Source organism: Bradyrhizobium sp. 4 (assembly GCF_023100905.1).
In the GTDB taxonomy this organism is placed as follows: Bacteria; Pseudomonadota; Alphaproteobacteria; order Rhizobiales; family Xanthobacteraceae; genus Bradyrhizobium.
Map to the genome: position 1 here is coordinate 6,345,600 of NZ_CP064686.1, position 446,386 is coordinate 6,791,985.

Annotated in this window: 431 protein-coding genes, 2 tRNA genes, 6 pseudogenes and 1 riboswitch (2 of these 440 only partly in view); of the genes and pseudogenes, 198 read left to right on the top strand and 241 right to left on the bottom strand. The window is 64.2% G+C overall.

The annotated features are described in order from the left end of the window. The 6 genes from IVB45_RS30315 to IVB45_RS30340 all read left to right on the top strand — a co-directional run. A protein-coding gene (locus IVB45_RS30315; RefSeq protein ID WP_027570394.1) for a sugar ABC transporter permease crosses the window boundary here: on the top strand, positions 1 to 834 show its 3' portion. It extends 123 nt beyond the left edge of the window; the window shows 834 of its 957 coding nt (coding positions 124-957); its start codon lies off the left edge, out of view; its stop codon occupies positions 832 to 834. Further along, positions 827 to 1,723, top strand: coding sequence for a carbohydrate ABC transporter permease (locus IVB45_RS30320; RefSeq protein ID WP_027519957.1), 897 nt, complete (start codon positions 827 to 829; stop codon positions 1,721 to 1,723). The genes IVB45_RS30315 and IVB45_RS30320 overlap by 8 nt, the downstream gene beginning before the upstream one ends. Before the next feature lie 133 nt (positions 1,724 to 1,856). Further along, entirely contained in the window at positions 1,857 to 2,825 is a 969-nt protein-coding gene (locus IVB45_RS30325) for an MBL fold metallo-hydrolase (protein ID WP_247358298.1), read from the top strand. Positions 2,826 to 2,874: 49 nt separating this feature from the next. Next, the gene (locus tag IVB45_RS30330) at positions 2,875 to 3,879 is read left to right on the top strand and encodes an alpha/beta hydrolase (RefSeq protein WP_247358297.1); all 1,005 of its coding nucleotides are present in this window, start codon (positions 2,875 to 2,877) and stop codon (positions 3,877 to 3,879) included. A gap of 21 nt (positions 3,880 to 3,900) precedes the next feature. Continuing rightward, on the top strand, positions 3,901 to 4,347 hold the full coding sequence (locus IVB45_RS30335) for a DUF6130 family protein (RefSeq protein WP_247358296.1): 447 nt from the start codon (positions 3,901 to 3,903) through the stop codon (positions 4,345 to 4,347). Between the two features lie 84 nt (positions 4,348 to 4,431). After that, positions 4,432 to 5,787, top strand: coding sequence for an esterase-like activity of phytase family protein (locus IVB45_RS30340; protein ID WP_247358295.1), 1,356 nt, complete (start codon positions 4,432 to 4,434; stop codon positions 5,785 to 5,787). Positions 5,788 to 5,977: 190 nt separating this feature from the next. Here the strand turns inward: IVB45_RS30340 and IVB45_RS30345 are convergent, their stop codons facing one another. Both IVB45_RS30345 and IVB45_RS30350 read right to left on the bottom strand, forming a co-directional pair. Beyond that, complete coding sequence (locus IVB45_RS30345) at positions 5,978 to 7,654, bottom strand: mucoidy inhibitor MuiA family protein (RefSeq protein WP_247358294.1); 1,677 nt, start codon at positions 7,652 to 7,654, stop codon at positions 5,978 to 5,980. 168 nt (positions 7,655 to 7,822) lie between these two features. Continuing rightward, positions 7,823 to 8,443: a response regulator gene (locus tag IVB45_RS30350; protein ID WP_027570388.1), complete on the bottom strand. Its 621-nt coding sequence runs from the start codon at positions 8,441 to 8,443 to the stop codon at positions 7,823 to 7,825. 202 nt (positions 8,444 to 8,645) lie between these two features. Here IVB45_RS30350 and IVB45_RS30355 point away from each other — a divergent pair, with 202 nt between their 5' ends. Next, positions 8,646 to 9,674, top strand: coding sequence for an AraC family transcriptional regulator (locus tag IVB45_RS30355; protein ID WP_247358293.1), 1,029 nt, complete (start codon positions 8,646 to 8,648; stop codon positions 9,672 to 9,674). Between the two features lie 2 nt (positions 9,675 to 9,676). On the opposite strand, the gene IVB45_RS30360 is transcribed toward IVB45_RS30355, so the two are convergent. After that, a complete protein-coding gene (locus tag IVB45_RS30360; protein WP_247358292.1) occupies positions 9,677 to 10,888 on the bottom strand; it encodes an NnrS family protein in 1,212 nt (403 codons plus the stop codon). A gap of 128 nt (positions 10,889 to 11,016) precedes the next feature. Between IVB45_RS30360 and IVB45_RS30365 the strand changes: the two genes are divergently transcribed. After that, positions 11,017 to 11,727 (top strand): Crp/Fnr family transcriptional regulator, encoded by a 711-nt coding sequence (locus IVB45_RS30365; protein WP_247358291.1) that lies wholly within the window; start codon positions 11,017 to 11,019, stop codon positions 11,725 to 11,727. Positions 11,728 to 11,814: 87 nt separating this feature from the next. On the opposite strand, the gene IVB45_RS30370 is transcribed toward IVB45_RS30365, so the two are convergent. Together IVB45_RS30370 and hemN are read right to left on the bottom strand one after the other, a co-directional pair. Further along, the gene (locus IVB45_RS30370) at positions 11,815 to 12,012 is read right to left on the bottom strand and encodes a DUF1858 domain-containing protein (protein ID WP_007596228.1); all 198 of its coding nucleotides are present in this window, start codon (positions 12,010 to 12,012) and stop codon (positions 11,815 to 11,817) included. Positions 12,013 to 12,113: 101 nt separating this feature from the next. Beyond that, positions 12,114 to 13,466 (bottom strand): oxygen-independent coproporphyrinogen III oxidase, encoded by a 1,353-nt coding sequence (gene hemN, locus IVB45_RS30375; protein WP_247358290.1) that lies wholly within the window; start codon positions 13,464 to 13,466, stop codon positions 12,114 to 12,116. A gap of 159 nt (positions 13,467 to 13,625) precedes the next feature. Between hemN and IVB45_RS30380 the strand changes: the two genes are divergently transcribed. The 3 genes from IVB45_RS30380 to IVB45_RS30390 all read left to right on the top strand — a co-directional run bounded on the left by IVB45_RS30380 (position 13,626) and on the right by IVB45_RS30390 (position 16,095). Beyond that, complete coding sequence (locus IVB45_RS30380; protein WP_027519965.1) at positions 13,626 to 13,832, top strand: hypothetical protein; 207 nt, start codon at positions 13,626 to 13,628, stop codon at positions 13,830 to 13,832. A gap of 236 nt (positions 13,833 to 14,068) precedes the next feature. Further along, entirely contained in the window at positions 14,069 to 15,166 is a 1,098-nt protein-coding gene (nirK, locus tag IVB45_RS30385; RefSeq protein ID WP_247358289.1) for a copper-containing nitrite reductase, read from the top strand. Between the two features lie 50 nt (positions 15,167 to 15,216). Then, positions 15,217 to 16,095, top strand: a complete 879-nt coding sequence (locus IVB45_RS30390) for an SUMF1/EgtB/PvdO family nonheme iron enzyme (RefSeq protein WP_247358288.1) — start codon at positions 15,217 to 15,219, stop codon at positions 16,093 to 16,095. Between the two features lie 43 nt (positions 16,096 to 16,138). Here the strand turns inward: IVB45_RS30390 and IVB45_RS30395 are convergent, their stop codons facing one another. Genes IVB45_RS30395 through IVB45_RS30405 form a run of 3 tightly spaced genes read right to left on the bottom strand, consistent with a single transcriptional unit; the run spans position 16,139 to position 18,173 of the window. After that, the gene (locus tag IVB45_RS30395; protein WP_247358287.1) at positions 16,139 to 16,774 is read right to left on the bottom strand and encodes a GNAT family N-acetyltransferase; all 636 of its coding nucleotides are present in this window, start codon (positions 16,772 to 16,774) and stop codon (positions 16,139 to 16,141) included. Between the two features lie 22 nt (positions 16,775 to 16,796). Further along, positions 16,797 to 17,447, bottom strand: coding sequence for a CoA transferase subunit B (locus tag IVB45_RS30400; RefSeq protein WP_027570379.1), 651 nt, complete (start codon positions 17,445 to 17,447; stop codon positions 16,797 to 16,799). Between the two features lie 18 nt (positions 17,448 to 17,465). After that, positions 17,466 to 18,173: a CoA transferase subunit A gene (locus IVB45_RS30405; RefSeq protein WP_007596238.1), complete on the bottom strand. Its 708-nt coding sequence runs from the start codon at positions 18,171 to 18,173 to the stop codon at positions 17,466 to 17,468. 290 nt (positions 18,174 to 18,463) lie between these two features. Between IVB45_RS30405 and IVB45_RS30410 the strand changes: the two genes are divergently transcribed. The 4 genes from IVB45_RS30410 (at position 18,464) to IVB45_RS30425 (ending at position 23,782) form a co-directional block, all read left to right on the top strand. Then, positions 18,464 to 20,389 carry an AsmA family protein gene (locus tag IVB45_RS30410; RefSeq protein ID WP_247359163.1) on the top strand — a complete coding sequence of 642 codons (1,926 nt, stop codon included), beginning with the start codon at positions 18,464 to 18,466 and terminating at the stop codon, positions 20,387 to 20,389. A gap of 210 nt (positions 20,390 to 20,599) precedes the next feature. Further along, positions 20,600 to 21,985 carry an ABC transporter substrate-binding protein gene (locus tag IVB45_RS30415; RefSeq protein ID WP_247358286.1) on the top strand — a complete coding sequence of 462 codons (1,386 nt, stop codon included), beginning with the start codon at positions 20,600 to 20,602 and terminating at the stop codon, positions 21,983 to 21,985. A gap of 76 nt (positions 21,986 to 22,061) precedes the next feature. Continuing rightward, positions 22,062 to 22,934 carry a sugar ABC transporter permease gene (locus tag IVB45_RS30420; protein ID WP_211394722.1) on the top strand — a complete coding sequence of 291 codons (873 nt, stop codon included), beginning with the start codon at positions 22,062 to 22,064 and terminating at the stop codon, positions 22,932 to 22,934. Further along, the gene (locus tag IVB45_RS30425) at positions 22,931 to 23,782 is read left to right on the top strand and encodes a carbohydrate ABC transporter permease (RefSeq protein ID WP_027570375.1); all 852 of its coding nucleotides are present in this window, start codon (positions 22,931 to 22,933) and stop codon (positions 23,780 to 23,782) included. The genes IVB45_RS30420 and IVB45_RS30425 overlap by 4 nt, the downstream gene beginning before the upstream one ends. Here the strand turns inward: IVB45_RS30425 and IVB45_RS30430 are convergent. From IVB45_RS30430 to IVB45_RS30455, 6 genes are all read right to left on the bottom strand, one after another. Continuing rightward, on the bottom strand, positions 23,779 to 24,282 hold the full coding sequence (locus IVB45_RS30430; RefSeq protein ID WP_247358285.1) for a DUF6622 family protein: 504 nt from the start codon (positions 24,280 to 24,282) through the stop codon (positions 23,779 to 23,781). The genes IVB45_RS30425 and IVB45_RS30430 overlap by 4 nt on opposite strands. 11 nt (positions 24,283 to 24,293) lie before the next feature. Next, positions 24,294 to 25,106, bottom strand: a complete 813-nt coding sequence (locus tag IVB45_RS30435) for an ABC transporter permease subunit (RefSeq protein WP_247358284.1) — start codon at positions 25,104 to 25,106, stop codon at positions 24,294 to 24,296. Positions 25,107 to 25,110: 4 nt separating this feature from the next. Further along, positions 25,111 to 26,025 (bottom strand): ABC transporter permease, encoded by a 915-nt coding sequence (locus IVB45_RS30440; RefSeq protein WP_247358283.1) that lies wholly within the window; start codon positions 26,023 to 26,025, stop codon positions 25,111 to 25,113. Then, on the bottom strand, positions 26,022 to 27,191 hold the full coding sequence (locus tag IVB45_RS30445) for an ABC transporter ATP-binding protein (RefSeq protein ID WP_247358282.1): 1,170 nt from the start codon (positions 27,189 to 27,191) through the stop codon (positions 26,022 to 26,024). The genes IVB45_RS30440 and IVB45_RS30445 overlap by 4 nt, the downstream gene beginning before the upstream one ends. A 75-nt stretch (positions 27,192 to 27,266) precedes the next feature. Then, positions 27,267 to 28,727: a glycerol-3-phosphate dehydrogenase gene (locus IVB45_RS30450; protein WP_247358281.1), complete on the bottom strand. Its 1,461-nt coding sequence runs from the start codon at positions 28,725 to 28,727 to the stop codon at positions 27,267 to 27,269. 39 nt (positions 28,728 to 28,766) lie between these two features. Next, complete coding sequence (locus IVB45_RS30455; protein WP_247358280.1) at positions 28,767 to 31,454, bottom strand: EAL domain-containing protein; 2,688 nt, start codon at positions 31,452 to 31,454, stop codon at positions 28,767 to 28,769. 202 nt (positions 31,455 to 31,656) lie between these two features. Between IVB45_RS30455 and IVB45_RS30460 the strand changes: the two genes are divergently transcribed. After that, positions 31,657 to 32,760, top strand: coding sequence for an NAD(P)/FAD-dependent oxidoreductase (locus IVB45_RS30460; RefSeq protein WP_247358279.1), 1,104 nt, complete (start codon positions 31,657 to 31,659; stop codon positions 32,758 to 32,760). A gap of 166 nt (positions 32,761 to 32,926) precedes the next feature. Here IVB45_RS30460 and IVB45_RS30465 read toward each other — a convergent pair whose 3' ends face one another. Beyond that, positions 32,927 to 33,106, bottom strand: coding sequence for a DUF465 domain-containing protein (locus tag IVB45_RS30465; protein WP_007596254.1), 180 nt, complete (start codon positions 33,104 to 33,106; stop codon positions 32,927 to 32,929). Between the two features lie 327 nt (positions 33,107 to 33,433). On the opposite strand from IVB45_RS30465, the gene IVB45_RS30470 reads away from it, so the two are divergent. The 3 genes from IVB45_RS30470 to IVB45_RS30480 all read left to right on the top strand — a co-directional run bounded on the left by IVB45_RS30470 (position 33,434) and on the right by IVB45_RS30480 (position 34,239). Beyond that, positions 33,434 to 33,640 carry a DUF465 domain-containing protein gene (locus IVB45_RS30470; RefSeq protein WP_027519980.1) on the top strand — a complete coding sequence of 69 codons (207 nt, stop codon included), beginning with the start codon at positions 33,434 to 33,436 and terminating at the stop codon, positions 33,638 to 33,640. A 118-nt stretch (positions 33,641 to 33,758) separates the two neighbouring features. Then, a complete protein-coding gene (locus IVB45_RS30475) occupies positions 33,759 to 33,965 on the top strand; it encodes a hypothetical protein (RefSeq protein ID WP_027519981.1) in 207 nt (68 codons plus the stop codon). Between the two features lie 22 nt (positions 33,966 to 33,987). Then, entirely contained in the window at positions 33,988 to 34,239 is a 252-nt protein-coding gene (locus IVB45_RS30480; protein ID WP_247358278.1) for a hypothetical protein, read from the top strand. Here IVB45_RS30480 and IVB45_RS30485 read toward each other — a convergent pair whose 3' ends face one another. After that, the gene (locus IVB45_RS30485) at positions 34,240 to 34,992 is read right to left on the bottom strand and encodes a GGDEF domain-containing protein (RefSeq protein WP_247358277.1); all 753 of its coding nucleotides are present in this window, start codon (positions 34,990 to 34,992) and stop codon (positions 34,240 to 34,242) included. It lies immediately after the preceding gene. A gap of 141 nt (positions 34,993 to 35,133) precedes the next feature. Between IVB45_RS30485 and purE the strand changes: the two genes are divergently transcribed. Next, positions 35,134 to 35,622, top strand: a complete 489-nt coding sequence (gene purE, locus IVB45_RS30490) for a 5-(carboxyamino)imidazole ribonucleotide mutase (protein WP_247358276.1) — start codon at positions 35,134 to 35,136, stop codon at positions 35,620 to 35,622. Further along, positions 35,619 to 36,725 carry a 5-(carboxyamino)imidazole ribonucleotide synthase gene (locus IVB45_RS30495; RefSeq protein WP_027570364.1) on the top strand — a complete coding sequence of 369 codons (1,107 nt, stop codon included), beginning with the start codon at positions 35,619 to 35,621 and terminating at the stop codon, positions 36,723 to 36,725. Before purE ends, IVB45_RS30495 begins: the two co-directional genes overlap by 4 nt. A gap of 36 nt (positions 36,726 to 36,761) precedes the next feature. Here IVB45_RS30495 and aqpZ read toward each other — a convergent pair whose 3' ends face one another. Next, the gene (gene aqpZ, locus IVB45_RS30500) at positions 36,762 to 37,484 is read right to left on the bottom strand and encodes an aquaporin Z (RefSeq protein ID WP_247358275.1); all 723 of its coding nucleotides are present in this window, start codon (positions 37,482 to 37,484) and stop codon (positions 36,762 to 36,764) included. Between the two features lie 260 nt (positions 37,485 to 37,744). Between aqpZ and rpsU the strand changes: the two genes are divergently transcribed. After that, positions 37,745 to 38,053 carry a 30S ribosomal protein S21 gene (rpsU, locus tag IVB45_RS30505; protein WP_007596265.1) on the top strand — a complete coding sequence of 103 codons (309 nt, stop codon included), beginning with the start codon at positions 37,745 to 37,747 and terminating at the stop codon, positions 38,051 to 38,053. Positions 38,054 to 38,178: 125 nt separating this feature from the next. Then, positions 38,179 to 38,829: a tetratricopeptide repeat protein gene (locus tag IVB45_RS30510; RefSeq protein ID WP_247358274.1), complete on the top strand. Its 651-nt coding sequence runs from the start codon at positions 38,179 to 38,181 to the stop codon at positions 38,827 to 38,829. Between the two features lie 27 nt (positions 38,830 to 38,856). Here IVB45_RS30510 and IVB45_RS30515 read toward each other — a convergent pair whose 3' ends face one another. The 11 genes and pseudogenes from IVB45_RS30515 to IVB45_RS30565 all read right to left on the bottom strand — a co-directional run bounded on the left by IVB45_RS30515 (position 38,857) and on the right by IVB45_RS30565 (position 51,676). Continuing rightward, positions 38,857 to 39,819 (bottom strand): hypothetical protein, encoded by a 963-nt coding sequence (locus tag IVB45_RS30515; protein WP_247358273.1) that lies wholly within the window; start codon positions 39,817 to 39,819, stop codon positions 38,857 to 38,859. 92 nt (positions 39,820 to 39,911) lie between these two features. Beyond that, complete coding sequence (locus IVB45_RS30520; RefSeq protein WP_027570360.1) at positions 39,912 to 40,196, bottom strand: cupin domain-containing protein; 285 nt, start codon at positions 40,194 to 40,196, stop codon at positions 39,912 to 39,914. Positions 40,197 to 40,233: 37 nt separating this feature from the next. Beyond that, positions 40,234 to 40,698 (bottom strand): annotated as a pseudogene (locus IVB45_RS30525) (ionic transporter y4hA); the annotation flags it as partial. A gap of 109 nt (positions 40,699 to 40,807) precedes the next feature. Continuing rightward, the gene (locus IVB45_RS30530) at positions 40,808 to 42,289 is read right to left on the bottom strand and encodes a sodium:proton antiporter (RefSeq protein ID WP_247358272.1); all 1,482 of its coding nucleotides are present in this window, start codon (positions 42,287 to 42,289) and stop codon (positions 40,808 to 40,810) included. Further along, complete coding sequence (locus IVB45_RS30535; protein WP_027570358.1) at positions 42,243 to 43,040, bottom strand: alpha/beta fold hydrolase; 798 nt, start codon at positions 43,038 to 43,040, stop codon at positions 42,243 to 42,245. The genes IVB45_RS30530 and IVB45_RS30535 overlap by 47 nt, the downstream gene beginning before the upstream one ends. A 171-nt stretch (positions 43,041 to 43,211) precedes the next feature. Continuing rightward, positions 43,212 to 44,609, bottom strand: coding sequence for an NAD(P)(+) transhydrogenase (Re/Si-specific) subunit beta (locus IVB45_RS30540; RefSeq protein ID WP_247287601.1), 1,398 nt, complete (start codon positions 44,607 to 44,609; stop codon positions 43,212 to 43,214). Positions 44,610 to 44,651: 42 nt separating this feature from the next. After that, complete coding sequence (locus tag IVB45_RS30545) at positions 44,652 to 44,969, bottom strand: proton-translocating transhydrogenase family protein (protein WP_007596278.1); 318 nt, start codon at positions 44,967 to 44,969, stop codon at positions 44,652 to 44,654. Positions 44,970 to 44,980: 11 nt separating this feature from the next. After that, positions 44,981 to 46,108, bottom strand: a complete 1,128-nt coding sequence (locus IVB45_RS30550; protein WP_247358271.1) for a Re/Si-specific NAD(P)(+) transhydrogenase subunit alpha — start codon at positions 46,106 to 46,108, stop codon at positions 44,981 to 44,983. A gap of 137 nt (positions 46,109 to 46,245) precedes the next feature. After that, entirely contained in the window at positions 46,246 to 46,398 is a 153-nt protein-coding gene (locus IVB45_RS30555) for an aa3-type cytochrome c oxidase subunit IV (protein ID WP_007596280.1), read from the bottom strand. A gap of 142 nt (positions 46,399 to 46,540) precedes the next feature. Continuing rightward, positions 46,541 to 49,501 carry a patatin-like phospholipase family protein gene (locus IVB45_RS30560; protein ID WP_247358270.1) on the bottom strand — a complete coding sequence of 987 codons (2,961 nt, stop codon included), beginning with the start codon at positions 49,499 to 49,501 and terminating at the stop codon, positions 46,541 to 46,543. Between the two features lie 243 nt (positions 49,502 to 49,744). Continuing rightward, positions 49,745 to 51,676: a M3 family oligoendopeptidase gene (locus IVB45_RS30565; RefSeq protein ID WP_247358269.1), complete on the bottom strand. Its 1,932-nt coding sequence runs from the start codon at positions 51,674 to 51,676 to the stop codon at positions 49,745 to 49,747. Positions 51,677 to 51,803: 127 nt separating this feature from the next. On the opposite strand from IVB45_RS30565, the gene IVB45_RS30570 reads away from it, so the two are divergent. The 3 genes from IVB45_RS30570 (at position 51,804) to IVB45_RS30580 (ending at position 57,714) form a co-directional block, all read left to right on the top strand. Further along, a complete protein-coding gene (locus IVB45_RS30570; RefSeq protein WP_027570353.1) occupies positions 51,804 to 53,297 on the top strand; it encodes a sigma-54 dependent transcriptional regulator in 1,494 nt (497 codons plus the stop codon). A 347-nt stretch (positions 53,298 to 53,644) separates the two neighbouring features. Continuing rightward, the gene (locus tag IVB45_RS30575) at positions 53,645 to 55,804 is read left to right on the top strand and encodes a L,D-transpeptidase family protein (protein ID WP_247358268.1); all 2,160 of its coding nucleotides are present in this window, start codon (positions 53,645 to 53,647) and stop codon (positions 55,802 to 55,804) included. Positions 55,805 to 56,091: 287 nt separating this feature from the next. Next, complete coding sequence (locus tag IVB45_RS30580; protein WP_247358267.1) at positions 56,092 to 57,714, top strand: DUF882 domain-containing protein; 1,623 nt, start codon at positions 56,092 to 56,094, stop codon at positions 57,712 to 57,714. Positions 57,715 to 57,729: 15 nt separating this feature from the next. On the opposite strand, the gene IVB45_RS30585 is transcribed toward IVB45_RS30580, so the two are convergent. From IVB45_RS30585 to IVB45_RS30595, 3 genes are all read right to left on the bottom strand, one after another. After that, positions 57,730 to 58,152 carry a DUF1801 domain-containing protein gene (locus IVB45_RS30585; RefSeq protein ID WP_247358266.1) on the bottom strand — a complete coding sequence of 141 codons (423 nt, stop codon included), beginning with the start codon at positions 58,150 to 58,152 and terminating at the stop codon, positions 57,730 to 57,732. 60 nt (positions 58,153 to 58,212) lie between these two features. After that, a complete protein-coding gene (locus IVB45_RS30590) occupies positions 58,213 to 58,485 on the bottom strand; it encodes a DUF2312 domain-containing protein (RefSeq protein WP_007596286.1) in 273 nt (90 codons plus the stop codon). 210 nt (positions 58,486 to 58,695) lie between these two features. Further along, entirely contained in the window at positions 58,696 to 58,998 is a 303-nt protein-coding gene (locus IVB45_RS30595) for a DUF1244 domain-containing protein (protein WP_007596287.1), read from the bottom strand. Between the two features lie 178 nt (positions 58,999 to 59,176). Between IVB45_RS30595 and IVB45_RS30600 the strand changes: the two genes are divergently transcribed. Together IVB45_RS30600 and pyk are read left to right on the top strand one after the other, a co-directional pair. Beyond that, the gene (locus IVB45_RS30600) at positions 59,177 to 59,770 is read left to right on the top strand and encodes a DUF1036 domain-containing protein (protein ID WP_027570349.1); all 594 of its coding nucleotides are present in this window, start codon (positions 59,177 to 59,179) and stop codon (positions 59,768 to 59,770) included. Then, positions 59,767 to 61,203, top strand: a complete 1,437-nt coding sequence (gene pyk, locus IVB45_RS30605) for a pyruvate kinase (protein ID WP_027570348.1) — start codon at positions 59,767 to 59,769, stop codon at positions 61,201 to 61,203. Before IVB45_RS30600 ends, pyk begins: the two co-directional genes overlap by 4 nt. A 151-nt stretch (positions 61,204 to 61,354) precedes the next feature. On the opposite strand, the gene IVB45_RS30610 is transcribed toward pyk, so the two are convergent. Then, positions 61,355 to 62,035: a TetR/AcrR family transcriptional regulator gene (locus IVB45_RS30610; RefSeq protein WP_027520003.1), complete on the bottom strand. Its 681-nt coding sequence runs from the start codon at positions 62,033 to 62,035 to the stop codon at positions 61,355 to 61,357. Between the two features lie 294 nt (positions 62,036 to 62,329). On the opposite strand from IVB45_RS30610, the gene IVB45_RS30615 reads away from it, so the two are divergent. Continuing rightward, positions 62,330 to 63,820 carry a hypothetical protein gene (locus tag IVB45_RS30615; protein WP_247358265.1) on the top strand — a complete coding sequence of 497 codons (1,491 nt, stop codon included), beginning with the start codon at positions 62,330 to 62,332 and terminating at the stop codon, positions 63,818 to 63,820. A gap of 173 nt (positions 63,821 to 63,993) precedes the next feature. On the opposite strand, the gene IVB45_RS30620 is transcribed toward IVB45_RS30615, so the two are convergent. Then, positions 63,994 to 64,158 carry a Flp family type IVb pilin gene (locus IVB45_RS30620; RefSeq protein WP_027570346.1) on the bottom strand — a complete coding sequence of 55 codons (165 nt, stop codon included), beginning with the start codon at positions 64,156 to 64,158 and terminating at the stop codon, positions 63,994 to 63,996. A gap of 297 nt (positions 64,159 to 64,455) precedes the next feature. On the opposite strand from IVB45_RS30620, the gene IVB45_RS30625 reads away from it, so the two are divergent. Further along, on the top strand, positions 64,456 to 65,949 hold the full coding sequence (locus IVB45_RS30625; protein WP_247358264.1) for a hypothetical protein: 1,494 nt from the start codon (positions 64,456 to 64,458) through the stop codon (positions 65,947 to 65,949). Positions 65,950 to 66,108: 159 nt separating this feature from the next. Here IVB45_RS30625 and ftsH read toward each other — a convergent pair whose 3' ends face one another. The 10 genes from ftsH to tolQ form a co-directional block, all read right to left on the bottom strand. Beyond that, complete coding sequence (gene ftsH, locus IVB45_RS30630; protein ID WP_007596301.1) at positions 66,109 to 68,031, bottom strand: ATP-dependent zinc metalloprotease FtsH; 1,923 nt, start codon at positions 68,029 to 68,031, stop codon at positions 66,109 to 66,111. 214 nt (positions 68,032 to 68,245) lie between these two features. Beyond that, positions 68,246 to 69,361 carry a tRNA lysidine(34) synthetase TilS gene (gene tilS, locus IVB45_RS30635; protein WP_247358263.1) on the bottom strand — a complete coding sequence of 372 codons (1,116 nt, stop codon included), beginning with the start codon at positions 69,359 to 69,361 and terminating at the stop codon, positions 68,246 to 68,248. 76 nt (positions 69,362 to 69,437) lie between these two features. Then, the gene (gene ybgF / locus IVB45_RS30640; protein WP_247358262.1) at positions 69,438 to 70,493 is read right to left on the bottom strand and encodes a tol-pal system protein YbgF; all 1,056 of its coding nucleotides are present in this window, start codon (positions 70,491 to 70,493) and stop codon (positions 69,438 to 69,440) included. Positions 70,494 to 70,680: 187 nt separating this feature from the next. Next, complete coding sequence (gene pal, locus IVB45_RS30645) at positions 70,681 to 71,169, bottom strand: peptidoglycan-associated lipoprotein Pal (RefSeq protein ID WP_007596304.1); 489 nt, start codon at positions 71,167 to 71,169, stop codon at positions 70,681 to 70,683. 257 nt (positions 71,170 to 71,426) lie between these two features. After that, the gene (locus IVB45_RS30650) at positions 71,427 to 72,191 is read right to left on the bottom strand and encodes a hypothetical protein (protein WP_247358261.1); all 765 of its coding nucleotides are present in this window, start codon (positions 72,189 to 72,191) and stop codon (positions 71,427 to 71,429) included. 161 nt (positions 72,192 to 72,352) lie between these two features. Continuing rightward, a complete protein-coding gene (locus IVB45_RS30655; RefSeq protein WP_247358260.1) occupies positions 72,353 to 74,683 on the bottom strand; it encodes an EAL domain-containing protein in 2,331 nt (776 codons plus the stop codon). Positions 74,684 to 74,924: 241 nt separating this feature from the next. Continuing rightward, positions 74,925 to 76,286, bottom strand: coding sequence for a Tol-Pal system beta propeller repeat protein TolB (tolB, locus tag IVB45_RS30660; RefSeq protein ID WP_247358259.1), 1,362 nt, complete (start codon positions 76,284 to 76,286; stop codon positions 74,925 to 74,927). A gap of 23 nt (positions 76,287 to 76,309) precedes the next feature. Beyond that, positions 76,310 to 77,269 (bottom strand): protein TolA, encoded by a 960-nt coding sequence (locus IVB45_RS30665; protein WP_247358258.1) that lies wholly within the window; start codon positions 77,267 to 77,269, stop codon positions 76,310 to 76,312. A gap of 3 nt (positions 77,270 to 77,272) precedes the next feature. After that, positions 77,273 to 77,722, bottom strand: coding sequence for a protein TolR (tolR, locus tag IVB45_RS30670; RefSeq protein ID WP_018453789.1), 450 nt, complete (start codon positions 77,720 to 77,722; stop codon positions 77,273 to 77,275). 43 nt (positions 77,723 to 77,765) lie between these two features. After that, positions 77,766 to 78,482 carry a protein TolQ gene (gene tolQ, locus IVB45_RS30675; protein ID WP_007596319.1) on the bottom strand — a complete coding sequence of 239 codons (717 nt, stop codon included), beginning with the start codon at positions 78,480 to 78,482 and terminating at the stop codon, positions 77,766 to 77,768. 545 nt (positions 78,483 to 79,027) lie between these two features. On the opposite strand from tolQ, the gene IVB45_RS30680 reads away from it, so the two are divergent. Beyond that, the gene (locus tag IVB45_RS30680; RefSeq protein WP_027570338.1) at positions 79,028 to 79,546 is read left to right on the top strand and encodes a DUF2231 domain-containing protein; all 519 of its coding nucleotides are present in this window, start codon (positions 79,028 to 79,030) and stop codon (positions 79,544 to 79,546) included. 35 nt (positions 79,547 to 79,581) lie between these two features. Here the strand turns inward: IVB45_RS30680 and IVB45_RS30685 are convergent, their stop codons facing one another. Beyond that, positions 79,582 to 80,349: a serine acetyltransferase gene (locus IVB45_RS30685; protein WP_247358257.1), complete on the bottom strand. Its 768-nt coding sequence runs from the start codon at positions 80,347 to 80,349 to the stop codon at positions 79,582 to 79,584. 315 nt (positions 80,350 to 80,664) lie between these two features. Between IVB45_RS30685 and IVB45_RS30690 the strand changes: the two genes are divergently transcribed. Beyond that, the gene (locus IVB45_RS30690; RefSeq protein ID WP_247358256.1) at positions 80,665 to 81,828 is read left to right on the top strand and encodes an acyl-CoA desaturase; all 1,164 of its coding nucleotides are present in this window, start codon (positions 80,665 to 80,667) and stop codon (positions 81,826 to 81,828) included. 204 nt (positions 81,829 to 82,032) lie between these two features. On the opposite strand, the gene IVB45_RS30695 is transcribed toward IVB45_RS30690, so the two are convergent. The 5 genes from IVB45_RS30695 to IVB45_RS30715 form a co-directional block, all read right to left on the bottom strand. Further along, positions 82,033 to 82,518: a DUF2852 domain-containing protein gene (locus IVB45_RS30695; protein ID WP_027570335.1), complete on the bottom strand. Its 486-nt coding sequence runs from the start codon at positions 82,516 to 82,518 to the stop codon at positions 82,033 to 82,035. Between the two features lie 120 nt (positions 82,519 to 82,638). Continuing rightward, positions 82,639 to 83,379 carry a TetR/AcrR family transcriptional regulator gene (locus IVB45_RS30700; protein ID WP_027570334.1) on the bottom strand — a complete coding sequence of 247 codons (741 nt, stop codon included), beginning with the start codon at positions 83,377 to 83,379 and terminating at the stop codon, positions 82,639 to 82,641. A 96-nt stretch (positions 83,380 to 83,475) separates the two neighbouring features. Continuing rightward, positions 83,476 to 83,838, bottom strand: coding sequence for a YciI family protein (locus tag IVB45_RS30705; protein WP_027570333.1), 363 nt, complete (start codon positions 83,836 to 83,838; stop codon positions 83,476 to 83,478). 38 nt (positions 83,839 to 83,876) lie between these two features. Next, positions 83,877 to 84,281 carry a YciI family protein gene (locus IVB45_RS30710; protein WP_247358255.1) on the bottom strand — a complete coding sequence of 135 codons (405 nt, stop codon included), beginning with the start codon at positions 84,279 to 84,281 and terminating at the stop codon, positions 83,877 to 83,879. A gap of 159 nt (positions 84,282 to 84,440) precedes the next feature. Further along, positions 84,441 to 84,803, bottom strand: coding sequence for a nuclear transport factor 2 family protein (locus IVB45_RS30715; RefSeq protein WP_247358254.1), 363 nt, complete (start codon positions 84,801 to 84,803; stop codon positions 84,441 to 84,443). A 317-nt stretch (positions 84,804 to 85,120) separates the two neighbouring features. Between IVB45_RS30715 and IVB45_RS30720 the strand changes: the two genes are divergently transcribed. From IVB45_RS30720 to IVB45_RS30735, 4 genes are all read left to right on the top strand, one after another. Beyond that, positions 85,121 to 86,785 (top strand): PAS domain-containing methyl-accepting chemotaxis protein, encoded by a 1,665-nt coding sequence (locus IVB45_RS30720; protein WP_247358253.1) that lies wholly within the window; start codon positions 85,121 to 85,123, stop codon positions 86,783 to 86,785. A 121-nt stretch (positions 86,786 to 86,906) separates the two neighbouring features. After that, positions 86,907 to 87,695: an SDR family oxidoreductase gene (locus IVB45_RS30725; RefSeq protein ID WP_247358252.1), complete on the top strand. Its 789-nt coding sequence runs from the start codon at positions 86,907 to 86,909 to the stop codon at positions 87,693 to 87,695. Between the two features lie 82 nt (positions 87,696 to 87,777). Then, the gene (locus IVB45_RS30730) at positions 87,778 to 88,215 is read left to right on the top strand and encodes a hypothetical protein (protein ID WP_247358251.1); all 438 of its coding nucleotides are present in this window, start codon (positions 87,778 to 87,780) and stop codon (positions 88,213 to 88,215) included. A 434-nt stretch (positions 88,216 to 88,649) separates the two neighbouring features. Then, positions 88,650 to 89,003, top strand: coding sequence for a hypothetical protein (locus IVB45_RS30735; RefSeq protein ID WP_247358250.1), 354 nt, complete (start codon positions 88,650 to 88,652; stop codon positions 89,001 to 89,003). 106 nt (positions 89,004 to 89,109) lie between these two features. On the opposite strand, the gene IVB45_RS30740 is transcribed toward IVB45_RS30735, so the two are convergent. From IVB45_RS30740 to IVB45_RS30755, 4 genes are all read right to left on the bottom strand, one after another. Further along, a complete protein-coding gene (locus IVB45_RS30740) occupies positions 89,110 to 89,523 on the bottom strand; it encodes a VOC family protein (RefSeq protein WP_247358249.1) in 414 nt (137 codons plus the stop codon). Positions 89,524 to 89,561: 38 nt separating this feature from the next. Continuing rightward, the gene (locus tag IVB45_RS30745; protein WP_247358248.1) at positions 89,562 to 90,098 is read right to left on the bottom strand and encodes an SRPBCC family protein; all 537 of its coding nucleotides are present in this window, start codon (positions 90,096 to 90,098) and stop codon (positions 89,562 to 89,564) included. 94 nt (positions 90,099 to 90,192) lie between these two features. Beyond that, a complete protein-coding gene (locus IVB45_RS30750; protein ID WP_247358247.1) occupies positions 90,193 to 91,509 on the bottom strand; it encodes an RNA polymerase sigma factor in 1,317 nt (438 codons plus the stop codon). After that, positions 91,506 to 91,874: a YciI family protein gene (locus tag IVB45_RS30755; protein WP_027570323.1), complete on the bottom strand. Its 369-nt coding sequence runs from the start codon at positions 91,872 to 91,874 to the stop codon at positions 91,506 to 91,508. The genes IVB45_RS30750 and IVB45_RS30755 overlap by 4 nt, the downstream gene beginning before the upstream one ends. A gap of 144 nt (positions 91,875 to 92,018) precedes the next feature. Between IVB45_RS30755 and IVB45_RS30760 the strand changes: the two genes are divergently transcribed. Then, positions 92,019 to 92,984, top strand: a complete 966-nt coding sequence (locus tag IVB45_RS30760; RefSeq protein WP_247288291.1) for a glyoxylate/hydroxypyruvate reductase A — start codon at positions 92,019 to 92,021, stop codon at positions 92,982 to 92,984. A 118-nt stretch (positions 92,985 to 93,102) separates the two neighbouring features. Then, positions 93,103 to 95,070 (top strand): methyl-accepting chemotaxis protein, encoded by a 1,968-nt coding sequence (locus tag IVB45_RS30765; protein WP_247287574.1) that lies wholly within the window; start codon positions 93,103 to 93,105, stop codon positions 95,068 to 95,070. A gap of 165 nt (positions 95,071 to 95,235) precedes the next feature. On the opposite strand, the gene IVB45_RS30770 is transcribed toward IVB45_RS30765, so the two are convergent. After that, entirely contained in the window at positions 95,236 to 95,880 is a 645-nt protein-coding gene (locus IVB45_RS30770) for a TetR/AcrR family transcriptional regulator (protein WP_247287573.1), read from the bottom strand. Positions 95,881 to 95,995: 115 nt separating this feature from the next. On the opposite strand from IVB45_RS30770, the gene IVB45_RS30775 reads away from it, so the two are divergent. Continuing rightward, positions 95,996 to 96,640: a glutathione binding-like protein gene (locus IVB45_RS30775; RefSeq protein ID WP_247287571.1), complete on the top strand. Its 645-nt coding sequence runs from the start codon at positions 95,996 to 95,998 to the stop codon at positions 96,638 to 96,640. A gap of 77 nt (positions 96,641 to 96,717) precedes the next feature. Here the strand turns inward: IVB45_RS30775 and IVB45_RS30780 are convergent, their stop codons facing one another. From IVB45_RS30780 to IVB45_RS30845, 14 genes are all read right to left on the bottom strand, one after another. Beyond that, positions 96,718 to 97,485 (bottom strand): transporter substrate-binding domain-containing protein, encoded by a 768-nt coding sequence (locus tag IVB45_RS30780; protein ID WP_247358246.1) that lies wholly within the window; start codon positions 97,483 to 97,485, stop codon positions 96,718 to 96,720. 32 nt (positions 97,486 to 97,517) lie between these two features. Beyond that, complete coding sequence (locus IVB45_RS30785; RefSeq protein WP_247358245.1) at positions 97,518 to 97,883, bottom strand: cytochrome c; 366 nt, start codon at positions 97,881 to 97,883, stop codon at positions 97,518 to 97,520. Positions 97,884 to 98,000: 117 nt separating this feature from the next. Further along, positions 98,001 to 99,719: a PQQ-binding-like beta-propeller repeat protein gene (locus IVB45_RS30790; protein WP_247358244.1), complete on the bottom strand. Its 1,719-nt coding sequence runs from the start codon at positions 99,717 to 99,719 to the stop codon at positions 98,001 to 98,003. A 354-nt stretch (positions 99,720 to 100,073) separates the two neighbouring features. Beyond that, the gene (locus tag IVB45_RS30795) at positions 100,074 to 101,378 is read right to left on the bottom strand and encodes a TRAP transporter large permease subunit (RefSeq protein WP_247358243.1); all 1,305 of its coding nucleotides are present in this window, start codon (positions 101,376 to 101,378) and stop codon (positions 100,074 to 100,076) included. Positions 101,379 to 101,412: 34 nt separating this feature from the next. Next, positions 101,413 to 102,006, bottom strand: a complete 594-nt coding sequence (locus IVB45_RS30800; protein WP_247287568.1) for a TRAP transporter small permease — start codon at positions 102,004 to 102,006, stop codon at positions 101,413 to 101,415. A gap of 9 nt (positions 102,007 to 102,015) precedes the next feature. Beyond that, positions 102,016 to 103,014, bottom strand: coding sequence for a TRAP transporter substrate-binding protein (locus IVB45_RS30805; protein ID WP_247358242.1), 999 nt, complete (start codon positions 103,012 to 103,014; stop codon positions 102,016 to 102,018). Between the two features lie 39 nt (positions 103,015 to 103,053). Next, on the bottom strand, positions 103,054 to 104,712 hold the full coding sequence (locus tag IVB45_RS30810) for a hydantoinase B/oxoprolinase family protein (RefSeq protein WP_247358241.1): 1,659 nt from the start codon (positions 104,710 to 104,712) through the stop codon (positions 103,054 to 103,056). Positions 104,713 to 104,714: 2 nt separating this feature from the next. Further along, positions 104,715 to 106,799 carry a hydantoinase/oxoprolinase family protein gene (locus tag IVB45_RS30815; protein WP_247358240.1) on the bottom strand — a complete coding sequence of 695 codons (2,085 nt, stop codon included), beginning with the start codon at positions 106,797 to 106,799 and terminating at the stop codon, positions 104,715 to 104,717. Positions 106,800 to 106,939: 140 nt separating this feature from the next. After that, positions 106,940 to 107,761, bottom strand: a complete 822-nt coding sequence (locus IVB45_RS30820) for an NAD-dependent protein deacetylase (RefSeq protein WP_247358239.1) — start codon at positions 107,759 to 107,761, stop codon at positions 106,940 to 106,942. A gap of 37 nt (positions 107,762 to 107,798) precedes the next feature. Next, the gene (locus tag IVB45_RS30825) at positions 107,799 to 108,929 is read right to left on the bottom strand and encodes a LuxR family transcriptional regulator (RefSeq protein ID WP_247358238.1); all 1,131 of its coding nucleotides are present in this window, start codon (positions 108,927 to 108,929) and stop codon (positions 107,799 to 107,801) included. Between the two features lie 52 nt (positions 108,930 to 108,981). Then, on the bottom strand, positions 108,982 to 109,605 hold the full coding sequence (locus IVB45_RS30830; protein ID WP_247287561.1) for a hypothetical protein: 624 nt from the start codon (positions 109,603 to 109,605) through the stop codon (positions 108,982 to 108,984). Between the two features lie 16 nt (positions 109,606 to 109,621). Beyond that, the gene (locus tag IVB45_RS30835; RefSeq protein WP_247358237.1) at positions 109,622 to 111,061 is read right to left on the bottom strand and encodes a hypothetical protein; all 1,440 of its coding nucleotides are present in this window, start codon (positions 111,059 to 111,061) and stop codon (positions 109,622 to 109,624) included. Between the two features lie 335 nt (positions 111,062 to 111,396). Continuing rightward, complete coding sequence (locus IVB45_RS30840) at positions 111,397 to 112,233, bottom strand: SDR family oxidoreductase (protein WP_247358236.1); 837 nt, start codon at positions 112,231 to 112,233, stop codon at positions 111,397 to 111,399. Positions 112,234 to 112,306: 73 nt separating this feature from the next. Then, positions 112,307 to 113,626 (bottom strand): solute carrier family 23 protein, encoded by a 1,320-nt coding sequence (locus IVB45_RS30845; protein WP_247358235.1) that lies wholly within the window; start codon positions 113,624 to 113,626, stop codon positions 112,307 to 112,309. A gap of 125 nt (positions 113,627 to 113,751) precedes the next feature. Here IVB45_RS30845 and IVB45_RS30850 point away from each other — a divergent pair, with 125 nt between their 5' ends. Next, entirely contained in the window at positions 113,752 to 115,086 is a 1,335-nt protein-coding gene (locus IVB45_RS30850; RefSeq protein WP_247358234.1) for a dicarboxylate/amino acid:cation symporter, read from the top strand. A gap of 177 nt (positions 115,087 to 115,263) precedes the next feature. Here IVB45_RS30850 and IVB45_RS30855 read toward each other — a convergent pair whose 3' ends face one another. The 10 genes from IVB45_RS30855 to IVB45_RS30900 form a co-directional block, all read right to left on the bottom strand. Beyond that, positions 115,264 to 116,847, bottom strand: coding sequence for an ABC-F family ATP-binding cassette domain-containing protein (locus tag IVB45_RS30855; protein WP_247358233.1), 1,584 nt, complete (start codon positions 116,845 to 116,847; stop codon positions 115,264 to 115,266). Positions 116,848 to 117,019: 172 nt separating this feature from the next. Next, positions 117,020 to 117,367: a RidA family protein gene (locus IVB45_RS30860; protein WP_007596366.1), complete on the bottom strand. Its 348-nt coding sequence runs from the start codon at positions 117,365 to 117,367 to the stop codon at positions 117,020 to 117,022. A gap of 14 nt (positions 117,368 to 117,381) precedes the next feature. Next, positions 117,382 to 118,503 (bottom strand): FAD-dependent oxidoreductase, encoded by a 1,122-nt coding sequence (locus tag IVB45_RS30865; protein WP_247358232.1) that lies wholly within the window; start codon positions 118,501 to 118,503, stop codon positions 117,382 to 117,384. Further along, positions 118,500 to 119,918: an NAD(P)/FAD-dependent oxidoreductase gene (locus tag IVB45_RS30870; protein ID WP_247358231.1), complete on the bottom strand. Its 1,419-nt coding sequence runs from the start codon at positions 119,916 to 119,918 to the stop codon at positions 118,500 to 118,502. Before IVB45_RS30870 ends, IVB45_RS30865 begins: the two co-directional genes overlap by 4 nt. Next, positions 119,915 to 120,211: a (2Fe-2S)-binding protein gene (locus IVB45_RS30875; RefSeq protein ID WP_247358230.1), complete on the bottom strand. Its 297-nt coding sequence runs from the start codon at positions 120,209 to 120,211 to the stop codon at positions 119,915 to 119,917. Before IVB45_RS30875 ends, IVB45_RS30870 begins: the two co-directional genes overlap by 4 nt. A 19-nt stretch (positions 120,212 to 120,230) precedes the next feature. After that, complete coding sequence (locus IVB45_RS30880; protein WP_247358229.1) at positions 120,231 to 121,367, bottom strand: FAD-dependent oxidoreductase; 1,137 nt, start codon at positions 121,365 to 121,367, stop codon at positions 120,231 to 120,233. Between the two features lie 8 nt (positions 121,368 to 121,375). After that, positions 121,376 to 122,182, bottom strand: a complete 807-nt coding sequence (locus tag IVB45_RS30885; protein WP_247358228.1) for an ABC transporter permease — start codon at positions 122,180 to 122,182, stop codon at positions 121,376 to 121,378. Further along, positions 122,179 to 123,054: an ABC transporter permease gene (locus tag IVB45_RS30890; protein WP_247358227.1), complete on the bottom strand. Its 876-nt coding sequence runs from the start codon at positions 123,052 to 123,054 to the stop codon at positions 122,179 to 122,181. The genes IVB45_RS30885 and IVB45_RS30890 overlap by 4 nt, the downstream gene beginning before the upstream one ends. Next, positions 123,051 to 124,085, bottom strand: coding sequence for an ABC transporter ATP-binding protein (locus IVB45_RS30895; RefSeq protein WP_247358226.1), 1,035 nt, complete (start codon positions 124,083 to 124,085; stop codon positions 123,051 to 123,053). Before IVB45_RS30895 ends, IVB45_RS30890 begins: the two co-directional genes overlap by 4 nt. A gap of 23 nt (positions 124,086 to 124,108) precedes the next feature. After that, positions 124,109 to 125,143 (bottom strand): ABC transporter substrate-binding protein, encoded by a 1,035-nt coding sequence (locus IVB45_RS30900; protein WP_247358225.1) that lies wholly within the window; start codon positions 125,141 to 125,143, stop codon positions 124,109 to 124,111. A gap of 271 nt (positions 125,144 to 125,414) precedes the next feature. On the opposite strand from IVB45_RS30900, the gene IVB45_RS30905 reads away from it, so the two are divergent. Next, positions 125,415 to 126,329: a LysR substrate-binding domain-containing protein gene (locus IVB45_RS30905; RefSeq protein ID WP_247358224.1), complete on the top strand. Its 915-nt coding sequence runs from the start codon at positions 125,415 to 125,417 to the stop codon at positions 126,327 to 126,329. Here the strand turns inward: IVB45_RS30905 and IVB45_RS30910 are convergent. The 9 genes from IVB45_RS30910 to IVB45_RS30950 are packed head-to-tail and all read right to left on the bottom strand — an operon-like array spanning position 126,319 to position 135,086. Further along, positions 126,319 to 127,692: an amidohydrolase family protein gene (locus IVB45_RS30910; RefSeq protein WP_247358223.1), complete on the bottom strand. Its 1,374-nt coding sequence runs from the start codon at positions 127,690 to 127,692 to the stop codon at positions 126,319 to 126,321. The two genes, IVB45_RS30905 and IVB45_RS30910, sit on opposite strands and share 11 nt — an antisense overlap. Continuing rightward, the gene (locus IVB45_RS30915; protein WP_247358222.1) at positions 127,689 to 129,272 is read right to left on the bottom strand and encodes an ABC transporter substrate-binding protein; all 1,584 of its coding nucleotides are present in this window, start codon (positions 129,270 to 129,272) and stop codon (positions 127,689 to 127,691) included. The genes IVB45_RS30910 and IVB45_RS30915 overlap by 4 nt, the downstream gene beginning before the upstream one ends. A gap of 22 nt (positions 129,273 to 129,294) precedes the next feature. Further along, positions 129,295 to 129,945: an aspartate/glutamate racemase family protein gene (locus tag IVB45_RS30920; RefSeq protein ID WP_247358221.1), complete on the bottom strand. Its 651-nt coding sequence runs from the start codon at positions 129,943 to 129,945 to the stop codon at positions 129,295 to 129,297. 8 nt (positions 129,946 to 129,953) lie between these two features. Further along, the gene (locus tag IVB45_RS30925; protein WP_247358220.1) at positions 129,954 to 130,838 is read right to left on the bottom strand and encodes a polysaccharide deacetylase; all 885 of its coding nucleotides are present in this window, start codon (positions 130,836 to 130,838) and stop codon (positions 129,954 to 129,956) included. After that, entirely contained in the window at positions 130,825 to 131,640 is an 816-nt protein-coding gene (locus IVB45_RS30930) for an ABC transporter substrate-binding protein (protein WP_247287530.1), read from the bottom strand. Before IVB45_RS30930 ends, IVB45_RS30925 begins: the two co-directional genes overlap by 14 nt. A 14-nt stretch (positions 131,641 to 131,654) precedes the next feature. Continuing rightward, entirely contained in the window at positions 131,655 to 132,419 is a 765-nt protein-coding gene (locus tag IVB45_RS30935; RefSeq protein WP_247358219.1) for an amino acid ABC transporter ATP-binding protein, read from the bottom strand. Next, the gene (locus IVB45_RS30940) at positions 132,416 to 133,273 is read right to left on the bottom strand and encodes an amino acid ABC transporter permease (protein ID WP_027570289.1); all 858 of its coding nucleotides are present in this window, start codon (positions 133,271 to 133,273) and stop codon (positions 132,416 to 132,418) included. The genes IVB45_RS30935 and IVB45_RS30940 overlap by 4 nt, the downstream gene beginning before the upstream one ends. Beyond that, positions 133,270 to 134,094: an ABC transporter substrate-binding protein gene (locus tag IVB45_RS30945; protein WP_247358218.1), complete on the bottom strand. Its 825-nt coding sequence runs from the start codon at positions 134,092 to 134,094 to the stop codon at positions 133,270 to 133,272. The genes IVB45_RS30940 and IVB45_RS30945 overlap by 4 nt, the downstream gene beginning before the upstream one ends. Before the next feature lie 35 nt (positions 134,095 to 134,129). Continuing rightward, positions 134,130 to 135,086, bottom strand: a complete 957-nt coding sequence (locus IVB45_RS30950; RefSeq protein WP_081747991.1) for an N-carbamoyl-D-amino-acid hydrolase — start codon at positions 135,084 to 135,086, stop codon at positions 134,130 to 134,132. Between the two features lie 151 nt (positions 135,087 to 135,237). Here IVB45_RS30950 and IVB45_RS30955 point away from each other — a divergent pair, with 151 nt between their 5' ends. After that, entirely contained in the window at positions 135,238 to 136,164 is a 927-nt protein-coding gene (locus tag IVB45_RS30955) for a LysR family transcriptional regulator (protein ID WP_027570286.1), read from the top strand. 23 nt (positions 136,165 to 136,187) lie between these two features. Then, positions 136,188 to 136,907: a type 1 glutamine amidotransferase gene (locus tag IVB45_RS30960; protein ID WP_247358217.1), complete on the top strand. Its 720-nt coding sequence runs from the start codon at positions 136,188 to 136,190 to the stop codon at positions 136,905 to 136,907. Positions 136,908 to 137,026: 119 nt separating this feature from the next. Here the strand turns inward: IVB45_RS30960 and IVB45_RS30965 are convergent, their stop codons facing one another. From IVB45_RS30965 to IVB45_RS30980, 4 genes and pseudogenes are all read right to left on the bottom strand, one after another. Next, on the bottom strand, positions 137,027 to 137,494 hold the full coding sequence (locus IVB45_RS30965) for a nuclear transport factor 2 family protein (RefSeq protein ID WP_247287521.1): 468 nt from the start codon (positions 137,492 to 137,494) through the stop codon (positions 137,027 to 137,029). Between the two features lie 77 nt (positions 137,495 to 137,571). Then, positions 137,572 to 138,003 (bottom strand): YbgC/FadM family acyl-CoA thioesterase, encoded by a 432-nt coding sequence (locus tag IVB45_RS30970; protein WP_247359161.1) that lies wholly within the window; start codon positions 138,001 to 138,003, stop codon positions 137,572 to 137,574. Then, positions 138,000 to 138,463: pseudogene (locus IVB45_RS30975) on the bottom strand (YbgC/FadM family acyl-CoA thioesterase). The gene IVB45_RS30970 and the pseudogene IVB45_RS30975 overlap by 4 nt, the downstream one beginning before the upstream one ends. A 641-nt stretch (positions 138,464 to 139,104) precedes the next feature. Then, positions 139,105 to 140,322: an IS701 family transposase gene (locus IVB45_RS30980; RefSeq protein WP_247358216.1), complete on the bottom strand. Its 1,218-nt coding sequence runs from the start codon at positions 140,320 to 140,322 to the stop codon at positions 139,105 to 139,107. 114 nt (positions 140,323 to 140,436) lie between these two features. On the opposite strand from IVB45_RS30980, the pseudogene IVB45_RS30985 reads away from it, so the two are divergent. Beyond that, a pseudogene (locus tag IVB45_RS30985) lies at positions 140,437 to 141,197 on the top strand (IS5 family transposase). A 49-nt stretch (positions 141,198 to 141,246) separates the two neighbouring features. Here the strand turns inward: IVB45_RS30985 and IVB45_RS30990 are convergent. Continuing rightward, positions 141,247 to 142,596 (bottom strand): IS701 family transposase, encoded by a 1,350-nt coding sequence (locus IVB45_RS30990; RefSeq protein ID WP_247284244.1) that lies wholly within the window; start codon positions 142,594 to 142,596, stop codon positions 141,247 to 141,249. Between the two features lie 202 nt (positions 142,597 to 142,798). Here IVB45_RS30990 and IVB45_RS30995 point away from each other — a divergent pair. Beyond that, positions 142,799 to 142,993 (top strand): annotated as a pseudogene (locus tag IVB45_RS30995) (ISL3 family transposase); the annotation flags it as partial. A gap of 146 nt (positions 142,994 to 143,139) precedes the next feature. On the opposite strand, the gene ybgC reads toward IVB45_RS30995, so the two are convergent. After that, positions 143,140 to 143,583 (bottom strand): tol-pal system-associated acyl-CoA thioesterase, encoded by a 444-nt coding sequence (gene ybgC / locus IVB45_RS31000; RefSeq protein WP_026232585.1) that lies wholly within the window; start codon positions 143,581 to 143,583, stop codon positions 143,140 to 143,142. Positions 143,584 to 145,208: 1,625 nt separating this feature from the next. Between ybgC and IVB45_RS31005 the strand changes: the two genes are divergently transcribed. From IVB45_RS31005 to IVB45_RS31015, 3 genes are all read left to right on the top strand, one after another. Continuing rightward, positions 145,209 to 146,681 (top strand): coproporphyrinogen-III oxidase family protein, encoded by a 1,473-nt coding sequence (locus IVB45_RS31005; RefSeq protein ID WP_247358097.1) that lies wholly within the window; start codon positions 145,209 to 145,211, stop codon positions 146,679 to 146,681. Further along, complete coding sequence (locus IVB45_RS31010; RefSeq protein ID WP_247282433.1) at positions 146,678 to 147,892, top strand: hypothetical protein; 1,215 nt, start codon at positions 146,678 to 146,680, stop codon at positions 147,890 to 147,892. Before IVB45_RS31005 ends, IVB45_RS31010 begins: the two co-directional genes overlap by 4 nt. Before the next feature lie 71 nt (positions 147,893 to 147,963). Then, positions 147,964 to 148,473 carry a GNAT family N-acetyltransferase gene (locus tag IVB45_RS31015; protein WP_026232583.1) on the top strand — a complete coding sequence of 170 codons (510 nt, stop codon included), beginning with the start codon at positions 147,964 to 147,966 and terminating at the stop codon, positions 148,471 to 148,473. Between the two features lie 513 nt (positions 148,474 to 148,986). On the opposite strand, the gene IVB45_RS31020 is transcribed toward IVB45_RS31015, so the two are convergent. Both IVB45_RS31020 and IVB45_RS31025 read right to left on the bottom strand, forming a co-directional pair. Further along, positions 148,987 to 149,232 (bottom strand): hypothetical protein, encoded by a 246-nt coding sequence (locus tag IVB45_RS31020; RefSeq protein ID WP_247282434.1) that lies wholly within the window; start codon positions 149,230 to 149,232, stop codon positions 148,987 to 148,989. A 61-nt stretch (positions 149,233 to 149,293) separates the two neighbouring features. Further along, the gene (locus IVB45_RS31025; protein ID WP_247358096.1) at positions 149,294 to 149,527 is read right to left on the bottom strand and encodes a hypothetical protein; all 234 of its coding nucleotides are present in this window, start codon (positions 149,525 to 149,527) and stop codon (positions 149,294 to 149,296) included. A 484-nt stretch (positions 149,528 to 150,011) separates the two neighbouring features. Here IVB45_RS31025 and IVB45_RS31030 point away from each other — a divergent pair, with 484 nt between their 5' ends. Next, positions 150,012 to 150,404: an avidin/streptavidin family protein gene (locus tag IVB45_RS31030; protein ID WP_039798703.1), complete on the top strand. Its 393-nt coding sequence runs from the start codon at positions 150,012 to 150,014 to the stop codon at positions 150,402 to 150,404. Between the two features lie 945 nt (positions 150,405 to 151,349). Here the strand turns inward: IVB45_RS31030 and IVB45_RS38825 are convergent. The 5 genes and pseudogenes from IVB45_RS38825 to IVB45_RS31055 form a co-directional block, all read right to left on the bottom strand. Continuing rightward, complete coding sequence (locus IVB45_RS38825; protein WP_253075303.1) at positions 151,350 to 151,481, bottom strand: hypothetical protein; 132 nt, start codon at positions 151,479 to 151,481, stop codon at positions 151,350 to 151,352. Next, positions 151,478 to 152,107: pseudogene (locus tag IVB45_RS31040) on the bottom strand (hypothetical protein). The gene IVB45_RS38825 and the pseudogene IVB45_RS31040 overlap by 4 nt, the downstream one beginning before the upstream one ends. A 418-nt stretch (positions 152,108 to 152,525) precedes the next feature. Beyond that, a complete protein-coding gene (locus IVB45_RS31045; protein WP_247282435.1) occupies positions 152,526 to 153,809 on the bottom strand; it encodes an FAD-binding oxidoreductase in 1,284 nt (427 codons plus the stop codon). A gap of 64 nt (positions 153,810 to 153,873) precedes the next feature. Beyond that, positions 153,874 to 155,118, bottom strand: a complete 1,245-nt coding sequence (locus IVB45_RS31050; protein WP_247282436.1) for a type II toxin-antitoxin system HipA family toxin — start codon at positions 155,116 to 155,118, stop codon at positions 153,874 to 153,876. After that, positions 155,111 to 155,422 (bottom strand): helix-turn-helix transcriptional regulator, encoded by a 312-nt coding sequence (locus tag IVB45_RS31055; RefSeq protein WP_247358095.1) that lies wholly within the window; start codon positions 155,420 to 155,422, stop codon positions 155,111 to 155,113. The genes IVB45_RS31050 and IVB45_RS31055 overlap by 8 nt, the downstream gene beginning before the upstream one ends. 826 nt (positions 155,423 to 156,248) lie before the next feature. Between IVB45_RS31055 and IVB45_RS31060 the strand changes: the two genes are divergently transcribed. Beyond that, positions 156,249 to 156,575: a hypothetical protein gene (locus IVB45_RS31060; RefSeq protein WP_083926328.1), complete on the top strand. Its 327-nt coding sequence runs from the start codon at positions 156,249 to 156,251 to the stop codon at positions 156,573 to 156,575. On the opposite strand, the gene IVB45_RS31065 is transcribed toward IVB45_RS31060, so the two are convergent. The 5 genes from IVB45_RS31065 to IVB45_RS31085 form a co-directional block, all read right to left on the bottom strand. Continuing rightward, positions 156,520 to 157,878, bottom strand: a complete 1,359-nt coding sequence (locus IVB45_RS31065; protein WP_247358126.1) for an integrase arm-type DNA-binding domain-containing protein — start codon at positions 157,876 to 157,878, stop codon at positions 156,520 to 156,522. The genes IVB45_RS31060 and IVB45_RS31065 overlap by 56 nt on opposite strands. A 702-nt stretch (positions 157,879 to 158,580) precedes the next feature. Beyond that, positions 158,581 to 159,258 (bottom strand): hypothetical protein, encoded by a 678-nt coding sequence (locus IVB45_RS31070; protein WP_247358094.1) that lies wholly within the window; start codon positions 159,256 to 159,258, stop codon positions 158,581 to 158,583. Between the two features lie 54 nt (positions 159,259 to 159,312). Beyond that, complete coding sequence (gene greA / locus IVB45_RS31075) at positions 159,313 to 159,795, bottom strand: transcription elongation factor GreA (protein ID WP_247358093.1); 483 nt, start codon at positions 159,793 to 159,795, stop codon at positions 159,313 to 159,315. 40 nt (positions 159,796 to 159,835) lie between these two features. Further along, positions 159,836 to 160,348: a hypothetical protein gene (locus tag IVB45_RS31080; protein WP_247358092.1), complete on the bottom strand. Its 513-nt coding sequence runs from the start codon at positions 160,346 to 160,348 to the stop codon at positions 159,836 to 159,838. A gap of 151 nt (positions 160,349 to 160,499) precedes the next feature. Then, entirely contained in the window at positions 160,500 to 160,838 is a 339-nt protein-coding gene (locus IVB45_RS31085) for a hypothetical protein (RefSeq protein ID WP_247358091.1), read from the bottom strand. A gap of 254 nt (positions 160,839 to 161,092) precedes the next feature. Here IVB45_RS31085 and IVB45_RS31090 point away from each other — a divergent pair, with 254 nt between their 5' ends. The 4 genes from IVB45_RS31090 to IVB45_RS31105 all read left to right on the top strand — a co-directional run bounded on the left by IVB45_RS31090 (position 161,093) and on the right by IVB45_RS31105 (position 165,638). Next, the gene (locus tag IVB45_RS31090) at positions 161,093 to 161,326 is read left to right on the top strand and encodes a DUF3551 domain-containing protein (RefSeq protein WP_007596464.1); all 234 of its coding nucleotides are present in this window, start codon (positions 161,093 to 161,095) and stop codon (positions 161,324 to 161,326) included. Positions 161,327 to 161,650: 324 nt separating this feature from the next. Then, entirely contained in the window at positions 161,651 to 163,186 is a 1,536-nt protein-coding gene (locus IVB45_RS31095; RefSeq protein ID WP_247282442.1) for a heme peroxidase family protein, read from the top strand. 261 nt (positions 163,187 to 163,447) lie between these two features. Continuing rightward, the gene (locus IVB45_RS31100; RefSeq protein WP_247358090.1) at positions 163,448 to 165,049 is read left to right on the top strand and encodes a hypothetical protein; all 1,602 of its coding nucleotides are present in this window, start codon (positions 163,448 to 163,450) and stop codon (positions 165,047 to 165,049) included. A gap of 22 nt (positions 165,050 to 165,071) precedes the next feature. Continuing rightward, positions 165,072 to 165,638: a hypothetical protein gene (locus IVB45_RS31105; protein WP_247358089.1), complete on the top strand. Its 567-nt coding sequence runs from the start codon at positions 165,072 to 165,074 to the stop codon at positions 165,636 to 165,638. A 45-nt stretch (positions 165,639 to 165,683) separates the two neighbouring features. On the opposite strand, the gene IVB45_RS31110 is transcribed toward IVB45_RS31105, so the two are convergent. Continuing rightward, positions 165,684 to 166,202 carry a hypothetical protein gene (locus IVB45_RS31110; protein ID WP_247358088.1) on the bottom strand — a complete coding sequence of 173 codons (519 nt, stop codon included), beginning with the start codon at positions 166,200 to 166,202 and terminating at the stop codon, positions 165,684 to 165,686. A 37-nt stretch (positions 166,203 to 166,239) separates the two neighbouring features. Then, positions 166,240 to 167,787 (bottom strand): acetolactate synthase large subunit, encoded by a 1,548-nt coding sequence (locus IVB45_RS31115; RefSeq protein WP_247358087.1) that lies wholly within the window; start codon positions 167,785 to 167,787, stop codon positions 166,240 to 166,242. Positions 167,788 to 168,044: 257 nt separating this feature from the next. Here IVB45_RS31115 and IVB45_RS31120 point away from each other — a divergent pair, with 257 nt between their 5' ends. Together IVB45_RS31120 and IVB45_RS31125 are read left to right on the top strand one after the other, a co-directional pair. Continuing rightward, entirely contained in the window at positions 168,045 to 168,623 is a 579-nt protein-coding gene (locus IVB45_RS31120) for a L,D-transpeptidase (protein ID WP_027565212.1), read from the top strand. A gap of 69 nt (positions 168,624 to 168,692) precedes the next feature. Then, positions 168,693 to 169,508 (top strand): DUF2927 domain-containing protein, encoded by an 816-nt coding sequence (locus tag IVB45_RS31125; protein WP_247358086.1) that lies wholly within the window; start codon positions 168,693 to 168,695, stop codon positions 169,506 to 169,508. 35 nt (positions 169,509 to 169,543) lie between these two features. On the opposite strand, the gene IVB45_RS31130 is transcribed toward IVB45_RS31125, so the two are convergent. Together IVB45_RS31130 and IVB45_RS31135 are read right to left on the bottom strand one after the other, a co-directional pair. Next, a complete protein-coding gene (locus IVB45_RS31130; RefSeq protein WP_247358085.1) occupies positions 169,544 to 170,350 on the bottom strand; it encodes a class I SAM-dependent methyltransferase in 807 nt (268 codons plus the stop codon). A 103-nt stretch (positions 170,351 to 170,453) separates the two neighbouring features. Beyond that, complete coding sequence (locus tag IVB45_RS31135) at positions 170,454 to 171,581, bottom strand: threonine synthase (protein WP_247358084.1); 1,128 nt, start codon at positions 171,579 to 171,581, stop codon at positions 170,454 to 170,456. A 387-nt stretch (positions 171,582 to 171,968) separates the two neighbouring features. Between IVB45_RS31135 and IVB45_RS31140 the strand changes: the two genes are divergently transcribed. The 4 genes from IVB45_RS31140 (at position 171,969) to IVB45_RS31155 (ending at position 175,444) form a co-directional block, all read left to right on the top strand. After that, the gene (locus tag IVB45_RS31140; RefSeq protein WP_247358083.1) at positions 171,969 to 173,225 is read left to right on the top strand and encodes a GTP cyclohydrolase II; all 1,257 of its coding nucleotides are present in this window, start codon (positions 171,969 to 171,971) and stop codon (positions 173,223 to 173,225) included. A 7-nt stretch (positions 173,226 to 173,232) separates the two neighbouring features. Further along, a complete protein-coding gene (locus IVB45_RS31145; RefSeq protein ID WP_247358082.1) occupies positions 173,233 to 174,471 on the top strand; it encodes a URC4/urg3 family protein in 1,239 nt (412 codons plus the stop codon). A 55-nt stretch (positions 174,472 to 174,526) separates the two neighbouring features. Beyond that, positions 174,527 to 175,156, top strand: coding sequence for a uracil phosphoribosyltransferase (gene upp / locus IVB45_RS31150; protein ID WP_247358081.1), 630 nt, complete (start codon positions 174,527 to 174,529; stop codon positions 175,154 to 175,156). Positions 175,157 to 175,234: 78 nt separating this feature from the next. Next, on the top strand, positions 175,235 to 175,444 hold the full coding sequence (locus IVB45_RS31155; RefSeq protein ID WP_247358080.1) for a hypothetical protein: 210 nt from the start codon (positions 175,235 to 175,237) through the stop codon (positions 175,442 to 175,444). Positions 175,445 to 175,459: 15 nt separating this feature from the next. On the opposite strand, the gene IVB45_RS31160 is transcribed toward IVB45_RS31155, so the two are convergent. From IVB45_RS31160 to IVB45_RS31170, 3 genes are all read right to left on the bottom strand, one after another. Further along, on the bottom strand, positions 175,460 to 175,951 hold the full coding sequence (locus tag IVB45_RS31160; RefSeq protein ID WP_247358079.1) for a DUF305 domain-containing protein: 492 nt from the start codon (positions 175,949 to 175,951) through the stop codon (positions 175,460 to 175,462). Between the two features lie 102 nt (positions 175,952 to 176,053). Next, entirely contained in the window at positions 176,054 to 177,160 is a 1,107-nt protein-coding gene (locus IVB45_RS31165) for a M48 family metallopeptidase (protein WP_247358078.1), read from the bottom strand. Positions 177,161 to 177,163: 3 nt separating this feature from the next. Then, a complete protein-coding gene (locus IVB45_RS31170; protein ID WP_247358077.1) occupies positions 177,164 to 178,318 on the bottom strand; it encodes a YjgN family protein in 1,155 nt (384 codons plus the stop codon). Between the two features lie 370 nt (positions 178,319 to 178,688). On the opposite strand from IVB45_RS31170, the gene IVB45_RS31175 reads away from it, so the two are divergent. Both IVB45_RS31175 and IVB45_RS31180 read left to right on the top strand, forming a co-directional pair. Next, positions 178,689 to 179,954 carry a cytochrome P450 gene (locus tag IVB45_RS31175; protein WP_247358076.1) on the top strand — a complete coding sequence of 422 codons (1,266 nt, stop codon included), beginning with the start codon at positions 178,689 to 178,691 and terminating at the stop codon, positions 179,952 to 179,954. A gap of 92 nt (positions 179,955 to 180,046) precedes the next feature. Further along, positions 180,047 to 181,321, top strand: coding sequence for a cytochrome P450 (locus IVB45_RS31180; protein ID WP_247358075.1), 1,275 nt, complete (start codon positions 180,047 to 180,049; stop codon positions 181,319 to 181,321). 226 nt (positions 181,322 to 181,547) lie between these two features. Here the strand turns inward: IVB45_RS31180 and IVB45_RS31185 are convergent, their stop codons facing one another. Further along, positions 181,548 to 182,468, bottom strand: coding sequence for a LysR substrate-binding domain-containing protein (locus IVB45_RS31185; RefSeq protein ID WP_027565224.1), 921 nt, complete (start codon positions 182,466 to 182,468; stop codon positions 181,548 to 181,550). Positions 182,469 to 182,593: 125 nt separating this feature from the next. Between IVB45_RS31185 and IVB45_RS31190 the strand changes: the two genes are divergently transcribed. The 4 genes from IVB45_RS31190 (at position 182,594) to mdlC (ending at position 187,501) form a co-directional block, all read left to right on the top strand. Continuing rightward, positions 182,594 to 183,763: an acyl-CoA dehydrogenase family protein gene (locus IVB45_RS31190; RefSeq protein ID WP_007614510.1), complete on the top strand. Its 1,170-nt coding sequence runs from the start codon at positions 182,594 to 182,596 to the stop codon at positions 183,761 to 183,763. A 9-nt stretch (positions 183,764 to 183,772) separates the two neighbouring features. Next, complete coding sequence (locus IVB45_RS31195; RefSeq protein ID WP_247282457.1) at positions 183,773 to 184,876, top strand: CaiB/BaiF CoA-transferase family protein; 1,104 nt, start codon at positions 183,773 to 183,775, stop codon at positions 184,874 to 184,876. Positions 184,877 to 184,891: 15 nt separating this feature from the next. Next, complete coding sequence (locus IVB45_RS31200) at positions 184,892 to 185,740, top strand: MaoC family dehydratase N-terminal domain-containing protein (RefSeq protein WP_247358074.1); 849 nt, start codon at positions 184,892 to 184,894, stop codon at positions 185,738 to 185,740. 138 nt (positions 185,741 to 185,878) lie between these two features. Then, positions 185,879 to 187,501 carry a benzoylformate decarboxylase gene (gene mdlC / locus IVB45_RS31205; protein ID WP_247358073.1) on the top strand — a complete coding sequence of 541 codons (1,623 nt, stop codon included), beginning with the start codon at positions 185,879 to 185,881 and terminating at the stop codon, positions 187,499 to 187,501. A 175-nt stretch (positions 187,502 to 187,676) separates the two neighbouring features. Here mdlC and IVB45_RS31210 read toward each other — a convergent pair whose 3' ends face one another. After that, positions 187,677 to 188,471 carry an SDR family oxidoreductase gene (locus tag IVB45_RS31210; protein WP_247358072.1) on the bottom strand — a complete coding sequence of 265 codons (795 nt, stop codon included), beginning with the start codon at positions 188,469 to 188,471 and terminating at the stop codon, positions 187,677 to 187,679. Positions 188,472 to 188,527: 56 nt separating this feature from the next. Further along, the gene (locus IVB45_RS31215) at positions 188,528 to 189,223 is read right to left on the bottom strand and encodes a hemolysin III family protein (protein ID WP_247358071.1); all 696 of its coding nucleotides are present in this window, start codon (positions 189,221 to 189,223) and stop codon (positions 188,528 to 188,530) included. Between the two features lie 184 nt (positions 189,224 to 189,407). On the opposite strand from IVB45_RS31215, the gene IVB45_RS31220 reads away from it, so the two are divergent. Further along, a complete protein-coding gene (locus tag IVB45_RS31220) occupies positions 189,408 to 190,877 on the top strand; it encodes a YcjX family protein (protein ID WP_247358070.1) in 1,470 nt (489 codons plus the stop codon). Then, positions 190,874 to 191,902 carry a TIGR01620 family protein gene (locus IVB45_RS31225; RefSeq protein WP_247358069.1) on the top strand — a complete coding sequence of 343 codons (1,029 nt, stop codon included), beginning with the start codon at positions 190,874 to 190,876 and terminating at the stop codon, positions 191,900 to 191,902. Before IVB45_RS31220 ends, IVB45_RS31225 begins: the two co-directional genes overlap by 4 nt. Here the strand turns inward: IVB45_RS31225 and IVB45_RS31230 are convergent. Further along, on the bottom strand, positions 191,811 to 193,475 hold the full coding sequence (locus IVB45_RS31230; protein ID WP_247358125.1) for a glycosyltransferase family 39 protein: 1,665 nt from the start codon (positions 193,473 to 193,475) through the stop codon (positions 191,811 to 191,813). The genes IVB45_RS31225 and IVB45_RS31230 overlap by 92 nt on opposite strands. 297 nt (positions 193,476 to 193,772) lie before the next feature. Between IVB45_RS31230 and IVB45_RS31235 the strand changes: the two genes are divergently transcribed. From IVB45_RS31235 to IVB45_RS31250, 4 genes are all read left to right on the top strand, one after another. Continuing rightward, positions 193,773 to 195,506, top strand: coding sequence for an adenylate/guanylate cyclase domain-containing protein (locus IVB45_RS31235; RefSeq protein WP_247358068.1), 1,734 nt, complete (start codon positions 193,773 to 193,775; stop codon positions 195,504 to 195,506). Positions 195,507 to 195,641: 135 nt separating this feature from the next. Then, a complete protein-coding gene (locus tag IVB45_RS31240) occupies positions 195,642 to 196,841 on the top strand; it encodes a molybdopterin-dependent oxidoreductase (RefSeq protein WP_247358067.1) in 1,200 nt (399 codons plus the stop codon). Between the two features lie 11 nt (positions 196,842 to 196,852). Continuing rightward, on the top strand, positions 196,853 to 197,161 hold the full coding sequence (locus IVB45_RS31245; protein ID WP_027565235.1) for a sulfite:cytochrome C oxidoreductase subunit B: 309 nt from the start codon (positions 196,853 to 196,855) through the stop codon (positions 197,159 to 197,161). Positions 197,162 to 197,369: 208 nt separating this feature from the next. Beyond that, complete coding sequence (locus IVB45_RS31250; RefSeq protein ID WP_007596519.1) at positions 197,370 to 197,570, top strand: cold shock domain-containing protein; 201 nt, start codon at positions 197,370 to 197,372, stop codon at positions 197,568 to 197,570. A gap of 171 nt (positions 197,571 to 197,741) precedes the next feature. Here IVB45_RS31250 and IVB45_RS31255 read toward each other — a convergent pair whose 3' ends face one another. Next, a complete protein-coding gene (locus tag IVB45_RS31255) occupies positions 197,742 to 198,203 on the bottom strand; it encodes an Lrp/AsnC ligand binding domain-containing protein (RefSeq protein ID WP_007596520.1) in 462 nt (153 codons plus the stop codon). A 114-nt stretch (positions 198,204 to 198,317) separates the two neighbouring features. Between IVB45_RS31255 and putA the strand changes: the two genes are divergently transcribed. From putA to IVB45_RS31270, 3 genes are all read left to right on the top strand, one after another. Beyond that, positions 198,318 to 201,329, top strand: a complete 3,012-nt coding sequence (gene putA / locus IVB45_RS31260) for a bifunctional proline dehydrogenase/L-glutamate gamma-semialdehyde dehydrogenase PutA (protein WP_247358066.1) — start codon at positions 198,318 to 198,320, stop codon at positions 201,327 to 201,329. Positions 201,330 to 201,442: 113 nt separating this feature from the next. Then, positions 201,443 to 202,648, top strand: coding sequence for a CoA transferase (locus tag IVB45_RS31265; RefSeq protein WP_247358065.1), 1,206 nt, complete (start codon positions 201,443 to 201,445; stop codon positions 202,646 to 202,648). Positions 202,649 to 202,798: 150 nt separating this feature from the next. After that, positions 202,799 to 203,446: a glutathione S-transferase family protein gene (locus IVB45_RS31270; RefSeq protein ID WP_247358064.1), complete on the top strand. Its 648-nt coding sequence runs from the start codon at positions 202,799 to 202,801 to the stop codon at positions 203,444 to 203,446. A gap of 9 nt (positions 203,447 to 203,455) precedes the next feature. On the opposite strand, the gene IVB45_RS31275 is transcribed toward IVB45_RS31270, so the two are convergent. The 3 genes from IVB45_RS31275 to IVB45_RS31285 all read right to left on the bottom strand — a co-directional run bounded on the left by IVB45_RS31275 (position 203,456) and on the right by IVB45_RS31285 (position 206,356). After that, a complete protein-coding gene (locus tag IVB45_RS31275; RefSeq protein WP_197031092.1) occupies positions 203,456 to 203,620 on the bottom strand; it encodes a hypothetical protein in 165 nt (54 codons plus the stop codon). A 98-nt stretch (positions 203,621 to 203,718) separates the two neighbouring features. Continuing rightward, positions 203,719 to 205,266, bottom strand: coding sequence for a hypothetical protein (locus tag IVB45_RS31280; protein ID WP_247358063.1), 1,548 nt, complete (start codon positions 205,264 to 205,266; stop codon positions 203,719 to 203,721). Between the two features lie 94 nt (positions 205,267 to 205,360). After that, entirely contained in the window at positions 205,361 to 206,356 is a 996-nt protein-coding gene (locus tag IVB45_RS31285; protein ID WP_247358124.1) for a hypothetical protein, read from the bottom strand. Between the two features lie 289 nt (positions 206,357 to 206,645). On the opposite strand from IVB45_RS31285, the gene IVB45_RS31290 reads away from it, so the two are divergent. Together IVB45_RS31290 and IVB45_RS31295 are read left to right on the top strand one after the other, a co-directional pair. Continuing rightward, positions 206,646 to 207,017 (top strand): Crp/Fnr family transcriptional regulator, encoded by a 372-nt coding sequence (locus tag IVB45_RS31290; protein WP_247358062.1) that lies wholly within the window; start codon positions 206,646 to 206,648, stop codon positions 207,015 to 207,017. Then, positions 207,014 to 207,826: an MBL fold metallo-hydrolase gene (locus IVB45_RS31295; protein WP_247282469.1), complete on the top strand. Its 813-nt coding sequence runs from the start codon at positions 207,014 to 207,016 to the stop codon at positions 207,824 to 207,826. Before IVB45_RS31290 ends, IVB45_RS31295 begins: the two co-directional genes overlap by 4 nt. A gap of 157 nt (positions 207,827 to 207,983) precedes the next feature. Here the strand turns inward: IVB45_RS31295 and IVB45_RS31300 are convergent, their stop codons facing one another. The 3 genes from IVB45_RS31300 to IVB45_RS31310 form a co-directional block, all read right to left on the bottom strand. After that, positions 207,984 to 208,481, bottom strand: a complete 498-nt coding sequence (locus IVB45_RS31300; RefSeq protein WP_247358061.1) for a TPM domain-containing protein — start codon at positions 208,479 to 208,481, stop codon at positions 207,984 to 207,986. Positions 208,482 to 208,485: 4 nt separating this feature from the next. After that, a complete protein-coding gene (locus tag IVB45_RS31305) occupies positions 208,486 to 209,376 on the bottom strand; it encodes a YgcG family protein (RefSeq protein WP_247358060.1) in 891 nt (296 codons plus the stop codon). A 132-nt stretch (positions 209,377 to 209,508) separates the two neighbouring features. Next, positions 209,509 to 210,111: a LemA family protein gene (locus IVB45_RS31310; protein WP_247282472.1), complete on the bottom strand. Its 603-nt coding sequence runs from the start codon at positions 210,109 to 210,111 to the stop codon at positions 209,509 to 209,511. Positions 210,112 to 210,296: 185 nt separating this feature from the next. Between IVB45_RS31310 and IVB45_RS31315 the strand changes: the two genes are divergently transcribed. The 3 genes from IVB45_RS31315 to IVB45_RS31325 are packed head-to-tail and all read left to right on the top strand — an operon-like array spanning position 210,297 to position 213,517. Beyond that, positions 210,297 to 211,151, top strand: coding sequence for an enoyl-CoA hydratase (locus IVB45_RS31315; RefSeq protein ID WP_247358059.1), 855 nt, complete (start codon positions 210,297 to 210,299; stop codon positions 211,149 to 211,151). Positions 211,152 to 211,156: 5 nt separating this feature from the next. Further along, complete coding sequence (locus IVB45_RS31320) at positions 211,157 to 212,305, top strand: acyl-CoA dehydrogenase (RefSeq protein WP_247358058.1); 1,149 nt, start codon at positions 211,157 to 211,159, stop codon at positions 212,303 to 212,305. A gap of 15 nt (positions 212,306 to 212,320) precedes the next feature. After that, on the top strand, positions 212,321 to 213,517 hold the full coding sequence (locus IVB45_RS31325) for an acyl-CoA dehydrogenase family protein (protein ID WP_247358057.1): 1,197 nt from the start codon (positions 212,321 to 212,323) through the stop codon (positions 213,515 to 213,517). Positions 213,518 to 213,607: 90 nt separating this feature from the next. Here IVB45_RS31325 and IVB45_RS31330 read toward each other — a convergent pair whose 3' ends face one another. The 3 genes from IVB45_RS31330 to IVB45_RS31340 all read right to left on the bottom strand — a co-directional run bounded on the left by IVB45_RS31330 (position 213,608) and on the right by IVB45_RS31340 (position 218,066). Further along, positions 213,608 to 215,932 carry a xanthine dehydrogenase family protein molybdopterin-binding subunit gene (locus tag IVB45_RS31330; protein WP_247358056.1) on the bottom strand — a complete coding sequence of 775 codons (2,325 nt, stop codon included), beginning with the start codon at positions 215,930 to 215,932 and terminating at the stop codon, positions 213,608 to 213,610. A 232-nt stretch (positions 215,933 to 216,164) separates the two neighbouring features. Beyond that, positions 216,165 to 217,040: a dihydrodipicolinate synthase family protein gene (locus tag IVB45_RS31335; RefSeq protein ID WP_247358055.1), complete on the bottom strand. Its 876-nt coding sequence runs from the start codon at positions 217,038 to 217,040 to the stop codon at positions 216,165 to 216,167. Between the two features lie 60 nt (positions 217,041 to 217,100). Then, positions 217,101 to 218,066: a VOC family protein gene (locus IVB45_RS31340; RefSeq protein WP_247358054.1), complete on the bottom strand. Its 966-nt coding sequence runs from the start codon at positions 218,064 to 218,066 to the stop codon at positions 217,101 to 217,103. Positions 218,067 to 218,260: 194 nt separating this feature from the next. On the opposite strand from IVB45_RS31340, the gene IVB45_RS31345 reads away from it, so the two are divergent. Beyond that, complete coding sequence (locus tag IVB45_RS31345) at positions 218,261 to 219,127, top strand: S1C family serine protease (RefSeq protein ID WP_247358053.1); 867 nt, start codon at positions 218,261 to 218,263, stop codon at positions 219,125 to 219,127. Then, a complete protein-coding gene (locus IVB45_RS31350) occupies positions 219,124 to 219,495 on the top strand; it encodes a helix-turn-helix transcriptional regulator (protein ID WP_247358052.1) in 372 nt (123 codons plus the stop codon). The genes IVB45_RS31345 and IVB45_RS31350 overlap by 4 nt, the downstream gene beginning before the upstream one ends. Here the strand turns inward: IVB45_RS31350 and IVB45_RS31355 are convergent. The 4 genes from IVB45_RS31355 to IVB45_RS31370 all read right to left on the bottom strand — a co-directional run bounded on the left by IVB45_RS31355 (position 219,492) and on the right by IVB45_RS31370 (position 224,367). Then, entirely contained in the window at positions 219,492 to 220,565 is a 1,074-nt protein-coding gene (locus IVB45_RS31355; RefSeq protein ID WP_247358051.1) for a HAMP domain-containing sensor histidine kinase, read from the bottom strand. The genes IVB45_RS31350 and IVB45_RS31355 overlap by 4 nt on opposite strands. Then, positions 220,552 to 221,244, bottom strand: a complete 693-nt coding sequence (locus IVB45_RS31360; protein ID WP_007596553.1) for a response regulator transcription factor — start codon at positions 221,242 to 221,244, stop codon at positions 220,552 to 220,554. Before IVB45_RS31360 ends, IVB45_RS31355 begins: the two co-directional genes overlap by 14 nt. Before the next feature lie 97 nt (positions 221,245 to 221,341). Continuing rightward, positions 221,342 to 221,791, bottom strand: a complete 450-nt coding sequence (locus IVB45_RS31365) for a hypothetical protein (RefSeq protein WP_247358050.1) — start codon at positions 221,789 to 221,791, stop codon at positions 221,342 to 221,344. Between the two features lie 239 nt (positions 221,792 to 222,030). Next, on the bottom strand, positions 222,031 to 224,367 hold the full coding sequence (locus IVB45_RS31370; RefSeq protein ID WP_247358049.1) for a Tex family protein: 2,337 nt from the start codon (positions 224,365 to 224,367) through the stop codon (positions 222,031 to 222,033). Positions 224,368 to 224,768: 401 nt separating this feature from the next. On the opposite strand from IVB45_RS31370, the gene IVB45_RS31375 reads away from it, so the two are divergent. Together IVB45_RS31375 and IVB45_RS31380 are read left to right on the top strand one after the other, a co-directional pair. After that, entirely contained in the window at positions 224,769 to 225,881 is a 1,113-nt protein-coding gene (locus tag IVB45_RS31375) for a ring-opening amidohydrolase (protein WP_247358048.1), read from the top strand. 125 nt (positions 225,882 to 226,006) lie between these two features. Next, a complete protein-coding gene (locus IVB45_RS31380) occupies positions 226,007 to 227,476 on the top strand; it encodes an amidase (RefSeq protein ID WP_247282485.1) in 1,470 nt (489 codons plus the stop codon). A gap of 38 nt (positions 227,477 to 227,514) precedes the next feature. Here IVB45_RS31380 and IVB45_RS31385 read toward each other — a convergent pair whose 3' ends face one another. After that, positions 227,515 to 227,835, bottom strand: a complete 321-nt coding sequence (locus tag IVB45_RS31385; protein WP_027565258.1) for a hypothetical protein — start codon at positions 227,833 to 227,835, stop codon at positions 227,515 to 227,517. A gap of 147 nt (positions 227,836 to 227,982) precedes the next feature. Here IVB45_RS31385 and IVB45_RS31390 point away from each other — a divergent pair, with 147 nt between their 5' ends. Together IVB45_RS31390 and IVB45_RS31395 are read left to right on the top strand one after the other, a co-directional pair. Then, positions 227,983 to 228,891: a PaaI family thioesterase gene (locus tag IVB45_RS31390; RefSeq protein ID WP_247358047.1), complete on the top strand. Its 909-nt coding sequence runs from the start codon at positions 227,983 to 227,985 to the stop codon at positions 228,889 to 228,891. 67 nt (positions 228,892 to 228,958) lie between these two features. Next, positions 228,959 to 229,324: a hypothetical protein gene (locus IVB45_RS31395; RefSeq protein ID WP_027565260.1), complete on the top strand. Its 366-nt coding sequence runs from the start codon at positions 228,959 to 228,961 to the stop codon at positions 229,322 to 229,324. Here the strand turns inward: IVB45_RS31395 and poxB are convergent. The 3 genes from poxB to IVB45_RS31410 all read right to left on the bottom strand — a co-directional run bounded on the left by poxB (position 229,321) and on the right by IVB45_RS31410 (position 232,698). Then, on the bottom strand, positions 229,321 to 231,057 hold the full coding sequence (gene poxB / locus IVB45_RS31400) for a ubiquinone-dependent pyruvate dehydrogenase (protein WP_247358046.1): 1,737 nt from the start codon (positions 231,055 to 231,057) through the stop codon (positions 229,321 to 229,323). The genes IVB45_RS31395 and poxB overlap by 4 nt on opposite strands. An 80-nt stretch (positions 231,058 to 231,137) precedes the next feature. Beyond that, positions 231,138 to 231,770: a 2-dehydro-3-deoxy-6-phosphogalactonate aldolase gene (locus IVB45_RS31405; protein ID WP_247358045.1), complete on the bottom strand. Its 633-nt coding sequence runs from the start codon at positions 231,768 to 231,770 to the stop codon at positions 231,138 to 231,140. Between the two features lie 13 nt (positions 231,771 to 231,783). After that, positions 231,784 to 232,698 carry a 2-dehydro-3-deoxygalactonokinase gene (locus IVB45_RS31410; RefSeq protein WP_247358044.1) on the bottom strand — a complete coding sequence of 305 codons (915 nt, stop codon included), beginning with the start codon at positions 232,696 to 232,698 and terminating at the stop codon, positions 231,784 to 231,786. Positions 232,699 to 232,938: 240 nt separating this feature from the next. Between IVB45_RS31410 and IVB45_RS31415 the strand changes: the two genes are divergently transcribed. Further along, on the top strand, positions 232,939 to 234,036 hold the full coding sequence (locus tag IVB45_RS31415) for an LLM class flavin-dependent oxidoreductase (protein ID WP_007596571.1): 1,098 nt from the start codon (positions 232,939 to 232,941) through the stop codon (positions 234,034 to 234,036). A gap of 57 nt (positions 234,037 to 234,093) precedes the next feature. Further along, complete coding sequence (locus IVB45_RS31420) at positions 234,094 to 234,648, top strand: flavin reductase family protein (RefSeq protein ID WP_027565264.1); 555 nt, start codon at positions 234,094 to 234,096, stop codon at positions 234,646 to 234,648. 78 nt (positions 234,649 to 234,726) lie between these two features. Here the strand turns inward: IVB45_RS31420 and IVB45_RS31425 are convergent, their stop codons facing one another. The 4 genes from IVB45_RS31425 to IVB45_RS31440 all read right to left on the bottom strand — a co-directional run bounded on the left by IVB45_RS31425 (position 234,727) and on the right by IVB45_RS31440 (position 242,517). Next, entirely contained in the window at positions 234,727 to 236,595 is a 1,869-nt protein-coding gene (locus tag IVB45_RS31425) for a sigma-54-dependent Fis family transcriptional regulator (protein WP_247282490.1), read from the bottom strand. Between the two features lie 110 nt (positions 236,596 to 236,705). Next, a complete protein-coding gene (locus IVB45_RS31430) occupies positions 236,706 to 240,011 on the bottom strand; it encodes a carboxyl transferase domain-containing protein (protein WP_247358043.1) in 3,306 nt (1,101 codons plus the stop codon). A 127-nt stretch (positions 240,012 to 240,138) separates the two neighbouring features. Beyond that, positions 240,139 to 240,822, bottom strand: coding sequence for an aspartate/glutamate racemase family protein (locus IVB45_RS31435; RefSeq protein ID WP_247501302.1), 684 nt, complete (start codon positions 240,820 to 240,822; stop codon positions 240,139 to 240,141). 12 nt (positions 240,823 to 240,834) lie between these two features. After that, on the bottom strand, positions 240,835 to 242,517 hold the full coding sequence (locus IVB45_RS31440) for a cache domain-containing protein (protein WP_247358041.1): 1,683 nt from the start codon (positions 242,515 to 242,517) through the stop codon (positions 240,835 to 240,837). Positions 242,518 to 242,811: 294 nt separating this feature from the next. On the opposite strand from IVB45_RS31440, the gene IVB45_RS31445 reads away from it, so the two are divergent. Then, on the top strand, positions 242,812 to 243,312 hold the full coding sequence (locus tag IVB45_RS31445; RefSeq protein WP_027565269.1) for a hypothetical protein: 501 nt from the start codon (positions 242,812 to 242,814) through the stop codon (positions 243,310 to 243,312). Positions 243,313 to 243,323: 11 nt separating this feature from the next. Then, on the top strand, positions 243,324 to 243,797 hold the full coding sequence (locus tag IVB45_RS31450) for a hypothetical protein (RefSeq protein WP_247358040.1): 474 nt from the start codon (positions 243,324 to 243,326) through the stop codon (positions 243,795 to 243,797). A 3-nt stretch (positions 243,798 to 243,800) separates the two neighbouring features. Here IVB45_RS31450 and IVB45_RS31455 read toward each other — a convergent pair whose 3' ends face one another. Further along, positions 243,801 to 244,400, bottom strand: coding sequence for a TetR/AcrR family transcriptional regulator (locus IVB45_RS31455; protein WP_247358039.1), 600 nt, complete (start codon positions 244,398 to 244,400; stop codon positions 243,801 to 243,803). 110 nt (positions 244,401 to 244,510) lie between these two features. Here IVB45_RS31455 and IVB45_RS31460 point away from each other — a divergent pair, with 110 nt between their 5' ends. After that, positions 244,511 to 244,888 (top strand): tautomerase family protein, encoded by a 378-nt coding sequence (locus tag IVB45_RS31460; protein WP_027565272.1) that lies wholly within the window; start codon positions 244,511 to 244,513, stop codon positions 244,886 to 244,888. Between the two features lie 2 nt (positions 244,889 to 244,890). Here IVB45_RS31460 and IVB45_RS31465 read toward each other — a convergent pair whose 3' ends face one another. Further along, positions 244,891 to 245,841 carry a GTP-binding protein gene (locus tag IVB45_RS31465; protein WP_247358038.1) on the bottom strand — a complete coding sequence of 317 codons (951 nt, stop codon included), beginning with the start codon at positions 245,839 to 245,841 and terminating at the stop codon, positions 244,891 to 244,893. Between the two features lie 3 nt (positions 245,842 to 245,844). After that, a complete protein-coding gene (locus IVB45_RS31470; RefSeq protein WP_247358037.1) occupies positions 245,845 to 247,335 on the bottom strand; it encodes an amidohydrolase family protein in 1,491 nt (496 codons plus the stop codon). A 992-nt stretch (positions 247,336 to 248,327) separates the two neighbouring features. Here IVB45_RS31470 and IVB45_RS31475 point away from each other — a divergent pair. Beyond that, positions 248,328 to 249,281, top strand: coding sequence for an alpha/beta hydrolase (locus IVB45_RS31475; protein ID WP_247807533.1), 954 nt, complete (start codon positions 248,328 to 248,330; stop codon positions 249,279 to 249,281). Positions 249,282 to 249,377: 96 nt separating this feature from the next. Here IVB45_RS31475 and IVB45_RS31480 read toward each other — a convergent pair. Together IVB45_RS31480 and IVB45_RS31485 are read right to left on the bottom strand one after the other, a co-directional pair. Continuing rightward, positions 249,378 to 249,452: transfer RNA gene (locus IVB45_RS31480), tRNA-Glu, on the bottom strand. A gap of 228 nt (positions 249,453 to 249,680) precedes the next feature. Next, the gene (locus IVB45_RS31485) at positions 249,681 to 250,025 is read right to left on the bottom strand and encodes a hypothetical protein (RefSeq protein WP_027565287.1); all 345 of its coding nucleotides are present in this window, start codon (positions 250,023 to 250,025) and stop codon (positions 249,681 to 249,683) included. Between IVB45_RS31485 and IVB45_RS31490 the strand changes: the two genes are divergently transcribed. The 3 genes from IVB45_RS31490 (at position 250,024) to IVB45_RS31500 (ending at position 252,679) form a co-directional block, all read left to right on the top strand. Next, positions 250,024 to 251,031: an RluA family pseudouridine synthase gene (locus IVB45_RS31490; RefSeq protein WP_247282498.1), complete on the top strand. Its 1,008-nt coding sequence runs from the start codon at positions 250,024 to 250,026 to the stop codon at positions 251,029 to 251,031. The two genes, IVB45_RS31485 and IVB45_RS31490, sit on opposite strands and share 2 nt — an antisense overlap. 218 nt (positions 251,032 to 251,249) lie before the next feature. Beyond that, on the top strand, positions 251,250 to 252,149 hold the full coding sequence (gene rpoH, locus IVB45_RS31495; RefSeq protein ID WP_007596598.1) for an RNA polymerase sigma factor RpoH: 900 nt from the start codon (positions 251,250 to 251,252) through the stop codon (positions 252,147 to 252,149). Between the two features lie 188 nt (positions 252,150 to 252,337). Continuing rightward, positions 252,338 to 252,679, top strand: coding sequence for a hypothetical protein (locus IVB45_RS31500; protein ID WP_027565289.1), 342 nt, complete (start codon positions 252,338 to 252,340; stop codon positions 252,677 to 252,679). Positions 252,680 to 252,683: 4 nt separating this feature from the next. On the opposite strand, the gene IVB45_RS31505 is transcribed toward IVB45_RS31500, so the two are convergent. The 4 genes from IVB45_RS31505 to IVB45_RS31520 all read right to left on the bottom strand — a co-directional run bounded on the left by IVB45_RS31505 (position 252,684) and on the right by IVB45_RS31520 (position 256,180). Beyond that, complete coding sequence (locus IVB45_RS31505; protein ID WP_247282499.1) at positions 252,684 to 253,310, bottom strand: peptidoglycan recognition family protein; 627 nt, start codon at positions 253,308 to 253,310, stop codon at positions 252,684 to 252,686. 34 nt (positions 253,311 to 253,344) lie between these two features. After that, entirely contained in the window at positions 253,345 to 254,556 is a 1,212-nt protein-coding gene (locus IVB45_RS31510) for a GGDEF domain-containing protein (protein ID WP_247282500.1), read from the bottom strand. Positions 254,557 to 255,137: 581 nt separating this feature from the next. After that, the gene (locus IVB45_RS31515) at positions 255,138 to 255,749 is read right to left on the bottom strand and encodes a LysE family translocator (protein WP_247358035.1); all 612 of its coding nucleotides are present in this window, start codon (positions 255,747 to 255,749) and stop codon (positions 255,138 to 255,140) included. 56 nt (positions 255,750 to 255,805) lie between these two features. Further along, entirely contained in the window at positions 255,806 to 256,180 is a 375-nt protein-coding gene (locus tag IVB45_RS31520) for a response regulator (RefSeq protein ID WP_027520278.1), read from the bottom strand. A gap of 130 nt (positions 256,181 to 256,310) precedes the next feature. Here IVB45_RS31520 and IVB45_RS31525 point away from each other — a divergent pair, with 130 nt between their 5' ends. Beyond that, positions 256,311 to 257,147, top strand: coding sequence for an SDR family oxidoreductase (locus IVB45_RS31525; protein WP_247358034.1), 837 nt, complete (start codon positions 256,311 to 256,313; stop codon positions 257,145 to 257,147). A 131-nt stretch (positions 257,148 to 257,278) separates the two neighbouring features. Here IVB45_RS31525 and IVB45_RS31530 read toward each other — a convergent pair whose 3' ends face one another. Beyond that, entirely contained in the window at positions 257,279 to 258,085 is an 807-nt protein-coding gene (locus IVB45_RS31530) for a lytic murein transglycosylase (protein WP_247358033.1), read from the bottom strand. A gap of 175 nt (positions 258,086 to 258,260) precedes the next feature. Between IVB45_RS31530 and IVB45_RS31535 the strand changes: the two genes are divergently transcribed. Next, positions 258,261 to 259,199 carry an OmpA family protein gene (locus IVB45_RS31535; RefSeq protein WP_247358032.1) on the top strand — a complete coding sequence of 313 codons (939 nt, stop codon included), beginning with the start codon at positions 258,261 to 258,263 and terminating at the stop codon, positions 259,197 to 259,199. A gap of 593 nt (positions 259,200 to 259,792) precedes the next feature. After that, positions 259,793 to 260,029 carry a hypothetical protein gene (locus tag IVB45_RS31540; protein WP_007614643.1) on the top strand — a complete coding sequence of 79 codons (237 nt, stop codon included), beginning with the start codon at positions 259,793 to 259,795 and terminating at the stop codon, positions 260,027 to 260,029. Between the two features lie 18 nt (positions 260,030 to 260,047). On the opposite strand, the gene IVB45_RS31545 is transcribed toward IVB45_RS31540, so the two are convergent. The 3 genes from IVB45_RS31545 to dnaG form a co-directional block, all read right to left on the bottom strand. Beyond that, positions 260,048 to 260,425 (bottom strand): DCC1-like thiol-disulfide oxidoreductase family protein, encoded by a 378-nt coding sequence (locus IVB45_RS31545; RefSeq protein ID WP_247358123.1) that lies wholly within the window; start codon positions 260,423 to 260,425, stop codon positions 260,048 to 260,050. 209 nt (positions 260,426 to 260,634) lie between these two features. Continuing rightward, positions 260,635 to 262,785 carry an RNA polymerase sigma factor RpoD gene (gene rpoD / locus IVB45_RS31550; RefSeq protein WP_247358031.1) on the bottom strand — a complete coding sequence of 717 codons (2,151 nt, stop codon included), beginning with the start codon at positions 262,783 to 262,785 and terminating at the stop codon, positions 260,635 to 260,637. 378 nt (positions 262,786 to 263,163) lie between these two features. Then, entirely contained in the window at positions 263,164 to 265,173 is a 2,010-nt protein-coding gene (gene dnaG, locus IVB45_RS31555; RefSeq protein ID WP_247358030.1) for a DNA primase, read from the bottom strand. A 191-nt stretch (positions 265,174 to 265,364) separates the two neighbouring features. On the opposite strand from dnaG, the gene IVB45_RS31560 reads away from it, so the two are divergent. Beyond that, positions 265,365 to 265,928 carry a chlorite dismutase family protein gene (locus IVB45_RS31560; RefSeq protein WP_027565299.1) on the top strand — a complete coding sequence of 188 codons (564 nt, stop codon included), beginning with the start codon at positions 265,365 to 265,367 and terminating at the stop codon, positions 265,926 to 265,928. Here IVB45_RS31560 and IVB45_RS31565 read toward each other — a convergent pair. Beyond that, a complete protein-coding gene (locus tag IVB45_RS31565; RefSeq protein ID WP_247358029.1) occupies positions 265,925 to 266,323 on the bottom strand; it encodes a gamma-glutamylcyclotransferase family protein in 399 nt (132 codons plus the stop codon). The genes IVB45_RS31560 and IVB45_RS31565 overlap by 4 nt on opposite strands. 45 nt (positions 266,324 to 266,368) lie before the next feature. Beyond that, entirely contained in the window at positions 266,369 to 267,280 is a 912-nt protein-coding gene (locus IVB45_RS31570; protein WP_247358028.1) for a transglutaminase family protein, read from the bottom strand. Between the two features lie 91 nt (positions 267,281 to 267,371). Here IVB45_RS31570 and IVB45_RS31575 point away from each other — a divergent pair, with 91 nt between their 5' ends. Beyond that, positions 267,372 to 268,178, top strand: a complete 807-nt coding sequence (locus tag IVB45_RS31575; protein WP_247358027.1) for an N-formylglutamate amidohydrolase — start codon at positions 267,372 to 267,374, stop codon at positions 268,176 to 268,178. A gap of 11 nt (positions 268,179 to 268,189) precedes the next feature. Here IVB45_RS31575 and IVB45_RS31580 read toward each other — a convergent pair whose 3' ends face one another. Next, the gene (locus tag IVB45_RS31580; protein ID WP_081747781.1) at positions 268,190 to 268,810 is read right to left on the bottom strand and encodes a LysE family translocator; all 621 of its coding nucleotides are present in this window, start codon (positions 268,808 to 268,810) and stop codon (positions 268,190 to 268,192) included. Positions 268,811 to 268,975: 165 nt separating this feature from the next. Here IVB45_RS31580 and IVB45_RS31585 point away from each other — a divergent pair, with 165 nt between their 5' ends. Genes IVB45_RS31585 through IVB45_RS31595 form a run of 3 tightly spaced genes read left to right on the top strand, consistent with a single transcriptional unit; the run spans position 268,976 to position 270,262 of the window. Then, a complete protein-coding gene (locus IVB45_RS31585) occupies positions 268,976 to 269,290 on the top strand; it encodes a metalloregulator ArsR/SmtB family transcription factor (RefSeq protein ID WP_027565303.1) in 315 nt (104 codons plus the stop codon). Continuing rightward, positions 269,283 to 269,753, top strand: coding sequence for an SRPBCC family protein (locus IVB45_RS31590; RefSeq protein ID WP_247358026.1), 471 nt, complete (start codon positions 269,283 to 269,285; stop codon positions 269,751 to 269,753). Before IVB45_RS31585 ends, IVB45_RS31590 begins: the two co-directional genes overlap by 8 nt. After that, on the top strand, positions 269,750 to 270,262 hold the full coding sequence (locus tag IVB45_RS31595; protein WP_247358025.1) for an SRPBCC family protein: 513 nt from the start codon (positions 269,750 to 269,752) through the stop codon (positions 270,260 to 270,262). Before IVB45_RS31590 ends, IVB45_RS31595 begins: the two co-directional genes overlap by 4 nt. Before the next feature lie 18 nt (positions 270,263 to 270,280). On the opposite strand, the gene IVB45_RS31600 is transcribed toward IVB45_RS31595, so the two are convergent. Then, positions 270,281 to 270,502, bottom strand: a complete 222-nt coding sequence (locus tag IVB45_RS31600; RefSeq protein WP_247282510.1) for a hypothetical protein — start codon at positions 270,500 to 270,502, stop codon at positions 270,281 to 270,283. Positions 270,503 to 270,866: 364 nt separating this feature from the next. On the opposite strand from IVB45_RS31600, the gene IVB45_RS31605 reads away from it, so the two are divergent. Both IVB45_RS31605 and IVB45_RS31610 read left to right on the top strand, forming a co-directional pair. Beyond that, on the top strand, positions 270,867 to 271,673 hold the full coding sequence (locus IVB45_RS31605; RefSeq protein WP_027565307.1) for a transglutaminase family protein: 807 nt from the start codon (positions 270,867 to 270,869) through the stop codon (positions 271,671 to 271,673). Further along, positions 271,673 to 271,864 carry a hypothetical protein gene (locus tag IVB45_RS31610; RefSeq protein ID WP_247358024.1) on the top strand — a complete coding sequence of 64 codons (192 nt, stop codon included), beginning with the start codon at positions 271,673 to 271,675 and terminating at the stop codon, positions 271,862 to 271,864. The genes IVB45_RS31605 and IVB45_RS31610 overlap by 1 nt, the downstream gene beginning before the upstream one ends. Positions 271,865 to 271,891: 27 nt before the next feature. On the opposite strand, the gene IVB45_RS31615 is transcribed toward IVB45_RS31610, so the two are convergent. After that, the gene (locus tag IVB45_RS31615; RefSeq protein WP_247358023.1) at positions 271,892 to 272,665 is read right to left on the bottom strand and encodes a DUF2189 domain-containing protein; all 774 of its coding nucleotides are present in this window, start codon (positions 272,663 to 272,665) and stop codon (positions 271,892 to 271,894) included. Positions 272,666 to 272,978: 313 nt separating this feature from the next. On the opposite strand from IVB45_RS31615, the gene IVB45_RS31620 reads away from it, so the two are divergent. After that, on the top strand, positions 272,979 to 275,207 hold the full coding sequence (locus IVB45_RS31620) for an ATP-binding protein (RefSeq protein WP_247358022.1): 2,229 nt from the start codon (positions 272,979 to 272,981) through the stop codon (positions 275,205 to 275,207). A gap of 14 nt (positions 275,208 to 275,221) precedes the next feature. Here the strand turns inward: IVB45_RS31620 and IVB45_RS31625 are convergent, their stop codons facing one another. The 4 genes and pseudogenes from IVB45_RS31625 to IVB45_RS31640 all read right to left on the bottom strand — a co-directional run. After that, the gene (locus IVB45_RS31625; RefSeq protein WP_247358021.1) at positions 275,222 to 276,832 is read right to left on the bottom strand and encodes an acyl-CoA synthetase; all 1,611 of its coding nucleotides are present in this window, start codon (positions 276,830 to 276,832) and stop codon (positions 275,222 to 275,224) included. A gap of 119 nt (positions 276,833 to 276,951) precedes the next feature. After that, positions 276,952 to 278,088 carry an epoxide hydrolase family protein gene (locus tag IVB45_RS31630; protein ID WP_247358020.1) on the bottom strand — a complete coding sequence of 379 codons (1,137 nt, stop codon included), beginning with the start codon at positions 278,086 to 278,088 and terminating at the stop codon, positions 276,952 to 276,954. Positions 278,089 to 278,309: 221 nt separating this feature from the next. Continuing rightward, positions 278,310 to 278,765, bottom strand: a complete 456-nt coding sequence (locus IVB45_RS31635; RefSeq protein WP_007614677.1) for a GatB/YqeY domain-containing protein — start codon at positions 278,763 to 278,765, stop codon at positions 278,310 to 278,312. Between the two features lie 33 nt (positions 278,766 to 278,798). Beyond that, positions 278,799 to 279,539 (bottom strand): annotated as a pseudogene (locus IVB45_RS31640) (alpha/beta hydrolase); the annotation flags it as partial. Positions 279,540 to 279,673: 134 nt separating this feature from the next. Between IVB45_RS31640 and carA the strand changes: the two are divergent. Further along, a complete protein-coding gene (gene carA / locus IVB45_RS31645; protein WP_027565314.1) occupies positions 279,674 to 280,864 on the top strand; it encodes a glutamine-hydrolyzing carbamoyl-phosphate synthase small subunit in 1,191 nt (396 codons plus the stop codon). 128 nt (positions 280,865 to 280,992) lie between these two features. Then, positions 280,993 to 281,514, top strand: coding sequence for a hypothetical protein (locus tag IVB45_RS31650; protein ID WP_247358018.1), 522 nt, complete (start codon positions 280,993 to 280,995; stop codon positions 281,512 to 281,514). Positions 281,515 to 281,637: 123 nt separating this feature from the next. Here the strand turns inward: IVB45_RS31650 and IVB45_RS31655 are convergent, their stop codons facing one another. Continuing rightward, entirely contained in the window at positions 281,638 to 282,162 is a 525-nt protein-coding gene (locus IVB45_RS31655; protein ID WP_027565316.1) for a DNA starvation/stationary phase protection protein, read from the bottom strand. 113 nt (positions 282,163 to 282,275) lie between these two features. Between IVB45_RS31655 and IVB45_RS31660 the strand changes: the two genes are divergently transcribed. Then, positions 282,276 to 282,977: a class I SAM-dependent methyltransferase gene (locus tag IVB45_RS31660; RefSeq protein ID WP_247282519.1), complete on the top strand. Its 702-nt coding sequence runs from the start codon at positions 282,276 to 282,278 to the stop codon at positions 282,975 to 282,977. A 280-nt stretch (positions 282,978 to 283,257) separates the two neighbouring features. Here IVB45_RS31660 and IVB45_RS31665 read toward each other — a convergent pair whose 3' ends face one another. Then, complete coding sequence (locus IVB45_RS31665) at positions 283,258 to 283,629, bottom strand: helix-turn-helix transcriptional regulator (protein WP_247358017.1); 372 nt, start codon at positions 283,627 to 283,629, stop codon at positions 283,258 to 283,260. Between the two features lie 111 nt (positions 283,630 to 283,740). Between IVB45_RS31665 and IVB45_RS31670 the strand changes: the two genes are divergently transcribed. The 3 genes from IVB45_RS31670 to greA (IVB45_RS31680) all read left to right on the top strand — a co-directional run bounded on the left by IVB45_RS31670 (position 283,741) and on the right by greA (IVB45_RS31680) (position 289,205). Beyond that, positions 283,741 to 284,910, top strand: a complete 1,170-nt coding sequence (locus tag IVB45_RS31670; protein ID WP_247358016.1) for an MFS transporter — start codon at positions 283,741 to 283,743, stop codon at positions 284,908 to 284,910. Between the two features lie 144 nt (positions 284,911 to 285,054). Further along, positions 285,055 to 288,519 carry a carbamoyl-phosphate synthase large subunit gene (carB, locus tag IVB45_RS31675; RefSeq protein WP_247358015.1) on the top strand — a complete coding sequence of 1,155 codons (3,465 nt, stop codon included), beginning with the start codon at positions 285,055 to 285,057 and terminating at the stop codon, positions 288,517 to 288,519. Between the two features lie 212 nt (positions 288,520 to 288,731). Beyond that, positions 288,732 to 289,205, top strand: coding sequence for a transcription elongation factor GreA (greA, locus tag IVB45_RS31680; protein ID WP_007596674.1), 474 nt, complete (start codon positions 288,732 to 288,734; stop codon positions 289,203 to 289,205). 89 nt (positions 289,206 to 289,294) lie between these two features. On the opposite strand, the gene IVB45_RS31685 is transcribed toward greA (IVB45_RS31680), so the two are convergent. Beyond that, positions 289,295 to 289,774 carry an Lrp/AsnC family transcriptional regulator gene (locus IVB45_RS31685; protein WP_007596676.1) on the bottom strand — a complete coding sequence of 160 codons (480 nt, stop codon included), beginning with the start codon at positions 289,772 to 289,774 and terminating at the stop codon, positions 289,295 to 289,297. Positions 289,775 to 290,039: 265 nt separating this feature from the next. Here IVB45_RS31685 and trxB point away from each other — a divergent pair, with 265 nt between their 5' ends. The 5 genes from trxB (at position 290,040) to IVB45_RS31710 (ending at position 293,911) form a co-directional block, all read left to right on the top strand. After that, on the top strand, positions 290,040 to 291,005 hold the full coding sequence (gene trxB, locus IVB45_RS31690; RefSeq protein ID WP_247282523.1) for a thioredoxin-disulfide reductase: 966 nt from the start codon (positions 290,040 to 290,042) through the stop codon (positions 291,003 to 291,005). A 5-nt stretch (positions 291,006 to 291,010) separates the two neighbouring features. After that, on the top strand, positions 291,011 to 291,934 hold the full coding sequence (locus tag IVB45_RS31695) for a LysR family transcriptional regulator (protein ID WP_007614700.1): 924 nt from the start codon (positions 291,011 to 291,013) through the stop codon (positions 291,932 to 291,934). Positions 291,935 to 292,397: 463 nt separating this feature from the next. After that, complete coding sequence (locus IVB45_RS31700) at positions 292,398 to 293,306, top strand: 4-hydroxy-tetrahydrodipicolinate synthase (RefSeq protein WP_247358014.1); 909 nt, start codon at positions 292,398 to 292,400, stop codon at positions 293,304 to 293,306. 180 nt (positions 293,307 to 293,486) lie between these two features. Next, positions 293,487 to 293,633 (top strand): hypothetical protein, encoded by a 147-nt coding sequence (locus tag IVB45_RS31705; protein ID WP_166517545.1) that lies wholly within the window; start codon positions 293,487 to 293,489, stop codon positions 293,631 to 293,633. Positions 293,634 to 293,731: 98 nt separating this feature from the next. Then, complete coding sequence (locus IVB45_RS31710; RefSeq protein WP_247282525.1) at positions 293,732 to 293,911, top strand: hypothetical protein; 180 nt, start codon at positions 293,732 to 293,734, stop codon at positions 293,909 to 293,911. A 130-nt stretch (positions 293,912 to 294,041) separates the two neighbouring features. Here the strand turns inward: IVB45_RS31710 and IVB45_RS31715 are convergent, their stop codons facing one another. Further along, the gene (locus IVB45_RS31715; protein WP_007596685.1) at positions 294,042 to 294,719 is read right to left on the bottom strand and encodes a ParA family protein; all 678 of its coding nucleotides are present in this window, start codon (positions 294,717 to 294,719) and stop codon (positions 294,042 to 294,044) included. A gap of 445 nt (positions 294,720 to 295,164) precedes the next feature. Then, a complete protein-coding gene (locus IVB45_RS31720; RefSeq protein ID WP_027565324.1) occupies positions 295,165 to 295,527 on the bottom strand; it encodes a hypothetical protein in 363 nt (120 codons plus the stop codon). Positions 295,528 to 295,849: 322 nt separating this feature from the next. Here IVB45_RS31720 and IVB45_RS31725 point away from each other — a divergent pair, with 322 nt between their 5' ends. The 3 genes from IVB45_RS31725 to IVB45_RS31735 are packed head-to-tail and all read left to right on the top strand — an operon-like array spanning position 295,850 to position 298,887. Continuing rightward, a complete protein-coding gene (locus IVB45_RS31725) occupies positions 295,850 to 297,016 on the top strand; it encodes a CaiB/BaiF CoA-transferase family protein (protein WP_247358013.1) in 1,167 nt (388 codons plus the stop codon). A 2-nt stretch (positions 297,017 to 297,018) separates the two neighbouring features. Continuing rightward, the gene (locus tag IVB45_RS31730) at positions 297,019 to 297,942 is read left to right on the top strand and encodes a CoA ester lyase (RefSeq protein WP_247358012.1); all 924 of its coding nucleotides are present in this window, start codon (positions 297,019 to 297,021) and stop codon (positions 297,940 to 297,942) included. A gap of 6 nt (positions 297,943 to 297,948) precedes the next feature. Continuing rightward, complete coding sequence (locus IVB45_RS31735) at positions 297,949 to 298,887, top strand: AEC family transporter (protein WP_247358011.1); 939 nt, start codon at positions 297,949 to 297,951, stop codon at positions 298,885 to 298,887. Positions 298,888 to 299,175: 288 nt separating this feature from the next. Here IVB45_RS31735 and tenA read toward each other — a convergent pair whose 3' ends face one another. The 5 genes from tenA to IVB45_RS31760 form a co-directional block, all read right to left on the bottom strand. Further along, positions 299,176 to 299,850 (bottom strand): thiaminase II, encoded by a 675-nt coding sequence (gene tenA / locus IVB45_RS31740; RefSeq protein WP_247358010.1) that lies wholly within the window; start codon positions 299,848 to 299,850, stop codon positions 299,176 to 299,178. 670 nt (positions 299,851 to 300,520) lie between these two features. Beyond that, on the bottom strand, positions 300,521 to 301,588 hold the full coding sequence (locus tag IVB45_RS31745) for a hypothetical protein (RefSeq protein WP_247358009.1): 1,068 nt from the start codon (positions 301,586 to 301,588) through the stop codon (positions 300,521 to 300,523). A gap of 100 nt (positions 301,589 to 301,688) precedes the next feature. Then, positions 301,689 to 303,122: a chromosomal replication initiator DnaA gene (locus tag IVB45_RS31750; RefSeq protein WP_247358008.1), complete on the bottom strand. Its 1,434-nt coding sequence runs from the start codon at positions 303,120 to 303,122 to the stop codon at positions 301,689 to 301,691. A 140-nt stretch (positions 303,123 to 303,262) separates the two neighbouring features. Continuing rightward, positions 303,263 to 303,339 (bottom strand) — tRNA-His (locus IVB45_RS31755). 309 nt (positions 303,340 to 303,648) lie between these two features. Next, positions 303,649 to 304,083: a phasin gene (locus IVB45_RS31760; protein WP_247358007.1), complete on the bottom strand. Its 435-nt coding sequence runs from the start codon at positions 304,081 to 304,083 to the stop codon at positions 303,649 to 303,651. A 516-nt stretch (positions 304,084 to 304,599) separates the two neighbouring features. On the opposite strand from IVB45_RS31760, the gene IVB45_RS31765 reads away from it, so the two are divergent. Further along, positions 304,600 to 308,052 (top strand): PAS domain-containing protein, encoded by a 3,453-nt coding sequence (locus IVB45_RS31765; RefSeq protein ID WP_247358006.1) that lies wholly within the window; start codon positions 304,600 to 304,602, stop codon positions 308,050 to 308,052. Positions 308,053 to 308,275: 223 nt separating this feature from the next. Next, a complete protein-coding gene (locus tag IVB45_RS31770; RefSeq protein WP_247501299.1) occupies positions 308,276 to 309,445 on the top strand; it encodes an AI-2E family transporter in 1,170 nt (389 codons plus the stop codon). Positions 309,446 to 309,535: 90 nt separating this feature from the next. Here the strand turns inward: IVB45_RS31770 and IVB45_RS31775 are convergent, their stop codons facing one another. From IVB45_RS31775 to IVB45_RS31825, 11 genes are all read right to left on the bottom strand, one after another. Continuing rightward, on the bottom strand, positions 309,536 to 310,708 hold the full coding sequence (locus tag IVB45_RS31775; protein ID WP_247358004.1) for an acetyl-CoA C-acyltransferase: 1,173 nt from the start codon (positions 310,706 to 310,708) through the stop codon (positions 309,536 to 309,538). A 153-nt stretch (positions 310,709 to 310,861) separates the two neighbouring features. Further along, the gene (gene serA, locus IVB45_RS31780) at positions 310,862 to 312,451 is read right to left on the bottom strand and encodes a phosphoglycerate dehydrogenase (RefSeq protein ID WP_247358003.1); all 1,590 of its coding nucleotides are present in this window, start codon (positions 312,449 to 312,451) and stop codon (positions 310,862 to 310,864) included. Positions 312,452 to 312,585: 134 nt separating this feature from the next. After that, the gene (locus IVB45_RS31785; protein WP_247358002.1) at positions 312,586 to 313,758 is read right to left on the bottom strand and encodes a phosphoserine transaminase; all 1,173 of its coding nucleotides are present in this window, start codon (positions 313,756 to 313,758) and stop codon (positions 312,586 to 312,588) included. Between the two features lie 79 nt (positions 313,759 to 313,837). Then, positions 313,838 to 314,029, bottom strand: a complete 192-nt coding sequence (locus IVB45_RS31790) for a hypothetical protein (protein WP_245286332.1) — start codon at positions 314,027 to 314,029, stop codon at positions 313,838 to 313,840. A 173-nt stretch (positions 314,030 to 314,202) separates the two neighbouring features. Beyond that, the gene (locus IVB45_RS31795) at positions 314,203 to 314,667 is read right to left on the bottom strand and encodes a GNAT family N-acetyltransferase (RefSeq protein WP_247358001.1); all 465 of its coding nucleotides are present in this window, start codon (positions 314,665 to 314,667) and stop codon (positions 314,203 to 314,205) included. Between the two features lie 25 nt (positions 314,668 to 314,692). Next, complete coding sequence (locus IVB45_RS31800) at positions 314,693 to 315,283, bottom strand: glutathione S-transferase family protein (RefSeq protein WP_247358000.1); 591 nt, start codon at positions 315,281 to 315,283, stop codon at positions 314,693 to 314,695. Between the two features lie 73 nt (positions 315,284 to 315,356). Then, positions 315,357 to 316,178 carry an outer membrane beta-barrel protein gene (locus tag IVB45_RS31805; protein WP_247358122.1) on the bottom strand — a complete coding sequence of 274 codons (822 nt, stop codon included), beginning with the start codon at positions 316,176 to 316,178 and terminating at the stop codon, positions 315,357 to 315,359. Between the two features lie 167 nt (positions 316,179 to 316,345). Then, positions 316,346 to 317,173 carry an outer membrane beta-barrel protein gene (locus tag IVB45_RS31810; protein ID WP_027565342.1) on the bottom strand — a complete coding sequence of 276 codons (828 nt, stop codon included), beginning with the start codon at positions 317,171 to 317,173 and terminating at the stop codon, positions 316,346 to 316,348. 234 nt (positions 317,174 to 317,407) lie between these two features. Continuing rightward, a complete protein-coding gene (locus IVB45_RS31815; RefSeq protein ID WP_027565343.1) occupies positions 317,408 to 318,655 on the bottom strand; it encodes an MFS transporter in 1,248 nt (415 codons plus the stop codon). 236 nt (positions 318,656 to 318,891) lie between these two features. Beyond that, a complete protein-coding gene (gene glmM / locus IVB45_RS31820) occupies positions 318,892 to 320,235 on the bottom strand; it encodes a phosphoglucosamine mutase (RefSeq protein WP_027565344.1) in 1,344 nt (447 codons plus the stop codon). A gap of 220 nt (positions 320,236 to 320,455) precedes the next feature. Then, entirely contained in the window at positions 320,456 to 320,623 is a 168-nt protein-coding gene (locus IVB45_RS31825) for a hypothetical protein (protein WP_007596725.1), read from the bottom strand. 145 nt (positions 320,624 to 320,768) lie between these two features. On the opposite strand from IVB45_RS31825, the gene IVB45_RS31830 reads away from it, so the two are divergent. Beyond that, positions 320,769 to 321,905 carry an alpha-hydroxy acid oxidase gene (locus IVB45_RS31830; RefSeq protein ID WP_027565345.1) on the top strand — a complete coding sequence of 379 codons (1,137 nt, stop codon included), beginning with the start codon at positions 320,769 to 320,771 and terminating at the stop codon, positions 321,903 to 321,905. A 210-nt stretch (positions 321,906 to 322,115) separates the two neighbouring features. Here IVB45_RS31830 and IVB45_RS31835 read toward each other — a convergent pair whose 3' ends face one another. The 8 genes from IVB45_RS31835 to IVB45_RS31870 all read right to left on the bottom strand — a co-directional run bounded on the left by IVB45_RS31835 (position 322,116) and on the right by IVB45_RS31870 (position 330,732). Continuing rightward, entirely contained in the window at positions 322,116 to 322,739 is a 624-nt protein-coding gene (locus IVB45_RS31835) for a hypothetical protein (RefSeq protein WP_247357999.1), read from the bottom strand. Positions 322,740 to 322,754: 15 nt separating this feature from the next. After that, positions 322,755 to 323,381, bottom strand: a complete 627-nt coding sequence (locus IVB45_RS31840; RefSeq protein WP_247357998.1) for a hypothetical protein — start codon at positions 323,379 to 323,381, stop codon at positions 322,755 to 322,757. 66 nt (positions 323,382 to 323,447) lie between these two features. Then, positions 323,448 to 324,281: a shikimate dehydrogenase gene (locus IVB45_RS31845; protein ID WP_247357997.1), complete on the bottom strand. Its 834-nt coding sequence runs from the start codon at positions 324,279 to 324,281 to the stop codon at positions 323,448 to 323,450. Between the two features lie 93 nt (positions 324,282 to 324,374). Next, positions 324,375 to 326,129: a SulP family inorganic anion transporter gene (locus IVB45_RS31850; RefSeq protein ID WP_027565349.1), complete on the bottom strand. Its 1,755-nt coding sequence runs from the start codon at positions 326,127 to 326,129 to the stop codon at positions 324,375 to 324,377. 110 nt (positions 326,130 to 326,239) lie between these two features. Next, a complete protein-coding gene (locus IVB45_RS31855) occupies positions 326,240 to 326,512 on the bottom strand; it encodes a helix-turn-helix transcriptional regulator (protein WP_007614761.1) in 273 nt (90 codons plus the stop codon). 176 nt (positions 326,513 to 326,688) lie between these two features. Then, entirely contained in the window at positions 326,689 to 328,737 is a 2,049-nt protein-coding gene (locus tag IVB45_RS31860; RefSeq protein WP_247357996.1) for an elongation factor G, read from the bottom strand. Positions 328,738 to 328,889: 152 nt separating this feature from the next. Continuing rightward, positions 328,890 to 329,369 (bottom strand): DUF992 domain-containing protein, encoded by a 480-nt coding sequence (locus IVB45_RS31865; protein WP_247357995.1) that lies wholly within the window; start codon positions 329,367 to 329,369, stop codon positions 328,890 to 328,892. A 160-nt stretch (positions 329,370 to 329,529) separates the two neighbouring features. Next, positions 329,530 to 330,732, bottom strand: coding sequence for a pyridoxal phosphate-dependent aminotransferase (locus IVB45_RS31870; protein ID WP_247357994.1), 1,203 nt, complete (start codon positions 330,730 to 330,732; stop codon positions 329,530 to 329,532). Positions 330,733 to 331,343: 611 nt separating this feature from the next. On the opposite strand from IVB45_RS31870, the gene IVB45_RS31875 reads away from it, so the two are divergent. The 6 genes from IVB45_RS31875 (at position 331,344) to IVB45_RS31900 (ending at position 335,233) form a co-directional block, all read left to right on the top strand. Beyond that, positions 331,344 to 331,994 carry a glutathione S-transferase family protein gene (locus IVB45_RS31875; protein ID WP_007596746.1) on the top strand — a complete coding sequence of 217 codons (651 nt, stop codon included), beginning with the start codon at positions 331,344 to 331,346 and terminating at the stop codon, positions 331,992 to 331,994. Between the two features lie 152 nt (positions 331,995 to 332,146). Continuing rightward, entirely contained in the window at positions 332,147 to 332,323 is a 177-nt protein-coding gene (locus tag IVB45_RS31880) for a hypothetical protein (protein WP_197031094.1), read from the top strand. 37 nt (positions 332,324 to 332,360) lie between these two features. Further along, positions 332,361 to 332,555 (top strand): hypothetical protein, encoded by a 195-nt coding sequence (locus tag IVB45_RS31885; RefSeq protein WP_155809328.1) that lies wholly within the window; start codon positions 332,361 to 332,363, stop codon positions 332,553 to 332,555. Positions 332,556 to 332,684: 129 nt separating this feature from the next. Next, the gene (locus IVB45_RS31890) at positions 332,685 to 333,497 is read left to right on the top strand and encodes a PAS-domain containing protein (RefSeq protein WP_247357993.1); all 813 of its coding nucleotides are present in this window, start codon (positions 332,685 to 332,687) and stop codon (positions 333,495 to 333,497) included. Positions 333,498 to 333,563: 66 nt separating this feature from the next. Further along, positions 333,564 to 334,019, top strand: a complete 456-nt coding sequence (locus IVB45_RS31895; RefSeq protein ID WP_247282546.1) for a GNAT family N-acetyltransferase — start codon at positions 333,564 to 333,566, stop codon at positions 334,017 to 334,019. Between the two features lie 272 nt (positions 334,020 to 334,291). Further along, positions 334,292 to 335,233 (top strand): aldo/keto reductase, encoded by a 942-nt coding sequence (locus tag IVB45_RS31900; RefSeq protein ID WP_027565354.1) that lies wholly within the window; start codon positions 334,292 to 334,294, stop codon positions 335,231 to 335,233. A gap of 18 nt (positions 335,234 to 335,251) precedes the next feature. Here IVB45_RS31900 and IVB45_RS31905 read toward each other — a convergent pair whose 3' ends face one another. The 3 genes from IVB45_RS31905 to IVB45_RS31915 form a co-directional block, all read right to left on the bottom strand. Then, a complete protein-coding gene (locus tag IVB45_RS31905) occupies positions 335,252 to 335,575 on the bottom strand; it encodes an antibiotic biosynthesis monooxygenase (RefSeq protein WP_247282547.1) in 324 nt (107 codons plus the stop codon). A gap of 77 nt (positions 335,576 to 335,652) precedes the next feature. Beyond that, positions 335,653 to 336,870, bottom strand: a complete 1,218-nt coding sequence (locus IVB45_RS31910; protein ID WP_247358121.1) for a DUF1501 domain-containing protein — start codon at positions 336,868 to 336,870, stop codon at positions 335,653 to 335,655. A 2-nt stretch (positions 336,871 to 336,872) separates the two neighbouring features. Continuing rightward, positions 336,873 to 338,462: a DUF1800 family protein gene (locus IVB45_RS31915; protein ID WP_247357992.1), complete on the bottom strand. Its 1,590-nt coding sequence runs from the start codon at positions 338,460 to 338,462 to the stop codon at positions 336,873 to 336,875. 114 nt (positions 338,463 to 338,576) lie between these two features. Here IVB45_RS31915 and IVB45_RS31920 point away from each other — a divergent pair, with 114 nt between their 5' ends. Further along, entirely contained in the window at positions 338,577 to 338,789 is a 213-nt protein-coding gene (locus IVB45_RS31920) for a cysteine-rich CWC family protein (RefSeq protein ID WP_247357991.1), read from the top strand. Between the two features lie 15 nt (positions 338,790 to 338,804). Here the strand turns inward: IVB45_RS31920 and IVB45_RS31925 are convergent, their stop codons facing one another. Further along, on the bottom strand, positions 338,805 to 339,497 hold the full coding sequence (locus tag IVB45_RS31925) for a glutathione S-transferase family protein (RefSeq protein WP_247357990.1): 693 nt from the start codon (positions 339,495 to 339,497) through the stop codon (positions 338,805 to 338,807). A 192-nt stretch (positions 339,498 to 339,689) separates the two neighbouring features. Here IVB45_RS31925 and IVB45_RS31930 point away from each other — a divergent pair, with 192 nt between their 5' ends. Together IVB45_RS31930 and IVB45_RS31935 are read left to right on the top strand one after the other, a co-directional pair. Continuing rightward, positions 339,690 to 340,805: an MBL fold metallo-hydrolase gene (locus IVB45_RS31930; protein WP_247357989.1), complete on the top strand. Its 1,116-nt coding sequence runs from the start codon at positions 339,690 to 339,692 to the stop codon at positions 340,803 to 340,805. Then, positions 340,805 to 341,410 carry an SCO family protein gene (locus IVB45_RS31935; RefSeq protein ID WP_247357988.1) on the top strand — a complete coding sequence of 202 codons (606 nt, stop codon included), beginning with the start codon at positions 340,805 to 340,807 and terminating at the stop codon, positions 341,408 to 341,410. The genes IVB45_RS31930 and IVB45_RS31935 overlap by 1 nt, the downstream gene beginning before the upstream one ends. A 33-nt stretch (positions 341,411 to 341,443) precedes the next feature. Here the strand turns inward: IVB45_RS31935 and IVB45_RS31940 are convergent, their stop codons facing one another. Further along, the gene (locus tag IVB45_RS31940; RefSeq protein ID WP_247357987.1) at positions 341,444 to 341,674 is read right to left on the bottom strand and encodes a hypothetical protein; all 231 of its coding nucleotides are present in this window, start codon (positions 341,672 to 341,674) and stop codon (positions 341,444 to 341,446) included. After that, positions 341,671 to 342,450: a sulfite exporter TauE/SafE family protein gene (locus IVB45_RS31945; RefSeq protein WP_247357986.1), complete on the bottom strand. Its 780-nt coding sequence runs from the start codon at positions 342,448 to 342,450 to the stop codon at positions 341,671 to 341,673. The genes IVB45_RS31940 and IVB45_RS31945 overlap by 4 nt, the downstream gene beginning before the upstream one ends. A gap of 125 nt (positions 342,451 to 342,575) precedes the next feature. Between IVB45_RS31945 and IVB45_RS31950 the strand changes: the two genes are divergently transcribed. The 4 genes from IVB45_RS31950 (at position 342,576) to uvrB (ending at position 347,220) form a co-directional block, all read left to right on the top strand. Next, a complete protein-coding gene (locus IVB45_RS31950) occupies positions 342,576 to 343,493 on the top strand; it encodes a LysR substrate-binding domain-containing protein (protein ID WP_247282556.1) in 918 nt (305 codons plus the stop codon). A gap of 124 nt (positions 343,494 to 343,617) precedes the next feature. Further along, complete coding sequence (locus IVB45_RS31955; protein WP_007614796.1) at positions 343,618 to 343,845, top strand: hypothetical protein; 228 nt, start codon at positions 343,618 to 343,620, stop codon at positions 343,843 to 343,845. 58 nt (positions 343,846 to 343,903) lie between these two features. Continuing rightward, positions 343,904 to 344,134 (top strand): hypothetical protein, encoded by a 231-nt coding sequence (locus IVB45_RS31960; RefSeq protein WP_247357985.1) that lies wholly within the window; start codon positions 343,904 to 343,906, stop codon positions 344,132 to 344,134. Positions 344,135 to 344,241: 107 nt separating this feature from the next. Then, positions 344,242 to 347,220 (top strand): excinuclease ABC subunit UvrB, encoded by a 2,979-nt coding sequence (gene uvrB / locus IVB45_RS31965; RefSeq protein WP_247357984.1) that lies wholly within the window; start codon positions 344,242 to 344,244, stop codon positions 347,218 to 347,220. Between the two features lie 64 nt (positions 347,221 to 347,284). Here uvrB and IVB45_RS31970 read toward each other — a convergent pair whose 3' ends face one another. The 3 genes from IVB45_RS31970 to IVB45_RS31980 form a co-directional block, all read right to left on the bottom strand. Continuing rightward, positions 347,285 to 347,650 carry a hypothetical protein gene (locus IVB45_RS31970; protein ID WP_247284281.1) on the bottom strand — a complete coding sequence of 122 codons (366 nt, stop codon included), beginning with the start codon at positions 347,648 to 347,650 and terminating at the stop codon, positions 347,285 to 347,287. A gap of 7 nt (positions 347,651 to 347,657) precedes the next feature. Beyond that, positions 347,658 to 348,044, bottom strand: coding sequence for a hypothetical protein (locus IVB45_RS31975; RefSeq protein WP_027565364.1), 387 nt, complete (start codon positions 348,042 to 348,044; stop codon positions 347,658 to 347,660). A 118-nt stretch (positions 348,045 to 348,162) separates the two neighbouring features. Continuing rightward, positions 348,163 to 348,405 carry a hypothetical protein gene (locus tag IVB45_RS31980; RefSeq protein ID WP_247357983.1) on the bottom strand — a complete coding sequence of 81 codons (243 nt, stop codon included), beginning with the start codon at positions 348,403 to 348,405 and terminating at the stop codon, positions 348,163 to 348,165. Between the two features lie 262 nt (positions 348,406 to 348,667). Here IVB45_RS31980 and IVB45_RS31985 point away from each other — a divergent pair, with 262 nt between their 5' ends. The 5 genes from IVB45_RS31985 to IVB45_RS32005 all read left to right on the top strand — a co-directional run bounded on the left by IVB45_RS31985 (position 348,668) and on the right by IVB45_RS32005 (position 352,086). Beyond that, on the top strand, positions 348,668 to 349,120 hold the full coding sequence (locus IVB45_RS31985) for a nuclear transport factor 2 family protein (RefSeq protein WP_247357982.1): 453 nt from the start codon (positions 348,668 to 348,670) through the stop codon (positions 349,118 to 349,120). 216 nt (positions 349,121 to 349,336) lie between these two features. After that, complete coding sequence (locus tag IVB45_RS31990; protein ID WP_247284320.1) at positions 349,337 to 349,777, top strand: nuclear transport factor 2 family protein; 441 nt, start codon at positions 349,337 to 349,339, stop codon at positions 349,775 to 349,777. 213 nt (positions 349,778 to 349,990) lie between these two features. Next, positions 349,991 to 350,908, top strand: a complete 918-nt coding sequence (locus IVB45_RS31995; protein WP_247357981.1) for a hypothetical protein — start codon at positions 349,991 to 349,993, stop codon at positions 350,906 to 350,908. Positions 350,909 to 351,238: 330 nt separating this feature from the next. Then, positions 351,239 to 351,661 (top strand): hypothetical protein, encoded by a 423-nt coding sequence (locus IVB45_RS32000; protein ID WP_007614810.1) that lies wholly within the window; start codon positions 351,239 to 351,241, stop codon positions 351,659 to 351,661. Between the two features lie 287 nt (positions 351,662 to 351,948). Then, positions 351,949 to 352,086: a hypothetical protein gene (locus IVB45_RS32005; RefSeq protein WP_007614812.1), complete on the top strand. Its 138-nt coding sequence runs from the start codon at positions 351,949 to 351,951 to the stop codon at positions 352,084 to 352,086. A gap of 41 nt (positions 352,087 to 352,127) precedes the next feature. Here IVB45_RS32005 and IVB45_RS32010 read toward each other — a convergent pair whose 3' ends face one another. The 3 genes from IVB45_RS32010 to IVB45_RS32020 form a co-directional block, all read right to left on the bottom strand. Further along, the gene (locus tag IVB45_RS32010; RefSeq protein ID WP_007596790.1) at positions 352,128 to 352,274 is read right to left on the bottom strand and encodes a hypothetical protein; all 147 of its coding nucleotides are present in this window, start codon (positions 352,272 to 352,274) and stop codon (positions 352,128 to 352,130) included. Between the two features lie 198 nt (positions 352,275 to 352,472). Continuing rightward, positions 352,473 to 352,955, bottom strand: coding sequence for a MaoC family dehydratase (locus tag IVB45_RS32015; protein WP_247357980.1), 483 nt, complete (start codon positions 352,953 to 352,955; stop codon positions 352,473 to 352,475). Beyond that, positions 352,955 to 353,407 (bottom strand): MaoC family dehydratase, encoded by a 453-nt coding sequence (locus IVB45_RS32020; protein ID WP_247357979.1) that lies wholly within the window; start codon positions 353,405 to 353,407, stop codon positions 352,955 to 352,957. Before IVB45_RS32020 ends, IVB45_RS32015 begins: the two co-directional genes overlap by 1 nt. Before the next feature lie 177 nt (positions 353,408 to 353,584). Between IVB45_RS32020 and IVB45_RS32025 the strand changes: the two genes are divergently transcribed. Further along, entirely contained in the window at positions 353,585 to 353,881 is a 297-nt protein-coding gene (locus IVB45_RS32025; RefSeq protein WP_007596805.1) for a DUF4282 domain-containing protein, read from the top strand. 47 nt (positions 353,882 to 353,928) lie between these two features. On the opposite strand, the gene ychF is transcribed toward IVB45_RS32025, so the two are convergent. The 4 genes from ychF to IVB45_RS32045 all read right to left on the bottom strand — a co-directional run bounded on the left by ychF (position 353,929) and on the right by IVB45_RS32045 (position 356,952). Further along, complete coding sequence (ychF, locus tag IVB45_RS32030) at positions 353,929 to 355,026, bottom strand: redox-regulated ATPase YchF (protein WP_027565368.1); 1,098 nt, start codon at positions 355,024 to 355,026, stop codon at positions 353,929 to 353,931. Positions 355,027 to 355,031: 5 nt separating this feature from the next. Continuing rightward, positions 355,032 to 355,637: an aminoacyl-tRNA hydrolase gene (pth, locus tag IVB45_RS32035; protein ID WP_007614831.1), complete on the bottom strand. Its 606-nt coding sequence runs from the start codon at positions 355,635 to 355,637 to the stop codon at positions 355,032 to 355,034. A gap of 58 nt (positions 355,638 to 355,695) precedes the next feature. Continuing rightward, positions 355,696 to 356,415 (bottom strand): 50S ribosomal protein L25/general stress protein Ctc, encoded by a 720-nt coding sequence (locus IVB45_RS32040; protein ID WP_027565369.1) that lies wholly within the window; start codon positions 356,413 to 356,415, stop codon positions 355,696 to 355,698. 285 nt (positions 356,416 to 356,700) lie between these two features. Beyond that, entirely contained in the window at positions 356,701 to 356,952 is a 252-nt protein-coding gene (locus tag IVB45_RS32045; protein WP_007596812.1) for an accessory factor UbiK family protein, read from the bottom strand. A 169-nt stretch (positions 356,953 to 357,121) separates the two neighbouring features. Between IVB45_RS32045 and IVB45_RS32050 the strand changes: the two genes are divergently transcribed. The 8 genes from IVB45_RS32050 to IVB45_RS32085 all read left to right on the top strand — a co-directional run bounded on the left by IVB45_RS32050 (position 357,122) and on the right by IVB45_RS32085 (position 364,684). Then, positions 357,122 to 357,853 (top strand): dienelactone hydrolase family protein, encoded by a 732-nt coding sequence (locus IVB45_RS32050; RefSeq protein WP_027520357.1) that lies wholly within the window; start codon positions 357,122 to 357,124, stop codon positions 357,851 to 357,853. 14 nt (positions 357,854 to 357,867) lie between these two features. Next, positions 357,868 to 358,713, top strand: a complete 846-nt coding sequence (lgt, locus tag IVB45_RS32055) for a prolipoprotein diacylglyceryl transferase (RefSeq protein WP_247357978.1) — start codon at positions 357,868 to 357,870, stop codon at positions 358,711 to 358,713. 21 nt (positions 358,714 to 358,734) lie between these two features. Then, positions 358,735 to 359,853 (top strand): SAM-dependent methyltransferase, encoded by a 1,119-nt coding sequence (locus tag IVB45_RS32060; RefSeq protein WP_247357977.1) that lies wholly within the window; start codon positions 358,735 to 358,737, stop codon positions 359,851 to 359,853. Continuing rightward, positions 359,850 to 360,617, top strand: a complete 768-nt coding sequence (gene pgeF, locus IVB45_RS32065) for a peptidoglycan editing factor PgeF (protein WP_247357976.1) — start codon at positions 359,850 to 359,852, stop codon at positions 360,615 to 360,617. Before IVB45_RS32060 ends, pgeF begins: the two co-directional genes overlap by 4 nt. Before the next feature lie 113 nt (positions 360,618 to 360,730). After that, the gene (locus tag IVB45_RS32070) at positions 360,731 to 361,345 is read left to right on the top strand and encodes a hypothetical protein (protein WP_247284383.1); all 615 of its coding nucleotides are present in this window, start codon (positions 360,731 to 360,733) and stop codon (positions 361,343 to 361,345) included. Positions 361,346 to 361,538: 193 nt separating this feature from the next. Further along, on the top strand, positions 361,539 to 362,492 hold the full coding sequence (locus tag IVB45_RS32075; RefSeq protein ID WP_007596822.1) for a ribose-phosphate pyrophosphokinase: 954 nt from the start codon (positions 361,539 to 361,541) through the stop codon (positions 362,490 to 362,492). Positions 362,493 to 362,624: 132 nt separating this feature from the next. Next, positions 362,625 to 363,653, top strand: coding sequence for a putative zinc-binding metallopeptidase (locus IVB45_RS32080; RefSeq protein WP_027565375.1), 1,029 nt, complete (start codon positions 362,625 to 362,627; stop codon positions 363,651 to 363,653). Further along, positions 363,650 to 364,684, top strand: a complete 1,035-nt coding sequence (locus IVB45_RS32085; RefSeq protein WP_027565376.1) for an ATP-grasp domain-containing protein — start codon at positions 363,650 to 363,652, stop codon at positions 364,682 to 364,684. The genes IVB45_RS32080 and IVB45_RS32085 overlap by 4 nt, the downstream gene beginning before the upstream one ends. Before the next feature lie 76 nt (positions 364,685 to 364,760). On the opposite strand, the gene IVB45_RS32090 is transcribed toward IVB45_RS32085, so the two are convergent. Next, positions 364,761 to 365,339 carry a 6,7-dimethyl-8-ribityllumazine synthase gene (locus IVB45_RS32090; RefSeq protein WP_247357975.1) on the bottom strand — a complete coding sequence of 193 codons (579 nt, stop codon included), beginning with the start codon at positions 365,337 to 365,339 and terminating at the stop codon, positions 364,761 to 364,763. Between the two features lie 76 nt (positions 365,340 to 365,415). Continuing rightward, a riboswitch (FMN riboswitch) is annotated at positions 365,416 to 365,573 on the bottom strand. Between the two features lie 410 nt (positions 365,574 to 365,983). Here IVB45_RS32090 and IVB45_RS32095 point away from each other — a divergent pair. Then, positions 365,984 to 366,484 carry a YbjN domain-containing protein gene (locus IVB45_RS32095; RefSeq protein WP_247357974.1) on the top strand — a complete coding sequence of 167 codons (501 nt, stop codon included), beginning with the start codon at positions 365,984 to 365,986 and terminating at the stop codon, positions 366,482 to 366,484. A gap of 71 nt (positions 366,485 to 366,555) precedes the next feature. After that, positions 366,556 to 367,383, top strand: coding sequence for a pyrroline-5-carboxylate reductase (proC, locus tag IVB45_RS32100; protein WP_247357973.1), 828 nt, complete (start codon positions 366,556 to 366,558; stop codon positions 367,381 to 367,383). A gap of 129 nt (positions 367,384 to 367,512) precedes the next feature. On the opposite strand, the gene IVB45_RS32105 is transcribed toward proC, so the two are convergent. From IVB45_RS32105 to IVB45_RS32125, 5 genes are all read right to left on the bottom strand, one after another. After that, positions 367,513 to 367,908, bottom strand: coding sequence for a hotdog domain-containing protein (locus IVB45_RS32105; protein ID WP_247357972.1), 396 nt, complete (start codon positions 367,906 to 367,908; stop codon positions 367,513 to 367,515). 181 nt (positions 367,909 to 368,089) lie between these two features. Further along, complete coding sequence (locus tag IVB45_RS32110) at positions 368,090 to 368,374, bottom strand: tautomerase family protein (RefSeq protein WP_256378942.1); 285 nt, start codon at positions 368,372 to 368,374, stop codon at positions 368,090 to 368,092. Between the two features lie 18 nt (positions 368,375 to 368,392). Then, positions 368,393 to 369,913: a histidine--tRNA ligase gene (hisS, locus tag IVB45_RS32115; protein WP_247357971.1), complete on the bottom strand. Its 1,521-nt coding sequence runs from the start codon at positions 369,911 to 369,913 to the stop codon at positions 368,393 to 368,395. Positions 369,914 to 369,963: 50 nt separating this feature from the next. Next, positions 369,964 to 370,488 (bottom strand): DUF2314 domain-containing protein, encoded by a 525-nt coding sequence (locus IVB45_RS32120; RefSeq protein WP_247357970.1) that lies wholly within the window; start codon positions 370,486 to 370,488, stop codon positions 369,964 to 369,966. Positions 370,489 to 370,610: 122 nt separating this feature from the next. Continuing rightward, a complete protein-coding gene (locus IVB45_RS32125) occupies positions 370,611 to 371,693 on the bottom strand; it encodes a branched-chain amino acid aminotransferase (RefSeq protein ID WP_247357969.1) in 1,083 nt (360 codons plus the stop codon). A 339-nt stretch (positions 371,694 to 372,032) separates the two neighbouring features. On the opposite strand from IVB45_RS32125, the gene IVB45_RS32130 reads away from it, so the two are divergent. Genes IVB45_RS32130 through IVB45_RS32140 form a run of 3 tightly spaced genes read left to right on the top strand, consistent with a single transcriptional unit; the run spans position 372,033 to position 374,706 of the window. Beyond that, entirely contained in the window at positions 372,033 to 372,572 is a 540-nt protein-coding gene (locus IVB45_RS32130) for a MarR family transcriptional regulator (RefSeq protein WP_247357968.1), read from the top strand. Continuing rightward, positions 372,569 to 373,300: a response regulator transcription factor gene (locus tag IVB45_RS32135; RefSeq protein WP_018453502.1), complete on the top strand. Its 732-nt coding sequence runs from the start codon at positions 372,569 to 372,571 to the stop codon at positions 373,298 to 373,300. Before IVB45_RS32130 ends, IVB45_RS32135 begins: the two co-directional genes overlap by 4 nt. A 17-nt stretch (positions 373,301 to 373,317) precedes the next feature. Next, entirely contained in the window at positions 373,318 to 374,706 is a 1,389-nt protein-coding gene (locus IVB45_RS32140; protein WP_247357967.1) for an ATP-binding protein, read from the top strand. Positions 374,707 to 374,772: 66 nt separating this feature from the next. Here IVB45_RS32140 and IVB45_RS32145 read toward each other — a convergent pair whose 3' ends face one another. Further along, on the bottom strand, positions 374,773 to 375,303 hold the full coding sequence (locus IVB45_RS32145) for a DUF3617 family protein (RefSeq protein ID WP_247357966.1): 531 nt from the start codon (positions 375,301 to 375,303) through the stop codon (positions 374,773 to 374,775). 42 nt (positions 375,304 to 375,345) lie between these two features. Then, the gene (locus IVB45_RS32150; RefSeq protein ID WP_007596852.1) at positions 375,346 to 375,639 is read right to left on the bottom strand and encodes a hypothetical protein; all 294 of its coding nucleotides are present in this window, start codon (positions 375,637 to 375,639) and stop codon (positions 375,346 to 375,348) included. A 182-nt stretch (positions 375,640 to 375,821) separates the two neighbouring features. Here IVB45_RS32150 and IVB45_RS32155 point away from each other — a divergent pair, with 182 nt between their 5' ends. The 4 genes from IVB45_RS32155 to IVB45_RS32170 all read left to right on the top strand — a co-directional run bounded on the left by IVB45_RS32155 (position 375,822) and on the right by IVB45_RS32170 (position 378,471). Further along, positions 375,822 to 376,286 (top strand): hypothetical protein, encoded by a 465-nt coding sequence (locus tag IVB45_RS32155; RefSeq protein WP_027565385.1) that lies wholly within the window; start codon positions 375,822 to 375,824, stop codon positions 376,284 to 376,286. 114 nt (positions 376,287 to 376,400) lie between these two features. Continuing rightward, complete coding sequence (locus tag IVB45_RS32160; RefSeq protein ID WP_027565386.1) at positions 376,401 to 377,093, top strand: ribonuclease T2; 693 nt, start codon at positions 376,401 to 376,403, stop codon at positions 377,091 to 377,093. 52 nt (positions 377,094 to 377,145) lie between these two features. After that, a complete protein-coding gene (rlmJ, locus tag IVB45_RS32165) occupies positions 377,146 to 378,006 on the top strand; it encodes a 23S rRNA (adenine(2030)-N(6))-methyltransferase RlmJ (RefSeq protein WP_027565387.1) in 861 nt (286 codons plus the stop codon). Between the two features lie 249 nt (positions 378,007 to 378,255). Next, positions 378,256 to 378,471 (top strand): cold-shock protein, encoded by a 216-nt coding sequence (locus IVB45_RS32170; RefSeq protein ID WP_007614865.1) that lies wholly within the window; start codon positions 378,256 to 378,258, stop codon positions 378,469 to 378,471. A gap of 86 nt (positions 378,472 to 378,557) precedes the next feature. On the opposite strand, the gene IVB45_RS32175 is transcribed toward IVB45_RS32170, so the two are convergent. Beyond that, the gene (locus IVB45_RS32175; protein WP_027565388.1) at positions 378,558 to 379,181 is read right to left on the bottom strand and encodes an outer membrane protein; all 624 of its coding nucleotides are present in this window, start codon (positions 379,179 to 379,181) and stop codon (positions 378,558 to 378,560) included. Positions 379,182 to 379,431: 250 nt separating this feature from the next. Between IVB45_RS32175 and uvrC the strand changes: the two genes are divergently transcribed. The 9 genes from uvrC to IVB45_RS32220 all read left to right on the top strand — a co-directional run bounded on the left by uvrC (position 379,432) and on the right by IVB45_RS32220 (position 388,217). After that, complete coding sequence (gene uvrC, locus IVB45_RS32180) at positions 379,432 to 381,501, top strand: excinuclease ABC subunit UvrC (RefSeq protein WP_247357965.1); 2,070 nt, start codon at positions 379,432 to 379,434, stop codon at positions 381,499 to 381,501. Positions 381,502 to 381,598: 97 nt separating this feature from the next. Further along, complete coding sequence (gene pgsA / locus IVB45_RS32185; RefSeq protein WP_027565390.1) at positions 381,599 to 382,216, top strand: CDP-diacylglycerol--glycerol-3-phosphate 3-phosphatidyltransferase; 618 nt, start codon at positions 381,599 to 381,601, stop codon at positions 382,214 to 382,216. Further along, positions 382,213 to 382,464 (top strand): molybdopterin converting factor subunit 1, encoded by a 252-nt coding sequence (moaD, locus tag IVB45_RS32190; RefSeq protein ID WP_027565391.1) that lies wholly within the window; start codon positions 382,213 to 382,215, stop codon positions 382,462 to 382,464. The genes pgsA and moaD overlap by 4 nt, the downstream gene beginning before the upstream one ends. A gap of 3 nt (positions 382,465 to 382,467) precedes the next feature. Further along, positions 382,468 to 382,944 carry a molybdenum cofactor biosynthesis protein MoaE gene (locus tag IVB45_RS32195; protein ID WP_007614883.1) on the top strand — a complete coding sequence of 159 codons (477 nt, stop codon included), beginning with the start codon at positions 382,468 to 382,470 and terminating at the stop codon, positions 382,942 to 382,944. Continuing rightward, the gene (gene prmB / locus IVB45_RS32200) at positions 382,944 to 383,903 is read left to right on the top strand and encodes a 50S ribosomal protein L3 N(5)-glutamine methyltransferase (protein WP_247357964.1); all 960 of its coding nucleotides are present in this window, start codon (positions 382,944 to 382,946) and stop codon (positions 383,901 to 383,903) included. The genes IVB45_RS32195 and prmB overlap by 1 nt, the downstream gene beginning before the upstream one ends. 90 nt (positions 383,904 to 383,993) lie before the next feature. After that, positions 383,994 to 384,593, top strand: a complete 600-nt coding sequence (locus IVB45_RS32205; protein WP_247357963.1) for a phage holin family protein — start codon at positions 383,994 to 383,996, stop codon at positions 384,591 to 384,593. A 2-nt stretch (positions 384,594 to 384,595) separates the two neighbouring features. Then, positions 384,596 to 385,726: a YihY/virulence factor BrkB family protein gene (locus IVB45_RS32210; protein WP_247357962.1), complete on the top strand. Its 1,131-nt coding sequence runs from the start codon at positions 384,596 to 384,598 to the stop codon at positions 385,724 to 385,726. Positions 385,727 to 385,868: 142 nt separating this feature from the next. Further along, complete coding sequence (locus tag IVB45_RS32215) at positions 385,869 to 387,347, top strand: EAL domain-containing protein (RefSeq protein WP_247357961.1); 1,479 nt, start codon at positions 385,869 to 385,871, stop codon at positions 387,345 to 387,347. A 15-nt stretch (positions 387,348 to 387,362) separates the two neighbouring features. Beyond that, a complete protein-coding gene (locus tag IVB45_RS32220; protein ID WP_247357960.1) occupies positions 387,363 to 388,217 on the top strand; it encodes a TIGR01459 family HAD-type hydrolase in 855 nt (284 codons plus the stop codon). Positions 388,218 to 388,337: 120 nt separating this feature from the next. On the opposite strand, the gene IVB45_RS32225 is transcribed toward IVB45_RS32220, so the two are convergent. Beyond that, a complete protein-coding gene (locus IVB45_RS32225; RefSeq protein ID WP_007596883.1) occupies positions 388,338 to 388,733 on the bottom strand; it encodes a response regulator in 396 nt (131 codons plus the stop codon). A gap of 229 nt (positions 388,734 to 388,962) precedes the next feature. Here IVB45_RS32225 and IVB45_RS32230 point away from each other — a divergent pair, with 229 nt between their 5' ends. The 7 genes from IVB45_RS32230 to arfB all read left to right on the top strand — a co-directional run bounded on the left by IVB45_RS32230 (position 388,963) and on the right by arfB (position 398,108). Then, the gene (locus IVB45_RS32230) at positions 388,963 to 389,934 is read left to right on the top strand and encodes a bifunctional riboflavin kinase/FAD synthetase (protein ID WP_247357959.1); all 972 of its coding nucleotides are present in this window, start codon (positions 388,963 to 388,965) and stop codon (positions 389,932 to 389,934) included. A 202-nt stretch (positions 389,935 to 390,136) separates the two neighbouring features. Continuing rightward, positions 390,137 to 393,145: an isoleucine--tRNA ligase gene (gene ileS / locus IVB45_RS32235; RefSeq protein WP_247357958.1), complete on the top strand. Its 3,009-nt coding sequence runs from the start codon at positions 390,137 to 390,139 to the stop codon at positions 393,143 to 393,145. Between the two features lie 157 nt (positions 393,146 to 393,302). Further along, positions 393,303 to 393,797, top strand: a complete 495-nt coding sequence (gene lspA, locus IVB45_RS32240; RefSeq protein WP_247284532.1) for a signal peptidase II — start codon at positions 393,303 to 393,305, stop codon at positions 393,795 to 393,797. A 97-nt stretch (positions 393,798 to 393,894) separates the two neighbouring features. Further along, positions 393,895 to 394,620 carry a hypothetical protein gene (locus IVB45_RS32245; protein WP_027565401.1) on the top strand — a complete coding sequence of 242 codons (726 nt, stop codon included), beginning with the start codon at positions 393,895 to 393,897 and terminating at the stop codon, positions 394,618 to 394,620. A 198-nt stretch (positions 394,621 to 394,818) separates the two neighbouring features. Continuing rightward, the gene (locus IVB45_RS32250) at positions 394,819 to 396,213 is read left to right on the top strand and encodes a pitrilysin family protein (RefSeq protein ID WP_247284535.1); all 1,395 of its coding nucleotides are present in this window, start codon (positions 394,819 to 394,821) and stop codon (positions 396,211 to 396,213) included. Beyond that, positions 396,210 to 397,577 (top strand): pitrilysin family protein, encoded by a 1,368-nt coding sequence (locus tag IVB45_RS32255; RefSeq protein ID WP_247357957.1) that lies wholly within the window; start codon positions 396,210 to 396,212, stop codon positions 397,575 to 397,577. Before IVB45_RS32250 ends, IVB45_RS32255 begins: the two co-directional genes overlap by 4 nt. A 114-nt stretch (positions 397,578 to 397,691) precedes the next feature. Continuing rightward, positions 397,692 to 398,108, top strand: coding sequence for an alternative ribosome rescue aminoacyl-tRNA hydrolase ArfB (gene arfB, locus IVB45_RS32260; RefSeq protein ID WP_018453479.1), 417 nt, complete (start codon positions 397,692 to 397,694; stop codon positions 398,106 to 398,108). Positions 398,109 to 398,170: 62 nt separating this feature from the next. On the opposite strand, the gene IVB45_RS32265 is transcribed toward arfB, so the two are convergent. Beyond that, entirely contained in the window at positions 398,171 to 398,479 is a 309-nt protein-coding gene (locus IVB45_RS32265; RefSeq protein ID WP_247357956.1) for a hypothetical protein, read from the bottom strand. A 305-nt stretch (positions 398,480 to 398,784) separates the two neighbouring features. Between IVB45_RS32265 and IVB45_RS32270 the strand changes: the two genes are divergently transcribed. From IVB45_RS32270 to IVB45_RS32285, 4 genes are read left to right on the top strand one after another with little or no spacing between them, the layout of a single operon-like run. Then, positions 398,785 to 399,168: a c-type cytochrome gene (locus tag IVB45_RS32270; protein WP_247357955.1), complete on the top strand. Its 384-nt coding sequence runs from the start codon at positions 398,785 to 398,787 to the stop codon at positions 399,166 to 399,168. Further along, a complete protein-coding gene (locus tag IVB45_RS32275; RefSeq protein WP_247357954.1) occupies positions 399,169 to 399,564 on the top strand; it encodes a VOC family protein in 396 nt (131 codons plus the stop codon). It abuts the gene before it with no gap. 46 nt (positions 399,565 to 399,610) lie between these two features. Next, positions 399,611 to 400,159: a gluconate 2-dehydrogenase subunit 3 family protein gene (locus IVB45_RS32280; protein ID WP_247357953.1), complete on the top strand. Its 549-nt coding sequence runs from the start codon at positions 399,611 to 399,613 to the stop codon at positions 400,157 to 400,159. Positions 400,160 to 400,188: 29 nt separating this feature from the next. Further along, complete coding sequence (locus tag IVB45_RS32285) at positions 400,189 to 401,757, top strand: GMC family oxidoreductase (RefSeq protein WP_247357952.1); 1,569 nt, start codon at positions 400,189 to 400,191, stop codon at positions 401,755 to 401,757. Between the two features lie 138 nt (positions 401,758 to 401,895). Here the strand turns inward: IVB45_RS32285 and IVB45_RS32290 are convergent, their stop codons facing one another. Further along, positions 401,896 to 402,213 carry a ribbon-helix-helix domain-containing protein gene (locus IVB45_RS32290; protein ID WP_247357951.1) on the bottom strand — a complete coding sequence of 106 codons (318 nt, stop codon included), beginning with the start codon at positions 402,211 to 402,213 and terminating at the stop codon, positions 401,896 to 401,898. A gap of 264 nt (positions 402,214 to 402,477) precedes the next feature. On the opposite strand from IVB45_RS32290, the gene mutL reads away from it, so the two are divergent. After that, positions 402,478 to 404,289, top strand: coding sequence for a DNA mismatch repair endonuclease MutL (mutL, locus tag IVB45_RS32295; protein ID WP_027565410.1), 1,812 nt, complete (start codon positions 402,478 to 402,480; stop codon positions 404,287 to 404,289). Positions 404,290 to 404,298: 9 nt separating this feature from the next. Here mutL and rsmD read toward each other — a convergent pair whose 3' ends face one another. Then, the gene (gene rsmD / locus IVB45_RS32300; RefSeq protein ID WP_247284559.1) at positions 404,299 to 404,853 is read right to left on the bottom strand and encodes a 16S rRNA (guanine(966)-N(2))-methyltransferase RsmD; all 555 of its coding nucleotides are present in this window, start codon (positions 404,851 to 404,853) and stop codon (positions 404,299 to 404,301) included. Between the two features lie 2 nt (positions 404,854 to 404,855). Continuing rightward, a complete protein-coding gene (locus IVB45_RS32305) occupies positions 404,856 to 407,027 on the bottom strand; it encodes a pseudouridine synthase (protein ID WP_247357950.1) in 2,172 nt (723 codons plus the stop codon). A 119-nt stretch (positions 407,028 to 407,146) separates the two neighbouring features. On the opposite strand from IVB45_RS32305, the gene IVB45_RS32310 reads away from it, so the two are divergent. Then, the gene (locus IVB45_RS32310) at positions 407,147 to 407,605 is read left to right on the top strand and encodes a nucleoside deaminase (protein WP_247358120.1); all 459 of its coding nucleotides are present in this window, start codon (positions 407,147 to 407,149) and stop codon (positions 407,603 to 407,605) included. Positions 407,606 to 407,730: 125 nt separating this feature from the next. On the opposite strand, the gene IVB45_RS32315 is transcribed toward IVB45_RS32310, so the two are convergent. Then, entirely contained in the window at positions 407,731 to 408,633 is a 903-nt protein-coding gene (locus tag IVB45_RS32315) for an alpha/beta hydrolase (protein WP_247357949.1), read from the bottom strand. A gap of 182 nt (positions 408,634 to 408,815) precedes the next feature. Then, the gene (gene purD / locus IVB45_RS32320) at positions 408,816 to 410,099 is read right to left on the bottom strand and encodes a phosphoribosylamine--glycine ligase (protein WP_247357948.1); all 1,284 of its coding nucleotides are present in this window, start codon (positions 410,097 to 410,099) and stop codon (positions 408,816 to 408,818) included. A gap of 206 nt (positions 410,100 to 410,305) precedes the next feature. Between purD and IVB45_RS32325 the strand changes: the two genes are divergently transcribed. Next, positions 410,306 to 411,952 (top strand): RNA-directed DNA polymerase, encoded by a 1,647-nt coding sequence (locus tag IVB45_RS32325; protein ID WP_247357947.1) that lies wholly within the window; start codon positions 410,306 to 410,308, stop codon positions 411,950 to 411,952. 56 nt (positions 411,953 to 412,008) lie between these two features. Then, positions 412,009 to 412,647: a hypothetical protein gene (locus IVB45_RS32330; RefSeq protein WP_247357946.1), complete on the top strand. Its 639-nt coding sequence runs from the start codon at positions 412,009 to 412,011 to the stop codon at positions 412,645 to 412,647. A 48-nt stretch (positions 412,648 to 412,695) separates the two neighbouring features. Here IVB45_RS32330 and IVB45_RS32335 read toward each other — a convergent pair whose 3' ends face one another. The 3 genes from IVB45_RS32335 to IVB45_RS32345 are packed head-to-tail and all read right to left on the bottom strand — an operon-like array spanning position 412,696 to position 414,556. After that, positions 412,696 to 412,995 carry a transcriptional regulator gene (locus tag IVB45_RS32335; RefSeq protein WP_100176495.1) on the bottom strand — a complete coding sequence of 100 codons (300 nt, stop codon included), beginning with the start codon at positions 412,993 to 412,995 and terminating at the stop codon, positions 412,696 to 412,698. Continuing rightward, positions 412,995 to 413,549 (bottom strand): hypothetical protein, encoded by a 555-nt coding sequence (locus IVB45_RS32340; RefSeq protein WP_247357945.1) that lies wholly within the window; start codon positions 413,547 to 413,549, stop codon positions 412,995 to 412,997. Before IVB45_RS32340 ends, IVB45_RS32335 begins: the two co-directional genes overlap by 1 nt. Beyond that, positions 413,546 to 414,556, bottom strand: coding sequence for an alpha/beta fold hydrolase (locus IVB45_RS32345; RefSeq protein WP_247357944.1), 1,011 nt, complete (start codon positions 414,554 to 414,556; stop codon positions 413,546 to 413,548). Before IVB45_RS32345 ends, IVB45_RS32340 begins: the two co-directional genes overlap by 4 nt. A 137-nt stretch (positions 414,557 to 414,693) precedes the next feature. Here IVB45_RS32345 and xseA point away from each other — a divergent pair, with 137 nt between their 5' ends. Beyond that, the gene (gene xseA / locus IVB45_RS32350; RefSeq protein ID WP_247357943.1) at positions 414,694 to 416,316 is read left to right on the top strand and encodes an exodeoxyribonuclease VII large subunit; all 1,623 of its coding nucleotides are present in this window, start codon (positions 414,694 to 414,696) and stop codon (positions 416,314 to 416,316) included. A 275-nt stretch (positions 416,317 to 416,591) separates the two neighbouring features. Here xseA and IVB45_RS32355 read toward each other — a convergent pair whose 3' ends face one another. Beyond that, the gene (locus tag IVB45_RS32355) at positions 416,592 to 416,777 is read right to left on the bottom strand and encodes a hypothetical protein (RefSeq protein WP_197031108.1); all 186 of its coding nucleotides are present in this window, start codon (positions 416,775 to 416,777) and stop codon (positions 416,592 to 416,594) included. Between the two features lie 181 nt (positions 416,778 to 416,958). After that, positions 416,959 to 417,783 carry a dienelactone hydrolase family protein gene (locus IVB45_RS32360; protein WP_247357942.1) on the bottom strand — a complete coding sequence of 275 codons (825 nt, stop codon included), beginning with the start codon at positions 417,781 to 417,783 and terminating at the stop codon, positions 416,959 to 416,961. 175 nt (positions 417,784 to 417,958) lie between these two features. On the opposite strand from IVB45_RS32360, the gene IVB45_RS32365 reads away from it, so the two are divergent. Continuing rightward, positions 417,959 to 418,186, top strand: a complete 228-nt coding sequence (locus IVB45_RS32365; RefSeq protein ID WP_007596922.1) for a DUF2093 domain-containing protein — start codon at positions 417,959 to 417,961, stop codon at positions 418,184 to 418,186. Positions 418,187 to 418,202: 16 nt separating this feature from the next. Here IVB45_RS32365 and IVB45_RS32370 read toward each other — a convergent pair whose 3' ends face one another. Continuing rightward, positions 418,203 to 418,508, bottom strand: coding sequence for a hypothetical protein (locus IVB45_RS32370; RefSeq protein ID WP_247357941.1), 306 nt, complete (start codon positions 418,506 to 418,508; stop codon positions 418,203 to 418,205). A 519-nt stretch (positions 418,509 to 419,027) separates the two neighbouring features. Here IVB45_RS32370 and IVB45_RS32375 point away from each other — a divergent pair. Beyond that, positions 419,028 to 419,222 (top strand): hypothetical protein, encoded by a 195-nt coding sequence (locus tag IVB45_RS32375; protein ID WP_083926320.1) that lies wholly within the window; start codon positions 419,028 to 419,030, stop codon positions 419,220 to 419,222. A gap of 323 nt (positions 419,223 to 419,545) precedes the next feature. Here the strand turns inward: IVB45_RS32375 and IVB45_RS32380 are convergent, their stop codons facing one another. From IVB45_RS32380 to IVB45_RS32410, 7 genes are all read right to left on the bottom strand, one after another. Next, positions 419,546 to 419,881, bottom strand: a complete 336-nt coding sequence (locus tag IVB45_RS32380) for a GYD domain-containing protein (RefSeq protein ID WP_007596925.1) — start codon at positions 419,879 to 419,881, stop codon at positions 419,546 to 419,548. Positions 419,882 to 420,128: 247 nt separating this feature from the next. Further along, the gene (lpxK, locus tag IVB45_RS32385; protein WP_247357940.1) at positions 420,129 to 421,145 is read right to left on the bottom strand and encodes a tetraacyldisaccharide 4'-kinase; all 1,017 of its coding nucleotides are present in this window, start codon (positions 421,143 to 421,145) and stop codon (positions 420,129 to 420,131) included. Next, a complete protein-coding gene (locus tag IVB45_RS32390; protein ID WP_247357939.1) occupies positions 421,138 to 422,484 on the bottom strand; it encodes a 3-deoxy-D-manno-octulosonic acid transferase in 1,347 nt (448 codons plus the stop codon). Before IVB45_RS32390 ends, lpxK begins: the two co-directional genes overlap by 8 nt. Continuing rightward, positions 422,447 to 423,160, bottom strand: coding sequence for a lysophospholipid acyltransferase family protein (locus tag IVB45_RS32395; protein WP_247357938.1), 714 nt, complete (start codon positions 423,158 to 423,160; stop codon positions 422,447 to 422,449). Before IVB45_RS32395 ends, IVB45_RS32390 begins: the two co-directional genes overlap by 38 nt. Continuing rightward, positions 423,157 to 423,399, bottom strand: coding sequence for a DUF4170 domain-containing protein (locus IVB45_RS32400; protein ID WP_007596929.1), 243 nt, complete (start codon positions 423,397 to 423,399; stop codon positions 423,157 to 423,159). The genes IVB45_RS32395 and IVB45_RS32400 overlap by 4 nt, the downstream gene beginning before the upstream one ends. Before the next feature lie 60 nt (positions 423,400 to 423,459). Then, positions 423,460 to 424,278 (bottom strand): 3'(2'),5'-bisphosphate nucleotidase CysQ, encoded by an 819-nt coding sequence (locus IVB45_RS32405; protein ID WP_247357937.1) that lies wholly within the window; start codon positions 424,276 to 424,278, stop codon positions 423,460 to 423,462. Then, complete coding sequence (locus IVB45_RS32410) at positions 424,265 to 425,668, bottom strand: TldD/PmbA family protein (protein ID WP_247357936.1); 1,404 nt, start codon at positions 425,666 to 425,668, stop codon at positions 424,265 to 424,267. The genes IVB45_RS32405 and IVB45_RS32410 overlap by 14 nt, the downstream gene beginning before the upstream one ends. Before the next feature lie 264 nt (positions 425,669 to 425,932). On the opposite strand from IVB45_RS32410, the gene IVB45_RS32415 reads away from it, so the two are divergent. Next, entirely contained in the window at positions 425,933 to 426,451 is a 519-nt protein-coding gene (locus IVB45_RS32415; protein ID WP_247357935.1) for a DUF6101 family protein, read from the top strand. Here IVB45_RS32415 and ubiA read toward each other — a convergent pair. Both ubiA and IVB45_RS32425 read right to left on the bottom strand, forming a co-directional pair. Beyond that, complete coding sequence (ubiA, locus tag IVB45_RS32420; RefSeq protein ID WP_247357934.1) at positions 426,448 to 427,380, bottom strand: 4-hydroxybenzoate octaprenyltransferase; 933 nt, start codon at positions 427,378 to 427,380, stop codon at positions 426,448 to 426,450. The genes IVB45_RS32415 and ubiA overlap by 4 nt on opposite strands. Then, complete coding sequence (locus tag IVB45_RS32425; RefSeq protein ID WP_247284634.1) at positions 427,377 to 428,036, bottom strand: hypothetical protein; 660 nt, start codon at positions 428,034 to 428,036, stop codon at positions 427,377 to 427,379. Before IVB45_RS32425 ends, ubiA begins: the two co-directional genes overlap by 4 nt. A 210-nt stretch (positions 428,037 to 428,246) precedes the next feature. On the opposite strand from IVB45_RS32425, the gene IVB45_RS32430 reads away from it, so the two are divergent. Further along, a complete protein-coding gene (locus IVB45_RS32430; protein ID WP_247357933.1) occupies positions 428,247 to 428,999 on the top strand; it encodes a 16S rRNA (uracil(1498)-N(3))-methyltransferase in 753 nt (250 codons plus the stop codon). Positions 429,000 to 429,008: 9 nt separating this feature from the next. Here IVB45_RS32430 and IVB45_RS32435 read toward each other — a convergent pair whose 3' ends face one another. After that, positions 429,009 to 429,953 (bottom strand): helix-turn-helix domain-containing protein, encoded by a 945-nt coding sequence (locus IVB45_RS32435; protein WP_035961012.1) that lies wholly within the window; start codon positions 429,951 to 429,953, stop codon positions 429,009 to 429,011. A gap of 731 nt (positions 429,954 to 430,684) precedes the next feature. Between IVB45_RS32435 and IVB45_RS32440 the strand changes: the two genes are divergently transcribed. From IVB45_RS32440 to IVB45_RS32460, 5 genes are all read left to right on the top strand, one after another. Continuing rightward, on the top strand, positions 430,685 to 431,836 hold the full coding sequence (locus IVB45_RS32440; RefSeq protein ID WP_247357932.1) for an ATP phosphoribosyltransferase regulatory subunit: 1,152 nt from the start codon (positions 430,685 to 430,687) through the stop codon (positions 431,834 to 431,836). A gap of 3 nt (positions 431,837 to 431,839) precedes the next feature. After that, the gene (hisG, locus tag IVB45_RS32445; RefSeq protein WP_247357931.1) at positions 431,840 to 432,817 is read left to right on the top strand and encodes an ATP phosphoribosyltransferase; all 978 of its coding nucleotides are present in this window, start codon (positions 431,840 to 431,842) and stop codon (positions 432,815 to 432,817) included. Positions 432,818 to 432,917: 100 nt separating this feature from the next. Then, a complete protein-coding gene (locus IVB45_RS32450; protein ID WP_247284639.1) occupies positions 432,918 to 433,964 on the top strand; it encodes a glycosyltransferase family 2 protein in 1,047 nt (348 codons plus the stop codon). Further along, positions 433,961 to 434,806: a ChbG/HpnK family deacetylase gene (locus IVB45_RS32455; protein ID WP_247357930.1), complete on the top strand. Its 846-nt coding sequence runs from the start codon at positions 433,961 to 433,963 to the stop codon at positions 434,804 to 434,806. Before IVB45_RS32450 ends, IVB45_RS32455 begins: the two co-directional genes overlap by 4 nt. 133 nt (positions 434,807 to 434,939) lie before the next feature. Continuing rightward, on the top strand, positions 434,940 to 435,776 hold the full coding sequence (locus tag IVB45_RS32460; RefSeq protein WP_247357929.1) for a DUF2076 domain-containing protein: 837 nt from the start codon (positions 434,940 to 434,942) through the stop codon (positions 435,774 to 435,776). A gap of 72 nt (positions 435,777 to 435,848) precedes the next feature. Here IVB45_RS32460 and IVB45_RS32465 read toward each other — a convergent pair whose 3' ends face one another. Then, entirely contained in the window at positions 435,849 to 436,649 is an 801-nt protein-coding gene (locus IVB45_RS32465; protein ID WP_247357928.1) for a L,D-transpeptidase, read from the bottom strand. 315 nt (positions 436,650 to 436,964) lie between these two features. On the opposite strand from IVB45_RS32465, the gene IVB45_RS32470 reads away from it, so the two are divergent. Beyond that, positions 436,965 to 437,744, top strand: a complete 780-nt coding sequence (locus IVB45_RS32470; RefSeq protein WP_007614982.1) for a protein phosphatase CheZ — start codon at positions 436,965 to 436,967, stop codon at positions 437,742 to 437,744. A gap of 167 nt (positions 437,745 to 437,911) precedes the next feature. Here the strand turns inward: IVB45_RS32470 and IVB45_RS32475 are convergent, their stop codons facing one another. Further along, positions 437,912 to 438,433 (bottom strand): hypothetical protein, encoded by a 522-nt coding sequence (locus IVB45_RS32475; protein ID WP_007596953.1) that lies wholly within the window; start codon positions 438,431 to 438,433, stop codon positions 437,912 to 437,914. 313 nt (positions 438,434 to 438,746) lie between these two features. Here IVB45_RS32475 and IVB45_RS32480 point away from each other — a divergent pair, with 313 nt between their 5' ends. The 3 genes from IVB45_RS32480 to IVB45_RS32490 all read left to right on the top strand — a co-directional run bounded on the left by IVB45_RS32480 (position 438,747) and on the right by IVB45_RS32490 (position 442,235). After that, complete coding sequence (locus tag IVB45_RS32480) at positions 438,747 to 439,043, top strand: co-chaperone GroES (RefSeq protein ID WP_007596954.1); 297 nt, start codon at positions 438,747 to 438,749, stop codon at positions 439,041 to 439,043. 147 nt (positions 439,044 to 439,190) lie between these two features. Beyond that, the gene (gene groL / locus IVB45_RS32485) at positions 439,191 to 440,822 is read left to right on the top strand and encodes a chaperonin GroEL (protein WP_027520435.1); all 1,632 of its coding nucleotides are present in this window, start codon (positions 439,191 to 439,193) and stop codon (positions 440,820 to 440,822) included. A 201-nt stretch (positions 440,823 to 441,023) separates the two neighbouring features. Beyond that, the gene (locus tag IVB45_RS32490) at positions 441,024 to 442,235 is read left to right on the top strand and encodes a hypothetical protein (RefSeq protein WP_027565441.1); all 1,212 of its coding nucleotides are present in this window, start codon (positions 441,024 to 441,026) and stop codon (positions 442,233 to 442,235) included. A gap of 127 nt (positions 442,236 to 442,362) precedes the next feature. Here IVB45_RS32490 and IVB45_RS32495 read toward each other — a convergent pair whose 3' ends face one another. Continuing rightward, positions 442,363 to 442,761, bottom strand: a complete 399-nt coding sequence (locus IVB45_RS32495) for an META domain-containing protein (RefSeq protein ID WP_007614988.1) — start codon at positions 442,759 to 442,761, stop codon at positions 442,363 to 442,365. A 137-nt stretch (positions 442,762 to 442,898) separates the two neighbouring features. Next, a complete protein-coding gene (locus tag IVB45_RS32500) occupies positions 442,899 to 444,563 on the bottom strand; it encodes an L-lactate permease (protein ID WP_027565443.1) in 1,665 nt (554 codons plus the stop codon). 313 nt (positions 444,564 to 444,876) lie between these two features. On the opposite strand from IVB45_RS32500, the gene IVB45_RS32505 reads away from it, so the two are divergent. After that, positions 444,877 to 446,386 carry the 5' portion of an ABC transporter ATP-binding protein/permease gene (locus tag IVB45_RS32505; protein WP_247357927.1) on the top strand. The gene runs 254 nt beyond the window's last position, so 1,510 of the gene's 1,764 nt are visible here — the first part of the coding sequence; its start codon is at positions 444,877 to 444,879; its stop codon lies off the right edge, out of view.

The window sequence follows — 446,386 nt, forward strand, 5'->3', positions numbered from 1 at the left end:
ACGGTGTTCCTGACCTATCCGCTGGGTCTTGGCATCTGGCTCGCCTTCACCGATACGACGATCGGCAGAAAAGGCGTCTTCGTCGGTTTCGAGAATTTCCAGTATCTGCTCACCGATTCCCTGTGGTGGAACGCGGTGTTTTACAGCGTGGTCTACACGGGGATCGCGACCTTCGGGAAGTTCGCGCTGGGCTTCTGGCTGGCACTGCTGCTCAACAACCATTTTCCGTTCAAGAGCCTGTTGCGTGCGATCATCCTGATGCCCTGGATCGTGCCGACGGTGCTCTCGGCGCTCGCGTTCTGGTGGATCTACGATCCGCAGTTCTCGATCATCTCCTACCTTCTGGTCGACGTGCTGCACTGGCGCACCACCAATATCGACTTCCTCGGCTCGCCCTGGCCGGCGCGCTTCTCGCTGATCGCCGCCAACATCTGGCGCGGCATTCCCTTCGTCGCGATCTCGCTGCTGGCGGGCCTGCAGACCATCTCTCCCTCGCTCTACGAGGCGGCGATGCTGGATGGCGCCAGCGCCTGGCAGCGCTTCCGCTACATCACCTTCCCGATGATGATGCCGATCCTCGCCATCGTCATGACCTTCTCGATCATCTTCACTTTCACCGACTTCCAGCTGGTCTACGCCATCACCCGTGGCGGTCCGGGCAACTCGACCCATTTGCTGGCCACGCTGGCCTTCCAGCGCGGCATTGCCGGCGGCGAGCTCGGCGAGGGTGCGGCGATCGCGGTGTCGATGATCCCGTTCCTGGTGTTCGCGACGCTGTTCTCTTATTTCGGCCTGGCGCGCCGCAAATGGCAGCAGGGAGAGAGCAATGACTGATACCACCGCCCAGCCGGCCGCCGTCGCCACCACACCGCCGGACACCATGGCCTGGGATTCCGGGCTGCGGCGGCTGATGATGATCTACCTGCCGCTCGGCTGCTTCGTACTGATCCTCCTGTTTCCGTTCTACTGGATGGCGATCACGTCGTTCAAGCCGAACGCAGAGCTGATGAACTACAAGGAGCACAACCCGTTCTGGATCTCCTCGCCGACGCTGGCGCACATCAAGCACCTCTTGTTCAATACCGCCTATCCGCGCTGGCTATGGACAACAATGCTGGTTGCGGTCGGCGCGACCACGCTGTCGCTGATCGCGAGCACGCTGGCCGCCTACGCGATCGAGCGCCTGCGCTTCCGCGGCAGTCCCTATGTCGGCCTCGGCATCTATCTCGCCTATCTCGTGCCGCCGTCGATCCTGTTCATTCCGCTCGCAACCGTGGTCGTGCAGTTCGGCTTGTTCGATTCACCGCTGGCACTGATCCTGGTCTACCCGACCTTCCTGGTGCCGTTCTGCACCTGGCTCCTGATCGGCTATTTCAAGTCGATCCCCTACGAGCTCGAGGAATGCGCGCTGGTGGACGGCGCCACACGGCTCCAGATCCTACGCCGGATCACGCTGCCACTGGCGGTGCCCGGCCTGATCTCGGCCGGCATCTTCTCCTTCACGCTGTCCTGGAACGAGTTCATCTACGCGCTCGCCTTCATCCAGAGCGGCGCCAACAAGACGGTGCCGGTCGCGATCCTGACCGAGCTCGTCACCGGCGACGTCTACCAATGGGGGGCGCTGATGGCGGGATCTCTGCTCGGCTCGCTGCCGGTCGCAATCTTCTACTCGCTGTTCGTGGATTACTACGTGTCGTCGCTGACGGGCGCGGTAAAGGAGTAATTCGTGGCTGCGCGCAAGCGCAGCCGATCGTGCTATCGTGATAGACCGCATGCTGCCTTGGTCCCACGCTCCATCCTGACAGCGGGGTCGATCATTGGCGCCGTCGATTGTCGCTCGAGAAAGCGAAAATTGCATGCGTTCGCCAAAGCTCCCATCATTATCTCGACGCGGTTTCTGCCTGTGTTGCGTCGGCGCCGCGACCGCCGCCGCTTCGGGATGGCTTAGCCCCAGGCAGGCCTACGCAGAGGCGCGAGGCATCGTCAGCCTGATCAAGGACAGCGCTGCAGTATCGCCGATTGTCACGCACAAGCTCCGAAACAACATCACTGTGCTGGAAGGCTCCGGCGGCAACATTGCCGTGCTGACCGGGCCCGACGGCAAGGTCCTGATCGATGCGGGCATCCGCGTCTCACGTCCCCAGCTCACCAAAGCGCTGGCTGATCTCGGCGCCGATCCCGTCACCCATCTCGTCAACACCCACTGGCATTTCGATCATGCCGATGGCAACGAATGGCTGCATGCAGCCGGCGCGAAGATCATTGCGCAGGAAAACACCCGCAAACACCTTGCCGAAGTGCAGCGCGTCGAGGACTGGGACTACAATTTCCTTCCGCTCGGCGCGGGCGGTATCCCCAGTGAAGTCTTTGCCGACAGCCGCGAGCTTAAGCTCAACGGAACCTCGATCGGCCTGAAGTATTACGGGCCCGCGCACACCGACAGCGATATCTCCGTCACCTTCGCAGAAGCCAACATCGTTCACGTCGCCGACATGTTCTGGAACGGCATCTATCCGTTCATCGACTATTCGACCGGCGGCAGCATCGACGGGATGATCGCTGCATGCGACGCCAATCTCGCGGCGATGGACAAGGACACGATCGTCATCGCCGGGCATGGCAAGCCGGTCGGCAACAAAGCCGAGTTCCAGGCCTTTCGCGACATGCTCGTCGGGATCCGCGACAACGTCGCCCGCCTCAAGAAGCAGGGACGAACGCGCGATGAAACCGTTGCGGCGAAGCCGACAGCGGCGTTCGACGCGATATGGGGGCAATTCGTGATCGATCCCGGCTTCTTCACCAGACTGGTCTACCAGGGCGTTTGAAAAACCCTCGCGGCCGTCGGCGAACTCATCGTTTTGAAAGGAAATTAATATGAAAACCGCAGAGACCACACGCAAGCCATCGCTCCTCGATCGTCGGAGTCTCGTTCTTGGGTTGTCCGGAGCGGCTGTCGCAGTTGCTTCGACGGCAGCGTCCGCGAAGCCGGAGCGCGACGAACACACCGCCGATGCCTATCCGGTCACCTATCATCGAACCAAGACCGTCGACGGGATCAAGATCTTCTATCGCGAGGCGGGTCCGAAGGACGCGCCGGTTGTGCTGTTGCTGCACGGCTTCCCGACCTCCTCGCACATGTTCCGCAACCTGATCCCGGCACTGGCCGACAAGTACCACGTGATCGCTCCCGACTATCCCGGATATGGCCAGAGCGAGATGCCACCGCGCGCGACATTCAAGTACACGTTCGACCGTTTCGGCGAGCTTGTCGGCGGCCTGCTCGACCAGCTCGGCGTCACCCGCTACGCGATGTACGTCATGGACTACGGCGCTCCCGTCGGCTGGCGCCTGGCGCTCAAAAATCCAGAGCGCATCAGCGGCCTGATCGTGCAGAACGGCAACGCCTATGACGAAGGGCTGAAGGAGTTCTGGAATCCGATCAAGCAATACTGGGCCGACGGATCCGATGCCAGTCGGCAGGCATTGATGAAGCTGGTAACGCTGGAAACGACGAAATTCCAGTACACCGACGGCATGTCCGACGTCAGCCGGATTTCACCCGACAACTGGGTGCAGGATCAGGCGCTGCTCGACCGTCCTGGCAACAGCGAAATCCAGATGGACCTGTTCTACGACTATCGGACCAATTTGCCGCTGTATCCCGCGGTGCAGGCCTACTTCCGCAAGCACAAGCCGCCGACCCTGATCGTCTGGGGCAAGAACGATTTCATCTTCCCGGCCGATGGCGCCCATCCCTACAAACGCGACCTGCCCCAGGTAGAATTTCACCTGATGAACACCGGCCATTTCGCGCTCGAGGACAAGTTCGACGAAATGGTCCCGTTAATTCGCAACTTCCTCTCCCGCAAGATCGCCTGATCATCCCGGAAGGAAACGGACATGCATGCCGCTCTCGACTGCGTGGCCGTTCTGGCAGCCTCCACCTTGTTCGCAGCAGCCGCCGCCGCCCAAACCGCCAGAGACGTGCGCGGCCCATCGCCGCTGGTCGCGATCGAAAACGAGGTGCCTGCGCGGCTGATCGTCGATCCGCCGCTCGCCGAACAGTTGGCGCAGGGTCTCGTCTTCATCCAGTACACCACGGAGAATCTCCGCGTCGTGCCGGTGTTTGGCAAAGGCGCGCTCGACGTATCGCCGCGCATCGGCCACGTCCATATCACGGTCGACGATGCGCCGTGGCATTTTGTCGATGCCAGCGGCGAGACCGTGATCGTGGTCGGACTGAAGCCCGGCTCCCACAAGGTCCTGCTGGAGCTGGCCGATCCCACGCATCACGTGATCGACAGCAAGACCGTCAGTTTCGAAATTCCAACACCCCTAAAAAAATAACCGTCGGCCGCAGCCGTCGGCCCGGTTTCACAAAACTGCAATGCGCGGCCCGCATAAGACGTCCTCCGTTAACAGGAGACGCACATGCGCGCGACTTTTCTTGGCACCGTCGCAACGATCATTCTCACCGCGAGCTCCGCGCTCGCGCAGAGCGAAGGCGAATTCCCTGCCAAGCTCGCCGGCCATTTGGTGATGCCGGCCGCCACGTTCATCGATGCGCCGGCTGATGCCCCGGCCGATCTCAAGACATCCGGCAAATACACCACCGGCAAGCGGGTGGACGCGCTCGGCACGGTGATGGGCAGGTCCTATGAGCGGGCCACCGGCGTGTCGCTGCCGTTCAAGGGCCAGCCGCTGCAGGGCCATTCCGGCATCAAATCGACGGCCGACGGCACCTTCTGGGTCATCACCGACAACGGCATGGGCGCGCGCGCCAATTCGCCGGATTCCATGCTGTACCTCAATCGTTACAAAATGGATTGGGCCGGCGGCAAGATCGAGCGGCTGGAGACCGTGTTCCTGCACGATCCCGACAGACGCGTGCCGTTCCGCATCGTGCATGAAGACACCGAGAAGCGTTACCTCACCGGCTCCGACTTCGACACCGAAGGTTTTCAGATCATCGGCGACACCTTCTGGATCGGCGACGAGTTCGGCCCCTACATCCTGAAGGCCGACAAGACCGGCAAGATTCTCGGGCTGTTCGAGACGGTCGCCGACGGCAAGCCGGTGCGCTCGCCGGATCATTGGGCGGTGGCGACCCCGGGCGCGCCGGGTGCGACCTACAGCAACGTCAACCTCCGACGCTCCAAGGGTTATGAGGGCTTCGCTTCCTCGAAAGACGGCAAGTTTCTCTACGGCCTGCTCGAGGGGCCGCTCTGGGATGCCGGGAAGAAGGACTGGGAGACGGTCGACGGCAAGGAAGCCTCGCGCATCCTCGAATTCGACGTCGCCGCGGAACAATTCACCGGCCGCTACTGGCAATATGTGTTCGAGCAGAACGGCAACGCCATCGGCGACTTCAACATGATCGACCCGGCGAGCGGCCTGATCATCGAGCGCGACAACGGCGAAGGCACGCCCGACAAGGCCTGCCCGCAAGGCAGCCGCGGCGAGAACTGCTTCCCAGACCTGGCGAAGTTCAAGCGTGTCTACAAGATCGAGCTCAGCGACGGCAATGTCGGCAAGCCCGTGCGCAAGATCGGCTACATCGACCTCCTGAAGATCAGGGACCCCGACAAGAAGGCGAAGAAGCCGCTCAATGACGGCGTCTACACCTTCCCGTTCTTCACCATCGAGAACGTCGATCGTGTCGACGAAACCCACATCATCGTCGGCAACGACAACAATCTGCCGTTCTCGTCCAGCCGCGATCCCAACAAGGCCGACGACGACGAGTTCATGCTGCTCGATGTCGCGGATTTCCTGAAGGCGAAGTGAGCTAGGCTCTTTCAACACGGTCATCGCCCGGCTCGACCGGGCGATCCAGTAATCCGCGGCGCCAGGGATTAGATCGTGACGCTGCGGCGTACCGGATGCCCCGCCCCCGTGCGCAACTGCGCACTAGGCGGGGCATGACAGGGAGTGAGCGAGCGCGAGCTAAGACAGCATCGCACTTCGGCGCCGCCCATCAGCCCGCCGGCACGATCACCATGCTCTTGTCCTTCGGCCAGCGAACGCGCCAGGCGAAGTTGATGTCCTTGACCTCGCCGGGCTTGGCGTCGAACGACCATTCCAGGACGCCGCGCCGGTCGCGAATGTTGCTTGCGGTCGGCGGCGTGGTCGCAGGCAACATCTCGACGAGGATGTCCTCGTTCTCGCTGACCGGCAACTGATCCTCGATCGCGACTTTGATCGGGAAGTCGTGGCCGTTGCGGATCGTCGTCTTGAACGATCGCTCGTCGGTTTTCGACGTCGTGACCAGGAGGCCTGCCGACCCTTCGTTGCGCTTGAGCACCGCGCGCTCGATCCTAACCTTGTCGTCGGCGCCGAAGCCGAGCCGCACGATATCGTCCTTGGCCGAAGCCGAGAGCTTGCCGCGGCCGACGAAAGTCCCGTCGCGATAGATTGCGACCTTGCCCGGCAGTAGACTCGTGTCGTCGGTCTGCTTGAAGCTGGCTTCGAGGAATGCGGTGGGGTCCATCACCGGTGCCGCGCGCACCATGAGATCGGCGGGCACGGTCATCGAGGCGATGCGCAGGCTCTTGGCGCCTTCGGCGGCGCCGAGGCTGACCCGGCCGGGAATTTTGTAGGTGGCCTGGAAGTCGCCGATTTCGGCGACCGCCTGCTGTTCTTCGGCGCGCTCGCGGATATCGTCGGCCGCCTTGGCCGCCGATATTTCCATCTTTCGCTGCGGCATTGGCGCCGCAGCAGGCATTGCCGAATCCGAAACTGAGCCCAGCGCCCGCGGCCTCGGCACCTGCGGATATTGTGCAACAAGCGAATTCAGCTCCGGCGCGCTGCCGCCGCGGCCGATGCGGACCGTGGAGACGCCGAGCGTGACGTTGGACCAGTCCTCGCCGGTTGATTGCGTGACCTCGGCGCGCCGAACCAATTCGAGCTGCGGTTTGCGATCCTTCGCGCCGGTGTCGAGCCGGGCGTCGTATAGCGGCAGCCAGCGCGCATTGCGCACATTGTAGGTGACCCTCAACGTCGCCTTGGTTGCTGCCGGCGCGGCGATGTCCATGCGGACTTCGAGCTTGCTCGGCGGCTTGGCCTTGCGCTCGACTTCGAACTGGGCGATCTGCCGATCGATCTCGCGCATCTTGCGCGTGGCGTCGCGAACGGCGGTGTCGGCGCTGGCAATTTCCTCGCCGACGGTGGCAAAGGCCGTGCGCCATTCGGCAATCGGCCGCGCCTCGCCCTTGTCGCCGATGCCGGCAGGAGAGGCTTCCGCAAAATGCTCCGCGAATTTGCGCCGCGCATTGGCCGAGTCGATCGCGCCTTGCAGGTCGGCGCGCTGGTCGTTCAGTGCCTCGATGCGCTTGTCCAGCTCCGGCAAATTGACCGGCGCCGCACGCGGCGTTCGCGCATCGATCGTGCCGATAGTGAGCTTCGCTCCCCCCTCACCCTCCACCCGGATCGAGGAGGTGTCGAGACCAAGCGGGAAGTCCTTGGCAACGAGCGTCGAATCGCCAGACGGCAGGTCCACCGCGATGACGCGGGTTACGGTCGCGCCATCGGGGTAAACGGTGACGGTATCGATGGCCGACGTGGCGCCCAATTCGGCGGCCCATGACAACGACGCGAATGCCGTGGTCACCAGAACCAGGCTCGTCGTCGCCAAACATCTTGCGGTGATGCGCATCAAGTCCCTCCTCCAAGTCATCGCCGCCGCCAGCCGGACGCGCGATCCAATGCCTCGCCAACATGGTTGGACGCGGCAGGGAAGGAACTGGTTCGATTAGGGTTTCCGTGGGGCGCCGCCGCGGCGGCAGCAAGGCCCGGAACGTGTCGTCAGCCCGCGACGGAGCCCTTAATCCTGAGCGGACGAACCCTGCCCGAAGATGCGGCGAAGCAGATCGGTGACGTTCTTGGCGCCCGCCTTCCTCAGAATGCCGGCGCGATAGCCCTCGACCGTGCGTGCGCTCAGATGCATGCGCCGGGCGATCTCCTTGTTGGTCAGGCCGGCGGCGAGATGCTCGAGCACGTCGCCCTCTCGCGCGGTCAGGGGTTCGCAGCCGGGCAGCCAGCGCTGCCGGCTGGAGCCGGGCTGTGCGAACTCGTCGATGGCGGCATCGATCCGGTCGACGATGTCGCGGGTGCGGAACGGCTTCTCGATGAAGTCGGCCGCACCGCTCCTGATGGCATCCACCGCCATGGCGATGCTGCCGTTTGTCGCGGTCACCAGCACCGGCGCCATGCAGTTTTCCTCGCGCAGGCGCTTGAGCACGTCGAGACCGGAGCGATCGGGCGGCATCTCCAGCAGCACGCAGGCCGGCATCCGCGCCTTGGCCTCCGAGAGCAGAGACGCGCCGTCGGCGAAGCAGATCACGTTGTATGCGCTCTGTTGGAGCGCGGTGGACAATTGTTCGCGGGAGGCGGCATCGGTGTCGATGACGAATACCTCACCCTTGGAAAGCATGTTCCCCGGCATAATTCCGATCCAGCAATGTCTTTGGTCAAATGGTCCGAGACAGCAGCGGGGCCTCGTCGCGCCGCGCCGTCATATGCACGGCATTCACGCCCGTGCTTCGGTTTCACTTATGTATGTTCCACCCGGTTCCCGGATTTGACGGATCGGGACATAAACTTTACATTTCGGGACATCTGCGGGATGGCTGACAGGAACGGGTCGCATGACCGACCTCATTCGTAGCGCAGGCTTGAGCTATTACCCGGAGGTCGCCCGGTCGGTCGGGCTCGACCCCAAACAAATGATGCGCAAGGTCAGGCTGCCGCTGGCCTGCCTCGACAAGCCCGATACGCCCATTGCCGTCACCGGCCTGCGCCGCCTGCTCGAATTGTCGGCAGAGGCGTCCGGAGCCGAAGATTTCGGCTTGCGGCTTGCCGAGCGCGGCGGGCTGACCAATTTCGGCGCAGTCGGCCTGATCGTGCGCGAACAGGCGACCGTTGGTGAAGCCATCGAAGCCTTCTCGCGCTTCATCCCGATCCATCACGACGGCATGAAGCTGGATGTCACCCGCGACAAGCAGACCGTCACCGTCACGCTGTACCTGCGCGGCCGACAGCCGACCGCGCCGCGCCAGTCGATCGACATGGCGCTCGGCAGCGTCCACCGCATCATCCAGTCGCTGTTCGGCAGCGATTGGCGGCCGAAGGAAGTTCACCTGCACTACCCACCGCCGCTCGACCGCAAGCGCTACCGCGAGTTCTACGGCTGCCGTGTGACCTTCAATGCGGAGGACGATTCGATCCTGTTGTCGGCACACGACATGGAGCGCCGGATCCCGAGCGCGCATCCGCTGATCGCGAGCTATCTGCGCAAGCGGATCGAGGCGATCGAGACGCGGCCGGCAAGCTGGGAGGAGAAGGTCGACGAGGTCGTCCGTCTCCTGCTCGCCGGCGGCGACTGCACGGTCGAGCGCGTCGCCGAGCACCTCGCCTGCACCCGCCGCACCATCCACCGCCATCTCGCCGAAGCCGGCACCAGCTTCTCGGCCATCCTCGACGCGCAGCGCGCCCATCTCGCGGTCCAGCTGATCGACGACCCCGGCCGACCGCTGGCCGACATCGCCGTGCAACTCGGCTTCTCCGCACAGAGCGCCATGGCCCGCTGGTTCCGCGGCCATTTCGGCTGCACCATCACCGCATGGCGCAAAGGCGTCCGGCCATTGGAATCACGGACCGCGGCGACCGCGGCTTGAATTCAGCGTGCCGGGACGGGCACGCCCATGATGGCGAGGGCGCGGCGACGGCTGCCGGCGAGCAGCGGACCGAACGCGATGGCAAAGCCGAGGAACGCAACGATCCAGCCGCACGCGGCAAGGTGCAGCAACGCATCGCTGTGCGCCGGCCAAACCACCGCCGCGACCCGCGCCAGCGCCGCGACGATGATCGCGGCATAGATGGCTTGTGTCGCCGGCGACGCCGTCAGCGCCTGTCCGGTATGGCCGAGACTCGCACGGGTCATCACCGCGAGCGTCATGGTTCCAGCCGCTCCCGCCATCCAGGCGTGGATGCCCGCGCTCGGCGGCAACGCGCCGAAGACGGCAAAAGCATGCAGGAGGAAGCCAAGCGGCACGAAGACATAGCCGACATGGAGAATCAGGGGCAACCGCTCGCGGAAGGTGCGATCACCGGCCCAGCGCGCAAGCCGCACCAGGTGCAGCACACCCACCAGTGCCATCACCGCCCCGGTAACCGTACTCAAGGGCGCGACGATCCACGCGATGATCGCAATTGCGCTGCACCCGATCACCACACCGTCAAAACGCCCGAACGGCACCGGCAGGCGGCCGGGGTTGAACTTGACCAGCCAGTTTCGGGTGAAACTCGGGATGATGCGGCCGCCGATCAGCGAGATCATCACAACGACCACGCCGATGCCGACGCGGATGCCGACATCGGCCGCACCCGCGTAATGCGCTTCGAGATGGAAGGCGACATTGCCTGCGAGCAACACGAGCACCAGCACCACCACAGGAAGGTTGCGCCAGTTGCCGCCGGCGATGATCTCGCGCGTTGCAGCAGCGACGACCAGCGTCAGGAAGGCGGCATCGACGGCAAGCGCAAACGCCCAGCCGATATCGGCAGACAGCGTCACCGCGACCCGACCGGCGAGCCAGACCGCCACCAGCGCGGCCAAGGACGTCCCCTGGATCGGCAGCCGCCCGGTCCAGTTCGGGATCGCCGTGAACAGGAATCCCGTGATCACCGCCGGCAAGAAGCCGTAGAGCATCTCATGGACGTGCCAGTCGCGCGGCGCGAAAGCGGAGCTCACCGACAATTCGCCATAGAACATCGGCAGCCATGCCAGGATCGAAAGCCCTGCCTGGATGGCGGCGAGCAGGAAAAAGGGCCGAAAGCTGTTCGCAAACAGCGGCCAGCCCTCAAAGTTGCGGGATCGGACGCCAGCCATGGGTCAACTCCAGTCGATTCAAATCGTCGCTTGGAAAAATACTGCCGTCCGGCCGGGTCGTTTTTGAGCTATCGCAAACACCCTGACGATTGCAGGTGTCATCACACTTCCAGCGCCAAGGAGGCAGAATGGCCAAGGTCGACACATCGCTGGTTGCGCATTTGCCGCTGTTTGGGGGTGTCAAACCGGAGGACCTCGAGGAGATCCTGCGCGAAGCCCGCTCAGTGCGCTATCCCAAGAACAGCGCCATTTTTGAGCAGGGCGCGGACGCGCAATCCTTCTTCCTGCTGCTGCACGGCCATGTTCGCGCGGCCAAGACCACACCGACCGGCGAGCAGATCGTGGTGCGCTATGTCGCGCCGGGCGAAACGTTCGGTCTCGCGATGGCGATCGGTGCCGCGCGCTATCCGGCCACGGCGATCGCGGTCGACGACAGCGTCGCACTGATCTGGCCGACCTCGGCATGGCCACGACTGGTCGAGCGATTTCCCTCGCTTGCCGCCAACACGCTCCAGACCGTCGGCACGCGGCTCCAGGAGAGCCACACCCGGATCCTGGAAATGTCGACCCAGCAGGTCGAGCAGCGTGTCGCTCATGCGCTGCTGCGCCTCGCCAAACAATCCGGCAAGAAGCTCGACCACGGCATCGAGATCGATTTCCCGATCAGCCGCCAGGACATCGCGCAGATGACCGGCACCACGCTGCACACCGTGAGCCGCATCCTGAGCAGCTGGGAACAGCAGGGACTGGTCGAGAGCGGCCGTCAGCGCATCATCCTGCGCGATCCGCATGGGATCGTCGTGCTCGCGGAGCGGAGCCCCGACAGCGGCGCGGCGTGAAGCCAGGGGTGAAGGGTGCTTCCGCTTACGGCGAAAGCGCCCCTCACCCGGGAATCCGCACGCGGCCCGCGCGAATTCCAGACCGGTTCACGCCGGCACGCGGTCGCACAGCGCGGCGAGGAATTTGTCGCGATCGATGCCATGCTCGCGGCAGGCGTCATCGACCGTGTGGAAGGTTGCGATCGGACAGCCAACGCAAGCCATCCTGAAGGCGAGAAACACGCGGATCGTGTGCGGCGCCGTGCGCATGATGTCATCGACCAGATCGTCGGATCCAAAAGGCATGGACAACAACTCCGTTCCGAAACCACGATAGCGGAGCGGGCGCGAGTCTCTTTGTCGAAGCGCAAGCTGGCCCGTCATTCCGGCATGACGGTAAGGTGATCTCACACCGCCCGGCTGTGCAACTGCTTCGCGGGATCCAGATGCGCGTCGAACGCGGCTGCGACGCTGCGCACGAGAAAGCGCGAGTCCTTTGCGACTGCGATGCGGTCGCCGTCCAGTCTCACGACGCCGTCGGAGATCAGCGGCTTCAGACGCGATGCCGATTTCAGCATTGCCCCGGCCTCTGCGCCATGACGCGCGCAGATATCGCCGAGATCGGCGCTGAACTCGCACATGATGCGTTCGATGATGTCGGCGCGCAGCCGGTCGTCGTCGGTGAGCCCATAGCCTTTAGCGGTGGCCAAATGACCCGCGGCGATGCTCTGCGCATATGCGCCGATCTGGACCTCGTTCTGGACATAGCCCTGCGACAAATGTCCGATCGCGCTCGCGCCGAAGCCGAGCAGGACTTCGCCCTTGTCGGTGGTGTAGCCCTGAAAATTGCGCCGCAGCGTGCGTTGCTCGAAGGCCACAGCCATGGAATCGTCCGGCCGCGCGAAATGATCGAGCCCGATCTGCACATAACCGGCCTCCTTCAACGCATTGGCGATCGCGCAGGCCTGGTCGTGGCGCGCAAGGCCGTCGGGCAGCACGGCCTCGTTGATCATGCGCTGGTGCCTCTTGAAAGCAGGCACATGCGCGTAGCCGAACACCGAGAAGCGGTCGGGCCCAAGCTCGAGCGAACGTCGCACCGTATCCAGGCACGAGGCAACGGTCTGGTGCGGCAGTCCGTAGATCAAATCGAAGTTGATCCCGTTGATGCCGGCGCGCTGGAGCATGTCGACGACGGAAGCCGTCTGTTCAAGACTCTGCACACGGTTGATCGCGCGCTGCACGACAGGGTCGAAGCTCTGCACGCCCAGGCTCGCGCGATTGACCCCGGAGAGCCGCATGGCCTCGACCATGTCGGCCGTCAGCGTGCGGGGATCGATCTCGACCGCAATCTCGGCCGACGGCAGCACGAAGAAGGCTTGGCGCATCGCCGCCATCAACTCGGCAAAAGCCTCCGGCGCCATGATCGTCGGGGTGCCGCCACCGAAATGGATGTGCTCGACCTTGATGCGCCGGCCGATCGTCTCGGACACCTGCGCGATCTCGCTGCGCAGCGTACGCAGATAGGCCGCGATGAGACCGTCTCGACGAACGATCTGGGTATGGCAGCCGCAATACCAGCACATCTCGCGGCAGAACGGCACGTGCAAATAAAGCGACGCGCTGGCCGCCGCCGGGAGCTCCGCCAGCCACCGGGCGTAGGCGCCCTCGCCGATCGCCGGCGAGAAATGCGGTGCGGTCGGGTAGCTCGTGTAGCGCGGCAGTCGTTCTTCGCCGTAGCTCGCCGCAAGATCGGCCCTCATATCTTACCCATTCGTCAATCAATGCTGCGCAGCGGGGCGGCGCATCCCAGATGGCACGAAATTACCCATTTTCCGGTGCGCTACCTTGCGCTCGCTCAAAGTCCGAGCACGGGATCGGCGCCATGGTGACATTTGATTATTGCCCTCTGGAGATAGGTTATGGCGTCGTTCGCGCTCGATCTCGTTCTGTGGCTCACCGGCGTTCGCGGCCATATCCCGCGCTTTGACGATTTTCGTCCCGTTCCCACGACGCCCACCGTTGGCGCCAGCCACCTGGTACGCGTAATGGTCATCACGGCCGCCGTTCTCGCCGCGCTGTCGCTCGCGGTCTGGGGCACGGTCTGGATTGCGATCCAGTTGCTCTAGCCGACAACAATCCATTCGCAACAAACGCAGCTGAACATGCGAACGATTTGCGGCCGAGGCGACTGACGTCGGGCGCCATCGCGTCTTTGGTATCGCCGATGCGATCTTCGACAAACTCCTAAGGATTTTACCGGAGGCGAATACGGCAAAAGCTTGTTGCAGCACAAACACGGTTGCCGCGATCGGCGCACACTGCATTCCGTCATCAAGACCATTTCAGATGAAGGATGCTTCCGATGTTCACCCGCCGAGCCGCATTGATCAGCGCCGCCGCCACCGCCTTGATGCTGGCGACACCCGCCTTGGCTGCCGACGATCTCAAACTGCCGCGCCAGAAGGTCGAGCTGGTCGCTCCGCCGTTCGTGCACGCGCATGAGCAAGCGACCAAGCAGGGCCCCAAGATCGTGGAATTCACGCTCACGATCGAGGAGAAGAAAGTCGTCATCGACGAGAAGGGAACCACCTTCCAGGCGATGACTTTCAACGGCTCGATGCCGGGTCCGATGATGGTCGTGCACGAGGGCGACTACGTCGAAACGACGCTGGTCAATCCCGCATCCAACTCCATGCCGCACAACATCGACTTCCATTCCGCGACCGGTGCGCTCGGCGGCGGTGCGCTCACGCTGGTCAATCCCGGCGAGCAGGTCGTCTTGCGCTGGAAGGCGACCAAGACCGGCGTGTTCGTCTACCATTGCGCACCGGGCGGCCCGATGATCCCCTGGCACGTCGTCTCCGGCATGAACGGTGCCGTGATGGTGCTGCCGCGTGACGGCCTCAACGACGGCAAGGGCCACGCACTGAAATACGACAAGGTCTATTATGTCGGCGAGCAGGACATGTACGTGCCACGCGACGACAAGGGCAATTTCAAATCCTATGAATCGCCGGGCGAAGCCTTCACCGACACCGAAGAGGTGATGAAGAAGCTGATCCCCTCCCATGTGGTGTTCAACGGCAAGGTCGGCGCGCTCACCGGCAAGAATGCGCTCACCGCCAATGTCGGCGAGAACGTGCTGATCGTGCATTCGCAGGCCAATCGCGACAGCCGTCCGCATCTGATCGGCGGCCATGGCGATTATGTCTGGGAGACCGGCAAGTTCTCCAACGCGCCGGAGACGGGGCTCGAGACCTGGTTCATCCGCGGCGGCTCGGCGGGCGCTGCGCTGTACAAGTTCATGCAGCCCGGCATCTACGCCTATGTCACGCACAATCTGATCGAGGCCGCCGACCTCGGCGCCACCGCGCACTTCAAGGTCGAAGGCAAATGGAACCACGATCTGATGACGCAGGTGAAGGCTCCTGCCGATATCCCGCCCCCCAACACCAACTAGACGCGACGAGGGGCCGGTGATGACCGGCCCCTTTTTCATGGGGAACGACCATGCTGATCGCATTCAAGCTGAAGCTGCTACTCGCCTGCGCCGCCGGGCTTGCGGGGCCGATCGCAGTGGCGCCGCTGGTATCGGACATCGGGACCCACGGCACCGCGACGGAGCCCGCCATCGTCAGGGTCGCGCCAGGCAGCCTGTCCTATCGCGAGGCCGGCGATTTCACGCGTGCCGGACAGCAAGCGGAAGCGCCGCTGCGCGCGATGCGCTTCGAGAGGCCGCTGCACATCATGCGGCATCAGGTCTCGTCATCCGACTATCAGATTTGCGTGCGGGAGGGAGCTTGCCGCGCGCTTGATCGCGGCGTGGCCATCGCCTCCGATCGACCCGCGGTGCAGGTGAGCTGGCACGATGCCGAGGCGTATGCGGGTTGGCTCTCGCGCAAGACCGGTCACAGCTACCGCCTGCCGAGCGACGCGGAATGGGCTTTTGCGGCCGGCTCCAGATTCAGAGATGACGGCCTTCCGGTGGACGCAGCAGATCCATCGAAGCGCTGGATCGGTCGCTACGAGCGTGAATCCGAGCGCGACCTCTTCGACACGACCGCCTATCCGTTCGGCAAGTTCGGTTCGAACGAGCACGGCATCGAAGATCTCGCCGGCAATGTCTGGGAGTGGACCTCGACCTGCTTCGTGCGCTCGCGCACCGACGCGGCCGGCAATACCGGCAAACCGACCGTGAACTGCGGCGTGCGCGTCGCCGAAGGTGCCCACCGCGCCTATGTCACGGATTTCATCCGCGACGCCCGCGCCGGCGGCTGCGCGCAAGGCGTACCGCCTGCCAATCTCGGCTTCCGCCTGGTGCGAGAGGAAACGTCCTGGGTCGCCAGCGTATCGGCGCGGTGGAGCAAGACGTGGGCGGCGAGGTCGTGAGTGATCGTAGCGTCATGGCCTTCGCCAGCACGACGCCGGGAATTCACATCGCCCGCGCGAACATGCGAAAGCCCGGCGCACCGATGATCGCCTCGAAGGCAGGATCGCGCTTCTCCTCGGCAAGGACAAAGCCGGCCTTGGCATAAGCGCGCTCGGCGGGCTCGTTGCCGATCAGGAACGATATTGTCGCCCGGGCAAATCCAGCCGCCCGCCCCTTCTCCAGCGCATGCGCGATCAGCGACTGCACGAGACCGCGACCACGATAGGCGGGATCAGTCGCGACATACTCGATCATCCAATCGCCCTCATCGCCCTGAACCCAGCAGGCGCGCGTGTAGCCGCCACGTTGGCGGATGGCGGCAAGCTCAGGCGGGGCGAGCCCGGTCGCGGCAGCGATCTCTTCGATGGCACGCCAAGCTGCTGGTCCCGTGCCGGCCGCCGGTAGCGCACACAAGGCAGCCGCAGGCTTGTCATCGATCTCGGCGACCAGAAATTCCGAGACGTGCCACATCGACACCGCGCGCGCGACCACGATGCGCGCGACGAACTCGCGGCACTGCGCCTCCGGCAAACCGAGCGCAACGTCGAACCAGCCGCGCGGCCGGTAGCCGCGTTGCGATGACAGGATGGTTTGCGCGATGAAATCGGCGTCTTCGGGACGCGCAGACCGTATCGTCATGCGCGCCCCCTTCGCGAAAACCTTACGTGTTCTTCAGTGCGACGCGGAATTCGGCTTCGGTCTTGGCCTTGACCTCGTCGAGCGAGACGCCGTCGGCGAGCTCGATCAGCGCCATACCGCCGTTGCCGTGCTTGTCGATGGTGAAGACGGCCAGATCGGTCACGACCATGTCGACCACGCGCTCGCCGGTCAGCGGCAAATTGCACTGCTTCAGGAGCTTTGGACCGTCCTTCGCCGAATGCTCCATCACAACGACCACGCGCTTGACGCCGGCGACGAGATCCATCGCGCCGCCCATGCCCTTGACCATCTTGCCGGGGATCATCCAGTTGGCGAGATCGCCGTTCTGGGCCACCTGCATCGCACCGAGGATCGACAGATCCATGTGGCCGCCACGGATCATACCGAAGGAATCCGCGCTCGAGAAATACGAGGTCGACGGCAGCTCGCTCACGGTCTGCTTGCCAGCGTTGATGAGATCGGCGTCCTCTTCACCCTCATAGGGGAACGGGCCCATGCCGAGCATGCCGTTCTCGCTCTGGAGGCTGACGTCCATGCCGTCCGGGATGTAGTTCGAGACCAGCGTCGGGATGCCGATGCCGAGGTTGACGTAGTAGCCGTCACGCAATTCCTTCGCGGCGCGCGCAGCCATCTGTTCACGGGTCCAGGCCATGTGGTTCTCCTGATACGCTTAAGCGGCGGTGCGCGGGCGGGTGTTGCGGAATTCGATGCGCTTCTTGGCCGTTCCGACCTCGACGATGCGCTTGACGAAAAGACCGGGCGTGTGGATGTGGTCGGGATCGAGTTCGCCGGCCGGAACCAAATGCTCGACCTCGGCCACAGTGACTTTAGCGGCGGTCGCCATCATTGGGTTAAAGTTGCGCGCGGTCTTGCGGTAGATGAGGTTACCTGCGGTGTCGCCCTTCCAGGCGTGCACGATGGCGAGGTCGGCGAACAGGCCGCGCTCCATCAGGTATTTCTGCCCGTCGAATTCCTTCACTTCCTTGCCTTCGGCGATCAGCGTGCCGACGCCGGTCTTGGTGTAGAAGGCCGGAATGCCGGCGCCGCCCGCGCGAATGCGCTCGGCCAGCGTGCCCTGCGGATTGAATTCGAGTTCCAGCTCGCCGGCGAGGAATTGCTGGGCAAACAGCTTGTTCTCGCCGACATAGGACGAGATCATCTTCTTGATCTGGCGGGTTTCGAGCAGGCGGCTGAGGCCAATGCCGTCGACGCCGGCATTGTTCGAAACCACCGTCAGGTCCTTGACGCCGGAGTCGCGGATCGCGTCCGACAGCGTCTCGGCGATGCCGCAGAGGCCGAAGCCGCCCGACATGATCATCATGCCGTCTTTCAGAACGCCCTCGAGAGCCGACTTGGCGTCGGGATAGACCTTATTCATGCAAATAACCTTCGAGTGAACCTTCGGCTTGCAGGCGTCGCGCCTTATTGGCGGCGATTATTAGGCGAAATCGTCCGAAGCCGTCAATGATACGGGGTTCTCCGCTCCGCCCCTGGGTGATAGAAGCTGCCCAAGCCGTGGGCGCAACCGTTCCCGTGGCCTTGAAAGCGACAAGAAAACCCATCAAGTTGCGGCACTTAACACAATAGGTCTTGGGCGTGGGGGCGCGCAGGTTTCCCGGCCCGCCTTCTGGCTCCAGCGACCAACCCGATCAGGACATGCCATTGACCATGGCCCAAGGAATGAAGCGCCTCGGGACGCCGATCGCGGCGCTGCTCGGCGTGGCGCTGATCGCCCTGATCGCTACCTCATGGCTCATCAATCGCGACGCACTGCGCAAGGCGGTGGAAACGCAGATCCGCGACGTCACCGGACTCGAGGTCAATGTCGCAGGCGCGATCGACATTTCGGTGCTGCCGGCAAGCTACATCTCTTTCCATGACGTCGGCCTGAAGGGCGGCGGCACCAGCGATCCCGCGCTCCATGTCGAGGTGCTCACCGCGAACCTGCGGCTGCTGCCGCTGCTGCTGCAACGGTTCGAGATCGCCGACCTGACGCTGCTGCGGCCGCGCATCCATGTCAGCCTGAAGCCGGACGGCGAGAGCAACTGGACGCCGTTCATCCAGACCATCGCGCGCACCATGAAGCCCGGTGCCGAGAATCAGGTGTCGTTCTCCGAGATCCGGATCCAGGACGGCGTGCTCGATTACGAGGACGCTGCCACGCACGGCACCGAGAAGTTCGAGGACATCGACCTGTCGCTGGCCTGGCCCTCGATCTCGCGCTCCTTCGCCGCGACCGGACAGTTCGACTGGCGCGGCGAACGGGTCGACGGCTCGATCAGCTTTTCCGATTTCGTCGCCGCGCTCTCCGGCGAGCGCTCGGGGTTGAAGGCGCGGATCGCGAGCGCACCGCTCAAGCTCGCCTTCGACGGCAGCGTCGCCAACCGCACCAGCCCGATGATGGAGGGCACGCTCACCATCGACAGCCCGTCCTTGCGCAACGCGCTGCGCTGGACCGGCCAGCCGCAGCCCGCCAGCGGCGGCTTCGGCCGCTTCGCGCTGAAGGCGAGGGCCAATGTCGTCGGCGCCTCGATCGCGCTCACCAACGTCAATGTCGAGCTCGACGGCAACACCGCCGAGGGCGTGATGACCTACGCCAATAACGGCCGTCAGACGCTGCAGGCGACGCTTGCAGCCGACGCGCTCGACTTCACGCCCTATATCTCGACCTTCCGCCTGCTCGCCAGCGGCGCGCGCGACTGGAACAGGCAGCTGTTCGACCTCAACGCCCTCTCGACCACCGACCTCGACATGCGCCTGTCGGCCGCCAAGCTGACGGTCGGGGCGTCGAAACTCGGCCGCACCGCGATCGGCGCGAATCTGCGCAACGGCACGCTGGCGCTCTCGGTCGGCGAAGCCCAGGTCTATGGCGGCATCGCCAAGGGCTCTTTCGGCATCGCGCGCTCCGACACCGTCGCCGACATCAAGGCGCAGTTCCAGTTCACCGACGTCGACCTTCAGGCCTGCGCCTCCGAGCTGTTCGGTATCAACAAGCTGTCCGGGCGCGGCAACATCAACGTCTCGCTCCTCGCGTCCGGCTCGAGCCCGTTCGGCCTCGTGCAGTCGCTCGACGGCAGCGCCACCGTGACCGGGCATGACGGCGCGATCTCCGGCTTCAATGCCGAGCAGCTCCTGAAGCGGCTCGAGCGGCGGCCGCTGTCCGGCGGCGGCAATTTCCGCAACGGCTCCACCCCTTACGACAATCTCACTATCGCGGTGAAGTTCTCCGATGGCGTGGCCACCGCCGAGGACATCCGCGTCGAGGGACCGGCGGCGAAGATCACAATGACCGGCACCGCATCGGTGCCGGCGCGCGAATACGACATGAAGGGCGTGGCCAGCCTCAACAGCGCGTCGGGGTTCGAATTGCCCTTCGTCGTGCAGGGCCCCTGGGACGATCCCCTGGTGTTCCCCGACCCGGAAAGCCTGATCCGCCGCTCGCCGGCCTCAGCGCCCCTGCTCGACATGCTGAAAGACCGCAAGCCGGGCGACGCGGTGCGCTCCGCGATCGAGCGTATCACCGGGACCGGAAAACGTCCCGCACCGGCCGAAGCGCCGACAGCGGAGAACGCCAAGGGCGCGAAGTCCAACTGAGGACGGCGATCAAGCGGCACCAGCCGATCGACGCAGAATTGATCAGGGCGAATTGATGCAGCGATTGGATCGATGCGCACATTAAGCATCTCCTCTCGCCCGACACCCCCACGACCTATGTCTGACAACAAGCCGCTAGATCGTATCACGGCCATGCGCTAGTGTTTTATACGACCGGTTAAAAACACCGGCCGTTTGAGGGAGAAAAACGTGAAATCCAAGGTTATTGGCGCAGTATCACTGGCGGTCGCTGCGGCCGGGCTGTTTGCAGCCGCTGCACCCGCATTTGCGCAGCAGAAGACGATTACGGTCTGGTGGGGCAAGGGCTTCTACCGCTCCGAAGACGACGCGCTGCTCGAGACGATCAAGAAGTTCGAAGCCAAGACCGGCATCAAGGTCGAATTGTCGCAGTACGCGATCCAGGACATGATTCCGAAGACGGTCGCCGCACTCGATTCAGGCACCGTGCCCGATGTTGCCTATTCCGACACCTACGACGTGCAGGTGCAGGGCAAGTGGGCCTACGAAGGCAGGCTCGAGGACCTCTCCGACATCATGGAGCCGATCAAGGATCGGTTCGTGCAGAACACGCTGGATGCGTCGATCCTCTATAACGACGTCACCAAGAAGAAGGCCTATTACGGTTTCCCGCTGAAGCAGCAGAGCATGCATGTCGAGATCTGGAACGACATGCTGGAGAAGGCCGGCTTCAAGCTCGCCGACATCCCGACCGACTGGGAAGGCTACTGGACGTTCTGGTGCGACAAGGTGCAACCGGGGATCCGCAAGGCGACGGGCCAGCGCGTCTACGGCGTCGGCCAGCCGATGGGCGTGGAATCCACCGACGCCTTCCAGTCGTTCTACACCTTCATGGATGCCTATCACGTCAAGCTGGTCGACGACGACGGCAAGCTCACGGTCGACGATCCCAAGGTCCGCGAGAACCTGATCAAGGCGATGAAGGACTACACCGACACCTACATCAAGGGCTGCACCCCGCCGTCCTCGACGACCTGGAAGGATCCCGACAACAACGTCGCGTTCCACAACAAGACCATCGTGATGACCCACAACTTCACGATCTCGATCGCGGCGAAGTGGTTCGAGGACTCCCAGAACCAGGCGCTCACGCCCGAGCAGCGCGAAGCCGGCAAGAAGGCCTATGGCGAGGACATTATCACCGCGTCCTTCCCGAAGGCTCCGGACGGTTCGACGATCCGCTACCGCTCGGACGTCAAGACCGGACTGGTCTTCTCCGTGGCCAAGAACAAGGCCGAGGCCAAGCAGTTCATCGCCTTCCTGCTCCAGGAAGAGAACGTCCGGCCCTATATCGAGGGTGCGCTCGGCCGCTGGTTCCCGGTGACGAAGGAAAGCCAGGAGAGCCCGTTCTGGCAGGCCGACCGGCATCGCAAGGCGGTCTACGCGCAGTTCAAGGGCGGCACCGCCCCGTTCGACTTCACCAAGAACTGGAAGTTCACCATCCTGAACAACGAGAACGTCTGGGCCAAGGCGATGAACCGCGTCGTCAGCGAGAAGGTGCCGGTGGACAAGGCGGTCGACGAGCTGATCGCTCGCATCAAGGCGGTCGCGGGCTGATCCCGGACTGCAATAAGGTATATGCTAATACCGGTCGCGGCTCTCCGCGACCGGTTGCTTTCGGTGGGTATGCGATATGGCGATCACACTTTCCGGCTCAGACACAATTCCGGCCCCTCCCCTGTCGGCGCGCCTTACCACGCAGCAGGTCTGGGGCATCTTGCTGCTTGTGCCCTATCTACTCGTCTTCCTGGCCTTCGTCGTCTATCCCGTCGGCTACGGCCTGTGGCTGGCGCGCAATCCGGCGAACTATGTCGCTCTGTACAACGACCCGATCTTCGCGCGCGCCGCGGTCAACACGCTGATCTTCCTGGTCATCGGCATCAACGTGAAGATGCTGATCGCGCTGTTCCTGTCCGGCTTCTTCGCGCAGCAGCGCCCCTGGATCAAATGGCTGTCGGTGATCTTCATCCTGCCTTGGGCGGTGCCGTCGATCCCGACCATCCTGTCGGTCCGCTTCATGCTCAATCCGGAATGGGGCATGGTCAACCATTTCATCTTCTCCCTCACCGGCGATGACGGCCCGAACTGGCTGAACGACCCGACGGTCGCGCTGACCATGGCGATCGCCGTGCATATCTGGAAGTCGCTGCCGTTTTGGACGCTGATCCTGCTGACCGGGCGGCTCGCGATCCCGCAGGATCTGTACGAGGCGTCCGAAGTCGACGGCGCCAGTCCGTGGCAGAAATTCCGCTTCATCACCTGGCCGTCGATGCAGATGCTCTACGTCACCTGCACGCTGCTCTCGATGATCTGGACGCTCGGCGACTTCAACAGCGTCTATCTGCTCACCGGCGGCGGGCCGGCCGACCTCACGCATGTGCTGTCGACGCTCGGCATCCGCTATCTCCGGCTCGACCAGCTCTCGCTTGCGATGGCCTCCATCGTCTGCGCGATACCGTTCGTGCTGCCGCTGATGTACTTCATGATGAAACGGTTGTCGCGATGAAGCTTCCCACCCTCCGCGAAGTTGGTACCGAAGCCAAGCTCCTGCTGATCGGCATCCCGGTCTTCATCTGGACCATGATTCCGATCTACCACATGTTCCTCTTCGCGATCTCGCCGAAGGAGGACGCGTTCTCGGGCAAGCTGTGGCCGGATCATCCGACGCTGCACAACTTCCACATCGTGTTCTACCAGGAGCACTATTTCCTGCGCGACTTCTGGATCCAGTTCTGGAACTCGACTGTGATCGCACTGGCCGCCGGCGCGCTGACCTTGTTCATCGCGACCGCCGCCGCATTCTCGATCTCGCGGCTTAAGGTGCCGGGCGGCCGCTGGGTGATGAATCTCGCGCTGTTCACCTACTTCATCCCGGCGGCGTTCCTCGCCGTGCCGATGTACCGCACCATGGGCACTTACGGCCTGCTCAACAATCACTGGTCGCTGATCCTAGCCATGGTGACGATCGCCTCGCCTTATGCGATCTGGGTGCTGAAGCAGGCGTCCGACAAGCTGCCGGTCGAGCTCGACGAGGCCGCCGTGATGGACGGCGCGACCACGCTGCAGCTGTTCCGCCTGGTCTATGTGCCGCTGATGATGCCCTCGCTGGTCGCGATCGGCACCTATGCCGTGCTGCTGGCCTGGAACGAATATCTCTACGCGTTCCTGCTCTTGTCCAAGGACACCGACATCACACTGCCGGTCGCGCTCGGCAACTTCCTCGCCGCCGACGACTCGCCGTGGGAGCTGTTGATGACCACCGGCTTCATCTACGCGCTGCCGCCGGCCGCGGTCTATTACGCCTTCAAGCGCTACATGGTGGGCGGGCTCACGGCAGGTGCGGTGAAGTCCTAAACATCGGCCGCGCTCTTGCGGCGATACGCGATCAGAAGCGCGATCGTCGAGCCGATGAAATAGCCCGCGGTCGCGCCCGAGATGGTGCGACCGACGATGACGGCCAGCGCACGATCGCCGGCATCGATCGCCGAGATCACGCCAACCGTATACTGCGAGGCGAAGACAATCAGGTTGCGGACCAGACCAATTGGACTGCCCGGCCGGATGATCTGCCCGGTCGCGCGATCCAGTTCGAAAGGGCGCGGCGTCCGCACGCCTAGCGGCAGCAGCGCGAGTGCGGCCAGAAACCATGCGACCAGCGGCCATGCGCTGTCCTGATGCCCGAAGCCGATCCGGGATATCCCCCAGACGATGAACACGACTGGCACGATCAGCGCACGCCAGATCGGCGTCGTGCGCGGCTGCATCGCCTGCACACCTTGCCAGATGAGATAGGCAAGCAGTGCGAAGACCCAGACCGGCGTATGCACTAGGACCTGATAGGCGAAAATCATCATCGCCTCCCCTCTCACAACGGCGCCGCGCTTTCGCCCTGCGAGCTCGACAATTTCGAAGCGAGCGAGGCGATCACGATGACGACCGCGATCAGGGCGATCACCAGCGTGCAGATCGCGTTGATCTCGGGCTTCACTCCCAGCCGCACCTCCGAATAGATCCGGATCGGCAGCGTCGCCGAGCCCGGGCCGGTGGTGAAGCTCGCGATCACGAGATCGTCCAGCGACAGCGTGAAGGCGAGCATCCAGCCCGCGACGATCGCGGGCGCGATCAGCGGCAGCGTCACGGCCACGAACGCGCGCACCGGATCGCAGCCGAGGTCCATCGCGGCCTCTTCCAAGGAGCGGTCGAGCGAGCCGAGGCGGGACTGCACGACGACGGCGACGAAGCACATCGTCAGCGTGGTATGGGCGATCGTGACCGTCCAGAAGCCGCGCTCGGCGTTCAGCGCCACGAACAGCAGCAGCAGCGACAACCCGGTAATCACCTCCGGCATCACCAGCGGCGCATAGAGCATGCCGGAGAACAGGGTGCGGCCGCGGAATCGCTCGCCCCGCGACAGCGCCAATGCGGCGAGCGTGCCGATCAGGGTCGCAATGGTCGCCGACGAAACCGCGACGCGCAGGCTCATCCAGGCCGCCTCGATCATGGCACGGTCATTGAAGAACTCGTGATACCAGCGCAGCGACCAGCCGCCCCACACCGTCACCAGGCGCGAGGCGTTAAAGGAATAGACGACGAGGATCAGGATCGGCAGGTAGAGGAAGGCCAGACCCAGCGCGAGCGAGGCGACGTTGAAGCGGGACAGGCGGGAGACTTTGCGCATCGCCTCACCGCCCCTGTTCCAGCTGCCGCTTCTGCAGCCGTTCATATAGCAGCAGCGGCACCAGCAGCACCAGCAGCAGCACGATGGCCGCGGCGGAGGCGACCGGCCAATCCTTGTTGGTGAAGAATTCGAGCCACAGCGTCTGGCCGATCATCAGCGCATTGGAGCCGGCCAGGAGATCCGGAATGACGAACTCGCCGACGATGGGGATGAAGCACAGCAGCACGCCGGCGCCGACGCCGGGCAGCGACAGCGGGAAGGTGACCAGCCAGAACACCTGCCAGCGCGGCGCACCGAGATCGGAGGCGGCCTCCTCCAGCGCGGGCTCCATTTTGGCCAGCGTGGCGTAGAGCGGCAGGATCATGAACGGCAGGTAGGAATAGACGATACCGATATACATCGCGCTGTCGGTGGAGAGCCACACCACCGGCTGACTGACCAGATGCAGCGCCAGCAGGATCTGGTTGAGCAGGCCGTCATGCTGGAGGATGTTGATCCAGGCATAGATCCGGATCAGGAACGAGGTCCAGAACGGCACGATCACGAGCACCATCGCCACGGCTTGCCAGCGCGTCGGCAGCCGCGCCATGCCGTAGGCGATGGGATAACCGATCAGGAGCAACAGCGCGGTCGCGGTGACGGCGACGATGAGGCTACGCACATAGGCGAACACGTAGATGTCGTCGGAGACGAGCAGCCTGAAATTGTCGATCGACAACGCGGCAAAGGCGGTCTTCAGCGCCCCCCATCCCGCCATCAGGTCGAACACCGGCTCGTAAGGCGGCTGCGCGATCGCCGTCTGCGACAGGCTGATCTTCAGCACGAAGCCGAACGGCACCAGGAAGAACAGCACCATCCAGACATAGGGCGCGATCGCGGCAAGGCGAGCCGGTCGCGCGAAGATGCGGCGCGCGCTCACGACGGCAGCACCACGCAGTCGTCGGGCGTGAACCAGGCGACGACAGGCTGGTTCAGGCTGTAGGCGTCGACGTCGAGGCGCGCGCTGTTGGCGACCGAAGCCTGCACCATCCCGCCGGCGTCGAGCTTCACCTTGTAGGTGGTGGTGCCGCCGAGATAGCAGATGTCGGCAATCACGCCGTCGAGCTGGTTGATCGCCGTTTCATGACCGGCTTCCCTCACCGGACCACGGCGCGAGAGCTTGACCTTTTCGGGGCGGATCGCAACCGATAATCTGACCTCGCCGAACGGCTCGCGCGGCTCCGCCACCACCAGCGGTCCCGCATCGCGCGTGCCTATCACCAGGCGATGACCGTCGCGCAATTTGGACTCGGCGTCGAACAGGTTGACGTCGCCGACAAACTCCGCGATCCAGCGCGAGCGTGGCGCCTCGTAGAGCTCGCGGGGACTCGCGACCTGCGCGAGCTTGCCGTCTCTCATCACGCCGATCCGGCTCGCCATTGTCATCGCCTCTTCCTGATCGTGGGTGACAATGATGAAGGTCATGCCGAGCCGACGCTGAAGCTCCATCAGCTCGCCCTGGGTGCTTTCGCGCAGCTTCTTGTCGAGAGCCGCGAGCGGCTCGTCGAGCAACAGCAATTGCGGCCGCCGCGCCAGCGCACGCGCCAACGCCACACGTTGGCGCTGCCCCCCGGAGAGCTGGTCGGGCTTGCGCTTCTCGAGCCCGTCGAGCTTCACCAGAGCAACCATCTCCGCTACACGCATGGCAATGTCGGCGCGCGCCATGCCGGCGCGCTTCAGGCCGAAGGCGATGTTGTCGCGCACCGACAGATGCGGAAACAGCGCATAGTTCTGGAACATCATGTTGATCGGCCGCTCATGCGGCAGCGCCTGCGCGATGTCCTTGCCGCCGAGCAGGATGCGTCCTTGATCCGGCGCTTCGAAACCGGCCAGCATGCGCAGAAGCGTGGTCTTGCCGCAGCCGCTGGGGCCGAGCAGCGCAAAGAACTCGCCGGTCTTGATGTCGAGCGACACGCCGTCGACGGCCCGGAACGTCCCGAAGGTCTTGGCGACGCCCTCGATGCGCAGCAGCGGCTCGCTGGCCGCGAACTGCGTCTCTCCGACCGGATCCGCAGCGGTGTCTGTTCTCGGCAACTCGTCAGTCATGGTCCCTGCCAACCTCAATCCCGCCGCACGCTAGCGGCCGATCGTCCCTCACTCAACCGGTTAGAGGCGGTTCGTTCACGTCGGATTCGCCATGAACACAGCCAGCGCATCGCATCCCTCCGCCGACATTGTCAGGCCGAGCTTGGAGCGGCGCCACAGGATGTCCTCGGGAAAACGCGCCCATTCGTGGGCCATGAGATAGCGCACTTCGGCGCCCGTCAACTCGGGCCCGAAGGCCGGGCCGAGATCGTCGCGGGTCTTCGCCTCACCGAACACAGCCGGCAGCCGCGAGCCATAGGCCGCGACGAAGCGTTGGGCCTGCGTCTCCGAGAGAAAGCGCCAGCGGTCACGCGCAAGATCGACCTCGGTATCGAAACGATCCCAGGCGAAATCCCCGCCCGGCAGCGCAGCGCCTGCGGTCCAGGGCGGCGACATCGGATAGAACGACGTCAACTTCGTCACCGCGCGCTCCGCGCGGAGGCGCGAGGTGGTGACGTCGCCGCCGAACATCGTGATCAGCGGCGCCTTGCGCCGCCGCGCGTGGAACAGCGTGGTGCCGTCACGCTGGCGCGCGGACGCAAGCGTCAGGTTGACGCCGGAGACCGCCCGCACCACGTCGGTCGGGGCGACGCGCTCGCGGAAATAGCGACTGGCCGCCTCACAGAGATAGCCGACGTCGGCCCCCCGCATCGCGACGATCGCGGGATCGCCCGTGAAATCGTGCGTGACTGTGCCGATCAGCGTAAAGTCGCGATCGAGGGGACTCGCGAAGATCAGCCGGCCATCGCTGTTCTGGAAGACGTAGACGTTATCGGAATCGAACAGCCGCGGGACGATGATCTGGCTCATCTGCATCGCCGCCATGGCGGGTTGCGGCTGCCGCAGCACGGTCTCGGCGACCATCGACGTCCATCCGCCGGTGGCGTTGGCCAGTGCCCGGGCCGTGATCGCGTGGCGATGGCCGCGGTCGACCACCGCGAGCCGCCATGTGTCGGTTCGATCGGCACGCACACAGCGCGCTCCAGTTCGAATCACGGCGCCGCGCTCGGCCGCACCCAGTGCCGTGAGCACCACCAGTCGGGAATCGTCGACGACGCAATCCGAGTATTCGAAAGCCGTGCCGAATGGTCGTTTCAGCGCGTTGCCGACCGGATGATGCGTGATGTCGAGGGTCGCCGTTGCAGGCAGGCCGCTCCGGCTGGTGAGGCTGTCGTACAGGAGCAGGCCGAGGCGCAGCAGCCATGGCGGGCGCTCGTCGGAATGCGCCGGGATCACGAAGCGCATCGGCCGAACCAGATGCGGCGCGATCCGGAGCCAGGTCCGGCGCTCGGCGAGCGCCCGGCGCACCCGCCGGAAGCCGCGCCGTTCCAGCACCGAGAGATCGCCGTGGATCAGCCGCGGGGTTGCCGAGGACGCCGCGCCGCCCAGATCGCCCTGCTCCAACAGGATGACCCGCAGGCCGCGGCCGGCGGCATCGCGCGCGAGGCTGACACCGTTCAGGCCGCCGCCGATGATCGCAAGGTCGTAATCCGCCATGAAACCGTCGAATGGGAGCGAACGAAGCGCCCACCATCACTAGCCGGTCTTGAGCGCAAGCTCCATGACTTCGGCGCGACCGACGAGGCCGGCATATTTCCCGATCGGCAGGGGCTTGCCGAGCAGATAGCCCTGCACGCCGTCGCAGCCTTCTTCGGCGAGGAAGACGAGTTGTTCCAGCGTCTCGACGCCCTCGGCGACGATCGACATTTCCAGGCCATGGCCGAGATCGATCACCGCGCGCACGATCGCCGCCGATTGCGGGTTACGGCCGAGATTGATGATGAAGGCGCGGTCGATCTTGATCTTGTCGAACGGGAACGCCTGGAGATAGCTCAGCGACGAATAACCGCTGCCGAAATCGTCCATGGAGATGCGCACGCCGAGCGCCTTGAGCCGGCGCAGCAGCGCAAGACCGCGATCGAAGTCCTCGATCAGCACGCCCTCGGTGATCTCAAGCTCTAACCGGCCGGGTGCGAGACCCGTCTCGATCAGAATGGAATGGACGAGCCCGACCACGTCGCCGTGCATGAACTGCGCCGGCGACAGGTTGACCGCGACCTGAAGCGGCGTCGGCCAGGAGGCGGCCTCGCGGCAGGCCTCGCGCAGGATCCACTCGCCCATCTCGACGATCAGGCCGCTTTCCTCCGCGATCGGAATGAATTCGGCCGGGGAAACCTGGCCGCGCACCGGGTGCTGCCAGCGCGCCAGCGCCTCAAAGCCGATGATCTCGCTCTCGGCGACGCTGTGGCCCGCAGTCCCCTGCGGCTGGAAGGCGAGCGAGAGCTCGCCATTCTTGATCGCCATCGAGAGGTCCTGGTGCAGGACGCGGCGATCGCGGATCTGCTGGTCCATCTCCGGCTGGAACAGGCTGATCGTGCCGCGCGATTTCTGCTTGGCGCGGAACAGCGCCGCGCCGGCATTGGCGAGCAGCGAGGCGGCGTCGGCGCCGTTGTGCGGGAAGATCGACATGCCGGTGGTGACACCGGCGCGGACCGGGCGGCCGTCGATCTGGAATTCCTTGGCAACGGCATCACCGATCTGCTGCGCCAGCGCGAGGCCTGCCTCCGGCTGCTTGCCGTCGATGATCAGGCCGAACTCGTCGCCGGACAGGCGCGCCACCACGCCGCCGCGCGCGGAATCCTGGAGCCGCTGGGCCACCTCGACCAGGAGCTTGTCGCCGTGCGCATGGCCGAAGACGTCATTGACCTCCTTGAGGCCGTCGAGATCGACGCACAGAACCGCGAACTCCTCGCCGGTGCCCTCGCAGGCCTCGATCATCTGGGTCAACGCCTGCAGGAAAGCGGCACGATTCGGCAAATCGGTGAGACCGTCGTGATAGGCCATGTGCGCCATGCGCGACTCGGTCTGCCGGCGATCGGTGACGTCCTCGTGGGTCTTGATCAGATATTGGGGCTCGCCGGTGTCGCCCAGCACGGTGGCGCGGCGGGTGAGGAACAGCCGCAGCCCGTCCTTGGTGGAGATCGGGTGCTCTTCGGTGATCATCCCACGCTTCTTGATCGCGGCTTCGTCGCGCGCGATGATCAGCTTGGCTTCCTTGGGATTGAAGATGTCGGACGCGGTCAGGCCCGTGGCTTCCTCGCGCCTGCGGTTGAGGATCGTCTCCGCGCTGCGGTTGGCGAGCAGGTAGCGGCCGTCCTTGACCTGCTCGACGATCAGGGCCACCGGGATGTTGTCGACCACGAGCTCCAGGAACTTCTTCGTGCTCTCCAGCTCCTTCGACAGCGAGCGGCGATCGGTGATGTCCTCGAACACGAGCATCAGGAATTCGGGCTTGTTGCTCTCGTTGCGGACCACGATCCGGATCGAGGCAACCATGCGCCGCTCACCGGCGCGGTCGACCTCGAATTCGTTGCGAAACTGGCCGTCCGGCGAATCGAGTGCCGCCCGGTCGGTCGCCTCGATGCTGTCCGCCGAGATGGGCGCAAACAGCTCGCGGGCGTTCTTGCCGACGGCATGATCGCGTGAGAAACCCCAGAAGCGCTCATAGGCGCTATTGGCGAAAATGTAGCGACCATCCTCGATGTTCTTCGCCGCCACGCAGGCCGGTACGTGGTCCAGCAATGTTTCCAGGAACTGCTTGGTGGAGGCGAGCTGCCGGGACAGCCTGCGCTGCTCGCTGACGTCCAGATGGGTCGCCACCGAGCCGCCGTTGGGCAGCACGAAATACTTCACCAGGATGGCCCGCCCGTCCGGCAGTTCGGTTATCAGGCCGTTCGGGCTTGCCGCCTTCTCATAGAACTCGTCGTCGGAAGCGCCGCCGAGCACGCCACGCTGGCGCCGCAGCTCAAGGATGTCGTGGCCGGTCATTCCGGCCCAGATGTCCGACCGCATCAAGCCGTAGATATCGAGATAGCGGTCGTTGCAGAAGATGATGCGCCGCTGCGCATCCGTCATCACCACGCCCTGGTTGAGGTTGTTCATGGCGGAGGAGACAAAGGCATTGCGCCGCAGCTGCAAACGCCTAGTCCGGCGCAGTGAGGAATGGATCCATAGCGCGATCGCGGCGAAGAACGAACAGATCACAATTCCCGCGATCAGGGCTTCCCAGATCACGTTGGGATCGAGGTGGCCGAGGTAGCTCGGAGGGCTGAAGCTGTCGGAGAGGGCAAAGGCGCGCGCAGGCGCGACCGCTGCGGCCAGGCACACGACGGCCTGCATCGCAATCGGAAGCGCGCTGCCCGCGTGCCAGTTCTTCTCAGCCATCAGCCACCCGCGATTTCAACGTCGGATTGTCTGGCCTGGCGGGTTTGGATCGGGTAAACGCCTGTACGAGCAACGGAAAAATGTGGCATCAAATACGGCAATTGCCCTGACATGATAAATGCTTCCTTAACGGAAAACGCCCCCGCGCCGCCGTTCCCAGGCGTGAGGCCTTCGTCGCTTCGAGCGGACGTCCTGCACAACCATGGATAGGGTGGACTGCGTCGTCATCGGAGCCGGCGTGATCGGGCTCGCGGTGGCTCGAAAGCTGGCGCAAGCCGGGCGCGAGGTGATCGTGCTCGAGCAAGCCGAGGCCATCGGCACCATCACCTCCTCGCGCAACAGCGAGGTGATTCATGCCGGCATCTACTACCGCGCCGGAAGTTGGATGGCGCGCATGTGCGTCGACGGCAAGCACGCGCTCTATCGTTACTGTTCCGAGCGCGGCATCCCGCACAGGAATTGCGGCAAGCTGATCGTCGCGACCAATCCGAAAGAGACCGAGAAGCTGCAATCGATCAAGGCGCATGCCGAGGCCAACGGCGTGCTCGACATGCAGTTGCTCACGGGCGATGCGGCACGTGCGCTGGAGCCGGCGCTCGCCTGCGACGCCGCGCTGCTGTCGCCGTCGACCGGCATCATCGACAGCCACGCCTACATGCTCTCGCTGCGCGGCGAAGCCGAGGACGCGGGCGCGGCCTTCGCGTTTCACACCCCGCTGATCCGTGCCAAGGCGACCGCCGGCGTCATCGAGATCGAGGCGGGCGGCGAAGCGCCGATGACGCTGCAATGCAGCCTCCTCGTCAACGCCGCCGGGCTCTCGGCGACCCCCGTGGCGCGCAACATCGAGGGCATGCCGCTGGAACGGATCCCGACGGCCTACCTCGCCAAGGGAAACTACTTCAGCTGCAATGCCAGGGCACCGTTCTCGCGCCTGATCTATCCGGTGCCCGAGCCCGGTGGGCTAGGGGTGCATCTGACGCTGGACATGGCCGGGCAGGCACGTTTCGGCCCCGACGTCGAGTGGATCGAGACGATCGACTATGAGGTCGACCCGGCACGCGCCGAGCGCTTCTACCCGGCGATCCGCAAATACTGGCCGACGCTGCCTGACGGCGCGCTCATGCCGAGCTATTCGGGCATCCGCCCGAAGATCGTGCCGCCGGCGGTGGCCACGCAGGATTTCTTGATGCAGGGCCCGCGCGATCACGGCGTCGAAGGCCTGATCAATCTGTTCGGCATCGAGTCGCCCGGATTGACGTCATCGCTCGCGATCGCGGATCACGTCGCCGAGCTCGCGAACATCTAGTGGTTTAAAGCGAAGTGGATTCCGGTTGCGCGTAAAGAAGCGCGTCCAGACAATAAGCTAGAGCCGCGCAAATCCTTGCACGCTGCGCGCCTTGCAGCAGGGATGAGCGCGAAGGCTCCCATCCCTGCCTGAAGGGTGCGATCAACTCTGCGCTGTTACGGGGTTACTAGTGGAGCGTGTCGCCGTGCCTGAGACGCTCGATCTGGTCCTTGACCATCAACTTCCGGCGCTTCAACTCAACAATTTGCAGGTCGTCTGTTGAAAGGTGCACGAGAGCTTCGTGCAATTCGTTTTCGAGAGTTTTGTGCTTCCGTTCCAATTCAACCAGATGTGCCTGAATTGTCATTCGAAACCTCCTCGGTAGGGGTGAACCTTGGATTCGACCGGACGACGAAGTGTACATCACCGATTCGTTCTGTCGATGGATATCCGTCGTCGCACTGTCATTTTTGAAAATTCATATGTAACGAAGCGTGAGTAAGGGAACCACGCGGGAAAAATCCGTGATATCAATGCGCTTGCGCAACGTCGGAGCGACCGCAGAAATATCCCGCGGGAGATCGACGCGGGACAGCCTGAGATCGCTTGCGATCACGGCGCGCAAGGACGATAGTTTCCACAGGGCATCCACAGCCTTAATCTCACGCCTATCGGTTTTTCGGCCACCGCAGACATGACCAATGAAGATGCGCGCGAACTCGAATCCGAGCTCGCCCGGTTGCACCAGGAACACCGAGATCTTGATGCGGCGATCGATGCACTGCATCAATCGCCCGCCCCCGACCTGTTGCGGTTACAGCGGTTGAAGAAACGCAAGCTGTTGTTGCGTGACCGTATCGCGTTCATCGAAGACCAGATCACGCCCGACATCATCGCCTGATCCACAGGAGGACAGCTCACGGCGACCCGCCGCATGTGAATCCGCTTGACTCGAAAGGAACAAAATAAGAACATTTTGGCACCACCGCCCCCGGGAAAACCGTCCAAGGAAAACGCAAATGTCGGCAGCCGCCCTTCTCGACAACGGCCATTATGAACAAGCCTGTGATCAGGCGATCGCGATGTGCGACGGCAATCTGCGCAGCACCATCAAGGCGCTGATCATGGCCAATGAATATCTGGAGGCCGAGCTGGAGGAATTGCAGGCGGCGGTTTCCGCAGGCTGCATTCCGGAGACCTCGCGCAGCAAGAGTAGCGCCGCCTGACTGTCAGCTATCGGAGCCGACCATGTCCGATGTCACCTATTACGTTGCATTACCTTTCCTGACCGACGAGGACGGCTCGCCGGTCGCAGGTGCGGCCGAGGAATGCCAGAGCGCGGCGGCCGCGCTACGGCGCGCCGAGATCATGTCGCGCGGCGCCGGCCACACCGGCGCGGTCGCGTTCAGCCGCAGCGGCGATCCCATGACCGGCGAATTCGGCGACGCCAAACTGCTCCGCAGCTTCGGCAACGTACCGAAAGACCTCGGCACACTTTAACTAGCTGCTGACGAGCCTGATGCGCGGCTCGTGCCGCCGGTGCGCCTTGCGCACATACATGGCGGCATCGGCCTCCTCCAGGGCCCGCGTGGAGTCGGACTGCACTCCAAGCAGGGCGACGCCGGCGGAAGCGCCCGCGCTCACGTGCTGGCCGCGAAAGACAAAGGACAATTCGTCGACGGCCTGCTCGAAAGCCGCGGCCTTCGCCTTGGCGTCGGTCTCGCTGAGATTCCAGAGCAGCAGCGCGAACTCGTCGCCGCCGAGGCGGCCCACCACGTCCGAGGCGCGGATCTGCCGCGTCAGCGTGGCGGCAATCGCCTTCAGCACCTCGTCGCCGGCCGCATGGCCGAAGGAATCGTTGATCGGCTTCAGCCGATCGACGTCGAGGACGATCAGCGCGCCGCTGGCGCGGTAGCGCTTCATGTAGGCGACGGCGCGAGCGAGCTCACGTTCGAAGCCGCGCCGGTTCGGAATTTCCAGCAGGAAGTCGGTGTCGGCGGCTGCCTCGAGCTCCGCGACCCGCCGCAGCGCCCCCTTGAGCTTGCTCCGGAGGTCGCGGATGGTCGCGTTGACGGCCGGCTTCATGGCCCCTTTGGCGCCGCCAGCGGCCGACGCTCCACGCCGCGCCGGAAGCTTGGCCGGGCCCTTGGCCCGACTCTTGGCCAGACGCTTGGGAGCAACTTTGGAGCGACCGGCGCTGGTTTTCGGGCCCTTTTTGGCCTTCGCAGCGCTCGCCCTTTTTGGTTTCTTCATGGGCATCCTGCTCAATGAAGGCTTGCGGGGATTCACCAAGACAGGATAGTGCATTCCCTTCTCCTTGCCACCGCCTTGCGAGCAACCGGCCGGAACCGCTAATCTGGCCTATCTTCCTGTTTTTCGAGCACAATTGACGTCATGACCGCGCCAATCGCCATCATCATGGGAAGCCAGTCGGACTGGGACACGATGCGGCATACCGCCGACACGCTTGCAGCGCTCGGCGTTGTCGCCGACACTCGCATCGTTTCGGCACACCGCACCCCCGATCGGCTGTTTGCGTTCGCCAAGGGCGCCAAGGGGGCCGGTTACAAGGTCATCATCGCCGGCGCGGGCGGCGCTGCGCACCTGCCCGGCATGGCGGCAGCGCTGACGGAACTGCCCGTGTTCGGCGTCCCAGTCGAATCCAGGACGCTGAAGGGCATCGATTCGCTCTATTCGATCGTCCAGATGCCCGCAGGCATCCCGGTCGGCACCCTCGCCATCGGCAAGGCCGGCGCCATCAATGCGGCGCTGTTGGCGGCCGCCGTGCTGGCCTTATCCGACCCGGCCTTGTCCGATCGCCTCGCCGCCTGGCGCAAGGCGCAGACCGAGGCCGTGGCCGAGCGCCCGGAGGACAAGGCGTGACTGACGCAAAGCAGGTGAAGCTGAAGCCCGGCGACACCATTGGCATCCTCGGCGGCGGACAATTGGGGCGGATGCTGGCTATGGCGGCGGCACGGCTCGGCCTGCGCTGCCAGGTGTTCTCGCCCGATCCGGATTCACCGGCCTTCGACGTCGTCCTGAATGCGACCTGCGCCGAATATGCCGATGTCGAAGCACTCGAGCTGTTCGCCAACGACGTCGACGTCATCACCTACGAATTCGAGAACGTGCCGTCCGCGGCCGCGATGGTGCTGGATGCGCGCCGTCCCGTGCTGCCCAACCGCAAGATCCTTGAGACCACCCAGGACCGGCTCGCCGAGAAGGATTTCGTGACGCGGCTGGGCATCGGCACCGCAGCCTATGCCGACGTCACCTCGGTCCCGTCGTTGCGCGAGGCTATCGCCAGGATCGGCCTTCCGGCGGTGCTGAAGACCCGCCGCTTCGGCTATGACGGCAAGGGCCAGGCCATCATCCGCGAGGGCGACGACGTCGCGAAAGTATGGACCAGTCTCGCCACCAAATCGGCCATCCTGGAAGCCTTCGTGCCGTACGAACGCGAGATTTCCGTGATCGCCGCCCGCTCCGCGACAGGCCAGGTCGAGTGTTTCGACGTCACCGAAAACGAGCACCGCGACCACATCCTGAAGATCTCCCGAGCGCCCGCCCGGATCCCGGACGTGCTCGCCGAGGAAGCGCGCAGCATTGCCGGCAAGATCGCGGGCGCGCTCGATTATGTCGGCGTGCTTGCCGTCGAGATGTTCGTGCTCGCCAACGGCACCGGACCCAAGGTGCTGGTCAACGAGATCGCTCCGCGCGTGCACAATTCCGGACACTGGACGCTCGACGGCGCATCCGTCTCGCAGTTCGAGCAGCACATCCGCGCCATTGCCGGCTGGCCCCTCGGCAAGCCCGTGCGCCACGGCGAGGTCGTCACCATGACCAATCTGATCGGCGACGAGATCAACGAATATGACAAGTGGCTGAGCGTGCCGGGCGCGACCGTGCACATCTACGGCAAGGGCGCACCGCGCCCCGGCCGCAAGATGGGGCATGTCACCGAAGTGCGACCCACGACCGGCGATTGACGGGACCGCGGCGCATGCCGCGATCCCGCTTTGCGATTACACCGTCTTTGCGCCAGCGACGACGCCGGTGGGTTCGTCGCTGAGCCAGCGATAGATCACCCCGCCCAGCGCGCCCCCGATCAGCGGCGCAACCCAGAACAACCAGAGCTGTGCTGTCGCCCAGCCGCCGACGAACAGCGCCGGTCCCGTGCTGCGCGCCGGGTTCACCGAGGTGTTGGTGACGGGGATGCTGACGAGATGGATCATCACCAGCGCGAGCCCGATCGCCAGCGGCGCAAAGCCCGCGGGCGCGCGGCCGTGGGTGGCGCCCATGATGATGAACAGGAACATCATGGTCATCACCACCTCGGTGAGGAAGCACACGATCATGCTGTACTGGCCGGGAGAATGGGCGTCGTAGCCGTTGGACGCGAATCCTTTGCTGACGTCGAAGCCGGGAGCTCCGCTTGCAATGACGTAGAGAAGCCACGCGGCCACGATCGCGCCGGCGACCTGCGCGATCACATAAGGCAGGATCTGTCCGGCCGGAAAACGTCCGCCGGCGGCAAGACCGACGGTGACGGCCGGATTGAGATGGCAGCCTGAGATGTGGCCGATCGCGTAGGCCATGGTGACCACGCTCAGCCCGAATGCGAGGGAGACACCGACCAGGCCGATACCGACCTGCGGAAAGCCGGCTGCGATCACAGCACTTCCGCAACCTGCGAATGTGAGCCAAAAGGTGCCGATAGCCTCGGCCGCGTATTTCTTCATATCCATGTGTCGTCCCCTGCTTTCAAAGATACCGGAACAAAGCTCCGGAAACGGCCCCACCCTTGGCGTCAAATCTCCCAAATCAGGGCCGCGCAGGGGTATTTTGCCTCATTTAATGGCTGAACTTGGCCCGAAAACCCGCTTGGCCGGTGGACATCCCAAGTTTTGTCTGATACATCCGCGCCCTCAAGGTTAAGGGCGTGTGCGTTTCGCCATCCCCTTTGACTTACCAGAATTCAAATCCGATCCACTGAAGAGGATGCCGCGTGCAGGTTCTCGTTCGCGATAACAATGTCGATCAAGCCCTCAAGGCGCTCAAGAAGAAGATGCAGCGCGAGGGTATTTTCCGCGAGATGAAGCTCCGCGGTCACTACGAAAAGCCCTCCGAGAAGAAGGCCCGCGAAAAGGCCGAAGCCGTGCGTCGCGCACGCAAGCTGGCCCGTAAGAAGCTGCAGCGCGAAGGCCTGCTGCCGATGAAGCCGAAGCCGGTGTTCGGCGCCGGCCCCGGCGGTGATCGTGGCGGTCGCGGTGGCCCCGGTGCCGGTGCAAGTGCTGGTCCGCGCGGACCGCGCTGATTTACCGAATTTGAGAGACTTCAGTTTTTGATAACGCGGGCCCCTGGCCCGCGTTATTGTTTTGTGAACGGTGCCTTCCTGGGATGGGGCACTACCGATGCGGCACCAGCGCGAGCGAACCGTAGATGGCCTCCCCTTTCCCCAAGCGCGGCTTGGCGCGGTTACGCCACATCTTGCTACAGCCGTTTGCGCTGGCCTTGATGGGGATTTCGCTGTGCGGCTGCTCCTTCGACCTGGGATCGCTGACGCCGGAGAAGGAGAAGCCGCAGGAGGCACCCAAGGCAGCTGCGACCGCCGAAAACGTGGTCAGCGCCGGCAATGTCAGTGAGGCCCAGGCCCATACGGCAAAGGCCCAGGCCCTGGCAAAGTCCGGCGAGACGGCGGCCGCGCTCGAGGAGTTCAATCACGCGGTCGGACTCGATCCCTACAATGCGCAGGCGCTCTATGGCCGCGCCCTGATCTACCAGGGCAAGAACCAGCACGATTTCGCGATCGCCGATTTCAGCGCCGCGAGCGGCCTAAACCCGCAAAAGGTCGAGCCGCTGCTCGGCCGCGCCATCAGCTATCTCGCCCTCGGCAAGGTCAAGGAGGCCGCGGCCGACCTGGATGAGGCTTCCGAGGCCGATCCCCACAATGCCCAGGTCTGGACCATACGCGGGCAAGCCTATGAACGGCTGGGCGACAGGACCAAGGCGGCAGCGTCCTACGCCAAGGCGGTCTCGCTTCGTCCACGCGACGACGTCGCCCGCAGCGGCCTCGCCCGCGTCGGCGGCTGACGATTCTGGCGCAGCGCAGGCGCCGTCTTAATCCGGGGTGACGCTCTTCGGCAGAACGGAATGGAACATGGACTTGACGCCCGACAGCATGTCGTCGGCGACATTGGTCTTCGGCCGCGGCATGGACGCTCCGGCATCGGCGCGCAGATCGAGCGGGGGCGCAATCATCGGGACCGGAATATCAGCCGGGGGCGTCAGCCGATTCGGGTTCTCGTTGCCGACCGAGGCCGTATAGGGCGGGCCCGCCTGCGACGAGCCGCCATTGCCATAGGCCTCGGCTGCTGGTGTCGAGACCGTGATCGGCGGCGGCAACGGACGCACCGACGACGTATCCACGGGAATGACACGCGGGGCCTCCGGGGTGCGGGCGGCTTCACGCACCGCAGGCTCCTGAATCTTCTCGGGCGACTTGGTCTCGGAAGACTTGGTCTCGGAAGACTTGTTGTCGGAAGGCTTTGTGTCGGAAGCTTTGGCCTCAGCCGCTTTGCTCTCAGGCGACTTGCGCAGGCGCTCGATCGCGGCGCGCACGAGATCGTTGGCGTCGGGGGTTGCGGCCGGCGTGGCAGCAGCCGGCGCTGAATTGGCCTCCACCACCGGGGTGGCGGGAGCGGGTGCACTGACGGCCGGGGTGGACTTGGCAACCGCCTTCTCGCGCGCGGACGGCTTGCCGCGCGCCGCGGCCTCGGGCGGTGCCACGTCCGCCGTCGAGGTCTTCGACTCCGGGGCGGGCTGATCGGCAGTCTTCTCGGCCGCCGGCTTGTCAGTCACCTTCTTCTCGGAAATGCCCTTGGCCTTGACGCCGGGCGCGGGGAGGTTGGCCACATCGGCGGGCTTGCCGTTCTTGCCAGCCTCGGCGGGCGCCGTCACGGCCGCGGGTGCATCCGCCGCCGGCTTGGCGTTGATGTAATGATTAACGATGTACGCCCCGATGATCGTTGCGAGCACCGAGGGGAAGATGTCCATCGAGATTTTAGCAATGTATTTCAGCATTCCGGCCACTCCCCGCGCGATCTGATGCGGGAACTTTGAGGCATAGTGAGGGATCAACTGCGACAGATCAATGGCAAAGGGGTACGCCGGAATTACGGCTTCAGCTCGACCTCAAGGAACACGATCTCGGTTGCGGTTTCGTTAAGCACGTCGTGCTGAACGCCGGCCTTGCGAAAATAGGATTTCCCGGCCGCAAGCTGTGCTTTGGACCGCTCGCCATTGGGTGCCACGATGGTCATTTCCCCTGCGACCACGGGAACAATGACGTAGTCCATGCCGTGGGTGTGGTGGCCGGTGGCGCTGTTTGGCGCGAGCCGCCACTCGGTCACCCGAACCTGGTCATTGTCGATCTGAACCTCGGACTCGGCGGCAATCATCGGAACTCTCCTGGGGCATCATCCGGAAAACCGGTTCAGGCACGAAAACCATGAACACATAGACGGCAAATACCACCATATGGACCAGCCCGAACAGGACATTGGTCCTGCTCGTACCGAAGGTCAGCATGCTCAGGAAGAAGGTCAGGAGCAAAAGCACGCTGCCCTGGCCGCTGAGGCCGCGCGTGAGTTCCTTGTCGAGCGCATAGGGGGCGACACCGACCGCCGGGATAGTCAGCCCGATGGTGGCCAGCGACGAGCCGAGCGCGAGGTTGATGCTCTTCTGGAGGTCGTTCTTGCGGACCGCCGAGACGGCCGCGACGCCTTCCGGCAGCAGGATCAGGAGCGCGACCAGAAGTCCGGCAAAGGCAGGCGGCGCACCGATCCTGGCCGCGACGGCATCGACCACCAGCGAGAATTTCTTGGACAGCAACACGACCGCCAGCAGCGCAATCAGCAGCAGCACGACACTGAGCACCAAGGTCCGGCCCGACAGATGCGCCTCGCACGGCCAGCGCCGGAAAGATCCAGGCCGACCGACATCGGATTGTGCGCGCTTATCCATCGGCTCCAATTGTCTCAGTCGAGCAGTAGCAAATCGGGCGGCAGATTCAATGCCAGCGCAGGATCGGAGCGAACGGCAGCAGCGTCAGCAGCACGAACAGCGGGATCAGCACCGCGCTGGCGCGCACGAAATAACCGAAGAAGCTCGGCATCTCGATCCCGTTCTCGCTTGCGATGCTGCTCACCATGAAATTCGGCGCATTGCCGATATAGGTGAGCGCGCCCATGTAGACTGCGCCCATGGAGATGGAAGCGAGCGTGCCCGAGAGCTCATGCATCAGCACCTGCGGGTCGCCGCCGGCGAGCTCGAAGAACAACAGATAGGTCGGCGCATTGTCGAGAAACGCCGACATCAGACCGGTGAACCAGAAATAGGCAACCTCGCGCGGCGTGCCGTCCGGCCCTGTCACGGCCGACAACAGCCAGGCGAACGCGCCGTGATGGCCGGCATCCAGCATGGCGATGACCGGGATGATCGCGATAAAAATGCCGGCGAACAGCTTCGCGACTTCGCGGATCGGCTCCCAGGTGAAGCCGTTGGCCTGCCTGTGCTCGTCCGGCGTCAACCACACCGACAGGGCCGCTATGGCCAGCAGCGCCGCGTTGCGGACGATGTCTTCCAGCTCCAGCCTGGTTCCGAGAACGTCGAAGGCGATGCCGGGCTTCCACATCGCCGAGCCCAGCAGGCTCGCGACGACGGCCGCGATCAGCACCAGGTTGACGAGGCCGCGGATGCGGACCGGCTTCGCGGCGCCGACAGCACCGGGCAAGGGTTCGCTGCGGAAGCGCCAGACGTCGATGACAACGAAGATCGCGAGCAGCAGTCCGGCAACGATCGCCGTCTGCAGCCAGATGGTCCGCGTGGTCCAGAAGAAGTCGACGCCATGCAGGAAGCCGACGAACAGCGGGGGATCGCCGAGCGGGCTCAGCGCGCCGCCGACATTGGCGACCAGGATGATGAAGAAGATGACGACATGGGCGTTGTAGCGCCGCGGCCGGTTGGCGCGGATCAGAGGGCGGATCAGGATCATGGCCGCCCCCGTGGTGCCGACTACGCTCGCCATCACCGTACCGAGCGCGAGGATGCCGGCATTTGATGCCGGCGTCGCCTTGATGTCGCCCGTCACGAGAATGCCGCCAGCCACGACATAGAGCGAGAACAGCAGCACGATGAAGCCGAGATATTCGGCGAGCATGGCGTGAACGAGGGCGGCCAACGTCGCCATGCTCCCGGCAAGGATGACGAGCGAGGCGAGTGCCAGCAGCGACCAGGCCGCGGCGATCTTGCCGTAATGGTGGTGCCAGACTTTTGCAAACAGCAGCGGCCCGAGCGCGATCGACAGCAGCAGGCCGGCAAAGGGCAGCGCATAGGGCCAGCCCATCACCGCGCCGTCGAGCCCGGTCGCCGCCCATGCGTGCTGTGGCAACAACACGACGAGGATCGCGGCGATGAACCCGCTCCCGCGCCGAACGAAAAGTCGTCTAGAAAGCAATGAAGCGCCTCGCCGTTTCAATCGCACCGAACGCATCGAGATTATCGTGTCCGCCGCCCGCAAAGCGAACGAACTGTTTCGGTTCATGCGCGAGCACGAACAGACGCTCTCCGAACACGATGGAAATGGCAAGGTCATCGGTGCCATGCATCACCAATAGCGGCACAGTGACGCGCGGGATGCGCTCGTCGGAATGAAATGGATCGCGCATCAGCAGACGCACCGGAACGTACCAGAACGATGAAGCTGCAATATCGGCCGTCGATGTATAGGGCGCTTCCAGGATGAGTTTTCCAACACGATGCTCCGAGGCGACCGCGACCGCCACGCCGGTCCCGAGTGAAAAGCCCCAGGCGACGATTCGCTCCGCTGCGTAGCGCGCAGTGGTGAAGGCGTAGGCAGCCGCGGCATCGCGCAGCAGGCCGGCCTCACTCGGCGCCCCGCTTGAGCCGGCATAGCCGCGATAGGACAGCGCGACGAGGCCGGTGCCGTCCGCCGTCATGGCCTTGAGGCGGCTGACGCGACCGGCGAGATAATCGCCATTGCCCGGAAAATACAGGATCACGGGACGGCCTTGCTTCGCCGGCACGTGCCAGACGATGACCTTCTCGCCATCGGAGGTGGTCAGGACGTGCTCTTCGGCCTCAGGGAGGCCTGCGGCGTCCGGCGCGGTGCGGCCGACGGGCGGGATCGGAAACAGCATCTCGCGCTGCCTGACATACAGCACGAGGAGACCGGCGAAATAGACGGTCACGAGCAGGATGGCGATCCACTTGACGATGGTCATGATGACGCGGCCCGGCCCCCGTTCAGGGCTTTGCAGCAGCTCCGCAGCAATTTCATGACACCGCCCGAGGCGCCCCGGAACGTTGAGGCGCCCGCACGCCACCTGCTGAGCGGCGTACCATGCGACGCGCTGCTCGCGCGTCGCATTCGCAATGGTCGGTTTGTCTCCGCGTTACATCGCCTTGACGATGTTCTCGGTGACCTTCTTGGCGTCGCCGAGCAGCATCATGGTGTTGTCGCGATAGAACAGCGGATTGTCGATGCCGGCATAGCCCGAGGCGAGCGAGCGCTTGATGAACATCACGGTTCCGGCCTTCCAGACCTGGAGCACGGGCATGCCGTAGATCGGCGAGGTCTTGTCCTCTTCGGCCGCCGGATTGGTGACGTCGTTGGCGCCGATCACGAAAGCAATGTCGGCCTGCGCGAATTCAGAGTTGATGTCCTCGAGCTCGAACACCTCGTCATAGGGCACGTTGGCTTCGGCCAGCAGCACGTTCATGTGGCCGGGCATGCGGCCGGCGACCGGGTGAATGGCGTATTTCACCTCGACGCCTTCCTTCTTCAGGATGTCGCCCATTTCACGTAGCGCATGCTGGGCCTGCGCCACCGCCATGCCGTAGCCGGGCACGATGATGACCTTCTGCGCGTTCTTCATGATGAAGGCGGCGTCGTCGGCCGAGCCGAGCTTGGCCGGCTTCTGCTCGCCGCCGCCACCGCCCGCCGCCGCGGTCTCGCCGCCGAAGCCGCCGAGGATGACCGAGATGAAGGAGCGGTTCATCGCGTGGCACATGATGTAGGACAGGATCGCGCCGCTCGATCCCACCAGCGCGCCGGTGATGATCAGCGCGGAGTTGCCGAGCGTGAAGCCGATGCCGGCCGCGGCCCAGCCCGAGTACGAGTTCAGCATCGAAATGACGACCGGCATGTCGGCGCCGCCGATCGGGATGATCATGAGCACGCCGAGGGCCAGCGCGATGATGACGATCAGCCAGAAGTCGAGCGCGCTGCCCGACATCACCAGTCCGACGATGAAGACGACGAGGGCGATGGCGAGTGCGATGTTGATGAAGTGGCGGAACGGCAGGATGATCGGCGCACCGCTCATCCGCGCGGACAGCTTCAGGAACGCGATCACCGAGCCGGTGAAGGTCAGCGCGCCGATGGCGACGCCGAGCGACATCTCGACCAGGCTCTGCGGATGGATGTTGCCGGGGCTGCCGATGTCGAAGGCCTCCGGCGCATAGAACGCACCGGCGGCGACCAGCACCGCGGCCATGCCGACCAACGAATGGAACGCGGCGACCAGTTCCGGCATCGAGGTCATCGGCACGCGGCGCGCGATCACCGCGCCGACGCTGCCGCCGATCGCGATGCCAAGGATCACGAGGATCCAGGCGAGGCCGTCCGCCGGCGGATGGCTGGCCAGCGTGGTGGCGACCGCGATCGCCATGCCGATCATGCCGAAGAAATTGCCCTGCCGCGATGAGGCGGGGCTGGACAGCCCGCGCAGTGACAGGATGAACAGCACACCCGCCACGAGATACAGAACTGCAGCCAGATTGGCGTTCATCTCAGGTCCCCTTTGCCTTTGTCACCCCGAGGTGCACGCCGCTCACTTCACTTTCTTCTTGTACATCGCCAGCATGCGCTGGGTGACAAGGAAGCCGCCGAAGATATTCACGCAGGCGAAAATGAGCGCGATGAAGCCGAAGCCGCGCGCCCAGCCTGAGCCGCTCGAGATCATGCCGACGCCGACCGCGAGCAGCGCTCCGACCACGATCACCGAGGAGATCGCATTGGTCACGCTCATCAGCGGCGTATGCAGCGCCGGGGTCACCGACCACACCACGAAATACCCGACGAAGACGGCGAGAACGAAGATCGACAGCCGGAAGACGAAGGGATCGACGACTTGTGCGATATGCTCCATGACGGCTCTCCTTACGCTTTCGGCTGGAAATTCGGGTGGATGACGGCGCCGTCCCTGGTCAGCGCGGTCGCCTTGACGAGTTCGTCGTCCCAGTTCACGGCCAGCACCTTGCTGGTCTTGTCGACCATCGTCTCGATGAAGTTGAACAAATTGCGCGCGTAGAGGCTGGAGGCCGACGCCGCGACGCGGCCGGCGACGTTGGTGTAGCCGACGATCTTGATGCCATCGACCTCGGCGACCTCGCCCGCCTTGACGCCTTCGACATTGCCGCCGCGCTCGACAGCGAGATCGACCAGCACCGATCCCGGCTTCATCGACTTGACCATGTCGGCCGTAACGAGCCTCGGCGCAGGCCGGCCCGGAATCAGCGCGGTGGTGATCACGATGTCCTGCTTCTTGATGTGCTCGGCGGTGAGCGCAGCCTGCTTGGCCTGGTACTCCTTGGACATTTCCTTGGCGTAGCCGCCGGCGGTCTGCGCGTTCTTGAATTCCTCGTCCTCGACGGCGAGGAATTTTGCACCGAGCGATTCGACCTGCTCCTTGGTGGCGGGCCGGACGTCGGTCGCGGTGACGACGGCGCCGAGACGGCGCGCGGTCGCGATCGCCTGGAGGCCGGCAACGCCGACGCCCATTACGAACACTTTGGCGGCGGGCACCGTGCCGGCCGCGGTCATCATCATCGGGAAGGCGCGTCCGAAGGCCTCGGCGCCCTCGATCACGGCGCGGTAGCCGGCAAGGTTGGCCTGCGAGGACAGCACGTCCATCACCTGCGCGCGCGTGATGCGCGGCATCAATTCCATCGCGAAGGCGGAGACGCCGGCATCGGCGATCGTCTTCAGCGCGGCCTCGTTGCCGTAGGGGTCCATGATGGCGATGACGAGCGCGCCGCGCTTGTACTGGGCCAACTCGGAGGCTTCGGGGCGCTTCACCTTGATGATGATGTCGGCGTCCTTCAGCGCGTCGGCGCTGACGGTGGCGCCCACGGCGGTGAATTCGGAATCCGGCAGACCCGACTTGAGGCCGGCGCCCGGCTCGATGGCGATCTCGGCGCCTAACGCCTTGAACTTCTTCACCGTATCCGGCGAAGCGGCGACCCGCGGCTCCGACGGATCGATTTCCTTGGCAACGGCGATCTTCATAGGCCCTCCGGCGACGCGGGAAAGAGCGCGCACGCGAACTTAGCGTTACTCCCGCAACGTTGGATACCGGTTTTCAATCCGGCTTGATTGCAAATTTTATGGGCACCGACGACGCTGGCGGTGCTGCAGGCAGTGGATCAGGTCAGGAAGATCGCCATCAGGATCACGATGAGCGCGACCGAGACCGTGCCGTACTTCACCAGCTTGATGAAGCCCTCGTAGGTCTGCTCGTGGGCAACGTAGTCGTTGCCGTCGGCGGTGCTGTACGCCACTTCGCTATGGTCGGCCATGAATTGTCCCCAGTCGAAAGTCGAATTTCATGGCTGGGATACCGCAAACTTTCGGGCAGGGCAACGGCAGGCAGGCGCGGTTTCCCGGCAAATCAGGTCATTTGGAATTCCGATTGGCGGGAAAGCTCGGCGCGAGCGCCGCTCAGCCCTGATCGATCATCGTGGCGGTGACGCTTGCGGCGGGGCGCTGGGATACTGGAAGGCCGAGCGCCTCGCGGACCGCGTCGATCGCCGGCTCGCCCGCTTCGGTGAATCGGGCCGTATGCGGATTGACGCCGCACCCGACCGCCACCGGGTTGTCGCCGGACAGGAAACCGTGGGCCATGTGGAAGCCCAGCGCGCGGTAGACCTCGAACTGCTCCTCCGAGAAGAACTGGTCGCCCGTGGTCTCGTGCGGGAACGTGGCGTGCCGCCGCGCATAGTCGCGGATGTAGTCGTTCTCGTCTCCGGTCAGGGACGATTTAAGGTAGACGAGATAGCCAATGTCGCCGGCGCCGTAGTCGATGGTGCCGATGGCGACGTGGACGTGATCGATCGGCTCGTCGTGGCGCCGGCCTGAGGACGTCGAGGGGTCCGCATTGCACGCCATGACGGCCCGCGTGCGCTCGCGGATCGGTATCCAGGGCAGATCGATCCGGACACCGAGATCGATGCGGGCATAACGCTGCAACGTCATCAGCGACGCGAAGTTCATCGGCGTGTCCGCTTCCGCATCCACGGCGATGATGACCCGGCAACGCCGGCGCAGCAGCTCGTAGATGCCGAGATTCTCGATATGGCCGCCGTCGGTGAGATAGACACCGTCGCTGTTCTCGTAGAGACGGCCGGAAATCTCCGACCAGAAATAGAGCGGCGAGAAGCGGCGGAACCAGCGCGCATTCACGTAGCGCGGATTTCGCAGCCAAAAGCCGAGCCGCACGTTGAGAAGCGCAAGCGTCGGCGTCAGCGACCGGATCGAGTTCGATCCCATGTTCGACGACGCAGCCGCCCCGGAGATCGCCATGGCCGTGGCGAGGTCGAGACTTTGCTCGGCCTTCTCGACAGCCAGGGTCGCCGCGTAGCCGGTGGCCTCGCTCCCGACATTGCGCGGTGAGAATACGAAGAAGTCGGCGTTGCGGCCGCGCCGGTTGGCGAAGTCCGATCCCTGGATGTTCAGCGCCGTGTTGATAAGGTGATAAGGCGCCAGCAATTTGGGCCCGCCCTGTTGGCGGTCCTCCTGAGCGTCTGCGACGCCATAAAGGTCGCTCAGCTTCATGCGATCGAGCGACTTGAAGTCGCGCCCCTGGTCTAGACTGGCCTCGGCACGCGCAAGATCGTGCTCGACCGGCCGGATCGGGTTGAACAGGAAGGCCTTGCTCAGCCTGTCGCGGTAAAGCCGGTGCAGCGAGTTCGCATTCGGGGTCAGAAGCCAGGAGACCAGGAACAACAACAGACCCGTCAGCGCATACAGGACGATCACCGGCAGGGTGTAGCCGTAGGCCGCGTCGGATCCCGATCCCTGGAACAGTTGGGGAAAGTACGGCTGAACCCTGAGCTTGACCCATTGTGCCGCAGGCTGAAGCCACGCCGGCGCGTGCCAAGTCGCCAACCGATCCGAGTCCGTCTCGACGCGCGGCTCGGGGGACGGCGCAGCCTTTGGCTCAGTGAATTCGATGGCGGCGTTTCGGTCCAGCTGCACCTTGCCTGCGAGCGCCGCCGGGAGGGTCGCGGACAATTTTGCCTTGGCGATGCAGTCCCTCTGCTCGGTCTGGGCCGAGCAATCCCTGAAGATGTCGTTGGAGATCCCCCAATAAGACAAATTGAGATAAGCGACCCAGATGATCAGCGGCAAGGCGAGGCCGGCGAACCAGAGCGCGGCCTTGGCAACGACTGCAAGAACCATCGATCCTCGCTGCGAGGAAGCGCTGTTGCCCTTCAGCAGCTCGAGAAATTGCTGCCGGAACGCGGCGACGAGCGCCGCGATCGGCGCCGCGACGGCGGCAAGCGACTGTATCCAGGTCACCGCGACGCCGCCGACCGGCCCGCCGATCACGCTGCTGTCGGCAACATCGAACATCTGCCGCAGCATGAACGGCTGAAACTCGAAGAAGGCGATGGCCGACAGCAGGACCAGGAAGGTCGCCCCCACGGTCGGCAAATGCGAACGAAATTCCTGGCGATGGCTCGGGCGGGCAAAGGACCGCACGATCGCCCACAGGAAAAAGAGTCCGACCACGATGATCGCAGTTGCCAGGGTGAGCGCGAAGTTGGTCACCTTGAGCACGCGCGCGAAATCGCAGGCGCCGCCGACGACAAGGACGATGGCCGCGGCATAGACCCATACGATCGCCGGACCGCTCCCCCGTTCGGATCGCGAGCAGATATATGCCAGCACTGCGCAGGCGAGCAGGATCACACAGGCGATGGCACCGACCTTGGTGAAGCCGTGCTGATTCACGAAGCCGAAATCGTATAGCTCGCATCTCTTGGAATCGACAAAGCTGACGCCGAACAGATTGGCGACCGTCAGGCACGTCCGGGTCGGCGTCGACCAGATGGTGACCGCCGCCAGCATCAGGATGATCGGAAGGATGATCCCGATATTGGCGATCAATCCGCGCACCACGATGGCAAAGCCGGTGAGGAGATCGCGCACGCCGGCGGGGATCAGATAGTTGGAGTAATTCCGGATGTGCCCGACGGAGGCGGTATCGCTGATCTCGCTCGCGGTCGCGGTGCCGCCCGAAGGCCTCTCCCCGAACACGAAACGCCGCGTGACCGTCATGGTCGCGCTGAGCGAGGCGCCGATGTAGCCGCCGCCCGAGACAGTCGAGAGGTAGTCGATCCGCCGGAACAGATTGTGGTGGTTCAACGCCTGGAGGACGCCGAGGCAGAGCGCCGAGGACCGAATGCCGCCGCCGGACAATGCGAGCCCGGTGACGTCGAGCATCTGGCAGGATTGCAGACCATCCGTGCCGATCTGGCGCGTCGCCTCGCGGCGGGTGTTGATGGCTTCGATCTCGTCGCGAACGATCTGATGGTGCTTTTCGCACCACGGCATTTCCTCAGTAGACCGCGGCGCCCGGGCTTCAACGGGCTGCGTCGGCTGGACCTGATCGAGCATGCGTGCCTCCCCTGGGCGGCGGAGCACCGGCAATCAATGGTTGTAAAGCGAATGAAAATAGCCTTATGAAATTTTAGTCTCGCCGGGGATGCAAACGTTCAATGCCACATCGCCGGCGCCCGGTTGCGAAGGCTATGTGGCCAAACGCTGCGTCGCCAAAGGCTGCGCGGCGCCGGCTGGAACTCGCCGGCGCTGCATCCTGCGGAAGGTCTCGAGCCGCGCTTCAGGCAACTCGCGCCTGCCTCAGCCCATCGCTTCCAGCTCGTCGATCATGCCGGCGATGACGCTCAGGCCGCCGTCCCAGAACTTTGGATCCTTGGCATCGAGCCCGAACGGCCGCAGCAGTTCGGAATAATGCTTGGTGCCGCCGGCGGCGAGCATGTCGAGATACCGTTCAGCGAATCCCTCGGCCGCATTCTCGTAGACGGCGTAGAGCGAGTTCACGAGACAATCGCCAAACGCATAGGCGTAGACGTAGAACGGCGAATGGATGAAGTGCGGGATGTACATCCAGTAGTTCTCGTAGCCCGCTTTGATTTCGATTGCCGGCCCCAGGCTCTCGCTCTGCACAGAGAGCCAGATCTCGCCGAGCCGCGTCGCGGTGAGCTCGCCGTTCTTGCGCTCGGTGTGGACCGCGCGCTCGAAGGAATAGAACGCGATCTGCCGCACCACGGTGTTGATCATGTCCTCGACCTTGCCGGCGAGCAGCGCCTGGCGCTGCTTTGCGCTCCTGGTCTGCGCCAGCAGCCGCCGGAAGGTCAGCATCTCGCCGAACACGCTCGCGGTCTCCGCCAGCGTCAGCGGCGTCGGCGCCATCAATGCGCCGTTCCTGGCCGCCAGCACCTGGTGCACGCCGTGGCCGAGCTCATGGGCGAGCGTCATCACGTCGCGTGGCTTGCCCTGGTAGTTCATCAGCACGTAGGGGTGCGCGGACGGCGTGGTCGGATGCGAGAAGGCCCCCGGCGCCTTGCCCGGGCGCACCGGCGCGTCGATCCAGCGGTCGGTGAAGAAGCGCTCGGCGATGTCAGCCATCTTTGGCGAGAAGCCGCGATAGGCGGTGAGCACCATGTTTCGCGCGTCGCCCCAGCCGATCACGTCGGTCGCAGCAAAGGGCAGCGGCGCGTTGCGGTCCCAATAGGCCAGGCGCTTCCTGCCGAACCAGCGTGCCTTCAGCGCGTAGTAGCGATGCGACAATTTTGGATAGGCCGCGCGGACCGAGGCGACCAGCGCATCCACCACCTCGCGCTCGACCCGGTTATTCAGATGCCGGGAATCCGCGACGTCCTTGAAGCCGCGCCAGCTGTCGGAGATGTCCTTGTCCTTGGCCAGGGTGTTCGTGATCAGCGCAAAGGTGCGCTCATTGGCCTTGAAAGTCTTTGCGAGCGCCTCTGCCGCGGTCTTGCGCTTGGCGCCGTCGCGGTCCTGCAACAGATTGAGCGTTGGCTCGATCGCGAGATCCTTGGGCCCGACCTTGAAGCGCAAGCCCGAGATGGTCTGGTCGAACAGCCGGTTGAAGGCGGAATAGCCGGTCTGCGCCTTCTCCAGGAAGAGCTGCTCGAGCTTGTCGTCGAGCTGGTACGGCTTCTCCTTGCGCAGATCCTCGATCCAGGGACGGTAGTGCGCGAGCTCGGTGGCCTGCATCGCGCGGTTCAAAATATCGTCATCGATGCGATTGAGCTCGAGCGCGAAGAACAGCAGATGTGTCGATGCCGCCGTCAGGCGCTCGGAAACGTCGCCGTAAAACTTTGAAATCTTGGGGTCCACGCTGTCGCCGGCATGAACGAGGCCAGCGTACGAGCCGAGCCGGCCGGCGAGGTCGTCGATCGCCTCATAGCGTCGCACGGCTTCAGCGAGCCATTTTCCGCCATCTTCCTTTGCTGTTCCTGTTGCGAGCTTGCCCTTGTAGTCCGTCTCGAACGCGACGCAATCGGCATCCATCTTTGCGAGATCGCGCGCCACTTCCGGTGCATCGATCCCGGAATAGAGGTCGGCGAGATTCCACACCGGAAGCTTGCCGGTCTTGCTCGCAGGCTTTGCGGGTGAAGGCTTGGCAAGCGAAGACTTGGCGGGTGAATGCTTGGAGGGTTTTGCCTTGGCTGTCTTGGTGTTCGGCTTGCGAAGAGCGGGCTTGCTGATGGCGGACTTCTTAACTGCAGGCTTGGAGCGCGAATTCATTGTGTGGGAAACCTGTGTTCAACAATCACGACGGCGGGCGGGGGCATCAGGATTTAACAGTGCGTTAATCGGCTTCGGCCAGAGTGCCCCGATTCGAGACAGATAGTAGTAGCGTGCGGGGAACACCATGGCTGCCAGTATTTTGATCGCCGACGACGACGCTGTAGCCCGCCGGCTGGTCGAAAACATGGTGCAGAAATGCGGCTATGAGACGATCGTGGTGGACTCCGGCGACGCGGCGATTGCCGCCCTCACCGCCCCTGACGCGGCCATCGACGGCGTCATCCTCGATCTCGTGATGCCCGGCCTCGACGGCATGGGCGTGCTGGCGAAAATCCGCGAAGCGGGTCTCAGCATCCCCGTCATCGTGCAGACGGCCCATGGCGGCATCGACAATGTAATCTCGGCGATGCGCGCGGGCGCGGCCGATTTCGTGGTCAAGCCGGTCGGCCTGGAGCGGCTCCAGGTCTCTCTTCGCAACGCGCTCAACTCCTCGGCGCTCAAGGGCGAATTGCAGCGCATCCGTCACAGCCGCGAGGGCCGGCTGACCTTCTCCGACATCATCACCCGCGCCGAGGCGATGGCGAGCGTGATGCGCGCGGCGCAGAAAGCAACAAACTCCTCGATCCCCGTGCTGATCGAGGGCGAGTCCGGCGTCGGCAAGGAGATGTTCGCGCGTGCCATCCATGGCAGCGGCGAGCGCAAGGCAAAGCCGTTCGTCGCGGTCAATTGCGGCGCGATCCCCGACAACCTCGTCGAGTCCATCCTGTTCGGTCACGAGAAGGGCGCCTTCACCGGCGCCACCGAACGCCACACCGGCAAGTTCGTCGAAGCCCATGGCGGCACGCTATTCCTGGACGAGGTCAGCGAGCTGCCGCTGAGCGCGCAGGTCAAGCTGCTTCGCGCGCTCCAGGAAGGCGCGGTCGAGGCGGTCGGCGGCCGCAGACCCGTGAAGGTCGACGTCCGCATCATCTCGGCGACCAATCGCAGGCTGCTGGAGCGGGTCAAGCAGGGCCACTTCCGGGAAGACTTGTTCTATCGCCTGCATGTGCTGCCGCTCACGATCCCATCGCTGCGCGCCCGGCGCGAGGACATTCCGCATCTGCTCAGGCATTTCCTGGCGCGCTTTGCCGCCGAGGAGAACCGCCCCATCACCGGCATCAGCGGCGAGGCCGTTGCTCACCTTGCCCAGCTCGATTGGCCCGGCAACATCCGCCAGCTCGAAAACGCGGTCTACCGCGCCGTGGTGATGAGCGACGGCGACCAGCTTGGCCTTGACGACTTCCCCCTGATCGCCTCGCAGCCACATCCGGGAACAGACATTCCGACCGCGCCGCTGATGCTGGAGCCGATCGCGGCCCCCTCCGTCGTGTCGGGTAATGACATACCGATCGCACCGCTGCCGCAAGCGGGTGCTCTCTCCATGCTGACCGCGACTGGCGACGTCCGGCCGCTGGAGGATATCGAGAACGAGATCATCCGTTTCGCGATCTCGCATTACCGCGGGCAGATGTCCGAGGTCGCCCGCCGCCTCAAAATCGGCCGGTCCACCCTCTACCGCAAACTCGATGAGGCCGGGGTTCCCGGCCATGGCGGCAAAAGCGGTGAGGAGACGCACTGAGCCTGACGCGAACGGAGGTTCGTCCGGGCGGAGCGATACGACTGTAAGCCGTTCGTACGACGACGGAATTCGACTGCGATTTGAACCGTGACTTGGAAGTGACAGACACAGGGAAAAGCGCGTGGCAGAAGCGCACAATCCGTTGCCAAGAGGCTTGCTTGAAGTCAGTTTGTCGTGAGTTGTCCCGGGTAGCGCTGGCTGCGAAATCGGGGCCTGTATATCGTCTGCGTAGGATTCGTTGCGTGCAGGCGTGCAACTTTCGAGAGGCCGGCGCGGTTTAGCCGAAGCTCAATAGGCGATAACGAAGCTGTTCCACGGGGGACAGTTCACCCGAGGGGTGCGACACAATGCGTGACTGTTTGAACCACCGTGCAGGCTTTGACCGTGTCTTGATGACGGTCGCGGCGACCTTCCTCACGGTATCGGCCAGCTCGGCCCTGGCGCAGGATCAGGCGCGCAGCAGCGCTGCCGAGCTCGCGATCGAAGCCGCGATCCCGCGCCCCGAACCCGCAAACGTCCCGCCCCCGACCGCATCCGACATCAAGCTCGACACCACCGCCACGGTTCAGGACTCGGCAAAGGAGCCGGTCAAGGAACCCGTGAAGGCCGAAGCCGCTCCCGCGCCGGACAAGGTCGAGACCAAGCCTTCCGACGTCGCCACCACGCCGGCGACCGAGGCGCCGAAGAGCGAGACGGCGAAGACGGAACCTGCCAAGGCCGACACGGCGACAACGCCGGCCGCGCCCGCCACCGCTGCGGCTCCGGCCTCGGAGCCGGTGAAGGCCGCGAGCAACGTTCCCGCCGCCGACCAGCCGGTCGCCGACAAGCTCAAGGACGCCATCGGCGCCAAGGCTTCACGCTATTTCGACCGCAAGAACGAGCGCGCGACGATCGAGAAGTTTTACGGTGCACGCGACTTCGCGCCGGTCTGGACCCAGGCCGGCAGCCTGACCGCTGCGGCCAAGGGCGTGATCGCACGGCTGAAAGACGCGGCGTCCGACGGTCTCAATCCCGCCGATTACCCGCTGCCGGACTTCGCAGCCGCCACGACACCCGATACACTCGCCGATGCCGAGCTCAAGCTCACCGCCAGCATGTTCGACTATGCGCGCCAGGCTCAGAGCGGCCGCATGCACTGGTCACAGGTCAGCGGCGACATCCTCTATCCCGAGCATCCGATCGATCCGAACGAGGTGCTCGCCAAGGTCACGACGGCGGCGGACGCCTCCGCGGCGCTCGACAGCTACAATCCGCCGCAGAAGCTTTACAAGGAGCTGAAGGCGAAGCTCGCAGAGCTCCGCGGCCAGGGCAACGGCCCGGTGATCGAGATCGCCGATGGTCCGACGTTGAAATACACCCCGGCCGGCAAGAAGCAGGCTGAAATCGTCGTTGAAGATCCGCGCGTGCCGCAGCTGCGCGCCAAGCTTGGCATCACCGAGAACGCCAACGACACCCGCTATGACGCGCCGGTCGCCGAAGCCGTGCGCAAGTTCCAGAACAGCGCCGAAATCAAGGCGACCGGCATCCTCGACGACAAGACGGTCAAGGCGATCAACACCCCGAAGCGCGACAAGCAGATCGACGTGGTGCTGGTGAACATGGAGCGCTGGCGCTGGCTGCCGCGCGACCTGGGCGTCCCCTCCCTCGGCGATGCCTACGTCATCCTCAACATTCCCGACTACACGCTGAAGGTGATGCAGCGCGGCCAGCAGGTCTGGACCACCCGCGTCGTCACCGGCAAGCCCGGCACGCATGCGACCCCGCTGCTCACCGAGACGATGAAGTACATCACGGTCAATCCGACCTGGAACGTGCCGCCGTCGATCGTCTACAACGAATATCTGCCGGCACTTCAGCAGGACCCGACCGTGCTCCAGCGCATGGGCCTCAAGCTCGAGCAGAACCGCGACGGTTCAGTGCACATCTCGCAGCCGCCCGGTGAAGCCAATGCGCTCGGCCGCATCCGCTTCAATTTCCCCAACAAGTTCTTGGTCTATCAACACGACACGCCGGACAAGAACCTGTTCGCCCGGGACGAACGCGCCTTCAGCCACGGCTGCATGCGCGTGCAGAACCCGGATCAGTACGCGTCGGTCCTGCTCAACATCGCGATGCCGAACGAGAAGTACACGCCGGAACGCATCCGCAGCATGTACGGCAAGAGCGAGATCGACTTGAAATTCCCGACCCCGATCCCGGTCAACATCACCTATCAGACCGCATTCGTGGACGATGGCGGCAAGCTGCAATTCCGCAAGGACGTCTATGGCCGCGACGCGACCATGATCAACATCCTGAAGAACGGTCGCGGCAAGGATCTCGAGAACGTGGTCGCGCACTCCCAGCCGAGCTATTCACGCCCGGCAACGACGCTGCCGAACGGCGTCCTGGCGGCCAATGGCGGCTCGTCCGGCCCGAATTTCTTCGAGCGCCTGTTCGGAGCGCCGACCCCGCCGCCGGCTCCGGTCGGCCGCCGTCCGCAGCAGCAGCGGGTGTTCACCCGCTGAGCCAGGCCCGCCCCGGGTCTGATTTCCTGAAATTCAGCAATAAAATCAGCGACCTCATCCTCTGGATGGGGTCGCTTAACGTTAACCATTCTCCACCTGACCTCGGGCAGCGGGCCTTTTTTCGCCACACTCACCCGGTTAGGTTCGCGATCTGACTTGGTTTGGGGGCGGGAAGGTCAACCTCGAATTAACCTTCTCGCTTTAACAAAGCGTTCATCCTCTTTCGCGCGCTACGGGGTTAGCGGGAGAGTCCATTTTGAACGCTCGTCGACTGGGTGGGCTCTAACGTGCTGACTGGAATCGCACGCCAATTCGCTGTGCTGTCGTTGTCCCATGCGGGAGTGAAGGCCGGATCACGGATCGGCCTCGCTGCCGTATTGCTGCTTGCTGCCGCGGGTTCAGTTCATGACGCCGCCGCGCTCAACGAGACCAAGACGCTCTCCTTCCACCACACCCATTCCGGCGAAGACCTTACCGTCACCTTCAAGCGCGACGGGCGCTACGACGAAGCGGCGCTGAAGCAGCTCAATCACTTCCTGCGCGACTGGCGCAGCCAGGACGAGACGGTCATGGACCGTCACCTCTTCGACATCCTCTGGGAAGTCTACCGCGACGTCGACGGCAAGCAGCCGATCCAGATCATCTCCGCCTACCGCTCGCCCGCCACCAACTCCATGCTCCGCCGCCGCTCCTCCGGCGTGGCGCGCTTCAGCCAGCACATGCTGGGGCATGCGATGGACTTCTACATCCCGAACGTGCCGCTGGAGCAGATCCGCTTCGCCGGCCTGCGCCTCCAGCGCGGCGGCGTCGGCTTCTATCCGACCTCAGGCTCGCCGTTCGTACATCTGGACACCGGCAGCATCCGGCATTGGCCGCGCATGACGCATGACCAGCTCGCCCGGGTCTTCCCGGACGGACGCACCGTCCATGTCCCAACCGACGGTACGCCGCTGAAGGGCTATGAGCTCGCCAAGGCCGAGATCGAGCGGCGCGGCAGCGGCGAAGATTCCGGCAGCAAGTCGAATTTCTTTGCCGCCCTGTTCAAGGGCAAGCCGGCTCCGGCGGCCGCGAGCAACGACGAGGATGACGAGGGCGCGCCCGCTCCGGCCGCGAAGCCTGTCGCGCCGACCGTGGTCGCCGCCGCGACCAAGCCGGCCGATCCGGTGCCGACGCCGCGCGCCAAGCCGTCGGTCGCGGCGACGATTCAGCTCGCCTCGGCCGATGCGCAGCTCGTCGCGCTGCCCAAGTCGAAGCCGGCGCCCGTGGCTGACAAGCCGGCCGCCGGCAAATCTGCTGACGCCAAGCCCGAGACGCCCGCCGACATCATCAATGCCCGCGGCTTCTGGGACGCCCCGGCCACGCCGCAACAGGCGACGCCGGCTCAAGTGGCTGCGCTGAAGGCCCGGCAGGCGCTTGCCGCCGCCACCGATCCGCAGCCGACCGCGAGCGTGTCCAGCGCCGCCTATCAGGCACTGGCCTACGCGCCGGCGTCCGCCTCCCCGGTCGACCGCGCCAATGTCGTCGCCGCCTCCGCGCCGATCCCGCGCTCCGCCCGTCCCGCCTCCGCGTCGCGTAACCTTGCACCCGCGACCGAGATCAACACGGTGGTCGGCAAGCGCGTCGACGGCATGGTCGCAACCGCGACCCGGCTCTCCGCAGCCAAGGGTGAAAGTATCTGGCTCAAGATCGTGATGCTGTCGCCGAGCGCCAGCCGCGCGATGTCGGTCACGCTGATGGGCGAGCTCGACACGGCCGCGATGCGCGCCTACTTCGTCAAGCCGCAGTCCGTGATCGCCATGGGTTTTGCCGACGATCCGATGCAGGGCTTGTCGTGCGACAGCTTCTCGGGCACCGCCACCGCCAAGCTCGAGACGACGTCGTTCGTCATGCGGACCGCCGCGTTGCGCTGAGGTCTTCGCGCGCCGCTAACGCTTCTTCCTTTGTCGATCCAGATGATACGTCAACGCCAGCGACAGGCAGACCGATAGCTCCCGCTTAGGCGGCTTGCCCGACACCGGCAACAGCAACGCCCTGGTCTGCCGATATTCGAACCGATCGGGAAAGCGTTCGCGAAAGGTATCGACCAGCGTCGTCTTGCAGTTGAACAGAATCGCGGCGTGCGCGGAGTCCTTCAGGCGGCCGAGCCGGATCGTGCTGCCACTGCCGGTCTCTTCGGTCAGATAAGCAGGCTCGCCCCATTTCAACGTTTCGGTGAGACGGCCGATGCCTTCATGCGCCGCGGCGGTCGCGAAGATCAGCTCGCGTACCCAAAGCAGCCGCTTGCCGATCGACGCCGGAAAAGCGTCGTAGGCACGGCTTACCTCGCGCGGCAGCGGCGGCGCAGTCACCGCGGTCTCCTTCGATCGACATGGTGTCGCCCAGGCCAAAGCCGGGACGACACCGATACCTCAGATCATCCCCAGTGCCTGCATGTAGGTCTCGAGGATCGTCTCGGCCTCGGCGCGCTCGTTCGGGTCCTGCTTGCGCATGCGCACGATGGTGCGCAGCGCCTTGACGTCGTAGCCGTTGCCCTTGGCCTCGGCGAAGACGTCGCGGATGTCGTCGGAGATCGCCTTCTTCTCTTCCTCCAGCCGCTCGATGCGCTCGATGATGGACTTGAGCTGGTCCTTGGCAAATTTCGTCGCGGGCTCGTCGTCGCGGACGGCGGCGGAGGTGGCCATCTTGGTACTCCCAATGGAACTGGCAAAAACGAGGTGACGCCGGCATCCTCACCGCGCGTGCTGGTTAGACCCTTAGGGTTCGGACCTCTCGGGTTCAAGGCAGCATCGCGCTCGTCCACAGCGCGCCCACACCTTCCTACGGCACGTCGAAGAAAGCTGTTGTGTGATGCAACTCAAGGGCACCGCACATCAGGCTGCCGGCGCGGCCGTTCAGTGCCCGGGATGAACCTTCTTCATGGCGTCGAGCTGCTCAGGCGTGGCCGCGCCCTGGTATTTCGATTTCCAGGCCTCGTAAGGCATGCCATAGACGGCTTCCCGGCTCTCGTCCTTGCTCAAGGCGACGCCTTGGGCGTCGGCGGCGTCCTTGAGCCAGTTGGACAGGCAGTTGCGGCAGAAGCCTGCGAGATTCATCAGGTCGATGTTCTGGACGTCTGTCCGCGTCTTCAAATGATCGACCAGGCGCCGGAAAGCGGCAGCCTCGAGTTCCGTTCTGGTTTTGTCGTCGATTGCCATGGCTGGATCCCTCGGCTTTGCGAAATTGGCAGTGACCTGGATGGGTCACCCTTACGAGATCAGGTGGGGCCTGTCACAGATTTTGCCATATCGCGGCGCAAACGGGCGCAAAGCCGGCTTCGGGCAGTTCCCGGGCCCTACGCCAAATCGTCAATGATCTGATATAGCTTCCGCGACAATGATCGCCGAATCTCCCCGCTCCCCCCTTCGCCTGCTCGCCCGGTTGGTCCCGGTGCTGGTGGTTGGCTTGCTATGCTTTTGGGCCAGCCCGGCCTCGGCCGATTTCCGGCTTTGCAACAACACATCGAGCCGGGTCGGCATCGCGCTCGGCTACAAGGATGCCGAGGGCTGGACCACCGAGGGCTGGTGGAACATCTCGTCCCGTTCCTGCGAGACCCTGCTGCGGGGAACGTTGGTGGCCCGCTTCTATTACATCTACGCCATCGACTATGACCGCGGCGGCGAATGGTCGGGCCAGGCCTTCATGTGCTCGCGCGACAAGGAGTTCACCATCCGCGGCACCGAGGATTGCCTCGCGCGCGGCTATGACCGGACCGGCTATTTCGAGGTCGATACCGGCGAGCAGCGGGCCTGGACCGTTCAGCTCACCGATGCCAACGAGCAGCCGTCAAAACAGCAGCGCGTGCCTGGTCTCCCCGGCCCGGTTGGTCCGGGGGTTCCGGGTTTGCCCAATGGCCCGCCCGGTGGTACGCCCCCCGCCGCGCCTGGCCTCCCGCCAGCTCCCTCGCCCCCGTCTGGAAATAAGCCATGAGGCGTCTTCGCCGTATCAAGATTCTCGCGACTCTGGGACCCGCTTCTTCGGACCTCGCGATGATCCGCCGTCTGTTCGAGGCCGGCGCCGACCTGTTCCGCATCAACATGAGCCACACCCCGCATGACAAGATGCGCGAGCTGGTGGCAACGATCCGCAACGTCGAGAGCAGCTACGGAAGGCCGATCGGCATTCTGGTCGACCTCCAGGGCCCAAAGCTCCGGCTCGGTGCCTTCGCCGAAGGCGCGGTCCAGCTCCAGAACGGCCAGACCTTCACGCTGGATTCCGACAAAGCGCCGGGCGACACCACCCGCGTCCAGCTTCCGCATCCGGAGATCCTGGCCGCGCTGCGGCCGGGCCATTCGCTGCTGCTCGACGACGGCAAGGTGAGGCTGATCGCCGAGGAGACGTCGAAGGAGCACGCGGTGACGCGCGTCGTGGTCGGCGGCCGGATGTCCGACCGCAAGGGTGTCAGCCTGCCCGACACCGACTTGCCGGTCTCGGCGATGACGCCGAAGGACCGCGCCGACCTCGAGGCGGCGCTGGTCACCGGCGTCGACTGGATCGCGCTGTCCTTCGTGCAGCGCGCCGACGACGTGCTCGAGGCCAAGAAGATGATCCGCGGCCGTGCGGCGGTGATGGCCAAGATCGAGAAGCCGCAGGCGATCGATCGCCTCGCCGACATCATCGACGCCTCCGACGCCCTGATGGTGGCGCGCGGCGACCTCGGCGTCGAGCTGCCGCTGGAACGCGTTCCGAGCCTGCAGAAGCAGATGACGCGCATGGCGCGGCGCGCCGGCAAGCCGGTGGTGATCGCGACGCAGATGCTGGAATCGATGATCCAGTCGCCGGTGCCGACCCGCGCCGAAGTCTCCGACGTCGCCACAGCCGTCTATGAAGGTGCCGACGCCATCATGCTGTCGGCGGAATCGGCGGCCGGCAAATTCCCGGTCGAGGCTGTCTCGACCATGAATCGCATCGGCGAGGAGGTGGAGCGCGACCCGATCTATCGCTCCGTCATCACCGCACAGCGCCCCGCCCCGGAAGCCACCGCCGGCGATGCCATCGCGGACGCCGCGCGGCAGATCGCCGAGACGCTCGACCTGCCGGCCCTGATCTGCTGGACCAGTTCGGGATCGACGGCCGTGCGCGTGGCGCGCGAGCGGCCGAAGCCGCCGATCGTGGCGATCACGCCGAACGTCGCGGCGGGACGCCGGCTGTCGGTCGTCTGGGGCATACATTGCGTGGTGGCGGAAGATGCGCGCGACCAGGACGACATGGTAAGCCGCGCCGGCCAGATCGCGTTCCGCGACGGCTTCGTCCGGGCAGGCCAGCGCGTGATCATCGTCGCCGGCGTGCCGCTCGGCATCCCCGGCACCACCAACATGGTGCGCATCGCCTCGGTCGGCCCAGAGGGCGAAGCGAATATCTAGGCCCGCCAACACACGGCAAACGAAAAATGTCGAAAACAACCCCATGCACAGTAGCCGGCGGGTCCGGCGCATGTGCTGAGGTTTTTCGAAAAGGCGAGCTCTGGCAATGGCCTGGGCGCGATCAGGTCCGCCGGTCGATCAGGCTGACGTTTTAGGCCCCAACCAGCGCTTTCGCCGCCGGCAGCAGCGTCTGCTGCACGACCAGACCCCTGGCGCGGGCGTCCATGACGCCGACCGCGCGGAGCGCCAGCAGCGTCACGGTCTGCACGGCATCGCGCATCCTGGCGGGATCGTCGAGATTGTCCGGCGCGAGCGGTCCGACCAGGGCCTCGTGCAAGGCGCCGAGCAGCGCGGTGGCGGCGAGCGCGGTGTCCTGCGCCGGCAGGTGGCCGGCGCGCACGGCGGCGTCGATCCGCGAGGCCATCTCGCCCGCGATCTCGCGCCGGCTGGCGAGGCGTGAAGCGCTGACATCGACATCGACCGGCTCGGCCAGGATGCCCCAGGCGAGCCTGCGCTGTGACAGGGTATGCACCGCCACGGTGGTCACCGCCGCCGCCAGCGCCGAAGACGGCCCCGGCGCGGCATCGGCGGCTCGCCGGATCGCCGTGAGCTCGTCGCGGGAAACTTCGGCGATCAATTCGGAGATCAAATCGGCCTTGGATGGGAAGTAGCGGTAGACCGTACCCGCAGCGACGCTGGCGCGAAGCGCGACCGGCGCAATCTGCACCGCCGCCATCCCGCCTTCCGCCGCCGCCTCCCGCGCCGCCGCCAGTATCGCACTGCGCCGGGCCGCAAGGCGCTTCACCACTTGATGCGTCCGCCGATAAACCATGGCGCGCTTCCTGTCCCCAGCATCCGTCCGGCGCAAAGCCCGACCGCCTGCTTATTCGCTAATCTTCGCCCAAATCGCCCTCAAGAACTGAACAACTATTCAGGGCGGATGACAAGACACAAATGAGCATATGCGCGCGAGACAAACTTCGGCGCGACAAGAGCAGGTAAACGCATTCTTGCTCGGCGCGGCCGCGGTATGACGATCCGGTTTACCTCAACTTAAAAGCGATCATGCTCAGCTTGCCGATGCTTGCGCGCTGCTGCGTGCTGTCGTTTCAGCCCCGAGAATCCGATGTCGATTTCCATGACAAGCAGCGTGCCCGTCCGCGGTGTTGCGCGCTGGCTACTGCCGTTCTGCATCGCCGCCGGCGTCTACCTGTTCTTCCTGGGCATCGGCGACATCATGCTGCGGGATACCGATACGCTGTGGCAGATCAAGATCGGGCAGTGGATTCTCGAACACCGCGCCCTGCCCTATACCGACATCTATTCCTTCACGCGAGCCGGCGAGCCCTGGATCTCGAGCTCCTGGCTATCGCAAGTCCTGTTCGCGCTGGCTTACGAGCCGTCCAACTGGTCGGGGGCAGTTATCCTGACGTCGCTCGCGATCGGAGCGACCGCAGCGATTTTCGTCTACCTGCTTGAGCCCTATCTGGAGCCTGCGCGCGCCTTTCTGCTCGTCACCCCGCTCCTCTTCATGTCGATGGGCCACTTTCTCGCCCGCCCGCACATGCTGGCACTGCCTGTCATGTTGGCTTTTGTCGGCGGGCTGCTGGCGGCCGCCGATCGGCGCACCGCGCCGTCGTGGCTATTGCTTCCCTTGATGGCGCTATGGGCCAATCTTCACGGCGGCTTCGTCATGGGGCTGGCGCTGATTGGGCCCATTGGCCTCGATGCGATCGCGTCCACCGATCGCAAGGGCCGCTTTGCACCGGCGTCGCGCTGGGCCTTGTTCGGGCTCGCTGCGCTTGCCGCAAGCTGCTGCACGCCCTATGGCTGGAATACGCCGCTCGCATCGGCGAAAATCCTCAGCCTCGGCAAGGTGCTCTCGCAAATCTCGGAGTGGATGCCCGCCGATTTCAGCTCGTTCGACTTGTTCGGTGCCAGCCTGCTCGGATTGATCGCCCTCGGCTACTACAAAGGATTGGTGCTGCCGTGGACCCGCATTCTTCTGCTGCTCGGCCTGGTCTGGGCGGCACTCAACCACGTCAGAAACATCGAGGTCTTTGCATTGTTGACACCGCTCGTGCTGGCGAAACCGTTGGCCGAACAATTGGGCACGGCCAGAGCGGTCGCGCTCGCACGGGCTGAAGCACGGCCCTCCTTTGCAGTGACCGCGATCGCGGCGCTCGTGATCGTTGCGACCAGCTGGAGTATCACGCGGTCCTATGCCACGCCGACGCGGTATGCCTTTATCCGCAATCCGACCCCTCGGGCCGCAGTCGATCTGCTCGAGCAGCGGCACGCGCAGCGCATCTTCAGCACCGCGCCGATCGGGAGCTATCTGATCTTCCGCAACCTCAAGACCTTCATCGATGGCCGCGCCGAGCTGTATGGAGAGCAGTTCGTGCTCGACTATTTCGACGCCATCGAAGGCAAGAACGCTGAGACTCTGCTGCGTTTGCTCGATACCCACCAGATCGACGCCACACTGCTGAACGGATCGACTCCCGCCGCAAGGATCATGGACCACGTGCCGGGCTGGAAGCGGCTCTACTCGGATGACCTTGCCGTCATCCACGTCCGCGATGACGCACCGGCGAAGCTACCCTCAGCACCGTGAGCCGCGGATCAGGCGTTTAACCGTCGCGGACTCGCATGGACGCGACGGCTTCGGCGAAGAAAAGACTTCGCTAGAACAAGACTTGGCACGAAAGACTTGGCACGAAAGGCTTGGCACAAAAGAAAAGAGCCTTGTCCGGGACAAGGCTCTTTCTACTCTTGGTCCGTTCAGTCTTACTTGAGGCTGGACGAGATCGAGGTGAACTTGGCGTTCAACGTGGTGCCCAGGTTATTGACGACAGTGATGATCGCCAGCGCGATGCCGGCGGCGATCAGACCGTATTCAATGGCGGTGGCGCCGGATTCATCTTTCGCGAAATTCGCAACGAGGTTCTTCATAAAGAGCTCCAAATGAGTACACGAGGCTACAACTGATCTGGTCTTTTTGGCTTCCCAGCGCCGCTCGACCATGGATGCGAACGTAGTGGCAAAGAATTGCGCCGCAGTTAATTCGACTGCGGAAATACAGAGCGGTTTGCGTGTATTCGCCGATGGTAAACCGAAATCTAAAACGATCCGTTAAATTGTCGAGACATCAAGCCGGCCCGGTATCACCGGTTTACCCGAAATTATGACCGCCGTGGTCCAATGTCGATCGCTCGGCACCCCGACAAAACAACAGGACGACGACGCGGCATGTCCCTTTCCTTTGCCAACAGCATCACGGTGCAGGGTCGTGCGCGAGCCCTGGTGCCGCTGTGCGTCGGTGCGGGCGCCTATCTCTTCTTCATGTATGTCGGCGATACGCTGCTTCAGGACTCCGACTCGTTTTGGCAGATCAAGATCGGACAATGGATCATCGATCACGGCGCTATGCCGTACACGGACATCTATTCCTTCACGCGGACGGGCGCGCCGTGGATTTCAACGTCGTGGCTGTCGCAGGTGCTGTTCGCTCTCTCCTATGCGCAATTGGGCTGGGCAGGTCCCGTCATCCTCACCGCGATGGGAGTCGCGCTCACGGCCGCGATCTTCGTCTATCTGCTCGACGTGCAGATCGAGGCACCGCGCGCAGTGCTGCTTGCGATGCTGGCCCTGCTGCTGTCGCTGCATCACGTCCTGGCGCGTCCGCACGTCCTGGCGCTGCCTGTCATGGTGGCATGGGTCGGTCTATTGATGGCGACCGCCGACCGCAGGAGCGCGCCGTCCTGGTACTGGCTGCCGCTGATGGCGCTGTGGGCGAACTTGCATGGCGGCTTCGTGCTCGGTCTGGCGCTGATCGGTCCGATCGCGCTCGAGGCCGTCGAGCACGCCGAGAAGGGGCGGCGGCTTCAGCTGTTCCTGCGCTGGGTGCTGTTCGGCATCGGTGCACTGGTCGCGAGCTGCTGTACGCCGTACGGCTGGGGAACGCTGCTGGGCGCCACCAACATCTTGAGCCTGGGCGAGTTGCTCTCGCTGATCTTCGAATGGATGCCGGCGAACTTTGCCACCTTCTCCTCGTTCGAAGGCGCCCTGCTCGGCCTGATCGCGTTCGGCTATTATCGCGGCCTCGTGCTCTCTGCGCCCAGGATCTTCCTGATCCTGTTCCTGACCTGGAGCGCGCTGACCCACGTCAGGAGCATCGAGGCGTTCGCGTTCCTGGTGCCGCTGGTGCTGGCGAAGCCGCTCGGCCAGCTGGCCTCGCGCCCGCAGCCGGACGCACCCGGTGCCGACCGCTGGCCGGCCCGCTATGTCACCGCGCTTGGCGCACTCATGATCGTCGCCGCAAGCTGGGCCTCGACCTCGCTCTATATGGGCCACCACAGCTTCAGCTTCACCATGACGCAGACGCCGGTCGCGGCAGTCGATTTGCTCGAACAACGCAAGGTCCAGCGCGTCTTCAACGCCTATCAGTTCGGCGGCTATCTGATCTCGCGCGACGTCCCTGTTTACGTCGACGGTCGCGCCGAGCTCTATGGCGAGAAATTCGTCATGGACTTCTTCAAGGCGACCGAGGGCAAGAAGCCCGAGCTGCTTCCGCGGCTGCTCGACGAGCACAAGATCGACGCAACGCTATTGGCCGCCGACGCGCCCGGACCGCAGATCCTGGACATGCTGAAGGGCTGGAAGCGGATCTATACGGACGACATCGCAGTGATCCACGTGCGGGACAACACGGTAGGTGGGTCGGCGACGAGCGCGAAGCCCTAGCGCCAAGGTGATTGCGAGGCAACCCTGCCCTGCCTCAACGTCGTCACTGCGAGCGTCGCAAGAGCTCCTCGCAACGACGAGTCGTTCGCCGACGCACCACCACCCAACAAAAAACGCGGCGTTTCCGCCGCGTTTTTCAATTCGATCTGCCGCTCGCGATTACGCCTGCGGCTGCGGCTCCAGGCCGGGATCCGGATCGGGTCGCGGGCGCGACTTGCCGGCCGGAGGCACCGCCGAGGCGCGCGGCGTGGTCGGCTCGAGCACGGACTCGCGGTTCGGCTTCTTGCCCTTGAGCAGGTCGATGATCTCGTCGCCGGAGAGCGTCTCGAACTCGAGCAGGCCCTTGGCGAGAGCTTCGAGATCGGCGCGCTTCTCGGTGAGAATACGGGTTGCTTCGTTGTAGCCTTCTTCGACGAAACGCCGGATCTCGGTATCGATCTTCTGAACCGTCGCTTCCGATGCGTTCTGGGTGCGCGACACCGACATGCCCAGGAAAACCTCGTCCTGGTTCTCGCCATAGGACACCGTGCCGAGCGCCTCGGACAGGCCCCAGCGCGTCACCATCATGCGTGCCAGACGCGTCGCCTGCTCGATGTCCGACGACGCACCCGAAGTCACCTTCTCGCGGCCGAAGATCAGCTCTTCGGCGACGCGGCCACCCATCATGATGGCAAGGCGCGAGGTCATCTGCTCCAGCGACATCGACAGCTTGTCACGCTCGGGCAGCTGCATGACCATACCCAGCGCACGACCGCGCGGAATGATGGTCGCCTTGTGGATCGGGTCGGTCGCGACGACATTGAGGCCGACGATGGCGTGGCCGCCCTCGTGATAGGCCGTCAGCAGCTTCTCTTCCTCGGTCATGACGAGCGACTTGCGCTCGGCGCCCATCATCACCTTGTCCTTGGCTTCCTCGAACTCGGCCTGGGTCACCATCCGCTTGTTGCGACGGGCGGCGGTGAGCGCGGCTTCGTTGACGAGGTTCATCAGGTCGGCACCGGAGAAACCCGGGGTGCCGCGCGCGATCGTCTTGAGGTTGATATCCGGCGCCAGCGGCACCTTGCGGACGTGGACCTTGAGGATCTGCTCGCGGCCGACGACGTCGGGGTTCGGCACCACGACCTGACGGTCGAAGCGGCCGGGACGCAGCAGCGCGGGATCGAGCACGTCGGGACGGTTGGTCGCGGCGATCAGGATCACGCCCTCATTGGCCTCGAAGCCGTCCATCTCGACCAGCAACTGGTTCAGCGTCTGCTCGCGCTCGTCATTGCCGCCGCCGAGGCCGGCGCCACGGTGCCGACCGACGGCGTCGATTTCGTCGATGAAGATGATGCAGGGCGCGTTCTTCTTGGCCTGCTCGAACATGTCGCGGACGCGGCTGGCGCCGACGCCGACGAACATCTCGACGAAGTCAGAACCCGAAATCGTGAAGAACGGCACGTTGGCTTCGCCCGCGACCGCACGCGCGATCAGGGTCTTGCCGGTGCCGGGAGGGCCGACCAGCAGCACGCCGCGCGGAATGCGGCCACCGAGGCGCTGGAATTTGCCGGGGTCGCGCAGGAATTCGACGATCTCCTGCAGGTCCTGCTTGGCCTCGTCGACGCCCGCGACGTCCTCGAAGGTAACGCGGCCATGCGCTTCAGTCAGCATTTTTGCGCGCGACTTGCCGAAGCCCATCGCCTTGCCGGCGCCGCCCTGCATCTGCCGCGACAGGAAGATCCACACGCCGATCAGCGCGATGAAGGGCAGCCAGGAGACCAGCAGCGAGACGAACCACGGCACGTTGTCGCCGGGCGGCTTCGCGGTGATCTGCACCTTGCTGTCATAGAGGCGCTTCACGAGCGTCGGATCGCTCGGCGCATAGGTCTGGAAGCTCGAGCCGTTGGTGAAGGTGCCGTGGATGTCCGGCCCCTGGATCACGACGTCGCGCACATTGCCGCGGTCAACCTCGCTCAGGAGCTGGGAGAAGGCGATGTCCTGCGAGGAGGCGCGCTGACCCGGATTCTGGAAGAGCGTGAACAACGCCAACAGCAGCAGGACAATGATGACCCAGAGGGCGAAATTGCGCAGATTGGCGTTCATCGATCTTCCTTCGTGGTCGCGCGGATCGCGGCCTGAGCCTTGGGCAGTTATTTGGGCAGCGCGAGGAAATCCCCAAGGAATCCTCTCGGTTAGACGGATACAATCTAGGTGTCGCTCCGGTCGCTGCCAAGGGAACGAGATGGGACTATTTAGCCCATCTTAGTCCGATTCCCGCTGAAATAATGGCACCCAGATCCCGCTTTTTCCTGCCTGGTTAAGGTGTCCTCACGGCGCGGTCTCGAAACGGCCGGTGCGATGATCCGCCCCTATCCACCCTTGATCCACCCTTGCGCCGGGCCGGCGCCGGCCCGATGCGGATACGTCCCCCGACAAGGCTGATCAAGGCTCCCGCAAGCGTCTGCTTCAGGGCCGGCCGGCCATTTGCGGGTGCGCGGGGACTTGCGGCAATGGCCTGATCGAGCACGGCCAGAAGGGATTCGACCTTGCCGAGTTCCGCCGGTCCCTCATGCCCGAACGCGTTGACGGCCCGCAGCAGGATCCGCAGCCGGACCTCCTCCGGCAGGGCGGCAAACACGGGGGCCTCGAAGCTTCGAACGCCGGCCTGCGGCGCATCGCCGCGATCCCGCAAACGGAGGAAGCGCTCGGCTCCATCGGTCAGCACCTCGACGGCCGCATTGGCGCGTGCCAGCCTTGCCGCGAGCCGGGCCAGGCTGCGGGCATCACCACCCTCCGCCGCGAGCTGCGGAAGCAGCGCACGCAGCCGCGGCCGGGTAAAGGCAGCGTTGTGGTTGGTGGGATCGTCGGCAAAGCCGATCTTCGCCCGCTTCAAGGTCGCGATCAGCTGCGATTTCGGAACATCGAGCAGTGGACGCGCAAGAACGACGCCGTCGCGCTCGGTGAGACGGGCCATCGCCGACAGCCCGGCCAATCCGCTGCCGCGGACAAGACGCATCAACACGGTCTCGGCCTGGTCGTCGCGTGTGTGGGCGGTCAGCACGTGGCTCGCACCAGCCTTGCGTGCGGCCTGCACGAGCAGGCGGTAACGGGCTTCGCGTGCGGCGGCCGGCAGACCCGTTTTCGGCTTGGCGCCGCGCCAGCGCAGGGTCCGATGCGGCAAGCCAAGCCCGGTCGCCAGACGCTTGACCTCGTGCGCCTCGCGCGCCGCCTCCGGCCGCAAGCCGTGGTCGATCGTGACGACGGTGAGACGCGGGCCGCGCGCGAGGCTGCGATGCCAGCGCGCCGCAAGCCACATCAGCGCCACCGAGTCGGGCCCGCCGGAGACCGCGAGCAGCAGTCCCTGCGCGCCTTTCAGGCCTGCGAAGAGGCGCTTGGCCTCACGCGCCGAGATCGGTGAATTGTCCTCTGGCATGACGCTGCAATCGTCCGCGGATGGACCGACTGTTTAGCGCAGCGCCATCAATCTTGTCAGGATCAATCGCTGCGCCTCAGCACTTCACGCGCTTCTGCTCGCGGTCGACCGCGGCTTTGACGCCGGCGGAAGCGCGCGGATATTTGCGGCCGACTTCGCCGAAGGCGGCGCACGCGGCCTCCTTTTCCTTCAGCGCCGCCAGCGACTGGCCGAGCCGCAGCAGGGCATCCGGCGCCTTGGCGGATTTGTCGTATTTGGTGGTGACGGCGAGGAAGGCTTCCGCGGAGTCGCGATATTGCTGGCGCTGGAAATAGCTCTCGCCGAGCCAGTATTGCGCGTCGCCGAGCAGCGGGTCGCTCGGATATTTCTGCGAGAAGTTCTTCATGGTCTGTTCGGCCAGCGCATAGTCCTTGCGCTGCATGTAGCCGATGCCGAGGTCGAATTCGTCGCGTGGCGTGGCCGAGGGCGGCAGCGTCGTCAGCGCCGGGGCGCCTGCGGGCGCGGGAGAGCCGGGTGGGGCCGGCGGATAGCCGGGCTGCGCAGCCTGAGGCGCGGCCGCTTGCGGATAGCGGGGGCCGCTGTTGGCGAGATCAAGCGGTTCGCCGGCGCCACGGCCGCCGGGCGCGCCGCTCGGGGCACCTGCAGGCATCGGTTGCTGCCCGCCGCCGAGCGCGCGCGGCGCACCCGGCGCATTCGGGCTCTGGTTCGGGTCGAAGGCATCGCCGCGGCGGCGCGGGCCCGGCGCGCCGGGCGCAGGCTGCTCCTGAACGATCGGCGCCGGAGAGGCGATTTGCGGCTGCTCGTAATTCGGCTGGGCCGCTTGCTGGTGCGGCGGCTGGCGATAGGCCGGGGCGGCTTGCGCGGGCGGCATGGCCGCGACGTTGGGCTGGACCGGCGTCTGGCCGGGCGCGCCTTGCGCGCCGCCCTCGAGCGCTCGCAGCCGCTCTTCGAGCTGGCGGTTGCGATATTGCAGCTCTTCGTTCTGGCCGGTGAGCTGGCGCAACTGGTTCTCCAGCCGCTCGATCCGCATCTCGGGATCTGCATCGTCCGACTGTGCGAGGGCGGGCGAGCACAAAGAGAGCAGCGCGGCGATCGCCACGGTGCCGGTGAAGACCTTAAATCTGGATGACATCTTGCCCTGACGACGAAAGCGAAATGGCCTGCGACCGAACATTCGACGCGCCACACATTGAAGCGGAGTACGCCAAAACTGTGACTGAAACAAAGGGGTTTCCGTCACAGATGGCTGAAACGAAACCGGCGCCCGAGAGGGCGCCGGCATAATCGGTTTCTGAAGATGAACGGCGCCTGACCAATGGTCAGGAGCTCGCGTTCAGCACGGTGACGGCGCGGCGGTTCTGCGACCAGCAGGAGATGTCGTTGCAAACGGCGACCGGCCGCTCCTTACCGTACGAGATCGTGCGCATGCGGTTCGGATCGATGCCGCGCGAGGCGAGGAACGAACGCACCGACTGGGCGCGGCGGGCGCCGAGCGCGATGTTGTATTCGCGGGTGCCGCGTTCGTCGGCATGACCTTCGACGGTGAAACTGTAGCGCGGATAGCTCTGGAGCCACTGCGCCTGCTTCTCCAGGGTCACGATCGCCTGCGGGGTCAGATCGGTCTGGTCGCTTTCGAAGAACACGCGGTCGCCGACATTGACGACGAAGTCTTGCTGACTGCCCGGCGTCGCCGCGTTGGCCATCGCATCCGTGGCAGCATTCTTGTTGGCGCAGGCACCCATCGACAACGCGACGGCAAGCACCGCGGCCAGCTTCAATCCCTGGAGGATGCGCATAGGATGTTTCATTCCGGAGCCTCCACGCTCACGTTTCGTCCACTGCTGTCCGGTCTACAGGGGGTTGGTTAAGCGAACGTTCCGTCAACCTTGATGGAACCTTGCCACAGCCGGTCAAATGCCCCCAACCAGCGAAAAGCAACCGTCATGGTTAATGGGTTGTAAATGTGGCGCGATGGTGAAGGCAAGCCGCGCCGACCGGCAAAAACCGCGGCCCTTGCTGGAATTTTAGGCTCTCGCGTGGAGACGCTGGGGCCTGACCTTGGGGCCTAGCGGGCAGAACCCGTTGCCGAGGCGGCTACGTCCGGGGTCCGCTGCGTGGCCAGCGACACCGGCCGCGGGGCCGCCTGGCGCGGGCTGCTGCGTTGAAACAACATGCGCCGCTCAAAAGCGCTGGAGCGCATGATCGGAAAGCGCGTCAGAACCTTTTCCCGCAGGTTCCGGAAATCGGACGCCATCAGCACGGCCTTCTTGGTGGGCCAGCCCGGAAACCCGCGGGGCTCCGATGAAATAGTCTCGTGCAGGAAGATGCGACGATAAAACGCCTGATGATCGGTCCGGATCATGGCCAGCCCGGTGTCGGCGTTGAAATGATCGCAAGCCACAAAAGCCAGCCGCACCGTCAGATAGGGCAGCTCCGGAAAACGCTGGTGCTTTTCGGGATCAGCAACAAACCGGCATGGATCGATGAGAACTTCGCCGCGGTCGAGGCGGGGATGCAAGACGTCGCCAAACACTTCGGTCGTGTAGGACATTCGCCAGTCAGACGTCAGGACGTGAATGCGAACGGAGCTGCAGAGCTCTCCATCGACATAGACCCCGAAATTCCAGGTGTTGGGCGCATCGTCGAAGCGATCAGTCACGCGCCGCGACTCCGACGGCTCGATCAGTCCGGCATGCAGATAGGCCCGGTACCGCATCAGATAGAGGTTGTCTCGGTCCTCAGGAGTTTCGATCAGGCGGTAATCGATGCGGTCAAACAGAGCGGCTCCCCGCGGAAGGAGCACCGTTTGCGGTTCAGCTCCAGACGTCATCCAGTACCCCTACACTCCAAAGCAACTTCTGCGAGTGTGGGGAGATTAATGGTTCATTAACGGAATTGCAAAGGCTTAGAAACGTTAGGGTTAACCTTTGCAGCCCGCAAAAACACGGACGAACGAGAGCTAAATACGTTGAGGAGTGAGGCAGAGAAAGATCAGGCGATCGATCGCGAGGACACCATGACGATCTGGTCCTCAGCCCCGCGACGGCCATGCGAGGCATTGAGCAATTGGCGAATCCGGACTGCCGGCACCGGCCGGCTGAACAGATAGCCCTGCCCTTCGGTCACGGTGCCGTCGGCGCTGATCAGCTCCAGCTGATCATTGGTCTCGATGCCCTCGACCACGACGGCCATGCCGAGATCGGCCGACAGCCGCGCCACGCCGCGCAGCAGCGTCAGCGGCCGGTCGGCATCGATGCCTTCGAGGAAGGAGCGGTCGATCTTCACCTTCTGCATCGGGAAATTGTGCAGGTAGCTGAGGCTCGAATAGCCGGTGCCGAAATCATCCAGCGAAATGCGCACGCCGATCGCATGCAATTGCGACAGGATGTCGTGCGTCAGCTGGGTGTTGCGCAACAGCGAGGATTCGGTGATCTCGATCTCCAGCCGATGCGCCGGGAGCCCCGAAACCTCGAGCGCGTAGCGGATTTCGCTCAAGACGTCGCGCTGGTGGAATTGCTGCGGCGAGAAGTTGACGGCGACGTTGACGCCCTCCGGCCATTTCATGCATTCCATGCAGGCGCGGCGCAGGATCCAGCGGCCGAGATCGACGATCAGCCCCATGTCCTCGGCGACCGGGATGATGTCCACCGGCGAGACCGTGCCGCGCACCGGATGATTCCAGCGCAGCAGCGCCTCGCACGTCGTGATCTTGCCGGACTTCAAATTCACCAGCGGCTGGTAGAACAGCTCGAATTCCTCGTTGGCGAGCGCCTTGCGCAGGTCGAGCTCGAGGATGCGGCGCGCCTCCACGGTCGCCGCCATCTCGTCGCGGAAGAAGCAGAAGGTGCCGCGGCCGTCGGCCTTGGCCCGGTACAGCGCCATGTCGGCGTTCTTGAGCAGCGTGTCCGCGCTGACGCCCTCCGGAGAGGTCAACGCGATGCCGACGCTGGCCCCGATCTCGACCAGATGATTGTCGATGCGGTAGCGCTCGCTCAGCCGTTCGACGATCCGGCGCGCCAGCGCGGCGGCGTCCTCGGGCGAGGAGATGTTCTCCTGGAACACGACGAATTCGTCACCGCCGAAGCGGGCGACGAAATCCTCCGGGCGCAGCATCTCGCGCAGGCGGTTGGCGACCGCGCACAGCAGCTGGTCGCCGCAGGGATGGCCGAGCGTGTCGTTGACCTGCTTGAACTGGTCGAGATCGACGAACAGCAGCGCGGACAGGCGCTCGGCGTCGTGCGAGATCGCCAGCAGCCTTTCGATCTCGTCGCGGAAATGAACGCGGTTGGGGAGCGCGGTGAGGTCGTCGTAGCGCGCCAGATGCGTAATCTTGGCCTCGGCGCTGCGACGGTCGGTAATGTCCTCGAGCAGCACCACCGCGCCGCCGTCAGCCATCGGCTGGACAGTCCAGGACAACGACCGGTTTCGCTGCGTGTCGGGATCGGCGGTGATGATCTCCTTGGCTTGCGAACTCTCGATGTCCGCGACGATCCGCTCGCCGCTCCCAGCCGAGATGGATCCGGCGCTGACGCACGCCGCGACGATGTCACGCGCGTTGATGCCGCGCTGCGCGAGACCTTCCGGCAGGTTCATCATTGCGCCGAAGCGGTGATTCATGACCGCCAGCTGTCCGTCGACGCGGAACATGCAGAGGCCGTGCGGCATGTTGTTCAGCGCCGTATCGAACTGGCCGGCGAGCGCGGCTTCACGTTCCCGTGCCACGACCGCTCCCATGAAGATTCGGTGCAGATTCACCGAAAGCTGCATGATCGCCATCAGGAACGCGCCGCTGACCAGCGCCATCGCGATGTAGTAGGGCGTTCCACGCAGCGCCAGGGCAAGCACGGCCGGGCCGAAAATCAGCACGGCCTGGAGGTGGAAGATCGCAGGCCGGCCATATGCCCTGCCCGCGCCGCCCGCCGCGATTCCGGTGGTGACCGACAAGGCTATCATGTGAGCCACGGCGTCGTCCGTGGCCAACAGGGCGGTGGCGCACCAGATGCCGATCGCAGCCGCCTGGATCTTTGCCCCGATCTGATAGCGCTTCTGCCAGCGTGCGGCCGCCTCGACGGTCATGACCGCCTGACGTGCCTGATAGAGGCGCAGGTCGATCGCCCGCGCGGACCCGGCCAGGATCAGAAGTGCGACGCACGCCCAGATCAGCGGCTCGCCCGTCCTCAGCGCGGTCAGGGCCGCACCAATCGACACGAAAATGAGTCCGGCCAGCAACGGGCCAGGCGCTTCGAACAGCGAATCGATTTGCGCCGCCGAAGTTTTCGGCGGCCGCTGTTCCGGCTCTCCGCTCTGACTTGCAAACTGCATCTGGTGTTTACGCGCGTCCTGTCTGGAGCGCAGTTTTACCGATCCGGTATGAAGTCTTTCTGAGGGAACATCGTTAAAGTCGAGTTGTTTTGAATGACCAATAGTCGAAATACATCAATAGAAACAAACCGATGGGAAAAGTTTGCCGAGTGCAACCTTAAAGAACAATTATCGCGGGGACACATCTGGCAAAGTTTCGGAAAAGGCGCGCGGTCAAATCATCGCGCGCCGCGGGCGACGGCTAGCCCGATGTCGAGGACAATAGCGGCGACCATGCCGGGTCGGAGGCGAAGCCCGGCGTCGGCACCTTCAGCTCGTTGCGCCCCGAGATGTCGACGGAGTATAGCGACGGCCCGCCGCTGCCGCCGGGATCGCGGAAGAACATCAGCACGCGGCCGTTCGGCGAGAAGGTCGGACCTTCGTTGTGGTAGCCGGAGGTGAGAAGCCGTTCGCCGGAGCCGTCCGGCTTCATCACGCCGATCGAGAACTGCCCGCCGCCTTGCCTGGTGAAGGCGATGTAATCGCCGCGCGGCGACCACACCGGCGTCGAATAGGTTGCGTTGTTGTCGTCCTTGGAGAAGGAGATGCGCTGCGCCGCTCCGCCGCCCGCGGCCATGACATAGATCTGCGATCTGCCGCCGCGATCGGACTCGAAGCAGATGCGGGTGCCGTCCGGAGAGTAGGAAGGTGAGGTGTCGATCGCGGGCGTGTCGGTGAGGCGCGTGGTCGAGCGCGAGCGCAGATCCATCACGAACAGGTTGGAATTGCCGCCCTGCTGCAGGCTCATGATGACGCGCTGGCCGTCCGGCGAGAACCTCGGCGCAAAGGTCATGCCCGGGAAGTTGCCGACGATCTCGCGCTGGCCGGTCTCGATGTTGAACAGGTAGACCTTCGGATCGCCCTGGCCGAATTCCATGTAGGTGATCTCTTGCGAGTTCGGCGAGAAGCGCGGCGTCAGCACGAGGTCGGAGCCGCGGGTCAGATAGCGCACATTGGCGCCGTCCTGGTCCATCATCGCGAGCCGCTTGACGCGGCGCTCCTTCGGCCCGGTCTCGTCGACGAACACCACGCGGCTGTCGAAATAGCCCTTCTCGCCGGTCAGCTTCTCATAGATCTGGTCGGAGATGATGTGGGCGATGCGACGCCAATATTCCGGCGAGGTGAAATATTGCTGGCCGGCGAGCTGCTGGCCGGTGACCACGTCCCACAAGCGGAATTCGGCCTTGAGGCGACCGTCCGGCTGCCGCGTCATGCGGCCGGTGACGAGGGCCTGCGCGTTTAGGGTTTTCCAGTTCTCGAATTGCGGCGCGACGTCGATGTTGCTGATGCGCTCGATGAAGGCGGCCTGGTCGACCGGCGCGAACAGGCCCGAGCGCTTCAGATTGTTGGTGATGACCTGGGTGACGCCGTTGCCGACGTCGCCGTCGGCGGGCGAGCCCGGCACGAAATTGGTGATCGCAATCGGGATCGGCCGAAATTCCGTGGGATTGATTTCAAGCCGCTTTTGGGCCTGTGCCAGGGCATGTCCGCCCCCAAGCATCGCCAGCGCCGATCCACTGACGGTCATAAAGCGGCGGCGGGTGATCGATCGAGCGTCATTCATCGCAAAATTCTTTTGTTCGGATGTCACAACATATCTTTCAGGCCGAAGCGCATCGGAATGGTTTTCCAAGTGTCATACTGCTGCTTTGGCAGGAACGAATAGACCTGACATTGTACGATGGCTCGCTTGCCACTCTCCGCCACTGCCTGAGCGATCGACCGGGACGGTCCTCTCGCCGCAACGACGACCGGCTCGGATGCCAGCGATCCATCGATCTTCATGAAAATATCAATGTCGGCTTCGTATTGATCGGCGTCCTGCCCGTTATAGGTGGGCGTGAAGCAGCGCTTGACCGCTGCCATGAACGCGCCTTGCCAGGTCGCAACGTTGTTAGCGGCCGTCCCGGTCGTCGATCCCAGCGCGGCGGACGCATTCAGAGTCGATCCCGTGAGCTCGTGCCGGGTCGCGGCGCGCTTGTCGAGATCTCGGGCAATCTGCGCGGGATCGAAGCTGCGCTCCTTGGGCTTCGGCTGCTGCGGCGGCTGCACCGCCGCGACCTTTTGCTCGGGCGGCTTGGGTGGCGGCTTCTTGGTGTCCAGCTTTTTCTGCAGTTCGGCGATCGGATCTTCCTTGGCCGGATCAGGCTTCTTTTCCTGTGGCTTCGGCTCTTCCTTCGGCTTCGCCTCAGCGACGGGCTTGGGCGGCTCGGGCTTTTTCTCGACCGGCTTTTCGACGGGTTTTGGCGGCGGTTCGGGCGTCGAGTTTGTCTTGATCAGCTCTTTCTTCTCGGTGACCTTGCCGACGGCGTCTTCCTCGGGCTTGGCTTCCGCAATCTTCTCGACCTTCGGCTTCGGCTCTTTCTTGTCGCCGGTCTTCTGCCCCGACATCATCTGCGCGAGCTGGTCGGTGGAGATGATGTCGATCGGCAGCGACTCTTCGGCCGGCACGAAAGCCCTGCTGCTAAAGGTGACGAGCCCCCATCCCAGCACGAGGACGTGGAGGGCAATCGACGCAACGAGTGTCTTGTCGACCTTCACCTTCACGGTCTACCCCTGATCCGCTTCCGTGACGAGCGCCAGCTTCTTGAAGCCTGCGCCGGACAACTGGCCCATGACCTTGGCCACCGTCCCGTAATCCGCCTTCTTGTCGGCACGCAGATAGATCCGTTCCTCGAGCCCGCCGCGCGCGTCCGTGATCGCCTTCAGCTTCGGGATCAGTTCGTTGATCGCGATCTCGGCGTCGTTGATGAACACCTTGCCCTTGATGTCGACCGACATCTGGATCGGCTTCTGGTCGTTGTTTTCGAGGCTCTTGGCCTGGGTCTGCGGCAGGTCGAGCGGCACGCCGACCGTCAGCATCGGCGCCGACACCATGAAGATGATGAGCAGCACCAGCATCACGTCCACCATCGGCGTGACATTGATTTCGGCCACGACCGGCTTGCGCCGGCCACGGCGTCCACCGCCTCCGGACGAACTCGCAACGTTCATGCCCATGGTCTGGTGCCCAAATTGCCCTTCACACTATACATGCCGTCCGTCAGCCCCGCTCGTCGATCTGGCGCGACAGGATGGCTGAAAATTCATCGGCGAAGCCTTCGAGCCGCTGGGCCTGCCGGTTCACCTCGGAGGTGAACTTATTGTAGAAAATAGTGGCAGGAATGGCGGCGATAAGGCCGACGGCGGTCGCAAACAGCGCCTCCGCGATGCCGGGGGCCACCACCGCCAGAGAGGTATTTTTAGACGCCGCGATCGACTGGAAGCTCGACATGATGCCCCAGACGGTGCCGAACAGGCCGACGAACGGGCCTGCGGAGCCAACGGTGGCGAGCACCAGCAGCCGGCGTTCCAGCCGCTCCACCTCGCGGGCGATCGACACATTCATGACCTTGTCGATGCGCATCTGAAGGCCTGCGACCGAGCGGGCCTGGCTCTCGAACGAACGTTTCCACTCGCGCATCGCCGCGACGAAGCAGGCCGCCATGGAATGCGTCGGCTTGGCCGAGAGCGTGCGATAGAGGTCTTCGATCGACTCGCCGGACCAGAAAGCTTGCTCGAAACGGTCCATCGAGCGGCGGGTGCGGGCAAACAGGAAGATCTTGTCGATGGCGATCGCCCAGACCCAGACCGAGCAGGCGAGAAGCCCCAGCATCACGGCTTTCACGATCCAGTGAGCCTGCCAGAACAGCGCGATCAGCGACACGTCCGCGGAAGCGGCAACCGGAAGGGCTGACTGAGCCACGTCGGCCGGATTCATAGGCAGTATCCTCTCAAGGCGATCGTTACCTGATGTCCCGACCTAATGTCCCGGCCAGCAAATGGCCGCCGGTTCCCCAATAGCCGCGCTAGAACCGGCGCGGCCGGCAAGCCCGCTCAAAGCCTTGTCTGTCTGGGGTGCAGGGCTCGTCCAAAGCCAGCCGCCTGCATTCCCTGCGAAGATGTCAAAACTATGGGCCCGACCCCAAGGCTCAGACTTCGGGCTCTGGGCGCCATTGTCCGCAATTACCAGAGCCCGGCGAAGGTTAATGCTGAGTTACCGCAGGCGAATTTGGCTGCGGGAAAGCGAGGTCCCGCAGGGGGATGGGAGGCGCGGCGGGCGGGTCCGCGTTCCCCCACGTGCCGCAACTCCCGCGCGCGGGGCCCCGGCCCCGCGGCGCGTCCTCGACGGGCGGCTGCGCTGCGGCCGCGATACCAGAGTTCCGCCGCCCCCCGGCGCATGAAGAGCGGCGCGCGTTATCCGTGGGAGGAACCAGCCCTCGCCCGAAAAATTGTCCCGAAAATCACTACTCGCGAGGTTTTGCCATGAGCATCAACCCCAAGTCGACCGCCGCCATTGGCGATCATCCGCTCCACCCCATGATCATCCCATTCCCCGTCGCCTTCCTGGTCGGCGCGCCTATCGCCGATCTCGCCTTCATCGGAACCGGCGACGGCTTCTGGGCCAGAGCCGCCATATGGCTGATCGGCGCCGGCATCGTCATGGCGCTCGTTGCCGCCGTGGCCGGCTTCACCGACTTCTTCAGCGACGCCCGTATCCGCAGCCTCAACGATGCCTGGTATCACATGGTCGGCAATCTGGCGGCGGTCGTCCTGGCCCTGATCAATTTCTACCTCCGCTACGCGCAAGGCGCGGAGGCTGCGGTCAAGCCGTGGGGCGTGGCGCTCTCGCTGATCGTGGTGGGCATCCTCCTGTTCACGGGATGGAAGGGCTGGGAAATGGTCTACCGGCATCATGTCGCGGTGCTGGACGCACCGGGCCAGACCAGTTCGGAGCCGGTCACGCCGCATCATGGCGGCGAGCGCCACCGCCGCGCCGCCTGAACGAGGAGCACGTCGGCTGATGACTTGACGGCGAGTCAGGCTGCCGAGGCCGGTTCGGGGCAATTCGTCAGCCGCGCCGGATTGCCGACTGCGGTGCAACCCCGGGGCACGTCGCTCGTCACAACGGTGTCGGCGCCGATCTTTGCAAAATCGCCGATGCTGACGTTGCCGAGAATCGTCGCGCCGGAGCCGATGAACACGCCGCGACCAATGCGAGGCGAGCGCGCCGGCAGTTCCGTGCCGCGACCGATGCTGACGTTCTGAAGGATGGTGGCCTCGTCGCCGATCGCCACATCGGCACCGATCACGATGCCGGTGGCGTGGTCGAGATACACCGACGATCCCAAGCTCGCCGCCGGATGAATGCTGACCTGCAGGACGTTCGACGCCTCGTTCTGAAACAGCAGCGCCGCGTCGCGATGGTCGTGATGCCAGAGCCAGTTCGAGACGCGCCAGGCCTGCAAGGCGACGTAGCCCTTGAAATGCAGCAGCGGCGCCAACAGTCCGGTGATGGCGGGATCGCGGAGCACGATGGCCTGCAAGTCCCGTCCGGCGGCCTCGATCAGATTCGGCTGGCCATTGAAGGCGTCGCGGGAAAATGTCGTGAAGCGCGCGCGTTCGGCCGCGCTGTCGCCAAGCCGCTGTCCGATCAGGTCGGACAATGCGCCGGTAAAATCGTCATGGGCGAAGATGAGGCCTCCAAGAGCCCGGCCGAATATGGGGTCGGCTGCCACTGCGCGCTGCGCCTCGTCTCGGATCTTCTGCCAGAGGGTCTCGCTCGGCGTGATCGCAGCTTCCATCATCGTTGCCGCCTGCGATGTTTTGACGCTTCCTTTTCACCGTCAGATATAGAGCGTCGGCAGCGCGCGCGCCACGCTCCCCGTGAGGCTACGAGCTTGCATGCCAGGCGGCCGGGATCATATATATGGAGGAAGTCGAGTTCCCGGCCGAAGCTATGGTCTCAGGATCGTACTGCCGCGCTGGCCCGGGTTGTTCAGGCAAAGTATCTCGTTCGAAGCCCCGCAGCGGTCCGCCACCCCCCGGGTTTGTCGTACACAGCGGCCCTCAGTGCTGCCGAAGCGACTCCGGATCTCCATCATCCAAGGTCACGCCAATCCATGTCGCCCAATGCCTCCGCCGACGACCAACACGACGACATCATGTATCCCTCCGCACTGCCGTTCCTGCTGGTGCATCTCGGCTGCGTTGCAGCCATCTGGACCGGCGTGACCTGGCAGGCCATCGCGATCTGCGCCTCGCTGTATGTCGTCCGCATGTTTGCAATTGGAGCGGGCTACCACCGCTATTTCTCCCATCGGGCTTTTGCGACCGGCCGGGTCTTTCAGTTCATCCTGGCCTGGCTTGCGCAGAGCACCGCGCAGAAAAGCGTTTTGTGGTGGGCGGCCAAGCATCGACATCATCATCTGCATTCCGATACCGAAGACGACGTGCATTCACCGCGTCATCGGAGCTTCCTCTATAGCCATCTCGGTTGGATTTTTTACCGGGAGCACGATGGCACCGACCTCGTGAAGGTCGGCGATTTCGCGGCCTATCCGGAGTTGATGTGGCTGCATCGCCTGGAACTGCTGCCGGCCATTACGCTGGCTGCTCTCTGCTTCCTGGTTGGCGGATGGTCCGGCCTCGTCGTCGGCTTCCTATGGAGCACCGTGCTGGTCTATCACGCGACCTTCTGCATCAACTCCCTCGCCCATGTGCATGGACGCAAGCGGTACGTGACCGGCGATGATTCTCGCAACAATTGGCTGCTGGCCTTGTTCACCCTCGGTGAGGGCTGGCACAACAATCACCACGCCTACCAGAGCAGCGTGCGGCAAGGTTTTCGCTGGTGGGAAATCGACGTCACCTATTACATCCTGAAGGTGCTGTCCTGGTTCGGCATCGTCTGGAACATGAAGTCGCCGCCCGAGCAGGTGCTGCGCAACGAGCAGCCGCTTGGCGCACGCGTCATCAACCGGGCAGCCCGTGAGCTTGCCGGACGGTTCGATGCGCAGACACTGGCGCATGCGATCTCGTCGGCGCTCCGCCGAGCCGATCTGGCCCAGCTGCAGCTGCCGACGCTGCATGACATCCTCAGTCGCGCGCACGAAGGCGTCGATGCACTGACACATCTGCATTTGCCGAAGATTCCGACCCGCGAGGAGTTTCTCGCCGAGGCCAAGGCGATGTTCGCGCGAACGCGATCACTCAACGAGATCGTGGACTACGCCTACGAACACTTCCTGGAGTCGGTTCGCGCGCAGCTCGCCACGGCGCGCTGACCAAGTCTCTCTCTGCACCAGACTTCCAGACCAAGACTTTTCCAAACCAAGGCAATCCGGACGGTCGCGGCAGCCTGACGCGCATTGCCAAAATCAAACCGCCCGCCTGCGGGTTGCGCAGGCGGGCGGCTCAGGGCCATCAGGACTTTGGGGGCATGCGCCTGGCGGCTTTGAGAGGCGTCAGTCCCGAGATCAAGCTTGAGATCAACCTTGCTGCTGGTCGGTCGGCGGCGGGGTCGGGCGTGTCTTGTGTTGCGCCATGAACTGGTCGAACTCTTCCTTGTCCTTGGCGTGACGCAGACGGTCGAGGAAGTTCTTGAACTCGACCTGCTCCTCCTCGAGCCGCTGCAGTGTCTCGGTGCGGTACTCGTCAAAGGCGCGGTTGCCGCTCGAGGGCGGTCCGAAGCCAAAGCCGAAACCGTGGCGCTCCATGCGGCCGCGCATACGGTCCATCTTGTACTGCATCCGCTCCATCTTGTTCTGCCAGCGATCCTGGTTGCTCCAGCACGACATTCTTCTGCTCCCGAGTGTGAAAAAGAGAAGGGCAAGTCCGATCGGCCACCACATGATGAAACCGAGGATGGTCACGGCGATCCAGCCGGGATGCCAGGGCGTGTTGAGCATGTGGGGGCGCTCGTAGTGTTGGTCCGAAGGGCCGCGCCATCGATTGACATCAGCGGTGTAGGCCATTTCCCTCTCCATGACGGCATCAGCGCCGTTGTGAATGTAAATAACATTTACATAGGTAGATCATCCCGCGATTTTGTCAAGCCGACCGCCTGACAGGGCGGGGGAATTATTTGGGTAACTTTATTTCGGCTTGCCCCAGGGACCACCGGGCGGCACGCCCGAACCGGAGGATGCCTCCGGTGGTACCGGCGGCGGCTCGGCGCTTTTCGCCGGGGGACGGCGATCGGTCGGGAAGCCGAGACCGCGCAGATAGATCAGCACCTCGGCTTCGAGCAGCTCGTCCGGGGACATGGGCAGCTTTCGACGCGCAGCATCGCCGCGGGAGAACAGCGAGGCCACGCCATGCGCCATCGACCAGATGTGCAGCGCCATCATCATCGCCGGCGGCCGCGGGGTGCCCGGCGGTGCCAGCGCGGCAAGCCGCTCCGCCGCGGCACGAATGATGTTGAAAGCACGCTCGCTGGCGGCCTGGAGCGCTGGATTGGAATCCACCGGCACGCCCGATTCGAACATCGCATTGTAGAACGCGGGCTCCTCGCGCGCGAAGGCGAGATAGGCCCTGCCGACTCGCTCGAACGCCGTGACGGTGTCGGGCCGTCCGTCGTCCCAAGCCGCGGTCAGGCGCGCTTCGAACTGCTCGAAGCCGCGCTGCGCGATCGAGGACAGCAGTTCTTCACGGTCGCGAAAATGCCGGTACGGTGCCGCGGCACTGACGCCAGCCATGCGCGCGGCATCGGCAAAGGTGAAGCCGGCCGCGCCCTTCTCGGCGATCAGCCCGAGGGCGGCCTGCAACAGGGCTTCCTTCAGATTGCCGTGGTGATAGCCGCGCTCGGCGCGGCGCGTCTCCTTGCGCCAGCTCATGTGAACGACCTTTACATGAGCTGGGCAGGAAGGTCACTAGCGGCGACGGGGTTGATCGACCGTATTCTTCCCGGTCCGGCGCCGCGGGCCGAAGCCCTAGCCGCCGGGGATCGGCAGCACCGGCATGATCTCGACGCGTTCGCCGGGGAAGATCGTGAAGTGCGGGTGGTTCTCGAACATCTTCGCCGCGGCTTCATGGGACGCCGCGCGCACGACGGTGAAGGCGCCCATCTCGTTGGCGATGTCGGCGAGGCCCTTGCCGTCGACCTTCTTGGTCTTGCCGAGCGGGCCGCCCATGGCCTCGATCGCGCCCTGGTGCTTTTCGACCCAGCCCTTCCAGGCCGCCATGCCCTCCTGCTCCTTCGCCTTGCGCTCAGCCTCGGGCATCGCATCCCATGCGGCCCATTTGGAGCTGGTCTTGCTGCCGAGGAAAACGGCGAGATAGGTGTCGGTGCTCATTGGTTCTCTCCCTTGATGATGGATAGACGAAGCTGCGGCTATTTCTTGAGGTCGCCGAAACCTGCGGCGGCCTCCTGCACGTCAGGCGGAAAGTCGCTCATCTCCTGCACCTGACGGATCTCGATGATTTCGTTCGGTGCGGCCGGACAGCGCTTGGCCCAGGCGATCGCCTCGGCACGCGAGGCAACCTCGATCATCCAGTAGCCGCCCAGGACCTCCTTGGCCTCGGCGAACGGACCATCGATCACGATGGGCTTGCCGGCCACAAACGAGACGCGCGCGCCCATCGAGGGCGGGTGTAGGCCGTCGAGCGTGATCAGCACGCCGGCGTCCTTCAGCGCCTCGTTGTAGCGCATCATCGCAGCGACCCGCTCGGGATCGAGTTGAACGTCGGGCGCCGCGGTCTCGTAGCCGAGCGGGATCATCAGCATCATGAATCGCATGAGCATTCCTAGCGTGCTTTTGTCGTTCGGGTTGCGCGGCGGCGCCACTCCGGATGGACGGGAGCGACAGCCCGGGCCGCCCGCCCTCACCTCCAAGACGAAGGAACCTTGACGAAACCGACAGGTGACGAAAATTATTCTGGAGGTTATTGGCTGGCGCTAGCGCGCCTGCGGCAGGAAACGACCGTCGTGCCGGGCAGCGCCGAAATAGACCTCGATGCGGCGAACCTTGCCGCCGGCGAAGGTGAAGAACTCGGTGTTGCGAAAGCTCCTGCCATCTGTCGCCAGGCAGAGATAGGTGACGAAGGCCTCGTCGCCTTGGATGAAAACCCGCTCGATGTCGTGCCGCGCAATCCAGCCGGTGTTCCTCCAGCAACGCTCGAAATAGGTCGCCTTGTCGAGGTCGTCGTCGAACGGGCTGGTGAAGCGGAAATCGTCGGCCAACGCGTCGGCGACCCGTTGCCGGTCATTGGCGAGATAGGCCGCGAAAAGGTCTCGAATTAGGCGCTCGGGGTCAGTCATCGAACGGTTCCGTGATCAGCATCGTCTTGAAGACGATTGAGGCGCACCCGCGCCGACATCACGTCCGGCGGCAACCACGCGAAAAATAATGCACGCGGTGGCCCGTACAAATACGGCGCGTTCTATGAACTCCGCCGTGCATATGAGTCGAGAATACTTGCAACCTGAGCAACATGGCCGAGGCGTGCGAAAGACAGAACGGGCGCCGCCTCGTGCAGGAGTTTACAGTTGCTAAAGAAGCCCATGCAACTTTTTAGCTTGAGCGAAACGGTATGACGATCCGGCTGATTCGCCCCTCAGCATTAGGCGGAGCTTACGTGTTCAATTTCCAAAGCAAGAAAGTCAGGCACGCGGTCGCGGAGGTCGAGGCGCTCGACCGGTCCCAGGCCGTGATCGAATTCGGCCTCGACGGCACCATTCTCGATGCCAACGAAAATCTCCTCAAGATGAGCGGCTATACGCTCTCGGAGATCAAGGGCAAGCATCACAGCATCTTCGTCAGCGCGACTGAACGCGAAAGCGCCCGTTATCGCGACTTCTGGGCCAGCCTGAACCGCGGCGAGTTCCAGACCACGCAATACAGGCGCTTCGGCAAGAACGGCAAGGAAGTCTGGGTCCATGCGTCGTACGCGCCGCTGCGCGACGAGAACGGCAAGGTGGTGAGCTTCATCAAGTTCGCAACCGACATCACGGCTTACAAGATGAGGACCATGGAGGACGCGGGCAAGATCGCCGCGATCGGCCGTGCCCAAGCTGTGATCGAATTCAACATGGACGGCACCATCGTCACCGCCAACGAGAATTTCCTGGGCGCGATGGGCTACTCGCTCGACGAGATCCAGGGCAAGCACCACAGCATGTTCGTGACGCCGGAGGATCGCGCGAGCTCGGCCTATGCCGAATTCTGGGCGCGACTGAACCGCGGCCAGTTCGAGGCCGCCGAATACAAGCGGATCGGCAAGGGCGGGCGCGAAATCTGGATTCTCGCAACCTACAACCCGATCCTCGACGAGATGGGCAGGCCGTTCAAGGTGGTGAAATTCGCGACCGACGTCACCGCGCAGAAGATGAAGGCCGCCGACAATGACGGACAGCTCGCCGCCATCCAGAAATCGCAGGCGGTGATCGAGTTCAACATGGACGGCACCATCCGCACCGCCAACGAGAACTTCTTGAAGGCGATGGGCTATTCGTTGACCGAGATCAAGGGTCAGCACCACTCCATGTTCGTCGAGCCGAACGAGAAGAATTCGGGAGCCTACCGCCAGTTCTGGGAGACGCTCAACCGCGGTGAATACCAGGCCGCCGAATACAAGCGGATCGCCAAGGGCGGCCGCGAAATCTGGATCCAGGCGTCCTACAATCCGATCCTCGACCTCAACGGCAAACCCTACAAGGTGGTGAAATATGCCACCGACATCACCGCGCAGGCGATCGGCCGCAAGAAAGCCGACAACGCGCGCGGTCTGATCGAGGCGGTCGCGGCCGGTAGCGAACAGATGAGTGCATCGATCCGCGAGATCTCCGCCACCATGGCGAAGTCGCGCGAGAATTCGAAGGTCGCGACCACCCGCGTCGAGGCCGCCGACGGCCAGGCGCAGCGGTTGAACGCGGCGGCGCAGGCGATGAGCGGCATCGTCGAGATGATCTCGGGCATCACCGGCCAGATCAACCTGCTCGCGCTCAACGCCACGATCGAATCGGCGCGCGCGGGCGAAGCCGGCCGCGGCTTCGCGGTGGTCGCCTCCGAGGTGAAGAGCCTCGCCAACCAGGCCAAGCAGGCGACCGACACCATCACGTCCGAAATCGACGCGCTGAACACCATCTCCGGCGACGTTGCAAGCTCGCTGACCGCGATCAAGGTCGCGATCGCCGGCGTCAACGAATTCATCGCCTCCACCGCCGCCGCGGTCGAGGAACAGAGCATCGTGACGGCCGACATGTCGGCCAACATGCAGCGCGCCACGGCGGAGCTGGCTTAGGCCGCTTTGCGCGGCTGCAAAAGGAGAGCCTCGACGAGCTAAAGGCGCGATAGTTTGTCGCCTCTCCTCGCGGCTTTCGTGGTAGGGAGACCGCCTCAATTTCCCGAACCACGGATAAGCTATGACCGCCTCCCCACACAAAATCGCCCTCGTCACCGGAGCCGCGCGCGGCATCGGGCTTGCGACCGCGAAGAAGTTTTTGACCGAGGGCTGGCGGGTGGCGTTGCTCGACATCGAGGGCGAACTGCTCGGCCGCGCGGTCGCCGAGATCGGCCGGGACGAGGCCACGCTGGCGTTGACCTGCGACGTCTCGGACGCAGCCGCGGTTGCCGCCGCAATGACGACGGTCGAACAGCGGTTTGGACGGCTCGACGCGCTCGTCAACAATGCCGGCATTGCCGTGTTCGCGCCGCTGATGGAGACGTCGGAGACCGATTGGCGGCGCGTGCTCGAAGTCAACCTCACCGGCCCGTTCCTCTGCACCAAGGCGGCGGTGCCGCTGATGCGCGACGGCAATGGCGGCGCCATCGTCAACATCACCTCGATCTCGGCGGTGCGCGCCTCGACGCTGCGCTCGGCCTACGGCACCAGCAAGGCGGGCCTCGCGCACCTTACCAAGCAGCTCGCGGTCGAGCTCGCGTCCCTCAACATCCGCGTCAACGCGGTCGCGCCGGGACCGGTCGACACCGCGATGGCGAAGCAGGTGCACACCAGGGAGATCCGCGCCGACTATCACGACGCCATCCCGCTCAACCGCTACGGCCTGGAAGAGGAACTCGCCGAAGCCATCTACTTCCTGTGCTCGGAACGATCGAGCTACATCACCGGCCAAATTTTGGCCGTCGATGGCGGCTTCGATGCGGCGGGCATCGGCCTGCCGACGCTGCGCGGCGAACGGCGGAACGGATAGACACGGCGTAGGTTGGCCTTAGCGAAGCGTCACCCACCTCTTCTCGTGACCTTTCCTACGGACTCGAATTCGCGGAGGCTTCATGCGACGCGTCACCTTCCTCAGGGCCTTGATGTTCGCATCCGCGCTGCTCGCCGCCACGCCTGCCGTGGCCGAAATCCGCATCATCCAATCGCCCGGTGGACAGGTCGGGCCGTTCCTCGATTTGTTCGAGAAGGTGCGCGAGAGCGGCGAGCGCGTAGTGATCGACGGTCCCTGCCTGTCCGCCTGCACGCTGGTCCTGAGCATCGTGCCGGGCGATCGGATTTGTGTGACGAAGCGTGCCGTGCTCGGCTTCCATGCGGCGCGATCGGTCGATCGGCGCGGACGCTTCTACGCCGAGCCGGAAGCATCCGATGCGGTGCTTGCGGCCTATCCTGGCCCGGTGCGCGACTGGATCAGCCGTCGCGGCGGCCTCTCGTCGCGGTTGCTTCTGCTGAAGGGACGCGACCTCGCCGCGATCTATCCGCGCTGCCGGTGACGATCAGGCGGACGCAGGCGCCCGCCAATTCCGCCCGTCACAAGCTTCCTGAGGTCTAATAGAAACTCTGGATCAGCTCGGTCAATTCCATGCTCGCGCAGATGAGCATACCCCAAAGTGCAAAGTTGATCTGCAGCGCCGCCGCCATCGGTCGCTCCCCTTCCAAGTACGCCCGCCCCAGTTTTTAGAATTTTATGACGAAATAAATAACGATTCTGTCCCGGAGTTCACAGCCTAATATTGCGCCAGTTGTTGTGCGATGCGGTCCGCATCATTTCACGAAGCGGCCTCACTGCTCTCGCAATGTGATGCGATAGCAGCATCCATATTCGGCCGTGTCGGCCAGGCGTTTCCCTTAGGTTCCATTTGAGCGGTGCGACGCAAGCTTCGGCAAGCGAACTTGGCGCGTCGCTACAACACCCAAGGTGTCCGGCATGATGCGACACGGCTTTGTCTTGCTCACTTTTTGCGCAACGCTCATGGGATGCGTGGTTGCGCCTGCGCAGGAACGCCGTCCGATCGCATGGGACGGCCTCGGTCAGGATCCGAACCGTCCCTCCGTCGTGAAGCGTCGTGCGGCGACCCAAGCTCCTGCGGCGAGTGATCCGAATCAGGAGCGGGAGAGAATACTCGGCACCTTGCACCCGTACTCCGCTGCGTGGTGGGCAATCCATGACGAAATCGAAGCGGAGAATGACAGGCAGCTCGGGACAAAGCTCGTGATCTGTCCGCGCTGCGTTCCCTCCTCCCAACCACCGAGCAATGACGTGACCGGATCGCTCCGCTGAGAGGACACGCGGTCGATCGGCACATGACGCAACATCTCATGCGCGCCCCTCTCCGCATCGTCGGGGAGAGGGGATCGCCGCCCAGCGCGTCAAACGATCGCGCCTGTCACATTCCCTCGGCCGGGCAGTTCACCATCCAGGGAATGCCGAACTTGTCGACGCACATGCCAAAGCCCTTGGCCCAGAAGGTTTTGCTGAAGGGCATCGTAACGCTGCCGCCGTCGGCGAGCGCGTTGAACTTGCGCTCGCCCTCCGCGGGGTCCGCGACCGTGAGCGAGATCGAAAAGCCCTGCGGCTTGTGAAAATGCTCGCTGGGTGCGTCGGAGGCCATCAGCACGCTGCCGTCGGGCAGCGACATCCGCGCATGCATGATCGTCTTCTCGCGGCCGGGCCCGGCCGCCATGTCCGGCGGCGCGTCCGACGAACGCATCATAGCGTCGATCTTGCCGCCGAGCACCTTGGCGTAATAATTGAATGCCGCTTCGCAGGTGTCCTGATAGAATAGATAAGGATTGAGCATCGTTTCTCTCCGTTTTGCTTTCGTTCGGGGTGACGGCGCTACTTCTCGGTGAGCTTCTTCAGGCTGGCCAAGCCCGCCTCGAAATCCTTGCCGATCATGTTGTCCATGTTGATGAACACCTGCATGACCTTGGACAGGAACGGGGCCGGACCGGACATCGCCCACGTGACCAGTGTGGCATTGCCTTGCGGCACAAAGGTGAACTCGGCGGTGTTGTGGCCTTCGAAAGGCCGCTCGAAGTCGAGCTTGATGCGGAGTTTTGACGGCGCACTCGCCTCGAGGATCTCCATATGGCCGGCGCCCACATTGTTGTTGCCGTCCCAGGCATAGGTCGCGCCCCTTCCTTCCGTGGTTCCGCCGAAGCTGCGCTTCATGGCGGGATCGCGGTTCTCGTAGGGTGACCAGGCCGTCCAGCGATGGAAATCGGCGACCAAGGGATAGACCGCATTGGCCGGCGCTTTGACGGCGAGGCTGCGTTCGACCCGGAATGTGTCGGGCTTCGTCAGGGCGAAGCCGAGCACGCCCACGATTCCGACAGCGAGCACGACGGCGATGATGGCAACGGCTTTCAGCATGAATGGCTCCCTCGATACGGTCCTAGGACGAAGGGAGAGGGCCGGGTCCGACAAGGCGAAGCGAAAATTTTGCAACGCCCGAAGCAGGCGCTCCCTACTTCACCTTGGCGTCTTTGACCTTGGCGTCTTGCCTGGCGCCGCCGTTGGCGCCCTTGGGCTGGCTGTCCCGGATCAGGCGATCGAGATGCATGCGGATGTGGGCGGCTTCTGCGGAAGTATTGGCTAGGGCGATCGCGCGGTCGAAGGCGATGCGGGCTTCGTCATTGCGGCCGAGCTGCATCAGGAAAGCGCCGCGCACGCCGTAGAAATGGAAGTAGTTGGCAAGCTTTGGCGCCAGCGGCTCGATCAGGTCGAGCGCGGCTTGCGGTCCGCGCACCTTGGACACCGCGACCGCGCGGTTGAGCGTCACCACTGGCGAGGGCTGCACCACCTCCAGCGCACCATAGAGCAGGTCGATCTGCGCCCAGTCGGTCTCCTCGGGCGTCGCCGCGCGGGCATGCAGCGCGGCAATCGCGGCCTGGATCTGGTAGGGCCCGCTGCGGCGATGGCGTATCGCCTTGTCGATCAGGGCGAGGCCTTCCGCGATCATGGTGCCGTTCCACAGCGAACGATCCTGGTCGTCCAGCAGGATCAGCGAGCCATCCGCGGCAAAGCGCGAGGCACTGCGCGCATGCTGCAACAAGATGAGCGCCGTGAGCCCCATGATCTCCGGCTCGCTCTGGAACAGCCGCAAAAGCAGCCGCGCCAGCCGGATTGCTTCCTCGCACAGCGGCTTTCTGATTGCGGCGGTGTCGCCGCTCGCCGAATAGCCCTCGTTGAAGATCAAATAGATCATTGCGGCGACAACGGCGAGCCGCTCTGAGCGCTCGACCGCGCCCGGCGTTTCGAACGGTGTCCCGGCCTCGGCGACCTTGGCTTTGGCGCGCGTGATGCGCTGCTCCATCGCAGCATCCGACACCAGGAAAGCGCGCGCGATCTGCTTCACCGTCAGGCCGCAGACGATGCGGAGCGCCAGCGCGATCTGCTGCGTCGCCGGCAGGCCTGGATGGCAGCAGATGAACATCAGCCGCAAAATGTCGTCGCGGTAGTGCGAGCCGTCGAGCCGCTCGGCAAGCGCGCCCTCGGCGTCGTCGAGATCGGAGATCGCCTGGTCGTCCTCGGGCAGCGGCTGCTGCTTGCGGGTGCGGCGCACCTCGTCGATGGCAACGTTGCGACCGACCATGATCAGCCAGGCCGCGGGATCGCGCGGCGGTCCGTTCTGCGGCCAGGTCTTCAGCGCGCGCAGGCAGGCGTTCTGGAAGGCCTCCTCGGCGGTGTCGAGATCGCGGAAATAGCGCAGCAGCGCGCCGACCGCCTGGGGGCGCGCCGAGGTCAGCGCGGTCTCGATCCAGGCGGTATCGGCCTCGCTCACGTCAGATTCCCTCCGGGCCTGAACACGCCCACCGGGCGCACTTCATAGGCGCCGCCGGGATTGGCCGATCCGAGGTCGCGCGCAACGTCGAGCGCCTCGTCGAGGTTCTTGCAATCGACGATATAGAAGCCGAGCAACTGCTCCTTGGTCTCCGCGTAAGGGCCGTCGAGCACCAGCGGCGGGTCCTCCTTGCGCAGCGTCGCTGCCGCAGTGGTCGGCAGCAGCCGCGCCACGGGGCCGAGCCTGCCCTGCTTCGCGAGACCTTCCTGCACCACGGCGAGCTTCTTCATCACGGCCTCGTCCTGGTCCTTGCTCCAGGAGCCAACGAAGTCCTCGTCGTGATAGCAAAGGATCGCATAAAGCATGGGCAGTACCTTCTCTGAGCGCTTGTTTTGAAGACGATCCAGTATGCCTTGCCCCGACATGGCTGCGGAAAAAAATTGCAAGAAAAATCCGGCAGATCGTGCCAAGGAGAGCCTTCAAAAGCGGAACCTCAAGAGGCACTTCGAATGACCGTGGGCACACTGGCCGTCCTGATCAACAGCACGCAGCAGAACTGGCTGCCGGAGCGCTGGAAGGCCCGGTTCGACGCGGTCAGCGGCGGCCGCCGCGTGGCGCTGCTGCCCGATCCCAGGCTCGATCCGGCCGAGGTGCACTATGCCGCGGTGTGGAAACCGGTGCCGGGCGACCTCGGCTCTTTCCCCAATCTGCGTGCGATCTTCAATCTGGGCGCCGGCGTCGATGCGCTGATGGCGGACAAGAGCCTTCCGAACGTGCCGCTGGTGCGTGTCGCCGTGCCCGATCTGACCGGCCGCATGACCGAATACGTCGTGCAGCACGTGCTGATGCACCATCGCCAGGAGCTTTATCTGCGCCAGTCGCAGCGCGAAAAGCGCTGGGAGCCGACCTATCAATGGCCGGCGAGCGCCGTCACGGTCGGTATCATGGGACTGGGCACGCTCGGCACTGACGCGGCCGATGTGCTGCGGCGGCTTGGTTTCCGCGTCGCCGGCTGGAGCCGCAGCCCGCGCACGATCGCGGGTGTCGAATGCTTCCACGGCGCGGCGCAGATCGACGCGTTCCTGCGCACGACCGATATTCTCGTCAGCCTGTTGCCGCTGACGCCCGATACACACGGCATCCTCAACCGCGACGTCTTCACCAAGCTCAACCGCAAAAGCCCACTCGGTGCGCCCGTGCTGATCAACGCCGGCCGCGGCGGCCTGCAGAACGAAGCCGACATCCTTTCTTGCCTCGACGACGGCACGCTGGGCGCCGCCTCGCTCGACGTCTTCGTGCAGGAACCGCAGCCGGCGGATAGCCGGTTCTGGACCCATCCCAAGGTGTTGCTAACGCCACACAACGCCGCCGATACCGACGCCGATGCGATCTCGACCTATGTCGCCCAGCAAATCGCGCAGTTCGAGGCGGGTGGTGTGCTGGAGAACGTGGTGGACCGGACGCGGGGGTACTGAGACCTCACGTGCCACCCGGGCCCGTAAAATCACTGATCGCCGGCCGGTATCCCGTTCACCCTCTCTTAGCGAGAAGTTGATAGGCGTTGTTAATCAACGCTCAACGAACGAGTCGGACATGCGCTTCACGCTCGGCCTCAGGATGCGGATCACGGTTGCGCTGGCGGTGACGGCGGCGGCGACCGCCCTGTTCGCCGTGCTCGGGGCGATGTGGATCATTTCCGGCATCATCGACCGGGCCGACCAGCGCGAGCTTCGCAGTCATTACGACGCGCTCCAGTCGCGAATTGCCGAGGAATCCCAGCGTGCCGCCGCCATGAGCGCCGTCGTGGCCGCGATGCCCGCGACGCAGGACGCGATGGCCAAACAGGATCGCAACGCTTTAATCGGCCTGTTCGGGCCGGTGTTTGCCGCGACCAAATCGGAGTACGGCGTCGAACAGTTCCAATTCCACGTGGCGCCCGCGACCTCGTTCTTGCGCGTGCACCAGCCTGCCAAATTTGGCGACGACCTCTCGGGCTTTCGCAAAACCGTGATCATCGCCAACCAGGAGCACAAGGTCGTGGTCGGGCTCGAGGGCGGCCTGGCCGGGCTCGGCATCCGCGGCGTGGTGCCGATCGCGCAAGGCGGCAAGCATCTCGGCTCAGTGGAGTTTGGCCTGACCTTCGGCCAGTCCTTCCTCGACGATTTCAAGACCAACCGCCATGTCGACATCGCCTTCCATCTCGCGGACGGCGGCGGCTTCAAGCTGTTCGGCGGCACACTGAAGGGCAAGAGCTTCTTCGATGCGGCCGATTACGGCCGCGCCGCCGGCGGCGACTTCACGGTACGGCAGGCCAAGCTCGACACCACGCCGGTGGCCGCGCTGCTCGGGCCGATCAGGGATTTTTCCGGCAAGCCGCTCGGCGCGGTCGAACTGGTGATGGACAATGCCGACTATGTGGCCTCTGCCGACCGTGCCTGGCTGCTGGCATTCGGCATCGCCGCGCTCGGGCTCGTGCTCGCCGCCATTGTCGGCTATCTCATCGCCCGCAGCATCTCGCGTCCGATCATCTCCATCACGAGCGTGATGCGCGAGCTGGCCGACGGACACCTCGATGTCACCGTCCCCGCCAGCAAGGCGAATGACGAGGTCGGCGCGATGGTCAAGGCTGTCGCAGTGTTCCGCGACAACGCCCTCAACTTCAACCGGCTCCAGGCCGAACAGGCCGACACCAAGGCGCAATCCGAAGCGGAGAAACGGCGCGCCTTCGCCGCGCTCGCCGACAATTTCGAAGCCAGCATCCGCGATGTCGTCACCACGGTCTCCTCGGCCGCGGTCGAGATGGAGAACACGGCGCGCTCGATGTCCGATATCGTCGAGCGATCACGGCAGCAGACCGGCACGGTGTCATCGGCCTCGGCGCTCGCCTCCGAGAATGTGCAGACGGTTGCTGCGGCCGCGGAAGAGTTATCGTCGTCGATGACCGAGATCAGCCGGCGCCTTGCGCACGCGACGGCGGTGGTCGGCAAAGCTGCCAGCGACGGGCGACGGTCGAATGCGCGCGTGCAGAGTCTGGCCGACGCCGCGCAGAAAATCGGCGACGTCGTCTCCTTCATCAGCGGCATTGCCGAGCAAACCAATCTGCTGGCCCTCAACGCGACGATCGAGGCGGCCCGCGCGGGGGAAGCCGGCCGCGGCTTTGCGGTGGTCGCCTCCGAGGTGAAGGCGCTGGCAACCCAGACCGCCAAGGCGACCGAGGAGATCGGCGCGCAGGTGACGGCAGTACAGGGCGAGACCACCGGCGCAGTGGACGGCATCCAGTCGATCTGCGCGACGATCCAGGAGGTCGACGAGATCTCCGCCGCGATTGCCGCCGCCGTCGGCCAGCAGGGCACCGCGACGCAGGAGATTGCGCAGAACGTCCAGCAGGCAGCCGCCCGCACCGGCGAGGTCTCGCAAAACATCGCGGGCGTCACCGCCGGCATCGCCGCGACGGGAACAGCGGCCGAGGAAGTCCTGGGCTCGGCGATCGAGCTGTCGAAACAATCGCAGCGGCTGCGCGACGAGGTGGATCGCTTCCTCGCGCATATTCGCGCGGCGTAGCGGGCTACAACTCAGTGTCGTCCTGGCGAAGGCCAGGACCCACCCCAGGGAGGAGCTGCGGCGCGACGGCGGCAACTCCGAACCTTCGCCAAACCAAATTCGGTGGCTATGGGTCCTGGCTTTCGCCAGAACGGCGTTTGGGAGATACTCGCGCCACGCCACCGCCTAGCTCTTTCCTCCCACCATCACGTCGATCGCCCCTTTCACGATCGCCTCAAGCTCCTTCCGCGACACACGCGCGCGGGAGCGGATGGCGATTGAGTGCACGGTTGCGGATGCGAGCTGCGCCAGCACAGCGGGATCGGCGCTGTCGGGCAACTCGCCTTTCTCCTTGGCGCGGCGGAAGCAACTCGCAAATGCCTTGTCGAGCTCGTTGAGGCCATCGAGCACCATGGCCCGGATGTCGGGATCGCCGACCGCTTCGGAGGCCGCTGTGACCACGGTGAAGCAGCCGCGCGGGCCGGTCTCGCCGGAGAGATAGATGTTCAGCGCGGAGGCGAAGATGCGTTCCAGCCGCCGGCGCACCGGCATCTCCTGGCGAAAGATCTCCACCATCGCTGCGCGCGCTTCCTCGCGGTAGCGCTGGTAGCTCTTGATGTAGAGCTCGCGCTTGTCGCCGAAGGCGCCATAGAGGCTGGGGCGATTCATGCCGGTGGCTTCGCTGAGATCGTCGAGCGAGGTCGCCGCGAAGCCCTGCGTGCGGAACAGGTCGAGCGCCTTGCCCAGCGCGACGTCGGGTTCATAGGCGCGCGGACGGCCGCGGCGCTTGGGCTCCGTGGCAGCAGTTGGCGGCTTCGATTTTTGTACCATTTCGCAATTTAATCCTTGACCGCCTCCATAATATGCAAGACAGTACAAAAATCAATCTGGCCGGGTTGAGCGACACTCCAAAGTCACATCGAGGAATTGCCCAAGGAGACTCAAGATGGATCTTTATTTCTCGCCGCTCGCCTGTTCGATGGCCAGCCGCGTCGCGCTGTACGAAGCCGGCGCCGAAGCCAATTATCTCGAAGTCGATCCGCCGAGCAAGACAGTGCTGAGCGACGGCACTGATTTTCGAACCGTGAATCCGATCGGCCTGGTGCCGACACTGCGCACCGATGAAGGCGTGGTGCTGACCGAGAACGCCGCGATCCTGCAATATATCGCCGACCGCTTCCCGCAATCGGGCCTCGGCGCCGCAGCGGGCATCGATCGCACGCGGCTGCATCAGTGGCTCTGCTTCATCGGCACCGAACTGCACAAGGGCCTGTTCATCCCGGTGCTCGACCGCAAGGCGCCGCAGGAGACGAAAGCCTACGCACTGGAGAAGAACCTGTCGCGGCTGGACTATCTCGACAATTACCTGAAGGGGCGCGACTTCCTGCTCGACCATTTCAGCGTCGCCGACGCCTATCTCGTCACGGTCATCAACTGGACCATGGCGACGCCGCCGATCGAGCTCGCCAAATGGCCGAACGTGAAGGCCTATTACGAACGCCTGCGTCAACGGCCGTCGGTCGCACGCGCGATCGCGGAAGAGTTCGAGCTGTACAAGGCCGAGCAGGCGCGGAAGAAGGCCGCGGCGTAAGCGACATTCGAAACGACGTCGTTCCGGCCAATGCGGCCGGGACGACGGGTAAAAGCGCGACTGGCGTCCGGAACAATCTATTTCGGCGTCTGCAGTACGCCCCCGTAGCGGCCGTATATCCGATCGATCGTGCCGTCGCTTCGCAGCCGTTCAAGCGCTCCATCGATGATGTCGCGCAATGCATCATCCGGGCGGACCATGCCGACCGCGACGTTCCAGTTGAGATCGGCTATGGACTCGTCGCGATCCAGGATGCGAAATGCCTTGTCCGGATGCGTCAGATTGAAATAACTCGCCGCGGTGGGGGTGACCGCCGCGGCATCGATCTCATGGTTTGACAAGGCATCGAGGCTGTCGCTCTCGAAGCCGAAAGTCGACGTCGGGACGTGCCGTTGGCTGATGATCATCGCAGCGACGGATCCGACCTGCACCCCGACCTTGGTATGCTCGTTGAGGCTCTGGAACGAGGCCAGCGCGCTGGATGAAGGGACGGCGAGCGCGACGCCCGTGCGGTAATACGGTTTTGAGAGTCTCAAGCGGGTTTCACCCTGCGCTTCGCGGTTGGCGATGACGTCCAGAACGATGTCGCATCCGGCGCTCCGCATCTGGTACTGGGTGATGATCCAGTCGAGACGCAGCGAGACGCCGAGCTCGTGTGCCAGCGCCTCGCCCAATTCGATCTGAAAGCCGGGTGGATCGGCCGCCTTGCTTGCGAACGGAAGCGAGTTCGGATGGGCGCATAATCCGAGCACACCGGACGCGCGGATCGCGTCCAGGGTCCGCCCCTGCGCAGGATTCAGCAATCCGATCGCGGCGCCGACCACAAGCAGGAGAACTGCCTTCATTCCGCGTTCTCGTATCGACATCGGCTGGTCATTCAGCCCTCGCGCGGCTTCAGGGCGCGGATATATTTGACGATCTGGTCGATCTGCGCGTCGGTGAAGGCCCCACCGAATGCCGGCATCGCACCAGACTTGCCGTTCTTGATGCGGCTGTGCAGATAGTCGTCGTCGCGCGGCGAATTCATCAGTTGCGGTCCCTTGCCGGCGGCCCGACCGCCAGCAGAGTGACAAAAGCCGCAAGTCCCTGCGAATAACTGCTCGACGTCGAGCGTCCCGTTGTCGGGTACGGGAGTGGCAGACTGCGCCTGAACCGGTGCGGCATACAGCGACGAGGCGCCCAGCACCGCCGATAGCAGCGCGGTGATCTTCTTGAAATGCAAGTTCAAGGTATCCAGCTCCATATCCTGAAGCGCCACGTCCCGAAGCACGAGTCCTGAAGCACGAGTCCTGAAGCACACCGGGAAATTCCAATGCACGGGAAGCAAGCTTGCGCTTGCTCCCCGGCAATCTGCGATGATCTATTTCAAGCTGAAGACGACAAGCGCCCCGTCATCACGCGGCATGCTCTTGTAGGCGCCGCCGAAGTTTGGCGCGTATTCGTCCGCCAGCATGCCGCCAAAGCCAGCGACTACGGCAATGTATTGCTTGCCATTGACGGAATAGCTGACGATGCCGCCCTGGTGGCCGGTGCCGTTGTTGTGACTCCACAGCTCAGCCCCGGTTTCGGCATCGTAGGCATGAAGGATGCCGCGGGAGTCGGGCACGAATACGAGATTGCCCGCAGTTGACAGCACGCTTCCGAGCGGCGGCTCGGGATAGCGAACCTCCCACTTCTTAGCACCGGTGATGGGGTCGCGCGCATCGAGATGTCCATAAATCTCTCCGCCCGGAGGGGGTACCATCTTGAAATCGGCGCCAATGTTGAGCTGGACCTGGGGCGCTGTAACCGGCGTCGTCTTCTGGACGTCGAGCGTCATGCACCATTCCTGGCCGATCTTGTAGTACAGGCCGGTCTTCGGGTTGTAGGAGCCGGCGTTCCAGCTGACGCCGCCGCCAATGAATGGGCACAGCGGCGGTTCGGTGACCTTCCCGGCGCTGAAGTCGCGACGGCCGATCAAGGCACCCGTCTTGGGATCGATATCCTTGACGAAATTGATGTTCTCAACGAGCCGCCAGACGTTCTTCACGGCGAGATTGCGGTCATAGACGAAGACGAAACCGCCCTTGTTCGGGTGAACCACGAACTTCTGACCGTCGCGTTCGAGCATCACAAACTCGCCGACCGCGCTGTCGAAGTCCCAGGCGTCGTGCGGCAATTCCTGATGATGGAATTTCAGCCTGCCGGTATCGACGTCGAGACCGATCACCGAACTCGTGTAGAGATTGTCGCCGGGACGCGCGCCTTGCGTCTTGTAATCGGCGCCCGACCAATCGTAGAGCGGCGCCGGGTTTGCGGTGCCCCACAGGATTGTGTTGGTCTCGGAATCGTAAGTGCCCGGCATCCAGCCGCCACCCCCGCCGGTGCGCCAGGAATCGTTTCCCCACGTCTTCATGGCCTCGTCGGTGCCGGCGACGGTCAAGAACTCCCACTTCTTCTTCCCGGTGGTGGCATCCAGGCCGAAGATCGGGCCGCGGCCCGGCCATTCACCGCCTTGCGCTCCGATGATCACCGTACTCTTCGCGTAAAGCGGTGCACCGGTGAAACCGACCGTGAGCTTCTGCGAGTCGATCAACCTGGTTTCCCAGAGGACCTTCCCCGACTTCATATCCAGGCCAAGAACCCTGCCATCCATGGTGCCGACGAAAACCTTGCCCTCGCCGAGCGCTACGCCGCGATTGTAGGGGGAATGGGTCTGACGGGAGATCAGGGCCTCGTCCAGCTCCGGAAAATGAGACCAGATCACCTCGCCTGTCGCGCCGTTGAGCGCAAAAACCCGGCTGTAAGAACCCGAGTAATAGAGCACGCCATCCGCCGCGAGGGGCATCGATTGCAGGCCGCGGGTCGAGCGTCCTGGAATATGGGTCCAGGCAACGTTCAGATTGCCGACGTTGTTTGCGTTGATCTGCGCCAGCGGGCTGTAGTGATAGGATTTGTATGAACCGTGATAGGTCAGCCAATCGTTCTGACCGCCGTTCTCGATCCGCGCAGTATCCACGGACTGGGCCAAGGCCGACGACACCATCAGCGTCGCGCCGGCAATAAGAGGTAGACCAGACTTACACCAACGCTTCCTCATCCGTTCCTCCCGCTTTTATGGCTGTTGAACTTGCGTCTCACAGACGCCACCGCGAGGGATGCTGCAGTCCGCTCTCTGTCGGCCTTCTCCATCGCATACGAGCCGCCGACGGCTCTCGATCTCTCTCGGCGGACATCGCCAAAAGGTGCTACGTCTCTGGACTGGTTGCAGTTGCGCTTATCCTCGCTCCAGCAGCGTACGCCGGATGACGAGGAGCGCAAAGATGGAACACGCGCACGACGCGAATTTGACGCGCGGCGCGGATTACAAACGTCAGTTGCGCTGACCGGTTCGTTTGGCCTCGCAGTCTCAGACTGCTGCGGGCGGCGATAGCGCCAAGGCCCGAGGAAGGATTTACCCGTACAACAGGCGCGGAAGGATCGTGACGATGCCGGGCCAGAGCGTCAGCAACAGCACGAAGCCCACCATGATGAGCAGGTACGGCATCGTGACGCGCGCGATGTAGCCGAGGCCATCGTCGGTCAGGCCCTGGATGACGAACAGGTTGAAGCCGACCGGCGGGGTGATCTGCGCCATCTCGACCGCCAGCACGAGGAAGATGCCGAACCAGATCTCGTCGAAGCCCGCGCCCTTCACGATCGGCAGCACGATCGGCAGCGTCATCACGATCATCGAGAAGCCGTCGAGGAAACAGCCGAGGATCAGATAGAAGATAATCAGCACCACGATCAGCATGAAGGGCGATAACCCCAAGCCCTTCACGAAGGCGGCGACGGCCTGCGGGATGCCAAGGAAGGCCGCGGCGTTGCCGAGGATCGAGGCGCCGAGCACGATCAGGGCGATCATCGAGCAGGTCACGACCGAGCCGATCAGCACGTCGCGGATCACCTGCTGCGACATCGAGCCCTGCGCCCAGGCGACCAGCGCCGCGCCGAGCACGCCGACCGCGGCGGCCTCCGACGGCGTCGCCAGCCCGCCATACATCGAGCCGAGCACGCAGGCGATCAGGAACAGCGCAGGCGCGAGATCCTTCAGCGCCGCAAAACGTTCGCGCCATGGCACCTGCGAGAGCTTGGCTTCCGTCTCCGGCACCATGCTGGGGTTGAGGGACGTGTGCAGCATCACCCACCCCATGAAGGTGGCCGCCAGCAACAGTCCGGGCAGCACGCCGGCGGTGAACAGTTTCAGGATCGAGACGTCGCCGAGCACGCCGTAGATGATCATGATGTTGGACGGCGGGATCAGGAAGCCGAGCGTGCCGGCGCCGGCGAGCGAGCCGATCGCGATGTCGCGGGAATAGCCACGGCGCAGCAGTTCGTTGAGCGACATACGGCCGATCACCTGCGTCGTCGCCGCCGACGAGCCGGAGATCGCCGCGAAGATGGTGCAGCCGATCACGTTCACATGCAGAAGACGACCCGGCAGAAGCCCCGCCCAGGGCGCGAGCCCCTGGAACAGCGAACGCGACAGACGGGTGCGAAACAGCAGCTCGCCCATCAGGATGAACAGCGGCAACGCCAGCAGCTCCTGCGTGGTCAGGATGTTCCAGGCGTATTGCGGCAGCAGCTTGTCGAGCGGGATCGAGCGGAACATCGCCAGCAGCAGCGTCGCAGTGAGCGCAAGCGTCAGGCCGATCCAGACGCCGCACGCCAGAAGCGCAAACAGGATCGCAAAGAGTGCAACGACTTCGATGGTCATGGAATCCGGTGTCCGCTGGCTGGCGCGTGGGCGATCATTCGACGGGCGAGGCCTTCATGCGGTGATCCTCCAGCGGCAGGCCGAGCACGGCCTGGATCGCGCGCGCCAGGAACTGGAGCGTCAGCAGCAGCATGCCAAAGGTGACGACGGCCTGCGGAAACCACAGCGGGGTGTCGCTCGAGGTCGAAACCTGGCCGCGCACATAGGCGCCGAAGGCGAACTTCGCCATCGACGATGTCAGGAAGGCCATGAAGGCGAAGCCCGCGGCGGCCGACAGGATTTCGATCGCGCGCTGAAACGGAGCGGGGACGTTCTTCAGCAGCAGCACGACACGGATATGGCCGCCGACGCGCAGGGTCATGGCGGCGCCGAAGGTGAAGGACGCCGCCATCAGATAGGAGGAATACTCCCACGCGATCGAGATCGTGGGCGGAAAGAACGGCAGGAAGTTCGAGAGGAAGCGCGTTGCTACCTCGCACAGCATCAGCAGCGTCAGCATCAAGAGGCAACCGCCTCCGATCCAACCGTCCAGCCGGCCGAGACGGTCGATGCCGTCAAGCAGAATGCGCAGCGGCGCTGGCGCCGCCGCGTTGAGACTTTGGGACGACGCAGGCAAAACATCCGCCACTGCAAGTCCTCAGCGCTTCATTTCGGCGAGATAGGCCCGCACCGGCTTGTCGGCCGCCGGTACGCGCTTGACGAAAGCGTCGAGCTGCGGCGCGGTCTTGGCGCGAATGTCCGTGATCATGGCCTCCGAGACCGGCACCACCTCCATGCCGCCTTCCTTGAGCCGGTTGAGGCTGTCGACGTCCGCCTTGAGCGAGTTCGCCCAGAAGCCCGGCTCCATCTTGGCGGCAATGCCGGCGACAAGCTGTTGCTGATCGGCGCTCAGTGCCTTCCAGGAATCGAGATTGACGGTGAGCATCTGCGACGACCAGACGTGGTTGGTCGGGTAGATGTATTTCAGGAATTCCCAGAACTTGCCGTCGACGCCCGACACCGCCGAGGTGGAGACACCGGAGACCGCGCCGGAGGCCAGCGCGGGGATGGTCTCGCCCCAGGGAATCATCACCGGCGCCATGCCGACCACGGCCAGCATGTCGACGGCGTTCTTGTCGGGCACGCGGATCTTGATGTTCTTCAAGCCGTCGACATCGGCGACCTTGACCTTGAGATGCAGATATTGCGTCGGCCAGGGCACGATGTAGAGGATTTTCTGGTTGTTGCGCGCGGCGACCTTCTCGTATTCGGGCCGCACATATTTGTGCAGCACCTTCAATTCGTCCATCGAGCCGCAGAGAAAGGGAATGCTTTCGACGCCCATGAAGGGCTCGTCGCCGACCTGCTGGATGTTGAGGACGTCGGCGAGCGGCACCAGGCCGTCGCGCACGGCGCGCAGATGCTCGGGGCCCTTGAAGCCGAGCTGTCCACCGGCCTTCACGGTGATTGCGACCGAGCCGCTGCTCTGCTTCTTCACCTCTTCCGCGAAGGCAAACGCGTTCTGGGTGTGGAAATTGCCGTCGGGCCATACCGTCGACATGTCCCAGCTCACCGTCGCAGCTCGCGCGCGGGTCGAGATGTGGCCGGCGGCGAGCAGCGTCGCTGCGCCCGCGGTAAAATTCCGTCGCGTGATCATTGAGCCCCTCCGTTTGCTACGCGCACGACGCCTGAAGCGTCATCGCGCATGCCCATAAACTGTAACCGCGTTGTCGGCAGACACGAGGCCGCTTTCGATGTCGTCGTTGACGGCTGTCGGCGCGCGCTCCCGGGGATCGCCGATGCCGGCGCCGCCTGGCGTCAGCACCACCAGCCGGTCGTCCGGCGGCACCTGCTGAAAGCCTTTTCCACGCAGCTTCTTGCCGGACTTCAGGCCGACATAGCCGGCCTCGCCGTTCTTGCCGCCATCGCGACCACGTGGCGGATGATCGATGCGGTCGAATGCCGCCAGGATGTCGAACGGCGCATCGACGCCGCTGCCGACCTCGATGATCTGGCCGAGGCCACCGCGGGTGCGCCCTGCCCCGCCGGAATCCGCACGCAATTCCTTGCGCCAGAAGATTAGCGGCGTCTGCGTCTCGGCGATTTCGACCGGCGTGCCGCGCACGCCGCTGGGATAGGCGGTCGCCGACAGCCCGTCCTTCGCGAAGCGCGCGCCGGTGCCGCCATTGGAGGTCACCGCCATCGAGAATCCGTAATTGCCGCCGGCGCCCGAGCGAGTCTGTCCGCGCACATTGAGATTCCACAGGCACGAGGTGCCTTCCGCGGGCACGCGCTCGGGAATGATCTGGCGCAGGCAGCCGAACACGACGTCGGGCAGCATCTGGCCGATGATGTGACGCGAGGCGACCGGCGCCGGCTTCGGCGCATTGAGGATCGCGCCCGGGGGAGCCGACACCGTCAGCGGCGAGAGCGAGCCGGCATTGTTCGGGATCTGCGAGGCGACGACGCAGCCGAGACCGAACACCGTGTAGGCGATGGTGTAGGACAGAGGCACGTTGATGCCGAATCGGGACGCGGCCGAGGTGCCGTCGAAATCGACGTGGATGCCTTCGTCCGAGATCGTCAGCGTAGCCTCGAGCGAGACCGGCGCGTCATAGCCGTCGACCACCATGGTGTTGCGCCAGGTGCCCTTCGGCAGCTTGGCGATCTCGGCAAGCACGGCCTCGCGCGAGCGGTCGCAGATATAGTCGCCGAGCGTATCGAAGGTGTCGATGCCGAACTCGGTCATCATCTCGACCAGGCGCTCGCAGCCGACGTCGTTGCAGCCGGCGAGCGAGTAGGTGTCGCCCTCGGTGTCGATCGGCAGCCGCGTGTTGGTGCGGATCATCGCCATCAGCGTCTCGTTGACGACGCCCTGGTCGATCAGCTTCAGCATGGGGATGTAGAGCCCCTCCATGAACACGTCGGTGGCGTCGGGCCCGAAGCCGATGCCGCCGATGTCCATGAGATGGCTGGTGCAGGAAAACAGCGCGACCGGCTTGCCGTCCTTGAAGCAGGGTGTGGTGACGACGAAATCGTTGAGATGCCCGGTGCCCATCCAGGGATCGTTGGTGATGTAGGCGTCGCCCTCCTTCATCGTCTCGATCGGAAAGTGGGCGATGAAGTGCTTGACCGATTCAGCCATCGAATTGACGTGGCCGGGGGTGCCCGTCACCGCCTGCGCCAGCATCCGTCCCTTGAGGTCGAACACGCCGGCCGAGAGGTCGCCGCATTCGCGCACGATCGGGCTGAAGGCGGTGCGGAGCAGCACCTGCGCCTGCTCCTCGACCACGGCGATCAGCCGGTGCCACATGATCTGGAGGTCGATCAGGCTCGCGCCGCTTGCCTTGCTCATGATCAGGCCGCCTTCCGTTCCATGACGATGCTGCCGGCACCGTCGATATGGGCATCAAAACTGTTGGAGACGAACGTCGAGGTCTCGTCCTCCGCGATCACCGCGGGACCCGCAATCGTCGCGCCCGGCGCCATGTCCTCGCGGCGGTAGAGCGGGATCTCGATCACCTCCCCTGCCCGACCGTCGAAGAACTTGCGGCTGCCCGACGCCTTGCCCGCGGGCTTGCGCGTAACGGCCGCGACCGTGGCCGGATTGCGCGCCTCGGTCGTCGCGAGCACCGACCAGCTCAACACCTCGATCGCCGCACCCGGGATGGACCGCTCGAACATCGCCGCATAATCCGCTTCGAACTTCTGGCGCAGGCCGGCCAGATCGGCCGTCGTCAGCCGCCGGTTCGGCAGCTCGACCGTGATCTCATGGCCCTGGCCGACATAGCGCATGAAGGCCGCGCGGCGCTCGCGCACTGGCGCACCGGCCGCGCCCGACTCGACCAGCGCACGCGCTTCGGTCACCATCTCCTGGAGCAGGTCGGAGACCCCCTCGGTGTCGAAATCGTCGAGCCGCACATGACGGCTGCGCACCAGCTCGTAGGCGATCGGAGCCGCAAGGAAGCCGACGGCCGAACCGACGCCGGCATTGGAAGGGACGATCACGCGGGAGACACCGATCTTCTCGGCGACCCGCGCCGCATGCAGTGGCGCCGCGCCGCCAAAGGCGATCAGCGTGTGCTGCCCGACAATCTCACCGCGCTCCACCGCATGCACGCGCGCCGCGCTCGCCATATTCTCGCAGACGACCTCGTGCACGGCATAGGCCGCGGTTTCCGCCGACAGGCCGAGCGGCTCGCCCACGGCGCGCAGCAGCGCCTGCTTCGAGAGTTCAGGGTCGAGCTTGATCGTTCCACCCGCGAAATCGTCGGGATCGATCATGCCGAGCGCAACGTCGGCATCCGTCACGGCCGGGCGCAGGCCGCCGCGGCCGTAGCAGGCGGGCCCGGGCTCCGAGGAGGCACTCTCGGGGCCGACCGTGACGCGCTTCATCGCGTCGACATGGGCAATCGAGCCGCCGCCGGCGCCGATCTCGACCATCTCGATCACGGGAATCCGCACCGGCAGACCCGAGCCCTTCAGGAAGCGCGCTGCGCGATCGACCTCGAACACGCGCGAGGTCTCGGGCTGGTATTTCTCGATCAGGCAGATCTTTGCCGTGGTGCCGCCCATGTCGAAGGACAGCACCTTGCTTTCGCCGAGACGCGCCGCGATCTGCGCCGCGAAAATGGCGCCGCCGGCAGGACCGGATTCGACGAGACGCACCGGAAAGCGCCGCGCTGTCTCGATCGAGGTGACACCGCCGCCGGAGGTGACGAGATAGATCGCGCCGCGGTACTGCTCGACCTGCAAGGCGTCGGACATGCGGGCGAGATAACCATCGATCAGCGGCTGCACATAGGCGTTGGCTACCGCCGTCGATGTCCGCTCATATTCGCGGATCTCCGGGCACACCGCGGACGATACGGTCACGGAAATGCCGGGCATCTCCTCACTGATGATCGCGGCCGTGCGGCGCTCATGCTCGGGATTGGCGTAGGAGTGTAGGAAGGCGACCGCGACGCTCTCGACGTTCAGCGCGCGCAATCTTGGCGCGAGCGCACGCACCGCCGCTTCGTCCAGCGGGAGGCGGACGGCACCGTGGGCGTCGATACGCTCCGGCACCGTGAAGCGCAGGGACCGCGGCGCCAACGGCTTCGGCTTGTCGATGGAGAGGTCATACTGGTCGTAGCGGCTCTCGGTGCCGATATCGAGCACGTCGCGAAAGCCCTCGGTCGCGATCAGCGCCGTCTTCGCGCCGCGACGCTCGATGATGGCGTTGGTCGCGAGCGTTGTGCCGTGAATGAAGACGTCGATGTCGCTGATATGGGCACGCGCATCAGCAAGAATGAGCCGCATGCCATCGAGCACCGCCTGTTCGGGCCGCTGCGGCGTCGTCAGCAATTTGCGCGTCTTGCGATCCTGCCCCACGTCCAGCACGATGTCGGTGAACGTGCCACCGATATCAACGGCAAGCCGCACCTCGGCTCCCTCAAGCATTCCAAATTCTCCGTGCTGATCGTCAAGACTGAGGACAAAAGCGCAGCAATTTCCATGCCATGGATGACAGGAACATACTGCGTCCAGCTATTCTGCTTGGCACCCATGCAATAGGCAAGGCGTGTTCGCAGCCCGCGCGATCAGAGCAGGAATGCAAGCGCGACTTCGCAGCGCTCCTCGACCTTCAGCGTAAGGAGATCATCGGCGCGGGTGCGTCCGAGATTGACCGCAGCGATCGGGATTTGCCGTTGCGCGGCAGCCTGCACGAAGCGGAAACCGGAATACACCATCAATGACGAGCCGACGATGAGCATGGCGTCGGCCTGCGCCAGATGATTCTGCGCGGTAGCGACCACGTCGCGCGGGACGTTCTCGCCGAAGAACACGACATCGGGCTTGAGGATGCCGCCGCAAGCTTCGCAAGGAGGCACCTTGAACGACGAAAAATCCGCATGCTCCAGGTCCGCATCACCGTCCGGTGCATCGGCGGCATCAAGCGTCAACCATTCCGCGTTGGCGCGGCCGAGCATCTCCTGGAATTCGCTCCGCGGCGTCTTTTGGCCGCAACCCATGCAGCGGACCAGATCGAGCCGGCCGTGCAGGTCGATTACCTGGCGGTGGCCGGCGGACTGATGCAGCCGGTCGACGTTCTGGGTCAGCAGCATTCCGCAACGCCCGCTCGCCTCGAGCCGGGCGAGCGCGTGATGCGCATCGTTCGGCCTCGCCTGGCCGAACCGCCGCCAGCCGATCAGGCTGCGCGCCCAATAGCGCCGACGCGTATGCTCTTCCGACATGAAAGCCTGGAAGTTCACCGGCTGGGTCCGCTTCCAGTTGCCGTGACTGTCGCGATAATCGGGAATGCCAGAATTGGTGCTGCAGCCAGCACCGGTCAGCACGAACAGACGTTCGTGCCGGCCGACGAAATCCTGGAGCGGATGATTTGCCAGCGGATCATTTGCCATGACGCAGATGTAGTCCGCGCAGGCGGGTTTTGCCAGATCACCGCTGTTCGGACCGGTCGAATCCCGCAATCAGCTTCACGAGCTCGCTCTGCCGCGCCGTACCGGTCTTGCGGAAGACGTTGTGGAGGTGTGTCTTGACGGTCGCCTGCGTCAGCCCGAGCAACTCGGCCAGCGCCTTGATCCCGCTCACCCTCATGACGGCGTCGATCAGGCGGACCTCGCTTGCGGTGAGCCTGTAGAGTTTTGCAAGCGCCTCCAGCGGCGGCGGGCTTGCCGGCGAGGCCTTGCGCACGAACACCGCGGCAACCGCGGAATACAGCGCGCCGGTACGCCGCCGGTCCCCCGAGGTCAACGGCAGCACGTTGGCAAACCAGCGGCCTTGCGAGGTCCCGAGCGGAATCGAGCCGCCGCTGTCTGTCGGCATGTTGCCGTTCTCCGCGGCGACAAGCGCTTCGCGCAACGCGCGCTGAGCGTCGAGGGCAACAGCGAACAACGTTCCGTTTCTTTCCGTGAGCAGCGCAGCCTCGTCCAGCATCGCGCGTCCGGGCGCGTTGGTGAAGGCGAGACGTCCGTTGGGACCAACCAGAAAGACGGCGGCCGTGACGCTGTCAAGCGTCTGGGTCAACACCGCCTGTGTCGCCCTGTTCTGATCGAACAGCCGGCCAATCGAGACCGCGCGCTGGAAGTGCGGCACGATCAGCGCAAACCGGCTGCGGGCGTCAGCGTCGGCGAGACCGTCTTTCTCATGCATCCGGACACTGACGATCGATGAATAGGTTGCGCCCTTCTCCAGATTCGACCCGAGCGCATCGATCATGCCCTGCGGCTTCATCCACTCTTCGTAGAAGCGCGTCGCCACCATCTCCTCGAAGGGGACGAAGTCGGTTGATGCATAGACGAGACCAGCCTCGCAGAAAGTGGCCGCTGGAAAGCACGGGTTCAAGGCGAGATATTTCTCGAGATAGAGCTTTGTGTAGTCCGGCTCCTCATTGAAGAGGTGCAGCACTGCGGTTTGTTCGGTGGCCGCGTCATGCCAGAACAGGGCGCCGGAGGACCCGCCGACAAACAGGCAGGCCTGTTCGAGGGCGCGCGGCCACAAGGCGGGATCGAGCGCGGCGTCGTAAATCAGGCCGATCAGCTCTGAAAGCAGAGCGGCTTCGGATATCACGGCCGGCTCTCCGACATGTCGAACAACAGATTCGGCATCCGCACCTCGTCCCTCATTGAGTCGGGACCAGGGGCTGTTTCGCAGGCGCACCCGGCTTAGGCGGGGCGGATTGCTTCTGTGAGACGACCGCCTTGCCAGGCCCAGCTTCAGGAGCGGCGGGCGCCACCGGTGCGGACTGCCCCACCGACAATGACACGCCGAACACACGCCATTGTCCTTCGACCGGCGCGAACATCAGTTCGAAATTCACCTGGGATGGCACCGACGGAAAAAATCCTGCCATGTGCAGGAGCCCGTTCGGCTCGATCTGCGGCAGCAGCGACAATTGCGGATCGATCACGGCAAGGCCGGAGAGATCGAGCTTGTCGCCACGCTGCTTGGCAAAGATCTCCGCAAGCTTTGCGGCGGTGTTGATCTGGAAGCCGGGCGCACCGAGATCGCGCAGCACGGTGTAGTTCCCGGTCTTGTTGGCATGGTCGAGCGCAAGCAGCGTCGAGCGGATCAGCATCAGCACGCCGTTGCGGTCGATATTGGCGGGTTTGGCCGCCTGCTGCTGCGACGGCGGCGTCTGGTGGGGCTGCGGCGGCGTCTGCTGCGCAGAGGTCGTCACCGCCCCCAGGATCAAAAGACCGGCAATCGGAAGACCAAGGCCCGCGCTCAACCAACGCAGCGTCATGACGAACGGGTTCTTCCTACCACTGGATCGAGACAGCACCACGTCCACCTGCAACGCTGCGCTCGAGTCCGATGCCGCCGCCGGCATTGGCGATAATAGCATAGCTCTTGCCGTCATAGAGCAGTGCCGTTGCACCGACCGCAAACGCGTTGGCGCCCTCGAAATTGCCGTAGCCGGCCGAGAGCGCGAACTTGCGCCCCTGTTGCAGCGCCGGCATCGAGCCGGCCGCGAGCGCGACCGCGGTCCCGCTGCGGGCTTCGAGCCGGTTGTCCATCACTTGCGACTGCAAGGAGGTCACCTGCGACTGCAGTGAGGCGATGTTCGCCGGATTGAAGCTCGACGTTGCCAGATTGCCGGCCGCGTCGGTCGTCACGAAGGACACCGGTCCACTCTGTGCCGCCAGGCTCGCCGCCGAGGCGACGCCGGCCATGCGATAGGTGTTGCTGGCGGTCCCGATCGCGACCTGGTTGGCAGCGGTTACTGTCGCACCGGAGCCGATGGCGGTGGAGTTCGAGAATCCCGCGGTAGCGCCAGAACCGATTGCCGTTGCGCTCGCGGCAGACGCAGTGCTGCCCTGTCCATAGGCCGCCGCGCCGGCAGCGGTAGCGTTGCTGCCAGCGCCGATTGCGGTGGCATTGGACGCCGACGCAACAGCACCGTTGCCGAATGCGGAACTGCCGGCGGCGGCACTTGCCTTTGCCCCATCGCCAACGGCGGTGTTGCCGAGCGCCGCCGCCGAATCAGCGCCGACGGCAATCGATCCGGTCGAAACTGCACCGGTGCCGATGGCAATCGCATTTGCGCCCGTGCCGGCGGTTGCGCCGTCGCCGATCGCGACAGCGCTCGTCCCGGTGGCGTGGGAGTTGTTGCCGGCCGCGAAGGAATTGCCGCCGCTTGCGGTCACCGCGTTGCCCACCGCAGTCGAGTTGGTGTTGCTGGCGTTAGCGGCGTTCCCGATGGCTGTTGATGAAGCGCCACCCGAGGAACTGCTGAGGCCGATCGCAACCGACCCAAATCCACCCGACGTTGCGCCCGTTCCGAAAAAACTGCCGTCGCCGCCCCCGATCGCGACGCTGTAGTTTCCGAGCGAACTGGGACCGTTGCCGGTGCCACCCGAGCCAATTGCCGTACTCCACCTGCCGGCACCGGCCGCCGTGCTATTAGAGTTGGTACCGATGCTGGTGATGCCCTGGTTAATCGTCGATAGACCGGCATTTGTGCCCATCGACACGCCGAAGGAGTTGGCCACCGCGTCATGGCCCACCGCGGTCGCGCTGTCGTCAAGCGCAATTGCGTGGTCGCCAAAGGCGGTGGATAGCTGGTCGGCCCGGGTATTATCGCCGACCGCGATCCCGTTGGAGCCGGGAGTCCCTTGGGCCGAGCAGGTGCCCTGGAAAGAGTTTCCACTGGAATAGCACTGGGCGGCGGCCGGAGACATTCCGAGGAGCAGAGCCATGGCCGTGAGAGCCGCCAGGTTGACCAGCGCAGCGATTACGCCGGAAGCGTCGCGGTGAATGCGGGGCGAAGAGCGGTGCAAGCTGCCCCCATCGGTCGCTTCCGGTTGCGGACAACTGATCGGCATCTTGTCGCTCTCTACTGGTCCAAGCTGCCACAATCGTGGGACAGGGCCACGGACAGGACATCAACCGTTCGGTTGAGTTCGTCTGCGCGTGCGGCGCCGACATCCCGCTTTTTTCCGACTGTTGCTGGATTGCATCGCGAAAAGTCTCGACGATGAGCGTCGACGCCGCAGGCAGACCGCGAGAACTGCAAGGACGCTCGTGATCTTTGCTAGCTCGCCCAGTTGTCCCGGAACTCAGGAAACAGCGTCAGGCCTCCGCAGGCATAGATGGTCTGCCCGGTGATGTAACTGGCATCGTCCGACGCGAGGAAGGCGAACACGGCGGCGATCTCTTCCGGAGTGCCGACGCGGCCCAGCGGAATGTGGCTGCTGACCACGCCTCGCTTTTCCGGATCGCCGGTCCAGGCCGCGTTGATCGGGGTGTCGATCGCACCGGGGCCGACCGCATTGACGCGAATGCCGCGGCCGGCGAATTCCAGCGCCAGCGTGCGCGTCAGATTGGCCATGCCGCCCTTGCTGATTGAATAAGCCAGATAGCCGGGTTTTGGGATGATCTGGTGCACACTCGAGCAGTTGATGATGCTGCCGCCTGCGCCGCGCGCGACGAAATGCGCGAGCGCCTTCTGGGCGCAGAACACGGCGCCGTTGAGATTGACGTCGATGATGCGGCGGTAGGTCTCGATGTCGAGCGCTTCGCTCGGCGATTCCCGCTGGAAGCCGGCATTGTTGACAAGGCAGTCGAGGCGCTTCCAACGTGCCAGAATCGTCTCGAACATCGCGGCGACCTCTTGCTCATTACCGACATCGGCCTTGACGATGATGTGATCGAGCCTGCCGTGGCCGCGATCACCCGATGCCGTCCGCGCGAGCGCGAGTGTCTCCTCTGCCCCTTCAGGGTGACCGAAATAGTTGATGGCGACGGTCGCGCCTTCCTGGGCAAGCCGGATGGCGACGGCGCGGCCGATGCCTTGGGAGGCGCCGGTCACCAGCGCGTACTGGCCGACAAGACGCGAGTGAAACGAGGTCGAGCGATCGGTTTGTGGCATGGGTTCTCTCCGGGATGCCCTGATCAGCGACGGAACCGGCTTTTTGTTCCATCCCTCAGCGCATCGCTGCGATTCATTCGACGCGGCGCGTGAATGGCGAAGTCAGGATCTGGTACAGGATGATGGCGCCAAAGGTTGCGGTGCCGATCCCGCCGATCGTGAAGGCGCCGAATTTGAGCGTGAGGTCGCCGGCGCCTGCGGTGAGCGCGACCGCCACGGTGATCAGGTTTGCCGGACTTGAGAAGTCGACCTTGCTCTCGACCCAGATCCGGCCGGCCATCGCAGCGATCAATCCGAACAGCACGATCGAGAGCCCACCGATGACAGGACCCGGGATCGACAAGATCAGCGCGCCGAATTTCGGCGAGAAGCCGAGCACGATCGACACCACCGCCGCGAAGGCGAACAGCAAGGTCGAATAGACCTTCGTGGCCGCCATGACGCCGATGTTTTCGGCATAGGTGGTAACGCCGGTGCCGCCGCCGCAGGCCGCCACGATGGTCGCGAGGCTGTCGGCGAGCAAGGCGCGGCCGAGATAGTCATCGAGGCTCCGGCCCGTCATGGCGCCGACGGCCTTGATGTGACCGAGGTTCTCGGCGACGAGAATGATCGCAACCGGCGCGATCAGGACGATCGCATCGGTCTGGAAGGTCGGCGTGGTAAAACTCGGCAGGCCGATCCACGGCGCAGCCGCAAGCGGGGTGAAGTTAATCGGCTTGCTGAAGCCGAGGCCGTTCGCGAACAGCAGGTACAAGAGATATCCGCCAATCGCGCCGAGGATGATCGGCAGGCGGCGCCACAGGCCCGGTGCGCCCACGGCAACCACGCCGACGATCAGAACTGTCGCGAGCCCGATTCCTGTGTCGAACGCATTGGCGCTCACCGCCTTGACCGCCACGGGCGCGAGGTTGAGGCCGATCGCGGCGACCACAGCGCCGGTGACGGCCGGCGGCAACAGCCTCTCGACCCAGCCAACCCCCGACCACATCACGATCAGCGCGATCACGCCGTAGAGGACGCCGGCCCCGACGATGCCGCCAAGCGCAACCGACAGGTTCGGGTTCGGCCCGTGCCCGGCGTAACCGGTGGCGGCGATCACGACCGCGATGAACGCGAAGCTCGAGCCGAGATAGCTCGGCACGCGTCCCGCGACGATGACAAAGAAGATCAGCGTGCCGATGCCGGAAAACAGCACCGCAACATTGGGATCGAACCCCATCAGCAACGGCGCGATGATCGTCGAGCCCGACATTGCGACGCAATGCTGGAGACCGGAGACGACGGTCTGGCCAAGCGGCAGCCGCTGCTCGGGCATGATCACGCCGGAGGACTTCAGAGTCCAATGCGGAAAATAGCCTTGCGCTCGCTGTTCGGAGCCCGTTGCAATCGGCATGTTCCCCCCAGTTGCGGTGCAGCGACCGATCTTCGTGCGAACAGACAAAAATGTGATTGTCGCTTCTGCGGCGGCCATCACATGATGCAAATCAAACAAGATCAATACGTTCCGGGGCCTATTCTATGACACAGATTGCGATCCAGCCAGCCATCCACCGCCGGCGCCAGCCCTGGTACAAGATCCTCTACATCCAGGTGCTGATCGCGATCGCGCTCGGGGTGCTCATCGGCTATTTCTATCCCGATCTCGGCAAGGCCCTGAAGCCGCTCGGCGACGGCTTCATCGCGCTGATCAAGATGATGATCGCGCCGGTGATCTTCTGCACGGTGGTGCACGGCATCTCCTCGATGGGCGACCTCAAGCGCGTTGGCCGGGTTGGGCTGAAGTCGCTGATCTATTTCGAGACGGTCTCGACCGTCGCGCTCGCGATCGGCCTTCTGGTCGGCGAGGTGCTCCAGCCCGGACACGGCTTCAACATCGATCCCGCCACGATCGACCCGAAATCGGTGGCGACCTACGTCACCAAGGCCAAGGAAGAAGGCATCGTCGCCCATCTGCTGGCGATCATCCCCGACAGCTATCTGGGCGCCATCGCACGTGGCGATCTGTTGCAGGTGCTGCTGATCTCGATCCTGTCGGGCTTCGCCATCGCCTTTCTCGGCAAGGCCGGCGAGCCCATTGCCGAGGCGATCGACAAGGCCGCAAAGATGTTCTTCGGCATCATCCGCATCATCGTGCGCGTCGCTCCGATCGGGGCGTTCGGCGCGATGGCGTTCACCGTCGGCGCCTACGGCCTTGGTTCGCTGCTCAACCTCGCCGCCCTGATCGGCACGTTCTATCTCACCAGCATGCTGTTCGTGCTGGTCGTGCTGGGGGCGATCGCAAGGCTCGCCGGCTTCTCGATCCTGCGCTTCATCGCCTACATCAAGGACGAGCTCCTGATCGTGCTCGGCACCTCGTCGTCGGAGACTGTGCTGCCGCAGATGATCCAGAAGATGGAGCATCTCGGCGCCTCGCGCTCGGTGGTCGGCCTCGTCATTCCGACCGGTTACAGCTTCAACCTCGACGGCACCAACATCTACATGACGCTGGCGACGCTGTTCCTGGCGCAGGCGACCAATACCCATCTGACCATCTGGCAGGAGCTCGGCATTCTCGGCATCGCCATGATCACCTCGAAGGGCGCCTCGGGCGTGACCGGGGCGGGCTTCATCACGCTCGCGGCAACACTCTCGATCGTGCCCGACATCCCGATCCAGTCGATCGCGATCCTGGTCGGCATCGACAAGTTCATGAGCGAGTGCCGCGCGCTGACCAATCTGATCGGTAACGGCGTCGCCTGCGTCGTCATCAGCATCTCCGAAGGCGAGCTCGACCGCGACGCGCTGCACGAGGCCATGGCCCATCCGCTGGAGATGGGTGAGGCGCTTGAACCCGGCGGCAGCGCCGCCTCCTAGGCCGGACGCAGGTTTGGCGGCGTCCGGTTCCAACGCGGTAGTTTCCCGGAGTGGTAAATTGGCGCAACGCGAGTCACAACTGCTGCGTTGGGATCACGGATTGATACTCATATTTTTCCACCCGACGCGCTGGGGGCAGGGCGTCGGGTTTTTGTTAATCAACGATGGGCAGCCGATTTAGCCGGCCAGTTCGACCCTGCGCGTGATCCCGATCGCCTGCAAGAACGCCTCGTGATGACTTACGACGAGCAGCGCGCCGTCATAGGCCCTCAGACCTGCTTCCACGGCTTCGATGGATTCAATGTCGAGATGATTGGTCGGCTCGTCGAGGATCAGCAGGGACGGCGGCGTCGCACCGCCCAGCACGCAGGCAAGGCCGGCGCGAAACATCTGCCCGCCGCTCAGGCGTCCGACTATCTGCAAGGCCGCATCGGCACGGAACATGAACCGGGCCAGCGCGGCATGGCATTCATTTGCACCCGCCTTCGGATGGAAGCGCCCAAAATTGTCCAGGATGGAGATCGCGGGATCGAGCAGACTGACCTTCTGATCGAACAGCGCAAGATCCGGCTTGACCCGCACGGTGCCGGAGAGCTGATGCAACTCGCCGGCGACGAGTTTCAGCAGCGTCGTCTTGCCTGAGCCGTTGGGCCCGACGATTGCCACGCGCTCCGGACCGACGATCGCGAGCGATAGATCGCGCAAGACTTCCCTATCCGGCCCATAGCCGGCGCTGACGCGATCGAGCCAAACCACCTCCCTGCCCGTCGGCAGCCGGGTCGAGGGCAATTTCACCGACAGCGGCTGAAGAATCTCGATGCGTCGGCGCGCCGTATCGACGGCCTCGAGCGCATCCGCGCGCCGCCGCTCGGCGATCTGCGCGTTCTTGCCGCCGGTGTCTTCACTACGGTCCTTGCGCGCGCCGGCCAGGATGCGCGGCATGTCGCCCTTGGCGCGCTTCTTCTTGCCCCCGCTGTCTTTGCGCGCTTTCCTCTCCGCGGCCTCCTGCGCTTTCCCGTCGATCTCGGACAGGCGCCTCTGGGCATGCGCGAGGTCGTGCCTGACAGCCGCAAGCGCAAGGGCTTTCTGCTCGCAATAACTGCTCCAATTGCCGCCGTATCGCGCGGCTCCGAGCGACGTCAGCTCGACGATCGCATCCATGGTTTCGAGCAGGCTCCGATCGTGGCTGACGACAATCGCCCCACCGCGCCAGGAGGCAAGGAAATCGATCACCGCCTTGCGTCCCTCCCGATCGAGATTGTTGGTGGGCTCGTCGAGCAGCAGGAAGTCCGGCTCCGCAAAGATCAGCGCGGCGAGACGAACCCGCGTGACCTGCCCGCCCGACAGGCGGTCGAGCTCGATCTCCGGAGCGACGTCGAACCCGACACGCGCAAGGGCGGACGTAAGCCGTGTTTCGAGGGTCCAATCGACCTCGGAAACCTCCTCGGCCGAGGCGTCTCCGCGCTCGGCACGGCGAAGAAGATCGAGCGCGGCTCGCGCACCGAACAGGTCGATCACCTTCGCGCCCGCAAGCGGCTGGACGTTCTGGCGTAGCAGACCAACTGTTCCGTTGATGGCAACGCGCCCCGACGGAGGAATGTGCTCTCGCGAAATCGACGCAAGCAGCGTCGTCTTCCCGACGCCGTTGCGACCGACGAGGCCGGTCCGCTCGGCTCGGAACGTCAGATCGATATTGGAGAAAAGACAGCGGCCGTCAGGTGTGGACAGCGACAGGTTGGACAGGATGATGGAAGCAGGCATGGAATTCCCCGTGAGCAAGGCAGGTCGGCTTTGCGGTCGGGGTAAAATCCATGGCTCTCGAATATCCTGTTTGAGGAGCTCTCTAACTAATCTCATCGAAGGGCGAGATCAAGGCGAGGCTCGCAGGGAGGGCGGCGCGCGGAGCGCTGACGTGCCCCGCTGGCCTGCGCGATCAGCCCTTGAGCGCGGTGACCACGACCTCGATCAGCGCGCTGCCGCCGAGATCGGCGACACCGACGGTGGCGCGGGTCGGCAGATTGTCGCCGAAGAACTCAGTCCAGACCGCGTCCATCTCCTTCTTCTTGGAAAGGTCCGTGACGAAGATCGAGGTGCTCACGACGCGCGACTTGTCGGTACCCGCTTCCTTCAGATAGCCGGCGATCTTGCCGAGGATGTTGCGGGTCTGCTCGCCCATCGACACCGAGGTGTCGTCGGCGATGGTGCCGCCAATGAAGACGAAGCCGTTGGCTTCGACGGCGCGGTGCATGATGGGCGTGCGGATGCTGCGGGTAATGCTCATGATGTCCTCTTTTGCTAGAGCGTGGGGGAATAGAAACGGTCGATGCCGAGTTCGCCGATGCGGGTCTGGGTGCCGCCGTTGACGATCAGCTCCGCCATGACGGCGCCCGCGCCGGGGCCGAGCTGGAAACCGTGCAGCGAGAAACCGAACTGGTGATAGAGGCCCTTGTGCCGGCTGCTCGGTCCAAACACGGGCAGATCGTCCTTGGTCTTGGCCTCGATGCCGGCCCAGGCGCGGACGATCGTCGCGCTGCGCATGACCGGGAACAGCTCGAACACGGTGCGGGCGCTGGTCGCGAGGCTCTTCCAGTCCAGCACCGTCTCGTTTCGATCCTGATAGGGCGTTGCCAGATGGCCACCGCCGATCAGCACCGTGCCGTTCTTGAATTGCTTGAAGGAGAGCTTGCGGCCGCGCAGGATCACGACTGGATCGATGAAATGCGGCACGCGCGAGGTGATCATCAGCATCGGCGCCACGGTCTCGACCGGAACGGGCTCACCGAGCGCGGCTGCAATGGTCCCGGCCCAGGCGCCGGCGGCATTGACGAGCACCGGCGCGGCAAAGCTCTCGGCGCCGACATCGACATGCCAGAGACCATCGGTGTGCCGGATGTTCGTGGCGGCAATGCCCTCGCGAACGGTCGCACCGAGCTGCCCGGCCTTGCGCCGGAACGCCGTCGTCGCCTGCGCAGGATTGGCCGCACCGTCGCGGCGCGAGACCACGCCGCCGGGACAGCTCTCGGCGACTGCAGGCACGAGGCGCCGCAACTCGGCCGCATCGATCAGCTCCTCGTGGGTGAAGCCGAGCACGTTGAGCTCGGCCACACGTGCACGGCAGACCGCGAGTTCCTCCTCGTTCTCGGCGACGAGGACCTGGCCATAGCTCTCAAAGCTGCAATCGTCGTCGAGGAGATCGGTGATCTTCTCCCAGATTCCCATCGAGCGGATCGAAAGCGGGATTTCGGGGATGTGCCGCGCCAGCTGGCGCACGCCACCGGCGTTGACGCCGGAGGCGTGGCGGCCAGCATAGTCCTTCTCGATCAGCACCGGTTTCAGGCCGGCGAGACACAGATGCAGCGCAGTCGAGCACCCGTGGATGCCGCCGCCCACGACGATCGCATCCACGTTTTTCGTCATCCGCGTACCACCGCCTTGATGTCGTCTTCGCTCTTCGGAACCGCGGCAAGCTCGGCGAGCGTGATCGGCTTGACCGGCGCGCGCAGCCGGTAATAGCCAATCTCCTGCGGGCTCTTGCCCCGCGCCTGCGCCATCAGCTCGGTGACGGTGAGGCCACAGAGCCGGCCCTGGCACGGACCCATGCCGGTGCGGCGATAGGCCTTGAGCTGGTTCGGCCCGGTCGCGCCGATCGCGACGACGTCGAGAATATCCTTTGCCGTGACCTCCTCGCAGCGACAGACGATGGTGTCGCCTGCGGGAATGCGAAACTGCGGCGCCGGACGGAACAGCGTGTCGAGGAAAACGCGACCACGTTCGGCCTTGGCGAGATCGGCGCGGAGGCTCGCCATCGGCGCAAGTTTTGTGGCAGCCGCAGGCGCCAACGCCTCCACCGCCGCGCAGGCCGCGATGCGGCCGCGCACCACGGCTGCACTCGCACCGCCGATGCCGGCGCCGTCGCCGGCAATCGCAATGCCGGCGACCGACGAATTGCCGCTGGCATCGAGCACCGGAGACCAGCACAATTGCAGATCATCCCAGCGATGCTCGATTCCGGCCGCCATCGCCAGATTGACGTTGGGCACGACGCCCTGGTGCAGCAACAAGAGATCCGCAAGGACGGTTTCGCGCTTGCCGCCGGCGACATAGCTCACGTTCGCGAGCTGGCCGTCACCAGAGGCCGCAAGCTCGCTGACTCCTGAGACGACCTGCACCTTCGCCTTCACCTCGCGCATCATCGAGAGGCCCTTGGCGAAATAAGGCGAGGTCAGGAAGGCAAAGGCGTGGGGGAGAGCCGCGAAATAGTTTCCGCGCGCGGTGGTGTCGAGAATACGATCGATGCGGCCGCCGAGCCGCAAAATCTGCGCGGCGAGCAGCCAGAGCAACGGCCCCTGCCCCGCGATGACTGTACGGCCATCCGGCACCAGGGCCGATGATTTCAACATCGTCTGCGCGGCGCCCGCGGTCATCACGCCCGGCAGCGTCCAGCCCGAAATCGGGAAAGGCCGCTCCAGTGCGCCGGTCGCGAGGATCACGCGCCTGGCCTTGACGAACGCGGACGCGCCGCCGACCGAGACGGCGATGTCGAGGTTGCGGTCGAGGCTCCAGACGGTGGCGCGGTGGATGACCTCGGCGTTGCCTGCGCGTAGCGCCCGCACGAGATCGGCGCCCACCCAATAGTCAGCGCCGAGCTGATCGCGCTCGGTCACCGGTGTCGAGGCGATGGCGCGGAACACCTGGCCGCCGGGCCCGATATTCTCGTCTAGCAGCAACGTCGACAGGCCGGCTTCGGCGGACGTCGCGGCAGCGGCGAGGCCGGCAGGCCCCGCCCCGATCACCACGACGTCGTATTCTTCGCGCTTGGGAGCCACAGTCATTTCCCGATCTCCCGCTTGCCCTTCTGAATCTCGATCTGCATGCCCTGGGTGACCGGCACCAGGCAACCCTGTCGGTTGCCGACGCCGTCGATGGTGACGAGGCAATCGAAGCACACGCCCATCATGCAATAGGGCAAGCGCGGCGCGCCGCTCACCGCGGTCGAACGGCGTACATCGCAGCTCGAGGCCAGCAGCGCCGCGGAGACGGTGTCGCCCTGCCGCGCGGCGACGGCAACGCCATCGACGAAGATTTGCACCGGTGGCCGCTTGTCCTGCTCGGATCGTTTGAACATCCTGGCTCCTTCAATATCCCTAGTAGCCGCTGTTGTTCGCAGCACCGGCGGCGCCAAAACGGCTGGCCGAGAACGCGCCGACCAGCTCCGGCTCGAGCGCGCCCTGCTCGACCATCCGCGCGATCTCGAAAGCGTGGTTGGAGGCGAGCGTCACGCCGGAATGGCAGCAGGCGACGAAGGCGCCGGGATGCGTCTCCGACTGGTCGTAGATCGGAAAGCCGTCCTGCGGCATGACGCGGATGCCGGCCCAGCTCCTGACCACGTTGAGCCGCGCGAGATGCGGAAACATGCGCTGGGCGCGATCGGTCATCACGGCGCTGATCGAATGCTTCATCGTACGATCGTCGAGCTCGTCTTCCTTGCTGTCACCGATCATCACCGTGCCTTCGTCGGTCTGGCGGATCGTGGTCAGCGGATGCGGCAGGAACGGCATGGTGCGCTCGGTCACCACGATCTGGCCACGGGTCGGGCCCATCGGGGCGTAGAGACCGACCATCGGCGCCAGCGTCTGGTTGGCATTGCCGGCGGCGAGCACGATCTTGGCGGCACGGAGCTCGCCCTGCGGCGTCGTCAGGCGGAATTCACCGCCGCTCTGGCTGATCGTCGAGACCGGACGCTCCGGAAGATAATCGATGCCGAATGCCCTAAAGCCGGTGTGGAACGCACGAAACGTGCGCAGCGAATTGACGTGACCGTCGAGCGGACAATAACTGCCGCCCGAAACTTCAGGCCCAATCAGCGGCAGCGCCTTCTTCACCTCGGACGCCGGCAGCATCTCCATCTTGTAGTCGGCGGCGCCTGTCTGGTTGTGCATGCGCTTGACCAGCTCGGTGCGCTGGCCGAATTCGTCCTCGCCGAGCGTGAGATGAAAGCCGCCATTCTGCTGAAGAGAGACATCGAGGCCAGTCTGCTGCTTCAACTCGGATGCGAGCCGGCCCCACGCCTGCGACGCCTGCACAGTCCACACCGTATAGGCCGGCATGCCGAGGCCCTTGCTCTGCACCCAGACCAGCGCAAAGTTGGCACGCGAGGCGCGCTTGGTGATGTCGCCTTCGTCGAGCACGGCGACGCGTCTGCCGAGCCTCCCGAGGCCCCAGGCGATGGCGGAGCCGAGCAATCCGCCGCCGACGACGGCGACGTCATAATCTGTTCGCATGGATTCTCCTATCGCCCTGTATCGCCCTTGCCGGCGAGCACGCGGTCGAGCCCGTAGAAGCGGTCGAGCAGAATGAGAGCGGTCATGGTAACAGCGATCACGCAGGCCGAAACCGACGTCACCAGCGGATCGATGTTGTCCTGGATGTACAGAAACATGCGCACCGGCAGTGTTTCGGTGCCGGGTGCCGCGAGGAAGACGGTCATGGTGAGATCGTCGAAGGACTGGATGAAGGCGAGCGCCCAGCCGCTGATGACGCCGGGCAGGATCAGCGGCAAGGTCACGCGGCGGAACAGCGTCCAGCCGCCGGCGCCGAGCGAGATCGCCGCCATCTCGACCGAAAGGTCCATGCCGGTCGCCGCCGCCAACGTCAGCCGCAGCGCGAACGGAAACACGATGATGACATGCGCGATGATCAGCGCGGCAAAGCTGCCGCCGAGGCCAGCCGAGGTGAAGAAGCGCAGGAATGCGATGCCGAGCACGACATGCGGGATCATGAGCGGCGACAGGAACAGTGCCGCCAGTGCGTCTCGGCCGCGGAACCGATAGCGCGCGATCGCGAGCGCCGCAGGCACTGCGAACAGCAGCGCCACGAAGGAGGACAGTGCGCCAAGGCCAAGACTGACCCAGAAAGCATGGACGAATTCGGGATAGTTGGCGATCGCCCTGAACCAGCGCAGCGAAAAACCGTTTGTCGGCAGCGACAAGAAGCCTTCAGGCGTGAACGCGACGAGGCAGACGACGAGGATCGGCGCCACCATGACGATGACGAAGATGGTGTGGAAGATCAGCGCGAGCGGCCCGTTCCGGCTCATCGGAACACCTCCGCGTAGCGGCGCTCGATCAGTGTGTTGCTGCCGACGACGATCAAGACCAGCGCGGCCAGCAGCAGCGTGGCGACCGCCGCACCCAGCGGCCAGTTCAGCGTGTTGAGGAATTCGTCATAGGCGAGCGTCGCCGCGACCTTGAGCCGGCGGCCGCCGATGATCGCGGGCGTCGCAAACGCACTGGCCGAGAGCGAGAACACGATGATCGCCCCTGACAGCACGCCCGGCATGATCTGCGGCATGATGATGCGGCGGATGATGGTCACAGGGCCGGCGCCGAGCGACATCGCGGCATTCTCGATCTGCGGATCGAGCCGCTGCAGCGCCGCCCACACCGACAGCACCATGAATGGCATCATCACATGCGCGAGCGCGATAACCATTCCGGTCTCGGTGAACATGAAGGGGATAGGCGCGCGGATCAACCCGGCCGACATCAAGAGCTTGTTGACGAGGCCGTTATTGCCGCCGAACAGCAGCGCCCAGCCGAGCGTGCGCGCCACCACGGAAATCAACAGCGGCCCCAGGATGACCAGCAGGAAAACGCTCTTCCAGCGTCCGCCCATGCGGTTGAGGATGTAGGCTTCGGGCGCACCGAGCAGCGCGGTGAGCAGCGTGGTCAGGATCGCGATGCGAAACGTCCGCCCGAACATCTCGGCGTAATAGGGATCGGTAACGATCTCGTGCCAGTTCTTGAGGATGAAGACCGGCTCGATGCCCTTGTACTGGCCCCAGTCATGGAACGACAGCATCACGGTCATTGCCAGCGGAATCAGGAGCACGCCGACGAACAGCATCAAAGCGGGCGCGGTCAGCGCCCAGGGCGTGCGTGCGTTTCGTTCCTCGGCGGAAGCGCTCATGCGACGCCTCTCACGCCCATGTCCTCCGGCCGCCAAGTGAGGTGAACTGCCTCGCCTTCGACCGGTTGCGACCGGCCGTCATTCTGGCGGATTACGGTCGCCGGGCCACATTCGCTGTCGCACTGGAACAGCCAGTGATTGCCTTGGAAGATGCGCGTGACGATCTTTGCGCTGAGGCCTGCGTCGCCAAAGTCGATCCGCTCGGGGCGAATGCTGATGGTGACGGGACCGCTGCGCCCGGCAGGCGCAGGCGCGCTCCACGAGCCGGCGATCAGTCGCGCAGGCGCACTGGTCCGATCGATCGTCGCGGCAAAGTCGTTAGTCTTGCCCAAAAACTGCGAGACGAAGGCCGAGGCCGGCTTCTCATAGGTCTCCTGCGGCGTGCCGATCTGCTCGATCCGGCCCTGGCTCATCACCACGATGCGGTCGGACAGCGACATCGCCTCGTTCTGGTCGTGGGTGACGAGGATCGTGGTGGTGCCGATGGTGCGCTGGATCTGGCGCAGCTCGATCTGCATCTCCTCGCGCAGCTTGGCGTCGAGATTGGATAGCGGCTCGTCGAGCAGCAATACGCTCGGCTTGATCACCAGCGCGCGCGCCAGCGCCACGCGCTGCTGCTGGCCGCCGGACATGCGGCGCGGATGGCGATCCTCGTAGCCGGCAAGCCCGACGATCGCGAGCGCGGCGCGGACGCGCTCGGTCCGTTCGCCGCGCGGCACATTGCGCATCTCGAGGCCAAACGCGACATTCTCGGCCGCGGTCATGTGCGGAAACAGCGCGTAACTCTGGAACACGATGCCAAGCCCGCGTTTGGCCGGATGGATCGCGGTCAGGTCCTTGCCTTCCAGCCGGATCGCGCCGCGGCTGGGATCGAGGAAGCCCGCAATCATTTGCAGGGTCGTTGTCTTGCCGCAGCCGGAGGGGCCGAGGAAGGAGATGAACTCCCCCTTCCCCACCGCGAGACTGAAGTCGTCGACGACAGTCTGCGCTCCGAATTGCTTGGCGACCCCTTCGAGCTCGAGATAGGCCATCGCACTGTCTCCGGTATGACCGATCAGCGCTCGACCTCGCGATTCCAGCGCTTGGTCCATTCCTCGCGCTTCTCGTTGATGACGGTCCAGTCCGGATTATAGAGCTTTGCCGCACGCTCGCCGATCGGCGCCATCTTGCCGAGCTCGGGCGGGATCACCAGCGATTTCAGCACCGGGCCGTAGCCGTAATCCTTCAGCATCACGAGCTGGATCTTGGGTTCGAGCAGCATCTTGACGAAGCTGGACGCAAGCGGCGAGGCGTTCGGCTTGGTGATCGGACAGGCGGTCGTCAGCAACGTCGCGGCGCCCTCCTTCGGATAGACGAAATCGACGGGGAAGCCGGTATTGGCAAAGCTCTGCACGCGGCCGGTGCCCCACACCGCGATCACGGCCTGGCCGGACTGGAACAGCTCGGTCATCTTGCCCGGCGACGGCTCATAGGCGAGCACGTTCGGATTGATCTGCTCCTTGAAGATCTTGAAGCCGGAATCGACATTGGTTTCGCCGCCGCCATTCATCTTCGACAGCATCACCAGCGCTTCGAGGCCATAGGTGTTGTTGATCGGCGGGATCACGAGCTGCTTGGCGTATTTCGTGTCCTTCAAATCGTTCCAGGAGGTCGGCGGCGCCCAGCCCTTCTCCGCAAACACCTTGGTGTTGTACATCAGGCCGGTCGCGACGATCCCGATGGCGACCGCACGATCGTCCTTAAAGCGGGCGGTGTCGTAGAGATCGGCCGGAAGTCCCTCGAGCTTGCCGCAGAAGCCGAGCTGGATCGCCTGGTACATCGGGCCGTCGTCGACGATGGCGACGTCGATCTGCTGATTGCCCTTCTGCGCCTGGAGCTTTGCCAGCGTATCGGTGGAGTTGCCGGCGACGTACTCTACCTTGACGCCGTTCTCCTTCTCGAAGGTCGGGATCACCTCGTCACGAATAGTCTTCTCGAACGAGCCGCCATAGCCGGCGACGTAGAGCGTTTTCTGCTGGGCCGTGGCGACCGACGGGGCGGCGACGAGCGCCGCGATGCTGACCGCTGTCAGAAGGCGAAAAGTCTTCATGTGGTCCGATCTCCATACCGGGATGAGGTGACGTGCCGACGAGTCTCGTTGGCTGAACCTTCCGCATTTCCTTCCGCGCAAATCCCTCCCCGACAGGGCTCCGGCCCCTGCGCGGCTGGTTTTGGCGCGATCCGGAGGTTCGAACCCCTCCGATCTGCCGAAAAAGCGGGCCGTCTCCAGCTCTGATGAAAAAGATCGCAAACTCCGGCTTCCGCCGTCCAATGAATAATGGCACCCTCTGTATGCCTAAATGTTATGAATGGAACTCAGGATGGCGCGGATCAATTCGCGGCAGGTGGAAGCCTTCCGGGCCACGATGCTGACCGGCAGCGTGACTGAGGCGGCGGCGCTGATGAAAGTGACGCAACCGGCGGTCTCCCGGTTGCTGCGCGACCTCCAGGCGCTGCTGAAGATGGAGCTGTTCGAACGGCGCGGCACCGGCCTCGTGCCGACCGCTGCGGCCATGGCGCTCTACACCGAAGTCGAGCGCTCCTTCGTCGGCCTCGAACGCATCACGGCGGCAGCCGAGGAAATCCGGGGCCGCCGCACCGGCTCACTGCGGATCGCGGCACTTCCAGCACTGTCGAATGGCTATTTGCCGCGGCTCACCGGGCAGTTCCTGAAGGAGCGGCCCAACCTCAACCTCGCTTTCTTCGGCGTGATCTCGCCGATCGTGGTTGACTGGGTGCTGAACAACCAATGCGACGTCGGCTTTGCCGAGGTGCCGATCGCGCATTCCGGCCTGCCGAGCCAGAAGCTGCCGGCGCCGGCGCGTGTGGCTGTACTGCCCACCGGTCACCGCCTCGCGGAAAAGGAAGTGCTGGAGCCCCGCGATTTCGAGGGCGAGACTTTCATTTCGCTGTCGGCGGGCTCGTCGAGCCGCCACCTCGTCGACCAGGTCTTCCATCGCCACGATGTCCGCCGCGTGCTCAGGGTCGAGACCACGCTCTCGGAGATCATGTGCGGCATGGTGTCGTCGGGGCTCGGGGTTGCGATCTGCGATCCCTTCACCGCGCAGGAATTTTCCACGCGCGGCGTCGTCGTCCGCCGCTTCCTGCCGCGCATCGACTTCGAATTCTCCGCCGTGTTTCCGGCGCAGCGCAGCCCCTCGCCGGTGGCGCTGGATCTGGTCGAGACTATGCGCAAGTCGCTCGCCGAATTCGACGAGCCAGCCCTCAGCCGTTGAACGCCGCCTGCGCCTCCGGCAGGTCCCAGATCTTGCCGATCGCAGCAGTCCCCGCCGCCGTGATCGCCGCCTCGTCAGCGCCGAGGTAGCGGCCGCCATCGACCAGCATGCGGCCGTCGACCATGACCTGATCGATATTGGCGCGATTGGCGAGCGCGATCAGCGCGCGGCGCGGGTCGAACAGCGGCTGAAGATGCGGATGGGTGAGATCGACGATCGTGAGGTCGGCGGTCGCGCCCGGCTCGATCCGGCCGAGATCGGGCCGCTTGATGACATCGGCGGCGACTGCCGTGTTCGCCTCGATCAACTCGGGCGCGTTCGCGACGTCAGCCCGCGCCGAAGTGATCTTGGAGATCAGCGACGCCGCATTGAGCTCGCCGAGCAGGTCCATGTTGTAGCCGTCGGTGCCGACCACGGTGCGAACGCCGTGTTCCGCAAACCGGCTGAACGCGGCGGTGACGCCGGCGCGCGCGAACACGCGCGGGCAGTTGAGAACCGTCATGCCGCGCGCGGCCATCAGCTTGAGATCGTCGTCGGTGCTGAACATGCAGTGCGCCGCCATCAGATCGGGCGCCAGCAGGCCGAGCCAGTCGAGATACTGCGCCGGCGTGCGGCCGCCATAGCGCTTGCCGATGGTTTCGACCTCGGCGCGGCTCTGCGCCAAATGCGTCGTGATGGGCACACCAAGCTCGCGCGCCCGCGCGGCACAGGCTTTCAAGAGATCTGGCCCGCAGGTGTCGGTGGCATGCGGACTCATCGCAAGGCCGATGCGACCGTCGCCGCGATTGTTCCAGCGCTGGTAGAGTGCATCCCAGGTCGCCATGTCGGCTGTGCCGTCATCGCCGGAATAGTGCACCACGCCGTCGGGGCCGGCCTTGGCGTCCGACGTCGAGAACAGATAGGGCGCGCCATAGAAGCGGATGCCCATCTCCTCGGCGGCGTCGAACATCTCCGGGATCGAGTTCCGGAACGGCTCCATCACCGTGGTGGCGCCGCCCTTCAGGAGTTGGAGAATGCCGAGCCGCGCGACCGCCATGCGCTCTTCCGCCGACAAGATATCTGCACCGCGCTTGGTCAGCGGCAAGAGCACCGTGTAGACGATGCTCTGGTTGTTCTTGCGGCCATTGCCGTCCTCGGTGTGGCTGCGCGCCACCGCTTCCGAGAAGCAGTGATTGTGCAGGTTCAACAGGCCCGGCAGAACGAAACGGCCGGGACGGTCATGCACCTCGTCCGCGTGCGGCTTGTCGCGCGTGACCGCGGCGATCGTCTTTCCTTCGATCAGGACCCAGCGGTCGCGCAACACGTCCTGCGCGCCGTCCTTGCGAGACAGCACATAGCTGCCGAAAATTGCTGAGGTGCTCATGCGGGGCGTACGTTCCAGAAGACGGCGGTGCCGTCGAGAATGCCGGTGATAGCTTTGCGATAGGCGGTCGGCTGCTTGTACAGGCCGATCGGAATATAGGGGATTTCCTGAAACGCCACCGCCTGGATCTCGCGGCAGATGCGCTGCTGCTCGGCGAGCTCGGAGGCCGCGAGCCACTGGCTGCGCAAGGCTCCCATCTTCTCGCTCGCATACCAGCCGGCGACCTTGCCCTCGCCACGGATGTTGGTGTTGCCGGCCGGATTGAGCCAATCGATGCCCTGCCAATTGCCGACCGCCGCGCTCCAGCCGCCCTGCGGAAGCGGATCCTTCTTGAGCTGGCGTTGCAGCACCACGGCGAAATCGAGCCCGGCATATTCGACGTTCATGCCGGCCTTGCGCAAGGAGTCGACGGCGATCTCGCCAAGCGGCTTCTGGGCCAGTGAGTTGGTGGGCACGAGCACCACGATCTTCTCGCCATTATACCCCGCGGCCTTGAGATCGGCCTTCACCTTGGCGTAGTCACGCGGGCCGCGGAAGACATCGAGGCCGACCTCGCTGGCCATCGGCGTATTCGGCGCGAAATAGCCGATCGGGGAGACCTGGAAGTTCGGATCGGTACCGGCGACCGCGGTCATGAAGGCGGATTGATCGATCGCCCCCAGGAGCGCGCGGCGAACGGCAGGGTTGTCGAACGGCGGCTGTAGATGATTGAGGCGCAGCATGCAGGCATAGCCGCGGGGATCGAGGATGCGCGTCTCGATGTCGCCGGCCGCCTTGATGATCGGCAGCAGGTCGTGCGGCGTGGTCTCCTGCCAGTCCTGCTCGCCGGTCTGCAGCGCGGCGACGCCGGTGCCGGCATCGGGCGTGGTGGTCCAGACCACCCGATCGTAATGCACGATCTTCGGACCCGCGGTCCAATCCGGCTTGCCCTCGCTGCGCGGCTGATAGCGCTCGAACATGGCATACGCGTTGCGCGCGCCCTGCACGCGCTCGTCGGCGAGATAGCGGAACGGCCCGCTGCCGATGACTTCGGTCAGCGGCTTGAACGGGTCCTGGCTCGCCAGCCGCTCCGGCATCATGAAGCAGGCGTTGATCGCGGCCTTGCCGAGCGCTTGCGGCAGCAGCGGAAACGGACGCTTGAGGCGGAAACGGATGGTGCGGTCGTCAGTGGCCGACAGTTCATCCGTCGCCTCCATCAGCTCACCGCCAAAGCCGTCGCGCGCGGCCCAGCGGCGAATGCTGGCAACGCAGTCGCGGGCAAGCACGCGCTCGCCGTCGTGCCAGAACAGGCCATCGCGCAAGCTGAGGTCCCATTGCAGCCCGTCGCCGGAGACGACATGGCCCGACAGCATCTGCGGCGAGACCTGGAGCGAAGAGCTCATGCCGTAGAGCGTGTCGTAGACCATGAAGCCATGGTTTCGCGACACCTGCGCCGTGGAATAGATGGGGTCGACGAAGGCGAGGTCGATGACGGGAATGAAGCGCAGTGTGGTCTGGGATTCGGCGCGCAGGATGCCCGGGAATGACAGCGCCGGTACAGCGGCTGCGGCCTTGAGGAGCGAACGGCGGGAGACGGGCATTGCGAGAGGCTCCTGAAGGATCTTACGTGTTCAGCAAGACCGCGCCGATCGCAGCGGCCACCGCCTGCTGCGCCGGCTCGACCACGGGAACGCCGATGGCATCCGCAATCGCCGCGCGATGCGAGGCCATGCCGGCGCAGCCCATCACCACGACGTCGACACGGCATTGCGAGACCAACGCGCGGCCGGCTTCAATCAACCGTCCGCGGATGTCCGCGCCTGCCGTCTCCGCCGCGCTTGCGCCGACCGACCAGCTTCCGGCATAGCGGCTGTCGACGCCCATCAGCCGCACCATCCGCTGCTGGCGGCTAATGCTCGACGGCGACAGCGCGATGATTCCAAAACGTTCACCCAGCATCAGCGCGCGAAAGATGCCGCACTCGGCGATGCCCATCACCGGGCGCCCGCCGGCCGCCTCGCGCACCGCATGCAGGCCGGGATCACTGAAGCAGGCGAGCACGAAGGCATCCGCATCGTCGCGCGACACTCGGTTGACCAGCGGCATCACAATGCTGTCGGCGTCGCGCTGCGAGCTGATGCCGAGCGGCCCCTCGGCAAGGCCGACGACCTCGATTGCGGGGCCGCCGTCGATGCGCAGCGGCGCGACGGCGTCATCGATCGCCGCCGTCACCGATGCGGAGGAGTTGGGATTGATGACGAGGATGCGGGTCATGGCGTGGCTCAACTTTTGCCGGCCTCGTGGCGCAGGAAGTTGGCCGCGATCTTCTCACCGGTCGTGATCCAGACGTCCGGGCACGACTTTGCATAAGTCAGGAACTCACGCAGCAGGCGCAGCCGCATCGGTCGGCCGCTGCATTGCGGATGCAGGACGGTCGTCACCATCGCGCCCCAGTCTCTGGTTTCGTCGAGCTCGTCCTTCCAGATCGAAAGCACATGCTCCTTGGGAAAAATCGAGCGCGGACTGAAGCGCGCCGACAGGCCGTGCATCCAGTCGTCATAGCTTGCGGTCACCGGCAGCTCGATCGTGCCCGGCTTGCCGTCTGCGAGACGATGGCGATAGGGCCGCACGTCGTCGCGAAACGAGGAGGTGTAGACGATGCCGTGACGCACCAGCGCCACCCGCAGTTCCTCGGTGAACTCGCCGTAAGGCGCGCGGTAGCCGGTCGGCCTGACGCCGAGCCGGCGCTTGAGCGCCTCAAAACCGCGCTCCAGTTCCTCCTCCATCCAGGGATCGCCAGGATCGGGAAGGAGATGATGATAACCGTGGTGGCCGATCTCGTGACCGGCCTTGAGAATGGACTCGGCCATCGCCGGATGCGCGTCGACCGACCATCCCGTGACGAAGAAGGTCGCCTTGAGATCGAGCTGGTCGAGCAGCTCCAGCAGTTTTGGCGTGCCGACGCGCGCCTCATAGCCGCCATAGCTCATGGTGATGAGCCGCTGCGCGTGCACCGCGTCCTTGCTGGTCCAGGCGCTCTCCGCGTCCACGTCGAACGACAGGAACATTGCCGAATTGTACGGCTTCGGCCAGGGGTATTCCGGCGCAGCATCCGCCGTGTTGGCCGGAACGAGCGGGATGCTCTGGAGTGCCTTACTGTCCAGCATTGAGGGTCGCCTTTTCGAGTGCGTTGTCGGTCAGTTTCCACTTGGCGAGCAGCGTGCGATAGGTGCCATCCGCGATCAGCGCGTCGACCGCCTCCAGCATGGCTTGCTGCAGCGCCTTTTCCTTGACCGGCAGAGCGATGCCGGTGAATTGCTGCGCGATGGGCTCGCCCACAGTCGCGTAGGTGCCGGGCTCGAGGTCCATGATGTAGGGCAGCGTCTCGTTGCCCTGTGCCGCGGCATCGATGCGGCCCTGCCTGAGCTGGGTGCGGGCGTCGGCCGATCCGTCGGTCCCGACGAACTGAATCGGATTGGTGCCGCAATTCTTCTCGCTCCAGGCCGCGATCTGCGCCGGGAACATGGTGCGGCGGCTGGCGCCGACCTTCTTGCCACAGAGCGCGGCTGCGTCCTTGAACTCCGCCTTGCGCGACTGCTGCACGAAGAACTGCGGGCCGCTGCGCAAATAATCGACGAAGGACGCGATCTCGTGCCGGCTGGCATAGTCGGTGAAGCCGGACAGGATGGCGTCCACCCGCCCGGTCGAGATCGACGGCATGAACTCGGCAAAGCTGGTCTCCTGCCATTCGATCTTGACGCCGAGCTTGCGGCCGATGGCCTCGCCGAGATCGATGTCGAAGCCGGACAACGCGTTGGTGGCGGGATCGCGGAACTCCATCGGCGGATAGTTCGGCACCAGCGCGACCTTGATGCTGCCGCGCTTGGCGATCTCCGCCGGCAGCTCGACCGCCATGACCGGAGCGCTCATGGCGCCAACGAGTGCCGCCGTAACCAGAATTCTCTTCATCGATACGTCCCCATTCAGATCACTGCCGAAAGAAATGCTCTGGTACGTTCCTCGCGCGGCGCGCCCAAGACATCGGATGCGCGCCCCTGCTCGATGATCGCGCCCTGGTCCATGTAGACGACACGGTCGGCGACCTCGCGCGCGAAGCCGAGTTCGTGCGTCACGACCATCATGGTCATGCCGCTCCGCGCCAGCTCTTTCATGACCGCCAAGACCTCGCCGACGAGCTCGGGATCGAGCGCGCTGGTCGGCTCGTCGAACAGCATCAGCATCGGCTGCATGGCAAGCGCGCGGGCAATCGCGACGCGCTGCTGCTGGCCACCGGAGAGCTGGGCGGGATACCAGTCCGCTTTGGCCGACAATCCGACGCGCCGCAGCAGCTCGATCGCCTCAGCACGCACCTCGTCGGATTTTCGACCCTGAACCTGGAGTGGACCTTCGGTGATGTTTTCGAGCGCGGTCTTGTGCGGAAACAAGTTGAAGCGCTGGAACACCATGCCGGTCTTCAGCCGCTGCCGCCCGATCTCGCGCTCGCTAAGCCGATGGAGCCGTCCGCCCTGCTCGCGCACGCCCAAGAGCTCGCCGTCGAGCCAGATGCCGCCACTGTCGATCGCGGCGAGCTGGTTGATGCAGCGGAGCAGCGTCGTCTTGCCCGAGCCGGAGGCACCGATCAGACACATCACCTCGCCGGGCCGGATGTCGAGCGAGACATTTTTGAGAGCCTGAAACTCGCCAAAACTCTTGCTGACGGAGCGGATCGCGACGAGGGGTTTTGTCATCGCGCGAGCCGCAATGTGCCGCGCGCAAAACGGCGTTCGAGCAGCATCTGGAGCGGCGTCAGGACCGAGACGACGAGCAGGTACCAGAGCCCGGCCACGATCAGGAGCTCGATCACGCGAGAATTGGCGTAGTAGATGTTTTCCGCGTTGTGCAGCAGTTCCGGATACTGGATGACGCTGGCGAGCGAGGTCGCCTTCACCATGCCGATGAACTCGTTGCCGAGCGGCGGGATCACCACGCGCATCGCCTGCGGCAGCACGATCCGGCGCAGCGCACGCAAGCGTCCCATGCCGATCGCCTGCGCGGCCTCATATTGCCCGATATCGACCGACAGCATGCCGGCGCGCATCACTTCCGACGTATAGGCGCCCTGGTTGATGCCGAGCCCGAGCAGCGCGGCAAGGAACGGCGTCATGACGTCGACGGCGCGCGCGCTCCACAGGCCGGGAATGCCGATGGTCGGAAACACCAGCGCGAGATTGAACCACAGCAGCAGTTGCAGGATCAGCGGCGTGCCGCGGAACAGCCAGGTGTAGCCGGCGGCGACGGTCTTCAGCACCGGGTTGGGCGACAGCCGCATGATCGCGATGACGACGCCGAGGAAGATGCCGAGCGCCATCGCCAGCACCGCCATCACCATGGTGTTGACGATGCCTTCGAGAATGACCTTTGCCGTCAGGAAGCGGCTGACATAGGACCATTCGATCTGGCCGGCCGCAAACGCGCGCACGATCAATGCAAGTACAAGAACGATCAGCGCGGCGCTGAGCCAGCGAAACCAGTGCGGCTCGCGCGCGATCCGCATCCCCGACAGGTCGGGAAAACCCTCCGCGAGTGCCGGTGCCGTCTTCATTGCGACGCCGCGTTCAGCATGGGCTGGACGACCGCATTGGCGCCGAGACCCCATTTGTCGAGGACAGCCTTGTAGGAACCGTCGGCGATCATCGCCGCGAGCTTCTCGGTCACCACCTCGCGAAGCACCGCATCGTCCTTGCGGAACATGATGCCCTGATAGCCTTTGGCAAAGGGCTCGCCGATCACGCGGTATTTGCCGGGTTCCTGCGTTTGCGCATAAGGCAGCGTCTCGCTGCCCTGCACGGCGGCATCGATCCGGCCCTGCTTGAGCTGGTTGCGAACGTCGATCGAGTTCTCGCCCGGCACGTACTGGATCGCTGGCCTGCCGGCCGGCTCGCAATTCTGCTTGCTCCACTTCTCGATCTCGACCGGGAAGCTGGTGCTGCGGGTGGTCCCAACCTTCTTGCCGCAGAGATCGGTCGCAGCCTTGGCTTCGTTCTCCGCCATCACGAAGAACTGCGGGCCGGTCCCGAGATAATCGACGAAATCCGCGGTCTCGCGCCGCGAGGCGCGATCGGAGATGCCGGAGATGATGAAATCGGCGCGCTTGGTCTGAAGCGACGGGATCAATTCCGCGAACGGCGTCTCGCTCCAGACGATCTTCACGCCGAGGCGCTTGGCCAGTTCGTTTGCCAGATCGACGTCGAGCCCGACGAGCTCATTGGTCGCGGGATCGCGGTATTCCATCGGCGCGTAAGTGGAGTTGACCGTGAGCTTCAACGCGCCCGCTTGCTTGATCTCGGCTGGAAGCTCCGCCGCCTGCGCGGACGTCGCGGCCGCCAGCGCTGCGATGCCGAGGAAATACGAGAGGCGCGTCATATCGGCTCCTTTGCCAACGTTGTTGGAACGTCCTGTCAGTCTGCGTCGAGAACCGCGGGCTCGATGACGCCGGCGCGTTCGGTGATCACCCTGTATTGCTCCGGCCGCCGGTGCGCGGCGAAGTTGAACATCTTGTCCTTGCCCTGGCGGCAGAGGTCGAGATCGATGTCGGCGACGATCACTTCGTCAGTCAGCGTTGCGGCCTGCGCGACGATGCGGCCATTGGGATCGACGATGCAGGAGCCGCCGATCAGCCCGGAGCCGTCCTCCTCGCCTGCCTTCGCCACCGAGATCGCCCAGGTCGCGTTCATATAGGCGTTGGCCTGCGTCACCAGCGTGGAGTGGAAGGTGCGCAAGGAGGCATCTTCCGTGCTGCCGCCATTCGGATCATAGGCAGCCGAATTGTAGCCGATGCAGACAAGCTCGACGCCCTGCAGGCCAAGCACGCGCCAGGATTCCGGCCAGCGGCGATCGTTGCAGATCATCATGCCCATGATGGCGTGGGCCCAGGCCGAGCCGGCGCGGAAGGCCGGAAAGCCGAGATCGCCATAGTCGAAATAGCGTTTCTCGAGCTGCTGGTAGCGCGCACCTTGTCGCGGCTCGACCGAGCCCGGCAGGTGCACCTTGCGATAACGGCCGAGCAGCTCGCCGTCGCGATCGACCAGGACGGCGCAATTGTAGCGGCGTCCATCCGGCGTCAGCTCGGCATAGCCGACATAGAAGCCGACGCGCAGCGCACGTGCACGGTCGAACAAGGCGGCGACGTTCGGGTTCGGCATGCCGCGTTCGAAATAATGGTCGAGCGCCTCGCCTTCGAGCAACCAGCGCGGAAAGAACGTGGTGAAGGCAAGCTCGGGAAACACCACGAGGCTGGCGCCGCGGCCGGCCGCCTCCTCCAGCAGCGCAAGCATCCGCGACAGCGTATGCTCGCGCGTATCGGCTTTTTGCGTCGGCCCCATCTGTGCGGCGGCGGCGCGAAGGACACGAACCAAGATTGCCTCCAATCTGTGCGCAGTGGCGCCTCAATGGGCGAATGAACCCTTTGATGCGACGTGCAAATCCGCTGCCATTACGCGGAAGCGGGGCTGCAAAATCAATTCGTTCTGCTATGATGTTTTGGCCCAGAGTATAATTGGCAGTGATATGAACCTGCGCCAGCTCGAGATTCTCCGCGCCGTCATCCGCCACCGCACCACGGTTGCGGCCGCCGACGAACTGGCGTTGTCGCAGCCTGCCGTCAGCAACGCGCTGAAGACGATGGAGGCGCAGGCAGGTTTTGCGCTGTTCGAACGCGTCAACAACCGGCTGTTTCCGACCACGGAAGCGATGGCGCTCTACAAGGAGAGCGAGGCGATCTTCGCGCTGCACGCAAAGCTCGAGAGCCGCGTGCGCGATCTGCGCGAGAACCGCTCCGGGCATCTCGCGCTGGTCGCGACGCCGCCGCTCGCCTACAGCATCATCCCCTCGGCGTTGTCAGGTTTCCTGCGCCGTCGCCCGGAGACACGGGTGTTCTTCGACGTGCGGCGCTATGAGGGAATCATCGAAGGCGTGCTCAACCGCGTCGCCGAGCTCGGCTTCGCGCTCGGGCTGACACATCATCCAGGCATCGCCCATGAGGTGGTGCACACCGGCGAGATGGTGTGCGTGCTGCCGCCGCAGCACCCGCTCGCCGACCGGCCGGTGATCTCGGCCGCCGACTTGTCCGGCCTGCCCTTCATCGGGCTCGAGCGCGGCACGCGGCTCGGTGAAGCCGTGCGCGACAGTTTCGCCCGTGCCGGCGCGCCGTTCCGGCCGACTGTCGAGGTGCGCTACTGCAACACGGCCTGCGTGCTCGCCGCCGCCGGTGTCGGCGCCGCGGTTGTCGATCCCTTCTCGCCGCGGCAGAACGGCGGGACCGGCCTCGTCGTGCGGCCGTTCGCGCCGACGACGCACGCGGTGGCCTATATGCTATGGTCGGAAGCAGAGCCGCTGTCGCGCCTGGCCAAGGCGTTTCTCAACGAGGTCCGGAAAGAGAGTGCGCTGCTGGAGCCCACAGCGCCACACCAGCAACATGGGGCAGGAAGCGACTGAGCTTGACCTTTACCGGAGGGCACATGGCACGCATCACCATCATCGAGACCGGGCAGGTCCCACAAAAATATCGCGAGCGCCACGGTTCATTCCCGGACATGTTCGAGCGCATGGTCCGCGCCGAGGATCCGACAGCCACGGTCGAGATCGTCAGCATCCCGAACGGCGATGCGCTTCCGGATCCGCGCAATTTGGAGGCGGTGCTGATCACCGGCGCGGCTGCCGGCGTCTATGACGGGCTCGACTGGATCGCGCCACTGGAAGATTTCGTGCGCACGGCCTACGCCAGCAGGACACCGATGGTCGGCATCTGCTTCGGTCATCAGTTGATCGCGCAGGCGCTCGGCGGCACCGTGCGCAAATCGGAGAAGGGCTGGGGCATCGGCCGGCACGTCTATCAGGTGCTGCCGGACAACGGCGTCGTCGACGGCGAAGCGGTCGCCATCGCCTGCTCGCATCAGGACCAGGTGATCGAGCCGCCGAACGATGCGCTGACCATCCTCTCGTCCGACTTCACCCCGCATGCCGGCCTGCTCTACGCCAACGGCGCGACGCTCACCCTGCAGCCGCATCCGGAGTTCGACGTAGAGTTTGCGCAAGTGTGCTGTGAGCTGCGCGACGGCAAGGCGCCGGACGATGTCGTTACCACCGCGAGGGAGTCGCTGGCGGAGCCGATGGATCACGCCAAGCTCGGAGGCGCCATTACGAGGTTTCTGGCACGCAACTCCATCCCCTCATCCTGAGGAGCGCGCCATTTGCGCGCGTCTCGAAGGATAGAGGCCCCGCTGCAGCAACGGGGCCTGCATGGTTCGAGACGCCGCTCGCGGCTCCTCACCATGAGGGGTGACAGTTGTTTCTCGGCTCAGAAAGGGTCCGTTCCCAGCCCCGCCACATCCGCCGGCCTCGGCCCCGGTGCCGGCCAGTGAAACCGCCGGTCCTTATCCGCGATCACCACGTCGTTGATCGAAGCCTCGCGCCGCCGCATCAGGCCGTGCTCGTCGAACTCCCACTGCTCGTTGCCGTAGGAGCGGTACCACTGGCCGCTCGCATCGTGCCATTCGTACTGGAAGCGCACGGCGATGCGGTTATCGTCGAACGCCCAGAGGTCCTTGATCAGGCGGTAGTCGTGCTCCTTCTCCCATTTGCGGGTGAGGAACGCGACGATGGCTTCGCGACCCTGAAAAACCTCGGAGCGATTGCGCCAGCGGCTGTCCTCGGTATAGGCGAGCGAGACGCGCACCGGGTCGCGCGAATTCCAGGCATCCTCGGCCATACGCGCCTTCTGCGCGGCGGTCTCACGGGTGAAGGGCGGAAGCGGCGGGCGCGACATGAGGGCCTCATCGGTTGGCGGGAGTGCAATCTATCGCCGCGCGCGGGGGAGTCGAGAGGCCGTCCGCTATCGCCCGATCACGAAATCAGATCAGCCTTCATCAAGGCGCGGATCGATTTCGGGATCGGCTGGGCGCGGCCGCCGCTGATGAAGGCGACGCGCACCTCGGCCTTCACCAACACCTCCTCGCCGCGGCGCACCTCCTGCGCCAGCATGATGGAGGCGCCCTTCACCGCGACCGGCCAGGTCACGACATCGAGCACATCGTCCATCCGGGCAGGCTTGAGGAAATCGAGATGCATCGAACGCACCACGAAGGCGAAGCTTGCGTCTTCCGCCTCGGCCTGCTCGAACAATGCCTGCTGCTCGGCGCCCATCAGCCGCAGATGATTGGTCCGTCCGCGCTCCATGAAGCGCAAATAGTTGGCGTGATAGACGATGCCGGAAAACTCTGGCTTGCCAAAATCGCAACACAGCGCCTTGATTTCATTGGGACGTTGGAGGGCTATAGCGTAAACGAGCGTAGATTTTTCGGCGCCCCTCCCATGGCGAACCGCAGCGCCTTCGGGATACGTTGCGCTTTTCCACCGGAAATAAAGGCCACGCGCACGCGGGCCTTGACCAAAAGATCGTCCCCGCGCCTGCATTCCTGCAGCAGGGTAGCCGACGCTCCTTTCACCTCTGCGGGGACTGTGATGATGTCAAGCCGGTCGTCCAAGGCCGCCGGTTAGGAAATCGATTGTCATTGAGCGGACAACGAAGGCAAAGCTAGGCGCGTCGTTCTGGGCTTTTTGAGTAGTTCTCGCTGATTGGTTCCGAGCAAGCGCAAGTAATTCGTTCTGCCGCGTTCGATGAAGCGCAAAAGTTGGCGTGATAAACAATCTGTCCGGCGTCCGTATCTGCGAAATAGACGCGGACCTGCATGTGATGGCGGCCGTCGCGAATTTCACCGTCAAGAGAAGCTGTCACAGTACGATTCATCTTATTGCTGTTCCGAGAACGAATCGTCTTGCACAGAGACGCTTTTCTGAGCAATCGCCCAAGCTTTTGGGCTCAGCTCCTGCAATCTGAAAATTCAGCGCCCTGCGTGTGAATCCTTCTCGACGAGTCTTCGACTCTCAGGTCAAAGTAAGTACTCCTGCACTTCCAGGAGTTCCAGGAGTTCCAGCAGTTCCAGCAGTTCCAGCAGTTCTTCGAGGGTCGGCTTATCGTTCAAGCACCAACTCCGCATCCTTGTAGCGAAGATGGCGAGAAGCGGCCCTTCACGCGCACCACCGGGTTCACAGGCACTTGCGTGAGCCCCTGGGGAGCATGTGCTCCCAGGCTGCGGCATGAACGGCCTCGGTCTCTCACGACGCATCGCCGTGATTTCCGGCGGTTGCGGCGACATCGGCCGAGCCGTGCGCGAGCGGCTAATCTAATCTCCTTAGACGCGAACTAGCATTACAGTTGTCTTTTTGATTTGACGTGAGCGCGTTGAGCGGCAGCCTGATGAGCTCTGCGCCAGAAAGACCATGCGATGATGCGTGCGGGTTGAATACGCTTTCGAGCAAGTCTGATGGCAATGCGGCGGATTTCCTGGATTGACCAACGGATCAGTGGCGGTGTGGTTATGCTTTGGCTTTTGCCGGGGGGCGAGGTTTCGTTTTTTTGGGCGGTGGCGGATTAGCGCGATGGCGGATCGCCGCCAGCATGGCGAAGGCGAGCATCACCAGGGACACGTGGCGATGCCAGCCATGCCAGGACCTGCTCTCGTTATGATCGAGCCCGAACTCGTTTTTCGCGGTTTCAAAGCTGTCCTCGATCGCCCATCGATGGCCTTCGACCGCGACCAGCGTTTCAATTGATGTTCCCGCTGGGCACCAGGTGGTGAAGAAGGCGAGATCGCCATCGGCGATATGGCGACGGATCAGCAGACCGCGCGTCCATAAACCATCATTTGCGCTGTTGAACTGCTCGGCCTCGAGGTCGGCCAGTTCGAGATAACACCAGTCGTGCAGCCGCGGTCCTTTGGTTCCGGCTCCCGCCGACAGGCGCTTCCAGTCGGACGGGCGGCGCGTCCGGGCGAGGTCCGCGGCCGTACCGGCGACCGGCGGTCGCTTGCCCCAGGATCGAAACACATGAGCGCTGCTGACCCCGAGCACGTAGCCTTTGCCTGCCCGACGTAGTTGCTGTTCGATGTCGCCAACACCGTAGACCGTGTCACCGGCAACCCACTTGAATGGTACAGACGCGGCTATCGCACGTGCGATCATTCTCGTCGCAAGCTTTGGTTTGGTCGCAAAGCAGACATCGGGCACGTATGCGGCTTCCAGACGATCTGGATCGTCGGTCCATTCCTTCGGAAGATACAACGCGCGATCGATGAACGCATGACCATGACGCGAAACGTAGGTAGCGAAGACGCCGATCTGGCAGTTCGTGATCTTCCCTGCCGAACCAGTGTATTGCCGCGCCACTCCGCACGAGGCGTTACCCTGCTTGAGAAAGCCGGTCTCGTCGATCACCAGCACCGCATCGTCATCCGCCAAGTGCTCGATGACATAGTCCCGGACGATATCGCGCAGGGCATCAGCGTCCCAATCCCCGCGACCCAGGATCGCCTGCTGCCGCCATGGGCCGGGATCGCCAGCCGCCTCCGCGCGCATCCAACCGGTCTTGCGCTGCTCATCTCCGAGCAGACCTTCCAGGAACAGGCCTGCATTCGTCGCCACACGCTCTTGCGTGAACAACGGACGTATCCGCTGCTTGACCTCTCGAAGCGACGCCGCCCACAACGCAAGCGTCTCCTCAACCGACGCGGCCCGCGTCCACGACATTTGAATCATGGTTGCCCATGGATTCAGAAGCGCGCAAAAAAGGCAACTGTAATGCTAGGGTCTGTACCTAATTAGCGAGTTCTGATTCCCTGGTGCCAAGTTGATTCGGCACGGGGGACTTCGATGCGCAAAGGACTGTTCTGGCTCAACGACAAGCAGTGGGCTCAGATAGAGCCGCATCTGCCAACAAACCAGACCGGCCCGGCGCGCGAAGACGATCGACGCATTATCAGCGGTATCATTCACATGCTCCAGTGCGGCGCACGCTGGCGCGATTGCCCGTCCGACTATGGCCCTTACACGACGATCTACAATCGGTTCAATCGCTGGGCTAAGCGCGGACATTGGCAGGCGATCTTTGAAGCGCTCGCCCGCTGCGGCAAGGACCGAGTGGCTTTGTCGATCGACTCCACCTCGATCAAAGCGCATCGCTCGGCGAGCGGCGGAAAAGGGGGGAGTGTGAACAGGCGATCGGCCGCTCGCGCGGTGGGCGGACCACGAAAATCCACGCGCTGAGCGACCCTGATTGCAAACCTTGCGCATTTCATCTCACTCCGGGACAAGCCGCAGACATTGCCGCAGGGCCGGCCCTTTTGAAGCTCGCGCCGCCCATGTCTTCCCTCATTGGGGACAAAGGCTACGATGGCGACGGCTTTCGCGCCGAAATCGTCAATCGCGGCGCGAAACCCGTCATTCCAAACAAATCCAACCGGGTAACCCTCCACAGCTTCAGCAAGCGCCTCTATAAAGGGCGCAATGTTATCGAGCGCTGTTTCTGCCGGCTCAAGGATTTCAGGCGTGTTGCTACTCGCTACGACAAACTTGCCAGAAACTTCTTGGCCGCCGTCCACCTCGCCGCTCTCGTCGCTTATTGGATCAATTGAGTCTGAACCCTAACACTACTTTGGCAGAATGTGTTTTCGCCGCTGTTTTTCAAGGATTTGCTTTCGGCAATATGGGCACTGCTGGGGCGGCGGCCGAAGGATGAGATCGACGATGGCGTGACGTACGGCGGGCATAGTCGGTTGAGGCGGAGGCCCGTTGATTCTTTTTTTTTCGCCCCGCGTTTGCGAGGCGACGATGTTGCAGGAAGGCGTAGGCAATCATTGTCATAAGGGCGTGGCGATGAAGACCTTGCCATGATCGCCCTTCGAAGTGATCAAGTCCAAGTTCCTCCTTCAACTGTTGATGCGCCTGCTCACAAATCCACCGTGCCTTGATGGTGGCGGCCAGCGTGCGCAGATCCGTCGTCGCCGGAAGATTGGCGAGATAGTATTTCTTCTCCCCGGAGGCACGTTGCTCGCCAATGAGCCAGGCTTCGTCGCCTGGGAGATGCTGCTGACCTTTATCCCATATCCGCTGCGGAGGGCCGTCGGCGGTGCGGACACGGAGAGCAGCAAATCGGGCTTTGAGCCGACCTTTCGTCCCGCTGCGCCAACTCACGGTTTTCCATTTGGCGCTGGCCAGCATTTGTTCTGCCGCAATCGATAAGATATCGGGCACGTGGTGCTTTCGTGGTTTGCCACGGGCTTTGGTGATCGGCCAAATGAGCTTCACATCGACCGGATACACTTTCTGGTGCCGAGGGATACCGACCGCCCAGGCCAGCCCGCGCTCTGTTAGCCCTTGTCGAAACGGCGCGCTGAGGCCGTATCCTGCATCCGCCAGCACACATCCAAAGCGTATGTTGGCTGCCATCGCGCGGTCAATCTCGGCCAAAGCGATCTCCGGCTTGGACCGCGGCGTTCGGTGTTCGACTGGCACGCGAGCGCGCTTCAAGCGAGGCATGTCGCTTGTCCAGCTGTCAGGCAGAAAGAGACGTAACGCGACCATCACGGGCACTTCCCCGCGCGCAAGCGTTAAAGACACCAGCGTTTGGCAATTTGCAGTTTTACCGAGAGCCGACGCGTATTGAGCCGCAACACCGACCGATCGCTCACCCTTTTTCGGCAGTGAGGTGTCATCAATAACCAGCACCGCATCCCTGCCGCCGACAAGTCGGTCCGCCTGGTTGAGCAGCTCTGTCTCTAGCGGCGTCGCGTTCCAGACGCCGTCCGCAATGAAATGGTGCAACTGGTCGTAGTTGCTCGTGGCAAGGCGTTCCGCCATCGGCTGAACGCTCTTGCGATCGCCAGGACCGATCAATCCCGCAACATATAGAGGACACATCCGCTGTCGGGTCTTATGACCCAGCCGGTCCAAGAACGGCATCAGCCAGCGTTCGAGTTCGTCTTCCCATCCCGGCATGGTCAGCCCTCCAAGAGCCGACCACCCATGAATCATTGAACAATTGATTCGGGAATCCTATAAATCGCGGCAAAATCAACAATCTGCCAAAGTAGTGCTAAGCCGACCACCTAACTAAGGCCGAGACCGTCACGCTTGCCGTCATCGAACAAAACTTTCCTATGCTGGCCGATGCCCAAGCTCTCCAGGCGATCATCCGAAGGAGGCCGAGATGGAGCTCGAACCTCGGATTGATGAATCCAAGCGGAGCCTCATTGCGTCGTTCGCGAATGGGATCGCCAACGATAAGGGCGCGGTGCACGCCGCTATTACGCAACCATGGTCCAATGGCCAAGTGAAAGCTCACATCGCCAAGCTCAAGCTGGTCGAACGGCAGATGTACGGGCGCGCTAAGCTCGATCTTCTTCAGGCTAGGCTGATTGGCGCGCCATAAAAACAATCACGATCATCGAATATGCGTCAGAGCCCCGATTGGATGCCGATTACCCCGAACACTCGTTTGACTAGGTCGCAACAGAAGCTTAATGACTTGATTTCAGTGGGGCGCTGGAAGCTAAAAGCTTGAACTAAGCGGCAGATCTATCGAAGCCCTTCCATAGCGAGCCGCAGCGACTTCGGGATGCGCTGCGCCTTTCCGGCTGAAATAAACGCCACGCGTACACGCGCCGTGACTAGGAGATCGTCTCCGCGCCTGCATTCCTGCAGCAACGCAATCGACGCTCCCCTCACCTCTTGCGGGACTGTGACGACGTCAAGCAGGTCATCCAAGACCGCCGGTTTTAGAAAATCGATCGTCATGGAGCGGACAACGAAGGCAAAGCCGGGCGCATCTTTCTTGGCTTCTCTGAGTAGCGCTTGCTGAGTGGTTCCGAGCAGGCGCAAGTAATTCGTTCTACCGCGTTCCATGAAGCGCAAAAAATTTGCGTGATAAACAATCTGACCGGAGTCAGTATCTTCGAAATAGACGCGGACCTGCATATGATGGCCGCCGTCGCGAATTTCGCCATCAAGAGAAGCTGTCACAGTGCGGTTTCCTTACTGCCGTTCTGGGACGAATTGTCTTGCACAGAGGCGCGTTCCGCAGCAAGTGCCAATGGGTTTGGTGCGTGCAGGTTGAGGCTGCCCGGCGCAAGGCCGGTCGGAGACCGGTTGCTTTGCGAGAAGCCGGCACCCCCCTATCCAGATTTCGGGCAAGTCCCGCACGCACGGATGGTCTGCAGAGCTCTTATCGCTGCTCAGCAATCCCCGAGGACCGAGGTCGCCCCACTGGCAAGCGCCTTGATCTCCGCGTACATCTCCGCTTCGCAGGCCAAAGTCGGGATTGCCCGGCAGTGCGGATTGTTCAGCAAGCAGTCCTATTCCGCGAATCCTACCATTCTTAGCAATTGTTAAACTCCGGCCGGTCAGTCATCGCGGCTGGATATTCCAGGTGAGATGGTCATGGAGATCAATGAAACCGGGCAGAATGATCCACGGTACCTTGACCGAAGAGTCGGCCGCGCCGATGCTCTGCGCCCGAGCTCGTCGCTCGGTACGACACGCACCGCGCCTGGCAAGTCCGCGCCGAGCGCTGCCAATAGATCGAAGTCGCTCACCGCGCCGCAAGAAAGCGACGAGTTCATTTGCATATCCGTCACGTGCCGGGACGCTGCCTTATGAGCCGGGCGATTCGGTCGTAAGGTGGCCGTTGGAGCAGATGTTCGAGTTCGGCATGAGAGGCCGCCAACGTCATTCAACATTCCGCGTTGTCGTGTTCAGCCGTGTCCGGCTGAAGACGTTAATGTCCGGGACCAGACACTGAGGCGCGAGTATTCCGTCGGTGGACACGAAGCACATGGTTTTGCCCTCTTCAAGCCAGGCTCGCAAATGTCTTTAGTGGCACGTGTATTGCTGGGACACCGTAAATGCATCCGCACGACCATGACGATCTCGCATTCGCCGGCCCAGGAGTTCAAATGAAACTTGCTCGACTCAATGCCTTGGACCTGCGCTATTGAGTGCGGTCCCGCCTAAAGCTTTGCCGCGTCCCTCGCGGGTGCCGCTGTCGTTCTTCGCGTCGGGTAACTCTCAAGACCACCAGACACGACTAGCATTGAGCGCGCTTACTCCCGAGCAAATCCGAACCAGTGTGACACGTTTGGGCGGCTCTGTGTCGAATGCATGCAGCGGCACGCGAATGTTGGCGTCGGACCGGGAGGAAACCAAATCAAGCTTGGTCTCGAGCAATGGGCGCTTCCTGTCGAAGAGGGGAGCGGACAGAAGTTGTTCAATGGCACGCTGGAGCAGATCGAGCTCGGCGCCCGACCCGGCGCGGGTCACACTCGAAGGTGGAGCACCATTTTCTCCAGCAGTATTCGCACTCCTCAGCCCCTGAAGTCTTTCTCGGTGCCGTTTCGCAACGCCCGAAGGACATTCGGCCACGGCATCTGTCTTCCTCGCCGAACCATAATCATCCCGCGTGTCCCCGAGCGGATGGCGACACTCGGTCTGCTCTACGGTGGTTGCGTCGAGTAGGAGCCGACAAATCCGCGTCTGATCGAATTGCACGACTTCAGTATCGAGCCCGAGCTTAAGAGCGCGATGTGACACGAGCAACGAAGCTGCCATCGGGCCTTGCCTTCACAAGAAAGCTAGAGGAGTTTAAAAAAATGCGTGCGCCGTCCTATTCCGAGGCCTTGGAATTCGCGATCGACCGCTCGTACGACATTAACCTTGACATGTTGAGGTCACGGAATTTGCACCTTGACATGCACAACGATTATCTTGTCGGCACATATCCGCCTCTCAAGGCAATGGGCGACCTGAATGCCGAAAAGTTGTTGCTTCAGGTTTCGTCGTCAATTGATCTCTATTTTCACATCCCCTTCTGCGATCAGTATTGTACCTTTTGCCACTTCGCCAAGGAAATCAATCCATCTTCCGGGCGAGTGGAGCGCTATCTGGCGGCTTTAGATAAAGAGATGAGTTGGTCGGACGCAGCGCTCGGTGGCAGAGCTGTTGAGACTGCTTTTTTTGGAGGCGGCACTCCCTCGTTCTTAACCAACCGTCAACTCGAAACGCTATTTGGCATGATTAGCCGGCGCTTTGACCTGTCTAAGTCGGAAGTGAGTTTCGAATTGCATCCCTCTCTTGCAAAGCAAGCGGACGCTGCACATCGCATATCCACACTGCTTAGAGCCGGCGTAAACCGCTTCGTATTGGGCGTTCAGAGTCTAGATCCGCGCATTTTACGCATATTGAACCGCGGGCACCACGTGGACGAGGTAGTACAACTAGTAAAGTTACTGAATGAGATGGGCGTTCAGAATCTGTCGCTTGATCTCATGTATGGGTTGCCGCAGCAAACGCTCCGGAGCTGGTACGACTCACTTATCGGCTTACTGGATATGGGAATAGAGAAGTTCAATGTATTCCCATTGATGTTTAAATCTACAGACCCCGTAGCCCGCCATTTGGCTAGGGGACGATATCAATTTGCCGGGGCTAAGGAGCGCATTATCATGCATTTTATGGCCGAGCACATCCTCACGAAACTCGGCTATCGCCATGGGCCGATTTTCTATTGGAGTAAGCAGTCGCAGCCGCACTCAATTCAACAGAGCCGCAAATACGATTCCTGGAACGACAATAATCTGGTCCCGTTTGGGGTTGCCGGGTTTGGTTACATGAGCCAGTGCCAGTTCTATAACGAGGCAGATTTAGATCGCTACCTATATAGGGTTGAGGCGGGCGAGAAGCCTGTGTGGAAGGGTGTTGTCCTGTCGCAAGATGATCTCATGCGCAGAACGGTAATGTTTGCCCTGCGTAGCAGTGGGGTGTTGCTCTCCCGCTTCGAGCGGGAGTTTGGGGTTTCCATTGAGAAATGCTTTGGCCGCGAGCTTGAACTCTTGAATGAGGCAGGACTCATCTGCATTTCGAACGGCCTGCTTTCGCTAACTGCCGCCGGCACTATCAATTCGGGCGCCGTATCGCTGCTATTCTTCTCGAACAATATACTCGAGCGGGTCGCGTACAACGACAGCAGGATAATAGACAAACGAACTGATCTGCTCGAAAAGCACGATTACTCACCGGCCGCACGATACGGGTCAAGTGCCGAAATGCAAGTTGCGTTTCGATGAAGTCGCGTGCGCGCTCATTTATGGTCGCTCCTTTTTCCGTTTCCACCCCGCAAGGCTCGCCCTGCCAGGCGGAGGACATATTTTCGCATCTGTCCGATAGCATTGATCGCCGGCACCGAGAACGCCCGCTTGGGCTTGTCAGCAATTTTGTCGCCGATCAACTGCCGCACTGCATTGCGGAGATCAAATGCAGTGAACGACCAGATGAAGCGGTTAAGGCTCTTGGGCGTAATATCAACGCGATGATTGCGGAGGCGGACTATGAAGCGCAGCTGCTAAGTCTGCCGCAGTCGGAATTCGAGATCGCTAAGACAGACATCCAATATCTCGTAAATTGTGCTTATCAGATGTCTGCGTTTGCCGGCCTTCATCCCGTGGACGCCGAGCTGACGGTGGGAGATGTACTGATCCGCCTTGCGCGCTCGACTTGTCAACGGCGGCCTGGCATTGAGGTCCTCTCCTATGAAGATATGATCCTTACGAATCCGCTGCAGAACGATCCACGCGTATACTGCCTCGGCGCGGCCGGCGTCGAGGAGCGAGATTTTTGCTTGGGCCACCAGATCATCGAGAGCGAATTGCAGTCAGCAATGGACGCTCTGCTCAAGTTGCGTGATGTGGCCGACGTGGATGCGGGGCAATGTCTTGCGACATGCCTGGAGCGCCTTGAGTCAGCAAACAATGTTCTGACGCGCTTTTATGAACATATGTCGCCGGACTTATTTGGCCAATTTCGTGTGTTTTACGGAAAGAATCCTTATAAGAATACGCTTGGTCCAAGCGGCCGCTTCTCGGCCGGTATCGTGGCGGTCTCGGTGCTACTGGTCGGTGAAGAACTCTTCCACCACAAACCGCAATTTTATAGGGATCTGTACCGGCTGTCCGAATATTATCCGCAGAGATGCATTCACGAGGTATTCCGCTGGCTGTCGTCAGGCAAAGGGAGTGCACCGCTCAAGCCACGTTGGCTAAAGGGGAAAGCGGACTTTCCCAGGGTTGCGACCATTTCGCCAGTCGTGGAGCATCACGGCGGCGAAATCGGAACGCTGCGCACGTCCTGTGTTTGTGCACTGGATCGGTTTACCCGGATGCATCGTAGTACGGCCTTAAAATATACGGTTGAGCCGGGTCGTCCAGTTGTCGGAGTTGAGGTATCGGAAAGTGTTGAGGCTGTCCTTTCTCAGCGGCTGTTGACAGAGGCGCGCCCGTAAGCCGACGGTGGTCTCTGCGTGGCTAAAAACAAAGGCGCAGACGTCCGCCACCGGTCGAGAGGTAATAGTCGATGTCTCAAGACGAACTGATCCTTCGTCGGTTCGAGTCCGGGGATAGCGATGATGCATGGCATCTGCACAGAAGCGCATCGCAGGATGTTGGTGTGTGTGGCCCGGAAGGGGCTTGGGAGGATGATTTACGCAATATCGGGGAAGTATACATCGCCTCGGGCGGTGACTTCGTAGTTGCGCATATTGGTCCCCGGTTCGCTGCCATGGGTGGGCTGAAACCTTTTGATGATGATGTCGCAGAACTAAAACGTATGCGGGTCGACCCCGTCTTTCAGCGACGAGGGTTTGGAAGGAGGGTTCTTCGTGAATTGGAGTCGCGAGCTGTTGCTCTCGGTTTCAAGTGGATAATGCTCGATACAACAACGATCCAAGTAGGGGCCCAAAGACTTTATGAGAGCGCTGGCTATGTTCGCCGCAGGGAAGGGATGTTGCACGGATATGCAGTGATCTTCTACGAGAAGCGGCTCATTTGGCCAGGAATGACCCCCGCTGAGCAAATGAGGTTGTGAGACCGGACAATCCAGTGAAGCTCTACGGACGCGCAACGAGCACAAATTCAATCACTTGCCCCCTGACTAGCCGAATGCCCAATCTCGCTCCTTGGGAATGACGTGGAATGCGCTCAGATAAAACCGTATCATCCGCGAGGACTTTCTCATTGAGCTTCGCGAGATCCGCGATCGGAATGAATCGTGTCACTGTAGCTGATAAGGACGTGAAGGTTTCGCGACCGATAGGCCTCGAACGCACGCACAAACTCACGTCTGGCCGAGCCAGCGTTGCATTCAAAACGAGAGCTGATACGGTGCGCCAGCGGCGGATAGGCGAAGACGCTCTGGAGTGTCGTGGGCTCGCGACGTGAGCCTTGCCAGCCGGCATACAAATCCACCTCGATTCAACCGCAACATTCTGTTGCGTATGGAATCCAAAAGTCCGCTCTTGGTGATGCGGGATGGTGGATGCACGGGCGCGTCTAATCGCCCCCTACCAGCTTGTGGTGGTCGCCCTTCCAGATCGTGATGCTACTCGGGCGTATCGACCGGTTGCGTGCCGTAGCGCTCGCAGGCTCTCAACCAAGGACCCAGCTCGCACCCTTCTGGATCACGATCGAGTACCAAACCTGCATCAAGCAGCTGCGGATCGGGTCTCACCAGCTTCGTGGTGCTCACGCCCGTATTCGGGTCAACTGCCATTCGGTAGTCTCGTTCAAGCAGCTCTCGCAGGCGCTCGATGCGAGCGAACCGGAATGGATGGACCGGTTTAATCATCGGGCCAGGCTCCTCGGGTCGAATGCCAATGATGAAAATGACGGCGGGCGACGGGTTGCGTTCATGAGTCGAGCTGTCGGTTCTCCGCCGAATGCCAGTCCGCGCCGTAGAGGCGGATCATCTCCCGACGGGACCGCTCGATGAAGATGCGCTCAACGCAAAAGCCGGTTGTCACTGAAGCCGCCAGCGCAAGGCCGCAGACCATATAGTCATTCATGAAATTCCAAAACATGTTGCAGCCGGCAACTCCCACAAAAGTAAGTGCCATGACCGCATTGCGAAATGCCTTAACCATGTTGCCCCCAGTCAGTGGGAACTTTACCATTGCAACCATGGCGATTAGCAGCGTTTGTCCTTGTTAGGCGCCGTCTTTCTGCTCGATCGGCCTGGGTCCGCCCGCGCTGTCGACGGCCGTGGGTTCCCCATTGCCCGGCGCAGCTCATTCGATCGCGTCGGAGTCCTGGCGCGGATTGCCCGATCCGATACAGCTCGTGGACAATGACCTCTACTCTCCGCATCTCCTCCGACGACCACAGGCGTGGCACATCAAAATAACCGAGCACCGGCTCGGCGCTCGGCCGCCCAGGCGAACCGATTCGAGGATGAGAAGCGCCGAGGGCTGGACAGCGTCGGCTACGCCGCGATCCAGCGTGGTTTCGGGTATATGCGCCGCATTCCTATGCCGAACGCGAGATAATGGCAGTGAATATGACCTCAAGTTGTATCACGCTAGATGATCCACGTTGCGACCTTTAAGTGACCTCTTTTGGGGCTTCAATATGAAGAGACTTCTGGGACTCTTGCTGCTCGCCCATTCCTTCTTCCTTTCCGCCGAGGCCATCGCACAGGGGCTTCCTGCCCCCTCGTACTGGAAGAATGAACGAGGTTCAGAACTTTTTGTTTGGTCCGCCAATAGCGGGGCAATACAAGGGACTTTCACAAACCATGCTCAAGGGTTTGCGTGCCAGGGCATTCCATATCCTGCATCGGGAGCCGTTAGCCCTGCTGGCTTGTATTTTGTTGTTACCTTTGCCCAGTGCAATTCCTTCACCCGGTGGGTTGGAAAGCTCAACGGGTCTCAAATGCCGACCTCATGGACGCTGTTCTACGTTGACAAGAACGGCAAGCCCGGCAAGTTGAAGGGTGCCGATACATTCACGCGCGTATGGTAGTTTTCAATCTTCTTGCTCTGTCGTGACCTTTGATTGGAAACTCACTCTCGCGAGTTTTTGGCTGCGTCTCTTCGGGAAATGTGGGCTCGCCTTCGTGGAGCACTGGCCTGTCCAGGATCAGCTTCGATGCTGGACAGCCGGCAAGTCGTGCCGAACGGCCCGGGAAAAACATCAAAGGGCCTCTCCCGAAATCCGAAAGGACATTCTGAATTTGCGTCCGAATCGCGGGACGATCCGTGCACTACCGTTACTTTTCAGGTCCTTGTTTTGAAGCCGAGCGCGGGCTCCGGCAGATGCCGCTAACATCTGCGGCGGTCGCGTTGCCTGAGTTTGGTTGACGACGTGAATTTTCAGCTCTCGATACCCAGAATTCTCACACAGCGCGATTCGCAGGCTTCGCCGCCGGAAGTAGCCAAGGGCGCGCTCAGTCTAACCGTTCCGCGAAGCTGCTTGCTATTGCCGGTTCATGTTGCGCGGCGACAAGATCGCACGTTGGCAACGAGTACGGACTTGATCCCTCTCTAGCCATTAGGTAGATCCCGTCATTTGGAATTGGAGATACTTAGTGACGACTGGCATCGTAAGGTGGTTAAACGCGACCCAGGCTATGGATTTATCAAGCTGGATGATGGCGGAGCCGACGTTTTCGTGCACATAGGGCGGTCGAGAAGGCCGGCTACACCGTCTTGCAGAGGGGGCCTTGATCAGGTTCGAGATCAAGACTGGCAGCTCAGGCGAGGTATCCGCAGAAAATCTGCGTACAGGATGATTCGCGCTATCAGCTACATGATGCGTCAACAGTGATTCGCCTAGGGCGTCAGCATTCTTCGCGCTTACATGCCTCGATCTGACTTCGGCGAAACACTTCAGAGTCGGCAACCTCGCATGAAGGCGCACATCAGTGTTAATACGCGATCTCGTGTTTTTTCAAAACCATTGTATTTCTCATGTAAGAAGATTCGCAGCCGCAAGATCTTCGATTGCGGCCCCAACAGACTTGAAGAGAGTGATCTCTTGCTGCGAAAGGCGGCCAGACTTCAAACCATTGGTTAACTCATGAAGATCCCCACAAATCATTGAGGCGTCCCACCGGCCACCCGCAATCGGCTGGAGCAGATCACCGGCTTCTTTGGGGGCACCCGCATAGTATCTACGAACACGCGGCTGCGGCAAACAGCATCGTCGTCGGTCTCACGCATTTCTGGTGTGAATGCGCCGACGAGATCGAGATGTGTTCCTGGCCTGAGGTGCTGGCCTACGATCAGCGGCTCACGTGACGTGGTGGCGCAGCTAACGATGTCCGCCACCGAGAGAGCGTCCGTCAGATCAGCAGCCGGTTTCGCCTTGAGACCCTGATGCTCAAGCGTGTCCGCGAGAGCTTAGACAGGTTGCGCATTGCATCCCCAGACCAGCACGGCTTCAATCGGCCTAACTGCGCGATGGGCAACGGCCAAATAGGAGGCGAGCAGGCCGGTTACAATCAGCAGCAGCGTGCGACTGTCGGGGCGTGAGAGATGTCGTGATGCGAGCGCGGAGGCGGCGGCTGTACGCCGATTAGTGAGTTTTTCGCCATCGAAATTTGCGCGCGGCCGGCCGGTTGCCGTCGAACAGCATGTAAAGCGAGGAAAGGCAGGGAGACCGCATGCCCGCTCTTCGGAAACACGGTCACCAGCTTCACGCGGAGTGCCTTGCCCCGCTCCCAAGCCGACATTGTCAGGAGACGACCTGGGCTTGCAGCGGTACCAACATTATAGCTCTGCCGCACTGGCATCGCTTCTCCGCCGCGCCGGACGGCTTCGCTTAGGGCATCGATCAACCTGGGATAGTCGAGGCCGGCATCTACCTCTGGGGCGGAGAAATAACGCGACATGATTTCCTCGTTTTCATTCGAAGTTCGGACGAGTTTAGCACCCGTCGCTCCGATGACAGCACGGTCTATACCGCCGCCAAAGAGAGGCCGTCGCCAGCGTTTAAATTCGCGTGTGAAGCTCGACTGAACGTACAGAACACAAAAAAATCTCGCCTCGTAGCAACAGATCGAGGTCAATGGCCGTCGGAGCGCGAAGTTGAGTCATGAGCATGCCGATGACAGTCCCATACTTGGCGAACTCGTTTGAGTAATCAGAACCGGGTCTCCAATAGGTGAACAAGTTGGGACCCCGCGATGTAGAAGGCTTCCCGCGCGGCACGAAAGCGTCGCCGTTCAACGGCAGTGACCGGCAGCGGAAGATCGTTCTCCGCGATCTGACCCAGAACGTACGAAGCCAACACACTGCCAAAGACTGTGCCAGGTGCGATGCCGCGACCGTTGTAACCGCTGAAAGCAACGACGTTGCGGTCGAGCTCGTGAAAGCGCGGCAGGTTGTTCGAGGTCATTCCAATCATGCCGAACCAGCCGGTTTCAAACTCGACATGCTGAAGTCCCGGAAACAGCTTACGCAACGATCTCTGAGCCCATGCCCGGTGAACGGATGCGCCAATACCCTCAAGGGCACCAACACTGCCAAACACGAGGCGCCCGGAGCGATCCAAGCGAAATGAAGAGAGGACCTCTCGAGTGTCCCACGCTCCCTGCCGTTCAGGCAGGATCGACTTCCTCAGACCATCCGGCAGAGAACCTGTAGCAAAGTTGAAGTAGGGCAGATGGATCTGCTCCTGCCGTACCTGCGACCAAAGTCCTTTACCATAGGCATCCGTCGCAACGATCACCCATTCCGCATCTACCGATCCGCTTTCTGTGCTAATCCTCCAGCGCAGGCCGTTGTGTTGCGCAGTAACAGCCTCGCTCTGTGTGAATATCCTAGCCCCCGCTGCAAGCGCGGCTCTCGCTAGACCGTGCACATAGGCCAGCGGCTGTATCGTCCCGGCGCGCTTATCGAGCAGCGCTCCGCTGTATTCGCCACCGCCGACTTTCCTGCGTGTCTCATCTGCATTTAGCACTACGACAGGGGCGCCACGCTTCTGCCACTGTTCGGCGCGGGCCTCGATCTCTTGCAAGCCCTTACGTCCGACGGCACAATGCAGGGTACCGGCACGTTCCACTTCACATTCGATGCCATGCTTTTGGATGAGGTCGAACACCTTTTGCGGTCCACGGCCGAGTTGTTCAATCAACCGTTCGCCGAACGGGACGCCGAGCGTATCCGGAAGGGTGTCAGGCATCACCCACATGCCCGCGTTAACCAGACCGACGTTCCGGCCCGAACCGCCGAACCCAATTTCGGACGCCTCCAACAGCGCGACGCGCGCCCCTCCTTCGGCGAGATGAAGTGCAGACGACAGCCCGGTATATCCAGCGCCAATCACGATCACATCCGCTGCGGTGTCACTGGCGAGGGGAACAGTGTCTGGCGCCGGTGGCGCGGTGAGAGCCCACAATCCATGTGAAGCTGAATTGTTTCGCATCCAGCAATCCTCATATATTCTTGGTTCTTGATCAGCCCAGGTCGTGCTGCAATCAGTGCCGCGTCTAAGGGTCAAGGATGGGTACCATTTCGTCGATATGTGCATCGATCCGTTCGAGAACCTGCCCAGGCACGACGTCGCGTTCTGGAAGAACTGACCATCTGTCGCGCACGGCCGCCGCGGTCTCAGCTACAGCCGTCACCACTGCCCCCTCTGGAAGACGGCTGCGGTTCGCGAAATTGCGCCAGCGCTCTGGAGTCAGGGCCTTAAATGACTTTTCGCCCGCAAGGCTCAATGCCAGACCATCTTTCGGGATATACGAAATTGTTGAGAGCACGTCGTAGATTGGCGCCAACGTAGGCCTCCGTCCGTCTCCAGGATACAGTAACGACCAATTCTTGAGATGCATGTCGCCATTGCCCGTGATCGCGGTGAGCGCAAGACGACGGACAAATTCGATCGCGGAATCGAACGAGACACCGCTGTTCAGCGCGGCCGCGATATTGTGATACGCCGCACCGGTATATTTCTCGGACGGATAGCGGCCGAAGACCTGTGCAAAGTCCTCCATATGCACGCGCGCTGCATCGGCACCGCGATCGAAGCGACGGACAAGAAGCACTTTGCCCGTGGACATGGTGTTAAACTCTTCCGGAATGCCGGCGAAATCCGTCTTTTCGACGAGCTCACGTGCAGGCACTTCCATCCCTAGCGCTTCCGCTAAGGCTAGGATCGCGAATTCGTTTTCCGAAAGCCCAATGTGGGTGAGGGAGGGAAATTTCGCGATATACTGCCCTTGCTCATCGTCGACGGCGAGCGTGATCCCCCCTTCTTTTCCGGTATTTTTGATGACGGAGAGCTTCATCTGGACACCGGCGAGCGAAAAGCGCGCCTTCTTCTTGCCTTCTGATTCTGGCCCGGCCGGAACGGGAACGCCGTCGCTCGGCAACGCTCGTACCGCTCCCGGTAGATTTGTCCCCAGTGCTGCCAAGAGATCGAAGTCGTTTCCAGGTCTTACTGACGCTGCGTGGTGCTTTTCCATTGCTTCGCGCAGTTTCTCTTCGGGCAGCAAGTTCGCGAAGAACGGCGGCAGCGCGCCGCGTATGGGTTTGGGATCCCGGCGGAGGCTGCCATCTGCCGAGCGAAGCGACAGGCTGAAGATCGGAGGGTCGTTCAAGCTCCGATACGCGGGCAAGAGATTGAATGCGCTGTAGTCGCCCGGCGTTCGCACGAGCGTGCCGACGGCAAGATCGTTTAATGAGATGTCGAGCGATTGGATACGTTCAGCCGCGAGGACAGGCTTATTCATGCTCCTCCTCAACATCTGACGTGAACGCAGGATGGTCATCATCGCCCGTAGCTGGCTGCAGCATTGATTGAATAGCCGGTACCATCGCTTGCGGAATCAGCATCATTTCCATGCCAAGGGCGCGGGCAACGTTGACGAGTGTCGTTGCGCGCGCTGCAGCGACCCCCGTTTCAATGTCGCGATAGCGGGGCCTGCTAATGTTCGCCCGGAGGGCGACTTGCTCCTGGGAGAGGCCAGCAGCCCTTCGCGCTCTGCGAAAGTGCAGGCCAAGTTCCTCGAGCAGCGGGTTTGGAGCCGAAGCCATGATATGTTCTCGGATCATTAACACCCAAATGATATGTAAACAGATCACACATCGCAGTCAAGCGAAACGTAAACAGATCTTCTTATGACAATGATCCTTAAACATATCTTGTTCCAGCGGCAATGTCGTCTGAACTGTTGACTCTGCTGCCAGAATGGCCCTTGGGGCTAATGCGCCTGACGCGATGAAGGAGCCAGATCTTATCGCCAGGTTGACACAGATTCCCATGGCGCTCGCGTGCATTGGGCGCATAGGAATGGCCGCCAGCGAACGAACCCGATCCTGGAACGCGGTGCGTCGCTTTTATGGAACGCCAGTTGAAAGCGGTCGGTAGATGGATCATCGAAGTTCTTCCATGACGCGCCGTCCTAGTGGCGTCGTGCCGAGTCGTTTCCGTGAGGCGCCTTTGGCGCCAAGCAAGTCCATATTGCCAAATCAATTCCGATGTCCGCCGGCCCGCCTCGATGTAGCTACGAAGCGTCGAACTACCTATCAATTCGTTTTTCATTCTTCGACATGCTTCCCATGACGGCCAATAGCCTGCGGGCGTGACCGGGCCGCTGACGTGGCCACTCGCAGGGCCGCAATGCGAGCGGAGTGGTCTCGGCTAGTACCAGCAACTTTTCTTCTATTCGCGTTGATATCCAATCCTACGACGCGCAATTAAACGTGTTCCTATGCAACATCAACCGGAGCATGATGGTCAAATCGGCGGCACTCGACAGGGAAAGTTCGACGACTGCGTTGATTCTCTTGACGTCCCCGCCCAAGAAGCGACCAGGCGAATACACAAGAGCCTCGCTCGCTTCAATCGTGAGAGTTGACGATGGGCCACTTGAAGGAGACGCTCCGCACCATGAAGCGACCTCGGAAGAATCGCGGCATGCCGCCGCCCGCGACGTTCGATATCGATTCGCTGCCGGGCAGCTCAAACTTAACGGCATTAGAAACGGCCGCCGTGATCCGGCGCACGCCTGGAGCCCTGGAGCTATGGCGGCGCAATCCGAACCACCCGCTGAAATGGCGCTACATCGATGGCCGCCCGCTTTACCGAGTTGATGCGGTGCGCGACTATCTGGCCGGACGCGATGAGACAACTAAGTCGTCGCAGCCGCATAATGCTCGCGAAGACGGCCAAGCAATTCGGCCTTGATGGGATCGAGCGGATTCGTCCGCTGCAGGCGCACGACCTTGCCTCCCCGTTTAGCGCCGACCAACTCCGCGATGTAGTCATGAGCAGCTTCGAACGCCATCTTGCGGATGATCCACTGTTCGTCATGATTGTAGACCTGATCGATCCCGCGCGGCTTTTGCCCGACACACAACCGCTGGATTTCGTTGTCATAGCCGCAGCGTGACATGATGGTTCGCAAGCTGCGCCTTAAGTCATGCATTGTGAACTTGGCGACACCCGCTTCCTTGACCAGGCGGTCGACCAAGTTTGTGAAGCCCGACATCTGGCCGCCGGTCTTCGGTGACGGGAAGACATAGTCCGACGTCGCACGCTGGAAATGTTTTGCGGCCGTAAGCACCTCGTCAACGAGGTGGGTACGCGGCACGTCGTGGTAAACGCCCATCTTGGTCCATGCTGCCTCGAAAGTGATGCGGTCATCCATGACGTGATTTTGCCACTCGATCATGGCTGGCTCGCTGCGGCGCGGGCCGCCAAGCAGGCACATTCGTGTCAATAGCCCAAAAGTCCCAAGCTTGCCGGATGCGTGCCAGACTTTGATGATCTCCTCGTCGGGCAGCGCCCGGCCCTTCGTTCGGCGCCCGACCCGCTGCGCGCGCGTCTCCTTGGGCACGCGATAGCCGGCGAGCACGTTGTGCTCGACGTAGCCTTCGCCGACGCACCATTCGAGGAACGTGTGCGTGTGCTTGCGCAAGTCCTTTGCTGCGCCGCGCTTGCCGGTCTTGCCGATCCTGTCCACCGCCGCCATGATTTGCCGTCGCGTGAGCTCGGCGATGGCGAGGTCGAAATGATCTTTCAGACCGCGTCGGAGTGCCGACATAGACGGTTTCCAGTTGACGACCTGGCGCCCGGTCAGGGACATTTCGTAGGGGCCATCTTCAACGATCAAGGTCGCCAGTGTCGTGCACTGCCGCTCGGCCAGCGCTTGCCGCTTCGCCTCGCGCTTGCCCTCATTGGGATCGATCCCAATGACCACCTCCCCAGCGACGACGGTGGCGGCCCTGCGCGCGGCCTTCTCATTGAATTTGGGCCATGCACCCAGCGTCTTGCGTTGGGTGCCTTTCGTCCCAGGCTTTGTGAACATGAAGACCCAGGTCCTGCCACCCGTCGCGCGCATCCTGATCGCGAGCCCCGGCTGCTCTGTGTCGTGCAGATAGTGCTGCGATTTGCCCGGCGGCAGCGTCGCCGCACGGATGGCCGCGTCAGTGAGTCTCAGGTAGTTCGTCGTTCCTTCAGCTCTGAGAGATTCTTTACTCTTTTCCATCGTTTGTGCTCTCGCTCCTTGCGCCCTGAGACGGGTCGCGGCGATCCTAGAAGAAATGGACCACAAGCCATTGCCTTCGCGTTCCCAGTTAATGTGCCCTAAGGGAAATCCTCCGAAGGGCACAGCAGGGACATACACCATGTGGTAAGGCCAACCGAGGCCACGGATGGTCCAATATGGCCACAAGTCCTTACCTTACAAGGACTTTTGCAATAAAACTATGGCTGGATTAGGTTGGCTACAGTCCACCAGTTGTGGTTCACACGGGAGAGGTCCAAGGTTCGATCCCTTGTGCGCCCACCATCCACCTTCCTGAACCCTGCTGATTGCGGCCCCATCGTCGACGCCTGCAGGCGTGTCGGGACCGTCTCAATCGAAAATGTCGAAAACAACCCCATGCACAGTAGCCGACCCCAGTCGGACCAACGGGTTACAACCATACTATTTTTCCGAAATCGGATTTGACTCGTCGGGCAAAACACCGGCATGATGGCATCGTCGCGGTGGCCTGAGCGGGAAGTATTGGGTCATCGCCCTTGCGCATCAGCTTTTTGTTTTGCGCATGATCTCCCCTCGTCATTGCGAGCGTAGCGAAGCAATCCAGAGTCTTTCCGCGGAGACAGACTGGATTGCTTCGCTGCGCTCGCAATGACGGAGCAAGGGGTGAGACCGCGCCGGCTGACGCGCACGCCACCTCGAGCTTCAAGCCGCCCGCGCCGGCCGCCAGGCCGCGTAGAGACCGACGAGGGTCCCGATGGCGACCAGCGCTGCGGCCAGCAGCAGCTGCAATTCCCCGTCGTCGGTGGCGCCTACGGACGACACGAGCCTGCTCACGACGACGAACAGAACGCCCACGGAGGCTGCTGCACCCACGCCGAGATAAGCGAGTTCGCGCGTCAGGTTGCGGCCGAGGAGGCCGAGTGCCGTGAAATACATCGCGCAGGCGTTGGGATGAACGAACAGGGCAATGCGCGCGTAAGGACCGTAGGCGTCGAGGAGGGTCTCACACCGGTTCAGTGCCGCCTTTGAGGCGACCCGCTGCAACAGCGGTCTGAAAAAACGAGCCTGCCCGTAACTCAGGACGGCGCCGACGATGATAGCCAGCCACGCCACGATAAAAACGGAGACGTCCGCGGGCTTCGGATTGAGCGCCACGGACATCAGGATAAGAGCGGTTCCGGGGAAATAGCCAAAATACGGGAAGACCGCCTCCAGCAGCACGCAGACGAATATGAAGACCGGAAACCACGCCGAACCGGTTGCATCCCGGACGATGGCGTTCAGGTCGAAGAGATCAGTCTTGTACAGGACGAGGTACATGCACATGGCCAACCCGGCCAGCGCGTAAAACGGCAACGCCCCCGACAGAAACCGCCTCATCCAGCTATCGGGCGTTGTTGCGCGGACACAGCGGAAACCATCGATAAACGTCCCCTACCCAATCGACAAAATCTCGATCTCCTGCGCACCCGACCCCACGACATCCCCGACCGCCTTCCCCACCAACGACTTTGCCACCGGCGCCACGAACGAGATCGTGCCGGCCTTGGGGTCGGCTTCGTCCTCGCCGACGATGCGATAGGTTTGCACGCGGCCATCTGCGCGGCTGAAGGTCACCGTGCTGCCGAAGGCGACGGTGTCGGTCGAGGCTGGGGCGGGAACGACCTGCGCCGTGCGCAGCCGTTCGGTGAGATAGCGGGCATCACGCAAGGGCACCGCCGATTGCCGGCGCTTTTCGTTGACGTCCTCGATCGCTTGGGCGGCTTCATAGGCCTTGCGTGCGTCCTGAAGCTCCCTTTGCAACGCCTGCAAGCCCGCTTCCGTCACGAGGTTCGGATGCGGCGAGATCGGCCGATCCGGCAACAGCGTCTCGGCGGCGGTTTCCGCGCTCTCTTCTTTGGTAAAGGCAACGCTCAAGTCGAAAATCCTGTCGAACTGTTCGGGCTCACGGCCACGATCATATCTCAAGTTCGACGAAACGGCGCAGCTTGAAGACGATGTCCGGCATGGCCTGGCGGAACCGCGTGGCATCCCGGAACGTGGTCGAGAACGGCGCGAAGGTGATCATCGCATTCCAGTGCCTGTAACCATAGACCGTCACGGAGGCGCCGGTCGCCGGAAAATTCTCGAGCTTGCGCAGCTCACCCAGGACGAGATCGGCGATCGCTTCAGCAGGCAGCAACTGCTTGCCATCAGGCGTCGTGGCGATCTTCGCCGGCGGCTCGACCGGCTTCGCGGCAGCCGGCGTCACATCGGGCGCGTCCCCGGAATCATTCTCCGAGTTGTTCTCGAGCTTGGCCGGCGGTGTATCGGGGGTGGGCTCGACCAGCTCAAACCCGTTCGTCGGTGCTGTCGGCGGCGGAACCTCGATGAGCGGCGGCGGCGCGACACTTTCTGCGGCGCGCTTGTTGCCTCCCAGGATGCTGCTGATCATGGCCACAAGGCCAGCATCCCTCACGTCGTCACTCATAACTCCCCCCAGGCTTCGGCCTACTCTAGCACCGCTCGCGCGGACCGCCACCGGGGATGTATGGCCGGATTTCGCCCCGGCCAAAGTCCTATTTTTACGCGATGGCACCGGCGACGCGACGCCCGATCACGCCGCGCCGCCGTGCGATCTGTCACTGCTTATCGAACGGAACGTATTGCTGGTACTGCTTGGGCACCGAGCTGCGGTAGCGCGCGGGCACCGTGCCGCTGTCGACCGAGTGGTCGATCTCCTGCTGCCGCGTCATCTTCTTCTTCGCCGGCTTCTTCGACGCACTCTTCTTGGAGTCGGTCGGCTGGCTGGAAGTGTCGTTGGTTGCGCCCGGCGCGGTCGTCGTCGCTGCCGGCGCGGCGGTTGTCGCCGCAGGCGCCGCGGTTCCGGCGGCGGCTGGTGCGCCCTGCGCCAACGCGAGCGGTGTCTGCATGAGAAGCGCCAGCGCTGCTGTCGCAGCCAGCAAGTATGATTTCTGCATTAGAACCTCCAAAAGACCTGATCCGAATAAGGCAAGCGTAGTTCTCCGGGATCGACGCGTGCAAGTCTGCTCACGATAGGCCGGAACCCCGTCGTGAACTGTGGCCGAGATCACATTGCCGGCGGCAAGCTGCGTCATGATGTGCCTTGTCGCGAACGCAAGGCATTCCGGCGACACCAACACAGGCATGACTTTGCAGCAGACGAGCCAGGCTCGCTGACATTCCCACCCACTCGCTCACGAAGGAGACTGACATGCGTCGCACCATCCTCACTCTCGCATCGCTCGCGGCCCTGCTGGCCGTAGCATCCCCGGCAGCCCAGGCACATCCTGCGAACGATCGATATTGCATCCAGGGCCGCTCGTGGGGTTACCCCGGCAATTGCCAGTTCGCCAGCTATCAGCAGTGCCTCGCCACCGCGTCCGGCACGTCGTCCTATTGTGGCATCAACCCGCGCTACGCGTTCTCGCAGCAGCGCGACTACTGACGAATTGGCGGCGTGCGCGCATGACGCGCGCGCCGCCGCAATTTTTGCGTGAAGCCGATCCATTTCGCCGACGCCTCGGCGAATTGAAACTGTGCGAACCCGCCCGCGTCCGTCGATGACGAGAATGTTATCCGTCATCGCCACGAAGAAATTCACGATGCGCAGCCGTGGCTTGCGGGAAAGCCGCACCTACCGAAAATTTCGATGCCGGGCAATTGTGATCCATCTCGCTCGTGGCAGGCGCGATCGCGCCTAGGCTGCAAACCCCAGCGCGAGAAACTTGAGCCCGAACTGTTTCATTCGACTTTTCAGGAAGGTGTTTCAATGAGCAGCCGCCACGCAATTGTTCCGCGCGGTCTGAACGCAACGCGTTCGCCGCTTTCGCAAGGCCGCTTCGGCCGCATGTTCCGCAAGCTCGCACCGGCCAAATTCGGCCCGAACGATTCCGGCACGATCGCAAACCTGTCGGCGCTCGCCGACAAGATGATCGCCGGCTTCGACGGGCCGAAGGACGGGCCGGACGCGGAAGAGAGCGGCATTCCTTCGCTCTACACTTATTTCGGCCAGTTCGTCGACCACGACATCACCTTCGATCCGGTCAGCTCTCTGACCAAGCAGCAGGATCCCGACGGGCTCGTCGACTTCCGCACGCCGTCGCTCGACATGGACAATGTCTACGGCCGCGGTCCGAACGACCAGCCCTACATGTATGACGGCATCAAGTTCCGGCTCGGCGAGAAGGTCACGGGCGCGGGCGTGCCCGATGCGGTCGACCTGCCGCGCTTCAAGGGCCGCGCGCTGATCGGCGATCCCCGCAACGACGAGAACAGCATCGTCTCGCAATTCCAGGCCTTGATGCTGCGCTTTCACAACCGCATGGTCGACGACAATGACAGCCTGTCGTTCGAAGACGTGCAGCAGCGCGTTCGATTCCACTATCAGTACGTGGTGCTGAACGACTTCCTGCCGCGCATCGTCCACGCCAGCGTGCTGGACGAGCTGAAAACCGCAGGTCACTACGACCGCAGCAAGCTCGCTTACTACCATTGGAAGACCTATCCGTTCATGCCGGTCGAGTTCTCGGTCGCGGCCTACCGGCTCGGGCACTCCATGATCCGCCCCGGCTACCGGCTCAACGACGCGGCCAACATGTTGCTGCAGATCTTCCCCGATCCCAACAATCCCGACCACAACGCATTGACCGGCTTCCGTGCGATGGGACCGGGACGTGCCATGGACTGGGGCCGCTTCATCGATCTCGACACGCGCCCCTATGGCGTCGAGGACGACGACACCAATCCCGACAACAAGAGGCGGCTGCAGTTCGCCTATCGCATCGATGCCTCGCTGGTAGACCCGCTGCGCAAGCTGCCGCCGGAAGTCGCCTCCAATCCGGCGTCGCTCGCGCTGCGCAATCTCGAGCGCAGCTGGCGGCTCGGGCTGCCGTCGGGCCAGGCCGTCGCCAGGGCGATGAACCTGACGCCGCTGAGCGACGACGACATCATCATCGGCAAGGCGGTCGACGAGCCCGGGACGGGTGATCCGCAAGTCAAGATCGCGACCATCGCGAACGGCGTGTTTGCCGACAACTGCCCGCTGTGGGCCTACATCCTCGCCGAGGCGCGGCAAAACGCGACGGACATGGCAATCCCCGCCACCGGCGGGCCCGCCACGGTCAGGACACCGCAGCTCGGACCGGTCGGCGGTCGCATCGTCGCCGAGGTCTTCCTCGGCATGATGTTCGGAGATAATTCCTCCGTGCTGTCGCTCGACCCGCAATGGACGCCGGTGACCGGCTCCGGCTTCGCGCTGAAGGACCTCGTCGCCTACGCGCTCGGCCAAGGCGATCCGCTGCATTGAGCGGATGAGGGACGATGATGCAAGGCCGCTCGTCGTGCGAGCGGCCTTGTGGCCCACTCGCCTCGACGCGCGGGCGGATGGATCCTGGCAGGCGTGCTTCCCTAACGCAAATCTGTCCGCTTCCTGTTGACTCGCATCTCGAATGGAGAAATCCTTTAGCAACAATTGCCATTGCCAATCTCAGCAGTACGAACTTCGGCGCCCTCGGTTTTATCGGCGCCATCTGACCAGATTTATTCTGAACAGAAAACGGAGGGGCCGATGCGCGCGCTCGCCTTGAGAACCATTTCTCTTCTCGCCCTCGCTACCCTAGGCTCGATTTCCGGCACGCCTGCCGCACGCGCGAAGGACGGGGCCGATGAGCAATTTGGGAAGGTGCACTTCCAGACCTCCTGCAACGAGGTGGCGCAGCGCCGCTTTGATCGCGGGATGCGTTATCAGCACTCGTTCTGGTACCGGCCCGCAAAGGAAATTTTCGAGGAGACGCTGCAGGCCGATCCGGAATGCGCGATCGCCTATTGGGGCATTGCCCTGAGCCTGCTGTACAATCCGCATTTTGCCGCGCCGAAGGAAAACCTCACCGGAGGTCTCGCCGCGCTGCAGAAGGCCAAGGCACTCGGCGCCAAGAGCGAACGCGAACGTGACTATATCGACGCGCTGCTGGCCTTCTATTCGGGCGACGAAAAGACGACGTTTGGCCAGCGCGCGCAGTCCTATCTCAAGGCAACCGAAGCCGTCGCCGCGCGCTATCCCGATGATGACGAGGCGCAGATCGCCTACGCCATCACGCTGAATGTCACGGCGTCACCAAACGACAAGTCCTATGCCAACCAGCTCAAGGGCGCCGCTATCCTGGAGCCGATCTTCAAGCGCCAGCCGCGGCATCCCGGCGTCGCGCATTACCTGATCCATCTCTATGACTATCCGGCGATCGCAGGGCAAGGACTCGACGCTGCCAAGCGCTACTCCGAGATCGCGCCGGCGGCACCGCACGCCTTGCATATGCCGTCGCACATCTTCACGCGCGTCGGCTACTGGAACGAATCCATTGACGCCAATAGCCGTTCCGCCAAGGCTGCCAAGGAGGGCAAGGACCCCAGCGAGCAGCTGCATGCCGACGACTATATGGTCTACGCGCTGCTCCAGCTTGCGCAGGACAGCCGAGCCAGCGACGTCATCGCGGACATGATTGCGACCACTGGCTATGCGCCGGCTGTCCGCGCCGGTCCCTACGCGATCGCGGCCAGCCAAGCGCGCTATATGGTCGAGCGCGGTGATTGGCAGGGTGCTGCCGCGCTGAAGGTCGAGCCGAGCCGGTTTGCCTATGTCGACGCCATCACCTATTTCGCCCGCGCCCTTGGCGCCGCGCGCTCCGGCAATGCAGACGCGGCAACGGCGGACATCGCCAAGCTGGCGGAGTTGCGGAACAAGCTGCAGCAGGACAAGGACGCTTATTGGGCCGAAATCGTGGACATTCAGCGGCAGGTCGCTACAGCCTGGCAGCTCAACGCCTTGGGGAAACAGGCGGATGCGTTGGAAGCGATGCGCCTTGCCGCCGATGCCGAAGACAAGACCGAAAAATCCATCGTGACGCCGGGTCCGCTTGCCCCCGCACGCGAGCTTTACGGGACCATGCTGCTCGAACGCGGCATGGCGACGGAGGCATTGGTCGCGTTCGAAAGCACGATGCGCAAGGAGCCGAACCGCTTTGGCGCGACGATCGGCGCCGCTCACGCGGCCGAGAAAGCGGGGGATACTGTGAAGGCCCGCCAGTATTACGCCAAAGTCGTCGAAACGGCGAGAAATGGCGACTCATCTCGGGAAGACCTCGCGGCCGCACGAAAGTTGATGGCTCAGAATTAGCAAAGGTGCCGCGGCAACTTCCATGCGCCTGACAAGCAAATTCGTTGCAATCAGCGCAGCCAGTGCGCTGCTCTGCGCAGCCGCGGCGCTCTGGATATTGCGATCCGGCGAACCGACACGCGCAACAGCGGCCTCCGGCGAGGTCCGCCCGGTGTGGACGGAAATCGACTGGCCTTTCGGCGCGGATCCCTGGGGGAAAGGAAAGGCGTTTCGCTGCAAGGCCGAAGATTGCGGCGGCGAGGTCCAGCTCTACGTTCGCCCCAAGCTCGGCTTTTGCAATTGCGCCACCGGCGTTGCCGACGACGGCGACCTCGAACAGATGGGCGACCTGGCGCTGATTGGGAAGGCAACGCCGACGGCTGCCGGCCGAGAGATCGTCGTCGGTCCGATGCGCGGCCGCAGCCGGGCATATCGCGTTGAGGGGAATCCGAAGGCCGCGCTCTCACTCGCCTTCAATCAACGCTGCGACATGGTGGCCGCGACGGCTTTGCTCTCACCGGGCGCGACCGCGTCACTGGAGCCGGCGGTGCTGTCATTCCTCAATAGCGACCGCATGCTGAAATGGGCTGAGATCGCGCTTGGGTTATGACTCAAAGCAATAGCTGAATTAAAGGCGACAATCTCGGCACGCGCCTTACCGCGCAGCCCTCAGGCCGATCTCCTCCAGCCGCGTCGCGAACCAGCGCGACATCGGCTGATCGAGGACGCCGCTGACATAGACCTCCGAGATCGTCACATGGTCCTTGTCCAGCACCAGCAGCACGCCGATCCAATACGCGAACCAGACATGCGCATCGGTCAGCGCCATCAGCTTGTGCTGGTCGTGGTCGAGTGCGGTGTGATTGCTCGCCTTGCGGATCTCCACGGTGAGCAAATTGTTCGGGATCTCGCGCTGATGCACGACGACGTCGGGGTAGATCGACTTGCCCAGATGATCATCGGTCGAGATGATGGTGCCGTGCGGCAGATGCAGCGTACGCTCGCCGAGCCGGTCGTAGTTGCAGTCGACCGACCAGCCGGAGAATTGCTTCTCCAGATGCACGGCGAAGCGGTGCGTGATGGCACGCTCGCCGATGTCCTTCGCGAACAGGAATGCTTCCTGGGCGTAGAAGTCCCGGAGCGCCGCGATCACCTTATTCAGCTCGGTCTGCATCTTGCCTCCGGGCCCTCGGCGCTCCTGATGCGGTGCCCTACATCTGGACTTCGATCAGCCGCGGCCCGGGCTCGGCGACGGCTTCGGCCAGCGCCTTGTTGAACTCGTCCGCGTTGGTGACGGCGCGGCCGGGCACGCCCATGCCCTTGGCCAGCGCCACGAAATCCAGCGTCGGCCGGTCGAGACGAAGCATGTCATTGGCGCGCTGGCCGGGCTCGCCAGCGCCGACATTGTCGAACTCGCCGCGCAGGATCTGGTAGATGCGATTGGCGAACACGATGGTGACGATGTTGAGGTTTTCTCTCGCCTGCGTCCACAGCGACTGGATCGTGTACATCGCGCTGCCGTCGCCGACCATGCAGATCACCTTGCGGTCCGGGCAGGCGATCGCGGCGCCGATCGAGAGCGGCGTCGAGAAGCCGATCGAGCCGCCCATGTTCTGGAGCCAGTCATGCGGAGCAGCCGCCGCGGTCGGCGGGAAGAAGGCGCGCCCGGTGGTGAGGGATTCGTCGACCAGGATCGCATTCTCGGGAATCGCATAGGCGATCGACTGGGCGATCGAGGCGTGGGTCAATGCGCCGGTCGGCTTGAGCAGCTCGGCCGCGGCCTGCGGCTTGACGTCCTTCGCGCTGGCCTTCACCGCGCCGGCGAGCGCTTCCAGCGCCGCGACCGAATTCTCACCCCAGGAGGTCATGCGATGCACGTCGCAACCCTCGGGCTTGAGGATGCTCGGCTTGTTCGGATAGGCGAAGAACGCCACGGGATCGTCGGACTCGACCAGCACGATATGGCGGAACCTCGCCAGCATCTGCAGCGCGTTGTCGATCACGTAGTGGATACGATCGATCGAGAAGCGGCCGCGGCCGCGCGCCATCCTGGGACGGAAGGTCGGGCCCATCACGGTGCAGCCGGTCTTGGCGGCGATACGCTCGGCCAGCGCCAGGCCCTGCTCGCTCAGCGCACTGCCGGTCATCAGCAGCAGCGTGCCCTCGCCGTCGCCGTGCAGGATCTTGGCGGCCTGATCGACCGCCTGCGGCGAATAGCTCGCGCGCTGCTGCTCGGCCGGAACCTCGGCGATGCCGTCCGCTTCGTTCCAGGCGGTGTCGGCGGGCAGGATCAGGGTCGCGATCTGCGGCGGCGCGCTCTTGGCGGCGGCGATCGCCGCGGCACCATCGGCGGCGACCGATTTGGAGTTCGGCGAGGTCCGGACCCAGGACGACATCGGCCGGGCCAGGCCCTCGATGTCGGAGGTCAGCGGCGCGTTGTAGCCGATGTGGTAGACGGCGTGCTGGCCGACGATGTTGACGATGCCGGAATTCGCTTTCTTGGCGTTGTGCAGATTGGCCAGGCCGTTGGCGAGACCGGGACCGAGATGCAGCAGCGTCGAGGCCGGCGTGCCCTTCATGCGGAAATAGCCGTCGGCGGCGCCGGTCACCACGCCTTCGAACAGGCCGAGCACGCAACGCATGCCGGGCACGCGGTCGAGCGCTGCGACAAAATGCATCTCGGAGGTGCCGGGGTTGGAGAAGCAGACGTCGACCCCGCCCTTGACCATCGTCCGCACCAGACTTTCCGCACCGTTCATCCGTCAGCTCCCGCAACCGGCAATGTTCCAACAATCCGTCCGATCAATCATTGTTCGCTCGTCTCGTCAAAGCAATAGCCGGCATCGCCGCCCTGCGATGCGCCCGTTTGGCTAATGCTTTCCGGCAAATTGGCATGGTTGCCGATTTGGTAACGCCATTCATTAAGGATGCCTCCCTCACGGTGCCGTGGCTTGCGGAAAGCTCGCAAATATGGCCTGTGACTTCAGTTGAATCGATTTTTTTGCTGGGGGAAACAATGATCCGGTTTTTTGCCGCGCCGATTGCCGCCATCGCACTGCTGTCGGCGACCGCCGGCGGCGCCTTCGCCGAGGAGTTCGACTCCCGCGACATCATGGGCGGCGGCCCGAATTTCTTCCGCGGCGGCTCGAGCCCGGTTCCCCGCACCACCGTCATGTACAACGGCAATTACGCCCCCGGCACGATCGTGGTGAACACCTCGGAGCGCCGGCTCTATCTGGTGCTCCAGAACGGTCAGGCCCTGCGCTACGGCATCGGTGTGGGCCGCGACGGCTTCCGCTGGGGCGGCGTGCACAGGATCACCGCCAAGAAGGAATGGCCGGACTGGACGCCGCCGTCGCAGATGCTGGCCCGCCGGCCGGACCTGCCGCGTCACATGAAGGGCGGCGTCGAGAATCCGCTCGGCGCGCGCGCGATGTATCTGGGCTCGACGCTCTACCGCATCCACGGCTCCAACGAGCCGGAGACGATCGGCCAGGCGGTGTCCTCGGGCTGCTTCCGCATGACCAACGACGACGTCACCGACCTCTACGGCCGCGTCGGGGTCGGCACCACCGTGGTCGTGCTGAACAACTAGCAGGAACCGGCGAGCGCGTGGATATGCGGTCTTGTGCGTCGGTTCCGAATACGGCAGCGTCGCCTGGCAATGAGCGCATTGGCCCCGTCTTCGTCCGGCTTTCGCATCGCCCTGCTGGCGCTCGCCACCGTCGCGTTTGCCCCTGACACCGCTACCATCGCCGTCGCGGGCGAATTGCCCGCGATCGCCTCGCGCCAGCGCGCCGAGAAGAAGAGCTTTACCGACGGCGAAATCGTCGATGGCTTTCTGAAGACGGCGTTCGGCGCCGAATACCATCTTGCCGGCCGCGTCGACCGCATCCGCAAGTTCGACGGACCGGTGCGCGTGTTCGCCGAGAGCGACCGCGCCGACCGCAAGGCGCAGCTCGCAAAGGTCGTGGCCGATATCGGCAAGCGCGTGCAGCATCTCGACATCGCCATGATCGACAGCAGCGAGGCCGCAAATGTGCGGGTGAAGCTCGTGCGCGACCGCGATCTGTTCCGCACCATCTCAAGCTTCTACGGTGCGGAGAAGGCCCGCGAGATCCGCACCTCGCTCGATCCGCAATGCCTGTCCGGCTTCCGCAAGAACGACAATTTCGAGATCGAGCATTCCGACGTCATCCTCACGGTCGACAACGGCGATTTCACCTTCCTCGACTGCGCCTATGAGGAGCTGCTGCAATCGCTCGGCCCGATCAACGACACCGCGACCGTGCCCTGGACCATGTTCAACGACAACGTCTCGATGGGCTATTTCGACGTCTACGACCAGTACATTCTCAACCTGCTCTACGATCCCCGCATCAAGGCCGGCATGACCATACAGGAGGTCAAGGCGGTGCTGCCCGGCGTGCTCACCGATGTGCGCATTTGGGTGAGGCGCGTGAACGATCTGAAGGAATGAGGCGCTCTTCCCCCGCAAGGGAGAAGAGAAAGCAGTCACACCTTCCTCGCCTTCGACATCAAAAATTGCTGGCGCATCACGTTGTTGCTTCCGTCGTAATATTCGGAAATCAGCGCCTCGAACTCGTTGCGAAAACTCCGCAGCCTGTCCGGTTCGTCCTTGTACTGGGCAATGAGCTTGATCAAAGGGCCGATCGTCGTTTCCATGGTGCGGCGGAAATGCTGCGGGCTGAGTGCGGACGGCGTCATGATGTCCATGTCGAAGGCGACGTCCTTCACTTTCCCTGCGAGACGTTCGGCGACGATCTTGGGATCGCCCCACGACACCGGTGATGCCACGCCCTCGGGCGGCGGCAGATGGCGGCCGATCAGCGCGAACATCCGTCCGACATAGAGATGCGGCGGCCAGGTGGAGAAGGCGATGGTGCCGCCGGGCTTCAGCACGCGCAGCATCTCGCCGATGGCGACCTCGGGACGCGGCGCGAACATATGGCCGAACTGGCTGAGCACCACGTCGAACTCGTTGTCGCCATAGGGCAGGCTTTCGGCGTCGCCTTCGGCGAAGTCGACGTCGAGGTTCGCCAGCCGCGCGTGCTCGCGGGCACGTTCGATCAGGACCGGCGACAGGTCGAGACCCCTGACCTTCGCACCGCGGCGCGCCGCCGTGATCGCGGCGACGCCGGTGCCGCATCCGACGTCGAGCAGCCTTTGGCCGGTCGCGACCCCGGCGAAGCTCACGAGCTTGGCGGCCGAGGGGGTCGTGAACACTTCCATCGGCGTGAACAGCGACCAGGCTTCCTTCTGGACGGCCTTGAAACCAGCAAACGGGTCTTGATCGGGCATGGAACTCTCCGTTCGCTCGATGTCGGCCTTCATGAGGCTGACGACGGATGCCAAAGGTTCAACGCGGTCCCATGACGGCGACGGCTTCGCCTCCTTGGCGCTCCTATTGCACGAGATCGGCGACGATGGTCGCAGCCTTGAGGCCGGTGCCGGTGAGGACGGCGACCGTGGTCTCGTTCGCCTTGATGGCACCGGTGGCGGATAGTTTGTCCAGCGCGGCGGCAGCACTGGCGCTGGTCGGCTCGGCGAACAGGCCCTGCCGCGCCAAGCGCCGCAGCGCGGCGACGATCTCATCCTCGGTGAGCGCGACGGTGCCGCCGCCGCTCTCGCGCAACGCGCCGATGATCTCGCGCAGGCGCAGCGGATGCTTGATCGCGGTGCCTTCGGCGATGGTCTTGTTGACCTCGCGGGCGACAGGCGTGTCGACGCCCGCCTTGAAGCTCGCATCGATCGGCGAGCAATTGAGCGGCTGCGCCGCAAACAGGCGCGGCAGCCTGGTGATCTGGCCGGCTTTCAACAGCTCACGGAAACCAAAGGCGCAACCGAGCAGAGAGCTGCCGGCGCCGACCGGCACGATGACGTTGTCCGGGGCGCGAAAGCCAAGGTCTTCCCAGATCTCATAGGCGAGCGACTTGGTGCCTTCGAGAAAGAACGGCTGCCAATTGTGGCTGGCATAGAAGGTCTGGCTCGACTGCCGGATCGCCTCGGCCTCCGATTCCTCGCGCGGGCCCTCGACGAGCTGCACCGCCGCGCCATAGGCGCGGACCTGCGCGATCTTGGCCGGCGACGTCGATGCCGGCGCCAAAATCTTCACGCGCATGCCGCCGGCGGCACCTAACCCCGCCATCGATGAGCCGCCATTGCCGGACGAATCCTCCAGAATGGCGTCGACGCCGATCTGACGAAGGAAGGACAGCATTACGGCGGAGCCCCGGTCCTTGAAGCTGCCGGTCGGGTTGAACCATTCGAGCTTGAAGAACGGGCGCAGCTCGCCCCAGGCCTGCTGCACCAGCGGCGTGCAGCCTTCGCCGAGCGTGATCGGAGTCGTGATCTCGACCGGCAGCGCCGCCCGGTAGCGCCAGAGCGAGCGCGTGCGCGGCTCGATCTCCTCCCGCGATATCCCGGCCCCCGGCGTCACCAGCAGCGGCGTGCGCTCGTCCGAGCACCAGCGCGGCTGGTCCAGCGGATAGAGCTTTCCGTTGCGAGGGTCGATGTAGGTAGCGGCGGACATGGCGGTCTCCCGGGCAGGCGATAGGGCAAAGGCGATCTGGGCGTTTGGTTTGATGACACGTTTTGTCCGGAAACTCGACGCCCGCCACGCCAACCGCGCGGCGCCTCTTGAAAACTAGAAAACCATAATTAGTTCATAAGCTTACTGCGATAGCGGCGGGATCCGCCAGTGCGGTGGCGTGGCACTTGGGCAGGCGCCGCCGGGTTGCGGGATGACGGGAATTTGGCCGCGAGCCGCCCCGCCCCGCGCAGCACGATTAACTTGTCTGTCGCGACTGCCCGCTACAATATGTTGGATTGAGCTCGCGCCGCCGGTGTTCCGCATCGGCAGCGCGACGAGCCAAGGCCCGTCCGAGCGGCGGGCCGTTGGCTTTTTAGGAGTTTGGTCATGAGCCGTGCGAACCGTACCGACCACATCCGCCTCACCTCCCATCCGGAGCCGGGCAGGACAGCTGCCTTCCCGATCCACTGGGGCGCCGCCGACGCACGGGCCCGCGGGCCGATCATCGGCACGGTGTCGCGCGCCGGGGATCGCAACGTGATCGGCAGCCATGGCGGCTCCTATGCGATGTACCGCGCGCTCGCGGTGTCCGCCGGGGCGCTCGATCCAATCCGACGCCCCGATCTCACCAACACGTTTCCGGCCGCGACCATCGGCCCGTTTCCGCAATGGAGCGATCCAGCCAAGATCGTCGCGCTCGATCCCTGGGGGCATCTCGTCGCCGAGAATTTCGGCAAGGACATCGCCGAAGGCATCGACATCAGGCCGAGCATCGCGGTGACGCGGGCGCGGCTGGACCTGCCGGAGATCCGCGAGGCGCTCGCCGCCAAGCGCCTGCGCGCCGACGGCGACGTCGTGCATGCCAATGGCAGCGTGTCGGTGGTGAAGATCGCGATCGATCCGGTCTGGTATCTGCCGGGCCTTGCGGAGCGCTTTGCGACCAGCGAGACCGAGCTGCGGCGCACGCTGTTCGAGCAGACCGCCGGCATGTTCCCCGAGCTGGTGACCCGGCCGGACATGAAAGTGTTTCTGCCGCCGATCGGCGGCACCACCGTCTACATGTTCGGCGACGTTACCAAGCTGCCGGACCATCGCACCAAGATTACCTGCCGCGTGCATGACGAGTGCAACGGCTCCGACGTGTTCGGCTCCGACATCTGCACCTGCCGCCCCTACCTCATTCACGGCATCGAGGAATCCGCGCGCGGCGCGCAGGAGGGCGGGCTCGGGCTCGTGATCTACAACCGCAAGGAAGGCCGCGCGCTCGGCGAGGTCACGAAATTCCTGGTCTACAACGCGCGCAAGCGCCAGGAAGACGGCGATGCCGCCGCCGCCTATTTCGAGCGCACCGAATGCGTCGCCGGCGTCCAGGACGCGCGCTTCCAGCAATTGATGCCCGACACCATCCACTGGCTCGGCCTGAAGCGCATCGACCGCTTCCTCTCGATGAGCGACATGAAGCATGACGCATTGACCTCGCAGGGCATCGACATCGTCGAGCGCGTGCCGATCCCGCCCGAGCTCATTCCCGCCGATGCCTATGTCGAGATCGCCGCGAAGAAGGCCGCCGGCTATTACTCCACCGACATCGCGCCGGAGAAGGACGTCGATGGCGTGGTCGGGCGTTCGCTGGCAAAATACTGATCGATTGATGGCAGACGCTCTGGAATTGCCGGCCCGTTCGCTGCTCAGCGCAGCAGCGGTTCGCGCGCGTGCCGGCGAGATGTTCGAGATCGGCCTGAACGACGGGCTGACGCATTTCACGATCGATCTCGATCGCATGAATGGCGTTGCCGACGCCGTTCTCGCCGTGACGCGCGAGGCCTATCCGACGCTGGAGATTCCGTTCCATGCGCGCTGGCGGCATTTCGTGCTCGGCGGCGTCGATCGCTGGGCGCGGCTTGCGGATGCGGCGCCGTGGCCCCATCGCGCGGCACGGGCACGCGCGGAGTTCGACCTTGCCATCGTCAGCGTGCTGCTCGATGCCGGCGCGGGTGCGGCGTGGCGATACCGCGACGCCGTGACGGGACGGAGCATCGGCCGATCCGAAGGACTTGCGATTGCAAGCCTCGACATGTTCGCGAGCGGTCTTTTTTCCCGCGATCCCCGCGCACCCTTCAGGGCCGATGCGGACATCCTTGCTAAACTGCCCCTCGCCTCCCTCACCTCCGCCTTTCAGCTGAGCGATGCCAATCCGCTGCTCGGGCTCGAAGGGCGGACGGATCTGCTGCGACGCCTGGGCAAGCTGGTGACGGAGCGCGCGGACGTGTTCGGCGCGCACGATACGCCGCGGCCGGGCGGGTTGTTCGATCACATCGCGGCACAGGCGAAGGGCGGCGCTGTTCCCGCACCCGCGATTCTGTCGGCGGTGCTGAACCAGCTCGGACCGATCTGGCCGTCGCGACTGGAGCTTGCCGGAATTCCGCTCGGCGATTGCTGGCGCCATCCGGCAATCAAGGCCAGCGATGCGACCTCGGGCCTCGTGCCCCTGCACAAGCTGTCGCAATGGCTGAGCTACTCGCTGATCGAGCCGCTCCAGCGCGCCGGGTTTGACGTCACCGACATCGACGGCCTGACCGGGCTTGCCGAATACCGCAATGGCGGCCTGTTCGTCGATCACGAGGTGTTGCGCCTGCGCGACGCCGCCGACGCCGAACGTGCGCATGCGGTGGACTCCCTGCTCGTCGTCGAGTGGCGCGCGCTGACGGTGGCGCTGCTGGACCGGCTCGCCGAACTGGTCCGCGCCAAACTCGGCCGCACTCCTGAGACATTGCCGCTCGCCAGCATTCTGGAAGGCGGCACCTGGGCCGCGGGCCGCGCCATCGCCTTCGCGCGGCGCCCCGACGGTTCGCCGCCGCTGAAGGTGATCAGCGACGGGACCGTTTTCTAACGCGTAATCCAGACGCGTCGCATTGCGCATCGATCAATTTCAGGAGCATCCCGTCATGCAAGGCGTCACGATCGTCGATCATCCGCTGGTGCAGCACAAGCTGACCCTGGTGCGGGACAAATCGATTTCGACCAAATCGTTTCGGGAGCTGATCAAGGAGATCGGCATGCTCCTGTGCTACGAGGTGACGCGCGACCTGCCGCTCACCGATACCGTTATCGAAACGCCGCTGGCGACGATGCATTCGGCCAAGATCGCGGGCAAGAAGCTGGTCTTCGTGCCGATGCTGCGCGCCGGCACCACCTTCGTCGACGGCATGATGGATCTGGTGCCGACGGCGCGCGTCGCACATATCGGCCTCTATCGTGAGCCGCACAGTTTTGCGGCGGTCGAATACTTCTTCAAGTCGCCGTCCGATCTCAGCGAACGCCTGGCGATCGTGGTGACGCCGGTCGTTGCGACCGCCAACACGGCTGTGGCCGCAATCGACCGGCTGAAGGAGCGCGGCGCCAAGGACATTCGCCTCGCCTGCCTGATCGCCGCCCCCGAAGGGCTCGAACGGCTGCGCGGACTGCATCCGGACGTCCCGATCTGGACGGCCGCAGTCGACGAAGGTCTCGACGAGAACGGCTTTATCCTGCCGGGCCTCGGCGACGCCGGCGACCGCGCCTACGGCACAAGATAAGCGTCGGCCTGCAAACCGCGTCACATTAGGAACAGCTTCGCTCGCGCAAGGTTTTCCTGCTCTACCATGGAGAGCACGATGACCTACCAGGATGACCGCAGAGCAGACAGAGCACGCCGCAACAGCCCGGTGGGCTGGGCGATCGGGGCGATCTTCGTGATCGCTGTAGTCGCAGCCGTCTTCTTCTACAATGGACGCGACGTCGGTCCGCAGACCACAACCACCACTCCGAACAACGCTCCGAGCGTCACCACGGGCTCAACCAATCCGACCGCCCCGGCAAAGTGATACGAGGCCGCTCCGTCAGGTCGGCGGCCGCGGAGGCAGATCCTTCGCATCCGCGGGCGCGGGCTTCTCCTTGAGGTCGGCGATCAACCGTTCCATTTCGCCGATCTCCCGCACCTGGGCTTCGATGATGTCGTCGGCCAGCTTGCGGACTCGGGGATCCCTGATGTGCGCGCGCTCGCTGGTGAGAACCGCGATGGAATGATGCGGGATCATCGCCTCCATATAGGCAACGTCGGTCACGGTCTGCTGGCTACGAACGAGCCAGAGCGAAACCGCAAACACGACAGCGCTGGCAGCCAGAATGGCGACGTTCGCCGTACGGTTCCTGTACATGCCCCACATGAAAGCGAGCATCACGGCGGCCATGACCGCGCCCATTAGCAACGCCATCCACGTCCGGGTCTGGCTGTACCAGACGTGATCCAGAGCGAAGGTGTTGAGATACATCAGAGCGAACATGATCACGGTGGAAGCCGCGATCATCGTGACGAAACGACCGTAAGCCATGAGGAACTTCCCGCTGTCTATCGGGGATAACCAGACCCCGACGGATCGTTCCTCGCCGATTGGTGATTTGGCGCGGGGCCCGACGCGTCGGCGGCAAGAGATTCAGATCTTGCCGCTGCCGCAGATCCCCTTCAGCGCCTGCCACTCCGCATCCGTCAGCAGCGGCGGGCCGCTAGCGGGGCGATCCTCCTTCGTCATGCGCGCGAGGCGGTCCTCGGTCAGCGGATGGCTCGCCAGGATCGACGGGAGGCCGCCGCCTTCCTTGCCGGTGATGCGGAACATCAATTCGGCTGCAGGCTTCGGCGAACGGCCGAGCTTGTGCATGATCTCGATGGCAAACGTATCCGCAGCGGTCTCGGCTTCGCGCGAATAGGACGCCTCGACCACGCTGCGCGAGGCGAAGATCACGGCGCTCGAGCCGGTGACGTCGCCGAACAACAGGCCGATCAGGAACGAGGTGCCGCCGTTATAGATCAGGCCGCGCATGTTGTCGTAATGCTTGAGATGACCGAGCTCGTGGGCGAGGATGCCGGCAAGCTCGTCCGGGCTTTCGGCCTTGTCGAGCAGGCCCTTCAGCACGAAGACCTTGCCGCCCGGCAGCGCGAACGCGTTCGGCACCGGAGTCGGCAGCACGCCCGCGGTCATGGAATCGTCGTCCAGGCCGGCGGCATCGCGTAGCCGATTGACCAGCTTGATGAAGGCCGCCTTCCCCGCCGCATCCTCGCACGCATTGCGGCCGAAGATGGTCTTCACCTGAACCTCCGACGCATCGCCAATACGGCGCTCGATCGGTTTCGGCACCAGCGGCGCGAGGCGGTCGGCAGCGAGCGGCACCCCGAACAGCACGACGCAGACGATGGAGACGGCGGCTGCCATCGACCAGCCGACGATCTTTGCGACGCCACGGCGCGAGGTCTGGTGGTCGTCGAGCCGCATGCAGCGCGCGGTCACGTCTGAGGCGAGCACAGCGTCGCGGATTTCCAGCCGCGCCAGCGGCGGCGCGGAAGCGCAGGCGAGCCGCAAAATGCCAGGCGGGCTGTCGGCCCGGCGGATGTCGGCATAGGCCCAGCGAACGGGCGCACCCTCTTCGAGAATCTCGAGCGCGTCACTGAGCGTCAGCGTCACCTGCCGCCTGCGGCTCGACACGCCGTCGAAGAAGATGGTCGGCTTTGCGGATTGCGCCGGGGCCTCAGCGAATACGTCACTCACAGCTCAGAATCCCGCGACATCGAGTCCATCGGCAAAGCCTTCGCCCAGCGCGCTGGCAAGCTCGGCGCTGCCGCGCACATCCGCGGCTGCGGCGATGTTGTGCACATCGACCGTTTCCAGCACCTTGGCCCAGAGATCGCGCTGGAGATAGACCCGCATGACGATGTTGAGGGCCAGGGCTAGAGCGAGGTAGCCGATGACCATCATCACCAGTGTCGGGATGCTCTTGCCGGCATTGCCGGGCCCCAACGCCTGCTCGACCGAAAGACCACTCAGCGTGACCACGAGCATGGTCGCTCCGCCGATATAGGCGGCGAAGATGGCCGAGAGCAGCGTCCACCAGCCGATCACTTTCCAGTACAGGCCGTAGAATGCGTTGTGCGGCAGTTGCGAGGACAGGCTGACGTCGCCGATGCGGATGCCGTCGAGCCACCAGCGCCACTCGCGCGCCTTGAATTCGGCATAGAAGAACGGCGCCAGCGGAAAGATCACCATTGCAATCGGGCTCAGCAGCCACAGCCACCAGGCGCGCTTGAAGAACGTCCAGCCGTCGGCTTTGAAATCGCCGCGCAAATCGCCGTAATGAGTGTGCCGCATCTTGTAGCGTTCGAGCGAGGCCTCGCGCCACGGCAATGCGAGCCCGAGCGTCAGGAACACCAGCAAGCCCCACAGCATGGCGCGGAACGAATAGGCCCAGCCCGATCCGTCCATCCAGAACCGCACGCCGCGCCAGACCGTGCGCGTCAGGCGATAGCGCCGCGCGCGAAAGATCGCAAACTGACCGAAGGCGTAGAAGCTGATGAACAGCGGCGTCGAGGCAAAGCCCTGCCAGCGCTCGAACTCGATACCGACAAGGAAGTAAGCGAGGTAGATCGGCACCAGGATCGCGAGCGCGAACAGGAAGCCGACCAGGAGCTCCTTGGCCCGCCCGGTATATTCGGCGGCGTCGCCATCAACCGCGGTGTTCGCCCACAGATGACGGCGGATGTCGGTGACGAGCCAGAACCGGTAGAAGCCGAAGGTGACGAGCTCGAGCATGGCACCCTTGGTGACCAATTTGCGAAACTCGGTACGATTGCCGGTGAAATCGACCCGCGTGGGCGGCAGCGGCGGGGGTAAGGGTTCGGAGCCGATGGGGGCCCATTGCATGTCGTTCACGGCGGCAACCTCGGGGTGCGGACCTGGTTCGATCAAACTTATAGATCAGAGATTAGTCGATCCCCAAGATGGGCGGGTTCGATTTAGCTCGATTCCGGTCGATTTCTGGCACGATTCCACGGCCGAGGGCGTGCGCGAGATCACGTTGTCGGATCAATGGCCTCGTAGCCCGGATGGAGCGCAGCGCAATCCGTGACAGCGGCAGTGGCGGACCGAATCCCGGATTTCGCTCCGCTCCATCCGGGCTACATCACACCCATGTGGCAAAACTCGCCCTTGCTCCGGCGCAGACAACCGGCTGTAATTGCAAATCAAATACCGCAGCGCAGAATTCAACGAGAACGCGCGGTTCATGTCAGGGAGAGCGGTCATGCATGGGACCATCGAAAGCGCGTCGAAGCTCGACGCGTTACGCGCACGCGCAACGTCACTGCCGCTGGAGCAGTTCGATCCGGGCGACCCCGAGCTGTTCAGGACCGATACGTTCTGGCCCTATTTCGATCGCCTGCGCCGCGAAGATCCCGTGCACTATTGCAAGGACTCGATGTTCGGCCCGTATTGGTCGGTGACGCGCTACAACGACATCATGGAGATCGAGACCAATCATTCGGTGTTCTCCTCGGCCTCCTCGCTCGGCGGCATCACCATCCGCGACATCGATCCGGAACTGCGCCGCGAGAGCTTTATCTCTATGGACCCGCCGCGTCACGCGGCGCAGCGCAAGACCGTGGCGCCGATGTTCACGCCGACGCATCTGGACAATCTCGCGCTGAGCATCCGCAAGCGCTCGGCCGAGTGCCTGGACAATCTGCCGCGTGGCGAGGTGTTCGACTGGGTCGACCGCGTCTCGATCGAGCTCACCACGCAGATGCTCGCCGTGCTGTTCGACTTCCCCTGGGAGGACCGGCGCAAGCTGACGCGCTGGTCGGACATCGCGACCACCATTCCCGGACCCGACGGCCTCGTCGCCACCGAAGACGAGCGTCAGGCCGAGCTGACGGAATGCGCGGGCTATTTCGCGCGGCTGTGGAAGGAGCGCATCGAGCAGCCGCCCAAGAGCGACCTGTTGTCGATGATGGCGCATGGTGCCGCGACGCGCGACATGGACGCGAAGAACTTTCTTGGCAATCTCATCCTTTTGATCGTCGGCGGCAACGACACCACTCGCAACACCATGTCCGGATCGCTCGACGCACTCAGCCAGCATCCGGAGCAATATCGCAAGCTGCGCGAAAACCCCGCGCTGCTCGACAGCTTCGTGCCGGAAGTGATCCGCTGGCAGACGCCGCTGGCCCATATGCGCCGCACCGCGCTTGCGGACTTCGAGTTCCGCGGCAAGCAGATCAAGAAAGGTGACAAGGTCGTGATGTGGTACGTTTCGGGCAACCGCGACGCCGACGCGATCGAAAAGCCCTACGAATTCATCATTGACCGCGCCCGCCCGCGCACGCATCTCTCGTTCGGCTTCGGCATCCACCGCTGCGTCGGCTTGCGGCTTGCCGAACTCCAGCTCAAGATTATCTGGGAAGAGATCCTCAAGCGATTCGACCACATCGAGGTGGTCGGCGAACCCAAGCGGGTCTATTCGAGTTTCGTGAAGGGTCTCGAAACCTTGCCGGTGAAGATCGCGGCTTAGATTCGCAAAGATGAGTTCGACACGTCCACAAGGAAGCTGCGCCCCCTCTCCCGCACGCGGGAGAGGTTGAGCAAGCAACTGGAGCAACCACCATGAACATCCAAGCGCCGGTTCAAGTGGACAAGGCAGAACGCATGCGCAGGGCGCGCGAGGAGGCCTATGCGACCCCGCTGGCGCAGTTCCACCCGGGCGCGCCCAGGCTGTTCCAGGACGACACCCTGTGGCCGTGGTTCGAGCGGCTGCGCAACGAAGAGCCGGTGCATTACTGCACCAATGCGCCGATCGAGCCGTATTGGTCGGTGGTGAAGTACGACGACATCATGCATGTCGATACCAACCACGGCCTGTTCTCCTCCGATTCAACGCTCGGCGGCATCGGGATCCGCGACGTGCCGGAAGGTTATGACTGGCCGAGCTTCATCGCCATGGACCAGCCGCGTCACTCGTCGCAGCGCAAGACGGTGTCGCCGATGTTCACGCCGACGCATCTGGACGAGCTGGCAAAACTGATCCGCCAGCGCTCGCAGACCGTGCTGGACAATCTGCCGCGCAACGAGACCTTCAATTTCGTCGAGCGGGTCTCGATCGAGCTGACGACGCAGATGCTCGCCACCCTGTTCGACTTTCCCTGGGAAGAACGGCGCAAGCTGACGCGCTGGTCCGATGTCGCGACCGCGCTGCCCAAGAGCGGCATCGTGGCTTCGGCCGAAGAGCGCCGTCGCGAGATGGATGAATGCTACGCCTACATGTCCAAGCTCTGGAACGAGCGCGTCAACTCCGCCCCGCGCAACGATTTGCTGTCGCTGATGGCGCACAACGACGCCACGCGGTTCATGGATCCCGACAATCTCATGGGCAACATCATCCTGCTCATCGTCGGCGGCAACGATACCACGCGCAACACCATGACGGGCTCGGTGCTAGCGCTGAACGAGAACCCGGAGCAGTACGACAGGCTGCGCGCCAACCCGGAACTGATCGATTCCATGGTGCCCGAAGTGATCCGCTGGCAGACCCCGCTCGCGCATATGCGGCGCACCGCACTGCAGGACACTGAAGTTGGCGGCAAGCACATCAAGAAGGGCGACCGCGTCGTGATGTGGTACGTCTCCGGCAACCGCGACGAGGAGATGTTCGAGAGGCCGAACGAGTTCGTCATCGATCGCCCGCGGCCGCGCACCCACCTCTCCTTCGGCTTCGGCATCCACCGCTGCGTCGGCATGCGGCTTGCCGAGCTCCAGCTCAAGATCGTCTGGGAAGAGATGCTGAAGCGCTTCGACCGCATCGAGGTGGTCGGCGAGCCCAAGCGGATCTATTCGAGCTTCATCAAGGGATATGAGTCGCTGCCGGTGAGGATCCCGGGGTAGGCTCCACTGTCATGCCCCGCGCAGGCGGGGCATCCAGTACGCCGCGGCTTCTCGGCTGAAGCACTGCGGGCTCTGGAATACTGGATTGCCCGCCTTCGCGGGCAATGACACCGAGGGTGGATTAGGAGCGGACGACTCCACCCCAGCTATAAAATTCCGGCATGACAGTTCGCACAACATGCGATGGGTCGCACACGGCCTACTGTCCTAAACCGCACCGGCACATCTAACTCAACCTGATGTCCCACACGCCTTCCTTGCGGCAGGCGGCGACTTCCTCGCGCAGGAGGGCGGTGACGGCAACCGAGGCCGTCGAGACCGGACGGTCGATCGGAGAGGCGAATATGAGCTCGCGCGTCATCGGCTTAGAGACGACAGCCGTTTCCAGCCGCCCGTCCGCGACCTCGCCGTGGACCGACGAGGGCGGCAGCAGCGCGAAGCCGAGGCCTTCCTCGACGAGACTCGTGAGCACGCGGAACGAATCCGCTTCGAGCTGGACGTTGAGCTTGATCTTGCGTTGCGCCGCCGCGTGCTCGATCAGCGCGCGGAGACCGTGGGAATGACTGGGCAGCACCAGCCGTTGCCGCAGCAGCCAGCCGACATCGACGCTCTTCTTGCGCGCCAGACCACAACCGCGCGGACCCACCGCGACGATGTTGTCGCGACCGAGGCTTTCCACGTTGAGATGCAGATCGGCGGAGCGTCCGTAGAGGATGGCGAGATCCATCTCGCCGCGATGCAGCCATTCGACGAGATGGCCGCTGTAGCTCTCGACGATGCGCAGCGAAATGCCGGGAAACTTTTCGACGCAGCGCCGCGCAAAGCGCGCCGACAGCACGCAGCTCACGGTCGGGACCAAGCCGAGCACGACCTGGCCGGACGGCGGCCCCTTGGACGACTGGATGTCGTCGCGGATCTGGTCGATCTGCCGCACGATGCCCGAGGTGCGCGCCAGCAACAGGCGGCCGGCATCCGTGAGCACCATGCCGCGGCCGTTGCGGGTGAACAATTCGGTGCGCAGCTCGTGTTCCAGCAGCTTGATCTGCCTGGAGAGCGCCGGCTGCGCCACACGCAACGTGTCGGATGCCTTGGAGAGGCTGCCGAGCTCCGCCACGCAACTGAAGGTCCTGAGCTGACGGAAATCCATGCTTGCCAATCCTGGAAGGCTACTCCATACGCTATAGCAAATGAGCATAGGGGGCTGGCATTGTTTTCACAACGCCAGAGGATCGGCCGGCGTTATCCTAACTGCCGCACCCAACTGGAAACGCCATGAGCGAAGAACACCACACCGAAGATCACGCCGACATCCGCGAAGCCGTCGCAAAGCTCTGCGCGCAGTTTCCCGGCGAATACTGGCGCAAGCTCGACCGTGAGATGGCTTACCCCAAGGCCTTCGTCGACGCGCTGACCGAGGCCGGTTATCTCTCGGTGCTGATCCCTGAGGAATATGGCGGCGCGGGCCTGAAGCTTTCAGCGGCCGCCGCAATCCTCGAAGAGATCCAGCGCGCGGGCTGCAACGGCGGCGGCTGCCACGCCCAGATGTACACGATGGGCACCGTGCTGCGGCACGGCAATGACGAGCAGAAGGCAAAATACCTGCCGAAGGTCGCGAGCGGCGAATTGCGGCTGCAGGCCTTCGGCGTCACCGAGCCGACCAGCGGCACCGACACCACCTCGCTGAAGACTTTTGCGCGCAAGGACGGCAATGCCGGCTACGTCGTCAACGGCCAGAAGATCTGGACCAGCCGCGCCGAACATTCCGACCTGATGCTTCTGCTGGCGCGCACCACGCCGAAGGACCAGGTCAAGAAGCGCACGGATGGACTTTCGGTGTTCATCGTCGACATGCGCGAGGCCAAGAACAAGGGCCTCGAGATCCGCCCGATCCGCACCATGATGAACCACGCCACCACCGAAGTGTTCTTTACCGACATGAAGGTGCCGGCGGAGAATCTGATCGGCGAAGAGGGCAAGGGCTTTCGCTACATCCTCTCCGGCATGAATGCCGAGCGCATCCTCATCGCGGCCGAATGCGTCGGCGACGCCAAATGGTTCATCGCGAAGGCCACCAACTACGCCAAGGAGCGCAGCGTTTTCGGCCGGCCGATCGGCCAGAACCAAGGCATCCAGTTCCCGATCGCCAAGGCCTACGCCGCGATGCGCGCGGCCGAATTGATGGTGAAGGAAGCGACGCGCAAATACGAGGCCGGGCTCGACTGCGGCGCGGAGGCCAACATGGCAAAAATGCTCGCGGCCGATGCGTCGTGGGAAGCGGCGAATGCCTGCGTCCAGACCCATGGCGGCTTCGGCTTCGCCGAGGAGTACGACGTCGAGCGCAAATTCCGCGAGACGCGGCTCTATCAGGTGGCGCCGATCTCGACCAACCTCGTGCTGTCCTTCATCGCCGAGCACGTGCTCGGCATGCCCCGCTCGTACTGAGGCAGCACCATGGGAGCACTTGACGGGATCAGGGTGATCGCGGTCGAGCAGGCGGTGGCGGCCCCGTTCTGCTCGTCGCGGCTGGCGGATGCCGGCGCGGAAGTGATCAAGATCGAGCGGCCCGAAGGCGATTTCGCCCGCGGCTATGATGCGGCGGCCAAGGGCCAGAGCAGCTATTTTGTGTGGCTCAACCGCGGCAAGCAATCGGCGGTGGTCGATCTCGCCACCAAGGAAGGCTGCGCCGAGCTGGAGCGACTGATCGCAAGCGCCGACGTGCTGATCCAGAATCTCAAGCCGGGCTCGATGGACAAGCTCGGCTTTTCGCGCGAGCGGCTGCTGAAGGACTATCCAAAACTGATCTCGTGCACGATCACCGGCTATGGCGACGAGGGCCCCTATGCGCACCGCAAGGCCTATGATTTGCTGATCCAGGCCGAGAGCGGCCTTGCCTCGATCACCGGCAATCCCGACGGCGCCTCACGGGTCGGCATGTCGATCGTCGACGTCGCGACCGGCGCGACCGCGCATGCGGCGATTTTGGAAGCCCTGATCGGACGCGGACGCACCGGCAAGGGCGCCGACATCCGCATCTCCATGTTCGACGTGATGGCGGACTGGTGCACCGTGCCGCTGCTCAACTCCGAGGCCGGCAATCCGCCCAAGCGCATGGGCCTGCGCCATCCCTCGATCGCACCCTACGGCGTGTTCACGTCCAGCGACGGCAAGGACATCCTGATCTCGATCCAGAGCGAGCGCGAGTGGAAGACGCTTTGCGCAAAAGTGCTGGACCAGCCGAATCTGCCCGCCGATTCCCGCGTTGCCAACATGGTCGAGCGCGTACGCAACCGCGACTTCACCGACAAGACGGTCGCGGATGCCTTCGGCAAGATGACGCGCGATGAGCTGCTGAGGCGGCTGTCCGACGCCGACATCGCCTTTGCCGAGGTCAACACCATGGCCGACCTCACCAAGCATCCGCATCTGCGCCGCATCGAGGTCGACACGCCGCAGGGACGTGTCAGCTATCCCGCGCCGGCGCCGATCATCGTCGGCGAGACGCGCAGCTATGGTGCCGTGCCGGCGATCGGCGAAAATCCCCAATCCAAAAAATAACAAGAGCGAGGCGTCATGACCGAGCAGCTCGACATCGATCATCTCAGGCAATGGATCGGCCGCAGCGAAGAGGCCACCGACACCGTCACCGCGCAGCTCGTGAAGGGTTTGCGCGCGACGCTGTTCCAGGAGGTCGGTTCGCCCAAGCCGGGCGATGCGGCGCCGTTCACGGTGCATTGGTGCCTGGCGCAGCCGGTGTTTCCGATGTCGATGCTCGGCCCCGACGGCCACCCCACCCGCGGCGGCTTCCTGCCGCCGGTGCCGCTGCCGCGCCGGATGTGGGCCGGCGGCGAGATCGAGTTCCTGCAGCCGCTGCGCGTCGGCGATGAATCGACGCGGAGCTCGCGCATTGCGGACGTGCAGGTGAAGACGGGCTCGACCGGCACGCTGTGCTTCGTCTCGGTCGAGCACAGCATCTCGTCGCCGCGCGGCATCGCCATCCGCGAGCGGCAGGACATCGTCTATCGCGAAATGACGACGACGTCCGCGCCGGCAAAGGCGCCGCCTCCGCCGCCGAAGGCGCAGCATCGCGAGACCCATGTCTCCGACCCCGTGCTGCTGTTTCGATATTCCGCGCTGACCTTCAACGGTCACCGCATCCATTACGACCGCGACTACGTCACCAAGGTCGAGGGCTATCCGGGCCTGATCTTCCACGGGCCGTTGCAGGCGACGTTCATCATCGAGATGGCGGCGAAGCTGCGCGGCGGCAAGGCTCCGAAGAAGTTCACCTATCGCGGCGTGCAGCCGCTGTTCGAGGGCAGCGAGTTCTCCATCAACGCCAACGAGACCGCTGATGGCATGGAGCTGTGGACCGCGAACGCGGAGGGGCAGCCGACGATGAAGGGGACGGCAGTGTGGTGATAGTCTCTCCTCGTCATTGCGAGGAGCGAAGCGACGAAGCAATCCAGACTGTCACCGCGGCGGCATTCTGGATTGCTTCGCTGCGCTCGCAATGACGGCTGGGTTAGCAGCGCCGACCAACATCAGGGAACGGAAACCATGGCGAAGAACGGCAAGACCGGCAGCAAATCCGTCACCGTCAAGCAGGCGACACTCGACCTGCTGCGCTCCTTCGGCATCAGACGCGTGTTCGGCAACCCCGGCTCGACCGAGCTGCCGTTCCTGAGCGACTGGCCCGACGACATCGACTACGTGCTCGCGCTTCAGGAAGCGTCCGCGGTCGGCATGGCCGACGGTTATGCGCAGGCGACGCGCAATGCCGGCTTCGTCAATCTGCATTCGGCCGCCGGCGTCGGCAATGCGCTCGGCAACATCTATACCGCGCATCGCAACCAGACGCCGCTGGTGATCACCGCGGGCCAGCAGGCGCGCTCGATCCTGCCGTTGCAGGCATTCCTGTATGCGGAGCGTGCGTCCGAATTCCCGCGGCCTTATGTGAAGTACAGCGTGGAGCCGGCGCGTCCCGAGGACGTGCCGGCCGCGATCGCGCGCGCCTATTACACCGCGATGCAGCCGCCCTGCGGGCCGACTTTCGTCTCGATCCCGGTCGACGATTGGGCGCATGCGGCAGCTCCCATCGAAGCCCGCAAGGTCAGCCGCGAGATCGGGCCCGAGGCTGACGCGATGAAGGCGCTGGTCACCGCGCTCGGTTCAGCCAAGCACCCTGCCCTCGTCGTCGGCCCCGGTGTCGATCGTGCCGGCGCGGTCGAACTGATGGTGCGCGTGGCCGAGAAGGCCAGGGCCAGCGTCTGGGTCAGCCCGTTTTCGGCGCGCTGCTCGTTCCCGGAACGCCATCCTCAGTTCGCGGGCTTCCTGCATGCCTCGCCGGCGCAATTGTCAGACGCGCTACGCGAGCACGACCTCGTCATCGTGATCGGGGCGCCGGTGTTCACTTTCCACGTCGAAGGCCACGCCGCGATCTTCGACGGCCGTGCGACGCTCTTCCAGATCACGGATGACGCGGATGCCGCAGCGGTGACGCCGGTCGGAACCAGCATCATCGCGACGATGAAGCCGGCGCTCGCGATGCTGCTCGACCTCTTGCCCGAGAGCAAGCGCGCAGCACCGAAGGGGCGAACGCTGCCGGCGGCCCCGCAGGCCGCCGATCCGCTACCGGTCGAATTCCTGCTGCATTCGCTGTCGCAGGCGATGCCGGACGGCGCGTCGCTGGTCGAGGAAATTCCCTCGCACCGGCCGGCGATGCAAAAGTTCATGCCGATGCGCGGCCAGGATAGTTTTTACACCATGGCGAGCGGAGGCCTCGGCTACTCGCTGCCGGCCGCGGTCGGCATGGCACTCGGCAAGCCGAACAGCCGCACGGTGTGCCTGATCGGCGACGGCTCGGCGATGTATTCGATTCAGGCGCTGTGGACCGCCGCGCAGCGCAAGCTGCCGCTCACCATCGTCGTCATCAACAATTCCGGCTACGGCGCGATGCGCTCATTCAGCCAGGTGATGCAGGTGAGGAACGTGCCGGGACTGGAGCTGCCGGGGATCGATTTCGTCCGGCTCGCCGAGGGCATGGGTTGCCATGCGGTGCGGGTGAGCAAGGCAGCCGAGTTGGGCGAAGCGCTCAAGCGCGGGATGGCATTCGAAGGGACCAGCCTGGTCGAGGTGATCGTGGATTCGGCGGTGCCGGTGCTGTACGGGCAGAAGCATTAGGGGCGCACTGCGCTTCATGCCGTCGTCCTGGCGAAAGCCAGGACCCATTACCCCAGGGAGTAGTTTGGCGAAGACTTGTCGCTCGGTACTGCTACCACGGCAAGATCGGTAGACCTCGCGGTATGGGTCCTGGCCTTCGCCAGGACGACACCGGAGGTCATGGCGCGCCTCTTCCCTACGTCCCGAACTCGTCGCGCATCCTGGCCTGGATCTTGGCCATGCCGCCGATCCAGCGGTCGTAATTCTCGGTCTTCTTGCGCATGTAGCCGAGCACCTGCGGGTGCGGCAGGATCAGGAACGTCTCCTGTTCGAGGCCGGCGAGCACGTCCTTGGCGACCTGCTCGGGCGAGAGGTCGCCGTCGCCGGATTGCGGGCCCTTGGGGATCGAACGCAGCATGTTGGTATCGACGCCCTGGGGGCAGAGGATCGAGACACGGATGTTGTGCGCCTTGTGAGAGATCGCGAGATTTTCGGCAAAGCCGACCGCGGCATGTTTGGTGGTGGAGTAAGCCGGACTGCCGACCTGCGACAGCAGTCCCGCGGCCGAGATCGTGTTGAGGAAATAGCCGCCGCCGCGCGCCTTCATGCGCGGGATCAGATGCCGCGCCGCATAGACATGCGCCATGACGTGGATAGCCCAGCTGCGCTGCCAAGGCTCATCCGAGGCGCCGCCGGCATTGACCGACATCGGATCGAAGCCGCCGCCGATGCCGGCATTGGAGCAGAACAATTCGATCGGGCCGAACTGCCGCTCGGTCTCCTCGATGACGTGGGAAATATCCTTTTCCTGCGCGACATCGCATTTGAACGCCGCGCCATCCACCGTGGCTGCGACCGCCCTTGCGTTGTCCGCGTCCATGTCGGCGACGACGACCTTGGCCGCACCGGCCTTGTGAAAGGCTTCGCAGAGCGCCTTGCCGATGCCGTTGGCGCCGCCCGTGACGACCACGACCTTGCCGGTCACCTGCATGCGACGTCTCCTCTTGTCTTATACCGTTTTGGCTTATTCCGCTTCGCGGAGCTTGCTCAGCTCAACACGAGGTCGAGCACCGCGGTATAATGGCACGCCGCGCCGGCCAAGACAAAGCCGTGCCAGATCGCATTCTGGAAGCGCAGCCGCCGCCAGGCATGGAAGATCACGCCAAAGCTGTAGAGCAGTCCACCCGCAAGGATGAAGCCCAGCACCAGCTCGGGCAGCGCCTTGACCACCGAATCGTAGAGCATGATGCCGCTCCAGCCCATCGCGAGGTAGATGCCGACCGCGACGCGGTCGAACCGGCCGGGGTAGAGAAGTTTCAGCACGATGCCGAGGAGTGCCACGCACCAGACGCCGGCGAGCAGCACCAGCGCGAACCCACTGTCCTTCACCTCCAGGATGAACGGCGTGTAGGTCGCCGCGATCAGGAGATAGATCGCCGAATGGTCGAAGCGCCGCAGCAGCCATTTGGCCGGCGAGACCGGCCAGAGATTATAGGTCGCCGACAACACCAGCATCGAGAGCAGGCCGGCGACGTAGATCGAGACGCCGACGATGTCGGTCGCGTCGGCAAAGAGCACCGTCAGCACCACCAGCACGGTCGCGGCAATGATGCCGCAGAGCACGCCGATCGCGTGGATCACGCCGTCTGCGATCAACTCGGCGCGGTCGTAATGCCAGCCGACCGCGTCGGCGGCTGCGTGGACGGAGGAGGATGCGAGCTGTTTCAGTTGGAAGACGGTCATGGCAATCCGCAACGTGAGTTAATACCCTCTTGTATGGGTGTTTCGGGATCGGCGCGTCGTTCAAACGGCTGATTTGCCGAGAAAGACGGTGGAAGTATGAAGCTTGATTTTCCTCAGGCAGTTGCCACTTTTGTGACTAGTCCGTTTTGCGTATCCGCCCTCGCCCGGGATTCCCAACGTTCATATGGCATTTAGTTTCCAGGATATGGTCGAAGAAGCGCGCCTATCGGCGAGGGCGCTGATCGACTATGGCGGGCACTTCTTCAACCCGACGGTGCGGCTCGGGGTCACAGGCCTGTCGCGGGCCGGCAAGACGGTGTTCATCACCGCGCTGATCCATGGTCTGACGCGCGGTGGGCGGTTTCCGGTATTCGAGGCCTATTCATCCGGGCGGATCGCGCGGGCGCATCTGGCGCCGCAGCCGGACGACGCCGTGCCGCGCTTTGCCTATGAGAGCCATCTGCGCGCGCTGATCGAGGAGCGGCGCTGGCCGAGCTCGACTGTCGACATCAGCGAGCTCAGGCTCGTCATCGACTACCAGCGCCAGAACGGCGCCGACCGCACGCTGACGCTCGACATCGTCGACTATCCCGGCGAGTGGCTGCTCGACCTGCCGCTGCTTCAGAAGAGTTTTGAGCAATGGTCGGCCGAAAGTCTCGCCCTGTCGCGCGAGGCGCCGCGCGTCCATCTGGCCGCGGACTGGCACGCGCATCTCGCAACGCTCAAGCCCGAGGCGCGCGAGGACGAGCAGGCGACGCTCACGGCCGCAAAGCTCTTCAGGGGCTATTTGCAAGGCTGCCGCGACGAGCGGTTTGCGATGAGCCTGCTGCCGCCCGGCCGCTTCCTGATGCCGGGCAATCTCGCCGACACACCGGCGCTGACCTTTGCGCCGCTCGACGTTCCCGCCGGCGGCCAGGCGCCGGAGGGATCGCTGTGGGCGATGATGGTGCGCCGGTATGAGGCCTACAAGGACGTCGTGGTGCGGCCGTTCTTCCGGGATCATTTTGCCCGGCTCGATCGCCAGATCGTGCTGGCCGACGCGCTCGCCGCGTTCAACGCCGGCCCCGAAGCGCTGCACGATCTCGAAGCCGCGCTCGCGGGCATTCTCGACTGCTTCAACATCGGCCGCAGCACGATCCTCTCCGGCCTGTTCCGGCCGCGGATCGACCGCGTTCTGTTCGCGGCGACCAAGGCGGATCATCTGCATCATTCCAGCCATGACCGGCTCGAGGCCGTGCTGCGCCGCGCGGTCACCCACGCGGTTGCGCGCGCGGAAACTACCGGCGCGGCGATCGACGTCGTCGCGCTCGCCGCCGTCCGCGCCACGCGCGAGGCGCAGGTCGCGCATGGCCGTGACAAATTGCCGTCGATTTTGGGAACGCCGGCCGCGGGCGAAAGCGCCGGCGGCGAGTTCTTCGACGGCAACACCGAGGTGGCAACCTTTCCGGGCGACCTTCCGCTCGATCCCGAACCCCTCTTCAACGGCACCGATGCGTTCCGAGGGCTGTCGACCGAGGCCGCCGAGAAGAGCGATTTTCGCTTCCTGCGCTTTCGCCCGCCAAAGCTCGAACGCGAGGGGGCTGACCAGCCGGCGCTGCCTCACATCCGCCTCGACCGTGCCTTGCAGTTCCTGATCGGAGACAAATTGTCATGAACGACCGATCAAAGTCACGGCGGCCGGCAACGTTTCGGCTCGACGACCCCGGTGTTGTCGTCACCGAAGCCGATGAGACGGCGCGGCTCGGTCGCACCACCATCCAGATCACGCCGGAGCCCGATCCGGCGAATTTGCCGGTGCCGATCGCAGCGACGCTTCCGGCGCGGCGCGGCTTTCCCTGGGGCGCATTGTTCTGGTCCGGCGTTGCCGGGCTGACGCTGCTCGGGGTCGGACTCGGCGTCGTCCGTCTGATCGAGGATCTGTTTGCGCGCAGCGAAAGCCTCGGCTTCGTCGGACTGGCGCTTGCCTTCATCACCGCGCTTGCGCTCGCGGTGGTGACCGGACGCGAGGCGTTCGGGCTGGCGCGGCTGGCAACGATCGAAAAGCTACATCAGCGCGCGGCCGCTGTTCTTGCCAGCGACGATCGCAAGGAGAGCCGAATCATCGTGCAGGATCTGCTCAAGATCGCACATCAGAACCCGCAGCTCGCGCGCGCCCGTGCCGCACTGGAGAGCCACGCCGGGGAGATCATCGACGGCGCCGACATGATCCGGCTCGCCGAGCGCGAATTGATGTCGCCGCTGGACATCGAGGCGCGGCGGCTGGTGTCGTCAGCCGCGCAGAAGGTCTCGATCGTCACGGCGGTCTCGCCGCGCGCGTTGATCGACGTGTTGTTCGTGTTCGTCGCGTCGCTGCGCCTGATCCGCCAGCTCGCTTTTCTCTATGGCGGCCGCCCCGGCGCACTCGGCATGATCCGCCTGCTCCGCCACGTCATCGCCCATCTCGCCATCACCGGCGGCATGGCCGCGAGCGACAGCCTGGTGCAGCAGATGCTCGGCCACGGCATTGCGGCGAAGCTGTCGCAGCGGCTGGGCGAAGGCATGCTGAATGGCTTGCTGACGGCGCGGCTGGGCCTCGCCGCGATCGACGTCACCCGGCCGCTGCCGTTCGCGGCACTGCCGCCGCCGAAGCTGTCGGATCTCGCCACGGATCTGCTGCGGAAGAAGGAAGAGGAGGAGTAGCGTTCTGTTTGCCGTCCCACGCTTGCGGGGAGACGAAAGCCAGCACGCGCCACTGGAACAGCGGCGAGTTCGTCGGCGGCGACAGCTCCGGCGTCCAGCCTGAGAGCTTCTCCAGCACATAATTGTCCATCACGAGACCGCGCCAGCGGCGTTCGATTTGACCAAGCGACTCGCGCTTGGCGGGGATGTTCTCCCACAGCGATGAGCGGTTGTCCGGCTCGCGTCCGACATAAATGCCGGCGTGGCCCTTGATCCGATCCATGCCGGGATCACGAAAGTCCTGGAAGCGGCCGCGCTCGTTGAGCTCGATCACGGGCACGCGGCCCCTGAACAGCCAGCGCATCATGGCATAGGTGCGATAGTCCGTGGTTGCGATCCAGGTCGCGCCGGTCTCGTCCAATGCGGCCTGTGCGCGCGCGGCGACCTGCTCGTAGCCGGACTCGGCACCGATCGGATCGATCTTGCCGAGCAAATTCCAGGGCGCGGCGACGTAATAGAGGAACACGATGAGGACAAAGGCGATGCCCGAGACCACCGCCGTGTTGGCCCAGAACAGCGACGCCCTGACCATCCGCGCCGATCTTCCTTCGCCCGACAGCATGGTGAGGTTGACAGCGGCGGCGGCGAAACCCACCGGCCACATGAACATCGGCCAAGTGTCGCCGACGCGGAGGGTCAGGGATTTCGCGAGGAAATAGAGAAACGGCACCAGGACCGCGGTCGACAACAAAATCGCGATCGGCTCGCGCGTGCGATTGCCGCGCCACGCCGTCATCACCACCCCCGTCAGCACCACCGGCAGCATGACGAAGCCGACCAGTCCGAATTGCAGGCCGATGTAGTCGCCGAAGGTGCGGAGCGAGATGCCGTAGCTGGTGGTGGCGCGCACGCCTTGGAAGCGGATCGCGGCCCAGTCGTGTTGCACGTTCCAGATCAGGACGGGCGAGAACACGGCGATTGCGGTCAGGATCGCGAGATACGGATAGGGGCTGCGCAGCCAGCGCCAGCGCCAATCCGGCACCAGCAGAAAGGCGGCAACCGCCGGCGCGATCATGATCACGGTGAATTTGGACAGCATCGCCAATCCGGCGAACAAGCCGGCCGCGAGCCACCAGCGGCCGTCGCCGCCCAGCGCAAGCCGCACCAGGCACCACATCATCGCCACCGCAAACGGGATCATGGCGACATCGGGCGCGACCTTGGCCATCAGCAGGCCGTAATAGAGCGCGGCCTCCGGCATCAGCACCGCGAGCACGACGGCGCGCACATCATGGGTGAGGCGGCGGACGATATCGGCGAGCAGGAGCTGCGTCACCAGCATCGCGACGATGCCGCCGAAGCGCACACCGAGCGGGGTGTCGCCGAAGATCGCAGTGCCGAACCGGATCAGCCAGGCGATGCCGGGGGGATGATCCAGGAAGCTGAGCGCCGTCTCCTGCGACCAGGTCCAGTAATAGGCCTCATCCGTACGCAGCTCGATTGCGGAGGCGTACACGATGCGCAGCAGCGTCATCGCAGCAATGATGGCCGCGGCCATGACGAGCGGCCGGCGCGCCGCGCCTACGGGGGGCATCGTGATGTCGGGAGCTGTCGTCACGGCGGCGCTTTTCGCCAACCTGGGAGGGGGAGTCAATGTTGGGGACGGATCGACCTATTCCGCTGTCGCGGTCCCAGCCCCGACGAGGAGACTGTGGGGTGGGCAAAGCGAAGCGTGCCCACCACAAGTGCCGATTGGTGGGCACGGCGCCAAGACGCCTTCGCCCGCCCTAGATTTCGTCACCCTGCCGCGGATGTGATCCCGCAAGCTATCCACCCCCGGAATTAAACGCGACGCTGGCTGTTCTCCTTCATGAACTGATACAACAGAATCATGGCCGCAACCGCATCCTCACGATTTTCCGAGCTTTCCCGCGCCATCAGCGTGCGCCAGGTGCGGCTGGTCTGCGGCGTCATCCTGTTCGCCTATGTGGTCAGCCATTTCCTCAACCATGCGCTCGGCAACATCTCGGTCGATGCCATGGAGATCGGGGTCTACTACCACACGCTGTTCTGGCAGTTCCTGCCGGTTGCGGTCGTGTTCTACACAGCGGCGCTCACGCATATGGGGCTCGGCATCTATGCACTGTATCAGCGCCGGCAGTTCCGCTGGCGGACGGTCGAGCCGCTGCAGCTCGTGCTGGGCTTGAGCATCCCCGCGCTGGTCATGGGGCATGTGATCGGCGTGCGGCTCGGCCAGACGCTGTACGGGCACCAAAAGCTCTATCCGCAGGAACTCTATCTGTTCTTCGTCGCGTCGAACCGTATCTGGACCATGACGATCCTGCTTCTCATTGCCTGGGTGCACGGCTGCATCGGCATCTATTTCTGGCTTCGTCTCAAACCGTTCTTCACGCGCGCGGCGCCCTATCTGCTCGCGGCGGCCGTGCTGATCCCGACGCTGTCGCTGCTGGGTGTCTACCAGGGTGGCCGCAGCGTCGAGGTCGAGGCCGACGACGGGGAATGGCGGACGCATAATCTCACGCGCCGCCAGGTCGGCACGGCTGCCGAGGCCACGACGCTCGACCGCATAACCGGCGGCCTCACCGCCGGTTATCTCGGATTGCTCGCCTTGGCGCTTGCCGCACGCGGCGTGCGGGCCTTGCGCGAACGACGTGGTGGCATGATCGCGCTGTCCTACGGCAACGGCAAGACGGTGCGGGTGCCAAAAGGCCTTTCCGTGCTGGAAGCGAGCCTGCGCCACAATGTGCCGCATGCCAGCGTCTGTGGCGGCCGCGCCCGCTGCTCGACCTGTCGCATCCGCATCATCGGCGATCATGACGCCCTGCCCGAGCCGTCGCAGCGCGAGGCGTTCGTGCTCACCCGCGTCGGCACCAGCGATCCCTCGATCAGGCTGGCCTGCCAGCTGCGGCCGACATCGGATCTCTCCTTCTTCCAGCTCTTCACCGCGCATACCCTGACGGCGAGCACACAGGCCTCGACGCCCGCCAGAATCGGCCAGGAGCGCTATCTCGTCAGCCTGTTCGTAGACATGCGCGGCTCGACGCAGCTGGCCGAGAAGCGGCTGCCGTTCGACACCGTGTTCATCGTCAACCGCTTCCTCGGCGCCGTCTCGCAGGCCGTGATCGAGAATGGCGGCCAGCCGAACCAGTTCGTCGGCGACGGCATGCTGGCGCTGTTCGGACTGAGCGCCGATCCGCAAGAGGCCTGCCGGCAGGCGCTGAAGGCCGCCGCTGGCATCGCCAGGCAAATCGACGATCTGAACGAGCTCCTGAGCCACGATCTGCGTCAGCCGATCCGGTTCGGCATCGGCATCCATGGCGGCGAGGTCATCATCGGCGACATCGGCTATCGCGATCACATCGTGTTCACGGCGCTGGGCGATGCCGTCAACGTCGCGGCCCGCCTCCAGGACATGACCAAGACACTGGCCTGCGAAGCGATCGTCTCGGAGGAAGTCCGCCGCACCGCGGGCCTTGCCGACGATGCGCTGCCGCAGCAGGAGGTCGCGATCCGCGGCCGCGACGAACCGATGGCCGTGCGCGTCGTCGCGGACGCGAGGGAGCTGTCGGCACTCGTCGACCACGGCGAACGCGTCGCGGCGTAACACCGGCTTGCTGCAACGCAACGACATGGGCCTGCTGCGAAAGCACGAATTGACTTCAACTGAGTCGTTGCGACACATGAGTGCGAGATCGCGGTGATGACCGTGATCCACCGAAAAGCTCCGGGAGGAGACCACATGTTCGATCGACGCGACCTGCTCAAAGGAGCGGGCCTTGCCGCTGTTGCGACTGCACTGAACTCGACCAAAGCGCTGGCACTCGACACCGTCGCCCTGCCCTTCGCCAATGGCGAACGACCTTTGGTGAAATATCCGCAGAAGCGGCCGATGATCGGCCTGACCAGCCGCCCGCCGCAGCTCGAGACGCCGTTCGCGGTCTTCAACGACGGCCCGATCACGCCGAATAACGCGTTCTTCGTGCGCTATCACCTGTCCGACCTGCCTTACAGTCTCGACCCCGACAAGTTCACGCTCGAGGTCAAGGGCAAGGTCGACAAGCCGCTCAAGCTGTCGCTGAAGGACATCAGGAAGATGAAGGCGACCGAGATCGTCGCCGTCAACCAGTGCTCCGGCAACAGCCGCGGCTTCCTGGATCCGCGCGTGGCCGGCGGCCAGCTCGCCAACGGCGCGATGGGCAATGCGCGCTGGCGCGGCGTGCCGCTGAAGGCGGTGCTGGCGATGGCGGGTCTGCAGAGCGGCGCCAAGCAGGTCACCTTCAACGGCATGGACGGTCCGGTCAGCGACAAGACGCCCGACTTCGTCAAGGCGCTCGATATCGATCACGCCAGCGACGGCGAGGTGATGCTGGCCTATGGCATGAACGGCGAGGACCTGCCGTTCCTCAACGGCTTTCCGCTGCGCCTGATCGTTCCCGGCTATTTCGGCACCTATTGGGTCAAGCACGTCAACGAGATCACCGTCATCGACAATGTCTATGACGGCTTCTGGATGAAGTCGGCCTATCGCATTCCGGACACGCCGAACAATGCGGTCGAGCCGGGCACCGCACCGAAGGCGACGATCCCGATCAACCGCTTCACCATCCGTTCTTTCATCACCAGCGTCCCCGACGGAGCCAAGCTGAAAGCAGGCGGCACGACGCTACGCGGCATCGCCTTCGACGGCGGCAAGGGTATCAAGGAGGTCGCGGTCTCCACCGACGGCGGCAAGACCTGGACCGGCGCCAAGCTCGGCAAGGACCTTGGCAAATACTCGTTCCGTGAATGGACGCTGCCGGTGAAGCTCGCGGCGGGCTCTCACGAGATCAAGGTGCGCGCCACCGGCAATGGTGGCGAAACCCAGCCGGATACGCCGCGCTGGAATCCGGCGGGTTACTTGCGCAACGTCGTCGAAACCGTCCGCGTCACCGTGGCTTGAGGGGAATGATCATGCAGCGCACCGCTCTTCTCGCCATTTCGCTCGCGCTCGCCGCCGTGGTGGGTTCTGCACTTGCAGCACCGGTCAATTACAAGACCCCCGATGAGGTCGCGGCGTTCAAGCCCGGGCCCAATCTTGAAGTCGTGCAGGGCAATTGCAGCGCCTGCCACTCCGCCGACTACATCAACACGCAGCCGCCGATGAAGGACAAGAAAGGTTTCTGGCAGGCCGAGGTCACCAAGATGATCAAGGTCTATGGCGCGCCGATCGACGATGCCGATGTCGGCAAGATCGTCGATTATCTGGCCGCGACTTATTGACGGATGGCACGCGGCGCGCGGACCAAGTGACCGCGAAACGGGCAAATCCGGCAAAAACGCCGCGAAGTTGAGCGGAATTCGGCGAAAGGCGGATGTGGTTTGAGCTACCAAGCCAGCCACATTCCGCGTATCGTATTAGGACCGAACCGGCCGGTTGGCGGGGACTGGCGGTTCGCGATCTCGGAGGAAGACCCGCGGAGAAGTCGTGATGGCTAAAGGTACGGTCAAGTGGTTCAACCCGACGAAGGGTTATGGATTTATCCAGCCTGCGTCGGGCGGCAAGGATGTGTTCGTGCATATCTCGGCAGTGCAGAAAGCCGGTCTGTCGTCCCTGAACGAAGGACAGACGGTGGAATATGAAGAGATCGCAAACCGAGGCAAAAGCTCCGCAGAGAACCTCAAAGTATAAGCCCGGCGGCTTTCGCTAACTCCCGGATCGATCCGGGAGCCGGGCCAAGAAAATTTCAGAAGACGGTCAGTGCATTCGACGACAGGCGTTGCGATTGCACACGGAGAACTATTTGTCCCGCGAAGATCGCCCGTTCAACGCCACAGCAATGACAATCGCGACAGCACTTCGTTAGTCCACCGGCAATGGTGCGTCGCGCTTGATCTCTTCCATCACCGCATAGGTTCGCGTTTCGCGCACGCCGGGCATCGACAGCAAGGTCTCGCCGAGGAAGCGCCGATACGCGGTCATGTCTGCCAGCCGCGCCTTCACAAGATAGTCGAAGCCGCCGGCAACCATGTGACACTCCAGCACCTCGGGCGCGAGTTTCACCGCGCGGGCAAAACGCTCGAAATTATCAGGCGTGGTCTTGTCGAGCAGCACTTCGACGAACACCAGGAGCCCAAGGCCGAGTCGGTGCGGGTTGAGCCGCGCCCCATAGCCCTCGATAAAGCCCTCTCGCTGCAAACGCTTCAGCCGTTCGCCAATCGAGGTCGGCGACAGCCCAATGCGCTCCGCGAGCTCGACATTGGCGATTCGCCCGTCCTGCTGCAAAATCGAGAGGATCTTCCGGTCTGTTCGATCTAATTCCATACTTTATAAGGCCAAAGGGCTGCGAGGCTTCATTTCCTAAGCCAGATCAGCTAAATTGTCTATCGAGCTAAGGTAACGCCGGCATTATCCTGGATTGGAGCCACAGGACACGTCATGCCGAACATTCCGCCTCCCTTCTCCGCCGCCTACGCGCCCGATGATGCCGAGATCGCCGGGCGCCTTTTGCCGTCTGCGCATCTCGGCGCGCCGCAGGAGGCGCGGATCGATCGCACCGCGACGCGGCTGATCGAAGCCATCCGCAAGCGCGACGACCGGCTTGGTGGCGGTCTTGGCGGGGTCGAGGACATGCTGCGGGAGTTCGCGCTCTCGACCAAGGAAGGCCTCGCTTTGATGGTGCTGGCGGAGGCACTGCTGCGCGTGCCGGACGCGCGCACCGCCGACCAGTTCATCGAGGACAAGCTCGGCGAGGGCGACTTCATCCACCACGAGACCAAATCCACGGCGTTCCTGGTCAACGCCTCGGCCTGGGCGTTGGGCCTCTCGGCGCGGGTGATCCAGCCCGGCGAGACGCCCGACGGCACCATCGGCCGTCTCGTGAAGCGGCTGGGCGCACCGGCCGTGCGCACCGCCACGCGCCAGGCGATGCGGCTGATGGGCAATCATTTCGTGCTGGGGGAGACCATCGCGCAGGCCCTGGAGCGGGCCCGGCCGCGCTCGGGTGAGAGGGCGCGCTATTCCTTCGACATGCTCGGCGAAGGCGCACGCACGGCCACCGACGCCAGGCGCTATTTCGACGCCTATGCCAGTGCCATCGAGACGATCGGCAAGGCGGCCGGCAACCATCCCCTGCCCGACCGGCCCGGCATCTCCGTCAAGCTCTCGGCGCTGCATCCGCGCTTCGAGGCGATCAGCCGCGACCGCGTGATGGCCGAGCTGGTGCCGCAACTGCTGGACCTGGCGCAGCGCGCCAAGGCCCATGATCTCAACTTCACCGTCGATGCCGAGGAAGCCGACCGGCTGGAATTGTCCCTCGACGTGATCGCGGCAACGCTCGCCGATCCCTCGCTTGCCGGTTGGGACGGATTTGGCCTCGCGATTCAGGCTTACCAGAAGCGCGCCAGCGACGTGATCGACTATGTCGATGCGCTCGCCCGCGCGCACGACCGCAAGCTGATGGTGCGGCTGGTCAAGGGCGCCTATTGGGACACCGAAATCAAGCGCGCGCAGGAGCGCGGGCTCGACGGCTATCCCGTGTTCACCCGCAAGGCGATGACGGATCTGAACTACGTCGCCTGCGCTCAAAAGCTGTTGAGTCTGCGGCCACGGATCTTCCCGCAATTCGCCACCCACAACGCGCTGAGCGTGGCGACCGTGCTGGAGCTTGCCGGCGTCAACGGCGGCTTCGAATTTCAGCGCCTGCATGGCATGGGCGAGGCGCTCTACGAGCAGCTCGCCAAGGATCACCCCGAAATCGCCTACCGCACCTACGCCCCGGTCGGCAGCCATCGCGACCTGCTCGCTTATCTGGTGCGGCGATTGTTGGAGAACGGTGCCAATTCCTCCTTCGTGGCACAGGCGTCCGATTACCGCGTGCCGGTTACGGCGCTGTTGCAACGCCCGGCGGATGCCGTCGTCCGGCCGCAGCAGGCGTCCCATCCGAAAATTCCGCTGCCGGGCGATCTGTTCGCGCCGGAACGGCGCAATTCGCGCGGCGTCGAATTCGGCGCGCGCGCCGCGCTCGAGCGGTTGCTGACCGAGGTCAAGGCCGAGACGATCGACTTCAAACCTGTCACTGAGGCAACGCCGGATCAGGCCAATGCGGCAGTGGCTGCAGCGCGCGCCGGCTTTGCCGCCTGGAGCCGGACACCCGCAGCCACGCGCGCGGCGGCGCTGGAGCAGGCAGCGCATCTTCTGGAGAACCGCGCGCCCCATTTTATCGCGCTGCTGCAACACGAGGGCGGCAAGACGCTCGACGATGCGCTGTCGGAGCTGCGCGAGGCCACCGACTTCTGCCGCTATTATGCCGCGCAGGGCCGCAAGCTGTTCGGCAACGATGTGGCGATGCCGGGCCCGACCGGCGAGAGCAACGCGCTTGCCATGCGCGGCCGCGGCGTCTTCGTGGCGATCTCGCCATGGAATTTTCCGCTGGCGATCTTCCTCGGCCAGGTCACGGCGGCGCTGATGGCCGGCAACAGCGTGGTGGCCAAGCCCGCAGAGCAGACCCCGCGCATTGCGGTCGAGGCGGTGCGGCTGCTGCACGAGGCCGGCATCCCCGCAACCGCGCTGCACCTCGTCGCCGGCGACGGCCGCGTCGGCGCCGCGCTGGCCGCGCACCCCGATATCGCCGGAATCGTCTTCACCGGCTCGACCGAGGTCGCGCGCAGCATCAACCGAGCGCTGGCTGCCAAGGACGGGCCGATCGTGCCGCTGATCGCGGAGACCGGCGGCATCAACACCATGATCGCGGATGCGACTGCGTTGCCCGAGCAGGTCGCAGACGATGTCGTCACCTCGGCGTTTCGTTCCGCCGGCCAGCGCTGCTCGGCGCTGCGGCTGCTGTTCGTGCAGGAGGACGTCGCCGACCGCATGATCGAGATGATCGCGGGCGCGGCGCGCGAGTTGAAGATCGGCGATCCAATCGACGTCGCAACTCATATCGGCCCGGTGATCGATGTCGAGGCCAAGCAGCGCCTCGACGCGCACATCGCACAAATGAAGGGAGAGGCGCGGCTGCACTTCGCCGGCACCGCGCCGGAAGGCTGCTTCGTCGCGCCGCATATTTTCGAGCTTGGCGATGCCGGCCAGCTGACCGAGGAGGTGTTCGGCCCGATCCTCCACGTCGTGCGCTACCCTGCCGAAAATCTCGAACGCGTCCTGCAAGCCATCGAGCGCACCGGCTACGGGCTGACGCTCGGCATCCATTCCCGCATCGACGATACCATCGAGGCGATCGTCGACCGCGTCCAGATCGGCAACATCTACGTCAACCGCAACATGATCGGCGCCGTGGTCGGCGTGCAACCGTTCGGCGGCAACGGCCTGTCCGGAACCGGCCCGAAAGCCGGCGGCCCGCACTACCTCGCGCGCTTTGCGACCGAGCAGACCGTGACGATCAACACCGCAGCAGCCGGCGGCAACGCTGCCCTGCTCGCAGGGGATGAGTGAGGCGCGGCGAGGAGCGTTGCATCCCGCCGAAACATCGGTCTAATGCTGCCCGTGACGTGGCCCTCGCCAATTCCAGCGCGCGGGAAACAACACGAGTGAGGGAGCAATCCGCGATGGAAAAGGGCATTTTTGCAGGGCTCAAGGTGCTGGATTGCGCGAGCTTCATCGCAGCACCAGCGGCCGCGACCGTGCTGTCGGATTTCGGCGCCGATGTCGTCAAGATCGAGCCGCCCGGTGCCGGCGATCCCTACCGCAACCTGCCCAACATTCCGGGCTATCCGACCAGCGAGCACAATTTCGCCTGGCTGCTGGAGGCCCGCAACAAGAAGAGCATCGCGCTCGACCTCGCAAAGCCGGAGGCGCAGGCCGTGCTCTACAAGCTCGTGGAAGAGGCCGACGTCTTCATCACCAACATGCCGCCGCCGGTGCGCACCAAGCTCGGCATTACCTACGACCACCTCGCCCATCTCAATCATCGCCTGATCTACGCCTCCTTCACCGGCTATGGCGAAAAGGGCGAAGAGGCCAACAAGCCCGGCTTCGACAGCAACGCCTATTGGGCACGCTCCGGCCTGATGGACCTCGTCCGCGCCGACACCGACACGACGCCGGCCCGCTCGGTCGCCGGCATGGGCGACCATCCCTGCGCCATGGCGTTCTACGGCGCCATCGTCACCGCGCTGTACCAGCGTGAGAAGACCGGCAAGGGCTCGCATGTCGCCTCCAATTTGATGGCAAACGGCGTGTGGGCTGCGAGCGTGCTGGCGCAGGCAAAGCTCTGCGGCGCCAAGTTCGCCGAGCGGCGGCCGCGCGAACGCGCGTTGAACGCGGTCGCCAACCACTATCAGTGCAAGGACGGCCGCTGGCTGATCCTGTCGCTGCTGAGCGAGGAGAAGCAGTTTCCGACGCTGGCCAGGTGTCTCGGCCGCGAAGACCTCATCACCGATCCGCGTTTCGCTACCAAACCCGACCGCCACGCCCGATCCGTCGAGCTGATCAAGATCTTTGACGAGACCTTCGCGACCAGGGATCTCGCCGAATGGCGCAAGATCCTCGACGGCAACGGACTCGTGTTCGGCATCGTCGGCATCCTGGACGACATCCCGAACGACAAGCAGATGCTCGACAACGAGGTTCTGGTGCCGTTCGAGAACGACACCATGCTCACCATCTCCAGCCCGATCTGGATCGACGGCGCCAAGAAAGTGCAGCCGCGCAAGCCGCCCGGCGTCGGCGAGCACAGTGACGAGATTTTGCGCGGCGCGGGATACGACGACGCCGCGATCAAGCAGCTGCGGTCGCAGGGAGCGGTGGGATAGGCAATACGCTGCCACAACCCCGTCATTGCGAGCGCAGCGAAGCAATCCAGAATCCCGCCGCGGACGCATTGCTGGATTGCTTCGCTACGCTCGCAATGACGATGTCGGGAGATCGCGGTATAATAGTCGGCAAAGTAATCGCGAGGTCCCATGCCCAGCTACCGCCTGCACTACTTCCCCGAATCCGGCAACAGCTACAAGCTGGCGCTGATGCTGACGCTTTGCGGCGAGAGGTTCGAGCCGGTCTGGACCGACTTTGCCGGCGGCGTCACGCGCACGCCGGAATGGCGCAAGAGCGTGAACGAGATGGGCGAGATTCCCGTGCTCGAGGTCGACGGTGTGAAGATGACGCAGACCGCGCCTCTCCTGCTCAAGCTTACCGAGCAGTACGGGCGTTTCGGTGCCGAGACCGAGGAGGAAAAGTTCGAGCTGCTGCGCTGGCTGTTCTGGGACAACCACAAGCTCACCGGCTACATGGCGACCTACCGCTTCATGCGCGCCTTCACGCAAAGCAACGATCCGCAGGTGCTGAAACACTTTCGCAGGCGGCTCGAAGACTTCCTCGGCATTCTCGACGGCCATCTCCAGCACAATGAATTCGCGATCGGCACCAGGCCGACCATCGCAGATATCTCGATGATGGCCTATCTGCACTATCCGAGCGACGAGCACGGCTTCGATTTCGCGGAAAGCTATCCCGCCATCCACGCCTGGCTTGGCCGCATGGCGGCACTGCCCAGGTGGAAGCCGGCCTACGAGCTGCTGCCCGGCAAGCGGATGACGAACTACGCGAAGTGAGCGCGCCGACTACTTCAGCGCCAGCCAGCCGAGCGTGAACAGGATTCCACCGATGATGACGACGACCGTGACAGCCCAGGTGCTGACGCGGATGCTGCCGGTGACCTGCTTGGCCTCTTCATTCTGCGCGATCTCGCGATTGCGCTCCTTGTTGGCTTCGCTGGAGTCCGTCATGGGTCATCCAAACCGGTTGTGGGCTTTATCTTGCGCGTGATCTTCGGAAAACCGCTGCACACTTTGCGCTGCGCGGCCCTCCGGGTCCGGATCACGCGCTAACGCGTCTTGATGAAGCACATGCCGATGCGGCGCGAGGCCGCGGCAGCCTGACAGGTCAATCCTTTAGCACAGTTCCATGACGTAAAACTCCGGTCGGCCGATCCCGATCCCGCATTTTCCAGGGAACAATGCGCGCCCCAGCCGTCCTGATATTCGGTCCCGGCCAGCTCAGTGCTGCCGCGGGTCTGCGGCCGGCTGGCAAATCCACGTGAGAAATCAGGACGTTTGCCTGCGGCCATCGCAGTCAGGATGTCGCGGCGGCGGACCTGGTCGCCAAGAAAATGCGGCGAGGCCGGCACGATGGCGGCATTGGACGGCTTGTCCGCAAGCCAGTCGACGCCTGGGAAATGAAAGCCGCCGATGCCGCGGGTCTGGTGGCAGCCGGCGCAGGTGATATCGTTGAGGCGGCGCTGGAAGCCCGCGACCGAGCGGACGTTCGGCATGTCCCCGCGCGCAGCAGCTTGCTTCAGCGCACCAACCACGTCGTTGTCGGAGAAGACCGGCTCGCCTTGTCCCTCTCCGTTGCCCTCCCCTTGCATCATCCCGAACTCCGGCTGCAACGGAGAAGCATCGAGGCCGGCGGGCGTCGGCACGATTGCAGCCTTGGCCAGGAATTTCTCCGGGATCAGCACCGTGCCGCGATCGAAGTCGCGAAGATGGTCGGGCGCAAGAAGCCAATCCCTGAAGTCGCGCCGGAGATCATTGTCGGCGAGAATGCGGTCGCGGTCGATCTGGTTCTCCAGCGTCGATTCCGCGAACGTCTTGGAGGCGGCGTCGTACTTGAACACCTTGAGCAGATAGTCGGAGCGGAAATCGTGCAGCGCCGATTTCGCTGCAACCGAGATCTGAACGTTGGTCTCGATGCGATCGAGCATCGCATCGTAAGGGAAGAAGTCGCTGCCGATCAGCCCCTGCCAGTCGCCATCGCCGAGCCAGCGTCGCGCGACCTCGGCGCAGGTGATCGGCTTGCCGCTCCCGTCCATCTGGCGCGCGTCGCGCGCCTTCATCACCAGATTGAGCGTCATCGGCAGCCGCGTGGCTGTCCTGCCGCCGTCCGGTTTGGTCTCGAAACGCGCAAGACGATAGATCAGCCTGATCTCGCCGCAAGAGTCTTCCGAGACATAGGCCCGGTCCATGCGGTTGACGATGCCGGCCAGCACGAAACGGGTGTCGCGGGATTTCAGATTGGCGCGATCGAACAATTGTACGTCGAAGCCCTCGCCGACGCCGATGGTCTCGGTCGAATATGCCGCCTTCTGCCGCGCGACGTAGCGGTCGATCTCGGCGTCGATTGCGGGGCGAATTTCCTTGAGCTGCGACAGCCACGAAAACATCAGATCGGTCGTCAGCGCAAAGTTCGCGTTCCGCTCCGGCCACAACAGGCGTGAGATCGTGAGCGCATCGTGCTGGTCAAGCTCGCGCAGGAGATCGGGATCGGTGATCGCCGTGCCGCGTGCCAGTTGCGCGTTCTCCGCGGCCAACAACGACACGATGCCGCCGAAAAATACGGCAGCAGCAACGAGAATTCGCAAGGCGCGGCTCATGCCTCAGGTAACACCGCGCAGGGACGACTATTCAAGCAAAAAGGCGCTTCACCTGGTGGTGAAGCGCCTCTTCGAAAGTCGGATGACGAGCGGCTCAGCGCGCGACGATCAGCCCTTTGCTGGTGACGACCACCCAGCGGCCGTCCTGACGGCGGATCGCATCGACACGGCCAACGCCCGGGATGGGGTCACCGGCATAAACCTCGTAGAGCCCACCGCGGCCCTCGACCAGTGCACCACCGTTGGAGACGTCGCGCAGCACCCAGCCTTCGACCGTCGGCAACCGGCCGACCTCGGTCTTGGGTACAGCGGGAGCCGGCGCAGCCGCCGCGGTCGCAACCTGGGCCGGTGCGATCGAGCCGGTGGTCTCACGGGCCGGCACGGCGGCTGCGGCCTGGGCGGGCGCCGCCGGCGGAGTGGCGCGGAGCTTGTCAACAGTCTCGGACAGCTTCGCGATTTTGGCCATCGGCTCGGCCTGGGCCTTCTCGAGCTTGTCGAGACGGTCGTTGGTCCGGTTGAACTGGCCGAGGCCGGTCTTGGAGGTGTGCTCGACATTGGCCTTGAGCGCGACGACATCGGCATCGATCCGGGCGACCGAGGATTCCAGCGCGCTGGTGTCGGCGACCTGTGCCGGCGCGGGGCTTGCGAAGTGCATCATCCCTGCGGTCGCGAGCGCGCCGCTGATGGCGCCGACACTGGCCGCAATCGCCACCACCGCGGCCATGGCCGACAGGCGGCGCTTGCCGCCGGTCTCGCGCGGCTCGTCCGCCTTCACATGCGGCGCAAACTCCTCACCGCCCCAAGACCGCTCCGCGGGTGCCATGACGATGAGCTTGCCGGGCTTTGGCTCGGACCTGGTTTCGGGCTTGGGCTCGGCTTTGGTTTCGAACTTCGGCGTCTCGATCCTCGATGCCTCGATTTTTGGGGGTTCGACCTTGATTGGATCGGGCTTGACCGGATCAGGCTTCGGCGGCGTCTCGTGGTCGGGGGCAATCGAGGGGGCCTCGATGCCGGCAGCAGCCTCGATGGCCTGCGGCACGGTCGCTGCGGCTACGACGACGCCAGTATCCTGGGCGGCCTGCTCGGGCATTGGTTCGCTCACGGCTCAAATACTCCAGTCTCGGTTGACCTTTTGGTAACTTTCATTGCTTGCGAATTCCTTACCTGCGGACCCGCTTACCAAAATTTTAGGAACTCATCCGGGGCCGAATTGGGCCGGGAAAGTGGAACCGGTGTGACGGCGTGCAACAAATCGTCAGCCGATGCTGCCCTGCGGTAGGGCACGCTCCCGCCAGAACAGGCTGTTTGCCCGCCCCTGTTACCCCGCTAACATGACTGCCTGTCAGCCAGAACGGCTGCAGAGGCGCTTGGGGGGTGTCATGACGATCGAGAAGTGCATCAACGAGTTTGGCGTCGACGACATCATCTTCGAGGAAGGCTCGACCGGCCGCGAGCTGTACGTTGTCCTCGACGGGGAGGTCGAGATCGCCAAGTTCAGCGGCGCCAGCAAGACCAGCATCATCAAACTCGGCAAGGGCGAATTCTTCGGCGAGATGGCCGTGATCGACGGCTCCGCACGTTCGGCGACCGCAATCGCGGCGGCGCCGAACACCAAGGTGATGAGGGTCAACCACGCCCGCTTCGTCTATCTCGTCAGCCAGCAGCCGGCGTTTGCGCTGATGGTGATGGACGCGCTGTCGAAACGCCTGCGCGCCGCCAACGCGGTCAGCTACCGGCCAGCCCAATCATGAGCGACGGCAAGCCGACGGCCTTTCCGGTCCTGATGAAGAACGACACCTGCTCGCTGATCCAGGCGGCGGACGACGTCTACCAGATCCGTTTCTCCAATCGCGCCGCCAACGTCTATCTCGTGCGCGGCTCGGCGCGGACCATCCTGATCGATACCGGGCTGTCCTCGAATTATGCGGCGATGGTCGAATGCCTGAACTTCGTCGGCTGCCCGCCGGAGAAGATCGACATGGTGGTGCTCAGCCACGAGCATCTCGACCACATCGGCGCGGCGTGGCACTTCAACGAGCGTCGCACCTTCGTCGCCGCCCATCGCCTCGCCGCCAACAAGATCATGCTGCGCGACGACTTCTCGATGCTGCGGAAGATGTTCAACGAGCCGAACGTGCCTGTTAATATCGACATCTGGCTCGAGGAGGGTAATTTGATCGACCTCGGCAATTTCCGTCTCAACGTGATGCACACGCCCGGCCACACCTCGGCCTGCATCACGCTGTTCGACCAGGACAAGGGGCTGTTGTTCGCCGCCGATACGCTCATGCCCGGCGGCGTGATGGGCGGCGTGTTCGGCTCGGGCAGCATCGCCGACTACATCGAATCGCTGGAGCGGCTGAAGGGGCTGGACTCGAAGATCCTGCTGTCCGGGCACGGGCGCCTGTCGGACACACCGCAGCAAGACGTCCGCATCGCGATTGCTAGGTCGCATGGATTGCTGGACGACACCGCGCAACTGTTCGACGCGCTTGATGCGCGCTCGAACTTCGAGCCGATCATGCAGTCGGTGCGGGATCTGAACAAGCTGGATGATTAGGTGGGCCGGCGGCTGCGTGTGACTCTTTGCGAAAGAAGCACGGCGCTTCAGCATCGTCATTGCGAGCGCAGCGAAGCAATCCAGAGTCCCGCGGAGGAGACAGTCTGGATTGCTTCACTACGCTCGCAATGACGGAGTGTCGGGTTATCAGCCGGGACTACATCACCACCGGCGCATCCGGCAACTCGTTCGCATGCGGGCCGCTTGCCGGAAAGTGCTTTGCCAGCTCCTGAGACACCGCCTCGATCCCGCCGATCACGCCGCGCTCGAATTGCCCTGACCTGAACTCCGCCTCCATCGCGCGGCAGATGCTCTCCCAGCCCTCGGCGCCAACTTTCGCATCGATACCGCGATCGGCGATGATCTCGACATCGCGGTCGGCGAGCAGGAGATAGATCAGGACGCCATTGTTGTGTGCGGTGTCCCAGATGCGCAGCTGCGAGAAGACGTCGAGCGCCCGCTCGCGCGCCGGCTGGTTGCGAAACAGCGGACCGCCATCGAGCGCGCCTTCGACCACGAACCGCACCTGGCCGGAATGCATGGCTTCGCCACGCTTGATCGCCTGCTCGATGCGGTCGAGCACGTCTTTCGGAAACACCTGCTTGGCACGCCAATGATGCTGGAGCAGATGCCGGGTGATGCGCCTGATGCTCATGAACCTACCAGCTCCCCGAAGCACCGCCGCCGCCAAAGCTGCCGCCACCGCCGCTGAAGCCGCCGCTCGACGACGACCCGCTGCTCCAGCCGCCGGATGACGAGCCGCTCGACCACGAGCCGCGACGCGAGGATCCCGTGCCCGATCCCGCCCCAAACAGATCGGCAATAAACGTCAGGACAGCGCCGAGCAAACCGACACCCAGTCCAATGACCGCAGAGCCGATCACGAACCAGGCGATGACACCAACGATCGCTCCGGTTATCCCCGAACCGAACAGCCGCCCGAACATGGAGCGCAGGATGCCGCCGATGACCAGCGGGCCGAACAGCAGAAAGAAAAAAAGCGGCTCGATGTCGTTCCAATCGCCGAAATTCACGCTCCGCGAGGGCGTCGGCAGCGGCTCGCCATCGATGACGCGGATCATGCGATCGACGCCCGCCGTGATACCGCCGGCGAAATCGCCACTCCTGAATTTCGGCGTGATGGCTTCGTCGATGATGCGCCGCGACGTGACGTCGGTGAGCGCGCCCTCGAGGCCGTAACCGACCTCAATGCGGAGGTGCCGGTCGTTCTTGGCCACCACGAGAATGGCGCCGTCATCGATCTTCTTGCGTCCGATCTTCCAGGCCTCAGCAACGCGGATCGCGAACTGCTCAATGGTCTCCGGATCCGTCGTCGGCACGATCAGGACGACGAGCTGGCTGCCTTTGCGGGTCTCGAAGTCCTGCAGCTTTTGCGATAGCGCGGCGATGTCGCCGCTGGAGAGCGTGCCGGTCTGATCGACCACGCGGCCGGTGAGCTGAGGTATGGCGACATCGGCTGAGGCGGGAAGCGCAAGGGTGAACAGGAGCGCGACCGTGATGGCAACACGCCACCACACACTCGCTGTCATCGCCCGGCTCGACCGGGCGATCCAGTATTCCAGAGACGCCAGCGGGATACGGTGAAGCCGCGGCGTACTGGATTCCCCGCTTTCGCGGGGAATGACAGTGGCGGGTGGGGCATGCATCGGGGTCGAAGGCACTTACTTCGATGGCGCCGGATTGAAATCGACCTTCGGTGCGGTCGAGATTTCCTTCTCGTTTGCGACCGAGAAGTTCGGCTTCTCCTTGTAGCCGAACATCATGGCAGTGACGTTGCTCGGGAACGAACGGATGGTGACGTTGTAGTCCTGCACCGCCTTGATGTAGCGGTTGCGCGCCACCGTGATGCGGTTCTCGGTGCCCTCGAGCTGCGACATCAGATCCTTGAACAGCGCATCCGACTTGAGCTGCGGGTAGTTCTCGGTGACCACGAGCAGCCGGGACAGCGCGCCGGAGAGCTCGCCCTGCGCCGCCTGGAATTTCTGGAATGCGGCGGGATCGTTCAGCACCTCGGGCGTCGCCTGGATGCTGCCGACCTTGGCGCGGGCATTGGTGACGCCGAGCAGCACATCCTTCTCCTGCTGCGCAAAACCCTTCACCGAGTTGACGAGGTTGGGCACGAGATCGGCGCGGCGCTGATACTGGTTCACGACCTCGGACCAGTTGGCCTTGATCTGCTCGTCCTCGCTCTGGATCGCGTTATAGCCGCAATTGGTGAGGCTCAACGAGGCCAGCGCCGCCAGCACGGTCAGGATCTTGCGCATCAAATTTCTCCCGGTGGAATCGGGCGCAAGCTACCAGATTGCGCGCGCGAGATGCCAGACCATCTTGCGTCCTGGCCGTGGCCTGCGAAAAGCAGCCGATGTACGCAAGCCTCTTGCTTAATCCTGGCTGTAATAGTCAACTTGAGGGAACAATAATGCCAGGTCGGGAACGCCAAGGGAACGCGATGAGCTCGTTCGAGACCATCCTCGTGGAGAGGCCGGAGCCGGCGATTGTCCGGGTCGTGATGAACCGGCCCGACGCGCGCAACGCGCAGAACCTGCAAATGACCTACGATCTCAACGCCGCCTTCGATCAGGCGGTGCAGGACGACGCGGTTAAGGTGATCATTCTCGCCGGCAATGGTCCGCACTTCTCCTCAGGCCATGACCTGCGACCCGGCAGCAAGAATGAAGCGGGCGTGGATTTTCCGCCGATCGGAAATTGGGGCGGCTTCGCCGAAGCAAACGCTCATGGCCGCTACGCGCGCGAGCAGGAGATCTATCTCCAGATCACGCGGCGCTGGCGCAACCTCGCCAAGCCGACCATTGCAGAGGTGCACGGCAAGTGCATCGCCGGCGGCCTGATGCTGGCCTGGGCCTGCGATCTCATCATCGCCAGCGACGATGCGCAGTTCTGCGATCCCGTGGTCACCATGGGTGTCTGCGGCGTCGAATGGTTCGTGCATCCCTGGGAGCTCGGCCCGCGCAAGGCCAAGGAATTTCTGTTCACGGCCGATAGCTGGAGCGCGCAGGAGGCGCACCGACTCGGGATGGTCAACCGGGTCGTGCCGCGCGCAGAGCTGTCATCCGCCGTGCTGGCGCTGGCGCGCAAAATCGCGTCAAAACCGTCCTTTGCGCTGAAGCTGACCAAGGAGGCGGTGAATCGTTCGGTTGACGTGATGGGCCAACCGGCCGCAATCGACCAGGCCTTTGCGCTGCATCAGCTCTGTCACGCGCATAATCTTCAGGAATTCGGCATGGTAGTCGATCCATCCGGCCTGCACCCCTCCGTGCGCAAGCCGCCGGCGGCCGCGGAGTAGATACGATGGATCTCAATCTCACCGACGAGCAACGGCTGCTGCGCGAAAGCGCGGGGCGCTTCGTGGCCGAAAGCTACGATGCCGATCACCGCCGCAAGATGGCGAACGATCCGCTCGGCTTCAGTCCGGGGGTGTGGATGCAATTTGCCGAGCTCGGTTGGCTGGCATTGCCGATCGCGGAAGAGTTTGGCGGGCTCGGCGGCAGCGCGGTCGAGATCGGCATTCTGATGGAAGCCTTCGGCCGCGGGCTGGTGTCGGAGCCGTATATCGCGACGGTCGTGCTTGGCGCTGCGTTGATCGAGCGGTGCGGCAGCACGGCGCAGAAGCAGGCAATCCTGCCGAAGATCGCGGAGGGATCGTTGAAGCTTGCGCTCGCGCATTCCGAGCGCGCGGCGCGGTTCGACCTCGGCAAGGTCGCGACCACCGCTCACAAGACGGCGCAAGGCTGGCGCCTCACCGGCAGCAAGATTGCCGTGCTCGACGGCCATGCCGCCGACGAGCTCATCGTCTCCGCGCATATCCATGATCATCAGGGGTCATCCGGCCGCATTGGCCTGTTCCTGATGCCGGCGACGACGCCGCGTGTTGCGATCTCCGACTACGAGCGCCTCGGCGGCGGACGGGCCTGCAACATCGAGCTGTCGGACGTGCAACTGCTGGAGGATGCCTTGCTCGGCAATGGGCATGACGCGCTGCCGGCAATCGAATGGGCCGTTGACCGCGCCATGGCTGCGCTTAGCGCCGAGGCCGTCGGCATCATGCAGGTGCTGCTGGACACCACGCTGGAGTACACAAAGATCCGAAAGCAATTCGGCCGGCCGCTCTCGGCCAATCAGGTGATCCGCCACCGCCTCGCCGACATGGCGGTGCAGGTCGACGAAGCGCGTTCGATGGCGCTGCGCGCCGCGCTGAAGGTCGACGCCGATCCGGTCGAGCGCGCGCGGGCGGCGTCGGGCGCGAAGGCGAAGATCGGCAGATCCGCGCGTTTCGTCGGCGAGCAGTCGATCCAGCTTCACGGCGGCATGGGCGTCACCGAGGAGCTCGAGGTCGGCGCTTATTTCAAGCGGCTGGTCGCGTTCGACACGTTGTTCGGCGGCAGCGCGCACCACTATGGCCGCCACGCCCGGCTTGGCCGCGGCACCGTGCCGGCCTGACACAAGGAGCGCATCATGGACCTGTCGTTCAATGCCGAGGAGCGCGCCTTCCAGGACGAGGTGCGCGGCTTTATTGCAAAAAATCTCACCGAGGAGATGAAGCGCGCGACCGCGCTGACGCCGTCGGTGTTCTCCGACCCCGATATCGGCATGGCCTGGCAGCGCACGCTGCACAAGCAAGGCTGGGGCGCGCCGGGCTGGCCGGTCGAGCACGGCGGTCCCGACTGGACGCCGGCGCAGCGCTGGATCTTCGAGACCGAAAGCGCGCGGGCCGGCGTGCCCAATGTCAACGTGATGGGCGTGAAGATGGTCGGCCCCGTCATCATCGGCTTCGGCTCGGCGGAGCAGAAGAACTTCTACCTGCCGCGCATTCTGTCCGGCGAGGATTATTGGTGCCAGGGCTATTCCGAGCCGGGCTCCGGCTCCGATCTCTCCTCGCTGAAGACGCGCGCGGTGCGCGACGGCGACGACTACATCATCAACGGCACCAAGATCTGGACCACGCATGCCCATCACGCCAACCGCATGTTCGCGCTGGTGCGCACCAGCGACGGCCCGCGGCAGCAGGACGGCATCAGCTTCATCCTGATCGACATGAAGACGCCGGGCATCACGACCCGCCCCATCCTCACCATCGGCGGCGACCACGAGGTCAACCAGGTATTCTTCGACGACGTGCGCATTCCCGTGGCGAACCGCGTCGGCGAGGAGGGCAAGGGCTGGACCTACGGCAAGTATCTGCTCGAGTTCGAGCGCGGCTCCGGCATTGCGTCGGCAAAATTGCGCGAAGGGCTGAAGGCGATCGCGGATCTCGCCGAGTCCGACTTGACGGGCCGCGCGATCGACAGTGCTGATATCGCGACGCGCATCTCCGAGGTCGAGGTCGACATCGACGCGCTGGAGATGACCGAGCTGCGCGTGCTGTCGGCGCTGCAGACCGGACAGAATCCCGGCGCGGTGTCGTCGATCCTGAAGCTGCGCAACAGCGAGATCCGGCAGGCCGTGACCCGGCTCGGCGCAGACGTGATCGGCCATGACGCCCTCGCGGTCGAGCCGATGCGCCCGCTCTACAGGCTCAACCACGAGCCGGCGATGCCGGAGGAGATGCTGACGGTGATGCCGGAATATTTGAACGGGCGCGCCTACACGATCTTCGGCGGCACCTCGGAGATCCAGCGCGATATTATTGCGAAGATGATGTTGGGGATTTAGCGCGAACTTTTTCCTCACCCTCGGTGTCGTCCCGGCGAGGGCCGGGACGACGAGTTGGATTTGTGGCGACAGCCAGCACGAGAATGGCCGCTAACCGCCCACCTTCGCGTCCTTGATCGCCTGCCAGATCTTCTGCGGCGTCAAGGGCGTGTTGAGCTGGGTGATGCCGAGCTCGGCGAGCGCATCCATCACGCCGTTGGTGACGCAGGGGGGACCGCCAATGGCGCCGGATTCGCCGCAGCCCTTGGCGCCGAGCGGATTGGTGCGGCAGGGCGCGGAATCATCGAGCGTCACCACGATCGGCGGAACGTCGTCGGCGCGCGGGATGCAGTAGTCCTGGTAGCTTGCGGTGAGCAGCTGTCCGTCGGCATCATAGGACACGCCCTCATACAGCGCCTGGCCGATGCCTTGTGCGACACCCCCATGGATCTGGCCGGTGACCAGCATCGGGTTCACGGCGACACCGACGTCGTCGACGGTCGTGTAGCGCACGACCTTGGAGACGCCGGTCTCCGGATCGATCTCGACCTCGCAGATATGCGTGCCGTTCGGCCAGCTCGGACCATCGACCTCGCCTTCGGAATCGACGCTGAGTTTTGCGCCGCTCTCCTTCTCTGCAATATCGAACAGGCTGATGCGGCGGTCGGTGCCGACCACGGTGAGCATGCCGCCCTGGTACTCGATGTCTTCGATCGAGGTCTCCAGCACGTTCGCCGCCTTCTCGCGCGCCTTCTGGATCAGATCGTTGGAGGAGACCGCGACCGCCGTGCCGCCGACGAACAGCGACCGCGAGCCGACGCTGCCAAAGCCCGTCGCCAGATCGGTGTCGCCCTGGACCACGTCGATCTTGTCCATGGCAATGCCGAGCGTGTCGGAGATCATCTGGGTGTAGGTGGTCTGCAACCCCTGCCCCATCGCCATGGTCCCGGAATGCAGCACGACGCGACCTTCCGACGTCGCGTGCAGGCTGACCTTCTCGGTGTGAGCGCGGCCGCCGGTCCATTCGATATAGGAGGTGAGCCCGCGGCCGTAGAGCAGGCCCTTCTTCTTCGCCGCCTTCTTGCGCGCGGCAAAGCCGTCCCAGTCGGCGAGCTTCACGGCACGGTCGAGCATGTGCGCGAAGGCGCCGGAATCGTAAACCTGGCCGGCAGCATTGGTATATGGCAGTTGCGCCGGCTTGATGTAGTTGGCTTTCCGGATCGCGCGCGGATCCATGCCGATTTTTCGTGCGGCCGCATCGAACAGGCGCTCGACGATGAACACGGCCTCGGGCCGGCCCGCACCGCGATAGGCACCGACCGGCGCCGTGTGAGTCATCACCGACTTCACCTCGAAATGCACCAGCGGCAGATCGTAGACGCCGGTCTGCACGAACGGGCCCAGCACCAGCGGAATGATGTTGGCCGCGCCCGAGGAATACGCGCCGGTGCAGCCGATCGAGCTGACGCGATAGGCCAGCACCTTGCCTTTCTCGTCGAGTGCGAAGGAAGCGGTCGAAGTCAGATCGCGGCCATGGGTGCCGCCGACGAATTCGTCGGTGCGGTCCCCGCGCCAGCGGATTTTTTTGTTCAGCTTGGTTGCGGCATAGGCGACGATGCCGTCTTCGGGATAGAGGTTGGTCTTCTGGCCAAAGCCGCCGCCGATATCGCCGACCAGCACGCGAACGCTGTCCTTCGGACGCTTCAGTACGGCCTCGGCCAGCACGTCGCGAGTCGAGGCGGGCGTCTGCGACTGCACATGCAGCAGGAGGCGGCCGGATTTCTTGTCGATCTCGGCAATGGTCGAGCGCGGCTCCATGGCTGACGGCACCAGGCGCTGGCTGACGAGATCGAGCTCGACGGTATGCGCCGCCTTGGCAAAAGCTTCGTCCACCTTGGCGGCATCGCCGTAAGCCATCGCGCCGACGACGTTGTCGGGCGCCTCCGGCCACACCAATGGCGCGCCGGGCTTGACCGCCTCGACGGGATCGACCACCGCCGGCTGCACGTCATATTCGACCACGATCGCTTCGGCTGCGCTCTGCGCGTCGGCACGCGAGAAGGCCACTACGGCGGCCACGGCTTCGCCGGCATAGCGTACGATTTCGTGCGCCAGCAGGCGGCGTGGCGGCACCGTCATCGGCTTGCCGTCGGGGCGCTTGAAGATGCTCAAGGTCGGGATGACGCCGATGTCGTCCTTGATGAGGTCGGCGCCGGTGTACACCGCGGTCACGCCGGGCATCGCAGTGGCGGCGCTGGTGTCGATCGAGACGATCTTCGCGTGGGCATGCGGCGAGCGCAGCAGGTACAGCCACAGCGCGCCATCTTCCGGCTTGTCGTCGATGAACTGCCCCTTCCCGGTGAGCAGCCGCTGGTCTTCCAAACGCTTGACGGGTTGCCCCGCTCCGAAACGCAAATTGCCGGGAAGAATGTTCATTCCGTGGGGTCCTCAGGCTCTTTTCGAAAGTGCGGGCCGCCTTTTAGCGGATCGATCAAGGGCATACCAGCCGCGCTTTTAGGCGGTATATCCGCGATTTCGTCATGCCCGGGCTTGTCCCGGGCATCCACGTACTTTCGTGTGGAGGCGCGTGGATGGCCGGGACATAGGCGAGCGAAAGCGACGCCGTCCTTCGGACGGCTATGCCCGGCCATGACAACGAGGGGACCGGCTACGCCAACTCCCGCAGGGCCGCTTCCACGATCTTGCGCGCATCGGCGGTGAGTGCGGCCTGCGGCGGGACGGGATCGCCGACGTCGTAGCCCTGGAAGGCCAATCCGGCCTTGATGCAAGCCGCCAGGTTGAAGCGGGCAAAAGCCTCGTTGATGCGCCACAGCCTGCGCTGGAGCGCCATCGCCTCGTCCCAGCGACCGGCCTTGCAGAGGTCGTACAGCGCGACGCTCTGGCGCGGGATGATGCGGGCGGGCCCCGCCATCCAGCCGAGCCCGCCGATTAGCATCACCGCGGCGGGGATATGGGCGGAGGCCGAGAACACCCGCAAGGCATCGCCGCAGCGGTTCATGATCGAGAGCAGCCGGCCGGTATTGGTCGAGGCGTCCTTGATGTAGCCGATGCGCGGATGCTCGGCGAGGCGCGCGATGACGTCGAGGGTGAGATCAGAGCGCTGGAATTGGGGATTGGTGTAGATGACGACCGGGATGTCCACGGCATCGGCGATGGCGCGGAAATAGGATTCGATTTGAGCGTCGGCGAGCGGGAAATAGGCTTCCAGGATAGCCAGAATGCCGTCGGCGCCGAGCTTCTGATACGCTATCGCCTGCGCCACCGCGTCAGCCGTCGAGGTGGAGGCAACGCCCGCAACCACAGGCACACGTCCCTTTGCCGCTTCGATCGTGGCCTGCACCACCGCGGTGCGTTGGGCGGCGTTGAGATAGGCGAACTCGCCGGTCGAGCCGAGCGGGGTCAGACCATGGACGCCGGCGCCGATCAGATCGTCGCAGAGCTTTGCGAGGACGTTCGTCCGCACCACGCCGTCGGCATCGACCGGCGAGACGAGATAGGGGAAGACACCGCGAAAATCGGGCATGTCAGGGGACCCGGAGACTGGTTTGCACCTGACGGGTCTTAGCAACGCCGGCGCAGGCGATCAAACCCTGATCAACCGCACCCGCGTGCCCCAGGGATCGATCGCCTCCACGCCATTGGCAAGCGATGTGACTTTCGCGCCTCCCTTGCGCAGGCGCTCGTCCTGCGCGGCAAGCAGGTCCGGCTTCTCCGTCACCAGCGAGAACCAGGCGAGCCCTGTTGCCTGATCGTCGCGTTGGCCGGCACCCTGGCTCTGCCAGACGTTCATGCCGAGGTGATGGTGGTAGCGGCCCGACGACAGGAACGCGGCACCGTTGCGGCTGCGGGTCGGGTCCAGGCCGATGGCACCGTGGTAGAAGCGCTCGGCCTGCGCGAGGTCGCCGACGCGCAGATGCATGTGGCCGATGCGCAGACCGTCCGGCGCCTTGGCATAATCAGGCACGCGCGTATTGGTCAGCGACAGCAGGTCGGGAATGTTGAGCTCGTCGGCCGCCATCTTCACGCTGCCCTCGCTCCACTGCCATTGCGAGGGATCGCGGTCGGCATAGACCTCGATCCCGTTGCCTTCGGGATCGTCAAGATAGACGGATTCGCTGACGAGGTGATCGGCAAAGCCCGAAAGCGGCACGCGATGCGAAGCGGCTGCCACCAGCCAGCGCGCCAGGTCCTTGCGGGTCGGCATCAGGAAGGCGGTGTGATAGAGGCCCGCGGCGCTGCGCGGCTCGATTGTGGCATCGGAACGGGCCTCGAGCACCAGCAGCGTGATACCGGCTGTGCCGAGCTTGGCGGCGCTGGCAGAGCGCTCCATTACGGTGAGGCCGATCACGTCGCGATAGTAGTCGGCGACCTTGTCGAGGTTCTTCACTCGCAGCGTCACCATGCCGACCCGCATCGGCGTGCGGCTGGCGTAGGTCGGCCCGCCGCCCTGCGGTGCGCCCTCGGCGCGCGCCGCGCCCGCAGCCGCCATTGCCAGCGAGGTGGCGCCGGCGAGTTGAAGCAGGGTGCGGCGGGTGAGGTCGATGGTCATCGGTCAGGCTCGCTGAAAATCGTGAAGGCGGCGCAATTTCGCGATTGCTACACGTTCCCGTGAGCGGCTCCCAATCACATGTTCGTCGGCAGTGGTCTTATGAATCAGCTTCCCTGCTCATTTCCTGGCCATGCGGCCAGTTACGCGATCGCCCGCGACATCCCAGATTGAGGACAGCTTTACAGGAGCCTCCCATGACCGAACCCACCCCCCTGTCCTCGCTGTCGTCCGCGCTCGCGGATGTGGTGTCCCGCACCGCGCCGTCCGTCGTCGCCGTGCATTCGCATCGCTCCCGCGCCACCGGCTTCGTCTGGAAGCCCGGCCTGATCGTCACCGCCGACGAGGCGCTGGCCGACGAGGGGGACGTCGAGATCGGCCTCTCCGACGGCAGCACCGCAGCCGCCACGATTGCAGGCCGCGACCATACGACGGATATCGCCCTGCTGCGCGTCGATACGGCGCTGACCCCGGTCAAGCTGGCCACAATTGTCCCGCCCCTCGGCGCGTTGTCGGTCGTCGTCGCCACCAATCGTGATACGCCGAGCGCCGCGCTTGGGATGGTGTCGCTGTCCGGCAAGAGCTGGCGCTCCTTGCGCGGCGGCGACATCGACGCGCGGATCGAGCTCGATGTCCGCTTGTGCTCCAGCCAGCAGGGCGGCCTCGCGCTCGATGCATCGGGCGAGGCCTTCGGCATGGCCGTGCTCGGCCCCAGGCGTGTGCTGGTGATCCCGACGGCGACGATCGAGCGGGTCGCGGCCCAGTTGGAGGCCCGCGGCCGTATCGCACGCGGATATCTCGGCCTCGGTCTGCAGCCGGTCCGGCTCGACGACGGCGTCGGCGCGATGGTGATGAATGTCGACAAGGCCGGTCCTTCGGCCGCGGCCGGCATTCGCCAGGGCGACGTCATCGTCGCCGTCAACGACCAGAAGCTGTCCGGCGTACGCGCGCTGTCGCGGACGCTGGGTCCGGCGAGCGTGGGCGCGGTGGTCGATATCGCGGCGCGCCGCGGCGGCGAGCCGGTCAGCTTCAAGGTTACGATCGGCGAGAGGCCGGCGGCGTGAGCGAGGACATCGCGCCCGAGATCGTGTTGGCTTTGGAGATCGACGATCCCGTCCTCGCCGATCGCCTGGCTGCTCTGCTCGGCAATATCGCCGGGCTTCGCCTCGCCGAACCCGGCGAGAAGGCCGCAGCGGCGATCGTCACCCGCGATCCGCGCATCATGCCTGAGGACATCGCGCTGACACAGCGCGAGCTCGATGTGCTGGCGTTGATGGCGGAAGGTGGCTCCAACAAGATGATCGCGCGTCAGCTCGGCATTTCCGTCCACACGGTGAAATTCCATGTCGGCTCGCTGCTCGACAAGCTGGATGCCACCGGCCGCACCGATGCGGTGGCTCATGCGGCACGCCGCGGCGTGATCGAGCTCTAGGGCGGGTGCGGCGGGAAGCTGAGCTGGACCGACAGGCCCGGCGCGTTGTCGTGCAGGGCAATCTCGGCGCCATGGAGGCGAGCGACCGCGGCGACCAGGCTTAAGCCGAGGCCGTTACCGGGCGTGTAGCGGCTCTGCTCGAGCCGGTAGAAGCGCTTGAACACGTGATCGCGCTGATCCGCCGGAATGCCCGGACCGTCGTCGACGATCGCGATCACTGCCCCCTCGTTGGCACTGCGGCAGGTGACGGTCACCTGCCCGCCCTTGCAGCCGTGCTTGATCGCGTTATCGACGAGATTGGCGACGGCGTCGAACAGAAGGTCGCGATCGCCAATAATCGCCACCTCACGGTCGCCGTCCAGGCTGAGCCGCGTCGCGACCTGCTCGGCGGCGGCATCGTAGAGCTCGACGACCTCGCCGGCGATTTCGGCGAGATTGAGGGTGCGAAACGCGCTGCGGCGGGCGCGGGTCTCGATCTCCGAGATGCGGATGATGGAGGCGAACATGCCGAGCACGGCGTCGAGATCGGCGATGGTGTCGCCGATCAGCACCGCGTCGGCCTCGCCGTTGCGCGGTGCGTGATAGGCCTTCTCCAGCCGGCCGCGCATGCGCGTCAGCGGCGTGCGCAAATCATGGGCGACGTTGTCGCTGACCTGCTTGACCTCGCCCATCAAAGTCTCGATGCGGTCGAGCATCTGGTTGAGGTTTTCGGCGACACGGTCCCACTCGTCGTGACTGCCGCGCAAGGGAATGCGCTGGTCGAGGCCGGACATCATGATGGCGCGGCTGGTGGCGTTGATCTCCTCGATTCGCCCGACCGTGCGGCGCGTCACCAGCACCGCGGCGAGCCCCGCGAGCACCAGCATCAGCACCGCGACAGCGACCATTGCGAGCTCGATCATCGCGGTGAAGCCGCTGTGATCGCCGGCATAGCCGACACGGTTCTGCACATAGGCGATCGTGCCGAAATAGACATAGGCCATGATCGCCGCGACGATCAGCCCGAACGCCGCGATCGCGATCAGCGCCAGGCGGAAGGTCGAGGAGCGGAGCGTTTTAGCCAGGAGCACGGAGACAATATCCGATGCCGCGGATGGTGTGGATCAGCGGATAGGCCTGGGCATCATCGACCTTGCGGCGGACGCGACCGACATAGACGTCGATGATGTTGGTGGAGGGATCGAAGTGCAGATCCCAGACATGCTGGAGCAGCATCGCACGCGAGACGACGCGGCCCTCGTTGCGGACGAGATATTCGAGCAGCTGGAATTCCCGCGGCAACAGCGGAATCTTCCGGCCGCGGCGGCTCGCGCTCCGCGCGATCAGGTCGATGGCGAGATCGCCGACCCGCAGGATCGTCTCCTTGGCAACGGTGTCGCTGCGCCGGCCGAGCGCCTCCAGCCGCGCCAGCAATTCGGTAAAGGAGAACGGCTTGACGAGATAATCGTCGCCGCCGGCGCGCAAGCCGCGCACGCGGTCGTCGACCTCGCCAAGTGCGGAAATGATCAGGAACGGCGCGGCGATGCCGTCGTCGCGCAACTGGCGCATCACGCTGATGCCGTCGATGTCGGGCAGCATGCGGTCGATGGTGATCACGGCATAGTCGCGCGCGGCGCCGTGGCTGAGGGCTTCGCGCCCCGTGGCGGCGAGATCGACATCGTAGCCAGAAATCGTCAGCTCCTCGACGAGTTGGCCTGCGGTTTCCGCATCGTCCTCGACGACCAGAATGCGGCGGTGACCTCCGGACATGACAAACTCCGCGCGACGATCGCCACCAGACTATCCCGTTCCGGGGCTGAGCGGAACCGCCCGATGACGATCGCGACAATGGTGCGGTACGGCGATGCTAGTACCAAGAGTCTCCGCACACATTGACCCATTGCCACCCATAGGGCGTCAAGCTCCTGCGCCAACAGCCGTCATTGTAGCCGGCATAGTAATAGGGCGCACCGAAGACGGCGAAACGACGGAAGTGATGGTGGTGGAAGGCATGGTGGCCGTGCCAGCCGGCACCGGCAAAACGTGGTCCGATCGCGCCATGCGCAAAGCGCGGTCCACCGAAGCCTGCTCCGCCAACATGGGCAAAGCGCGCACCGCCCATGCCGCCCACATGCATGCCGCCGAAGCCACCGGCGTGCATACCGCCACCGAAATGCCCACCACCGCCGAAATGTCCGCCACCGCCGAAGCCGCCATGTCCGCCACCACCGCCACCTCTGGCGAGCACCGGTGAAGCGAGCGCCATCACCGCTGCGATCGTCACCGCGGTGAGGCCTTTGAGAAGCCTGTTGTCCATCGAAGCATCCTCCGTGCTGCGCGGCGATATTTCTACCGCGCGAGAAGGATCAGATGAGAGCAAGGGACAGGCGCCTTCAACTTACAAACGCGCCAGATTCTGACGCCGGTGTTAGGGAGAGGACCCGCTCTCTCCTCGTCATTGCGAGGAACCCTTGCGACGAAGCAATCCAGAGTCCCGCTGTGGAAAGATTCTGGATTGCTTCGCTGCGCTCGCAATGACGACGCGGATAGAAGAAGCTACGCCCGCTTGCCGCCGTTCTTCTCCGCCGCGCGGCGCAGCGCTTCGGCGAGTGCGCCGCCGCCGGAAGATTCCTGCTGGCGCGGGGCCGACGATGTCATGCGGGAGGGGTTGCGTGAGCTGTTGTCCCGCTGCATGCCGGGCGCGTCCTTCTTGGCGCCAACCTCGTCGTCGAGGCGCAGTGTCAGCGAGATGCGCTTGCGCGCGACCTCGAAGTCCAGCACCTTCACCTTGACGATGTCGCCGGGCTTCACCACCTCGCGCGGATCCTTGATGTAGGTCCTGGACATCGCCGAGATGTGCACGAGGCCGTCCTGGTGCACGCCGATGTCGACGAAGGCGCCGAACGCGGCGACGTTGGTCACGGTGCCCTCAAGGATCATGCCCTTCTTGAGGTGCTTGATCTCCTCGACGCCATCCATGAACACAGCGGCCTTGAACGCCGGACGCGGGTCGCGGCCGGGCTTCTCGAGCTCGCGCAGGATGTCAGTGACGGTCGGCAGACCAAACGTCTCGTCCACGAAGTCTTTCGGCTTCAGCGTGCGAACGATGTCGCTGCTGCCGATCAGCGCCTTGATGTCGCTCTTGGTGGCGCCGAGAATCCGGCGCACCACCGGATAGGCTTCCGGATGCACGCCGGAGGCGTCGAGCGGATCCTCGCCGCCGAGGATGCGCAGGAAGCCCGCGCACTGCTCGAACGCCTTGGGGCCGAGCCGCGGCACGTCCTTCAGCGCCTTGCGCGACTTGAACGGCCCGTTGGCGTCGCGATGTGCCACGATGCTCGAGGCGAGGCCGGAGCCGACACCCGACACGCGCGCGAGCAGCGGAGCGGACGCGGTGTTGACGTCGACGCCGACTGCGTTCACGCAGTCTTCGACCACCGCATCGAGCGATTTGGCGAGCTTGGCCTGGCCGAGGTCGTGCTGGTACTGGCCGACGCCGATCGCCTTGGGCTCGATCTTGACCAGCTCGGCGAGCGGATCCTGAAGCCGCCGCGCGATCGACACCGCGCCGCGCAAGGTGACGTCGAGATCAGGCAATTCCTCCGAGGCAAAAGCGGAGGCCGAATAAACCGACGCGCCGGCTTCCGACACCACGATCTTGGTCATCTTCAAGTCGGGCAGGCCCTTGACGAGGTCGGCCGCGAGCTTGTCGGTCTCGCGCGAGGCGGTGCCGTTGCCGATCGCGATCAGCTCGACGCGATGTTTCAGCGCGAGCTTGCCAAGGATCGCAAGCGCCTCGTTCCACTGCCGCTGCGGCTCGTGCGGATAGATCACGGCGGTATCCACCACCTTGCCGGTCGCGTCGGTGACGGCGACCTTGACGCCGGTGCGGAAGCCGGGATCGAGGCCCATGGTGACGCGGGTGCCGGCTGGCGCCGCGAGCAGCAAGTCGCGCAAATTGGACGCGAACACGCGCACGGCCTCGGTCTCGGCGGCATTCCACAGCCGCATGCGCAGGTCGATGTTGAGATGCACCTGGATCTTGGTGCGCCAGGCCCAGCGCACGGTATCGATCATCCAGCGGTCGCCGGCGCGCTTGAGGTCGGCGATGCCGAACCGCTTCATGATCTTCAGCTCATAGACACTCGGCACGCCCGGCGGCGATGCTTCGGTCTCGGCCTGGATCTGGAGATCGAGGATCTCTTCCTTCTCCCCGCGGAACATCGCGAGGATACGGTGCGAGGGCAGCTTCGTCAGCGGCTCGGAGAACTCGAAATAGTCGGCAAACTTTTCGCCCTCGGTCTTCTTGCCGTCGCGTACCTTGGATGCCATGCGCGCATTGGTCCACACCTCCTCGCGAAGCGCGCCGATCAAATCGGCGTCTTCGTCGAAACGCTCGACCAGGATGGCGCGGGCGCCGTCGAGTGCCGCAGCGGCATCCGCAACGCCCTTCTCTGCATTGACGAAGGCTTCGGCGACGAGCTTCGGATCGTTGGTGGGCTCGGCCATGAGCTGATTGGCGAGCGGCTCGAGGCCGGCTTCTTTGGCGATCTCCGCCTTGGTGCGGCGCTTCGGCTTGAACGGCAGATAGATATCTTCGAGGCGCGCCTTGCTGTCGGCGGCGAGAATGGAGGCTTCCAGCGCGGCATCGAGCTTGCCCTGCTCGCGGACCGATTCGAGGATGGCCTTGCGGCGGTCCTCGAGCTCGCGGAGGTAACCCAGGCGCTCCTCCAGCGTGCGCAATTGCGCGTCGTCGAGCGCACCGGTCGCTTCCTTGCGGTAGCGGGCGATGAAGGGAACCGTGGCGCCGCCGTCGAGCAGCGCCACTGTCGCCTCGACCTGCTCCGCCCGAACCCCAAGCTCCTGCGCAATTTTCTGGTTGATATTTGCCACGCGAGAACCCCTCTATCCAAGCACGCATCGCGGAGGCGAACCACCGGCTGCGGGACGCCGCTTATGGACCAATCGGGGTTGATTCATCAAGGTGCAGCGGACGACCGTCGACAAGGGATTTTTTGTCGAAGCGATGCGATCTCGCCACAATCGTGGGTGCGACGCAGACGACGCACATACTCCGTCGTCGCCCTGGCGAAAGCCAGGACCCATACCGGGGAATCCATCTATTGTGGGCGGCAGGCGTACCGAACGACGAGCCTTCGCCAAACTCACCCCTGGGGTAGTGGATCCTGGCGTTCGCCAGGACGACGATGGGGATTGCCTTGACACCTTGACAGACACCCTCGTTCAACGGCTGTTTTGTTCGCCGGGCTCCTGAACCCCATGTGAGGACTATAATGCGTACCACGTCGGTCGGCGTCATTAGAATCGCCACCAAAGGCCCCGGCGACGTCTCCGGATTGATCAGCATGATCGGCTCCGGCGCGATCGATCCGACATCCATCCTGGCGATCCTCGGCAAGACCGAAGGCAATGGCGGCGTCAACGACTTTACCCGGGAATATGCCGTTGCCGCGCTGTGCACGGCGCTGGCGCCACGGCTCGGGCTGTCGCCGCAGGAGGTCGAGCAGCGCATTGCTTTCGTGATGTCCGGCGGCACCGAGGGCGTGCTCAGCCCGCACATTACGGTGTTCACGCGCAGGGAAGTCCCGCAGCGCCCGGCAGGCATCTCCGGCAAGCGCCTGAGCATCGGCATGGCGCAGACGCGGGATTTTCTCCCTGAAGAGCTCGGGCGCTCCGCTCAGATCACGGAGACAGCCGAGGCCGTGAACGCCGCGATGGCGGATGCCGGCATCGCCGATCCCGCCGACGTCCACTTCGTGCAGATCAAGTGCCCGCTGCTCACCAGTGAGCGCGTCGCGGCGGCGAACGCGCGCGGCCACAAGACGGCGACGACCAGCGCCTACAGTTCGATGGCCTATTCGCGTGGCGCCTCCGCGCTCGGCGTTGCGGTCGCGCTCGGCGAGATCGCAACCGACGTTCATGATGAGGACGTGCTGCGACGCTACGATCTGTTTTCGAACGTCGCCTCGACCTCATCCGGAATCGAGCTGATGCACAACGTCGTCATCGTGCTCGGCAATTCGATGTCCTCGACGAGCGAATTCGAGATCGGACATGCCGTGATGAGCGATGCGATCGACGCTGCCGCCGTGCTCGCGGCGCTGGAGAGCGTTGGGCTCCGTGCCGCGCCGCAGACGACGACCGGCCGCGAGTTCGTCAACATTTTCGCCAAGGCCGAGGCCTCGCCTGACGGCAGCGTGCGCGGCTTCCGCCACACCATGCTGGAAGATACCGATATCAGCTCGACGCGCCACGCCCGGGCTGCCGTTGGCGGGTTGATTGCCGGCCTTGCCGGCACCGGGGCAGTCTATGTCTCCGGCGGCGCCGAGCATCAGGGCCCCGCCGGCGGCGGGCCGGTCGCGGTGATCGCAAAGCTCTCGAATTGATGCGCGCGCATGCAATGCGGGATTACCTCTCCATCCGGCGCAACCCTGCCCTTCGCGCCGCCTCAGTTGATTAAAGTGTTTCCGTGCGAAACTAAGATGGCGCCGCACGAAGAGGTTTGGATCGCATGACTTTCCCGATGAGCTGGAACGAATGGGCGCAGCACGATGGCGTGGGGCTGGCGGCGCGCGTCCGCAAGGGCGAGCTCACGGCAAAGGAATTGGCGCGCCAGGCCGCCGCGGGCGTTGCCAAGGTCAATCCAGCACTGTCGGGCGTGGTCGAGCTGTTCGATGACGTGATCGCCGATCCGGCCAAGGACGGCGCCAATCTCGCTGGCCCGTTCGCAGGCCTGCCCTTCCTGATGAAGGACCTCGGCCCGACCATGAAGGGCCGGCTCCAGGAGATGGGCTCGCTGCTGATGCGCGGCAATCGCGCCAGCGCCGACACGTTCCTGACCGGCAAATTCCGCCAGGCCGGACTGAACCTGATCGGACGCACCACGACGCCGGAATTCGGCGTCTGCAGCTCGGCCGACAATCCGGCCGTCTATGTCACGCGCAATCCCTGGGATACCGACTACACCACCTGCGGCTCGTCGGCCGGCAGCGCCGCGATGGTCGCGGCCGGCGTGGTGCCGATCGCGCATGCGACCGACGGCGGCGGCTCGATCCGCATTCCCGCCGGCGTCAACGGTAATATCGGCCTGAAAGTCTCGCGCGGCGTATTCTCGCTCGCACCGCACATGTCCGATCTCACCGGCCTGGTCTCGATCCAGGGCTGCCAGTCGCGCTCGGTGCGCGACACCGCCGCCTTCGTCGATCATGCAAGGGGAGCGGCGCCCGGCGAGTTCATGCCGTTCTGGACCACGGCGCAGCCTTATTCCGAGATGATCAAGCGCGATCCGTCAAAGCTTCGCATCGCGCTGTCGCACAGCTGGGGCGATTACACCGCGACGCCCGAGATCGCCGCCGAACTGGCAAAGGCCGGCCGCTTCCTCGAAGGCCTCGGCCATCACGTCGACTACGCCCTGCCCGAGCTCGACTTCCGCGCCGCGTTCGAGGCGCAGACCACCTGCTACATCTCGAATTTTGCGGTGGTGATCTCGAACATGCTCGCCGCGCGCGGACTGGAACGGCCGCCGGAAGACCTCATCGAGCCCATGAATATCAGAATCTGGGAAGCCGGCCGGCATACGAGCTTCGCCGAGCGGGCGAAGATGCAAGGCGTGTTCAACACGACCTCGCGCGCCTTCGGCGCTTTCTTCGAGCAGTGGGACGTGATCCTGACCCCGATCACTGCGCTGCCGACGCCGAAGGTGGGCACCCGGGAGTATCTCACCATCTCCGACAATCCTGACGTGCTCGACTGGTTCGGCAATCTCTGGCGCTTCTTCGCCTTCACGCCGCTCGCCAATCTCTGCGGCATGCCGGCGATCTCGATGCCGATGGCCACGCAGAACCACGGCCTGCCGCTCGGCATCCAGGCGATCGCGAAACAGGCCAATGACGGCCTGCTGCTGCAACTCGCCGCCCAGATCGAGCGCGCGCTCGACGGCAAGTGGAACGACGGCAGGAAGCCGAAGGTGCATGTGAGCTGAGTGAGTTGATCGCATTAACTTGCGATCCGCTAACTGCCTCAGTTCTTCACCGAGGGAATTTCCTCCGGCCGGGGCTGCTGCTGGCCCTGCTGGTACATTGCCAGCGCCTTTTCGAGCGCTTCGCGCAGCGCCAGCGCGGCGGCCACGCTGCAACGCAGATGCGCGGTCTGAACGACGTCGACCCTGACGGCGGCGCCGACCGGCATCAACAAATTGGCCGCAAGCTCGATCTGGATCGCGCCGTTGTGGTGGCCGAAGCAGGATGCACCGTCGAAATAGATGATCGGCGCCCGCTCCGAGCTCGAGGTCGAAATGATGACGGGCCCCTGGCTGGTGGCGGGCGTTTCGGGATCGGCCATGGGCACTCCTTGCGGCTAGTCGAACGAACGAGGCGCCCACCATCGTTGCTTCGGCCCGCCCTGTCGAGGCCAAACCGCCCCGGCACCTGCCGTGGGACGCGCATCCGGGGTTTTGCGCCGCGCCCGCCACTGGTCTAGAACGTCCTCATGTCCAGCTCACCGACCACACTTTCGTTCGAGGACCTCGCCGAGGCGATCAAGGGTCGCCGCTCCGATTACGGCCAGATCAGCGGGCTCCAACTCGACCGCTTCGCGCCTCGCGAGGCCTGGTCCAGCCTGCCCTACCGGCCCGTGTTCGTCGGCGATACCGAGACCGGCGTGCTGCATGGCGGCGTCGTCACCGCGATGCTGGACGAGAGCTGCGGCATGGCGGTGCAACTTGCGCTCGACGGCACGAGCGCGATCGCGACGCTCGATCTGCGCATCGACTATCAGAAGCCGGCGACGCCGGGCCTCGACATCAAGGCGCATTCGGTCTGCTACCGCACCACGCGTTCGATCGCCTTCGTGCGCTCGACCGCCTATCAGGACTCCGAGGACGATCCGGTCGCGACCGCCACCGCCTGCTTCATGATCGGTGCCAACCGCACCAACATGCTCGCAGACCGCAGGATGGACTCCCGCAACATCCCGACGCTGGAGGCGCCGGACGATCCGGAAGGCCCGTTCGCCAACAGCCCGTTCGCGCGCTGCCTCGGCATTCGCGCCAACGACGACGACACACTGACGATGCCGTTCTCGCCAAAGATCATCGGCAACCCGATCCTGCCTGCGATCCATGGCGGCATGACCGGCGCCTTCCTCGAGACCACCGCGATCTTCGGAGTGGCGCGCGAACTCGGCGCCGCCGCGCTGCCCAAGCCGATCGGACTGACCGTCAACTATCTGCGCTCGGGCCGCGCGCTCGACACCTTCGCCAACGTCTCGATCGTGAAGCAGGGCCGGCGCATCGTCGCCTTCGAGGCGCGGGCCTGGCAGGACGATGCGAACAAGCCGATCGCCACCGCCTTCGGCCATTTCATGCTGCGGCCGACGCCCGGAAACGACGAGGAATAGGCGCATTTTCCCTTGACGGCCAGGGTCTGGGCCACAACGATAGCATGTTCCCGCGAGAGGTATTGGGTTGCGGCATCCGCTCGACATCGTCGCCATGTTCGCCGCGCTCTGGCTGCTGGCAGCGATGGTGCTCGACGCGCTGACGCCGAAGGAGCTGACGACGGTGATGATCGGCATCGCCATCGGACCCGCCGTCGTCATCACCGCCGTGTTCTACTATCTGCGCTGCCCGCGCACCGATTTCGCGGTGATGTTCGCCGCGCTGTGGCTGATCTCCGACATCGGCATCGCGTTCATCTCCCCGGCGCAGCTGCCGCATTTCCTGATCGCGCTCGGCTTCGTACCGGCGCTGCTGATCGGCATCGTGCTGCACTGGCAACGCTTCCAGCGCCGCCATGAGCGGCTGCCCGTGCCGTCGGTCAAGCGGGGTTAGCGCGGCAGCAAATTGGTCTTGGCGAGATCGACGACCTCGTCGCCGCGGCCGTTCATCACGGCGCGCAGGACCCAGAGGCTGAAGCCCTTGATCTGCTCGGGCGTGATGGTCGGCGGCATCGACAGCTCCTGCTTCGCCGTGACCACGTCGAGCAGCGCCGGTCCGTTGTGGGCCAGCATCTCCTTCATCGCGCCCGGGAGCTCGCCGGGATCCTCGACGCGCCTTGCGAAGATGCCCATGGCGCGCGCCATTGCCGCGAAGTCCGGATTCTCCAGATCGACATTGGTGTCGACGAAACCGGCCGCCTTCATCTCCAGTGCGACGAAGCCGAGCACGCCGTTGTTGAAGATGACCACCTTCACCGGCAGCTTCATCTGCGTCAGCGTGATCAGATCGCCCATCAGCATGGTGAAGCCGCCGTCGCCCGAGAGCGAGATCACCTGGCGGCCGGACTGCGCGGCCTGCGCGCCGATCGCCTGTGGCATGGCGTTGGCCATCGAGCCGTGCACGAACGAGCCGATCAGCCGGCGGCGGCCGTTCATCTCGAGATAGCGCGCGGCCCACACCGTCGGCGTGCCGACATCGGCGGTGAACACGGCATCATCAGAGGCGTGGTCGCTGATGACCTTGGCGAGATATTGCGGATGGATCGGTTTGCTGCCCGGCGTGCCCTTCGCGAGCGAGTCCAGGCCCTCGCGTGCTTTCTTGTAGTGCGCGATCGCATCGTCGAGATGCCTGCGCTGCGTCTTGGCCTTGAGCAGCGGCAGCAGCGCCTCGATGGCGAGCTTGACGTCGCCGACGAGGCCGAGATCGATCTTGCAGCGACGACCGAGATTCTCCGGGCGGATGTCGATCTGGGCGACCTTCGCATCAGTCGGGAAGAACTGCTTGTAGGGAAAATCAGTGCCGAGCATCACCAGCGCGTCGCAGGCGTGCATGGCGGCATAGCCGGAGGAGAAGCCGATGAAGCCGGTCATGCCGACGTCGTAGGGATTGTCGTATTCGACGTGCTCCTTGCCGCCGAGCGCATGCACGATCGGGCTCTTCAAGGCTTCCGCGAGTTGCATCAACGGCGCATGCGCGCCGGCGCAGCCGCGGCCGCAGAACAAGGTGATGCGCTCGGCGCCGTTCAAGAGGTCTGCGAGCGCCTTCAGCTCATCGGCCTGCGGCACGATTTTCGGCGCCGACAGTGCAAGGCCACGCGCCGTCGACAGTGCGCGCTTGGGTGGGCTGCGGAAGGCGACGTCGCCGGGCATGGCGACGACGGCAACGCCGCGCATGCCGACCGCCGCGCGGATCGCGTTTTCCAGCACATAGGGCAGCTGACTCGGATCGGAGACCAGCTCGCAATAATGGCTGCACTCGCGGAACAGGTTTTGCGGATGCGTCTCCTGGAAATAGCCGCTGCCGATCTCGGCCGTCGGGATTTGCGCGGCGATCGCCAGCACGGGAACGCGGCTGCGATGGGCGTCGAACAGGCCGTTGATCAGATGCAGATTGCCGGGACCACACGAGCCCGCGCATACCGCAAGGCTGCCCGTCATCTCCGCTTCCCCGGCAGCGGCGAAGGCCGCGACCTCCTCGTGCCGGACATGGATCCATTCGATCGTGCCGCGCCGCCGCAGCGCTTCGGTCAGCGCATTCAGGCTGTCGCCGACGATGCCGTAGATGCGCTTGACGCCGGCCTGTTCGAGCGTTGCCACGAACAGATCGGCCACGTTGTTGATTGTCATGTCGGTCTCCTGATCTCGCTTCTGCGGCAAGATAGGATAACGCGCAACAGTGACGGCATCACGGCTTGTTTATTGCTGCTTCAGTCTTTCGCAATCGCCCGATCGTAGGCCGCGATCGTCAATTTTGCGCGAGCGGCAACGTCCGTTGCCGTCATGCCGGGCTTGTAGAGGCTGGAGCCCAGCCCGAACGCCGTCACGCCACCCTTGATATACTCCGCAAAATTCTGGTCGGAGACGCCGCCGACGGCGGCGATCATGGCGCCGGCCGGCAGCACCGCGCGGATCGCGGCAATGCCGGACGCGCCGAGCACGCTGGCCGGAAAGAACTTCAGGCCAGAGGCGCCGGAGCGTGCGGCCAGCAGCGCCTCGGTCGGCGAGAACACGCCCGGTAGCGTGACCATGGCGTATTGGTGCGCACGCGTGAGCACCTGTGTATCGACATTCGGCGACACCATCAGCTTGCCGCCGACATCGTTGAGCCGATCGACATCCGCTGTGGTCAGCACCGTGCCGGCGCCGATCAGCACGCCGGCCGGCGCGAGCTTGACGGCGGTGGCGATGGAGCGGAACGGATCGGGCGAGTTTAACGGGATCTCGATCGCAGTCATGCCGGCCTCGATCAGCACGCCGACGATGGCCTCGGCTTCCTCCAGCTTGATGCCGCGCAGGATCGCGACCAGTGGCCGTTTCATCGCCGGAAAGGGAACGCTCATCTCGACTATCCTCTCATTTCGTCCAGATCGCGCCAGCCGCCATCGACAGACCGCGGCGGACGGCTTCATCGGCATCGACCGGCTTCACGGTGACCGACAGCGCGTCGAAAGCCAGCCTGTACAGCATTGCGAGCCGCCCCGAGGCAATCAGCGTGATTCCAGCTTTCGGCATCGCGCCGGAGAGCCCTGCCGCCAGCTCGACGCCGATCAACGTGCCCGACAGCGTTTCGCGCGCGGCGGCCGGTGTGCCCCCGAACAGGAGCTGACGCGACCGCGCGCCGAACAGAAAATTGGCGGCGAAGGCCGGTGCCTCGTACGCCGCCTTCACCGCAGCCTGGAAGCTCGTGACATCCTCGGCGTCTTCGGCGCCCGCGACCGCAAGCGACAAAATCGTCTCGCGCGACACCACGCTGAAGAGCTCGCCGGTCATAAAGGTAGAGAAATGCGCGACCGTATCGTCCTTCAGGCGCACCCATTTCGAATGCGTGCCGGGCATGCAGACCAGAGCTTCACCTGCGGCATCAAGCCCGAGCGCGCCGAGCAGCTGCGTCTCCTCGCCGCGCATCACGTCCGGTGCTTTTGCATCGCGCTGCGCGATACCCGGCAGGATACGGATGTCGCGCGCTTCGTCGGACACGCGCGCCGCCTGCTTCAGAACAGCGGAGAGTGGCGCGGGCGTATCGACATAACCGGCCTCGATCCAGCCGGTACGCGCGCCGGCCATGCCGCAGACGAGGACAGGCAGATGATCGGACGCCTCGACTGCCGCGAGATGCGATTGCAGCACGGCGGCAAAGCCGGCCTTCGCGGCCACCAGCATGCCTTCATCGCTGCGGCGCTCGGCCAGCACCTCGCCGGCGCGGTCGATCAGCCAGAGCCGGAAGCTGCTGGTGCCCCAGTCCACCGCGACATAGGCAGGTTCGGTCATCTCAACGCGTATCCTCGTCTCACCGCCGAGACGCCGTCTCGCGACAATGAGACGGGGCCCCGCAAATCTGCCCCGGGATATCGGCTATTGCTGCCGCAAACCAGCCTTTTTTCGCGGGTCTGGGGCGCCGTTCGCGGTGGCACACCGCTTGCGAAGAGGTGGCACACCGCTTGCTAAAGCGTTCCCGCGCACGTCCGTGAACCGCGCAACAAGACGCGTCAACATCAGATGAGGAAACCCATGGAGATCGGTTATTTCACGATGCCTTCGCACCCGCCGGAGTGCGGCCTGAAGGAAGGGAACGACTGGGACCTGCAGGTCATGCGCTGGCTCGACGAGCTCGGCTATCAGGAGGCCTGGGTCGGTGAGCACCACACCGCGCCCTGGGAACCCAATCCCACGCCGGATCTGCTGATCGCACAGGCGCTGATGCAGACCAAGAATATCCGCATCGGACCGGGCGGCTTCCTGCTGCCCTATCACCACCCGGCCGAGCTCGCCAACCGCGTCGCGATGCTCGATCACCTCTCCGGGGGACGACTCAATTTCGGAGTTGCGGCCAGCGGCCTGCCAAGCGACTGGGCCATGTTCAACGTTGACGGCATGAGCGGACAGAACCGCGACATGACGCGCGAGGCGCTGGAGATCATTCTGAAGATGTGGAGCGATCCCGCGCCCTGGACCTACAAGGGCAAGTTCTGGACGGTGACCAAGCCGGACACGATGTTCGACTTCCTCAAGCCGCACATCAAGCCGTTGCAGACGCCGCATCCGCCGATCGGCGTCGCCGGACTCTCGAAGAATTCGGACACGCTGAAGCTCGCCGGCGAGCGCGGCTTCATCCCGATGAGCCTCAACCTGAACCCCGCCTATGTCGGCAGTCATTGGGATTCGGTCGTAGCAGGTGCCGCCAAGACCGGACGCAAGCCGGACCGCGCGGATTGGCGGCTGGTGCGCGAGGTGTTCGTCGCCGATACCGACGAGGAAGCGTGGAGGCTCTCGACCGGCGACATGATGGGCCGGATGATGGGCGAGTACTTCCTGCCGCTGCTCGGCCATTTCGGGTTCAAGGACTATTTGAAGCACGCGCCCGACGTGCCCGATAGCGATGTCACCGTCGAATATTGCGCCAAGCGGAACTGGATCGTCGGCTCGCCCGCGACCGTCGCCGAGAAAATCGAGAAGATCTACGAGGAGGTCGGTGGCTTCGGCGTGCTGCTGGTGTTCGGCTTCGACTACAAGCACAAGGCGGAAGCCTGGCATCACTCGCTGTCGCTGCTGAGGAACGAGGTGATGCCGCGCCTGAAGCATCTCGGCTCCGCGCAGAAGGCGGCTTGACCCGACGCGGGTGCGGCGCGATCGTGCCGCACCCGCATCCATTTCGGAGATTTCCGCGTGACGGTGGACGCAAAGGAATTCAAGCAGGCGATGCGCCAGTGTGCGGGCGCCGTGGCGCTGGTGACGGTCGGTGCCGAGCACGGTAATCGCACGGGGCTGACGGTCACCTCGGCCTGCTCACTGTCGGACTCACCGCCATCCCTGATCGTCTGCGTCAACCGCAACGCCAGTGCGCACGCGCGTATCCGCGAGGAAGGCGCGTTCGCGATCAACTTCCTGCATGAGGACCACGCTCTCCTGGCGCTCACCTTCAGCGGCCAGAAGGGCGTCAATGGCGACGACCGTTTTGCGTTCGGGGAGTGGACGCGCGGGGTGACCGGCGCGCCGGTGCTGAGCGACGCGGTCGCCGCATTCGACTGCGTGCTGGCGCAGGAATTCGAGACGACGACGCATTCGATCTTCGTCGGCGAGGTGCGCGGCGCATCGCATTCCGACGGCGCGGCGCCGCTGGTGTATCTGCGCAGCAGCTTCCACGTCCCTCACGAAATCCGCGGCACCGTAACCGTCGGCGATCTCGACTCACGACATCTGAGCTGGAGCGATTTTTCGTAGGAGCGGCGGCGTTGATGGTGCGCTCTTCCTTCTCCCCTTGCGGGAGAAGGACGAATGTGCGCCGCACGCAGTTGAGGACTACTGCGTCGTCTCGATCTTCAACAGCTTGATCTTACGATAGAGCGTGGCCCGGCTGAGTCTCAGTGCGCGCGCCGCTTCAGTTACACGGCCGCCATGCTTGCGTAATGTCTCCACGATCGTGGCGCGCTCCGCCGCGGCCAGATCCGCTTCCACCGCCCTTCCGCCAAACGGGGGCAGATCGAGATCGGCATCGGTAATCACGCCGTCCTCCGCCGTGCAGCCGGCGAGCCGCAGCACATGTCGGAGCTGGCGCATGTTGCCGGGATAGGAATAGGCCGCCAGTTGCGCCCAGGCCTCGTCCGAGAGGGAGCAGTTCGGCGCTTCCTCGCGCGCGATGTGGCGGATGACGTCGTCGCGGTCGGCGCGCTCGCGCAAGGCCGGCAGCCGCACCTCCATGCCGCGCAGACGGAAATAGAGGTCGGTGCGGAAGGCGCCCTCCTCGGCCATGCGGCCGAGATCGCGATGGGTGGCGCTGATCAGGCGAATGTCGACCGGCACGGGCTTCAGCGCGCCGAGCGGCCACACTTCGCGGTTCTCCAGCACGCGCAACAGCCGCGTCTGCAGCGCGATCGGCATGTCGCCGATCTCGTCGAGGAACAGCGTCCCGCCGTCGGCCTGCACGATCAGACCCTTCGAGCCGTCGCGGCGCGCGCCGGTGAAGGCACCGGCCTCGTAACCGAACAGCTCGGCATCGATCAGGCTTTCCGGCATCGCCGCGCAGTTTAGTGCGACATAGTTGTGGCGCGCGCGATTGCCGGCTGCGTGAATGGCACGGGCGAACACATCCTTGCCGACGCCGGTCTCGCCGTGCAGCAGCACCGGCAGATTGCGATCGCCGATGCTTCTAAGTCGCTTCACGCTCCTGATCAGGCCGGGATCGCGGCCGGCGAGCCGCTGCAGAGCATCGAAGCGATCGACCTGTGCATCGCGGCGCGGCGCGAGCGGACGGCTCGAGACTCTCGCTCGCAGCGGCGGCGCGACATGGCCATGCCCCAACGGAGTGCCATCGGCCCGGCGCAGCTCGACGAGATCGTCTGCGTCGCGCGCGGCGGGATGGTCGAACTTGACGTAGCGCGACAGATCGATGCCGGATGCGATCAAGCCGTCGGTGAGACCCAGCAGCGCGCGCGCCGAACGGCAGGCGCCGACGATGCGGCGATCATCGTCATAGGCGAGCAGGCCGCTGCCGCCATCGCCCGGCACGGTCGCGATCCATGCGTTGCGGAAATGACCGCGGAAGATCGCACCCTCCATGCGCCGCGTCGCCTCCATCGTCACCGCGAGCGCGAGCTGATGCGCGGTGCGCTCGAGGTCTTCGCGGCAGGAAGTGATGTTCACGGCGCCTGCGAGCCGTCCGGCCTGGTCGAACAGCGGCGTCACGGCGCAGGAAAACATGTGCCACTGCGCGCGAAAATGCTCGTCGCGATGCACCAGGATCGGCTTCTGCTCGGCGAGCGCGGTACCGAGCCCGTTGGTGCCTTCAAAAGCCTCGGAAAAATTCGACCCCGTGTAGATCTTCCAGTCCATGAACAGTCTTGCGTCGGCCTCGCCGGGCAGACGGCTGAACAGCATGGTTGCGTTCACGTCTGCCAGATTGACGCAATAGCCGGCATCGCGCAGCACCCGGGCGAGGTCGTCGAGCTCCGGCGTTGCGAGCCGGATCGTCTCTTCCATCGGTTCGGCGACGTGACGGATCTCGGCTTCGGTGAGCGTCTGCGGCGGCCCCTGACGGGCGGGATCGAGCTTGTGGCTGACCAGGCAACGCCGCCAGGAATTGGCAATGCGCGAAGAGGCATCGACGTCGGCCACGTGATTGGCGGCGGACAAGACGCGGGCGACATGGTTCGAGGCCGAAAGGCTGGCCATCGCGGACGTCTCCACCCTCTATTATTGTGCAAAGTCTGGCACCGCAGGCGGGGATGTCAATCGGGAACCAGGAAGGCGGCGAAGCGCAAATCGGAATTGCTGCACCGCCCTCACCACGTATCGATGCACGGCCGCTTCTTTCCATTCCGCGCCGGCGGCTTCGGCACCGAGCGCAGGCCCGCCATGATCCAACGCCGCGTCTCGGCGGGATCGATGACGTTGTCGATCTCGAACACGGAGGCGATCGAGACAGCCTTGCCGTTGGCATAGAGCTCGGCGACCTTGTTGCGATAATAAGTCTCGCGCTCGGCGGGGTCGGCGATCGCCTCCATTTCCTTGCGGAAGCCGAGGCGGACGTAACCCTCCAGGCCCATGCCGCCGAATTCGCCGGTCGGCCAGGCCGCGGTAAAGAACGAGGCGTGGAAGCCGCCGCCGATCATCGACTGCGCCCCGAGCCCATAGCCCTTGCGCAGCACGATGCCGAACAGCGGCACAGTCAGGCTCGCGCCCGTCACGAACATGCGCGAGACGTGGCGTACGATCGCCGTCTTCTCGGCTTCCGGACCGACCATGAAGCCGGGCGTGTCGCACAGCGAGACGATCGGCAGATCGAAGGCGTCGCAGAGCTGGAGGAAGCGCGCGGCCTTGTCGCCGGCATCTGCGTCAATCGCGCCGCCGAGATGGCGCGGATTGTTGGCGATCAGGCCGAACGGCCTGCCCTCGATGCGGATCAACGCGGTGATCATGCCGACACCGTAGTCGCGGCGCAGCTCCAGCACGGAATCCTTGTCGGCGACGAGGTCGATCACGCTGCGGATGTCGTAGACGCGCAGGCGGTTCTCGGGGATGGCGCGGCGCAGCAGCCGCTGGTCGGCGGCCTGCCAGTCCGTCACCGCCCCTTGGAAATAAGACAGATATTTTTGCGCAACACGCGTCGCCTCCTCCTCGTCCTCGACGAGAATGTCGATGACGCCGTTCGGCGACTGGAACGTAACAGGCCCGACCTCGGCCGGGTGATAGATGCCGAGCCCGCCGCCCTCGATCATCGCGGGGCCCCCCATGCCGATCGAGGCGTTTTTGGTGGCGATGATGACATCGCAGCAGCCGAGCATCGCGGCATTGCCGGCGAAGCAGTAACCGGAGACCACGCCGATGACCGGCACGAGACCCGAGAGCCGTGCGAACTGCACAAAGGATGGACCATCGAGTCCGGTCATGCCGAGCCGATCGGTATCACCGGGCCGGCCGCCACCGCCTTCGGCATAAAACACCAGCGGCACGCGCCAATCTTCCGCGAGCGTCAGCATGCGGTCGATCTTCTTGTGGTTCATGTGGCCCTGCGTGCCCGCGAGCACGGTGTAGTCATAGGCCACGACGATGCAGCGACCGCCCTCGGGGCCGAACTTCTCGGCGTTGACGGTCGCGACACCCATGACGAGGCCGTCAGCCGGCGTGTTCTTGACGAGATCGTCGAGCTTGCGCCGCCGCCGCTGCGCCGCGATCGCAAGGCTGCCATACTCCATGAACGAGCCGTCGTCGACGAGCTGCGCGACATTTTCGCGCGCGGTGCGCTGATTGGTGTTGCGGCGGCGCTCGACCGAAGCAGGGCGATTTTCGTCGAGCGTGTTGGCCTGGCGCGCGATCAGTTCGGCGAGATCGGGACGGATCTGGTCGAGATCGATATCGGTTTCCGTTGCCGACGCGTCCGCCGCAACGTCGAGCGGCTCCAAATACATGATCGGCTCGCCATGCATCAGCGTGTCACCGTCGCCGGCGAGTAGCTGCATGACGCGGCCGCCCTGCTCGGCCATGACCAGATGTTCCATTTTCATGGATTCGATCACGGCGAGCTGCTGGCCCGGGCGCACGACCTCGCCTTCCTTCACCTGAATAGTGACAATGGTGCCTTGCAGGGGCGCCGCGACCATTACCGTCCCTTCGGGCACGGTCTGTGCCGTATGCGCCTCGGTGCCGGGACCGCCGCTTCGCTCCGTCGCCGCAAAATAGAGTGGTTTGGCCGCGCCATCCGCGGCTTCGACGAGCTTGCCGATGTTGCGATCGATGAAGTCTGTCGCGATGCGGTTGGAGCGGAAGTCGGGATGCGCCAGCACGGCCTGGAGGAAGCCGATGTTGGTGACGACGCCGTCGATCCGAAACTCGCGCAAGGCGCGCGAAGCCTTGGCAACGACCTCGTGCCAGGCTTCACCGGACGTATGCACGATGACCTTTGCCAGCAGCGAGTCGAAGGCGGCGCTGGTCTTGTAGCCGGCATAACCGAAACTATCGACGCGGACGCCGGGGCCTGACGGCGGCTCGAACACGGCAAGCACGCCGCCGGTCGGGTGCGTCGCCCCTAGCTCGTCCAGCGTCTCCATGTTGACGCGGAGCTGCATGGCATAACCGCGCGGCTTCGGGATCGAGCCTTGCGCCAGGCCGAGCGAGGCAAGCGAGGCACCGGCAGCAACCGCAAGCTGGGCGCGGACGAGATCGAGGCCGAGCACCTCCTCGGTCACTGTGTGCTCGACCTGAAGCCGCGGGTTGGCTTCGATGAAGGCAAAACTGTCGTCGGCGGCGCCGTCGACCAGGAACTCGAACGTGCCGAGATTGTCGTACGACGCGGCCACGGCGAGTTGCTTCGCCGCCTCGATGATACGGCCACGCAAGCCGTCGCCGAGCGACGGGCTGGGCGCCACCTCGATCAGCTTCTGGTGCCGGCGCTGGATGGTGCATTCGCGTTCCCAAAGATGAGAGATCGCACCGTGGCGGTCGCCGATGATCTGCACCTCGATATGGCGCGCTTGCCGGATCAACCGCTCGCCATAGACGCCGTCGAAGCCGAACGCGGCCTTGGCCTCGGACTGGCAGCGCGCGTAGGCCTCCGCCAGATCGGCAGCGCGCTCGACCACGCGCATGCCGCGCCCGCCGCCGCCGGCCATCGCCTTGATCACGATCGCCGCGTTGCTGCCGAGCGAGGTGAAGAACGCCGCGATGGCCTCCAGCGGGGACGGCCCGCTGGTGCCGGCGATGATCGGCACGCCGCAGCGCTTTGCCAGTTGCCGTGCCGCAACCTTGTCGCCGAACAGTTGGAGCGCCGCGGCCTTCGGCCCGACGAAGGCGATGCCTGCATCAGCGCAGGCTTTCGCGAACGCTGCGTTCTCGCTGAGGAAGCCGTAGCCGGGATGCACGGCGTCGCAGCCGGATGCCGTTGCCGCCTTCACCACGGCCTCGATGTCGAGATAGGCCCGTGCGCCGCGGCCGGGGATTTCAACGGCCTCATCGGCAACCCGCACATGCAGCGACAGCGCATCGTCCGCGGGATGGATCGCAACCGTTGCGAGGCCGGAATCGGCTGCGGCGCGCGCGATGCGGATGGCGATCTCGCCGCGATTGGCGATCAGGAGCTTCTTGAACGACATGCAGCGTCTCCATGCCCGCGTGCCCAGGCGCGGGTCGGCAGGTCCGATGGTTCTGCTTCGTCACTTTAACCGAGGCCGTCAAGGGCAAGAACGCCGGTCGCGACGACCGTTCCCGCGGGCCGGAATTTCAGTCGGTCGCTTGCGCCGTGATGAGGCGAATAATCCGCGCCACGGCAGACGGGATCGGCGCGATGATCGGCACGGTGAACATCGGCTGAAGCTCGCGCGCAGCTTCGCCCAGCGGCCCGCCGCCGATGATGACGGCCTCCGCGCCATCCTGCGCGATGCAGGCCTCGACCGCGCCGGTGAGCGCTGCGCGCAGCCGCGCCGGATCGCGCATCAGCTCCTGCGGATCGCCCTCCGCGAAGCGGACGCCGGCGTAATACGATCGCAGCCCCAGCGCGTCCGGCAAGGCGTCGATCTTCACTTCCAGCAGCGGCGTCGTGGTCGCCACCCCGAAGCGGCGGCTGTTCTCGGCAGCTGTGAGCATCGAGGACTCACCGATGCCGACCGCGGGCAGTTCTATCGCAGCTTTGATCCCGGCCAATCCGGGATCGCCGAACGCCGCGACGATGATGCCGTCGCATGCATGCCGGTTCGACTGCGCGATCTCCAGAACTTCGGTGGAAGCTGCATCCAACGCATCCGGCGTCACGATCATTTGCGGCGCGCGCGTTGCGGTCGCGCCGTCGATGTCGAAGCCGTCGCCGGCGGCCGACCTCGCGATGGCGACCATCATCTCGGTGGTCGCCACGGAACTGTTTGGATTGATCAGGAGAATGCGCGCGCGCCGATCGGAAGTTTGGCCCATCCCCCTGCTATACTAAGCCGCCCGCACCCCCGCAACGAAAGCGCTGACCTCGTTTTCCAGCGATTGCAGCTTCTGCGACAGCCGGCCGCTCGATTGCAGCACGAGGCCGGCGGCCTGGCCGGTCTCCGCCGTCGCATCGGTCACACCCGAGATGTTCTGCGAAACCTGGTCGGTGCCGGAGGCGGCCTCCCTTACGCTGTGGGCGATCGCCGCGGTCGCGGCGCCCTGCTCCTCGACCGCTGCGGCGATCGACGAGGAGATCTCGTTGACCTCCATGATGGTGCTGCGGATGCTCTCGATGTTGCCGACGACCTGGTTGGTCTCGGCCTGGATCGCGGTGATCTGCGCGCCGATCTCGTCGGTCGCCTTCGCGGTCTGGCTCGCCAGCGACTTCACTTCGCTTGCCACCACCGCAAAGCCCTTGCCGGCCTCGCCGGCGCGCGCTGCCTCGATGGTGGCATTGAGCGCGAGCAGATTGGTCTGCGAGGCGATCTGGTTGATGAGGTCGATGACCTCGCCGATCTTGTGCGCGGCCGCCGCCAGCCCCTGCACCGTGTCGTTGGTGCGCTGACCGTCGGCAGCGGCCTTGTCGGCCACGGTTGCAGCCTGCGCGACACGCTGGCTGATCTCGGTGATCGAGGACGACAGCTGCGCGGCGGCGGAGGCCACCGTCTGCACGTTGCTCGAAGCCTGCTGACAGGCGGTGGCGACGAAGCTCGCGCGGTCGGTCGCCTTGTTGGCGGTTTCGGACATGCCCTGCGCGGCCTGCTGCATCGCGCGCGCCTCGTTGAAGACGTCGCGGACGACGGCCTGAACGTTCGCCTCGAACTTGCCGGCGAGATCGGTCATCGTCCTGCGCTTCTCCTCGTCGGCCTTCTGCTTCGTCTCCTGCTGTTCGGTGTGCATCCGGCCGACCTCCGCAGCATTGTCCTTGAACACGGCGAGCGCCTTGGCGAGCCCGCCGATCTCGTCGCGACGGTCGGTATGGGGCACGTCGAACGCGCTATCGCCGGAGGCGAGGCGCTCGGTGAGCGCGGTGATCTTCGCAAGCGGCCGCGTCACGCTGCGGCCGATCACGAAGGAGGCGCCGAGCACGAGCACGAACACGACCAGGCACACCAGGGCGAAGGTCATCGCATCCTGGCGGAAGACGGCGTCGACGTCGTCGAGATAGATCCCGGTGCCGATGATCCAGCCCCAGGGCGCAAAGCCCTTCACATAGGAGATTTTCCCGACCGGCTGGTCGAAGCCGGGCTTCGGCCAGAGATAGCTGTAGAAGCCCGCCCCCTGCTTTTTGACGACGTCGACGAAGCCGACGAACAGCGCGTTGCCGGACGGATCCTTCATCCCGGAGAGATCCTTGCCGTCGAGCTCCGGCTTGATCGGGTGCATGACCATTTTGGGGGTCATGTCGTTCAGCCAAAAATATTCGACCTTGTCGTAGCGCAGGCTCTTGACCTCCGCGATCGCGGCGGCCTGCGCCTGCTCGCGTGGGAGTTTTCCTTCGCTCTCGAGCTTCTGGTAGTGCGCCAGGATGCCGTAGCCGACGTCGACCATGTGCTGCGTCTTGGCCTCACGGTCCGCGATCATCTGCGCGCGCAGCGTCGAGAGCGCGATCGGCGCCAGCGCGATCATGCCAAGGAGGCTGATGCCGACAATCAGGACCAGCTTGAAACTGATGCGGGAGAAAAACATCGGTGCTCGCAAGATTTGGAAGGGCTGATATGCCAGTTTATCCCGCGTCCCTTAGCAAAGCTTTAAGCATTCGGGTTCCCGCAAACCCCGCAAACTCCGTAGGATCCTACCGGCATGCCCCGGACGCCTCGCAGGTTCACGAGGCGGGCTGCATCCGAGATGCGAACTCTTCAAAACTAGAAGACCTCGACATCGCCCCTCCGAGCGTTGACTTGCAGGGGGCTCTGACCGAACGATCGGCGCAGATCATCAGCGCCAGCCGGGGCGCGGGCGCAGCCGGAGGCCGGAGGCTCAATGCATCAATCGACATCGACAGGGTCCCTCGACCTTCCGGCGCTGAGCGCGGCGGAGCGGCTCTTCATCTGGGGATTTCGGGCCAAGGCACGCAGCGGAAGCGCTGTTCCCACCGCGGCCGACATCCAGCAAGTGTACGACCATTTTCGCGTGGGCGACGCCGTGCCGTCGCTGGAATCCATCATCGAGATCTTTGCCTGCACGGCGCATACGGCGATCGCGGTGCACTGCCCGACCTGCCCGCGCATGTCCGACAGCGAGCACGGGATGTTGCGGGCAATCGCCGCCGCGCAGAAAGAGCGCGATGATATCGCGCGCGAACAGTTCGAATGCTGGCTGCCGCCGGTCGGCGCCGATTGGGCTCTCGCACCCGTGCGCGGGCTTGCAACGATCTTCCGCATGGCGGGTCTCATCCTGCCCGACCGACACGTTCCGTCTTTCGACCACGACCGGACAATGGCGATGAAGAGCTGGCTGGTCGGAAGCCCCACGTTGCACTGACGAGATCGCGCATGATGCAGGACAGTTGCGGCGCTGTGTCTGTCACGGAAGCCGGCCAGGCGCGGCTCTGTCCGCTTCGGGTCGCGCTTGCGACGCGGCCTGACTTCGAGAGCTACGATGATTTTGGCCGCGTCACGCTCTCGCTGTTCCGGTTCATCGCTGCCGCCTATGCGACCGGCGCGTCCGATTGCTGGGAGGCGGCCTATCGCTTTGCCGACGAGGCGCCTGGCATCGCCGACAGCCCGCTGCTGGTCGCACGCGTTGCCGCGCTCGTCAGAATCCTGCGCAACGGTCGGCCCTGCCAATTGTGCTTCATGCCGCCGTCGTGCCGGCGCCTGTCGCAGGACGAGACAGAATTGATGCGACTGCTGGCGGTGGCGCGCGGCAACCAGCCGGGTGAGCTCGAATCTGCCGTTTGCCAGTTCGTCGGCGACGAGAACGGGACTGCGACAACGAGGGCGGTTAACGCGCTCGCGGTCTGCTGACACCTAGCCGCCCTTCTTGCCGAGCACGAGATCGATGGTGTGGGACGCGATCTTGCGCAGCTGCGGCTCGTCGCCGAAGGCGCGTTCGAGCACGGCGAGGCCGCGCGTCACGCTGATGATGTGCAGTGCCGCGGCCGCGGAATTGCCGCTGAACTCGCCGCGCGCCGCACCCGCCGACAACGTCTCCTGAACCAGAACAGTGATGCGCGAGATGAGGTTCGCGAAGGCCTGCCGCGCCTCCTCGTCCAGCCCCTCGCCTTCGGCCGCGCCGAGCTCCATCAAGCCGCGCGTGGTCGGACATCCCCGCGGCGGCGAGCCGGCGCGGAAGTTGCTGATGGTCAGGTCGAAGAACGCGGTGAGGCGCTTTCGCAAGCTGCCCGCACCGAGCGCCTTTTGCAAAGCGACGAGATAGTCTCCCGCATAGCGCTCGTACGCCTGCAGGAATAGCGCCTCCTTGCTGCCGAAGGCGTTGTAGAGGCTGCCGCGCTGCACACCGGCGTCGCGCGCGATGTCCGACAGCGAGGTGCCGCGCACGCCCTTGCGCCAGAACTGGTCGAAGGCGATGCGCAGGACATCGTCATGGTCGAATTCGCGCGGCCTCAAGCTTTGCTCCCGTCAGGCGTATTTGACACGATGTCAAAAACATGATTTCTTGACGCCTCGTCAAAAACAAACTGGTATCTACGCAGCCCTTCGTCAATGAGGAATTCGCGATGCCTCTCCTCCACATCTCGATGCGCGCCGGAAAGCCGGAAGCCTACCGGAAGGCGATCCTCGACGGCCTCTACCGCGCCATGCGCGAGGCGCTGAACGTCCCCGAAGGCGACGAGTTCATGACCATCAGCGAGCTTTCGCCCGCGAACTTCCGCTGCGGCAACGCCTACGGCGTCACGCGCAGCGACGATGCCGTGCTGATCCAGATCACCGTATTCGCCTCGCGCACACCCGAGCAGAAGAAGGCCCTGTACCGGCGGATCGCGGATCTGCTCGGCGAAAACCCGGGCATCCGCCCCGAGGACGTGTTCGTCAACGTCCTCGATGCGCCCGCAGAGAACTGGTCCGTCGGCCACGGCGTTGCGCAATTCGCTTGAGCTTATAGCTTCACCGATCCAACGCACGTCTCCATGATCCCGTCGAGCTCCGCCTTCGAGAGCAACCCGAGCTCGGCGATGAAGACGATCCGCGCGCGCGGCAGAGCGGTGGCATCACCAACGGCGAGCCCGGCTTCACCCGGCGCCAGCGTGGCGCGGCCGGCGGCGAATTGAAAAACCATCTGGCGCCCGGGCTGCTCGACGGTCTCGAACAGGCCTTTTGCCCGCGCGAGTTTTGGCGCAAGCCGGCCGATCGCCTGCTGCAGGCGGGGCAGCGAGATCGGTTGGTCCGAGGTCCAGCTCAGCGTTTCGAAGCGTTGCTCTGCCGGCCGTCGCGGTCCGGGCTCGCGTCGCGCGGGGGCCCGATCGACGGTCGCGGGAAACAGCAGCGCGGACGGAATCTCGCCGTGCGGCGCATCAACCACCACGGCAGGAACGCGCTGCGCGCGGATGGCCTCGCGCATCCGGGAGCCCGCGCTCTCGTCCGCCAGATCCAGCTTGCTCAGCGCCACAATGTCGGCGACGCGCAGCTGCGGACGATGCAGCGCATCGTCGAGAGCGGCCGGCGGTGTCGCCGCGTCCATCACGCAGAGCACCGTTTCCAGCGGCGCTTCGCGCAGGATCACGGGATCCATCAAATTGCGGACGATCTCGGCGGGATCGGCGACGCCGCTGGTCTCGATGACGATGTATTCCGGCTTCGGATCACGCCGCAGCAGCGTCGAGAGGGTGCGCAATAGGTCGCCTTCGAGCGAGCAGCAGATGCAGCCATTGGCGAGGCTGACCACGCCGTCGCTCGCACCCGCGATCAGCTCCGCATCGATGTTGATCGCGCCGAAATCATTGACCACAGCGGCGATCCGCCGCCCCTCTGCATGCGCCAGCAGATGGTTGACGACAGTGGTCTTGCCGGCCCCCAGAAAGCCCGTCACCAGGAGAATGGGGACCGGCATGTCTCAGCCCCCGACGACGGGACGGCGCACGGGACGGCCGGGCCGCGCCGCCACGTCCAGCACACCATCGCTGATTAGTATCTCGCCGCTGACGATCAGATGCCGCACGCCTTCGGACGGGCGGTTCATCACCGTGAAGGTCGCACGATCCGAGAGCTTCTCGTAATCGAACACGACGATGTCGGCATCGGCGTCCTTCGCGAGCCTGCCCTTGGCGCGCATCGCGGGCGTGCTCTGCGACAGGATCTCCGCCGGGATCAGCGCGCATTTGCGTACGCCTTCGAGCAGCGACACGGTCTTGCGCTCGCGCACCCATTCGCGGATGAATTTCGTGAAGCAGCCGGCCGATCGCGGATGCGAGGTGGCGTCATCCGGCAGCGGCCAGGCATCGCCGGTGTAGGTCTTGCCGTCCGACGTCGTCCACGGCATCGCGTCGGAGGCGATGGCGCCGCCGGGATAGAGCACCGACATGTCGAGCAGGTCGCGGTGATGCGCGTTGTTCTCGGTGTCGAGGATGTGCCACAGCACCAGCGAGGACGGCTCTTCAGCTTGCGCCTTCAAGAGCTCCTCGCGATCGCTGAAGCGATGGCCGTCGGTGACCCGCTGCACGGAATCGTAACCGGTGCCGTTGCGCTCGACGAATTCGGGGTCGCTGAAGAACGCAGCCGCCAGCACGGTCGAGCCGGTGCCGTAGGGATAGGCCTCGACGGTGATGGGCAGGCCCTGCGCCTGCGCTTTCGCGATCAGCACGCGGCAGCGCTCGACGTCGGTCTTGCTCGACGAGTTGAAATGGCAGATGTGCATGTGCGCGCCGGTGGCGCCAGCGTACCCGATCAGGCGGATATAGGCTTCCGCCGCGCTCTCGGGATCGACGCGCGACATGTAGGCGACGTGGGTGAAGGTCGGCACGTCCTGCGCGGCCGCGAGCTGGCAGACCGCGGTCAGCTCCTGCACGCCGGCGCCCGGCGCATAGGCGTTCAAGATGCCGATGCCGATGCCGCCCTCGTTCAGGCCGCGCGAAAGGCGCTCGAGAATGCCGGCGACCTCCGCATCGCTCGCCACGTTGTCCATCCAGCGGCGATCGCGCATGGCGTTGCCGAATGCCTCCAGCGAACTCTCCGCGTTGGAGCCCGTCATCGCGCCAATACGCGCGAAAGCCCAGTTGGTGGCCGCGCCGTAGTTCAGCACGCGTCCCTTCCGCGCCTGGCGCTCATACCAGGACCCGACCGGCAGCACGCCTGCTTCGAGATCGAGCGTCGTCGTGACGCCGTCGAACGCCTGCATGCGATCCGCGGGGAGCGACTGGCCGTGCGCATGAAGGTCGATGAAGCCGGGCGCAACCACGAGCCCCGTCGCGTCGATCACCCGCTCGGCACTGCCGAGCCCCGTTCCGACCGCGGCGACCTTACCGTCCATCACCGCCACATCGCCAATCGCGTCCATTCCGCTGGCGGGATCCACCACCCGACCGCCAGAGATCACCAAGCCGCTCATATCGTCACTCCCTCACGCTGAATTCGCATCAAGGCAGATTCCGTGAGGTACGACCACCTCCACCGATGCCGATGCATCATGCTCGCAAGGAAGGCTCGAAAGGGAGGCTCGAAGGGAGGTCAATTCACATGCGGGTCGCAGATACGCGCTCGCAGTCTCGCGGCAGGTTTGCCCGAGCTATGCTTCTCGCTTCACCCCTCGAGAAGAAAGGGCGCAGGGAAGACCGGGCGCCGGCTGGCACCCATAAAAAACCCCATGCGAACTGATTGCTCACGCAATGCACAGGGGAGACACAGGGCAGCCGAGACCAGGCCTTCCCTGCGCGATGGTTTGACGGCCTATGCCGCGCTCTCCCCGGAAACGAGCTCCTTCTTGCCTCCGTCACCTCCACGAAATGCACGGCACCGCGCCGGTTGACGCGCTGACGCCTTCGCAAAGGCTTGACCGTGGCAACGACGGCCAGGACCACACGGTTTCGCCGTACGCAGGCTTCCTGCTTCGCCTCAAGGCTTCGCAGGACATGCCTGCTTGGGCCAGAGGCTTCGCGAGATTGAGCGCCGTCCGTCGATGCGGTTCGTGACATGCTCACGAGGTTCATCTCGCCCTGCACGCTACTCACCCGCCTTTAACGCCGCCCGCGTCCACCGCAATTCCCAACCCGCGTTCGTGACGACGTACGACCGCCCCTTTTGTGGGCTGGGATGGCCGACACATACGACATTTCCGAATTTCGGCAAAGTGGAATATTTTTGATATGACGGGTTGACTTGCGTTTGCGTCTGTTTCGCCCGGCCGTCGGAGACGACGGACGCCACGACCGTGCAATGGACCGCGAAGCAGCTCCGCCGTCTTCTCGCCCCCATTGTCATTCACGAAGTTAGATGGGGCGCTACGGTGGGCAAAGTTCCCAAAGGTTTTGTGTGATCGCTCGACCTCTTCTGCAACGCGACCCCTGTCATTCTATTTCGCGCCGCGCTCTCCTCGGCCGATTTATGTCGGCAGGGACCGCCCTCGCGCTCGGCGGATGCGCCGGCTTGGGTGCGACCGGGGCGCGTTTCGACGCGTCATCGCTATCCCTTGACCCCACATTGCTCGTCATCACCACGCGCAAGCCGGTGAACGGCGGTCGCACGAAGCCCTGGTTCGGGCCGGAGCGCGCGACGACCATGACAGTCGCGCGGGCGAAGCTGGGGGCGCCGGACGAGAGCCGTCTTTCTCTCGCCTCGGTTGGAATTGGCGATTGGCGCCTTGACCGGGTCGAACCGGTGTCGGCCGACGCCGGCGATCTCGTCGCGCAGGCCGGCGGAGGAGATGTGCTGATCTATGTGCACGGCTTCAAGCAGACGTTCGAGACGGCGGTGCTGGATGGCGCCCATCTCTCCGACGGGATCAAGTTCCGCGGCCGGACCATGGTGTTCTCCTGGCCTTCCAAGGCAGGACTGTTCGACTATGCGTATGACCGCGACAGTGCGATGTGGTCCCGCGACGAGTTTGAGCGCGTGCTTTCCGCACTCGTGTCGGCGCCAGGCACCGGCCGCGTGAACATCGTTGCGCACAGCATGGGAACCATGCTGTCGCTGGAAAGCCTGCGTCAGCTCTATGCGCGATACGGCGACACAGTGACGAGCAAGATCGGCGCGGTGGTGTTTGCCGCGCCCGATATCGACATGGACGTGTTCTCGTCGGCGATCCACCGCATCGGTCCGCTTGCCGGCAAGATCACCGTGATCGCCTCCACGAACGATCGCGCCCTGGCGCTGTCGGGACAGATCGCAGGTGGAATGACCAGGGTCGGCGCCGCCGAGAAAGCCGTCATCGCGCAGCTCGGTGTGCGCGTGGTCGATGCTTCGCAGGAGGGCTGGGGCATCATCAACCACGATCTGTTTCTGTCGAATGCAGAAGTACAGCGGGTGATCCGCCGCTCGATCGACGGCACGATCGCTTAGGAGAGCGCCCGCGCCGAGCCGTGCGAACTGCGCACGCCGGTTGGGGCTACAAGCGGAAATGGCCGGTATTCGAAGTGCCCAGTCTGGCAGGAAAAATGGCGCTCCCTAGGGGAATCGAACCCCTGTTTCAGCCTTGAGAGGGCCGCGTCCTAACCGCTAGACGAAGGGAGCGTGAGGGAGAGGACATAGCCTCGAATTTTGCCGGCGGCAAGCGGGGATCGAGGGGATTCAAACGCCCAATCGGCGTCGTCCTGGCGAAGTTCAGACCCATCGCCCCGTGTGGCGATGGTTAAGGCGAACCGAGTAACGATCTCGTTCACGCAACCGGGTTTCGGTGGTTATGGGCCCTGGCTTTCGCCAGGACGACGGCTGAGGCGGGTTCCGCGCCCCAGCCCCGCCTTACGGCTCATTGGCGAATTTCAGCTTTCCGGCCGGCCGCAAGGTGTGGGCATCGAAGGTGCGGATCTCGGTGACGCCGCCGACGTCGAGCGTGATCACGAGCCGGTCGCCGGCGACGCCGCTCGAGACAATTTTGGCGCCCTTCGGCAGGGTGGCAATGACGTCGCCTGCCGGCTCGGGCGCCCTTCCCTCCGACTTGAAAAGGCGGTAGCCCACCGCGATCAGCACGGCGCAGATTGCCAGCGCCGTGGTCAGCCCCGCGATCAGCATCATCCGCCGCACCCGCGCGAACAATGCAGCCTGCTCGGGGCTCGGTTCGGGAACAACGGTATCAGACGTCGTCATGGAAAATTCTGGCTCTGCGCAAAGGTTGGAGGTTGTCGTCGAAGGCTCCGAGGGATCGACCCGGCTCGACCGCGTGCTGGCGACGCACCTTGCCGAGCTGTCGCGATCGAGGCTGAAAGCCTTGATTCTGGCGGGCGCGGTGAGCCTCAGGGACGCCGCGATCCGGGACCCCGCTTATCACGTCGCCTCCGGCGATACGATCACAATCGACGTGCCGGAAGCGGCCCCGCCGGAGCCGAAAGGCGAGGATATCGCCCTCGACATCGTGTTCGAGGACGACGACATCGTCGTCCTCAACAAGCCGAAGGGGCTGGTGGTGCATCCCGCGGCGGGCCACGAGACCGGCACGTTGGTCAATGCGCTGATCGCCCATTGCGGCTCATCGCTGTCGGGTATCGGCGGGGTGCGCCGGCCCGGCATCGTGCACCGGCTGGACAAGGACACCACGGGGTTGATGGTGGTCGCCAAGAACGACCTCGCGCATGCCTCGCTCACCGCGCAATTCGCCGACCACGGCCGCACCGGGCCGATGCGGCGCGGCTACATGGCTTTCGCCTGGGGGCTGCCGGGCCGCCATCGCGGCACCGTGGACGCGCCGATCGACCGCCACCCGCATGCGCGCGAGAAGATGGCGGTGCGCCAGGGCGGCCGCGAGGCGGTGACGCATTGGGAGCTTCTGGAGAGTTTTGCCGGGCGCGACGGCAAGCCGATCGCGACGCTGCTCGCCTGCGAGCTCGAGACCGGGCGCACCCACCAGATCCGCGTCCATCTCGCCCATATCGGCCACCCCCTGATGGGCGACGCCGTCTACGGCCCGCACTTCAAGACCAAGGCAAGCCAGCTGAGCCCCGAGTCGCAGGCCGTCCTGGCTGCGCTGGGCCGGCAGGCCCTGCACGCTTACCTGCTGGTATTGGAGCACCCGAGAACTGGAGAATTACTCCACTGGGAGGCGCCTCTGCCGGAGGATTTGCTTCTCCTCCAGGGGGCCCTGAAAGCGGCGCTATGACGCAGGCCGCTTTCAGAAATGCTTTACATTACAAAAAGTTATAGCTGCCACACGGGGACGTGACGTCAGCAATCCTTCCCTTTTTGCCTCCCGATGGAGTATATTGCGCTTGCGTTGAAGACCAACGCGGAACATCGCAGCACCGATCGGCTTTAACCAAGCGGTCGTCTGCCTGGCCCGCCGCTATCGGGGGCCTGAACCTGTTTGGAGGGCGCACTATGGCCCGTACAGCTACCCTGCCGGTCCTTAATGGCGAATCCGGCCTTTCCCGTTACCTCGGCGAAATCCGCAAGTTTCCGATGCTGGAACCCCAGCAGGAATACATGCTCGCCAAGCGTTGGCGCGAGCACGATGATCGTGACGCCGCGCACCAACTCGTCACCAGCCATCTCCGTCTCGTGGCCAAGATCGCCATGGGCTATCGCGGCTACGGCCTGCCGATCTCCGAGGTCGTCTCGGAAGGCAATGTCGGCCTGATGCAGGCAGTGAAGCGGTTCGAGCCCGAGAAGGGCTTCCGTCTCGCTACCTACGCGATGTGGTGGATCAAGGCGTCGATTCAAGAGTACATCCTGCGTTCGTGGTCGCTCGTGAAGATGGGCACCACCGCGAACCAGAAGAAGCTGTTCTTCAACCTGCGCAAGGCGAAGAGCAAGATTTCCGCGCTGGACGAAGGCGATCTCCGCCCCGACCAGGTGGCCATCATTGCCAAGCGTCTCGGCGTCACGGCTCAGGACGTGGTCGACATGAACCGCCGCCTCGGTGGCGACGCGTCGCTCAACGCACCGATCCGCGACGACGGCGAAGCCGGCGAATGGCAGGACTGGCTGGTCGACAATTCGCCCAACCAGGAAGCCATGCTGGCCGAGCACGAGGAGTATGATCATCGCCGTGACGCCCTGAACGGCGCCATGGGCGTGCTCAACCCGCGCGAACGCCGCATCTTCGAGGCCCGCCGCCTCGCCGATGAGCCGATGACGCTGGAAGACCTTGCTGCCGAGTTCGGCGTGTCGCGCGAGCGCGTCCGCCAGATCGAGGTCCGCGCCTTCGAGAAGGTGCAGTCCGCGGTCAAGGGCACGATCGCAAAAGCCGAACAGGCCGCGCTGGAAGCCGCGCTCTAAGCGCGGGTTCAGCGCCAGAGATTGGCGGATCGACAAGAGACAAAAAGCCGGCGGCAACGCCGGCTTTTTTGTTTGCGTGTGAGGCGCAGCATGTTCGCGGGGACGCGGACCAGGCATCTTGAACCCGCGCTGCCGGTCGACCGACCAAAAGCATCGGGCCGACAGCATCAAGAGAACGGACACCACCCGTGTCGATCATTCTGCAATCCACCGTCGGCGGCTTCTCCGCCCAGTTCATGCGCAAGCTGCCGCTGGTCGAGCAGGCCATGCGCGACCACGGGCTCGAGCCGTCGGAGTTCGTGATCTCGAAGGACTACGCCTCGACCGCGACGATCCCGCTCATGGGTCCGTTCTTCTTCAATTACAGCGTCTACTTCGGCGACGAGACATTCACGGTCACTGAGCCGAACGACATGGTGTTCCTGGACTACTTCTTCAAACGCGTGCTGGCGGTGGATGACCCGCCGGAACTGCCGCGGCGACCGGGCTTGATCCGGCGGCTGTTCGGCTGGATGTCGCAACCGGTGTAGCTCGTCACTCCCCCCAAATCCGCGCCAGCGTCGCGAGCCAGCAGCCTTCGCAATAGCGGGCGTCCTTGTAGTCGATCCAATTGTGCGCATAGACGTGGTCGAGCGGGATGCCGTAGCGCGCGCGCAGGATCTGGACGAGGATCTTCCATGCCGCGACCTGCGCCGCGGTCGGTCCCGTCGTGACGTCGGGATAGTTGCCGGCGAACTCGACGCCGATCGAATTGTCGCGCACCACCTGGCGATAGGTCGGCTTGTTGTCGATGTATTTGTTGTCGTTGCGGTTGGCGCCGTCGCCATGGGTCGGCACCAGGTTTTCCGCGACCGCCCAATAGACGGTGCCGTCGGTCTCGACCCACAATGTGACGCCGCGACGCGTGGGATTCTTCGCTTGCACCTCGGCACCGCCCCGCGCCGAGCCGGCCGGTCCCTCGGTCTGGTGCACGATGATGTTACGCCACGGTTTTGCGTTGCCGACGTCGCCCCATGGCGCCAGCCACACCATCTTCAGGCCGGGAATGTCGGGCGTGCCGGAGGCGCGCGCGAGCTTAGCGAGCTCGGCGTCGGTCGCAGCGGCAGGTGCGATCAGAATGAGAGCGGCGAGAACGGCCGCGAGCAGGCGAGAGATCATCATGCGGGTCCAGTGCGGACCTGACGTTAGCACGCCCTTACGCGAATTTGCGCAAGGCCTCGCCGGGACCGACCGGGTCAGGCATGAGCGGCGGCGCCGGATCGTGGACGGCAAAGTCGTTCTTGCCGTTCTTCTTGGCGGCATAGAGCGCGTGGTCGGCATGCGCGATCAGGCGGTCCGGAAACTGGCCGACGCCGCGGTCCCACTGCGCCACCCCGATCGAGATCGCGATCGGAATGTCGATGCCGGTGCAGTTGACGGCATCCTGGCGGCAGACCTCGAGCACGCGGCGGGCGATCGCAGCCGCCTCGCGCAAGGTCGACGACGGCAGCACGACGCAGAATTCGTCGCCACCGGTGCGGGCGAGCATGTCGCCGGGCCTCAAGCGCGTCTGCGCCATCAGGGTGAAGTGCTGGAGGCAGGCATCGCCCGCGGCATGGCCGTGGGTGTCGTTGATGGTCTTGAAGCCGTCGAGATCGATCACCAGCAGCGAGAACGGCTCGCTGCTGCGCTCGGAGCGGGCGCATTCTTCACCCAGCCGCTGCAACAGGTGCCGCCGGTTGGCGACACCGGTGAGATCGTCGAGCAGCGCGAGGTCGGCAACCTCGTTGCGCAGGCGGTCCATCGCCATCAGCAGGAAACCGAAATTGAGCGTCATCGAGAGGAACAGCAGGCCCAGCACCATGACGGCATGAGACTGCCCGCCGGCGACCGACGAGAAATCGCCGCCGAGCAGATTGCCGATCGCACGGGCCGCGAAGATCGCGATGATGGTGATGATCACGATGCCGGAGAGCCGGGCTCCCGGGCTGGCGCGGCCTTCCGGCGGCGACAGCAGCAAACGCAGCGACAGCGCCAGCGGCAGCCCCTGACCGAGCGAGTAGCTGAGCATGCGCAGCTGCATGTGATCGTATGCGACCATGAAGAACACGACGCCGCCAAGGCTGAGAATTCCGGTGGCGGCCATGACGCGCCAGGACACCGGTTGCCCGTAGAAGCGCTGAATGCCCATGGCGGCAAGGCAGCTCGCCGCGATGACGCCGGCGGCTCCGAGCAGAAGCGGGACAGGCGAGACGACGAAAAGGCGGATCAAGGCCGCCATCGTGCCGGTCGCGCCGACGAAGCACGATGCCATCCAGAACCGTGCGGCCGCGAATTTCGGATAGGAGCGCGTCACGTAGGCCCAGATCAGGCCGAGCGCCAGGAAGTTGACGACGAACACGGTCCAGAGTGTCGGCACGTTCAGCATGGCGCGCGCCACAAGCGCAGCATCGCGCCCTCTGTCCCTGCCAGCTGTCCGTCCATGACCCGTCCCCGTTTTCTTGCGGAGACAATGCGGCCGTCGCGCTTAACGGAGTCTCACTGCGATCCGCGAAAGCATGCCTTTGGTTTTGGATTCATGAACGGCCGGCGCATTGTCGGATCGTTAGGCATGCCGACGCCGCCGGATTCGCGAGCCAAAATCACCCGAAAATGCATCTGAGCTGTGGATAACGCGATGACACCGATGTGACAGCGCGGGGCAGAAGCGCGCGAATCTGCTGAGCTTGTCATCGAGGATGTTGCGAGGCTGGCCCTCCGCCGAGCATCCCTCGTGTCGCGTTTCACCATTAACCCTGAAGAGGATCCTATGGCTAAGAAAGCGAAGAAGGCGAAGAAGGCGACGAAGAAGAAGGCCAAGAAGGCAGCGAAGAAGAAGTAACGAGGCTTCTTATTCTTTGCCCGGGTGGAGCTCGCTCCGCCCGGGCGTCGGGTGAGGGTTCTGAGTTGGAAGATGGCGGGCGCAAGGCCCGCTTTTTTATTGGCTCCCGCGTTGATTGGCTGGAGAAGCTATCGCTCCGCGAAGGCCAGCTTGGCGCCGAGCGCGGCGAAGCCGGCGGCAAAACTCCGGCGCAGCCAGGCCATGACGCGCGGGCGGGAGATGACGCGCTCGCGCACCGAGGCTGCGCAGAGCCCGTAGACCACGAACACCGCAAACGTCATCGCCATGAAGGCGCCGCTCAATTCCAGCATCCGCGCCAGCACATGGCCCTCGTCCGCGGCGATGAACTGCGGCAGAAAGGCGAGGAAGAAGATCGACAGCTTCGGATTGAGGATGTTGATCAGAAAGCCGGTCACGATCACCCGGCCGGCCGAACGCTCGCGGATCTCGCCGTCCACCGCCAGCGCCCCGGTCTCGCGCAGCGCCTGCCAGGACATGTAGAGCAGATAGGCGACGCCGCACCATTTCAGCGCGGCGAAGGCGAGCGCGCTGGTGTGGAGCACGGCGGCGAGCCCCAGCATCGCGGCCGTCATGTGCGGCACGATCCCGAGGGTGCAGCCGAACGCGGCCGCGATGCTCGCGCGCGAGCCGCGGGTCAGCGCGGCCGCCAGCGTGTAGAGCATGCCGGTGCCGGGCGAGGCGACGACGATGAGCGAGGTGAGCAGGAAGGACAAGGTCATGGACCGACCTTATCACCGCGCCCCGGACCACGAAAGCCGGCCTGCCGGATCGACCGTCAGGACAGCTGCGCGATCTCGGCCTCGCGGAGCACGTCGAGCGGCGCCCAGGGCTTGGCCCAGAACTTTGCGCCGTTCGGCAAGGGCTGCATCAAGGGGCGGCCGGAGGTGACGACGATGTCGAGCTTCGGGTTGCGGTCCTTGGCGACATGCGCGAGCTCGACGCCGTTCATGCGGCCGGCGAGTTGCACGTCGGTCATCATCAGGCAGAGCGCGCCGGCGCTCTTCTCCAGCACAAGCTCGGCCGCCTCGGCGCTCTCGCACTGAATGACGTCGTAGCCGCTTTCTTCGAGAAGAAGACTGAGCATCTCCCTCTGCATGAGGTCGTCTTCCACGATCAGTGCGGTGGCGCGAAATGGCTGTGCTTGTCCCATCGGCGGCTCCCAATGCTGCCTGTCTTCATCAAGTAACGTAGGTTAAGGTGGGAACCGCCATGCGGTTCGGTTCCAATATGAAAAAATGTAAATCATAGTTCCGCTCGAGAGGCTCGACGGGGGGATCATCATGACTGCAATCCGCGGCGCCGCCGCCATCACCGGAGCGGCAAGCGGCATCGGCCGCGCGCTGGCGATCGAGCTTGCGCGGCGGGGCTGCGATCTCGCGCTCGCCGATCGCGACGAGCCCGGGCTGAAGACGCTCGCGGCCGAGATCGGAGCCGCATGCAAGGTCAGCCTGCATCGCGTCGACGTCAGCGAGCCCGACGATATCGCGCAGTTCGCGCGGCAGGCGACCATCGCGCATCCCGCGCTCGGCATCGTCGTCAACAATGCCGGCGTGGCGCTGATGGGCTCGTTCGATGAGATCGACCAGGCGCAGATGGACTGGCTGTTCGACATCAATTTCTGGGGCGTCGTGCACGGCACGCGCGCCTTCCTGCCGCATCTGAAGACGCTGGGCGAGGCGCACATCGTCAACCTGTCCTCGATCTTCGGCATCATCGCCCCGCCCGGACAGTCGGCCTATGCTGCGGCGAAATTCGCGGTGCGCGGCTTTTCCGAGAGCGTGCGGCACGAGCTTGCAGTCGCGGGCAGCCCTGTCAGGCTGTCGGTCGTGCATCCCGGCGGCGTCGCCACCGCCATCGCCCGCAATTCTCGCACCGGGGTCGGCGTTACCGACAACGCACGCCGGTCGCAATCGATCGAGCGGTTCGAGAACGCGGCAAAGACCACGCCGAGAGATGCCGCGCTGCGCATCATCAAGGGCATCGAGAGAAACGAGCCGCGCATCCTGATCGGCAACGACGCCCGCTTCATGGATCTCCTGCAGCGCTTCCGCCCGGCAACGTACTGGGCACCGTTGCAGCGCAAGCTGGAGAGGATGGCGAAGGGGCTGGCGAAGTAGGTCAGGGGGCGCGGCACTGTCTCCGCTCGTCATCGCGAGGAGCGCAGCGACGAAGCATTCCAGACCGTCTCCACGGAAAGATTCTGGATTGCTTCGCTGCGCTCGCAATGACGACTGTGGTTAGCTCCCCCTCACTGCCCCGCCAGCCGATCGGCAAAATACCCGATCGTCTTGCGATAGATCACCGCTCTATTCCATTCGCGCATGGCCTCGAAATTTGCGGTGCCTTCGCCGTAGGGCTGGCCCATCTTGAAGCCGCTGGTGTGGAGAAGGTTCGCAGTCGAGGCGAGCACGTCGGGGACGCTGTGGCGGAGATCGACGTGGCCGTCGCCGTCGAAATCGACGCCGTACTTGATGTAGGAGGACGGCAAGAACTGGGTCTGGCCGATTTCGCCGGCATAGGCGCCAATGAGGTCGCGCAGCGGCAGGTCACCGCGCTGCACGATCTTCAGCGCCGCAAGCAGCTCGCCCTGGAATAGCTCGGTGCGGCGGCAATCATGCGCCAGCGTCGCCAGCGTGCGGACCACCGGCAGCTTGCCGATGTCGCCCTTGCCGAAATCGCTCTCCAGGCCCCAGATCGCGACCAGGATATATCGGGGCACGCCGAACTGCTGCTCGATGCGCGACAGCAGCGCGGCATGGCGCTGCAACAGCGCCTTGCCGCCATTGATGCGGCCGGGGCCGACCCGGGTCGAGACGTACTGCTCAAAGCTCTTGTTGAAGGTGTAGCGCTGGCGTCGGTCGAAGGCGAGCACCGCGCCATCCTGCTGCACACCGCTGAGCGCCGCGCTGGTCACGCTCGCCGAGACGCCGGCAGCTTGCGCTTCCGCGGTCATGCTGGCGACAAAGCTGTTGAAGTCTCCGCCGCAGCGCGCGGCTTGCGCCGATCCGCCGGCCAGACAGGCGATGAAGGCGATGGCCAAGGCGTATTTCGACATTCGGATGAATCCTACAGGGAATGGGCGGGAGAGCAGCGCGCGATCATGCCCGGGAACCGGATTCGCGTCAAAGCGGCAAATCCTCGCCAGAACCGATCGCTGCCTGCCTGCGACAAATCAAATGCGCTCGCCCCCTCCCCAACCGATCGAGATGACCATGCCTATGCGGATCTCCATGCTCATGTCCATGTCGCGCCGGATCCTCGCCGTCCTCGCCTTGCTCTCCCTCACCCTGACTGCCGCTCCCGCGCAGACACGCGATGTCGCGGGTAGCCGCGACTATCCCGGCATCGGCCGGTTCGCCGGTAGCGTCATCACCGGCTATGTGATGAAGGATTTTGACGCGGCGCGGATGCAGGCGGCTCCCTTCAAGGACGGCCAGCCCGTCGATGCCCGGCGGCTCGAGGGCCGCGTCTTTCGCATCGCCTATCGCACCAATCCCGGCCCCTCGATCCTGGAAGTGTCGCGCAATTTCGAGACGCAGCTTGCGAAAGCCGGCTTCGAGACCCTGCTCGCCTGCGACACCGATGCCTGCGGCGCCATTCCCTTTACCGAAGCCGTCGACACGCTGCCGGTCCCGCAGATGTGGGTCGATGGTTTCAACTATCGTTACTACGCCGGCCTCAAGATCGAGGGCGGGCGCGAGACCTTTGCCAGCGTCCTGGTCAGCCAGAACAATCAGGACATCACGGCGCAGGTCACCGTCGCCGAGCTCGGCGCCATCGCGAACAAGATGGTGGATGCCGCCGCAATGGCGAAAGGGCTTGGCAAGACCGGCCACATCGCGCTCTACGGCATCTATTTCGACACCGACAAGGCCGTGCTCAAACCGGAAAGCCGCCCGACGCTGGAGCAGATCGCAAAGCTGCTGACGAACCAGCCGCAGCTCAACGTCTTCATCGTCGGCCACACCGACAGCCAAGGCGCCTATGAGTACAATCTCGACCTGTCAAAGCGCCGCGCCGAAGCCGTCGCAGCCGAGCTGGTGAAGAACTTTCGCATCGCGCCGACGCGATTGCGCACGGCCGGCGTTGGATTGCTGGCGCCGGTCGGCCCGAACGCAACGGACACCGGCCGCGCGCTCAATCGGCGCGTGGAGCTGGTGGCGCCGTGAGATTGGTGCATGCTGCGCGCGCAGCATGATGGGAACAATGCGAAGGCGAAAACGGATTAACATATGTTAGTCAGCGCAACTTCTGCACGCACGCGGAAATACGTGCAGGCAAACGCGTTTTCTAACAAGGCGCGCGCCGGTCTCTTTGCGAGAGCAGGAAATATGAACAAAGTGATTTGGCCATCCAAGCAATTGCTTTAGCGCTGATCGAAACGCGATGTCGCGACCGCTGCATATCTGATGCGTTCGCTACGACATCGCAGCGCCAACGATTTGCCTTGCCACGGCATGGCGCCGGTTATAAACTTCTATTCTAGGTTGTCGCCCCGCCAGCCCGGGCGACACTGAAGACCAAAATAAACGGCGGGCTTCGCGGCCCGCCGTTTGTTGAGGCAAGGGTGAGACAAGGGTCTCCTCGAAGGAGCGCATCGGGTTTTACGAAGCGCTCGACGTTCCACCCGACAGCCAGGCGCCTCGCAAACGGGCTCGTCGATCGATCGCAGGCGGTTCTGCCGCTGCAGGGCCGGGCACCGGCCTCCGGAAGCCTGCCAAAGTCATTTGACTATGGCCCCCTGATCGACGAAAAGCCGGCCATGGCCAAAAAACCCGGAACCAATCCCAAGGGCGAATTCGCCTTTTTCAACGTCTTCTATGAAGACGGCTCCCAACGCTCCAACCGGCGCGTCCCCGCCGAATTGCTCGGCGGCCTCGACGGCGACGAGCCGGCCCGCGCCTACATCATGGAGCAGGACCGCGAGATCGCCGAAAAATCCGGCCGTCCGGCGCTGGAGATCAAGAACCTCGAGCGCGTCGGCGCGAAGAAGAAGTAGGTCGATCCAGGCAGGCGCTCACCAGCGCCCGCTCCGCCTGTTCCAGGCAAACAGCAGATCGGCAAACCGGTCATAGAAGAACCGGGTGAACGGCAGCGCCGCGCGATTGCCGAACAACCCCGCAAGCCACCCCTCCCCCGGCGTCAGCCTCCACAGCGCAATCGCGACATCCGCGCCGACGATAAGTCGGTCAGCCTCATCGGTCGCATGCAGGCGGCGCCTGACGTCGTCGAGCGTGGCGCCAAAGTGCGCCAGCGCATCGGGCTGCTCGTTGATATCCCTGAATTCGATCGTGCCCGCGCGCACCAACGCCAACAGCTTGTTGCGCTGCCAGTCGATGCCGGCATCGCAGACGGGGCAGCGGGTGTTGTACCAGACGGTGAGGTGGGCCGGCATCATCGAAGCATAGATGTCGATCTGTGTAACGTCGAGGCTGGAGCCATGCACCCAGAATTCCAGGATCGATGCGGCTCTCTCGCCGGATGTATATTCCAAAAAAGCAGATCAGCCTCTTTGGGCTGAACGCTGTCGAAGTAGGCTTGAACGAAAACGGCGGGCTTTCGCCCGCCGTTCTTGTTTCAACAGACCGCCAAGTGGCGTTTGAACTAGTTATCGAGGAACGACCGCAGCTTCCGCGACCGCGACGGATGCTTCAGCTTGCGCAGGGCCTTCGCCTCGATCTGGCGAATACGCTCTCTCGTCACCGAGAACTGCTGGCCGACTTCTTCCAGCGTGTGGTCGGTGTTCATGCCGATGCCGAAGCGCATGCGCAGCACGCGTTCTTCGCGCGGGGTGAGCGAGGCCAGCACGCGCGTGGTGGTCTCGCGCAGGTTCGACTGGATCGCGGCGTCGATCGGCAGGATCGCGTTCTTGTCCTCGATGAAATCGCCGAGGTGTGAATCCTCTTCGTCACCGACCGGCGTCTCCAGCGACAAAGGCTCCTTGGCGATCTTGAGGACTTTTCGCACTTTCTCCAGCGGCATGCCGAGCTTCTCGGCCAGCTCTTCCGGGGTCGGCTCGCGGCCGATCTCGTTGAGCATCTGGCGCGAGGTGCGAACGATCTTGTTGATCGTCTCGATCATGTGCACGGGGATGCGGATGGTGCGCGCCTGGTCGGCGATCGAGCGGGTGATCGCCTGCCGGATCCACCACGTGGCGTAGGTCGAGAACTTGTAACCGCGGCGGTACTCGAACTTGTCGACCGCCTTCATCAGGCCGATGTTGCCTTCCTGGATCAGGTCAAGGAACTGCAGGCCGCGGTTGGTGTATTTCTTGGCGATCGAGATCACGAGACGGAGGTTGGCTTCCACCATCTCCTTCTTGGCCTGGCGGGCTTCGCGCTCGCCCTTCTGCACCGAGTGCACGATCTTGCGGAACTCGATGATCTCCAAGCCGGTCAGCGCCGCGAGCTGATGCACCTCGTGGCGGAGGTCCTTGATGCGGTCCTTCTCGTGATGGACGAAGTTCTTCCAGCCCTTGGCCGACAGCTTCGAGACACGGTTGAGCCAGCGCGGATCGAGCTCCGAGCCGGTGTAGTTGCGCAGGAAGTCCTCGCGCGCGACGCCGTGGCTGTCGGCAAGGCGCATCAGGCGGCCCTCATGCGAGACGAGGCGCTTGTTGATGTCGTAGAGCTGCTCGACCAGCGAGTCGATACGCGCCTGGTTCAGGCGCAGCGACTTCACCTCGACGATGATCTCGTCCTTGAGCTTGCGGTATTTGCGCTCCTGGTGCGGCGAGAGCGAAGGGCCGTGCGAGGTGCTCTCGAGCTGGTTCTGGATGTCCTGCTCTTGCAGCTTGCGCAGCTTCTTGTAGCTGTCGGCGATCTTGTCGAAGATCTCGACGACCTTCGGCTTGAGCTCGGCCTCGATCGCCGCAAGCGACATCTGGTTCTCGAACTCGTCGTCCTCGTCCATGTCGGCTTCGGCGGCGGACTCCGCCGGATCCTTCGCGGCGTCGCCGGCATTGCCGGGCGCAGGCGCGGCGCGGAACGGGGTCGGCGCCGGCGGTGCGGCGGGCGGGGCGACATGCGCGGGCGCGGCACCGGTGGCCTGGCTGCCTTCGGCCGTCGCTTCACCGGTCTCGCCGTTCGGACCGGCGATCATCGCATTGTTCATGCCGGCCTTGGCATCGGGCCCGGCATAGGTGGCTTCGAGATCGATGATGTCACGAAGGAAGATCTTTCCTTCGTTGAGCTCGTCGCGCCAGATGATGATGGCCTGGAAGGTCAGCGGGCTTTCGCACAGCCCTGCGATCATCGCCTCGCGGCCGGCCTCGATGCGCTTGGCAATCGCGATTTCGCCTTCGCGCGACAGCAGCTCGACGGTGCCCATCTCGCGCAGATACATGCGCACGGGATCGTCGGTGCGCTCGCCCGGCTCGCTCTTCTTGACCTCGGTGACGGCCTTCTGGGTGACTTCGACGAGTTCGTTGTCGGTCTCGTCCTCGCTGCCCTCGTCCTTGTCCTCCTCGCCTTCGCTATCGTCGGCTTCGGTGACGTTGATGCCCATGTCCGAGAGCATGGACATGATGTCCTCGATCTGCTCGGGAGAGGTCTGGTCGGACGGCAAAACTTCGTTGAGCTGATCGAAGGTCACGAAGCCGCGCTTCTTGGCCTGCTTGATCATCTTCTTCACGGCCGCGTCGGACAGATCGAGCAACGGCGAGGGCGCGTCCTGGGAGTCCTTCTCCGGCGCGTCCGCTGCCTTGTCGTCTTTTTCCTTGTCCTTCGCCTGCAGCGTCTTTGCCTTGGTGGCCATCCATTGCTCCTAAACGCGTTTCACACAGACGTTCGCCGCGCCCGCGTGAAATCACTTGAACCTGTTGCTCGATGCTCTCGCTTCGTCAGATCTCGACACGGAAAGGGCGGCGCGGACCTCTTGTCGCCACCCCCGACCTTTCACTCGCCGGATTTGCCTAACGCTTCGTAGAGCCTCTTTGTCGCAGCGGATGCAGGTGTAGTGCCAACAGCAATTGCGCGGATTCATTCCTGACGCGTCTGTTCTGCCTGCGGCCGCCTGGTGGCCAAAGTGCTACAAGACCGTTAAGCCTCGATTAACCCTGTTTTTGCCGCCAAACCTCGGATTTGGCGAGTCTTTTAGCGGTTCCGGCACCGGCCGTCCGCATGATTCTTTCCATCACACGCTCTTCTGGAACCGGCCCGACAGCTCGCCAAAACCCTCGATCAGGGCCTCGGTGCCATCGACTTCGCCTATCCGAGCCTTGACGTCGCGCAGCCACGCCATGTTGGCCTCGCTGGGATCCTCCCCCAAGGCCAGCTCGGCGTCTTTCAGCTCTCTAAGTAGTGAATGGTACTGCCGATGCAAGGCGACCAGCTGATGCCAGGTGGAGAGAACGTCGTCCCGTGCGGCGCCCTCGCGGGCGCCCCACACCGCCGCGGTCGTGATACCGCCCTCAACCCTTTGAAGGGCCTGCAAAAATCCGCCCTTCTCGAGGTCGCTGCGCATCTTCTCGGCGAGCTCCCCGGGGTCCGGCGAATGGTGATGGTCGTTGGCAAAGGCGGCGATGATGCCGGCCCTGAGCTTATGGACCTCGGGATGAGCGAGCTCCAGGGCCGCGACCTCCTCGAGGTGATCGTGCAGCAGCCAGGGGTGGTTGATCAGGATCTGCAGGATCAGGGCCTCCCGGCGGGAGATGGCGCTGCGCTGGCCGCGCATGATCGGGCTTGCCGCGAGCTGCGCGCTCGCCGCCTGGTAGGGCCCGGAGGGCAGCTGGATCGGACCGGGCGGGCCGCGGCGGCCGCCAAATCCCTGACCGCCGAATCGATTCGCGCCTCCCCCACCGCGGGGCTGGAACTGGCGACCGGGGCCGGGGCGGAAATTGCCACGGCCGCCACCAAAGCCGCCGCGTCCGCCTTCGGGGGCAAAGGCGCGCTGGAGCCGCTCGGCGAGATCCTGCCGGTAATAGCGCCGCACCACCTCGTCGCGGATGCCGTTGGAGAGCTCCTTGATGCGCGCCTCCAGCGCGGCGCGGCGCTCGGGCGTGGCGAAATTGCCGCCTTCGAGCTCGCGCGACCAGATCATCTCGGCGAGCGGACGCGCCGCCGCGATCACCTCCTCGATCGCGCCGCGACCGCCGGAGCGCACGAGATCGTCGGGGTCCTGCCCTTCCGGCAGCAGCGCAAAACGAAGACTCTTGCCGGGCGCGAGGAAGGGCAAGGCGAGGTCCGCGGCACGATACGCCGCCTTCTGGCCGGCGCGGTCGCCATCGAAGCAGAGGATCGGCTCGTCCGCCATCTTCCAGAGCAGCGCGAGCTGGTTTTCGGTAAGCGCGGTGCCGAGCGGCGCCACGCTGCCGGCAAAGCCCGCGGTGACCATGGCAATGACGTCGACATAGCCCTCGACCACGACCAGGGCGCTGCCGTCATGGGTGGCTTTGCGCGCCGTCTGGTGGTTGTAGAGATTGTCGCCCTTGTGGAAGAGCGGCGTCTCCGGCGAATTCAGGTACTTGGCCGGAACGTCCTTCTCCAGCGCGCGGCCGCCGAAGGCGATGACGCGGCCGCGCAAATCCGTGATCGGAAACATCACGCGGTCGCGGAAGCGGTCATAGGGCACGGGGATGTAGTTGCCGGCCACCAGCATGCCGGTCTCGACCATGTCGTCGACGGAGACGCCGAGCTTACCGAGATGCTCTTTCAGCGCGAAACGATCTGGTGGCGCATAGCCGAGCCGAAACTGCAATTGCGTCGCCGGCGAGATCGCACGGTCGGCGAGATAGCCCCGCGCCTTGGCGCCTACGCGCGAGGCCAGCGTCTCGGCAAAGAACTTGGCCGCGAGATCCATCACGTCGTGCAGCGAGCGGCGCCGCTGCTCCTGACGCGCCGCATCCGGCGTCACCGCCGGCAGCGGCAGGCCCGCCATATTGGCGAGTCGCTCCACGGCCTCCGCGAACGGCAGGCCCTCGGTCTCCATCATGAAGCTGATGATGTCGCCGTGCTTGCCCGAGGAGAAGTCGTGGTAAAAGCCCTTCTGGTCGTTGACGTAGAAGGACGGCGTCTTTTCCTGCTGGAACGGCGACAGCCCCTTCCACTCCCGCCCCGCCTTCTTCAGCTTGACGCGCTTGCCCACGACTTCGGAGACCGAAAGCCTGGCACGCAGCTCGTCGAGGAATTGGGGCGTGAAGCGCATGGGCTCTGTGTAACGCGAAACCGTGTGAGTCGGGCGAAGGGATCAGGGATATAGGGACGGCCCGTCCAGAAGTCAGGTTTGTCAGGCTTATACGCGCTGTTCACAGCCCTTCGGTCATCCCGGGGCCCGCGGAGTGTGAGCCCGACTGCCAGGGGCCTTGAACCCGCCTCGGTTCCACGCTTCCATGGGCGATGTTCAGGACCTTCCGAGGCGGCCAGAGTGGGGGTTGGCGCATCACCTCGATTTCGCCTGTGACGGGCGAACCCCTCGCCTTCATGCCGGCGCTGTCGGTCACCGACAGCGAGGCCATCGCATTGCCCCTGGTGCCCTCGCGCAATGCCTGGCGGCTGGTCGGCGCCGCGAGCAACTTGCGCTACACCGAGCGCGCCGAGAAGCAGCAGCTCACGGCCGTGCAGGCCGGCCTCGGCCGGCTGGAAGCGACCAGCGCGGCGCTGATCCCGATCCGCAAGTCGCAGGCCTGGTGGGAGCTGACCCAGGAAGAGCGCCGCAGGATCTTCGAGGACAAGTCGCATCACATCGCGAGCAGCCTGCGCTTCCTGCCTGCGATTGCGCGCCAGCTCTATCATTGCCGCGACCTCGGCGGGCCCTTCGATTTTCTGACCTGGTTCGAATTCGCGCCCGCGCACGCCTCGCTGTTCGAGGAGCTGGTTGCGATGCTGAGGCGGACCGAGGAGTGGAGTTATGTCGAGCGCGAGGTCGACGTCCGCGCGGTGAAGGAAGTGCTGTCGGCCTAGTGATCGAGGAAGCGGCCGGATTCGATGCGCGGCAGATCGGTGACGGGCCAGTTGTAGATGTAGGTCCAGGCCGGTGCCGTCGCGCCGTCCGGGCCTGTCACGTCGACCAGCTGGCGCCGATATTCGGTCGGCGCCGGAAAGCCCTCGCCGCAGGCCTCGTACATGTCGAGCTCGCGCAACAGCTCGTCGGGCACGCCCAGGTGAAAGAGTTCGCCGTGGACGCGGTCGGACGGCACATCGGAGAGCAGCAGCCCCGGATAATGCTTCACCAGAACGAGCCGGCCGCGGCAGGTCGCTTCACCCAGAAAATCCGCATGGCCCGCAAGCAACCGCGCCATCGGATGGTCGAAGCCGCGCATCAGCGTGCCGTAGACGAAAAGACGATCGGAGGTCATGGCCTTCTATAACCGTCAATCGGCAGCGTGCAAATCGCAGCAGATCTACGAAGCCTCAGCCTCGACTTTCTCACCGCTGCGCTGCTCGTCCGACACCACCCTGATGGTGACGTCCATGGCGTCGAACGCGCCCGCAGCGCCGATATAGACGCCGTGCAGCGGGATCGCCTGGCGCGGATCGCGTGCGACCGCGACGCGGATGAGGTCGCGGGTGCCGACGATGCCGTTGGTCGGATCGAATTCAATCCAGCCCGCGCTCGGCAGGTAGACCTGCACCCAGGCATGCGTCGAACCACCGCCGACATGGCGCTGCTCGATATCCTCCGGCAGGAAGATGTAGCCGGAGACGAATCGTGCGGCGATGCCGAGATGGCGCAGCGCCTCGATCATGAACAGCGCGTAGTCGCGGCAGGTTCCGCTACCGGACTGCAAGGTGTCGAGCGGATGCTGCGTGCCCAGCTCGTGGCGCTTGCGGTACTTGAACCGCTCGCGGATGCCGTGGGTCATGCCGCTCAGGATCTTGAAGGTCGGCGTCGGCGCGTCCTCGTCGAGAAAGCCGCGCGCCCATTCCGCGATCTCGCCGTCGGGATCGGTGTATTGCGGGGTGATGTAGTGGACGAGGTCGGGAAATTCCTCGTCATCATACGCGAACGGATAGAAATAGGCCGAGTCGTCCGGCGTCAGCGCGAACTCCTCGACCGGATTGTGCTCGACGGTGACGTGCCAATCGAAGACCAGCGTGTCCGCGCGCTCGTCGAAATTCGCGATCGCGACGGAATTGCCGAACACGTCGTGGATCCAGTGCAGCGACATCGGCTCGGGCGAGATCTCGAGCCTGGAGTCGAGCACGCGCAGATCATGCCCGTCGCGCGGACGCAGCATGATCCTGTGTTCGCCGAACGCCACCGGGCGGGTGTAGCGATATTCGGTCTTGTGATGAATCGTCAGCAGCGGCATCGTCAGGCAATCATGGTGAGGTCGGGCGGACCAATCTATAGCAATCCCGCCCGATTCTTCGGGGTGACTGCTGTTTCATTAGGCAATCAGGATGGCTTTAGACACAATCGAGGCGACCAATCAACTCCTCAGCGAGGGTGACGTCCCCCCAGTGCACGAGGTGAATGCGCAAGGGACCTCGCCTTTTCTGCTCACCTCGGACCACTACGGACGGGTCCTGCCGCGTGCGCTCGGCGATCTCGGCGTCGCGGGAGGCGAGCTGACGCGGCATATCGCCTGGGACATCGGCATTGCGGGGGTCGCCGACCGGCTCGCAGAGATGCTGGGCGCACATCTGATCGCCCAGCGCTATTCGCGGCTGGTGATCGACTGCAACCGCCCGCCCGGCGCCGTGAGCTCTATCCCCCTGATTTCCGAAGCAACCGCGATCCCGCGCAACGAGGGAATTTCGGAGCAGGAACGCAAAGCGCGCAGGCGCGAGATCTTCGAGCCCTATCACCGCCGTATCGAGGCCGCGATCGGCCGCCGCGTGCACGACAAGCGGCCGACAGTGCTGGTATCGCTGCACAGCTTCACCCCCGTTTACGCCGGCGTCGCGCGCCCCTGGCACATCGGCGCGCTCTACAATCGCGACACCGTGCTGCCGCAGCTGTTGCTCAGACATCTGAGCAGAGAGAGCGATCTCGTCGTCGGCGACAACGAGCCCTACGCGGTCAACGACCTCACCGACTACACCATCCCCGTCCACGGCGAAGCCCGCGGCCTCGTCAACACCGGCATCGAGATCCGCCAGGATCTGATCGCGGACCAGTCCGGCCAGCAACAATGGGCCGAGCGGCTGGCGAGGATTTTTGCGGAGATCGAGCTGGAGCTGCGGGCAGAGAGGCTTATCGACTAGCCCGATGGCGGTTATTTTGCCCTGGTCAGCGCCAGCCAGATGCCGCCGCCGATCATGAACCCGCCGGAGATGCGCGACATCATGCGGGTGCGGCGAGCCGAAAAGAACTTTCGGGCCCGCCCCGCGGCGATGGCGTAGAGCGCGTCCGTCATCACCGCAGTGACCATGAAGGTTGCACCCAGCAGCGCGACCTGCGGGAAGTGGTCGCGATTCATGTCCATGAACTGCGGGATGAAGGCGCCGAAGAACACCAGCACCTTCGGGTTCGACAGCAGCACCAGGAAACCTTGCAGAAAGAATCCGCCGCGCGGCGGCGCCGGCGGCTGGTCGACATTGACGCCCTCGACCGGCGCCCAGATCAGCTTGATGCCGAGCCAAACCAGATAGGCGGCGCCGGCAAAGCGCACCCAGTCGAACCAGTAGCCCATGGTCGCCATCAGCGAGGTCAGGCCGACCGCGACGATGCCGATGACGATGGCGAGGCCGGCCTGCGCACCGGCCACATTGGTCAGCGCCGCACGCGTGCCGTGGCGCAGCCCGTTGGCGATGACGAGAGTGACGATCGGCCCCGGCAGCAGCGCCAGCGCAATGCAGGCGGCAAGGAAGGCGAGATAGGCTTGCAGAGACATCATGGGGAGGACTCGCTGAGAGCGGTTTGGGCATTAATGCATGACACTCAATGTCCGTCCAGCGCCGCAGCTCCCACGTCTTCATCTCCGGTGTCTGCAGGAACACGAGCCGCGCACGATGCATCACCGCCTTGACAGGCAACCATTTGGTTGCCTATTATCGTCGCCATGGATGAGGTCTTCAAAGCGCTCGCCGATGCGTCACGACGGTCGCTGCTCGACAGGCTTCACACCAGGAACGGCCAGACGCTGAACGAGCTCTGCGAAGGCCTCGCGATGACGCGCCAGGCGGTGACCAAGCACCTTGCGATTCTGGAACAGGCCAACCTGGTCACGACCATCAGGCACGGCCGCGAGAAGCTGCACTATCTCAATCCGGTTCCGATCCATCAGATCGGCGAGCGCTGGATCAAGAAATTCGAGCGCGGCAAGCTCGCCGCACTCGGCGAGTTGAAACGCCAGTTGGAGAAGCGTGATGAGTAAGCCGCAATTCGTCTATGTCACCTACATCGAGACCACGCCAACGAGGCTGTGGGAGGCGCTGACATCAAGCGAGTTCAGCAAGCAATACTGGTTTGGCGCCGAGGTCAGGTCCGACTGGAAAATCGGCTCCCCTTTCGCGCTGCTGCTGGACGGCGAGACCACCGATTCCGGCGAAATCCTAGAAGCCGATCCACCGCGGCGGTTGTCCTACAGCTTCAAGCACCAGAAATACGAAGAGCTGCGCGGCGAACCGATCTCGCGCGTCGTGTTCACCATCGAACCGTTCGGCTCGCTCGTGCGTTTGACCGTGCTGCATGACGGCTTCGTCGAAGGCGGCAAATATCTCGGCGCCGTTTCCAACGGCTGGCCGGCGATCCTGTCCGGCCTCAAGAGCCTGCTGGAACGCGGCAAAGTGCTGGCCATTCCGCGCGCAGCCCTCAACAAGGGATTTGATGCAAAATGAACCTCGATCAGTTCAAGCCGCTCACCGTCTACACGATTTACATCGCCGCGACGCCGGAGCAGGTGTGGGAGGCGCTGACCTCCGCCGAGTTCAGCCGCAAATACTTTTCCGGCTTTGCGGTTGAGATGGAGCCCAGACTCGGCGGCAAATTCATCGTGCGCGCGCCTGACGGGTCGGAACACATCTCGGGCGATGTATTCGAATACGATCCGCCGAACAGGCTGACGGTGACGTGGAACGTCAACTGGCCCGACCTCGTCGCGAAGCTCGGCACCACGCTTGTCACTTATGAGATCGAACAAGCCGGCGAGGCCGTCCGCCTCACCATGAGCGAACGTCACGACCGCCCGCTCAGCGACGACATCCTTTCCGGCGGCCGCACCGGCTGGCCCGCAATCCTGTCGGGGCTGAAGAGCCTGCTGGAAACGGGCAAGGCGCCGCAGATCAAGATGGCGCCGCCGGCGCAGATGCTGGAAGCGTTGAGGGCGATGGGGATCAAGACGCCGTAGCGGACGAACCCTGCGCCGTCACCGCTTCTTCTTCACCGGCGGATTGATTTCGTCGATCTTGCGACTGCAATCTGCTTCCGAAACGTGCGGGCCCGAGACAAAGGTCCCGCTGACCTTGATCGCGTACCAGCCCGACTCGACGCCGAGCCGGAGCGCTTCTTCTGTCTTGACGTGCCGTGGCGAGAGAGCTTGCATCGGTTGAGTTTGCATCGGGTGCTTTCGGTTGGCGTTCGATCTCATGATAGAATCGCGGTGAAACCTTCTGGCGTCCGCGGCACGGGCGTGCCGCGTCCGCCTCACCGCTGGAGCGTGCAATATACGCAACGACCGCTGTTGCGACGTCGCGATGAGTCGGCTCCGCCAGTGCGAGGGAATGAGGCGCTTCACGTCGCGCGAATAGTCGTGGCGCTGCATATGCGCAGAGACGACAGGTTCTTTCCGACGTTGTCGGCACCGTGCGCGCAATCGCCGCAATTAGCTATCGTTTTCTCGCCCGTGCCGCGCTTTTGAAGCGCAAATTGCCGTTCGCGACCGAATAAGCCGTCGAAGCCTTGTGATCGGCCGCTTCGTAGCCATGTTGGGAGCTTAGCCAAGGGAAAAACGTATGAAGCTCCGCGTCGGGTTTGAGATGCTGTACGAATTCCCGCAGCCCACGCCTATGATCATGGTGTTGGGCACGCACTTCACCCGCGCCTCCGATGTCATCGTGCCCGACCTGGTGACCACCAGACCCTCGGTGCCGATCACTCCCTATCGCGACCTCTTCGGCAATTGGTGCAGCCGCATCGTAGCGCCGGCCGGCACCTTTCGCCTTGCCGGCGATGGGGTCGTGAGTGACAGCGGCCTGCCCGACCCGGCGTTTCCGAACGCAGTTCAGCACGCCGTCGAGGCGCTGCCGACCGACACGCTCGTCTATCTGCTCGGCAGTCGCTACTGCGAGACCGATCGCCTGTCGGATATCGCATGGAAATTGTTCGAGCACACGCCGCCCGGCTGGGCGCGGGTCCAGGCCATCTGCGATTTCGTTCATCGTCACATCGCCTTCGGCTATGAGCACGCGCGCGCAACCAAGACGGCGCGGGAAGTCTACGACGAAGGCAAGGGTGTGTGCCGCGACTATGCTCATCTTGCCATCGCGTTCTGCCGCTGCATGAACATCCCGGCGCGCTACTGCACCGGCTATCTCAGCGACATCGGCACGCCGAAGCCCTGGGCCGTGGGAGATTTCGCCGGATGGTTCGAGGCTTATCTCGGCGGAAGCTGGCACATGTTCGATCCCCGCAACAACACGCCGCGGATCGGCCGCGTGCTGATCGCGCAAGGACGCGATGCCGCGGACGTCCCGATCACCCAGACCTTCGGTCCGAATAAGCTGCTCAATTTCAAAGTATGGACCGACGAGGTTGCCTGATGACAGACAGCAGCGTTACGCTTAGCGCCGATGAATTTGCGTCGTTGGCCGAGATCGGCAAGGGCAAGGCGCAAGGCGAAATTCCGCAAGCGCACGGCGAGCGGCTGACCAACCTCGGTTATGCGGTCAGGCGCCTCGGTGAACTCGAACTGACCTCATCAGGCGAGCGCCGGCTGGCAACGGGCGAATAGTTCGCTGCCGTTGCGTCCGGCTCGCTGTTACGCCACCGGCACCACGATGCGCCGATAAAGATGCCAGGTCGCGTGCCCGAGCACGGGCAGCGTCACCACCAGCCCCAGAAAATACGGCAGCGCCGAGACGATCAGGACCATCACGATCACCGCGGCCCAGCCAATCATCGGCAGCGGGCTGGCGACGACCGCGCGCACGCTTGTCACCATCGCCGTGACGAAATCGACCTCGCGGTCGAGCAGCAGCGGAAACGACACCACGGTCAGCGAAAACAGGATCAGCGACAGCACCGCGCCGACCGCGTTGCCGATGCCGAGGAACAGCAAGCCCTCGTTCGTGGTCAGCACCACCGTCATGAACTCCTGCAGGCTCGAGAACGAGGCATGCAGGCCAAGCAGCAGCGCGATCAGAAGCCGCACCTGATACATCCAGACCACGAAGACGAACAGCGTGACGAAGGCCATCCAGCCGATCTCGCCGCGCGCGCGCACGGCCGACCAGATCGCGCCGGGCGAGACGGGCTCGCCGCGCTCGCGACGGCGGCTGACTTCATAGAGCCCGATCGCCACGAATGGCCCGAGCAGCGCGAAGCCGGCGGCCAGCGGATAGATCAGATAGACCATGCCGAACGCAGTGAAGCACAGCATGATGGCAGTGCCGCCGGCGGCGTAGAGCGCGCCGAAGCAAAGGCCGTAAAGCGGCAGCGCCTGGAAATCACGCAGGCCCTCGACCAGCGCCTCGGCGATGTCGGTCGCCGCGACGGGACGCACCACCGGATCGACCTTGCCCGAAATGGACATCAGCTCCCTCCTCCTTAGCCGGTGCGATCTCCGTCGCACGCGGATGACCTCGATCTTAGCGTCCCCGCGGCCGGCGCGCACGCGCGAGTTGACGGCCGGACGACGGTATCCCGAGGCCGCCGGCGCAGACCCGGGAAAGCCATCGCGCCATCGGCGGCGCTCCTTTCGAGAAGCTCATCCGTGCTGCAACTAGCTCGAAATCTTTCCTCGTCGAGGACTTTTTCGGCCCGTTGCCTATGGACTGAGCGGAGGGTGGTGCCGCAAATTGGGTCCTTGAACGAGCGCGCGATGACCAGATTGGACCGTCCGACCGATGAGCTTGCGTACCCGGCTACTGATGCTCGTCATCGCGGCCATGCTGGTGCCGGCGAGCCTCGTCGGGCTCCGTTTCGTGCAGAACCGGAGCAGTGAAATCAACGCCGCCCTGGCCAATCTGGCGGCCTCGGCCGACGACATTGCCAGCGATCTGAGTGAGAAGATTCAAGGAACCGCGCAGCTTCACTACGGTCTGGCCCGCGCGCGCGACCTCGACACGCGCGACAAGGCGGCGTGCTCGGCGTTTCTATCGGACGTGCGCGAGGAATACCCTCAGTTCACGGGAATCCTGACCATCGACCCGGACGGCAGCCTGTTCTGCGACTCGCTGCGGACCAACCGCACCCTTGATCTGAGGGATCGCGCCTATTTCAAGCAGGCCCTGGTCTCGCGCAGCGTCGTGGTGGAGCCGGTATTCGGCCGGCTGACCGGAATATCGGTGCTCCAGATCGCATATCCGGTGCGATCGGAGGCGGGCGCGCTGAAGCTGGTGCTGCTCGCCTCGTTCAACCTGCGTAAATTCGCCGAGTATCACCACAAGCGGCTGCTCGCCGAGAAGGATGTCCTGCTCATCGACGCTAAGGGCACCGTTCTCGTCGCCCCCTCGATAGCCGGCTGGACCGCGCCCGTGGGCGCGTCGATTGCGGGATCCGACCTGCTCCGCTTCGCGACGGCTCCCGATCAAAAGGCATTTCAGGAAGTGACCGATCGCGACGGCCGCACGCAGGTCTGGGCCGTCGCCCACTCGCCTTCGATCCGTGATGCCGGCCTCTTCATCTTGGTCGGACGCTCCAAGGACGGACTGGTCGCGGCGGCGAATCGCCGGCTCTACGAGGACATGGCGATCCTCGCGGTGGCCTTGCTGCTGTTGCTGGCCGGCGTATGGATCCTCGCAACCGTGAGCGTCGGGCGCCAGGTCGGGCGACTCGCCAACATGGCGAAGCGACTCGGGCTCGGCGATCTCAGCGCGCGAATTCCTCCACCCCATCCGCGCGGCGAGCTGGGCGGATTGATGACCCTGCTCAACGGCACCGCCGAGTCGCTCGAGCAGCAACGCGCGGCCATCGCGGACCTCAACCAGAAGCTCAGCCAATCCCAGAAAATGGAGGCCATGGGCCAGCTCACCGGCGGCGTGGCGCATGACTTCAACAACCTCCTCACCGTCATTCTCGGCAATTCGGAGCACCTTGCCGACAGGCTGGCGGGGAACAAGGAGTTGCACCGGATCGCCGGCGACATCGCGACAGCCGCCGAGCGCGGCTCCGACCTGACGCGGAGCCTGCTCGCCTTCGCGCGCAAGCAGCCCCTGAGGCCGCGAGACATCGACATTAGCGAGAAGATTCAGGAGATGGAGGCGTTGTTGCGCCGGCCGCTGGGCGAGCACATCGAATGCGCTTTCGTGCTCGAACCGGATGTGGGGTTGACCAGCGTCGATCCCGGCCAGCTGACGACGGCCCTGCTCAATCTCGTGCTCAACGCGCGCGATGTCATGCAGTTGGGCGGCAGGCTGACCATCGAGGCGCGCAACGTGTCGCTCGGTGAATCCGACTTGGACATCAACGCCGAACCGCGACCGGGCGACTATGTCATGGTGGCCGTGACCGACACCGGCAGCGGCATGACTGCCGAGGTGGCGAGCCGGGCGTTCGAGCCGTTCTTCACCACCAAGGAGGTCGGCAAGGGGACCGGGCTCGGCCTGAGCATGGTCTACGGGTTTGTTCGGCAGTCCGGCGGGCTGGTGCAGATGCAGTCCGCACCGAGACAAGGCAGCACCGTCAGGCTGTTCTTTCCCCGCTTGGCGGCACCGCCAAACGAGGACGCCTCACCCGCCGAAGGGATCGTCACGCGCGAAGGAAGCGAGACCATTCTCGTCGTCGAGGACGACGACATGGTTCGGACTTATGTCGAAAGCGAGCTGAAGGCGCTCGGCTACCGCGTCATCACGGCCGCAAGCGGCCCGGCGGCGCTCGACTTGTTGCGCCAGTCCGCGGACATCGACCTGCTGTTCACCGACGTCGTGATGCCCGGCGGCATGTTCGGGCCGGAGCTTGCCAGGCAAGCAATCCAGTTGCGGCCCGGGCTCAAGGTGCTCTTCACCTCCGGCTACAGCCAAAATCCGGTCAAGGCGCCCGACGGGATCGGCGATGCCCGCATCCTGACCAAGCCGTTCCGGCGGCGAGACCTCGCCGCGATGCTGCGATCCGCGCTGTCGACGCCGCAGCGGTGAGATGACGATGTGCTCTACCCGAGCGCTCGCAGCTCGCGCCGCAGCACCTTTCCGGTGGCGGTCATCGGCAGTGTCTCCGCGAACTCCACGAAGCGCGGGTATTCGTGGGCGGCGAGTTGCACCTTGACGAACTCCTGGATCTCGCGCGCGAGTGCGTCGCCGGCGGCGAAGCCCGGGCGCAGCACGATCCAGGCCTTGATCGATTCAGTGCGGATCGGATCGGGAATGCCGACCACCGCCGCCATCGCCACCGCCGGGTGCTTCATCAGCGTGTGCTCGATCTCGGAAGGACCGACGCGATAACCGGCGGTGGTGATGACGTCGTCCTCGCGGCTCACGTACCAGAAGTAACCGTCCTCGTCCTGCACGCCGAGATCGCCGGTGAGCAGGAACTCGCCAGCATATTTCTTCGCCGTCGCCTCCGGATTGCGCCAGTATTCCAGCATCGTGCAAGGACAGGGTTGGCGCACGCCGATGATGCCGCGCTGGCCACGTGGCTGCTCCTCGCCTCTGTCGTTGACGATGCGAACATCGAAACCCGGCGTCGCCTTGCCCATCGAACCGGGGCGGATCGAAAACAGATTCGCGTTGCTGCCGATCACGAGATTGCATTCGGTCTGGCCAAACACCTCGTGCGCGTCGACGCCGAAAGTCTCGCGCACCCAGCCGAGCAGCTCGCCGCCGAGGGACTCGCCGCCGGTAAAGATGCTGCGCAGCTTGACTCCGGAATGCGTCACGCCGGCCTGCCGCATCAGCTTCAGCGCGGTCGGCGGCAGGAAGACATTGCGCACGCCGAGATCGGCCATCATCTGCATCGCCGCTTGCGGCTCAAATTTTCGCGCGCGGTGGCCGACCAGCGGAATGCCGTGATACCAGAACGCGAACAGGCCGTTGATGAGGCCACCGATCCAGGCCCAATCCGCCGGCGTCCACATCAGATCGCCGGGGCGCGGCAGGAAGTTGTGGCACATCTCGACATTGGGGAGATGCCCGAGCACGACGCGGTGTGCGTGCAGCGCGCCCTTCGGATTGCCCGTCGTGCCCGAGGTGTAGATGATCAGCGCGGGATCGTCAGCAGACGTGTCCACCAGCCTGAAGTCGGGCGATGCAGCCTTGACCGAATTCCAGAACGATGTCGTGCCCGCCGGCGTTCGTTCGCCAACGATGTAGACATTCTTCAGCTCCGGCAGACGGTCGCGAATCTTCGAAAGCTTCTCCCAGCCCGCCTTGTCGGTGACGATCGCCTTGGCCTGCGAGTTCGACAGACGGAATTCCAGCGCGTCTTCGCCGAACAGCGCGAACAGCGGAATGGAGATCATCGCCGAACGGAACGCGGCCATGTGCGCGATCGGCAGCTCCAGCGACTGCGACAGGAACACCGAGACGCGGTCGCCGCGGGCAAGACCATCTGCCTTCAGCACATTGGCGAAGCGGCGCGACATCTCCGCAACTTCGTCAAAGGATGTGCGCGTGATGGCGCCGTTCTCGTCGACATAGACCAACGCGAGCCGGCCGGTGCCGTCGGCGTGGCGATCGCAGCAAGCCTCCGCCAGGTTGAAGCGCGCCGGGATCTCCCAGTGGAAATTGCTGTAGAGTTCGTCATAGGTGTTGGCTTCAGTGAGCATGGTCGTTTCCCGGCAGCGTCGTCTTGACCGGACTTGTCCCGGCCATCCACGTTCTTGTTTGACCTGAGTTTAAGGACGTGGATGCCCGGGACAAGCCCGGGCCTGACGGAGAATGCGTCTCAGCGCACCGTCCGGAAGAACTTTCTGACCTCGCCGACATACAGCTCCGGCTGCTCGAATGCGGCGAAATGGCCTCCCTTCTCCATCTCGCTCCAATGCGTGATGTTGTGAAAGTTCGGCTCCATCCAGCGCCGCACCGGCGTGATGATCTCCTTGGGGAAGACAGCCACGCCCGTCGGCACCTTGACGACGGGCGAGGTCCGGCGCTTGCCGAAGCTTTCCCAATAGAGCCGCGCAGACGAGGTCGCCGTCTCCGTCGCCCAATAGAGCATGACGTTGTCGAGCAGTTCGTCCTTGGTGAAGATGTTTTCGGGATGACCGTTGCAATCGGTCCAGGCCCAGAATTTTTCCAAAATCCAGGCCGCCTGTCCGCTCGGCGAATCGGTCAGAGCGTAACCGAGTGTCTGCGGCCGCGTCGATTGCTGCTTCGAATAGCCGGAGTCGAGGTCGACATAATGCTTGAGGCCGGCGAGCGCGCGTTTCTCTTCCGGTGTCGGTTCGCCCTCGACCTTCGGCGCGGCGTTGAAGGCGAGCGTGATGTGGATGCCGGTGCAATGCTCGTCATCCTGCATGCCAAGCGAGGTCGTCACCGCCGAGCCCCAGTCGCCGCCCTGCGCGCCATAACTGATATAGCCGAGCCGGTCCATCAGCTTGGCCCAGGTCGCGGCGATACGATCGACGCCCCAGCCGGTGGTGTTCGGCTTGCCGGAGAACCCAAAGCCCGGCAGCGACGGACAGACGACGTGGAAAGCATCGGCGGGATTGCCGCCATGCGCGACAGGATCGACCAGCGGCGCGATCACCTTCTGGAATTCGACGATCGAGCCGGGCCAGCCATGGGTGATGATCAGCGGCAGCGCCGACGGCTCCTTCGAGCGCGCATGCAGGAAGTGGATGTCGAGCCCGTCGATCTCGGTGGTGAACTGCTCGAAGCGGTTGAGTTTTGCCTCGCGCGCGCGCCAGTCATAGCCATCGGCCCAATAGGCGCAGATCTCCTGGATCCATTTCAGCGGCGCACCTTGGCTCCAGTCGTCGACCAGCTCCGCCTCCGGCCAGCGCGTGCGGGCGAGGCGCGATTTGAGGTCGGTGAGAATGTCGTCGCTGATGGCGATGCGAAACGGCTTGATGGCAGTCATCGGTTGCTCCCGATTTGTCTATCGGGAGAGAGTAGACCGAACGGGCGCCGCATCAAAGGTGCACCCTTCTTCCTTGTGGGAGAAGGTGGCGCGAAGCGCCGGATGAGGGGTTTCTGTCGGCAAATTCTTGTCGTGAGAGTGGCACACGCGGAGCGAGCCCCCTCACCCGTCTCGCCGCTACGCGGCGATCCCCCCTCTCCCACAAGGGGAGAGGGCAAGAACTAGCCCGTCAGAGCAGCCTTCACCAAACCGGAAGCCTTGCCGAAATCCATCTGGCCGGCGTACTTCGTCTTCAGCACGGCGATCACCTTGCCCATGTCCTTCATGCCGGCGGCGCCGGTCTCGGCGATGGCATCCGAGATCGCCTTCTTGACGTCGTCGTCCGACATCTGCTTCGGCAGATACGCCGAGATCACCGCGATCTCCTCGCGCTCCTGCGCCGCGAGCTCGGCACGGCCGCCCTTCTCGTAGAGCTCGACCGATTCCTGGCGCTGCTTGATCATCTTCTGAAACACGCCGAGCAGGTCCGCGTCCGAGAGCGGCGGCTTGCCGCTGCCGCGCGCCTCGATGTCGGCGTTCTTGATGGTCGAATTGACCATGCGCAGCGTGGACAGCTTGCGCTCTTCCTTGGCCTTCATGGCCTCCTTGACCGCATTGTTGATGTCGTCGCGCAGCATGATCGTGCTCCCCTAGCATATCCGAGGCCTGATCTAGGCCGTTCGCGGCCCTGAGACAACCGGGGGGCCCAGCCATTCGACCAGCGCGCGTACCGTCGCCGCGGGCTGCTCCGGCTGCGGCAGGTGTCCGCAATCCTCCAAAACGACGAGCCTTGCACCGGCAATGCCCTCCGCCATCTCCTTCGAGAGTGCGTTGGGAATCGTGTTGTCCGCATCGCCCGTCAGCACCAATGTCGGGCATTTGATCGTCGCAAGCGTCGGCCGTGAATCCACCCGCGCGATGATCGCGGTCTGCTGTCGCAGATAGCCTTCGACGCCGACGTCCTCGCCCTGCTCATGCACGAGCTGGCGAATACCGGCATCGTCGCGGCGCGACGGATGCACCAGTTCGGGAAACATCTCCTCGCGCGCGGCACGCAGCTCGCCGCGCCTAGCCCGCTCCATCAGGCCACGGCGGCGCGCGGTCGCCTCCTCCGTGTCGGGCCGCGCCTGAGTGTTGATCAATGCCAGCCTGGCCACCCGCTCGGGCGCCTGGCGCATGATCTCGAGCGCGATATAGCCGCCCATGGAATGGCCGGCGAGCGCGAAGCGCGGCGGCGCCTCGCTCAGCACCCGCCGGGCGATCGCCGCCATGTTGTCATCGCGAATATGGTTGGCGACCATCACCGGGCCGAACCGCCACAGCGCCGGGATGACCGGCGCATAGATCCGGGCCGAGGAGGCTAATCCCGGAACCAGCAGAATCGGTGTCGTCTGGTCCATTGTTGCCTCCCAAGCCCCGGAATTGGTCGGAAATTATGCTGCGGAGCTTAGGGGCCCAAGGCGACCTGTCAAATATGCAAAAACGCATGTGAATCGGCGCATCTCCGCTTTGACGCCGGCGCCCGCGGGGACTATGAACCGGGCTCATGACACAACATGATAACGATCACGCCTGGCCGGACCACAAACCGACCGCGCTGTTGGTGCTTGCCGATGGCACGGTGCTGGAAGGCTTTGGCCTCGGCGCCGAAGGCCAAGCCGTCGGCGAGGTCTGCTTCAACACCGCGATGACCGGCTACGAGGAGATCCTCACCGATCCCTCCTATGCCGGCCAGCTCATCACCTTCACGTTCCCGCATATCGGCAATGTCGGCACCAATGACGACGACATCGAGACGGTGAACATGGCCGCGACGCCCGGCGCGCGCGGCGTGATCCTGCGCACCGCGATCACCGATCCCTCGAACTACCGCGCCACCAAGCACCTCGACCAGTGGCTGAAGGCCCGCGGCATCATCGGCCTGTCCGGCATCGACACCCGCGCGCTGACCGCGCTGATCCGCAACAAGGGCATGCCCAACGCCGTGATCGCACACGCCAGGGATGGCGAGTTCGACCTGCACGGCCTGAAGGAAGAAGCGCGCGAATGGCCGGGGCTCGAGGGCATGGACCTCGTTCCGATGGTCACCTCCGGCCAGCGTTTCACATGGGACGAAACGCCCTGGCTCTGGGACAAGGGCTTTGGCCGTCAGGACAAGCCTGAGTTCAACGTGGTCGCCATCGATTACGGCATCAAGCGCAACATTCTGCGCCTGCTCGCCGGCGTCGGCTGCAAGGTCACGGTGGTGCCGGCAACGACGTCATCCGAGGACATCCTGGCGATGAAACCGGACGGCGTGTTCCTGTCGAACGGTCCCGGCGATCCGGCCGCGACCGGCAAATATGCCGTGCCCGTGATCCAGGACGTGATCAAGTCGGGCACGCCGACATTCGGAATTTGTCTCGGCCATCAGATGCTCGGCCTCGCCGTCGGCGCCAAGACCAAGAAGATGCACCAGGGCCATCACGGCGCCAATCATCCCGTGAAGGACGAGACCACCGGCAAGGTCGAGATCACCTCGATGAACCACGGCTTTGCCGTGGACGAGAGCACCCTGCCGACCGGCGCGACGCAGACCCACATCTCGCTGTTCGACGGCTCCAATTGCGGCATCCAGCTCGACGGCAAGCCGGTGTTCTCGGTGCAGTACCACCCCGAGGCCTCGCCGGGTCCGCGCGACTCGCACTATCTGTTCCAGCGTTTTGCGGATCTGATGCGGCAGAACAAGAGCGCGTAAGGCGCGCGCGCTCTTTCGCAATTAACGTCATGACAAAGAGCCCAGGCCTGGTCCCGGGCTTTTTTCGTGAAAGGAACGCCGCTTAGCTCCCTTCGTTGATCCCTGCTACGCTCACGCAGGAGCCCCTTATGTCCGTCGTCCGCGACAATGCCGAGCCGCTCGCCATCGTGTTTGAGGATGACGGGCTCGTGCCGAACAATATCCTTCCCTTCCTGGTCTACCAGGCCGCGGTGAAGCTCGATTCCAGACAGCCGGAAGAGACGATCGAACGCTTGTTCGAAGCGAACGGCTGGGGCGGCACGTGGCGCAATGGCGTCTTCGACTATCTGCATTATCACGCGACGGTGCACGAGGTGCTCGGCGTTGCGCGTGGCAGCGCGCGCGTCCGCTTCGGCGGCGACCATGGCCAGGAGCTGGAGATCAAGGCCGGCGACGTCGCGATCCTGCCCGCCGGCACAGGTCACCAGCGCATCAAGGCGAGCGAGGATTTCTGCGTGATCGGCGCTTATCCGCCGGGTGCGAAGATGGAGATCACCCGCGCAACGCCGGAGAACCACGCGAAAGCGCTGAAGACGATTCCAAACGTCGCGCTGCCGCCGGCCGATCCGGTGACGGGGAAGGATGGGGCGTTGATGCGGTTGTGGCGGTAGCTACAAAGACGGTGCAGTAGGGTGGGCAAAGCGAAGCGTGCCCACCAAACAGTTTGAACTGCGGATAGATGGTGGGCACGGCGCGCGAAGAGCGCGCCTTTGCCCACCCTACGACAGCGTCACCTACGCCTCGTTCGCACCTTCCTGTCTTGTGGCTTCGAACAGGAACCAGGTACGGCGTTCGGTCTCGTCGATGAAGTTTTCGAGGATGCTGGCGCTGGCGACGTCACCGGCGTCGTCGCAGACCTCGTGTGCCTTGCGCATTGCGGCGGCGACATGCTTGTTGTCCTGCATCAACTCGCGCAGCATCTCGCGCGGCGGGACATAGTCTTCATTGTTGTCCTTGATGGTCTGAAGCTTGGCGATCTGCCCGATCGACTTCAGCGTGACGCCGCCGATCTTGCGGACGCGCTCGGCGAGCTGGTCGGTGGTGGCGAAGATCTGGTCGGACTGCTCGTCAAGCAGCAGATGATAATCGCGGAAATGCCGGCCGCTGATGTGCCAGTGGAAATTCTTGGTCTTCAGATACAGCGCGAACGCGTCGGCCAGAAGCACGTTGAGCGCCTCCGAAACCTTGTTGACCGCCTGGGACGACAGATCGGTGGGTGTATCGAGGTCGGGCGAGACCTTTTGTGGGGCTTTGCTCACGGGAAACCTTCCTGTTAGGACGCAAACATTGACGGCGCGCCGCCGCACCCCTAACGCAGGCGGGCAGCGCCGGTTCCTTCAGCGGAACCGTTTGGCCGGGGACCTCGACGACCATGGACGATTGGATCGATTACTACGACTCGACGCACACGATCTATGTCAGCAAGCTGCATCGCGACTTGCACTTCCAGATCATCGCGCGGGACATCATCGGCTACATTTCTTCGCCCGAGGCGACCGTGCTCGACTATGCCTGCGGCGAGGCGCTGTCGGCGAGCCAGGTCGCGGCTGTCTGCGGCAAGCTGATCCTCGCCGAGCCCGCGCCCGGCGTGCGCGGCCGGTTGATCGCGCGGTTTGCCCCGAACACGAAAATCCGCGTCCGCTCGCTCGATGACGTCCACAACATGCAGGAGCAGTCGATCGATCTCGTCGTGATGAACTCGGTCGCGCAATACATGGCGCCGGACGAGCTCGACGCAGCGCTCCTCAACTTCCGCCGCATCCTGAAGCCCTCCGGCAAGCTGGTGCTCGGCGACATCCTCCAGCCCAATGTCGGCATGTTCAGGGACGTCACAGCGCTACTCAGCTTCGGCCTTCGTCACGGCTTTTTGAAAGATGCGCTGATCGGGCTGATCAGCACCGCATTGTCGGATTACCGTCAGCTGCGCACGCGCATCGGGCTGCAGCGCTACAGTGAGGAGGAGATCACCGCCAAGCTCAAGACCGCCGGCTTCACGGTCCAGCGCGCTCACCGCAATATCGGCCACAATAGCTGGCGCATGACGTTCGTCGCGCGGCCGCCATTAGTTCGGTAAACCTCTCGGATTCGGTAAGCTTCCTGAGTTCGTTAAGCATAACGTCTGCCTGAGGTGGCTTGTCGCACCCCGATCAGTAATGATCGCCGCGGCCCGGTGGCGGAAGTGTCTACGCGAGGGCGATGCATCGCTCTTTATCCTGGTTCAAATCCAGGCCGGGTCTCCACGCTTCGCCCCTGCGGGGCTACGCGTGGCGCAGCCACGCGAGACCCGAAGGGGCGAAGCGTGTCCGGCGTAGCTGGAGCGAAGCGCAAGCGAAGACGGACTGGCCGCCCAATCCTCAATCAGCCTCAACCAGATCGTGCTCCGACAGCAGCCGCAGCCGGTCGGCATCCTTTGCCGCGGACGTGATGACTGCATCGAGCAGGCCCGGAAAGCGTGCGTCCAGATCCGCGCGGCGCAGCCGCACGAACCGGTTGGTGCCGGCGACGCGGGTCTGCATCAGGCCGCATTCGCGTAGCTTGGCGAAGTGATAGGCAAGATTCGACTTGCCGCTGAGCGCGTTGAAGTCGCCGCAGCACAGCTCGCCGCTGACAGGTTCCTGCTGGGCGAGCTGATACACAATCGCCAATCTGATCGGATCGCTCAGGCAATCCAGGACCATCGGCAGTTCGATCTGCTCGCGGGTGGGGTGAGGAGGCGTGCGGCTCATGGTCTGAGATCATAGCGAAATGGCCTCAATGTTCAATAGTTCTTGAACCAATTGACTCGCGACCCGGTCCCACCCATAGTTCAATAAACGTTGAACATAGGGATTTTCCTGATGAGCGTATTCTGGCTGGCCTGGGCGGCCTTTGCGATCGGCACGGAAGGCTTTGTCATTGCTGGGCTTTTGCCGTCTATCGCAACCGACCTGGCGATTTCCGTCCCCGCCGCCGGCCAGTTGGTCACGGCCTACGCCCTCACCTACGCGGTCGGCTCGCCGATCCTGGCGGTGACGCTGAACAATATCGACCGCCGCACCGTGCTGGCCCTGGCGCTATCGACTTTCATTGCCGGAAACCTCGCGGCCATGGTGGCGTCGAATTACGCCCTGTTGCTGGCCTCGCGCATGCTGATGGCGTTAGGCTCCGGGCTGTGCATGCCGACCGCGCTGGCCGTATCCGTGGCCGTCGCCGCGCCGGAGCGGCGCGGCCGCGCGGTGGCGCTCGTCACCTCAGGCCTCACGGTTGCGACCGTCATCGGCGTTCCCCTCGGCAATCTCGTCGGCAGCCTACTCGGCTGGCGCGCGACCTTTGCCATGGTCGCCCTGATCGGCGCCGTTGCGCTCGCCGGCCTCCTGCTCGGCCTGCCCCGCGGCCTGCCGCGCAACACAGCCTCGCTCAGCGATCGGCTGGCGGTGGCGCGTCACCGCAATGTCCTGGTCGCGCTTCTGATCACGATTTTATGGGCGCTCGGCGGCTTCACCGTGTTTACCTATTTCGCGGTCCCGCTGCACGGCCTTGGATTCGACGCCTCGCAGATCAGCCTCGCGCTGCTGGTGTTCGGCGGCGCGGCCGCGATCGGCAACATGCTCGGCGGCGTCCTGGCCGACCGGCTCGGCACGCTCGCCACAGCAGGTCTCGGGCTTGCCGGCATGGCCAGCGCGCTGATCCTGCATTCGCTGGTCCTGAAGCTGATGCCGGGACAGGCGCGTTATGCGGTGCTGGGCGCGATCTTCCTCTGGGGCATCTCGGGATGGGCGTTCTACCCGGCCCAGGTCGCCAGCATCATCCGGATTGAGCCGCAGGCCTCGATGATCGCGCTCTCGCTCAACGCCTCGGCCATGTATCTCGGCTTTGCGATCGGCGGAGCCTTGGGCGGCGCCGTGCTTGCGGCGTGGAGCCCGGCGGATCTGGGCTGGGTCGGCGGATTGAGCGTTTCGGCGGCTCTTCTGGTCCATCTCGCCCGCGGCTGGCAGGCCCGGCCAAAACCCGTCAAAATTGCCGGTTGATGGGCGTTTTTCGGGGTTTCGCCGCCCTGAAAACTGGTCTAAGACCCACCCCGCGCGCGAGGGGGACCAACGCGCTCTCGGCCAAAGGGACGCGCAGCAGGCGCGCCCTTTTTTTGTGCCCAAATTCCACTTCGGCGAGAGTTGATGCCCAAACGTACAGACATCACCACCATCCTGATCATCGGCGCCGGTCCCATCGTGATCGGCCAGGCCTGCGAGTTCGACTATTCGGGCACCCAGGCGGTGAAGACGCTGAAGGAAGAGGGCTATCGCATCGTCCTCGTCAATTCCAATCCGGCCACCATCATGACCGACCCGGAATTGGCCGATGCGACCTATATCGAGCCGATCACGCCCGAGATCGTCGCGAAAATCATCGAGAAAGAACGTCACGTCATTCCCGGCGGCTTCGCGCTGCTGCCGACCATGGGCGGACAGACCGCGCTGAACTGCGCGCTGTCGCTGCGCCAGCAAGGCACGCTCGACAAGTTCGACGTCGAGATGATCGGCGCCACCGCGGACGCGATCGACAAGGCCGAGGACCGCCAGCTGTTCCGCGAGGCCATGACCAAGATCGGGCTCGAGACGCCGAAGTCGCGGCTCGCCAACGCCTCCGCCCTGAAGAAGTCCTTCCGCGACAAGTACCAGGCCGATCGCGCAAAGGCATCGGGCGCTGCGCTCGAAGAACTCGAGCGGCAGTGGACGCTCGGCGAGAGCGACCGCCGCAAGCGCTATCAGGAATATGCGCTCGGCCAGGCGCTGATGGCGCTGTCCGAGATCGGCCTGCCCGCGATCATCCGCCCGTCCTTCACCATGGGCGGCACCGGCGGCGGCATTGCCTACAACAAGGAAGAGTTCCTCGATATCATCGAGCGCGGCCTGGATGCGTCTCCCACCAACGAAGTGCTGATCGAAGAATCCGTGCTCGGCTGGAAAGAGTACGAGATGGAGGTGGTGCGCGACAAGAAAGACAATTGCATCATCGTCTGCTCGATCGAGAACCTCGATCCGATGGGCGTGCACACCGGCGATTCCATCACGGTGGCGCCGGCGCTGACGCTGACCGACAAGGAATACCAGATCATGCGCGACGCCTCGCTGGCGGTGCTGCGCGAGATCGGCGTCGAGACCGGCGGCTCCAACGTGCAGTTCGGCGTCAATCCCGAAGACGGCCGCATGGTCGTCATCGAGATGAATCCGCGCGTGTCGCGTTCCTCCGCCCTGGCTTCGAAAGCCACCGGCTTTCCGATCGCAAAGGTCGCCGCCAAGCTTGCGGTCGGCTACACGCTCGACGAAATCGCCAACGACATCACCGGCGGCGCCACGCCGGCCTCATTCGAGCCGACGATCGACTACGTCGTCACCAAGGTGCCGCGTTTCGCCTTCGAGAAATTCCCCGGCGCCTCCACCACGCTGACCACGTCGATGAAGTCGGTCGGCGAAGTCATGGCGATCGGCCGCACCTTCCAGGAAAGCCTTCAGAAGGCCTTGCGCGGGCTCGAGACCGGCCTCACCGGACTCGACGAGATCGAGATCGAAGGTCTCGGCCGCGACGATGACAAGAATGCGATCCGCGCCGCGCTCGGCACGCCGACACCGAACCGGCTGCTCCAGGTCGCGCAGGCGATGCGGCTCGGCTGGTCGGACGAGGAGATCTTCAATTCCTGCAAGATCGATCCGTGGTTCCTCAGCGAGATGCGCGGCATCGTCGACATGGAAGCGAAGGTCCGCAAGAACGGCCTGCCGGGCAACGCCTTCGGCATGCGCACGCTCAAGGCCATGGGCTTCTCCGATGCCCGGCTTGCGGTGATCGCGGAGACGACGGAGGCGGAAGTCACGGCGAAGCGCCACGCGCTCGGCGTTCGCCCCGTCTACAAGCGCATCGACACCTGTGCGGCCGAGTTCGCTTCGCCCACGGCCTACATGTACTCGACCTATGAGGCGCCGTTCGCGGGCGCGCCTGCGGACGAGAGCTCGCCGTCCGACAAGAAGAAGGTCATCATCCTCGGCGGCGGCCCGAACCGAATCGGCCAGGGCATTGAATTCGACTATTGCTGCTGTCACGCCTGCTTCGCGCTGCACGACGCCGGCTACGAATCCATCATGGTCAACTGCAACCCGGAGACGGTGTCGACCGACTACGACACTGCGGACCGGCTCTATTTCGAGCCGCTCACCGCCGAGGACGTGCTGGAGATCATCGCAAAGGAACGCACGAACGGCACGCTGCACGGCGTAATCGTGCAGTTCGGCGGCCAGACCCCGCTCAAGCTCGCGCGCGCGCTGGAAGCCGCCGAAGTGCCGATCCTCGGCACCTCGCCCGACGCCATCGACCTTGCGGAAGACCGCGACCGCTTCAAGCGGGTGCTCGACAAGCTGCGGCTGAAGCAGCCCAAGAACGGCATCGCCTATTCGGTCGAGCAAGCGCGCCTGGTCGCGACCGATCTCGGCCTGCCGCTGGTGGTGCGCCCGTCCTACGTGCTCGGCGGCCGCGCGATGCAAATCATCCGCGAGGAGAACCAGCTCAGCGATTACCTGCTCGGCACGCTGCCGGAGCTGGTGCCGGGGGACGTCAAGGCGCGCTACCCGAACGACAAGACCGGCCAGATCAACACCGTCCTCGGCAAAAACCCGCTGCTGTTCGACCGCTATCTGTCCGATGCGACCGAGATCGACGTTGACTGCCTCTGCGACGGCAAGGACACCTTCATCGTCGGCATCATGGAGCACATCGAGGAAGCCGGCATCCATTCCGGCGACAGCGCCTGCTCGTTGCCCCCGCACTCGCTGGACGACAAAATGATCGAGGAGCTGGAGCGGCAGACCCGCGAGCTGGCGCTCGGCCTCGACGTCGTCGGCCTCATGAATGTGCAATACGCCATCAAGGACGGCGAGATCTACGTGCTCGAAGTCAATCCGCGCGCCTCGCGCACCGTGCCCTTTGTCGCCAAGGTGGTCGGTACGCCGGTCGCGAAGATCGCGGCGCGTATCATGGCCGGCGAGAAGCTTGCCGATTTCAAGCTGAAGAAGGCGAAATTCGACCATGTCGGCGTGAAGGAATCGGTGTTTCCGTTCGCCCGCTTCCCCGGCGTCGATACCGTGCTCGGCCCCGAGATGCGCTCGACCGGCGAGGTCATGGGCATCGATCGCTCCTTCGCGGTGGCGTTCGCCAAGAGCCAGCTCGGCGGCGGCACACGAGTGCCGCGCAAGGGTACGGTGTTCGTCTCGGTTCGCGAGAGCGACAAGACGCGCATCACCGAGGCCGTTCGCGAGCTGCATTCGCTCGGCTTCAAGGTGCTGGCGACATCGGGCACGGCCCGCTTCCTGACCGACCAGGGCATCCCGACCGAGAAGGTGAACAAGGTGCTGGAGGGCCGGCCGCACATCGTCGACGCCATCACCAATGGCGAGGTCCAGCTCGTCTTCAACACCACCGAAGGCCCGCAGGCGCTCGCCGACAGCCGTTCTCTGCGGCGCGCGGCCCTCTTGCATAAAGTGCCGTATTACACCACTCTTTCCGGGGCCGTGGCGGCCGCGCAGGGCATCCACGCCTATCTGGGCGGGGACCTTGAGGTTCGGACCCTGCAGAGCTACTTTTCGGAAACCTGATCGCGAGCGGGAGGCCCAACCTTCCGCTAAGTGATTGGCGATGAAGCCACTATGGCCGGAGGAACTGTCCGGCCATATGGTTGTTCTGTTCCGGCGCCAAGCCCATATGAACGTTCGGCGGCACGCGCGTTGAGCCCCCGGACAGACTGACGAATCAAGTTGCGTGCGCGTTGACATGTCAGGGCGCGCGCGACCGAAGGACGAGAGAAGAGATGGAAAAGGTACCGATGACTGCGGGCGGCTTTGCCGCGCTCGGGGAAGAACTGAAGAAGCGCCAGTCGGAGGACCGTCCGCGGATCATCGAGCATATCGCCGAGGCGCGCTCGCACGGAGACCTGTCGGAGAACGCGGAATACCACGCCGCGAAGGAAGAGCAGTCCCACAATGAAGGCCGCATCGCCGAGCTCGAGGACAAGCTCGCGCGCGCCGACATCATCGACATCTCGAAGCTGTCCGGCGACACCATCAAGTTCGGCGCGACCGTGACACTGGTCGACGAGGACACCGAAAAGAAGACGGTGTGGCAGATCGTCGGCGAGGTCGAGGCCGACGCCAAGAAGGGCCGCATCTCCATCACCTCGCCGCTCGCGCGCGCGCTGATCGGCAAGAAGAAGGGTTCAACCGTCGAGGTCAACGCACCCGGCGGCGCCAAGGCTTATGAGATTACCAAGGTGGAGTGGCGGTAACGATTTGCCGTTGCGTGTGATTTGAAAAAGGCCGCGCACTGCGCGGCCTTTTCTGTATCTGCGTGTTGCTCGCAATGACGGAGGAGACGCTACCTTCGTCCCCTCACGTCGAGCGGCACGGCCGCCTCGTATTTCGAATTGTGCAGCACCAGCGAGGTCCGCACGTTGCGGACGTGCGGGGCGGCGGTCAAATGGGTGACGAAATCCTGGAAGGTGGCCATGTCGGGTGCGACGCATTTCAGGATGAAATCGACTTCGCCCGACAGCATCCAGCACTCGCGCACCAGCGGCTCGGCGCGGACGAACTCCTCGAAGGCGCGCAAATCCGCCTCGGCCTGGCTGGAGAGGTGCACTGCGGCAAACACCGTGACGTCGAAGCCGAGCTTGCGCGCGTCCAAGAGCCCGCGATAGCCATGGATATACCCCTCCTCCTCCAGCGCCCGGACTCGGCGCAGGCAGGGCGGTGGCGAAATGCCGACGCGCTTGGCCAGCTCGACATTCGTGATTCGACCGTCGGCCTGAATCTCGGTGAGAATTTTCAGGTCGATCTCGTCTAGGTTCCGCGACACGTGATTGGAACTCCTGGCCTTTGCGGCGGTATTGGTGGCTCTGTCGCAATCCTCATAGCGCAGACCACGCACTCGGCGCAATTTTATTGCGCGTGCAGCGCAATCGACTTTTGTTCCCTGTTGGAAAAATCCGCCGACAGGGAATGCAATTCTTGCATAGCTCACCAGAAGGCTTAGATTACCTCTGATATTTCAGCGCCTCCGCGAGGCCTCCCGGCACGTTCCGCGCCCGCGCTGCAGTCCCCCGTGAAAGGCATCTGTCGAAATGTCCGCCGCTGTCCATGCAAAGGTCATCATCATCGGCTCCGGCCCCGCCGGCTACACGGCGGCGATCTACGCCGCGCGCGCGATGCTGGAGCCGATCCTGATCCAGGGCATCCAGGCGGGCGGCCAGCTCACCATCACCACAGACGTCGAGAACTATCCGGGCTTCGCCGACGTGATCCAAGGCCCCTGGCTGATGGAGCAGATGGAGAAGCAGGCGCTGCATGTGGGCACCCAGATCAAGACTGATCTGGTGACCAAGCTCGACACCTCGCAACGCCCCTTTCGCCTCACCTGCGACAGCGGTGACGTCTATCTCGCCGACACCGTCATCCTCGCCACCGGCGCCCAGGCGCGCTGGCTCGGGTTGCCGTCCGAAGCGAAATTCCAGGGTGGCGGCGTGTCGGCCTGTGCCACCTGTGACGGCTTCTTCTACCGCAACAAGCAAGTCGTAGTGGTCGGCGGCGGCAATACGGCGGTCGAGGAAGCGCTGTACCTCACCAACCATGCCTCGCAGGTCACCATCGTGCATCGTCGCGATCACTTCCGCGCCGAACGCATCCTGCAGGAGCGTCTGTTCAAGCACCCTAAGATCAAGGTGATCTGGGACTCAGCCGTCGACGAGATCTGCGGTACCGAGAACCCGAACAAGGTCACCCATGTGCGACTGAAGAACTTCAAGACCGGCGCGTTGACCGATGTGCCGACCGACGGCGTCTTCGTCGCCATCGGGCATGCCCCGGCGACCGAGCTCGTGGCCGGCCAGATCAAGCTGAAACCGTCGGGCTATGTCGAGGTCGCCCCGAACTCGACCGCCACCTCGGTGCCCGGACTGTTCGCCGCCGGCGACGTCGCCGACGAAACTTATCGTCAAGCGGTGACGGCGGCCGGCCTCGGCTGCATGGCGGCGCTCGAGGCGGAACGATTTTTGGCCCTGCGCGCCAGCGAGCGCGCGGCAGCGGAATAGACATCATGGCAAGAACACGCGACGGATTTACGGATATGGACTGGGACAAGCTGAAGGTGTTTCACGCCGCGGCGGAAGCGGGCAGCTTCACGCACGCGGGCGAGCAGCTCGGCCTGTCGCAATCGGCAGTGTCACGCCAGGTCTCGGCACTGGAGCAGGAGCTCTCGGTCTCGCTGTTCCACCGCCACGCCCGCGGCCTGATCCTCACCGAACAGGGCGACCTCCTGTTCCGCACCGCCCATGACGTGTTCATGCAGCTGCAGGCGGCGCGCGCGAAACTGACCGACAGCCGCGAGCGGCCGAGCGGCGATCTCAAGATCACCACCACGCCCGGCGTCGGCATCAACTGGCTGATCCCCAGGCTTGGCGAATTCACCGCGCTCTATCCGGAAATCCGGATCTCGCTGATCGTCACCGACGAGGAGCTTGATCTCTCGATGCGCGAGGCCGATGTCGCGATCCGCACCCGCAAGCCGACGCAGCCGGATCTCATCCAGCGCAAGCTGTTCGCGATGGGCTTCCACGCTTATTGCTCGCCCGATTACATCAAGCGCTTCGGCACGCCGCGCACGCTGGAGGAGCTCGACTCCCACCGCATCATCACGCTCTCCGACGGCAACTTCGCGCCGCATCTTCAGAACCGCAACTGGCTAGTGGAAGCGGGGCGCAACGGCTCGGGTCCGCGCGAAGCCTATTTCAGGGTCAACAACATTCTCGGCCTCGTCCGCGCCTGTCAGCAGGGTCTCGGCATCGCCGCGTTGCCGGACTATCTGATCGAAGAACAGAGCCGCCTCGTGCAGCTGTTCGGCGAATCGGATTCGATCCAGCTCGATACGTATTTTGTTTATCCGGAAGAGCTGAAGACGGTCGCGCGCGTGCAAGTGTTCCGCGACTTCGTGGTGAGCAAGGCGCAGCGCTGGCCGTCCTGATTTCCGCATGTCTGACATGCGGCTTGGACGCTTGATGCATGGCGCGAAGCTAGCCCATAATCTGTTCACGCTGAGCCTTCGCGTTGCGCATTTGTCCCCCTCCTCCAGTGGCGCGGGAGTTCAGTAATCCCTCTTGGAAGGTGATTGTGTCGGCCTCACGTGGCCAATACCTTAAGCCGGGCTCGATCGAGCCCGGCTTTTTTTTTTGCGGATCCGGCCATCGCCCTCCGCGTGTATTGACAGTTCCATGCTTACCCCGCATCATTTGCGAATGATCACGAAGTCGTGCGCAATCTCGTCGCAGGCAGTCGCCTCGAAAAAAGGCCCCCATCTGGGGACCTCGGATTTTTGCGCGCGCTAACAGCCTTCGTCATTGCGAGCCGAAACTTCGAAAACCCCGCCGCCTGGACGGGGTTTTTTCATGTGCCCCGTCTCAGGATTTTTCCCGAGAAGGAGATGGAACATGACCGGACTACAGGAACAATTGCACGGGCTCTGGCTGCCGCTGGTGACGCCGTTTCGCGACGGCGCCCTCGACGAGAGGTCGCTGCGGCGGCTGACCCGGCATTACAGCGGACAGGCCGTCGACGGCTTCATCCTGGGGGCGACCTCCGGTGAAGGCATGACGCTACGCGACGCCGAGCTCGAACGCCTCGTCGCCATCGTGCGCAACGAGCTGGCCATCGGCCACAGCAAGATTCCGATCTGCCTTGGACTTTCAGGTGCGGACACGTCGCGGCTGAAGGAGCGTCTCGACGCGACCGCGGACTGGCCGATCGATGGTTATCTGATCGCGAGCCCGTATTATGTGCGGCCGTCGCAGCGCGGCCTCCTGGCGCATTTCGAGGCGCTCGCCGATCACGCCGCCTGGCCGCTCGCGCTCTACAACATTCCCTACCGCACCTCGGTCAATATCTCCAACCAGACCCTGCTGCGGCTTGCCGAACATCCGAACATCATCGGCCTGAAGGATTGCGGCGCGAGCCGCGAGCAATCCATCGCCCTGCTGCGCGACCGGCCCGCGGACTTTCGCGTGCTGACCGGCGAGGATGCGAATTATTTCGAGGCGCTCAGCGACGGTGCCGACGGCGGCATCGTGCTGTCAGCCCACCTCGAGACCGCGACGTTTGCGGCTGTCCATGCCGAGCTGAAGCGCGGCAATCACGATGCGGCGCTGGCGCGCTGGCAGGAGGTCGCGGACCTGACGCGCCTGTTGTTCACCGAGCCCAGTCCCGCGCCGGCAAAATACTGGCTGTGGCGCACGGGCCTGATCGACAGCCCCGAAGTGCGCCTGCCGATGGTGGAGGTCGGCAGCGAACTCGCCGTCCAGCTCGACCGCGAGATCGAGCGGCGCATGCAAGTCGCGGCGTAGCTGATAGCCCCTCACCCCACCCCTCTCCCCGTAAGAACGAGGAGAGGGAGTGAGAGAGCGGAGTGCTTGGTTAACCGCGCCCCAACGACCTTCGCTGCTGCCGCATGGGGCATCCACGGCTCGTTTACGCAATCGCGCTTATCGTCTTCGTTCAAAGTCTTTTCAAATGGGGGAATGATCATGGGGCAGCGCATCCGCCCGACGGCGGCAGACATGTTCGCGTCCGCCGATTTCTTGCGGGGAATTGTTGTGGTGTCGTCGTTCGGCTTCTGGGCGGTGATGCTCGGCCTGATGCCGGTGCTGGTGTTTCGGGTCTGGCTGGCGTGATGTCAGCGCGCGTCCGGATGGTTAATCCGTGGTAGCAGCTGTGTTCAAAAGCGCGCGAAACTGCGACCCGGAATTTTAAAATATCTCACGTAGCGTTCATGCCCATAAGCGAAGAAATCGCGGGGGCGTTTGTGAATAATCATAGCGAAGTGGCGTCGCATTACGACGCTGGACAGCAGGGCTTCACCACCGAGGACATTCTCTGGGCCGCCGGCATCTGGTCGGTGATCCTCACTCTGTCGCCGGTGATCGTGTTCTACATGCTGATGGTGGCGTAACTTCCAGCCACTTTCTTGAGCACGATCTTATCGGAAAACCGCTTCACCCTTTTCCGGATCGTGCTCGCCCGAAAACGCAAAACGCGCGGAGGTCCGCGCGTTTTTCGTCGGGGGAATGATTTATGAAAAATTACGCCGCCTGCTTGTGCATTGCGCCGGAAGCCGACGCCGTGCCGCGAATAGCCTTCACCGAACGTTCGATCGCCGCCCACAGCCTTGCGATTTCCTGAGCCGCACGACTCTCGGCCTGATATTCCCGCGCGCCCTCGCCGTGGCTCAACGCCATCAGCAGATCCGAACGGTTGGTGATCTGGCCGCCCCACACCGGAGCACGGAACTTCGCCAGCGCCTCGCGGGCGATGGTGACGATCGGGCTTTCGGACTCGTCGCGGCGCGCCGGCGCTCCGTTGAGCACGACCGCGTAGGGCTTGCGCGCCGCACGGCACATCTGGATGGTTTCCTGCACCGCGTTGACGTCGAACACGCCGGGACGGGCGGGAATCACCACCATGGTGGCATTGCGGATGGCGTCGTCGACGACGGCCGACAGGTTCGGCGGCGTGTCGATCAACACCCATTCATAACCGTCGCGCTTGGCAGCGGAGACGATGCCGCTGACCGAGTTGACCGCGGACTTGATCGGCGGTTCGTTGGTGCCACGCAGCTTGTGCCACAGCGTGAGCGAGCCTTGCGGATCCGCATCGACGAGCAGGATCGGCTTGGTCGCCTTGATCTGCGCGGCAAGATGCGCGGCCAGCGTACTCTTGCCCGAGCCACCTTTACGCGATGCAAAAACAATAACGTTCATACCTCTGCCTCCAGATTGACCCCAGGCGGCGAAAATGAATCACCACGGTGATTCGGGAAAGAAAAATTTATCATAAGTTATGCTGGCGCCATGAAATAACAAAGCGCGTTGGCTTTTGAGTCACACTGCTGCGTGCGACGACGGCCTCACGCCAGCAATCGTGCGTTTTTTGAGCAGTGCGGCGGGAAAAAACGGAATGCAACCTCGCCGGGCAAACCGTTCCGCGACTCGTTTCCATCCCCGCGCGGTCGTAATTGTCGCAAGCGTCCGCATGCGGAGGCGAACAAAAGGAGTCCGGTGGCTGGTGTGGGGCTGATGCCTGGGTCAGTTTGACTCAGGGACAGCAAACGAGAAGTCGGACACGCAGATGCCCGGGACTTCAAACGCACTGCGCGCTGTGGCCTAGGCATGGTCGAGTTTCAAAAAGGGAACGTCGTGCTCGCGCTCAGCCTTCGCTGGCTTTCTTCTTCTTGGCCGGCTTGGTGCTCTTCTTCGCCGTCCGGGCTGAGCTCTTGGGCGCGATGCTGGTCGGCTTGCCGGCGCGGGGCGCCGCCGCCATGCCCGGCTCCGGTCCCGGCCGGAAGAAGGCCCGGCACTGCGGCGAGAGCTGCGACTTCTTCTGGATCATGCAGGCGGTGATGGCGTCGACGTTCGGAACAAAGTCGCCGCACAGCCGCATCGCATCGGGCGTGCAGGCCTGCTGCTCCTCCTGGGAGTAGGCAAAGCCTTCACCCGGGTGGATCAGGACGGCCAGGGCCATCCCCGTGATCGCGGCAGCGAAAGATTTCTTGAAACGGAACGCCGGCATCGATCCCCCCAAATGTCGAGTCGGAGACGATAGTGGGTGAACGGGGGTTCGTTGGCAACCGAGGCGAGATGCGAAAGCCGGGACGTGTGCGGTCTCGGCAACAGGGCCCCCTAAAACAAAAACCGCGAAAACAACCCCATGCACAGTAGCCAAGTCCATGTTGGAATTGAACTTTGCGGATCGCGATTTGCGGATTTTACGAAATGAAGTTTGACTCGTCGGGCAAAACAGGGGCATCATGCCATCGTCACAGAACGTGCGTGGGGTGGTCGGCTTGTCTCCTGCGCTGGTCGAAAGCGTGAGCGGGAGCGGAGACGATTGCATGGAGCGAAATGAGGCGGAGCTGCCGCTGTCGGGGGTGACGGTGGTCTCGCTCGAGCAGGCGATCGCGGCTCCTCTTGCCAGCCGGCATCTTGCGGACTGGGGCGCGCGCGTCATCAAGATCGAGCGGCCCGGCGATGGCGATTTCTGCCGCGACTACGATCACGTGATGAACGGGATGTCGAGCCAGTTCGTCTGGACCAACAGGTCGAAGGAGAGCCTCGCCATCGACATCAAGAGTCCTGAGGGCCAGGAGGTGCTCGAGGCCCTGCTGCCGCAGGCCGACGTCTTCATCCAGAACCTGGCGCCCGGCGCGGCGGAGCGGCTCGGCCTCGATGCTGCATCGCTGCTGCGAAAGTTTCCCCGCATCATTGCCTGCGACGTTTCGGGCTATGGCGCGGGCGGGCCCTACAGCAACAAGAAGGCCTACGATCTCCTGGTGCAGTGCGAGGCCGGCGTGCTCGCCATCAACGGCACCGAGGCGGAGCCCGCCAAGGTCGGGCTTTCGGTGGTCGATATCGCCACCGGCATGTACATCCTCAACGGCGTGCTGATGGCGCTATATCGCCGCGAACGCACCGGCAAGGGCACCGCGTTCCAGGCCTCGCTGTTCGATTCTATCACGGACTGGATGAGCTATCCCGCCTTCTACACGGAGAGTACGGGCCGGCCGCTGCCGCGCACCGGGGCAAGGCATGCAACGATAGCGCCGTATGGCCCGTTCCGCGTCGGCGACGGCAACACCATCTTCTTCGGCATCCAGAACGACCGGGAATGGCGATCGCTGTGCGCGATCGTGCTTGGCGACGCGGCCTTTGCTGACCATCCCCGCTTCCGCACCAATCCGCTGCGCATGCAGAACAGGGACGATCTGCAGGTCCATATCGAGCAGCGTTTTGCGGCGATGACCAGTGACGAGGTGCTGCGGCTGCTCGACGAGGCCTCGATCGCCAACGCGCATCTGAATTCGGTCGAGGCGTTCCTGGCGCACGAACAACTCCGCTCCCGTGACCGGGTGCAAACGGTTGGCTCTCCGTGCGGCCCGGTGATGAGCTTCCTGCCGGCTCTCACCATTCCCGGCCTGTCGCCCCGGATGGATCCGGTGCCCGACGTCGGGCAGCACAACCAATCCATCCTCAGCGAACTCGGTCTCGCAAAGGAGACATGACGATGGCCCCTCAGCGGCCGACGCGGGTCTATCTGGCCGTTCCCGCGCATCGCTCCCGTCTCGTCGCCAAGGCTGCTGCCTCGGCCGCAGACGCGGTGTTCATGGACCTCGAGGACGCGGTGCCGCCGTCGGAGAAAAACGTGGCATTGGAAGAAGCTGCGCGGGCGCTGTCCTCGCTGGACTGGGGCAACAAGGTCGTCGCGGTCAGGCTCAACGCCGTCGATAGCCCCTTCATCGCGCAGGAAATCCGCAAGCTCGCTGCGCTGCCCAGGCTGGATTCTGTGATCGTGCCGAAGGCGGAGCGGGCGAGCGACATCGCCGCCATTGCCGATCAGCTGCGCGCGGCCGCGCCGGGTCGCTCTTCTCCCGTCGGGCTCGAACTGCTGATCGAGACCGCGCTGGGCCTCGTCAATGTCGACGCGCTCGCCGCCGCGCACCAAAGTGTCGGCGCGCTTCATCTCGGCGTCGGCGATTTCGCCGCCTCGATCGGCGCCCGCTCCTCCGAAATCGGCGCGTCGCCGGACGGCTATCGGCACGTCGGCTCCGCCCAGAGCGGCTATGCCTCCGCTCCGCTCGATCTGTTCGCCTATCCGATGATGCGCCTGCTGGTGGCCGCGCGCGCGTTCGGCCTGCGCGCGATCGACGGCCCGTGCGGCGCGTTCCGGGATGCCCAACTGACGGAAAGCAGCGCGCTCAAGGCGGCCGCGATGGGTTTTGACGGCAAGCAGGTGATCCATCCCGACCAGATCGAACCGACGCTGCGGGCGTTCGTCCCGTCGGAGACCGAACTCGCGCACGCGCGGCGGGTGGTCGAGGCCATGGAGCAGGCCGAGGCGCAGGGCCAGGGCGCGGTGACGCTCGATGGCAAGATGATCGACTATGCCAACGTGCGGATGGCGCGCCGGATCATCGAGATGGGGTCGTAGCGGCGCATGGCCACCGTGCTGATCGTCGCGCCGGTATTCGCGCTGATCGCGGCCGGCTATGCCGCGGTGCTGTTTCGCTTCGTCTCCGAGAGCGCGCACAAGGGCATCTCCGAATTCGCCTTCAGCATCGCCATTCCGGCGCTGCTGTTCCGCACCATCGTCGTGTCGGAATTCCCCGATGTCAGTCCCTACAGGATGTGGGGCGCCTATTACGGCGCGCTCGCGCTGACCTGGATCGCGGCGCTGGCGCTGTCGGCCGTGCTGCGCGCGCGGCGCGAAGACCGCGAGGACGGCGTCGTGTTCGCAATCGGCTCGGTCTACGGCAACATCGTGATGCTCGGCATTCCGCTGACGCTCTCGGCGCTGGGCAACGAGGCGGCGGGGCCGATGGCGCTGATCCTGTCGGTGAACACGCCGCTGCTCTGGCTCTGCGGCATCCTGCAAATGGAGCTTGTCAGCCGCAAGCAAGCCGGCTCGCCTCTGGCGGTGATCCGTCCCGTGCTAGCGGATCTCGCGCGCAATCCGCTGATGCTGGGGATCGGTTTTGGCGTCGTCTGGCGTTTTACCGGCCTCGGTCTCAATCCCGTCGTCGACCGGACCATCGAGCTGCTGGCGCAGGCGGGATCGCCAGCGGCGCTGATCGCGCTCGGCATCAATCTGTTCCGGTTCGAGGTGAAGGGCGAGATGGTGAGCGTCGTGGTGATGAGCGCGCTCAAACTGCTGGCGATGCCGGCGGCCGCGTTCGTGCTGGCAAAGCTGCTGGACCTTCCGCCGGTCGCGGCCGGCGTGATCGTGCTGTTCGCGGCGATGCCGACCGGCGCCAACGCCTACATCTTTGCGGCGCAATACAAGCGGTTGGTGAACCCGGTGTCGGGCGCGGTGGCGCTGGGGACGCTGCTGGCGGCGGTGACCCTGCCGGTGGTGGTGTGGGTGGTGACGAGGTGAGGCGTCAGAGGCTTGGAGCGCGCCGCACCACCTCCCGAATATCCAATCAGCGCAGGCCCACGAACGAGAGCACCGCACCAATCACGACGACGAGTCCGACCAGATAGATAATTCCGTTCATGTCTTGGCTCCTCAGCGTTGTCAGCCCTGCCGCAGGTACAAACACTCCAGGTCATGAAAAGGTTCGGCCTTGCGATGCCGATTTCTCCTGAAATGGGGAAACGAAAGCGACCGATCCTGCGTCGTGGCGTGCTGAGCCCTCGCCCCCATCCTGACTGCCTGAAAGAGCTATTGAACGCGCTGACCCGCGCGCCAGGCCATCTCCCAGAAGTCGGCCTCGAGTCGGGTGGCTTCCTTGAAGATCGCCATCAGCTCTGCCTCGCGCGCCGGCGTGGCGTAGAGATCGGCGAGATGCTCCATGTGCGCCCGCGCTCTGGCTGCGACCTCCTGGTACGGCGCGCCGGCGTACTCGGCGATCCAAACGCGGTAGGCGTTCGTCGCAGCGTCCGCGAGGGGGAGCGAGGCGAGCCGCGTTGCGATCTCCGCATACCCGATCACGCAGGGGGCAAGCGCCACCTTGAGGGCCAGCAGGTCGCCGCGCATTCCCGCGTCGAGCACGTAGCGTGTATAGGCCAGCATCTCGGCCGCCGGAGGGGCCTGTTCAAGGTCGGCCGGCGACAGACCCCAATCGGCACAGAGCTTCACATGCAGGTTCATCTCGACATCGAGGATGGCCGAAAGGCCGGCGGCTGCCTCACGCATGTCGGCAAGCCTGGGCGACTTGTAGACCGCGAGCGCGTAGGCGCGCGCAAACTCGATGAGGAACAAATAGTCCTGAACGAGGTAGTGACGAAACGCAGCTTCGGGGAGCGAGCCGTCCGCCAATCCATTCGTGAAGGGATGCTCGGTGTAAGCCCGCCACTCAACGGATGCTGCTGTCTTGAGACGCTCGAAGAAACTCACGATCTTTTTCGCCTGGCTTGCTCGTCCATGAACGCCTTTGGTTCGCTACCGATAGCGCATTGCGATCCGGGGGGCTACGGTGACAGCGGACAAAACTGGCTTTGAGCAGCGTTGCGGATAGGGCACTCTCCGCGTCGGGAGTTTTGTGTCACCGTAATTCGAGAGTGAGGTAGCGTGCGCGTGTCTGCGGCGCGCTCAACATGCTGCACAAGTGCGTAGGCGGTGTTTGAGCGAAAACATTACTTCAGTCAGCTCCCTCCTCTTGCCCCCTCACCAACCCCAAGAGCCGGCGGAACTCCTCATCTTTCGAGTCGCTTTTCCAAAAGTTGATGAATTGGCAAACTACTTGGAGGTTTCCTGCCTCGTAGTGACCGTCGCTGTCGATCCGATCCAGCGATGGCAGGAGGTTCTTGTCTGCACTAGGATTGACAAATTCAAACGGGATTCCGGTTAAAGCGCAACAGTTACCCTGTAGATCAAGCAACGATGCGATAAGCCTCTCTAATTCAGTCGCAGTCATCCGCAATTCTTTGTTCTTCAAAATTCGTTGGACACTTTGTCCGTTGGCATTCCTAACCGTATTCTCGACGGACAGGCGCATTTCGATAATGGACTTCTCGCGTCCGCCAAGGATGCGCCCATCGTCTCTGGCGCCTGCCGCTTTGGCGATCTAACCTTCCGATTCACGCTTTAGCAGCGTCGAAAAAACCCAGCAGAAGGTGTGCGCGTCAATAAGGCGGATATCCTTTAGGCCGGCGTCCCCCTCAATATGCGGCCGCAACGAGGCTAGTATCCGGTTGTACGTGGAATAGTTCTCCCAGCCACATTGGAGTATGGTCGAAAAGTATATATTGAGTGCTCGAAATGCGCGGTCGAAACCGGTTGGCTGAATCGGCATGAATTGATTCATGTCCTTAAGAAAGAACAGATAGGCCAACAACGGATACTTGCGAGCAGTCAGATCGCTCAGCCGGTCAAATGTTGCGCCTTCATCAGCATCACCCCGATAGAGTCCAAAAAGTAGACCTTCGATGTCACGACGAAGCTTCGGTTTCGCTCGCGCTTCCAACAACTCCCGATGGTCGCGGTTGGCATGACCGTAGCGATTTTGCCAGAATACAAGATTATTCGTAAGTTTGCGGCTACTGTCCTGTATCTCGATAGCCTCGATCGTACGCTCCAAGATCGCGCCTGAGCCGATACTCTCTTCCGTCCATTCCCCTGCTCGAAGCAATCCGAGTGCATGATCGCGCAGACGCGGCTTATAACCTTCCCAGACCGCAACAAGCCCTTCGTCAAACCCCTTGAATGGATGACCGGACTTTGTCGTAACGAGTCGCTGGAAACGTGCGAACGCTTCGCTGAAGGCAGACGGGTCAATGTCAGCGGTCATAGTCGGCCGAGGAGCGTTTCCTGAACCGGCATACCAATCAAGAAACCTGTCCAAAGCGCCGGGGCTATCGACTTCGACACGCAGCGTGGAGGGCGACCGAAGCCGTAGAAGCGGCCCGTTGATGTTGGAGTTTCCGTTTGAAAGATTATCCATCAGGCGTACACCATCGAGCCTCGGTGGCGCCGGCGGCTCGAACCAAATACGTGTCTCGCTGGCCTCGCGATGAAGGGCCAGAACCTTCCCCGCTGGCGTCGAGAAGCCGATCACATAGTCGGTAGGCGGCTTAGCAGGCTCACCTAGCCGCGACCTAAGAGTTGTCTCAGCGTCTGTAATTGCGAGAGGCATTCACAATCTCCAGCTTGCGATACCAGGCCGCCATCTCCATCGGCCTTCCATCCCCTGAGGCCCAAGACCATCTCTCATTACCGAGCTAGCAAGAGCATTATTACTTTCGTTTGCTGGCTGAGAGTTTTGGCATAGCATCAATCACTACAATCTCAGACGCGCGTTCTCCGCGCTTAAGTCGCTCTTCTCTAATTTTTCTGATTTCATTGACCTTATTGCCTCCGTCTCCGTAGTCGATAACGACAAATACCGCGAAATCAGTTTGTGAAGCTGTTTTGTAAAATTCCAGCTGCTTTTCGTAACCGTGCACAACGGTGCCGCCAGATCGCTTCATCTCAACCAAGACGCGCGCCTGATAGCCGCTTGAAAACTTGAAGTCGATGGGACCGCCACCCATGTTTGCTTCAGGTGAGATGTCAACGTCGTTCGCTTTGCAAAAGCAATCTGCGATCGCGTAGTAGATGAGTTGAGAGGCCCTTTCTTTCTTTGGCTTCCCGTTCACCCACAATTCTTCCCAAAGATTACCAGCCTCAACGTGACGCTTAAACAGCTCAATGGTGTCATTGACCACACGCAATATCTCGTGTGCTCCAAGTTTGAGATTATAGGCCGCGGCCTGCTTAAGATCGGGAAGCCCGTTTGTGAGAATGTCTTTGAGCCGATAGTAGCCGAGCGCATCCAAGTTGGGGTCGTAGTTGCTTACGTTACCCTTTACGGCTGCTAAGAAAAAATCAAAGTCGGCTGCTGATCCCAACGCCGCGCTGCGGAGTGCAGCTTTCCGTTCTGCGACAGTTGGCGCCGCAATGCCTCCCAAGAGTCGGTTCACACGTTCTCGGATGCGCGTATTTTCCATCGCTGCCCGCTCTATGTCCGACCAGTCATTCGCAATTGGCAAATCGCGCACGATGTCAGTCGGCACGAGAACAATGGGCACCTCCTTCCCTTTGGCATTCACATATTTTGGTAAGTTGTGAGTTGGACAAATATCAAACGAGAAGAGCGGCACCCCATGTGCTTGACAAAAAGTCTCTGTGATCTCCGCCAAGTCATCCATGATCACTGTAGTTGTCATATCGCTGATCGTATCAGGGCCGACGTCCTCCTCGAAGAAGCCCATCATGGAAATCATTTCCGGGTCGCTTGCGCCTAGTGTGATCACTTCCTTGCTCGTTCGGAGGATCGCTTCGCGAATTAGTTCAGGCCTCGAATTTCCTGATCGGCCAGTTCCGCCATAGCCAAGTCCGTTCTCTGGCGGCTCACTCAAATCAAGCTGCCGTCGAGCACCTTTCCATGCTGCATCACCTTCAGCCTTGGAGATTGCAAGCATGCGGACCAATATCTCGAAGTGCTTCCGAAATCGCTCGACTGCGGTTTTTGCGATAGCTTGGTTCGCGGATTTCTCTAAGAGCACCGGATCGATGAACAACGGTACGTCAACATCCACGAATGGATCGATGAGCCCGGCCGCCGCCAACGCTTGTGACTGAACGTTGAAGTAGGCTGAAAAGAGAGTGGGATTATGCACGCGAGCCATAATGATCGAACTCTAGCTCGCGTTGTGATTGAGTCCTAACGATACTTAGCGCTGATCCGCTCGCGAATGCACGTGTGCGCCGCAACCTAAATCTAGGCGAGGCGGATAGATCGGGCTCAGGCTTAACCTATTGGTTTTGTTGGTACAGTTGGGTGGGCTCGAACCACCGACCTCCTGTTCCACAGACAGGCGCTCTAACCAACTGAGCTACAACTGCATCCTTGCGAGCCGCCCGGGGGCGCCTTGAACGGGCCGAGAACCAAGGGGGGCTGGACGGGGCGGAAACTAGGTGCAACGGGCGTTTTTGGCAAGGCCGCAAACGGACGAAAAACCGGGGTAAATCACCCTCAGCGCAATGAAATCGGGCTTGATGGCGACCGTAGCGAGGTTGCGCTCCCCTCGCCCGCGTGGTGGCGACACTCGCCGTGATGAGAGAGCCCTCTCCCGGCCTCTCCCGCAAGCGGGAGAGGTGAAGAAAAACCCGGGCGCTAGGCCCGGGTTTCTTAATTCAGACGACTCGGCCAGATCAGGCGGCAGGCGTGTAGAGCTTGGCGGCAGAGGCCTTGATCGGCTCGGCGGCGGCAGTGGCCGCGCGCTGGGTGATCTCGGCGAGCTCCCGGGCCTGGGCCTGGAAGGTCTCGAGCTGCGTCCTGGAATGGTTGGTCCACAGCGCGAACGCATCCTGCGGCGCCTTCACGCTGAACAGCTCCTGGGTGAAGTCGAGATGGGCCTTGGTGTTGGCCTTGGCGAACTCCATCAGCTTGGCGGTGTATTCGCTGACGCCCTTGTGGGCGGACGCGAACACAGCCTCGACCGTGCCGTTGTGGGTTTCGGCGGCGTCCTTGAACTTGGCGTAGCTCTCGCGGGCCTGCGACACGCCCTTTTCGGCGAACGCACGCATCTGCTCCGGCACCTCGAACGGAATGACGGAGGCGGAGAATGGATCAGTCGTACCTGTCATTGGGTATCCCTCACACTAAATGGAAAAACGGAGTGAGCCTTTTCGGCTGCGCCCGCCGGCCAATTGGGTGACGGAAGCGAAGACTGGAAACATAAAACGAATGATGGCTCGCCCAGCACGGCGACCATGCCTGCCTAAAATGTCAACATTGTGCAACGCAACGGGTTTTGGGGTGCATTGCGCAAATTTAATCGCGGCGAGGATGAGGTTCCCGGGCTGGGGAACCGGTGGTTGAGGTAATCGGGTGGCCTCTGAGCACCCGCCTTGTCCTGGAGACGACCGCTGCGCGGATTGGCTGGGCGGCATAGGTGCTGCCCGACGCGGGCATCTGAAGGATGGGGATGCGACCGGGCTACGGCTTGCGGGCCCCGCCACATTAAGGTTATCGCGGCTTTAGGCCTTGGCGCATAGGCTTGGGACGTGGACCTGCCCGCGGGTGCGGGCGATACTAACCCTTTCTTAAGGCTGTCATTCCCGGCAGCCTGATGCGCACAAGTGGGACGCGAAGCCGGTCGGATGACGAGTTCGGATTTCCAGTTGCGAGGCGTGGGCGATCCCCGGCTGGCCGTGCACGCGACCTCGCCGCTGCCCGTCTGGCTCTGGTCGATCGACGGCACGCGCGTGCTCTGGGCCAATCCGGTCGGCGCAAGGCTGTTTGGCGCGGCCAATGCCACGGCGCTGGCGGACAGGATTTTCGGGCCCACCGACAGCCACCGCCGCCAGATCATCCGGCTGGCCGGCCGGCTGCCTGCGAACGGCGCGATCCGGCTCGAACGGCTGCGCGGCTTCGGGGCGCGGCTCGGCACGCTGATGACCTGCGCCTGTGCCCGGCTCGACTTCGCCGACGGCGGCCAATTCTTCCAAGGATCTGCCGTGCTCGTCACCGCGATGGACCCGGGCTTGCGCACCATGCCGCTGGTCGAACGCCTGCTTCGTCTGGTCGACGGCGCCAAGACGCCGATGGCGGCGTTCGCGCCCGACGGCCTGTTCGTCGGCGCCAGCGAAACCGCCCGCACCCTGCTCGGCTTCCGCGATCTCACCGAGGGCGGACTCGAACAGGCGCGCAGCGATGCGCTTCGCCAGGGCCGCGCCGAGACGCCGATCGGCATCGGCCAGATGGTGCTGCAGCGGGTCGGCAGCGGCGCCGATGTCGGCCTGGTCGCGCTGATCGAGCCTGCCGCGCAGCAGGCGGCGGCTGTGGCTGATGAGGTTAAAGCCGAGGCCGCTGAAGAGGTCGCGCGCGAAGACATCGCTCAGCCTGAGGCTACGCCGGCCCCTGCTCCAGCCGCCGTGCCCGAGCATGCGCAAGCCGCGCCGTCGCACGAGGCGCCATCCGAGATCGCGCTGTTCGATGCCTTTGCCGAGCCGGTCGACGCGCCGGAAGCAACGATCGCGCACGAACCGCCCGCGCGCGAGCCGGCGACGGAGATCGTGACGATCCAGCAAGCCGTCGAGGAAGCGGCCGAAGCCGCGCCAGAAACTCCGGTTGAAAACTCGCCGGAAGCCATGGTGTCGCCGCAGGCCGCGCCGACCGTAACAGGCATGGTCGAGCCGCCGTCGGGCCACGAAGAGCCGCCCGCACCGCGTCAGCATCCGCTGCGCTTCCTCTGGAAGATGGATGCAGAGAGCCGCTTTGTGCTTCTCTCCGACGAATTCATCCACCTGATCGGTCCGCGCACGGCCGCCGGCTTCGGCCGCTCCTGGCGCGAGATCGCCGGCGCATTCGCGCTCGATCCTGAGGGACGCGTGGCGCAGGCGCTTGCGAGCAAGGACACCTGGGCCGGGATCACCGTGAACTGGCCAGCCGACGGCGGCGAGCATCTGCCGGTCGAGCTTGCCGGGCTTCCGGTTTATGACGGCGAGCGCAATTTCGCGGGCTTCAGGGGTTTTGGCGTCTGCCGCGATCTCGACGGCCTCAACCGGCTCGATGCGCTCAGGCGTTTCGAGCTGTTGGCCGAACCGGCGGCACCGCAAAGCCCGCCGGCCGATGTGGTCGAGCCGGAGCCCGAACCCGAGCCCCAGCCAGTGCTGGAGGCGCCGCCGCCTCCGTCGATCGAGCCGCCCGCACCTGAGCCTGAGCCTGAGCCCGCACCTGAGCCTGAAGCCGAACTGCCCGAACCCACAACCGACGCGAATTCACATCCAACCGATCCGGAAACCCCAGTGGAAACGCCTCCCAATGTCCTGCCGTTCCGCGCGCCCGGCGACACGCGATCGCCGACGCTGACGCCGGTCGAGAACAGCGCGTTCAACGAACTCGCCCGGCAATTGTCCGAGCGCCTCGAACGCGACAAGGAAACCATCGCGGCATCGTCCGAACCGCCGGATGCCGAGATCACGCCTGAGGCGCCGACGCCGGAGCCTGAGACGCCGCACACGCCGGCCGAATGGCTGAGCGAGCCCGCGCCGCCCGCGCATGGCCACAGCACGCGCGACCGCGCGCTGCTCGACCTGCTGCCGACGGGCATCCTGATCTACCGGCTCGACCGCCTGCTCTACGCCAATTCCGCGTTTCTCGCGCGCATGGGCTATGCCAGCCTGAGCGCGCTGGAGAACGCCGGCGGGCTGGATGCGCTCTATGTCGAGCCGGGCGTATCCGCGGCCAGCAGCACATCGCAAGCAGGCACGCCTGTCACGATCAGCGCGACGCTCGCCAATGGCGAAGCGCCGCTGCCGACCACCGAGGCGCATCTGCACGCGATCGACTGGGACGGCGAGAGCGCGCATGCGCTGATCTGCGCGCTGCCGCAAGCAGCACCCGTTGCGCCCCTCATCGGCGAGACCGTCGCCGCCGAGACCGTCGCCGCCGAGACCATTGTCCCCGAGACCTTCCCCACCGCGCCCGAGCCCGACGCCGGCGAGGCGGCCGCGGAAGATCTCGCTGCGATCCTCGACACCACGGCCGAGGGCATCGTCATGTTCGATGCCGAAGGCAACATCCACGCCTGCAACCGCAGCGCCGAGGCGCTGTTCGGCTATGACGGCGAGACGCTGATGCAGCAGAATCTGGTGACGCTGTTCGCGCCGGAGAGCCAGCATGTCGTCATCGACTATCTGGAAAACCTCAAGAGCCAAGACATCGCGAGCCTGCTCGACCACGGCCGCGAGGTGCTGGGACGCGAGAAGAAGGGCGGCGTCATTCCGCTCGCCATGATCATGGGCCGCACCAGGCCTGACGGCCCGAACTTCTTCGCCGTATTCCGCGACCTCTCGCACAGCAAGCAGGGCGAGAGCGAGCTGACGCAGGCGCGACGTCTGGTCGAAGGCACGGCGAACGCCAAGGCCGACATGCTGGCGCGGATCAGCCACGAGATCCGCACGCCGCTCAACGCCATCATCGGCTTCTCGGAGGTGATGATCTCGGAGCGCTTCGGCACGCTCGGCAACGAGCGCTACGGCGAGTACATGAAGGACATCCGCGCCTCCGGCGAGCGCGTCATCGCCATCATCGACGACCTGCTGGAGCTGTCGCGGATCGAGACCGGCAAGCTCGACCTCAACTTCGCCAACCTCAACCTCAACGATCTCGTCGAGGCCTGCGTGGTGGTGATGCAGCCGCAGGCCAATCGCGAGCGCATCATCATCCGCACCTCGCTCGGCCATGCGCTGCCGCAGGTGAGCGCGGATGCGCGCGCGATGCGGCAGATCACCATGAACCTGATCTCGAACTCGATCCGGCTCGCCAGCGCCGGCGGCCAGGTCATCGTCTCCACCGCGCTCACCGACCGCGGCGAGGTCGCACTTCGCATCCGCGACACCGGCCACGGCCTCAGCGAGCGCGAAGTCGCCGCCGCGATGGAGCCGTTCCGGACCCCGCCGCCCGGCGACGCCGAGGACAATTCGGCGCTGAGCCTGTCGCTGACCAAGGCCCTGGTCGAAGCCAACCGCGCCCGCTTCAACATCAAGAGCGCGGCGAACTCCGGCTCGCTGATCGAGGTGGTGTTCGCACCGGCGCTGGCGCAGGCGTAAGCGGCGAGCGCGATTTCCTGCCCGCGGTGCACGCCCGCGGCCGCGCTGCGGGCGGCCTCGTGCCGGGCGGCTTCGGCCGAGCCGCGCCCGACGAAGGGCGCCACCTCACTGCAACTTCTTCCCGAGCGGAACTGAAGCCCCTTGTTGCGGCTTGAAGCCGGGACCCAGCGTTTCTCCTGCTGATCAGTTCGACACTGCAGCTCCCGCACCCCAGTGATCTCAAATGGCCGAACGAGCGAAATCCGTGGCACCGAAGCAGCGTTCGCCCAAGCGGAGCGACGCCGTGCGGAGCGAAGGCGGCCCGAACACGACCGAGCGAAAGCCGCTGCCCACGGGCGCGGGCGCGCGCATGAACGCACGGGTCGTGCTTGCCCTCGCGCTCGTCGCACTGGCGTTGTGGACGGCGGCGGGATTTCTCCCCGCATTGATCTGGGCCGCGATTCTCGCAACCAGCCTGTGGCCGCTCTACACCAAGTTTGCGGCACGCGTGAGCTCCGGCCGGTCCAACCTGGCCCCGCTGGTCTTCACGCTCGTCGTCGCCCTCATCCTGTTTACGCCGATGTCGCTTGCCGTCTATCAGATCGCGCAACAAGGCGATCTGCTCGTGGGCTGGATGAAACAGGCCGGAGAGAGCGGGATCGAAGTGCCCGATTGGCTCGCCCGCCTTCCGATCGCCGCAGAGAGCATGGAGCAGTGGTGGCGCAGCAATCTTTCCGATCCCAAAGCCGCGACCGCATGGCTGAAAAGCGTCAATGCAGACAACGCATCGGAACTGTTTCGAACGTTCGGCGGACAGCTGCTTCACCGCATGTTTCTTCTGTTCTTCTCGCTGGTGGCCTTGTTCGTCCTGCTGCGCAACGGCCGGTCGATCTCGGGCCGCGTGCTGGAAACCTGCGATCGACTTTTCGGCGAGGCGGGAGAGGGTCTCGCCGAGCAAATGGTCGATGCGATCCGCGGCACGGTGAACGGCACGGTGCTGGTCGCCGCGGGCGAGGGATTATTGATCGGCGTGGCCTATTTCGTCGCGGGCGTGCCGCATGCCATCGTATTCACGATCTTGACCACGGCCTTCGCCATGCTTCCCTTCGGCGCCTGGCTGGCCTTCACCGCCGCGGCGCTGGTCCTGATCTCCGGCGGAGGCAGCGGCTTCGCAGCCGGGGGCGTCTTCTTCTGGGGCGCGATCGTCATGTTGGCCGGCGATCATTTCGTATGGCCGACCCTGGTCGGCGACTCGGCGCGGCTACCGTTTCTGTTCGCGTTCGTCGGGATCTTTGGAGGCCTGGCTGCCTTCGGCCTCCTGGGCTTGTTTTTAGGCCCGGTGATCATGTCAGCCTTGCTGGTGGTCTGGCGCGAATGGGTGTTCCGACCTGTCGCAACCGAGAAGAACGGCTGAGTTGCCGCGGGCGTATCCCCAAGCACGCCGGAAAGCAAAAGGCACGGCGTTTGCGGCGCCGTGCCCTTCGCATTCAATGAGGCGATCGCCTCAGCTGTAGATTTCGAACAGTCCCGCGCCGCCCTGGCCACCGCCGATGCACATCGTCACGACGCCCCACTTGGCCTTGCGGCGCTTGCCTTCCTGGAGGATGTGGCCGGTGAGGCGCGCGCCGGTCATGCCGAAGGGATGGCCGATCGCGATCGAGCCGCCGTTGACGTTGTACTTGGCGGGATCGATGCCGAGCTTGTCGCGCGAATAGAGGCACTGGCTGGCGAAGGCTTCGTTGAGCTCCCACAGATCGATGTCGTCGATCTTCAGGCCGTGACGCTTCAACAGCTTCGGCACGGCAAAGATCGGGCCGATGCCCATCTCGTCCGGCTCGCACCCCGCCGCCGCCCAGGCGACGAACCGGCCCATGGGATTGAGGCCGCGCTTCTCCGCGTCCTTGGCTTCCATCAGCACCACGGCCGCGGCACCGTCCGACAGCTGGCTGGCGTTGCCCGCCGTAACGAACTTGCCGGGACCCCTGACGGGCTCGAGCTTGGCGAGACCTTCCAGCGTGGTCTCGGGCCGGTTGCACTCGTCGCGGTCGACGACGTAGTCGACGATCGACTCGGCCTTGGTCGCCTTGTCGACCACTTTCATCTTGGTCTTCATCGGGACGATCTCGTCCTTGAACTTGCCCGCCTGCTGCGCGGCGGCCATGCGGCGCTGCGACTCCAGCGAATATTCGTCCTGATATTCACGGCTGAGATTGTAGCGCTCGGCGACGATATCGGCGGTGTCGATCATCGCCATGAAGATCGCCGGCGCCGTCTTGAGCAGCTCGGGATCGATCGATTCCTTCGGGGTGCCGCCGCCCGGCATCGAGATGCTCTCGACCCCGCCTGCGACGATGCAGTCGGACCCGTCCGAGCGGATCGAGTTGGCGGCCATCGCAATGGTCTGGAGACCGGACGAGCAGAACCGGTTCACCGAGACGCCCCCGGTCGATTTCGGCATTCCCGCCAGCAGCGCGGCCTGGCGGCCGATGTTCGGCGCGCCATGGGCGCAATTGCCGAGATAGCAATCCTCGACATAGTCCTTCTCGACGCCGGCGCGCTCGACCGCGTGCTTGATCGCGTGGGCCGCGAGCGACATCGGCGGCGTGATGTTGAACCCGCCGCGGCCGGATTTCGCGAGGCCCGTGCGTGCATAGGAAACGATGACGGCTTCACGCATTGTTTTCTCCCTTTTCGAACGATTTTGAACGGAGCGTCGGTCGACGTCTTCTCGGCGCCATTGGTACACAAAGTGCAGCGGTCGCGGGAGAAATAAAAACGCCGCCCTCGCGAGAGGGCGGCGTTGTTCCGCGGGTCGGAATATGTCGGCGTATCAGAACGTCAGCGCCTTGACCTGCTTGACCTGCGGCAGGGCCTGCACCTTGGCGAGCAGATCGGCCGGCACCGCGCCGTCGACCTCGATCAGCGCGATGGCATCGGAGCCCGGCGCGACGCGGCCGAGATGGAAGGTCGCGATGTTGATCTTGGCATCGCCGAGCAGGCTCGCGAACTTGCCGATGAAGCCCGGCTTGTCCTCGTTGGTCACGTAGATCATCGACTTGCCAAATTCAGCATCGACGCGGATGCCCTTGATGTCGACCAGGCGCGGCTTGCCGTCGGCATAGACCGTGCCCGAGACCGACCGCTCCTGCCGCTCGGTGGTGACGGTGACGGTGATCAGGCTTTCATAGTCGCTCTGGGCGGCGCGGACGATCTCGTCCACCACCATGCCGCGCTCCTTGGCGACGACGGGCGCGGAGACGACGTTGACCTCGCCCAGCATCGGCCGCAGCAGGCCGGACAGCACGGCGGAGGTGATCGCCTTGATCTTCATCTCGGCGACGTGTCCCTCATACGTGATCTCGACCTTGAGAATGCCGCTCTCGGTGAGCTGTCCCGCGAACGAGCCGAGCTTTTCGGCGAGCGCGATGAACGGCTTCAGCTTCGGCGCCTCTTCCGCCGTGATCGAGGGGAAGTTGACGGCATTCGAGATCGCGCCGGTGAGCAGGTAATCCGACATCTGCTCGGCGACCTGAAGCGCGACGTTCTCCTGCGCTTCCGTGGTGGACGCGCCGAGATGCGGCGTGCAGATCACGTTGGGATGGCCGAACAGCACGTTCGCGGTGGCGGGCTCCTCGACAAAGACGTCGAAGGCGGCGCCTGCGATGTGCTTGGAATTCAAGGCGTCGACCACGGCCTGCTCGTCGACGAGGCCGCCGCGGGCGCAGTTGATCAGGCGCACGCCCTTCTTCATCTTGGCGATCGCGGCTGCGTCGATGATGTTCTTGGTCTTCTCGGTGAGCGGCGTATGCAGCGTGATGAAGTCGGCGCGCTTGAGCAGGTCATCGAGCTCGACCTTCTCGACGCCGATGTCCCTGGCGCGCTCCGGCGACAGGAACGGATCGAACGCGATCACCTTCATGCGCAGGCCGAGCGCGCGGTCGGCGACGATGGAGCCGATGTTGCCGCAGCCGACGACGCCGAGCACCTTGCCGGTGATCTCGACGCCCATGAAGCGGTTCTTCTCCCACTTGCCGGCCTGGGTCGAAGCGTCCGCCTGCGGAATCTCGCGCGCCAGCGCCAGCATCAGGGTGATGGCGTGCTCGGCGGTCGTGATCGAATTGCCGAACGGCGTGTTCATCACGATGATGCCCTTGGCCGTGGCGGCGGGAATCTCGACGTTGTCGACGCCGATGCCGGCGCGGCCGATCACCTTGAGATTGGTCGCCTTCTCGAGGATCTTCGCGGTCGCCTTGGTCGCCGAGCGGATCGCGAGGCCGTCGTAATTGCCGATGATCTCGGCGAGCTTGTCCTTGTCCTTGCCGAGATTGGGCTGAAAGTCGACCTCGACGCCGCGGTCTTTGAAGATCTGCACGGCGGCCGGAGAGAGCGCGTCGGAAATGAGAACTTTGGGTTTGGTCATGGGAAAGATCCCTGATGGTCGATAAATCTGAGACCGTCGTCCGCAGGCTTGACCCGCGGATCCATTCTCTTCGATGGATGGCCGGGTCACGCCCGGCCATGACGAGATGAGATAACGCGACGAGCGAAGCCTGCTTACGCCGCCTTGACGAGCGTGGCCTTGGTCTCGGCGAAGGCCCAGTCGATCCACTGGGTCAGCAGCGCGACATCGCTGGCCTCGACGGTGGCGCCGCACCAGATGCGCAGGCCGGCGGGCGCATCGCGGTAGTAGGCGAAGTCGTAGCCCGCGCCCTCCTTCTCGACCAGCGCCACCAGCTTCTTGGAGAAGTCGGCCTGCGCGTCCTCGGAGAGCGAGGTGATCGCGGGATCGGTGAACTTCAGGCACACCGAAGTGTTGGAGCGGATCGCGGCGTCCTTGGCGAGGAAGTCGATCCAGGGCGTCTTCGCCTTCCAGTCGGCGAGCACCTTGGTGTTGGCGTCGGCGCGCGCGATCAGCGCCTTGAGGCCACCGATCGACTTGGCCCAGTTCAGCGCGTCGAGATAATCCTCGACGCAGAGCATCGACGGCGTGTTGATGGTCTCGCCGACGAAAATGCCTTCGTTGATCTTGCCGCCCTTGGTCATGCGGAAAATCTTCGGCAGCGGCCAGGCCGGCTTGTAGGTTTCGAGCCGCTCCACGGCGCGGGGCGACAGGATCAGCATGCCGTGCGCGGCTTCGCCGCCGAGCGCCTTCTGCCAGGAGAAGGTGACGACGTCGAGCTTGGCCCAGTCGAGCGGTTGCGCGAACGCGGCCGAGGTGGCGTCGCAGATGGTCAGGCCTTCGCGAGTGGTGCTGATCCAGTCGGCGTTAGGCACGCGCACGCCTGAGGTGGTGCCGTTCCAGGTGAAGACGACGTCGGACTTCGGATCGACCTTGGAGAGGTCGGGAATCTCACCGTAAGCCGCGTTGAGCTTGGTGACGTCCTTGAGCTTCAATTCCTTGACGATGTCGCTGACCCAGCCCTCGCCGAAGGATTCCCAGGCGAGCGTGGTGACGGGCCGCGCCCCCAGCATCGACCACAGCACCATCTCGACAGCGCCGGTATCGGAGGCCGGCACGATGCCGATGCGATAATCGGCGGGCACTTCGAGCACCTCGCGCGTCAAATCGATCGCGAGCTTGAGCTTGGTCTTGCCGACCTTCGCGCGATGCGAACGGCCGAGCGCCGCGTCCTTGAGATTTTGGGCATTCCATCCGGGGCGCTTGGCGCAGGGGCCGGAGGAAAAATGCGGCACGTTCGGCCGCGAAGCGGGCTTCGCTACAGTCATCGTCTACCCTTCCAGATAGTAAGCCTCCCGTTGGGGGGAGGTGTCCCGCCGCGGCAGATACGGGAATCGGGAAGACCAGTCAAGGAAGTTCCGGAGCCTCACGCGCGAGTGATGGCGCCTCCGGCGCGATTTTGGGGGATTCGACCACGGCCAGCGCGTTCAGCAAGTCCGTGGCATCGTTGATCAATTGCGCGGCGCGGCGGCGGCTGCCGACTTTCAAAATGCATTTGTCATTGGCCTGCACGACGTAGTCGTTGCCGACCTTGATCATCGAATAGCTTGTCATCGAAATCCCCGAACCGATCGAGCCCGGTTTCAGACGCTCGCGTAGCACCGTTCGTTCCTGGTTCCATGTGAACGTCGAACGGGTAGTTTATCAGCTCTTAACATGAACGTATGCGCGATCCGATTTCGCTGATCGCGCAAGGCTTATGGGGTGCTGCGTCAAAAGCGGACAGTCATGCCGACGTGACTCGCGGTGAACCCAAGCCGCTTGTAGAAGCGCTGCGCATCTGTTCGCGTCTGATGTGTGAGCAGTTCGACCAGATTGCAGCCGCGCGCTTTCGCTTCCGTCACCGCCCACTGCACCAATTGCTCGCCGATGCCGCGGCTGCGGCAATCGGAAGCAACGCGGACGTCTTCGAGCAGACCGCGCCGGCCGCCTTGCGAGCTGAGACCCGGCAGGATCGCGAGCTGCAGGCAGCCGACCACCCTGCCCTCGCTCTCCGCAACCACGAGCTGGATATTTTGATCGCGCTCGACCCGCGCGAATGCCTCGTAATAGGACGCAGGCAACGGGTCGTCTACGCGCTCGCGTGCGCGCCCGAGATGATCGTCGGCGAGCATCGCCACAATCGCAGCAACATCCTCGCGGCGCGCGGGACGAATGGAGACGGATTCGGCGTTCATGAAGTTACTCCTGCCTCAGCGCGCCTTAGCGCGCCTCGGGAAGCCCGAGAAAGGTGTCGGCTTCGGCGATCCAGCGGCGGACGGCGGCAAAGCGGCCGAGATCGAAGCCGCCTTCATGCGCAACGCGGGTATAGGCGAGCAGTGACACCTCGGCGAGCGAGACCGCATCGCCGGCGAGGAAACGGCTGCCGGCGAGATGCTGCTCCATCCGGTCGAGCGCCGCATAGCCGCGCTTGACCTTTTCAGGATCGAGCTCGGAGGCGTCCTTGCCGAGATAGACGAGCTGGAAGCGGCACACCGCGATGTAGGGCTCGTGGCTGTATTGTTCCCAGAACAGCCATTCGTCCATCTTGGCGGCGGTGAAGGCATCGCGCGGAATGAGCGCGCTGTCGCGCGCGAGATAGCGGATGATGGCATTGGATTGCGCCAGCGTGCGGCCGTCGTCGAAAGCGACGGTGGGCACCTGGCCGGCACCATTCATCTCGAGGAATTGCGCCGTGCGGCTTTCGCCCTTGCGAGTGTCGATCTCGATCCACTGGTAGGGCAGCGCGAGCTTGTCGCAGACCCACTTCACCTTCAGACAATTGCCGGAATTGGTATCGCCGTAGATCCGCATCGCTGCCCCCCGCGCATTCGGCGACAGAGCATCAGGACGGAGGCGGCCTGTCAATCGGCGCCGCGCAGGCGCGTCAGAACTTGTAGCCGAGACCGGCGCGAACGGTGTTGATGCTGGTGTCGACCGATGACGTGAAGCGAACGTATTCCCACTCCGCCCGCAGAAACAGGCCTGCACACAGCATCGCATCGACACCAATACCGGTGGAGTAGCCATAGATCAGGTGACTATAGAGACCATCTGTGGCGGACAGATTGACATTGATTGTTTGAAAGGGCGCCGACTGGTTGACCTGAGTCCCCGTGATCTCGGCAGTCTTGGTGATGTTGGCTTGCCCAAGTGCAATGCCTCCGAACAGATAAGGCAAGAAAGAGCCGACGGCGTAGCCGCCGCGAATGCGGAGCGTTCCCATATCTGAGATCGCTATCGAGCTCGTGCTTTTGTACGTGATGTCGTCCAGAAAACCCAGAGGATCGACAAAGGAGCGCCCCATGGTGCCGGTCGCCGAGCCGCCGAACTTGCCATGTATGTAATTGAGCTCGACGCCGAGCACGACATCGTCCCATTGCGCGTTGTAACCGGCGAAGGCGCCAAAGCCGTGACCATGTGATGAAACCTTGCCGCCGCCCACTGGCCAGCTCGATACCTGTCCGCCGGCTTCAATCGACGTATTGGCAAGCAAGGCAGCCGCAACAGTTCTGGTAGAACCGGTGAAATTCATATCGGATGTCCCGTAGCTTCCCTGGGCGCCGATATAGCTGCCCTGCCAGTTGACGTTGGACTTGCTCAAGCCGTCGGTGAAGCCACCGCGCAGGATGGGAAGATCGGAGAGATCGGCCGCATGCGCCGCAGAGACCGTCCCCAACATCGCCGCCGCCAACAAAAGCCTACGCATCGAACGCTCCATCGAACTCGAACTTTCAGCCGTGATCATGGCTCGTTAACCTTAACCAATGGTTGCGTCGCAGCCTTTCGTCGCCGTTCGCCATGAAAAATACGCAAAGCGAAACGGCGCGGGATGATCCCGCGCCGTTAAGAAGTCCTAACCGATGAGGCTGTCGATCAGCCCTTGGTGACGAGCGGCGGCATGTAGGCCGGCGGGCTGTTGAGATCCCAGCGCACGCCGAGCTTGACGTCGTGCGAGGTGAGCTCCTTGATCTTGATCGTTGACGGACCCGAGGCGCTGTTGTCGAACAAGCGATAGTTGCCGGGCGCCGCGTCGCCGAGGTTCATGTAGCTGTAGGCCAGTTCGACGGTGAACCCGGGATTGACCTTGTAGGCGAGACCGGCGTGGGCGGCCCAGGCGAGGTTCCACTTTCCGTTGTCGGCGAAGTAAGCGACGCTGTTGTTGAGCCCCGGGCTGTACGACACGCCGTCGTCGCGGAAGCCGCTGATCTTATTGTAGGAGCCGCCGACACCGGCGCCGATGAACGGGGTGATGCACCACCAGGTGCCGAGATCGACATAGGCATTCGCCATGACGACCCACTCGGATTTGCTGCCGCTGTAATTGTTGACGCCGACGAAGCCGGGTCCAATGACGTTGTCGCTGCCGTGCAGATTGGCCCTGCCCCGGTACTGGCCGATCACGTCGCCACGGAACCAGTTGTTGAAGCGGTAGCCGACGCCGAGATCGAACAGCGTCGCCGAGTCGAAGCCGAGTCCCTCCGTCGTCTTCGTAAACCCAGGCGCTACGGCGCCCTCGATGCTCTTGGCGCGCTGGTTGGTCATGCCGACGTCGCCGCGCAGATACCAGCCGCCGAAGTCGGCGGGCGGTGCCGGGGGCGCGTACATCGGAGGGGGCGCCGCGATCGGCATGTCGGCGGCGAACGCCATCGAGGAGATCAGGGTTGCCGCACCCGCGGCAAGGAGAGACTTAACGCTACGCATTGGCTTCGTCCTTTTGGCCGGTGAGGCAATACGGCGCCTCACGTTCTGGAAACTCACGGCCCGGACGATGCCAGCAAATGTTTAAGCGCCACTTAACCCTAATTTTTAAGGTTGATTTTTTCTAACCGCTCACGCGCATGCGGGGCGAGCGTTGCAAAGATGCAGCGCAAATGCGACGCCGTCGCCGCATGTCCTAACGATGTATGAAGCCGCGCTGCAGCAAGACAGGATATGTTAACGCGCATGCCGCGGTAGCTTGGGCAGGAACACCGCAAGCAGGCCGATCGCCGGCAGATAGGCGCAGACCTGGTAGACGAACGCGATCGAGGTGTGGTCGGCGAGCTTGCCGAGCACGGCGGCGCCCAAGCCGCCGATGCCGAACGCGACACCGAAGAACACGCCGGAGATCATGCCGAAGCGATGCGGGACCAACTCCTGCGCGAACACGATGATCGACGACGTCGTTGAGGAGATGATCAGGCCGATGATCACGGACAGCACCGCGCTCGCATAGAGCCCCGCATAGGGCAGCGCCAGCGTGAACGGCAGCGCCCCCAGGATCGAGATCCAGATCACGATCTTGCGGCCGAAGCGATCGCCCAGGGGACCACCGAGAAAAGCCCCGACCGCATTCGCCGCGAGGAAAATGAAGAGATACATCTGCGCGGCTTGCGTCGACACGCCGAACCGGTCGATCAGATAGAAGATGTAGTAGCTCGACAGGCTCGAGACGTAGAGCTGTTTCGAGAACAGCAGCGCGACCAGCACGAGGAGCGCAACGACGACGCGACGCGAGCTCGGCGCGTCGGGATGGGCTTGAGCCACGGCGGTCTTCTTCGCCTTGATCTGCGGTTCGTACCAGCGGCCGATGCGCCAGAGGATGAGGATCGCGAGGAAGGCGATCGAGGAGAACCAGGCGATGCTGCCCTGCCCGAACGGCACGACGATGAGCGCGGCCAGCACCGGTCCCATCGAGGTGCCAAAACTGCCGCCGAGCTGGAATACCGATTGCGCAAAACCGTAGCGGCCGCCGGAGGCCAGCCGCGCGATGCGCGCCGACTCCGGATGAAACACCGCCGAGCCGAGACCGACCAGCGCGGCGGCGACGAGGATGACGAGATATTGGTGGGCGGCACTGAGCAGCAACAGACCGAAGAAGGTCGAGGCCATGCCGATCGACAGCGAATAAGGCTGCGCCTTCTTGTCGGTGTAGTGGCCGACCACGGGCTGGAGCAGCGAGGCCGTGAACTGGAAGGCCAGCGTGATCATGCCGATCTGCGCGAAGTCGAGCGCGTAGGTGTCCTTCAGGATCGGATACACCGAGGCGATCAGCGACTGCATGGTGTCGTTGAGGAAGTGCGAGAAGCTGATGCCGGCCAGCACGACATAGGCCGGCCCTGCGGCCTTGGCTGCTTGTGCCACGTCGCTGACGATGACGGGTTCGGTCAGCGCTTCCTCTGAGACGACGACAGGCTTGTTCACTGGAGCATCCCGGCGGGCGCGGCAGATTGCCGCGACAAGCTCATTACGATGCAGGGAGTGGTGGAACCACCGCCAATCGCAAATGGCTGCGATGCATCTCTTACCTCTCCGCGAGTCCGGAATCGTAGGGTGGGCAAAGGCGCACTTGCGCCGTGCCCACCATCGACCGACAGCGCACAGAAGCGGTGGGCACGCTTCGCTTTGCCCACCCTACGATACTGTGGTCGAGGAAGAGCTTACGCCGCGGCCTGCCCGAGCGCCGAGACGATGGTATCGACGACGTCCTCGACCAGGATGCGATCCTCGCCCTCGCCCATGACGCGGATCACCGGCTCGGTGCCGGAGGAGCGGATCAGCAGGCGGCCGTGGCCGTTGAGCCGCTGCTCGCCATCGGAGATCGCCGATTTGACATCGGAATTGTCGAGCGGCTTGCCGCCCTTGTGACGAACGTTCTTCAGGATCTGCGGCAGCGGATCGAAGCGGTGGCAAACTTCCGACACCGGGCGACGCAGCTTCTGCACCACGGCAAGCACCTGCAATGCGGCAACGAAGCCGTCGCCGGTGGTGGCGTAGTCGGACAGGATGATGTGGCCGGACTGCTCGCCACCGAGATTGTAGCCGCCGTTCAGCATCTGCTCGAGCACGTAGCGATCGCCGACCGGCGTGCGCACGAGATCAAGGCCCTGCGCATTGAGGAAGCGCTCGAGCCCGAGGTTCGACATTACGGTGGCGACGATGCCCGATCGCGACAGCCGGCCGTCTTCCTTCCAGCTCTGCGCGATCACCGCGAGCAGCTGGTCGCCGTCGACGATGTGACCGCGCTCGTCGACCAGGATGACGCGATCGGCGTCACCGTCGAGCGCGATGCCGATGTCGGCGCGCATCTCGCGGACCTTCTTCGACAGCGCTTCCGGCGAGGTGGAGCCGCATTCCTTGTTGATGTTGAAGCCGTCGGGCTCGACCCCGATCGGAATCACGTCGGCGCCCAGCTCCCACAGCGCTTCCGGCACCACCTTGTAGGCGGCGCCATTGGCGCAATCGACCACGACGCGCAAGCCGTCGAGCGACAGATCGCGCGGCAGCGTGCGCTTGGCGAATTCGATGTAGCGGTCATGCACGCCGTCGATGCGGCGGGCGCGGCCGAGACTGGCGCTCTGGGCGAGACGCTTGTCGATGGGCTCGTCGAGCAGCTGCTCGATCTGCTTCTCGACGTCGTCGGAGAGCTTGAAGCCCTGCGGGCCGAACAGCTTGATGCCGTTGTCCTCGAACAGATTGTGCGAGGCGGAGATCATCACGCCGAGATCGGCGCGCATCGACTTGGTCAGCATCGCGACCGCCGGCGTCGGCATCGGGCCGACCAGCAGCACGTCCATGCCGACCGAGGTGAAGCCCGCCACCATGGCGTATTCGATCATGTAGCCGGACAGGCGGGTATCCTTGCCGATCACGACCCTATGGCGGTGGTCACCGCGCTGAAACGCCAGGCCTGCGGCCTGGCCGACCTTGAGCGCGAGCTCCGGCGTGATCAGTCCGTTGGCGCGGCCCCGGATCCCGTCCGTCCCGAAATATTTGCGGCTCATATCGTCCCCCACGCGACAACCAAGGATCCCCAATACAACCTGCGGGTGCCCTGGCGGGACCCGCATCCCTGATTTGCTGAGGTCTTATAAAGCCATCGCGGCTAACTTGGCTTCAAAAAATATGATAAATCATTACGGAACCGGGCAGGCCCCGATGCTGATAACGTCTTGTTAACATTATATTTCCAGCGAGGACGCCGGAACAGGGCGGAACTCGCGCCTAGTCCGAGCGCTTCACATGGCCGTCCCCGCGGCTCGGCGCCGGCTGGGTGACATTGACGGGATCGGAGCCCGGAAAGGTCTCTTCCAGACCTTCCTCCAGCGCTTCCTCGAGATCATGCTTCTCCTTGATCTCCTCCGGCGTCGGTCCGGTGTGCGGCCTGGTCATGGCGCCCTCCTCTCCACAAAGGATTTGCAAACGATTTGGCTGTGCATCCAACCATGCTAGATGACCCCTCGATCTTCCGATGCAAGACTCATCCGCTACTTCCGATGCAGACTCTTCCGATACAAGACGGGCCGGGGAAACGTTCATGAAGCACATCACCTGTATCGACGATCTTCGCACACTGCATCAGCGCCGCGTGCCGAAGGCGTTCTTCGATTATTGCGACCGCGGCTCCTACGCCGAGGAAACGCTGCGCGCCAACCGCGATGACATGCAGGCGATCAAGTTCCGCCAGCGTATCCTGGTCGACGTCTCCAAGCGCGACACCGCCACCACGATCCTCGGCGAGCCCTCGACCATGCCGCTGATGCTCGCGCCGGTGGGCCTGCTCGGCATGCAGCATGGCGACGGCGAGATCCATGCCTGCCGCGCCGCGCAAGCCGCCGGTATCCCGTTCACGCAGTCGACGATGTCGATCTGCTCGATCGAGGACATCGCGGCCAGTGTCGAGAAGCCGTTCTGGTTCCAGCTCTACGTGATGAAGGACCGCGGCTTCATCAAGGAATTGATCCAGCGCGCGATCGCGGCGAAATGCTCCGCGCTGGTGCTGACCGTCGATCTCCAGGTGATCGGCCAGCGCCACCAGGACATCAAGAACGGCATGACGGTCCCGCCGGAATGGTCGCTCTCGAAGCTATTGGATTTCGCCAGCAAGCCCGCCTGGGTCTCCGGCGTGCTGCAAGGCAAGCGCCGCACCTTCGGTAACATCGCCGGCCATGTGAAGAACACCGGGGACCTCAATCGCCTCGCGGAGTGGACGGCGTCGCAATTCGATACGTCCCTGAACTGGAAGGACGTCGAGTGGGTCCGCAGCATCTGGCCGGGCAAGCTGATCATCAAGGGCATTCTGGACGTCGAGGACGCCGAGGAGGCCGCCAAGACCGGCGCGCAGGCGCTCGTCGTATCGAACCATGGCGGCCGTCAGCTCGACGGCGCGCCGTCATCGATCGAGGTGCTGCCCGAGATCGCCGAGGCGGTCGGTGACAGGATGGAGATCATGTTCGACGGCGGCATCCGCTCCGGCCAGGACGTGATGCGCGCGCTCGCGCTCGGCGCAAAGTCCTGCATGATCGGCCGCGCCTACGCCTATGGCCTGGGCGCCGGCGGCCAGGCCGGCGTCGCCAAGGCGATCGACATCATCCAGAAGGAGCTGCTCACCACCATGGGCCTGTGCGGCGTCAACAGGATTGACGAAATCGACGAGCATATCATCGCGATGTGAACCGCAGCGGTGTGGCAAAAAGCAACCGCTTCAAACTCAGCCGTCGTCCCGGCGAAGGCCGGGACCCATAGCCACAGCGAGTAGTTTGGCGAAGATTGGTAGTTATTCAACCTTCGCGCGGTACTGAGACCTGCGCCCAACGATAGATCACGCGGTATGGGTCCCGGCCTTCGCCGGGACGACACTGAAGATGTCGCCGCAGCAGCACCCTTACATCGGCGGCGTCACTCCGTCGCGGCCGACATTGACCCGGTTGGCTTCCAGCGAACCATCGTCCTTCTTCACCGCACCGAAAATGATCAGCTTGGCGCCGGGCTTGAGCTCGGATTTGTCGCTGGCCACGAAGGTGACGATCGGCGTGTCCGGGGGCACCACGACTTTCTTCTCACCGTCCTTGTACTTGACCGTGATGTTCTGGCCGTCGGTGCCCTTCACCGTCTGCGCCACGGTGGCGTTGGTCATGGTCGAGTTGGCGCGCGCATCCCAGGGACGAAAACCTTCGGCCGCGCCGCGCTGGTTTTCAGGGAAGATGTGCACCGCGATCGCCTTCTGGGTGCCGTCGGGCTCCGGCAGGCCGGTGACGCCGATATAGGAGCCGTCCTTGATCTCCGACAACGACGTCTTCACCACCGCGAAGACCGCGACGTTGTCGGTCATGCGCACCTTCACGTCGCTGCCTTCGCGGGTCTTGATTCCGAGCGTGTTGCCGTCGACGCTCTCGATGGTGCCGCGGATGCGGACCGTCGGCGTCTGCTGCGCCAGGGCGGATGACGTGACGATGCAGGCGACGAATGCGGCCACGCCAACGCGTGATATCCAGCTTCTCTTCGACATGTTGTTATTCTCCATTTACATCGGCGGCGTCAGGCCGTCGCGGCCGACGCTGACGCGGTTGGTTTCGAACGAGCCGTCCGGCAGCTGCTTCATGAAGGCGATCACCTTGGCGCCGGCCTTCAGATCGGATTTGTCGCCCGGCACGAAGGTCACCACCGGCGTATTGTCGGCGACGAACACCTTCTTCTCGCCGTCCTTGTACTTGACCAGCAGCGTATGGCCGTCATTGCCGACCACGCTCTCCGACACGGTCGCATTGGTCATGCTGGAGTTGGGCTTGAGGTCATAGGGGCGCGAGCCCTCGCCGGTGCCGCGCATGCTCTCCGGAAACACGTGGACCTCGACCGCGTTCGCGCCGCCGTCCGGTCCCGGCACGGTGGTGGCGCCGACGAAGGAGCCGGGCTTGATGTCGGCAAGTGAAATCCTGGTAATGCCCGACACGTTCACGTCGGAGGCAATGTGCAGCTTGACGTCCTCGCCGCTGCGCGCCTTGACCTGCATCGTGTCACCATTGACGCTTTCGATCGTGCCGCGCACGCGCGTCGGCACCGGCGCCCTTTGCGCAAGTGCCGAAAGGGTCGAGACGGCCACCATCGCGACGGCGATGAGCGGACGTGTGAAAGTTGCACGGTGAACAGACATGATGGTCTCCGATTGCGCCCTATTGTCCCTACGGACATAGAACTCCGGAGGTTACGCGCTATTCTCTCAAGTCTTTGTGAGATCGGCCTCGACCAGCGCGCGCAGCTCGGCCGTGACCTGCGGCCGCTGGCCGAACCACAGCTCGAAGCCGCGGATCGCCTGATGCAGCAGCATGCCGAGCCCGTCGGCGGTTTTCAGCCCGCGCGCCTGTGCGGCCGCGAGCAGCGGCGTCACCAGCGGGACATAGACGAGATCGGCGACCACGGCGCCATCCGCCAGGCGCGCCACGTCAAGGTCGAGTGAAGGCTGGCCGTCCATGCCGAGCGAGGTCGTGTTCACGAGAAGGTTTGCACGCGGCAGAATGTCGTGGATGCTGTCCCACGCAACAGGATGCACGTTCGGCCCGAACTGCCTTGCAAGCATCTCGGCCCGGGCGATGGTGCGATTGGCGAGATGGACGCAGCTGATGCCGCGTTCGAGCAACCCGAACACGATGGCGCGCGAGGAGCCGCCGGCGCCCAGCACCAGCGCCTCTTCGGCTCCGTCCCAGCCGGGCGCGCTGGCATCGAGATTGCTGATAAAGCCCTCGACGTCGGTGTTGGTCGAGTGCAGCTCGCCGTCCGCAAACCACAGCGTGTTGGCCGCACCGACCGCCCGCGCGCGGGCATCGGGCGTCGAGAGCTCAAGCACGCCCTCCTTGTGCGGGATGGTGACATTGGCGCCGACGAAGCCGCGCAGCGACAGCCGCAGCACGAAGTCGCGCAGATTATCGGGTGGAACCGCCTCGATGACATAGCCGCCCTCGATATCGAGCGTGCGCAGCCAGTAACGATGGATCAGCGGCGAGCGCGAATGCGCGGCCGGCCATCCGATCAGACAGGCTGCGGGAGCCTTGGTCACGGTCGTCCTCCCCTGGGGTCGTTTCGGAGGCGATCCATTTCGCGTCCCGCAAGCCCTGTCAAGCGCGCGGGCCGTCTCGGGAGAGGCTCGACGTCAGGTCGTGCCCGCCTCACCGGCCGCGGGCTGCGCCGCGCCACCCTTGATGTCGGCGACCGCACGCGCGATGGTCTCGCGATAGCGGGCGCGTGGCGGCGTGACGCCATGGGTGAGCAGCGCGCGGCGCACCGCAGGCGACGCCCCCGTGATGAACAGCCGGATGCCTTGGCGGTGGGCCTTGGCGGCGACGCGGCCGAGCACGTTGGCCGCGGTCGAATCCAAAAACGGCACCGCGGCGAAATCGACCACGAATCCCTTGCGCTTGTCGGCGATGCCGTCGAGCACGCTGCCGATCGCCGAGGCCGCGCCGAAGAAGAACGCGCCGGTGATGCGATAGACCAGCACGTCGCGATCGACCGCGAGTGCGGGGTCGTAAGGCACGCGCTCGCCATTTTCGTCGTCGGGACGATCGGCGGCCACCATCGGCGAACGTTCCTCGATGCCCGTCATTTCCGCCATGCGATGGATGAACAGCACCGCGCCGAGCGCGAAGCCGACCAGAATCCCTTCGGTCAGATCGCGGAAGATGGTGAGCAGGAAGGTTGCGAGCAGCACCACGGCATCGCCCCATGACGAGCGCAGCAGCGTCGCGAATTCGTGCTTCTCCGCCATGGTCCAGGCCACCACGACGAGCACGGCGGCGAGCGCGGCCAGCGGGATGTAGCTCGCGAGCGGCGCTGCGATCAGCATGAACAGCAGCAGAAATACCGAATGCAGCATGCCCGCGAGCGGCCCCCGCGCGCCGGCGCGGATGTTGGTCGCGGTACGCGCGATCAGCCCCGTGACGCAGATGCCGCCGAACAGCGCCGCGCCGACATTGGCGGCGCCTTGCGCCACCAGCTCGCAATTGGAGCGGTGACGGCGACCGGTCATGCCGTCGGCCACCACCGCCGACAGCAGCGATTCGATGGCGGCGAGCAGCGCGAAGGAGATCGCATCCGGCAGCACGGCGGTCGCCTTCGCGAGCGAGAACGCAGGCAAGGCCGGCGAGGGCAGTTCGCGCGGAATGCCGCCGAAGCGCGAGCCGACGGTCTCGACCGGCAGCGACAGCACGGCACATGCGACCGCCGCGAGCACGACCGCGATCAGGATGCCCGGCCAGGACGGCAGCCAACGTCGCAGTCCGGCGATGATGGCAATGCTGACGATCGCGACCGCGACGGCCGACGGATTGACGGTGTGCAGGCCGCCGGCAAGCGCGACCAGTTTCGGAACGAACTCGCTCGGCTCCTTCGCGAGGAGCGTGATCCCGCCGAGATCGCGCAGCTGGCTGGCGAAGATGATGACGGCGATGCCGGCGGTGAAGCCGACCGTCACCGGATACGGAATGAACTTGATATAGGTGCCGATCCGCAGGAAGCCCGCAGCGATCAGGAACAGGCCCGCCATCAGCGTGGCCAGGATCACGCCATCGACCCCGTGACGGTCGGCGGTCGCCGCAACCAGCACAATGAAGGCGCCGGCAGGACCGCCGATCTGGAACCGGCTGCCGCCGAGCAGTGAGGCAATGAAGCCGCCGACAACGGCGGTGTAGAGTCCGCGGTCCGGCGTCACACCCGAGGCGATCGCGATCGCCATCGACAGCGGCAGCGCGACGATCGCAACCGTGAGGCCCGCGAACACATCGGCGCGGAAATCCGACCAGCCGTAGCCCTCGCGCCATACGGTGACGAGCTTTGGCAAATAGAGTTCGGTGAAGGTCGGCCGACGAAGCTGGTGCAGCTTGCCTGCGTGTTCGCCTGTGATGCTCATTTCAGCAAAATGCTCCGCTGCCCACGACGCTCCGATGCATCGTGCGGCCGCGTATCGGGGCGCGACGGTGCGTTAGTTAAGACTGCTTCCGAGCATGATCATTTGCGGGATCACGCCCCCACCCGACGCGGCGGCCCCGGCTCCTTGAGCCGAACGCCACGTCCGCCGCCTTCGCTGCGCGCCTGTTCGCCGATCAGCTCGACGCCGGCCCGATCGAAGGCTTCGACCACCTTCATCAAGGTCTCGACCACGCCACGGACGTTGCCGGTGCTCGCCTCCATCCGCTGAATGGTCGGCAGCGATACGCCTGCAAGCTCCGCCAAGGCCCTCTGGTCAATGCCGAGCAGCGCGCGCGCTGCCCGCATCTGGAACGACGTGATCACCTTGGCCTCACGTATGAACGATTATAAGTGATGTCTGGAGCATGCACAATGATGTAAAATACATCAAATTGAGCCGAACGCAAGAGGGCCCTCGCCGCCACGTGCTCCGCGTCGCCCTCTCCCCGTACGAACGGTGAGAGGGCGAGAGCAGTACGTGCCTCACTGCGAGAGGCAGCTCACGCCGCGTGCTGATGCGCAGCGATGATCTGGTCGGCGGCGCGCCCCGTGACTTCGGCCATGTGGTCGAACTGGCGGGTGAAGCTGCCGGCGCCTGCCGTGGCCGAACGCAGCTCGACGATCAACTCGCCGATCTCGGCTTCCGGCATCATGGCGCGGACGCAGTCCCATCCGCTCCAGCCGTCGCGGGTGTCGAAGCCGAGGATCTGGCCGCGCCGCGCCGACAGGATCGCGTTGATCTTGGCGGTGGCGTCGGTCGGGCAGACGATCTCGACCACGTGGATCGGCTCCAGCAGCACCGACTGGCATTGCGGCAGGCCTTCGTTGAGCCCGACCCGTGCCGCCGTGCGAAAGGCGAGGTCGGAGGAATCGACGCTGTGATAGGAGCCGTCGGTCAGCGTCACCTGCAAATCGGTGACCGGGAAACCGAGCGGGCCACGCGCAAGCCCGTCGACGACGCCCTCTTCCACCGCGCCGATATAGTTGCGGGGCACCGCACCGCCGACCACCTTCTCGGCGAACCTGAAGCCCTCGCCGCGCGGCAGCGGCCTGATGTCGAGCACGACATCGCCGAACTGGCCATGCCCACCGGACTGTTTCTTGTGGCGGCCGCGCTGGACGATCGGCTTGCGGATGGTTTCCTGATAGCCGATCGCGGGTGGATGCGAGGCGACCTTGACGCCGAAACGGTCGCGTAGCCGCTCGCTCGCGACGCGCAGATGCATCTCGCCCTGCCCCCACAGCACGGTGTCGTGAGTCTGCGCGTTCATCACGAAGACGAGCGAGGGATCCTCCTCGTGCAGCCGCATCAGCGCCTGGCCGAGCTTGACGTCGTCCTTGCGGTCGGTGGCCGCAACCGAGATCGCGAGCACCGGCGGAGTGGGTTCGCTGGCGGCGAGCGCTGCCGGCTGGGTCTTGCCGTTCGAGACCGTGTCGCCGGTCTTGATCGGGTCGAGCTTGGCGAGCGCCACCGTGTCGCCGGCTTCCGCCGCGGCACGCTTGGTGTCGTAGGCTCCGGTGACGGCGAGGATGCCGGAGATGCGGCTGGCTCCGCCGGAGGAGGATTGCAGGGTGGCACCGTCGTCGAGGTGGCCGGCGAGCATCCGTGTCAGCGACAGCTTTCCGCCGTGCTGCGAGTGCAGCGTCTTGAAGACGAAGCCGAGGGCGTCCCTGGTCTCGGGAACGCCGAGTCGTTTTGCGGTCTCCGCGATACCTGGCGCCTCGTGGCGCAACGCTTTCATCAAGCGCAGCACGCCGTTTTCGCGGGCGGCGGCGCCGAGCAGCACGGGGCAGATCAGCCCGTCGCGCAGTTCGCGGGCGAGATCGTCGAACACGGCATCGCGCGGCGGCTGGATGTCCTCGAGCAGCTGCTCCATCAGCGCATCGTCGTGATCGGCGAGCTTCTCCAGCATCGAGAAGCGGGCCTCCTTCTCGCGATCGAGATCGCCGCCTTGAAGCGCGACCACTTCGGAGGCCTTGTGCTCGCGGTAAATGAACGCGCGCTCCAGCGCGAGATCGACGAAGCCCTCGATCAGCTCGTCCTTCCAGATCGGGATCTGGCGCAGCACAAGCGGCACGCGCGAGGCGGGCTGGAGCATCTCGAGCGTCTCGCGGATGCGCTTGTTGGCGCGGTCGATCTTGTTGAGGAACAGGAAACGCGGGATCTTCAGCTCCTCCAGCTCGCGCAGAATGATCTGAAGCTGCGGCAGCTTCTTCTCGTCGGCTTCGCAGACCACGATTGCGGCATCGACCGCGGGCAGCGCGGCGCGCATGTCGTGGGCAAATTCGACGGAACCGGGACAATCGAGGAAGGTGTAGCTGTCGCCCATGAAACTCGTGGTGACGGCAGTCAACCCGACGGTCATCTTGTGATGACGGGCCTCTGGCGTGGCGTCGCCGACGGAGGTTCCGGCATCGACGCTGCCGGCGCGAAAGATTGCGCCGGTTCGTGCCATGATCGCTTCGAGAAGTGTGGTTTTACCGCTTTGGAAAGGGCCCACCAGCGCGATGCACCGTGGACCTCGGGGACTTCTGACGTCTTGTCCCATTCGCCGCCTCCTTGGTGTGGAGCTCGGCCCATGATTGGGTCGGCAAACGCCGATGCTCTGCCCGTCCCCGAGATTTGGCAAGCATCAAACGTCGCTGCGGTGCGTCGTCGCGGGAATCGCGCCGGAGCGACGCGATACACACACGGGAGTTGTTAACGGCCCGGGCGGAGTTCCAGGCTCTCGAGGCCGGCGGCGACGTTGAGGCCGACCTGGCCCTGCACGCTGAGCGGCTGGAGCGCGATCGAATTGTTGGAGCCGCCGACCAGCACGTTGCCGCCGAGGCCGACACCGACCGAGGCGCTGCCCTGCGCACCGGCGTAGTTGCCGGCGAGGTCGCCCGGTCCGAGCCGGTTCACCGGCGCGAACACGCCCCACGCCAAAGCCGTCTCCTGGGTGATGCCGATATCCAGGCCGACCTTGCGGATGGTCGCGACGTAACGGTCGTCCGGCAAACCATCGACTCGCAGCACGCAGCCGAGATGGGTCACCGATCCCACGATGAAGCCCACGCTGGCGCCGCCGCGGCATTCGAGCACGCCCACCTGCACCATCCGCGATTGCGCGCTGGCGCCCGCAACGGAGGCAACGAGGCTCGCAGCGGCAAGCCCGGCGAGGAGGAGTGAACGGCGCATGAAAATCTCCGGCGATGAATGCGATGCGAGCATGGGGGCGCGGCACACGCCGCGCGATGGTCTATGCCACAACAGTTCCCGTGGCGCCAGATCGTGCAGACTTGAAAGAAAAAGGGCCCGCATTGCGCGGGCCCTTTGATGTTACTTCGTGTCTGCGAGTTCAGCGCAGATTGCCGCAGAAGCGCTGGATGCGCTTGCAGGCGTCTTCGAGGTCCGAGGTCTTGGTTGCGTAGGAGATGCGGAACGCGGGTCCAAGGCCGAAGGCCGAACCCTGCACCACGGCGACGCCTTCGGTCTCGAGCAGCTCGGTCACGAACGTCTCGTCATTGTCGATCACCTTGCCCGACGGCGCGGTCTTGCCGATGGTGCCGGCGCAGGACGGATAGACGTAGAAGGCACCCTCGGGACGCGGACACTCGATGCCCTTGGCCTGGTTGAGCATGGAGACGACGAGGTCGCGGCGCTCCTTGAAGACCTTGTTGTTGGCGGGGATGAAGTCCTGCGGACCGTTCAGCGCCTCAACCGCGGCCCATTGCGCAATCGACGACGGGTTCGAGGTCGACTGCGACTGGATCGTCGACATCGCCTTGATCAGCTGCGCCGGGCCGCCGGCATAGCCGATACGCCAGCCGGTCATGCAATAGGCCTTCGACACGCCGTTCACGGTGAGCGTGCGGTCGTAGAGTTTCGGCTCGACCTGCGCGACCGTGGTGAACTGGAAGTCGTCATAGACGAGATGCTCATACATGTCGTCGGTCATCACCCAGACGTGGGGATGCTTGACCAGCACGTCGGTGAGCGCCTTGAGCTCGGTCCTGGTGTAGGCAGCTCCCGTCGGATTCGACGGCGAGCACAGGATCACCCATTTGGTCTTCGGCGTGATCGCGCGCTCGAGCGCCTCGGCCTGGAGCTTGAAGCCGGTCGCGGCGGTGCAGACCACCGGCACCGGCTCGCCACCGGCCAGCGCCACCATCTCGGGATAGCTGACCCAGTACGGCGCGGGGATGATCACCTCGTCGCCCGGATTGATGGTTGCCATCAGCGCGTTGTAGAGCACCTGCTTGCCGCCGGTGCCGACGATGATCTGGTTCGCCTTGTAGACGACGTCGTTCTCGCGCTGAAACTTGGCGATGATGGCTTCCTTCAACTCGGGAATGCCGTCGACCGCGGTGTACTTGGTCTTGCCCGCTTCGATGGCGTGGATCGCGGCCAGCTTGATGTTGGCGGGCGTGTCGAAGTCGGGCTCGCCGGCACCTAAGCCGATGACGTTGCGGCCCGCCGCTTTCAGCGCACGTGCTTTATCCGTGACCGCGATGGTCGCGGACGGCTTCACACGGTCGAGCGCAGCGGCAAGGAAGGACATCGTCATCTCCTGACAAGCGTCGTGAACCCTTTGGCTTCACGACTCCGATTGTGGGAATGAGCCACCCTAAAACGAGTGCCGTTGCACCGCAAGAAACTTCGGTCCGATCCCGCAAAAGTTTACGTGTCTGGCGCGCATCAAGTCGTGATTTCCCGCAATTTTCCGCAACTTTGCCAGGCAAATCCCACATATCCGACAAGGCGTGTCCTCGGAGCAATTTTGGCGGGTTGATCGCCGCGAAATCCAGACCGTCGTCATGCCCGGGCTTGTCCCGCCTGCGCGGCCGAAGCCGCTTCGGCGCGGCGAAGGCCCGGGCATCCGTTCTTCTGCTGCGTAGCTCAGACGTGGATGGCCGGGTCAAGCCCGGCCACGACGAAACGCGAGCGCTTGCGCTACACCAATGCAGGCGCCTTGCATCCCGCGTGGTGACGCAAGCGTGAACTGAGTTGGATGGTCGCACGGAAATGATCTTCCGCCGCATTGCAATGCGGTAGGGTTTTCGAGTTTTTCTATTGGCCGGGTCTTGCGGCGGATTCGCATCGGCATCATTGTTTAGCCGCGTTGCGAGGCAACAAGCGCCGCGCCCTCCCGTCTTCCGGAATCTCCTCAGAATGTACAAGCTCTATTCGATGCAGCGCTCGGGCAACAGCTACAAGGTCCGCCTTGCGCTGGCGCTGCTGAACTTGCCTTACGAAGCGGTCGAGGTGGACATTCTGCGCGGCGAGAGCCGCACCCCGGATTTCCTGGCCAAGAACCCATCCGGTCAGGTGCCGCTGCTCGAGGTCGGCGACGATCGCTATCTCGCCGAGTCCAACGCCATTCTCTGGTACGTCGCCGTCGGCACGCCGCTCGCGCCGGAGAACCGCATCGATCGCGCCGACGCGCTGCAATGGATGTTCTTCGAGCAGCACGCGCTGGAGCCGAACATCGGCGCGGCCTATTTCTGGCTGTCGCTGGTAAGGGGCGGCCGCGACCTGCAGACTCATTCGCTGGAGGACTGGATGGAGCGCGGCTATGGCGCGCTCCAGGTAATGGAGAATCACCTCAAGACCAACGCCTATTTTGCGGCCCGGCAGCTCACGGTCGCCGACATCGCGCTGTACGGCTATACCCACCTCGCAGACCGCTGCGACTTCGACCTCTCGACCTTCCCGGCGATCCGGGACTGGCTGAAGCGCGTGGAAGCGGCGCCCGGCTTCGTCGCAATGGACTGGCGGCCGGCCGACATCGAGGATCCCGCCAGCATCGCCGCTGGCGCCTGAGGGATCGCGCTCTGGCGAATAGCGGGCATAAGGGTCACCATTGCCGCAATCTCGCCATTTTCCCTCGATTGGCCGCCGCAATATTGCCGATTGCAGCAGTGAAATTGTTCGATGTCGCGGGTGATTCGCTCGCGCGTTGAAGGATTTAGACCATGATTCGGGTGTCCGGCACGGCAGGCTTTCAGGGCCCACCCGCTACCGTTTCGTCTTCCCGGCTGACCAATGCGGTCGCGGCCTCGCTCGCCGTCGCCGCGCTCTCGCTGTGCCTGATCGTCACCCTGACGGTGCTGTCGACCAAGGCGACCATGGCGATGGGCCTGCCGGTCTGATTCCCGCTTCATCCTGGACCCGCCTTCAAGGCGCCGCGTGGCCCGCACCGACCGGCATCGCGACAGGATTTCGATGAAATCACCTGTGGTCATCGTTGCAATCACCCTGACCGCGGCCATCCTCGTCGCGGCATCGCTGTTGATCTTCGTCGGCACACGCAAGGGCCAAGGGACGTCGACGCTGAATGCGCCCGCGCTGCAACAACGTCTCAGGCACGCGCATTTGGTCTAAAATCATCCGAAAGCTTTGCGCGTGAGCCAAAGCGCACCTTAAGCACACCGCGCGAAACCGCATCGCAATGGCGCAATGTTCGGTCAGTGTTGCCGCCTTACCTCGTTCAGGAAGGAGCGAGACAGGCCCATGCGGTTGGGATGGCGTGCGATCTCCGGTCCGGCGCTGACGGCAGCGACTTTGCTGCCGGCGATGTTTTTCGATCGCTTCGTCCCCATTCCCTCGCCCGCGCCGCTGCTCGTCTGCATCGTGGCGCTCGCCGGCGCGCTCTCGGGTCCCGCTTCCGCCGTCGCCAGCGCAGCTATCGCCGTCATCGGCGCGGCACTGCTGCTCCTCAGCCAGCACGGCGTTTCAGGCCTGACCACGGCGGATATGATCCGGCTCGGCCTCCTGGCGGCGGCCGCCGCGGGCACCGCAGGCATCACCGGCCTGATGCGCCAGCGGCTGCTCGGCACGTTTGCCGCCGAGCGTCGGAGCCACGCCATCGCCGCGCGGCTGTCGGCCGCACTCGACCAGGTCGATATCGGCATCGTGCTGCTCGACGCCGAGACGCGCGCCGAATTCATCAACCGCGCGTTCCGCGACTATTTTGCGGTGCCGGACGACATCGCCGACGGCAAGCCGCCGTTCATCGCGCTGATGTATCACGGCCGCGACACCGGCGCGTTCGAATTGCCCCAGGACGAGCTCGGCACCTTCATCGCACAGCGCATGGAGATGGTGCGGATCGGCGATGCCACGCCGATCAACATCGCCTTGCGCAATGGCGAGGTGTTGCGCTTCGTCTGTGCCGCGCTGCCCGATGGCGGGCGCATGCTGAGCTACACGCCCGTGACCGACCTGGTGCGCCACACCGATGCACCGTCCCGCGCCGACTACTACCGCTCACTGCGCGATCCCGCAGGCCGCAAGCTGATCCGTTATCTGCGCGTCGCGGAGTGATGCGCGATTGATCGGCACGCCTCTCATCACGTATGAAGGACGCCTCATCGATCGCGGGAATTTCATATGTCGCTCACCATTCGCCCCGTCACCAGGCAGGACTACGATCAATGGCTGCCGCTGTGGGACGGCTACAACGCCTTCTACGGCCGCTCCGGCCCGACCGCGCTCTCGCCCGAAATCACGCGCGTGACGTGGCAGCGCTTTTTCGATGCCTATGAGCCGGTGCACGGATTGGTCGCCGAGAGCGACGGCCGCCTGCTCGGGATGACGAATTACCTGTTTCACCGCAGCACCACCGCGATCGAGCCGTCCTGCTATCTGCAGGACCTGTTCACGACCGAGGACGCACGCGGCAAAGGTGTCGGCTCGGCGCTGATCCACGGCGTCTACGAGCGCGCGAAGCTCGCAGGCTCCCCGCGCGTGTACTGGCAAACGCATGAGACCAACGTCACGGCGCAGGGTCTGTACGACAAGGTCGCCGAGCGTTCCGGGTTCATCGTCTATCGCAAGATATTCTGATCGTCGCGACGGGGCCTGTGGATAACTTTGCCTGTCACCCGCGCGTAACATAGCGGGACTAGGCTGCAGCTGCGTCTGATCAGCCCCCGTCACCGATCAAGCGCCCCAAAGCGGTCCCCGTCAGTCGCCGCGTCTGACAGGGGCCGCATTTTTTTGTCGGCAGTCGTTGTCCGCAGTTCCTTGTCAGCATGGCAGCAACGCGGCGCGCGGCTTGCTGCAGCGGCGCAGCGCAGTCACAATGCGCCCCTGCCTATCTCCGACAGGGATCTCCCATGGAAATTCGTAATCTCGGCGCCTCCGGCCTGCGCGTGTCTGCGGTCGGGCTCGGCTGCAACAATTTCGGCCAGCGCACGGATTTGGAGACCTCGCGCAAGGTGATCCATCGCGCGCTCGATCTCGGCATTACGCTGTTCGACACCGCCGACATCTATGCCGGCATGGGCGGTTCGGAAACGGTGCTCGGCACCGTGCTCGGCGACCGCCGCAAGGAGATCGTGCTCGCCACCAAATACTCAAAGCCGATGGCGACCGACGGAACCAAGCAGGGCGCTTCGCGCCGCTACATCATGAACGCAGTCGAGGCGAGCCTGACGCGGCTCAAGACCGACTATATCGATCTCTATCAGCAGCACGATTACGACCCGCTGACGCCGATGGAGGAGACGCTGCGCGCGCTCGACGATCTCATCCGTCAGGGCAAGGTGCGCTACATCGGCAATTCCAACTTTCCGGCCTGGCGCATGGCGGAAGCCGAATTCACCGCGCGCGCGATGAATGTCAGCCGCTTCGTGTCCTGCCAGGATGAATACAGCCTGCTGGTGCGCGACATCGAAAAGGACCTGCTGCCGGCCGCACAGGAGTACAAGCTCGGCCTCCTGCCGTTCTTCCCGCTTGCAAGTGGGCTCCTCACCGGCAAGTACCAGCGCGGCGCGGCGGCCCCGACCGATACGCGCTTCGGCAAGGTACCGGCGTTACGCGACCGCTACGTCACGCCGCGCAATGAGGACATCGTCGAGAAGCTCACGGCATTCGCGAAAGCGCGCGGCCACAGCATGCTCGAGCTCGCCTTCTCCTGGCTCGCCGCGCGCCCGCAAGTGTCGAGCGTGATTGCCGGCGCCACCCGCGTCGAGCAGGTCGAGGAGAACGTGAGGGCGATTGCGTGGAAGCTCGGTGCGGAGGAGATGGCGGAGATCGATAAGATCACGCTGGGCTGATCGTTGCGAAGTGGCGCGCTACTTGGCGCCATGTCCGACCGTCTGGATCACCTCGAAGCCCTCGAACTGGGGATGGCCGAGATAGGTCGGCTTGGTGTCGCCGGCCCGCGCATGCGCGGCACGAAAAGCATCCGATTTGGTCCAGGCTTCGAAAGCGGCATGGTTGGCCCAGATCGTGTGCGAGGCGTACAGCGTGTGGTCCTCGAGCTCGGGCCCACGCAGCAGATGAAATTCGACGAAACCCTGTACCTTGTCCAAATGGGTATCGCGCGAAAGCCAGACCTGCTCGAAGGCGGCCTCGGAGCCCTTGACGACGCGGAAGCGGTTCATGGCGATGTACATGGGGATGGTCTCCTGATGTTCGGCTAATCATGTCGTCATTCCGGGACGCGCCGCAAGGCGCGAGCCCGGAATCGCAGTCAGGTAACCAGCCCCTTCATCGGACGTGCGCTTGCGCTATCCGGAAACACCGTCTCGGCCAGCACGCGATCCGAGAGGCCGAACTGGCCCTGCAGCACGCCCTTGATCACGGAGCGCAGGTCTGTGGTGGGCTTGAGATCGCGGGCCTCGAAGAGGTTGGCGGGCTTGAGGCCGGGCCAGTCGGCAATGACGCGGCCGCCCTTCACCGCGCCGCCGGCGAGCAGCGCGATCGTTCCCGTGCCGTGATCGGTGCCATCGGTGCCGTTGATGCGCGCGGTGCGGCCGAATTCAGTGGCGACCACCACGGCGGTGTCGCGCCAGCGTTCCCCTAAGCCGGTTTCGAATTCGGCGAGCGCACCGTCGAGCCCGCCGAGCAGGAAGGCGAGGCGACCGACAGGGCCGCCTTCATTGGCGTGGGTGTCCCAGCCGTCGAAAGCGAGCGCTGCGATGCGCGGGCCGTCGTCGGACGCCATCAGTTTTGCGGCGCCGCGCGCGACTTGCCGCATCTGCGCGACCGCATTGCCGGGCTTCGGCTTCATGTCGTCGCCGCTTGCGGCCTTCTCCAGCGCAAGGCCCTGCGACAGCACGGCCGCCAGCGCGGGATCGCGATGACGGTAGAGCTCGACCAGGCGCATCGCGGTGTCGTCATCGGCTTGCGGCAGCGCCACCGGCGCCCAACCGACGGTCGGCGCATTGCCGCGCAGCACCAGCGGCGTGGTCGGGCCGACGGCAAGAGCACTCGACACCCGCTCGCCGCGCGGCAGCGCCTCCAGCGCGCGGTTGAGCCAGCCGGATTGCACGCGACCGGGACCGGCATAGCCGCTTTCGAGCACGTCCTGGCCATCGAAATGCGAGCGGTCGCGATAGGGCGTCGCCACCGCGTGGATCACCGCGGCGTGCCTATCGCGATACATGCGTGCGAACTCGGGCATCGCCGGATGCAGCGCAAAGAAAGTATCAAGCATGATCGCGGGATGGGCACCGTCCGCCGTCAGCGCGATCGCTCCGTGCAGGCCGGCATAATCGGGATCGCCGACCGGCGCGACGGTCGAAAGCCCGTCAAGCGCGCCGCGCAGGATCACCACGATCAGCCGGGGATCCCGGCCATCAGCCGCGCGGGCGAATTTCGGCAAATAAGCCCACGCCGCAAAAGAGGCACCGCCGAGCAGGAGGCCGCGGCGCGAGGTGAGGAGCCGGTTCTCGACGCAGTCGATCATCATCATCTCCTCTGCATTTCCGGCGACATCAACAGCAGCGCCAGCGCCTGCTGCCGCGACTCCGCCCGCTCGATGGTGCGGCGCGTTTCGATCGAGGCCGCATCTGCGGCCGCAAATTCCAACAAATCGAGCGGATCGATGTTGGGTCCAAGCCGCGCGCCCATTTGCGCGGCAATGTCGAGCCGGAGCTTGATGCCTTCGGGCGCCGCCCACGCGGCGCTGGTATCGGCGAAACCATTCGGTCCCGCCGGCGACCACAGCGGCTGGCCCAGCAGATTGAGGTTGTTGAGATAGGCGCCGGGATCCTCCGGCACGCGCGCGAGCAGCCGGCCGCTCGCGACCAGGAAATCATAGGGGCTCCGCATCTTCGTCAGCGGCGCCTTCCACGCCTCGTCGGAATCGACCAGTGCGGTTGCGAGCGCCTTGAGATCCCCGTCGGTCTTGATGAAGACATCGCGCAATCGCGCCACCAGCGCCGGCGGCGGATCGTCGGCGATGAAATGGCGAACGAATTTGGTGGCGATGAAGTTCGCGGTCGAGGAATGGCGTGCGATGTCCGCAAGCGCGGCTTCGCCCTGCGCAAGGCCGGTCGGCTCGTAGGTCCTGCCGAGCAGCATTTGCGGCCCGGGCTGGTGCGCGTTGACATTGAACACGAACGAGCCGGGCACCCCCAGCTGTCCCTGCCGGCCGGCAAAGGTCCAGCCGGTGATGATGCGCGCGAGCGAGGTGACGTCGTCCTGCGTGTAGCCGCCGCCGACACCGAGCGTATGCAGCTCCATGATCTCGCGCGCGAGATTTTCGTTGAGCCCGCGCTTGCGGTTCTGGCCCGCGCGCGAGTCCGGTCCGAGCGATTGCTGGTTGTCGAGGAAGAACAGCATCGCCGGATGCTGCTCCACCGCCTTCAGCATGTCGGCGAAACGCCCGAGCACATGCGGCCTGATCGCCTCGCGCTCGAACGCGCCGGCCCATATCCGTGCCAGCTCGCCCTTGCTGGCGGAGATGCAGAAATGGTTGGACCAGAACACGACCAGACGTTCGGTGAAGCCGCATTCGACCAGGGTCGCGCGCTGCAACCGCGCCAACGCCTCGGCGCGAAAGGTCTTCTGGATGACGTTGAGCGGCTGCGGGGCGGGTTTTGCGGCAGCCGGCGCGGCCGCGTTGGGCTGCATGCTGTCCGGCTTGGCCATATTGTCCGCCGGCTTGTTATCAATCGGCTTATTTTCAGTAGGCTTGGACTCAGCCATCTGGCCGGCGATTTCGGTTGCCACGGCGTTCAGCGAGAGATTGCGGCGCGGTCCGGGCTTCTGATCGACCGGCGCTTGCGACGGCGCCTCGGCCGGCGCGCCGGCTTTGGCGGCGGCCTCGCGCGCCTGCTTGACCTGATCCTGATAGGCGAACACGGCCTGCCCGAGCTGCGGCGTGGATTGCAAGCCCGGCGCCTCCAGCAGCACCGCGTTGGGGCGGGCGAGTTCCGCCTTCACAAAACCGCGAGGATCGGAGGCCGCGTTGATGAGATCGCCGGATGCACCACCACGGGCGCCGAAGCCGAAACGGTTGAGCGCGACGAGCGCGGCTTGCGAATCGCGGGCCATCGATGTGTCCTTCGCGCGTTGCCAACCGCTTTCCTGATACGTGCGCGAGGCCTAATATACCGCAGCGGGAGATGAACCCGGCATGAAAATGACAGCCCGGCTTTTGCGCAAATCATGACAAATCCGCAAGACATTCCAGTGCAGGAAGCGCGCCGCCTCGCCTGCTCCCGCTGCGGCACCGAGTTCGGCTGCGACCTCTCGGGCACCTGCTGGTGCGCGGAAGAAACGGCGCGGCTACCGATGCCGGTCAAGGGCGAGGATTGTTTGTGCCGGGCTTGCCTGCGCGAGGCGGCGGCGATGCATAGCCCGGATGGAGCGAAAGCGTAATCCGGGCTACGAAGCTTACACCGCGTGCCCCGGTGACTTCCGGGCCATGCCGTCGAACGCCTCCAGCAGCTTTTCGCGCCAGGCGTAGACCGGGTCGTCCGCCTCGAGCAGCTTGAACGGGCTCGTCACGCGCGCCCACTGAAAACCGCCGAACACGATGTAGTCGGCATAGTTCGGTGCGGCGCCGCCGATGAAGGGCTGTTTCTTGAGAGTCTGCCGCATCACCTCGAGCGATTTGCGGAAGGCGACCACGCCGGCATCGCGGCTGGCCATGATCTCTTCCAGCGTCTTGCCGCCGAAACGCGCCTCGCGCGACTGGCGGAAATAGGCGGCGTCCACCTCGTCCAGATTCTTCGGGATGTCGGCGATGATCAGCGGAAAGATGCCGCCGACGATGGCGATGTCGCCCCAGGCGTTGAGCATGCGCGCCATGGCGCGGCCACCCTCGCCGCCGAACAGCGACGGACGGTCCGGAAACTTGTCTTCGAGATAGGTCGCGATCGCCCAGGAATCGACCACCGGCTGGTCGTGATGCAGCAGCACCGGCACCGAGCCGTGCGGCGCAATCGCGCTTTTCTCGGTGAAGCGCCAGGGCAGCGTTTCCGCCGAAAGGCCCTTGTGTGCCAGCGCCATCCGCGTGCGCCAGCAGAACGGGCTGAACGGTCGCGAGGCGTCGGTGCCGACGAGTTCGTAAAGTTTGAGTGACATGGCTGGTCCCGTTGCTGCGGTTTGCGAACAGAGTAGCCGTCATAGCTACGAGCGCAAGAAAGCGGTCTTGCCGCCATGGCCTGGGTGTAACCAGTTACCTCGCCCGCGCCGGCGCCGAATCTGCTCGCGGCTTGTTGAGCTGGCACTGGATTGGACCTAAGCTCGGGCATTTCAAGCTTTGGGAGGCATTACATGACCACATCCATTCCACGGCGCGATTTCCTTCTCGGCTCGGCAGCGCTTGCCGGCGCCGCGGCCGCCAATGCCTTCACTTGTGTCGAGATCGCGAGCGCAGCGCCGATCACCGTCCCGACCGTCGACAAGCTTTCGATGCGCGTACTGGTGGATTCGAGCTTCGATCTGTTCTTCCGTCCCAAGCAAATCAACGGCGTCTCGATCACGCCGGCCGCGCGCGGCAGCGACTTCCGCAAATCGCTGCACAACGAATGGGGCCTGTCGCTCTGGTTGGAATCTGAAGGCGGCGGCAACCAGCGCACGCTGATGCTGGACTACGGATACACGCCCGAGGTGCTGCTCAATAACATGGCGTTGATCGGCGTCGATCCGGCCAAGCTCAACGCGCTGATCGTCAGCCACGGTCACTACGATCATTTCGGCGGTCTGAACGGCTTTCTCGATAAATTTCGCGACAAGCTGCCCGCCGACATCAAGCTCTATGCGGGCGGCGAGGATAATTTCTGCCATCGCGTCAATCCGACGCCGACGCAGGGGCAATTCGCCGATTTCGGCACCCTCGATCGCCGGTCGCTCGCGGCGCAGAAAGTGACGACCGTGCTATGCGAGACGCCAACAGTAGTCGCGGACCACGCTTTCACCACCGGCAAGATCACCCGCCGCAGCAGTGAACGCGTACTGCCAAACACCCTGGTCGAGTTTGGCATCAAGGATGGGCTGGGCTGCAACGTCGGGCATTACCTGCCGGCAGAGATGGAAGGCAAGATCGTGCCGGACGAGCACATCCACGAGCACGCCACCTGCTTCAATGTGCGGGATCTCGGTCTCGTCGTGATCTCGTCCTGCGGCCATGTCGGCATCGTTAACTCGGTGAAGCAGGCGCAGGAAGTGTCGGGCATCCAGAAAGTGCACGCCGTCGTCGGCGGGTTTCACCTCGGTCCCGCGCCCAAGGACTACCTCGCGCAGGTCGTGAGCGAGATCAAGGCGCTCAACCCTGACGTCGTAGTGCCCATGCATTGCAGCGGGCTCAACTTCGCACAGGAAGCCAATGCCCAGATGGAGGGCAAGGTGGTGGTGACGACGACAGGCAGCCGCCTCACCTTCGGGCTGTGATGCGACCTGCCGGCGCCTGGCTGTACGTGACGCTGGCGCTTGCCTGCGCGGGAGCGGCGCAGGCGCGCTCGGCCGCGGAGACCATGGACATCCTGATGTGGAATCGGGAGCCGGTCGGCGGCCCGTTCGAGCTGATCGACCAGACCGGCAAGCCGCGCAGCGACCGCGACTTCCGCGGACGACTGATGCTGGTCTATTTCGGCTTCACCTATTGCCCTGACGTCTGCCCTACCGACCTGATGGCGATCGGACAGGCGCTCGAGCAGCTCGGGCCGGACGCCGAAGCCGTCCAGCCGGTCTTCATCACCCTCGACCCCGAACGCGACACGGCTCAGCATCTTGCCGAATATGTGCCGCTATTCCATCCGCGGCTGCTCGGGCTGACGGGCAGCCTCGACGCGATCGGGGCAGCGGCAGAGGCCTACAAGGTCTATTTTGCCAAGATCCCGATCGGCAAGGACGCCGGCGACTACACAATCGACCACACTTCCTTCATCTACCTCATGGACGGCTACGGGAAATATCTCGGCTTCTTTCCGCCGGGCACCTCGGCCGAGCGTATGGTCGAGATCATCCGGCCACGCCTTGCGGCGCCTTCGCGGTAGCGCTCGGGTGAGAGCTAGCATGAAGCAACATGCTCACCGCCCGTTCGTGCGCAGCAGCTTCTCGCCGTCTTCCGTCACCGCGATGACCAGCCCCATTCCGGGGAGCGTCTCGCGCGCGACATAGCCGCGGTCGGCGGCGTCTTCCCAGATGGTGAGGCGCGGGCACGAGGTCTTCCAGGTCGCGATCACCTCGGCATAGGCGCGCGGCTCGCGCGCAACCCATTCGACGAAGTCCAGCACCAGCGGGTCGGCAGTCTCGCTCATTGCAAACCTCCCTTGTCGAAGGCCGCCAGCACGGGCGTGCGGACCAGCAGCCAGCTGCCATAGGCGACGTAGTAGCAGGCGATGGTGGTGATCAGCTTCATCGACCAGGCCACGAATTGCTGGTCGGTCATGGCTTCGAGGATGCGCCGCGCCAGCGTGGTGCCGAACATGGATGCTGCGATCGCGACGGCCGCGAGCACGGGATCGAGCGTCGCGGCCTGGTCGATCACGCCGCCGAAATAGATCAGCTTGGTGAAATGGCTGACGAGCTGGCACATCGCCTTGGTCGCCACCTTCTCGCGCCGGCCGAAATCGCCGCCGAGGAAGAAGGTGTCGAGCAGCGGTCCCGACACGCCGGTCATCAACATGAGGCCCATGCAGATCGTGCCGTAGACGGTGCCCTGCCAGAGACGGTCGGGATCCGGCTTGATGTTCGCGGGCAGCAGCCGCGCCATGAACGGGGTGATGCCGAGCAGCAGCAGCGCGACCGGCTTGTCGGGTACGTAGCGCGTGAGCGACCACGCCGCGAGCGCGACGGCCGCGCCGACCATGTAGTTTGCGACCGGCCGCCAGCGGATATGCGCGCGCCAGAGAAAGGCCCGCCAGCCGTTCGAGGCCATCTGCGTGATCGCATGCAACACCATCGCGGTCGGCAGCGGCATCAGGGCCAACAGCACGCCGATCAGGATCAGCCCGCCCGCCATCCCGAACAGCCCCGACAGGAACGCGGTGCCGACCATCAGCAATCCAAGGGCAGCGATCATGATGGGCGTCACGTAAAAATCTCCGGTTGGCCTTCTCCCCGCTTGCGGCGCGAGCGAAGAGAAACGTGCCCCGCTTGCGCCATCTACGCAAACTGAGTTATCTTGGCCTGGCATCAGCTTTCCTGAGGGTCGGTCATTTGCGACGCTTGCTGTTTCTCAACGGCATCAAGGCATTCGAAGCCGCGGCGCGGGCCGGCAGCTTTGCCGCGGCCGGCCTCGAGCTGAGCGTATCGGCAGCGGCGGTCAGCCGCATGGTGCACATCCTGGAAGAACGGCTCGGCGTCGCGCTGTTCGAGCGCAAGGCCAACAAGCTGCTTCTCACGCAGGCGGGCCGCGCCTATCAGAGCGGGCTGACCCCGATCTTCGATGCGCTCGCAAGCCTCACCGCCCAGGTGACGGCGCCTTCGAGCGTCCGCGTGCTCACCATCGGCATCGGCCACACCTTCGCGATGCGCTGGCTGATCCCGCGCCTGTCGGAGTTTCGCAACGAGGAGCCCGACATCGAGGTGCGCTTCACCACCGGCGGCGCGTCGGTGCCGTTCGGCGAAGACTGGAGCTGCGGCATCCAGCTCGGGACCGGCGACTGGCCCGGGCTGGTCGCCGAGCCGCTGTTCGCCGGCGACCTCACGCCGGTCTGCGTGCCTCGCCTGGCTTCCTCGCTGAAGCGCCCGGCCGATCTTAGGGGACCGAGCCTGATCCGCGTCGCGCATTCGCCCGAGGACTGGCCGATCTGGCTCAAGGCCGCGAACCTCGCGCGCATCAACGCGCGGGGGCCGGAGTTCCAGTTCTACGGCCAGGCGCTTCAGGCTGCCGCCGACGGGCTCGGCATCGCCATGGGCATCCGGCCCTATATCGACGACGATCTCGCCGCCGGCCGACTGGTCGCGCCATTCGACCTCTCCGTGCCCAAGGGCATGCGCTGGTACCTGCTCTATCGCAGCTTCCAGACCGAGCAGCGCGACTTTGCCGCGTTCCGCCGCTGGATCATGCGCGCGGCGTCGGAACCCGCCGCCCGTCCGGTCCGGCGGACCGGCCGCACCAGCGCGCGGAACTGACGCTGCAGCCGCCCTTTGGGCAAAAAAGCCCGCCCCTTGTGAACGGCTTCACATCCTGAAATCCGCAAATGTGGTCCCCTGACCCTCCAACAAGGCGCTCGAACAAAACATTTTGGGGACTGCAATGACGACCCTCTACGACGGCTTTGACATCGAATCCTTCGAAGCGGGCAAGGGGCTGTGGCACGCCCGGATCCGACGTGCCGATTTCAGCCCGGTTGCCATCGACGGCGTGCTGTTTCCGGCCATGGAAGTCGGCTTCGCCTGGCCCGATCCCGATGCCGCGATTGCCCATGCCAAGCATCACATCGATCGATTCCGCCGGCGGGCCGACGACAGCGACGACGAATAGGCGAGCGGGACTGCAAGCGAACCAAGGAACGGCGCAGGGTCAAAGGGGAAAACCGGTCATGTCAGTCATCGAATTCGAAGACACGCCGCGGCCGAGGATTTACACCCGCAATGTGCTGTCGAATTGCCCGGAATGCGACGGCGATCTCGCGGTGCTCCGCGTGATCGGCGGCCGTGCCGGGTGCGAGTATTGGGCCATGCGCTGCACCGATTGCGGCGGCATCCATCTCGACATCCTCGAGCCGCATCAGGCGGCCGGGGACGACGAGGGGCCGTCGCCGGCGGCCTGATCGCAAGATCCGACGATCCAATCCTGCTGCCAACCTGCTGTCAGCAGTCTGATCCGGGAGGGGCATTCGCTCTTTATTGCGAGGCGGACTCGCCCCATATTCGGAGCATGGCGAAGAAACCTGCATCCTCCGAAAAATCCGGCAAATCCCCCAAGACCAAGGCTCCGAACGCGAAGGCGCCAAACTCCAAGGCGTCACGCCCGGACGTGCAGCCGATCGGGCCGGCGCTGGCCGAGTTGCTCAATCCGGCGATCAATCGCGGCGACGCCGGGCTCGGATCGGGCACCGGCCTGCAGCCGCCCCCCGACAATTCGCGCGACCGCCGCTCCGGGGGTGAGGCCGCCGCGCATCGCGCGCGGGCCTCGACGCCGAAGGAGTTTCCGCAGGACAATACACCGCCGATGCCGCTGCGGCCCAATCCGCAGCCGCCCGGCGCCCGCAACGCGGGCTTCGACGAGGCACCGCAGGCCAATTACGGAACTGCGGCCACGATCCCGACACTCGATCCGGAACTGGCCCGTCAGCTCGGTCTTCCGACGGAAGAGGACGATGCCGAAGCCCTGGCGCGCCCGCCGCGCAGCAAGATGGAGGCGCTCGGCGTCAAGGCGACCGCCGACGCGCTGGAATCGCTGATCCGCGAGGGCCGACCGGAGTTCCGCAAGGACGACGGCTCCACCAGGGTGTGGACCCCGCATCGGCCGCCGCGTCCGGAAAAGTCCGAAGGCGGCGTGCGCTTCGAGATCAAGTCGCATTACGAGCCGCGCGGCGACCAGCCGACCGCGATCGCCGAGCTGGTCGAGGGCATCAATCGCAATGACCGCTCTCAGGTGCTGCTCGGCGTCACCGGCTCCGGCAAGACCTACACCATGGCCAAGGTGATCGAGGCCACGCAGCGGCCCGCCATCATCCTGGCGCCGAACAAGACGCTCGCCGCCCAGCTCTATGGCGAGTTCAAGAGCTTCTTCCCCGACAACGCGGTCGAGTATTTCGTCAGCTATTACGACTACTACCAGCCCGAAGCGTATGTCCCTCGCACCGACACCTACATAGAAAAGGACTCCTCGATCAACGAGCAGATCGACCGCATGCGCCACTCGGCGACGCGCGCGCTGCTCGAACGCGACGACGTCATCATCGTCGCCTCGGTGTCCTGCATCTACGGTATCGGCTCGGTCGAAACCTACACCGCGATGACCTTTGCCCTGAAGAAGGGCGAGCGCATCGACCAGCGCCAGCTCATCGCCGACCTCGTCGCGCTGCAATACAAGCGCACCCAGGCCGATTTTACCCGCGGCACATTTCGCGTGCGCGGCGATGTCATCGACATCTTTCCGGCGCACTATGAAGACCGCGCCTGGCGCGTGAACCTGTTCGGCGACACCGTCGAGACCATCGAGGAGTTCGACCCGCTCACCGGCCACAAGCAGGACGAGCTCGAATTCATCAAGATCTACGCCAACTCGCACTATGTGACGCCGCGCCCGACGCTGGTGCAGGCGATCAAGTCGATCAAATCCGAATTGAAGATGCGGCTGGACCAGCTCCACGACCAGGGCCGCCTGCTTGAGGCCCAGCGGCTGGAGCAGCGCACCACCTTCGACCTCGAGATGATGGAGGCGACAGGAAGCTGCGCCGGCATCGAGAACTATTCGCGCTATCTCACCGGGCGCCTGCCCGGCGAGCCGCCGCCGACGCTGTTCGAATACGTGCCCGACAACGCGCTGGTGTTCGCCGACGAGAGCCACGTCACCGTTCCCCAGATCGGCGGCATGTTCCGCGGCGACTTCCGCCGCAAGGCGACGCTCGCCGAATACGGCTTCCGGCTGCCCTCCTGCATGGACAACCGCCCGCTACGCTTCGAGGAATGGGACATGATGCGGCCGCAGACGGTCGCGGTCTCGGCCACGCCCAGCGCCTGGGAGATCAACGAGAGCGGCGGCGTGTTCGTCGAGCAGGTGATCCGCCCCACCGGCCTGATTGATCCCCCGGTCAACATCCGTCCGGCCCGCACCCAGGTCGACGATCTCGTCGGCGAGGTCCGCGCCACGGCCCAGGCCGGCTACCGCTCGCTGATCACGGTGCTGACCAAGCGCATGGCGGAGGACCTCACCGAATATCTGCACGAGCAGGGCATTCGCGTCCGCTACATGCACAGCGATATCGACACCATCGAGCGCATCGAGATCATACGCGATCTGCGCCTCGGCGCGTTCGATGCGCTGGTCGGCATCAATTTGCTGCGCGAAGGCCTCGACATTCCCGAATGCGCGCTGGTCGCGATCCTCGATGCCGACAAGGAAGGCTTCCTGCGCAGCGAGACCTCGCTGATCCAGACCATCGGCCGCGCCGCGCGCAACGTCGACGGCAAGGTGATCCTCTATGCCGACCAGATGACGGGATCGATGGAGCGCGCCATCGCCGAAACTGACCGGCGCCGCGAGAAGCAGGTCGAGTACAACACGGCGCATGGCATCACGCCGGAGAGCATCAAGAAGTCGATCGGCGACATCATGAACAGCGTCTACGAGCGCGATCATGTGCTGGTCGAGATCGGCGGCCACGACATGACCGACGACGTCATCTCGATCGGCCACAATTTCGAAGCCGTGCTGGGCGATCTCGAAACAAGAATGCGCGAGGCCGCCGCCGATTTGAACTTCGAGGAAGCCGCGCGGCTGCGCGACGAGGTCAAGCGCCTGCGCGCCACCGAGCTCGCGGTGGTCGACGACCCCACCGTCAAGCAACGCACCGTGCAGGGCAAGGCGGGCGCCTATGCGGGAGCGAAGAAATACGGCGACGCCGCCAATTTGCCGGTCAGCGCGATGAAGAAAAAGACCGTGAGCTCCGCGCTGAAGGCGAGCGGCGGCGGCAGCGGCTCGAAGGTGCACAAGCCGCATCTCGACGAGATGCACGGCCCGGAATCCCTGCCCTATCGCGCCGACCGCGCGCTGCCTTCAAAACCGTTCGGCGGCGAAAGCCGCATCATCCAGCCGACGGACTCAAGGCAGTCCGGCCCGGAGTTCGGGCCATCGCCGCGGTCGAGCGGAGGGGCGCCGGGGCATAGAGGTGGGTGGAAGAAGAGGTAGGGGGCGCAGAGCGCCGGCGCCGCCGATGGTTGTTCATGGCGGCGAGAATGATGAGAACGCGAGCTCACCCCACGCTTGCCGCCAGCAGCGACAACAGCAGCACTGAGGCCACCAATTGCATCGACGTCGCGGGCTTGGCGCGCCAGCGGGCGATCTTGTCGGAGAAGGACAGGCTGGCGTCGAAGAACAGCGGTTCGTAGGCGTTCTTTGCAAATCCCGGGAATGTCGATCCTGCCCAGATGGAGAGGAAGCTGTAGAAGGTCGTCGCCATGGTGATGGTGAGCATGGGATTGCCGCCATGATGGTTGCCCAGGAGCTTCACCATCAGGGACGCCGCGGCAAAGATTGGAAATCCCTGCAGGATCGCGGTGAGCGCAAAGCCTTCGAGCCAGTTGAGCGGGCCCGATTTCGACGCGGTAATGAAGGGCATGATGCGATCACCCCACGCTCGCCGTCACCACGGCCATCACGGACAGCAGCAGCACGATGGTCATGAGCTGCAACGAGGCGACCGGTTGGGTTCGCCATGCCGTGATCTTGTCGGTGAGCGACAGATGGGCCTCGAAGAACTTTGGTTCGTAGACGGTCTTGAAGAAGGTCGGGAAGCTCGGCCCGAAGGTCACCGCAAGCAGCGCATGGGCGAGCGAAGCGATGGCGACGAAGATGGCGACGCCGGGATCGCCGACCAGGTCGTGATTGCCGACCAGCTTGAGCAGGAAGGCGGCGGCGGCGAAGGTCGGGAAGCTCTGCAGCGTCGCGGTCAGCGCGAGGCCTTCGAGCGCGTTATGCAGGCTGGACTTTCTGACTCTGGCGATGGCGGCCATGGCACGTCTCCCTGATGACATGCGGATGAATCTAGCCGCCATCAGGAGGGCCTGATGTGAGATGCGTCACGCCCATTTCCTCTGCGGGAACAAGGCGCGCGCCCCGAATGACCAGCGGTTACAGCTTGCCCTGCCCGTTCACCTGGCTCTGCTGTTGCTGCCGCCTCTCTTGCTCTTGCTGCTCCTTGGCATGGTGGCGGCCGTAGAGGCAGCCGGCGGCGGCGCCGAGGACGCCGTGATGGCCGGCATAGTGGCCGGCGACACCGCCGACGACGGCGCCCTTGATGCAGCCCTTGGCGTTGGCGGCGGAAGTCGCGCCACAGATGAGAAGTACGGCGGCGATGGCGGCGAGGGATTTCATGGATCGATGTCTCCGGATGCGGTGTTGCGACCTCAACGGGCACGGGCCCGTCCCGGTTCCGCGTTGGCTTCCTGCGTCCACGCCAGCCACGCGAATTCGTGCAGGCGCCCGGTCGCTCAATCCTTGATTGCAGTCATGAACCTGGCATTGCGCTTGCGCGTCATATGGTCTGCAATATCCCCTGTGGTTTTGCGGATTGCCGGTATCCGAGGCCGCGCGTTAGCTCGGCGCAAGCTCCACACGGCCAATGAGGACGGGCGGAATGACGGTCGAGAAGCTCAATCGCCAGCGCGTGCTGCATCTGCTCGACGCCATCTCGCACAGCGATCTCGAGGCCGCGCTGTCGTGCTGCACCGAAGACGCCGACTTCCTCACCCACGCGCCGATCGACGTGCTGCCGCACATGGGCCCCTGCCACGGCAAGAAGGAGCTCGGCGAATTCTGGCGCACCGTGCAGGAGCGATACGCCGAGATCCGCTACGAGGTGCCGCAGATCATCGCCGAGGGCGACGCGGTCGCGGCCTATCTGCGCGTGTTCTTCAGGAAGCGCAGCAACGACCGCATCATTCAGGTCGACATGGCCATATTCTACACTTTCCGCAACGGCCAGGTGGCGCAGATCCGCGAGATCATCGATTCCTACGACCTGGTGCAGCAGGTGCTGGAACGTGAGATCGGCCCGCTGATCGTGGGCGAGCGGGTGGACGGGGCTTAGCTCTCTCCAAACCGACCCGGACCGGGAAAATACGGGGTTCTATTGTAAATCTCACACGCCGCGATCAATTGTGCATTGCGAAAACGTGAATTGCGTTTTGGCCGAATTGGCGTATTTTGTTCGTATACAAATGAGTTGAGCGACCCCGCGGCACCTACCCTGTGCGCTTGGGGTTGTTTTTCGTTTTTTCGCAAGCCAGCTTCAGGACTGCCCAAAATGACAGAGCACAGCCTCTGGCGTTTCTCGCGCGCATTGCACCGCGCGATCAACGACCGGCATTTCGAGGACATCGAGGCCCTGATCGACGAGGACGTCGAGTGGGCGCTCTACGGCCCGATCGACATGTTTCCGTTCCTCGGCGCGCGCCAGGGCAAGGACGCCGTGCTCGACGTCATCCGCCAGTTCGCCGACAACTTCCAGGTCCGCCGCTTCGACCGCGAGAGCATCATGCTCGGCGTCGATTCCGCCGCCTCGATGCTGCGCTATTCGCTGACCGCGCTGGATTCCAGCAAGCCGATCAGCTTGCGGGTGGCGCAGTTCGCCCAGTTCAAGGCGGGCAAGCTCACCAGCATGCGTGTGCTGATCGACACGTTTGATCTGGTCGAGCAGGCACTCGGCCGCGCCATTCATCTGCCGAAGATGACCAGCGTCGGCTGAACGGAACACCAACGGGCCCCGCTGTTCGGGACCGATGGCTGATGCTCTCCGCGACGCGTCCTGGCCTCCAGCCCCGCCGGATGCAATCGTGGAGAAGCTCGCCATCGGGCGCGCGCCTTTCGCGCGGCCCGTTGGTTCGCGTTTGATGGAACCGCCACAATTTCGCAACGATGGTTCCGCATCCTCGGCGGGACTGGGCTGACGGGCAGGACGATGGAATTCGCGACAGGGTTTGGCTGGACCAGGCTGCCGATGCTGGCGGCCGCTTTGATCTTGGGCTCGGTGCTGACGGTGTCGGCGCAGATCATTCCGCCCTTCTCCCCCGGCCCCGCCGCAGTGCCCGACGACGAGGCCGAGACGGCGGAGGCCCCCGACGTCAACGACCCCGACGTGCTGAGCGGCATCGACGTCGACAAGCTCGACTGGGGCCAGCTCGCGATCGACGCCGGCACGCTCAACGACATCATGGCCGCCAAGAAGCGCGCCCAGGCCGCCGCCAAGGACGGGCTGAACTGGGCGACGAACGCCAACGCCAACGGCTCCTCGGCGGTGACTGTGAAGCAGTCGGTATCCTCATTCTGGGACGCCCGCATCGGCGCCGACATGACGGTGACGAGCGAGCCGCGGACGATGTCCGAGCTTTTGGCGCAGAAGGCCACCAATGGCGGCAGCGTGCCTCAGTCGTCCGGCAGCGCCTGGGCGGCCGCGACCGCGCCCGGCGCGGGCGCGATCTGGGACAAGACCGCCGTGGAGGCCCGCGTCGATCCCGGCGCCGAACAGAGCAAGCTCGGAGCGTCGCTGATCAAGTCGGTTCCGCTGTCGGGCGACACGTCGCTGACGCTCCAGAACGGCTACAGCGTCAACCAGCAGGGCACCACGGCACTCCCCGGCGTCGGCGGTCACATCACGCGCAATTACGAGACCGACCAGTCGGCCAAGGTCACCCTCACCGACACCGGCACCAGCATCACCGCAGGCCAGTCGCTGTCGACCACCGACGACAAATGGCTGCGCAAGGTCGGCGCCGAACAAAAGCTCTTCGACAACGTCACCGTCTCCGGCTCGGTCGGCGAAACCTCGCAAGGGGCGATCAACAAGAGCCTGACGGCGGGTTTCAAGAAGAGCTGGTAGGTCCACTCTCCCCCTCATCCTGAGGAGCGCTCCAACGGAGCGCGTCTCGAAGGATCGAGGCCCTACTGCGAGAGCCGGGCCTGCATGGTTCTCGCGGCGGTGCGCAGCGCCGTCCGCCGCGCGCTTCGCGCTCCTCACCATGAGGAACCAGAAAGTTCGGCGCGGCTGCGTTCAGACTCCCGTAACCATACGCCACGGCAAAGCCCACGAATGGACCGCCCTTGCCGCACCTCGGCCAAGTTGCGGCCAAAATCCGACGCCCTAGTCCCAGACTGACGTCGTCGTGCGGGGGACACTCGCGCTGCGCTCAACGCGAACAGGGGAACAACGATGAACGCCATGCGTCCGGAAAAGACCGAAGGCACCGAGACCGAGACCATCGACACCAACCTCGCCGCAGTGACGGAAGTCGAAGCCGGCATCCGTGACTTCGTCCGCAACGACATCGCCTATCTGCGCCGTCCGGCAGCGACCGCCACGGACGCGCCGCCGCTCGATCCGAGCGCGGAGGCCACCGTCACCAACGTCAACTCGCTGATCCAGCGCGTCGCCGGCACCTCTCTCGCCGAGATCGAGAATTTGATCTCCGAGCTCGAGAGCCTGCGCGACCTGCTCCACGCCGAAGGCCAGCGCGTCCAGCGCGAGATCTCCGGCTACGCCCAGCTCAGCCAGGCCGCGATGAAGTCGACCCGCATGATCGCCGACAACGTCTCGCAGTGGAAGCGCGCCGCCGACGGCCTGCGCAACAGCTGATCGCGGACATCACGCATCACCAGCCGCCGCGTTCCGAAAGGGCGCGGCGGTTTTGATTCGAGGGTGCCTTCTCAAGCGCAGCTGTCATCACCCGCCTTGTGCGCATTGCGCACTGGAGCGGGTGATCCAGTATTCCAGAGGCAGCGAGGCTAGAACCGAGAGCCCCCCGGCGTACTGGATGCCCCGCTTTCGCGGGGCACGACAGCGGAGGATTTTGAACTTCCCGCATCCACCCGGCGACTAACGCCAAGCGCTCTTGCCATCGCGGCCGGGCCTGGGGACATGTCATGGAAAGCATTCGGCCCGACACCACGGACCCGATACCGCTGCGGCCCGCGCCGAACCAGTTCGGCACGATCATGCTGCGTTTTGTCGGATTGCTGGCGGTTGCGATCGCGATCTTGGCGTTCGTCTATAGCCGCTGAAGGCGGAGGCCGCGTTGCGGCCCCGCGGAGTTAACGAAGTCTTACCGGGCGGCTTCCACGGTCGAAGCTTCCAGGGTGTAGGCACCGTCGGCATAGCCCTTCACTACCATGCCCGCGACCAGCATCACGGCCAGCGTCGCGGTAGCAAAGATGAATCCGACCAGCTTGAGTGCGCCGCGGTCTGCCATGGTCCTCGTCCCCTGTACTCTGCCCAGTTCGTTCAAATAGACAGCGACAGGTTCATAATTGGTTAGCAACTCGATGGTTCCGCGAACTGCTTCGCGGGAAAACCATGTTGCGCAGGCTTATGGCAGCCACCCGGAATCGCGTCCATAGCGCGGGGGCAACACTCGCGCGCCGTTTTTGCCGTTCATCCTGGAACGAATCTAACCGCCGTTCGCACGCATCGGCACGAAAGCACTGGCGGTGATGGCGTAGACGTCCTCGCCGCGCTGGTTGGTGCCGGTGGTGCGCGCGGTCAGGATGCCCCAGCCGGGTCGCGAGGCGGAGCTCCGCTTGTCGGTGACGACGTTGACGTAGGTGATGATGTCGCCGGCGAGCACCGGCCTGATCCAGCGCAGGTCGCGAAAGCCCGGCGACGGCCCCCATACCGCGACCTCCTCGCCGCGCGAGGCGGCTTCCCGCGCCAGACGCTGGCCGTCGGCGACAAGCAGGCTCATGCAGGCCGAGCCGACATGCCAACCCGAGGCCGCGAGCCCGCCAAACAGCGAGTTCTTGCCCTCCTCCTCGTCAAGGTGAAAACGCTGCGGATCGAACTTTGCGGCGAATGTCTTGATCGACTCGGCCGTGAACGTATAGGCGCCGATCTCGCGGCGATGCCCAATCTCGATCTCCTCGAAAAACGGCATCAGACCGCTCCCTCGCGCCGCTTGATCAGGATCGGCGACGTCATCTCGCACAGCGCCTCACCCTTGGCGTTACGCACGGTGCATTTGAACTTGACGATGCCGAGCTCCGGCCGGCTCTTCGAGGTGCGGGCCTCCACGACGTCGACGTCGAGCGTGAGGTCGTCGCCGGGTCTGAGCGGCGACAGCCAGCGCACCTCATCGACGCCGGGAGATCCCAGCGAAGCGGCGCGGGTAATGAAACCGTCGGCCATCATCCGCATCATCAGCGAACAGAGATGCCAGCCCGAGCCGGACAGGCCGCGCAGCATGCTTTTGCCGGCGGCCTCCTCGTCGAGGTGCATCGGCTGCGGATCGAACTCGGCGGCAAAGGCCACGATCTCGTCCCGCGTGACATGGCGCGGGCCGAATGTTCCGAACCGGCCGGGCGGGAAATCTTCGAAGGTCAGGGTCATCTTGGGAAAGGTTTGAGGGAATGACAGATTGTGGCCGCACTTTGCGGCAATCTCAACCCGCCGGCCCGCATGGCTCGTGCTACATTCGGCGCACGGCGTTGGTCTTGAGTCGGATCGAGCAGGGGCCACGATCCATTTGCAAGGCCCGACAACACCTGAATTGCCCTGGGGAGAGCAATGTTTTCATTCAGCGACCTGTTTCAATGGGACCGCTTCATCACGCCGACGATCATCAAGACCTTCTACTGGCTGGTGATCGCGCTGATCTGCCTGTTCGGCCTCTCCGGCATCTTCTCCGGCCTCGCGATGATGGCGATCAGCCCGTTCGGCGGCTTCCTGATGCTGCTGTCGTCGATCGCGAGCGTCGTCGTCGGGATCGTGTTCTCGCGCATCATCGCGGAGCTGATCCTGATCATCTTCCGCATCAACGAGCATCTCGGCGCGATCAGGGATCAGGGCGGCGGGGTACGGTGAGGCTTCCGTGTCCCGGACGGTGCGTCCGGGGCACGAACTCCGGAATCTTACGTGTTGAACCTGAAATGCATCACGTCGCCGTCGGCGACGACGTATTCCTTGCCTTCAAGGCGGAGCTTGCCGGCATCGCGGGCGCCGGCTTCGCCGCCGAGCGTGATGTAGTCCTCATACGCGATGGTCTCGGCGCGGATAAACCCCTTCTCGAAGTCGGTGTGGATCACACCGGCCGCGCCCGGCGCCTTGGTGCCGCGATAGATGGTCCAGGCACGTGCTTCCTTCGGGCCCACCGTGAAATAGGTGATGAGGTCGAGCAGCGTGTAGCCGGCGCGGATCAGGCGATCGAGGCCGGCCTCTTCGAGACCCAGCGTCTCCAGGAAGTCGGCGCGTTCGTCACGCGAGATGGTGGCGATCTCGGACTCGATTTTTGCCGAGATGACGACGGCAATGGCGCCTTCCTTGGCAGCCTGGTCCTGCACCGCCTTCGAGAACGAATTGCCTGATGCGGCCGAGCCTTCCTCGACGTTGCAGACGTAGAGCACGGGCTTGGACGACAGCAGGCCGAGCATCCCGAAGGCGCGCTCCTCCTCCGCCTTGCGCTCGACCAGGCGCGCGGGCTTGCCCTCGCGCAGCAGCACCAGGGTGCGATTGACGAGGTCGAGCTGCTCCTTGGCGTCCTTGTCGTTGCCCTTGGCCTTCTTGGACAGATTGTCGACGCGCTTCTCGAGGCTGTCGAGATCGGCGAGCATCAGCTCGGTCTCGATGGTCTCGATGTCGGCGAGCGGGGCGATCTTGCCCTCGACATGGGTGATGTCGGAATCCTCGAAGCAGCGCACGACATGCGCGATGGCGTCGACCTCGCGGATGTTGGCGAGGAACTGGTTGCCGAGGCCTTCACCCTTGGACGCGCCGCGCACGAGGCCGGCGATATCCACGAAGGTCAGCCGGGTCGGGATGATCTGGCCCGACTTGGCGATCGCTGCGAGCTTGTCGAGCCGCGGATCCGGCACCGCGACCTCGCCGACATTCGGCTCGATGGTGCAGAACGGATAGTTCGCCGCCTGCGCCGCGGCCGTCTCGGTCAGCGCGTTGAACAAGGTCGATTTGCCGACATTGGGCAATCCGACGATCCCGCATTTAAATCCCACGAGCGTTATTCCTTGCCGTTGTCGTCCTTGGTCAAAAATCCCTTCGCCTGCATGGCGAGGTGCACCCTGTTGGCGAAAGTCGCGTCGGTGCCTTTGGCAACCAGTGCCGCGTGCTCGGCCACCGCGTCGCAGAGCGTCGCCACCCAGTCGTTGTCGGCTTTAGCGAAGTCCGACAGCACGTGGCCGTGCACCAATTCCTTGACGCCGGGGTGACCGATGCCGAGCCGCACCCGGCGGTACTCGTTGCCGATATGGGCGGAGATCGAACGCAAGCCGTTGTGGCCGGCGATGCCGCCGCCGATCTTCACCCGCACCTTGCCCGGCGGCAGTTCGAGCTCGTCATGGAATACGGTGACGTCGCCCGGCGCGATCTTGAAGAAGCTTGCCGCTTCCTGAACGCTGCGGCCGGACTCATTCATGTAGGTCATCGGCTTGAGCAGGATCACGCGCTCGGTGCCGAGCGTGCCTTCCGAGGTCTCGCCCTGAAACCTGCGGCGCCAAGGCGCGAAACCATGACGCCGCGCGATCTCATCGACGGCCATGAAGCCGACATTGTGCCGGTTACGTGCGAATTTCGGGCCGGGATTGCCGAGCCCAACAAACAGTCGCATGACGCGGCGCGCCCCTCGCTCGGCGCGCGGTCAGGGACCGCGCGCCAGCTTTGAGAGATTACTTCTTCTTGTCGCCGCCGGCGGGAGCCTTGGCAGCCGGGGCCTTGGCAGCCGCTGCCGGAGCAGCAGCACCCGCAGCCGGAGCAGCACCAGCCGCCGGAGCAGCAGCACCCGCAGCCGGAGCAGCAGCCGCGGCCTTCTGCTCTTCGGCGTAGCCGGACGGCGGCACGATGGTGACGAGAGTCGCGTCCTCGGCGGTCAACGCCTTCACGCCGGCCGGCAGCTTGATGTCGGAGAGATGCAGCGAGTGGCCGATTTCGAGCGACCCGACGTCGGCCTCGATGAACTGCGGGATGTTCTCCACGCCGCACTCGAGTTCGATCGCGTGCGCAACGATGTTCACGGCGCCGCCGCGCTTCACGCCGGGCGAACCTTCAGCCTTCACCACGTGCAAGGGAACGCTGATGCGGATGGTGGCGCCTTCGCCGAGCCGCATGAAGTCGACGTGGATCGGGAAGTCCTTGACCGGATCGAGGTGGTAGTCGCGCGGAATCACGCGGTGCTTGTTGCCTTCGAGGTCGATGTCGACCAGCGTGGTCAGGAACCGGCCGGCGAGGATGCGCGAGCGCAGTTCGCGATCGTCAACCGAGATGGTCAGCGGGGGCTGGTTGTTGCCGTAGATCACTCCGGGCACTCTCCCGGCGCGACGCTCAGCCCGGGCGGCCCCCTTGCCGCTCTTCGGACGTGCGGTCGCCTTCAATTCCTTGACGGTCGCCATAACGTTAAGTCCTTGTTTTTGCAAAAGTTAATGGGCCGCAACGCGGCCCATGGCATACGCCGCAGCAAGCCTCCAGGGGTGCGGGGGCTGCGGACGTGGCGGGCTTTTACCCGGAAGACGCGGAAATGACAAGGAGAATGGGCTGCCGGAAGGTGTCGGTAGCCCGGACGGAGCGCAGCGTGATCCGGGACGTACGCCGCTGGAACACCCCGGATTGCGCGAAGCCTGTCATCGGGCGGCGCTTCGCGCCGACCCGTTGGCTCCGTCCGGGCTACGATTCCCTCCCTACCCGCCGAGCTTGGCCTCCAGCGCCGCGATGCGCGCCTTCAGAGCCTCGTTCTCCTCACGCGCCAGGCGCGCCATGTCCTTGACCGCCTCGAACTCCTCGCGCTTGACCAGGTCCATGTCGCGCAGGAATTTTTCGGCCTGGGTGCGCATCACCGTGTCGAACTCGCGCTTGACGCCCTGCGCGGCACCGGCGGCATCGTTCATCAGGCGGCCGATCTCGTCGAAAAACCGGTTGTTGGTCTGGGTCATGTCGGTCTCCTGGCGGCTTTCGATGAACTCTGCGCGAACGCGCGGGAAGACAATGGCAATCCGTTTGGGCCGGTTCAAGGGCCGATCGGCGGTATCCTTGTCATGCCCCGGTTTCCTTGCAATCGTATTCAACGTCCCTGCATAAGAAGAATCACAAAAGGCGCTCGAGATGATCGACCAGCAGATCGCGATCCCCACCAAGGACGGTCACACCGCAACCTTCATCAGCCATCCCGAACGCGGCGGGCCGTTTCCGGTCATCCTGTTCTACATGGACGCGCCGGCGATCCGCGAGGAGCTGCGCGACATGGCGCGCCGGCTCGCGACATCGGGCTATTACGTGATGCTGCCGAACCTCTATTACCGTTCCGGGGTGATGGAGCTCGGCGCGCTGCCGGCCGATCCGAACGCGCCGGAGCGGAAGCGCATGTTCGCGCTGATGGGATCGCTCACGATCCCCATGATCATGGACGACACGCGCGCGCTGCTGACCTATGCCGAGGGCCAGGCGGCCGCGAACACCAAACTGATCGGCACCGTCGGCTACTGCATGAGCGGCCGCTACGCCGTCAACGCCGCCACGCATTTCCCCGATCGCGTCAAGGCCGCCGCCTCAGTCTACGGCACGCAGCTCGCAACCGACCAGGACGACAGCCCGCATCTCGCGGCAGCCAAGACCAAGGCCGAGCTCTACTTCGCCTGCGCCGAGACCGACATATACGCGCCCGCCGAGATCATCGAGAAGGTGAAGCAGGGCATGAGCGGCGCCAAAGCCGAAGTCGAGATCTATCCCGGCACCCATCACGGCTTCGCCTTCCCCAAGCGTCCGGTCTATGACCGCGACGCCGCCGAGCGGCATTGGGAGCGTCTGCTGGCGCTCTATCGCCGCAATCTCGTCTAGACATAGAAGGCGCGATGCCCTTTCTGCTCATCGACTTTCCCGCCTTCAAGCCGATCGCGATCGAGATCGGCCCGTTCGCGATCCGCTGGTATGCGCTGGCCTATATCTGCGGCATCGTGTTCGGCTGGCTCTATGCGCGCTCGCTCCTGAAGAAGGAGCGGCTGTGGGGCGGCCCGGCGCCGATGTCGCTGGTGCAGATCGACGACTTCATCCTCTGGGTCACGCTCGGCATCATCCTCGGCGGCCGCACCGGCTATGTGCTGTTCTACAATCTGCCCTTCTTCATCGACCATCCCGCCGCGATCTTCAGGCTGTGGGAAGGCGGCATGTCCTTCCACGGCGGCTTCCTCGGCTGCGTCGTCGCGGTGATGTGGTTCGCTTATCGCAACCGCATTTCGATCCTGTCGCTCGGCGACATCACCACCGCCGTTGCTCCGGTCGGGTTGCTGCTCGGCCGCATCGCCAACTTCATCAATGGCGAATTATGGGGCCGCGCCGCCGACCCGGAGCTGCCCTGGGCGATGATCTTCCCCAACGATCCCAGCCAGCTGCCACGCCATCCGAGCCAGCTCTATGAGGCCGGCATGGAGGGCATTTTGCTGTTTGCAGCCCTCGCGATCATGATCCGCTTCGGTGCCCTGAAGCGGCCGGGCATGATCCTCGGCGCCTTCATCCTGATCTATGGTTTGAGCCGGATCGCCGGCGAACATTTCCGCGAACCGGACGTCCAGCTCGGCTTCCTCTGGGGCGGATTAACCATGGGCATGCTGTTGTCGATCCCGATGCTTATTGTCGGCCTCGTACTTATTGTATTGGCAGTGAGGCGCGGTGCGCACGAGCCCGCAGGGGCTATTCGTTAATTCCTTTTGAGAAGATAGGCCGTGACCGACCAGCCGTTACTCGACGAGATCAAGGCGCTGATCAAATCCTCAGGCCCCATGCCGGTCTGGCGGTACATGGAACTGTGCCTGATGCATCCGCGCTATGGCTATTACGTCTCGCGCGATCCGTTGGGACGAGAAGGCGACTTCACCACCGCGCCCGAGGTCAGCCAGATGTTCGGCGAGCTCTTGGGCCTGTGGACCGCCTCGGTGTGGAAGCAGATGGGGTCACCGCAAATCCTGCGGCTGATCGAGCTCGGCCCCGGCCGCGGCACCATGATGGCCGATGCGCTGCGTGCGCTCCGCGTGCTGCCGCCGCTCTATCAGGCACTCCACATCCACATGGTCGAGGTCAATCCGGTCCTGCGCGAGCGGCAGAGTGCGACGCTGTCGGGCGTGCGCAACATCGCCTGGCACGACAGCATCGACGACGTGCCGGACGGACCGAGCATCATCCTCGCCAACGAATATTTCGACGTGCTGCCGATCCACCAGATGGTCCGTCACGAGAACGGCTGGCACGAGCGCGAGATCGAGGTCGACGCCAACGGAAAACTTCAATTCGGCGCGGCGGCCGAGCCGACGCCGCGCTTCGAGGTGCTGCTGCCGCCTCTGGTACGCGCCGCGCCCGTCGGGGCCGTGTTCGAATGGCGGCCCGATGCGGAGATCATGAAGCTCGCCAGCCGCGTGCGCGACCAGGACGGCGCGGCGCTGATCATCGATTACGGTCATCTGCGCAGCGATGCCGGCGACACCTTCCAGGCGATCGCGCGCCACACCTTCACCGATCCCCTGAAGGCGCCGGGCCAAGCCGACGTCACAGCCCATGTCGACTTCCAGGCGCTCGCGCGCGGGGCGGAGGACGTGGGCGCCCGCGTGCACGGGCCGGTGACCCAGGGCGATTTCCTCAAACGCGTCGGCATCGAGACCCGTGCAGCCGCCTTGATGCAGAAGGCGGCGCCCGACGTTGCCACCGACATTTCGATCGCGCTCAAGCGCCTGACCGAAACCGGGCGCAGCGGCATGGGTTCGATGTTCAAAGTGCTCGGCATCTCCGAGCCGCGGTTGACGGGCCTTGCGGGACTCAGCGATCTCGAACGCGCCGGAGACGGTTCATGACGGTTGCCTCCTCGTTGCTGTCGGCGGTGCCGGGCCTGCGCCACGCCTTCTTCACCCGCGAGGGCGGCGTCTCGGGCGGCATCTATTCCGCGCTGAACGGCGGGCTCGGCTCCAACGACGATCAGGCCCTTGTCGCGGAGAACCGCCGTCGCATGGCCGAGCATGTCGGCGTCGCGCCGGAACGCTTTCTCAGCCTGCACCAGATCCATTCGCCCGACGTGCTCGTGGCCGACGCTCCGTGGCCGAGCGGGCCGCGGCCCAAGGGCGATGCGCTGGTGACGAAGGTGCCCGGCATTGCGCTCGGCGTCTCCACCGCCGATTGCGGGCCGGTGCTGTTCGTCGATCCCGAGGCGGGCGTGATCGGGGGCGCTCATGCCGGCTGGAAGGGCGCGCTCACCGGCGTACTGGAGCAGACCATTTCAGCGATGGAAAAACTCGGCGCCTCGCGCAGCGGCATCATCGCCGCGATCGGCCCGCTGATCCGCCAGGACAGTTATGAAGTCGGCAACGAGTTCGTGGCGCGCTTCATCGAGGCGGATGCGGACAACGCCATGTTCTTCATCCCGTCGGTGCGCGAAAGCCACGCGATGTTCGACCTCGCCGGCTTTATCCGCAGGCGTCTGGAAGCCGCGGGCATCCTGATGATCGACGATCTCGGTCTGGACACCTACGCCGACGAACGCTTCTTCAGCTACCGCCGCTCGGTGCATCGCAAGGAGCCGGATTACGGCCGCCACGTTCACGCGATCGCGCTCGAAGCGTGAACACAAGGGCAACCCCGTGTCATTCCGGGGCGATGCCTGCGCGCGATGACAGTGGCCTGTGGCGCCCCCGCCCTAGACGTTAATGCGTTTTAACGATATCGCTGCCTTCCATAATGAGGGACGCGTCATTCATCTTGCGCCGCGCGGGTTCGCGCGTGCTGGCGGTCATGCTGCTGACGGCTGCGGCCGCGCTTGGCGGCTGTGCCGGTGGCGGTGGTGCCGCGAACTCCTATGCGATGGCGCCGAGCGCCGGCTCGGGGGCCACAGTCGCGTTCGAATCGATCGACGGGCCGCCGCCGCAAGTGTTCGACCGCATGGTCGGCGTGCTCGACACCGAATCCAAGCTGCGCAGCCTGTCCGTGGTCTCCCGCGAGGGGACGGCCGCCTACCGCGTGCGCAGCTACCTCTCCGCCCAGATCGTGCGCGGCAAGACCGTGATCGCCTGGGTCTGGGACGTCTACGACGCCAACCAGCAGCGGGCGCTGCGGCTTTCCGGCGAGGAACCGACCGCGGCCAAGGGCAGCCGGGATCCCTGGAGCGCGGCCGACGACCTCGTGCTGCGGAAGATCGCCCAGGCCGGATTCAGCGGACTTTCCAACATGATCAACGGCACGCCGGATGCGCCGAACTCGGCTCCCGGCTTGCGCGGGCCGGCCGTGGCAAGCGTGATCCCGGAGGCTCCGGCGGCGGAGATGCCGGCCTCGGCGCTGGGCTATGCCGAGCGATAACCCCCGCGAAACCACGGCCCCAATTTCCGGCCAAACCGTTGGCCGGACTCGGGATTTCGCAGGGAAAACGTAGCGTCCCGGGTTGCCATTGCAGCCCCCGGCCTGATATTTCCTCGCCCGTCGTAACCGTGCTTCCAGTGGGTATTGTTTGATGTTGAACATCGTGTCCAGCAAAGCGCGGGAGGAAGCGTCCATGTCGGCCAAGAACGGCTCCATCAAGCTCGTCGCCGGCAACTCCAATCCGGCTCTCGCACAGGCCATCGCGCAGGGTCTCGACCTGCCGCTGACCAAGGCGGTGGTACGGCGCTTCGCCGACATGGAGATCTTCGTCGAGATCCAGGAGAACGTGCGCGGCTCGGATGCCTTCGTCATCCAGTCGACCTCGTTCCCGGCGAACGACCATTTGATGGAATTGCTGATCATCACCGACGCACTGCGCCGCTCCTCGGCGCGCCGCATCACCGCGGTGCTGCCCTATTTCGGCTACGCCCGGCAGGACCGCAAATCGGGCTCGCGCACGCCGATCTCGGCAAAACTCGTCGCCAATCTGATCACGCAGGCCGGCGTCGACCGCGTCATGACGCTCGACCTGCATGCCGGCCAGATCCAGGGCTTCTTCGACATCCCGACCGACAACCTCTACGCCGCGCCGCTGATGGTGCGCGACATCAAGGACAAGTTCGACCTCTCCAGGACGATGGTGATCTCACCCGACGTCGGCGGCGTGGCGCGCGCACGCGGCCTCGCCAAGCGCATCAACACCCCGCTCGCGATCGTCGACAAGCGCCGCGAGAGGGCGGGTGAATCCGAGGTCATGAACGTGATCGGTGACGTCGCCGGCTACACCTGCATCCTGATCGACGACATCGTGGACTCCGGCGGCACGCTGGTGAACGCCGCCGACGCGCTGATCGCCAAGGGCGCCAAGGACGTCTACGCCTACATCACCCACGGCGTGCTCTCCGGCGGCGCGGCCGCTCGGATCACAAACTCCAGGCTGAAGGAGCTGGTGATCACCGACTCGATCCTGCCGACCGAGGCGGTGAGCAAGGCGCCGAACATCCGCACGCTGCCGATCGCCAGCCTGATCTCCGACGCGATCGCGCGCACCGCGGCGGAGGAGTCGGTGTCGAGCCTGTTCGACTGAGGTTTCTTACCTCGCCCCGCTTGCAGGGACAGGGAGCGTCTACGTCCCTCACGAGGCAGCCCCCGGGTTGTTGCCAACGACCGCCCATGACATCATCCGAATCCCGAGTCATCTCTGCCCTCTGGATGCCCGATGCCACGCCGGAAATTTGCCTGGGAGAAGCTGTCGGATGACGAGTTGCTCAAGCAACGCCTCTCCAGCCTGAGGGTTACGGTCGAAGGCACCTGGCTCGAGGATTGCGTCAGCACGCTCTATGAGGAGCTGGAAGAACGGGATATCCGGCTGCGACCGCACACCTGGATGTCGAGCGAATGGTTCAGTCCGGGCGGCGTTCCCGGCATCGCCATTCCGTTCTATCTTGCTCATCCCCGCCTGATGAAGCTCGAGAAGAAGATGATGTTCGACGTCGAGGGCGGAACATGGCGCGAGTGCATGGCCATCCTCCGTCACGAAGCGGGCCACGCGATCCAACACGGCTACCAGCTGCAGCGCCGGCGGCGCTGGCAGCAGCTGTTCGGCCCGTCGTCGAAACACTACCCGCGCTACTACCGGCCCAATCCGGCGAGCAGGCGTTACGTCCAGCATCTGCGGCTGTGGTATGCGCAGAGCCATCCGGACGAGGATTTCGCCGAGACCTTTGCGGTGTGGCTGCGGCCCCGTTCGAACTGGCGGACGCGATATGCTGGTTGGCCGGCACTGAAGAAGCTCGAATATGTCGACGAGCTGATGGGCGAGATCGCGGGAAAGCGGCCGCCGATCGCGACGCGGGAGCGTGTCGATACGCTGGGTCGGCTCAGCCAGACGCTCGAAGAGCACTACAAGAAAAAGCAGGCGTTCTACGCCTTCACACCCCCCAAGACCTACGACCGCGATCTCTCCCGGCTGTTTTCAGCCGATCCACGGCATCACCGCTCAAAGCCGGCTTCAGCCTTGATCAGGCGCCACCGCTCCCAGATCAGGCAACTGGTCGCGCGATGGACCGGCGAGAATCAGCTTACGCTCGATGCCGTGCTTGACGAGATGATCTCCCGTTGTCGCGAGCTCGATCTGCGTGCCGTCGGCCCTGAACAGAAGCTCGTTCTCGACTTCATCGTCCTCGTGACCGCCAAGACGATGCACACGATGTTTGGCCCGTCTCGACGAAAATGGATCGCGCTATGAGACGTCTCCGTATTCTGGTCCTCATGCATCCGGACTTCCTGCCTCCGGACTCCTCCGACGGATACAGCCCGCAGGAGATCAATGCGTGGAAAACCGAGTACGACGTGGTGAGCACCTTGCGTGCAGCCGGCCACGAGGTTCGACCGCTCGGCGCGCAGGAGGAAATCAGGCCGGTGCGCGAGGCGATCGAGGAGTTCAAGCCGCACGTGGTTTTCACGTTGCTGGAGGAATTCCACAACAACGTCGCCTTCGACCAGCACATCGCGAGCTATCTCGAGCTGATGAAGGTCCCTTATACCGGGTGCAATCCGCGCGGCCTGACCCTGGCCCGCGGCAAGGATCTGTCCAAGACGCTGGTGCATCACCGCCGGATCGCCGCGCCGGCCTTCGCTGTCTTCCCGATGCGCCGCAAAGTGAAACGCCCGACGCGTCTTGCGCTGCCGCTGATCGTCAAGAGCCTGAACATGGATGGCTCGTTCGGCATCTCGCAAGCCTCGATCGTCGACACCGACGAAAAGCTGGCTGAGCGGGTTGCCTTCATCCACGAGCGGGTCGAATCCGCCGCCATCGCCGAGCAGTTCATCGAGGGGCGAGAGCTTTACGTCGGCGTGCTCGGCAACAACCGCTTACGTGTTCTGCCGATCTGGGAGTTGAAATTCGGCAGCATGGGCGGCCGCTCGTCACGGCATATCGCCACTGAGAAGGCCAAGCACGACACCGACTATCAGGAGAAGGTCGGCATCGTCGACGGGCCTGCGAAGGATCTGGCGCCGGAAGTGACCGCCAGGATCCAGCGAGCCGCGAAACGCATCTACCGGGCGCTTGGCCTCGACGGCTACGCGCGCATCGATTTTCGTCTCACCGCCGACGGCACGCCGTATTTCATCGAAGCCAATCCCAATCCCGAGATCGCCAAGAGCCAGGAGTTCGCGACGGCGGCTCTACATGACGGGCTCAAATATCCGGCTCTCCTGCAGCGCATCCTGGCCCTCGGGATCAGCCGCGCCAAAGCGGGGGTGTCATTGGGGTGATGACGGCGACGATCGCCCCTCATCCTTCGAGACGCGCTTCGCGCTCCTCGGGATGAGGGATGGTCGTTGCGCTGCGTTACACGATTCCCGCGGCGACCTGGCCGCGCAGGCGTTCGAGCCCGAGCAACGTCTCCGCGCAGGCGGCCGCCACCTCGACGCCCTTGATCGCAAAATGCCTGCGGAAGAAATCGTAGTGCACCTCGGTCTCGTGGAATTGCTGCGGCGTCAGCACCGCGGAGAACACGGGCACCTCCGTGCGCAGCTGCACGTCCATCAACGCCTTGATCACGGTGTCGGCCACGAACTCATGGCGGTAGATGCCGCCGTCGACGACGAGGCCGGCCGCGACGATCGCGGTGTAGCGCCGTGTCTTGGCGAGGATCTGCGCATGCAGCGGGATCTCGAACGAGCCCGGCACCTCGAACACGTCGACGTGATTGAGGTGGCGCGCTTCTGCCTCCTTCACGAAGGCGATACGGGCCTCCGCGACCACGTCGCGGTGCCAGCAGGCCTGCACGAAGGCCACCCGCTGCGGTTTCGCAAAGCGCGGATGGTCGGGCGCCGGATCTTGCGGAACCGGCGGTGGCGTTTGGGTTGGTTGGGACGTTTCGGCTTTGGAAGTTTGGACTTGGGTATCTTGCAACATCTGATTCATGGCTTTCCTCAGTTAAGGACCAGAATCAGGGCACACGGAACGACAAACAGCCGCATCCTGCGATGCGTCTGCCACCGACCGTTCTCTTTCATCCGGACTTTAACCGTCGGCTTCGGAGTTGCACCGAATCTGCTGACCCTTCCCGTCAGCAAGACTTTGAGGAAGGCGCTCGCGGGCTTAGGCCTTACGGCCCTTACCGCCGGTGGGGACTTTCACCCCGCCCTGAGAACATCGGCCGCCCGGAATGAACGGCCTGACCGAAATATGACGCCGGTTGGGGGCCGCGGCAAGCGGGTTCCGCATGGGAAAACCGCATGGTCCCATGCCGCTATAGTGGTCCAGTCCGTACGCGGCGGAATTAACGATTGGCGGGCCATCGGCGAATCCGATTCCGGTTTGTTCTTTTCCGTCCGGCTCGGCCTCCCCCGCGTTAATAATTGTGGCGGAGATGAGCTGTGGACGAACGAGTCCTGACTTGTGGACGGACTCGGCAGCCAGTTGCGCAGATTCCGCAAATCACATCAGTTGATCCGCGACAAGCCCGCGCTGATCCGAACGGATCGCCTTACCAATATTAAGGGAGCGCGCGCCGGACCAACCGCGTGCGTATCAAAGACAACAAAAAGGCAAGAGGTCGAGACGGCATGTCCCTGCTCGAAGGCACTATCGATTCCAAAAACCATCCGCTCGCGGTGGTCGAGGATATCGCTGCCAGCAACAACTGGCCGTTCGAACGCTCCGGCGAAGACGAACTCACGATTGTCTCCAAGGGACAATGGACCGACTACCAGATCTCCTTCACCTGGATGGGCGAGATCGAGGCGCTGCATCTGGCCTGCGCGTTCGACATGAAGATTCCGGTTGCGCGGCGACCGGAGGTGCAGCGGCTCGTCGCCGCCGTCAACGAGCAGTTGTGGGTCGGGCACTTCGACCTGTGGACGACCACCGGCATGATCATGCACCGGCAGGCCCTCGTGCTGCCGGGCGGGCTCACCGCCTCCACCGGGCAATGCGAAGCCATGCTCGCCGGCGCCATCCACGCCTGCGAGCGCTATTTCCCGGCGTTCCAGTTCGTGGTGTGGGCGGGCAAGTCCACGTCGGAAGCCATGGACGCGGCGATGTTCGACACGGTGGGCGAGGCGTAGTTTTCTTGTCGTCCCGGCCTAGTGCGCATTGCGCACTAGGCCGGGACGACACTGAGTTTGTGGTAACGGCTATGACGAGCAACGGCACTCTCGAAAACATCACCGGCACTATCCTGCTCGCCGGCGCCGGCAAGATGGGCGGCGCGATGCTGACCGGATGGCTTTCGGGCGGGCTCGATCCGCGCCGCGTCGCGGTGATTGATCCACACATCTCGGCCGAGATCACCGCACTTGCCGCCAAGGGGGTTGCGCTCAATCCTGATGTGACGACGGCAGGCCAGGTCGAGACGCTGATCGTCGCGGTGAAGCCGCAAATGTTCCGCGAGGCCGGCGCCAAGCTGAAGCCATTCGTCTCCGACAAGACCGCGGTGGTGTCGATCATGGCGGGAACCACGATCGCCCTGCTCGAGGAGGTCTGCGGCGGCGCGGTGGTGCGCGCGATGCCGAACACGCCGGCCGCGATCGGTCGCGGCATCACGGTGGCTGTCGCCGCGAACAACGTCAGCGCACAGCAACGCGCGGTGGCCGATGCGCTGCTGCGCGCCACCGGCTCGGTGGAATGGGTCGACGATGAGAGCCTGATGGACGCGGTGACCGCGGTCTCCGGCTCGGGCCCGGCCTATGTGTTCTTGCTGGCCGAAGAACTCGCGCGCGCCGGTGTCGAGGCGGGATTGCCCCAGGCGCTCGCGACAAAACTCGCGCGCGAAACCGTCGCCGGCTCGGGTGAACTTCTCCACCAGTCGGAGCTTGCCTCCGGCACGCTACGCCAGAACGTTACCTCGCCCGGCGGCACCACGGCCGCGGCACTCGGCGTGCTGATGGGCGAACCAGGCCTGCGCGATCTGATGATCCGCGCGATCGCGGCGGCGACGCAGCGGTCGAAGGAATTGGCGAAGTAAGGAAGCTATCCCCTCATGGTGAGGAGCGAAGGGCCGTCTCGAACCATGCAGGCCCGGCTCTCGCCTGTGGCGATCCTTCGAGACGACCGCTGCGCGGTCTCCTCAGGATGAGGGCAGAGCAAGCGGCTGCTACGTCGTCCCCAGCCGCTTGTTGAACATCGCTACATTGACGAGCCCGCGCGCGTGGCGGCCTTCGCCGAGTTTTCGCGTGCCCTCGAAGGCCTCGACCTCGAAGCGGATGACGCGGCGCTCGACCGCAATGACCTTCGCGGTAGTCCGCACCGTCGCGCCGACGAGGCTTGCAGCAAGATGACGGATATCGACCTCGGTGCCGACGGTGACCCAGCCGGGCTGAAGCGCCGCACGAATCGCATCGCCCGACGTCATCTCCATTTCCAGAATCATCATCGGCGTCGCATAGACCATCGGCATGCCGGGCACGAAATGCCCGACCGTGCGCTCCACCGGCACCACCAGCGTGCGCTCGGCGCTCATGCCGACCTTGATGAAGTCGCGTGCGTCCATGGGGCCTCCCCCGTCGTCCTGGACAAGCGCAGCGAAGCGAAGCGCCGATCCAGGACCCATTACCCCGACTGAACATTGTCATGAGCGGCCTAAACCACGACCCGCCGTGACAACTGCCGCTTGGGGTAATGGGTCCTGGCTTTCGCCAGGACGACAGTTGCGTTTGCAGCTAGAGCGCGGGCTACTTCTTCGCAGCCGCCGCGCGCTCCACGAACGTCTTGCCGCCCTTCATCTTGTGGCGGAGCGGGGCTTCATTGATCTGGATGACGACGGCGTCGGCATCGACGCCGAGATTCTTTACCAGCGCCTGGGTGATGTCGCGCATCATGCCGGCCTTCTGCTCGTCGGTGCGGCCTTCGGCCATGCTGACAGTGATCTCAGGCATTTTTCTCTCCCTTGGGCCGAACACCGGCCATTGACGGGCGCCATCAAACAGGAGGCGGATGCCCGGGACAAGCCCGGGCATGGCGGCGTCAGCGAATAGCTAGCCCCAGCTCACGTCATGGCGCGCTAGCACCTCGCGAACTTTGGCGACAAGATCGGCCTCGCTGCACGAGAACTGCGCCGGGCGGCTCTCACGCCATTCCTGGTTGGAAGCGATCGCGGCTGCCGCCTTCGCGCCCTCGATCAGATCCTTGATCTGCACCTCGCCACGCGCTTTTTCATCCGAGCCCTGGATGATGACGCAGGGCGCATTGCGGCGATCGGCATATTTGAGCTGGTTGCCCATGTTCTTGGGATTGCCGAGATAGAGCTCGGCGCGGATGCCGGCGGTTCGCAACGATGCGACCATCTTCTGATAGTCGGCGACGCGGTCGCGGTCGAACACGGTGACGACGACGGGGCCGAACCCGGGCTTCGTGTCGAGCTTGCCGAGCAGCGTCAGCGCGGCCTGAAGCCGCGACACGCCGATCGAGAAACCGGTCGCCGGCACGGGCTCGCCGCGGAAGCGCGAGACCAGGCCATCGTAGCGTCCGCCGCCGCCGACCGAGCCGAAGCGCACCGGTCGGCCCTTGTCGTCCCTGGTCTCGAGCAGCAGTTCGACCTCGTAGACGGGGCCGGTGTAATATTCGAGGCCGCGCACGACAGAGGGGTCGATCTTGATGCGATCCGCACCGTAACCCGACGCCGTCACTAGTTTCGCGATCTCTTCCAGCTCGCTCACGCCGGCCTGACCGACTTCGCTCTTGGTGAGATAGGTTTCCGCCGCGGCAATGGCCTCTTTCCAATCATCGCGCGGTTTGGTGATGGCGAGAACGACGTCAGCTTCCGACGCACTTAGATTGGCGCCCTTCGTGAAGTCGCCCTTGCCTTCTTCGCCTCCATCCCATCTGCCGGGACCGAGGAGCTTGCGAACTTCCTCGGCGGGAAACTTATCGAGCTTGTCGATTGCGCGCAGCACGGTGAGCCTGCGCGCTGCGTTCTCTTCGCCGCCGAGCCCGATGGCTTCCAGAACGCCGTCGAGCACCTTGCGGTTGTTCACCTTCACGACATACGAGCCGCGCGCAATGCCCAGCGCCTCCATCGTGTCGGCCGCCATCATGCAGATCTCGGCATCGGCCGCCGGCGTTGCCGAGCCCACCGTGTCCGCATCGAACTGCATGAACTGGCGGAAGCGACCGGGACCCGGCTTTTCATTGCGGAAGACGTAGCCGACCCGGTAGCTGCGGTAGGGCAACACGAGAGCGTCGGTGCCGTATCGCTCGCCGACGTAGCGGGCGAGCGGCGCGGTCAAATCGTAGCGCAGCGAGATCCACTGCTCGTCGTCGTCCTGGAACGAGAACACGCCCTCGTTCGGACGATCCTGGTCGGGCAGGAACTTGCCGAGCGCATCGGTGTATTCCATCGCCGGCGTTTCCACAGGCTCGAACCCGTAGAGCTCGTAGACGGTACGGATCTTTTCCACCATCTCGCGCGTCGCCCGGATCGCGGCGGGATTGCGATCCTCGAGCCCGCGCGGCAGGCGCGCCTTCAGTTTCTGGGGTTTTTTCGATTTTTCGGCCATGCGCGGCATTTACCAGCCGACGCGCGAAGCGGCAACTGCCGGGTAGGCCCTTACGGCTGCTCCATCCGTGCCCGCAGCGCATCGGCATCCGCTTTCGGGAGCGACTTCAGCGTTGGCTTGATGGTTTCGCCGCCGACGATCTTGCCGTTGCGCATGAACATCCAGTCCGAGATGTCGGCTTCAGTGAATTCGACCTTGTCGCCTGCCCGCTTGCCCGGCAGATCGCGTGGCTCGTTGGCGAAGAGGCCGGAATAGCCCCCATTGGGTAGCTTCTTCACCTCGGCCATCCAGATGTGCTCACCGCCTTTGCGGGTCGAAAAGTGCACCTTCAGGGCGTGCCCCGTTTCCGACGGTTTCGGCGCCTCGTAGGAGGCCCAGAAGGTCGGCAGCGCGCCGCGGGCGCGCGCGATCGCGGTGTTCATCTCCGGATCAGTGTTGCGCACATCGACAACGGGCGAACGGCCCTCAGCGGAGACGTCCGGCTTGGGGCCGATGGTCAGGATGCCAAAGACGGTGACGCCGGTGATTGCGGCGAGAACGACCCATTTCAGGGACTGGGGAAGAGTGGATGTCATGATCGCAATGTCCGGAAAACTCGATGTCCAGGTATTCGAGGTCTCGGACTTTGTCGCACGATCATCGTGTCGCGTTCATTGCGCCTCTCTCTCCCCGCGAGCGGAGAGAGAGAGGGCAAAAATCAAGACAGATTGCGGATCCAGTTATGCGGATCGTTGGTGCGGCCGTACTGGATGTCGACGAGCTGCTTGCGCAGGCCCATGGCGACGGGGCCGGCGGCGCCGCCGCTGATCTCGAAATCGCCGCTCACTGAGCGCACCGTGCCGATCGGCGAGATCACGGCGGCCGTGCCGCAGGCAAACGCCTCCTTCAGCTTGCCGCTTGCCGCATCCTTGCGCCACTGGTCGAGCGAATACGGCTCCTCGCGCACGGTTTTCCCGGCGTCCTTGGCCAGCGCAATGATGGAATCGCGGGTGATGCCGGGCAGGATCGTGCCGAGCGGCGGCGTCGAGAGCGAGCCGTCGTCGAACACGAAGAACACGTTCATGCCGCCGAGCTCTTCGATGTAGCGGCGCTCGATCGCATCGAGAAACACGACTTGGTCGCAGCCGTGCTGGATCGCTTCGGCCTGGGCGCGCAGGCTTGCGGCATAGTTGCCGCCGCATTTGACGGCGCCGGTGCCGCCGACGGCAGCGCGCGTGTAGTTCTCGGACACCCAGATCGAGACTGGCGCGGGGCCGCCCTTGAAGTAGGAGCCGACCGGCGAGGCGATCACCGCGAAGATGTATTCGGACGACGGCTTGACGCCGAGGAAGGTCTCGCTCGCGATCATGAACGGGCGCAGGTAAAGGCTGCCCTCGCCGCCCGGCATCCAGGCGCGGTCGATGCGCACGATTTGCTCGACGGCCTCGATGAAGACGTCTTCGGGGAGCTGCGCCATCGCCATGCGGTCCGCCGAGTCCTTGAAGCGCCGCGCATTGGCGTCGGGGCGGAACAGGTTCACGCCGCCGTCATCGCGCTTGTAGGCCTTGAGGCCTTCAAAAATTTCCTGGGCGTAGTGCAGGACGGCGCCGGCCGGATCGAGCTGGAAATTGGCGCGGGCCTCGACACGCGCCTCGTACCAGCCGCCCTTGGCCTGGTTGTAGCGGACCACCGCCATGTGATCGGTGAAGACCCGCCCGAAGCCGGGGTCCACCAGCTTGGCGACCCGATCCTTCTCGGGGGTCGGATTGGGTGCGGGCTGGATGTCGAATTTCATGCTCATGTCCTTGCCTCCCGCTGCCGGTAGCGGCGCCGTTGTGGCACCCACCTGCCCCGATTTGGGCCCGGCTGGCTCAATTGGTTTCTGGCCGGACCGCCGCCAGCCTTGTTACGGCCGGTTTCCGTGGCCAGCATGTCACCGAGGACATGCTTTTGCGGAAGACGGAAGTCCAGTATGTTTTGCCGAAATGCCGTTCGACAATCGCACGGTTGATCTGCTCCGGCCGTCGCCGCCTGTCTGGCCCACTGGGGCCGCCTTGCTTCGATGCCCACCCGACGCGAAACGATCTAAAATTTCGTACGGGCCGATCGTTTTGTAACATTGAAACCAAGATACGTCAATATGCCTGACATAACTTTCGCGACTCCTTCTCAAGACGCTGCCGGGCCGCGGCCGGCCGCAGACGACGGAGGCAATTTGCGCTGGGATATCATCGAACTGCTGTTCTTCGCCTATCGCGATTTCGTCGGCGATCCCGACCAGGAGCTGGAGGCGTTCGGCTTCGGCCGGGCCCATCACCGCGTCATGCACTTTGTTTATCGTTATCCCGGCCTCAAGGTCGCCGACCTCCTCGACGTCCTGCGCATCACCAAGCAATCGCTCGGCCGGGTGCTCAAGCAGCTCCTGGACGAGGGCTATATCGTCCAGAAGACCGGCGACAATGATCGCCGCCAACGCCTGCTGTTTGCGACACCGAAGGGCGAGGCGCTGGTGCAGAAGCTCGCCGGTCTCCAGACCACGCGCATCACCAAGGCGCTCGCCGAGATGGCGCCGCAGGATGCCGAAACCGTCAAGCGCTTCCTGCGCGCGATGATCGACCGCGACGATCCCGACAAGGTGCTCGAAACGATCTTCGCCACCGTCAATCAGGACAAGGAGTGACCGTGCCGCTCGCTGCCACGCTCGCACGCCCGCCGGCACGCCCCGCCGACGATGCTCCGCATCTCCTGCTGGTTGACGACGACCGCCGCATCCGCGACCTGCTCTCGCGCTTCCTTGCTGGCGAAGGCTATCGGGTCTCGACCGCAGCCAGCGCCAGCGACGCCCGTTCCAAGCTTTTGGGCCTGCACTTCGACCTCTTGATCCTGGATGTCATGATGCCCGGCGAGACCGGCTTCGATCTCGCCCGTTTCATCCGGACTTCGTCCTCGGTACCGATCGTGATGCTGACGGCGCGGCATGAAGCCGAAGCGCGCATTGAGGGCCTGCAGATCGGCGCCGACGATTACGTCGCAAAGCCGTTCGAGCCGCGCGAGCTTGCGCTACGCATCAACAACATCCTCAAGCGCGCTGCGCCGCCGCCGCAGGCCGCTGCAGTGGAGAAGATCGCGTTTGGCCCGTACATCTATCACCTCGACCGCGGCGAACTGCGCCAAGGCGAAGACGTCATTCACCTGACCGACCGCGAGCGCGAGATGCTGCGGATCCTGTCGGAGACACCGGGCGAGACCGTGCCGCGCAGCGCGCTGACCGGCAATGGCAGCGTGAACGAGCGCGCCGTCGACGTGCAGATCAACCGCCTGCGGCGCAAGATCGAGACCGATCCCGCCAATCCGCTGTTCCTCCAGGCCGTGCGCGGCATCGGCTACCGGCTGGTAGCCTCGCCATAAAGAGTGAAGCGCCACCGATGAGCACGATCGATAGCGGCCTGACGCTTTTGAAGAGCGCCGCCGGCCGCGTCTCCGCCGCCAATGGCTGGATGGGCAATGCGTTCAAGGGCTGGATGCCGACCGGCCTCTACGCGCGTGCGCTGCTGATCATGATCGTGCCGATGGTGATCCTGCAATCGGTCGTCGCCTTCGTGTTCATGGAGCGGCACTGGAACACGGTGACACGGCGGCTGTCGGCCGCGGTGGTGCAGGACATCGCCGCGCTGATCGACGTCTACAAGGGCTATCCGCAAGACAGGGATCGCGACCAGATCCGCCGCATCGCGCAGCAACGCCTGGGCCTCGTCGTCGATTTCCTCCCGGCCGGCGACATGCCGCCGCCGGGACCCAAGCCGTTCTTCTCGCTGCTCGACCAGACGCTGTCGGTGCAGCTCGGCCGCCAGATCGGGCGCTCCTTCTGGATCGACACGGTCGGCCGCTCCAATCTGGTCGAGATCCGGATCCAGCTCGACGACGCCGTGATGCGCGTGTTCGCGCAGCGCAGCGCCGCCTATGCCTCGAACTCGGAGATCTTCCTGTTCTGGATGGTCGGAACGTCCTCGATCCTGCTGATCGTCGCGGTGCTATTCCTGCGCAACCAGATCAAGCCGATCCTGCGACTTGCCGACGCCGCCGAGAGTTTTGGCAAGGGCCGCGAGGCGCCGAATTTCCGCCCGCGCGGCGCGCGCGAGGTGCGGCGCGCGTCGGTCGCCTTCCTCGAAATGAAGTCGCGCATCGAGCGGACGATGGAGCAGCGCACCGCGATGCTCGCCGGCGTCAGCCACGATCTGCGCACGATCCTGACGCGGTTCAAGCTCGAGCTGGCGCTGATCGGCGACAGCCCCGAAATGGAGGGCATGCGCAAGGACGTCGACGAGATGTCGATGATGCTCGAGGACTACCTCGCGTTTGCTCGCGGCGATTCCGGCGAGCAGTCGCAGCCGACCGACATGGCCCAGGCGCTCGAGGAGCTGCGCAGCGACGCCGAACGCCACGGCCACACGGCGACAGTCGCATTCAACGGGCTGCCCGTGGTCACGGTGAAGCCGGCCTCGTTCAAGCGCTGCCTTGCCAACCTCGTCACCAACGCCGCCCGCTACGGCAAGAGCATCGCCATCACCGGCCAGCGCGATCACCGTTATTTGACCGTGACGGTCGACGACGACGGGCCGGGCATTCCCACCCATTTGCGCGAAGAGGTGTTCAAGCCGTTCCTGCGGCTGGACAACGCCCGCAACCAGGATGAAGGCGGCACGGGCCTCGGCCTCGCGATCGCCCGCGACATCGCCCGTTCGCATGGCGGCGACATCACCCTTGGCGACAGCCCGATGGGCGGATTAAGAGCGAGCGTGCGGATACCGGTGTAGGCGCGGGACTTCACTCCCCCGTAAGAACGGGGCGAGGGAGCGCACGTGGTTGCGCGGCGATCTCACCTACTTCGGCAACAGCGCTTTCAGCTTGTCCATGTCACGCACGTTCATCTTGAAGCCGCCGGGCATCACGATGTCGCCGGGCTTCTGGTCCGGCTTGCAGGCACCCAGCCATTTCGCTTCGAGCTGCATGGTCGTGTCGCGGCCTGCCGCGCCGGCGGCGCCGCCTTGCGCGTGCGACGACGTCTTCACCGTATAGGCCGAATTGAAATCGCCGGTGATCTCAGCATGCGAGGTCGTGCTGATGCCAGCGACATTGCATTCGGAATCGCTGACATAGCCGGTTGCGGTCTTCTTGATGTCCTGCTTAGCGCAGATCTGCTTGGCCATCGGGGAGATGTTGTTGTTCATCTCCTTGTCGACGGTCTCGTCGGTGCAGTGCTGCATGGTCATCTCGGGCACCGGCGTGCCGGTCCTGACCATCTTCAATTCCCACAGGCCCGCCTTGCGCACCGGCAGGTCGTCAGCGCGGGCGCTGGCTGCCGAGAAGACGAGGCAAAGGGCGGAGCCGAGCAAAGCGAGTTTGCGCGTCATGTCGGAAGCTCCCGGCTGCGATGGCGGCGTTGCGAAAGCGCCTCAGTAGAGCGTGCGGATCGGCTGGTCGGCCGCGCCATAGGGCACCCAGCGGCAGGAGAACGAGATGTAGCCGCCCTCATAGGCCTGCATCGCCAGGAATTTGGCGACCTTGCCATAGCGCGCGCAGTGATCGACCGCGACCTGCCGCGCATCGACCTGGGTTGCCATCGAATAGGCGATGATGCCGCCAGTGTCGTTGCCCTTGAACGGGGGCACCGGAAGCAGATCGGCGCGCGCCGACTGGCTCGCCATCATACCCAAGGCAAGTAGGCCCGCGGCCGCAATGATTCGCATTCCCGTCACTCCGATTGGTTGGCGGCAGTTTACGGTGTCGGCGCGGCGGTGGAAAGAACGGATGGTCGGTCCAACGCAGCATTGCGGTCAACTCGTCGGCAAGTGTTGCCGCGCTGCACTTGACCTCCCCCGGCCTTCGCGGCACCGTCCGACCCTTGCAGATCATGCTGTCTGGATCATCCATGCGCGCCTCGACCTTCCTGAAATCGCTCCGCTTTGCCGCCGTGCTCGGCCTCCTGTTCGGGGCGCTGTCGCTCGGTGAGGCCAGGGCCGCCAATCCGCTGGAGCTGAATTTCTGGCTGAGCGGGCCGCGTTATGACGGCAACGTCTCCGAATGCGACCGGGCGCTGCCGACGATCGCCAGCCAGTTCTGGGAGAAAGAAAGCTCGTTCTGGAATTCCTCGTTGAAGATCACCGGCTTCGCCGCGGTTCACGAGACCGCGTTCCGGCCCTGGGCATCGGATAACATCCCCCGCCGCTATTGCACCGGCGAGGCCATGCTCACGGACGGCAAGATGCGCAAGGTGCACTTCTCCATCGTCGAGGATGGCGGCTTCGCCGGCTACGGCCAGGGCGTCGAATGGTGCGTGGTCGGGCTCGACCGCAACTGGGCCTACAACCCGGCCTGCCGCGCCGCCAAGCAATAATTGCTCTGATCCGGACCCATCAGGCGGCCCAACGATGGTCGCCCGAAATTTGTTCTTGAAATGTTCCTATCGCCTGCTAGGCTCGTCTGCACAGTCTAGTTGAGGGGCGTCGCCATGTTTCATTCCAGATTGCATTCGTTCTCCCGCCTGATGATCTCGCTGACGCTTGCGGCCGGGCTGGCTGCACTGGCCGGCGGCGCAAAGGCCCAGGACAAGCGGCAGAACACGCCCGGCGAATTCGATTTTTATGTGCTGTCGCTGTCGTGGTCGCCCTCCTTCTGCGAAGAGGCAGCGGAGCGCGGCGGCCGCTCGCAGACCCAGTGCAGCGGACGGCCCTATGCTTTCGTGGTGCATGGTCTGTGGCCGCAATATGAGAACGGTTTTCCGGAATATTGCCAGCGGCCTTCGCCGCGGCTGAACCGCAGCATCGTCTCCTCCATGCTCGATCTGATGCCGGCGCCGGGGCTGATCTTCAACGAATGGGACAAGCACGGCACCTGCTCGGGGCTCGCCGACCGCAGCTATTTCGAGACGATCCGGAAGGCGCGCGCCGCAATCAAGATTCCGGCCGAATATCTCGATTTGTCGCAGGCCAAGACGGTGGCGCCGGCAGAGGTGGAGGAAGCCTTCATCAAGGCCAATCCGGGCCTCAGCAATGCCGCCGTCTCGATCACCTGCAACCGGACGCGGCTATCGGAAGTCCGCATCTGCCTCAGCAAGGACCTGCAATTCCGCGCCTGCGAGGAGATCGACCGCCGCGCCTGCCGTCGCGACCAGTTGGCGATGCCGCCGATCCGGGGTGGCTAGCCCAGGCATCGTGCCTCTTTGCTCAAGCCGTCACGTGGCGTAGTGCTCTTGCATGAATTACCGCCACGCCTTTCACGCCGGAAGCTTCGCCGATGTCATCAAGCACATCGTGCTGGCGCGCATCATCACCTATCTCCAGGATAAGCCGGGCGCGTTCCGTGTCATCGACACCCATGCCGGCGCTGGCCTCTACGATCTCGAAAGCGAGGAGGCGCGTCGCGGCGGCGAGTGGCTGACGGGCATTGCGCGGCTGATGCAGGCGCGGCTGTCGAACGACGCCATGGCGCTGACCAAGCCCTATCTGGACATCGTCCGCGCCTTCAATCCGAAGGGCGAGCTCAAGGCTTACCCGGGCTCGCCGCTGATCGCACGCGGCCTGCTGAGGCCGCAGGACCGCCTCTTGCTCTGCGAGCTCGAGCCGAAGGCGCGCAAGGCGCTGATCGGCGTGCTGCGCCACGACGAACAGGCCCGCGTGGTCGACCTCGACGGCTGGATGGCGCTGCCGGCTTTCGTGCCGCCGAAGGAACGGCGTGGGCTCGTGCTGATCGATCCCCCGTTCGAGGCGAAGGACGAGTTCGAAAAGCTCGAAGAGGCCTTCTCGACGGCTTTCGCGAAATGGCCGACCGGTATCTATGTAATCTGGTATCCCGCCAAGAGCCGGCGCGCCACCGACGCGCTGGTGCAATCAGTGGCGCGGCTCGCAGCCGCAGCAAAACCGCCGGGAAAATGCCTGCGCCTCGAATTCAGCGTGGCGCCACAAGCCGACGGCGCAGCCCTCACCTCCAGCGGGCTCTTGATCGTCAATCCCCCTTACACACTGCACGGCGAGCTCAAGACGATCCTGCCCGAGTTGGAAATGCCGCTCGGCCAGGGGGGCGCTGCCAGATTCCGATTAGAGGTGCCAAGGCCGTAACACTCCGGCATCTTGGGAAAAATATGCAGGAGCGGTGGTCAATCTGCAGAGAACCGTATTATGCTGTTGCGGTGACTGGCTTTACGTTCCGCTTCCGCGAATGGTTGCGGCGGAGTGAAGGCCTAAGAAAGATCCAGTCGGACCGAATGGTCTGCCCAAGGATGGCCAGCTCCCGGGCTTCGTAAGGCCCGGTCATGTCGTGACGTGCGTCTGCGTCACGACGGAGGAGCAATGAGGGGGAGTTTCCCGATGGCCATGACGGGAACGGTCAAGTTTTTCAACGGTGAGCGCGGCTACGGATTCATCAAACCGGACGACGGGGGCCGCGACGTCTTCGTGCATATTACTGCTGTGGAGCGGGCCGGACTGAAGGACCTTGCCGAAGGACAGCGTATTACTTTCGAAGTCGAACCGGACAAGAAGGGCAAGGGGCCGAAGGCGGTCGATTTGGTCATCCTTCCCTAGCGAGTCCGACGCGAAACACCGGCGCAAAAAAAATCCCGGCCGCGAGCGGCCGGGAGGCTGTAGTCCGGTATTTTCTTCTTTGGGTATCAGAAGTGATAGTTCACGCCTGCGCGCACAACGCTGGCGCTATAGCCGTTTGACACGCCTGTAATCGCGAACTGACTCGTCGACAGATCGATGTAGAGATATTCGAGCTTGGCGCTCCAGTTCGGCGCGAAACCAACTTCCGCGCCGGCACCGATGGTCCAGCCGGCGCTGGTATGCGACTCCGTCCAGCCGAACGTCTGCGCGCGCAGCTCGCCGAAGGCGAGGCCCGCCGTGCCGTAGAACAGCACGTTGCTGAGGGCATAGCCCGCGCGGCCGCGCAGGGTGCCGAACCACGGATTGGAGAACTTCCACGGCGCGAAGGTATCGTCGGCACCGGCGGCCTGGATGTCACCTTCGACACCGAACACCCACGGGCCGGTCTGGAAATTGTAACCGGCCTGAACGCCGCCGACGAAGCCCGACGGTTTTGCGGGATTGTTGTTCACCGAGCCCCATTCGTAGCCGAGATTGGCACCGAGATACGGACCGGCCCAGCTATAGGCGTTGAGCGGCTGATTGACCGTGTAGGGCGCACGTTGCCCGTAATTGAGATCGGCGGCCCCTGCCGAAGCCGTCCAGCCGACTGCAGCCAACGCGGCTGCGCCCACAACGAGCCTCTTCATCACATACTCCAACGCAACTGCCGTCACCGGCGCGATGCCTGCGCCGCCGCGCGAGGCAAAACCGCATGGTTACGGAACCACCACTATTTCGCGTAACATTTATCGAGAGTTTTAAGTTAAAGGCCTGTTAAGCCGGGTTACCGCGCTGTTAACAGGCTTAAGCAAGCGTTACCGGGAACTGCGCCGCCATCCTGTGCGTGCCGCACGGCCGGAACTTCAAATCGGCAGCCGCAACGCCTAAATTCGCACCATGGTTCACGATTCCACCGACAATCCGGACGACGCACGTGCGCGCAAACCCGTGCGCGGCAACGCGCCCGACGTCCCGCCCCAGGAGACGGAAGCGGCGCCGCCCGACCTCGATCCCGCCACAGCAAACGGGGACGACGAGGACGACGCACGGCTGCCGGACATCCTGGAAGAGAGCGGCACGGTCGGCGAAGAGCCGCTGGCGACCGGCCACGAGGCGATCGAACGCGCGGTCCGCCTCGCCCCCACCTCGCCCGGCGTCTACCGCATGCTCAATGGGAATGCCGACGTGCTCTATGTCGGCAAGGCTAAGAACGTCAAAAAGCGCCTGTCGAACTATGCGCGCCAGAGTGCGCCGCAGCCGGCGCGCATCCTGCGCATGATCGCCGCCACCGTGACCGTGGAAATCATCTCGACCCACACCGAGACCGAAGCGCTGCTGCTGGAGGCCAACCTCATCAAGCAGCTTCGGCCGCGCTTCAACGTGCAGCTGCGCGATGACAAGTCGTTTCCCTATATCCTGATCACGGGCGACCATTGGGCGCCGCAGATCCTGAAGCATCGCGGCGCGCAGACGCGGCCCGGTCGCTATTTCGGCCCGTTCGCCTCGGCTGGCGCCGTCAACCGCACCATCACCGCGTTGCAGCGCGCGTTCCTGATCCGCTCCTGCACGGATTCCTTCTTCGAGAGCCGCTCGCGGCCCTGCCTGCTCTACCAGATCCGCCGTTGCGCCGGCCCCTGCACCCGCGAGATCGACTTCCCCGGCTACACGACCCTGGTGCGCGAGGCGAGCGACTTCCTGTCCGGCAGGAGCCATGCGGTGAAACAGGAGCTTGCCGCCGAGATGGAGAAGGCCTCCGGTGAGCTCGAATTCGAGAGCGCCGCGCTCTACCGCGACCGCCTCGCTGCGTTGTCCGCGATCCAGTCGCAGCAGGGCATCAATCCGCGCACGGTGGAAGAAGCCGACGTGTTCGCCATCCACCAGGAGGGCGGCTTCTCATGTGTCGAGGTGTTCTTCTTCCGCACCGGGCAGAACTGGGGCAACCGCGCCTATTTCCCGCGCGCGGAAAAGACGTATACGCCGGAAGAGGTGCTCGGCTCCTTCCTCGCCCAGTTCTATGACGACAAGCCGCCGCCGAGGAACATCCTGCTCTCGCACGAGATCGAGGAGAGCGAGCTGCTCGCCAACGCGCTGTCGATCAAGGCCGGCCGCAAGGTCGAGGTGTCCACGCCGAAGCGCGGCGAGAAGAAGGAGCTCGTCACCCACGCGCTCACCAACGCGCGCGAGGCCCTGGGCCGCAAGCTCGCGGACACCGCGACGCAGAGCCGCCTGCTGGACGCCATGGCCACGACCCTGAGCCTGCCGCATGCGCCGAAGCGGATCGAGGTCTACGACAACAGCCACATCCAGGGCACCAACGCGGTCGGCGCCATGATCGTCGCCGGCCCCGATGGCTTCGTCAAAAACCAGTACCGCAAGTTCAACATCAAGTCGGAAGGGATCACGCCGGGCGACGACTTCGCCATGATGCGCGAAGTGCTGGAGCGCCGCTTCAAGCGCCTGATCAATCCGCCCGAAGAGGGCGCAGCCAAAACCAAGGACGACGACTTCCCGCAATGGCCCGATCTCGTGATCATCGACGGCGGCCGCGGCCAGCTCAACGCGGTCCGGGAGATATTTGCAAATCTCGGCCTGATCCAGGTGGCGCTGATGTCCGTGGCCAAGGGGCCGGACCGGGATGCCGGCCGCGAGACCCTGTTCATGCCGGAGCGCGAGGCGATCAAGCTGGAGCCGCGCGACCCCGTGCTCTATTTCATCCAGCGCCTGCGGGACGAGGCGCACCGCTTCGTCATCGGCTCGCACCGCAAGCTGCGCAAGAAGGACATCCGCGAGGCCGGCTTGCAGGAGATTCCGGGCATCGGCCCGTCACGCAAACGTGCCTTGCTGCATCATTTCGGAACCCTGAAGGAGATCGAACGGGCCTCGATCACCGATCTCGGCAAGGTTCCGGGGGTGAGCGCCGAGAGCGCCCGCAGGATTTTCGAATATTTCCACCCTCAGCCGGGATGAAATAAAAGGGGGCCGCGGTCATATGGTCGTCGCATCCCGCACCCCATTTGGGAGCGGAACGGTTGACCTTCAGGCTGCAGCGGTATTGGTAGGACGGATGAACATCGCCACGACACGAGGGACCACCAGCCGCGCGATGTCCCTCCCGAACATCCTGACCTACGGCCGGATCGCAGCGATCCCGGTCGTGGTCGGGTGCATCTACGCACAGTCGATCATGGACGGTCCGCTGTGGCTGCGCTGGGTTGCGGTCGCCATCTTTATCGCGGCTGCGGTCACTGATTACCTCGACGGCTATTACGCGCGGATATGGAATCAGCAATCGGCGTTCGGCCGCATGCTCGATCCGATCGCCGACAAGCTTCTGGTCGCCTCGTGCCTGCTGATGCTGGCCGCCGACGGCATCATTCACGGCTGGTCGCTGTGGGCCGCCATCGTGATCCTGTGCCGCGAGATCCTGGTCTCGGGCCTGCGCGAATATCTTGCCGCGCTGCGCGTCAGCGTGCCCGTGACCAAGCTTGCGAAGTGGAAGACGACGGTTCAGCTCATCGCCATCGGCTTCCTGCTGGCCGGTCCCGCCGGCGATGAGGTGGTGCCCATGGTCTCCATGACCGGGCTGGCGCTGCTCTGGGCCTCGGCGATCCTCACCATGTACACCGGCTACGACTATTTCGGCGCCGGCATCCATCACCTCATCAAGGAGGATGAGGGATGAAAGTGAAGTACTTCGCCTGGGTGCGCGAGCGCGTCGGCAAGGCCGAGGAGACCATCGAGCCGCCCGCGACCGTGCGCACGGTGGAAGAGCTGATCGCCTGGCTGTCCGGCCAAGGCGAAGCCTACGCCTACGCGTTCGAGAAGCCGAAGGTGATCCGCACCGCGATCGACCATGCCCACGTCAAGTCGGACGCCGCGATCGCGGGCGCTCGCGAGATCGCGTTCTTCCCGCCGATGACCGGCGGCTAGACCATGCCGGTCACCACCTGTCCCGTCACCATTCGTATCCAGCAAGACGATTTCGACATCGCGCGCGAGATCGCGGTGCTGACCGGGAACCGCACCGACATCGGTGCAGTCGTGAGCTTTTCCGGCATCTGCCGCGGTGACGAGGACAGCGCCAAGATCGCCGCGCTCTCGCTCGAGCATTATCCGGGTATGGCCGAGGAAGAGATCAGGCGCCATGCCGACGAGGCCACCTCGCGCTGGCCGCTCAACGGCGTCACGGTGATCCATCGCGTCGGCCGTTTCATGCCCGGCCAGAACATCGTGCTGGTGCTGACCGCCTCGCAGCACCGCCAGGCAGCGTTCCAGGCAGCCGAGTTCCTGATGGATTATCTGAAGACCAACGCGCCGTTCTGGAAGAAGGAAGAGAGCGCCACCGGCACCGGCTGGGTCGAGGCCCAGGCCCGCGACGATGAAGCCGCCGCACGCTGGACCCGATCCTGATGGCAACGACATCCAAAAAGACCGTGCGCGGCCGCGCCGCGCCAAAGCTCGCGAAAGTGGGGCGCGGCGAGCTTCTCACGCTGATCGATTTCGTCCGCTATGCGGTGAGCCGCTTCAATGAGGCCAAGCTCGCCTTTGCCCATGGCACACCCGATCCGGTCGCGGAAGCGGCCTTCCTGGTCTGTGAAGCCCTGCATCTGCATCCCGAGCAGTTCGAGATTTTTGCCAACGCGCGAGTCACGGACGCCGAGGGCAGGACCATCATCGATCTCATCCATCAGCGCGTCACCACCCGCAAACCGGCCGCCTATCTCGTCAACAAGATCTACATGCGCGGCCTGCCGTTCTATGTCGACGAGCGCGTCATCGTTCCCCGCTCCTTTATCGGCGAGCTCTTGGAATCGCATTTCGGCGGCGACGGCGAAGCCGGCTCGCTGATCGACGACCCCAGCGCGGTCGAACGCGTGCTCGATCTCTGCACTGGGTCGGGATGCCTCGCGATCCTCGCGGCGCATCATTTTCCGAATGCCACGATCGACGCCGTCGATATCTCCAAGGGCGCGATCGACGTCGCCAGACGAAATGTCGGCGAATACGGGCTCGATGACCGGATCAGCCTGCATCGCGGCGACCTGTTCGCCCCGCTCGGTGACGCCAAATACGACCTGATCATCACCAACCCGCCTTATGTCGATGCCGAAGGCATGGCGGCGCTGCCGCCGGAGTGCCGGGCCGAGCCGAAGCTCGCCTTTGACGGCGGCGCCGACGGTCTCGACGTGGTGCGCCGGATCCTGCGCGACGCGCCCGGCCATTTGACGCCGGATGGCGGGCTGATCTGCGAGATCGGCCGCGGCCGCGAACTCGTCGACGAGGCCTTTCCTGAACTACCGCTGCTCTGGCTCGACACCGAGGACTCCGAGGGCGAAGTGTTCTGGATCGCGGCAGCCGCTCTCGGCTGATCGACCACGACGGGCAGACCTCGTCGGAACAAGTCAAATACCGCCACGTTCATCCCCCGACGAATTTTCTCGCACTCGGAGGATCACCGCATGCTTGCGCCATCAGGCGAATTGCTGCGCGCCGGCGTCGCGCTCAAGCTCAACCATCTCAAGCGCGCCGCCCAGTCCTATGCCCGTGACCGGAGCAATCAAGCCACGGGGCGCATGACGTCTTACGCGACTGCGGCCGGACTGCTCGCCGTTGCGGGCTTGTTCGTCATCGCAGCCTTCTTTGTCGGCCTGATCGCCCTGTACCGCTGGGTTGCGATCCATTACGGGCAATTCTGGGGATTCGGCGCCGCCGGCGGTGTCCTCCTGGTCCTCGCCGCCGCCTGCGCCGGCGTCGCCATGGCTCAGATGAAGCGCAAGACCAAGCCGATCTTGCCGCTCGCCAGCCGCCTACGGGTGGCGATCGCCACCCCGCGCATCCCGCGCGGAACGGTGAAGCAGGCCGTGAAAGAGGTCGCGACGACAATTCCCCTGGCGCCGCTCGCGGCGGGCGAACGAGGACATGACCGGGGACATGGCGGCAGCACGTGGCCGGCTCGGTCCAACCGGCCCGTGCAACTCGGGCTGATGCTCGCGGCCGTTGGGCTGGTCGGGCTGACGGCAGCTCGCCGGCGGCGTCACGGCCACGGAGCGGATACCTGAAAATGCCTCTGCGGCGCGCCGAGCAATTCGACAGCTGGCTGTTAGTGGCAGCCACGACCGTGTTCGTGCTCACCGCGGAACGGTATTTCCAGGATTCTGGCCTGATCCGGCCGGGACCTCCGCAAGACCACCGCAACGGCGAGGCGAATTCGCCGGAAACGAGCCCGACGGGCGCAGCCTCGCAGCCCGGCCGCGGCCGCCGTGCGAAAAGCCCGTTCGCGATCCCGTGGGCGGGCTGGAAGGACATCCTCTGGCGCACCTATCAGCGCATCGACGAGGATCGCCTGCTCGCGACCGCCGGCGGCGTCGTCTTTTTCGGGCTGCTCGCGATCTTTCCCGCCATCACAGCTCTGGTTTCGTTCTATGGCCTGTTCGCCGATCCCTCGACGATCAGTTCCAACCTGCATTCGCTCGCGATGATGCTGCCCGAGGGCGCGTTCCAGATCGTCGAGGACCAGGTGGCGCGCGTCGTGTCGAACGGCGGCGCCACCCTTGGTGTCACTTTCCTGTTTGGACTCGTGCTCGCGATCTGGAGCGCCAATGCCGGCGTCAAAGCCATCTTCGACGCCCTCAACGTCGCCTATGAGGAGCGTGAAAAGCGCAGCTTCATCCGGCTGAACACGGTTTCGCTGGCCTTCACGGTCGGTGGCATCGTTGCCCTGCTGCTGATGGTGGGCACCGTCGTCGCCTTCCCGCTTGCGCTCAACCACCTCGGCATGGCGCCCGAGAGCAAGCTGATCGTGGCGCTGGCGCGATGGCCGGTACTGTTCGTCATTCTCCTTGCGGCGCTAGCCGTTCTCTACCGCTTCGCGCCCAGCCGCGATGCGCCGCGCTGGCAATGGCTGAGCCCTGGCGCGGTAACGGCCGCGATCCTCTGGATCGCAGGCTCGGCGCTGCTGTCCTGGTATCTCTCGGAATTCGCCAACTACAATGCGACCTACGGCTCGCTCGGCGCTGCGATCGGCTTGATGATGTGGATGTGGATGTCAGCCATCGTCATCATGTTCGGGGCCGAACTGAATTCGGAGATCGAACGGCAGACCCTGCGCGACACGACCGCCGGGGCGCCCAAGCCGCTTGGCACCCGCGAGGCGGTCTCAGCCGACACGGTCGGCGCTGCGGCGCCATCCTGACTCCGAGATCGGGCCGCTATCCCCTCGAATCAACAATGATGTTAAGCTCATGCCGCTTGGGGGAGCATGCGGCGTGACGGGATCGAGACGCCACCCGTGTTTTCCCGGTCAGGCAGTCAGCTCTTGAGGCGTAACGCGCGGCATGATTCGTATTTCGACGATCTTCATCGCCATCTGCATGGTTCTGGTCGCCGCCTCGCTTGGGCTCGTGCTCTATGCGGTCGCCGGCATCAGCGGAACCGAATCCGCGATCGTGGCGCTGACGGCGCTGACCTTCCTGATCCTCTACAATGCAGTGTCGATGCGACTGCGCGACCGCAGCGACGTCGGCGGCCAGATCGCCGATCTTTCGCGCGGCACCGCCGATCTCGCCCGTCAGGTCGCCGAGTTCGGCCGCCGGCTCGCCACGATCGAAGCACGCATCGCCTCTTCCAATTCGGCCAACTCCGACCGCATCCAGTCGGTGGTCGGCGAGATCAACGAGCTCGGCGGACTGGTCAGGCAACTCGCCACCACCGTGTCGGCCCACGAGGATCTGATGGCCGGCAACGCGCCGGTGCCGGCCCCCACGCCGGTCGCAAGGCAGGAGCCGGAGGCGCCGCTCGACCTGATGGCCACCCTTGAGGAGGAGCGGCCGGCTGCTCCTCCCCCGGTTCCCGCGCCGCCGCCGTTGCGGCCGGCAGCACCGGCGATCCAGACCCAGACCGCCAATCCGGTTCAGACCTCCAACGGCCGCAACCAGACCCAATTGCTGGCGACGCTCCGCAACGCGATCGACGAGAACCGCATCGACATCTTTCTCCAGCCGATGGTGTCGCTACCGCAGCGCAAGGTCCGCTTCTACGAGGCGGTGACGCGCCTGCGCGACGAGCGTGACCAGCTGGTCGCGGCGGAGGAGTTCATCAGCATCGCGGAGGCCTCCGGCCTGATCGGGCGCATCGACAACATGGTGATGCTGCGCTGCGTCCAGGTGCTGCGGCGCCTGATGGTACGCAACAAGGAGGTCGGCGTGTTCTGCAACGTCGCGGCTTCCACGCTCGGCAATTCCACGACCTTCGCGCAATACCTCGATTTCCTCGAAGCCAACCGGGCGCTGGCGCCGTCGCTGGTGCTGGAATTCAAGCAATCGACCTTCCGCAATCTCGGTCCGGCCGAGACCGAAAATCTCGCCGCGCTTGCCCAGCGCGGCTTCCGTTTCTCGATCGACCATGTCACCGATTTGCGCATCGAACCGCGCGAGCTCGCCGATCGCGGCGTGCGCTTCATCAAGGTGCCGGCTTCGCTGCTGCTCGACCCCAGGCAGGCTTCGGCCTCGGACATCCACCCTTCCGACCTTTCCGACCTGCTCGGCCGCTTCGGCATTGACCTGATCGCCGAGCGGATCGAGGGCGAGCGCGCCGTGATCGACCTGCTCGATTATGACGTGCGGTTCGGCCAGGGGTTCCTGTTCGCGCCGCCCCGGCCATTGCGGCCGGAGGGGCCATCTGCTACCGCCGCGCCGAACCAGGCACAGGACACTCAGGGATCCAATGGCTCCGGCACACCCAGCTCAAGCGCAACGTCGGCTGCGTCTGCGCCACAGCGCGTCACCGGCAACGCCGCGCTCGCGCGCCGCATCTGATCGGCCGCACGTATCATGACCACGCTGCATTTCGCTGGAAGCCTGCGTGAACTCGTGGCGGGCGTGGATGTCGTGCTCAGCGATATCTGGGGCGTAGTCCATAACGGCCTCGAATCCTTCCCCGAAGCCTGCGAGGCGCTGCATACCTATCGCAGCCGCGGCGGTACGGTCATCCTGATCACCAACGCGCCGCGCCCGGCCGACTCCGTGCAGCGGCAATTGCGCAAGCTTGGCGTGGCCGACGAGACCTATGATGCGATCGTGTCTTCAGGCGACCTGACGCGGCTCTATGTCGCCGACCATCCCGGCCGCAAGATGTTCTGGCTCGGCCCGGAGCGCGACAACTCGATCTACCGCGGCCTCGATGCGGTGATCGCGCCGCTGGAGGAGGCGGATTACATCGTCTGCACCGGTCTCTACGACGACGAGACCGAGACGGCAGAAGACTATCGCGGCATGATGCTCAAGGCGCGCGAGCGCAAGCTGACGCTGGTCTGCGCCAACCCCGACATCGTGGTGGAAAAGGGCGACCGCCTGATCTATTGCGCCGGTGCGATCGCGGAGCTCTATCGCGAGCTCGGCGGCGAGGTGATCTTCTACGGCAAGCCGCACCGGCCGATTTACGAGCGCGCGATGGCGCTCGCCGGTGAACGCCAGGGCCACCAGATCGACCGCAAAAAGGTGCTCGCGATCGGCGATTCCGTCCGGACCGACCTCACCGGCGCGCGCGAGTTCGGCATCGATTGCCTGTTCGTGACCCGCGGCATCCATGCCGAGGAGTTCGAGGGTCTCGACCAACTCGACCCGGCTTCGGTGCTGGAATTGTTCGGCCATCCGCCGAAGGCGCTGATGCGCGAACTGAAGTGGTAGCGAGTTGATCGTCATTCCCGCTTGATATGGGGCATCGATTCCGGAACGACGAACCCGACGCAGAAAGCCCGGGACAATCGCCCGGGCCTTCCGAATTCAACCGATGGCTTCGATCGCGCCTTACGCGCTTGCCATGTCCGGGAAGACCGCCTCGATCTTGGTCTTCAGCGTCGCCGCGTTGAACGGCTTGACGATGTAGTTGTTCACGCCGGCCTTCTTGGCCGCGATCACGTTCTCGGTCTTTGATTCAGCCGTGATCATGATGAAGGGCGTGGTGGCGAGGTTCGGATCTGCGCGCACTTCGCGCAGCAGGTCGTAACCCGTCATCGGCTCCATGTTCCAGTCGGAAATCACGAGCCCGTACTTCTTGCCGCGCATCTTGTTCAGCGCTGCCGAACCGTCGCTTGCATCATCGATATTCTCGAAGCCAAGCTGCTTCAGGAGGTTCCTGATGATACGGATCATGGTGCTGTAGTCGTCAACCACCAGAACCGACATCGACAAATCAACCGCCATCTCGACTCCCCCAACGCAAACCCAGGAAATATTTACGATCGGACCTGCCGGGCCGGAGCCCCGCGGTTCCACGCCCAAGGACTAGCACCAAGGCGTTAAACAGCGCGTTAACTGGGAACGCCCCCGGTGGACTGAAATCGCTTTCGATGCGGCTGCCCCTCCCGCTTGACTTCATCCGGCCCGTCGCGCCACGGTCCCGGCCGGTCCCGCCGGCTTGAGAATTCCCCTGATGGCTCCGCATTTTACCGTTATCCGCGACACCACGCCGGACTCTGCCATTGCAAGGGGTGCCGTGGTCGCGATGGGCAATTTCGACGGCGTTCATCTCGGCCATCGCGCCGTGATCGCCGCAGCCATGGAAATGGGCAGGATCCATGGCCGCCCGGCGCTGGCATTGACCTTCGAGCCGCATCCGCGCCGGTTTTTCAGCCCCAACACCCCGCAATTCCGCCTGACCGACGAGCGGGCCAAGCTGCGGCTTCTGGCCGGCACCGGACTTGACGGCGCCGTGGTCATGACCTTCGACAAGTCCCGCGCCGGGACCAGCGCGCAAGACTTCATTCACCATGACCTGATCGGGCGCCTGGGCATCGGCGGGATCGCAGTCGGCTACGACTTCCACTTCGGCAAGGGTCGGGTCGGCTCGCCGAGCCTCCTCGTCAACGAGGCGCCCCGGCTCGGCATCGAGGTCGACGTGCAGCCGCATGTCGATATCGACGAGCGGCCGGTCTCGTCCAGCGCGATCCGGATCGCGCTCGCCGAAGGCCAACTCGACGAGGCCACGGCCATGCTCGGCGCGCCCTGGTTCATCACCGGCGAGGTCATCCACGGCGAGAAGCGCGGCCGCGACCTCGGTTATCCCACCGCGAACATCCGTCTCGATGCCAATTGCGGCCTCAAGCACGGCATCTATGCGGTGCGGGTCGGCCGCGGCGCGGAGCGGCTGGACGGGGTGGCAAGCTTCGGTCGCCGCCCGACGTTTGATAATGGCGCGCCGCTGCTGGAAATCTTCCTGTTCGACTTCAAGGGCGATCTTTACGGACAGACGCTCGACTGCGCCTTTATCCGCTTCATCCGCGATGAGCTGAAATTCGACAGCCTGGAGGCCCTGATCCGCCAGATGGACGACGATTCCGCCTGCGCCCGCGCCATGCTCGCCGCCGCCCCGGACGCGTTTCCGAGGCTTGGCGTCATCGATTGAGGTCGGAAACCGGCCCGCCGAACCTTTTGCGCTTCCCCCGCCCCCCTGCTATGGAGAGCCCATGTTTGCGCGGCGCATCATAGGGATTAGCGGCCCGGCTTCCGCCTGAGCTTTCGGCTCGGCGCAAGACCGGGATGTTGTCGTTTCACCCGCGATTCCGCATCGCCATCCGTTCCCGCGCCCTTCCGAGCCAGTCAGCCTCATGTCCGACAAGCCACAAAAGTCCCAAAAATCCGAAGCCAAAGACTATTCGAAAACCCTGTTCCTGCCGCAGACCGAATTCCCGATGCGCGCCGGCCTGCCGCAGCGCGAGCCGGAGCTGCTGAAATACTGGAACGACATCGGCCTTTACGACAGACTGCGCCAGGAAGCCCAGGGCCGCGCCAAATTCGTGCTGCATGACGGCCCGCCCTACGCCAATGGCAACATCCATATCGGGCACGCGCTGAACAAGATCCTCAAGGACGTCGTGACCAAGAGCCAGCAGATGCTCGGCTTCGACTCCAACTATGTGCCCGGCTGGGACTGCCACGGCCTGCCGATCGAATGGAAGATCGAGGAAGAGAACTACCGCTCCAAGGGCAAGCAGAAGCCCGACTTCCGCGACTCCGCCGCGATGGTGGCGTTCCGCAAGGAATGTCGCGCCTATGCGACACACTGGATCAACGTGCAGCGCGAGGAATTCAAGCGCCTCGGCATCATCGGCGACTGGGATCATCCTTATCAGACGATGAGCTATCCCGCGGAGGCGCAGATCGCCCGCGAGCTGATGAAGTTCGCCGCCAACGGCACGCTGTATCGCGGCTCCAAGCCGGTGATGTGGAGCGTGGTCGAGAAGACCGCGCTCGCCGAGGCCGAGGTCGAGTACGAGGACTACACCTCCGACATGGTGTGGGTGAAGTTTCCCGTCACGTCCCCGGCACATGGTGCGCTCGCCAATGCTTCGGTCGTGATCTGGACGACCACGCCCTGGACACTGCCCGGCAACCGCGCGATCTCGTTCTCGCCGAAGATCGCCTACGGCCTCTACAAGGTCACGGATGCGGCCGCGGACAATTGGGCGAAGACCGGCGATCTCCTGATCCTGGCTGATGCGCTTGCCGCAGAGGTGTTCAAGCAGGCGCGCGTCACGGCCTATGAGAAGGTGCGCGACATTCCCGGCGACACGCTGGACGCCGTGGAGTGTGCCCATCCCTTGCGCGGCCTCGATGACGGTTACGAGTTTATCGTGCCGCTGCTCGCCGGCGAGCATGTCACCGACGATACAGGCACTGGTTTCGTGCACACCGCGCCGAGCCACGGCCGCGAGGATTTCGACGTCTGGATGGCCAACACCCGCGAGCTCGATGAGCGCGGTATCTCGACCGCGATCCCCTACACTGTCGACGAGAACGGCGCCTATACCGCGCAGGCCCCCGGCTTCACCGGCAAGCGCGTGCTCAACGACAAGGGCGAGAAGGGCGATGCCAACGAGGCCGTGATCAAGGCGTTGATCGAGGCCGGCAAGCTGCTCGCGCGCGGCCGCCTCAAGCACCAATATCCGCATTCATGGCGCTCGAAGAAGCCGGTGATCTTCCGCAATACGCCACAATGGTTCATCGCGATGGACAAGGATGTCAGCGAGAATGGCCACGCCAGGAAGGGCGATACGCTGCGGGCCCGGGCACTGCAGGCGATCTCGGTCACGCAATGGGTGCCGCCGTCGGGCGAGAACCGCATCAACGGCATGATCGCCAATCGTCCGGACTGGGTGATCTCGCGCCAGCGCGCCTGGGGCGTTCCGATCGCCGTGTTCGTGCGCGAGAAGAGCGACGGCTCGGCCGAGATCCTCCAGGACGAGATCGTCAATCAGCGCATCGCCGAGGCCTTCATGGAGGAAGGCGCTGACGCCTGGTACATGGAAGGGGCCCGCGAGCGCTTCCTTGGATCGCGCGCGAAGGAAGACTGGAAGAAGATCGACGACATCTGCGACGTCTGGTTCGATTCCGGCTCCACACATGCTTTCGTGCTCGAGGATCGCCAGAACTTCCCGCAGCTCGGCAACATCGTCCGCAAGGTCGATGGCGGCGACGACACCGTGATGTACCTGGAAGGCAGCGACCAGCATCGCGGCTGGTTTCATTCCTCGCTGCTGGAAAGCGCCGGCACGCGCGGCCGCGCGCCATATGACATCGTGCTCACCCACGGCTTCACGCTCGACGAGAACGGCCGCAAGATGTCGAAGTCGATCGGCAACACCGTTGAGCCTCAGAAGGTGATCAAGGATTCGGGCGCGGATATCCTGCGCCTGTGGGTCTGCGCCACCGACTATGCCGACGACCAACGCATCGGCCCGGAGATCCTGAAGAACACCATCGAGACCTATCGCAAACTGCGCAACACTGTGCGCTGGATGCTGGGAACGCTGGATCACTACAAGCCGGCCGACGCAGTCGCGCCCGCCGACATGCCTGAGCTCGAACGGCTGATGCTGCACGAGCTCGCGGTCCGTGCTGCCGTCGTCCGCAAGGCCTATCAGGAGTTCGACTACAAGACCGTGGTCGCGACCTTGTCCGCCTTCCTGAACAGTGAGCTCTCCGCGTTCTATTTCGACATCCGCAAGGACACGCTGTATTGCGATCCGCCTTCCTCGCCGACGCGCAAGGCGGCGCTGACCACGATCGACCTGTTGTGCAGCTCGATCCTGAAATGGCTGGCGCCGATCCTCAGCTTCACCGCGGAGGAGGCCTGGCGCATGTACAGGCCTGACGCCGAGCCCTCGGTGCACCTGACGCAGTTTCCCGACGACCTCGAAAGCCTGCGCGACGACAAGCTCGCCGCGAAGTGGGAAGCGATCCGCAACGTCCGCCGCGTCGTCACCGGTGCGCTGGAGCTCGAACGCGCCGCCAAGAACATCGGCTCGTCGCTGGAGGCCTCGCCGGTGATCTATGTCGCCGACCGCGACATGCTGGCGACGCTCTTCGACACCGACCTCGCCGAGATCTGCATCACCTCGAACTACGAGGTGCGCGAGGGCGAGGCGCCAGCGTCTGCGTTCCGACTCGATACCGTGCCCGGCGTCGCCGTCGTGGTGGAGAAGGCTGTCGGCACCAAATGCGCCCGTTCCTGGAAGATTTCGCCGACGGTGGGTGAAGACCCCGAATACCCCGACGTCACCCCGCGAGATGCCCAGGCGCTACGCGAATGGAAGGCGCTGGGGGTCAGCATCTAGGTCTCACCGTCGTCCTGGCGAAAGCCAGGACCCATTATCACCGCCGCCAATTGCGACGAAGGCTGATGACCACAAGTCTTTCAAACAACGACCGCCTCGGCGTATGGGTCCTGGCTTTCGCCAGGACGACGACGGAGCGTGTTGTGGCCGACTGCCCATGACCCCGCTCCGCGCGGGCATCCTCGCGGCCCTGGTCACGCTCGTGGCCGACCAGGCCTCAAAGCTCTGGCTGCTGAACGTGTTCGACCTTGCCCGTCGCGGCGCGGTGAGCGTGACGCCGTTCTTCGACCTGGTACTGGCCTGGAACATCGGGATCAGCTTCGGCTGGCTCCAGAACGACGGTCAGGCTGCGCAAATGGCGCTGATGGCCGTGAAGGTCCTCGCGGTGGTTGCGCTGGCGATCTGGATGGCCCGCTCCCACACCCTGCTGGCAACCATCGCGCTCGGCCTGATCATTGGCGGCGCCATCGGCAATGGGATCGATCGCCTCGCCTATGGCGCGGTGGTCGATTTCGCGCTGTTTCACATCAATATCGGCGGAAATACCTATAATTGGTACGTGTTCAACCTCGCGGACGTGGCCATCGTTGCTGGCGTGGCGGCGCTATTGTATGATTCCTTCCTGGGGGTACCCGCCGCAAAAGCGCCCTGATCCCGGCCGATACGGACCGGCAGGCGGAACCTTGCTGTTGCGAGGGATTATGCCGCGCGAGAGCGGCAAACTGCCACATTTTGGAACAGGTACAGTGATGCGCAGCTCGAAGACCAGCGGTTCGATGGTTGAAGACCCCCGGCAGGGGTTCTGGCGGGCGTTGAAATTGTCCGCTGTCGCGCTCGGCATCGGTCTCGTCATGTCGGCTGGCGCCGCCCGCGCCGGTGACGACGGCGAGGACGACGACGACATGACCTTCGAAGAGAAGCTCATCGACAATCTGATGTCGGGCATCGGCGCCAAGAGCATGGAGAAGAAGGGTATCGAATACCGCGAGCGGTCGCCGCTGGTGGTGCCGCCCAAGCTCGACCTGCCGCCACCCGCCGGCGTTGAAGCCAAGAACGCACCGAACTGGCCGAAGGACCCTGACGAGAGACGCCGCAAGGAGGCCATCGCGCAGCGGAAGAAGGCCGTCAAGGCCACCGAGAGCTGGCAGGCAGGCCGGGCGTTGTCGCCCGCCGAGATGGAGGTCGGCAGGACAGCCGCACCCGAGCGCACCAGCAATGATCCTATTCAGCCGGGCACCAACGGCAATCCGTCGCTCAGCCCCGCCCAGCTCGGTTTCACCGGCGGTCTGTGGGGCATGATGTCGAACAACAAAGGCGAGGCCAAGCAATTCACGACCGAGCCGCCGCGCCAGTCGCTGGTCGAGCCGCCGCCGGGCTACCAGACGCCGTCGCCGAGCTACGCCTATGGCGCCGGAGAGGACAAGACACGGCGGACCTATTTCGACATCATGTCCGGCAAGGACAAGGAACAATAGCCTCCTGTCCCTTTGCGACATCCCGACAGACGCGGTCCCGCACCGGCGGCTCGTGCGCGCCGGACGCGGTCTTTGATTGCTTATCAGTAACTTGCGCCCGAGTTGAGTTCTCTGCTTCGTGACGCGAAGCGTTTGCCGCACGGTGTACCATGCCGTGCCTCCGAGCCGGACATCCGGGCTCGGCCTTTCATAAGGATCATGATGTCCTCTTACCGATCGGCTGCCCGCCTCCTTGCCGCGCTGCTTTCGACGTGTGTCCTCACGGCCGGCGCATCGCTTGCGCAGACCACGGTGACATCGGCTCCACCCGCCAGCTTCACGCTCGGAAACGGAATGCAGGTCGTGGTGATTCCGGACCACCGCACGCCCGTCGTCACGGAAATGATCTGGTACAAGGTCGGCTCGGCAGATGAGACGCCGGGCAAGTCCGGGCTCGCGCACTTCCTCGAGCACCTGATGTTCAAGGGTACATCGAAGCATCCGGTCGGCGAATTCTCCCAGACCGTGCTCCGCGTCGGCGGCAACGAGAACGCCTCGACCTCGGTCGACTACACCAACTACTACCAGCGCGTGCCGCGCGAGCAGTTGCCGACCATGATGGAGTTCGAGGCCGACCGCATGACCGGCCTGATCCTCAAGGACGAGAACGTGTTGCCCGAGCGCGACGTCGTGCTCGAAGAATACAACATGCGCGTCGCCAACAATCCGGACGCACGGCTGAACGAGCAGATCATGGCCGCGCTCTATCTCAACCATCCCTATGGCCGGCCGGTGATCGGCTGGCACCAGGAGATCGAGAAGCTCGATCGCGAGGATGCGCTCGCCTTCTACCGCCGCTTCTACGCGCCGAACAACGCGATCCTGGTGATCGCCGGCGACGTCGAGCCCGCCGACATCCGCCCGCTGGTCGAGCGTAATTTCGGCTCCATCCCGGCTCAACCCGCGATCCCGGCACGCCGCGTCCGCCCGCAGGAGCCGGAGCCCGCGGCGCCGCGCACCGTGACCCTGGCCGATCCGCGCGTCGAGCAACCCGGCCTGCGACGCTATTACCTGGTGCCCTCGGCGACCACGGCCGCGGCCGGCGAAAGCGCGGCCCTCGACGTGCTGGCGCAACTGATGGGCAGCGGCAGCAATTCCTATCTCTACCGCGCGCTCGTGGTCGACAAGCCGCTCGCGGTCTCCGCCAGTGCCAGCTATTCGAGCATCTCGCTCGACCCGACCCAGTTCGCGATCTCGGCTTCGCCCAAATCCGGCGTCAGCTTCGCCGAGGTCGAGCAGGTGGTCGACGGCGTCATCGCCGACATCGCGCAGAACCCGATCCGCGCCGAGGATCTCGAGCGGGTCAAGACCCAGCTCATCGCCGAGGCGATCTACGCCCAGGACAACCAGGCGGTGCTGGCGCGCTGGTATGGCGGCGCATTGACCACGGGCCTGTCGATCGAGGACATCCGGAGCTGGCCAGATCGCATCCGCGCCGTTACCGCCGAGCAGGTCCGCACCGTCGCGCAGAAATGGCTCGAGAAGAAGCGCTCGGTGACGGGCTATCTGATCAAGGACACCGGCGCCGCCAAGCGCGAGGAGAAGCGTTCGTGACCTATCCCTTCCTTCGACGTGTCTCATTCTCCCTCGTCACCGGCGCGGCACTCGCGCTTGCTACCGTCTCGCCGTCGCAGGCGGCAGCAAAGATCCAGCATCTGACCTCGCCGGGCGGCATCGAGGCCTGGTTCGTGCAGGATGCGACTGTGCCGCTGATCGCCATGGAATATTCCTTTGCCGGCGGCTCGGCCCAGGATCCCAAGGACAAGTCGGGCGTCGCCAATCTGGTCGGCGATCTCCTCGACGAAGGCTCCGGCGACCTCGACTCCAAGACTTTCCATGAGCGGCTCGACCGCCGCGCCATCGAGCTCTCCTTCAGCGCCACCCGCGACACCTTCCGCGGCAGCCTGCGCATGCTGCGCGACAACAAGGACGAAGCCTTCGACCTGCTACGGAGCGCGCTGACCTCGCCGCATTTCGAAACCGCCGATGTCGAGCGCATCCGTTCGCAGGTGATCTCGGGCCTGCGCCGCGAGACCACCAACCCGACCTCGCTGGCGAGCCGCAAATTCCTGGAGGTCGCCTTCGGCGATCATCCCTACGGTAGGCAGTCCAACGGCAACCTCGACAGCGTTCCGGCCATCACGGTCGCCGACATGAAGGATTATGTCGGCCGCGTGCTCGCCAAGGACACGCTGAAGATTGCAGTGGTTGGCGACGTGGATGCCGATACGCTCGGCAAGCTGCTCGACCACACGTTTGGCAGCCTGCCCGCCAAGGCCAATCTCGTGCCGGTCCCCGACGTCGAGGCCGCCAAGCCGCCGCAACGCGCTTTCGTGACGATCGACGTGCCCCAGACCGTGATCACCTTCGGCGGCCCCGGAGTGAAGCGCAGCGATCCGAACTTCATGGCGGCCTATGTTGTCAACCACATCCTCGGCGGCGGCGGGTTGTCCTCGCGGCTCTATCGCGAGGTGCGCGAGAAGCGCGGACTGGCCTATTCGGTGTTCGAATCGCTGCTCTGGATGGAGCATTCGGCGGTCTTCATCGGCAACACCGGCACCCGCGCGGACCGCGCCGGCGACACTAACGACGCCATCGACACGGAAGTGCGCCGGATCGCCGAGGAAGGCCCGACGCAGAAGGAGCTCGACGAGGCCAAGTCCTACCTCAAGGGCTCGCAGATGCTGGCGCTCGACACCTCCTCGAAGCTCGCGCAGGCGCTGCTGCAATATCAGCAGGACAAGCTGCCGATCGACTATATCGAGAAGCGCAACGCCGTCGTGGATGCGGTCACAATGGACGACGCCAAGGCGGCCGCAAAGCGCCTCTGGGGCCAGGGCCTCCTGACCGTCGTCGTCGGCCGCGCTCCGCAGGCCGCGGCGCAACCCGCAGCCGCACCGGCGACGAAGTCGAACTGACGTCTTCCATACGCTTCCTGAAATGGCCGGGCTCGCCCGGCCATTTGCATTTCGGGGCGCCATTGCCGAACTTGGGCGTCCGGGATATGTCCGGGCATCACGAATGGTGCCACCATGCTGCGGATATCCCGCGATCTCGTCATCGACGAGGACGACATCGAGATCGGCTTCGTCCGCGCCTCCGGCCCGGGCGGGCAGAACGTCAACAAGGTGGCGACCTCGGCGCAATTGCGCTTCGACACGCGGAAGCTGACGCTTCCGGAGGATGCCGCGCTGCGCCTCGCCCGGCTCGCAGGGCAGCGCATGACCAAGGACGGCGTCATCGTGATCCAGGCCCAACGCTTCCGCACCCAGGAGCGCAACCGCCAGGACGCCATCGACCGCCTTACGGAGATGCTCGGAGAAGCCATGATCCGGCCGAAGCCGCGGCGCGCGACAAAGCCGACCTTTGGCTCCAAGCAGCGCCGGCTCGAGGGCAAGAAACACCGCAGCGACATCAAGTCGAAGCGCGGGCGCGGTTTCGACGACTAGCAGAGACTGCAAAAGAACTCCGGCCGCAGGGCGACCGGAGTTCTGCCGTCTCACTCCATTGGCTAGTAGCGCTTGCCCGTGGCTGCACCGCCCGGCGCGGAATCGTCGGCGGTCCCTTTGTGTGCAGCACTGCCCGTGGTGCCAACCGTGCCCCTGGTGCCCTTCGTCGGCTTCATGCCCGTCGTCTCGCCCGCCGTGCCCGGCTGGGCGTTCATCTCCTCGTCGCCGCCGCCCATCGTGCTGCCTTGCATGGGTTTGCTTTGCACGGTGCCGCTAGGCTTGGCGCCAGACGACGTACCTTGCGCGAGAACAGGTGTCACAATGAGGGCCGAGACGGCGCATGCGATTGCGGAGGTCTTCACCAACTTCATCCATTTCTCCTGGATTTTCGCGATGATCGGTTCGGCGGCTTGATGCGCCGTCCGCCTGAGCCGAACCAATCCATCGCGTTACGAGCTCGAACGGCGCGACCGCAATGCAACCTGTCTCGTGTGGTGATCGTTTAGGGATTTGACGGCGGTTTCGCGGAATTGTCTTCCGCATATACGGCAGCGCGGAACAACGCACCCGCGTGCACCTCCGCACGCAGCGAAACAGCCCGCTACTACCACCGCATGTTTTGCCGCGCCTAGAGTTTGCGCACGCTGAATTGACGTGGACGGGCGGACTTTTGACGATGCGCGCGATCGTGCTGGGATTGTGCACCGCGATGGTGCTGGTGCGGGTGGCCGAGGCGCAGATGCCCTTGCCGGCTGCAAAGCCGCCGGATGGCGCAACACTGTTCAAGCAGCAATGCGCGGTGTGCCACACCACGAACCTGTCAGAACCGGTGCGGCAGGGTCCGCCGCTGGTCGGGATCGTCGGGCGGCCCGCCGGCAAGGTCGAAGGCTTTCACTATTCAGAGCCCCTCGCAAAAGCAGCCTTCGCCTGGGACGAGACGAAGCTCGACGCATGGCTGACCAATCCGCAAGCCGTGATTCCCGGCGTGGTCATGGTCTACCGGCAGGCGAAGCCGGAGACGCGCGCCGCCATCATCGCCTTTCTTAAGGAGCAGAACTGAATGGCAAAGCCGGCCCATTCCATGATCCGCGCACTCGACGAGGCGCGCTCACTCGACTTCTACAGACGGGCCTTTAGCCTGGAAGTCACCGAGCGTCTGAAGTTCGCAGACTTTGCCCTGATCTATCTGCGTCACCCCTCCTCACCCTTCGAGTTGGAGCTGACGGTCAATTTCGATCGCAAGGAGCCGTATGCGCTCGGCGACGGCTACGGACATCTCGCCGTGGTGGTCGAGGATCTCGATGCCGAACATGCCCGCTTCGAGCGCGAGAAGCTCGCACCGGGTCAGCTGCGCGACTTCAAGCACGACGGCAAAACGCTGGCGCGCTTCTTCTTCGTCAGCGATCCCGACGGCTACAAGATCGAGGTGATCCAGCGCGGCGGACGTTTCAACTGATCGAATCACAAGAATTCCAATCCCAAAAAATCGAAGGAGGAATGCCATGAGAGAAGTCGATCGTCGAAGCAAGCACAGCCGCCGCGTCTTTCTCAAGGGCGCCGCGACCGCCGTGCCGGTCGCGGCAGTCGCGACCAGCGTCGCCGTCAGCATCGAGGGCGCATGGGCTGACGAGACAAGCGCGCTTTCGCCCGCGACGATGAAGACGCTGCTGAAGGTCGCACGCGATATCTATCCGCACGACGTCCTCGGCGACAGCTATTACATCACCGCGATCAAGCCGTGGGACGGCAAGGCGGCGAAGGATCCCGCCGTCAAGTCGCTGATCAGCGACGGCATCACACGGCTCGATCAGAATGCGCGTGATCGCCACAAGGTGGCTTACGCTGAAGTGCCCTGGGAAGCCGATCGCGTGGTGCTGTTGAAGGAGATCGAGCAGAGCGACTTCTTCCAGAAGGTGCGCGGCGACCTCATCGTCTCTCTCTACAACCAGAAGGAGGTCTGGCCGCGGTTCGGCTACGAGGGCTCCTCCGCCGAGCACGGCGGCTACATCAACCGCGGCTTCGCAGACATCGACTGGCTGCCGAAGGCTTAAGGCCCACCCAACGGTTCAGGAGAACGCATATGGCAAAATTCGATCTGAACGACTCCGGCGTTGTGGTGATCGTCGGCTCCGGTGCCGGCGGCGGCACGCTGGGCAACGAGCTTGCGCAGAAGGGCGTCAAGGTGGTCATCCTCGAAGCTGGCCCCCGCATCGAAAATCAGGACTTCGTCAACGACGAGTGGGAGAGCTTCTCTCAGCTCGCCTGGACCGATGCGCGCACCACATCCGGAACATGGCGCGTCGCAAAAGACTTCTCGGGTCTTCCCGCCTGGATCGTCAAGGCGGTCGGCGGCTCGACCACACATTGGGCCGGCGCATCGCTGCGGTTCGACGAGCACGAGTTCAAGGTGAAGAGCACTTACGGCGGACTTCCCGGCGCCAACCTGCTGGACTGGCCGGTCACGCTTGCCGAGATGGAGCCGTGGTACGCCAAGGCCGAGAACAAGATGGGGGTGACCCGCACCAACGGCATTCCCGGGCTTCCCGGCAACAATAACTTCAAGGTGCTGGAGGCGGGCGCAAAGAAGCTCGGCTACAAGACTGTGCATACCGGCAACATGGCGATCAACAGCCAGCCACGCGACGGCCGCGGCGCCTGTCAGCAGATCGGCTTCTGCTTCCAGGGCTGCAAGTCCGGCGCGAAATGGTCGACGCTCTACACCGAGATCCCCAAGGGCGAGGCGACCGGCAATCTCGAGGTCCGTCCCGCGAGCATGGCGGTCAAGATCGAGCATGACGCAGGCGGCAAGGTCACCGGCGTGGTGTACGCCGACCAGACGGGCGCGATGCAGCGCCAGAAGGCCCGGATCGTTGCGGTGGCCGGCAATTCGATCGAAAGCCCGCGGCTGCTGTTGAACAGCGCATCCACGATGTTTCCCGACGGCCTCGGCAACTCATCGGGCCAGGTCGGCCGCAACTACATGCGCCACATGACCGGCAGCGTCTACGCCGTCTTCGAGAAATCGGTGCACATGTATCGCGGCACCACCATGGCCGGCATCATCCGCGACGAGGCCGCAAATAATCCGAAGCGCGGCTTCGTCGGCGGCTACGAGATGGAGACACTGTCGATCGGCCTGCCCTTCATGGCGGCGTTCCTCAACCCCGGCGCCTGGGGACGTCCGTTCACCGCAGCGCTCGACGGTTATCCCAGGATGGCCGGCATGTGGCTGGTCGGCGAGGACATGGCGCAGGAGACCAACCGCATCACGCTCGATCCGACCGTGAAGGACAAGTTCGGCCAGCCGGTCGCAAGCGTGCACTTCGACGATCATCCCAACGATCTCGCGATGCGCGCGCACGCGTACAAGCAGGGCGCTGCGGTCTACGATGCCGTCGGAGCCACCGTGAGTTATCCGACACCGCCCTATCCCAGCACGCACAATCTCGGTACCAACCGGATGAGCGAGAAGCCCAGAGATGGCGTGGTCAACAAGTTCGGGCAAAGCCACGACGTCAAGAACCTGTTCGTCTCCGACGGCAGCCAATTCACCAGCGGCGCAGCCTGCAATCCGACGCTGACCATCGTTTCGCTGGCGATCCGGCAGGCGGATTACATTGCCGGCGCGATGCAGAAGAAAGAGATCTGACGCCCGACGTCCATCGGCTCGGAATGGAGCACACCGTTCCCTCCCCGCCATTGCGAGCGACGCGAAGCAATCCAGAATCCCACCGCGGTGACGGTCTGGATTGCTTCGTCGCAAGAGCTCCTCGCAATGACGGAGGGGCTATTCAGCCGCATCAAGAATGGGTGCGACGGCGACCTTGAAATCCCGTACCGGCGCCAAGCCCCGGGAGCGATAGATCAGGCAGGAGCAGCGCAGCAACGAGGCAAAATTGTTGACCTCGCCGTGATGGTCGAGCACCTCGTTGTAGAGCGTCGTCAGGAATTTGCCGACGCTCATGTTCTCCTTGGCCGCGATCTCCTCCAGCGTGTCCCAGAACGCCATTTCCAGACGAATCGAGGTGCAATGTCCACCGATCCGTAAGGAGCGGGTTTGGGATTCATAGTCGCGTTGGGGCTGATGCGCGAAGAGATGGCACATGGCGTCCTCCCGTCCTGTTGCCGTTTTTTCGCGATGCTACACCGCAGCCCGGTACCCCACAATCGGGACGGCAGCCGGAGATCGATCCATCCCGGTTGCGCGATTTTCTCGAACGTCCAATCCCATCAATGCGATAGACAGCCCTTTTCCCCAGCCCGCCACGTTCCTGTTGCCCAACACATGCTTTTGACGCAACACGGCCTAGAATAGCGTTCTCCGCGAATCCAGATCGAAGCCCAAGATCGAAGCCGAAAAACGAGTTTCATGCCCGTCCGCCAATTGCCAGAACAGGTCGTCAACCGCATCGCCGCCGGCGAGGTGGTCGAACGTCCCGCTAGCGTGGTCAAGGAACTGGTCGAGAACGCCATCGATGCCGGTGCGAGCCGGATCGACGTCTTTACCGATGGCGGCGGGCGCCGGCGGATCGGCATCACCGACGACGGCGGCGGCATGACCGCCAAGGACCTGTCACTGGCGGTCGAGCGTCACGCCACCTCCAAGCTCGACGACGAGGACTTGCTGCAGATCCGCACGCTCGGATTCCGCGGCGAGGCGCTGCCCTCGATCGGCTCTGTGGCGCGGCTCGCCATCACCACGCGGCACGCCGGCGAGCCGCACGCCTGGGCGCTCAATGTCGAGGGCGGCGAGAAATCCGAGATCATGCCGGCCGCGCTCGCGCATGGCACGCGGGTCGAGGTCAACGACCTCTTCTACGCGACGCCGGCGCGGCTGAAGTTCTTGAAGACCGACCGGACCGAGGCGGAAGCGATCCGTGAGGTGGTGCGGCGCTTGGCGATGGCGCGCCCCGAAATCGCCTTCACGCTCGCGGGCGAAGAGCGCGCGCCGGTGACCTGGGCTGCGGCGCTGCCCGGCGTCGCCGGTCGCCTGACCCGTCTCGGCGACATTCTGGGGGCAGAGTTCCGCAGCCATGCCATCGAGGTCCATGCCGAGCGCGAGGGCGTGGTGGTCGCCGGCTATGCCGCAGCGCCGGCGCTGACCAAAGCCAACGCGCTCGGGCAATATCTCTTCGTCAACGGCCGCCCGGTGCGCGACAAGCTGATCCTAGGGGCAGTGCGCGGGGCCTATGCCGACTATCTGCCGCGCGACCGCCATCCGGTGCTGGCGCTGTTCGTCACGCTCGATCCGCGCGAGGTCGACGCCAACGTGCATCCGGCCAAGACCGAGGTGCGGTTTCGCAACGCCGGCCTCGTCCGCGCGCTGATCGTGCACGGATTGAAGGAAGGGCTTGCACGGGAGGGCCGGCGTACGGCGGCCAATAGCGGCGAAAGTGCGCTGTCGTCGTTCCGCCCCGCATTCACGCCGCGCCCGGCAAGCTGGGACTGGCGGGCGTCGCCATCCGCCCCGGTCGCGCCGATGCCGTCATTCGACGGCTCCGCCGTGCCGGCATTTACCGAACGCGCCCAAGCGGCGTTCGACGTCGGCGCACCCAGCGCGGACGTGCGGATCGAATCCCAGCCGGTCAGTGACCTGGTCGACCGCCCGCTCGGCGCTGCGCGCACCCAGATCCACGAGACCTATATCGTCTCGCAGACCCGCGATGGCTTGATCATCGTCGACCAGCACGCCGCGCATGAACGCATCGTCTACGAGCGGCTGAAAGCCTCGCTGGCGGAGAACGGCGTGCAGCGGCAGATCCTGCTGATCCCCGAGATCGTCGAGATGGACGAGGCCACGGTGGAGCGCCTGCTCGAGCGCAGCGAGGAGCTGGCGTCATTTGGCCTCGCGGTCGAATCCTTCGGCCCCGGCGCAGTCGCGGTGCGCGAGACGCCGTCCCTGCTCGGCAAGACCAACGCGGGCGGGCTCTTGCGCGATCTTTCCGAGCATATGGCCGAGTGGGACGAGGCGCTGCCTCTGGAGCGCCGCCTGATGCACGTCGCCGCCACCATGGCCTGCCACGGCTCGGTGCGCGCCGGCCGAAGGCTGCGGCCGGAGGAGATGAACGCCCTGCTCCGCGAGATGGAGGACACCCCGAACTCCGGCCAGTGCAATCACGGCCGCCCGACCTATGTCGAGCTGAAGCTGTCGGATGTCGAGAAGCTGTTCGGGCGAAGGTAATATTCGAAGTTACGGCCGCTTCAAAAACACGAACTCCGTGTCGTCATAAGCGCGCCGCTCCAATTCCTCGAAGCCCTCCGGCGTGACGAACTGCGCAACCTTTGCCTCTTCCACGACGAGCAGCGCGCCCGGCGTCAGCCAGCCGCCGTCGCGCAAGCTCGCAAGCGCCTTCTCCGCAAACCCTTTGCCATAGGGCGGATCGAGAAACACCAGCGAGAACGGCTCGACCGGATGCGCAGGACCAAGATCGGTCGCATCGCGGCGATAGACTTTTGTCACGCCACCCAAGCCCAGCGTCTCGACATTATTCCGCAGCAGGGCGCGCGCTTCCGCGCCGTTGTCGACGAACAGCACGAATTTCGCGCCGCGTGACGACGCTTCGATGCCGAGCGCGCCGGTGCCGGCGAAGAGATCGAGCACGCGCGCATCCGCAATCGGATCGTCATAGGCGTGCACGAGGATGTTGAACACGGACTCGCGCAGGCGGTCCGCCGTGGGGCGGATGTCGCGCGAGGACGGTGAGGCCAGATTGCGCCCCTTCAAGCGACCGCCGACGACGCGCAACCTCAGTCCTCCTTCGGCGCCAGATCGCGCTTGCCGTGGTAGCCGCGCTTGGGACGGCGCGGCGGGCCGTAGCCGCTCGCCTCAGCCTCGTTACGCTCGCGCGCTTCCTCGCTGCCGGTGCGTTGCACCAGCACGCGGCGGCCCTTGCGGTCGTTGATCACGCCGCGCTTGGTCGCCGGCTTCTTCTCGCGCGGCGCGTCGTCTCCCTCATGCGAGGCAGATTTCTGCGGCACGTCGAACTGCGCGCCCGATTTCTCGATGATCTTTTCGCCGAGCTGGTCGCGCAGGACGCGGGACTTGATCTCTTCGACCTGGCCCTCGGGAACCTCGCCGAGCTGGAACGGGCCGTAGGAGACCCGGATCAGCCGGTTCACCTCGAGTCCGAGATGAGCGCAGACGTTGCGCACTTCGCGGTTCTTGCCCTCGCGGATCGCGAAAACCAGCCAGACATTGGCGCCCTGGTCACGCTCCAGCGTGGCGTCGATCGGACCGTATTTGATGCCCTCGATCTCGATGCCGTTCTTGAGCTCGTCGAGCTGCGCCTGCGTGACATCGCCATGGGCGCGGACACGGTAGCGGCGCAGCCAGCCGGTGTCCGGCAGCTCGAGCGTGCGCGCGAGCCCGCCATCATTGGTGAGCAGCAGCAGGCCCTCGGTGTTGAAGTCGAGCCGGCCGATCGAGATCAACCGCGGCAGGCCTTCGGGCAAATTGTCGAACACGGTCGGACGCCCCTCGGGATCGTCATGGGTCGTCATCAGGCCGCGCGGCTTGTGATAGAGGAACAGCCGCGTGCGCTCGCGCTCCGGCAACGGCTTGCCGTCGATGGTGACGACATCGTTCGAGGTGATGTCGAGCGCAGGCGAATTGATCACCCGGCCGTTGACGCTGACGCGGCCCTGCGTGACCATCTCCTCGGCGTCGCGGCGCGAGGCAAGGCCAGCGCGCGACAGCACCTTGGCGATACGCTCGCCGGCCTTCTTCGGCTTGACCTCTTCCTCGCGGCGCGGCCGCCGCTCGGAATCACGATCGCGCTCGCGATAGGCGCCGCGACCACCGAAGGCCGGACGCTTCTCGAAGATCCTGCTCTCGTCTTCGTTTTCGCGGCGTGGACGATCGCCGGAACGCTCTTCGCTGCGGGGATGCTCATGCCAGTCGGAGCGGCCCTCGGAACGCTCGCGCGGACGATCGAATTTCGGGCGATCACCGCCGCGATCGAACCTCGGACGATCATCGCGCGGACGATCGAACTTGGGACGATCGAATTTGGGGCGCTCGCGGAACGGACGGTCACCCGATGTGCGATCGTCGCGCGAACGCGAAAAGCGCGGACGGTCGTCGCCGCCGCCTTGCCGATCATCGCGCTTCTGCCAGGGCTTGTCCTGACCGCGGTCGCTGCCGCCGAAATCCTTGCGCGGACCCTTGCTGAAGTCCTTGCGCGGCGGCCGGTCGCCGCGCGGGGCCGCATCGCGCTTCTGCCAAGGTTTCGAATCGCTGCGCTCGCTGCGATTGCGGTCCGGTGCGCCGCGCGAAAACTTCCGCTCGCCGTCGAACTTGCGTTCCGGACGGTCGCCACGCGGCGCGTAAGGTCGTTTGTCGCCAAACTTCGCGTCACCGGTTCGGCCGGCCGGACGGGAATCGTCGCGATCCCTGCGCGGCGGACGGTCGTCACGCCCATAGGACGGGCGATCACCGCGCGGCTTGAACGGCCGCTTGTCGCCATCGCGCGAGGGGCGATCAGAAAATGGGCGGTCGCCACGGGGCTTGAACGGGCGCTTCTCGCCGTCGCGCGACGGACGATCGGAAAACGGACGGTCTTCACGCGGCTTGAAGGGACGATCGCCACGCGGCTTGAAGCTGCGCTCGCCACGATCCTCGCCGCGCGGCCGGTCTTCACGCGGCCGGTCTTGGCGCGGCCGGTCTTCGCGATTGAACTTCGGGCGGTCGCTGAAGTCGCGGCGCGGGGCATCGCCCTCCTCGCGGCGGCGGAAGGGACGGCTGTCGCGGTCGCCGCGGGGCGGGCGGGCGTCGCCTTTGTCCCCGGGAGGGCCGCGCTTGGCGAACTTCTTGTCGGGTCCGCGTGGCTTGCCGGAGCGGCCCTTGGCGGGGCCTCCCTTGGCCGGGCCGCGATCACGCCGGCCGCGGGAATCGTTGTCTTTGTCGCTGTCGCGAGGCATGAATAATCTCACTCAGGGGGTGGCCAGAAAGCATTGTGCGCGCTCGTCTCGAGCCGCATGCTCAGGCAAATTCGGTAAGCACTTCTGCTGAAGGCGCAGCTACTAGCAGGTTTCTCGCGATGATACGAGGCTTGAAAGCCCCCTCTTTCATGGATTTGGCGCTCAAAACCGCCGAAAACGCCGGAAAGGCGGGCGAAGTTCCGATCGGATGCGTCGTGGTCCGCAATTACGAGGTCATCGCCACCGCGGCGAACCGGACGCTGACGGACTACGACCCCACGGCTCATGCCGAGATTGTTGCGCTGCGCGAGGCGGCCAAAAAGATCGGCAGCGAGCGCCTGGTCGACTGCGACCTCTACGTGACGCTGGAGCCGTGCACCATGTGTGCGGGCGCGATCTCGTTTGCAAGGGTGAGGCGGCTCTATTACGGCGCCGCCGACCCCAAGGGCGGCGCGGTTGAATCAGGCGTGCGGTTCTTCACCTCGCCGACCTGCCATCACGTCCCGGATGTCTATTCCGGGGTCGGCGAAAGCGAGGCGGCGCGGATGCTCAAGGACTTCTTTCGCGAGCGGCGCTAGGTCGCCGCGCACCGCTGTCATGCCCCGCGAAGGCGGGGCATCCAGTACGCCGCAGCTTATCGATTCAACAAGCACCGTCTCGGAATACTGGATCGCCCGGTCAAGCCGGGCGATGACAGTTGGGCCTAAGCCGAGAAGAACTCGCGCAACGCCTTGGCGGTGACATCGGGGTTCTCCTCGGTGAGGAAGTGCCCGGAATCCACGGGCTGGCCTTCAACGTTGGTCGCCCATTGCTTCCAGATGTCGAGCGGGGTGGCGGCGGCTTGCGCCACGCCTGCACTGCCCCACAGCGCCAGCATGGGAATGGTGATCTTCTTGCCGGCCTCGAAATCGGCCTTGTCGAGATCGTAGTCGAAATAGGCGCCGGCGCGATAATCCTCGCACATCGCATGGACGCGGGCGGGATCGCGGAACGGGGCGATGTAGTGGTCGAGCGCGCGCTCGTCGATGGCCTCCAGCGTCTTCGATTTGGTCTGGCTCGCCATCTTGAAGCGCAGGAAGAACTCGCCATTGCTCGAGATCAGTGTTTCCGGCAACGGGGCCGGCTGCGCCAGAAAAGTCCAGTGATAGATCTTCAGCGCGTAGGCGCGGTTCATTCGCTCCCAGTAATTATAGGTCGGCAGGATATCGAGCACGGCAAGCTTCGACAGCCGGCCGGGATGATCGAGCGCCAGCCGGTACGAGACGCGGCCGCCGCGATCGTGGCCGGCGAGCGCGAAGTGCACGTGGCCGAGTTGCTCCATCGCCTCGACCATGGCCTTCGCCATCGCCCGCTTGCTGTAGGGGATGTGCAGCGCGTCGCTCTCGGGCATGTCGGACCAGCCATAGCCGGGCAGATCGGCGATGATCAGCGTGAACCGGTCGGCCAGTTGCGGCGCGACGCGGTGCCACATCACGTTGGTCTCGGAGAAGCCGTGCAGCAGCAACAGCGGCGGTCCCTTGCCGCCGACGCGGGCGAAGATGCGGCCGAAGGAGGTGTTGATCCATTCGGAGGCGAAGCCGGGATAGAGGTCGGCAAGATCGGACATCTTCTGCATCCTTATCTGTCAGCGCGGGATCCGCTCGGTCTTGAGAATGCCCCAAAACAAAAAGTCGAAAAACAACCCCATGCACAGTAGCTAAGTTCAACAGCCGCCTACACAATTTCGGAGTGCCGTCGGGCGGGGCCGCTCATTGCGCGCGCGTGCGAAAAAAGCCTGTCAGCGCTCGCTCAGCTCTTGGCCTTCTCGGCGTCCACCGCCTGCCAGCCGATGTCGCGGCGGCAAAAACCTTCCGGCCAGTTGATGCGGTCGACGGCCTGATAGGCGCGCACCTGCGCCTCCGTCACGGTCTTGCCGAGCGCGCAGACATTGAGCACGCGGCCGCCATTGGCGAGGATCGCGCCGTCCTTCTCGACCGTGCCGGCGTGGAAGATCTCGGCGGTCTCGACCTCTGAGGCGTCATCGAGCCCCTCGATCCGCGTGCCTTTCTGGTAGTCGCCGGGATATCCCTTCGCCGCCATCACCACCGTGAGCGCGGAGTCCGGGTGCCAGCGGAGGTCAAAGTTCTTCAGCTGCCCGTCGCAGGCGGCGAGGAAGGCCGGCACGATGTCCGACATCATCCTGAGCATCAGCACCTGGCACTCGGGATCGCCGAAACGCACGTTGAACTCGAACAGTTTTGGCCCTTGCGTCGTCAGCATGATCCCGGCGTAGAGGATGCCGCGAAACGGCGTGCCGCGCTGCTTCATGCCGGATACCGTCGGCAGGATGATCTTGGCCATGATCGCGTCGTGGATCGCCGGCGTCACCAGCGGCGTCGGCGAATAGGCGCCCATGCCGCCGGTGTTCGGACCGACGTCGTGGTCGAACACGCGCTTGTGGTCCTGCGCGGACGCCAGCGGAATCGCGGTCTCGCCGTCGCACAGCGCGAAGAAGCTGATCTCGCGGCCCGGCAGAAACTCCTCAATCACGACCTCGGCGCCGGCGTCGCCAAAGGCACCCTCGAACATCATGGCGATGGCGTCCTCGGCCTCGCGCACGGTCTTGGCGACGACGACGCCCTTGCCGGCGGCGAGACCGTCGGCCTTGACCACGATCGGCGCGCCCTGGCTCTGGACGTAGGCACGCGCATCGGCGGCGTCGGTGAATCGCTCATAGGCGCCGGTCGGAATGCCGAATTCGGTGCAGAGCGCCTTGGTAAAGCCCTTGGAGCTTTCGAGCTGGGCGGGGATCCTGTTCGGCCCGAACGCCTTGATGCCGGCCGCGGTGAGGTCATCGACGATCCCGGCGGCCAGCGGCGTCTCCGGGCCGACCACCACGAGCTCGACCGCATTCTTTTTGCAGAAGTCGATCACGGCGGCATGGTCGGCGACATCGAGCGCCACGCATTCCGCCTCGCGCGCGATCCCGGCATTGCCCGGCGCGCACCAGAATTTGGTCACCAGGGGAGAGGCTGCGATCTTCCACGCCAGGGCATGTTCGCGGCCGCCGGAACCGAGCAGGAGAATGTGCATCGAAGGCTCAGAAATGAGGGGCTTGCTGGGGGCGGAGGTCGCATGAATCGGGGTGGGGCTCAAGGGGAAATCAAATTACACCAGCAGTTGAAAGCCCTCACTTCGCGTGATTGTTCAGCCTCGGAGATCGCGCGCTTCCTGCAAACCGTTCTTTCAACTCAGGATAGAAGGCTATACGCTTCGCCCATGAGGAGAGGCAATATCGCATGAGAGTCCATTTTGAACGAGCTCTATCGAATATCATAAAACATGGCGACACAGACATCTTTCCGTACCCCATCGAGAATCTTCTGTTTTTCGATAAGAAAGCCGACACACTCAATCTGCTCTTAGAAATCGACAAGGACTTTGAGGAGAACCTAGCAAGATTTCCGCCCGCCAATCACAACGCCCTAGCCCCGATCAGCTATACTGGGTTTCGTTGGGCATCTCAGATTGATCCATTATGGAATGCCTATTTCCTTGGACTGGTTATTTCGATCTCCGAGGAAATCGAAAGAGCGCGCATCCCCAAGGCCGATAAGTCAGTCTTTTCATATCGAATCGATTGGGAAGAAAGCAACGCCACCCTTTTCGACAGGGACTACAATTGGCGCTCATTCATGGAGCATTCGATCGATCTCGCTAGAGACAGCAAGTTTGTGGTGGTGTGCGACATTTCAGAGTTCTACCCCCGCCTCAATCATCATCGACTTGAGAACGCTCTGAAGCAACTTGCCGTAAGAGGAAACCAACCATCCAAGATTATGCGCTTCCTTTCAAATTTCTCCCACACCTACTCTTTCGGCATTCCTGTTGGCGGCCCTGCATCCAGGATACTCTCGGAGCTGCTCCTGAACCAAATAGACCGCTTGCTAAGAGCCGAAGGAATCCGCTTCTGCCGATTTGCCGACGATTATCATCTGTTTGCCGAAAACTATGAGGGCGCTTTCAAAAATTTTCTCTTCTTATCCGAAAAGCTACTCAACAACCAGGGATTACAGCTTCAAAAGGCTAAGACCCGAATCATGTCCGGCCACGAATTTGTATCGACTAGCCCCTTGTCTAGGGAACCAACACCGATACACGTCGACAGCCAACCACCCTCCTTACCGCCGCCAGACGGCATACCGGCGGGGTCGGAGCGACCTCCCCAAAGCCTCTTGAGTTTTTCGATACGCTTCGATCCGTATTCTCCGACAGCCCTCCAAGACTACGAAGAGCTCAAAACAGAGATTCGAAAGTACGACATCATCTCACTGCTTAAGGCAGAGCTCACGAAGAGCAGAATTCACATCAGCCTCTCAAGAAAAATTATAGCAGCAATTCGCTTTATCGATGAGGAGCAGCGCGACGATGCCGTCATATCTCTGATATCCAATGCGAACCTATTGTATCCCATCTACTCGAATGCATTGATGGTGGCGAAAGCGCTCTACACAGAATTAAGACATGAAACGCGAGAGATAATCGTCGGAAAGGTCGCTCAACTGATCACGGAGAAATCCCATGTTGTTCAGGGCGAATTAAATCTCGCCTACGCCATTCGCCTGCTCGCCGAATCGCGCGGACCGGAGCTCGAGGAACTTCTGAATAAGATCTATACTGAGACTAGAAGCTCGATTCTGCGACGCGACATCATCTTAGTTATGGCCAAATGGCGAGCTTGGTATTGGCTATCCAACTTGAGAACAGAATTTCGAACGTTAGGGGCAGCAGAAAGAAGAGCCTTCATCATCGCATCTTACGTACTCACCGACGAAGGCAAACATTGGCGAGACCACATCGAAAAAGAACTCTCGCCGTTTGAATTACTCCTGAAGAATTGGGCCTCTGAGAGGGCTCGAACACCGACATGGAGTGTACCAATTTGACGTCGGAAACTAGTTTCAGCAGGCTGAATTCCTCCACATGGGCATCTCTGACGCCGATGATGGAGCTCTACATTCGCCGAATTAACTTGGAGCTCATGGACCGAACGTTTGTCCCAATGGCGCACAACACTTCGCCTTCTCGCAGATCCTTCATCAACGAAATTGCTTTTCAAATGTTCTGTCGTTCGCTCCCCGGGCAGCAACTCGAACAGGTCGAGGCGCACTCGATTGCAGACGCGCGGCGACTAATTTTAGGACTAGAGAATGCGGACGTCGTTATTGATCCGAAAGAAGACGAAATGGACGATGCGAGGGAGCAAGCGCGCAGACTAGACTTTTACTTTCTTCAAATTGTCGCACCGGGCAGAAAATTGGAAGTGAAGCCAAGATTCGCTGGGTGCGGAATTATCGATTCTTGCGAAGGCGACGTTTATTGCGATGGGCAATTGTTTGAGATCAAGGCCGGGGACAGAAACGTTAGATCAATCGATTTGCGCCAGCTACTAGTTTATGCCGCATTGAATTATTCTGAAGGGGGACGATCTATCGACTCTATAGGCCTCTTCAACCCAAGGATAGGCACTCATTTTTCATCTAAACTGGATGAAGTGTGCGCCGAAATTTCGGGACACCCAGCGGCCGAACTTTTAGCAGAGATTGTTCAAGTCGTTTCTAGCGGAGATATTTCGCGATAGCCGATGGGACTTTGTTTTGTCGCTCAAGACGATCCCAGCGATGTCCCATCAACCCTGCTTCCCCGCAATAATCTCCTGCAACGTCGCCACATGCCGCGCGAACGCGCCCCGGCCCGCCGCCGTGGCGGTCACCGTCGTCTGCGGCTTCTTCCCCACGAACGCCTTCTCCACCGAAACGTAGCCCGCCTTGGCCAGCGTCTCGATATGAGCGCCGAGATTGCCGTCGGTGGCACCGGTGAGCTTTTTCAGCCGCGCGAATTCCAGGCCCGCCGTCGCCGGCAGCGCGTTCAGCGCGGCCATGATCTTCAGCCGCAACGGCTGGTGAATGATGTCGTCGAGCTCGGCCATCAGATCCGCCGCATCCAAAGGCCACCGAGGATCAGGCCTCCGCCATTGACGAAGGCCATCCAGAGCGGAAAGGCCTCGCCGATGTAGAAATAACCGATCAGCGTCAGCGCTGAGATGCCAACACCGATCGCCATGAAGGCATAGCCGAACCAGAGACCCGCCAGCGTATAGAACAGCATGAAGTAGAGTGGCCAGAACGTGCCCAGCTGGCGCGGGCCGAAATGGCCGATCACGCTGGTGCAGAGATAGCCGAAGGCGAAGAACAGCAGGAACAGCAGAAGCAGTCTGATGTCGAAGCCGCGACCATGGGAGTGGCGCGGCGGATTGACCAGGCGGAGCACAACCATGCCGACAACGCCGACAACATCCACGGCAACCCAGGCGTAGACGGCATAGACCGGCCAGAGCCAGGTCGCGAGATTGCCCGCGAACACCAGGACGCCCCACCAGACGGCAGCATGGCTCGCCAGCTCGTAGAGCTGCGATTGCTTCACGCGCTGGACGATGTCGTCGATATCGGCCAGCGCTGCGGACGCCTCCTTGCTGTCGATCATGACTGCCCCGCCCCGCGCGTTGCCACATCGTCGGCGACGATCGAGATCGCCTTCGGGTTGGTGACGATGCCCATGTGGTTGATGCCGTCGATGATCCTGACGTCGACCGACTGTTTGATGGCCTGCACGGTCTCCGCGTATTTATCCGAGATCATCATCTCGTCGTCGGCGCCGCCGAAGATCGTAATCGGATGCGTTACCGCCGGAAGATCGACGCGATAGCCGCGCGTCGCGAAATTGCGCGTCAGGCGGTCGGAATAGGTGGAGACGAGATACTTTGCCGAACTCGCCGGCACGGCGAGAGCGAGCACCGGAAGCTGCGCGCAGCAGTCGATGCCGAGCTTGCGCAGGGTGGCGAGCCCGAGAAAGCGGGGCAGGTCGAAATTGGCCCAGCCGCCGGCACGCGGCTTGTTGGTCGGCGCGTCATAGCCGAGGTAGGGCGCGAGCAGCACCGTGCGCACGAACATGTCCTGCATGATCGGTGTCGCGGCGACGCGCAGCGAGAAGCCGGCGCCGGCGGAATGGCCGATCAAGGTGAGCGGCAGATCCGGCGCGCTCTTGCGCAGCTCGGCGACGAAATCGACGAGGTCGTCCTCGAGCTGGCCGACATAACCGATGTCGCCGCGCGTGCCGGAGCCGCCATGGCCGCGGATGTCGAGGGCCCAGGTCTCCACCCCGCGCGAGGCGATCGCATGGGTCAGGGCATGATTGACGGTGCCGCTGGAGCCGGAGGAGCCGTGGATGAAGATCGCGCCACGGCCCGTCGCGGCTCCAATGGGGGCGTAGTGGCGGAAACCGATCCAGGTGCCGTCGCGGGCCTGAAAGCGTTCCAGGGCCGGCAGCGTGGTCCAGTCGATGCCCTTGGCGGAGTCGGAGACCGATCGCATCTCCGGCGGACGCTCCAGCGGCGTTGCAATCATCGCGGCCAGGATCAGCGCGACACCGCCGACCGCACACAAGGCCCATTTCAGTCCGCTCAAAACGCCGCGCAGCAGTCGGATTGCCATGATCCACTCCCCTCAAACTGATCAACTATAGAGAACTCTATATAACAGAGTACTCTTTTGGTCAATCCCCGGATTGGCGCGGCGCGGCGAAAATCCTTAACGTCGGGTCTGACCCCAAAATGCCGAATCGTTTGCCGATGCCGACTGCAGAGCCTCTGCTCAACACCCCCGAATTCACCGTTTCCGAGCTCTCGCAGTCCCTGAAACGGACGGTCGAGGACACCTATGGCCATGTCCGGGTCCGCGGCGAGATCTCCGGCTTCCGCGGGGCGCATTCCTCCGGCCATTGCTATTTCGCGCTCAAGGACGAGAGCGCCAAGATCGAGGCGGTGATCTGGAAGGGCGTGCACGGGCGCATGCGCTTCAAGCCCCAGGAGGGGCTCGAGGTCATCGCCACCGGCAAGCTCACGACCTATCCGGGCTCCTCGAAATACCAGATCGTGATCGAGGCGCTGGAGCCGGCCGGCATCGGCGCCCTGATGGCGCTGATGGAGGAGCGCAAGAGGAAGCTCGCCGCCGAAGGCCTGTTCGACGAAGCGCGAAAACAGCTGCTGCCGTGGCTGCCGGAGGTGATCGGCGTCGTGACCTCGCCGACCGGCGCCGTCATCCGCGACATCCTGCATCGGCTGGAGGACCGCTTTCCCCGCCATGTGCTGGTGTGGCCGGTCAAGGTTCAGGGCGAAGGCTCGGCCGAGCAGGTCGCGGCCGCGATCCGCGGCTTCAATGCGCTGCCGGAGGGCGGCAAGATTCCGCGCCCCGACGTGCTGATCGTCGCGCGCGGCGGCGGCTCGCTGGAGGATCTCTGGTCGTTCAACGAGGAGATCGTGGTGCGGGCAGCCGCCGAGAGCATGATCCCGCTGATCTCGGCGGTGGGGCATGAGACCGACATCACGCTGATCGATTTCGTCGCCGACAAGCGCGCGCCGACGCCGACGGCGGCGGCCGAGATGGCCGTGCCGGTGCGCAGCGATCTCTTCGTCGAGGTCGGCGATCTCGGGCGACGCACCCGGTCCTGCTGGCAACGCGGCCAGGAGAGCCGCCGCAGCGAGCTGCGTGCCGCCGCGCGCGCGCTGCCGGCCGCCGGCGACCTGCTGGCGATCCCGCGGCAGCGGCTGGATTCGGCGGGCGCGTCCCTGCCCCGCTGCCTCAAGGCCAACACGCATGCGCATTTCCGCAGGTTCACCGCGGCCGGCGCCAAGCTGACGCTGCGGGTGCTGCACGGCCAGATCGCGCAGGCCGATCATCGCCTCACGGTGTGCGGCGAGCGGCTCGGGCTGTCCGCGCGCTCGCTGTTGCGGCGGCGGCGCGACCGCTTTGCCGGACTTGAAGTGCGCCTGCGCGCCTCAAAGCTCTCCAATGCGCAGGCGCAGCGCAACGCGATTCACCGCCAGCGCGAGCGCACGCATCGCCTTGCCGAGCGCGCGGGTCGCGCGCTGGTGACGCTGTTGCAGCGGCTCGATGCCCGCGTCGAGAACAGCGGCAAGCTGCTCTCCGCCTTGTCCTATCGCGGCGTGCTCGCGCGCGGCTTTGCGCTGGTGCGCGACGAGGCCGGCCATCCCCTGCATTCAGCGGACGCGATCGGTCCCGGCGCAAGGGTCGAGATCGAGTTTGCGGATGGCCGTGTGGGTGCGACCGCGGATGCGGATCGGCCGGCGGCTGCAGCGAAGCGCGCGCCATCGCAAGCCAGGGCGGCGACGCAGGATTCCAAGCCCGCGCCGAAGCGCGTGGGCAAGCCGGTGGATCAGGGGAATTTGTTCTGAGGCGGAGGGCGTCGCGCCACCCTCGCCGTCATTCCCCGCCTTGTGCGCAATTGCGCACTGGAGCGGGGAATCCAGTACGCCGCGGCTTCTCCATGAATCACAGCCACCTCGGAATACTGGATCGCCCGGTCAAGCCGGGCGATGGTGAGTGTGTGGCGCGCGCATGCAGCGCCAACCTCGTCATTGCGAGCGCAGCGAAGCAATCCAGAATCTTTCCGCGGTGGGACTCTGGATTGCTTCGCTGCGCTCGCAATGACGGTGTGGCAGCAGTCCGCCTACCGGCAGGACAAGCCCGCGTCGATCGTGGTCCAGAAGCCGCAATGTTCCGGCGCACGCATTGGCGCGCCGGCATGGGCTTCGAACAGATGGGCTTCGAACAGGAAGACCGCGACGGTGAAGACGATCAGGGCGGAGGAGAACAGGACGAAGCGGTTGCGCATGGGATTGCGTTTAATCGACATCGTGGTCGAATGATGGCGTCGTTACGGGCTGAAACCGCATTGAAGCGCGATCCGTAGAGTCACGGTCGGCCATTTTCCGTGCAGGGCGGTGGTCGATGCGGGGCTGTCCGCTGTTGTTCCCAAGGGGCGGCCCCGCCTTCGCTTCTCACGAGCTACGGCGCGGCGAGCCCTCATCCCGAGCCTACCGCGCCAGCCACTCCGCGACGTCCTTCTGCGACTCCGCGCGCGCGGCCGCATCGGTGCCGAGATGGCCGTGCTCGGGTGCGGCGGCATCAAGGCTGCCGGCGAGCGCATGCAGCGGCGTGTTGGCGCGGTCGAAATCGTGATAGGCGCCGGGATAGACCACGATGCGCGCGAGCGCGCTGCGGCCATGCGCACCCTCGACCATCTGGCGACAGGACGGCGGCGACGAGACGTCGTCATTGGCGCCGATCAGCACCAGCGTCGGCACCCGCGTGCTCCAGCCAAGGCCTGCGGAAATCCTGCAGTCCGGATAGAACGCGATCGCGGCGCGGAAATCCGGGCCCGCCTCGCGCGCAAGGTTTTGCGGACGCACGGCCCAGAGCAGCGCGCTGGCGCCATTCGCCCATCCCATCAGGCTGACGCGGTCGCGCGCAACCCAACTCTGCCGCATCAACCAGGCGCGCGACGCCGCGATGTCGGTGACGCGTTCGCGCCGCGCCTTGACGTGGATCTCCTTGACGCGGCATTGCGGCCCGAGCTCGCGCGAGCCGTAGCTGTCAGGAAGCAGGACGGCGTTGCCGGACTTGAGCAGCCGCTCGGCCCATTCGCGATAACGCGGCAGCACGGAATCGGGATGGCCACCGAGACCGCCGCAGCCGTGCAGCGCGATCACGGTCGGAAACGGCCCCGCGCCCTCGGGCTTGTAGAGCTGCGCATGCAGCACGCCGGACGCCAGCGGAATCTCGACCGGCTGCGGCGCCGGCGACGCTTGCGCGGCCGAGATCAGGAACGTCAGGAACAGGGCGGTGAACGGAAGGCGCATCGAACTTTGCCGTTGGATCCTTCGCTCAAGCACTATCACGCGGAAACGGCGCCAAAACATCACAAACCGGTGGGTTTACCGGGCGGACAAGCCACCCTATCTATGCTACATCCCGTCCAACACATCGTGCCCTCCCATGTGATCCCGGAGCGGCCTTCCACGGAGACTTTCGACCGTGCTGAACAAGTTCGGCCCCTCGGGCCATGGCGAAGCGCAGGTGCAGTATCTCGACGGCGATTTCCGCGTGATCTCGCCGGGGACCTTCGTGCGCTGCGCGATCACCGATACGCGCATCCCGCTCGACGAGTTGAAATACTGGAGCGTGGACCTGCAGGAAGCCTACGCCACGCCCGCCGCCGTGCTCGAGCGGCATTACCCGGGCGCGCCCAAGCCGCAAGCCTGAGGCGGCGGACGCGCGTCTATTGCTGCTCCGCGCCATGCGTGCCCACGCAGGTTTTGATGAAACTCTTCCTGGTCTCGCCGAGGATCTTCTGATCGATCGCCTGCTTCAGACAATCCAGCCGCGCCTGCGCCATGCAGAGCTGCATCTGGTCGCGCTTGTCCTGTCCCTTCAGATTTTGCGTTGAGCTGAGGCAGGTGACGCGCTTGGTCGCCGGGACCGGCACTGTGGCGCTCGGAGCAGCGGGCGACGTCGTCTGTGCAAGCACGGGCGCAGCGATCAGACACGCAACGCTGGCGACAACAATCGCGGACGGCAGTTTCATCGAATTCTCCCGATCGGTTCGAAACCGATAGGAGCTTTGCGATGAATGTCGCGTGAATGGCGGCTGCCGTCGGCTAGCAAAGCGCAGCTTCCCTGCCCACGTAGCACGACAGGTGCAGCTTATCGCGAGGTATGGGAATGGTCCGCCGCGGCGTCGCGACGATGTTCGCGCGCGCATGAAGTGCGCGTCTCACAGCAAATATCTCCGTCATGCCGATCCACGTTGCATCGAAGAGTGCTTGCACTCCGTGGTTAGTCATTTCGCGTTGTGGTTGGATTCTTTGTTGCGATTGGCGCTCTTAGGTTGTTTGACGAAGTCTTGGTGAAACAAAGCGCCGCTATGCTTCATCTTAGGTAATTGGCCCTGCTCTTTTTATCGCACAGACAATCAAGTCGGCCAAACGGCCACTGAGCTCTGAATTGGCGCAGTCTGTGAACGGGCTCATATCGAAGAGCCATCTGTCGGGCTACGATCACCTCGAAAATTCGCGGTGGAATATCTGTAAATCGAAAATCAACGATGGGGGTGATCATGCCCACCATATTAGACCTGCTCTATCGTGAATATTGCCGCGCCCGCCTCGCTGAAATGCGGAAACAGCTTCTGATCGCAGCTGAACGCTTTGAAGCTCTCGACGCGCATCATCATCCGGATCAGGGTGACGATGAGAGGACGGACGCACAACGCAAGACCGGTCGCCGCGCGCCGAATTGAAGCGGCCCGAGACCGGCGATCTCTCCCGCGCAGCAGTGACCAAGCAGTTGGCAACAGTTTGGGAGGCAGCAATGAATACACCCGAGTACTATACCGCCATGGTAGCCTGCGTCTCGTGCCTGACCATTATCGGATTGATGGCCGTTGGGGCGTGGTGAGCATGATTGACTGCTGAACCGCAATCGCAGGCGTTCGGAGGTCGCTGGCAACGGAGGCTGGAAGGCCTTCGCCTTGCCTCGGCTTGCAAACATTATTCTTGCTGTGAGGTGAAGCGTTGCCGCCGCTTCGGTTCGACTGCGGCGGCTTCGCTTCAGATCCGGATGTCAGCTTCCGGGTGGGGTATACGAAGAACGCAGCTTCGCCGCGTTCTGGCGGACCTGCTTGATCTCGTCCTGCGTGAACAGCCGCGTCAGTTTCACGTTCTGCAGGGTGCCCGCCGTGACGGTCAGGCCGGAAATGGCCGGAGCCGCACCCGGATCAGGCACATCGAAGATCACCAAAACGCCAGGGCCGTCGGCCGCAACGCTGAACATCGAAATCAGCTTTCCGCCGGCCGCTTCGATGAGTTTTCTTGCGGCCTCCTGACGATCGGTCTTGGGGTTCTCCAAAATGGCATTGAGAGCGCGTGGTGTGTATTGTCCGGTGAGGCAAAAATGCATGGCATGTTCTCCTCTGGGTTTTTGGCAATGACTTTCCCTGCCGTTCCGAACTCGTCGTTACGGCCGCTGCATCTGAAATGATGAAGGTACTGCCCGCCGTGGGCATAAACGCCGCCGATGATTTCCGGGAGTTCGGCACGTCCCGGTGACGGCTCTCATGAAAGGTTACATCAACTCTCGAACGTGCGGAAGGAAATTCATCGGCCGCGACATGTCGTCCCGATCAGATGTCGCCCACCTTACGAGATCATCGCCTGGAAAACCGCCGCTCGCGCGCTTTGTAGAGATGATCGCTGATCAACTGCCTGAGCGCAGCCGGGTCGTCGAACTCGAGCTGGACGGCGAAAGCCTCGATGCCATCGGGCACGCCTTCGCGGCCGTGCAGACGCGCGAGATCCTTTTCCGTCGTCACCAGTGTTTGCTGCTCGCGCCGCGCTTCTGCGGCGAGGGCTGCGATCTCGTCGTTTGAAAACATGTGATGATCGGCGAAGGCGCGCGTGCGCGCGACCTCGATACCGCCCGCACGCAAGCTGCGGAAGAACCGTTCGGGATCGCCGATGCCGGCGAACGCGAACACCGGCTTGCCCAGCAGTCTTGCGATCGACCCGGCGTCCGGTTTCAGCCGCGCGCGCAGCTCCGGCTTGTTGCGCCTGGCAAGCTCGGCGGCGGCATCGTCGGCGGCGCGGCCGACGCCGATCACGACCAGCGCATCGGTGCGCGCGAGCTGCGCCTTCAGCGGCGCTCGCAGGGGACCGGCCGGAAACACCTTGCCGTTGCCGAGGCCGCGTTCGCTGTCGATCACGATCAGCGAGGTGTCCTTGAGAAGACGCGGATTCTGGAAGCCGTCGTCCATCAGGATCACGGTGGCGCCTTGCGACTTCGCCAGCGCGATGCCGTCGAGGCGGTCGCGCGCGACCGTGACAGGGACGTCGCGCGCCATCATCAGCGGCTCGTCGCCGACGTCGGACGCGGTGTGACGCATCCGGTCGACCATCACCGGACCCTTGAGGCTGCCGCCATAGCCGCGGCTGAGCACCACCGGCGTCTCGCCGAGCTCGCGCAAGAGCTTCGTCAGCGCCAGCACGGTCGGCGTCTTGCCGGCTCCGCCGACATGGTAGTTGCCGACGCAGATCACGGGGATGCCGGCGTCGACGCCCTCGCGCAGCATCCGCCGTTCCGTGATCGCGCCGTAGAGCGCACCCAGCGGCCCCAATGCGTACGATTCGAGCGAACGTGGCCGGTACCAGAAGGCCGGCTCACGCATTGGCGGCTCCCATCTCGATCCGCAACTGCAGAAGATAAGGCTCGAGCGCGGTCATGGTGCGGTTGAGCGCGCCGCCGAGATCCTCGACCACGCCGGCGCCCGACTGCTGGATCTTCCGGCGCAGGGCAGGATCGGCGAGCAGCTGGCCGAGCTGCTTGATCAGCAGCTCCTGCGTGTCGGCCCGGCGCGCGCCGCCGCTGTGATCGAGCGCCTCGTAGACGTCGGCGAAATTGAAGACGTGCGGACCATGGACGATGGCCGCGCCGAGCTTGATCGCCTCGATCGGATTCTGGCCGCCATGGTGGATCAGTGATCCGCCCATGAACACGATGTCGGAGAGGCGATAGAACAGGCCGAGCTCGCCCATGGTGTCGGCGACATAAACGTCGGTGGCCGCCGTCGGCAGCTCGTCGCGCGAGCGCAGGGCCGGCTTCAGGCCGGACGCCGTGATCAGGCCCGTGATCGAGGAGCCGCGATCCGGATGGCGCGGCACGATCACGGTCAGGAGCTGCGGGAAGAAACCGGCGAGGCTGCGATGCGCCGCCACCAGCATCTCCTCCTCGCCCGGATGGGTCGAGGCCGCGACGATGATCGGACGCCCGCGCGTCATCGCCAGCAGCCGTTCGAGCTTGGCGAGATCGGCCGGCGGAGCCGGCACGTCGAGCTTGAGATTGCCGGTGGTGACGACGTCGCGGCCGCCGAGCGCCGAGAAGCGCTCGGCATCGGTCTTCGACTGCGCCAGACAAATGTCGAACCGCGACAGCAGCGCCGAGATGGTGCCCTGCATGCGGCGCCAGCGCGGGAACGAGCGCGGCGACATCCGCCCGTTGATCAGCACCATCGGCACGCGGCGCGCGGCGCCGGCCAGGATCAGGTTCGGCCAGAGATCGGATTCGATGAACAGCGCCAGCGACGGCTTCCAATGGTCGAGGAAGCGCGCGACATAACGCGGGGAATCATACGGCACGTATTGATGGATGACGTCGGGCGGAAAGCGCTTTGCCACAATGGCAGCCGACGTGACGGTGCCCGAGGTGAGCAGAATGCGCAGGTTCAGATCGCGCAAGCGCTCGATCAGGGCCGCCGCGGCGAGGACCTCGCCGACGCTGGCGCCGTGAATCCAGACCAGCGGACCGTGCGGCCGCACGTCCCGGGACAGGCCCCGCCGTTCGCCGACGCGCGCGGGATCTTCCTTGCCCTGCTTCAGGCGCCGCTTGATCAGCACAGGCGCGAGCGGCACCAGGCCGCGCGCCAGGCGCCGGTACATCCGCAGCGTCAACGGCAGCGAGCCGGGCAGCGATTTAGGCATCTGCAGGTCCCGGCCGGCCGAGTTGCGCATAGGCGCGGCGGGTCGCCTCGTTCAAGGTCTCCTCCAACTCGAGCCGCAGCGCTTCCATGGTGGCGGCGTTCGCATCCGGCGGAACGTGGATTTCCTTGATGCCGACCAACGCGCCCCGCCCGAACGGCAGGTTGATGGTGGTGCGGTCCCAGTTCTGGAGCCGGACGAAGCGGCTGGTCGCCATCGCAAAAGGCATGATCGGCCGCCCCGATTCCCGTGCCAGCATGATGATGCCGAGCCCGGCCACGCGCGAGCGCTTGGGGACGTCGGCGGTCAGCGCGACATTACAACCGTCCTGGAGCGTCCGCACCATTTCCTTGAAGGCACCGACCCCGCCCTTGCGGTGAAACGCGCCGCCATGGTCGCCGGACCCGCGAATGGTGCCGATGCCGAGCCGCTCGGCGGCAATCGCGTTGAACTCGCCGTCGCGGTGACGGGAGATCAGGACCCTGGCCTTGTACCAGTCCTTGTTCTTGATGAAGGGGGTGAGGAAATGCTGGCCGTGCCAGAACGCGAAGATCGCCGGGATCTGCGGCTCGACGCGGTCATACACGTCGGGCGGATCGAACGTGAATGTGTTCGTCCGCCAGACCAGACGCAGATATTCGGCCGCCAGGATTCCGACGGCACGCTGGACGAAGCTGCTCCTCAGCGTATTGCGAAGCAGCTTTTTCAACGCGCCGGTTCTTGATTCGGGTCGAGCAGCCGGTGGAGATGGACGATGAAATAGCGCATCTGCGCGTTGTCGACCGTGCTCTGCGCCTTGGCGCGCCAGGCGGCGTGCGCGGTCGCATAGTTCGGATAGAGGCCGACGATCTCGACGTCGTCGAGGTTCTTGAAGGTGTTGTGCTCGAGATCGACGAGCTCGCCGCCGACGACGAGGTGGAGCAGTTGTTGCGGGGCACTATCTGGCATCGGTTCTGTTCCTAACGGGCTGCCCGGCAAAGCAGTGTTCGACAAGCACGAGAAAGCGCTTCACGGCAAGGGGCGGTTTCGAAAATGCGAGACAATGTTCGCATGACGATCGCGACCCGCTGCCACCAGCACCCCATGCGTGACTTGCCGGCGGTTATAGAGGATGGGATCTCCGGAGAGATCGCTCATCCTACCATCGGCTTCCTGCACGATCAAATCCGCCGCCGCAAGGTCCCAATCATGACTGTTGCCGCCCGCAAAAGCCGCATCCAGCGCGCCATGGGAGACCCGGCACAGACGCAGCGCGAGCGAACCGATTCGCGGATGCAGCTTGATCTCGCCCAGTGACGGCTTCAGGCGCTCAACAAGGGGCTTCGGACCCGCGACCCGCGAGAAGTCGAGCTCGGATCCCGCCGTCGCCCGCACCGGCACGTCGTTGAGGGTCGTGCCCTGGCCGCGGACGGCGAAGAAGAACTCACCGCTCGTCGGCGCGAACACGGCGGCGAGGACGGGGGCGGCATCCTCCACCAGCGCGACGCTGACGCACCATTCGTCATGGCCATTGAGGTAGTTGCGGGTGCCGTCGATGGGATCGACGATCCAGGTCAGCCGCCGCGACAGCCGCACCTCGTCGTCGGCGCTCTCCTCCGACAGCCAGCCATAGTCGGGCGTCGCCGCGCGCAGGCGTGCTTCCAGGAGATCGTTGACGGCAATGTCGGCTTCCGAGACCGGCGAGGACGCGCCCTTGGTCCACTTCTTCAGCTCGGTGCGGAACATCGACTGCGCGAGTGCGCCCGCCTCCCGCACCGTGTCTTGCAGCAGCGCCGCGTCGCGCGTCAGGATGGCTTCGCCTGTTGCGTTCGCGTCAACGTCCGCCAAGCGTCAAACCCTCGATGCGCACCGTCGGCGCATTGACGCCGTAGCGGAACTCGAGATTGTTCGCCGGCTGCATCGACTTGAAGATCTCGAACAGATGGCCGGCGATCGTCACCTCGCTCACGGGATAAGTGAGTTCGCCGTTCTCGATCCAGAAGCCGGAGGCGCCGCGACTGTAATCGCCGGTGACGCCGTTGACGCCCGAGCCGATCAAATCGGTGACGTAGAAACCCTGCTTGATGTCGGAGATCAGCTCGGCCGGCGTCGGCGTGCCGGGTTCAAGGTGCAGATTATACGGCCCCGGCGACGGCGAGGAGGAGACGCCGCGATGGGCGTGGCCGGTGGTGGTGAGACCGAGCTCACGCGCGGTGGCGCAATCGAGCAGCCACGTCGTCAACACGCCTTCGTCGATCAGCGCGATCTTCTTCACGGCAACGCCTTCGGCGTCGAACGTCTGCGAGCGCAGGCCGCGTTTGCGCAGGGGATCGTCGATGATGCGGATGTTCTTGGCGAACAGCTGCTGGCCGAGCTTGTCCTTCAGGAAGCTGGTCTTGCGCGCGATCGAAGCACCATTGATGGCGCCGACGACATGACCGACCAGCGAGCCCGCGACGCGCGGATCGAACACCACGGGCACCTTGCAGGTCTCGACCTTGCGCGGATTGAAGCGCGCCACGGTACGCTCGCCCGCGGAACGGCCGACGATCTCCGGCGACAAGAGGTCGGCACCATGCGGCGCCGAGGTGAAATCGTAGTCGCGCTCCATGCCGGTGCCGTCGCCGACAATGGCGGTGGCGGAGATGCCCTGGCTGGACCGCAGATAAGAGCCGTGGAAGCCGGTGCTGGTGACGAGCACCATGCCGCCCATGCCGGCGGAGGCCGAGGCGCCGCCGGATTTGGTCACGCCCTTCACTCCGAGCGCCGCAGCCTCGGCTTCGAGCGCGCGGCGCTCGAGTTCCGAGGTCGCGGGCACGTCGGGGTCGAGCAGATCGAGATCGGGGAAGTCGCGCGCGAGCAGTGCGGGATCGGCAAGGCCGACATATTTGTCGTCGGGTGCGACACGCGCCATCGCAACCGCTCGCTCGGCAAGCTTGGTCACGGCATCGCCGCTGGCGTCGTTGGTCGAGACCACCGCCTGGCGCCGGCCGACCAGCACGCGCAAGCCGACATCGTCACCCTCGGAACGTTCGGATTCCTCGACCCGGCCGTCGCGGACCTCGACGCCTTGCGAGACGCCGCGCACGGCGACCGCATCGGCCGCATCCGCGCCGGCGCGCCTGGCAGCCTCCACCAGCCGCTGCGCGAGATCGGAGAGCGCAGACTGGTCGAACAGGTCGCGACCGGCTGTGGACGAATCCTTGGGCGAAAGCGTCGAGCTTGGTGAAGGGTTCACAAACGAAATCCTGTTGGGGCGGGCTGCGGGACCGGAACCCACAGATGTGCCCTGATCGCGCGGACTTCAAGCATTTTCAGCCCACCAAAAGCTCAGATTCGCAGCTTGCGCGCAACGTCTCGTCAATCATGCGTGCCAAGGTCTTGTCAATCATGAGCGGCGGTGAGGTTGGATTAACCAGCCTTTTTAAGCGGTTTCGGAAAGGCTCGCGCTAAGGTCCTCGCATCGACCGGGAACATAATCCCGGCGGGGAGAACTAAAGCCGTGAGGCGTCAAACAGCAACAAGCGGGATCGCTCCCGCCGGGTCGAGCCGCTCCCTGCGGCTCGACCCCCTTTCCCTTCCGGTCCGCTTCGATGCGCATGATCCGCGCGCCGACGGTTATGTCCGGCAGATCGAGCTTCATCGCGAACGTGTCGTGCTGCGCCGTGCCGTCCGCGGCATGCAGATGGCGATCAACGTCCGCGTCAGCGACTTCATCGGCGTCGCGCTGCGCGGTAACGACGAGGCCCAGACCCTCGTCCTGGTGCATCGCGATCCCTCGCTCTCCATTCCGCTGCTGGTCAGCGCCGATGGCGACGAACTCGTTGAGGCCTGGGCGATCTGGAGCGAGCTGTTCGCGCTTCCGCAGCTGGACGAAGGCGCACGCAGGCCCGCGCCGCGCCGCCGCCGCGCCAACGCGATCCGCGACCGCCGTCCGAAATTTCTGATGCGCCGCCGCACCGGTGTCGCACGCGAGTTGTCGGTGCATCGCGATGAGCGCGAGATCATCGCGCGGAGTTAAGCCGCCCGCATCACCGCGTCGGCCAATAAGCCCGCAAACAACAACAGCCCCGCGTCGCGGTTCGAATAGAACAGGCGCTTGCAGAGTTCGCCGTCGCTGATATTCAGCCGCGCGATCTGCGAGGCCAGATGCACGGCGAAGGCTCCAAGACCGAGCCAAGCCGGCCAGCGCGCATCGCCCGACGCCAGCGCCACGCCGATCAGCAGCACCGCGAGGCCGTAGAACAGGATCAGCGCCTGGTGCGTATGCGCACCGAACAGGCGCGCGGTGGACTTGATGCCGATCAGCGCATCGTCCTCGGCGTCCTGATGCGCGTAGATCGTGTCATAGCCGATCACCCAGGAAATCGCGCCGGCATAGAGCACGAGCGCGGTGACGTCGATGCGCCCGAAGGTGACGGCAAATCCCATCAGGGCGCCCCAGGAGAACGCGAGCCCGAGCACGATCTGCGGCCACCAGGTGATGCGCTTCATGAACGGGTAGATCGCGACGATCAGCAATGAGGCGATGCCGGTCAGGATCGCGAAGCGGTTGAACTGCAGCAACACCACGAGCCCGATCAGCGCCTGCGCGACCATGAACGCCAGCGCCTGCTTCGCGCTCACCTGGCCCGACGGCAGCGGCCGCGAGCGGGTGCGCTCGACCTTGTCGTCGAGGTCACGGTCGGTGATGTCGTTCCAGGTACAGCCTGCCCCCCGCATCACGAAGGCGCCGATGAAGAACAGGACGATGGTGAGCGGCAGGCCGCGGACGTCATGCGCCATGCCGGCGGCGAGCGCCGCCGACCACCAGCACGGCATCAAGAGGAGCCAGGAGCCGATCGGACGATCGAAGCGGGACAAGCGCAGATAAGGCCGCGCCCATTGCGGTGCGCGCGTATCGACCCAGTTGCCGGTGGAATCGGCAACGCGGGCGGATGTGTCGCTCATCGGGTCAGGACGTTGCCGTTGAGTGTGTCGAAGGTGCTGCCGCCCTTCTTGCCCGCATTGGCCTCGGGCGCCGAGGCCGAACCCAGCACTTCGCTCAGCGACGGACCGGCCGGACCGCGCGGCTGGTTCTGCATCTGCTGCGCAACATTGCAGACCTTCGCCGCCATGGCCTCGGTGTTCTTGTGGCCGTCCTTCATCTGCGCGCCGACCTGCGCCGGAATCCCGCACTTCGAGGCGTTGGCCTCGATGTACTTGATCATCTTGGTCTCGGCCTGGCTGAAGTTGCGGATCAGCTTGCAGGCCTCGTCAGGCGGGGCGTGACGGTCGCTCGCGGCCTTGATCAGCTTGCCGCGCTTTTCGGCATCCTCGCGCAGAGGCATGAAGGCCTTCATGCAGTCCTCGCCGGGACCGGCTTGCGTCGGCGGGGCCGCGCTGAAGGCGCCGGCGCCACCGACGGGCGCGGCGCCGTTGACGGGGAAGGACGATTGCGGCGCGCCGCCGACGGAGGCGACGGGCGCCGACCCGTTCACGGGCGGAAACGCGGAACTGGTTGGGGCCTGGCCCGGCAGCGGCGCGGGGAAACCCTGCGCATAGGCACAAACGGCGCCCATCGTGACCATGGCGGCAGTGATCGGAACCATCAAATGACGGATCATCAAGGCAGTCTCTCCGGCAGGAGCTTGCGGGGTTCGGCGTCTTCCCAATTGAAGCGCAACCAGCGTGCTCGCGATTTTACGATTCCCGCCGGCCCTTAACAACCCGTTGAATAGGGCAGGAGCGCGGCGCGCCGACACACCATTTTGGCAAAATTTACCCCGAAAGTACTGCTTTCGGCTAAGAACGGCGCCAAATCGGACCTTTGAACCATGCCCTCCCACGATTTCCGCGGCCCTCGCCTGTTCGTCGATGCCCCCCTCGCCCAGGACGGCAGGATCGAGCTCGACCGCGACCAGAGCAATTATCTCGGCAATGTGCTGCGGCTTGCCGCCGGGGCCGAGGTCTTGGCGTTCAACGGCCGCGACGGCGAGTGGCAGGCCGCCATCGAAGGCCGCAAGCGGCCGGATGGCCTCGTCATCCTCCAGCAGACCCGGCCGCAGGACCGGCTGCCCGACCTCGCCTACGTCTTCGCCCCGCTCAAGCATGCCCGGCTCGACTACATGGTGCAGAAGGCCATCGAGATGGGGGCGGCCTCGCTTCGGCCGGTGCTGACCCGGTTCACCCAGGCTTCCCGCGTCAATACCGAGCGGATGCGCGCCAATGTCGTCGAGGCGGCCGAGCAATGCGGCATTCTCAGCATCGCCACCGTTGGCGAGCCGATGCCGCTGGAGCGCTTCCTCAGCCAGCGCGCCGCGGGCCGCCTGCTGATCTTCTGCGACGAGGCGGCGGAGCTCGAAAACCCCATTCAGAGCCTGCAAGGCGCAGACGCGGCGGCAGGCGTCGACGTGCTGATCGGCCCCGAAGGCGGCTTTGCCGATGAAGAGCGGGCGCTGCTGCTGCGGCAGCCGAAAATCCTGCGGCTGGCGCTGGGACCCCGGATCATGCGGGCCGACACGGCCGCAGTGGCCGCGCTGGCGCTGGTGCAGGCGGTGCTGGGCGACTGGGCTGGCGAACGCGGCTAAGGCACGTTGCTATTCGCCTCGTAGCGATCGGTTTAGGGTCTCCGAAGGCAACTCTCCGAAAGCCTCTCTGTAGCTCGCTGCGAACTCGCTGAGATGCCAGAAACCATGCGCAAGCGCACAGGACTTCACACTCCGGCCCGCTCGACCGGTGCGCAGTTGCTTGCGCACCGACCAGAGGCGTAAGACCCGGCTATAGCGATGTGGGCTCATGCCGCAGATGGCCCGTGTCGCACTCTGGAGAGTCCGGACCGACACGCCCGCCTGCTCCGCCAGTTCGGTCGTCTTGTGCCAGATCATCAGATCGCGCCGAATCAGTTTCTCCATATCAGCTACGATCCGGCGATAATGCTCGGCGGTGGATGAGACAGGTCCGCTTGCGACGCTGGACCAGATCGCCGCGTCCATCGTGCTGAGCAGTGACTGTTCGACAAATTTTTGCGAAGCTGGCTCGTTCAAGAAGTCTGGGTCATTTGCTGCGGTTTCAAGCGAGATCGAGATCAGACGGCGCAGCGAGGCAAGCACGTCCGGCGCCGGATTCAGCAAATGGCATCCATCGCCCAATTCAGGCAATGGCTCCCGCCCGGATGGACTGAAGTAGACCACTGCCAGCAGACGCCCCTCCGGCTCATGCACCAGGCAATCTGAATCACCTTTCAATACGAGGACAGAACCGCCCATCGATTGCCCGTTGATGCGGGCAGAGGTCACGTGATCCATCGGTACCGCCACTGCGGCAGCATTGGTGAACTGATAGCCTCGAATGATCCGGGGGAAGGTTTTCAACAGCGACAGGGTCAGGGTCGGCAAGGTGAGCCGGGCACGCATGATCGCTGTCACCCCGGCCGACAACGGCATGCTCGATGCGCCGGCGTATTTCTCGGTCTCGCCGAAATGATCGATGTCATACGAATTGAGCTCGAGCGCCGAGGACGGCTTGAGATCCTGGAACGACATCAAGCGATCCGCCGCTCTCTTTTGCATTCCCTCGCGAGCAGGGACTAGACGGCTTTGATCCATGTTCTGCTGCTTACTTGGCCTTCTTGGAAACGGCGATTTAGCGCCACGCAAATCATCCGGCCCGTTGACGCCGGCGCGCCGCAGTCGCGGAGCATTGAGATGGCATGAACGATCAGAAGGTCGAGTGGATCGAATTCGTCTTAGTGCCGGAACATGTCTCAGATCGAAAACAGCATATAGGCCAGCGTGTGTCGCGCGACCGGATACCATCGGTTGCGTTGCACATGAATCGGAAACCAACTCGCATTGTAAACGAAGGCTCTGCGAACGGATCGTCCCCCTACCCAAATTGAGTATGCTACCGGTGGAGCATTCTCAAACGGGCCGAGCAGCTCGCGGATGGGGGTGAGTCCGAAGGCGGCCGGAGCTTTCCGCCCCAGGCGACCCATTCCTCGTGGAGGCGCCCGGAGACGTCCTGGCCCGAAATGAATGAGGGTGAGGCCTCCCTACCTGTCCCGGTCGGGCGCAGCCTTCGGTATTATAATACCCCGAATCGATCCGAGACCTGATTTGGGCTTCGCCTCCTGTGATGACCGCGCCTCGCTCCGACGCTGTTAAGCGATTGATCCTTTGGAGGTCGAAACCGCTTTCGGGCCATGCTAAGGCCTGCGGCAATTCGCTCCCCTTGCTTGCCCTGCCCGGTTCCACCGGGACGATGGACCCCTGAGATGACCGCGACCGCCACCTCACATGCTGCCGGCTCCGCCGCCTGGGCGGATACGCTGCTGCTGTCGTTCGCGCAGGCCGGCTATGTCAGGGCCGAGCCCGCGATCCTGCAGCCGGCCGAACCGTTCCTGGATCTCTCCGGCGAGGACATCCGCAAGAGCCTGTACCTGACCACCGACCTCTCCGGCGAGGAGCTCTGCCTGCGTCCGGATCTGACCATTCCGGTGGCCCGCGATTACCTCAGCTCTGGCCGTGCCGGCCAGCCGGCCGGGTTCAGCTATCTCGGTTCGGTGTTCCGCTACCGCAATGGCCAGAGCAGCGAATTCCTGCAGGCCGGCATCGAATCGTTCGGCCGTCAGGACCGCGCCGCAGCCGACGCCGAGATGCTGGCGCTGGCGCTGGAGGCGACCGCCGCGTTCGGCGTCCGCGACGTCGAGATTCGCACCGGCGACGTGGCGCTGTTCAACGCGCTGCTCGACGCGCTCGACCTCTATCCGGTCTGGCGCCGCCGCCTGGTCAAGGATTTCAACCGCAAGATCAGCCTGGAGCAGGATCTGGAGCGGCTGGCGGCCGCGACCACCGCGACCCGCAGCGAATATGAGGGCGTGCTCGCGGCGCTCGCCGGCTCCGACCGCAAGGCGGCACTCGCTTTCGTCACCGATCTGATGTCGATCGCCGGCACCACCAATGTCGGCGGCCGCACCACCGCCGAGATTGCCGACCGCTTCCTCGAGCAGTCGACGCTGAAGGGCGGCGCGCTGCCGCGCGAGGCCATCGCCGTGCTCAAGCGTTTCCTGTCGATATCGGGTAACCCCGACGACGCCGTCGCCGAGCTGCGCGCGCTCACCAATGATGCAAAGCTCGACCTCAGTGCTGCGATCGACCAGTTCGAAAGCCGGGTCGGCTTCATGGCCGCGCGCGGCATCGATGTGAAGGGGACGCGGTTTTCGACCGCGTTCGGGCGCGGGCTCGACTACTACACCGGCTTCGAATTCGAGCTGCATCACCGCGGCAACGGCGCCGAGCCGCTGGTTGCCGGCGGCCGCTATGACGGGCTGATGACCCAGCTTGGATCGGCCGAGCCGATCCCGGCGGTCGGTTTCTCGGTCTGGGTGGATGCGCTGACCCGGATCGGCCGCAAGGTGGGAGCTTAAGTCATGAGCGCGCCATTCGTTCTGGCCGTTCCCTCCAAGGGCCGCCTGCAGGAAAACACCGAGGCCTTCTTCGCCCGCGCCGGGCTGAAGCTGTCGAAGGCGGGCGGCGCCCGCGACTATCGCGGCACGCTCGCGGGCCTCGACAATGTCGAGGTCGCCTATCTCTCGGCGAGCGAAATCGCCTCGCAACTGTCCCGCGGCTCGGCGCATCTCGGCGTCACCGGCGAGGATCTGGTGCGCGAGACCATCGCGGACGCCGACAAGCGCGTCTCCCTGATCGAAGGCCTCGGCTTCGGCTATGCCGACGTCGTCGTCGCGGTGCCGCAGGCGTGGATCGACGTCCGCACCATGGCCGACCTCGACGACGTCACCACCGGCTTCCGCGAGCAGCATCACATGCGCATGCGGGTCGCGACCAAGTTCATCAACCTCGCCCGCGCCTTCTTCCAGAGCCAGGGCATCACCGATTACCGCATCGTCGAAAGCACGGGCGCGACCGAAGGCGCGCCGGCCGCCGGCAGCGCCGAGTTGATCGTCGACATCACCACGACCGGCGCGACCCTCGCCGCCAACGGATTGCGGGTGCTCGACGACGGCGTGATCCTGCGCAGCCAGGCCAATCTGGTCGCCTCAAGAGACGCCGATTGGTCGCCGAAGGCGCGGGAGACCGCGCGAATCATCCTCGATCACATCGCGGCGCGGGCGCGGGCCAACAAATACCGCGAAGTCCGCACCCGCTTCCGCCAGTGCGACGCGGCCATGCTCACAGAGGCCCACGAGCGCTTCGGCGTCGAAGCCGCGTTCGGCGGGCCGACCTCGTCGGGCATGCTCACACTGCACTGCCCGCCGGGCCAGCTCTATGCACTCGCGAGCTTCCTGCGCACCCATGGCGCCGAGACCGTCTCGGTGGTTTCGCTGGATTATGTTTTCGACCGGGACAACCCGCTGTTCGCCAGGCTCGAGGCGTTCCTGCGGCAGTGAGCCCAAAGTTTGTTGAGCAATTCCGTTCAGCGTAGCGACAGCAAACGGCAGCTACCATATGCTGTTGAGATGACCTTGAACGCCTCTGGAACCTTGATCGATGACGCTGGGCTCTGACGTTTCCGGCATGACGACCATCGCGGCAAGCACCGCCGCGAAGGGACTGTCGATTGTCGTCCCGCTCTACAACGAAGCGGCGGGCCTCGCCGCCCTGCACCAGCGCATCTGCGATCTCGCAAAGACCTTGCGTCAGCGCTATCGCTTGGCTTGCGAGGTCGTCTATGTCGACGACGGCAGCGCGGACGCGACGCTGTCGATCGCCCGCTCGCTGCCGGCCGACGCGGTCGACGTCCAGGTGGTGTCGCTGTCGCGCAATTTCGGCAAGGAGGCCGCGCTGATGGCCGGCCTCGACCATGCCCGGCTCGGCGCGGTGCTGTTCATGGACGGCGACGGCCAGCATCCGCCGTCGCTGGTCGAGCGACTGGTGCGGCATTGGATCGAGGACGGCTACGACGTCGTCTATACCGCCAAGGCGCATCGCGACAACGAACCGTTCCTGCGGCGGCTCGCCGGGCGCGGCTTCTATGCGCTGATCAATTGGGGCGCGCGCCAGAAGATTCCCGAAGACGCCGGCGACTTCCGCCTGCTGTCGCCGCGCGCGGTCGCAGCACTGAGGCAATTGCCGGAGCGCAACCGCTTCTTCAAGGGCCTTGCGAGCTGGATCGGCTTCCGCCAGATCCGCGTCGATTACGAGCCCGCGCCGCGCACCCATGGCGTGACAACCTTCAGCGCCGCGCGTCTGCTTGGTCTTTCGATCGAAGGCGTCACCTCGTTCTCGGTGGCGCCGTTGCGCTTCGCCAGCCTGCTCGGCGTGATCCTCGCCGGCGGAGCGTTCCTGTTCGGTCTGTCGATCCTGTGGGAGGTCTTGACCACCGGCAAGCAGGTGCCCGGCTATCCCTCACTCGTGATCGGCCTGATGACGATCGGCGGCGTGCAGCTCATCATGATCGGCATCGTCGGCGAATATATCGGCAAGATCCTCTCCGAGCTGAAGGCGCGCCCGATCTACTTCGTCGCCGAGCACAGTGAAAAGCATTTCGAGACCGACAAGGCTGACGACGCCTCGAAGAGGACGGCGGCCGAATGAACGCGGCCGCGCCGCCGCGGCGGATCTGGCTCTGCGCCGACGATTACGGCATCAGCCCGGGTGTCAATCGCGCCATCCGCGACCTGATCGAACGCGGCCGTCTCAACGCCACCTCGGTTATGATGGTGGGACCTGCGGTCGAGCGCAGCGAGATCGAAGCCCTCCAGACGGCAGCGCAAGCGAGCCCGCGCTGCGCGATCGGATTGCACGTGACATTGTCGGCACCGTTCCGGCCGCTCACCATGCATTTCCGCCCACTCGACGGCGACATGTTTCTCCCGTTTCCGAAGCTGCTGCGCGCGGGTCTTGCGCGAAGGCTCGACCGCGAATTCTTTCGCAACGAAGTGAAGGCGCAGCTGGCAGCCTTCGCGGAAGGGTTCGGGCGCGCGCCTGACTTCGTCGACGGCCATCAGCATGTGCAGCTCTACCCGCAGGTGCGCGACGGCTTTATCGACGCAGTCGCCGAAGTCGCGCCAAAAGCCTGGGTGCGCCAAGGCGGCCGCGACCTGCCGCTGATGCAGCGGCTGGCTTCACCGAAAGCCATGGTGCTCGATATCCTCAGCGCGCAATTCCGCCGCCGTGCCGGCAGCGCGGGCCTGAGCTTCAATCCCGGCTTCGCCGGCGCCTATGATTTCACGCAGGCGGCCGATTTCGGCGAGCTGATGCGGCAATTTCTCGAAGGCCTGCCGGATGGCGGCCTCATCATGTGTCATCCCGGCTTCGTCGACGACATCCTCACTGGGCTCGACCCGATGACGGATGTCCGCGAACGCGAGCACGCCTATCTCGCCGGCGATGCCTTCGCGCGCCTGCTGACGGACAGCGGCGTCACGCTGGGGTGAAACCGACAGTTTGCGAGAAAGCCGCCCTCCGGGCAGCTTGTCGCATACCGAAATTTAATCCAGCCGGCACTGTTGGGGCCACAATGGAACCCTACATCTTCCTCGCGCTTGTTTTGCGCGAGGGAGACTGACCATGACGCCGCAGGAACGCCAGCTCGTCGACGAGCTTTTCGACCGGCTTTCGAAACTGGAAAATGCACCGCGCGATCCCGACGCGATCGCTGCGATCTCCGACGGCCTGCGCAAGGCGCCTGGCGCGATCTATGCGCTGGTGCAGACCGTGCTGTTGCAGGACGAAGCGCTGAAGCGCGCCCATGCCCGTATCCAGGAGCTGGAGGCGGCGCAGGCGCCCGAACAGGCGCAGTCCGGCGGTTTCCTGGACACCATGCGCGACACGCTGTTCGGCGGGGGTCCGTCGCGCGGCTCGGTTCCGAACGTGCCGCCGCGTGACTCGCGGCCGGTGTGGAACAGCGGCCAGGCGATGCAGCAAAGCCAGCCCGGTTATGGCCAGCCGCCCTACGGGCAGGCTTACGGTCAAGGTCCAGGTCAGGGCCCCGGTCAGGGCTATGGCGCGCCGCCGGTCGGCGGTGGCGGCGGTTCGTTCCTCGGAACGGCGGCGGCAGCCGCGGCCGGCGTCGTTGGCGGCTCGCTGCTGCTCTCCAGCATCCGCGGCATGATGGGCGGATCGCATCAGCAGGCCTTCGGCGACACCAATGCCCTGGGCGACCGCAGCGCTGGTGGAAGTCCCTGGAGCGGCAGCGATCAGTCCGGCGGCTCGCTCGCGCGTGATGCCGGCCTCGACGACATCGGCGCGAACCGCGGTGATGCGTCCCGGCAGGGCTTCGCCGACCACGCTTCGAACGACGACCAGAACTACAACGATCAGAACGACAATGACGGCGGCAATGTCGACCTCGCCGACGACAGCGATTTCGGCGGCGGAGATGATGGCGGCAGCGATTACGCCTGACGCTTTTTATCCTTGCTCCAAACCAGAACGGCCGCCGATGAGGCGGCCGTTTTGGTTCCGAGCGCTATGCGCCTACATCACGATGACCTTGGTGCCGACATTGACGCGGCCGTAGAGATCGATGACGTCCTCGTTGCGCATGCGGATGCAGCCCGAGGAGACGTTGGTGCCGATGGTCCAGGGCTCGTTGGAGCCGTGGATACGGTAAAGCGTCGAGCCGAGATACATCGCGCGCGCGCCGAGCGGATTTTCCGGGCCGCCTTCCATGTGCCTGGGCAGATCGGGGCGGCGCGCGATCATTTCCGCCGGCGGCGTCCAGGCCGGCCATTCGCGCTTGGCCGTGATCGACTTCACGCCGGACCAGGTGAAGCCGGGACGGCCGACGCCGATGCCGTAGCGCATCGCCCGGCCGTTGCCCTCGACAAGATAGAGGAATTTGTTCGGCGTATCGACCACAATCGTGCCGGCGCCTTCATTGCCGCTATAGTCAACGAGTTGTTTCTCGAATCTCGGGTCGAACTGACGCTGCCGCGGATCGACCGCCTCCTGCTGAAGACCTGCGCCCTGCGTCTGCGGCTCGCCCATCGGCGGCAGGCGGCGCTGGTCATAATAACCAGGCTGCTGCTGATACATCGGCTGCTGCGGAGCGTAGGCCGGACCGCGACCGGGCCCGTCACCGAACATGAACTCGATGAAGCCGCCGCCCATGTTCGCATTGGAGGCGACACGCACCGGCGCAGGCGGCACTTGCGGCTGATAGAGCACCGCGGGCGGATCGTTCGGCACGCTATTGTCGAAGGCGCTGGCGCTGTTGGCGCCGGCAATGAAGGTGCAAGCGCTGCCAAGCAGCGCGACAGACATTTTCTTGAACATCGACGTACTCTGTACTGTTTCGTCTAGATCACATGCGTCGTGGCGAGCTGACCGCTGATCCGCATCCGCGACGTGGTCAATAAAGAGCAAAAGCCGTTTTGTTTGGTAAACGGAAACGCCATTTCGATTCACCACGTCGTCGGCAGCGGTGCAATTTGGCGATCAGCGTTTATTTTCGATGAACGCCTTGCACGCATGGTTAATCGCCCGTTTGCAAGCCGTCGCACACAACCGAGACGACAGTTCCGGCTGTGAACTTCGTGTTAAATCGCTTCTGCCTACAAAGACGCGTGAGTGAGGTGGGGGGAGTTCTTGATGGCTATTCACCGCAAACGTTTTCGTGTCGAGGAGGCTATTGTCGGCGAGATGCCCAGCCCCGAAATGATTGAGGAGGCTGCGCCGATGCATAGCGAGATCATGGCCGAGTTGCGTGCGATCCGTGCACAGATGGCGAAGGGCACCGCGCCCTTGTCCGGCAGCGCCGCCATGGCGGCGATCGACGCCTCCACTGCCCACGAGCTCTCCGAAGCCCGTACCATGCTCGATACTTACCGGGCGCAGATCGAGCAGTGCGAGAAGCTGAAGGTCGAGCTCGACCTCATCCACGACGCCATCGACCGCACCAAGCGCGAGATCGCGACACTGCACGGCAAGAGCTTCGACGGCGGCGAAATGGCCAAGGTCAATGGCGAGCTCGGCGCGGTCGTCGGCGGCACCGAACAGGCGACCCAGCAGATCCTCGAAGCCGCCGAGTCGATCGACCAGGCGGCCAGCGCGATGGCCAAGGTGCAATCGGCCGATCAGCAGAAGCGGCTGGCCGACGATATCCAGGAACGCGTCATCTCGATTTTCGAAGCCTGCAACTTCCAGGACCTGACCGGCCAGCGCATCAGCAAGGTCATGAGCACGATGAAGTTCATCGAGCAGCACATCAATTCCATGATGGAGATCTGGGGCGGCGTCGACGCGATCAAGTCCCACGTCGTGCCGCAGGTCGACACCCGCAGCGATGACGACAAGCTTCTCAACGGCCCGAAGCTCGCCGGCGACGTCGGCCACGCCTCGCAGGACGACATCGACGCGCTGTTCGACTGAGCGGACGCGACACTACGGAAAAACAAAACGCCGGCGCAAGCCGGCGTTTTTTGTTTTGGACGTCATTGCGAGCGAAGCGAAGCAATCCAGACTGTGTCCGCGGAGGCAGCCTGGTTGCTTCGTCGCTTCGCTCCTCGCAATGACGAGTGGCTAGGCCGGCGCCGCGACTACGCCCTCGGCGCGCAGCGGACGTAGACCATGTTGCCGTAGCGGGTGGCGGCGTCCTTGTCGATGAAGCGGGTGATGAGGACGCGGCCGTCGAAGGAGACGATCTCGCGGTCCTGCTCGCCGGGCGTCGGACCCGCCGGCCCGATATAGTTCTTGCCGCTGGGCGAACCCTTCAGCCGCAGCTCCTGCGGTGTTGCCTGGTCCGCCAGATGCATGATCACGCCGCCGGAGGAGCCGGCGGTGATCACATAAGGATTTTTGCATTGAGCCCGGGCGGCAGCCTCGGTGCGGGCGCGGTCGGCCGGGTTCTGGAACGAGGCGAGGCCCCAGCGCCCGACGATCTCGTCGGCGCGGATCGAGGCGGGCATTTCCGGACCGGTGCCGGGCTCGGCCTCGGGGGGCGGTGAGGAGGAAGAAAAGGACGGCAGGCTCATGCCGCCGCCGCAGGCGCCAAGCAGCAGCGCCAGGCAAGAAGCCGCCGCCAGATTGGCGACCGTGCGCGCGTGAGCTGAACTGATCATGGCATTCCCCCGGACAAAACCATGGCCGCACCCCTTCCGCAGCCAAGCGCAAAACCGCTGCCGGAGCAATGACGTCCTTTAATACGCCGGCGCCCCGAACAAGTTTCCAATGTCACCATCCTATATCCGTCTCACCAATCGCTTAACCACCTTTGCTTGACAGGATCGCGGCCAAGCCATATTCCCGGGCGGACCATTAGCACTCTGAAAGATGGATTGCTAACGCGCGCCGATCGATCCTCAAGAAGGGTGGACGGCAGCGCCGCCCGCCCACTTTCACTCCTTCCGAAGCGAGCCTCCAAAGGGAAACGTCATGACTAAATCCAAATTTCGTCCGCTGCATGACCGTGTCGTGGTCAAACGTATCGACGCCGAGTCAAAGACCAAGGGCGGCATCATCATTCCGGACACGGCCAAGGAAAAGCCGTCCCAGGGCGAAGTCGTCGCCGTCGGCCCCGGTGGCCGCGACGAGGCCGGCAAGCTGATCCCGATCGACCTCAAGGTCGGCGACCGTGTGCTGTTTGGCAAGTGGTCGGGCACCGAGGTCAAGATCGACAACGATGAGCTCCTGATCATGAAGGAGTCGGACATCATGGGTGTGATGGCCTAAGGCCAGACGCCTGAACGGCCGCTGAATGCATGCCCGGGTCACTCGATCCGGGCATGCATCATTCCGCCGGGTTCGATCGCGGACCCCGGGAATGAGGCGACCCAATAAGCAAGACACATCACGAAAAAAGAAGAGGAATTGCAGACCATGGCTGCCAAAGACGTCAAGTTTTCCGGAGACGCGCGCGATCGCATGCTGCGCGGCGTCGACATTCTCGCCAATGCCGTCAAGGTGACGCTCGGCCCGAAGGGCCGCAACGTGCTCATCGAGAAGTCGTTCGGCGCGCCCCGCATCACCAAGGACGGCGTCACCGTCGCCAAGGAGATCGAGCTCGAGGACAAGTTCGAGAACATGGGCGCCCAGATGGTGCGTGAGGTCGCCTCCAAGACCAACGACCTCGCCGGCGACGGCACCACCACCGCGACCGTGCTGGCCCAGTCCATCGTGCGCGAAGGCGCCAAGTCGGTTGCCGCCGGCATGAACCCGATGGACCTCAAGCGCGGCATCGACATCGCGGTCGCCGCCGTCGTCAAGGACATCGAGAAGCGCGCCAAGCCGGTCGCCGCCTCCTCCGAGGTCGCCCAGGTCGGCACCATCTCGGCCAACGGCGATGCCGCCATCGGCAAGATGATCGCGCAGGCGATGCAGAAGGTCGGCAACGAGGGCGTCATCACCGTCGAGGAGAACAAGTCGCTCGACACCGAGGTGGACATCGTCGAGGGCATGAAGTTCGACCGCGGCTATCTGTCACCCTACTTCGTCACCAACCCCGAGAAGATGACCGCCGAGCTCGAGGATGCCTACATCCTCCTGCACGAGAAGAAGCTGTCCGGCCTGCAGGCGATGCTGCCGGTGCTGGAAGCCGTGGTGCAGTCTGGCAAGCCGCTCGTCATCATCGCCGAGGACGTCGAGGGCGAGGCTCTGGCTACCCTGGTCGTCAACCGCCTCCGTGGCGGCCTGAAGGTCGCCGCCGTCAAGGCGCCGGGCTTCGGCGACCGCCGCAAGGCCATGCTCGAGGACCTCGCGATCCTCACCGGTGGCCAACTGATCTCCGAAGACCTCGGCATGAAGCTCGAAAACGTCACGGTGAAGATGCTTGGGCGCGCGGGCAAGGTGGTGATCGACAAGGAGAACACCACGATCGTCAAGGGCGCCGGCAAGAAGCCGGAGATCGAGGCCCGCGTCGGCCAGATCAAGGCCCAGATCGAGGAAACCACCTCGGATTACGACCGTGAGAAGCTCCAGGAGCGCCTCGCTAAGCTCGCAGGCGGCGTCGCGGTGATCCGCGTCGGCGGTGCCACCGAGATCGAGGTCAAGGAGAAGAAGGACCGCGTCGAGGACGCGCTCAACGCCACCCGCGCCGCGGTGCAGGAGGGCATCGTTCCCGGCGGCGGCGTCGCGCTGCTCCGCGCCAAGAAGGCGGTTGGCCGTCTCACCAACGCCAATGCCGACGTCCAGGCCGGCATCAACATCGTGCTGAAGGCGCTGGAAGCCCCGATCCGCCAGATCTCCGAGAACGCGGGCGTGGAAGGCTCGATCGTCGTCGGCAAGATCCTGGAGAACAAGTCCGAGACCTTCGGCTTCGACGCCCAGACCGAGGAGTATGTCGACATGGTCGAGAAGGGCATCATCGACCCCGCCAAGGTGGTGCGCACCGCGCTCCAGGACGCCGCCTCGATCGCCGGCCTGCTGGTGACCACCGAGGCCATGGTCGCCGAGTCGCCGAAGAAGGACGCCGCGCCCGGCATGCCGGCCGGTGGCGGCATGGGCGGCTTCTAAGACCGATCCTTAGCCCACAGTGTTGCGAAGGCCGCCTCCGGGCGGCCTTCTTTTTTGGCAATCATGGCCCGTGCTTTCCAATTCAACCGGCGGCCAAAACCCACTACGGTGACGCCCGATTCGAATTGTTTGGGCCTGATCTCAACGGAAAACCACTTCACACTTTCCGGATCATGCCCCATTGCCCCGGGGATTTCGTCGATGCGCGCGCTTGTGTTTTGCTCCACGGCCGTTCTGGCGGCTCTGCTTGCAGGTTCGCCTGAGGTCGCATCCGCCCAGATGAAGCTGGCGCCGAAGGCCACGGCGCCCGGCGGCGTCGAGACGCGCTATTTCACCTCGATCGACGGGCTGATGGATGGCAATGCCGACGTGATCCTGAAGGAGACACGCCAGGGCAAGACCGTCACCGCAGCCGTGCTCGACGTCTGCTATCCCGTCGCGAAGAATTCCGACCGCAAGGACCGCTTCGTCGTCAATCTCCAGGTCGCGGGCCAGAACCTGACGGGTACGACGCAGAGCCTCGGCGCGAAGGCGCCGGTCACCGTCAAGCTGCTGCGCAAACAGGCCGGAGACACGTTCGAATTCCGCGGCCAGATCAGCATTGGCCAGGCCGTGACCGAGGTCACCTCGCCCGACAATTCCGATCTCAGCGAGAAGGAATTCCTCGACAACCAGACCTCCGACGACGGTATCACGCCGCAGCCGAAGGATTTCACCGACGTCTCGCCGGAAGCGATCGCGGTCAAGGTCAAGCTGGATGCCGCGACCGAGTTCCTGAAGAGCCTGAAGGGCCAGGACGTCGAGGTGACGCTGGCGAGCCTCACCGTCGGCTGCGACGCGTTGCGCGCGGGCGAGCAGACCATCAACATGTCGGTCGATCCGGAGCGCGCCGGTGCGCTGCTGGCAAAATTCAAGGCGACGCCCGGCGTCACCGCCGCGGGCTGGACCGCGGGCATGACCGAGATGGACCGCACCATCCGCATTGCCGCCGCCGACTGGCGCGAGGGCGACAAGATCAACCGCGACAAGCTCGCGGCCGCGGTGGCTGGCGTGCTGAGCAGGACGCTCGCGGCAAAGCCGGTCTCGCAAAGCTTCAACCCGGCGACCGGCAAGCTCAAGCTGGTGTTCAAGCGGCCGAACCAGGACTTTCCCGCGCTCGAGCTCACCGACACGATCGAGGTTGCGGGTCTCGTCTCGCCCGACAAGCCGGGCACGACCGACAAGCTCATGCTCTGGGTCGGGAGTCCAGCGACCACGACCACCGACGAGAGCAGCGGCGCCAAGCTCAATCTCTCAGACGAAGCGACGGCCGACGAGGAAGGCGATCAGCCCGACGACAACGGTTCGGTCGAGGCGCTCGCCAAGGAGCTGAAGGGCCAGCGATGGGACGCCGACAAGTCGGTGTGGAAGTAGACGCAGACACCCCCTGTCAGTCATCGCCCGCGAAGGCGGGCGATCCAGTACTCCGAGACGGCCGTGGTTGAATCGATAGGCCGCGGCGTACTGGATTCCCCGCTTTCGCGGGGAATGACAGCGGTGGCTAATTTCCGTTGACCCGAAAGCGCAGCGGCTTGGGGCCGACGAGCGTCAGCACGTCGCCCTGGCGCTTCCAGGTCTCGACGCTGCCCAGCGCTGCAACGAGATCGTCGTCGGCCTGGGCCCTTGCGGGCGGGCAGGAGCGGTCCTGGATCTGGCCGGGGACGAAGATCACGGTGTTGCCGGCGACCGAGAACTGGCCCTTGCCGCCCTTGCACCAGAGCTCCAGCACGACCTCGCCATTGTCGCCGATCTCGATGTTCGGAATCCGCTTCGAGCCCGGCTGCGGCAGCGCCTCCAGCGTCATCTCGGTGCCGAACGGAAAACCGTCCTCCGCACGCGCGAGCGTGGACATCGCGAGCATTGCAACCGCCGCACACACCGTCTGCCTGAACGAAACCATGAAACCTCTCGACCGACCTGATTTGCGGCACCTTCTATAAGACGGCGGCGCCGTTGAGAAGGTTCGCGCATACGCGACGCAAAAATCCCCGCGGGGACGAATCCGCGGGGATTTGCTTCGAAGCGAATTGTGACCTGCTACTTCAGCACCATCGCCGTGAACGGCCAGACATAGGCCTGCAACGTCACGAACACGCCGACCAACGAGGCCAGCACGATCGAGTGCCAGAACACGAAGCGCAGGATCGTGCCTTCGTGCCCGTACCAATTCGTCGCAGTGGACGCGACCACGATCGACTGGGCGTCGATCATCTTGCCCATCACGCCGCCGGACGAGTTCGCCGCGGCCATCAGGATCGGCGACAGGCCAAGCTGCTCGGAGGTGATCTTCTGAAGATTTCCGAACAGCACGTTGGAGGCGGTATCCGATCCCGTCAGCGCCACGCCCAACCAGCCGAGCAGCGTGCCGAAGAAAGGATAGAGCACGCCGGTTGCAGCAAAGGCGAGGCCGAGCGTCGCGTCCACGCCGGAGAGCCGCGTCAGCGTGCCGATCGCGAGCATCGCCGAGATCGTGATCAGCGAGATCGCGCACAGCCGGATGGTGCGGCCGTACTGAATCACGAGCTTGCCGGGTCCGACGCCCATCAGGAAGCCGGAGATGATCGCGGCAATCAGCATGCCTGTGCCGGTGAACGAGAGATAGGTGAAGCCGAACACCGCACTCTCTTTCGTCGGCCCTGGTGCGACCGGCGGCATCTTGTTGATCATCTGATGCAGCTCGGGAACGGGGTAGTTCCAGGTGAAGATCGAGTTCGCCCAGGTCTTGAAGGCACCGTTGCCCCAGATCAGCATCACGATACAGACGATGATCCAAGGCAGCAGCGCGCTGAACATCTCGCTCTGCGTAAGCGGCGTCTTGTCGAGCGGTTTTGCGGCCGCCATGGTGGAGGTCGATTCATCACGGCTGCGCAGCGCCGGCGACAGCCAGAGCTGCCTGGGCTGCCACACCTTCAGGAACAGGATCAGCGCGCCCATCGAGATCAGCGACGCACCGATGTCGACGATCCAGGGGTTGACGAAGTTCGAGATCACGAATTGCGGGACTGCGAACGACACGCCGGTGACGAGAATCGCCGGCCAGACGTCCTTCATGCCCTTCCAGCCCGCGAACGCCCACACCACCCAGAACGGCACGATCAGCGAGAAGATCGGCAACTGCCGTCCGACCATCGCGCCGAGGATGTAGGGATCGAGCCCGGTGACCGAAGCGAGGCCCTGGATCGGCGTACCCAGCGCGCCAAAGGCGACCGGTGCTGTGTTGGCGATCAGCGACAGGCCGGAGGCCGCGAGCGGCGAGAAGCCGAGGCCGATCAGGACGGCACCGGTGATCGCGACCGGGGTGCCGAAGCCCGAAGCACCCTCGAAGAAGGCGCCGAACGAGAACGCGATCAGCAGCAATTGCAGCCGCCGGTCCTCGGTGACGCCGCCGACGGCGCGCTTGAGCAATTCGAAGCGTCCAGTGGTCACCGTCACCTGGTAAAGGAAGATGACGTTGAGAACGATCCAGCCGATCGGAAAGAAACCGGTGACGATGCCCAGCACCGAAGCGCGGATCGACATGTTGGCCGGCATGGTGAAGACGAAGATCGTGATCAAATTGGCCACGATCACGGCGATGACCGCCGCGATATGAGCCTGGACGCGGCCGCTCGCGATCAGGACCAGCAATGTGACGACAGGGACTGCCGCCGCGATCGTCGACAGCACAGGGCTGTGCAACGGGTCATAAACTTGATTCCACATGATCTTCCTCCCCCACGCATGTGTGCTGCAGGCGGCCCGCGTGGACAGCCGATCCTGCTTGACGCTGAAGCGATAACCCCCGAGCTGGACGCGAATTCCTCGCGAATGCAGCGGTTCCCGTCCGCTCACAAGCTCGCGAAATCCCGAAGGCCCCCACCCCGCGCCGATGCGCCCCATGCTAGGGTTGCAAGCTGCGACAAGCCAACGCAAATTGCAGGACTTGCGACTTTAGTCTAAGCGCGCCGATTTTCGCCGTCGTCCCAAGTCTTTGGCCCCGGGCAGTTGTGCACATCCCCTCAGGAGACAGAGCTCTGTGAAGAACATCAGCGCCACGCTCGCGATCGTCTGGCGAATCGCCGCCCCCTATTTCCGGTCGGAGGACAAATGGGCCGGCCGCGGCCTGCTCGCCGCTGTCATCGCGATGGAGCTGGCGCTGGTCGCGATCGACGTCCTGGTCAATCAATGGCAGAACCGGTTCTACAGCTCACTGCAGGCAAGTGACTGGGATAGTTTCGTCAGGGAGATCTGGATCTTCATCGGCCTCGCCTCCGCCTTCATCGCGCTGGCCGTCTACAAGCTGTATCTGAACCAGTGGCTTCAGATCCGCTGGCGGCAATGGCTGACCCGGCACTATCTGGGCGAATGGCTGCAAGGCGCCACCCACTACCGCATGCAGCTCAAGGGCGATGCGGCCGACAACCCGGACCAGCGCATCACCGAGGACGTCAAGAATTTCGTCGAGCAGACCCTGACCATCGGTCTCGGCCTGCTCTCGTCGATCGTGACGCTGTTCTCGTTCGTAATCATCCTCTGGGGGCTTTCCAACGCCGCGCCGTTGCACCTGTTCGGCGCCGATCTCATGATCCCCGGTTATCTGTGCTGGGGCGCGCTGGTCTACGCGATCTTCGGCACGGCGCTGACGCACTGGATCGGCGCCCCGCTGGTCAATCTCAATTTCGAGCAGCAGCGCTATGAAGCCGACTTCCGCTTCAATCTCGTCCGGGTCCGCGAAAATTCCGAGCAGATCGCGCTGCTCAAGGGCGAAGACGCCGAGCGCGGCCGGCTGCTGGAGCGCTTCGGTTTCGTGATCGGCAATTGGTACGCCATCATGAGCCGTACCAAGCGCCTCACCGCGTTCACCGCGAGCTATCAGCAGGCCGCCGTGATCTTTCCCTACGTGCTGGTGGCGCCGGCCTTCTTCGCCAAGAAGATCCAGCTTGGCGACATGATGCAAACCGCGTCCGCCTTCTCCAGCGTACAGGGCGCATTGTCGTTCTTCGTCACGGCGTACCGATCGCTGGCGGAATGGCGCTCGATCGTCGCCCGCCTCGACGGCTTCGAGATGTCGGTCGATGCGGCCGCGCACCTGCCGCCGCACGAGCCTGCGATTGCCCTCAAGGCCGCCGGCGGCAATCGCAATATCTCTCTCGAACAGCTCTGCGTGAACCTGCCGAGCGGCACGCCGCTGGTCGCCGCCGACGCGTTCTCCGTCCAGACGTCGGAGCGCGTGCTGGTGACCGGACCGTCGGGCTCCGGCAAGTCGACGCTGTTCCGGGCCATCGCCGGCATCTGGCCGTTCGGCACCGGCAGCATCTTCGTGCCGGAAAAGGCGAAGCTGATGATGCTGCCCCAGCGCCCCTATTTCCCGGTCGGCGTGCTGCGCGACGCGGTGGTCTACCCGGCCGCGCCGGGTGCGTTCGAAACCTCACGCGTCAGGGACGCGCTGATCGCGGTCGGGCTGCCCGACCTCGCCGAGCGGCTTGAGGAGGACGGTCATTGGAACCGGATGCTGTCGCTGGGCGAGCAGCAGCGTCTCGGGCTCG

Bases quoted from the DNA above. Each gene is read 5' to 3' on its own strand.
- IVB45_RS32430 (WP_247357933.1), top strand. From the start codon at position 428,247: ATGCCCTCCCACGATTTCCGCGGCCCTCGCCTGTTCGTCGATGCCCCC.
- IVB45_RS31120 (WP_027565212.1), top strand. From the start codon at position 168,045: ATGATCCGGTTTTTTGCCGCGCCGATTGCCGCCATCGCACTGCTGTCG.
- IVB45_RS31160 (WP_247358079.1), bottom strand. From the start codon at position 175,951: ATGGCTTACGGTCGTTTCGTCACGATGATCGCGGCTTCCACCGTGATC.
- IVB45_RS30390 (WP_247358288.1), top strand. From the start codon at position 15,217: ATGCTGATCGCATTCAAGCTGAAGCTGCTACTCGCCTGCGCCGCCGGG.
- mutL (WP_027565410.1), top strand. From the start codon at position 402,478: ATGCCCGTCCGCCAATTGCCAGAACAGGTCGTCAACCGCATCGCCGCC.
- IVB45_RS31280 (WP_247358063.1), bottom strand. From the start codon at position 205,266: ATGAGCCGCGCCTTGCGAATTCTCGTTGCTGCTGCCGTATTTTTCGGC.
- IVB45_RS31590 (WP_247358026.1), top strand. From the start codon at position 269,283: ATGAGTAAGCCGCAATTCGTCTATGTCACCTACATCGAGACCACGCCA.
- IVB45_RS30680 (WP_027570338.1), top strand. From the start codon at position 79,028: ATGAGCATCAACCCCAAGTCGACCGCCGCCATTGGCGATCATCCGCTC.
- IVB45_RS31115 (WP_247358087.1), bottom strand. From the start codon at position 167,787: ATGAACGGTGCGGAAAGTCTGGTGCGGACGATGGTCAAGGGCGGGGTC.
- IVB45_RS32110 (WP_256378942.1), bottom strand. From the start codon at position 368,374: ATGCCCGGGCTTGTCCCGGGCATCCGCCTCCTGTTTGATGGCGCCCGT.
- IVB45_RS30940 (WP_027570289.1), bottom strand. From the start codon at position 133,273: ATGAAGACGGCACCGGCACTCGCGGAGGGTTTTCCCGACCTGTCGGGG.
- IVB45_RS31470 (WP_247358037.1), bottom strand. From the start codon at position 247,335: ATGAGCGGCTTGGTGATCTCTGGCGGTCGGGTGGTGGATCCCGCCAGC.
- IVB45_RS32315 (WP_247357949.1), bottom strand. From the start codon at position 408,633: ATGTCCGATCTTGCCGACCTCTATCCCGGCTTCGCCTCCGAATGGATC.
- IVB45_RS30450 (WP_247358281.1), bottom strand. From the start codon at position 28,727: ATGGCGGATTACGACCTTGCGATCATCGGCGGCGGCCTGAACGGTGTC.
- IVB45_RS32150 (WP_007596852.1), bottom strand. From the start codon at position 375,639: ATGCGAATCATTGCGGCCGCGGGCCTACTTGCCTTGGGTATGATGGCG.
- IVB45_RS31955 (WP_007614796.1), top strand. From the start codon at position 343,618: ATGACGACCCTCTACGACGGCTTTGACATCGAATCCTTCGAAGCGGGC.
- IVB45_RS32015 (WP_247357980.1), bottom strand. From the start codon at position 352,955: ATGCCGTTTTTCGAGGAGATCGAGATTGGGCATCGCCGCGAGATCGGC.
- IVB45_RS30555 (WP_007596280.1), bottom strand. From the start codon at position 46,398: ATGGCCGACCATAGCGAAGTGGCGTACAGCACCGCCGACGGCAACGAC.
- IVB45_RS31600 (WP_247282510.1), bottom strand. From the start codon at position 270,502: ATGAGATCGAACGCCAACCGAAAGCACCCGATGCAAACTCAACCGATG.
- IVB45_RS31195 (WP_247282457.1), top strand. From the start codon at position 183,773: ATGGGAGCACTTGACGGGATCAGGGTGATCGCGGTCGAGCAGGCGGTG.
- IVB45_RS31970 (WP_247284281.1), bottom strand. From the start codon at position 347,650: ATGCCCTTCATTACCGCGTCGAAATCGGGCCCGCTCAACTGGCTCGAA.
- upp (WP_247358081.1), top strand. From the start codon at position 174,527: ATGCAAGGCGTCACGATCGTCGATCATCCGCTGGTGCAGCACAAGCTG.
- IVB45_RS30480 (WP_247358278.1), top strand. From the start codon at position 33,988: ATGTCCGATGTCACCTATTACGTTGCATTACCTTTCCTGACCGACGAG.
- IVB45_RS31835 (WP_247357999.1), bottom strand. From the start codon at position 322,739: ATGTCGAAGAGAAGCTGGATATCACGCGTTGGCGTGGCCGCATTCGTC.
- IVB45_RS31140 (WP_247358083.1), top strand. From the start codon at position 171,969: ATGAGCCGTGCGAACCGTACCGACCACATCCGCCTCACCTCCCATCCG.
- IVB45_RS30700 (WP_027570334.1), bottom strand. From the start codon at position 83,379: ATGAGCTGGCGCAAGGAGACGCGCCGCGCCGAGCGCGGCTATCACCAC.
- IVB45_RS30515 (WP_247358273.1), bottom strand. From the start codon at position 39,819: ATGCTGAAATACATTGCTAAAATCTCGATGGACATCTTCCCCTCGGTG.
- xseA (WP_247357943.1), top strand. From the start codon at position 414,694: ATGCCGACTGCAGAGCCTCTGCTCAACACCCCCGAATTCACCGTTTCC.
- IVB45_RS32270 (WP_247357955.1), top strand. From the start codon at position 398,785: ATGCGCGCGATCGTGCTGGGATTGTGCACCGCGATGGTGCTGGTGCGG.
- IVB45_RS30695 (WP_027570335.1), bottom strand. From the start codon at position 82,518: ATGGCCTACACCGCTGATGTCAATCGATGGCGCGGCCCTTCGGACCAA.
- IVB45_RS31995 (WP_247357981.1), top strand. From the start codon at position 349,991: ATGGAATTCGCGACAGGGTTTGGCTGGACCAGGCTGCCGATGCTGGCG.
- IVB45_RS31360 (WP_007596553.1), bottom strand. From the start codon at position 221,244: ATGTCCGGAGGTCACCGCCGCATTCTGGTCGTCGAGGACGATGCGGAA.
- IVB45_RS30610 (WP_027520003.1), bottom strand. From the start codon at position 62,035: ATGGTTTATCGGCGGACGCATCAAGTGGTGAAGCGCCTTGCGGCCCGG.
- IVB45_RS32220 (WP_247357960.1), top strand. From the start codon at position 387,363: ATGACCACGCTGCATTTCGCTGGAAGCCTGCGTGAACTCGTGGCGGGC.
- rlmJ (WP_027565387.1), top strand. From the start codon at position 377,146: ATGAATTACCGCCACGCCTTTCACGCCGGAAGCTTCGCCGATGTCATC.
- hemN (WP_247358290.1), bottom strand. From the start codon at position 13,466: ATGAGGGCCGATCTTGCGGCGAGCTACGGCGAAGAACGACTGCCGCGC.
- IVB45_RS31450 (WP_247358040.1), top strand. From the start codon at position 243,324: ATGATGCAGGACAGTTGCGGCGCTGTGTCTGTCACGGAAGCCGGCCAG.
- hisG (WP_247357931.1), top strand. From the start codon at position 431,840: ATGAGCGCGCCATTCGTTCTGGCCGTTCCCTCCAAGGGCCGCCTGCAG.
- IVB45_RS32435 (WP_035961012.1), bottom strand. From the start codon at position 429,953: ATGTCGTTCCAGGATCTCAAGCCGTCCTCGGCGCTCGAGCTCAATTCG.
- IVB45_RS30900 (WP_247358225.1), bottom strand. From the start codon at position 125,143: ATGAAGACTTTTCGCCTTCTGACAGCGGTCAGCATCGCGGCGCTCGTC.
- pgeF (WP_247357976.1), top strand. From the start codon at position 359,850: ATGACGGTTGCCTCCTCGTTGCTGTCGGCGGTGCCGGGCCTGCGCCAC.
- IVB45_RS31765 (WP_247358006.1), top strand. From the start codon at position 304,600: ATGACGAGTTCGGATTTCCAGTTGCGAGGCGTGGGCGATCCCCGGCTG.
- IVB45_RS30320 (WP_027519957.1), top strand. From the start codon at position 827: ATGACTGATACCACCGCCCAGCCGGCCGCCGTCGCCACCACACCGCCG.
- IVB45_RS30595 (WP_007596287.1), bottom strand. From the start codon at position 58,998: ATGGCAATCGACGACAAAACCAGAACGGAACTCGAGGCTGCCGCTTTC.
- IVB45_RS31625 (WP_247358021.1), bottom strand. From the start codon at position 276,832: ATGCTCACTGAAGCCAACACCTATGACGAACTCTACAGCAATTTCCAC.
- IVB45_RS31030 (WP_039798703.1), top strand. From the start codon at position 150,012: ATGAAGAGACTTCTGGGACTCTTGCTGCTCGCCCATTCCTTCTTCCTT.
- IVB45_RS30910 (WP_247358223.1), bottom strand. From the start codon at position 127,692: ATGAGCACCTCAGCAATTTTCGGCAGCTATGTGCTGTCTCGCAAGGAC.
- IVB45_RS30780 (WP_247358246.1), bottom strand. From the start codon at position 97,485: ATGAAGGCAGTTCTCCTGCTTGTGGTCGGCGCCGCGATCGGATTGCTG.
- IVB45_RS30590 (WP_007596286.1), bottom strand. From the start codon at position 58,485: ATGGCCACCTCCGCCGCCGTCCGCGACGACGAGCCCGCGACGAAATTT.
- IVB45_RS31610 (WP_247358024.1), top strand. From the start codon at position 271,673: ATGACAGACAGCAGCGTTACGCTTAGCGCCGATGAATTTGCGTCGTTG.
- IVB45_RS31320 (WP_247358058.1), top strand. From the start codon at position 211,157: ATGGATCTCAATCTCACCGACGAGCAACGGCTGCTGCGCGAAAGCGCG.
- IVB45_RS31770 (WP_247501299.1), top strand. From the start codon at position 308,276: ATGGCCGAACGAGCGAAATCCGTGGCACCGAAGCAGCGTTCGCCCAAG.
- IVB45_RS31805 (WP_247358122.1), bottom strand. From the start codon at position 316,178: ATGCGTAGGCTTTTGTTGGCGGCGGCGATGTTGGGGACGGTCTCTGCG.
- IVB45_RS32280 (WP_247357953.1), top strand. From the start codon at position 399,611: ATGAGAGAAGTCGATCGTCGAAGCAAGCACAGCCGCCGCGTCTTTCTC.
- IVB45_RS31545 (WP_247358123.1), bottom strand. From the start codon at position 260,425: ATGCCGGCCCACCTCACCGTCTGGTACAACACCCGCTGCCCCGTCTGC.
- IVB45_RS30905 (WP_247358224.1), top strand. From the start codon at position 125,415: ATGGCGCGGATCAATTCGCGGCAGGTGGAAGCCTTCCGGGCCACGATG.
- tolQ (WP_007596319.1), bottom strand. From the start codon at position 78,482: ATGAATCCGGCCGACGTGGCTCAGTCAGCCCTTCCGGTTGCCGCTTCC.
- IVB45_RS30915 (WP_247358222.1), bottom strand. From the start codon at position 129,272: ATGCCCGTCTCCCGCCGTTCGCTCCTCAAGGCCGCAGCCGCTGTACCG.
- IVB45_RS30710 (WP_247358255.1), bottom strand. From the start codon at position 84,281: ATGCGATTCATGATGCTGATGATCCCGCTCGGCTACGAGACCGCGGCG.
- IVB45_RS31890 (WP_247357993.1), top strand. From the start codon at position 332,685: ATGCGGTTGGGATGGCGTGCGATCTCCGGTCCGGCGCTGACGGCAGCG.
- IVB45_RS32495 (WP_007614988.1), bottom strand. From the start codon at position 442,761: ATGGTTTCGTTCAGGCAGACGGTGTGTGCGGCGGTTGCAATGCTCGCG.
- IVB45_RS32050 (WP_027520357.1), top strand. From the start codon at position 357,122: ATGATCGACCAGCAGATCGCGATCCCCACCAAGGACGGTCACACCGCA.
- IVB45_RS32140 (WP_247357967.1), top strand. From the start codon at position 373,318: ATGAGCACGATCGATAGCGGCCTGACGCTTTTGAAGAGCGCCGCCGGC.
- IVB45_RS31700 (WP_247358014.1), top strand. From the start codon at position 292,398: ATGACCGGACTACAGGAACAATTGCACGGGCTCTGGCTGCCGCTGGTG.
- IVB45_RS31920 (WP_247357991.1), top strand. From the start codon at position 338,577: ATGACAAATCCGCAAGACATTCCAGTGCAGGAAGCGCGCCGCCTCGCC.
- IVB45_RS32265 (WP_247357956.1), bottom strand. From the start codon at position 398,479: ATGAAGTTGGTGAAGACCTCCGCAATCGCATGCGCCGTCTCGGCCCTC.
- IVB45_RS32490 (WP_027565441.1), top strand. From the start codon at position 441,024: ATGCGCGCGCTTGTGTTTTGCTCCACGGCCGTTCTGGCGGCTCTGCTT.
- pyk (WP_027570348.1), top strand. From the start codon at position 59,767: ATGAGGCGTCTTCGCCGTATCAAGATTCTCGCGACTCTGGGACCCGCT.
- IVB45_RS32225 (WP_007596883.1), bottom strand. From the start codon at position 388,733: ATGGCGGTTGATTTGTCGATGTCGGTTCTGGTGGTTGACGACTACAGC.
- tolB (WP_247358259.1), bottom strand. From the start codon at position 76,286: ATGAATGACGCTCGATCGATCACCCGCCGCCGCTTTATGACCGTCAGT.
- IVB45_RS31410 (WP_247358044.1), bottom strand. From the start codon at position 232,698: ATGACCGAACCTGCCTATGTCGCGGTGGACTGGGGCACCAGCAGCTTC.
- IVB45_RS30560 (WP_247358270.1), bottom strand. From the start codon at position 49,501: ATGCTCGATCAGGTCCAGCCGACGCAGCCCGTTGAAGCCCGGGCGCCG.
- IVB45_RS31275 (WP_197031092.1), bottom strand. From the start codon at position 203,620: ATGACGGACTCCAGCGAAGCCAACAAGGAGCGCAATCGCGAGATCGCG.
- IVB45_RS32120 (WP_247357970.1), bottom strand. From the start codon at position 370,488: ATGACATCCACTCTTCCCCAGTCCCTGAAATGGGTCGTTCTCGCCGCA.
- IVB45_RS31910 (WP_247358121.1), bottom strand. From the start codon at position 336,870: ATGATCGACTGCGTCGAGAACCGGCTCCTCACCTCGCGCCGCGGCCTC.
- IVB45_RS30715 (WP_247358254.1), bottom strand. From the start codon at position 84,803: ATGACTGACCCCGAGCGCCTAATTCGAGACCTTTTCGCGGCCTATCTC.
- IVB45_RS31345 (WP_247358053.1), top strand. From the start codon at position 218,261: ATGACCGAACCCACCCCCCTGTCCTCGCTGTCGTCCGCGCTCGCGGAT.
- IVB45_RS30775 (WP_247287571.1), top strand. From the start codon at position 95,996: ATGGATCTTTATTTCTCGCCGCTCGCCTGTTCGATGGCCAGCCGCGTC.
- IVB45_RS30705 (WP_027570333.1), bottom strand. From the start codon at position 83,838: ATGAGCACCGACACCTATCTCGCCGTTTTCCTCGGCAGCAAGACCAGC.
- IVB45_RS31315 (WP_247358059.1), top strand. From the start codon at position 210,297: ATGAGCTCGTTCGAGACCATCCTCGTGGAGAGGCCGGAGCCGGCGATT.
- IVB45_RS30960 (WP_247358217.1), top strand. From the start codon at position 136,188: ATGGCACGCATCACCATCATCGAGACCGGGCAGGTCCCACAAAAATAT.
- arfB (WP_018453479.1), top strand. From the start codon at position 397,692: ATGCTGCGGATATCCCGCGATCTCGTCATCGACGAGGACGACATCGAG.
- IVB45_RS30345 (WP_247358294.1), bottom strand. From the start codon at position 7,654: ATGCGCATCACCGCAAGATGTTTGGCGACGACGAGCCTGGTTCTGGTG.
- IVB45_RS30880 (WP_247358229.1), bottom strand. From the start codon at position 121,367: ATGCGAACAGATTATGACGTCGCCGTCGTCGGCGGCGGATTGCTCGGC.
- IVB45_RS30350 (WP_027570388.1), bottom strand. From the start codon at position 8,443: ATGCCGGGGAACATGCTTTCCAAGGGTGAGGTATTCGTCATCGACACC.
- IVB45_RS30325 (WP_247358298.1), top strand. From the start codon at position 1,857: ATGCGTTCGCCAAAGCTCCCATCATTATCTCGACGCGGTTTCTGCCTG.
- IVB45_RS30430 (WP_247358285.1), bottom strand. From the start codon at position 24,282: ATGATGATTTTCGCCTATCAGGTCCTAGTGCATACGCCGGTCTGGGTC.
- tilS (WP_247358263.1), bottom strand. From the start codon at position 69,361: ATGCCAGAGGACAATTCACCGATCTCGGCGCGTGAGGCCAAGCGCCTC.
- putA (WP_247358066.1), top strand. From the start codon at position 198,318: ATGCCGAACATTCCGCCTCCCTTCTCCGCCGCCTACGCGCCCGATGAT.
- IVB45_RS32500 (WP_027565443.1), bottom strand. From the start codon at position 444,563: ATGTGGAATCAAGTTTATGACCCGTTGCACAGCCCTGTGCTGTCGACG.
- IVB45_RS32040 (WP_027565369.1), bottom strand. From the start codon at position 356,415: ATGGCGACCGTCAAGGAATTGAAGGCGACCGCACGTCCGAAGAGCGGC.
- dnaG (WP_247358030.1), bottom strand. From the start codon at position 265,173: ATGCGCTTCACGCCCCAATTCCTCGACGAGCTGCGTGCCAGGCTTTCG.
- IVB45_RS32245 (WP_027565401.1), top strand. From the start codon at position 393,895: ATGCGCAGCTCGAAGACCAGCGGTTCGATGGTTGAAGACCCCCGGCAG.
- serA (WP_247358003.1), bottom strand. From the start codon at position 312,451: ATGACCAAACCCAAAGTTCTCATTTCCGACGCGCTCTCTCCGGCCGCC.
- IVB45_RS32080 (WP_027565375.1), top strand. From the start codon at position 362,625: ATGCCACGCCGGAAATTTGCCTGGGAGAAGCTGTCGGATGACGAGTTG.
- IVB45_RS30400 (WP_027570379.1), bottom strand. From the start codon at position 17,447: ATGGCCTGGACCCGTGAACAGATGGCTGCGCGCGCCGCGAAGGAATTG.
- IVB45_RS30805 (WP_247358242.1), bottom strand. From the start codon at position 103,014: ATGATCACGCGACGGAATTTTACCGCGGGCGCAGCGACGCTGCTCGCC.
- rpoD (WP_247358031.1), bottom strand. From the start codon at position 262,785: ATGGCCACCAAGGCAAAGACGCTGCAGGCGAAGGACAAGGAAAAAGAC.
- IVB45_RS30990 (WP_247284244.1), bottom strand. From the start codon at position 142,596: ATGATTCATGGGTGGTCGGCTCTTGGAGGGCTGACCATGCCGGGATGG.
- IVB45_RS31830 (WP_027565345.1), top strand. From the start codon at position 320,769: ATGAAGCACATCACCTGTATCGACGATCTTCGCACACTGCATCAGCGC.
- IVB45_RS31980 (WP_247357983.1), bottom strand. From the start codon at position 348,405: ATGAAATCCCTCGCCGCCATCGCCGCCGTACTTCTCATCTGTGGCGCG.
- IVB45_RS30935 (WP_247358219.1), bottom strand. From the start codon at position 132,419: ATGACAAAACCCCTCGTCGCGATCCGCTCCGTCAGCAAGAGTTTTGGC.
- IVB45_RS31940 (WP_247357987.1), bottom strand. From the start codon at position 341,674: ATGAGCGAGACTGCCGACCCGCTGGTGCTGGACTTCGTCGAATGGGTT.
- IVB45_RS31915 (WP_247357992.1), bottom strand. From the start codon at position 338,462: ATGGCCCGCGATTCGCAAGCCGCGCTCGTCGCGCTCAACCGTTTCGGC.
- hisS (WP_247357971.1), bottom strand. From the start codon at position 369,913: ATGGCCGAAAAATCGAAAAAACCCCAGAAACTGAAGGCGCGCCTGCCG.
- IVB45_RS31270 (WP_247358064.1), top strand. From the start codon at position 202,799: ATGCCCAGCTACCGCCTGCACTACTTCCCCGAATCCGGCAACAGCTAC.
- IVB45_RS31715 (WP_007596685.1), bottom strand. From the start codon at position 294,719: ATGAACGTTATTGTTTTTGCATCGCGTAAAGGTGGCTCGGGCAAGAGT.
- IVB45_RS32205 (WP_247357963.1), top strand. From the start codon at position 383,994: ATGCTTGCGCCATCAGGCGAATTGCTGCGCGCCGGCGTCGCGCTCAAG.
- IVB45_RS30895 (WP_247358226.1), bottom strand. From the start codon at position 124,085: ATGGCCTATCTCGAGCTCGAAGGGGTCGCCAAGCAATTCGGAGCGCAG.
- IVB45_RS30930 (WP_247287530.1), bottom strand. From the start codon at position 131,640: ATGAAGAGAATTCTGGTTACGGCGGCACTCGTTGGCGCCATGAGCGCT.
- IVB45_RS31380 (WP_247282485.1), top strand. From the start codon at position 226,007: ATGACTTTCCCGATGAGCTGGAACGAATGGGCGCAGCACGATGGCGTG.
- IVB45_RS30740 (WP_247358249.1), bottom strand. From the start codon at position 89,523: ATGCTCAATCCTTATCTATTCTATCAGGACACCTGCGAAGCGGCATTC.
- poxB (WP_247358046.1), bottom strand. From the start codon at position 231,057: ATGACAATCAACAACGTGGCCGATCTGTTCGTGGCAACGCTCGAACAG.
- IVB45_RS30370 (WP_007596228.1), bottom strand. From the start codon at position 12,012: ATGCCTTTTGGATCCGACGATCTGGTCGATGACATCATGCGCACGGCG.
- IVB45_RS32170 (WP_007614865.1), top strand. From the start codon at position 378,256: ATGGCCATGACGGGAACGGTCAAGTTTTTCAACGGTGAGCGCGGCTAC.
- IVB45_RS31460 (WP_027565272.1), top strand. From the start codon at position 244,511: ATGCCTCTCCTCCACATCTCGATGCGCGCCGGAAAGCCGGAAGCCTAC.
- IVB45_RS31895 (WP_247282546.1), top strand. From the start codon at position 333,564: ATGTCGCTCACCATTCGCCCCGTCACCAGGCAGGACTACGATCAATGG.
- IVB45_RS30730 (WP_247358251.1), top strand. From the start codon at position 87,778: ATGCGACGCGTCACCTTCCTCAGGGCCTTGATGTTCGCATCCGCGCTG.
- mdlC (WP_247358073.1), top strand. From the start codon at position 185,879: ATGGCGAAGAACGGCAAGACCGGCAGCAAATCCGTCACCGTCAAGCAG.
- IVB45_RS31230 (WP_247358125.1), bottom strand. From the start codon at position 193,475: ATGCCCCCCGTAGGCGCGGCGCGCCGGCCGCTCGTCATGGCCGCGGCC.
- IVB45_RS31020 (WP_247282434.1), bottom strand. From the start codon at position 149,232: ATGATTAAACCGGTCCATCCATTCCGGTTCGCTCGCATCGAGCGCCTG.
- IVB45_RS30810 (WP_247358241.1), bottom strand. From the start codon at position 104,712: ATGAGCAAGGCAAGCGGCGCGAGCCTGATCGACCTCCAGATCATGTGG.
- IVB45_RS31010 (WP_247282433.1), top strand. From the start codon at position 146,678: ATGAAGTCGCGTGCGCGCTCATTTATGGTCGCTCCTTTTTCCGTTTCC.
- IVB45_RS31705 (WP_166517545.1), top strand. From the start codon at position 293,487: ATGGGGCAGCGCATCCGCCCGACGGCGGCAGACATGTTCGCGTCCGCC.
- IVB45_RS30920 (WP_247358221.1), bottom strand. From the start codon at position 129,945: ATGACCCGCATCCTCGTCATCAATCCCAACTCCTCCGCATCGGTGACG.
- IVB45_RS31055 (WP_247358095.1), bottom strand. From the start codon at position 155,422: ATGGCTTCGGCTCCAAACCCGCTGCTCGAGGAACTTGGCCTGCACTTT.
- IVB45_RS30475 (WP_027519981.1), top strand. From the start codon at position 33,759: ATGTCGGCAGCCGCCCTTCTCGACAACGGCCATTATGAACAAGCCTGT.
- ftsH (WP_007596301.1), bottom strand. From the start codon at position 68,031: ATGAACGCCAATCTGCGCAATTTCGCCCTCTGGGTCATCATTGTCCTG.
- IVB45_RS31110 (WP_247358088.1), bottom strand. From the start codon at position 166,202: ATGCAGACCGAGCTGAATAAGGTGATCGCGGCGCTCCGGGACTTCTAC.
- IVB45_RS31850 (WP_027565349.1), bottom strand. From the start codon at position 326,129: ATGAGCATCACAGGCGAACACGCAGGCAAGCTGCACCAGCTTCGTCGG.
- IVB45_RS31135 (WP_247358084.1), bottom strand. From the start codon at position 171,581: ATGTCCGCCGCTACCTACATCGACCCTCGCAACGGAAAGCTCTATCCG.
- IVB45_RS30870 (WP_247358231.1), bottom strand. From the start codon at position 119,918: ATGACTGTGGCTCCCAAGCGCGAAGAATACGACGTCGTGGTGATCGGG.
- IVB45_RS31090 (WP_007596464.1), top strand. From the start codon at position 161,093: ATGCGTCGCACCATCCTCACTCTCGCATCGCTCGCGGCCCTGCTGGCC.
- IVB45_RS32010 (WP_007596790.1), bottom strand. From the start codon at position 352,274: ATGGCAGACCGCGGCGCACTCAAGCTGGTCGGATTCATCTTTGCTACC.
- IVB45_RS30405 (WP_007596238.1), bottom strand. From the start codon at position 18,173: ATGAATAAGGTCTATCCCGACGCCAAGTCGGCTCTCGAGGGCGTTCTG.
- IVB45_RS31085 (WP_247358091.1), bottom strand. From the start codon at position 160,838: ATGCAGAAATCATACTTGCTGGCTGCGACAGCAGCGCTGGCGCTTCTC.
- IVB45_RS31340 (WP_247358054.1), bottom strand. From the start codon at position 218,066: ATGACCATCGACCTCACCCGCCGCACCCTGCTTCAACTCGCCGGCGCC.
- lpxK (WP_247357940.1), bottom strand. From the start codon at position 421,145: ATGCGTGAGCCGGCCTTCTGGTACCGGCCACGTTCGCTCGAATCGTAC.
- IVB45_RS32005 (WP_007614812.1), top strand. From the start codon at position 351,949: ATGGAAAGCATTCGGCCCGACACCACGGACCCGATACCGCTGCGGCCC.
- purE (WP_247358276.1), top strand. From the start codon at position 35,134: ATGACCGCGCCAATCGCCATCATCATGGGAAGCCAGTCGGACTGGGAC.
- IVB45_RS31025 (WP_247358096.1), bottom strand. From the start codon at position 149,527: ATGGTTAAGGCATTTCGCAATGCGGTCATGGCACTTACTTTTGTGGGA.
- IVB45_RS30840 (WP_247358236.1), bottom strand. From the start codon at position 112,233: ATGCCACAAACCGATCGCTCGACCTCGTTTCACTCGCGTCTTGTCGGC.
- IVB45_RS31180 (WP_247358075.1), top strand. From the start codon at position 180,047: ATGAACATCCAAGCGCCGGTTCAAGTGGACAAGGCAGAACGCATGCGC.
- proC (WP_247357973.1), top strand. From the start codon at position 366,556: ATGACGAGCAACGGCACTCTCGAAAACATCACCGGCACTATCCTGCTC.
- IVB45_RS30540 (WP_247287601.1), bottom strand. From the start codon at position 44,609: ATGAACGCCAATCTGGCTGCAGTTCTGTATCTCGTGGCGGGTGTGCTG.
- IVB45_RS31070 (WP_247358094.1), bottom strand. From the start codon at position 159,258: ATGAGGCGGTTTCTGTCGGGGGCGTTGCCGTTTTACGCGCTGGCCGGG.
- IVB45_RS30395 (WP_247358287.1), bottom strand. From the start codon at position 16,774: ATGACGATACGGTCTGCGCGTCCCGAAGACGCCGATTTCATCGCGCAA.
- IVB45_RS31930 (WP_247357989.1), top strand. From the start codon at position 339,690: ATGACCACATCCATTCCACGGCGCGATTTCCTTCTCGGCTCGGCAGCG.
- IVB45_RS30875 (WP_247358230.1), bottom strand. From the start codon at position 120,211: ATGTTCAAACGATCCGAGCAGGACAAGCGGCCACCGGTGCAAATCTTC.
- IVB45_RS31510 (WP_247282500.1), bottom strand. From the start codon at position 254,556: ATGCTGAACGTGCCGACACTCTGGACCGTGTTCGTCGTCAACTTCCTG.
- IVB45_RS31525 (WP_247358034.1), top strand. From the start codon at position 256,311: ATGACTGCAATCCGCGGCGCCGCCGCCATCACCGGAGCGGCAAGCGGC.
- IVB45_RS30550 (WP_247358271.1), bottom strand. From the start codon at position 46,108: ATGAAGATCGCCGTTGCCAAGGAAATCGATCCGTCGGAGCCGCGGGTC.
- IVB45_RS32470 (WP_007614982.1), top strand. From the start codon at position 436,965: ATGGCTATTCACCGCAAACGTTTTCGTGTCGAGGAGGCTATTGTCGGC.
- IVB45_RS31875 (WP_007596746.1), top strand. From the start codon at position 331,344: ATGTACAAGCTCTATTCGATGCAGCGCTCGGGCAACAGCTACAAGGTC.
- IVB45_RS30335 (WP_247358296.1), top strand. From the start codon at position 3,901: ATGCATGCCGCTCTCGACTGCGTGGCCGTTCTGGCAGCCTCCACCTTG.
- IVB45_RS31660 (WP_247282519.1), top strand. From the start codon at position 282,276: ATGGACGATTGGATCGATTACTACGACTCGACGCACACGATCTATGTC.
- IVB45_RS31900 (WP_027565354.1), top strand. From the start codon at position 334,292: ATGGAAATTCGTAATCTCGGCGCCTCCGGCCTGCGCGTGTCTGCGGTC.
- IVB45_RS31415 (WP_007596571.1), top strand. From the start codon at position 232,939: ATGGAGATCGGTTATTTCACGATGCCTTCGCACCCGCCGGAGTGCGGC.
- IVB45_RS32125 (WP_247357969.1), bottom strand. From the start codon at position 371,693: ATGAGCATGAAATTCGACATCCAGCCCGCACCCAATCCGACCCCCGAG.
- IVB45_RS30765 (WP_247287574.1), top strand. From the start codon at position 93,103: ATGCGCTTCACGCTCGGCCTCAGGATGCGGATCACGGTTGCGCTGGCG.
- IVB45_RS30530 (WP_247358272.1), bottom strand. From the start codon at position 42,289: ATGCGTTCGGTGCGATTGAAACGGCGAGGCGCTTCATTGCTTTCTAGA.
- IVB45_RS31375 (WP_247358048.1), top strand. From the start codon at position 224,769: ATGCGTACCACGTCGGTCGGCGTCATTAGAATCGCCACCAAAGGCCCC.
- ileS (WP_247357958.1), top strand. From the start codon at position 390,137: ATGTCCGACAAGCCACAAAAGTCCCAAAAATCCGAAGCCAAAGACTAT.
- carB (WP_247358015.1), top strand. From the start codon at position 285,055: ATGCCCAAACGTACAGACATCACCACCATCCTGATCATCGGCGCCGGT.
- IVB45_RS30650 (WP_247358261.1), bottom strand. From the start codon at position 72,191: ATGACGTCTGGAGCTGAACCGCAAACGGTGCTCCTTCCGCGGGGAGCC.
- IVB45_RS32375 (WP_083926320.1), top strand. From the start codon at position 419,028: ATGGGGGTGATCATGCCCACCATATTAGACCTGCTCTATCGTGAATAT.
- IVB45_RS31650 (WP_247358018.1), top strand. From the start codon at position 280,993: ATGTCCGTCGTCCGCGACAATGCCGAGCCGCTCGCCATCGTGTTTGAG.
- IVB45_RS32475 (WP_007596953.1), bottom strand. From the start codon at position 438,433: ATGATCAGTTCAGCTCACGCGCGCACGGTCGCCAATCTGGCGGCGGCT.
- IVB45_RS31565 (WP_247358029.1), bottom strand. From the start codon at position 266,323: ATGACCTCCGATCGTCTTTTCGTCTACGGCACGCTGATGCGCGGCTTC.
- IVB45_RS32085 (WP_027565376.1), top strand. From the start codon at position 363,650: ATGAGACGTCTCCGTATTCTGGTCCTCATGCATCCGGACTTCCTGCCT.
- IVB45_RS32195 (WP_007614883.1), top strand. From the start codon at position 382,468: ATGCCGGTCACCACCTGTCCCGTCACCATTCGTATCCAGCAAGACGAT.
- IVB45_RS32090 (WP_247357975.1), bottom strand. From the start codon at position 365,339: ATGAATCAGATGTTGCAAGATACCCAAGTCCAAACTTCCAAAGCCGAA.
- IVB45_RS31385 (WP_027565258.1), bottom strand. From the start codon at position 227,835: ATGGCCGATCCCGAAACGCCCGCCACCAGCCAGGGGCCCGTCATCATT.
- IVB45_RS32355 (WP_197031108.1), bottom strand. From the start codon at position 416,777: ATGTCGATTAAACGCAATCCCATGCGCAACCGCTTCGTCCTGTTCTCC.
- IVB45_RS31880 (WP_197031094.1), top strand. From the start codon at position 332,147: ATGATTCGGGTGTCCGGCACGGCAGGCTTTCAGGGCCCACCCGCTACC.
- IVB45_RS30535 (WP_027570358.1), bottom strand. From the start codon at position 43,040: ATGACCATCGTCAAGTGGATCGCCATCCTGCTCGTGACCGTCTATTTC.
- IVB45_RS30620 (WP_027570346.1), bottom strand. From the start codon at position 64,158: ATGAAGAACCTCGTTGCGAATTTCGCGAAAGATGAATCCGGCGCCACC.
- IVB45_RS31745 (WP_247358009.1), bottom strand. From the start codon at position 301,588: ATGCCTCTCGCAATTACAGACGCTGAGACAACTCTTAGGTCGCGGCTA.
- IVB45_RS30470 (WP_027519980.1), top strand. From the start codon at position 33,434: ATGACCAATGAAGATGCGCGCGAACTCGAATCCGAGCTCGCCCGGTTG.
- IVB45_RS31095 (WP_247282442.1), top strand. From the start codon at position 161,651: ATGAGCAGCCGCCACGCAATTGTTCCGCGCGGTCTGAACGCAACGCGT.
- IVB45_RS30815 (WP_247358240.1), bottom strand. From the start codon at position 106,799: ATGCTTGAGGGAGCCGAGGTGCGGCTTGCCGTTGATATCGGTGGCACG.
- IVB45_RS32390 (WP_247357939.1), bottom strand. From the start codon at position 422,484: ATGCGCAACTCGGCCGGCCGGGACCTGCAGATGCCTAAATCGCTGCCC.
- IVB45_RS32215 (WP_247357961.1), top strand. From the start codon at position 385,869: ATGATTCGTATTTCGACGATCTTCATCGCCATCTGCATGGTTCTGGTC.
- IVB45_RS30655 (WP_247358260.1), bottom strand. From the start codon at position 74,683: ATGCAGTTTGCAAGTCAGAGCGGAGAGCCGGAACAGCGGCCGCCGAAA.
- IVB45_RS31220 (WP_247358070.1), top strand. From the start codon at position 189,408: ATGGCATTTAGTTTCCAGGATATGGTCGAAGAAGCGCGCCTATCGGCG.
- IVB45_RS31285 (WP_247358124.1), bottom strand. From the start codon at position 206,356: ATGCCCGAGCAGGCCGCCCAGGATACTGGCGTCGTCGTAGCCGCAGCG.
- IVB45_RS31045 (WP_247282435.1), bottom strand. From the start codon at position 153,809: ATGCGAAACAATTCAGCTTCACATGGATTGTGGGCTCTCACCGCGCCA.
- IVB45_RS30830 (WP_247287561.1), bottom strand. From the start codon at position 109,605: ATGACGCTGCGTTGGTTGAGCGCGGGCCTTGGTCTTCCGATTGCCGGT.
- aqpZ (WP_247358275.1), bottom strand. From the start codon at position 37,484: ATGGATATGAAGAAATACGCGGCCGAGGCTATCGGCACCTTTTGGCTC.
- IVB45_RS30745 (WP_247358248.1), bottom strand. From the start codon at position 90,098: ATGCTGAAAGCCGTTGCCATCATCGCCGTCGTGCTCGCTGTCGGAATC.
- IVB45_RS30355 (WP_247358293.1), top strand. From the start codon at position 8,646: ATGACCGACCTCATTCGTAGCGCAGGCTTGAGCTATTACCCGGAGGTC.
- IVB45_RS31630 (WP_247358020.1), bottom strand. From the start codon at position 278,088: ATGACTGCCATCAAGCCGTTTCGCATCGCCATCAGCGACGACATTCTC.
- IVB45_RS32345 (WP_247357944.1), bottom strand. From the start codon at position 414,556: ATGGCAATCCGACTGCTGCGCGGCGTTTTGAGCGGACTGAAATGGGCC.
- IVB45_RS31580 (WP_081747781.1), bottom strand. From the start codon at position 268,810: ATGATGTCTCTGCAAGCCTATCTCGCCTTCCTTGCCGCCTGCATTGCG.
- IVB45_RS31255 (WP_007596520.1), bottom strand. From the start codon at position 198,203: ATGGAATTAGATCGAACAGACCGGAAGATCCTCTCGATTTTGCAGCAG.
- IVB45_RS32275 (WP_247357954.1), top strand. From the start codon at position 399,169: ATGGCAAAGCCGGCCCATTCCATGATCCGCGCACTCGACGAGGCGCGC.
- IVB45_RS30520 (WP_027570360.1), bottom strand. From the start codon at position 40,196: ATGATTGCCGCCGAGTCCGAGGTTCAGATCGACAATGACCAGGTTCGG.
- IVB45_RS31635 (WP_007614677.1), bottom strand. From the start codon at position 278,765: ATGCTGCGCGACGACATCAACAATGCGGTCAAGGAGGCCATGAAGGCC.
- IVB45_RS31595 (WP_247358025.1), top strand. From the start codon at position 269,750: ATGAACCTCGATCAGTTCAAGCCGCTCACCGTCTACACGATTTACATC.
- IVB45_RS31100 (WP_247358090.1), top strand. From the start codon at position 163,448: ATGCGCGCGCTCGCCTTGAGAACCATTTCTCTTCTCGCCCTCGCTACC.
- IVB45_RS31335 (WP_247358055.1), bottom strand. From the start codon at position 217,040: ATGCCCGATTTTCGCGGTGTCTTCCCCTATCTCGTCTCGCCGGTCGAT.
- IVB45_RS32460 (WP_247357929.1), top strand. From the start codon at position 434,940: ATGACGCCGCAGGAACGCCAGCTCGTCGACGAGCTTTTCGACCGGCTT.
- IVB45_RS31840 (WP_247357998.1), bottom strand. From the start codon at position 323,381: ATGTCTGTTCACCGTGCAACTTTCACACGTCCGCTCATCGCCGTCGCG.
- IVB45_RS31750 (WP_247358008.1), bottom strand. From the start codon at position 303,122: ATGGCTCGCGTGCATAATCCCACTCTCTTTTCAGCCTACTTCAACGTT.
- IVB45_RS30885 (WP_247358228.1), bottom strand. From the start codon at position 122,182: ATGAGCCGGAACGGGCCGCTCGCGCTGATCTTCCACACCATCTTCGTC.
- IVB45_RS31725 (WP_247358013.1), top strand. From the start codon at position 295,850: ATGGAGCGAAATGAGGCGGAGCTGCCGCTGTCGGGGGTGACGGTGGTC.
- IVB45_RS32210 (WP_247357962.1), top strand. From the start codon at position 384,596: ATGCCTCTGCGGCGCGCCGAGCAATTCGACAGCTGGCTGTTAGTGGCA.
- IVB45_RS31185 (WP_027565224.1), bottom strand. From the start codon at position 182,468: ATGGATTTCCGTCAGCTCAGGACCTTCAGTTGCGTGGCGGAGCTCGGC.
- IVB45_RS30455 (WP_247358280.1), bottom strand. From the start codon at position 31,454: ATGGCTGAGAAGAACTGGCACGCGGGCAGCGCGCTTCCGATTGCGATG.
- IVB45_RS31560 (WP_027565299.1), top strand. From the start codon at position 265,365: ATGTTCAGGACCTTCCGAGGCGGCCAGAGTGGGGGTTGGCGCATCACC.
- IVB45_RS31665 (WP_247358017.1), bottom strand. From the start codon at position 283,629: ATGAGCCGCACGCCTCCTCACCCCACCCGCGAGCAGATCGAACTGCCG.
- IVB45_RS32095 (WP_247357974.1), top strand. From the start codon at position 365,984: ATGTCCCTGCTCGAAGGCACTATCGATTCCAAAAACCATCCGCTCGCG.
- purD (WP_247357948.1), bottom strand. From the start codon at position 410,099: ATGCACATTCTCCTGCTCGGTTCCGGCGGCCGCGAACATGCCCTGGCG.
- IVB45_RS31785 (WP_247358002.1), bottom strand. From the start codon at position 313,758: ATGACTGTAGCGAAGCCCGCTTCGCGGCCGAACGTGCCGCATTTTTCC.
- IVB45_RS31235 (WP_247358068.1), top strand. From the start codon at position 193,773: ATGGCCGCAACCGCATCCTCACGATTTTCCGAGCTTTCCCGCGCCATC.
- IVB45_RS32230 (WP_247357959.1), top strand. From the start codon at position 388,963: ATGGCTCCGCATTTTACCGTTATCCGCGACACCACGCCGGACTCTGCC.
- IVB45_RS30820 (WP_247358239.1), bottom strand. From the start codon at position 107,761: ATGGCAAATGATCCGCTGGCAAATCATCCGCTCCAGGATTTCGTCGGC.
- IVB45_RS31015 (WP_026232583.1), top strand. From the start codon at position 147,964: ATGTCTCAAGACGAACTGATCCTTCGTCGGTTCGAGTCCGGGGATAGC.
- IVB45_RS32480 (WP_007596954.1), top strand. From the start codon at position 438,747: ATGACTAAATCCAAATTTCGTCCGCTGCATGACCGTGTCGTGGTCAAA.
- IVB45_RS31080 (WP_247358092.1), bottom strand. From the start codon at position 160,348: ATGAGTGACGACGTGAGGGATGCTGGCCTTGTGGCCATGATCAGCAGC.
- IVB45_RS31155 (WP_247358080.1), top strand. From the start codon at position 175,235: ATGACCTACCAGGATGACCGCAGAGCAGACAGAGCACGCCGCAACAGC.
- IVB45_RS30735 (WP_247358250.1), top strand. From the start codon at position 88,650: ATGATGCGACACGGCTTTGTCTTGCTCACTTTTTGCGCAACGCTCATG.
- IVB45_RS31775 (WP_247358004.1), bottom strand. From the start codon at position 310,708: ATGCGTGAAGCCGTCATCGTTTCCTATGCACGCACGGGCCTCGCGAAA.
- IVB45_RS32455 (WP_247357930.1), top strand. From the start codon at position 433,961: ATGAACGCGGCCGCGCCGCCGCGGCGGATCTGGCTCTGCGCCGACGAT.
- IVB45_RS32145 (WP_247357966.1), bottom strand. From the start codon at position 375,303: ATGACGCGCAAACTCGCTTTGCTCGGCTCCGCCCTTTGCCTCGTCTTC.
- IVB45_RS31065 (WP_247358126.1), bottom strand. From the start codon at position 157,878: ATGGAAAAGAGTAAAGAATCTCTCAGAGCTGAAGGAACGACGAACTAC.
- IVB45_RS30435 (WP_247358284.1), bottom strand. From the start codon at position 25,106: ATGCGCAAAGTCTCCCGCCTGTCCCGCTTCAACGTCGCCTCGCTCGCG.
- IVB45_RS31200 (WP_247358074.1), top strand. From the start codon at position 184,892: ATGACCGAGCAGCTCGACATCGATCATCTCAGGCAATGGATCGGCCGC.
- IVB45_RS30410 (WP_247359163.1), top strand. From the start codon at position 18,464: ATGGCCCAAGGAATGAAGCGCCTCGGGACGCCGATCGCGGCGCTGCTC.
- IVB45_RS31265 (WP_247358065.1), top strand. From the start codon at position 201,443: ATGGAAAAGGGCATTTTTGCAGGGCTCAAGGTGCTGGATTGCGCGAGC.
- IVB45_RS31570 (WP_247358028.1), bottom strand. From the start codon at position 267,280: ATGCCGCTGCTGACGATTCATCACAAGACCGAATATCGCTACACCCGC.
- IVB45_RS30365 (WP_247358291.1), top strand. From the start codon at position 11,017: ATGGCCAAGGTCGACACATCGCTGGTTGCGCATTTGCCGCTGTTTGGG.
- IVB45_RS31210 (WP_247358072.1), bottom strand. From the start codon at position 188,471: ATGCAGGTGACCGGCAAGGTCGTGGTCGTCACGGGCGGCGCCAACGGC.
- IVB45_RS31695 (WP_007614700.1), top strand. From the start codon at position 291,011: ATGGCAAGAACACGCGACGGATTTACGGATATGGACTGGGACAAGCTG.
- IVB45_RS31575 (WP_247358027.1), top strand. From the start codon at position 267,372: ATGGCTTTAGACACAATCGAGGCGACCAATCAACTCCTCAGCGAGGGT.
- IVB45_RS30360 (WP_247358292.1), bottom strand. From the start codon at position 10,888: ATGGCTGGCGTCCGATCCCGCAACTTTGAGGGCTGGCCGCTGTTTGCG.
- IVB45_RS32380 (WP_007596925.1), bottom strand. From the start codon at position 419,881: ATGCATTTTTGCCTCACCGGACAATACACACCACGCGCTCTCAATGCC.
- IVB45_RS30330 (WP_247358297.1), top strand. From the start codon at position 2,875: ATGAAAACCGCAGAGACCACACGCAAGCCATCGCTCCTCGATCGTCGG.
- IVB45_RS31730 (WP_247358012.1), top strand. From the start codon at position 297,019: ATGGCCCCTCAGCGGCCGACGCGGGTCTATCTGGCCGTTCCCGCGCAT.
- IVB45_RS30510 (WP_247358274.1), top strand. From the start codon at position 38,179: ATGGCCTCCCCTTTCCCCAAGCGCGGCTTGGCGCGGTTACGCCACATC.
- IVB45_RS32075 (WP_007596822.1), top strand. From the start codon at position 361,539: ATGTCGGCCAAGAACGGCTCCATCAAGCTCGTCGCCGGCAACTCCAAT.
- IVB45_RS32360 (WP_247357942.1), bottom strand. From the start codon at position 417,783: ATGCGCCTTCCGTTCACCGCCCTGTTCCTGACGTTCCTGATCTCGGCC.
- IVB45_RS32000 (WP_007614810.1), top strand. From the start codon at position 351,239: ATGAACGCCATGCGTCCGGAAAAGACCGAAGGCACCGAGACCGAGACC.
- IVB45_RS31585 (WP_027565303.1), top strand. From the start codon at position 268,976: ATGGATGAGGTCTTCAAAGCGCTCGCCGATGCGTCACGACGGTCGCTG.
- IVB45_RS32400 (WP_007596929.1), bottom strand. From the start codon at position 423,399: ATGCCAGATAGTGCCCCGCAACAACTGCTCCACCTCGTCGTCGGCGGC.
- IVB45_RS32130 (WP_247357968.1), top strand. From the start codon at position 372,033: ATGCCTGACATAACTTTCGCGACTCCTTCTCAAGACGCTGCCGGGCCG.
- IVB45_RS31190 (WP_007614510.1), top strand. From the start codon at position 182,594: ATGAGCGAAGAACACCACACCGAAGATCACGCCGACATCCGCGAAGCC.
- IVB45_RS32285 (WP_247357952.1), top strand. From the start codon at position 400,189: ATGGCAAAATTCGATCTGAACGACTCCGGCGTTGTGGTGATCGTCGGC.
- IVB45_RS32290 (WP_247357951.1), bottom strand. From the start codon at position 402,213: ATGTGCCATCTCTTCGCGCATCAGCCCCAACGCGACTATGAATCCCAA.
- ybgF (WP_247358262.1), bottom strand. From the start codon at position 70,493: ATGTCATCCAGATTTAAGGTCTTCACCGGCACCGTGGCGATCGCCGCG.
- IVB45_RS30460 (WP_247358279.1), top strand. From the start codon at position 31,657: ATGGATAGGGTGGACTGCGTCGTCATCGGAGCCGGCGTGATCGGGCTC.
- IVB45_RS32105 (WP_247357972.1), bottom strand. From the start codon at position 367,908: ATGGACGCACGCGACTTCATCAAGGTCGGCATGAGCGCCGAGCGCACG.
- IVB45_RS30545 (WP_007596278.1), bottom strand. From the start codon at position 44,969: ATGGAGCATATCGCACAAGTCGTCGATCCCTTCGTCTTCCGGCTGTCG.
- IVB45_RS31300 (WP_247358061.1), bottom strand. From the start codon at position 208,481: ATGAGCATCAGGCGCATCACCCGGCATCTGCTCCAGCATCATTGGCGT.
- IVB45_RS30625 (WP_247358264.1), top strand. From the start codon at position 64,456: ATGTCCCTTTCCTTTGCCAACAGCATCACGGTGCAGGGTCGTGCGCGA.
- pgsA (WP_027565390.1), top strand. From the start codon at position 381,599: ATGAACATCGCCACGACACGAGGGACCACCAGCCGCGCGATGTCCCTC.
- IVB45_RS30445 (WP_247358282.1), bottom strand. From the start codon at position 27,191: ATGACTGACGAGTTGCCGAGAACAGACACCGCTGCGGATCCGGTCGGA.
- IVB45_RS30955 (WP_027570286.1), top strand. From the start codon at position 135,238: ATGAACCTGCGCCAGCTCGAGATTCTCCGCGCCGTCATCCGCCACCGC.
- IVB45_RS30565 (WP_247358269.1), bottom strand. From the start codon at position 51,676: ATGAATTCGCGCTCCAAGCCTGCAGTTAAGAAGTCCGCCATCAGCAAG.
- carA (WP_027565314.1), top strand. From the start codon at position 279,674: ATGACACAACATGATAACGATCACGCCTGGCCGGACCACAAACCGACC.
- IVB45_RS31710 (WP_247282525.1), top strand. From the start codon at position 293,732: ATGCCCATAAGCGAAGAAATCGCGGGGGCGTTTGTGAATAATCATAGC.
- IVB45_RS32330 (WP_247357946.1), top strand. From the start codon at position 412,009: ATGATGGAGCTCTACATTCGCCGAATTAACTTGGAGCTCATGGACCGA.
- IVB45_RS32440 (WP_247357932.1), top strand. From the start codon at position 430,685: ATGACCGCGACCGCCACCTCACATGCTGCCGGCTCCGCCGCCTGGGCG.
- IVB45_RS31445 (WP_027565269.1), top strand. From the start codon at position 242,812: ATGCATCAATCGACATCGACAGGGTCCCTCGACCTTCCGGCGCTGAGC.
- IVB45_RS32305 (WP_247357950.1), bottom strand. From the start codon at position 407,027: ATGCCTCGCGACAGCGACAAAGACAACGATTCCCGCGGCCGGCGTGAT.
- IVB45_RS30845 (WP_247358235.1), bottom strand. From the start codon at position 113,626: ATGCCGATTGCAACGGGCTCCGAACAGCGAGCGCAAGGCTATTTTCCG.
- glmM (WP_027565344.1), bottom strand. From the start codon at position 320,235: ATGAGCCGCAAATATTTCGGGACGGACGGGATCCGGGGCCGCGCCAAC.
- pth (WP_007614831.1), bottom strand. From the start codon at position 355,637: ATGCGACTGTTTGTTGGGCTCGGCAATCCCGGCCCGAAATTCGCACGT.
- IVB45_RS30615 (WP_247358265.1), top strand. From the start codon at position 62,330: ATGTCGATTTCCATGACAAGCAGCGTGCCCGTCCGCGGTGTTGCGCGC.
- IVB45_RS31330 (WP_247358056.1), bottom strand. From the start codon at position 215,932: ATGAACATTCTTCCCGGCAATTTGCGTTTCGGAGCGGGGCAACCCGTC.
- IVB45_RS30835 (WP_247358237.1), bottom strand. From the start codon at position 111,061: ATGGCTCTGCTCCTCGGAATGTCTCCGGCCGCCGCCCAGTGCTATTCC.
- IVB45_RS32155 (WP_027565385.1), top strand. From the start codon at position 375,822: ATGCGCGCCTCGACCTTCCTGAAATCGCTCCGCTTTGCCGCCGTGCTC.
- IVB45_RS30755 (WP_027570323.1), bottom strand. From the start codon at position 91,874: ATGCTTTATGCGATCCTTTGCTATCACGACGAGGACTTCGTTGGCTCC.
- IVB45_RS30570 (WP_027570353.1), top strand. From the start codon at position 51,804: ATGGCTGCCAGTATTTTGATCGCCGACGACGACGCTGTAGCCCGCCGG.
- IVB45_RS32465 (WP_247357928.1), bottom strand. From the start codon at position 436,649: ATGTTCAAGAAAATGTCTGTCGCGCTGCTTGGCAGCGCTTGCACCTTC.
- IVB45_RS31130 (WP_247358085.1), bottom strand. From the start codon at position 170,350: ATGCCCGATCAAGACCCGTTTGCTGGTTTCAAGGCCGTCCAGAAGGAA.
- IVB45_RS30790 (WP_247358244.1), bottom strand. From the start codon at position 99,719: ATGAGGAAGCGTTGGTGTAAGTCTGGTCTACCTCTTATTGCCGGCGCG.
- IVB45_RS31670 (WP_247358016.1), top strand. From the start codon at position 283,741: ATGAGCGTATTCTGGCTGGCCTGGGCGGCCTTTGCGATCGGCACGGAA.
- IVB45_RS32020 (WP_247357979.1), bottom strand. From the start codon at position 353,407: ATGACCCTGACCTTCGAAGATTTCCCGCCCGGCCGGTTCGGAACATTC.
- IVB45_RS30980 (WP_247358216.1), bottom strand. From the start codon at position 140,322: ATGATTCAAATGTCGTGGACGCGGGCCGCGTCGGTTGAGGAGACGCTT.
- IVB45_RS31005 (WP_247358097.1), top strand. From the start codon at position 145,209: ATGCGTGCGCCGTCCTATTCCGAGGCCTTGGAATTCGCGATCGACCGC.
- IVB45_RS30850 (WP_247358234.1), top strand. From the start codon at position 113,752: ATGACACAGATTGCGATCCAGCCAGCCATCCACCGCCGGCGCCAGCCC.
- IVB45_RS31245 (WP_027565235.1), top strand. From the start codon at position 196,853: ATGCAGCGCACCGCTCTTCTCGCCATTTCGCTCGCGCTCGCCGCCGTG.
- IVB45_RS30855 (WP_247358233.1), bottom strand. From the start codon at position 116,847: ATGCCTGCTTCCATCATCCTGTCCAACCTGTCGCTGTCCACACCTGAC.
- tolR (WP_018453789.1), bottom strand. From the start codon at position 77,722: ATGGGCATGAACGTTGCGAGTTCGTCCGGAGGCGGTGGACGCCGTGGC.
- IVB45_RS30575 (WP_247358268.1), top strand. From the start codon at position 53,645: ATGCGTGACTGTTTGAACCACCGTGCAGGCTTTGACCGTGTCTTGATG.
- IVB45_RS32340 (WP_247357945.1), bottom strand. From the start codon at position 413,549: ATGATCGACAGCAAGGAGGCGTCCGCAGCGCTGGCCGATATCGACGAC.
- nirK (WP_247358289.1), top strand. From the start codon at position 14,069: ATGTTCACCCGCCGAGCCGCATTGATCAGCGCCGCCGCCACCGCCTTG.
- IVB45_RS31430 (WP_247358043.1), bottom strand. From the start codon at position 240,011: ATGTCGTTCAAGAAGCTCCTGATCGCCAATCGCGGCGAGATCGCCATC.
- IVB45_RS31250 (WP_007596519.1), top strand. From the start codon at position 197,370: ATGGCTAAAGGTACGGTCAAGTGGTTCAACCCGACGAAGGGTTATGGA.
- IVB45_RS31515 (WP_247358035.1), bottom strand. From the start codon at position 255,749: ATGACCTTGTCCTTCCTGCTCACCTCGCTCATCGTCGTCGCCTCGCCC.
- IVB45_RS31960 (WP_247357985.1), top strand. From the start codon at position 343,904: ATGTCAGTCATCGAATTCGAAGACACGCCGCGGCCGAGGATTTACACC.
- IVB45_RS31865 (WP_247357995.1), bottom strand. From the start codon at position 329,369: ATGCGCCGTTCACTCCTCCTCGCCGGGCTTGCCGCTGCGAGCCTCGTT.
- IVB45_RS30420 (WP_211394722.1), top strand. From the start codon at position 22,062: ATGGCGATCACACTTTCCGGCTCAGACACAATTCCGGCCCCTCCCCTG.
- trxB (WP_247282523.1), top strand. From the start codon at position 290,040: ATGTCCGCCGCTGTCCATGCAAAGGTCATCATCATCGGCTCCGGCCCC.
- IVB45_RS32370 (WP_247357941.1), bottom strand. From the start codon at position 418,508: ATGAAACTGCCGTCCGCGATTGTTGTCGCCAGCGTTGCGTGTCTGATC.
- IVB45_RS30860 (WP_007596366.1), bottom strand. From the start codon at position 117,367: ATGAGCATTACCCGCAGCATCCGCACGCCCATCATGCACCGCGCCGTC.
- IVB45_RS31790 (WP_245286332.1), bottom strand. From the start codon at position 314,029: ATGATCAAGGTCGGCAACGACTACGTCGTGCAGGCCAATGACAAATGC.
- IVB45_RS38825 (WP_253075303.1), bottom strand. From the start codon at position 151,481: ATGATTTGTGGGGATCTTCATGAGTTAACCAATGGTTTGAAGTCTGGC.
- IVB45_RS30465 (WP_007596254.1), bottom strand. From the start codon at position 33,106: ATGACAATTCAGGCACATCTGGTTGAATTGGAACGGAAGCACAAAACT.
- rpoH (WP_007596598.1), top strand. From the start codon at position 251,250: ATGGCCCGTACAGCTACCCTGCCGGTCCTTAATGGCGAATCCGGCCTT.
- IVB45_RS31720 (WP_027565324.1), bottom strand. From the start codon at position 295,527: ATGCCGGCGTTCCGTTTCAAGAAATCTTTCGCTGCCGCGATCACGGGG.
- IVB45_RS31620 (WP_247358022.1), top strand. From the start codon at position 272,979: ATGAGCTTGCGTACCCGGCTACTGATGCTCGTCATCGCGGCCATGCTG.
- IVB45_RS31800 (WP_247358000.1), bottom strand. From the start codon at position 315,283: ATGCGGATCTACGGCGATACCAATTCCGGCAATTGTCTGAAGGTGAAG.
- IVB45_RS31050 (WP_247282436.1), bottom strand. From the start codon at position 155,118: ATGAATAAGCCTGTCCTCGCGGCTGAACGTATCCAATCGCTCGACATC.
- IVB45_RS30795 (WP_247358243.1), bottom strand. From the start codon at position 101,378: ATGACCATCGAAGTCGTTGCACTCTTTGCGATCCTGTTTGCGCTTCTG.
- IVB45_RS30965 (WP_247287521.1), bottom strand. From the start codon at position 137,494: ATGTCGCGCCCGCCGCTTCCGCCCTTCACCCGTGAGACCGCCGCGCAG.
- IVB45_RS31240 (WP_247358067.1), top strand. From the start codon at position 195,642: ATGTTCGATCGACGCGACCTGCTCAAAGGAGCGGGCCTTGCCGCTGTT.
- IVB45_RS31925 (WP_247357990.1), bottom strand. From the start codon at position 339,497: ATGTCACTCAAACTTTACGAACTCGTCGGCACCGACGCCTCGCGACCG.
- IVB45_RS30890 (WP_247358227.1), bottom strand. From the start codon at position 123,054: ATGAGCGCTTCCGCCGAGGAACGAAACGCACGCACGCCCTGGGCGCTG.
- IVB45_RS31225 (WP_247358069.1), top strand. From the start codon at position 190,874: ATGAACGACCGATCAAAGTCACGGCGGCCGGCAACGTTTCGGCTCGAC.
- IVB45_RS32025 (WP_007596805.1), top strand. From the start codon at position 353,585: ATGTTTTCATTCAGCGACCTGTTTCAATGGGACCGCTTCATCACGCCG.
- IVB45_RS30485 (WP_247358277.1), bottom strand. From the start codon at position 34,992: ATGAAGAAACCAAAAAGGGCGAGCGCTGCGAAGGCCAAAAAGGGCCCG.
- IVB45_RS32160 (WP_027565386.1), top strand. From the start codon at position 376,401: ATGTTTCATTCCAGATTGCATTCGTTCTCCCGCCTGATGATCTCGCTG.
- IVB45_RS32335 (WP_100176495.1), bottom strand. From the start codon at position 412,995: ATGGCCGAGCTCGACGACATCATTCACCAGCCGTTGCGGCTGAAGATC.
- IVB45_RS30425 (WP_027570375.1), top strand. From the start codon at position 22,931: ATGAAGCTTCCCACCCTCCGCGAAGTTGGTACCGAAGCCAAGCTCCTG.
- IVB45_RS32045 (WP_007596812.1), bottom strand. From the start codon at position 356,952: ATGACCCAGACCAACAACCGGTTTTTCGACGAGATCGGCCGCCTGATG.
- IVB45_RS30925 (WP_247358220.1), bottom strand. From the start codon at position 130,838: ATGCTGGACAGTAAGGCACTCCAGAGCATCCCGCTCGTTCCGGCCAAC.
- IVB45_RS31975 (WP_027565364.1), bottom strand. From the start codon at position 348,044: ATGGCCGCCATCGCCAGAGTCAGAAAGTCCAGCCTGCATAACGCGCTC.
- IVB45_RS31060 (WP_083926328.1), top strand. From the start codon at position 156,249: ATGGGCCACTTGAAGGAGACGCTCCGCACCATGAAGCGACCTCGGAAG.
- IVB45_RS32250 (WP_247284535.1), top strand. From the start codon at position 394,819: ATGATGTCCTCTTACCGATCGGCTGCCCGCCTCCTTGCCGCGCTGCTT.
- pal (WP_007596304.1), bottom strand. From the start codon at position 71,169: ATGAAACATCCTATGCGCATCCTCCAGGGATTGAAGCTGGCCGCGGTG.
- lgt (WP_247357978.1), top strand. From the start codon at position 357,868: ATGCCCTTTCTGCTCATCGACTTTCCCGCCTTCAAGCCGATCGCGATC.
- IVB45_RS31485 (WP_027565287.1), bottom strand. From the start codon at position 250,025: ATGACGACGTCTGATACCGTTGTTCCCGAACCGAGCCCCGAGCAGGCT.
- groL (WP_027520435.1), top strand. From the start codon at position 439,191: ATGGCTGCCAAAGACGTCAAGTTTTCCGGAGACGCGCGCGATCGCATG.
- IVB45_RS31530 (WP_247358033.1), bottom strand. From the start codon at position 258,085: ATGTCGAAATACGCCTTGGCCATCGCCTTCATCGCCTGTCTGGCCGGC.
- IVB45_RS32310 (WP_247358120.1), top strand. From the start codon at position 407,147: ATGATACGAGGCTTGAAAGCCCCCTCTTTCATGGATTTGGCGCTCAAA.
- prmB (WP_247357964.1), top strand. From the start codon at position 382,944: ATGGCAACGACATCCAAAAAGACCGTGCGCGGCCGCGCCGCGCCAAAG.
- lspA (WP_247284532.1), top strand. From the start codon at position 393,303: ATGACCCCGCTCCGCGCGGGCATCCTCGCGGCCCTGGTCACGCTCGTG.
- uvrC (WP_247357965.1), top strand. From the start codon at position 379,432: ATGGTTCACGATTCCACCGACAATCCGGACGACGCACGTGCGCGCAAA.
- IVB45_RS30690 (WP_247358256.1), top strand. From the start codon at position 80,665: ATGTCGCCCAATGCCTCCGCCGACGACCAACACGACGACATCATGTAT.
- IVB45_RS31435 (WP_247501302.1), bottom strand. From the start codon at position 240,822: ATGGGCCAAACTTCCGATCGGCGCGCGCGCATTCTCCTGATCAATCCA.
- IVB45_RS30685 (WP_247358257.1), bottom strand. From the start codon at position 80,349: ATGATGGAAGCTGCGATCACGCCGAGCGAGACCCTCTGGCAGAAGATC.
- IVB45_RS31935 (WP_247357988.1), top strand. From the start codon at position 340,805: ATGCGACCTGCCGGCGCCTGGCTGTACGTGACGCTGGCGCTTGCCTGC.
- IVB45_RS32175 (WP_027565388.1), bottom strand. From the start codon at position 379,181: ATGAAGAGGCTCGTTGTGGGCGCAGCCGCGTTGGCTGCAGTCGGCTGG.
- IVB45_RS30770 (WP_247287573.1), bottom strand. From the start codon at position 95,880: ATGGTACAAAAATCGAAGCCGCCAACTGCTGCCACGGAGCCCAAGCGC.
- IVB45_RS30380 (WP_027519965.1), top strand. From the start codon at position 13,626: ATGGCGTCGTTCGCGCTCGATCTCGTTCTGTGGCTCACCGGCGTTCGC.
- IVB45_RS31425 (WP_247282490.1), bottom strand. From the start codon at position 236,595: ATGGCCAGCCTTTCGGCCTCGAACCATGTCGCCCGCGTCTTGTCCGCC.
- IVB45_RS31870 (WP_247357994.1), bottom strand. From the start codon at position 330,732: ATGTCCTTCCTTGCCGCTGCGCTCGACCGTGTGAAGCCGTCCGCGACC.
- IVB45_RS31310 (WP_247282472.1), bottom strand. From the start codon at position 210,111: ATGCGCAAGATCCTGACCGTGCTGGCGGCGCTGGCCTCGTTGAGCCTC.
- IVB45_RS31860 (WP_247357996.1), bottom strand. From the start codon at position 328,737: ATGGGACAAGACGTCAGAAGTCCCCGAGGTCCACGGTGCATCGCGCTG.
- IVB45_RS32450 (WP_247284639.1), top strand. From the start codon at position 432,918: ATGACGCTGGGCTCTGACGTTTCCGGCATGACGACCATCGCGGCAAGC.
- IVB45_RS31405 (WP_247358045.1), bottom strand. From the start codon at position 231,770: ATGAGCGTTCCCTTTCCGGCGATGAAACGGCCACTGGTCGCGATCCTG.
- IVB45_RS30600 (WP_027570349.1), top strand. From the start codon at position 59,177: ATGATCGCCGAATCTCCCCGCTCCCCCCTTCGCCTGCTCGCCCGGTTG.
- greA (WP_007596674.1), top strand. From the start codon at position 288,732: ATGGAAAAGGTACCGATGACTGCGGGCGGCTTTGCCGCGCTCGGGGAA.
- IVB45_RS31540 (WP_007614643.1), top strand. From the start codon at position 259,793: ATGGCCAAAAAACCCGGAACCAATCCCAAGGGCGAATTCGCCTTTTTC.
- IVB45_RS31325 (WP_247358057.1), top strand. From the start codon at position 212,321: ATGGACCTGTCGTTCAATGCCGAGGAGCGCGCCTTCCAGGACGAGGTG.
- IVB45_RS31905 (WP_247282547.1), bottom strand. From the start codon at position 335,575: ATGTACATCGCCATGAACCGCTTCCGCGTCGTCAAGGGCTCCGAGGCC.
- IVB45_RS31105 (WP_247358089.1), top strand. From the start codon at position 165,072: ATGCGCCTGACAAGCAAATTCGTTGCAATCAGCGCAGCCAGTGCGCTG.
- IVB45_RS31125 (WP_247358086.1), top strand. From the start codon at position 168,693: ATGAGCGCATTGGCCCCGTCTTCGTCCGGCTTTCGCATCGCCCTGCTG.
- IVB45_RS31615 (WP_247358023.1), bottom strand. From the start codon at position 272,665: ATGTCCATTTCGGGCAAGGTCGATCCGGTGGTGCGTCCCGTCGCGGCG.
- IVB45_RS30760 (WP_247288291.1), top strand. From the start codon at position 92,019: ATGACCGTGGGCACACTGGCCGTCCTGATCAACAGCACGCAGCAGAAC.
- IVB45_RS31145 (WP_247358082.1), top strand. From the start codon at position 173,233: ATGGCAGACGCTCTGGAATTGCCGGCCCGTTCGCTGCTCAGCGCAGCA.
- IVB45_RS31465 (WP_247358038.1), bottom strand. From the start codon at position 245,841: ATGCCGGTCCCCATTCTCCTGGTGACGGGCTTTCTGGGGGCCGGCAAG.
- IVB45_RS32070 (WP_247284383.1), top strand. From the start codon at position 360,731: ATGAGGGACGCGTCATTCATCTTGCGCCGCGCGGGTTCGCGCGTGCTG.
- moaD (WP_027565391.1), top strand. From the start codon at position 382,213: ATGAAAGTGAAGTACTTCGCCTGGGTGCGCGAGCGCGTCGGCAAGGCC.
- IVB45_RS31475 (WP_247807533.1), top strand. From the start codon at position 248,328: ATGTCGGCAGGGACCGCCCTCGCGCTCGGCGGATGCGCCGGCTTGGGT.
- uvrB (WP_247357984.1), top strand. From the start codon at position 344,242: ATGGCGAAGAAACCTGCATCCTCCGAAAAATCCGGCAAATCCCCCAAG.
- IVB45_RS32425 (WP_247284634.1), bottom strand. From the start codon at position 428,036: ATGATCCGTCATTTGATGGTTCCGATCACTGCCGCCATGGTCACGATG.
- IVB45_RS31490 (WP_247282498.1), top strand. From the start codon at position 250,024: ATGGAAAATTCTGGCTCTGCGCAAAGGTTGGAGGTTGTCGTCGAAGGC.
- IVB45_RS31985 (WP_247357982.1), top strand. From the start codon at position 348,668: ATGACGGTCGAGAAGCTCAATCGCCAGCGCGTGCTGCATCTGCTCGAC.
- IVB45_RS30865 (WP_247358232.1), bottom strand. From the start codon at position 118,503: ATGACGAAAAACGTGGATGCGATCGTCGTGGGCGGCGGCATCCACGGG.
- IVB45_RS31290 (WP_247358062.1), top strand. From the start codon at position 206,646: ATGACGATCGAGAAGTGCATCAACGAGTTTGGCGTCGACGACATCATC.
- IVB45_RS31520 (WP_027520278.1), bottom strand. From the start codon at position 256,180: ATGGGACAAGCACAGCCATTTCGCGCCACCGCACTGATCGTGGAAGAC.
- IVB45_RS31440 (WP_247358041.1), bottom strand. From the start codon at position 242,517: ATGTTTTTCTCCCGCATCAGTTTCAAGCTGGTCCTGATTGTCGGCATC.
- IVB45_RS31825 (WP_007596725.1), bottom strand. From the start codon at position 320,623: ATGACCAGGCCGCACACCGGACCGACGCCGGAGGAGATCAAGGAGAAG.
- IVB45_RS31810 (WP_027565342.1), bottom strand. From the start codon at position 317,173: ATGCGTAGCGTTAAGTCTCTCCTTGCCGCGGGTGCGGCAACCCTGATC.
- IVB45_RS30785 (WP_247358245.1), bottom strand. From the start codon at position 97,883: ATGGAGCTGGATACCTTGAACTTGCATTTCAAGAAGATCACCGCGCTG.
- IVB45_RS31305 (WP_247358060.1), bottom strand. From the start codon at position 209,376: ATGACAGCGAGTGTGTGGTGGCGTGTTGCCATCACGGTCGCGCTCCTG.
- IVB45_RS31365 (WP_247358050.1), bottom strand. From the start codon at position 221,791: ATGGACAACAGGCTTCTCAAAGGCCTCACCGCGGTGACGATCGCAGCG.
- IVB45_RS30945 (WP_247358218.1), bottom strand. From the start codon at position 134,094: ATGACGCGCCTCTCGTATTTCCTCGGCATCGCAGCGCTGGCGGCCGCG.
- IVB45_RS31735 (WP_247358011.1), top strand. From the start codon at position 297,949: ATGGCCACCGTGCTGATCGTCGCGCCGGTATTCGCGCTGATCGCGGCC.
- IVB45_RS31535 (WP_247358032.1), top strand. From the start codon at position 258,261: ATGCTCATGTCCATGTCGCGCCGGATCCTCGCCGTCCTCGCCTTGCTC.
- IVB45_RS30340 (WP_247358295.1), top strand. From the start codon at position 4,432: ATGCGCGCGACTTTTCTTGGCACCGTCGCAACGATCATTCTCACCGCG.
- IVB45_RS31295 (WP_247282469.1), top strand. From the start codon at position 207,014: ATGAGCGACGGCAAGCCGACGGCCTTTCCGGTCCTGATGAAGAACGAC.
- IVB45_RS30725 (WP_247358252.1), top strand. From the start codon at position 86,907: ATGACCGCCTCCCCACACAAAATCGCCCTCGTCACCGGAGCCGCGCGC.
- IVB45_RS31215 (WP_247358071.1), bottom strand. From the start codon at position 189,223: ATGACCGTCTTCCAACTGAAACAGCTCGCATCCTCCTCCGTCCACGCA.
- IVB45_RS31390 (WP_247358047.1), top strand. From the start codon at position 227,983: ATGTCCAGCTCACCGACCACACTTTCGTTCGAGGACCTCGCCGAGGCG.
- IVB45_RS32325 (WP_247357947.1), top strand. From the start codon at position 410,306: ATGAGAGTCCATTTTGAACGAGCTCTATCGAATATCATAAAACATGGC.
- IVB45_RS31795 (WP_247358001.1), bottom strand. From the start codon at position 314,667: ATGAACGCCGAATCCGTCTCCATTCGTCCCGCGCGCCGCGAGGATGTT.
- IVB45_RS31990 (WP_247284320.1), top strand. From the start codon at position 349,337: ATGACAGAGCACAGCCTCTGGCGTTTCTCGCGCGCATTGCACCGCGCG.
- IVB45_RS31605 (WP_027565307.1), top strand. From the start codon at position 270,867: ATGAAGCTCCGCGTCGGGTTTGAGATGCTGTACGAATTCCCGCAGCCC.
- ubiA (WP_247357934.1), bottom strand. From the start codon at position 427,380: ATGAGCGACACATCCGCCCGCGTTGCCGATTCCACCGGCAACTGGGTC.
- IVB45_RS31175 (WP_247358076.1), top strand. From the start codon at position 178,689: ATGCATGGGACCATCGAAAGCGCGTCGAAGCTCGACGCGTTACGCGCA.
- IVB45_RS31760 (WP_247358007.1), bottom strand. From the start codon at position 304,083: ATGACAGGTACGACTGATCCATTCTCCGCCTCCGTCATTCCGTTCGAG.
- IVB45_RS31505 (WP_247282499.1), bottom strand. From the start codon at position 253,310: ATGATGATCTCTCGCCTGCTCGCGGCCGTTCTCGCCGCTCTCATTCTG.